This is a genomic window from Rodentibacter haemolyticus, assembly GCF_015356115.1.
Classification (GTDB): domain Bacteria; phylum Pseudomonadota; class Gammaproteobacteria; order Enterobacterales; family Pasteurellaceae; genus Rodentibacter; species Rodentibacter haemolyticus.
The window spans coordinates 1152979-1614351 of record NZ_CP063056.1 but is presented as its reverse complement, the minus strand read 5'-3'; the positions used below and the strand labels follow the sequence as shown (position 1 = coordinate 1614351).

General features: G+C 41.1%; 393 protein-coding genes, 12 tRNA genes, 10 rRNA genes and 1 pseudogene (2 of these 416 cut by a window edge). 195 read left to right on the top strand and 221 right to left on the bottom strand.

Annotated features, from left to right (window positions below; genetic code table 11):
• The 4 genes from clpX to lysM all read right to left on the bottom strand — a co-directional run.
• Positions 1 to 529: the beginning of an ATP-dependent protease ATP-binding subunit ClpX gene (clpX, locus tag IHV77_RS07630; RefSeq protein WP_194811393.1), read on the bottom strand. Its footprint begins 719 nt before the window's first position; only the first 529 of its 1248 coding nucleotides appear in the window; its start codon is at positions 527 to 529; its stop codon lies off the left edge, out of view.
• Positions 530 to 538: 9 nt separating this feature from the next.
• A complete protein-coding gene (gene clpP / locus IHV77_RS07625; protein WP_194811392.1) occupies positions 539 to 1120 on the bottom strand; it encodes an ATP-dependent Clp endopeptidase proteolytic subunit ClpP in 582 nt (193 codons plus the stop codon).
• Positions 1121 to 1249: 129 nt separating this feature from the next.
• Positions 1250 to 2551, bottom strand: coding sequence for a trigger factor (gene tig / locus IHV77_RS07620; RefSeq protein WP_194811391.1), 1302 nt, complete (start codon positions 2549 to 2551; stop codon positions 1250 to 1252).
• Positions 2552 to 2770: 219 nt separating this feature from the next.
• The gene (gene lysM, locus IHV77_RS07615; RefSeq protein WP_194811390.1) at positions 2771 to 3211 is read right to left on the bottom strand and encodes a peptidoglycan-binding protein LysM; all 441 of its coding nucleotides are present in this window, start codon (positions 3209 to 3211) and stop codon (positions 2771 to 2773) included.
• Between the two features lie 171 nt (positions 3212 to 3382).
• Here lysM and ypfJ point away from each other — a divergent pair, with 171 nt between their 5' ends.
• The 5 genes from ypfJ (at position 3383) to IHV77_RS07590 (ending at position 9004) form a co-directional block, all read left to right on the top strand.
• Positions 3383 to 4213 (top strand): KPN_02809 family neutral zinc metallopeptidase, encoded by an 831-nt coding sequence (gene ypfJ, locus IHV77_RS07610; RefSeq protein WP_194811389.1) that lies wholly within the window; start codon positions 3383 to 3385, stop codon positions 4211 to 4213.
• A 267-nt stretch (positions 4214 to 4480) separates the two neighbouring features.
• On the top strand, positions 4481 to 6079 hold the full coding sequence (locus IHV77_RS07605; RefSeq protein WP_194811388.1) for a lactate permease LctP family transporter: 1599 nt from the start codon (positions 4481 to 4483) through the stop codon (positions 6077 to 6079).
• A 78-nt stretch (positions 6080 to 6157) separates the two neighbouring features.
• Positions 6158 to 6889 (top strand): (Fe-S)-binding protein, encoded by a 732-nt coding sequence (locus IHV77_RS07600; RefSeq protein WP_194811387.1) that lies wholly within the window; start codon positions 6158 to 6160, stop codon positions 6887 to 6889.
• Between the two features lie 4 nt (positions 6890 to 6893).
• Positions 6894 to 8306 carry a LutB/LldF family L-lactate oxidation iron-sulfur protein gene (locus tag IHV77_RS07595; RefSeq protein ID WP_194811386.1) on the top strand — a complete coding sequence of 471 codons (1413 nt, stop codon included), beginning with the start codon at positions 6894 to 6896 and terminating at the stop codon, positions 8304 to 8306.
• Entirely contained in the window at positions 8306 to 9004 is a 699-nt protein-coding gene (locus IHV77_RS07590; RefSeq protein WP_194811385.1) for a LutC/YkgG family protein, read from the top strand. The genes IHV77_RS07595 and IHV77_RS07590 overlap by 1 nt, the downstream gene beginning before the upstream one ends.
• A 58-nt stretch (positions 9005 to 9062) precedes the next feature.
• On the opposite strand, the gene hslU is transcribed toward IHV77_RS07590, so the two are convergent.
• Together hslU and hslV are read right to left on the bottom strand one after the other, a co-directional pair.
• A complete protein-coding gene (gene hslU, locus IHV77_RS07585; protein WP_194811384.1) occupies positions 9063 to 10397 on the bottom strand; it encodes an HslU--HslV peptidase ATPase subunit in 1335 nt (444 codons plus the stop codon).
• Positions 10398 to 10447: 50 nt separating this feature from the next.
• Positions 10448 to 10975, bottom strand: coding sequence for an ATP-dependent protease subunit HslV (gene hslV, locus IHV77_RS07580; protein WP_194811383.1), 528 nt, complete (start codon positions 10973 to 10975; stop codon positions 10448 to 10450).
• A gap of 154 nt (positions 10976 to 11129) precedes the next feature.
• Between hslV and IHV77_RS12055 the strand changes: the two genes are divergently transcribed.
• Complete coding sequence (locus IHV77_RS12055; protein WP_194811382.1) at positions 11130 to 11219, top strand: IS3 family transposase; 90 nt, start codon at positions 11130 to 11132, stop codon at positions 11217 to 11219.
• Positions 11220 to 11280: 61 nt separating this feature from the next.
• On the opposite strand, the gene IHV77_RS07570 is transcribed toward IHV77_RS12055, so the two are convergent.
• From IHV77_RS07570 to IHV77_RS07560, 3 genes are all read right to left on the bottom strand, one after another.
• On the bottom strand, positions 11281 to 12633 hold the full coding sequence (locus IHV77_RS07570; RefSeq protein WP_194811381.1) for an MFS transporter: 1353 nt from the start codon (positions 12631 to 12633) through the stop codon (positions 11281 to 11283).
• 136 nt (positions 12634 to 12769) lie between these two features.
• A complete protein-coding gene (gene xerC, locus IHV77_RS07565) occupies positions 12770 to 13657 on the bottom strand; it encodes a tyrosine recombinase XerC (RefSeq protein ID WP_194811380.1) in 888 nt (295 codons plus the stop codon).
• Positions 13657 to 14091 carry a GNAT family N-acetyltransferase gene (locus tag IHV77_RS07560; protein WP_194813252.1) on the bottom strand — a complete coding sequence of 145 codons (435 nt, stop codon included), beginning with the start codon at positions 14089 to 14091 and terminating at the stop codon, positions 13657 to 13659. Before IHV77_RS07560 ends, xerC begins: the two co-directional genes overlap by 1 nt.
• A 171-nt stretch (positions 14092 to 14262) precedes the next feature.
• On the opposite strand from IHV77_RS07560, the gene tpiA reads away from it, so the two are divergent.
• The gene (gene tpiA, locus IHV77_RS07555) at positions 14263 to 15030 is read left to right on the top strand and encodes a triose-phosphate isomerase (protein WP_194811379.1); all 768 of its coding nucleotides are present in this window, start codon (positions 14263 to 14265) and stop codon (positions 15028 to 15030) included.
• Positions 15031 to 15084: 54 nt separating this feature from the next.
• On the opposite strand, the gene folA is transcribed toward tpiA, so the two are convergent.
• The gene (gene folA, locus IHV77_RS07550; RefSeq protein WP_194811378.1) at positions 15085 to 15573 is read right to left on the bottom strand and encodes a type 3 dihydrofolate reductase; all 489 of its coding nucleotides are present in this window, start codon (positions 15571 to 15573) and stop codon (positions 15085 to 15087) included.
• Positions 15574 to 15690: 117 nt separating this feature from the next.
• Here folA and proB point away from each other — a divergent pair, with 117 nt between their 5' ends.
• Entirely contained in the window at positions 15691 to 16794 is a 1104-nt protein-coding gene (gene proB / locus IHV77_RS07545) for a glutamate 5-kinase (RefSeq protein WP_194811377.1), read from the top strand.
• Positions 16795 to 16986: 192 nt separating this feature from the next.
• Here the strand turns inward: proB and IHV77_RS07540 are convergent, their stop codons facing one another.
• Entirely contained in the window at positions 16987 to 17688 is a 702-nt protein-coding gene (locus IHV77_RS07540; protein ID WP_194811376.1) for a 7-cyano-7-deazaguanine/7-aminomethyl-7-deazaguanine transporter, read from the bottom strand.
• Between the two features lie 204 nt (positions 17689 to 17892).
• On the opposite strand from IHV77_RS07540, the gene IHV77_RS07535 reads away from it, so the two are divergent.
• On the top strand, positions 17893 to 19989 hold the full coding sequence (locus tag IHV77_RS07535) for a TonB-dependent receptor domain-containing protein (RefSeq protein ID WP_194811375.1): 2097 nt from the start codon (positions 17893 to 17895) through the stop codon (positions 19987 to 19989).
• A gap of 147 nt (positions 19990 to 20136) precedes the next feature.
• A complete protein-coding gene (gene gorA, locus IHV77_RS07530; protein WP_194811374.1) occupies positions 20137 to 21510 on the top strand; it encodes a glutathione-disulfide reductase in 1374 nt (457 codons plus the stop codon).
• 106 nt (positions 21511 to 21616) lie between these two features.
• Here gorA and IHV77_RS07525 read toward each other — a convergent pair whose 3' ends face one another.
• From IHV77_RS07525 to malQ, 4 genes are read right to left on the bottom strand one after another with little or no spacing between them, the layout of a single operon-like run.
• Positions 21617 to 23281 carry a PTS transporter subunit IIBC gene (locus IHV77_RS07525; protein ID WP_194811373.1) on the bottom strand — a complete coding sequence of 555 codons (1665 nt, stop codon included), beginning with the start codon at positions 23279 to 23281 and terminating at the stop codon, positions 21617 to 21619.
• Positions 23282 to 23291: 10 nt separating this feature from the next.
• Positions 23292 to 24083, bottom strand: coding sequence for an endonuclease/exonuclease/phosphatase family protein (locus IHV77_RS07520; RefSeq protein ID WP_194811372.1), 792 nt, complete (start codon positions 24081 to 24083; stop codon positions 23292 to 23294).
• Between the two features lie 9 nt (positions 24084 to 24092).
• Positions 24093 to 26360 (bottom strand): glycogen/starch/alpha-glucan family phosphorylase, encoded by a 2268-nt coding sequence (glgP, locus tag IHV77_RS07515; RefSeq protein WP_194811371.1) that lies wholly within the window; start codon positions 26358 to 26360, stop codon positions 24093 to 24095.
• Between the two features lie 10 nt (positions 26361 to 26370).
• Positions 26371 to 27867 carry a 4-alpha-glucanotransferase gene (malQ, locus tag IHV77_RS07510; RefSeq protein WP_194811370.1) on the bottom strand — a complete coding sequence of 499 codons (1497 nt, stop codon included), beginning with the start codon at positions 27865 to 27867 and terminating at the stop codon, positions 26371 to 26373.
• Between the two features lie 195 nt (positions 27868 to 28062).
• Between malQ and IHV77_RS07505 the strand changes: the two genes are divergently transcribed.
• The gene (locus IHV77_RS07505; RefSeq protein ID WP_194811369.1) at positions 28063 to 28776 is read left to right on the top strand and encodes a UTRA domain-containing protein; all 714 of its coding nucleotides are present in this window, start codon (positions 28063 to 28065) and stop codon (positions 28774 to 28776) included.
• Positions 28777 to 29093: 317 nt separating this feature from the next.
• On the opposite strand, the gene rrf (IHV77_RS07500) is transcribed toward IHV77_RS07505, so the two are convergent.
• The 6 genes from rrf (IHV77_RS07500) to gmhB form a co-directional block, all read right to left on the bottom strand.
• Positions 29094 to 29209 (bottom strand): 5S ribosomal RNA (gene rrf / locus IHV77_RS07500).
• 185 nt (positions 29210 to 29394) lie between these two features.
• Positions 29395 to 32403: ribosomal RNA gene (locus IHV77_RS07495) — 23S ribosomal RNA — on the bottom strand.
• A gap of 359 nt (positions 32404 to 32762) precedes the next feature.
• Positions 32763 to 32838, bottom strand: a tRNA-Ala gene (locus tag IHV77_RS07490).
• 89 nt (positions 32839 to 32927) lie between these two features.
• Positions 32928 to 33004, bottom strand: a tRNA-Ile gene (locus IHV77_RS07485).
• Between the two features lie 83 nt (positions 33005 to 33087).
• Positions 33088 to 34621: ribosomal RNA gene (locus IHV77_RS07480) — 16S ribosomal RNA — on the bottom strand.
• A 380-nt stretch (positions 34622 to 35001) separates the two neighbouring features.
• Entirely contained in the window at positions 35002 to 35553 is a 552-nt protein-coding gene (gmhB, locus tag IHV77_RS07475) for a D-glycero-beta-D-manno-heptose 1,7-bisphosphate 7-phosphatase (RefSeq protein WP_194813251.1), read from the bottom strand.
• A 296-nt stretch (positions 35554 to 35849) separates the two neighbouring features.
• Between gmhB and metN the strand changes: the two genes are divergently transcribed.
• From metN to phoA, 4 genes are all read left to right on the top strand, one after another.
• Complete coding sequence (gene metN, locus IHV77_RS07470; RefSeq protein WP_194811368.1) at positions 35850 to 36887, top strand: methionine ABC transporter ATP-binding protein MetN; 1038 nt, start codon at positions 35850 to 35852, stop codon at positions 36885 to 36887.
• On the top strand, positions 36877 to 37569 hold the full coding sequence (locus IHV77_RS07465) for a methionine ABC transporter permease (RefSeq protein WP_194811367.1): 693 nt from the start codon (positions 36877 to 36879) through the stop codon (positions 37567 to 37569). Before metN ends, IHV77_RS07465 begins: the two co-directional genes overlap by 11 nt.
• A gap of 37 nt (positions 37570 to 37606) precedes the next feature.
• Positions 37607 to 38419, top strand: coding sequence for a MetQ/NlpA family lipoprotein (locus tag IHV77_RS07460; RefSeq protein ID WP_194811366.1), 813 nt, complete (start codon positions 37607 to 37609; stop codon positions 38417 to 38419).
• Between the two features lie 279 nt (positions 38420 to 38698).
• A complete protein-coding gene (gene phoA / locus IHV77_RS07455) occupies positions 38699 to 40105 on the top strand; it encodes an alkaline phosphatase (protein WP_228549999.1) in 1407 nt (468 codons plus the stop codon).
• A gap of 498 nt (positions 40106 to 40603) precedes the next feature.
• Here phoA and rplQ read toward each other — a convergent pair whose 3' ends face one another.
• The 22 genes from rplQ to IHV77_RS07345 form a co-directional block, all read right to left on the bottom strand.
• Positions 40604 to 40984 carry a 50S ribosomal protein L17 gene (gene rplQ / locus IHV77_RS07450; protein ID WP_194811365.1) on the bottom strand — a complete coding sequence of 127 codons (381 nt, stop codon included), beginning with the start codon at positions 40982 to 40984 and terminating at the stop codon, positions 40604 to 40606.
• Positions 40985 to 41024: 40 nt separating this feature from the next.
• Positions 41025 to 42008 carry a DNA-directed RNA polymerase subunit alpha gene (locus tag IHV77_RS07445; protein ID WP_194811364.1) on the bottom strand — a complete coding sequence of 328 codons (984 nt, stop codon included), beginning with the start codon at positions 42006 to 42008 and terminating at the stop codon, positions 41025 to 41027.
• Between the two features lie 31 nt (positions 42009 to 42039).
• On the bottom strand, positions 42040 to 42660 hold the full coding sequence (gene rpsD, locus IHV77_RS07440) for a 30S ribosomal protein S4 (protein ID WP_194811363.1): 621 nt from the start codon (positions 42658 to 42660) through the stop codon (positions 42040 to 42042).
• Between the two features lie 29 nt (positions 42661 to 42689).
• Positions 42690 to 43079, bottom strand: a complete 390-nt coding sequence (gene rpsK / locus IHV77_RS07435) for a 30S ribosomal protein S11 (RefSeq protein ID WP_005543603.1) — start codon at positions 43077 to 43079, stop codon at positions 42690 to 42692.
• A 12-nt stretch (positions 43080 to 43091) separates the two neighbouring features.
• A complete protein-coding gene (rpsM, locus tag IHV77_RS07430) occupies positions 43092 to 43448 on the bottom strand; it encodes a 30S ribosomal protein S13 (protein WP_059366018.1) in 357 nt (118 codons plus the stop codon).
• Positions 43449 to 43587: 139 nt separating this feature from the next.
• Positions 43588 to 43701, bottom strand: a complete 114-nt coding sequence (gene rpmJ / locus IHV77_RS07425) for a 50S ribosomal protein L36 (protein ID WP_194811362.1) — start codon at positions 43699 to 43701, stop codon at positions 43588 to 43590.
• Positions 43702 to 43729: 28 nt separating this feature from the next.
• Entirely contained in the window at positions 43730 to 45055 is a 1326-nt protein-coding gene (gene secY, locus IHV77_RS07420; protein ID WP_194811361.1) for a preprotein translocase subunit SecY, read from the bottom strand.
• Between the two features lie 7 nt (positions 45056 to 45062).
• Positions 45063 to 45497: a 50S ribosomal protein L15 gene (gene rplO / locus IHV77_RS07415; RefSeq protein ID WP_194811360.1), complete on the bottom strand. Its 435-nt coding sequence runs from the start codon at positions 45495 to 45497 to the stop codon at positions 45063 to 45065.
• A gap of 3 nt (positions 45498 to 45500) precedes the next feature.
• On the bottom strand, positions 45501 to 45680 hold the full coding sequence (rpmD, locus tag IHV77_RS07410; RefSeq protein ID WP_005543631.1) for a 50S ribosomal protein L30: 180 nt from the start codon (positions 45678 to 45680) through the stop codon (positions 45501 to 45503).
• Positions 45681 to 45686: 6 nt separating this feature from the next.
• Positions 45687 to 46187, bottom strand: coding sequence for a 30S ribosomal protein S5 (gene rpsE / locus IHV77_RS07405; RefSeq protein WP_005625871.1), 501 nt, complete (start codon positions 46185 to 46187; stop codon positions 45687 to 45689).
• Positions 46188 to 46201: 14 nt separating this feature from the next.
• Entirely contained in the window at positions 46202 to 46555 is a 354-nt protein-coding gene (gene rplR / locus IHV77_RS07400; protein ID WP_194811359.1) for a 50S ribosomal protein L18, read from the bottom strand.
• A 13-nt stretch (positions 46556 to 46568) separates the two neighbouring features.
• The gene (gene rplF / locus IHV77_RS07395) at positions 46569 to 47102 is read right to left on the bottom strand and encodes a 50S ribosomal protein L6 (RefSeq protein ID WP_194811358.1); all 534 of its coding nucleotides are present in this window, start codon (positions 47100 to 47102) and stop codon (positions 46569 to 46571) included.
• Positions 47103 to 47117: 15 nt separating this feature from the next.
• Entirely contained in the window at positions 47118 to 47510 is a 393-nt protein-coding gene (gene rpsH / locus IHV77_RS07390; RefSeq protein ID WP_194811357.1) for a 30S ribosomal protein S8, read from the bottom strand.
• A gap of 35 nt (positions 47511 to 47545) precedes the next feature.
• Entirely contained in the window at positions 47546 to 47851 is a 306-nt protein-coding gene (gene rpsN, locus IHV77_RS07385; protein ID WP_194811356.1) for a 30S ribosomal protein S14, read from the bottom strand.
• An 11-nt stretch (positions 47852 to 47862) separates the two neighbouring features.
• Positions 47863 to 48402 (bottom strand): 50S ribosomal protein L5, encoded by a 540-nt coding sequence (gene rplE / locus IHV77_RS07380; protein WP_194811355.1) that lies wholly within the window; start codon positions 48400 to 48402, stop codon positions 47863 to 47865.
• Between the two features lie 17 nt (positions 48403 to 48419).
• Complete coding sequence (gene rplX, locus IHV77_RS07375; protein ID WP_194811354.1) at positions 48420 to 48731, bottom strand: 50S ribosomal protein L24; 312 nt, start codon at positions 48729 to 48731, stop codon at positions 48420 to 48422.
• 13 nt (positions 48732 to 48744) lie between these two features.
• A complete protein-coding gene (gene rplN, locus IHV77_RS07370; RefSeq protein WP_005548786.1) occupies positions 48745 to 49116 on the bottom strand; it encodes a 50S ribosomal protein L14 in 372 nt (123 codons plus the stop codon).
• A 165-nt stretch (positions 49117 to 49281) separates the two neighbouring features.
• Positions 49282 to 49569, bottom strand: a complete 288-nt coding sequence (locus IHV77_RS07365) for a DsrH/TusB family sulfur relay protein (protein WP_194811353.1) — start codon at positions 49567 to 49569, stop codon at positions 49282 to 49284.
• Between the two features lie 9 nt (positions 49570 to 49578).
• Positions 49579 to 49938: a sulfurtransferase complex subunit TusC gene (gene tusC / locus IHV77_RS07360; RefSeq protein WP_194811352.1), complete on the bottom strand. Its 360-nt coding sequence runs from the start codon at positions 49936 to 49938 to the stop codon at positions 49579 to 49581.
• On the bottom strand, positions 49935 to 50315 hold the full coding sequence (tusD, locus tag IHV77_RS07355; RefSeq protein WP_194811351.1) for a sulfurtransferase complex subunit TusD: 381 nt from the start codon (positions 50313 to 50315) through the stop codon (positions 49935 to 49937). Before tusD ends, tusC begins: the two co-directional genes overlap by 4 nt.
• The gene (locus IHV77_RS07350) at positions 50315 to 50974 is read right to left on the bottom strand and encodes a helix-turn-helix transcriptional regulator (RefSeq protein WP_194811350.1); all 660 of its coding nucleotides are present in this window, start codon (positions 50972 to 50974) and stop codon (positions 50315 to 50317) included. Before IHV77_RS07350 ends, tusD begins: the two co-directional genes overlap by 1 nt.
• Positions 50975 to 51227: 253 nt before the next feature.
• Complete coding sequence (locus IHV77_RS07345) at positions 51228 to 51953, bottom strand: FKBP-type peptidyl-prolyl cis-trans isomerase (protein WP_194811349.1); 726 nt, start codon at positions 51951 to 51953, stop codon at positions 51228 to 51230.
• A 95-nt stretch (positions 51954 to 52048) separates the two neighbouring features.
• On the opposite strand from IHV77_RS07345, the gene IHV77_RS07340 reads away from it, so the two are divergent.
• Complete coding sequence (locus tag IHV77_RS07340) at positions 52049 to 52270, top strand: SlyX family protein (RefSeq protein WP_194811348.1); 222 nt, start codon at positions 52049 to 52051, stop codon at positions 52268 to 52270.
• Between the two features lie 180 nt (positions 52271 to 52450).
• Here IHV77_RS07340 and IHV77_RS07335 read toward each other — a convergent pair whose 3' ends face one another.
• Positions 52451 to 53863 carry a multicopper oxidase domain-containing protein gene (locus IHV77_RS07335; protein WP_194811347.1) on the bottom strand — a complete coding sequence of 471 codons (1413 nt, stop codon included), beginning with the start codon at positions 53861 to 53863 and terminating at the stop codon, positions 52451 to 52453.
• Positions 53856 to 54611: a 1-acylglycerol-3-phosphate O-acyltransferase gene (locus tag IHV77_RS07330; protein ID WP_194811346.1), complete on the bottom strand. Its 756-nt coding sequence runs from the start codon at positions 54609 to 54611 to the stop codon at positions 53856 to 53858. The genes IHV77_RS07335 and IHV77_RS07330 overlap by 8 nt, the downstream gene beginning before the upstream one ends.
• An 86-nt stretch (positions 54612 to 54697) precedes the next feature.
• Here IHV77_RS07330 and lpxH point away from each other — a divergent pair, with 86 nt between their 5' ends.
• Both lpxH and IHV77_RS07320 read left to right on the top strand, forming a co-directional pair.
• Positions 54698 to 55408 carry a UDP-2,3-diacylglucosamine diphosphatase gene (gene lpxH, locus IHV77_RS07325; RefSeq protein ID WP_194811345.1) on the top strand — a complete coding sequence of 237 codons (711 nt, stop codon included), beginning with the start codon at positions 54698 to 54700 and terminating at the stop codon, positions 55406 to 55408.
• 256 nt (positions 55409 to 55664) lie between these two features.
• On the top strand, positions 55665 to 56210 hold the full coding sequence (locus IHV77_RS07320; protein ID WP_194811344.1) for a carboxymuconolactone decarboxylase family protein: 546 nt from the start codon (positions 55665 to 55667) through the stop codon (positions 56208 to 56210).
• A 37-nt stretch (positions 56211 to 56247) separates the two neighbouring features.
• On the opposite strand, the gene IHV77_RS11955 is transcribed toward IHV77_RS07320, so the two are convergent.
• Positions 56248 to 56376, bottom strand: a complete 129-nt coding sequence (locus IHV77_RS11955; RefSeq protein WP_269902537.1) for a hypothetical protein — start codon at positions 56374 to 56376, stop codon at positions 56248 to 56250.
• 401 nt (positions 56377 to 56777) lie between these two features.
• Between IHV77_RS11955 and purL the strand changes: the two genes are divergently transcribed.
• The gene (gene purL, locus IHV77_RS07310; protein ID WP_194811343.1) at positions 56778 to 60674 is read left to right on the top strand and encodes a phosphoribosylformylglycinamidine synthase; all 3897 of its coding nucleotides are present in this window, start codon (positions 56778 to 56780) and stop codon (positions 60672 to 60674) included.
• Between the two features lie 42 nt (positions 60675 to 60716).
• Here the strand turns inward: purL and IHV77_RS12100 are convergent, their stop codons facing one another.
• Both IHV77_RS12100 and IHV77_RS07305 read right to left on the bottom strand, forming a co-directional pair.
• Complete coding sequence (locus IHV77_RS12100) at positions 60717 to 60899, bottom strand: zf-HC2 domain-containing protein (RefSeq protein ID WP_456300212.1); 183 nt, start codon at positions 60897 to 60899, stop codon at positions 60717 to 60719.
• Positions 60889 to 61413, bottom strand: coding sequence for a sigma-70 family RNA polymerase sigma factor (locus tag IHV77_RS07305; protein WP_232842166.1), 525 nt, complete (start codon positions 61411 to 61413; stop codon positions 60889 to 60891). The genes IHV77_RS12100 and IHV77_RS07305 overlap by 11 nt, the downstream gene beginning before the upstream one ends.
• A 124-nt stretch (positions 61414 to 61537) precedes the next feature.
• Between IHV77_RS07305 and msrP the strand changes: the two genes are divergently transcribed.
• Positions 61538 to 62464 (top strand): protein-methionine-sulfoxide reductase catalytic subunit MsrP, encoded by a 927-nt coding sequence (gene msrP / locus IHV77_RS07300; protein ID WP_194811341.1) that lies wholly within the window; start codon positions 61538 to 61540, stop codon positions 62462 to 62464.
• Positions 62464 to 63048, top strand: a complete 585-nt coding sequence (locus tag IHV77_RS07295; RefSeq protein ID WP_194811340.1) for a protein-methionine-sulfoxide reductase heme-binding subunit MsrQ — start codon at positions 62464 to 62466, stop codon at positions 63046 to 63048. Before msrP ends, IHV77_RS07295 begins: the two co-directional genes overlap by 1 nt.
• A 234-nt stretch (positions 63049 to 63282) precedes the next feature.
• Here IHV77_RS07295 and mutS read toward each other — a convergent pair whose 3' ends face one another.
• The 4 genes from mutS to asd form a co-directional block, all read right to left on the bottom strand.
• Positions 63283 to 65868, bottom strand: a complete 2586-nt coding sequence (mutS, locus tag IHV77_RS07290) for a DNA mismatch repair protein MutS (RefSeq protein WP_194811339.1) — start codon at positions 65866 to 65868, stop codon at positions 63283 to 63285.
• 200 nt (positions 65869 to 66068) lie between these two features.
• Positions 66069 to 67115, bottom strand: a complete 1047-nt coding sequence (locus tag IHV77_RS07285; RefSeq protein WP_194811338.1) for an extracellular solute-binding protein — start codon at positions 67113 to 67115, stop codon at positions 66069 to 66071.
• A gap of 202 nt (positions 67116 to 67317) precedes the next feature.
• Entirely contained in the window at positions 67318 to 68265 is a 948-nt protein-coding gene (locus IHV77_RS07280) for an alpha/beta fold hydrolase (RefSeq protein WP_194811337.1), read from the bottom strand.
• Between the two features lie 84 nt (positions 68266 to 68349).
• Positions 68350 to 69465 carry an aspartate-semialdehyde dehydrogenase gene (asd, locus tag IHV77_RS07275; RefSeq protein ID WP_194811336.1) on the bottom strand — a complete coding sequence of 372 codons (1116 nt, stop codon included), beginning with the start codon at positions 69463 to 69465 and terminating at the stop codon, positions 68350 to 68352.
• Between the two features lie 262 nt (positions 69466 to 69727).
• On the opposite strand from asd, the gene IHV77_RS07270 reads away from it, so the two are divergent.
• Both IHV77_RS07270 and IHV77_RS07265 read left to right on the top strand, forming a co-directional pair.
• Entirely contained in the window at positions 69728 to 71410 is a 1683-nt protein-coding gene (locus tag IHV77_RS07270) for a ShlB/FhaC/HecB family hemolysin secretion/activation protein (protein WP_194811335.1), read from the top strand.
• A gap of 461 nt (positions 71411 to 71871) precedes the next feature.
• Positions 71872 to 76161, top strand: a complete 4290-nt coding sequence (locus IHV77_RS07265; protein ID WP_194811334.1) for a two-partner secretion domain-containing protein — start codon at positions 71872 to 71874, stop codon at positions 76159 to 76161.
• 160 nt (positions 76162 to 76321) lie between these two features.
• On the opposite strand, the gene IHV77_RS07260 is transcribed toward IHV77_RS07265, so the two are convergent.
• From IHV77_RS07260 to IHV77_RS07230, 7 genes are all read right to left on the bottom strand, one after another.
• Entirely contained in the window at positions 76322 to 77215 is an 894-nt protein-coding gene (locus IHV77_RS07260; protein ID WP_194811333.1) for an NAD(P)-dependent oxidoreductase, read from the bottom strand.
• 77 nt (positions 77216 to 77292) lie between these two features.
• Complete coding sequence (locus IHV77_RS07255; protein ID WP_228549998.1) at positions 77293 to 77781, bottom strand: Crp/Fnr family transcriptional regulator; 489 nt, start codon at positions 77779 to 77781, stop codon at positions 77293 to 77295.
• 290 nt (positions 77782 to 78071) lie between these two features.
• A complete protein-coding gene (locus IHV77_RS07250; RefSeq protein WP_228549997.1) occupies positions 78072 to 78212 on the bottom strand; it encodes a hypothetical protein in 141 nt (46 codons plus the stop codon).
• Between the two features lie 166 nt (positions 78213 to 78378).
• Positions 78379 to 78600, bottom strand: coding sequence for a hypothetical protein (locus tag IHV77_RS07245; RefSeq protein WP_194811331.1), 222 nt, complete (start codon positions 78598 to 78600; stop codon positions 78379 to 78381).
• An 18-nt stretch (positions 78601 to 78618) separates the two neighbouring features.
• A complete protein-coding gene (locus IHV77_RS07240) occupies positions 78619 to 78825 on the bottom strand; it encodes a phosphomethylpyrimidine synthase ThiC (protein ID WP_194811330.1) in 207 nt (68 codons plus the stop codon).
• A gap of 190 nt (positions 78826 to 79015) precedes the next feature.
• Positions 79016 to 79114 carry a methionine/alanine import family NSS transporter small subunit gene (locus IHV77_RS07235; protein ID WP_194811329.1) on the bottom strand — a complete coding sequence of 33 codons (99 nt, stop codon included), beginning with the start codon at positions 79112 to 79114 and terminating at the stop codon, positions 79016 to 79018.
• Between the two features lies 1 nt (position 79115).
• Positions 79116 to 80630 carry a sodium-dependent transporter gene (locus IHV77_RS07230; protein ID WP_194811328.1) on the bottom strand — a complete coding sequence of 505 codons (1515 nt, stop codon included), beginning with the start codon at positions 80628 to 80630 and terminating at the stop codon, positions 79116 to 79118.
• Positions 80631 to 80783: 153 nt separating this feature from the next.
• Here IHV77_RS07230 and IHV77_RS07225 point away from each other — a divergent pair, with 153 nt between their 5' ends.
• The 5 genes from IHV77_RS07225 to ilvA all read left to right on the top strand — a co-directional run bounded on the left by IHV77_RS07225 (position 80784) and on the right by ilvA (position 87115).
• Positions 80784 to 81419 (top strand): tellurite resistance TerB family protein, encoded by a 636-nt coding sequence (locus IHV77_RS07225; protein ID WP_194811327.1) that lies wholly within the window; start codon positions 80784 to 80786, stop codon positions 81417 to 81419.
• 149 nt (positions 81420 to 81568) lie between these two features.
• The gene (gene ilvG, locus IHV77_RS07220; RefSeq protein ID WP_194811326.1) at positions 81569 to 83224 is read left to right on the top strand and encodes an acetolactate synthase 2 catalytic subunit; all 1656 of its coding nucleotides are present in this window, start codon (positions 81569 to 81571) and stop codon (positions 83222 to 83224) included.
• A 1-nt stretch (position 83225) separates the two neighbouring features.
• The gene (ilvM, locus tag IHV77_RS07215) at positions 83226 to 83444 is read left to right on the top strand and encodes an acetolactate synthase 2 small subunit (protein WP_194811325.1); all 219 of its coding nucleotides are present in this window, start codon (positions 83226 to 83228) and stop codon (positions 83442 to 83444) included.
• 75 nt (positions 83445 to 83519) lie between these two features.
• Entirely contained in the window at positions 83520 to 85358 is a 1839-nt protein-coding gene (gene ilvD, locus IHV77_RS07210) for a dihydroxy-acid dehydratase (protein WP_194811324.1), read from the top strand.
• 215 nt (positions 85359 to 85573) lie between these two features.
• On the top strand, positions 85574 to 87115 hold the full coding sequence (ilvA, locus tag IHV77_RS07205) for a threonine ammonia-lyase, biosynthetic (RefSeq protein ID WP_194811323.1): 1542 nt from the start codon (positions 85574 to 85576) through the stop codon (positions 87113 to 87115).
• Between the two features lie 65 nt (positions 87116 to 87180).
• Here ilvA and IHV77_RS07200 read toward each other — a convergent pair whose 3' ends face one another.
• The 3 genes from IHV77_RS07200 to ansB all read right to left on the bottom strand — a co-directional run bounded on the left by IHV77_RS07200 (position 87181) and on the right by ansB (position 90451).
• Positions 87181 to 87816: a hypothetical protein gene (locus tag IHV77_RS07200; RefSeq protein ID WP_194811322.1), complete on the bottom strand. Its 636-nt coding sequence runs from the start codon at positions 87814 to 87816 to the stop codon at positions 87181 to 87183.
• Between the two features lie 110 nt (positions 87817 to 87926).
• Complete coding sequence (locus IHV77_RS07195; protein ID WP_194811321.1) at positions 87927 to 89249, bottom strand: anaerobic C4-dicarboxylate transporter; 1323 nt, start codon at positions 89247 to 89249, stop codon at positions 87927 to 87929.
• Positions 89250 to 89407: 158 nt separating this feature from the next.
• Entirely contained in the window at positions 89408 to 90451 is a 1044-nt protein-coding gene (gene ansB / locus IHV77_RS07190; RefSeq protein WP_194811320.1) for an L-asparaginase 2, read from the bottom strand.
• Positions 90452 to 90893: 442 nt separating this feature from the next.
• Here ansB and IHV77_RS07185 point away from each other — a divergent pair, with 442 nt between their 5' ends.
• From IHV77_RS07185 to IHV77_RS07165, 5 genes are read left to right on the top strand one after another with little or no spacing between them, the layout of a single operon-like run.
• The gene (locus IHV77_RS07185) at positions 90894 to 91340 is read left to right on the top strand and encodes a rhodanese-like domain-containing protein (RefSeq protein WP_194811319.1); all 447 of its coding nucleotides are present in this window, start codon (positions 90894 to 90896) and stop codon (positions 91338 to 91340) included.
• 15 nt (positions 91341 to 91355) lie between these two features.
• Positions 91356 to 91871 carry a protein-export chaperone SecB gene (secB, locus tag IHV77_RS07180; RefSeq protein WP_194811318.1) on the top strand — a complete coding sequence of 172 codons (516 nt, stop codon included), beginning with the start codon at positions 91356 to 91358 and terminating at the stop codon, positions 91869 to 91871.
• Between the two features lie 56 nt (positions 91872 to 91927).
• Positions 91928 to 92932, top strand: a complete 1005-nt coding sequence (gpsA, locus tag IHV77_RS07175) for an NAD(P)H-dependent glycerol-3-phosphate dehydrogenase (protein WP_194811317.1) — start codon at positions 91928 to 91930, stop codon at positions 92930 to 92932.
• A 9-nt stretch (positions 92933 to 92941) separates the two neighbouring features.
• The gene (cysE, locus tag IHV77_RS07170) at positions 92942 to 93739 is read left to right on the top strand and encodes a serine O-acetyltransferase (protein WP_194811316.1); all 798 of its coding nucleotides are present in this window, start codon (positions 92942 to 92944) and stop codon (positions 93737 to 93739) included.
• A 7-nt stretch (positions 93740 to 93746) separates the two neighbouring features.
• On the top strand, positions 93747 to 94562 hold the full coding sequence (locus IHV77_RS07165; RefSeq protein WP_194811315.1) for a shikimate 5-dehydrogenase: 816 nt from the start codon (positions 93747 to 93749) through the stop codon (positions 94560 to 94562).
• A gap of 169 nt (positions 94563 to 94731) precedes the next feature.
• Here the strand turns inward: IHV77_RS07165 and IHV77_RS12050 are convergent, their stop codons facing one another.
• The 4 genes and pseudogenes from IHV77_RS12050 to IHV77_RS07145 all read right to left on the bottom strand — a co-directional run bounded on the left by IHV77_RS12050 (position 94732) and on the right by IHV77_RS07145 (position 99096).
• Entirely contained in the window at positions 94732 to 94956 is a 225-nt protein-coding gene (locus tag IHV77_RS12050; protein ID WP_194811314.1) for a hypothetical protein, read from the bottom strand.
• Positions 94957 to 95080: 124 nt separating this feature from the next.
• On the bottom strand, positions 95081 to 96556 hold the full coding sequence (locus IHV77_RS07155) for an FGGY-family carbohydrate kinase (RefSeq protein ID WP_194811313.1): 1476 nt from the start codon (positions 96554 to 96556) through the stop codon (positions 95081 to 95083).
• 3 nt (positions 96557 to 96559) lie between these two features.
• The gene (locus tag IHV77_RS07150) at positions 96560 to 97588 is read right to left on the bottom strand and encodes an ABC transporter permease (protein ID WP_194811312.1); all 1029 of its coding nucleotides are present in this window, start codon (positions 97586 to 97588) and stop codon (positions 96560 to 96562) included.
• A gap of 13 nt (positions 97589 to 97601) precedes the next feature.
• Positions 97602 to 99096, bottom strand: a pseudogene (locus IHV77_RS07145) (sugar ABC transporter ATP-binding protein).
• A 231-nt stretch (positions 99097 to 99327) separates the two neighbouring features.
• Here IHV77_RS07145 and IHV77_RS07140 point away from each other — a divergent pair.
• The gene (locus tag IHV77_RS07140) at positions 99328 to 100269 is read left to right on the top strand and encodes a sugar ABC transporter substrate-binding protein (RefSeq protein WP_194811311.1); all 942 of its coding nucleotides are present in this window, start codon (positions 99328 to 99330) and stop codon (positions 100267 to 100269) included.
• 86 nt (positions 100270 to 100355) lie between these two features.
• Here IHV77_RS07140 and ilvC read toward each other — a convergent pair whose 3' ends face one another.
• The gene (gene ilvC / locus IHV77_RS07135) at positions 100356 to 101834 is read right to left on the bottom strand and encodes a ketol-acid reductoisomerase (protein ID WP_194811310.1); all 1479 of its coding nucleotides are present in this window, start codon (positions 101832 to 101834) and stop codon (positions 100356 to 100358) included.
• Between the two features lie 194 nt (positions 101835 to 102028).
• Between ilvC and ilvY the strand changes: the two genes are divergently transcribed.
• The 15 genes from ilvY to deoD all read left to right on the top strand — a co-directional run bounded on the left by ilvY (position 102029) and on the right by deoD (position 117848).
• Positions 102029 to 102907, top strand: a complete 879-nt coding sequence (ilvY, locus tag IHV77_RS07130) for an HTH-type transcriptional activator IlvY (protein ID WP_194811309.1) — start codon at positions 102029 to 102031, stop codon at positions 102905 to 102907.
• A gap of 30 nt (positions 102908 to 102937) precedes the next feature.
• Complete coding sequence (gene rarD / locus IHV77_RS07125; RefSeq protein ID WP_194811308.1) at positions 102938 to 103843, top strand: EamA family transporter RarD; 906 nt, start codon at positions 102938 to 102940, stop codon at positions 103841 to 103843.
• 78 nt (positions 103844 to 103921) lie between these two features.
• A complete protein-coding gene (gene glpE / locus IHV77_RS07120; protein WP_194811307.1) occupies positions 103922 to 104239 on the top strand; it encodes a thiosulfate sulfurtransferase GlpE in 318 nt (105 codons plus the stop codon).
• Positions 104240 to 104262: 23 nt separating this feature from the next.
• The gene (locus IHV77_RS07115; protein ID WP_194811306.1) at positions 104263 to 106197 is read left to right on the top strand and encodes an ABC transporter ATP-binding protein; all 1935 of its coding nucleotides are present in this window, start codon (positions 104263 to 104265) and stop codon (positions 106195 to 106197) included.
• 23 nt (positions 106198 to 106220) lie between these two features.
• Positions 106221 to 106763, top strand: a complete 543-nt coding sequence (locus tag IHV77_RS07110) for a DNA topoisomerase family protein (RefSeq protein WP_194811305.1) — start codon at positions 106221 to 106223, stop codon at positions 106761 to 106763.
• Complete coding sequence (locus tag IHV77_RS07105; protein ID WP_194811304.1) at positions 106760 to 107311, top strand: Sua5/YciO/YrdC/YwlC family protein; 552 nt, start codon at positions 106760 to 106762, stop codon at positions 107309 to 107311. The genes IHV77_RS07110 and IHV77_RS07105 overlap by 4 nt, the downstream gene beginning before the upstream one ends.
• A gap of 3 nt (positions 107312 to 107314) precedes the next feature.
• Positions 107315 to 108133, top strand: coding sequence for a shikimate dehydrogenase (aroE, locus tag IHV77_RS07100; protein ID WP_194811303.1), 819 nt, complete (start codon positions 107315 to 107317; stop codon positions 108131 to 108133).
• Positions 108130 to 108678 (top strand): DNA-3-methyladenine glycosylase I, encoded by a 549-nt coding sequence (locus tag IHV77_RS07095; protein ID WP_194811302.1) that lies wholly within the window; start codon positions 108130 to 108132, stop codon positions 108676 to 108678. Before aroE ends, IHV77_RS07095 begins: the two co-directional genes overlap by 4 nt.
• Positions 108679 to 108724: 46 nt before the next feature.
• On the top strand, positions 108725 to 111067 hold the full coding sequence (gene lptD / locus IHV77_RS07090; protein WP_194811301.1) for an LPS assembly protein LptD: 2343 nt from the start codon (positions 108725 to 108727) through the stop codon (positions 111065 to 111067).
• A gap of 270 nt (positions 111068 to 111337) precedes the next feature.
• Positions 111338 to 111859: a molybdopterin-guanine dinucleotide biosynthesis protein B gene (gene mobB / locus IHV77_RS07085; RefSeq protein WP_194811300.1), complete on the top strand. Its 522-nt coding sequence runs from the start codon at positions 111338 to 111340 to the stop codon at positions 111857 to 111859.
• Between the two features lie 164 nt (positions 111860 to 112023).
• Entirely contained in the window at positions 112024 to 113664 is a 1641-nt protein-coding gene (locus IHV77_RS07080) for an ABC transporter substrate-binding protein (protein ID WP_194811299.1), read from the top strand.
• 331 nt (positions 113665 to 113995) lie between these two features.
• A complete protein-coding gene (gene pdxH, locus IHV77_RS07075) occupies positions 113996 to 114628 on the top strand; it encodes a pyridoxamine 5'-phosphate oxidase (RefSeq protein WP_194811298.1) in 633 nt (210 codons plus the stop codon).
• A 110-nt stretch (positions 114629 to 114738) separates the two neighbouring features.
• A complete protein-coding gene (locus IHV77_RS07070) occupies positions 114739 to 115536 on the top strand; it encodes a 4Fe-4S cluster-binding domain-containing protein (RefSeq protein ID WP_194811297.1) in 798 nt (265 codons plus the stop codon).
• A gap of 96 nt (positions 115537 to 115632) precedes the next feature.
• A complete protein-coding gene (locus IHV77_RS07065; RefSeq protein WP_194811296.1) occupies positions 115633 to 116880 on the top strand; it encodes a NupC/NupG family nucleoside CNT transporter in 1248 nt (415 codons plus the stop codon).
• A 248-nt stretch (positions 116881 to 117128) separates the two neighbouring features.
• Positions 117129 to 117848, top strand: a complete 720-nt coding sequence (gene deoD, locus IHV77_RS07060; RefSeq protein ID WP_194811295.1) for a purine-nucleoside phosphorylase — start codon at positions 117129 to 117131, stop codon at positions 117846 to 117848.
• Between the two features lie 61 nt (positions 117849 to 117909).
• On the opposite strand, the gene nlpD is transcribed toward deoD, so the two are convergent.
• The 5 genes from nlpD to truD are packed head-to-tail and all read right to left on the bottom strand — an operon-like array spanning position 117910 to position 121708.
• Complete coding sequence (gene nlpD / locus IHV77_RS07055; protein ID WP_194811294.1) at positions 117910 to 119118, bottom strand: murein hydrolase activator NlpD; 1209 nt, start codon at positions 119116 to 119118, stop codon at positions 117910 to 117912.
• A gap of 13 nt (positions 119119 to 119131) precedes the next feature.
• Positions 119132 to 119317 (bottom strand): lipoprotein, encoded by a 186-nt coding sequence (locus IHV77_RS07050; RefSeq protein WP_194811293.1) that lies wholly within the window; start codon positions 119315 to 119317, stop codon positions 119132 to 119134.
• A gap of 11 nt (positions 119318 to 119328) precedes the next feature.
• Positions 119329 to 119904 (bottom strand): YqaA family protein, encoded by a 576-nt coding sequence (locus IHV77_RS07045; protein ID WP_194811292.1) that lies wholly within the window; start codon positions 119902 to 119904, stop codon positions 119329 to 119331.
• A 41-nt stretch (positions 119905 to 119945) separates the two neighbouring features.
• Positions 119946 to 120686, bottom strand: coding sequence for a 5'/3'-nucleotidase SurE (gene surE / locus IHV77_RS07040; protein ID WP_194811291.1), 741 nt, complete (start codon positions 120684 to 120686; stop codon positions 119946 to 119948).
• On the bottom strand, positions 120686 to 121708 hold the full coding sequence (gene truD / locus IHV77_RS07035; RefSeq protein WP_194811290.1) for a tRNA pseudouridine(13) synthase TruD: 1023 nt from the start codon (positions 121706 to 121708) through the stop codon (positions 120686 to 120688). Before truD ends, surE begins: the two co-directional genes overlap by 1 nt.
• Before the next feature lie 106 nt (positions 121709 to 121814).
• On the opposite strand from truD, the gene rraB reads away from it, so the two are divergent.
• The 3 genes from rraB to slyD all read left to right on the top strand — a co-directional run bounded on the left by rraB (position 121815) and on the right by slyD (position 123680).
• Positions 121815 to 122237, top strand: coding sequence for a ribonuclease E inhibitor RraB (rraB, locus tag IHV77_RS07030; RefSeq protein WP_194811289.1), 423 nt, complete (start codon positions 121815 to 121817; stop codon positions 122235 to 122237).
• A gap of 46 nt (positions 122238 to 122283) precedes the next feature.
• Positions 122284 to 123006 (top strand): SIMPL domain-containing protein, encoded by a 723-nt coding sequence (locus IHV77_RS07025; RefSeq protein ID WP_194811288.1) that lies wholly within the window; start codon positions 122284 to 122286, stop codon positions 123004 to 123006.
• Between the two features lie 65 nt (positions 123007 to 123071).
• Positions 123072 to 123680 carry a peptidylprolyl isomerase gene (slyD, locus tag IHV77_RS07020; protein WP_194811287.1) on the top strand — a complete coding sequence of 203 codons (609 nt, stop codon included), beginning with the start codon at positions 123072 to 123074 and terminating at the stop codon, positions 123678 to 123680.
• Positions 123681 to 123997: 317 nt separating this feature from the next.
• On the opposite strand, the gene IHV77_RS07015 is transcribed toward slyD, so the two are convergent.
• The 4 genes from IHV77_RS07015 to tal all read right to left on the bottom strand — a co-directional run bounded on the left by IHV77_RS07015 (position 123998) and on the right by tal (position 127765).
• Positions 123998 to 124963 carry an MFS transporter gene (locus IHV77_RS07015; RefSeq protein WP_228549996.1) on the bottom strand — a complete coding sequence of 322 codons (966 nt, stop codon included), beginning with the start codon at positions 124961 to 124963 and terminating at the stop codon, positions 123998 to 124000.
• Between the two features lie 170 nt (positions 124964 to 125133).
• Positions 125134 to 125523 carry a hypothetical protein gene (locus IHV77_RS07010; protein ID WP_194811286.1) on the bottom strand — a complete coding sequence of 130 codons (390 nt, stop codon included), beginning with the start codon at positions 125521 to 125523 and terminating at the stop codon, positions 125134 to 125136.
• Between the two features lie 371 nt (positions 125524 to 125894).
• Positions 125895 to 126518 carry a YagU family protein gene (locus tag IHV77_RS07005; RefSeq protein ID WP_194811285.1) on the bottom strand — a complete coding sequence of 208 codons (624 nt, stop codon included), beginning with the start codon at positions 126516 to 126518 and terminating at the stop codon, positions 125895 to 125897.
• A gap of 293 nt (positions 126519 to 126811) precedes the next feature.
• A complete protein-coding gene (tal, locus tag IHV77_RS07000; RefSeq protein ID WP_194811284.1) occupies positions 126812 to 127765 on the bottom strand; it encodes a transaldolase in 954 nt (317 codons plus the stop codon).
• Positions 127766 to 128059: 294 nt separating this feature from the next.
• Here tal and IHV77_RS06995 point away from each other — a divergent pair, with 294 nt between their 5' ends.
• On the top strand, positions 128060 to 129598 hold the full coding sequence (locus IHV77_RS06995; protein ID WP_194811283.1) for a glycosyltransferase family protein: 1539 nt from the start codon (positions 128060 to 128062) through the stop codon (positions 129596 to 129598).
• A 109-nt stretch (positions 129599 to 129707) separates the two neighbouring features.
• Here IHV77_RS06995 and mscL read toward each other — a convergent pair whose 3' ends face one another.
• From mscL to gpt, 8 genes are all read right to left on the bottom strand, one after another.
• Entirely contained in the window at positions 129708 to 130097 is a 390-nt protein-coding gene (gene mscL / locus IHV77_RS06990) for a large-conductance mechanosensitive channel protein MscL (RefSeq protein WP_194811282.1), read from the bottom strand.
• A gap of 75 nt (positions 130098 to 130172) precedes the next feature.
• Positions 130173 to 131549 carry a Trk system potassium transporter TrkA gene (trkA, locus tag IHV77_RS06985; protein ID WP_194811281.1) on the bottom strand — a complete coding sequence of 459 codons (1377 nt, stop codon included), beginning with the start codon at positions 131547 to 131549 and terminating at the stop codon, positions 130173 to 130175.
• Complete coding sequence (locus IHV77_RS06980; protein WP_194813249.1) at positions 131546 to 132352, bottom strand: glycosyltransferase family 2 protein; 807 nt, start codon at positions 132350 to 132352, stop codon at positions 131546 to 131548. Before IHV77_RS06980 ends, trkA begins: the two co-directional genes overlap by 4 nt.
• 11 nt (positions 132353 to 132363) lie before the next feature.
• Positions 132364 to 133719, bottom strand: coding sequence for a 16S rRNA (cytosine(967)-C(5))-methyltransferase RsmB (gene rsmB, locus IHV77_RS06975; RefSeq protein WP_194811280.1), 1356 nt, complete (start codon positions 133717 to 133719; stop codon positions 132364 to 132366).
• On the bottom strand, positions 133719 to 134675 hold the full coding sequence (gene fmt / locus IHV77_RS06970) for a methionyl-tRNA formyltransferase (protein WP_194811279.1): 957 nt from the start codon (positions 134673 to 134675) through the stop codon (positions 133719 to 133721). Before fmt ends, rsmB begins: the two co-directional genes overlap by 1 nt.
• A gap of 183 nt (positions 134676 to 134858) precedes the next feature.
• Positions 134859 to 135368, bottom strand: a complete 510-nt coding sequence (def, locus tag IHV77_RS06965; RefSeq protein WP_194811278.1) for a peptide deformylase — start codon at positions 135366 to 135368, stop codon at positions 134859 to 134861.
• A 76-nt stretch (positions 135369 to 135444) separates the two neighbouring features.
• Positions 135445 to 138921, bottom strand: a complete 3477-nt coding sequence (gene dnaE / locus IHV77_RS06960) for a DNA polymerase III subunit alpha (protein WP_194811277.1) — start codon at positions 138919 to 138921, stop codon at positions 135445 to 135447.
• 264 nt (positions 138922 to 139185) lie between these two features.
• Positions 139186 to 139653 carry a xanthine phosphoribosyltransferase gene (gpt, locus tag IHV77_RS06955; RefSeq protein ID WP_194811276.1) on the bottom strand — a complete coding sequence of 156 codons (468 nt, stop codon included), beginning with the start codon at positions 139651 to 139653 and terminating at the stop codon, positions 139186 to 139188.
• Positions 139654 to 139758: 105 nt separating this feature from the next.
• On the opposite strand from gpt, the gene pepD reads away from it, so the two are divergent.
• A complete protein-coding gene (gene pepD / locus IHV77_RS06950) occupies positions 139759 to 141213 on the top strand; it encodes a beta-Ala-His dipeptidase (protein ID WP_194811275.1) in 1455 nt (484 codons plus the stop codon).
• A 40-nt stretch (positions 141214 to 141253) separates the two neighbouring features.
• Here the strand turns inward: pepD and IHV77_RS06945 are convergent, their stop codons facing one another.
• The 11 genes from IHV77_RS06945 to rimO all read right to left on the bottom strand — a co-directional run bounded on the left by IHV77_RS06945 (position 141254) and on the right by rimO (position 158063).
• Positions 141254 to 141610, bottom strand: coding sequence for a hypothetical protein (locus tag IHV77_RS06945; RefSeq protein ID WP_228549995.1), 357 nt, complete (start codon positions 141608 to 141610; stop codon positions 141254 to 141256).
• An 8-nt stretch (positions 141611 to 141618) separates the two neighbouring features.
• Complete coding sequence (locus tag IHV77_RS06940; RefSeq protein WP_194811273.1) at positions 141619 to 142152, bottom strand: GNAT family N-acetyltransferase; 534 nt, start codon at positions 142150 to 142152, stop codon at positions 141619 to 141621.
• A gap of 21 nt (positions 142153 to 142173) precedes the next feature.
• Positions 142174 to 143178: a hypothetical protein gene (locus IHV77_RS06935; RefSeq protein WP_194811272.1), complete on the bottom strand. Its 1005-nt coding sequence runs from the start codon at positions 143176 to 143178 to the stop codon at positions 142174 to 142176.
• A gap of 140 nt (positions 143179 to 143318) precedes the next feature.
• Positions 143319 to 147587: a DNA-directed RNA polymerase subunit beta' gene (rpoC, locus tag IHV77_RS06930; protein WP_194811271.1), complete on the bottom strand. Its 4269-nt coding sequence runs from the start codon at positions 147585 to 147587 to the stop codon at positions 143319 to 143321.
• A gap of 112 nt (positions 147588 to 147699) precedes the next feature.
• Positions 147700 to 151728, bottom strand: a complete 4029-nt coding sequence (gene rpoB, locus IHV77_RS06925; protein WP_194811270.1) for a DNA-directed RNA polymerase subunit beta — start codon at positions 151726 to 151728, stop codon at positions 147700 to 147702.
• A gap of 305 nt (positions 151729 to 152033) precedes the next feature.
• The gene (gene rplL, locus IHV77_RS06920; RefSeq protein ID WP_049357197.1) at positions 152034 to 152405 is read right to left on the bottom strand and encodes a 50S ribosomal protein L7/L12; all 372 of its coding nucleotides are present in this window, start codon (positions 152403 to 152405) and stop codon (positions 152034 to 152036) included.
• 54 nt (positions 152406 to 152459) lie between these two features.
• Complete coding sequence (gene rplJ, locus IHV77_RS06915; protein WP_077427021.1) at positions 152460 to 152951, bottom strand: 50S ribosomal protein L10; 492 nt, start codon at positions 152949 to 152951, stop codon at positions 152460 to 152462.
• Positions 152952 to 153243: 292 nt separating this feature from the next.
• Entirely contained in the window at positions 153244 to 153633 is a 390-nt protein-coding gene (locus IHV77_RS06910) for a RidA family protein (protein ID WP_194811269.1), read from the bottom strand.
• A 48-nt stretch (positions 153634 to 153681) separates the two neighbouring features.
• Positions 153682 to 154425: an MlaA family lipoprotein gene (locus tag IHV77_RS06905; protein ID WP_194811268.1), complete on the bottom strand. Its 744-nt coding sequence runs from the start codon at positions 154423 to 154425 to the stop codon at positions 153682 to 153684.
• Positions 154426 to 154714: 289 nt separating this feature from the next.
• Positions 154715 to 156703, bottom strand: coding sequence for a UDP-glucose:protein N-beta-glucosyltransferase (locus IHV77_RS06900; protein ID WP_194811267.1), 1989 nt, complete (start codon positions 156701 to 156703; stop codon positions 154715 to 154717).
• A gap of 22 nt (positions 156704 to 156725) precedes the next feature.
• Entirely contained in the window at positions 156726 to 158063 is a 1338-nt protein-coding gene (gene rimO, locus IHV77_RS06895) for a 30S ribosomal protein S12 methylthiotransferase RimO (RefSeq protein WP_194811266.1), read from the bottom strand.
• A gap of 154 nt (positions 158064 to 158217) precedes the next feature.
• Here rimO and IHV77_RS06890 point away from each other — a divergent pair, with 154 nt between their 5' ends.
• Positions 158218 to 158937, top strand: coding sequence for an MgtC/SapB family protein (locus IHV77_RS06890; protein WP_194811265.1), 720 nt, complete (start codon positions 158218 to 158220; stop codon positions 158935 to 158937).
• A 94-nt stretch (positions 158938 to 159031) separates the two neighbouring features.
• On the opposite strand, the gene IHV77_RS06885 is transcribed toward IHV77_RS06890, so the two are convergent.
• From IHV77_RS06885 to IHV77_RS06875, 3 genes are all read right to left on the bottom strand, one after another.
• The gene (locus tag IHV77_RS06885) at positions 159032 to 159712 is read right to left on the bottom strand and encodes a 3-keto-L-gulonate-6-phosphate decarboxylase UlaD (RefSeq protein WP_194811264.1); all 681 of its coding nucleotides are present in this window, start codon (positions 159710 to 159712) and stop codon (positions 159032 to 159034) included.
• Between the two features lie 68 nt (positions 159713 to 159780).
• Positions 159781 to 160242, bottom strand: a complete 462-nt coding sequence (locus IHV77_RS06880) for a PTS sugar transporter subunit IIA (protein WP_194811263.1) — start codon at positions 160240 to 160242, stop codon at positions 159781 to 159783.
• A gap of 249 nt (positions 160243 to 160491) precedes the next feature.
• Entirely contained in the window at positions 160492 to 162309 is a 1818-nt protein-coding gene (locus IHV77_RS06875) for a PTS ascorbate-specific subunit IIBC (RefSeq protein WP_194811262.1), read from the bottom strand.
• 378 nt (positions 162310 to 162687) lie between these two features.
• On the opposite strand from IHV77_RS06875, the gene ulaG reads away from it, so the two are divergent.
• The 5 genes from ulaG to IHV77_RS06850 all read left to right on the top strand — a co-directional run bounded on the left by ulaG (position 162688) and on the right by IHV77_RS06850 (position 167185).
• Positions 162688 to 163779 (top strand): L-ascorbate 6-phosphate lactonase, encoded by a 1092-nt coding sequence (gene ulaG / locus IHV77_RS06870; RefSeq protein WP_194811261.1) that lies wholly within the window; start codon positions 162688 to 162690, stop codon positions 163777 to 163779.
• An 84-nt stretch (positions 163780 to 163863) separates the two neighbouring features.
• On the top strand, positions 163864 to 164610 hold the full coding sequence (ulaR, locus tag IHV77_RS06865; RefSeq protein WP_194811260.1) for an HTH-type transcriptional regulator UlaR: 747 nt from the start codon (positions 163864 to 163866) through the stop codon (positions 164608 to 164610).
• Positions 164611 to 164725: 115 nt separating this feature from the next.
• Complete coding sequence (locus IHV77_RS06860) at positions 164726 to 165586, top strand: L-ribulose-5-phosphate 3-epimerase (RefSeq protein WP_194811259.1); 861 nt, start codon at positions 164726 to 164728, stop codon at positions 165584 to 165586.
• A complete protein-coding gene (gene araD, locus IHV77_RS06855) occupies positions 165583 to 166302 on the top strand; it encodes an L-ribulose-5-phosphate 4-epimerase (RefSeq protein ID WP_194811258.1) in 720 nt (239 codons plus the stop codon). The genes IHV77_RS06860 and araD overlap by 4 nt, the downstream gene beginning before the upstream one ends.
• A gap of 64 nt (positions 166303 to 166366) precedes the next feature.
• Positions 166367 to 167185: a pyridoxal phosphatase gene (locus IHV77_RS06850; protein WP_194811257.1), complete on the top strand. Its 819-nt coding sequence runs from the start codon at positions 166367 to 166369 to the stop codon at positions 167183 to 167185.
• A gap of 134 nt (positions 167186 to 167319) precedes the next feature.
• Here IHV77_RS06850 and proS read toward each other — a convergent pair whose 3' ends face one another.
• Complete coding sequence (gene proS / locus IHV77_RS06845) at positions 167320 to 169032, bottom strand: proline--tRNA ligase (RefSeq protein ID WP_194811256.1); 1713 nt, start codon at positions 169030 to 169032, stop codon at positions 167320 to 167322.
• Positions 169033 to 169128: 96 nt separating this feature from the next.
• Complete coding sequence (locus tag IHV77_RS06840) at positions 169129 to 170181, bottom strand: extracellular solute-binding protein (protein WP_194811255.1); 1053 nt, start codon at positions 170179 to 170181, stop codon at positions 169129 to 169131.
• A gap of 139 nt (positions 170182 to 170320) precedes the next feature.
• On the opposite strand from IHV77_RS06840, the gene IHV77_RS06835 reads away from it, so the two are divergent.
• A complete protein-coding gene (locus IHV77_RS06835) occupies positions 170321 to 171616 on the top strand; it encodes an NAD(P)/FAD-dependent oxidoreductase (RefSeq protein WP_194811254.1) in 1296 nt (431 codons plus the stop codon).
• Positions 171617 to 171795: 179 nt separating this feature from the next.
• On the opposite strand, the gene asnC is transcribed toward IHV77_RS06835, so the two are convergent.
• Complete coding sequence (gene asnC, locus IHV77_RS06830) at positions 171796 to 172248, bottom strand: transcriptional regulator AsnC (protein ID WP_018356952.1); 453 nt, start codon at positions 172246 to 172248, stop codon at positions 171796 to 171798.
• A gap of 333 nt (positions 172249 to 172581) precedes the next feature.
• Between asnC and asnA the strand changes: the two genes are divergently transcribed.
• Positions 172582 to 173574, top strand: coding sequence for an aspartate--ammonia ligase (asnA, locus tag IHV77_RS06825; RefSeq protein WP_194811253.1), 993 nt, complete (start codon positions 172582 to 172584; stop codon positions 173572 to 173574).
• Positions 173575 to 173633: 59 nt separating this feature from the next.
• On the opposite strand, the gene serA is transcribed toward asnA, so the two are convergent.
• The 16 genes from serA to IHV77_RS06745 all read right to left on the bottom strand — a co-directional run bounded on the left by serA (position 173634) and on the right by IHV77_RS06745 (position 189515).
• Positions 173634 to 174866: a phosphoglycerate dehydrogenase gene (gene serA, locus IHV77_RS06820; RefSeq protein WP_194811252.1), complete on the bottom strand. Its 1233-nt coding sequence runs from the start codon at positions 174864 to 174866 to the stop codon at positions 173634 to 173636.
• Positions 174867 to 174896: 30 nt separating this feature from the next.
• Positions 174897 to 175556 carry a ribose-5-phosphate isomerase RpiA gene (gene rpiA / locus IHV77_RS06815; protein ID WP_194811251.1) on the bottom strand — a complete coding sequence of 220 codons (660 nt, stop codon included), beginning with the start codon at positions 175554 to 175556 and terminating at the stop codon, positions 174897 to 174899.
• Positions 175557 to 175630: 74 nt separating this feature from the next.
• The gene (gene hemW, locus IHV77_RS06810) at positions 175631 to 176782 is read right to left on the bottom strand and encodes a radical SAM family heme chaperone HemW (protein ID WP_194811250.1); all 1152 of its coding nucleotides are present in this window, start codon (positions 176780 to 176782) and stop codon (positions 175631 to 175633) included.
• A gap of 203 nt (positions 176783 to 176985) precedes the next feature.
• Entirely contained in the window at positions 176986 to 178548 is a 1563-nt protein-coding gene (locus tag IHV77_RS06805) for an AbgT family transporter (RefSeq protein ID WP_194811249.1), read from the bottom strand.
• 189 nt (positions 178549 to 178737) lie between these two features.
• Positions 178738 to 181152: an endopeptidase La gene (gene lon / locus IHV77_RS06800; protein ID WP_194811248.1), complete on the bottom strand. Its 2415-nt coding sequence runs from the start codon at positions 181150 to 181152 to the stop codon at positions 178738 to 178740.
• Between the two features lie 115 nt (positions 181153 to 181267).
• Complete coding sequence (locus IHV77_RS06795) at positions 181268 to 181942, bottom strand: phosphoglycolate phosphatase (protein WP_194811247.1); 675 nt, start codon at positions 181940 to 181942, stop codon at positions 181268 to 181270.
• Between the two features lie 44 nt (positions 181943 to 181986).
• Positions 181987 to 182664, bottom strand: coding sequence for a ribulose-phosphate 3-epimerase (gene rpe, locus IHV77_RS06790; protein ID WP_194811246.1), 678 nt, complete (start codon positions 182662 to 182664; stop codon positions 181987 to 181989).
• A gap of 146 nt (positions 182665 to 182810) precedes the next feature.
• On the bottom strand, positions 182811 to 183014 hold the full coding sequence (locus IHV77_RS06785) for a hypothetical protein (protein WP_194811245.1): 204 nt from the start codon (positions 183012 to 183014) through the stop codon (positions 182811 to 182813).
• Positions 183015 to 183130: 116 nt separating this feature from the next.
• Positions 183131 to 183442: a DUF4298 domain-containing protein gene (locus IHV77_RS06780; protein WP_194811244.1), complete on the bottom strand. Its 312-nt coding sequence runs from the start codon at positions 183440 to 183442 to the stop codon at positions 183131 to 183133.
• Between the two features lie 72 nt (positions 183443 to 183514).
• Entirely contained in the window at positions 183515 to 184969 is a 1455-nt protein-coding gene (gnd, locus tag IHV77_RS06775) for a decarboxylating NADP(+)-dependent phosphogluconate dehydrogenase (protein ID WP_194811243.1), read from the bottom strand.
• Positions 184970 to 185051: 82 nt separating this feature from the next.
• Complete coding sequence (locus IHV77_RS06770) at positions 185052 to 185471, bottom strand: hypothetical protein (RefSeq protein WP_194811242.1); 420 nt, start codon at positions 185469 to 185471, stop codon at positions 185052 to 185054.
• Between the two features lie 44 nt (positions 185472 to 185515).
• Positions 185516 to 185896 carry a DUF1304 domain-containing protein gene (locus IHV77_RS06765; protein ID WP_194811241.1) on the bottom strand — a complete coding sequence of 127 codons (381 nt, stop codon included), beginning with the start codon at positions 185894 to 185896 and terminating at the stop codon, positions 185516 to 185518.
• Positions 185896 to 186594 (bottom strand): 6-phosphogluconolactonase, encoded by a 699-nt coding sequence (pgl, locus tag IHV77_RS06760; protein WP_194811240.1) that lies wholly within the window; start codon positions 186592 to 186594, stop codon positions 185896 to 185898. The genes IHV77_RS06765 and pgl overlap by 1 nt, the downstream gene beginning before the upstream one ends.
• Positions 186595 to 186716: 122 nt before the next feature.
• The gene (zwf, locus tag IHV77_RS06755) at positions 186717 to 188201 is read right to left on the bottom strand and encodes a glucose-6-phosphate dehydrogenase (protein ID WP_194811239.1); all 1485 of its coding nucleotides are present in this window, start codon (positions 188199 to 188201) and stop codon (positions 186717 to 186719) included.
• Positions 188202 to 188275: 74 nt separating this feature from the next.
• A complete protein-coding gene (gene cysQ, locus IHV77_RS06750; protein WP_194811238.1) occupies positions 188276 to 189085 on the bottom strand; it encodes a 3'(2'),5'-bisphosphate nucleotidase CysQ in 810 nt (269 codons plus the stop codon).
• A 10-nt stretch (positions 189086 to 189095) separates the two neighbouring features.
• Complete coding sequence (locus tag IHV77_RS06745) at positions 189096 to 189515, bottom strand: hypothetical protein (protein WP_194811237.1); 420 nt, start codon at positions 189513 to 189515, stop codon at positions 189096 to 189098.
• Between the two features lie 156 nt (positions 189516 to 189671).
• Here IHV77_RS06745 and IHV77_RS06740 point away from each other — a divergent pair, with 156 nt between their 5' ends.
• Entirely contained in the window at positions 189672 to 191912 is a 2241-nt protein-coding gene (locus IHV77_RS06740; protein ID WP_228549994.1) for an autotransporter outer membrane beta-barrel domain-containing protein, read from the top strand.
• Here the strand turns inward: IHV77_RS06740 and IHV77_RS06735 are convergent.
• The 12 genes from IHV77_RS06735 to nudE form a co-directional block, all read right to left on the bottom strand.
• The gene (locus tag IHV77_RS06735; RefSeq protein ID WP_194811236.1) at positions 191876 to 192328 is read right to left on the bottom strand and encodes a hypothetical protein; all 453 of its coding nucleotides are present in this window, start codon (positions 192326 to 192328) and stop codon (positions 191876 to 191878) included. The genes IHV77_RS06740 and IHV77_RS06735 overlap by 37 nt on opposite strands.
• A gap of 108 nt (positions 192329 to 192436) precedes the next feature.
• Entirely contained in the window at positions 192437 to 192961 is a 525-nt protein-coding gene (locus tag IHV77_RS06730; protein WP_228549993.1) for a deaminase domain-containing protein, read from the bottom strand.
• Positions 192962 to 193059: 98 nt separating this feature from the next.
• Positions 193060 to 193647 carry a hypothetical protein gene (locus IHV77_RS06725; protein WP_194811235.1) on the bottom strand — a complete coding sequence of 196 codons (588 nt, stop codon included), beginning with the start codon at positions 193645 to 193647 and terminating at the stop codon, positions 193060 to 193062.
• Positions 193648 to 193687: 40 nt separating this feature from the next.
• Complete coding sequence (locus tag IHV77_RS11870) at positions 193688 to 194950, bottom strand: VENN motif pre-toxin domain-containing protein (protein WP_228549992.1); 1263 nt, start codon at positions 194948 to 194950, stop codon at positions 193688 to 193690.
• A gap of 233 nt (positions 194951 to 195183) precedes the next feature.
• Positions 195184 to 195522, bottom strand: coding sequence for a hypothetical protein (locus tag IHV77_RS06710; RefSeq protein WP_194811234.1), 339 nt, complete (start codon positions 195520 to 195522; stop codon positions 195184 to 195186).
• Complete coding sequence (locus IHV77_RS06705) at positions 195519 to 198479, bottom strand: hemagglutinin repeat-containing protein (RefSeq protein ID WP_194811233.1); 2961 nt, start codon at positions 198477 to 198479, stop codon at positions 195519 to 195521. The genes IHV77_RS06710 and IHV77_RS06705 overlap by 4 nt, the downstream gene beginning before the upstream one ends.
• Before the next feature lie 252 nt (positions 198480 to 198731).
• Positions 198732 to 210515, bottom strand: coding sequence for a two-partner secretion domain-containing protein (locus IHV77_RS06700; RefSeq protein ID WP_194811232.1), 11784 nt, complete (start codon positions 210513 to 210515; stop codon positions 198732 to 198734).
• Between the two features lie 56 nt (positions 210516 to 210571).
• Positions 210572 to 212326: a ShlB/FhaC/HecB family hemolysin secretion/activation protein gene (locus IHV77_RS06695; RefSeq protein WP_194811231.1), complete on the bottom strand. Its 1755-nt coding sequence runs from the start codon at positions 212324 to 212326 to the stop codon at positions 210572 to 210574.
• A gap of 320 nt (positions 212327 to 212646) precedes the next feature.
• On the bottom strand, positions 212647 to 214119 hold the full coding sequence (locus tag IHV77_RS06690) for a porin family protein (protein ID WP_194811230.1): 1473 nt from the start codon (positions 214117 to 214119) through the stop codon (positions 212647 to 212649).
• 71 nt (positions 214120 to 214190) lie between these two features.
• A complete protein-coding gene (locus tag IHV77_RS06685; protein ID WP_194811229.1) occupies positions 214191 to 215855 on the bottom strand; it encodes a transferrin-binding protein-like solute binding protein in 1665 nt (554 codons plus the stop codon).
• Positions 215856 to 216531: 676 nt separating this feature from the next.
• Complete coding sequence (locus IHV77_RS06680; protein ID WP_194811228.1) at positions 216532 to 218520, bottom strand: OPT family oligopeptide transporter; 1989 nt, start codon at positions 218518 to 218520, stop codon at positions 216532 to 216534.
• A 136-nt stretch (positions 218521 to 218656) separates the two neighbouring features.
• Positions 218657 to 219226, bottom strand: coding sequence for an ADP compounds hydrolase NudE (nudE, locus tag IHV77_RS06675; protein WP_194811227.1), 570 nt, complete (start codon positions 219224 to 219226; stop codon positions 218657 to 218659).
• A 147-nt stretch (positions 219227 to 219373) separates the two neighbouring features.
• On the opposite strand from nudE, the gene hslR reads away from it, so the two are divergent.
• Positions 219374 to 219760, top strand: a complete 387-nt coding sequence (gene hslR, locus IHV77_RS06670) for a ribosome-associated heat shock protein Hsp15 (RefSeq protein WP_194811226.1) — start codon at positions 219374 to 219376, stop codon at positions 219758 to 219760.
• Between the two features lie 238 nt (positions 219761 to 219998).
• Here hslR and lysA read toward each other — a convergent pair whose 3' ends face one another.
• The gene (gene lysA, locus IHV77_RS06665; RefSeq protein ID WP_194811225.1) at positions 219999 to 221246 is read right to left on the bottom strand and encodes a diaminopimelate decarboxylase; all 1248 of its coding nucleotides are present in this window, start codon (positions 221244 to 221246) and stop codon (positions 219999 to 220001) included.
• A 27-nt stretch (positions 221247 to 221273) separates the two neighbouring features.
• Positions 221274 to 221390: an LPS translocon maturation chaperone LptM gene (lptM, locus tag IHV77_RS06660; RefSeq protein WP_194811224.1), complete on the bottom strand. Its 117-nt coding sequence runs from the start codon at positions 221388 to 221390 to the stop codon at positions 221274 to 221276.
• A 145-nt stretch (positions 221391 to 221535) separates the two neighbouring features.
• Between lptM and cyaY the strand changes: the two genes are divergently transcribed.
• From cyaY to IHV77_RS06630, 6 genes are all read left to right on the top strand, one after another.
• Positions 221536 to 221841: an iron donor protein CyaY gene (gene cyaY / locus IHV77_RS06655; protein ID WP_194811223.1), complete on the top strand. Its 306-nt coding sequence runs from the start codon at positions 221536 to 221538 to the stop codon at positions 221839 to 221841.
• 1 nt (position 221842) lies between these two features.
• A complete protein-coding gene (gene recQ / locus IHV77_RS06650) occupies positions 221843 to 223696 on the top strand; it encodes a DNA helicase RecQ (RefSeq protein WP_194811222.1) in 1854 nt (617 codons plus the stop codon).
• Positions 223697 to 224299: 603 nt separating this feature from the next.
• Positions 224300 to 224509, top strand: coding sequence for a hypothetical protein (locus IHV77_RS06645; RefSeq protein WP_194811221.1), 210 nt, complete (start codon positions 224300 to 224302; stop codon positions 224507 to 224509).
• A 183-nt stretch (positions 224510 to 224692) separates the two neighbouring features.
• Entirely contained in the window at positions 224693 to 224866 is a 174-nt protein-coding gene (locus IHV77_RS06640; RefSeq protein ID WP_194811220.1) for a hypothetical protein, read from the top strand.
• Between the two features lie 723 nt (positions 224867 to 225589).
• Entirely contained in the window at positions 225590 to 226000 is a 411-nt protein-coding gene (locus tag IHV77_RS06635) for a hypothetical protein (protein ID WP_194811219.1), read from the top strand.
• A 418-nt stretch (positions 226001 to 226418) separates the two neighbouring features.
• The gene (locus IHV77_RS06630) at positions 226419 to 226718 is read left to right on the top strand and encodes an HlyD family secretion protein (protein ID WP_194811218.1); all 300 of its coding nucleotides are present in this window, start codon (positions 226419 to 226421) and stop codon (positions 226716 to 226718) included.
• Between the two features lie 342 nt (positions 226719 to 227060).
• Here the strand turns inward: IHV77_RS06630 and IHV77_RS06625 are convergent, their stop codons facing one another.
• From IHV77_RS06625 to IHV77_RS06615, 3 genes are all read right to left on the bottom strand, one after another.
• On the bottom strand, positions 227061 to 236477 hold the full coding sequence (locus IHV77_RS06625) for an ESPR-type extended signal peptide-containing protein (RefSeq protein WP_194811217.1): 9417 nt from the start codon (positions 236475 to 236477) through the stop codon (positions 227061 to 227063).
• A gap of 624 nt (positions 236478 to 237101) precedes the next feature.
• The gene (locus tag IHV77_RS06620; protein ID WP_194811216.1) at positions 237102 to 240122 is read right to left on the bottom strand and encodes a glycoside hydrolase family 2 TIM barrel-domain containing protein; all 3021 of its coding nucleotides are present in this window, start codon (positions 240120 to 240122) and stop codon (positions 237102 to 237104) included.
• Positions 240123 to 240145: 23 nt separating this feature from the next.
• Positions 240146 to 241432, bottom strand: coding sequence for an MFS transporter (locus IHV77_RS06615; protein WP_194811215.1), 1287 nt, complete (start codon positions 241430 to 241432; stop codon positions 240146 to 240148).
• Between the two features lie 251 nt (positions 241433 to 241683).
• Between IHV77_RS06615 and IHV77_RS06610 the strand changes: the two genes are divergently transcribed.
• Positions 241684 to 242685: a LacI family DNA-binding transcriptional regulator gene (locus IHV77_RS06610; protein WP_194811214.1), complete on the top strand. Its 1002-nt coding sequence runs from the start codon at positions 241684 to 241686 to the stop codon at positions 242683 to 242685.
• Between the two features lie 579 nt (positions 242686 to 243264).
• Here the strand turns inward: IHV77_RS06610 and glpC are convergent.
• The 3 genes from glpC to glpA are packed head-to-tail and all read right to left on the bottom strand — an operon-like array spanning position 243265 to position 247516.
• Complete coding sequence (gene glpC, locus IHV77_RS06605; RefSeq protein WP_194811213.1) at positions 243265 to 244545, bottom strand: anaerobic glycerol-3-phosphate dehydrogenase subunit GlpC; 1281 nt, start codon at positions 244543 to 244545, stop codon at positions 243265 to 243267.
• 9 nt (positions 244546 to 244554) lie between these two features.
• Positions 244555 to 245835, bottom strand: a complete 1281-nt coding sequence (glpB, locus tag IHV77_RS06600) for a glycerol-3-phosphate dehydrogenase subunit GlpB (protein WP_194811212.1) — start codon at positions 245833 to 245835, stop codon at positions 244555 to 244557.
• Complete coding sequence (gene glpA, locus IHV77_RS06595; protein ID WP_194811211.1) at positions 245825 to 247516, bottom strand: anaerobic glycerol-3-phosphate dehydrogenase subunit A; 1692 nt, start codon at positions 247514 to 247516, stop codon at positions 245825 to 245827. Before glpA ends, glpB begins: the two co-directional genes overlap by 11 nt.
• A gap of 288 nt (positions 247517 to 247804) precedes the next feature.
• Between glpA and glpT the strand changes: the two genes are divergently transcribed.
• Both glpT and glpQ read left to right on the top strand, forming a co-directional pair.
• Entirely contained in the window at positions 247805 to 249247 is a 1443-nt protein-coding gene (gene glpT / locus IHV77_RS06590; protein ID WP_194811210.1) for a glycerol-3-phosphate transporter, read from the top strand.
• 386 nt (positions 249248 to 249633) lie between these two features.
• Positions 249634 to 250725 carry a glycerophosphodiester phosphodiesterase gene (gene glpQ, locus IHV77_RS06585; RefSeq protein WP_194811209.1) on the top strand — a complete coding sequence of 364 codons (1092 nt, stop codon included), beginning with the start codon at positions 249634 to 249636 and terminating at the stop codon, positions 250723 to 250725.
• A gap of 280 nt (positions 250726 to 251005) precedes the next feature.
• Here glpQ and IHV77_RS06580 read toward each other — a convergent pair whose 3' ends face one another.
• Positions 251006 to 251824 carry a Cof-type HAD-IIB family hydrolase gene (locus IHV77_RS06580; RefSeq protein WP_408635261.1) on the bottom strand — a complete coding sequence of 273 codons (819 nt, stop codon included), beginning with the start codon at positions 251822 to 251824 and terminating at the stop codon, positions 251006 to 251008.
• A 219-nt stretch (positions 251825 to 252043) separates the two neighbouring features.
• Positions 252044 to 252787: an MIP/aquaporin family protein gene (locus tag IHV77_RS06575; RefSeq protein ID WP_194811208.1), complete on the bottom strand. Its 744-nt coding sequence runs from the start codon at positions 252785 to 252787 to the stop codon at positions 252044 to 252046.
• Between the two features lie 337 nt (positions 252788 to 253124).
• Here IHV77_RS06575 and glpK point away from each other — a divergent pair, with 337 nt between their 5' ends.
• Positions 253125 to 254636: a glycerol kinase GlpK gene (glpK, locus tag IHV77_RS06570; RefSeq protein WP_194811207.1), complete on the top strand. Its 1512-nt coding sequence runs from the start codon at positions 253125 to 253127 to the stop codon at positions 254634 to 254636.
• A 178-nt stretch (positions 254637 to 254814) separates the two neighbouring features.
• Here the strand turns inward: glpK and IHV77_RS06565 are convergent, their stop codons facing one another.
• From IHV77_RS06565 to mobA, 3 genes are read right to left on the bottom strand one after another with little or no spacing between them, the layout of a single operon-like run.
• Positions 254815 to 255570 carry a DeoR/GlpR family transcriptional regulator gene (locus tag IHV77_RS06565; protein WP_194811206.1) on the bottom strand — a complete coding sequence of 252 codons (756 nt, stop codon included), beginning with the start codon at positions 255568 to 255570 and terminating at the stop codon, positions 254815 to 254817.
• Between the two features lie 28 nt (positions 255571 to 255598).
• The gene (locus IHV77_RS06560; RefSeq protein ID WP_194811205.1) at positions 255599 to 256180 is read right to left on the bottom strand and encodes a rhomboid family intramembrane serine protease; all 582 of its coding nucleotides are present in this window, start codon (positions 256178 to 256180) and stop codon (positions 255599 to 255601) included.
• A 57-nt stretch (positions 256181 to 256237) separates the two neighbouring features.
• A complete protein-coding gene (gene mobA / locus IHV77_RS06555; RefSeq protein WP_194811204.1) occupies positions 256238 to 256804 on the bottom strand; it encodes a molybdenum cofactor guanylyltransferase MobA in 567 nt (188 codons plus the stop codon).
• Positions 256805 to 257034: 230 nt separating this feature from the next.
• On the opposite strand from mobA, the gene IHV77_RS06550 reads away from it, so the two are divergent.
• The 7 genes from IHV77_RS06550 to htpX all read left to right on the top strand — a co-directional run bounded on the left by IHV77_RS06550 (position 257035) and on the right by htpX (position 261808).
• The gene (locus IHV77_RS06550; protein ID WP_194811203.1) at positions 257035 to 257301 is read left to right on the top strand and encodes a YihD family protein; all 267 of its coding nucleotides are present in this window, start codon (positions 257035 to 257037) and stop codon (positions 257299 to 257301) included.
• Positions 257302 to 257315: 14 nt separating this feature from the next.
• Positions 257316 to 257921: a thiol:disulfide interchange protein DsbA gene (gene dsbA / locus IHV77_RS06545; RefSeq protein WP_194811202.1), complete on the top strand. Its 606-nt coding sequence runs from the start codon at positions 257316 to 257318 to the stop codon at positions 257919 to 257921.
• Positions 257922 to 257975: 54 nt separating this feature from the next.
• Complete coding sequence (locus IHV77_RS06540; protein WP_194811201.1) at positions 257976 to 258311, top strand: DUF413 domain-containing protein; 336 nt, start codon at positions 257976 to 257978, stop codon at positions 258309 to 258311.
• 162 nt (positions 258312 to 258473) lie between these two features.
• Positions 258474 to 259565 (top strand): tRNA (uridine(54)-C5)-methyltransferase TrmA, encoded by a 1092-nt coding sequence (gene trmA, locus IHV77_RS06535; protein ID WP_194813245.1) that lies wholly within the window; start codon positions 258474 to 258476, stop codon positions 259563 to 259565.
• The gene (locus tag IHV77_RS06530) at positions 259547 to 260314 is read left to right on the top strand and encodes a class I SAM-dependent methyltransferase (RefSeq protein ID WP_194811200.1); all 768 of its coding nucleotides are present in this window, start codon (positions 259547 to 259549) and stop codon (positions 260312 to 260314) included. Before trmA ends, IHV77_RS06530 begins: the two co-directional genes overlap by 19 nt.
• The gene (locus tag IHV77_RS06525) at positions 260314 to 260748 is read left to right on the top strand and encodes a SoxR reducing system RseC family protein (RefSeq protein ID WP_194811199.1); all 435 of its coding nucleotides are present in this window, start codon (positions 260314 to 260316) and stop codon (positions 260746 to 260748) included. Before IHV77_RS06530 ends, IHV77_RS06525 begins: the two co-directional genes overlap by 1 nt.
• A gap of 190 nt (positions 260749 to 260938) precedes the next feature.
• Positions 260939 to 261808, top strand: coding sequence for a protease HtpX (gene htpX, locus IHV77_RS06520; RefSeq protein WP_194811198.1), 870 nt, complete (start codon positions 260939 to 260941; stop codon positions 261806 to 261808).
• Between the two features lie 174 nt (positions 261809 to 261982).
• Here htpX and IHV77_RS06515 read toward each other — a convergent pair whose 3' ends face one another.
• Positions 261983 to 262333, bottom strand: a complete 351-nt coding sequence (locus IHV77_RS06515) for a MerR family transcriptional regulator (RefSeq protein WP_194811197.1) — start codon at positions 262331 to 262333, stop codon at positions 261983 to 261985.
• Between the two features lie 79 nt (positions 262334 to 262412).
• Between IHV77_RS06515 and IHV77_RS06510 the strand changes: the two genes are divergently transcribed.
• Entirely contained in the window at positions 262413 to 262796 is a 384-nt protein-coding gene (locus tag IHV77_RS06510; protein ID WP_194811196.1) for a carboxymuconolactone decarboxylase family protein, read from the top strand.
• A 67-nt stretch (positions 262797 to 262863) separates the two neighbouring features.
• On the opposite strand, the gene cpdB is transcribed toward IHV77_RS06510, so the two are convergent.
• The 4 genes from cpdB to pepE all read right to left on the bottom strand — a co-directional run bounded on the left by cpdB (position 262864) and on the right by pepE (position 268347).
• Complete coding sequence (gene cpdB / locus IHV77_RS06505; protein ID WP_194813244.1) at positions 262864 to 264837, bottom strand: 2',3'-cyclic-nucleotide 2'-phosphodiesterase; 1974 nt, start codon at positions 264835 to 264837, stop codon at positions 262864 to 262866.
• A gap of 148 nt (positions 264838 to 264985) precedes the next feature.
• A complete protein-coding gene (locus IHV77_RS06500; RefSeq protein ID WP_194811195.1) occupies positions 264986 to 266257 on the bottom strand; it encodes a M20 family metallo-hydrolase in 1272 nt (423 codons plus the stop codon).
• A 73-nt stretch (positions 266258 to 266330) separates the two neighbouring features.
• Positions 266331 to 267626 (bottom strand): C4-dicarboxylate transporter DcuC, encoded by a 1296-nt coding sequence (gene dcuC / locus IHV77_RS06495; protein ID WP_194811194.1) that lies wholly within the window; start codon positions 267624 to 267626, stop codon positions 266331 to 266333.
• Positions 267627 to 267642: 16 nt separating this feature from the next.
• Entirely contained in the window at positions 267643 to 268347 is a 705-nt protein-coding gene (gene pepE, locus IHV77_RS06490; protein WP_194811193.1) for a dipeptidase PepE, read from the bottom strand.
• 397 nt (positions 268348 to 268744) lie between these two features.
• On the opposite strand from pepE, the gene speFL reads away from it, so the two are divergent.
• The 3 genes from speFL to potE all read left to right on the top strand — a co-directional run bounded on the left by speFL (position 268745) and on the right by potE (position 272627).
• Positions 268745 to 268861, top strand: coding sequence for a leader peptide SpeFL (speFL, locus tag IHV77_RS11985; protein ID WP_194811192.1), 117 nt, complete (start codon positions 268745 to 268747; stop codon positions 268859 to 268861).
• A gap of 222 nt (positions 268862 to 269083) precedes the next feature.
• A complete protein-coding gene (gene speF / locus IHV77_RS06480; protein ID WP_194811191.1) occupies positions 269084 to 271246 on the top strand; it encodes an ornithine decarboxylase SpeF in 2163 nt (720 codons plus the stop codon).
• Between the two features lie 61 nt (positions 271247 to 271307).
• The gene (gene potE / locus IHV77_RS06475) at positions 271308 to 272627 is read left to right on the top strand and encodes a putrescine-ornithine antiporter (RefSeq protein WP_228549991.1); all 1320 of its coding nucleotides are present in this window, start codon (positions 271308 to 271310) and stop codon (positions 272625 to 272627) included.
• Between the two features lie 140 nt (positions 272628 to 272767).
• On the opposite strand, the gene IHV77_RS06470 is transcribed toward potE, so the two are convergent.
• From IHV77_RS06470 to IHV77_RS06455, 4 genes are all read right to left on the bottom strand, one after another.
• A complete protein-coding gene (locus IHV77_RS06470; RefSeq protein WP_194811190.1) occupies positions 272768 to 275254 on the bottom strand; it encodes a GIY-YIG nuclease family protein in 2487 nt (828 codons plus the stop codon).
• A gap of 251 nt (positions 275255 to 275505) precedes the next feature.
• The gene (locus IHV77_RS06465; RefSeq protein WP_194811189.1) at positions 275506 to 276516 is read right to left on the bottom strand and encodes an FRG domain-containing protein; all 1011 of its coding nucleotides are present in this window, start codon (positions 276514 to 276516) and stop codon (positions 275506 to 275508) included.
• Complete coding sequence (locus tag IHV77_RS06460) at positions 276509 to 278029, bottom strand: Eco57I restriction-modification methylase domain-containing protein (RefSeq protein WP_194811188.1); 1521 nt, start codon at positions 278027 to 278029, stop codon at positions 276509 to 276511. Before IHV77_RS06460 ends, IHV77_RS06465 begins: the two co-directional genes overlap by 8 nt.
• Complete coding sequence (locus IHV77_RS06455) at positions 278026 to 278664, bottom strand: DNA methyltransferase (RefSeq protein ID WP_194811187.1); 639 nt, start codon at positions 278662 to 278664, stop codon at positions 278026 to 278028. Before IHV77_RS06455 ends, IHV77_RS06460 begins: the two co-directional genes overlap by 4 nt.
• Before the next feature lie 657 nt (positions 278665 to 279321).
• Between IHV77_RS06455 and IHV77_RS06450 the strand changes: the two genes are divergently transcribed.
• Entirely contained in the window at positions 279322 to 280617 is a 1296-nt protein-coding gene (locus IHV77_RS06450; protein WP_194813242.1) for a type II toxin-antitoxin system HipA family toxin, read from the top strand.
• A complete protein-coding gene (locus tag IHV77_RS06445) occupies positions 280614 to 280940 on the top strand; it encodes a helix-turn-helix domain-containing protein (protein ID WP_194811186.1) in 327 nt (108 codons plus the stop codon). Before IHV77_RS06450 ends, IHV77_RS06445 begins: the two co-directional genes overlap by 4 nt.
• A gap of 359 nt (positions 280941 to 281299) precedes the next feature.
• On the opposite strand, the gene IHV77_RS06440 is transcribed toward IHV77_RS06445, so the two are convergent.
• Positions 281300 to 282019: a lysine/arginine/ornithine ABC transporter substrate-binding protein gene (locus IHV77_RS06440; RefSeq protein ID WP_194813241.1), complete on the bottom strand. Its 720-nt coding sequence runs from the start codon at positions 282017 to 282019 to the stop codon at positions 281300 to 281302.
• A gap of 451 nt (positions 282020 to 282470) precedes the next feature.
• Between IHV77_RS06440 and rbsD the strand changes: the two genes are divergently transcribed.
• From rbsD to IHV77_RS06405, 7 genes are all read left to right on the top strand, one after another.
• Positions 282471 to 282890, top strand: coding sequence for a D-ribose pyranase (gene rbsD, locus IHV77_RS06435; RefSeq protein WP_194811185.1), 420 nt, complete (start codon positions 282471 to 282473; stop codon positions 282888 to 282890).
• A 14-nt stretch (positions 282891 to 282904) separates the two neighbouring features.
• Positions 282905 to 284398: a ribose ABC transporter ATP-binding protein RbsA gene (rbsA, locus tag IHV77_RS06430; protein ID WP_194811184.1), complete on the top strand. Its 1494-nt coding sequence runs from the start codon at positions 282905 to 282907 to the stop codon at positions 284396 to 284398.
• 63 nt (positions 284399 to 284461) lie between these two features.
• Positions 284462 to 285430, top strand: coding sequence for a ribose ABC transporter permease (rbsC, locus tag IHV77_RS06425; protein ID WP_194813240.1), 969 nt, complete (start codon positions 284462 to 284464; stop codon positions 285428 to 285430).
• A 19-nt stretch (positions 285431 to 285449) separates the two neighbouring features.
• Complete coding sequence (gene rbsB, locus IHV77_RS06420; RefSeq protein WP_194811183.1) at positions 285450 to 286328, top strand: ribose ABC transporter substrate-binding protein RbsB; 879 nt, start codon at positions 285450 to 285452, stop codon at positions 286326 to 286328.
• A gap of 90 nt (positions 286329 to 286418) precedes the next feature.
• Complete coding sequence (gene rbsK / locus IHV77_RS06415; protein ID WP_194811182.1) at positions 286419 to 287339, top strand: ribokinase; 921 nt, start codon at positions 286419 to 286421, stop codon at positions 287337 to 287339.
• A 27-nt stretch (positions 287340 to 287366) separates the two neighbouring features.
• A complete protein-coding gene (locus IHV77_RS06410) occupies positions 287367 to 288374 on the top strand; it encodes a substrate-binding domain-containing protein (protein ID WP_194811181.1) in 1008 nt (335 codons plus the stop codon).
• Positions 288375 to 288459: 85 nt separating this feature from the next.
• Positions 288460 to 289092 carry a class I SAM-dependent methyltransferase gene (locus IHV77_RS06405; protein WP_194811180.1) on the top strand — a complete coding sequence of 211 codons (633 nt, stop codon included), beginning with the start codon at positions 288460 to 288462 and terminating at the stop codon, positions 289090 to 289092.
• A 109-nt stretch (positions 289093 to 289201) separates the two neighbouring features.
• On the opposite strand, the gene purT is transcribed toward IHV77_RS06405, so the two are convergent.
• The 5 genes from purT to IHV77_RS06380 all read right to left on the bottom strand — a co-directional run bounded on the left by purT (position 289202) and on the right by IHV77_RS06380 (position 292757).
• Entirely contained in the window at positions 289202 to 290386 is a 1185-nt protein-coding gene (gene purT / locus IHV77_RS06400) for a formate-dependent phosphoribosylglycinamide formyltransferase (protein WP_194811179.1), read from the bottom strand.
• Positions 290387 to 290395: 9 nt separating this feature from the next.
• Positions 290396 to 290899, bottom strand: coding sequence for an S-ribosylhomocysteine lyase (luxS, locus tag IHV77_RS06395; protein WP_194811178.1), 504 nt, complete (start codon positions 290897 to 290899; stop codon positions 290396 to 290398).
• Positions 290900 to 291077: 178 nt separating this feature from the next.
• Positions 291078 to 291554, bottom strand: coding sequence for a YqaA family protein (locus IHV77_RS06390; RefSeq protein WP_194811177.1), 477 nt, complete (start codon positions 291552 to 291554; stop codon positions 291078 to 291080).
• Positions 291555 to 292154 (bottom strand): sugar O-acetyltransferase, encoded by a 600-nt coding sequence (locus IHV77_RS06385; RefSeq protein WP_194811176.1) that lies wholly within the window; start codon positions 292152 to 292154, stop codon positions 291555 to 291557.
• A gap of 3 nt (positions 292155 to 292157) precedes the next feature.
• Positions 292158 to 292757 (bottom strand): beta-phosphoglucomutase family hydrolase, encoded by a 600-nt coding sequence (locus tag IHV77_RS06380; RefSeq protein ID WP_194811175.1) that lies wholly within the window; start codon positions 292755 to 292757, stop codon positions 292158 to 292160.
• A gap of 216 nt (positions 292758 to 292973) precedes the next feature.
• Here IHV77_RS06380 and IHV77_RS06375 point away from each other — a divergent pair, with 216 nt between their 5' ends.
• Positions 292974 to 293378, top strand: coding sequence for a hypothetical protein (locus IHV77_RS06375; RefSeq protein ID WP_194811174.1), 405 nt, complete (start codon positions 292974 to 292976; stop codon positions 293376 to 293378).
• Between the two features lie 3 nt (positions 293379 to 293381).
• On the opposite strand, the gene ppx is transcribed toward IHV77_RS06375, so the two are convergent.
• From ppx to glpX, 21 genes are all read right to left on the bottom strand, one after another.
• Positions 293382 to 294914: an exopolyphosphatase gene (ppx, locus tag IHV77_RS06370; protein ID WP_194811173.1), complete on the bottom strand. Its 1533-nt coding sequence runs from the start codon at positions 294912 to 294914 to the stop codon at positions 293382 to 293384.
• 12 nt (positions 294915 to 294926) lie between these two features.
• Entirely contained in the window at positions 294927 to 298844 is a 3918-nt protein-coding gene (gene tamB, locus IHV77_RS06365; RefSeq protein WP_194811172.1) for an autotransporter assembly complex protein TamB, read from the bottom strand.
• Between the two features lie 5 nt (positions 298845 to 298849).
• Complete coding sequence (gene tamA / locus IHV77_RS06360; protein ID WP_194811171.1) at positions 298850 to 300583, bottom strand: autotransporter assembly complex protein TamA; 1734 nt, start codon at positions 300581 to 300583, stop codon at positions 298850 to 298852.
• A 278-nt stretch (positions 300584 to 300861) separates the two neighbouring features.
• Positions 300862 to 301815 carry a sigma-E factor regulatory protein RseB gene (gene rseB, locus IHV77_RS06355; RefSeq protein ID WP_194811170.1) on the bottom strand — a complete coding sequence of 318 codons (954 nt, stop codon included), beginning with the start codon at positions 301813 to 301815 and terminating at the stop codon, positions 300862 to 300864.
• 80 nt (positions 301816 to 301895) lie between these two features.
• Entirely contained in the window at positions 301896 to 302480 is a 585-nt protein-coding gene (locus tag IHV77_RS06350; protein ID WP_194811169.1) for a sigma-E factor negative regulatory protein, read from the bottom strand.
• Between the two features lie 19 nt (positions 302481 to 302499).
• Positions 302500 to 303075 (bottom strand): RNA polymerase sigma factor RpoE, encoded by a 576-nt coding sequence (rpoE, locus tag IHV77_RS06345; protein ID WP_194811168.1) that lies wholly within the window; start codon positions 303073 to 303075, stop codon positions 302500 to 302502.
• 114 nt (positions 303076 to 303189) lie between these two features.
• Positions 303190 to 303447, bottom strand: coding sequence for an FAD assembly factor SdhE (locus IHV77_RS06340; RefSeq protein ID WP_194811167.1), 258 nt, complete (start codon positions 303445 to 303447; stop codon positions 303190 to 303192).
• A gap of 77 nt (positions 303448 to 303524) precedes the next feature.
• Positions 303525 to 305192: a fructose-specific PTS transporter subunit EIIC gene (locus tag IHV77_RS06335; protein ID WP_194811166.1), complete on the bottom strand. Its 1668-nt coding sequence runs from the start codon at positions 305190 to 305192 to the stop codon at positions 303525 to 303527.
• Positions 305193 to 305196: 4 nt separating this feature from the next.
• Positions 305197 to 306138 (bottom strand): 1-phosphofructokinase, encoded by a 942-nt coding sequence (fruK, locus tag IHV77_RS06330; protein ID WP_194811165.1) that lies wholly within the window; start codon positions 306136 to 306138, stop codon positions 305197 to 305199.
• 2 nt (positions 306139 to 306140) lie between these two features.
• Positions 306141 to 307658, bottom strand: coding sequence for a fused PTS fructose transporter subunit IIA/HPr protein (gene fruB, locus IHV77_RS06325; protein ID WP_194811164.1), 1518 nt, complete (start codon positions 307656 to 307658; stop codon positions 306141 to 306143).
• 70 nt (positions 307659 to 307728) lie between these two features.
• A complete protein-coding gene (locus IHV77_RS06320; protein ID WP_194811163.1) occupies positions 307729 to 308250 on the bottom strand; it encodes a hypothetical protein in 522 nt (173 codons plus the stop codon).
• Positions 308251 to 308320: 70 nt separating this feature from the next.
• Positions 308321 to 309610, bottom strand: a complete 1290-nt coding sequence (locus tag IHV77_RS06315; protein ID WP_194811162.1) for a hemolysin family protein — start codon at positions 309608 to 309610, stop codon at positions 308321 to 308323.
• An 80-nt stretch (positions 309611 to 309690) separates the two neighbouring features.
• The gene (locus IHV77_RS06310) at positions 309691 to 310215 is read right to left on the bottom strand and encodes a DUF1523 family protein (RefSeq protein WP_194811161.1); all 525 of its coding nucleotides are present in this window, start codon (positions 310213 to 310215) and stop codon (positions 309691 to 309693) included.
• A gap of 25 nt (positions 310216 to 310240) precedes the next feature.
• Positions 310241 to 311023, bottom strand: a complete 783-nt coding sequence (locus IHV77_RS06305; RefSeq protein ID WP_194811160.1) for a YchF/TatD family DNA exonuclease — start codon at positions 311021 to 311023, stop codon at positions 310241 to 310243.
• A 69-nt stretch (positions 311024 to 311092) separates the two neighbouring features.
• Positions 311093 to 312094, bottom strand: coding sequence for a DNA polymerase III subunit delta' (locus tag IHV77_RS06300; RefSeq protein ID WP_194811159.1), 1002 nt, complete (start codon positions 312092 to 312094; stop codon positions 311093 to 311095).
• The gene (gene tmk, locus IHV77_RS06295; RefSeq protein WP_194811158.1) at positions 312091 to 312723 is read right to left on the bottom strand and encodes a dTMP kinase; all 633 of its coding nucleotides are present in this window, start codon (positions 312721 to 312723) and stop codon (positions 312091 to 312093) included. The genes IHV77_RS06300 and tmk overlap by 4 nt, the downstream gene beginning before the upstream one ends.
• Before the next feature lies 1 nt (position 312724).
• Complete coding sequence (gene mltG, locus IHV77_RS06290) at positions 312725 to 313771, bottom strand: endolytic transglycosylase MltG (RefSeq protein WP_194811157.1); 1047 nt, start codon at positions 313769 to 313771, stop codon at positions 312725 to 312727.
• Positions 313772 to 313836: 65 nt separating this feature from the next.
• Entirely contained in the window at positions 313837 to 314769 is a 933-nt protein-coding gene (locus IHV77_RS06285) for a peptidylprolyl isomerase (protein WP_194811156.1), read from the bottom strand.
• 87 nt (positions 314770 to 314856) lie between these two features.
• Complete coding sequence (gene pyrR / locus IHV77_RS06280) at positions 314857 to 315396, bottom strand: bifunctional pyr operon transcriptional regulator/uracil phosphoribosyltransferase PyrR (protein ID WP_194811155.1); 540 nt, start codon at positions 315394 to 315396, stop codon at positions 314857 to 314859.
• Positions 315397 to 315646: 250 nt separating this feature from the next.
• The gene (gene gyrB / locus IHV77_RS06275) at positions 315647 to 318070 is read right to left on the bottom strand and encodes a DNA topoisomerase (ATP-hydrolyzing) subunit B (protein ID WP_194811154.1); all 2424 of its coding nucleotides are present in this window, start codon (positions 318068 to 318070) and stop codon (positions 315647 to 315649) included.
• Positions 318071 to 318402: 332 nt separating this feature from the next.
• Positions 318403 to 319416: a class II fructose-bisphosphatase gene (gene glpX / locus IHV77_RS06270; protein ID WP_194811153.1), complete on the bottom strand. Its 1014-nt coding sequence runs from the start codon at positions 319414 to 319416 to the stop codon at positions 318403 to 318405.
• Positions 319417 to 319566: 150 nt separating this feature from the next.
• Here glpX and zapB point away from each other — a divergent pair, with 150 nt between their 5' ends.
• From zapB to mnmG, 3 genes are all read left to right on the top strand, one after another.
• Entirely contained in the window at positions 319567 to 319785 is a 219-nt protein-coding gene (gene zapB, locus IHV77_RS06265; RefSeq protein ID WP_194811152.1) for a cell division protein ZapB, read from the top strand.
• A 50-nt stretch (positions 319786 to 319835) separates the two neighbouring features.
• Positions 319836 to 320276 (top strand): FMN-binding protein MioC, encoded by a 441-nt coding sequence (mioC, locus tag IHV77_RS06260; RefSeq protein WP_194811151.1) that lies wholly within the window; start codon positions 319836 to 319838, stop codon positions 320274 to 320276.
• Between the two features lie 389 nt (positions 320277 to 320665).
• Positions 320666 to 322555, top strand: a complete 1890-nt coding sequence (mnmG, locus tag IHV77_RS06255) for a tRNA uridine-5-carboxymethylaminomethyl(34) synthesis enzyme MnmG (protein WP_194811150.1) — start codon at positions 320666 to 320668, stop codon at positions 322553 to 322555.
• A 294-nt stretch (positions 322556 to 322849) separates the two neighbouring features.
• Here the strand turns inward: mnmG and IHV77_RS06250 are convergent, their stop codons facing one another.
• The gene (locus tag IHV77_RS06250; protein ID WP_194811149.1) at positions 322850 to 323695 is read right to left on the bottom strand and encodes an SDR family oxidoreductase; all 846 of its coding nucleotides are present in this window, start codon (positions 323693 to 323695) and stop codon (positions 322850 to 322852) included.
• Between the two features lie 149 nt (positions 323696 to 323844).
• Between IHV77_RS06250 and IHV77_RS06245 the strand changes: the two genes are divergently transcribed.
• From IHV77_RS06245 to mazG, 21 genes are all read left to right on the top strand, one after another.
• Positions 323845 to 324222: a winged helix-turn-helix transcriptional regulator gene (locus tag IHV77_RS06245; RefSeq protein WP_194811148.1), complete on the top strand. Its 378-nt coding sequence runs from the start codon at positions 323845 to 323847 to the stop codon at positions 324220 to 324222.
• A 49-nt stretch (positions 324223 to 324271) separates the two neighbouring features.
• Positions 324272 to 324883 carry a 16S rRNA (guanine(527)-N(7))-methyltransferase RsmG gene (gene rsmG / locus IHV77_RS06240; protein ID WP_194811147.1) on the top strand — a complete coding sequence of 204 codons (612 nt, stop codon included), beginning with the start codon at positions 324272 to 324274 and terminating at the stop codon, positions 324881 to 324883.
• Positions 324884 to 325006: 123 nt separating this feature from the next.
• Positions 325007 to 325375 (top strand): ATP synthase subunit I, encoded by a 369-nt coding sequence (locus IHV77_RS06235; RefSeq protein ID WP_194811146.1) that lies wholly within the window; start codon positions 325007 to 325009, stop codon positions 325373 to 325375.
• 22 nt (positions 325376 to 325397) lie between these two features.
• The gene (gene atpB, locus IHV77_RS06230) at positions 325398 to 326186 is read left to right on the top strand and encodes a F0F1 ATP synthase subunit A (protein ID WP_194811145.1); all 789 of its coding nucleotides are present in this window, start codon (positions 325398 to 325400) and stop codon (positions 326184 to 326186) included.
• A gap of 55 nt (positions 326187 to 326241) precedes the next feature.
• On the top strand, positions 326242 to 326496 hold the full coding sequence (gene atpE / locus IHV77_RS06225; RefSeq protein ID WP_005539567.1) for a F0F1 ATP synthase subunit C: 255 nt from the start codon (positions 326242 to 326244) through the stop codon (positions 326494 to 326496).
• A 48-nt stretch (positions 326497 to 326544) separates the two neighbouring features.
• A complete protein-coding gene (gene atpF / locus IHV77_RS06220; protein WP_194811144.1) occupies positions 326545 to 327015 on the top strand; it encodes a F0F1 ATP synthase subunit B in 471 nt (156 codons plus the stop codon).
• A gap of 13 nt (positions 327016 to 327028) precedes the next feature.
• Positions 327029 to 327574 carry a F0F1 ATP synthase subunit delta gene (gene atpH / locus IHV77_RS06215; RefSeq protein ID WP_194811143.1) on the top strand — a complete coding sequence of 182 codons (546 nt, stop codon included), beginning with the start codon at positions 327029 to 327031 and terminating at the stop codon, positions 327572 to 327574.
• 14 nt (positions 327575 to 327588) lie between these two features.
• A complete protein-coding gene (gene atpA / locus IHV77_RS06210; protein ID WP_194811142.1) occupies positions 327589 to 329130 on the top strand; it encodes a F0F1 ATP synthase subunit alpha in 1542 nt (513 codons plus the stop codon).
• Positions 329131 to 329147: 17 nt separating this feature from the next.
• A complete protein-coding gene (atpG, locus tag IHV77_RS06205; protein ID WP_194811141.1) occupies positions 329148 to 330017 on the top strand; it encodes a F0F1 ATP synthase subunit gamma in 870 nt (289 codons plus the stop codon).
• A gap of 17 nt (positions 330018 to 330034) precedes the next feature.
• Positions 330035 to 331408: a F0F1 ATP synthase subunit beta gene (gene atpD / locus IHV77_RS06200; RefSeq protein WP_194811140.1), complete on the top strand. Its 1374-nt coding sequence runs from the start codon at positions 330035 to 330037 to the stop codon at positions 331406 to 331408.
• A gap of 30 nt (positions 331409 to 331438) precedes the next feature.
• A complete protein-coding gene (locus IHV77_RS06195) occupies positions 331439 to 331867 on the top strand; it encodes a F0F1 ATP synthase subunit epsilon (RefSeq protein ID WP_194811139.1) in 429 nt (142 codons plus the stop codon).
• 536 nt (positions 331868 to 332403) lie between these two features.
• Positions 332404 to 333066 carry a TfoX/Sxy family DNA transformation protein gene (locus IHV77_RS06190; RefSeq protein ID WP_194811138.1) on the top strand — a complete coding sequence of 221 codons (663 nt, stop codon included), beginning with the start codon at positions 332404 to 332406 and terminating at the stop codon, positions 333064 to 333066.
• Positions 333067 to 333397: 331 nt separating this feature from the next.
• Positions 333398 to 334931: ribosomal RNA gene (locus IHV77_RS06185) — 16S ribosomal RNA — on the top strand.
• 83 nt (positions 334932 to 335014) lie between these two features.
• A tRNA-Ile gene (locus tag IHV77_RS06180) sits at positions 335015 to 335091 on the top strand.
• An 89-nt stretch (positions 335092 to 335180) separates the two neighbouring features.
• Positions 335181 to 335256: transfer RNA gene (locus IHV77_RS06175), tRNA-Ala, on the top strand.
• Between the two features lie 359 nt (positions 335257 to 335615).
• Positions 335616 to 338624 (top strand): 23S ribosomal RNA (locus tag IHV77_RS06170).
• A gap of 185 nt (positions 338625 to 338809) precedes the next feature.
• Positions 338810 to 338925: ribosomal RNA gene (gene rrf, locus IHV77_RS06165) — 5S ribosomal RNA — on the top strand.
• Between the two features lie 53 nt (positions 338926 to 338978).
• Positions 338979 to 339094, top strand: a 5S ribosomal RNA gene (gene rrf, locus IHV77_RS06160).
• A 9-nt stretch (positions 339095 to 339103) separates the two neighbouring features.
• Positions 339104 to 339180, top strand: a tRNA-Asp gene (locus IHV77_RS06155).
• Between the two features lie 16 nt (positions 339181 to 339196).
• Positions 339197 to 339272: transfer RNA gene (locus IHV77_RS06150), tRNA-Trp, on the top strand.
• Between the two features lie 74 nt (positions 339273 to 339346).
• Positions 339347 to 340135, top strand: coding sequence for a nucleoside triphosphate pyrophosphohydrolase (gene mazG, locus IHV77_RS06145; RefSeq protein ID WP_194811137.1), 789 nt, complete (start codon positions 339347 to 339349; stop codon positions 340133 to 340135).
• Between the two features lie 34 nt (positions 340136 to 340169).
• Here mazG and deoC read toward each other — a convergent pair whose 3' ends face one another.
• Positions 340170 to 340841: a deoxyribose-phosphate aldolase gene (deoC, locus tag IHV77_RS06140; RefSeq protein ID WP_194811136.1), complete on the bottom strand. Its 672-nt coding sequence runs from the start codon at positions 340839 to 340841 to the stop codon at positions 340170 to 340172.
• A 115-nt stretch (positions 340842 to 340956) separates the two neighbouring features.
• Between deoC and IHV77_RS06135 the strand changes: the two genes are divergently transcribed.
• The 6 genes from IHV77_RS06135 to hslO all read left to right on the top strand — a co-directional run bounded on the left by IHV77_RS06135 (position 340957) and on the right by hslO (position 346959).
• Positions 340957 to 341460, top strand: a complete 504-nt coding sequence (locus IHV77_RS06135; protein WP_194811135.1) for a protein disulfide oxidoreductase — start codon at positions 340957 to 340959, stop codon at positions 341458 to 341460.
• A 67-nt stretch (positions 341461 to 341527) separates the two neighbouring features.
• Positions 341528 to 342454: an ADP-glyceromanno-heptose 6-epimerase gene (gene rfaD, locus IHV77_RS06130; RefSeq protein WP_194811134.1), complete on the top strand. Its 927-nt coding sequence runs from the start codon at positions 341528 to 341530 to the stop codon at positions 342452 to 342454.
• A gap of 154 nt (positions 342455 to 342608) precedes the next feature.
• Entirely contained in the window at positions 342609 to 343655 is a 1047-nt protein-coding gene (gene waaF / locus IHV77_RS06125; RefSeq protein ID WP_194811133.1) for a lipopolysaccharide heptosyltransferase II, read from the top strand.
• 70 nt (positions 343656 to 343725) lie between these two features.
• Positions 343726 to 344679, top strand: a complete 954-nt coding sequence (gene rfaC, locus IHV77_RS06120) for a lipopolysaccharide heptosyltransferase RfaC (protein ID WP_194811132.1) — start codon at positions 343726 to 343728, stop codon at positions 344677 to 344679.
• Between the two features lie 113 nt (positions 344680 to 344792).
• Positions 344793 to 345932 (top strand): porin, encoded by a 1140-nt coding sequence (locus IHV77_RS06115; protein WP_194811131.1) that lies wholly within the window; start codon positions 344793 to 344795, stop codon positions 345930 to 345932.
• 151 nt (positions 345933 to 346083) lie between these two features.
• Complete coding sequence (gene hslO, locus IHV77_RS06110; RefSeq protein ID WP_194811130.1) at positions 346084 to 346959, top strand: Hsp33 family molecular chaperone HslO; 876 nt, start codon at positions 346084 to 346086, stop codon at positions 346957 to 346959.
• Positions 346960 to 347023: 64 nt separating this feature from the next.
• Here hslO and IHV77_RS06105 read toward each other — a convergent pair whose 3' ends face one another.
• Positions 347024 to 347869 (bottom strand): 23S rRNA (adenine(2030)-N(6))-methyltransferase RlmJ, encoded by an 846-nt coding sequence (locus IHV77_RS06105; protein ID WP_194811129.1) that lies wholly within the window; start codon positions 347867 to 347869, stop codon positions 347024 to 347026.
• A 55-nt stretch (positions 347870 to 347924) separates the two neighbouring features.
• The gene (locus IHV77_RS06100) at positions 347925 to 350537 is read right to left on the bottom strand and encodes a penicillin-binding protein 1A (protein WP_194811128.1); all 2613 of its coding nucleotides are present in this window, start codon (positions 350535 to 350537) and stop codon (positions 347925 to 347927) included.
• A 98-nt stretch (positions 350538 to 350635) separates the two neighbouring features.
• Here IHV77_RS06100 and IHV77_RS06095 point away from each other — a divergent pair, with 98 nt between their 5' ends.
• The 7 genes from IHV77_RS06095 to nfuA all read left to right on the top strand — a co-directional run bounded on the left by IHV77_RS06095 (position 350636) and on the right by nfuA (position 355735).
• Entirely contained in the window at positions 350636 to 351442 is an 807-nt protein-coding gene (locus IHV77_RS06095) for a type IV pilus biogenesis protein PilM (RefSeq protein WP_194811127.1), read from the top strand.
• A 12-nt stretch (positions 351443 to 351454) separates the two neighbouring features.
• Positions 351455 to 351970, top strand: coding sequence for a PilN domain-containing protein (locus tag IHV77_RS06090; protein ID WP_194811126.1), 516 nt, complete (start codon positions 351455 to 351457; stop codon positions 351968 to 351970).
• Positions 351967 to 352485, top strand: coding sequence for a hypothetical protein (locus IHV77_RS06085; RefSeq protein ID WP_194811125.1), 519 nt, complete (start codon positions 351967 to 351969; stop codon positions 352483 to 352485). The genes IHV77_RS06090 and IHV77_RS06085 overlap by 4 nt, the downstream gene beginning before the upstream one ends.
• 2 nt (positions 352486 to 352487) lie before the next feature.
• Positions 352488 to 352874 carry a hypothetical protein gene (locus IHV77_RS06080; RefSeq protein ID WP_194811124.1) on the top strand — a complete coding sequence of 129 codons (387 nt, stop codon included), beginning with the start codon at positions 352488 to 352490 and terminating at the stop codon, positions 352872 to 352874.
• 8 nt (positions 352875 to 352882) lie between these two features.
• Positions 352883 to 354271: a type IV pilus secretin PilQ gene (locus IHV77_RS06075; RefSeq protein WP_194811123.1), complete on the top strand. Its 1389-nt coding sequence runs from the start codon at positions 352883 to 352885 to the stop codon at positions 354269 to 354271.
• A gap of 50 nt (positions 354272 to 354321) precedes the next feature.
• Complete coding sequence (locus IHV77_RS06070) at positions 354322 to 355050, top strand: ComF family protein (RefSeq protein WP_194811122.1); 729 nt, start codon at positions 354322 to 354324, stop codon at positions 355048 to 355050.
• 100 nt (positions 355051 to 355150) lie between these two features.
• Entirely contained in the window at positions 355151 to 355735 is a 585-nt protein-coding gene (gene nfuA / locus IHV77_RS06065) for a Fe-S biogenesis protein NfuA (protein ID WP_194811121.1), read from the top strand.
• A gap of 57 nt (positions 355736 to 355792) precedes the next feature.
• Here the strand turns inward: nfuA and IHV77_RS06060 are convergent, their stop codons facing one another.
• The 4 genes from IHV77_RS06060 to IHV77_RS06045 all read right to left on the bottom strand — a co-directional run bounded on the left by IHV77_RS06060 (position 355793) and on the right by IHV77_RS06045 (position 360660).
• Positions 355793 to 357322, bottom strand: a complete 1530-nt coding sequence (locus IHV77_RS06060; protein WP_194811120.1) for a YifB family Mg chelatase-like AAA ATPase — start codon at positions 357320 to 357322, stop codon at positions 355793 to 355795.
• 192 nt (positions 357323 to 357514) lie between these two features.
• Entirely contained in the window at positions 357515 to 358132 is a 618-nt protein-coding gene (gene yihA / locus IHV77_RS06055) for a ribosome biogenesis GTP-binding protein YihA/YsxC (RefSeq protein ID WP_194811119.1), read from the bottom strand.
• A 150-nt stretch (positions 358133 to 358282) separates the two neighbouring features.
• Complete coding sequence (dusA, locus tag IHV77_RS06050; RefSeq protein ID WP_194811118.1) at positions 358283 to 359269, bottom strand: tRNA dihydrouridine(20/20a) synthase DusA; 987 nt, start codon at positions 359267 to 359269, stop codon at positions 358283 to 358285.
• A 2-nt stretch (positions 359270 to 359271) separates the two neighbouring features.
• Positions 359272 to 360660, bottom strand: coding sequence for a chloride channel protein (locus IHV77_RS06045; protein ID WP_408635293.1), 1389 nt, complete (start codon positions 360658 to 360660; stop codon positions 359272 to 359274).
• Positions 360661 to 360918: 258 nt separating this feature from the next.
• On the opposite strand from IHV77_RS06045, the gene rpsL reads away from it, so the two are divergent.
• From rpsL to crcB, 6 genes are all read left to right on the top strand, one after another.
• A complete protein-coding gene (gene rpsL, locus IHV77_RS06040) occupies positions 360919 to 361293 on the top strand; it encodes a 30S ribosomal protein S12 (RefSeq protein ID WP_005543325.1) in 375 nt (124 codons plus the stop codon).
• Positions 361294 to 361449: 156 nt separating this feature from the next.
• Positions 361450 to 361920: a 30S ribosomal protein S7 gene (gene rpsG, locus IHV77_RS06035; RefSeq protein WP_194811116.1), complete on the top strand. Its 471-nt coding sequence runs from the start codon at positions 361450 to 361452 to the stop codon at positions 361918 to 361920.
• Between the two features lie 84 nt (positions 361921 to 362004).
• Complete coding sequence (fusA, locus tag IHV77_RS06030; protein WP_194811115.1) at positions 362005 to 364107, top strand: elongation factor G; 2103 nt, start codon at positions 362005 to 362007, stop codon at positions 364105 to 364107.
• A gap of 63 nt (positions 364108 to 364170) precedes the next feature.
• Complete coding sequence (gene tuf, locus IHV77_RS06025; protein WP_018356115.1) at positions 364171 to 365355, top strand: elongation factor Tu; 1185 nt, start codon at positions 364171 to 364173, stop codon at positions 365353 to 365355.
• Positions 365356 to 365494: 139 nt separating this feature from the next.
• Positions 365495 to 366313, top strand: a complete 819-nt coding sequence (locus IHV77_RS06020; RefSeq protein ID WP_194813174.1) for a Cof-type HAD-IIB family hydrolase — start codon at positions 365495 to 365497, stop codon at positions 366311 to 366313.
• Positions 366313 to 366696, top strand: coding sequence for a fluoride efflux transporter CrcB (crcB, locus tag IHV77_RS06015; RefSeq protein ID WP_194813173.1), 384 nt, complete (start codon positions 366313 to 366315; stop codon positions 366694 to 366696). The genes IHV77_RS06020 and crcB overlap by 1 nt, the downstream gene beginning before the upstream one ends.
• 1 nt (position 366697) lies before the next feature.
• On the opposite strand, the gene recX is transcribed toward crcB, so the two are convergent.
• The 4 genes from recX to IHV77_RS05995 form a co-directional block, all read right to left on the bottom strand.
• On the bottom strand, positions 366698 to 367159 hold the full coding sequence (gene recX / locus IHV77_RS06010) for a recombination regulator RecX (protein ID WP_194813172.1): 462 nt from the start codon (positions 367157 to 367159) through the stop codon (positions 366698 to 366700).
• Between the two features lie 57 nt (positions 367160 to 367216).
• Complete coding sequence (gene recA / locus IHV77_RS06005) at positions 367217 to 368275, bottom strand: recombinase RecA (protein WP_194813171.1); 1059 nt, start codon at positions 368273 to 368275, stop codon at positions 367217 to 367219.
• A 188-nt stretch (positions 368276 to 368463) separates the two neighbouring features.
• Complete coding sequence (udp, locus tag IHV77_RS06000; protein WP_194813170.1) at positions 368464 to 369222, bottom strand: uridine phosphorylase; 759 nt, start codon at positions 369220 to 369222, stop codon at positions 368464 to 368466.
• A gap of 45 nt (positions 369223 to 369267) precedes the next feature.
• Entirely contained in the window at positions 369268 to 370767 is a 1500-nt protein-coding gene (locus IHV77_RS05995) for a helicase HerA-like C-terminal domain-containing protein (RefSeq protein WP_194813169.1), read from the bottom strand.
• Positions 370768 to 370886: 119 nt separating this feature from the next.
• On the opposite strand from IHV77_RS05995, the gene IHV77_RS05990 reads away from it, so the two are divergent.
• The 8 genes from IHV77_RS05990 to IHV77_RS05955 all read left to right on the top strand — a co-directional run bounded on the left by IHV77_RS05990 (position 370887) and on the right by IHV77_RS05955 (position 376397).
• Entirely contained in the window at positions 370887 to 371555 is a 669-nt protein-coding gene (locus IHV77_RS05990) for an MOSC domain-containing protein (RefSeq protein ID WP_194813168.1), read from the top strand.
• Positions 371548 to 372021, top strand: coding sequence for a YchJ family protein (locus IHV77_RS05985; protein ID WP_194813167.1), 474 nt, complete (start codon positions 371548 to 371550; stop codon positions 372019 to 372021). The genes IHV77_RS05990 and IHV77_RS05985 overlap by 8 nt, the downstream gene beginning before the upstream one ends.
• Positions 372018 to 372842, top strand: coding sequence for a virulence factor BrkB family protein (locus IHV77_RS05980; RefSeq protein ID WP_194813166.1), 825 nt, complete (start codon positions 372018 to 372020; stop codon positions 372840 to 372842). Before IHV77_RS05985 ends, IHV77_RS05980 begins: the two co-directional genes overlap by 4 nt.
• A complete protein-coding gene (dtd, locus tag IHV77_RS05975) occupies positions 372839 to 373273 on the top strand; it encodes a D-aminoacyl-tRNA deacylase (RefSeq protein WP_194813165.1) in 435 nt (144 codons plus the stop codon). Before IHV77_RS05980 ends, dtd begins: the two co-directional genes overlap by 4 nt.
• Positions 373274 to 373277: 4 nt before the next feature.
• On the top strand, positions 373278 to 374336 hold the full coding sequence (gene citC / locus IHV77_RS05970) for a [citrate (pro-3S)-lyase] ligase (protein WP_194813164.1): 1059 nt from the start codon (positions 373278 to 373280) through the stop codon (positions 374334 to 374336).
• A gap of 364 nt (positions 374337 to 374700) precedes the next feature.
• Positions 374701 to 375072 (top strand): hypothetical protein, encoded by a 372-nt coding sequence (locus IHV77_RS05965; protein WP_194813163.1) that lies wholly within the window; start codon positions 374701 to 374703, stop codon positions 375070 to 375072.
• Between the two features lie 81 nt (positions 375073 to 375153).
• Complete coding sequence (locus IHV77_RS05960) at positions 375154 to 375594, top strand: DUF5358 family protein (RefSeq protein ID WP_194813162.1); 441 nt, start codon at positions 375154 to 375156, stop codon at positions 375592 to 375594.
• A gap of 11 nt (positions 375595 to 375605) precedes the next feature.
• Positions 375606 to 376397 carry a DUF5358 family protein gene (locus IHV77_RS05955; protein ID WP_194813161.1) on the top strand — a complete coding sequence of 264 codons (792 nt, stop codon included), beginning with the start codon at positions 375606 to 375608 and terminating at the stop codon, positions 376395 to 376397.
• 210 nt (positions 376398 to 376607) lie between these two features.
• On the opposite strand, the gene coaA is transcribed toward IHV77_RS05955, so the two are convergent.
• Positions 376608 to 377543, bottom strand: a complete 936-nt coding sequence (gene coaA / locus IHV77_RS05950; protein WP_194813160.1) for a type I pantothenate kinase — start codon at positions 377541 to 377543, stop codon at positions 376608 to 376610.
• A gap of 214 nt (positions 377544 to 377757) precedes the next feature.
• On the opposite strand from coaA, the gene IHV77_RS05945 reads away from it, so the two are divergent.
• The 9 genes from IHV77_RS05945 (at position 377758) to IHV77_RS05905 (ending at position 383838) form a co-directional block, all read left to right on the top strand.
• Positions 377758 to 377833 (top strand) — tRNA-Thr (locus IHV77_RS05945).
• Positions 377834 to 377863: 30 nt separating this feature from the next.
• Positions 377864 to 377948 (top strand) — tRNA-Tyr (locus IHV77_RS05940).
• A 41-nt stretch (positions 377949 to 377989) separates the two neighbouring features.
• Positions 377990 to 378064: transfer RNA gene (locus IHV77_RS05935), tRNA-Gly, on the top strand.
• A 3-nt stretch (positions 378065 to 378067) separates the two neighbouring features.
• A tRNA-Thr gene (locus IHV77_RS05930) sits at positions 378068 to 378143 on the top strand.
• 105 nt (positions 378144 to 378248) lie between these two features.
• A complete protein-coding gene (gene tuf / locus IHV77_RS05925) occupies positions 378249 to 379433 on the top strand; it encodes an elongation factor Tu (protein ID WP_018356115.1) in 1185 nt (394 codons plus the stop codon).
• Positions 379434 to 379606: 173 nt separating this feature from the next.
• Complete coding sequence (gene hemC / locus IHV77_RS05920; RefSeq protein WP_194813159.1) at positions 379607 to 380545, top strand: hydroxymethylbilane synthase; 939 nt, start codon at positions 379607 to 379609, stop codon at positions 380543 to 380545.
• Entirely contained in the window at positions 380545 to 381285 is a 741-nt protein-coding gene (locus tag IHV77_RS05915) for a uroporphyrinogen-III synthase (protein ID WP_194813158.1), read from the top strand. Before hemC ends, IHV77_RS05915 begins: the two co-directional genes overlap by 1 nt.
• Positions 381286 to 381306: 21 nt before the next feature.
• Positions 381307 to 382557 carry a uroporphyrinogen-III C-methyltransferase gene (locus IHV77_RS05910; protein WP_194813157.1) on the top strand — a complete coding sequence of 417 codons (1251 nt, stop codon included), beginning with the start codon at positions 381307 to 381309 and terminating at the stop codon, positions 382555 to 382557.
• 9 nt (positions 382558 to 382566) lie between these two features.
• Positions 382567 to 383838, top strand: coding sequence for a heme biosynthesis protein HemY (locus IHV77_RS05905; RefSeq protein WP_194813156.1), 1272 nt, complete (start codon positions 382567 to 382569; stop codon positions 383836 to 383838).
• A 359-nt stretch (positions 383839 to 384197) separates the two neighbouring features.
• Here IHV77_RS05905 and IHV77_RS05900 read toward each other — a convergent pair whose 3' ends face one another.
• The 4 genes from IHV77_RS05900 to ftsB form a co-directional block, all read right to left on the bottom strand.
• Positions 384198 to 385751: a class I SAM-dependent methyltransferase gene (locus IHV77_RS05900; protein WP_194813155.1), complete on the bottom strand. Its 1554-nt coding sequence runs from the start codon at positions 385749 to 385751 to the stop codon at positions 384198 to 384200.
• A 137-nt stretch (positions 385752 to 385888) separates the two neighbouring features.
• Positions 385889 to 386368 (bottom strand): 2-C-methyl-D-erythritol 2,4-cyclodiphosphate synthase, encoded by a 480-nt coding sequence (ispF, locus tag IHV77_RS05895; RefSeq protein ID WP_194813154.1) that lies wholly within the window; start codon positions 386366 to 386368, stop codon positions 385889 to 385891.
• Entirely contained in the window at positions 386365 to 387048 is a 684-nt protein-coding gene (ispD, locus tag IHV77_RS05890; protein ID WP_194813153.1) for a 2-C-methyl-D-erythritol 4-phosphate cytidylyltransferase, read from the bottom strand. The genes ispF and ispD overlap by 4 nt, the downstream gene beginning before the upstream one ends.
• Entirely contained in the window at positions 387048 to 387326 is a 279-nt protein-coding gene (ftsB, locus tag IHV77_RS05885; protein ID WP_194813152.1) for a cell division protein FtsB, read from the bottom strand. The genes ispD and ftsB overlap by 1 nt, the downstream gene beginning before the upstream one ends.
• Positions 387327 to 387549: 223 nt before the next feature.
• Here ftsB and IHV77_RS05880 point away from each other — a divergent pair, with 223 nt between their 5' ends.
• Positions 387550 to 388371 carry a 5'-nucleotidase, lipoprotein e(P4) family gene (locus IHV77_RS05880; protein ID WP_194813151.1) on the top strand — a complete coding sequence of 274 codons (822 nt, stop codon included), beginning with the start codon at positions 387550 to 387552 and terminating at the stop codon, positions 388369 to 388371.
• 290 nt (positions 388372 to 388661) lie between these two features.
• On the opposite strand, the gene nagE is transcribed toward IHV77_RS05880, so the two are convergent.
• The 4 genes from nagE to oxyR form a co-directional block, all read right to left on the bottom strand.
• Positions 388662 to 390113, bottom strand: a complete 1452-nt coding sequence (gene nagE / locus IHV77_RS05875; RefSeq protein WP_194813150.1) for an N-acetylglucosamine-specific PTS transporter subunit IIBC — start codon at positions 390111 to 390113, stop codon at positions 388662 to 388664.
• Positions 390114 to 390239: 126 nt separating this feature from the next.
• A complete protein-coding gene (locus IHV77_RS05870; protein WP_194813239.1) occupies positions 390240 to 391031 on the bottom strand; it encodes a sulfite exporter TauE/SafE family protein in 792 nt (263 codons plus the stop codon).
• Positions 391032 to 391213: 182 nt separating this feature from the next.
• Positions 391214 to 391840 carry an HTH-type transcriptional repressor FabR gene (fabR, locus tag IHV77_RS05865; protein WP_194813149.1) on the bottom strand — a complete coding sequence of 209 codons (627 nt, stop codon included), beginning with the start codon at positions 391838 to 391840 and terminating at the stop codon, positions 391214 to 391216.
• A complete protein-coding gene (oxyR, locus tag IHV77_RS05860) occupies positions 391840 to 392745 on the bottom strand; it encodes a DNA-binding transcriptional regulator OxyR (protein WP_194813148.1) in 906 nt (301 codons plus the stop codon). Before oxyR ends, fabR begins: the two co-directional genes overlap by 1 nt.
• 120 nt (positions 392746 to 392865) lie before the next feature.
• Between oxyR and IHV77_RS05855 the strand changes: the two genes are divergently transcribed.
• Complete coding sequence (locus IHV77_RS05855) at positions 392866 to 393597, top strand: glutathione peroxidase (protein ID WP_194813147.1); 732 nt, start codon at positions 392866 to 392868, stop codon at positions 393595 to 393597.
• 120 nt (positions 393598 to 393717) lie between these two features.
• On the opposite strand, the gene IHV77_RS05850 is transcribed toward IHV77_RS05855, so the two are convergent.
• Entirely contained in the window at positions 393718 to 394191 is a 474-nt protein-coding gene (locus IHV77_RS05850; protein ID WP_194813146.1) for a DMT family transporter, read from the bottom strand.
• Positions 394192 to 394345: 154 nt separating this feature from the next.
• Between IHV77_RS05850 and brnQ the strand changes: the two genes are divergently transcribed.
• A complete protein-coding gene (brnQ, locus tag IHV77_RS05845; protein WP_228550047.1) occupies positions 394346 to 395659 on the top strand; it encodes a branched-chain amino acid transport system II carrier protein in 1314 nt (437 codons plus the stop codon).
• Between the two features lie 153 nt (positions 395660 to 395812).
• On the opposite strand, the gene adhE is transcribed toward brnQ, so the two are convergent.
• Positions 395813 to 398437, bottom strand: coding sequence for a bifunctional acetaldehyde-CoA/alcohol dehydrogenase (adhE, locus tag IHV77_RS05840; RefSeq protein ID WP_194813145.1), 2625 nt, complete (start codon positions 398435 to 398437; stop codon positions 395813 to 395815).
• A 214-nt stretch (positions 398438 to 398651) separates the two neighbouring features.
• Between adhE and IHV77_RS05835 the strand changes: the two genes are divergently transcribed.
• Positions 398652 to 399215 carry an acetate uptake transporter gene (locus IHV77_RS05835; protein ID WP_194813144.1) on the top strand — a complete coding sequence of 188 codons (564 nt, stop codon included), beginning with the start codon at positions 398652 to 398654 and terminating at the stop codon, positions 399213 to 399215.
• 347 nt (positions 399216 to 399562) lie between these two features.
• On the opposite strand, the gene IHV77_RS05830 is transcribed toward IHV77_RS05835, so the two are convergent.
• The 4 genes from IHV77_RS05830 to IHV77_RS05815 all read right to left on the bottom strand — a co-directional run bounded on the left by IHV77_RS05830 (position 399563) and on the right by IHV77_RS05815 (position 404285).
• A complete protein-coding gene (locus tag IHV77_RS05830) occupies positions 399563 to 401056 on the bottom strand; it encodes a PTS transporter subunit EIIC (RefSeq protein ID WP_194813143.1) in 1494 nt (497 codons plus the stop codon).
• A 121-nt stretch (positions 401057 to 401177) separates the two neighbouring features.
• Complete coding sequence (uxuA, locus tag IHV77_RS05825; protein ID WP_194813142.1) at positions 401178 to 402359, bottom strand: mannonate dehydratase; 1182 nt, start codon at positions 402357 to 402359, stop codon at positions 401178 to 401180.
• Positions 402360 to 402489: 130 nt separating this feature from the next.
• Positions 402490 to 403236, bottom strand: a complete 747-nt coding sequence (locus IHV77_RS05820; protein ID WP_194813141.1) for an FCD domain-containing protein — start codon at positions 403234 to 403236, stop codon at positions 402490 to 402492.
• A gap of 65 nt (positions 403237 to 403301) precedes the next feature.
• A complete protein-coding gene (locus IHV77_RS05815) occupies positions 403302 to 404285 on the bottom strand; it encodes a TRAP transporter substrate-binding protein (protein ID WP_194813140.1) in 984 nt (327 codons plus the stop codon).
• A 205-nt stretch (positions 404286 to 404490) separates the two neighbouring features.
• On the opposite strand from IHV77_RS05815, the gene IHV77_RS05810 reads away from it, so the two are divergent.
• From IHV77_RS05810 to IHV77_RS05765, 10 genes are all read left to right on the top strand, one after another.
• A complete protein-coding gene (locus IHV77_RS05810; RefSeq protein WP_194813139.1) occupies positions 404491 to 404976 on the top strand; it encodes a TRAP transporter small permease in 486 nt (161 codons plus the stop codon).
• An 11-nt stretch (positions 404977 to 404987) separates the two neighbouring features.
• The gene (locus IHV77_RS05805; protein WP_194813138.1) at positions 404988 to 406298 is read left to right on the top strand and encodes a TRAP transporter large permease; all 1311 of its coding nucleotides are present in this window, start codon (positions 404988 to 404990) and stop codon (positions 406296 to 406298) included.
• A 48-nt stretch (positions 406299 to 406346) separates the two neighbouring features.
• The gene (locus tag IHV77_RS05800) at positions 406347 to 407144 is read left to right on the top strand and encodes an HAD family hydrolase (RefSeq protein ID WP_228550046.1); all 798 of its coding nucleotides are present in this window, start codon (positions 406347 to 406349) and stop codon (positions 407142 to 407144) included.
• A gap of 13 nt (positions 407145 to 407157) precedes the next feature.
• The gene (locus IHV77_RS05795) at positions 407158 to 408918 is read left to right on the top strand and encodes a glycoside hydrolase family 3 protein (RefSeq protein WP_194813137.1); all 1761 of its coding nucleotides are present in this window, start codon (positions 407158 to 407160) and stop codon (positions 408916 to 408918) included.
• Between the two features lie 71 nt (positions 408919 to 408989).
• The gene (locus tag IHV77_RS05790; protein WP_194813136.1) at positions 408990 to 410393 is read left to right on the top strand and encodes an MFS transporter; all 1404 of its coding nucleotides are present in this window, start codon (positions 408990 to 408992) and stop codon (positions 410391 to 410393) included.
• 36 nt (positions 410394 to 410429) lie between these two features.
• Positions 410430 to 412214: a beta-glucuronidase gene (uidA, locus tag IHV77_RS05785; protein WP_194813135.1), complete on the top strand. Its 1785-nt coding sequence runs from the start codon at positions 410430 to 410432 to the stop codon at positions 412212 to 412214.
• A 3-nt stretch (positions 412215 to 412217) separates the two neighbouring features.
• Complete coding sequence (gene uxaC / locus IHV77_RS05780; RefSeq protein ID WP_194813134.1) at positions 412218 to 413621, top strand: glucuronate isomerase; 1404 nt, start codon at positions 412218 to 412220, stop codon at positions 413619 to 413621.
• 9 nt (positions 413622 to 413630) lie between these two features.
• Positions 413631 to 414569: a sugar kinase gene (locus IHV77_RS05775; RefSeq protein ID WP_194813133.1), complete on the top strand. Its 939-nt coding sequence runs from the start codon at positions 413631 to 413633 to the stop codon at positions 414567 to 414569.
• 10 nt (positions 414570 to 414579) lie between these two features.
• A complete protein-coding gene (locus IHV77_RS05770) occupies positions 414580 to 415425 on the top strand; it encodes an SDR family oxidoreductase (RefSeq protein ID WP_194813236.1) in 846 nt (281 codons plus the stop codon).
• Positions 415426 to 415455: 30 nt separating this feature from the next.
• Positions 415456 to 416091 (top strand): bifunctional 4-hydroxy-2-oxoglutarate aldolase/2-dehydro-3-deoxy-phosphogluconate aldolase, encoded by a 636-nt coding sequence (locus IHV77_RS05765; protein WP_194813132.1) that lies wholly within the window; start codon positions 415456 to 415458, stop codon positions 416089 to 416091.
• A gap of 169 nt (positions 416092 to 416260) precedes the next feature.
• Here IHV77_RS05765 and IHV77_RS05760 read toward each other — a convergent pair whose 3' ends face one another.
• From IHV77_RS05760 to IHV77_RS05735, 6 genes are all read right to left on the bottom strand, one after another.
• Positions 416261 to 417562: a sodium ion-translocating decarboxylase subunit beta gene (locus tag IHV77_RS05760; protein WP_194813131.1), complete on the bottom strand. Its 1302-nt coding sequence runs from the start codon at positions 417560 to 417562 to the stop codon at positions 416261 to 416263.
• A gap of 16 nt (positions 417563 to 417578) precedes the next feature.
• The gene (oadA, locus tag IHV77_RS05755) at positions 417579 to 419399 is read right to left on the bottom strand and encodes a sodium-extruding oxaloacetate decarboxylase subunit alpha (protein ID WP_194813130.1); all 1821 of its coding nucleotides are present in this window, start codon (positions 419397 to 419399) and stop codon (positions 417579 to 417581) included.
• Positions 419400 to 419417: 18 nt separating this feature from the next.
• Complete coding sequence (locus IHV77_RS05750; protein ID WP_194813129.1) at positions 419418 to 419672, bottom strand: oxaloacetate decarboxylase subunit gamma; 255 nt, start codon at positions 419670 to 419672, stop codon at positions 419418 to 419420.
• Positions 419673 to 419943: 271 nt separating this feature from the next.
• On the bottom strand, positions 419944 to 421299 hold the full coding sequence (locus tag IHV77_RS05745; RefSeq protein WP_194813128.1) for a sensor histidine kinase: 1356 nt from the start codon (positions 421297 to 421299) through the stop codon (positions 419944 to 419946).
• Positions 421300 to 421407: 108 nt separating this feature from the next.
• Entirely contained in the window at positions 421408 to 422073 is a 666-nt protein-coding gene (locus tag IHV77_RS05740; protein WP_194813127.1) for a response regulator, read from the bottom strand.
• Between the two features lie 85 nt (positions 422074 to 422158).
• Positions 422159 to 422812, bottom strand: coding sequence for a PepSY domain-containing protein (locus IHV77_RS05735; RefSeq protein WP_194813126.1), 654 nt, complete (start codon positions 422810 to 422812; stop codon positions 422159 to 422161).
• A 348-nt stretch (positions 422813 to 423160) separates the two neighbouring features.
• Between IHV77_RS05735 and IHV77_RS05730 the strand changes: the two genes are divergently transcribed.
• Positions 423161 to 423790 (top strand): DUF417 family protein, encoded by a 630-nt coding sequence (locus tag IHV77_RS05730; RefSeq protein ID WP_194813125.1) that lies wholly within the window; start codon positions 423161 to 423163, stop codon positions 423788 to 423790.
• A gap of 83 nt (positions 423791 to 423873) precedes the next feature.
• On the opposite strand, the gene IHV77_RS05725 is transcribed toward IHV77_RS05730, so the two are convergent.
• Positions 423874 to 423968: transfer RNA gene (locus IHV77_RS05725), tRNA-Sec, on the bottom strand.
• Positions 423969 to 424140: 172 nt separating this feature from the next.
• Between IHV77_RS05725 and selA the strand changes: the two genes are divergently transcribed.
• The 3 genes from selA to IHV77_RS05710 are packed head-to-tail and all read left to right on the top strand — an operon-like array spanning position 424141 to position 428306.
• Positions 424141 to 425526 carry an L-seryl-tRNA(Sec) selenium transferase gene (gene selA / locus IHV77_RS05720; protein ID WP_194813124.1) on the top strand — a complete coding sequence of 462 codons (1386 nt, stop codon included), beginning with the start codon at positions 424141 to 424143 and terminating at the stop codon, positions 425524 to 425526.
• The gene (gene selB, locus IHV77_RS05715; protein WP_194813123.1) at positions 425523 to 427394 is read left to right on the top strand and encodes a selenocysteine-specific translation elongation factor; all 1872 of its coding nucleotides are present in this window, start codon (positions 425523 to 425525) and stop codon (positions 427392 to 427394) included. The genes selA and selB overlap by 4 nt, the downstream gene beginning before the upstream one ends.
• Positions 427395 to 427403: 9 nt before the next feature.
• A complete protein-coding gene (locus IHV77_RS05710) occupies positions 427404 to 428306 on the top strand; it encodes an RsiV family protein (protein ID WP_194813122.1) in 903 nt (300 codons plus the stop codon).
• A 227-nt stretch (positions 428307 to 428533) separates the two neighbouring features.
• On the opposite strand, the gene tusA is transcribed toward IHV77_RS05710, so the two are convergent.
• Complete coding sequence (gene tusA / locus IHV77_RS05705) at positions 428534 to 428773, bottom strand: sulfurtransferase TusA (protein ID WP_194813121.1); 240 nt, start codon at positions 428771 to 428773, stop codon at positions 428534 to 428536.
• A 114-nt stretch (positions 428774 to 428887) separates the two neighbouring features.
• On the opposite strand from tusA, the gene IHV77_RS05700 reads away from it, so the two are divergent.
• The 11 genes from IHV77_RS05700 (at position 428888) to IHV77_RS05650 (ending at position 441581) form a co-directional block, all read left to right on the top strand.
• On the top strand, positions 428888 to 429508 hold the full coding sequence (locus IHV77_RS05700) for a YigZ family protein (RefSeq protein WP_194813120.1): 621 nt from the start codon (positions 428888 to 428890) through the stop codon (positions 429506 to 429508).
• Positions 429509 to 429510: 2 nt separating this feature from the next.
• Positions 429511 to 430974: a TrkH family potassium uptake protein gene (locus IHV77_RS05695; protein WP_194813119.1), complete on the top strand. Its 1464-nt coding sequence runs from the start codon at positions 429511 to 429513 to the stop codon at positions 430972 to 430974.
• Positions 430974 to 431489 (top strand): menaquinone-dependent protoporphyrinogen IX dehydrogenase, encoded by a 516-nt coding sequence (hemG, locus tag IHV77_RS05690; RefSeq protein ID WP_194813118.1) that lies wholly within the window; start codon positions 430974 to 430976, stop codon positions 431487 to 431489. Before IHV77_RS05695 ends, hemG begins: the two co-directional genes overlap by 1 nt.
• Positions 431490 to 431865: 376 nt before the next feature.
• Positions 431866 to 433399 (top strand): 16S ribosomal RNA (locus IHV77_RS05685).
• 96 nt (positions 433400 to 433495) lie between these two features.
• Positions 433496 to 433571, top strand: a tRNA-Glu gene (locus IHV77_RS05680).
• A gap of 212 nt (positions 433572 to 433783) precedes the next feature.
• Positions 433784 to 436792 (top strand): 23S ribosomal RNA (locus tag IHV77_RS05675).
• Positions 436793 to 436976: 184 nt separating this feature from the next.
• Positions 436977 to 437092: ribosomal RNA gene (rrf, locus tag IHV77_RS05670) — 5S ribosomal RNA — on the top strand.
• Between the two features lie 461 nt (positions 437093 to 437553).
• A complete protein-coding gene (gene yihI / locus IHV77_RS05665) occupies positions 437554 to 438111 on the top strand; it encodes a Der GTPase-activating protein YihI (protein ID WP_194813117.1) in 558 nt (185 codons plus the stop codon).
• Positions 438112 to 438114: 3 nt separating this feature from the next.
• On the top strand, positions 438115 to 438558 hold the full coding sequence (locus tag IHV77_RS05660; protein WP_194813116.1) for a DUF2489 domain-containing protein: 444 nt from the start codon (positions 438115 to 438117) through the stop codon (positions 438556 to 438558).
• Positions 438558 to 439925: an oxygen-independent coproporphyrinogen III oxidase gene (gene hemN / locus IHV77_RS05655; RefSeq protein ID WP_194813115.1), complete on the top strand. Its 1368-nt coding sequence runs from the start codon at positions 438558 to 438560 to the stop codon at positions 439923 to 439925. The genes IHV77_RS05660 and hemN overlap by 1 nt, the downstream gene beginning before the upstream one ends.
• A 51-nt stretch (positions 439926 to 439976) precedes the next feature.
• The gene (locus IHV77_RS05650; RefSeq protein ID WP_194813114.1) at positions 439977 to 441581 is read left to right on the top strand and encodes a tannase/feruloyl esterase family alpha/beta hydrolase; all 1605 of its coding nucleotides are present in this window, start codon (positions 439977 to 439979) and stop codon (positions 441579 to 441581) included.
• 191 nt (positions 441582 to 441772) lie between these two features.
• Here the strand turns inward: IHV77_RS05650 and cysK are convergent, their stop codons facing one another.
• The gene (cysK, locus tag IHV77_RS05645) at positions 441773 to 442720 is read right to left on the bottom strand and encodes a cysteine synthase A (protein ID WP_194813113.1); all 948 of its coding nucleotides are present in this window, start codon (positions 442718 to 442720) and stop codon (positions 441773 to 441775) included.
• Positions 442721 to 442822: 102 nt separating this feature from the next.
• On the bottom strand, positions 442823 to 443668 hold the full coding sequence (gene cysZ, locus IHV77_RS05640; protein WP_194813112.1) for a sulfate transporter CysZ: 846 nt from the start codon (positions 443666 to 443668) through the stop codon (positions 442823 to 442825).
• A gap of 252 nt (positions 443669 to 443920) precedes the next feature.
• On the opposite strand from cysZ, the gene zipA reads away from it, so the two are divergent.
• On the top strand, positions 443921 to 444874 hold the full coding sequence (zipA, locus tag IHV77_RS05635; RefSeq protein ID WP_194813111.1) for a cell division protein ZipA: 954 nt from the start codon (positions 443921 to 443923) through the stop codon (positions 444872 to 444874).
• 173 nt (positions 444875 to 445047) lie between these two features.
• On the top strand, positions 445048 to 447054 hold the full coding sequence (gene ligA / locus IHV77_RS05630) for an NAD-dependent DNA ligase LigA (RefSeq protein WP_194813110.1): 2007 nt from the start codon (positions 445048 to 445050) through the stop codon (positions 447052 to 447054).
• A 28-nt stretch (positions 447055 to 447082) separates the two neighbouring features.
• On the opposite strand, the gene IHV77_RS05625 is transcribed toward ligA, so the two are convergent.
• A complete protein-coding gene (locus IHV77_RS05625) occupies positions 447083 to 447949 on the bottom strand; it encodes an AraC family transcriptional regulator (RefSeq protein ID WP_194813109.1) in 867 nt (288 codons plus the stop codon).
• A 169-nt stretch (positions 447950 to 448118) separates the two neighbouring features.
• On the opposite strand from IHV77_RS05625, the gene IHV77_RS05620 reads away from it, so the two are divergent.
• Complete coding sequence (locus IHV77_RS05620; RefSeq protein ID WP_194813235.1) at positions 448119 to 448550, top strand: organic hydroperoxide resistance protein; 432 nt, start codon at positions 448119 to 448121, stop codon at positions 448548 to 448550.
• A gap of 273 nt (positions 448551 to 448823) precedes the next feature.
• Positions 448824 to 448961 carry a hypothetical protein gene (locus IHV77_RS05615; protein WP_194813108.1) on the top strand — a complete coding sequence of 46 codons (138 nt, stop codon included), beginning with the start codon at positions 448824 to 448826 and terminating at the stop codon, positions 448959 to 448961.
• Between the two features lie 136 nt (positions 448962 to 449097).
• Here IHV77_RS05615 and IHV77_RS05610 read toward each other — a convergent pair whose 3' ends face one another.
• Positions 449098 to 453588, bottom strand: coding sequence for an autotransporter domain-containing protein (locus tag IHV77_RS05610; RefSeq protein ID WP_194813107.1), 4491 nt, complete (start codon positions 453586 to 453588; stop codon positions 449098 to 449100).
• Between the two features lie 178 nt (positions 453589 to 453766).
• On the opposite strand from IHV77_RS05610, the gene nfsA reads away from it, so the two are divergent.
• The 3 genes from nfsA (at position 453767) to IHV77_RS05595 (ending at position 455848) form a co-directional block, all read left to right on the top strand.
• A complete protein-coding gene (nfsA, locus tag IHV77_RS05605) occupies positions 453767 to 454483 on the top strand; it encodes an oxygen-insensitive NADPH nitroreductase (protein WP_194813106.1) in 717 nt (238 codons plus the stop codon).
• A gap of 290 nt (positions 454484 to 454773) precedes the next feature.
• Positions 454774 to 455436 (top strand): cation diffusion facilitator family transporter, encoded by a 663-nt coding sequence (locus tag IHV77_RS05600; RefSeq protein ID WP_194813105.1) that lies wholly within the window; start codon positions 454774 to 454776, stop codon positions 455434 to 455436.
• A gap of 19 nt (positions 455437 to 455455) precedes the next feature.
• A complete protein-coding gene (locus IHV77_RS05595; protein WP_194813104.1) occupies positions 455456 to 455848 on the top strand; it encodes a MerR family transcriptional regulator in 393 nt (130 codons plus the stop codon).
• Between the two features lie 32 nt (positions 455849 to 455880).
• Here the strand turns inward: IHV77_RS05595 and IHV77_RS05590 are convergent, their stop codons facing one another.
• Positions 455881 to 456783 carry a LysR family transcriptional regulator gene (locus IHV77_RS05590; RefSeq protein ID WP_194813103.1) on the bottom strand — a complete coding sequence of 301 codons (903 nt, stop codon included), beginning with the start codon at positions 456781 to 456783 and terminating at the stop codon, positions 455881 to 455883.
• A 151-nt stretch (positions 456784 to 456934) separates the two neighbouring features.
• Between IHV77_RS05590 and IHV77_RS05585 the strand changes: the two genes are divergently transcribed.
• The 3 genes from IHV77_RS05585 (at position 456935) to IHV77_RS05575 (ending at position 459467) form a co-directional block, all read left to right on the top strand.
• The gene (locus IHV77_RS05585; protein WP_194813102.1) at positions 456935 to 458080 is read left to right on the top strand and encodes an alpha/beta hydrolase; all 1146 of its coding nucleotides are present in this window, start codon (positions 456935 to 456937) and stop codon (positions 458078 to 458080) included.
• 93 nt (positions 458081 to 458173) lie between these two features.
• On the top strand, positions 458174 to 458518 hold the full coding sequence (locus IHV77_RS05580; RefSeq protein ID WP_194813101.1) for a cyclophilin-like fold protein: 345 nt from the start codon (positions 458174 to 458176) through the stop codon (positions 458516 to 458518).
• A gap of 199 nt (positions 458519 to 458717) precedes the next feature.
• Positions 458718 to 459467: an SDR family oxidoreductase gene (locus tag IHV77_RS05575; protein WP_194813100.1), complete on the top strand. Its 750-nt coding sequence runs from the start codon at positions 458718 to 458720 to the stop codon at positions 459465 to 459467.
• A 241-nt stretch (positions 459468 to 459708) separates the two neighbouring features.
• Here the strand turns inward: IHV77_RS05575 and IHV77_RS05570 are convergent, their stop codons facing one another.
• Together IHV77_RS05570 and IHV77_RS05565 are read right to left on the bottom strand one after the other, a co-directional pair.
• Positions 459709 to 460068 (bottom strand): MmcQ/YjbR family DNA-binding protein, encoded by a 360-nt coding sequence (locus IHV77_RS05570; RefSeq protein WP_194813099.1) that lies wholly within the window; start codon positions 460066 to 460068, stop codon positions 459709 to 459711.
• 277 nt (positions 460069 to 460345) lie between these two features.
• Positions 460346 to 460606, bottom strand: coding sequence for an NAD-dependent epimerase/dehydratase family protein (locus IHV77_RS05565; RefSeq protein ID WP_228550045.1), 261 nt, complete (start codon positions 460604 to 460606; stop codon positions 460346 to 460348).
• Positions 460607 to 460764: 158 nt separating this feature from the next.
• Here IHV77_RS05565 and metJ point away from each other — a divergent pair, with 158 nt between their 5' ends.
• Positions 460765 to 461082 carry a met regulon transcriptional regulator MetJ gene (metJ, locus tag IHV77_RS05560; RefSeq protein ID WP_194813098.1) on the top strand — a complete coding sequence of 106 codons (318 nt, stop codon included), beginning with the start codon at positions 460765 to 460767 and terminating at the stop codon, positions 461080 to 461082.
• A 4-nt stretch (positions 461083 to 461086) separates the two neighbouring features.
• Here metJ and cueR read toward each other — a convergent pair whose 3' ends face one another.
• On the bottom strand, positions 461087 to 461373 hold the 3' portion of the coding sequence (cueR, locus tag IHV77_RS05555) for a Cu(I)-responsive transcriptional regulator (protein ID WP_194813097.1). It continues 109 nt past the right edge of the window; the window shows 287 of its 396 coding nt (coding positions 110–396); its start codon lies off the right edge, out of view; the stop codon is at positions 461087 to 461089.

The following is a 461373-nucleotide window of genomic DNA, read 5'->3' as shown; positions in this document are numbered from 1 at the left end:
CTTTTTCCGTATCATATTCACAATTTTGTAGCAATTTTTGTAACACGTTTTCCACGTCTTCACCGACATAACCGGCTTCCGTTAAGGTTGTCGCATCCGCCATAGCGAAAGGAACATTTAAGCGTCGTGCCAACGTTTGCGCAAGTAATGTTTTACCGCTGCCCGTCGGGCCAATCAGCAAAATGTTACTTTTACCTAATTCCACATTATCGCTTTCATAGTTACTACGTAGGCGTTTATAGTGATTATATACGGCTACGGAAAGCACTTTTTTGGCATAATCTTGACCGATCACATAATCATCTAAATGTGCGCGAATCTCATGAGGGGTAGGTAATTTGGTGTCATTTTTAACCGCACTTTCATCACCGTTCTCATCATTCATTTCATTACTTTCTTCCAGCATAGAATGGCAAAGTTCAATACATTCGTTACAAATATAACCATCCGTACCTGCAATCAATTTATCTACTTCACCTTTTTCTTTGCCACAGAAAGAACAATGTAAATCTTTATTTTCGGTTGTCATTTTAAATCCTTAACGTTGAACCAACACGTCATCCACTAAGCCATAAATTTTAGCTTCTTCCGCAGACATAAAGTTATCACGATCGGTATCCTGTTCAATGCGCTCAATGCTCTGTCCGGTATGGAAAGCCAAACGTTCGTTTAAGGTATGTCTAATTTTTAAAATTTCTTGTGCGTGAATTTGAATATCCGATGCCTGTCCACGATATCCGCCTAATGGTTGATGAATCATTACGCGAGAATTTGGTAATGCGGCACGTTTTCCGGCAGTACCTCCGGCCAATAAAAATGCGCCCATAGAACACGCCTGACCGATACAAAGGGTACGTACATCCGGCTTAATAAATTGCATCGTATCGTAAATTGCCATACCGGCCGTTACCGAACCACCCGGTGAATTGATATAAATATTAATATCTTTGGTCGGATCTTCCGATTCTAAAAATAGCAACTGTGCGACAATCAAATTTGCCATATGATCTTCAACCTGTCCGGTTAAAAAAATCACGCGTTCTTTTAATAAACGGGAATAAATATCGTAGGCACGTTCGCCACGCGAAGTCTGATCTACGACCATTGGAACTAAACTCATTTTCTCACCTATTACTCATAAAGTTGTTGGCTATTTTACCTAAAAAAGACCTGCAAATAAAAACGCGGTCGCTTTTATTTAAAATAGCGACCGCACTTTTAATCAATCACAGTGATAAATCGATCACAATTACGCAGTTTGCGGATTCATAATTTCATCAAATGAAGAAGCTTTTTCTGTCACTTGTGCTTTTGCAAGAACAGCATCGACTGCTTGCTCTTCTAACACGACGTTACGAATATTATTCATTAACTCTTCATTTTTACTGTAATACTCAACCACTTCGCTCGGTTGCTCATATGCAGAAGCGATATCTGCGATCATTGCTTTTGCACGCTCTTCATCTACTTTCAATTCATTTGACTTGATCACTTCAGAGAATAACAAACCGACTTGAACGCGACGTTTTGCATCCGCCTCAAACAATTCACGTGGTAATTGCGCCGCTTGCTGGGTATTGCCGCCAAAACGTTGTGCCGCTTGGTTACGTAATACATTGATTTCTTCTTCAACCGCAGAAGTCGGTACATCAATCGGATTTTGTTCAATTAAACCGCTGATAACCTGTTGTTTCACGCGAGATACTAGTGCGTTTTTCAATTCGCGTTCCATATTTTTACGAATTTCCGCACGTAAATCCGCAACGGATTTTGTATTCGGACCAAATTTTGCAACAAATTCGTCCGTTAATTCAGGCAATACCATGTTTTCTACTTTTTTCAAAGTAATCGCAAATTTTGCCGGTTTACCTTTTAAGTTTTCTGCGTGATATTCTTCAGGGAAGGTAACATCAATGCCAAATTGCTCACCCGCCTTATGCCCAACAATACCTGCTTCAAATCCCGGAATCATACGACCTTGTCCCATAAACAGAACAAAGTCGGATGCCTTACCGCCTTCAAATTCTTCACCATCAACAGAGCCTACAAAATCAATGGTTACGCGATCATCCGCTTTTGCTGCCTCTTGACTTTCCGCCCAAGTCGCTTGTTGTTTGCGTAATACATCGATCATTTTATCGATATCGGCTTCATTAATCTCAACTGCCGGTTTTTCGACTTTGATATTTTCTAAACCTTGTAATTGCACTTCCGGATAAACTTCAAAAGTTGCGGTAAAAACCAAATCTTTACCTTGTTCAAAAGTTTCAATGGCGAAAGTCGGACGACCTGCAATATTGATTTTCTCTGCGATCACCGCATCGAAAAAATGGCGTGGTAATAAGTCATTCAATACATCTTGACGAATTGATGCGCCAAAACGTTGTTCAATAATGTGAGCTGGCACGTGTCCTTTACGGAAACCATCTACGCGAACATTTTTTGCCGCACGTTTAAATTCTTCACGCGTTGCTTTCTCAACAGTTTCAGCCGGAACAGTGATCGCCACACGGCGCTCTAAACCTTGGGTTGTTTCAATATTTAATGACATTTGTAACCTCAATTAATTTTGCACTCGGTAAAACTCACACCGAACACGTTGTTAATAAAAATAATAGTGATAAAAAACCGCCGAATTATAACGAAATAAAAGCAGTCAGTCGATAGAAAGTCGATAAATCAACCAAAAAGCCATTTATTTTGATGAATTTATCAGCAGAATTTCGAGTATAAAAAAGTGCGGTTAAAAATGACCGCACTTTGATGATTCTTATAAACCTTTTGGCAAACGAATTTTTTGTCCCGGGAAAATTTTATCAGCGTCTTTAATTACCTCTTTATTCGCTTCAACAATCGCCGTATATTTTGCGCCGTTGCCGTAAGTTTTTTCTGCAATCTTCCACAGAGTATCGCCTTTTTGAATGGTGTAGAAAGTATCTTCTGAAGCCAAACTTTCGCCGTTGCTAACGGTTACGCTACTGGTAACGGAACTAATGCCTTGAATATTCCCTGCCATCAACACCGCTTTTTCTAATGCGGCTGCCGTAGAAGCGACACCTTGAATATTCGCCACACCATCTTCAACCGTGACCGAAAGATTTTCTACGCCCGGATTATCTTCCGCAATGTGTTGCGTTACTGCTTGTGAAGCATCTTCTTGTTTAGAAAAAATTTTCTTGCCGATATCACCGACAAAATCAAATAAGCCCATTTTTTATTCCTTTTCGGTTGTAAATTTCAGACGTTACAATACTTAAAAGTAATGAAAATGTCTATAAACGACCGCGTAAATTCTTGTAAATCTTTTCTAAAACCACTTTAAAGACAACTGCACTTTGATAAAATACGCGCACTTTATCATTCACTAAACTCAGGAGAAAATATGCGTTGGCAAGGCAGAAGAGAAAGTTCAAATGTTGAAGATAGACGAAGATCCGGCGGTAATTTTGGCGGCGGCAAAAGCACCGGTATTTTGGGCTTTATTATTTTATTAGTCGGTGCTTATTATGGTGTTGATCTCTCGGGTTTAGTCGGCACCCCCGATTTTTCAGGACAATCTTCTCAACATTTAGAAACACAGGAAGAACAACAACTCGCCGCGTTATCGAAAGTCGTTTTAGCGGATACAGAAACGGTTTGGGGCAATTATTTCAAGCAAATGGGTTATCAATATCAAGAACCGACTATGGTACTTTATAGTGGTGCGACTTCTACCGCTTGTGGAACGGGGCAATCGGCAATGGGGCCATTTTATTGTCCGAATGATCGTAAAGTTTATTTAGATTTGTCTTTCTACAACGATATGAAAAATAAATTAGGTGCCGCCGGTGATTCAGCCTTTGCCTATGTAATTGCCCATGAGGTAGGACATCACGTGCAAAACTTGTTAGGCGTTTTAGGGCAAGTTCATCGGACCCAACAAACGATGGAGCGCAAAATGGCGAATCAGCTTTCCGTGAAACTTGAATTACAAGCCGACTGTTTTGCCGGTGTATGGGCAAATCAAGCGGTCAAAAGCGGCTTATTTGAACGCGGTGATGAAGAAAAAGCCTTTAATGCGGCTGAAGCCGTAGGCGATGATCGTTTACAAAAGCACGGGCAAGGCTATGTGGTGCCGGATAGTTTTACTCATGGCACATCAGCACAGCGTTTGACCTGGTTTAGAAAAGGCTTGCAAAGCGGTAATCCAAGTATGTGTGATACCTTTAATTAACAAAAAGGCTGACTTGGAAAACAAAGTCAGCTTTTTTATTTCTAATTAAACCCTCCCCAAATCACATAAAATAAAGTGACAAAAACACCAATAATTTATTAATTCTTATAATTTTTTTTTAAAACTTAAATAATTTTTCAATAAAACCTGAGTAGGAGTAGGATTTTTTGTGATATTACTCACAATTTCTCAAAATAGGTATACCCTATTAACATAAAAAAAACTAATATATGTACGTTTTTTTAACATAATTTTAAGGAAATTTTAATGCTGTCTTTTGTTCTTAGTATTTTCCCTATCATTTTATTGATTTATCTTATGGTTAAACGCAATGCGTTGCCATCTTATGTAGCCTTACCGTGGATCGCCACCTTGGTAATGGGTGTCCATCTTCTTCATTTTGATACGGATATTGTTACCATTAGTGCGAATGTTGTCTCTGCAATCGTTGCAGTACAAACACCAATTACCGTTATCTTCGGCGCAATTTTATTTAACCGTTTTAGCGAAGTTTCCGGCGCAACAAATATTATGCGCAAATGGCTGGGAAACATTAATCCTAATCCGGTAGCACAATTAATGATCATTGGCTGGGCATTTGCCTTTATGATTGAAGGTGCAAGCGGTTTTGGTACGCCGGCTGCGATTGCTGCGCCTATTTTAGTCGGCTTAGGTTTTCATCCGTTAAAAGTTGCAATGCTTGCATTGGTGATGAACTCGGTCCCTGTGTCTTTCGGTGCGGTCGGTACACCGACTTGGTTTGGTTTCGGTCCGTTAAAATTACCAAGTGAAATGGTTTTACAAATCGGTGCGGTCACTGCGTTTATCCACTCCGTTGCCGCTTTTATCATTCCGATCTTAGCCTTACGCATCGTCGTTAGTTGGCAAGAAATTCGTAAAAACTTGTTGTTCATCTACATTAGTGTATTCGCTTGTGTTATTCCTTATTTCCTCTTAGCACAAGTAAACGATGAGTTCCCATCATTAATTGGTGGTGCTGTCGGATTATTTATTTCCGTGTGGGCTGCTAACCGTAACATCGGTTTGGCAAAAACGGATAATACGCTTGATAATCAAGCCGTTAGTACTTCACAAGTGTTAAAAGCCTTATTCCCGACCGGTTTACTTATTGCTTTTTTAATTGTAACCCGCGTACAGCAATTACCGTTTAAAGCAATGATGAACGACACTACCGTTTGGTTCTCTACCGTATTAGGATCACTTGGTACCTTTGAAATAAGTAAAGGACTTATCTTTACCTTGAAAAATATTTTTGGTTCTCAGGTTTCATCCAGTTATAAATTGTTATATGTACCTGCGCTCATTCCATTTATTATTACGGTGCTTATTGCAATTCCGTTCTTTAAAGTGTCCGGTGAAAACGTAAAACAAATTTTTAGCTCAAGCTTAAAACAATCAAAAAATCCATTTATTGCCTTAATGGGTGCTCTTGTAATGGTTAACTTAATGTTGGTTGGCGGTGAGCATTCTATGGTAAAAATTATCGGTCGCACATTTGCAGAGGTAACCGGCAGTGACTGGACGATTTTCTCCTCATTCCTTGGTGCTATCGGTTCGTTCTTCTCAGGTTCAAATACCGTATCAAACTTAACATTCGGTAGTGTGCAACTTTCAACCGCCGAAACCACCGGTCTCTCTGTTGTGCTCATACTCGCCTTACAATCGGTGGGCGGTGCAATGGGGAATATGGTGTGCATTAATAACATCGTAGCAGTAAGCTCAGTGCTGAATATTTCCAACCAAGAAGGTCCAATTATTAAAAAAACTATTGTGCCAATGGTAATCTACGGTATTATTGCAGCCCTTTGCGCACTATTCTTAGTGCCGCTGTTCTACACTCTTTAAAAATTTATTTGAAAAAACGACCGCACTTTTTATAAAGTGCGGTCGTCGTTGACTTCTCTTTTTGTTGGAGCATTAAATATGAACGTGAATTTTTACGTTACCTGTATTGCGGACATAGTAAAAAGCGGTGTAGCAAAAAACACTGTCTTATTGCTGGAAAAGCTCGGGTGTCAAATTACTTTTCTTGAAAAACAAGGCTGTTGTGGGCAGCCCGCATTAAATAGCGGTTACACAAAACAAGCAATTCCGGGAATGAAAAGTCTAGTACAAACCTTTGAAGCAAATGATTATCCCATCGTTGCTCCCGCCGGTTCCTGTGTCTATGCAATTAAAAATTATCCTGAATATTTTACACGTGCAGGCGAGCCTGAATGGGCTATACGTGCACAAAAAGTCGCCGATCGTTTCTACGACTTAACGGATTTTATTGTCAATAAGTTAGGTGTAACCGACATCGGTGCATATTTACCCGGAAAAGCGGTTTATCACCCGTCTTGCAGCCTTTCGCGTAAATTGGGTATCGTGAACGAGCCAGTCGCACTCTTAAAAGGTGTGAAGGGTTTAGAATTATTACCAATTCACAACCAACAAGCCTGCTGTGGTTTTGGCGGAACATTTTCCGTAAAAATGGCAGAAATTTCCGGTGAAATGGTAAAAGAAAAAGTTGAGCATATTGAAGAAGTAGAGCCCGATTATTTAATCGGTGCAGATGTAAGCTGCTTACTCAATATTGGCGGACGCCTACAACGTGAAGGCAGCAAAATCAAAGTAATGCACATTGCCGAAGTATTGATGCAAGGGGAGAAATAATAAGATGTCATTAAAAACAAGCCAACTTGCGTTTAAAGATCGTGTTAATCACGAAGTTAATAATCAAATTATGCGTAAAGCCGTGGTGAAAGCGCAAGAAACTATCGGTGCAAATCGTCAAAAAATGGTGGATGAATTAGGTCATTGGGAAGAATGGCGTGATCTTTCCAAACAAATCCGTAACCATGTTTTAGCTAATTTAGATGCTTACTTGTATCAATTAAGTGAAAATGTGCAAAAAAACGGAGGTAAAGTCTATTTTGCGGAAACCGCAGAAGAAGCGCGTGAATATATCCGCCAAGTCGCATTAGAAAAAAATGCCAAGAAAATCGTGAAATCCAAATCAATGGTTACCGAGGAAATCGGTTTAAATGAAACCTTAGAAAAAGAAGGTATGCAAGTGATTGAAACGGATTTAGGCGAATATTTACTCCAAATTTCCGGTGATAAACCGTCCCATATCGTTGTACCTGCAATTCACAAAGATCGTCATCAAATTCGCAAAGACCTTGCTGAAAAACTGGGTTATGAAGGTGAAGAAACACCGGAAGATATGACTCGTTTTGTGCGTGAAAAAATTCGTCAAGATTTCCTAGAAGCCGATATCGGTATCAGTGGCTGTAACTTTGCCGTTGCCGAAACGGGTTCCGTTTGCTTAGTAACGAACGAAGGAAATCTACGCTTAGCCACCGCACTTCCTAAAACCCATATCGCCGTAATGGGTATGGAGCGTCTTGCACCAACCTTTCAAGAGGTGGACGTTTTAATCACAATGCTTGCCCGAAGTGCCGTAGGGGCAAAGTTAACCGGCTATAATACTTGGCTTACAGGCCCGCGTCTTAAAGGTGAAACCGATGGCCCCGAAGAATTTCATTTAGTCATTGTGGATAATGGTCGTTCCGATATTTTAGCTTCTGAATTTCAAGAAGTGTTGCGCTGTATCCGCTGTGGTGCCTGCTTAAATACCTGCCCGGCTTACCGTCAAATCGGCGGTCACGGTTATGGTTCCATTTATCCGGGTCCAATCGGTGCCGTGATTTCACCATTGCTTGGCGGGTATGATGAATTTAAAGAATTACCTTATGCCTGCTCTTTATGTAATGCATGCAATTCCGTTTGTCCGGTTCGTATTCCGTTGGCTCAACTTATCTCAAAACACCGTGAAAAAATGGTGGAACAGGGTAAAACACCTACAATGGAACAACTTTCCATTTTCGGTTTCACCTTTGCCAATGCCCACCCAACATTATGGAAAGTAGGGGTGAACGTAGGAGCAAAACTTGCCGGTAAAATTATTAAAAACGGTAAACCAATGCTTTCTGTCGGCGCACTTTCCGAATGGACAAAAGCAAGAGATCTACCACAGCCGGAGGGCGAAAGCTTCCGTCAATGGTTTAATAATAGAGGTAAAAACTAATGGACGCACAAAATCGCGAAAACTTTTTGAATAAGTTGGTAGCCAAAATGGGGAAAGCACGCAGCACCCAACCGGCTCCAATGCCAACACCGGTGAACACTTACCCGACTGAGCGTTTAACCCAATTAACGCAAACCGAACTTGTCAACGAATTTATTAATTCTGCGAAAACAATGATGGTGGATGTAAATATTGCAACGGAAACGGAAGCAGCAAGCGCATTATTAGCATTATGTGAAAAATATGGCGGAGGTGATGTGGTGCTCAATTCCGATGAACGATTAACCGCATTAAGTATTCCACAAGTCTTAGCGGAAAAATACACCTGCCACACTTGGTCACCTGAAAGTGCAAAGGAAAATATCGCCTTTTCAGAGAAAGCGAATATTGGTGTTGTCTATGCAGATTATGGTTTAGCTGAAACCGGTGGGATTGTGTTATTTTCAAATCAAGATCGTGGTCGTTCGGTAAGTTTACTGCCTGAAAAATCTATCGTTGTATTACGTAAAAGCCAAGTCGTTCCTCGTGTGGCTCAAGTTGCAAAAGTACTACATGATAAAGCGCAACAAGGCGAGCGTATGCCATCTTGTATCAATATTATCTCAGGCCCTAGTTCCACGGCTGATATTGAGTTGATTAAAGTTATCGGTGTACATGGCCCTGTTGCTAAAATCTATTTAGTCATTGACGATCTATAACGCCAAAACAAAAGTGCGCAGAATATGCGCACTTTTTTCATTGACCAAACAAAGGAAATTAAAGGATAAAACGGCTTAAATCTTCGTTTTCTACCACCTCACCCAAGGCATCCGCCACATAAGCCGCATCAATATTGACCGTTTGCCCGTTCATATCGCTGGCATTGAAAGAAATTTTATCCATCAAACGCTCCATGACGGTGTGTAGGCGGCGAGCGCCGATATTCTCGGTTTTCTCATTCACACGGAATGCCGCCTCAGCGATTTTTTTCACCGCCTCTGATGTAAATTCAATGTTTACACCTTCTGTCGCCATTAGCGCCTTGTATTGCTCGGTTAATGAGGCATTAGGCTCTGTTAAAATACGCTCAAAATCAGCCGCACTTAGTGCTGAAAGTTCAACACGAATAGGTAAACGCCCCTGTAATTCAGGAATTAAATCGGAAGGTCGCGCCACTTGGAATGCGCCAGAGGCAATAAACAAAATATGATCGGTTTTGACCATACCATGTTTGGTGCTGACCGTTGAACCTTCCACTAACGGTAATAAATCACGTTGTACACCTTCACGTGATACATCTGCACCGCTGTATTCACCTTTTTTACAAATTTTGTCAATCTCATCAATGAACACAATCCCGTTTTGCTCCACCGCATCAATCGCTTTTTGTTTCAGCTCTTCAGGATTGATTAATTTTGCCGCTTCATCATCGATCAAGGTTTTTAGCGCATCTTTGATCTTCATTTTGCGTTTTTTCGTTTTTTCGCTACCGAGATTTTGGAACATAGACTGCAACTGATTAGTCATTTCTTCCATACCCGGAGGCGCCATAATTTCCACCCCCATAGAAATACCGGCTGAAACGTCAATTTCGATTTCTTTATCATCTAATTGGCCTTCACGCAATTTTTTACGAAATGCTTGGCGGGTACCACTGTTGCTATCGTGATTTTCCACTTCCCCCCATTGATTTTTAGCCGGAGGCAATAAAGCATCAAGAATGCGCTCTTCTGCCGCATCTTCCGCTTTTGCACGATTTTTAGCGATTTCTTGTTGACGAACCAGCTTCATCGCACCATCCGTTAAATCACGAATGATAGAATCCACTTCTTTCCCCACATACCCTACTTCCGTAAATTTTGTCGCTTCCACTTTAATAAACGGCGCATTAGCCAATTTTGCCAAACGGCGCGCAATTTCCGTTTTCCCCACTCCGGTCGGTCCAATCATTAAAATATTTTTAGGTGTCACTTCATGGCGTAGCGGCTCTTGCAATTGCATACGACGCCAACGATTTCTTAAAGCAATAGCAACCGCTCTTTTGGCATCAGCCTGTCCGATAATATGTTGATCTAATTCAGAGACAATTTCGCGAGGAGTCATTTCAGACATAATTTATTCCTTGATTTGTTATTCTGTGTATTAATAAATAAATTAGAAAATTAATTTGGTAATACTTCAATGGTGAAATTCGTGTTAGTAAACACACAAATATCGCCTGCAATTTTTAATGATTTTTCTACGATTTCTTGAGCAGATAACTCTGTATTTTCCACCAGCGCACGTGCCGCAGACAGCGCATAATTGCCGCCGGAGCCAATCGCCAAAATTTGATCTTCTTCAGGCTGCACCACATCGCCAATACCGGTGATAATTAAACTTTCTTTTTCATCAGCCACAATTAACATCGCTTCTAATTTGCGAAGCGCACGATCAGTTCGCCAATCTTTTGCTAATTCGACCGCACTTTTCAGTAAATGCCCTTGGTGCATTTCAAGTTTACGTTCAAAAAGCTCAAAAAGTGTAAATGCATCTGCCGTACCGCCGGCAAACCCTGCCAACACCTTGCCATTATATAAACGGCGTACTTTACGCGCGTTCCCTTTCATTACGGTATTACCCAAAGAAACCTGTCCGTCACCGCCTACGACGACTTGCCCATTACGGCGAACACTTACAATCGTTGTCATTATTCTGTCCTTTTAAAGAAAAACTTGTTCGCTATATGGCGGTTGAATTGGGAAATTCAAGTTACTTTTTCATTTTGAATTTGAGGATTTGTTGATTTTTTGTTTTTAGAAAGCATATGAGCCGGTATTACGTTTATCCAACGCTGATTTCCCCATGAAGGAGCATATTCTGTATATAAATAAGGAACGGATACAATTAAAGGATTTGAGTCCGACACAATATCGAGCTCAAATCCTTTGCTAAACTGTCTAACTTTTTTGGGTCAGATCATAATGAATGAGGTTCTAACATATCTGGTTTATGCTTATTTGTTCACTGCTTGCTCTTTTTTACGCTCTAAACGTAGCACGCCTAAATGCGTCATATAACAGCAGAAAATGCAACCGACCACTGCGAATAGCAATAAGTAGAATCCGGCATCCCAGCCGAAACGTTCTGCCAAGATTCCGAATAATGCCGTGCCCGAGAAACTACCTAAAATGTAACTGAGTAAACCACGTAAACCCGTTGCCGAACCTGCTGCAAAAGAGGGAACAAGTTCAATGGTTTGAAGAGAAGATAAAAACATCGGAACATAAATTAAACAACCGATAATACCTGCACCGATAGTGACTGTGAGTAAATCGGTTCCCCCCCAATAGGCGAACATTGCCGCCCCCACTCCGAATAGAGTAATGATTGCAAGGGGCATTCGGCGACCTTTAAAATAGGTATCGGTTAGCCAGCCCGCTAATAAAGTAGACGGAATTGCCGCCCATTCAAAAATGGCGAATGCGGTTGCCATTTGTCCCTTTGAAAAGCCTTTGGTCTCTAACAGATAAAGTGGTAACCAAGTTAATACGCCGAACCGAATCATATAGGTAAACACATCAATAAAAGAAACAAACCATACATTAATATCTTTCATTATATAATCACGGAAAATTTCCCAAGTGCTTAAGTTGATGTTTTCATCTTTGGTGACTACAAGCTCATCTTGTTCATTTTTCAAGATTTGAGCCATAGGTGGCAACCCTTCATTGTAGGTTCGCCCTGCACCAAAAATATAAAAAATGATGGCAACGATTGTCGCAATGGCAACCGGGACAATAAAGTGAGCGGTTTGCCAATGTTCTTGACCTAACCATGCAATACTGGCTCCGGCGATTGGGGCGACTAAACCGCCGCCTACGTTGTGAGAAATATTGAAAATGGCCGTTGTAACACCGCGAGATTTGCGTGGAAACCAGCTTGCCAGCACAATATATGCCGGACCGGCGCCCATTCCTTGGAAAATACCGTTCAGAACGCAAAGGAATAAGAAAATCCAAAATGAAGCGCTAAAGCCCATCATTAAATTTACGATAGCGGACATCATTAAACCGAAAATCATAAAATGTTTTGGATTTGACTTATCTGCAATGGCCGACATAAAGCCTTTACTTAGTCCATAAACGATGAGCATTGTACCGGAAATAAAACCGATATCTTTTTTGGTGAATCCGAAATCGCTAATCAATTCCGGTGAAGAGAGGAGAAAGTTATTGCGGAGAATATAGAACGCAGCATAACCAATAAAAATACCAAATAGCGCGTGCCATCTTAGACGATTGTAATGCGCTCTGATTTCTGCATCGGGAATCGGTTTCCCTTGGTTGGATTTTAAGAAAAAAAACATAAAACATCCTTAGTTATTGTGTGATTAAATATTTCCGTTTGAAACAAATGAGCGTTCCTGATATAAAACGGAACGCCTCTCTCTTCCAAATTAATTTATAACCGAATGGAAAAATACGGTTATTTTTGACCGCACTTTATTTCTTGCGTCTGGCTCTGGGGTGTGCTTGATCATACACATCGGCAAGGTGTTGGAAATTAAGATGGGTATAAATTTGCGTAGTTGCGAGATTGCTATGCCCAAGCAGTTCTTGAACGGCACGAAGATCGGAGCTTGCCTCCAACATATGTGTTGCAAAAGAATGACGTAATTTATGAGGGTTTAAATGGCTGTTTAAACCTTGACGAATCCCCCATGTTTCCAAGCGTTTTTGAATCGCGCGATGCGAAATTCGATTACCCAATCGGCTAACAAATAACGCCTCATCTTTAGGATTAAATAACAACCGTACTTTTAGCCATTGTTGCAACGCGTGAGAGGCATAGCGACCAAAAGGAACGATACGTTCCTTATTACCTTTCCCTAATACACGGACTTCCCGAGTTCGAGTATTAATGCTGTTTAAATTAAGCCCTTGCAATTCGGATAAACGCAAGCCGGAACTATACATTAACTCTAAAATCGCACGATCACGAATATCAATCGGCTCTTTACTGTCATTGGCAAATAGTTGTTGAACCTGCTCTCCATCAATATTTTTGGGTAAATGTTTACTTTGCTTCGGTGCGGAAATACCCGTGGCAGGGTTTACTTTTAATTTATCTTGTTGAACTAAATAGCTTAAAAATTGGCGGAGAGCGGATAAACGCAAAGCGAGACTTTTTTCTTTTAGTCCCGCTTTTTTACTTTGTGCCAATATGAAACGCACAACACTTGGTGTGATCTGCTGCCATTGTTGAATGCCTTGTTCGATAAGCAATTTTTGCACGCTATTAAGTTGGCGTTGATAATTGTTGAGCGTATGAGGACTAACTTGACGTTCTATACGTAAATAATCCCAATAAGATTGTAGATCGGTTTGCATTATAAACTCAGTTCAAACAGGCTTTTTTTCGGGTTTAATTTGAACCCCTCATTTTCTAATAATTCATGTTGTGCTTGCCCTAATTCGGCAACTAAACGGGTTGATTGAGTATAACGTACAAAATCCTTTGCTTTGGAAATCAGTGCGGTATAAATATCCGTTTTTTGTGAATGTTCTTTTACATAAATATCGGTAAGTTGCCAATAACGTTGCAATTGTAGAGAAGATAAACGTGGATAAAGCTGAATAAATCCGACTGCCTCATTTTCAGTGTTTACTGCAATAAAAAAGAGACTTTCATTAAAACGAATGCGATTGGTTAAGAAGGTTAAAGTGCGGTCAGGATTTTCCGTCATTCCATTGTTAAGACGGTAATGTTCAAAGAGAGGCAGTAGCATCTCAATGTTCCATTGTTCGGCTTTGAAAATCTTCATTTTAATAAAATTGGTCATTTTTTATTGATTCTATACAGTAGATTGTAGCTTTTTCATTTCAAAGAATCACGTGATCGGAAAAAATTTTTTTAAATTTGTGATTTTGAACAAAGAATCAAAGTGAAAATTTGGTATAGTAACCGGGTTTTTTATTAATATGGAGAAATAAAAATGGCACGTCGTCCTTTAGTTATGGGGAACTGGAAATTAAACGGTAGCAAAGCCTTTACCAAAGAGTTAATCGAAGGTTTAAAAACCGAGCTTGCCGGTGTTGAAGGTTGTGATGTTGCAATTGCACCGCCGGTGATGTACTTGGCGGAAGCTGAAGCAGCACTTGCAGGAAGTCAGATTGCACTTGGTTCACAAAATGTAGATGTCAATGTAAAAGGCGCATTCACCGGTGATATCTCGACTGAAATGTTAAAAGATTTTGGTGCGAAATATATTATTATCGGTCATTCTGAGCGTCGTACTTACCACAAAGAAAGTGATGAATTTATCGCTAAAAAATTTGCAGCATTAAAAGAAGCGGGCTTAGTACCTGTATTATGTATCGGTGAATCCGAAGCAGAAAATGAAGCGGGTAAAACAGAAGAAGTTTGCGCACGTCAAATTGATGCGGTAATTAATGCGTTAGGTGTTGAAGCCTTTAATGATGCTGTTATTGCCTATGAACCGATTTGGGCAATCGGTACCGGAAAATCCGCAACGCCTGCTCAAGCTCAAGCGGTTCACGCGTTTATCCGTGGTCATATTGCAGCGAAATCTCAAGCCGTAGCAAATCAAGTTATCATTCAATACGGCGGTTCTGTAAATGATGCCAATGCAGCGGAATTATTCACCCAGCCGGATATCGACGGTGCATTAGTAGGTGGCGCATCATTAAAAGCAGCGGCATTTGCGGTGATCGTGAAAGCAGCCGCAGCAGCGAAAAACTAATTTATCGTCTAATCAATATGCAAAAGCGCGGTCAATTTCGACCGCACTTTTTCTTCACGAATACTTTCTGGATAAAATCAAAAAACGGCAATCGTAAGGATTCGCCTCATCTTTTTCTCGGTATGTTTCAAATTCAATATGCCACTCATCCCAATTTAAAGTCGGGAAAAAAGTATCGCCTTCAATTTCCGCTTGAATTTGGGTTAAGTAAAGTTTATCGGCTTGCGGCAAATATTGTTTGAAAAGTTCCCCTCCGCCGATCAACATAATCTCTTCAGAATCCTTGACAAAATCGACCGCACTTTCCAAGCTACTTTTCCAAATCACGCCCTCTTGTCCGTAAGGTTGGCGGGAAAGAATAATATTCACCCGCTTTGGTAATGGACGACCGATACTCTCAAAGGTTTTCCGCCCCATTATCACCGGTTTATTTGTGGTGTTTTGGCGAAACCATGCCAGATCTGCCGGTAGATGCCAAGGCATTTTGTTATCTTTGCCGATGACATTATTGAGTGTTGTGGCAACAATTAAACTGAATGTCATAAAAACTCCTTGCTGAATAGAAGGGAACTATATCACAGCGTTGCATAATTTTAATGCTTTTTAAAAAGTTTAGTGTTAATGTGAGTGGCGTTTTCATAATAAAAAAGAGAAAGAAAAATGAATAAGAAAACCATTGTTGTAAAATTTGGCACCAGCACCTTAACCCAAGGTACTACAAAATTGCATTCCCCGCATATGATGGAAATTGTGCGTCAAATTGCACGGCTTCACCACGAGGGATACCGTATTGTGATTGTTACCTCAGGAGCGATTGCCGCCGGGCGACATTATTTGAATCACCCGCAATTACCGCCCACAATCGCCTCTAAGCAATTACTTGCGGCGGTGGGACAAAGTCAACTTATTCAGGCTTGGGAAAAATTATTTGCCATTTATGACATTCATATCGGTCAAATTTTACTGACCCGTGCCGATATTGAAGATCGTGAGCGTTTTCTGAATGCACGCGATACTTTGCACGCTTTACTTGATAATCAAATTATCCCTGTTATCAACGAAAACGATGCCGTTGCAACCGCAGAAATTAAAGTCGGGGACAACGATAATTTATCCGCATTGGTTGCCATTTTAGTTCAAGCGGAACAGCTTTATTTGCTAACGGATCAACAAGGCTTGTTTGATAGTGATCCGCGTAAAAACCCGGAAGCGAAACTTATTCCGGTTGTGGAAAAAATTACCGATCATATTCGTTCTATTGCCGGTGGCAGTGGAACTCACCTCGGTACGGGGGGAATGGGTACCAAAATTATTGCAGCGGATGTGGCAACCCGTTCCGGTATTGAAACCATTATTGCACCGGGGAATCGTCCGAATGTGATTACCGATTTAGCCTGTGATCAAAATATCGGCACGAAATTTATCGCTCACCAAGCCGATCGTTTGGAAAGCCGCAAACAATGGTTATTTGCCGCCCCCTCAGTGGGCATACTCATGATTGATGAAGGCGCAGAGCAGGCTATGCTTGTACAAAATAAATCATTACTGCCGGCAGGTATTGTTGCGGTAGAAGGACGTTTTTCTCGCGGTGAAGTCGTGAAGATTCGCAATCAAGCAGGTAAAGACATTGCGCTCGGTATGCCGCGTTATAATAATGAGGCTTTGCTGTTAATTAAAGGCAAGCAATCTCACGAAATCGAACATATTCTTGGCTATGAATACGGCGCGGTTGCCCTTCATCGTGATGATATGGTTATTTTGTAATTTGCTTAGTACCGTTTTTCTATGTTGAAAATTTCGGTAAGAAGATAGCGATATTGGTTCCTAGAGAGGTTAGGATTTTAAAGTGCGGTCAAAAAATTCATTATTATGTACACTTGCACAAAACATTGTAAGGTGCTACATAATACCGAAAAAATTTCTCTTTTTCGACCGCACTTTTTATTAAATTGAAACTTATTTGGTGTGGCTACTTAATCTTTGTAGTTTACGCAAGATAATGCCTAATACCGCGCCATAAGCCGGTACGAATAACAGAATACCAATAAACAATTTGAATAAATAATCAACGAAGCCGAGTTGACCCCAGTGTTCCGCCATAAAAGGATCGGCACTTCGGTAAAAGGCGATGCTGAAGAAAGCAAAGGTATCTGCCAGAGAGCCGAATATCATCGAGCTACTTGGTGCAACCCACCAAGTTTTGAGTTGGCGTAGGCGGTTGAAGACCGTCACATCCAATAATTGTCCCACCACATAAGCAAAGAAACTCGCAACGGCAATGCGGAAAACAAATATATCGAACGTACTCAGAGCCGCTATACCTTGAAATTGCGTATCTGAAAATAATACGGAAATCACATAGCTTACGATCAATGCCGGGAGCATGACGATAAAAATAATTCGGCGTGCTTCTTTTGCGCCAAATACACGCACGGTTAAATCTGTCGCAAGGAAAATAAAAGGAAAAGTGATTGTTCCCCAAGTGCTATGAAAGGAAAAATCTTCTGCGACACCAAGTGCGGTTGGTTTTAAGGTGATTTCAAAGGGAATTTGAACCAAATAATTGCTGGCAGCAATGATGAGAATGTGAAACAGACTCAACCAAATGAGCGCGTTACGTTTCTGCTGATCGTTAAAGATCGGATAATTAATGTGCATATTTTACCTTTTTGATTGAATAATAATTCGGGGTGAGGGAACCCGAGTTGAAAACAAAGTGTGGAATGATACGCAGATTTGTCGAGATTGCAAGCCGGGATTTTTTTCTTCAATATTTTCATTTTTTAGAAATAAGATTGCTTGAAATAAATGTGAAAATAAATGATAATTGTTATCATATTTTACATGCTTAAGAGAATATCTATGAAAAAGACAAACTTTGCTTTACTCCCTTTAGCGGTTTTAGTTTCAACTTCGGTGGGAGCAGTCGAGACCCTTGGTGTTATTGATGTGGTAACAGAAAATACCGGTGCAAAAAGTAAAACGAACGTGGTGACGTTAGATGATTTGAAAAAATCGACAAATGAGGATCTTCGCGGCGTGTTAAGTGCCGAGCCGGCAGTAAACTTCGGCGGCGGAAATGGCGGCACTTCACAGTGGGTAACTATTCGAGGAATGGGGCAAGATCAGATTGATTTTAAAGTGGATAATACCTCAAGCGATGCGCAGTTATTCCACCACCAAAGTCGATTTATATTTGATCCGAGCTTAATTAAACGCATTGACATTCGTAAGGGGGCAGGTTCTGCCAGTGCGGGGATTGGTGCAACCAGTGGTTCGATTGAGGCGACAACGGTAGATGCCAAAGATTTATTAAAAGAAGGACAAGATTTCGGTTTTAAACTTAATGCCGGTGTTAGCAGTAATAAAGGGCATTCTCAGGGAGCGACCGTCTATGGTAGAGCGGGTAGCGTTGATGCCTTATTAAGCGGTAGCTGGAAAACGATTGAAAACTACAAAGGTGGTAAAGGTTATAGCAATAAAGAAGGTTCTCAAACCGTAAAAAATAGTGCTATTGGTGAACGCGGATTGCTTGCCAAAGTCGGTGTGGATATTAATGAGGATCATCGCTTGGTTTTAAGCCATCGTCAAGAACGTTATCATGGAGCACGCGGATTACGTGAAGAATTTGATTTCTCACAAGATTGGGCTACGGTATCAAAAAATAGAGCGGGAATTTATGCATTTAACGTAAATCACCCGCGCTCGGGAGAATTACATAAAAAATGGCGTGACGCAGGATATACCGTTGATCCGAACACAGGATACGTTCTTGATCAAAATGGCAATCCGGTTCCTTATACCGATAACAATTCGCCTCGCTATCGTATCACCACTCAAGACACAACTAATCTCGAGTGGACGGGTAAAAAAATGGGCTTTATTACCGAAGCGAAAGTTAATGCTTATTTAAAGAATATTTCACGTAAAGAAACAGACACAAATTCAGAAGCTAAAGTGATAACAAAAGGTGTGAACATTAATTTAGATTCTGAAATCGGTGCAAATCACTGGGTGAAATACGGGGTGAATTATCGTCATCAAGAAGGTAAGCCAAATAACTTAAGCGGTGCTGTAACGAATAATCAGAAGAAAGAAGATGTCGGTTTATATGCCGAAGGTATTTGGGGATTCGGACCGATTACGTTAACAACGGGTTTACGCTACGATCACTTTAAATTTAAAGCCAATAATGGCAAAGAAGTCAGCAATGATGATTTTAATCCAAGTGTCGGGTTAATTTGGCAAGTAACGGACCATTTAAGTTTTAATACTAATTTGAATTATGCAAGTCGCAACCCGCGTTTTTATGAAGTTGCGCTTGCCGGTGGAACGGTACGAAGTGTTGCAGACAATCTACGCGCAGAGAAAGCTCGTAACACGGAAATCGGTTTTAACTACGATTTAAATGAAAATATCTCGCTTAACGGTAGCTATTTCTGGCAAAAAGTAAAAGATGCCCATGCGCTTAAAGATAATACTATCGTTAATTCCGCGTTGCTTCGTAACCAAGGCTATGAATTGGGTGCGGCATATAAACAAGGCGGTTTCAAATTCCGCTTAGGAGTGGCAGAAAGTAAGCCGGAAACGACCGCACTTAATGGCGCAACATTGGATAATACGGTGCTTGCCGTGGCGATGGGACGTACTTGGACAACCGCTATGTCCTATAAATTTGAAGCGCCCGCCCTTGAAATCGGTTGGCGAGGTCGCTTTGTCGAAGGCGAAACCGGAACACCGAGCCGTGGTTCCAGCTCAGGCAGCAAAGCGATTAAACAAGCCGGTTATGGTGTAAATGATTTCTATGCAAGTTGGGATGCAAATGAAAACTTAACGCTTAATTTTGCCATCAACAACGCATTTAATAAGAGTTATAAAAGTCATAGCCAGCGGGCAGGAGCTAACAGCTTACCGGGAGCTGGTCGTGATTTCCGCTTTAATGTGAATTACACCTTCTAATCATTTCTCCTTATGCGTTTAAAGTGCGGTCGAATTTGACCGCACTTTTTCTTCAATATAGACATTTCCAATCACATTAATCTATGGCTTTATTGATTGATTTTCGGCAGAATATAGAAAATTCTTGTATTTAAAAAGGATCAAATTATGACTAAACATTATGATTACATTGCTATTGGCGGCGGTAGTGGCGGTATTGCTTCTATCAATCGTGCGGCAAACTATGGTAAAAAATGTGCGATTATTGAAGCGAAATATTTAGGCGGAACTTGTGTGAACGTAGGTTGTGTGCCGAAAAAAGTGATGTTCTATAGTGCGCAAATCGCCGAAGCGATTAATCACTATGCACCGGATTATGGTTTTGATGTCGATGTAAAAAAATTTGATTTTGAAAGACTTGTTAAAAGTCGTCAGGATTATATCAGTCGTATTCACACCTCTTATAATAACGTGCTTGGTAAAAATAACATTGATGTGATTAATGGTTTTGGTAAGTTTGTTGATGCTCACACTATTGAAGTAACCTTTACTGACGGTTCAACGGAGCGGGTTACTGCGGATCATATTTTAATTGCAACCGGTGGTCGTCCGTTCCGTCCTCATTCAATTAAGGGACAAGAATATGGCATTGATTCCGACGGATTCTTTGCATTAACGGAAGTGCCGAAACGCGTAGCAATCGTTGGTGCCGGCTATATCGCCGTAGAACTTGCCGGAGTGTTAAATAGCCTAGGTTCCGATACACATTTGGTTGTGCGCCGTCATGCGCCAATGCGTAATCAAGATCCGATGATTGTCGATACCTTGCTTGAGGTGCTGGAACAAGACGGAATCACTTTGCATAAGCATACTACCGTAGAAGAAATCATTAAAAATGAAGATGGTTCTTTAACCGTTAAGTTTGATCACGAGCGCGGCATTACCGTAGATTGTGTTATTTGGGCAGCAGGTCGTGAGCCGGCAACCGATAAGATTGGTTTAGAAAATGTGGGTGTAGAAACGAACGAACGCGGGTATATCAAGGTTGATAAATATCAAAATACGAACGTAAAAGGCATTTATGCCGTGGGCGATATTACTGAAGGCGGTATTGAGTTAACGCCGGTGGCGGTGGCGGCAGGTCGTCGTTTATCTGAACGTTTATTTAACAACAAGCCGAATGAACATTTAGACTATAACCTTGTGCCGACAGTTGTATTTAGCCATCCACCGATTGGTACGGTGGGTCTAACCGAGCCACAAGCGATTGAACAATATGGTGAAGAAAATGTGAAAGTGTATAAATCTTCCTTCACCGCAATGTACACGGCGGTAACTCAGCATCGTCAACCTTGTCGTATGAAATTAGTCTGTGCGGGTAAAGATGAAAAAATTGTCGGTCTGCACGGTATTGGTTTTGGTGTGGATGAAATGATTCAAGGTTTTGCCGTTGCTATTAAAATGGGGGCAACTAAAGCAGACTTTGATAATACCGTAGCCATTCACCCGACAGGCTCTGAGGAATTTGTCACAATGCGTTAATCTTTTTCAATATTGTGTAGCGACTACACAATATTGATATTTTTCTGAAAACGAAAAAAGTGCGGTTAAAATTGACCGCACTTTTGTTAGCCACCAAATGGGGAGATTAAATTTTAGGAATTTCAACTCCTGATCTTAGCAGATCTTGAATATCCGATTTCAGTACATCGGCCTTCGGACCATAAATTGCCTGAATACCGGTGCCTTTGACAATAAAGCCCATTGCACCCGCTTGTTTCCAGCTTGCTTCATCGCCCACTAAATCCGCATTGTGTACGGTAATACGTAAACGTGTCATACAAGCATCAACATCAACGATGTTATTACGTCCGCCGAGTAGGTTGACGATCTGCACAACCTGTGCGCTGGCATTCGCAACTTTTGTTTCGTTGTCAACCGTTTCTTCAGAATTTTTTGCATCGTAGTTGCCGTTGCGTCCCGCGGTTGCTAAATTGAATTTTTTAATCATAAAATTCGCAATAAAGAACATCGCTACGGCAAAAAGAACGGACACCCAGATAAAGTTGATAACATCCATACCGATTCCCGCTTTAATCGCCATTGGTGTACGGGTTAAAAATTCGATATTACCGAACGAATGCATACGTAGATTTACGATATCCGCCATTGCAAAGGCACTTCCTTGTACTAAAGCATAGACAATATAAAGTGGCATCGCAACGAACATAAACATATACTCGATAGGTTCGGTTACTCCGGTTAAAAAGACGGCAAGCGCTGAGGAAAGGAAAATACCTTTGTAGATTTTTTTCTTATCAGGATCGACATTCACATACATTGCCAAGGTAATCCCCATTAAAATACCGCTAGAACCGATCATTTGTCCTACTTTGAAGCGTGCAGGAGTAATCGTTGAGAGTAAATCATTATATTGTGCGAATTGACCGGCATCTTTTAGATTGATTAAATCGGAGATCCAAGCCAACCATAACGGATCTTGTCCGAATACTTGTACCCCTTTTTGTGCACCGGTTAAAAATTCATATGTACCGCCTAACGAAGTGTAATTCATTGGTATGGTGAGCATATGATGTAATCCGAAAGGGAGTAATAGACGTTCTAAGGTTCCATAAATAAAAGGCGCTAAAATTGGTGCGGAGTTTTGCGAGTTAGCGATCCATTGACCAAAATGATTGATTCCAGTCTGTACTAATGGCCAGAATAATGCCAAAAGTATTGCCACCAATACGGAGCGGTAAATCACCACAAAAGGTACAAAGCGTTTACCGTTAAAAAAGGTGAGAATTTCAGGTAATTTACGGAAATTATAGTAACGATTAAAGGTTGTTGCGCCAACGAAACCGGCAATAATTCCAACGAATACGCCCATATTTAATGCGGGTTGTCCCAATATATTGACAAAATAGTTCGCTACCGGAATATCGCCTGCAAACACTGTGCTGACATGAGCATTCGGATCATTGAGCATTTCAATTTTTACACCGAAAAAATGTCCGGTGATTAAGTTAATTAAAATAAAAGCAAGACCTGCGGCAAATGCACCACCTGCACGTTCATTTGCCCAACTCCCACCAATGGCGAGGGCAAACAATAAATGAAGGTTGCCGATAATTCCCCAACCGATTTGTGCGATAATATTACCAACACGGGCTAGCCATTCTGCATCGCTAAGTAAAGGCAATGAGTTACCGATACTTACCATCAAACCTGCCGCCGGCATTACCGCTATCACCACCATAAGGCACTTGCCGAATTTTTGCCAGAATTCGAAACTAAGCAATTTTTTCATTTTTATTCTCCTACAATATGAGCTCCACTTCCAAACCAAAATGATCGGAAACAACAGGTTTATTTTTGCCATTAAAAATGACCTGACTAGATAAAACCCTTTTGGCTTGATTTAAAAAAATATAATCCAACCGTTTTTCTTCGCTGTGATTGCGCCAACCATCAATGGCTTTTTCTACCGTAATCCCCGTATCTTTTTGTACCGCCATTTCATAGCTATCAAACAAGCCTAAAGCTTTGATATTTTGATAGGATTGAGGATCGGTTATCGCATCGGTATTAAAATCACCCATTAGAATTTTTAGATTGCTACTTTGACTACGCTCAACAATAGTTCGAATATTGTCGAGCTGATTTTCGCCTTGAGCGTTAGGCAAATTGATATGGCAGGAATAACAATCCACAAGTTGCCCCTGATATTCTAAGGTTAATCCCAAAATTTTACGGGAAAGAATAGAATCCGGTTGCTGATGTTGGCTACAATAAAAAGGATCGACTTCATAAACCGGTAAATGGGTTAAAAATGCAATACCTTCATCATATTTATCGTAGCCGATATGCGAATTACTCCAAAATAACGAATATTTTCGTTCAACTAGCTGATTAACCTGACGCAATAACATCACGCCATAATTATCCTCCTTTAAAGCTTGTGAAATTGTAGGAGCAGAGATCAGTTGATTGACTTCTTGCAAGGCGATAACGTCATAGCCTTTTTCCACAATCGTTTGAGCAACTATCGCTATTTTTTCTGCTTGGTTATCTTCTAACCAAGCATGTACATTTAGGGTAAGTAGTTTCATCTTCTTCTCTTAACGCTCGCAATGCCAAATATCGGCGTTATACTGTGCGATGGTGCGATCTGAGGAAAAGAATCCTGCTTTCGCAATATTCTGAATAACTTTTTTATTCCAGCTGTCTTGATCTTCATAATCCGCAAAAATTTTTTCTTTTGCTGCAACATAAGCATCAAAGTCAATTAAGGTCATAAACCAGTCTTTACTCAATAATTCATTATAAAGACGCTCTAAACGCGTTAAATTGCCTAGTTTGACCAGTTTTGGATTAAGAATGAAATCTACCGCACGTTTGATATTTTTATCGCTTTCATAATAATCCTTTGAAACATAGCCGGCAGTTTCATAAAGTTTAATGATACTTTGTGAATCTTTACCAAAAGTGTAAATATTTTCTGAGCCGGCTAACTCGGCAATTTCAACATTCGCGCCATCCATCGTGCCTAAGGTGAGCGCACCGTTGAGCATAAATTTCATATTACCTGTGCCAGAGGCTTCTTTTGAAGCAAGGGAAATTTGCTCTGAAATATCTGTTGCAGGAATTAATTTCTCTGCAACGCTCACATTGTAGTTTTCCACTAAATGAACATTCAAATACTTGTTTATTTCAGGATCATTATTAATCAACTCAGATAAACAAAGAATTAAATGAATAATATCTTGTGCGATGATATAAGCTGGTGCCGCTTTTCCACCAAAAACGATAGTAATCTTACGTTTCGGTAACTTACCTGCTTTAATTTCAAGGTATTTATGAATCACATAAAGTGCATTCATTTGCTGGCGTTTATATTCGTGAAAACGTTTTATTTGCGTATCAATAATAGAATTCTCATCTAATTCAATACCTTTATTTTCTTTAAGGTACGTTTTTAATGCCAGTTTATTTTTTAACTTAATTTCCGATAAGTTTTTATGTACATTCTTATCATCTTTAAATTCAAGTAGTTTTTCTAATTGTGTTGCGTCTTGTAAATAGCTATCACCAATAAGCTGTTTAATATAAGCAGCCAATTCTTGATTAGAAAACTCTAACCAGCGGCGAAAAGTAATGCCATTTGTTTTATTGTTAAACTTATTAGGGTAAATCTTATAAAAGTCTTTAAGTTCCGAGTTTTTTAAGATTTCCGTATGTAGTGCAGCAACACCATTTACAGAATTTGAAAAATGAATATCCATATGAGCCATATGAACACGATTTTCGCTATCAATAATTTGTAATTTAGGATCCGTATATTCAGTACATACTAATTCGTCTAGTTTTTTGATAATAACTACTAAATGAGGGATAACTTCATCTAAATAAGCTAAAGGCCATTTTTCTAGGGCTTCAGCAAGAATAGTATGGTTGGTATAACCGACCATATTACGTACGATATTAACGGCTTCAGTAAATTCAATTTGATGTTTTTCCGTTAATAAGCGGATCAACTCAGGAATCACCATAGAAGGATGGGTATCATTAATCTGCACATAAGCATAATCTGCTAGATCGTGTAGATTACTACCTCGTTCAATCGCTTCATCAATTAATAACTGTGCGGCATTCGATACCATAAAATACTGCTGATAGATACGTAATAGTTCTCCGCTTTTATCAGAATCATCAGGATAAAGGAATAGTGTTAAATTTTCTTGAATCTTGGTTTTATCAAATTCAATACCTTCTTTAATCAAATTATGATTAATTGATTGAATATCAAATAGATTAAGATAATTTTTAGTTTCTTTTTGATAACCCAATATATCAATACGATCTAATTTAGACTTTAGTGTGAAGTTTTTAAATGGAACTTCATAGCTAATTTCTGTTGGAATTAACCAAGAATTTTTTTCTATCCAATAATTCGGTTCGGTTTGTTGTTCGTTATGTCTGAATACTTGTTTAAATAAACCGCAATGGTAGTTTAATCCTACCCCTTCCGCATTTAAACCAAGGGTTGACATGGAATCAATAAAACAAGAAGCTAAACGACCTAACCCACCATTACCTAGAGAGGGTTCCGGCTCAATATCTTCAATATGGCTTAATGATTTTCCTGCATTAGCCAGCTCAATTTTAATATCCTGATATACACCAAGATTAATTAAATTATTAGATAATAATTTACCAATGAGAAATTCAGCAGAAATATAATAAACTTTACGTTTTCCGCTATTTTTCGGTTTACTTTCAGAAATTGTTTTTACGTAGTTTAATAGTTGTACGTAAATATCCTGATCGCTTAATTCTCCAAGTGTTTTATTTGTTGCAGTTTGCACAAACGTACTAAATTTGATCATTGTTTTTTCCTTAATTAGCTCTTTGATATAAAGTGGTCATATGAGTTAAGAATGCTTTTTTGTTTTGAGTTAAATCCTCTCTTTGCATTCGCCATTGCCAGTTCCCTCCTATCGTAGAGGGCACATTCATTCTTGAACTTGTCGGCAAGTCTAAAATGTCTTGCATCGTTACAATCACCGTATTGCTGACGGTTGCCAATAATTGACGAATCATTGCCTGACAAACGGATTCATTTTCTCCTCGGTGGGTGTAATCATTGATATATTCTTGCTGTTCAGGCGTTAAAGCGTTATACCAGCCGTTGATGACATCATTATCATGGGTTCCTATATAGGTAATGGAATGAGGAATATTATAATGCGGACTATCTAAACTTTCGCCGCTCACATCCTCAAAGCCGAATTGCAAAATTTTCATTCCCGGATAACCGCAATCAGCGAGCAATTTTCTTGCTTTATCGTCAATATTCCCGAGATCTTCTGCAATGATTGGTAAATCACCTAATTTTTGTTTTACCGCTTCAAATAAATCATAGCCGGGACCCGGTTGCCAACTACCATATTTGGCAATATCCGCTTTCCCGTCAATTCGCCAGTAGTCTGAAAAGCCTTTGAAATGATCGATACGAAGAACATCATAAATTTTAAAACTTTCTTCAATGCGGTGAATCCACCAAGCATAGCCTTGTTTTTTGTGTTCATTCCAATCATAAAGGGGATTTCCCCAAAGCTGTCCGGTTGCACTGAATTGATCGGCGGGAACGCCCGCAACAAACAATGGATTACGCCCTGCATCCAATTGAAACAATTCCGGTTTTGTCCAAACTTCAACACTATCCGAAGCGACATAAATAGGCATATCGCCAATGATTTTAATGCCTTTTCGATTAGCGTAATTTTTTAATGCTAACCATTGTTGAAAGAAAAAGTATTGTGTTACTTTAAAATACCGAATAGATTCGGCTAACATTGAGCGATACCTTTCCAACGCTTTCGGATCTCGAGTTACAGCCCGTTTATCTTCCCAGTCTTGAAGTGCCTTGTTGCCAAAATATTCTTTAATTGCCATAAATTCGGCATAATCTTCCAACCAAGTGCGGTTGTTTTTTTCAAAGTTTTTAAACTCTGCTTTCAAGCCGTCATTAACTAAGAAATTTTTTACGGCGATTTCTAAAATCGGGCGGCGGGCATAAAAAATTCGCTCATAATCAATTTGTGTCGGATCATCACCAAAGTTTGTTGAGGCATAATCCGTTTCTTCTAGTAGCCCCGCTTGGCTTAATAATTCAAAATCAATTAAGTGTGTATTGCCGGCAACAGCAGAAAAAGATTGGTAGGGGGAATCACCGTAGCTTGTGGTCGTTAATGGAAGAATTTGCCAATAAGTTTGTCGGGTTTCTACTAAAAAATCGACAAAATCATAGGCCGACTGTCCAAAACTACCGATTCCAAAGGAATTTGGTAATGAGGTGATGTGCATTAAAACACCACTTGAACGAGTAAGCATAATATTTCCTCTAAAAGTAAGAATTGTCGGCGATTTTAACCCAAACTTTATTTTATGCAATGACTTTTACGTAAAAGATATTACATTTTCGTAAAAGTGTGATTTTGATCACGAAAACTATAAGTGTAATCTGATGAGTTTATGATATGCTTTTGAACTAAGAATTAGAGAGATAAAAAATCGGTACTTGAAATAATGAGTAAATACAAAAAAGTTTATAACGATATAAAAAACAAAATTACAGGCGGAGCCTTATCCGCAAAGCAGGAGCTGCCAAGTGAAAGTGAGTTAATGAAAGATTACGGTTTTTCAAAGGATACCATTCGTAAGGCATTGTCCATGCTTGAAATAGACGGCTATATTCAGAAACAGCAAGGGCGAAATTCCATTGTTCTGGAACGTAACTTACTAAAACCACAGGTACTTTCTGAAATTAAAACCGTCGGTGAATTAAACCGCACTTTAACGCATAATGTTAAAACAACCTTAACAAGTTTATATATCGTGCAGGGCGAAAAAGATTTAATGCGTATTTTTAACGTAAATGATCAAATCGACTTTTACCGTATAGGCCGCATACGTGAAATTGACGGACAATCCGTAGAATATGAAATTTCCTATTTTGATCGCCGAATTGTGCCTTTTATTAACCGTGATATAGCCGAACAATCTATTTATCAATATTTAGAGGGAGAATTGGGGCTAAATATTAGTTATTCGCAACGAGAGATAGTGTTTCGATATGCAAATGAAGAAGAAAAGAATGCGATGGATCTTGGTGAATACAATATGGTTGTGAGTGTAACTAGCACAACTTACTTAGCCGATGGGCGTCCGTTTCAATACGGTAGTATAAGCTATCGCCCCGATAAAATTATTTTTGCCTCAATAGCTAAACGTCATGGATAATGAACTAGATAAACTCTGTGGACTGTAGGCGTAAAAAATATAAAAAGGGCGGTCAAAATTAATCTGCCCCTAAAGTTGGACTAACTAAACCAACATAGTAAGAGGGGGGAATTTTTTGGTCACTCTTTTTATGTAGGCAAGCAAGAGATTGATTAAAAATAAATAGGACAGAGACATCAGGGGGAGTTTTCAACGCGCATTTTCACTCTCGGTAAGTAAAAGAAGGGGTAAAAAGTAAGTGAGTCTAAGTAAGTGATGAGCCCAAAAGCAAAACCCCTCGAACTTTATCAGTCCAAGGGGCTTGCTGTTTTATTTGAACCCGGCGGTGCCCTACTCTCACATGGGGAGACCCCACACTACCATCGGCATTACGGCATTTCACTTCTGAGTTCGGTATGGGGTCAGGTGGGACCACCGCACTATCGCCGCCGGGATAATTCTTCGATAACCTTAATTCTCTCTCTTCTCTACCTATCCGTTCTTCATTTCCTTTTCTTCGTCTTCCGTCTTATTTGACTTCATCCGCTTATTAAATTGTCCACAAGCTGAAAAATCTTTCCTGAACGCTCTTAAGCTTTCTTATTTAGTTATTCCGCTCCAAAAACACTTGAGCGTTGTATAGTTAAGCCTCTCGGGCAATTAGTACACCTTAGCTCAATGTCTCGCAACACTTACACATGGTGCCTATCTACGTCTTAGTCTCAAACAACCCTTACAGTCTTAAAGACTGGGAGAACTCATCTCGAGGCAAGTTTCGTGCTTAGATGCTTTCAGCACTTATCTCTTCCGCACTTAGCTACCGGGCAATGCGTCTGGCGACACAACCCGTACACCAGTGGTGCGTCCACTCCGGTCCTCTCGTACTAGGAGCAGCCCCTCTCAATTCTCCAACGCCCACGGCAGATAGGGACCGAACTGTCTCACGACGTTCTAAACCCAGCTCGCGTACCACTTTAAATGGCGAACAGCCATACCCTTGGGACCTACTTCAGCCCCAGGATGTGATGAGCCGACATCGAGGTGCCAAACACCGCCGTCGATATGAACTCTTGGGCGGTATCAGCCTGTTATCCCCGGAGTACCTTTTATCCGTTGAGCGATGGCCCTTCCATGCAGAACCACCGGATCACTATGACCTACTTTCGTACCTGCTCGACTTGTCCGTCTCGCAGTTAAGCTTGCTTATACCATTGCACTAACCTGACGATGTCCGACCGTCATTAGCAAACCTTCGTGCTCCTCCGTTACGCTTTGGGAGGAGACCGCCCCAGTCAAACTACCCACCAGACACTGTCCGAGAACCCGTTTCGGATTCTTCGTTAGAACATCAAACGTTAAAGGGTGGTATTTCAAGGCCGACTCCACGATAACTGGCGTTACCGCTTCAACGTCTCCCACCTATCCTACACATCAAAATTCAAGGTTCAGTGTCAAGCTATAGTAAAGGTTCACGGGGTCTTTCCGTCTAGCCGCGGGTACACCGCATCTTCACGGCGATTTCAATTTCACTGAGTCTCGGGTGGAGACAGCCTGGCCATCATTATGCCATTCGTGCAGGTCGGAACTTACCCGACAAGGAATTTCGCTACCTTAGGACCGTTATAGTTACGGCCGCCGTTTACTGGGGCTTCGATCAGGTGCTTCTCTTGCGATTACACCATCAATTAACCTTCCAGCACCGGGCAGGCATCACACCCTATACGTCCACTTTCGTGTTTGCAGAGTGCTGTGTTTTTAATAAACAGTTGCAGCCAGCGGGTCACTTCGACCGGTTCAACCTTCGTGAGTAAATCACTACAATCTACGCCGGCGCACCTTCTCCCGAAGTTACGGTGCTATTTTGCCTAGTTCCTTCACCCGAGTTCTCTCAAGCGCCTGAGTATTCTCTACCTGACCACCTGTGTCGGTTTTCAGTACGGTTTAGTAAAGCCTGAAGCTTAGTGGCTTTTCCTGGAAGTGTGGTATCGGCAACTTCTTGTCCGTAGACAATCGTCATCAGCTCTCGGTGTTAAGGATGTCCGGATTTGCCTAAACTTCCCACCTACGACCTTAAACAAGGATTTCCAACACCTTGCTTGCCTAACCTGCTCCGTCCCCACATCGCAGCTTTACCAAGTACGGGAATATTAACCCGTTTCCCATCGACTACGCTTTTCAGCCTCGCCTTAGGGGCCGACTCACCCTGCCCCGATTAACGTTGGACAGGAAACCTTGGTCTTCCGGCGAACGGGTTTTTCACCCGTTTTATCGTTACTTATGTCAGCATTCGCACTTGTGATACGTCCAGCAAACCTCTCGATTCACCTTCTTCCGCTTACACAACGCTCCCCTACCCAACAGGATAAATCCTGATGCCGCAGCTTCGGTGCTATATTTGAGCCCCGTTACATCTTCCGCGCAGGCCGACTCGACTAGTGAGCTATTACGCTTTCTTTAAATGGTGGCTGCTTCTAAGCCAACATCCTAGCTGTCTAAGCCTTCCCACTTCGTTTCCCACTTAATATAAACTTTGGGACCTTAGCTGGCGGTCTGGGTTGTTTCCCTCTCCACGACGGACGTTAGCACCCGCCGTGTGTCTCCTGAGTATCACTCTTCGGTATTCGCAGTTTGCATCGGGTTGGTAAGCCGGGATGGCCCCCTAGCCGAAACAGTGCTCTACCCCCGAAGGTGTCCGCTCAAGGCTCTACCTAAATAGATTTCGGGGAGAACCAGCTATCTCCCGGTTTGATTGGCCTTTCACCCCCAGCCACAAGTCATCCGCTAATTTTTCAACATTAGTCGGTTCGGTCCTCCAGTTAGTGTTACCCAACCTTCAACCTGCCCATGGCTAGATCACCGGGTTTCGGGTCTATACCTTGCAACTATATCGCCCAGTTAAGACTCGGTTTCCCTTCGGCTCCCCTATGCGGTTAACCTCGCTACAAAATATAAGTCGCTGACCCATTATACAAAAGGTACGCAGTCACCCCATCACTCAATCCCACTGCTTATTGGGGATGGTTGAATTTTTGCTTCGCAAAAATTAACCATTAAAGTGCGGTTATTTCCTTTGGAATTGCTACCACTCAATACGATTGAGTGATGGGGCTCCCACTGCTTGTACGTACAAGGTTTCAGGTTCTATTTCACTCCCCTCGCCGGGGTTCTTTTCGCCTTTCCTTCACAGTACTGGTTCACTATCGGTCAATCAGGAGTATTTAGCCTTGGAGGATGGTCCCCCCATATTCAGACAGGATATCACGTGTCCCGCCCTACTTGTTGTCAGCCTAGTACCACAATGCACTATTCGAATACGGGACTATCACCCTGTTTCGTTCAACTTCCCAGTTGATTCTTCTTAATACACTGCTATCACTGACGGCTCCTCCGCTTTCGCTCGCCGCTACTTACGGAATCTCGGTTGATTTCTTTTCCTCGGGGTACTTAGATGTTTCAGTTCTCCCGGTTTGCCTCTTATTACTATGGATTCATAATAAGATAGTAGATTCTTCATCTACTGGGTTTCCCCATTCGGATATCTCGGATTATACGCCTCTTATCGACTCATCCGAGCTTTTCGCAGATTAGCACGTCCTTCTTCGCCTCTGATTGCCAAGGCATCCACCTTGTACGCTTAGTCACTTAACTATACAACCTCAAGTGTTTTTACAATTTCCGTTTAACACTTAAGCCGTTACTTAATCTAACTAAACACTTGATTGCTTTTGTTCAATCAAGATTTTTACTACTCAGACTTGCTTGTCTCAGGGCTTTCGCCCCGACAGAAGTCTCTTCAGTTTTTCAGCTTGTTTCCAATTTGTTAAAGAACAGTGAGATAATCTTTTTTCAGTTATCATCGTTAAATAAACTCAAGGAGAAGATAAAAAATATAGGGCAGGACAAGATAAGTTTAGCTAAAAATCAGTATTGCCTACTTATTTTTTCTTTGTCCTTAACTCTCTTTCCCTTCGTATTTCTATCAAAACAATTTACTTAACGATGATAAGTGGTGGAGATAAGCGGGATCGAACCGCTGACCTCCTGCGTGCAAGGCAGGCGCTCTCCCAGCTGAGCTATATCCCCTTTTCATCATTTTGTTCATAAAAACAGTCTAGATAACACTACACCTTGTTACGAACCTTTCCATTACGCCTTTTCACTCACTCTCAGAGTGGTGGGTCTGAGTGGACTTGAACCACCGACCTCACCCTTATCAGGGGTGCGCTCTAACCACCTGAGCTACAGACCCAAGGGTAATGCGATTTTTCTGCTCTCTCTTGTCTACAATCCATCAGCCAATCTGTGTGAACACTTGCTATCGCTCGCTATAGGTAAGGAGGTGATCCAACCGCAGGTTCCCCTACGGTTACCTTGTTACGACTTCACCCCAGTCATGAATCATACCGTGGTAAACGCCCCCCTTACGGTTAAGCTATCTACTTCTGGTACAACCCACTCCCATGGTGTGACGGGCGGTGTGTACAAGGCCCGGGAACGTATTCACCGCGACATTCTGATTCGCGATTACTAGCGATTCCGACTTCATGGAGTCGAGTTGCAGACTCCAATCCGGACTTAGACGTACTTTGTGAGATTCGCTCCGCATCGCTGCCTCGCTTCCCTCTGTATACGCCATTGTAGCACGTGTGTAGCCCTACTCGTAAGGGCCATGATGACTTGACGTCATCCCCACCTTCCTCCGGTTTATCACCGGCAGTCTCCTTTGAGTTCCCGACCAAGTCGCTGGCAACAAAGGATAAGGGTTGCGCTCGTTGCGGGACTTAACCCAACATTTCACAACACGAGCTGACGACAGCCATGCAGCACCTGTCTCTCAGTTCCCAAAGGCACTCCAATATCTCTATCGGATTCTGAGGATGTCAAGAGTAGGTAAGGTTCTTCGCGTTGCATCGAATTAAACCACATGCTCCACCGCTTGTGCGGGCCCCCGTCAATTCATTTGAGTTTTAACCTTGCGGCCGTACTCCCCAGGCGGTCGATTTATCACGTTAGCTACGGGCACCAAGCTTAAAGCCCAATCCCCAAATCGACAGCGTTTACAGCGTGGACTACCAGGGTATCTAATCCTGTTTGCTCCCCACGCTTTCGCACATGAGCGTCAGTACATTCCCAAGGGGCTGCCTTCGCCTTCGGTATTCCTCCACATCTCTACGCATTTCACCGCTACACGTGGAATTCTACCCCTCCCTAAAGTACTCTAGCTACCCAGTATGAAATGCAATTCCCAGGTTAAGCCCGGGGATTTCACACCTCACTTAAATAGCCGCCTGCGTGCCCTTTACGCCCAGTTATTCCGATTAACGCTCGCACCCTCCGTATTACCGCGGCTGCTGGCACGGAGTTAGCCGGTGCTTCTTCTGTAATTAACGTCAATGACTGTGGGTATTAACCACAATCCCTTCCTCATCACCGAAAGAACTTTACAACCCGAAGGCCTTCTTCATTCACGCGGCATGGCTGCGTCAGGGTTCCCCCCATTGCGCAATATTCCCCACTGCTGCCTCCCGTAGGAGTCCGGGCCGTGTCTCAGTCCCGGTGTGGCTGGCCATCCTCTCAGACCAGCTAGAGATCGCAGGCTTGGTAGGCCATTACCCCACCAACTACCTAATCCCACTTGGGCTCATCTTATGGCAAGAGCAAACGCCCCCTTTAGTCCATAGACATTACGCGGTATTAGCTACCGTTTCCAGTAGTTATCCCCCTCCATAAGCCAGATTCCCAAGCATTACTCACCCGTCCGCCACTCTCACGAAAAGAAGCAAGCTCCTTCCCGCTACCGTTCGACTTGCATGTGTTAAGCCTGCCGCCAGCGTTCAATCTGAGCCATGATCAAACTCTTCAATTCAAGTTCAATCGCTCAATAAATACTGACTAAAAAATTATTCACCTTGAAAAATAAGGTAAAAATGAATCTCAAGTTAAGCACCTATTAAGACTTCAAAATTAAAAATTATTTTAAACAAGTCAATCAACAAGTGCCCACACAGATTGTCTGATACATTGTTAAAGAGCCATTCGCCAATTCAAAACAACACGCTCAAAATAAGGCGAAAATAAAACGACGCACTGCAATTTTAAATCGTTCACAACAGCGCGTCGTTGTGTGGTGCGCATTATAGGCAAAAATTTTTGTCTTGCAAGGGATTTTTGTAAAAAATTTTAATTTTTTGATCTTTTGATTAACTCTTGTGCAATCCGTATGAACTTTAAGTGAATTTTACTATTTTAGTGTGTATTTTTTAATATGCGAGGCAGATCTATAAGTGAATCCAGAACATAATCTGCCAAACGCTCTCCCTCTTCCGTTATCGCCTTCCCTGTACGTACCAGCACATTCGTTTTTACCATCGCTCCGATCCCTGCCTTAAGATCATCAATTTTATCCCCTACCATAATAGATCGCTGCGGATCGATTTCTAATTCTTGAATCGCCTGTAACAGCATACCGGATTTTGGTTTGCGACAGTCGCAATTTTCCTTATATTCACCTTTACCATTAGGATGATGCGGGCAATAATAAATACCGTCGAAATCCACACCTTGCTCTGCCAATGACCAATCCATCCACTCCGTTAATTGCAAAAATTGATCTTCGGAAAAATACCCTCGTGCGATGCCTGATTGATTCGTGACCAATACTAACAAATACCCCATTGCCTTTAATTCGCGCAATGTATCAATCACCCCATCAATAAATTTAAAATTATCAATTTCGTGCACATAGCCATAGTCAACATTTAAGGTTCCATCGCGATCAAGAAATACCGCTTTATGCATTTTCATCTCCTTTAAATATTCGCTTCATTATTGTAATTGTACCGATAATAATATCACGAATTGAAAAACTTCCTTTGGCATTATTGAACGATAATAAAAAGAATCTTTCCCCAGCAAAGTAAAACCTCTAAATTATATGACATATTTCAATAATTTCATTTTCCTCATTAATTATATCTTTTCCGACTGCGCTATAACCAATCCATCTAAAAATATCTCTGTCCGTATATTGACACAGCAATCTAGACGTCTAGAATACCCAGATAAATTTAAAACGGCAAATAGCAAGGGCTTACATGATTAAGCTAAATAGTATTACGAAGATTTTTAAACTATCAAATAAAAATTTGACCGCACTTGACAATGTTTCATTACATGTCGAAAAAGGGCAAATTTGTGGTGTTATCGGAGCATCCGGCGCAGGGAAAAGTACATTAATTCGCTGTGTGAATTTATTGGAAAGACCAACCGCAGGTTCGGTTATCATCGATAGCATCGAGCTAACACAACTATCCGAGCGTGAACTTATCCGCGCCCGTCGCCAAATCGGAATGATTTTCCAACACTTTAATTTGTTAACCTCACGTACCGTCTTCGAAAATGTCGCATTGCCATTAGAATTAGAAGGTGTATCAAAAACAAAAATTCAAGAAAAAATTACCGCACTTTTAGAGCTTGTCGGCTTAAACGATAAACGAGACGCTTATCCAAGTAATCTTTCCGGCGGTCAGAAACAACGTGTAGCGATTGCTCGTGCCCTCGCTAGTGATCCAAAAGTGTTATTGTGTGATGAAGCAACCAGTGCCCTTGATCCCGCAACAACACAATCTATCTTAAAATTATTAAAAGAAATCAACCGCACTTTGGGAATTACTATTTTGCTCATCACTCACGAAATGGAAGTGGTGAAACAAATTTGCGATCAAGTGGCGGTGATTGATAAAGGCCAATTAGTGGAACAAGGCACCGTGGGTGAAATCTTTTCAAATCCTAAAACGCAGTTGGCGCAAGAATTTATTAGCTCAACATTCCACATTAATTTGCCGGATGAATATTTATCAAATTTGACCGATACGCCAAAACATAGCAAGGCTTATCCAATTATTAAATTTGAGTTTACCGGTCGTTCGGTGGATGCGCCGTTACTTTCTCAAGCTTCAAAAAAATTCGGTGTGGAACTCAGCATTCTTACCTCGCAAATTGATTACGCCGGAGGAGTAAAATTTGGCTACACGATTGCAGAAGTAGAAGGCAATGAAGATTCTATTACACAAACTAAGATTTATTTAATGGAAAACAATGTTCGAGTGGAGGTTCTCGGTTATGTTCAATGATATGTTAGCAACATTCAGCCAGCAATTTCCCAACCAATTTGCAAGCCTTCTGGCTGTTTCTACCCTTGAAACAGTGTATATGTCGGTTTTCTCGACATTAATCGCAGTATTACTGGGATTACCCATCGGATTTTTAACGTTCTTAACAAATAAGGGCGCAATACTAGAAAGTAAAAAACTCAACGGCTTTCTAAATGTCATTATTAATATTGGACGTTCTATCCCCTACATCATTTTATTGCTGGCATTAATTCCACTGACAAGTTGGTTGCTACCGGGAGGAAGTATTGGCGCTAATGCAGCAATTGTTTCATTAAGTGCAGCTGCCACCCCGTTTTTTGCCAGATTGACCAGCAATGCGCTTTTTGAAATTCCTGCCGGACTCACAGAAACTGCCAAAGCAATGGGCGCAACACATTGGCAAATTATTCGCAAATTCTATTTGCCGGAATCACTCCCTACTCTCATCAATGCCATTACGCTCACCTTTGTGACCTTAATCGGTTATACGGCAATGGCCGGCACACAAGGTGGGGGCGGATTAGGGAGTTTAGCAATAAACTATGGTGTATATCGCAATATGCCTTATGTAACTTGGGCTGCAACGATCGTCATTGTCGCGATTGTAATGGTTAGCCAAAAACTCGGGGATACGCTTGCAAAACACGTGGATCACCGTTAACGATTTCTCATTAATTCAACAAAAACAAGGAAACATCATGAAATTCAAAAATTTATTTGCAATCACAGCTATCGCCTCGGCACTTGTTTTAACAGGTTGTAAAGATGATAAAAAAGCTGAAACAACAAGCTCAATTAAAGTAGGAGTTATGGCGGGTCCTGAACACCAAGTGGAAGAAACCGCCGCTAAAGTAGCAAAAGAAAAATACAATTTGAATGTTGAATTTGTACTTTTCAATGACTATGCATTGCCAAATACTGCAGTATCTAAAGGTGATTTAGATGCGAACGCAATGCAGCATAAACCTTATTTAGACGAGGATGCAAAAGCGAAAAATTTAACGAACTTAGTGATTGTCGGTAATACTTTCGTATATCCATTAGCCGGTTATTCTAAAAAAATCAAAAATGTGAACGAATTACAAGATGGCGCAAAAGTTGTTGTACCAAATGATCCGAGTAACCGCGGTCGAGCATTAATTCTTCTTGAAAAACAAGGTCTGATCAAGTTAAAAGACGCCAACAATCTTCTTTCAACCGTATTGGATATTGCGGAAAATCCAAAAAATTTAAAAATTTCGGAAGTTGATACTTCAGTGGCTGCGCGAGCATTAGATGACGTAGATTTGGCCGTAGTGAACAATACCTATGCCGGTCAAGTTGGACTAAATGCACAGGATAACGGTGTATTTGTAGAAGATAAAGATTCTCCATATGTAAACATCATTGTTGCCCGTACAGATAACAAAGACAGTAAAGCCGTTCAAGATTTTGTGAAAGCATACCAAACCGAAGAAGTGTATGAGGAAGCTAAAAAACACTTTAAAGATGGTGTTGTAAAAGGTTGGTAATTTTGACCGCACTTTTTAACTAATAACGAATAAATCTGTACTTCTAATTGGATAACGAATCATTTAGAGTGCAGATTTTTTTATTTCTCTGAGATATAAGCTTACCTCACTTTACTCTTTCAATTTCCTCCTATTCATCTTACTTTTTGCATTAGTCGTTTGTTACCCGCTCCACTTTCAATAAAATATTTCGTTAATTAAATGAGTTGTCATCAAACTGTCATCTTTTCGAATTAGTATGCAAATTACAAAGCAAATCAATCTAGACCAAGGAGAAATATGATGACACTAAAACTGCAAAAAAAATTTGCATTATTGGGAATTTCAATGAGTTTATTGGCATTTTCCGTCAATGCCCAAACTTCAAGAATAGCAAGCGGCGATATTTTAATTCAAGGAGGAGCCAAACGTTTAACTTTAGATACCAAAAAAGAATTGAACGAATTGCTTCAACAAAAACAAGTTAAAAACGTAATTTTGCTTATCGGTGATGGAATGGGTGATTCTGAAATTACAATAGCCCGTAATTATGCCGAAGGCGCCTCCGGAGCTTTTAAAGGGTTAGACGCACTGCCATTTTCCGGACAAATTACGACTTATGCACTAGATAAGAAAACCAAATTGATCGAACAAGTTACCGATTCCGCGGCATCAGCAACGGCTTGGACATCAGGCATTAAAACCTATAATGGTGCTATTGGGGTTGATATTAATGGAAAGCCGGTTCAAAACTTAGCTGAAATCGCAAAAAAATTGGGGAAAAGCGTTGGTAACGTTAGTACTGCGGAAATTCAAGATGCAACCCCGGCTGCATTACTTGCGCATGTCAGTCAACGAAAATGTTACGGCCCACAAGAAACTTCTCAACGTTGTCCTGAAAATGCTTTAGAAAATGGCGGGTTAGGCTCAATCAGCGAACAATTTCTAGCCGCACCTCCGGATGTAGTTTTTGGAGGAGGGCGAAAAACTTTTGATGAAGTATCAAAGACCGGTAAATTTAAAGGACAAACCCTTTGGCAACAAGTTAAACAAAAAGGTTTTACAGTAGTAGAAAATCTCAGCGATTTAAATGCGCTAAACGATAATGTTAAGTCCCCGGTGCTGGGTTTATTCTCAGCAGGAAATCTACCTGTACGTTGGAAAAGTGAAAAAGCGACATTTGAAGGTAACCGAGATACCCCAATTAACTGTCAAGCAAATCTTGAGCGTTCTGCAGATATACCAAATCTAGCTCAAATGACGAAAAAGGCAATTCATTTATTGAAAAAAAACGAAAATGGTTTCTTTCTACAAATTGAGGGGGCATCAATTGATAAACAAAATCATAAAGCTAATCCATGTGGACAAATTGGTGAAACCGTGGATTTAGATGAAGCGGTACAAGTCGCTTTGGATTTTGCTCGTGAAAATAATCAAACATTAGTGATCGTTACAGCCGACCACTCTCACACCAGTCAACTTGTTCCGAATAAAGCCAATCCGACCGGTTTGAAACAAACATTAAAAGCTAAAGATGGTTCAATAATGACAATTTCCTATGGCACCGCACAAGATAGTGAAAGCCAAGAACATACCGGCAGCCAGCTCCGTATTGCGGCTTATGGACCAAAATCTTATCTGTTTTCCGGCTTACTAGATCAAACTGATATATTTTTTATTATCAAGGATGCATTAGAAGGTAAATAGTCCAATAGATACAAACCTTACTTATTTAGAATAAAAAACTTTTAGCTAACACGAGAAAGACTAATCTGCTTATAGCATAAAGATTAGTCTTTTATCATTTTGAAAGGAAATTATTAATTTTTATCTCTGAGTTAAGAATAATAAAATTTAGCTACCAAAATAATATAAACAGACAAACACGAAAAAACACCCCATATTTTAACCGCACTTTCTTTCATCAAATTGCATAGTTACAATAACAGAGTTGATAGTTAAAGACAGATTTTTTACCTTGATAAATAATTAGATGTATTCCCTAAATAGAATAGGCAGACACCTATATGGGCAAAACCAAACATACTGTTTCATACTATGTTCACGATATCTACCCTTAATAGCGATATACTATCAGGATACTAAGTGATCTCGTTAATGCAGTAATTTTCCTATCCACATAGTATATTTCAAAAAAAAAAAAGCCAACGGCATTCACCATTGGCTTTTTTGAATTTTCAATTATTACTCTGTTGCTTCTGCAACTTCCGGGCGATCAACTAACTCAATGTAAGCCATTGGAGCATTATCACCTGCACGGAAACCACATTTTAAGATGCGTGTGTAACCACCCGCACGTTGAGCAAAACGTGGACCTAATTCATTGAATAATTTAGTAACAGTTTCAATGTTACGAGTACGAGCGAATGCTAAACGACGGTTTGCAACGCTATCTTCTTTTGCTAATGTAATTAACGGTTCAACTACACGACGTAATTCTTTAGCTTTAGGTAAAGTAGTCTTGATAATTTCGTGACTAACTAAAGCACTTGCTAAATTACGAAACATCGCTTGGCGATGGCTGCTATTACGATTTAGTTGACGACCACTCTTACGATGGCGCATGATCTTATCCTTCTCAGAAAAATCTTAACCTATGACCAAACTAGTCTTCAGCAATACTTGCTGGTGGCCAATTCTCAAGGCGCATACCAAGTGATAAGCCACGAGAAGCGAGCACATCCTTAATTTCAGTAAGGGATTTCTTACCAAGATTAGGTGTTTTTAATAACTCAACTTCCGTACGTTGGACTAAATCACCGATATAGTGAATTGTTTCTGCTTTCAAACAGTTAGCAGAACGAACTGTCAACTCTAAGTCATCAACAGGACGCAATAAAATCGGATCAAATTCCGGTTTTTCTTCCTTAACTTCAGGTTGACGAACATCACGTAAATCAACGAATGCATCGAGTTGCTCTGCTAAGATTGTTGCTGCACGACGAATTGCTTCTTCCGGATCTAACGTGCCATTGGTTTCTAACTCAATGATTAACTTATCTAAGTCCGTACGCTGTTCAACACGAGCGGCTTGAACATTATAAGAAATACGATCAACCGGACTATAACAAGCATCTACAAGTAAGCGACCTATCGGGCGTTCATCCGGCTGAGTTCGAGCCGAAGCCGGAACATACCCTCTACCACGCTGAACACGAATACGCATATTGATAGATACATTTTCATCTGTCAAATGACAAATTACGTGATCTGGATTAACAATTTCAACATCACCATCATGGGTAATATCCGCTGCAACAACAGGGCCAATTCCAGATTTATTTAATGTCAGAATAACATCATCTTTATTCTGTACTTTAACCGCTAGACCTTTAAGGTTTAAAAGCACTTCAAGAATATCTTCCTGAACACCTTCCTTACTACTATATTCATGCAATACCCCTTCGATTTCTACCTCAGTTACAGCATAACCCGGCATTGAAGACAGAAGGATACGACGTAATGCATTACCTAGAGTATGACCAAAACCACGCTCTAATGGTTCAAGGATCACCTTAGTATGAGTTGGGCTAATTTGCTCAATATCAACTAAGCGTGGTTTTAAAAATTCTGTAACAGAACCCTGCATTTTATCCTCTCTTTGCTCTTAAGCTTAACTATTATTTAGAGTAAAGCTCAACGATCAGATGTTCGTTAATATCTGCTGATAAATCAGAACGTTCAGGAACACGTTTGAACACACCTTCCATTTTAGCAGCATCAACTTCTAACCAAGTCGGTTTTTCTCTTTGTTCTGCTAATTCTAATGATGCTTTAATACGCGCTTGTTTTTTAGACTTTTCACGAACAGCAATAACATCATTGACTGAAACTTGAAAAGATGGAATGTTTACAACACGACCATTTACAACAATCGCTTTATGGCTCACTAATTGACGAGCTTCTGCACGAGTTGCAGCAAATCCCATGCGATAAACAACGTTATCCAATCTACCTTCTAACAACACTAATAAGTTTTCACCAGTGTTACCTTTTAAACGGTTTGCTTCTTTATAGTAATTACGGAACTGACGTTCTAAGATACCATAGATACGACGAACTTTTTGTTTTTCACGTAATTGACTACCATAGTCAGACAAACGCGGTTTACGAGCCCCATGTTGACCTGGTGCTGTATCAATTTTACATTTTGAATCAATCGCACGCACGCCTGATTTAAGAAATAAATCAGTGCCTTCACGACGGCTGAGCTTGAGTTTAGGACCCAAATATCTTGCCATTTTCTTTCTCCAACTATCCTATTACGCCATTAAACACGACGTTTTTTCGGTGGACGACAACCGTTATGAGGAATCGGAGTCACATCAGTAATATTCGTGATACGGAAACCCGCTGCATTTAATGCTCGGATTGTTGATTCACGACCCGGCCCCGGACCTTTAACCATAACTTCCAAGTTCTTTAAACCGAATTCTTTAACGATTTCGGCACAACGTTCTGCAGCAACTTGTGCAGCGAACGGAGTTGATTTACGAGAACCACGGAAACCTGAACCACCTGCAGTTGCCCATGCTAAGGCGTTACCTTGACGGTCAGTAATAGTAACGATTGTATTATTGAAAGAGGCGTGAATATGCGCAACGCCATCTACAACTTGTTTTTTTACACGTTTACGTGCACGAACTGGTGTTTTAGCCATTATTTACCCCGACTATTTTTTGATCGGCTTACGAGGACCCTTACGGGTACGCGCATTAGTTTTAGTACGTTGACCACGTACCGGTAAACTACGACGGTGACGTAAACCACGATAACAACCTAAGTCTAATAGACGTTTGATGTTTAGTGTCACTTCACGACGCAAATCACCTTCAACAGTAAATTTACCAACTTCGTCACGCAGTTTATCAATCTGCTCTTCAGACAATTCTCTGATCTTAACATCTTCAGCAATTCCCGCTGCAGCACAGATAGCTTTTGAACGAGTTTTACCGATACCATAAATTGCAGTTAAAGCAATTACGGTATGTTTATGATCAGGAATGTTAATGCCTGCAATACGGGCCACTATGCACTCCTATTTTTAAATTAATTGGCATTCCGATCTTGAAAAGCCCGTTTTCAGGATACTCAAACCGAATGCCAAGGACATAAATGAGCTGGGCAGTATAACTGCTCAACCGGTTCTTTGCAAGAAAAAATATCAACTAACCTTGACGTTGTTTATGTTTAGGGTCACTACATAATACACGTACGATCCCTTCACGTTTAACAATCTTACAGTTACGACACATTTTCTTTACGGAAGCACGAACTTTCATTGCTTATCCTTTTATATTAATCAGACAATTATTGTCCTAAACCTTTAAGGTTTGCTTTTTTCAACGCAGATTCATACTGAGAAGACATTAAGTGACTCTGAATCTGCACGATGAAATCCATAATTACAACGACAACGATCAAAAGAGATGTTCCACCAAAGTAGAATTTAACATCCCAAGCCGATGTCATAATATAAGGAACCAAACACACAAACGTTACATAAAGACCACCGATTAAAGTTAAACGTGTCATTACTTTATCAATGTAACGTGATGTTTGTTCACCTGGTCTAATCCCTGGAATAAATGCACCAGATTTTTTTAAGTTATCTGCCGTATCACGCGGATTATATTGCATCCCAGTATAGAAGAAACTGAAGAAAATAATCGCTATTGCATAAACGAGTAAATATAAAGGCTGCCCAGGATTCAACAGCATTGATAAATTATTCAACCACTCAAATTTATCATTCTGACCAAACCATTGTGTCAAAGTGGCAGGAAATAAGATAATGCTTGATGCAAAGATTGCCGGCATTACATTTGCCATATTAACTTTTAAAGGTAGGTGTGTTGAATGTCCTCCTAAAATCTGACGACCTTGCTGACGTTTAGCATATTCAATTCTAATTCGACGTTGTCCTCTTTCTACAAAAACAACAAAATAAGTCACCGCGAAAACAATTGCAACAATTAGTAAAAGAACTAACGGATGCATTTGTCCTTGACGAGCCTGCTCAATAGTTTGCAAAATAGCTGAAGGCAAACCTGCTACGATACCACCGAAAACAAGAATTGAGATACCATTACCAATTCCTCTTTCCGTAATTTGCTCACCTAACCACATTAAGAATATGGTTCCGGTTACTAAGCTTACTACTGAAGTAAAATAAAAACCGAACCCGACATTCGGAACCAGCCCCGGCAACATATTCGGTAAACCGGTAGAGATAGCCACAGCTTGAATAGTTGCAAAAACTACCGTTGCATAACGGGTATACTTAGTAATTTTTCGTTGACCTGCTGCACCTTCTTTTTTTAATTCAGCTAAAGCAGGAGAAACCGTTGCTAACAACTGTATCACAATGGATGCCGAGATATATGGCATGATACCTAGCGCAAGAATTGACGCTCGGCTTAATGCACCACCAGAAAACATGTTAAACATATCAATGATGGTGCCTTTTTGCTGTTCAACTAATTGAGCAAGTACGGCTGCATCAATACCAGGAACTGGAATAAACGAACCAATACGATAAATAACCAGTGCACCTAAAACAAAAAGTAATCTACTTCTTAGTTCACTTTTACCGCTATTAGTACTTCTAGTTTGATAACCTGGTTGTTTAGCCATATGCTAATTATTCCTCAATTGAACCACCGGCAGCTTCAATCGCTGCTTTTGCCCCTTTAGTTACTTTCAAACCACGAACGGTAACCGCTGATTTCAACTCACCTGCTAAAATAACTTTAGCAAATTGGATATCTTTAGTTAAAACGTTCGCTGCCTTTAAAGCCTCTAGAGTTACCACATTACCTTCCACTTTGGTTAATTCATTTAAACGAACTTCTGCAGTTACTGCAGCTTTCATTGATGTAAAACCAAATTTTGGTAAACGGCGATATAATGGCATTTGACCACCCTCGAAACCGCGACGAACACCGCCCCCAGTACGAGATTTTTGACCTTTGTGACCACGGCCACCAGTTTTGCCTAATCCTGAACCAATACCACGACCAAGGCGTTTAGCACTATGCTTCGCACCTTCAGCCGGAGATAGAGTATTTAAACGCATCTCTTACTCCTCCACCTTAACCATGTATGAAACTTGGTTAATCATACCACGTACTGCAGGCGTATCAATTAACTCAACAGTGTGGTGCATATGGCGAAGACCAAGACCACGCAAGGTAGCCTTATGCTTCGGTAAACGAGCAATCGAGCTACGAACTTGTGTTACTTTAATAGTTTTAGCCATTATTAATTACCCCAAAATTTCATCAACAGTTTTACCGCGTTTTGCGGCAACCATTTCTGGTGATTTCATATTTGCTAATGCATCAATAGTTGCACGAACAACGTTAATTGGGTTGGTAGAACCATATGCTTTAGAAAGAACATTACGTACACCAGCAACTTCTAACACGGCACGCATTGCACCGCCTGCGATGATACCCGTACCTTCGCTAGCCGGCTGCATAAATACGCGAGAACCTGTGTGAACACCTTTAACCGGATGTTGCAATGTACCTTCATTTAAAGCAACGTTAATCATATTACGACGTGCTTTTTCCATCGCTTTTTGGATTGCTGCCGGAACTTCGCGCGCTTTACCATAACCAAAACCTACACGACCGTTACCATCACCTACTACAGTTAATGCAGTAAAGCTCATAATACGACCACCTTTTACGGTTTTTGATACACGGTTTACTGCGATTAGCTTCTCTTGCAGTTCACCAACTTGTTTTTCGATGTTTGACATCTCAATTTACCTCATTAGAACTGTAGACCAGCTTCACGAGCAGCGTCCGCTAAAATTTGGACACGACCATGATATTTAAAACCGGAACGATCAAAAGCAACGGCTTGAACGCCTTTTGCTAATGCACGCTCTGCAACAGTCTTACCAACTACTGCCGCAGCATCTTTGTTACCAGTGTACTTTACTTGCTCACGAATTGCTTTCTCAACAGTTGAAGCAGCGGCAAGCACTTCTGAACCGTTTGGTGCAACAACTTGTGCGTAGATATGACGCGGAGTGCGGTGAATAACCAGACGGGTTACTCCCTGCTCTCTCATCATATGACGTGCACGAGCTGCACGACGGATACGAGCTGATTTCTTATCCATAGTGTTACCTTAATTATTTCTTCTTAGCCTCTTTCATACGCACAACTTCATCAGCATAGCGTACACCTTTACCTTTATAAGGTTCAGGACGGCGATAAGCACGAATATCTGCTGCAACTTGACCGATCAACTGCTTATCAGCACCCTTCAACACGATTTCTGTTTGAGAAGGGCACTCAGCAGTTATCCCCGCCGGTAAAGTGTGTTCTACTGGGTGAGAATAACCTAGACTTAATGCAACAACATTGCCTTTAAGCTGTACTCTATAACCTACACCAACCAATAGTAATTTCTTAGTGAAGCCTTCTGTAACACCGATAACCATTGAATTAACCAATGCGCGAGCAGTACCTGATTGAGCATTAGCCTCAACAAAACCCTCACGAGGAGAGAAAGTTAGTTGACCATTATCATGTTTAACTTCAACTGAATTATGAATTGTGCGAGATAACTCGCCATTTTTACCTTTTACTGTTAATAACTGTCCGTCGAGTTTAATATCAACTCCGGCAGGAATACTAACAGGTGCTTTTGCAACACGAGACATCTTCCTACCTCTCTACTAAGCTACATAACAGATGATCTCACCGCCTAACCCCTCTTGACGGGCTTTACGGTCAGTCATTACACCTTTAGATGTAGAAACAACAGCAACGCCTAATCCACCCATTACTTTCGGTAACTCGTCTTTACGTTTATAAATACGAAGACCAGGACGGCTTACACGTTGGATACTTTCTACAACCGGTTTACCTTGGAAATATTTTAAAATAATTTCCAATTCAGGTTTTACACCTTCTAAAACTTTAACGCTTTCAACATAACCTTCTTCAGCTAATACATTGGCAATTGCCACTTTTAGCTTGGATGAAGGCATACTGATCGCAACTTTGTTCGCAACTTGACCATTACGAATACGGGTCAGCATATCTGCGATTGGATCTTGCATACTCATTGTACTTTCTCTCCGATTCCAAAATAAAGTGGTTATTACCAGCTAGCTTTTTTAAGGCCTGGGATTTCACCGCGCATTGCAGCTTCACGAACCTTAATACGGCTTAAACCGAACTTACGAAGAACACCATGAGGGCGTCCTGTTTGGCGGCAACGGTTACGTTGACGAGACGGACTAGAATCACGTGGTAAAGTTTGCAACTTTAACACTGCATTCCAACGATCTTCATCAGAGGCATTTACATCAGAAATGATGTTTTTCAATGCGACGCGTTTCGCATAGAATTTTTCAGCCAATTTAACGCGTTTTACATCGCGTGCTTTCATTGATTGTTTAGCCATTATAACCTGCCTTATTTACGGAATGGGAAATTAAAGGCAGCAAGTAGTGCTTGACCTTCTTCATCATTCTTAGCAGTAGTTGTGATAGTGATATCTAAACCACGTACACGATCTACTTTATCGTAATCGATTTCAGGGAAGATGATTTGCTCACGCACACCCATACTGTAGTTACCACGTCCATCAAACGATTTCGCACTTAAACCGCGGAAGTCACGAATACGTGGAACAGCAATTGTAATTAAACGTTCAAAGAACTCCCACATACGCTCGCCGCGTAGTGTTACTTTACAACCGATTGGATACCCCTGACGGATTTTAAAGCCGGCAACAGATTTACGAGCTTTAGTTACTAAAGGTTTTTGACCGCTAATTGCCGTTAAATCCGCTACTGCGTTGTCTAGCAATTTCTTGTCGGTCAATGCTTCACCCACCCCCATATTCAGGGTAATCTTTTCGATTCGTGGGACTTGCATGACAGATTTGTAGCCGAATTTATCTTTTAATTCGTTTACTACTTGATCTCTGTAGTAATCATGCAGTTTCGCCATCGCATTACTCCAGTTTGTTAGATAATTTCATTGTTAGATTTGAAGAAACGTACTTTTTTACCATCTTCGAATCTAAAACCTACACGGTCAGCTTTGTTTGTTTTCGGATTGAAAATCGCAACATTTGAAGCATCAATCGCCGCTTCTTTTTTCACTAAACCGCCGGCTTTACCTAGTGCAGGAACCGGTTTTTCGTGTTTAGTAACAATGTTGATACCTTCAACAAACACTTTACCATTTGGTAACACTTTAGTTACCTTACCACGCTTGCCTTTGTCTTTACCGGCAAGCACGATTACTTCATCGTTTTGACGAATTTTTGCAGCCATTTGTCACTTCTCCTTACAGTACTTCTGGTGCCAAAGAAATGATCTTCATAAACTTCTCAGAACGAAGTTCACGAGTCACAGGTCCAAAAATACGAGTACCGATAGGTTGCTCGGTGTTATTGTTTAAAATTACACAAGCATTACCATCGAAGCGAATGACTGATCCATCTGGGCGACGAACACCCTTCTTGGTGCGCACAACCACTGCTTTTAACACATCACCTTTTTTCACTTTACCGCGTGGAATTGCTTCTTTTACAGTAATTTTGATGATGTCGCCAATTGCAGCATAACGACGGTGCGATCCACCTAGAACCTTGATACACATTACGCTGCGAGCGCCTGAATTATCAGCAACATCCAGCATAGTCTGTTCTTGGATCATATTAGTGCTCCGTTAAGTCTAAAAAAACACCCTTTCGGGACGAACCTGCTTACATCATACATACAGATGCAAGAGGTTGCGGAATATAGCATAATGCACTAAGCAAATCAATAAGATTTATATCTACAAAAGGAGGAAAAGAAAAATAGCAAGAAAAAGCGCTATTTATAACGCTATTTGTGGGGAATATTGCTCGGTAACATCTACAAAATGAGATAAAGAAATCAACCTAATTTGGTTTTCTTTGGGTAAAAGCGCGGTTAAATTTCTTGCTAAAACATCTTGTTCCAAAGCAAAGCAACGCCCTTTACAATTTTTAAAATATTGAGGTGATTTTATCGCCAATAGTACCCCATCCAGCCAAAGCACAACGGCATCCTTTTCAGTGATACGGGAAAAATAATCGGCCAGCTCATCATTATCGTAAACGGCTTTAGAAAAGCAGTAAAGCATATCTATTCCTTAAAATGTCAGCAATTTTTCCGCTTGATTCAGCTTGGTTATCAACGAAGTGCGGTCAATTTTTTTTGCGGATATAATCAAATTGTCTTCCGTTATACCTAATTTCTCAAGAGAATCTTGGCAAATAAAGCGTTGCTCAATTTCATACAAATCCAGTAACTTGAATGTACGAATGAAATCTTTCTGCAACAAAAACGCCGGTTGCTGCCCCTTTACTAAATTAAAAACGCCATCATTAATAAAAAAGACACCGATATCTTGTTCATCACAAAAAGCCGTTGCCGCAAGCAAAGCATCAAGCCCTTCTCGTGAAACGGATGAGCCATGCGGTGCAGAATGAAATAAGAAAGCGATCTTCATAATGTTATCAGCCTATCTGCTTTTAATGTTGCCGCAATAAACTCACCCAATCCTGAAATAATAAAACCTTCGGCCAAATTAAAATGCGCCGCTTGTTTTGCCGTTGTTGCGTCCACCACGCCACGACGTTGCGAAGCAGCCACACACAGGTGCAAAGAGACGCCATACTTCTGAGAAAACGCCTGCCAAGATTGCGTTAAATTTACTTCATCATTGGCGGGATAAACAAAGGCATTGCCGTTGCTCACACCGTCCTGAAAGAAAAAAATCTGTGTGACGATATGTCCTTTTTTAATTAGGGATTCCGCAAGTTGATAAGCAAGATAAGCCCCTTGCTTACCATAAACCGGACTTTTTACTGCAAGAACATAGTTCATTATTCTTGATCTTGTTTAATTTGACGAATATAGAGATAAACGGTATGACGAGAAATATTCAAACGTTCTGCCACCAAATTGATCGCATCTTTAATATCAAAAATGCCCTTTTCATATAATGAAGTCACAATTTGGCGATTTTTATTATTATTTGCCAGCGTGCGATCCACATTGACCTCTTCAATTGTTTTCTCAATCGTTTGAGATACCAATTCTTCAACGGAACTTGCAAAATTAACCGAAGATTCATCACTCTCAACAACGGGCATAAAAGCTTGAATAAATTGAGAAACCGGCGCATCTAGATTGATATTGATACAAAGCAACCCTATCATTCGTTGATTTTTATTACGAATTGCGATAGTAACCGATTTCATCAGCACATTGCCCTTTGCCCTAGTAAAATAAGGCTTAGAGACGCTTTCACTTTGCATATTACGTAATGAACGTAAGGCTAAATCAGTGATAGGTGAACCTACTTGGCGGTTGGTATTATGACCGTTTGCAATACAAATCGCCGAATGTTCGATGTCTTCTAAGGAATGTAAAACAATTTCACAATGCTCACCTATGAGCGCACTAACCCCGTCAACCACTGCTTTGTAAGAATTTAGAATCGTGCGATCTTCATCTGTGAAAATGTGTTTGTCATATAACATGAATAGGTTCCAAATCTATGCTAAAAATAACCGCACTTTGTGTGCCAGAGAAAAAATAACATTATAATGTAGCAGTTGCACAAAGAGAATTTATGTCCAATATTTAATTTGTCATGAGCTTTACGTAAGCACCATTTCATCTACTGGTGCGTTACGGCTTCGCCTGCACCCTACAGTGATTTGTGCAACTGATAGATAATAATACCGAAAAATAATAAAGCACAAACCAAAGCCTGTGCTTTTATCAAACGGATTAATTTTTTGCTTTCGGATTCACATCTAACACTTCAACTTCAAAATAAAGCGTGGAACTTGGCGGAATAGAAGCACCGGCGCCTTGTTTACCATAGGCCAACTCGGGCGGAAGTACTAATTCGATTTTGCCGCCTTTTTTCACTAATTGAAGTCCTTCCGTCCATCCTTTTACCACTTGATCCAAACGAAATTCCGCAGGTTGCCCACGCTCAACGGAACTATCAAACACTTTGCCGTTTGGTAGCTTACCGGTGTAATGTACTTTGACCGTATCCGTAGGTTTAATGACGTCGCCTTTCCCCGCTTCAATAACGCGGTATAACAAGCCTGATTGTGTTGTTTTTACACCTTCTTTTTTCACAAAATCCGCACGATATTTATCGCCTTCATCTTGCGCTTTTTGAGCAATTTCTTTAACTCTTGCTTGCTCACGCACAATCATTTTTTGCTCAAATTGTTCTAACGTTTTCGCTAGCTCGCCGATTTTTTCTTCATTTAATTTACCGCTTAACACATCTGAAACCGCTTTATTGACTTGGGTTTCATTTAATTTAACCTCGCCTTGATCCGCCATTAATTTTGCTTGCGTGATCGAATAAGCAGCCAACGCATAAGAAACATCGTCATTAAATTTTTTATCCGCTTTATCATCAGCCAAAACACTTCCGGAAACGACCGCACTTACCACAAACGCAACCAATGATAATTTTTGAATTTTTAACATTTTTATTAATCCTTTATATATAATAGAAATACGTTGGATAGATTAAATCGGATTTAACCTATTCTCAACTTTTTTTTAAAATTTAGAGAAAAATTATGCAAATTCAACAAGTGTTAGAAAATCGCATTGCCGAACTTGAAACAAAGGTAACATTTCAAGAACAACTTTTAGAGGAATTAAACCAAGCATTAGTTCAACAACAATTTGATATGGATAAGATGCAAATGCAATTGCGTTACATTGTAAGTAAATTAAAAGACGTTCAACCTTCAAACATTGCAAGCCAAGCGGAAGAAACACCACCGCCGCATTACTAATAAATGAGAAACCGGCATCTTTTATTTTCGGCTCATCAACTCACGCCCTAAATCGTTATATAGTGAATCAAATTAAGTGAATAGAAAGCCGCAAGCCGAAGACAGTACAAGTAGCACAGCGAGGTGCAGCAATTATCGCCAACGTTTTGAAATTTAATTCACTATAAAATCGACCGCACTTTACTGCACGACCATTACACCAATACAGCCCATATCCGCCAACATTAAATTGGATGAGCCGAAAATGAAAGGGTAGGTGTTTGAAGAAAGCCGGTCAAAGCGCACTAGAATTTGCGTTTTGCCTCGTACCCACACTGTATCTTTCCACGCCACTTCACTTTCTTTTGATGCGCCGTTTTCATCGCTTTCAACAATAAATTTCGCACCTTGAAGACTAAAACCGACGGGTAAAGAAGCGCTCAAAGTCCAGCGTTCTACCGTTCCTTGTTTTGCCACCACATCTACTCGGCGAGGATCAAAACGCTTTTGGTTAATCAACCCATTGGATACATCTAAGACAAATTCCCGCTCTTGCACCACATTTGCTGCTTTGAGCATTGAAACGGCATCCGTGTCAAACTGAACATTCATTTTTTGTGCAAATGCGGAAAGTGCGCCTTGAGGACGCAATTCAAGCACGGTGTTATCTGCCAGCTCCGCAGAAGAGGAAAAGATATTTTTGATTTTGTCGAAAACACCACGTTTATGTCCGGCAATGAGCGAAACCCCATCTCCTTCATTTAGATCAATCAAAATTTCCGTACGCTCTCCCGGTGCCAATACAAAGGATTTCACAATCTTACCCTGTGGAAGAAAGCCTAAATCTTTGGCAATAACGGTTATGTCTTGATCGTTATCCAAACGTAAATCATAGGCTCGTGCCAAAGAGGCATTTACCAAACGCAAACGCACCCAGCCGCGCGGCACATCCAAATAAGGGGCTTCCACCCCATTTACCAGCAATCGGTTACCTACAAAGTGCGGTTGATTTTGTTTGAATAATTGCAAGCCGTCACCATTCAAATCCATATCTTGCAGAATTAACGGAATATCATCTACGCCATATTTTCGAGGGAGAGGCGATTTCAGGCTTAGCTCATCGTCAATTAACCACATTCCCACTAGTCCGCGATAAGTTTGATAAGCGGAATTTGCCAATGTTGCCGAACGATACCAACAAGTTGCAGCGGGTTGATCAATCGGCACAATCGGCGCCCAAGACTCGTCTTTTTTCAGCACTCGGGCGGCACCGCCGAATAATTCACCGGAAGCCTGTAAACCTTGAATGGAAAGCGAAACGTGCTGCGGTAGGTTATTGTGATAGTTCAGTTTTGCAAAGCTGCCTGATTTAATCTTGATCGTCGGGCCTAAATAATTGCCGTTAAAGCCCCACACGCTCACTTGGTGCTTTCCGTCCAACTTATAGCCCATCTCTTCCATCGTCAAAATAATCGGGCGACCACGGCGCACTTCAATTAAAGGCGGTATAACCAATTGAGGACGCGAAGCCGCCATTAAAGGTATCGGTATGGCGGCAAGTGCGGTCGAAATTACCGTTGTTTTTAATAATTGACGGCGGGAAAGTTTAGGCATTTCGGCTTTCCCCGGAAGCTTTTTCGATAGAAGCTTGCGCGACCTCCGCATCTAATTCCGCAATGCGTTTTTCCATCAAATCATGACAATACGCTGCTAAATCACGCACCGTTTCTTTAGTGTAACCGCTTGTATCAATAGGCTGCATCATTTCACAAATGACTTTACCATTGTTCCAACGATTCAAATTAATTTTATTATGTGTTGTTGAACATACCACCGGAATAATCGGTACGCCAGCTGCCACTGCCGCATAAAACGCACCGGTTTTAAAAGGCAATAAACCGCGCCCGCGACTGCGTGTTCCCTCCGGAAACATCCAAATAGAAAGGTTATCTTTATTAATACGTTCTGCTAACTGTGTCATCGTGCCGTGTGCTTTAGAGCGATTTTCACGATCAAGAAAAATATTCCCCGTTACCCAATATAAAATCCCGAAGAACGGTACCCAAATCAGGCTTTTTTTCCCCACGCTCACCGTCCGTGGCAACACCATATAAGAAATCGTTACCATATCGTAGTTATTTTGGTGGTTGCCGATATAAATCGCACGTCCAAGATTTTCTTTATTTTCAGGAAAGCGGTGTTCCACCTGCAATCCGAAAAGCGGATATAAACGCCCGAACCAACGTGCCATCACTCCCACATTGCTCGGATTTTTAAAGCGAATAAAAGAATAAATCGTGCCAAGCACACAAATGAGAATACAGCAAATCGTTACAATAATAATTCGAGCCAGTTTTAACATATCAATACCTATAATAAAATTTCGCCGAAGTATAGCAAATAAGAGGGAATTTTGTGCTAACCTAGACAAAAATTTACGGAAATTTTATGAAAAAAACCTATTTTATTTCAGATCTTCACCTCAGTGAAACACAGCCGGAATTGACCGCACTTTTCTTGGATTTTATGCAAAATCTCGCGCCAAACGCCGAGCGTGTTTATATTCTTGGCGATTTATTCGATTTTTGGATTGGCGATGATGAGCAATCAACATTAATCGAACAGGTGAAGCTTGCGATAAAAAATATCACTAAAAAAGGCGTACTTTGCTATTTTATTCACGGCAATCGGGATTTTTTGATTGGCAAGCGTTTCGCCCAAGAAACCGGCATCACATTGCTGCCCGATTACCAATTGATCGATCTTTATGGCACGCCAACCCTACTTTGCCACGGCGATACCCTCTGCACGGACGATGTAAAATACCAACAATTTCGTCAAAAAGTGCATCAAAAATGGCGTCAGTGGTTCTTCTTGCATTTACCATTAAAAGTGCGGTTAAAAATCGCCGAGAAAATTCGCGCAAAAAGCAAACGGGATAAAATGAGTAAATCAAGTGAGATAATGGATGTCAATCTCCCCTTTACATTAGAAACGATGCATCAATTTAATGCTCCGTTATTGATTCATGGGCACACTCATCGTGAAGCGATTCATCAATATGAAAACCAAAAACGCATTGTACTTGGTGATTGGAAAATCGATTATGCTTCTATATTGATTGCTGAAGAAAATGGGGAATATTATTTTCTGAAATGACTCCGGTTGTAGCACTTGCCCAAATGATTGTAGGGTGCGTTACGCAAAGCTCAACGCCCCTACCGAATAAATATCTCTTTGTGCAACTGATACATCCTAATAATTCACACAAAGTGCGATTGAAAATTCAATCAATTTTTCAACCGCTCTTTATAACTTTATCATCTATCAAATAGCCTTTATTTCTTTTTCAAACTAAAAAGCCTCACGTAGTATTCCTAGCAAATAGCGTTATGAACTTACACGGGAGAATTTTATGTCGCAATTTACTATTCACACTATTGAAAGTGCGCCTGAAGGTGCAAAAGAAGCATTAAGTGCGGTTAAAAACGCCAATGGATTTATTCCGAACTTAATCGGCGTACTTGCTAACGCACCAACCGCATTAGAAACCTATCGCACGGTTGGCGGGATTAACGGTAGAAACAGCCTTACGGCAACCGAACGTGAAGTGGTGCAAATTACGGCTGCCGTAGTAAACGGTTGCGGTTTCTGTGTTGCAGGACACACAAAAATTGCGTTAAAAGTATTAAATTTGGAAGAAGAATTGGTAAACCAAATTCGTGCAACGGCACGTATTGAAAGCGCTCATAAGCTTGATACGTTGGCACGTTTTACGCTTGCCGTCATACTCCAAAAAGCCAAACTGACAGCAGTGCAATTACAAACTTTCTTTGAGGCGGGATACACGCAAGAAAATGCGATTGATGTGATTCTCGGGGTAAGCCTTGCCACCTTATGCAACTATGTAAACAACATTGCAGAAACACCGATTAATCCTGAATTACAGCCTTTCGCTTAATCCAATAGCTATACGGCAAAGTAGAAACTTTGCCGTTTCAGGAGAAAGTTTCTTCTCTTTCATTTTTAAAAAACTCAATGAAATTAGCGATATAAAATTCTATATCCTCACTATCATAACCTAATAATTCGCCTATTTTTCTCTCTATCGAAGGGTTAAATTTCATACTTCCTTCCTCTAACAAAGAAACCAGACAATCCACGTCACCAGAATAGCCGCTTTTATAGATTATATAGCATTCTAATCTAGGCTAACCGTTTTAAGGTTAAATGTCCCCTTTTCTATATATGGCGAAAAAACTTCCGGAATTCCATAATCAGAGAAAAAAGCGATATATTTTTTTGCCCCTTTAACATTAATTCCAACTATTTTCCTTCATGCGGACCAAGAACACCCATTGTTGTATTCACCTTCTTTCATTACTTAGCGTTATTATGATAAAACGAGTCATCAATTTGACAAGTAAATTTATTCTACCAAACCATAGCGCAAACGTTTTCGTTTTTAGCGTTTTCCTTTATAATGACGCGTAATTTTCATTTCTATCCAGACTCAAAGGAAATCCTTATGTTTCAAATTTTCCGTGGCTCTCCTGCCCTTTCTGAATTCCGTATCAATGGTTTAATGCAAAAGTTTCGACAAAATGCTGTGCCGGTGCAATCCGTCTACGCCGAATACGTACATTTTGTGGAACTCAATACGCCACTTTCCACTGAGCAAGAAAGTAAACTGAAAGCCCTACTTCACTACGGACCGACACTCACAGAGCACGAAGCAAAAGGTGAAACTTTCATTGTGATTCCTCGTATCGGTACGATTTCTTCTTGGTCGTCAAAAGCGACTGATATCGCACATAACTGTGGCTTAAAGGCAGTAGCTCGTATTGAACGGGGTTTGGCGTATTATTTCGAATTTAACCAAAAATTAGATGAAAAAACACAAGAAAAATTAACCGCACTTTTACACGACAGAATGATGGAAACCGTCATTCGTGATGCTAAAGAGGCGGAAATTTTATTCCGTCATCAATCCCCGAAACCTTTCACCACTGTCGATATTTTAGGCGGCGGTCGCAAAGCGTTAGAAACGGCAAATATTGAATTGGGCCTTGCGTTGGCAGAGGACGAAATTGATTATTTGGTGGAAAATTTTACCGCACTTGGGCGTAATCCGAACGATATTGAACTTTATATGTTCGCCCAAGCCAACTCCGAACATTGTCGTCACAAAATCTTTAATGCAGACTGGGTTATTGATGGTGAAAAACAAGATAAATCTTTGTTCAAAATGATCAAAAATACGTTTGAGAAAACCCCTGATTTCGTGCTTTCCGCCTATAAAGATAATGCGGCGGTGATGGAAGGCTCAAAAGTCGGTCGTTTCTTTGCTGATCAAGACGGGCAATATCGTTACCACAACGAAGATACTCACATTTTAATGAAGGTCGAAACCCACAACCACCCCACTGCGATTTCTCCATTCCCGGGGGCGGCGACAGGTTCCGGCGGAGAAATTCGTGATGAGGGTGCAACCGGTCGTGGGGCAAAACCCAAAGCAGGCTTAACCGGCTTTTCCGTATCAAATTTAGTGATTCCAAATTTTGAACAACCCTGGGAAAATCCGCTTTCTAAACCCAATCGAATTGCCTCCGCATTAGATATTATGCTTGAAGGTCCACTCGGCGGTGCCGCTTTCAACAATGAATTCGGTCGCCCTGCATTACTGGGTTATTTCCGTACTTATGAAGAGAAAGTAAACAGCTTCAACGGTGAAGAAGTACGTGGCTACCACAAACCGATTATGCTGGCGGGCGGTATTGGTAATATTCGTGCCGGACACGTACAAAAAGGTGAAATTCCGGTCGGTGCGAAACTGATCGTATTAGGCGGTCCGGCAATGAATATCGGTTTAGGTGGCGGTGCCGCTTCTTCAATGGACAGCGGCAAATCCAAAGAAGATTTGGATTTCGCCTCGGTTCAACGTGAAAACCCTGAAATGGAACGCCGTTGCCAAGAAGTGATCGACCGTTGTTGGCAACTTGGTGATGACAACCCGATTTTATTCATTCACGATGTGGGCGCAGGCGGTTTATCCAACGCTATGCCGGAATTGGTACATGATGGCGAACGTGGCGGTAAATTCGATTTACGTTCTATTCTTTGTGATGAAAAAGGAATGTCACCGCTCGAAATTTGGTGTAACGAATCGCAAGAACGCTATGTCCTTGCTGTTGCACCGGAAAAACTCGAATTATTCACCACGCTTTGTGAACGTGAACGCGCACCGTTTGCGGTGATCGGTGAAGCAACCGAAGAAAAACATTTAACCTTACATGATGACCATTTTGACAATAACCCGATTGATTTACCGATGAACGTATTACTCGGTAAAACGCCGAAAATGACCCGTAACGTGCAATCAAGTGCGGTCAAAAATTCCCCTGTTTTACAAGACGGCATCGAATTAAAAGAAGCCCTTCACCGCGTGTTACGTTTACCTGTCGTAGCGGAAAAAACCTTCTTAATTACTATCGGCGACCGCTCGGTAACCGGTATGGTAGCGCGCGATCAAATGGTAGGACCATGGCAGATTCCGGTGTCTGATGTGGCGGTAACCACGGCAAGCCTTGATAGCTATCACGGCGAAGCAATGGCAATGGGAGAACGTGCACCTGTCGCATTACTCGATTTCGGTGCATCGGCACGTTTGGCTGTCGCAGAATCCATCACGAACATTGCCGCGGCAAATATCGGCGATATTAAACGTATCAAACTTTCCGCAAACTGGATGTCCGCCGCAGGACACGGCGGTGAAGATGCAGGTCTTTACGAAGCGGTGAAAGCCGTGGGCGAAGAACTTTGCCCGGCACTCGGACTTACCATTCCGGTGGGTAAAGATTCGATGTCGATGAAAACCACGTGGATTGACAATGGCGAGAAAAAAACCGTAACGGCTCCGCTTTCCTTGGTTATCAGTGCATTTGCCCGTGTCGAAGATGTGCGTAAAACCGTCACCCCGCAACTTCGCACCGATAAAGGCTTATCCCGTTTATTATTAATTGATTTAGGCGAAGGAAAAAATCGCCTTGGTGCGACCGCACTTGCACAAGTTTACAAACAACTCGGCGATAAACCTGCCGATGTCGTGAATGTAAACGCCTTGAAAAACTTCTTCAATGCGATGCAAGCCCTCGTAGCGGAAGGTAAATTATTGGCTTACCACGACCGTTCGGACGGCGGTTTAATTGCCACTTTAACCGAAATGGCATTTGCCGGTAACTGTGGCTTGGAGGTAGATATTTCGGCTCTGGGCGATAACGATCTTGCCGTGTTATTCAGTGAAGAGCTCGGTGCGGTAATTCAAGTGGCGGAAAGCGAATTAAGCTCGGTACGCGAAATCTTAAAAATGCACGATTTACTGTCTCTCACACACGAAATCGGTACTGCCACCGGCGATGATCGTATTGAAATCGCACGTGGAAACAAAAAATTACTTAGTGAAAAACGTTCTGAATTACGTGGTATTTGGGCAGAACTCACTCACCAAATGCAACGATTACGTGATAACCCTGAATGTGCCGATCAAGAATTTGAAGCGAAAAAAGATCCGGCAAACAAAGGCTTATCCGCATTCTTAACTTACAATCCGAATGAAGATATCGCCGCCCCTTACATCGCCAAAGGTGTGAAGCCTAAAGTCGCCGTATTACGTGAACAAGGGGTAAACAGCCACGTAGAAATGGCTGCAGCATTTGATCGTGCAGGCTTTGCCGCAATTGATGTTCATATGAGCGACTTAATGGCTGGGCGTTACAATTTAAACGACTTTAACGCGATGGTCGCTTGTGGCGGTTTCTCTTACGGAGACGTACTCGGCGCGGGTGGCGGTTGGGCAAAATCAATTTTGTTCAACCCACAATTACGCGATCAATTCAGCCAATTCTTCGCCAATGAAAACACCCTTTCATTGGGCGTGTGTAACGGCTGTCAATTTATCTCAACCCTTGCCGAAATTATCCCCGGTGCAGAAAACTGGCCACGTTTCGTTCGCAACAAATCCGAACGTTTTGAAGCAAGGGCTGCAATGGTGAAAATCAATGATACCAACTCCTTATGGTTCCAAGGTATGGCAGGTTCACATATGCCGATTGCCGTATCTCACGGAGAAGGTCGCGTAGAATTTAAAACACCGGAAAATTTGACCGCACTTCAAGCCCAAAACCTGATTGTCGCACAATACATCGATAGCCATTTGAACGTAACCGAAACCTATCCGGCAAACCCAAATGGTTCCGTTTTAGGCATCACTGCAATCACTAACGCAGACGGGCGCATCGCCGCCATGATGCCACATCCGGAACGCGTATTCCGAGCCGTAAGCAACTCTTGGTATCCGGAAGATTGGAGCGAAGACGGTGCCTGGATGCGGTTGTTTAGAAATGCGAGAGTAGCGCTGGAGTCGTGATAAGCATAGCTAAAAAGCAACAGCCAAAAGGTTGTTGCTTTTTTATTTTTCCCCTTCGCCTTGACAATAATTTTTTAGGAAATGATGTACTCGTTCGGTATTCTTACCAAAAGCCCGACAATGCGGGCAGATGAGTAAATGGGTTTTAAGACGAATTTTCTGATAAACCGACAAAGGCCGCTCATAAGATAATGAAATAAATTGAGTCGCTTGTTTACATTGCATCATTTTCACCATTAAACCAATTTTTTGACAAACAAACTTGTAGCTGTAATCTGGCACGATAAAGTAACACATTGAGATTCGTAATCGAGATATTGCATTCTTGACAAATCTCTCGAGCGGATAGACCGATATAATTACGCATCATAAAAACACGGGCTTGCTGAGAAGTCAGTTTATTTAAACAAAGATGGAAAATCGCCCAAAATTCACTTTTATAAACGGCTGATTGCGCGCCACCCCAATCTGAAACCGCCTCATTTTTATGCCAATGCCCCTGTTGATCAAAAAAATGCTCAACGTCTTGCTCCTCAACCAATTCCGATACTGTAATCAACTGATTTTTTCGCTTCAAAGCATCAATAATCTTATTTTTAAGAATCGCAAATATCCACGTTTTCAGTGCCGCTTTCCCTCGGAAGGTATCAGCATATTTATAAGCGGATTCAAAGGCTTCTTGAACTATATCTTCTGCCAAACTCCGGTCAGAGAGTTGTAATACAGTAAATTTAAGCATTTGTAGCCGTATTTCATCAATTTCTTTATTTGAGAGACTGTACATTTCACTTTTTAATTTTTTTGTAAGAATTTTAAATGATTTCAGTCAAAAGAGAACCATTTTTATAAAAAGGAAAAAAACAATGCTAAAGCAATCTGACGTAACCCCTGAGACGATTTTTAAACAAAGACGCAAAATTATCACCGCACTTGGGCTTGGAATGGCGGGCGCATTATTGCCGAAAACCCACTTTGCCAATGTTCCTATAAATTCAACATCCCTCAATACTTTGGAACTAACTCCCGAAGAGAAAGTGATCGGTTACAATAATTTTTATGAATTCGGTGTAGATAAAGGCTCTCCTGCCCGCTATGCCAAAGCATTTAAGACCAACCCCTGGCAACTTGAAATTAGCGGTGAAGTCGAGCAACCTTTTACCCTCGACTACGCAGCCCTAACCAACACCTTTCCCCTAGAAGAACGTATTTATCGCTTTCGTTGCGTTGAGGCTTGGTCAATGGTCATTCCTTGGCAGGGATTTGAACTGGCCCGCTTAATTGAAAAAGCAAAGCCGACTTCCAAAGCCAAATATGTTGTTTTCCATACCCTGTTTGATCCCGAACAAATGCCGGGGCAAAAAAACCACTTTTTCGGCGGTGGGATTGATTACCCTTATGTGGAAGCCTTGCGTTTAGACGAGGCGCTAAACTCATTAACATTACTGGCAACAGGTTTATACGGCAAGCCCCTACTACCGCAAAATGGCGCGCCAATCCGGCTGGTTGTGCCGTGGAAATATGGCTTTAAAAGTATCAAGTCCATCGTTAAAATTACTTTCTCGGAAAACCGCCCATTAACCACTTGGGAAAAACTCGCTCCTAACGAATACGGTTTTTACGCTAATGTAAATCCGAATGTAGATCATCCCCGTTGGTCTCAATCATCTGAAAGGGTTATCGGCAGTGGTGGACTGTTATCGGTCAAACGACAACCCACGTTAATGTTCAACGGCTACGAAAAAGAAGTCGCTCATTTATACACAGGTTTAGATCTAGGGAAAAATTTCTAATGCTACGTTTTTGGCGAATATTCATTCATTTATCCTGTATCAGTCCCGCAATATGGCTGGGTTACGTCCTTAGCGATGACGCTCCTAACCTACTCGGCAGCGATCCGATTAAAGAAATTGAACATTTTCTCGGTTACACCGCAATCATTATTTTTTGCGTGATGTTTTTTGTCGGCATTATCTTGCAATTACTGCAAAAAAATCAGTATCAAATTTTACGCCGACCACTCGGACTATGGGCTTTTGTTTGGGCAGCCTTACATATCACCGGCTATTTTACGTTGGAATTAGGGCTAGATATAAATCTGTTTTTCAGTGAGCTATTTACTCGCCCCTATTTGCTCCTGGGTTTTATCGCCTTTGCCATTTTAACCTTAATGGCAATCACATCATTACCTTCACTAAAACGGAAATTAGGGCAAAAATGGTTTAAAATTCACCAATTGGCTTATCTTGCCATTGGACTTGCGGCAGTACATTATTATTGGTCGGTAAAAAGCGTTACACTTGCACCGATTATTATCGGTGTTTGCGTGCTGATTATTTTGATATGGAAGTGCCTTTCGTCCAAATTTATTCGTTAACATTGTAAGGTGCGTTAGGCCAAGCCGTAACGCACCAAGTATCAAGATTTAATGATGAAGCAGTGCGTTACTACTTTACTCCCCCCACCCTAAGAAGTCTCAGAGATAAAATTCTCTTTATGTAACCGATACATAATACTGAGAATCTTTAGATTTTGAATGTTGATTTTCCAATGCTGGCCTTGTGATATAGCCATCACTCAAAGCGATTATGTACATTTTTCTGAATGTTTTTTAATTCACCATTTTCTTTAACTGATACAAATAAGCCAAGGCCTGTTTGGGACTGAGTTCATCAGGATCGAGTTTTTCAATGGCTTCACGTAAAACATCATTTTCTTGTTCAAACATTAACTCTCCTTGATTTTGATTGGCTTCACGCAAGGCTTGAATTTGCTGATCCGCCGAATGTCCTGAAATTTTTTCTAGGTGGGTTAATTTTTGTTTTGCCAATTTAATCACGGATTGCGGCACGCCGGCTAATGCAGCCACCGCCAAACCGTAGCTTTTACTGGCTGCCCCTTCTTGTACGGCGTGCATAAAAGCAATGGAGTTGTTATGTTCTAAGGCATCCAAATGCACATTTTTAATGCCCTCAAACTGTTCCGGTAAAGCGGTGAGTTCAAAGTAATGGGTGGCAAATAAAGTGAGGGAATGAATCTTTTTCGCCAACCATTCCGCACAAGCCCAAGCAAGGGAAAGCCCGTCATAGGTAGAAGTACCACGTCCTATTTCATCAATAAGAACTAGACTTTGTGCTGTGGCTTGATGGAGAATATTCGCCATTTCCGTCATTTCCACCATAAAAGTGGAGCGACCGGAGGCGAGATCATCCGATGCACCGATACGGGTAAAAATGCGATCAATCGGACCGATCTGCACACTATCCGCAGGCACAAAACTGCCGATATACGCCATCAGCGTGATCAATGCGGTTTGGCGCATATAAGTGCTTTTCCCTCCCATATTGGGGCCGGTGATAATCAGCAAATGGCGCTCGGAATTCAGTTCAACAGGGTTGGCAATAAACGGCTCCTTTAGCACTCGCTCGACAACAGGATGGCGACCGTTTTCAATACTCATACGAATATCATCACAAAAAGTCGGCATTACGTAATTTAAAGTGTCGGCGCGTTCTGCCAAGTTCACCAGTACATCAAGCTCCGATAAAACAAGACTAGCCAGCTGCAATGCACCTAAGTGCGGTAATAATAAATCGAACAATTCCTCATAAAGTTGTTTTTCCAACGCCAATGCCGCACCTTTAGATTTCAGCACTTTGTCTTCATATTCTTTGAGTTCGGGGATAATATAACGCTCGGCATTCTTCAACGTTTGACGGCGTACGTAATGAATCGGTGCTCTATGCGCTTGACCTTGGCTGATTTGAATGTAATAACCGTGCACCGCATTAAAGCCGATTTTAAGCGTATCGATTCCCGTGCTTTCACGCTCACGTTTTTCAAGATTTTCAAGATATTGTGTTGCACCGTCAGAAAGCGCCCGCCATTCATCCAATTCGCTATTGTAGCCTTCTGCAATCACGCCGCCATCACGAATTAATAAAGGCGGTGTCTCGATAATCGCTCTTTGGAGGAGATCATATTGCTCGCTAAAATCACTAATTTGATTGAAAAGTGCGGTTAAAAACGGTGGTGTTTTTTGTTGAATAATAGAACTTAACTCAGGAATTTGAGCCAATGCGGTGCGTAAACGTGTTAAATCACGCGGACGTGCGGAACGTAATGCAACACGGGCTAAAATACGTTCCATATCCCCTACTTGTTGTAAATAAGGTTGTAGCTCATCGACAAGATCAAAATTAAGAATTTCCGCAATGGTCTGTTGTCGTTGTTGTAATTTCTCTCTGTCGCGAATCGGTTGATGAATCCAACGTTTCAGCAAGCGGCTCCCCATTGGGGTAACACATTTATCCAGCACGGAAGCCAAGGTATTTTCCGTTCCACCGGCAAGGTTTTGTGTGAGTTCCAGATTACGGCGTGTTGCCGCATCAAGTTGGATGCTGTCTTGATTTTGAATCACACTGATACTTTGAATATGCGGTAATGCCGTGCGTTGGGTTTCTTTTGCGTATTGCAACAAGCAGCCCGCCGCACTCAAACCAAGCGGTGATTTTTCCACCCCAAAGGCGCGTAAATCTTTTGTACCGAATTGGTGGTTTAGCAACGTAATCGCCGTACTGAGTTCAAATTCCCAAATAGGGCGACGACGCAAGCCTCTACACTGTTCAATCGCAGCCATTTCACTAAAATCTTCACAGTAAAGCATCTCAACCGGCGAAATGCGTTGCAATTCCGCTCGCAAGGTCTCTTTATCCGAAGGTTCACAAAGTTGAAAACGCCCGGAAGTCATATCTAATGTGGCTAAACCGAATCTATCCTTTTCTTGATATACGGCAGCAATCAAATTATCCTGCCGTTCCGGTAATAAGGCTTCGTCACTCACTGTACCGGGTGTAACAATGCGTACGATTTGACGTTCAACAGGTCCTTTACTCATTGCCGGATCGCCTACTTGTTCACAAATGGCGACAGGTTCGCCCAACTGCACCAATTTAGCCAAATAGCCCTCTATAGCGTGGTAAGGCACACCCGCCATAGGAATCGGCTGCCCTGCCGATTGTCCTCGCTTCGTTAAAGAAATATCCAATAGTGCAGCGGCTTTCTTCGCATCATCATAAAACAGCTCATAGAAATCCCCCATTCGATAAAACAACAAAATATCCGGATTTTCCGCTTTAAGCTTGAGATATTGCTGCATCATTGGGGTGTGTTGAGAGACATTTTCTTCTGAAATCATTGAGTTACCTGTTTTATGCTAAAAAATAGACGGCAATATTGGTCGAAAAATATAGGTTTTAATGTAGGTTATTTTAGAGGTAGAAAGAGAAAAAAGCCAATTACAATTTCATCAAGTGCTAGTTTCTATGTAAGCGTTTCATTATCTTTAGTTAAAAAATAAACCGCACTTTTGTGCGGTTTATGGTTTCTCCGTCAATATTATTGAGCGGTTTTTAATTTTTGATAATAGCCTTCGTACAAGTCAATGGCATCATTCACATCGAGTTGCCATTGGCTTCTATCGATCACATCCTGAGAAATAAATGTTGAATGATCGTCAGTCAATTCTTTCGGCAAACGTTTTAATGCATTGAGATTAGAAGTCGGATAGCCGATTTGTAGGGTAAGTTTTTCTGCAACATCAGCACTTAACAAATAATTAATTAGCTTATGCGCACCTTCCACATTTTTAGCGGTTTTAGGAATCGCTAAATTATCAATCCAAAGCATTGTGCCTTCTTTCGGATAAACCATTTCAATTTTAGCGCCTTCATTTTTGGCAATGCGAACGGAACCGTTCCACAATAAGCCTACTTCCGTTTCGCCCGAAATAAAGCCGCTGGACGGATTATCCGAATTAAATGCTAAAATATTGCCACGCAATTTAAGCAATTCTTGATAAGCTTCTTCCAATACCTTTGGATCTTGCGTATTCGGGTCTTTGTTCATTTTTAATAGTGCAATATTGAACAATTCCCTTGGATCATCCAACATCTGTAAGCTTCCCTTAAATTCAGGTTTCCACAGATCGCCCCATGATTGAAATTGGGCGGGATTTTGTGTTTCTGTGTTGTAAGCAATACCGGTCGCCCCGAATAATTGCGGTAATGAATATTTGTTGCCTTTATCAAAAGGTTTATCCAACATATTCGGATCTAATTCTTTGATGACAGGCAGTTTTTCGTGATTTAATTCTTTCAGCATATCTTCTCGTATCATTTTAGAGACAAAATAGCTGGTTGGTGCAATCACATCATAACCGCTGTTTTTACCTTGCGTTTTCAGCTTGGCATACATGGTTTCATTTGATTCCAAACTGGACACAATTACTTTAATACCGGTTTCCTTAGTAAAGTTATCCAGTAACCCCTCCGGCACGTATTCGCTCCAAGTATAGAGATAAACCGTATTGTCATTCGCAGTTGCAATACTGTGGGTGCTTAATAAAAATACACTTGAAGTAAAAAGTGCAGTCAATTTTTTCATAATTTTTTTATTCTCCTTGTAACAGAAAATAAAACCCGATCTCTTTAAACTGAGATCACCACACTCAAAGAGGGAAAAACCTTAGTATTTGAGGCTCAGCGATTTTAAGCTAACAGGTTCTATTTACAACATTTTTTACATCTATGAGTTGGAAATAGGGAGAGGTATGATGAGTTTTTAAACGCAGAAAAAGCCAACTTACTCAATTATGGCTTTCAAAAAATTGCGTGATACTTTTTATGACATTTTCCCTTAAACCGTCCCGCTCAAACAAAATCTCGTGTTTAGCGTTTTGTACTAATTCACAATGTGCGTTAGGGAAAAGAGCGGTCAATTTTTCTAAGGTTTTGTTATCTACGATTTTTTCTTTTTCCGATTGCAGTATTAACACCGGAATTTCAATACGTGGGAGAACGCTGGGTAATCGCTTAATTGCGTTGAGACATAAATGTACCCAACGAAAAGTTGGGCCGCCGAGGTGAAGTTCGGCATATTTTCGATTTATCCGATTCATCCACTTCATTCGGGTTTTGCAAAAACTGAGTTCATTACTGTCTAACTGCGCAGGTTTGTAAGCCCCTTTGCCAAAAACATAACGGGTACCCTGCCCAAGCAAATTCATCACCGCCACAATGAGTTCATCACGAATAGGATGTTTTAGCGGTACGCCGAAAAATGGGGAAGATAATACGGCTTTTTCGATGTGATGATCACAATTTGCCAAGTAATAGGCAGCGATTAACGAACCAAGAGAATGGGCAAGCAAATGTTGAGTGTGATACTCAAAAAGTGCGGTCGTTTTTTCTATCACTTTTGCCATATCATCGACATAGAAACGAAATTCGTCTAAGTGTCCTTTTTCCGTATCCTTTAGAAGTCTTGCCGAATAGCCTTGTCCACGGTGATCAAAGAGCAGAACATCATAGCCTTGATGATAAAAATCATAGGCAAGTTCCGACCATTTCAACATATTCTCCGCCCTACCGTTCACTAAAACCATTAATTTTCTGACCGCACTTTCATTATGTGTAAAATGACGATAGGCAATATTGATGTTATTTTCTCCCACGAGGAATCGCGTAGGAAATCGCTCGAAGAAAGGCAAAAGTTCGGCTAAGGCAAATTGGGTAAACTTTGGTTCTCGAATCATAGATACTTCGGACAAGGAATATTGATAAAAATCATATTTTGAGAGAAAAAAGTGTGTGAAATGCCCTTTCACACACCTGATAACTTATACCACTAATTGTTTTAAGATACGGCGAACCGGCTCTGCCGCCCCCCATAATAATTGGTCTCCCACAGTGAAAGCCGCCAAGTATTCCGGCCCCATTGCTAATTTGCGTAAACGGCCGACAGGTACGCTTAATGTGCCGGTTACTTTCGCCGGGGTTAATTCACGTAATGTGGTTTCTTTATCATTTGGAATCACTTTAACCCATTCGTTGTGTGAAGCGATAATTTGTTCGATTTCTTCCAATGGTAAATCTTTTTTCAATTTGATGGTGAAGGCTTGGCTGTGGCAGCGTAATGCCCCAATACGCACGCACAAGCCGTCAACCGGAATCGGGTTGTCGCTTAATCCCAAAATTTTGTTGGTTTCGGCATAACCTTTCCATTCTTCTTTGGTTTGTCCTGTTTCAGGAAGCAGTTTGTCGATCCAAGGAATGAGGCTACCGCCTAACGCCGCGCCAAAGTTTTCTGTCGGGAAACTATCGGAACGCATTTCTGCCGTTACTTTACGTTCAATTTCTAAAATTGAAGAAGCCGGATTCGCTAGTTCCTCTTTTACCGCATCACGTAATAATCCCATTTGTGCGAGTAATTCACGCATATTTTTCGCACCGGCACCGGAAGCGGCTTGGTAAGTCGCGACAGAGATCCATTCCACTAAATCTTTCTCGAATAAACCGCCGATTGCCATTAGCATTAAACTCACCGTACAGTTACCACCCACGAAAGTTTTTATGCCGTTTTTCAAGCCTTCGGAAATAACGTGTTGGTTTACCGGATCTAATACGATGATCGCTTCATCTTTCATACGTAATGCGGATGCGGCATCCACCCAATAACCATCCCAGCCAGCGGCTTTTAATTTCGGATAAACTTCATTTGTATAATCACCGCCTTGACAAGTAACGATGATGTCTAATTTTTTCAGTTCTTCAATATCAAAAGCGTTTTTCAAATCACCGGCATCTTTGCCACCGAATACCGGTGCTTTTTGCCCTGCCTGTGATGTGGTGAAAAAAATCGGGTTTAACCCCGTAAAATCATTTTCCTGCACCATACGATCCATTAATACGGAACCCACCATTCCGCGCCATCCGATAAAACCGACGTTTTTCATAAATTTTTCCTTTGCTATGTTGTGTTTGAATGATTTTATTAATTACAAGATAGCACAATCAAAATCAAGTGTTTTTATCGACAACACCAATAAATTTATGAATTCATTAATTCTAGTCAATATCCCCCCTTTCGGGGATGTTGAAATAAGAAGCGTTTCTTCGGGAATTTTAATCGGTTATATCGGGTAAATTTTATTTGCTTTATGTCGCCCTTTTAGTAGAATTCTTCCCACTTGCTTATATATTCTTACATGACTCAAAATGCCTATACCCCGTCGCACTTTTCTAGGTTTACGCTCCCTAGCCCTTTGTTCTTCAATCGGACTTATTTTTACTCCACAGGCTTTGGCGGAAAATTCCGCTCCTCCCTTAAATGATCGCTCACTTTATCAATCCGCCCAACAAGAACTTAATGAACTTGAAACACAGATCCGCCAGCAGCGGTTAAGTAAACAAAAATATCAAGCCACCGCCGCCGAGGTTGACACTCACGCTTATAGCCAAACCTGTTTGCCTTTTGATGAAATTGAACTACGCGGTATTACCTTGATTCCTACCGAGCCATTGCTTCCACCGTTGGGCGAGTGTATCAATGAAGGCTATCTGAACCAGCTTAGCAAAAATGTAACGGCGGCTTATCTGAAAGCAGGTTATCTCCACAATCCGTTCCAATTTCAAAGTGATGGATCACGCAGGCTGATTATGCAAGTAGTTGAAGGTAAATTGGCGAAAATTTCGGGTGAAGACCAGATCATCAATGCAGAAATGCTTTTCCCTCATTTAATCGGTAAACCCTTAAATGTGCGTGATCTCGATCAAGGGTTGGATCAAACAAATACGCTACTTGGCAGCACGGTAACGGTGGACGTCTATCCCGATTCGCAAGGCAATATTGAGCTGGCATTACAGAATACCTACCGCCAACGACTATCAGGGCGGCTTTCGGTGGATAATTATGGCAATAAAAGCACGGGGGAATGGATTGGACGTGGCTATGTCAATATCGATAGCCCTTTCGGACTATCGGATAGCCTTAGTCTCAGTGGCAGCCACTCGTTACGTTCGGGGTTTTATCCTTATAACCGCAGTGTTGCCCTCTATTATTCCGTACCTTACGGCTACTGGCGATTTAGCACCTTTGGGTCAATCTCTCAATATAAAGCGGATTTAGCCTTAAATCGAACAACCCTGCCCCAACACGGACGAACTTGGCAATGGGGGGGGCGAGTGGAAAATGTCTTTCATCGAGGCACAAACAGCATCAGCACCGCCTATGTTCAATTTGATCATATCAACGCCCAAAATGGGCTGGCAGATGTGATTTATGAAATTCAAAGCCCAACCATTACGAGCGGTACAATCGGGCTAAATCATCTTCAACTGCGGGAAAACGGGCTAATTTTAACCGATATGAGCTACGAATACGGCAAGCCGTCCTATCGCAATAATCTTGAGCGGTTTTATAAACCCTACCATAAATTCAATGTGAGCCTTGATTACATTCAATATCGGCATTTCTTCGGGCAAGACTTTCGTCAACACCACCGTTTGCAAGGGCAATACAGCCGCCAGTTTCTCCCAAGTTTAAAACAACAAGACTTGCTTGATCGCTATAATGTGCGGGGCTTCCGACACTTTTCCTCCTCTACGGAAAAAGCCCTAAGCTTGCAAAACACGCTTTTTTGGGTGAAACAGTGGGAAAATTGGCAAATTGAACCCTATGTAGGCATAGATATGGGGATACAACGGAATGTCTCGACAAACCACGCTCAAGAATACACACCAAGTCACTCAACAAAAGCGATTTCAGGAGTGATCGGGCTTCAGCTCCAACTGAAAAATCGCTACAAACTTAACTTCGAATGGGCAAAAGGCAAACACTTCGCCTCCAACGAACAAAGAAAATCACAGCAATTCAGTACCAATGTGAGCGTTCAGTTTTAGCAACAGAAAGGTGCTAAAAGACAAGCCGTCAATTTTCTCATTATTACGGTATTATGTAGCACTTGCACAAAACATTGTAAGGCGCGTTAGGCGAAGCCGACACCAAGTAACAAGATTTAATGATGAAGCGATGTGTTACGGCTTCGCCTAACGACACTCTACCCTAAGAAATCTCGGAGATAAAATTCTCTTTGTGCAACTGATACATAATACCGTAAATTTATTCGTTTTATTCTGTGAGTTACTTCACATTTTTACAATTTTTACAAAAAAATTCATTATTTTTTTCACATTTAAGGCATAGAATACGAAACCGATATTTAAAAATCGCTTTAGTTGTAAACGGGCGATTATATCCCCCTGGTTAGATTGTCAATGTTGGCAAATTCTGACCGCTTATAGCGGATAAGCTATGTAAATACAGCTTACCGGTTAATATTTTTCTTTTCTTTGGATATTCTATGCAAAAAATGACACTTTCAAAAATTGCGATAGCCTTGTCCGTGTGCTACGCCTCCTCCTATAGCTATGCAGAAATTCAAGCGGCTAACGGTAATACCCAAATTTCCACACAAAAAGGGGTGGAAATTGTCAATATCGCGACACCAAGCCAAGCAGGGCTGTCGCATAACCAATATCATAAATTTAACGTGGATAAATCAGGGGCAGTGTTAAACAATGCCCGCCAAGCGAGCCAATCACAACTGGCAGGCAATGTTGCGGCAAACCCTAATTTACGTCAGCAATCCGCAACGGTGATTTTAAACGAAGTGGTGAGCCATAACCCTTCCCGTCTTGTCGGCAAACAGGAAATTGTAGGGCAGAAAGCAGATTATGTGCTGGTTAATCCAAACGGTATCGATGTTGAAGGCGGTGGTTTCATCAATACCCCTAGAGCTTCATTGGTGGTAGGGAAAGCGAATGTTGAAAACGGTAAATTAACGGGCTATCAAGTAGATGGTGATAACAAATTATCGGCAAAAGGTACGATTTCAGGTGCTCATATTGATTTAATTGCACCGACTGTGAATGTAGCCGCTAATGTAGAAGCCGATGGCGATGTAAATGTATTGATGGGGCGTAACCAAGTGGCTCGTAATGATGCGGGTCAACTCACGGTGAGCGTGTTACCACAGCAAGGACAAGTCCTAGACGGTAAAGTCGCCGGTAGTATTCAAGCAGGGCGTATTCGCATTCACTCTACGGACAGCCGTGCGACACTTAGCGTTAACGGCAGCGATCTCTCCGCAAAAAAAGACGTTATCGTCACGGCAGGTAATGCGAAGTTAGATGGTACGATCACTAAAAAATCTGAAGAAAGACACCAAGAAATTAAAGGTAAAATTACAGGTTCAAATTCTAAACGGACGGATAAAGAAAATTTGAAGAAAACGACGATTAAAGGTGAGAATGTCGCCATTGTGGTTGAGAATAATTTAGAGGTAAAAGCTACGGATATTCAAGCAAAAGAAGCAATGATTATTGGTGGTAAGACTCATTTAGGTTCAAGTAAAACTACTAATCGCCAAACCTTTTCAGAAAATCGTTTTAGAGGCAGTTACAAACACCACGAGGAAGATAATAGCCGAATAGAAACTGCCCATAAAACCACCATTCGTGCCGACAAAGTGAAATTAGTTGCGACCAAAGATCAGCTGACAGGGCGGGCTTTGCAAGTCGATACCAATCAGTTAGTCTTGCAATCAGAAAAAGGGATCGCTTTAAAAGGTGAGCAAGAGAACAATTATTATGATGCGTTAGCCCATTTCCGTAATGAACCGAAAAAACATAGAACGGGTTTAAGCACACAAACTGCTATTGCTAATAACTATGTTGCCAGTGAATTAAATGTGAAGGGAGATATGGTTGTTTCCGGTAATCACGTTGATTTTGCCGGCACTATCGGGCGTATTGACGGCGACTTAGTGATTGAGAATAAAGGGAAACTCTCTTTTGTTTCAGAAGAAGTGAAAAATTCTCACGTCGTTGATGATAAAGAAAAATATTGGGGCGGTTTAGCCGGCTCAAAAGCTTTAGCTTCAAAACGTAACGATATTGAGCAACAGGGGGCGGATTTCACGGTTAAAGGCGCAATTCTAATCGATTCACAACAGGGCGTAAAAATTTCAGGTAGCCGTGTGGTTTCCGGTAAAGATGCGTTGGTAAAAGGCAATAACGGTAGCCTAACTTTAGATGTCGTTCAGGACTATCATTCCTATTCGGAAAAAGGTCGTAAAGGAATGATCTTTGATATTACCAAAGAGCGTAGCAGAGGATTTAAAACCGTTTATACCTCAAAAGGTTCTGACTTAAAATCCTTATCAAACTTGCAGCTTACTACTAATAAAAATGTCAATATTATTGGTAGCCGTGTACAAGCTGCGGGAATACTAGATATTTCAGCGAAAAAGGATATCAATATCAGAGGAAGCCGAAATGAACTCAGACAAGTTCTTCATCAGTCCGGCATTGGATTTAGCACAAAAGTTGAACAACCAACGCTATCATTAGACTACGAAGGTGTTGTCAAATCTTCCGTTGAAACGATCAAAGGGCTAGTTGACGGGAGTGTGAAAGCAGAGCAAGCGGGTGAAGCACTTGCGAATAATGTAAAAGATAATCTGAAATATAAAGGGCAAGCTAGTGCGACTTTGGGTTTTTATGATAAATCTCAATCTATCGGGGAAACCACGCATACACCTTCGGTAATTAGTGGCGGTACGACAAATCTTTCAGCTCAAAATGTAAATGTTAATGGCAGTAAAATTGAGTCGACTAAAGGCGATCTAAACATCAACGCCAATAATATGGTAACTAAAGCCCAACACAATAGTTACTATGACTCTAATGTGAACACCGCTTTTGGCATTACCAATACTATAACTGTGACAGAAAGTGCGGTCACAAATAAGATTGATTTAGGGCTTGCTCATAAAGACACCTTTAAACAAGGCGCAAGCCCACAAAGTAGCCAATTATCTGCTAAAAATGATCTCAACATCAATGCGAATAACCTTATTCAGCATAAAGGCACAACGTTAAATGCCGGAGGTAACCTTTCTCAAAATGCAAAAAATATCAGCCATACGCCGGAATACAGCACCGAAGAAGGCAGACAGAAAAACTTTGATTTAGGTTTATCCTTAACCACAGCGGTTGATAAAAATAAAACCGTGAGTGGCAGCCTCGTACTGGGGATTTCAGGAGGGCGTGAAAGTAATGAACAAGCCAATGCACAAAGCACCGCTCTAAAAGCCGGACAAAATATTAATGTCAATACTGGCAAATTAACGGATGTTGGTACGCAATATACAGCGGGTAAAAACGTGAACCTTAATTCACAAAGCCACAGTATTCAATCGGCTCAAAATACCAAACAAAATGAAAAAGTCAGTGGTGGCTTAACCATCGGCGTGAGTGCAAGTTCTAAAGATTTAGCTACAGCCAATGCTGCCGTTAATCTTGGGGTGCATTTCCAAAAAGATCAAAGTAATTCCACGACGGCTCATATTGCCAATGTGCAAGGAAATAACGTCAATATCAACACAGGTAAACTGAACAGCCAAGCAGATATTTCAGCGAAAAATGATGTGAATATCAACGCTCAAACCGCTCAGTTTAGCCAATCACAAAATACCAGCTCTCACAAAGGCGGCGGCTTTACCCTCAATGTGGGTGTCGGCTCGTTAGTGATTCCGGCAGCAGGGGCGGCATTGCCTTCTGTGGATGTGAATTTCACAGCGAACGGACATAAAGGTAACCGTACAGATGCGGTGTTACATAATGTTCAAGGTGGCAATAATGTGGGCATTCACGGCAAAGGTGAGGTTTCCTTACAAGGGACAAACGTACAAGCAGGCAACACGGTTTCCATTAGTGGCAACACTGTGAATGTTCAACCGGGTAAAAGCCAAGTGCAAGACTTAAACGTGAGCGTGGGCGGTGGCGTGAGTGTCGGAGCGAATGGTGCAAGCTTAGGCATTAACGGCAATCTCAACGTACAGCACGAAAACAGCACCACACATCAAGGCGTTTCGATTAACGGTAAAAACGTGAATATCAAAGCGGAAAATGGCGTTACCCTGACAGGTGTCAGCTCGAATAGCACCAACCTAAACCTTGATGCCGGAAAAGGGGATCTCCACTTAAATTCAGCCAAAAACAACGTGAACAAAACCGGCGTTGATCTTGGTCTCTCGTTGAGCGGCAGCTTAAATAGCGGCACTTGGACACCAGACAGTGGCTCAGGCAAATTAAATGTGGATGTGGTGCGTAATGAAACGCACACGACAACCGATTTAACCGCCCAAAATGCCACCCTTGCAGGCAACAACGCTCACTTTAACGGCAGTAGCATCAATGCTCCGAAAGTGAATAATCAGCTCAAAGGCGGTGTAAGTAGCACCTCGGTTACAGATAAAATCAACGAAACCAGCGTACATCTTTCCGCAAACGGCAGCGGTAAATTTACGCCTTACCCAGTCAATAACTGGCAAGAAAGTGCCAAAAAAGATTGGGACAACGGCACAATTGCAGGCGTGAAAGCGGATGTGAGCGTGAAAGTGGACTCCACCAAGAAAGAGACTATCAAACAAGGCGGCATCAATCCACCGAAACCGCAAGTGGTCAAAGATCAAAAGGTGAAAGCCGATGTGAAATTAACCACAAACGTGAAAGGGCGTTTAGAACAAGAGGCGAAAAAACGCATCCAGCAGCAACGCCTGTTACAGCAACGTCAAAGACGTAGATAATCGTTGAACTTATCAACGAAATAAGGAGGGAAGTTAGCTTCCCTCCTTGTCTTTTAAGCTGTTAATCTGTCAATAAATTTCATTATGTTGGCAAGGGCTTATGAATCCCCCCCCATAATCCATTTTGTGTAACCACTACGTAACAGCGAGAAATAATCGTTTAGTTCGCTTTTAATCCGGCTAGTAATCTAGTGATTTCCGTTAAGGCACTCCAGTCTTTATTCCCTAAACCATTTGCATTTGCAGCAATTAAATGTACTTTTGCGCCTGCGATTGCGGTGGCTTGAATGCCTTGCGATATAAAGGCTTGATCAAAAATTAACGCATCTTTTAATCCCGCAGACAAATCAAAACCAACGGTATCGAAATCCCGTTTAGCAATTTTTTCAGCATACATACGCATTGTTTCGTTTCCTGCAAAAAATTGCTCGGTTATTGCAAGAATATAGGGCTTTGCTAACCCCGTTTTTTCTGCGAAAGTGAAGACTTCGCCTAGCATTGCAAGCTGCGACATCGCCATATAATTGACACAGATTTTCATCACATTTGCCATACTTGCCTGCTCGCCAAGATTGACCTGTTGCACGGTGTATTTTTCAATTAAAGGCAATGCTTTTTCAATCGCGGCAGGGCAACCGGCTAGAAAAGTAATCAATTTGCCCACTTGTGCCGCATCAGGTCGTCCCACAACAGGGGCGGCGATATAATCCGCCCCATATTTTTGATGTGCTAATTTAAGTTGATTTGCCGTTTCCGGTTGAACAGTGGTTAAACCAACGTGAATTTTGCCTTGAGAAAGTGCTGGGAAAATTTCACGTTCGCATATTTCAAGCAATGAAGCATCATCAAATAAACTGGTAAAGATCACATCGCATTCTTTTGTTAGTTCGGCAATACTGTTTGCAACTTTTGCCCCTTTGTTTTTAAAGGGTTCTGTTTTTGATACAGTGCGGTTGTAAACTGTCAAATCAAACCCTGCTTGTTGCAAATTATGGCACATACCCGAACCCATTTTACCCAAGCCAATAAAACCAATTTTTACGTTGTTGTTCATTTTTGTTTCCTTATTAATTTTGTTTAATCAACAAAACATATTGTAGGTTTTGAGCAATATGGCGGCATTAACAAATGTTAAGATTTTGCCGTTTTTTGTCGAATACGGCTGAGTGATACCGGCGTAATCCCTAGATACGAGGCGATATAATGGTGCGGAATTTTGTCAAAAATATGGGGTTGACCCGTCAGTAATTCCTCATAACGTTGTTGAGGAGAGTGTTTAATGCGGGAAATGAAAAGTGCCTGATAATGATAAAGGCGGGTTAAAATATAATCGTCAATAAAGGCTTTTACTTGATTATTTTGTTCAATCCATTGTTGTAGCTCATTAAATGAAATAACCCGTAAGCGAACCTCTGTTGCGGTTTCAATATTATATAAAGCAGGGAGGTTTTTACGAAAACTCTCATAAGAGGTAGCGATTTGCCCTTCAAAGAAAAATTGAAAGCTAATATCATTTCCTGCTTGATTAAACCATAAGCGTAGTACCCCTTTTTCGACCAAAAAAAGATGTTGGCAGATTTCGCCCTCCGTTAATAAGGTGGTTTTTTTCTTATAATGCATGATTTTTCCAAGTTGAATAAGGGAGGGAAAACAGGAAGTTATCGGTATATTCATCTTATTCTCTATCAATTTATTGTGATCTAATGTTCGGTAAAATACGAAAAGTGCGGTCATTATTTTGCGGGCTTTCCGTCACTATGCAGCAGTTGCACATATGAAAACTAGAGTGGGCAACTTGTTGCCCACCTTCCCCTTTCCGTAACGCCCCCCCTTGTATCTTACCTTCTCCAAAAGCAGTAAAATAAAAACGTATTAGTTTAATGCAAGGCTAAGCGTAAATTATACGCCCCCTAAGTGTTTAACACTGTAATGTAGAAAAAACGCTTATCCACAAGCGGTTGCAAAATATCATTGCCTTGCGATTCAAGATTGACCCGTTTCATCGCCATTGTCGCCAACTGCGAGCCGGATTTCGCAATGCTTTGCTGCAATTTGCCTGTACCGGTAAAAAGCCGTGAGTGAAACTCAAAATCACCAGTTTAAGTGTGTCTGTCATTGTCTATTCCTTTTGTTTGTCAATTTGAATAGAAATCTAACCGCTCTTTTATGCTTTCAATAAAATAGTATAAGATATTCTTGTAAATATATCTTGGTTCATTATTTTCCTCCTTGTATAAGCGGATTTTTAAATAACATCATCTTATAACTATCATTGTAATTTGGGTACGTTATGGCAAGCCTAACGCCCTCTACGATGATTATACCTTCTGACTGATAAATTTCCCCTCCAGCCTGATTAAATTTCTCTGCCATTTGGGCTAATCCTGCTTGTCGTTCGAGTGATTTGGCGTAATCTCCCACATCTTGGGTGATTTTCATTGAGCATAATTTGGGATCTCACATTGAGCAGAAATGAGCCACTTTGCCTGATTCTTGAGGGAATAGTTGGTCGTGATAGGCTCTTGCTGTTGCGGGGTCAAGAGAAAGATTAAATTGCACTTCCCAGCGGAACTCAAAGCGTGCTTTTGACATTGTATTATCCCGAATTTGGGCGGCGATTTTGTAAGTGATTAAACCCTGTTTAACATCTTCTTTACCGGGCATATTTGTGAGATGCTTTACACCTTGTTCCCTACGCAGGTTTTAACCCACAGGTTCAACGTATCTCGCAATGCGATCTCAGCCAACGGCACTCTGACAAGGAAAGCCATAATGCTATGTGAAGCAAGGTAAAATCGGTTTTGTTACAAAATACGGAAAAAAATAACCGCACTTTGAAAGTGCGGTCGAAAAATTAATGATTTTCTTTCGGTAGGCGAAGGAGAGCAAAAAGGAAGCCGCCCCAAATTACGCCAAGTGCGATGATCATCATAATAATTGCACTAGAACTCATCTTATTCTCCTTTTGATTCTATTGTAAGTTTGGTTTCGCTTTTCCATTTTAAGCGGGAAAGAATGAACGCGACAATAAGTAAACTAATCGCCATTCCCCAGCCGAAAATATTGACGAACCAGCTTGGATAACCTTCGTAACCTTCTGAGAAAACTTTTGCGCCTTCACTAAACAGCATAAATGCAAGAATACCTGTCGTGAGGACGATACATAAACGCCAAAAAAAGCCGACTTTGAACGATGAGGTTTCGTTCAAATGATCGCCTAATAATCCTAATTTTTCATTTGAAACAATGGCGATAAGCGATACGAATGCCACGGCAACGATACCGAAATAGTTCACGAATTTATCAAATACATCAAGCATTGGTAAGCCGGTTGTGGTGCCGAATAAAATGACGGAAATAAACATCATCGGCACGCCCACGATAAAGGCCACTTTCGCACGGCGAATGCGAAGTTTGTCCTGAATCGCCGAAATGATAACTTCAATCACAGAAATAAAAGAAGTTAAGGCGGCAAAGGTTAATGAGCCGAAGAATAAGACACCAAGCACTTCACCGAACGGTGCTTTGTTGATGATGGTTGGGAAGGCGAAGAATGCCAAGCCGATTCCGCCTTTTGCCACTTCACTGACTTCTTGACCTTGTGCGGTGGCGATAAAACCTAGTGCGGCGAATACGCCGATACCGGCTAATAATTCAAAGCTACTGTTTGCAAAGCCTACCACTAAACCGCTGCCGGTTAAGTCCGATTCTTTTTTTAGGTATGAGGCGTAAGTCACCATAATCCCGAAACAGATTGAAAGCGAGAAGAAGATTTGTCCGTAGGCGGCAATCCACACACTTGGATTGGAAAGTTTAGACCAATCCGGTGTAAATAACGCATCTAAGCCTTTTTCCGCACCGGGTAAAAAGAGGGAATAGATCACCAATGCGATAAACATTACCACAAGTACAGGCATTAAGATTGCCGAAGATTTTGCAATCCCTTTTTGAATCCCCATAGAAAGTACCAGCAATGCGATCACCCATACGGCGATTAACGGGCCGGCTACCATTCCGACAAATTCAAAACTCACACCGTTGGCAATATCACCCATTTTTAAAAACTCACCGATAAAAAAATCAATCGGTTTATCGCCCCAAGCACCGCTGAAAGAAAAGTAGGTATAGCTTGCCGCCCAACCTAAAACAACCGCATAGTATAAGCCGATGATCACATTCACCATCACCTGCCACCAGCCGAATACCTCAAAATGCGGACTAAAACGGCGATAGGATAACGGCGCACCGCCACGGTGACGATGACCAATCGCATAATCTAAGAATAATAAAGGAATCCCTGCGGTTAATAAGGCGATAAGGTAAGGGATAATAAACGCGCCACCGCCGTTTTCATATGTTGTATAAGGGAAACGCCAAATATTGCCTAGGCCCACGGCGGAGCCGATAGCGGCTAAAATAAACGCTTTGCGACCGGAGAAGGTTTCTCGCTTTTGAGTAGATTTCGCCATAAAATTGTTCCTATGTAAAAAAGAAAAAAGAGCTCAAATATAATGAAATCTGCTATCTAGTCAATAAAATTGATGAAAGTGCGGTAGAATTTAGGGAATTTTAAGAAAAAAGCGCAGTCTATAAAGAGATTTTTTAATAAGAAGGAACATTTTATGGATTTTAATCAAATTCTAAATCAAGTCGTCAATATTGCGAAAAACGCCGCAAGCAATTTACAAACCGGTAATCCGACCTTGGATAACGTAACTAAGGTGGGTGGCGGCGCGGCGGTTGCCGGCATTCTTTCGATGATTTTAGGTCGTTCGGGAGGCGCAAGTTTGGCAAAACTCGGTTCATTAGCCGTGCTTGGCAATTTGGCATATCAGGCATACCAAAATTATCAAAAAAACCAACAGGCACAACCGGTTATGTCAGAAAGCGAATTTGATGTGCTGAGCTCGTCCTCAAGACAAGATAACAGCGCGTTGATTTTGCGCACAATGATCGCAGCTGCTGCGGCAGACGGGGAAATTACAGAAGAGGAAAAACAAACGATTGCCAATGAAATCGGCGATAATGCGGAACTTGCGCAATGGATTGAAACGGAAATGGCAAACCCGATTAGCATTAATGAAATCGCACGCCAAGTGGGAAATGATACGGCACTTGCGGCAAACGTTTATCTTGCCGCACGGTTAGTAAGCAAAGACTTATCACGTAAAGAGATCATTTTCCTTGCCAACCTTGCTGAAGCCTTAGGCTTAGATGAAGCACTTGTCGAACAATTAGAAAAACAAGCGGGTTTTTAACCGCACTTTTCAATCATAAAAGCACGCCAAGATAATTTGGCGTTCTTTTTTCGTTTTTTCCCTTTTTCCCCCTACCAATACAAGAAAATTTCGTTACAATGCAAAGTCCTACTTAATAAAAATTAAACAAAAAATTAGGATTAGCAAACATGACCGGTGCACAACTTATTATGGAATGCCTAAAGGCACACCATGTTACAACACTTTTCGGCTATCCCGGTGGCGCGATTATGCCCACCTATGATGCGCTCTATGATGCAAATTTAGATCACTTACTTTGCCGCAACGAACAAGGGGCGGCGATGGCGGCGATCGGCTATGCTCGTTCTACGGGCAAAGTCGGCGTATGTATTGCCACCTCCGGTCCGGGGGCGACCAACTTAATCACAGGTCTTGGCGATGCGATGATGGATTCTGTTCCTGTCATTGCCATTACCGGTCAGGTTGCTGCGCCTTTAATCGGTACCGATGCTTTCCAAGAGGCGGATGTACTGGGCTTATCTTTAGCCTGTACCAAACACAGTTTTATCGTGCAAAGTGCGGATGAATTAGCCGATGTTTTTGCAGAGGCGTTTGAAATCGCCCAAAGCGGCCGTCCGGGCCCGGTATTAATAGATGTGCCGCGAAATATCCAGGCTGGTGAAGTGCCGCCTCACATTCAAGCCTACGTAAAAACACCGACAAAACCGACCGCACTTTCCGAAAGTGCGCTTGAACAAGCCGACAAATTACTAAAAAACGCTAAAAAACCGGTGCTTTATGTAGGCGGCGGCGTAGGAATGGCAAAAGCCGTGCCGGCGTTACGTGAGTTTTTAAAGCAAACTCAAATGCCGTCTGTTTCCACATTAAAAGGGCTGGGGGCGATTAATCCTACCGATGATGTGTATATGGGAATGATCGGTATGCACGGCACGAAAGCGGCAAATTTTGCGGTGCAAGAATGTGATTTGCTGCTTGTATGCGGCGCACGTTTTGATGATCGTGTAACCGGCAAACTCGATACTTTCGCTCCCAATGCGAAAGTGATTCATTGCGACATTGATGTGGCGGAAATCAATAAACTTCGCCGTGCCGATGTCGCCTTGCAAGGCGATTTGATTCAAGCGTTAAATGCTCTCAAACAGCCGCTTGAGATTGAGCTTTGGCGGGCGCACGTTCGCGATCTTAAAACAAAATTAGATTTCACTTATGTCGATAACGCAGGTGATCGCCCGATAGATCCTTGGTCATTGCTGAATACCCTTTCCAACCGCAAACCGAAAAATGCCGTGATTTGTACCGATGTCGGGCAACACCAAATGTGGTCGGCACAACATATGCGACATTTTGCGCCGGAAAACTACATCACCTCGGCAGGATTCGGCACAATGGGTTTCGGTTTGCCGGCAGCGGTAGGGGCGAAAAAAGCCCGACCGCAAGATGACGTGATTTTAGTCAGCGGGGACGGCTCGTTTATGATGAACGTGCAAGAATTGGGCTCCATTAAACGCGGCAATTTACCGGTGAAAATTTTGTTATTGGATAATCAGCGTTTGGGTATGGTGCGCCAATGGCAGGATTTATTCTGGAACAAACGCCGCTCTGAAACCATTTTAGAAGATAATCCTGATTTTGTAATGCTCGCCAATGCATTTGGCATTCCTGCCGAACGAATCGAACGGGCGGAGGAAGTGGACGGCGCACTTACAAGACTATTAGAAAGCGACACGGCATATTTATTACAAGTGTGTATTCCGCCGGATGATTGTGTATGGCCGCTCGTGCCACCGGGTGCGTGCAATGCCGATATGGTGGAGGAAATATAAAATGAATGAATATCAAATTGAACTCACCGCCAACCACCGCCCTGAAGTGTTGGAACGAATCTTGCGTGTGGTACGCCATCGCGGCTTTACCGTAACAGCAATGGATATGGCACTCATCGAACAAAAAGTGCGATTAAAAATCACCGTGAAATCCGACCGCACTTTAGATTTATTGGTTAATCAGTTGGTGAAGTTGCCGGATGTTTTAGCAATCAATTAAAAAAGAATATGATGATGTTTAACTTTTTGAAACGACATCAAAAAAACTTAACGAAATTTACTTGGAGAGATTATTATGCCAAAACTACGTTCAGCGACCAGTACACAAGGTCGTAATATGGCAGGGGCGCGTGCATTATGGCGTGCCACGGGAATGAAAGAACAGGACTTCGGTAAACCGATTATTGCGGTGGTGAATTCATTCACCCAATTTGTGCCGGGGCATGTGCATTTAAAAGATATGGGGCAGCTTGTTGCGAAGGAAATCGAAAAAGCAGGCGGTGTGGCGAAAGAATTTAATACCATTGCGGTGGATGACGGGATTGCGATGGGGCATGGCGGAATGCTTTACTCCTTACCAAGCCGAGATTTAATCGCCGACAGCGTGGAATATATGGTCAATGCCCACTGTGCCGATGCGATGGTGTGCATTTCTAACTGTGACAAAATTACGCCGGGAATGTTGATGGCGGCGATGCGTTTAAATATTCCGACTATCTTTGTTTCCGGTGGGCCGATGGAAGCGGGAAAAACCAAACTTTCCGATCAGCTTATTCGCTTGGACTTAGTTGATGCAATGATTGAGAGTGCGAATCCGAATGTCTCTGATGAACGTGTTGATGCGATTGAACGTAGTGCTTGCCCGACTTGTGGTTCTTGCTCAGGAATGTTCACTGCAAACTCAATGAACTGCTTAACGGAAGCGCTTGGTTTGAGCTTGCCGGGCAACGGTTCAATGCTGGCGACTCATGCGGATCGTAAAGAATTATTTCTAAAAGCCGGTCGTCAAATTGTAGAACTTTGCAAACGCTATTATGAACAAGATGATGACAGCGTGTTGCCGCGTGCGATAGGTACGTTTGAAGCCTTTGAAAATGCGATGAGTTTGGATATTGCCATGGGCGGTTCAAGTAACACTGTCTTGCATTTACTTGCAGCGGCACAAGAAGCCGGGGTCGATTTCAAAATGGAAGATATTGATCGCTTATCCCGCAAAGTGCCTTGTTTAAGTAAAATTGCACCGAATACTAACAAATATCATATGGAAGATGTTCACCGTGCCGGTGGTATTATGGGGCTATTGGGAGAACTTGATCGCGCAGGTTTAATTCACCGTCATACCAACACGGTATTGGGCATGACGTTAGAACAACAATTAAACCAATACGATATTATTCGTAACCGAGACGAAAACCTACATAAATTTTTCCGCGCAGGCCCAGCCGGTATTCGTACAACGGAGGCATTTTCACAAGATTGCCGTTGGGATAGCGTAGATGATGACCGTGTGAACGGTTGCATTCGCAATAAAGAAAACGCCATTTCACAAGAAGGCGGTTTGGCAGTGTTATTCGGTAATATTGCGAAAGACGGTTGCATTGTAAAAACCGCCGGTGTCGATGAATCTATCTGGAAATTTACCGGCACGGCAATCGTATTTGAAAGCCAAGAAGATGCCGTTGCCGGCATTTTAGGCGGCAAAGTGAAAGAGGGTAATGTGGTCATCATTCGTTACGAAGGGCCGAAAGGCGGACCGGGCATGCAAGAAATGTTGTATCCGACCAGCTACTTAAAATCTATGGGATTAGGAAAAAAATGTGCCCTATTGACGGACGGGCGTTTTTCCGGCGGTACTTCAGGCTTGTCTATCGGGCACGTTTCTCCGGAGGCGGCTTCAGGCGGTGCGATAGGTTTAGTTCGTGACGGCGATATCATTGATATTGATATTCCGAACCGTGCAATTAACCTTCAAATCAGCGATGAAGAACTTGCTATCCGCCGAGCGGAACAAGATCAAAAAGGCTGGCAACCGGCAAACCGCCAACGTGAAGTGTCATTTGCACTGAAAGTATTCGGTCATTTTGCAACTTCTGCGGATAAAGGTGCGGTACGTGATAAAACACTTTTAAAATAAAATTATAGGGAGTGGATTAATAACAATCCACGCACGATATATAAAAATCCCCTCTTCGTGCGTGAAACCAACGTTCACTCCCGACAAAGTGCGGTTATTTTTCTCCTGTTTTTTATGAAATTTTGACCGCACTTTCCGTAACCCGGGCTATGCCCGACCAACAAACATCTTATAGTTATATTAATGATGGGCTATCCTAGCCTACGAGCAATATTATGAAAAACTTACTCACCAATCCTCAACCCTCTCAAAACGATTATATTAATGCGGTGGTAAAACTTGGCTCACGTGTTTATGAAGCCGCAACAGTTACGCCATTGCAAAAGATGGGTAAATTATCAGAACGCATACATAATAATATTTGGATCAAACGCGAAGATCGCCAGTCGGTAAATAGTTTTAAATTGCGAGGCGCATACGCAATGATTTCCAGTCTTTCTCAGGAACAAAAAGCAGCGGGCGTAATTGCCGCTTCAGCCGGTAATCATGCGCAAGGTGTGGCATTATCCGCAAAACAACTTGGTTTAAAAGCCTTGATTGTCATGCCACAAAATACACCGAGTATTAAAGTGGACGCTGTACGTTCTTTCGGCGGCGAAGTATTGCTGCACGGCGCAAATTTTGATGAAGCCAAAGCAAAAGCCCTTGAGCTTTCCAAAGAAAAACAAATGACATTTATCCCGCCATTTGATCATCCTCTTGTGATTGCAGGTCAGGGAACGCTTGCAATGGAAATGTTACAGCAAGTGGCGGATTTGGATTATGTCTTCGTGCAAGTCGGTGGTGGCGGTTTAACTGCCGGAGTGGCACTGGTTTTAAAACAATTTATGCCTGAAATTAAAGTAATCGGTGTAGAATCCAAAGACTCGGCGTGTTTAAATGCAGCGTTGGATAAAGGCGAACCGGTCGATCTTGCACACGTGGGATTATTTGCCGATGGTGTAGCGGTAAAACGCATTGGTGATGAAACTTTCCGTTTATGTCAGCAATATCTTGATGACATGGTGTTGGTGGAAAGTGATGAAGTTTGCGCAGCAATGAAAGATTTATTTGAAAACGTACGTGCTGTCTCCGAACCCTCCGGCGCACTCGGGTTAGCCGGTTTAAAAAAATACGTGAAACAACATAATATTCAAGGCAAAAATATGGCAGCGATCTTATCCGGTGCAAACTTGAATTTCCACACTCTGCGTTATGTCTCCGAGCGTTGCGAAATCGGAGAAAATCGCGAAGCCTTGCTTGCGGTAACAATGCCGGAGCAGCCGGGCAGTTTCTTAAAATTCGTTCAAGTATTAGGCAGCCGTGCGGTAACGGAATTTAGCTATCGCTATGCCGATGATAAACGCGCTTGCGTTTTTGTGGGGGTGCGTACCGCAGACGAGCAAGAAAAAGCGGATATTATCGCCGATCTCACACGAAACGGTTTTGATGTGGAAGATATGTCTGATGATGATATTGCGAAAACTCACGTCCGCTATTTAATGGGCGGTCGTGTCGCAAACCATAGTGAACGCCTTTACACCTTTGAATTTCCGGAACAAAAAGGCGCATTATTGAAATTCTTAGAAACCTTGCAAAACCGTTGGAATATCTCATTATTCCATTATCGCGCCCATGGCGCGGACTATGGCAACATTCTTGCCGGATTCCATCTTGATGAATCCGAACGACTCGAATTTGAACGGGTTTTAGCGCAGTTAAATTATGTGTATGAAGACGTTACGGAAAGCAAATCTTATCGTTATTTCCTACGTTAAAAACAATTAAAAAACGACCGCACTTTGATCTTCTCCCTAAAGTGCGGTTATTTTTCTCTCTTTTTTTATTTCACAAACTCACTAAATTCTAATTCGTAATCATCGCCGTCTCTAGAATATTTGATATAGCGGGGAAATTGTTCACCGGCGAATTTTTTCACCATAATATCTTTATTACCCGTTTTGAAAATGTAGGTGATTTCAGTAACTTTTTGTTTATTGTAGTCAATTTGTTTTTCACTTTTCTTCACATTTATGTTTTCCATTGGGTACAATTTTTTACCATTGGTGATTTGGAAGCTGTTTGGTAGTTTATCGTAATAGCTCAGTTGAAATGCCATTGTGAACAAATCAAAAGTAGGGAGAGTCAGAGGCGTTGTTTCCAATCTGTTTTTCACTTTGCCGTATTCGATGGTGTTAGGGGATATTTTTGAGACCGCATAAGGTTTGCCGTTTCGGATATCTTGATAATTTACCATTTTAAATTGGGTCGGGGTTTGTGTTCCGCGGGAGAGGAATACAATGTTGTAAAGCGGGATATTGATTTTCGCATTAACGGAATATTGCGAGCCGTCCGCTTTGAAGTGAACATAGGCCGGCATTAAATAGTTTGAGCTGTATTTGACATTGTAATCAGCGGCCGACCAGACGGTCGGAATGTAGATCATAAGTGTTGCAAAAAGGATTTTGAATAACTTCATTGATGTTCCTTATCTTGAAAGAAATGATGTTTTTAGAAATGGATTTTAATAATAAGTTCACGATTAATAAAAAACGGTGCATAAAGCACCGCTTTTTATCCATTGTTTTATTAGAGCAGCACATTGGCCAAGAGTAAACCAATGATTACGCTAAATACCATACTTAATAAACCCGGCAACATAAAACTGTGGTTGAATATGTATTTACCGATTTTTGTTGTGCCGGTAGTATCAAAGTCAATAGAAGCAATGATCGGACCATAGTTAGGGACGAAGAAATAACCGTTCACTGCAACGAACACCCCGATTAAGACCGGTGCAGGAATGCCTAATGCGATCCCTAGCGGGAACAAGGTCGCAACGGTTGCACCTTGGCTGTTTACCAAGACAGAAAGTACGAATAAGGCTAAGGCGAACGTCCATGGTGCGGTTTCTACTAAGTTTTTCACCATTTCTTTCACTTCGGTCATGTGTGCTTGCATTAAGGTATCCCCTAACCAAGCGATACCTAAAATAGCGACAACGGCACGCATACCGGCATGGAATACAGAGCCTTTGGTAATCTCCGTACCATCCGGTTTGCAGGTTAGAATAATTAACGCACCAATAGAGAGCATAATGATTTCAATCGTATGTGCCATACCCATAGGTTTTCCGTCAAACATAGGGCGTAGGCTCGGTATTGCACCCATCAATACAACGAGTAATGCGCCGAATAAGAATAAAGCTACGGAAATTTTTGCTGTGTTACTAACTTCCATTTCTTTTACATCTGTAGAAGAAGCAAGCGCATCCGCATAATTCGGATCTTTTAAACGGCGTTGATATTCCGGATCATCTTTAAGCTCTTTTCCCATTTTGTTTACAAAGATGCAAGCGAGGAAAATACCTAAAAGAGTTGCCGGAATAGTGACGATTAATACATCGCCAAGTAAAAAACCTTGCGGTTCAAGATAGGCAACCACCGCAACAACAGCCGCTGCAATCGGGCTTGCAACGATTGCGAATTGAGAAGCGATAACCGCCATGGAAAGCGGGCGTTCCGGACGAATACCGTTTTGACGACTTACTTCGGCAATAACCGGTAATACCGAATAGGCTACGTGACCGGTACCGGCTAAAAACGTGAATAACCAAGTTACTGCCGGCGCGATAAATGTAATGTGTTTCGGATTACGGCGTAAAATCTTGGTAGCGATTTTGATCATATAATCTAAACCACCTGCCGCTTGCATTGCCGCCGCTGCAGCAACAACCGCCATAATCATAAACATTACATCAATTGGTAAACCGGCGGGTTTTAAGCCGAAACCGAATGAGAGAATGGCAAGACCTAAGCCGCCAAATACACCTAAACCGATACCACCTACTCGCGCACCGACAAGGATACACAATAGCACGATGGCAAATTGTAATAAAAACATTGCAGACATACTGCCCCCCCTAAGTTGATAAAAAAATTATTATTCTGCTATAAAACGCACGCTAATATAGCAACAAACAGGTAGTGATTCTATAATTTAGATCAATAAAATTCCGTACCCGACCATAAAGTGAAAGTGCGGTCGATTTTGACCTCGTTTTTCGTGATTTAGAAATCCTCAAAATATTGTTGAATCACTTTCGGATCTTTGGTTTGCGTTAAAGCAAGCTGTAATAACACGCGCGCTTTTTGCGGATTCAACGTGCCGGAAGCGACAAAACCATATTGTGAATCATCTACTTCAGCATCACGGGTTGTGTAACCGGTTGGTACGCGGGAAGAACGCACGACTGCAATGCCCTCTTTCGCCGCTTTTTCCAAGCGTTCCAAATGAGCTGCATTCACATTACCGTTCCCGACCCCAGCTGTCACAATGCCTTGATAGCCGGAATCCAAAAGCGCATTTAACGGTTCAATCGGCGCATTGGAATAGGCATAAACAATGCCTACTTTCGGAAGACTATCCAATTTTTCAACATTAAATGGCGTATTAACGGTATGTTTACTTTCCGGCGAACGTTCATAATCTACTTTGCTGTTATGAATATAGCCTAATGAACCAAAGTTTGGCGAATGGAAAGTTTGAACCGCCGTTGTGCTGGTTTTGGTTACGTCTCGAGCGCCAAGCACTTCGTTATTCATTGCAACCAATACGCCGCGTCCGGCGGATTTTTTATCCGTTGCAACAACCACGGCGTTATATAAATTTAATGGACCATCCGCACTTTTCTCCGTTGCAGGTCGCATTGCGCCCACCAACACCACCGGTTTTTCGCATTTTACGGTCAGATCTAAAAAATAGGCTGTTTCTTCCATCGTATCCGTACCATGCGTAATGACAAAACCGTCCGTGTCTTTACATTGAGCATTAATGGTTTTCGCAAGTTTCAGCCATACTTCATCCGTCATATCTTGTGAACCGATTTTTACAATCTGTTCGCCTTTAATTTTCGCAATGTTTTGCATTTCAGGCACGGCTTCAATTAAAGTATCAACATTAAGCTGACCCGCTTTATAAGCCGAATTAACCGCACTTTGGCCGCTACCGGCGATAGTCCCGCCGGTAGCAAGAATCGTAATATTGGGTAATTCGGCAGCATTTGCCATTGAAATACCTAAGAACAAAGAAAATGCTAATTTATTTAATTTCATAGAAGACTCCTTGAGGTAAAACCTGGGGTATCATCTACCTAAATAGGGTTGTATGGAATCATTAAAAATCAAATTTATGATCCCGATCACAAAATTTTTTTCTAAGCGTTCTTGTTGATATAACCGGATTATTTCTTGTGGCAAGCAAAGTTGCATTAAGGTGAAACACTAATTACTGAAATGGATCTTTTGCCTAGCGATGAGGATAGATCGCTAAAAAGTGCGGTCGTTTAGATTGAAGTTTTCTTAGTATTAGTGTGGATACGATGGTAGAACTTACATTTACGGATATTCGGTATTATGTGGCAATTACATGGAGCTGAAATAATCTGACTTGTCGTTTAGATATAAAAATAAGAATTTTTTTGAAAGATAACGCAAGTACGGTTATACTTAGCCCCTATTTCAGCTGAATATTAATTGACATATTATTGGAACAACAATGCAAGAATTTCTACCTGATGCAATTCAATTTGCTCAAAAGCACACTTTGTTAACGGTTTCTTGGTTTGCCATTTTTGCCGTAGTGATTTACACCTTTTTTAAATCTGCGACTGAGAAATTTAAAATTATTCAACATCCTGAAGCCATTCGTTTAATAAATAATGAAGATGCGGTAGTTATCGATCTTCGCACTTTAGATGAATATCAACGAGGCCATATCATTAACAGTATTAACCTTCTTCCAAGCGATATTAAAAATGCAAATTTAGGTAAAATCGAGCAACATAAAGAAAAACCATTAATTTTAGTTGATGTGAATGGTATTTCTGCACCGACTTCTGCGGCATTGCTGACTAAACAGGGCTTTGCACGCGTTTATGTATTAAAAGAAGGTATTGCTGCTTGGATGGGAGCGAATTTACCGATTGTTAAAAAACACAAATAAATAAGGAACTAACTTATGTCAGAACAAAATCAACAACCGGAAGTGACGGCAGAAGAATCACAAGCAGTACTTCAAATTCAACGTATTTACGTGAAAGATGTATCCTTCGAAGCACCGAATCTTCCTCATATTTTTCATCAAGAATGGAAACCTAAACTCGGTTTCGATTTAAGCACCGAAACCGTGCAATTAGGTGATGATCTATACGAAGTTACCCTAAACATTACCGTTGAAACCACGATGGAAGATTCGGGCGATTTGGCTTTCATTTGTGAAGTGAAACAATCCGGTGTATTTACAATTAGCGGATTGGAAGATATTCAAATGACGCATTGCTTAACTTCACAATGCCCAAATATGTTATTCCCTTATGCGCGTGAATTAATTTCAAGCTTAGTAAACCGTGGTACATTCCCGGCATTAAATCTTTCTCCGGTGAATTTTGATGCGTTATTCATTGAGTATATGAACCGTCAGCAAGAAGCGGCGGAAGATACATCGGCTGAAGAAACAAAAGAAACTCAACATTAATTTTTTGATAAGAAAGGGCAAGTCTTGGGCTTGCCCTTTGTTTTTGAGGAGACGCTATGATACCTCAATCCCCCATCACTGTGCTTGGCGCAGGCTCTTACGGCACTGCGTTAGCAATTTCTTTTTCGCGTAACGGTTCACCGGCCTATCTTTGGGGTCATAATCCGGTGCATATTCAACAAATGCAAACGGAACGTCAAAACCACCGTTTTTTACCGGATATTCCCTTCCCTGATGAACTGTATTTAGAATCTGATCTTGTCCAAGCCCTAAATCGCTCGCGAGATATTCTCATTGTTGTGCCAAGTCACGCTTTCAATGAAATTCTCAGTAAAATTAGACCGCACTTACAGCCTCATCATCGACTTATTTGGGCAACGAAAGGATTAGAACGCGATACGGGAAGACTTTTACAGACAGTAGTGGAAGAACAGTTTGGTACAAATTATCCGCTTGCCGTACTTTCAGGCCCGACTTTCGCTAAAGAACTCGCGCAAGGTTTGCCGACTGCAATCACCTTGGGTTCTAATAATGAACAATTTGCCCTTGAGTTTCAGGAGCGAATCCATTGCAGTAAACATTTTCGTGTGTATATGAATACGGATATGATTGGTGTTCAGCTTGGCGGCGCAATTAAAAATGTGATTGCAATTGGGGCGGGAATTTCCGATGGAATGGGGTTTGGTGCGAATGCTCGTACTGCATTGATTACTCGGGGAATTGCCGAAATTAGCCGTTTAGGTGTTTCGCTTGGTGCAAATCCTCATACTTTTATGGGAATGTCGGGGCTAGGCGATTTAGTGCTTACCTGTACCGACAATCAGTCGCGTAATCGCCGCTTTGGATTAATGCTTGGTGAAGGATTGGATACGCAAACTGCAATGGAGAAAATCGGACAGGTAGTGGAAGGATTTTATAACACCAAAGAGGCTTATTTACTCGCCAAGCGGCAAGGCGTTGAAATGCCGATTACAGAACAAATTTATCAAATGCTCTTCTGTGGCAAATCCGCACAGGATGTGGCACATAGTTTACTAGGGCGTGAACGCAAAGGTGAATAAGGAGGAACGATGACGTTAGAGGTATGGCAACACATTCGCCAAGAAGCGAAAGAATTAGTTGAGAATGAACCCATGCTCGCAAGTTTTTTTCACTCCACGATTTTAAAGCACCAAAATCTCGGTGGTGCATTAAGCTACTTACTTGCGAATAAACTGGCAAACCCGATTATGCCGGCGATTTCCCTGCGTGAAATTATTGAAGAAGCCTATTTAGCGGAGCCCGCGATTATTGATAGTGCCGCCTGCGATATTAAAGCCGTGCGCCAGCGTGATCCTGCGGTGGAGCTGTGGTCTACTCCTTTGCTCTATTTAAAAGGATTTCATGCCATTCAAAGCTATCGTATTACTCATTATCTTTGGCAGAAAAACCGTAAAGCGCTTGCTCTTTATTTACAAAATCAAATTTCCGTTGCCTTTGATGTGGATATTCATCCTGCAGCGAAAATCGGCCACGGCATTATGTTTGACCATGCCACAGGTATTGTCGTGGGGGAAACTTCCGTTATTGAAAATGATGTGTCGATTTTGCAAGGCGTAACTTTGGGCGGAACAGGCAAAGAATCCGGTGATCGTCATCCGAAAGTACGTGAGGGGGTTATGATTGGTGCTGGTGCTAAAATTCTGGGCAATATTGAAGTGGGTAAATATGCAAAAATCGGGGCGAATTCCGTAGTACTTCAACCTATTCCCGAATATGCCACCGCAGCCGGCGTGCCTGCGCGCATTATCGGAAAAGATAAAGAAGCGAAACCGGCATTTGAAATGAATCAATATTTTATTGATGATGGTATAAATTTGAATATTTAAGGTGAAAATGATCAACAAAGATACGCAACTCTGTATGTCCCTTTCAGGTCGACCGGGTAATTTCGGCACGATGTTCCACAATTATTTATACCAAAAATTGGGGTTAAACTTTATTTATAAAGCTTTCACGACACAAGATATCGAATATGCCGTAAAAGGCATACGTGCATTGGGCGTTCGCGGTTGCGCGGTCTCTATGCCTTTTAAAGAAAGCTGTATGCCGTTTTTAGATGAAATTCACCCTTCGGCGCAAGCGATAGAATCTGTGAATACGATTGTAAATGATGATGGTGTTTTGCGTGCCTATAACACCGACTATATTGCGATTGTCAAATTAATTGAGAAATATCAATTAGATAGAAATTCAAGTGTGATTGTTCATGGTAGTGGCGGTATGGCAAAAGCCGTGGTTGCCGCATTTAAGAATAGCGGCTTTAAATATTTGAAAGTGTATGCCCGCAATGCAAAAACAGGGCAATATTTGGCCGCACTTTATGGCTATGAATATATTGATTCCATTGAAAATCAACAGGCTGAAATCCTAGTGAATGTGACGCCGATTGGTATGCAAGGCGGCAAGGAGGAAAACAATTTGTCCTTCCCTGAATCGATGATTGAGATTGCCAATGTTGCTTTTGATGTGGTGGCGCTCCCTACTGAAACGCCCTTTATTCGTTATGCCGAAAGTTTAGGTAAACAAATTATTTTTGGTGCCGAAGTTATTGTTTTGCAAGCAGTAGAACAATTTGAGCGCTATACACACCAACGTCCAAGTGATGAATTAGTAGCTGAAGCAGCGGCATTTGCGAGGGAAAATAGTTAGAAATGTGCGGGGAGCTATTTCACAGCCTCTCTATTAATTGTCGTTTTAAGGGATAATTAAATTCATTAGGTAATATTTTATTGCAAATAACTTGAGCAAACTGATGTAATTCACTGATATAGGCAGAGTGAGAACGCTTTGTTTTAATATGAGCAAATACAAGATTTTTTTATTGTGCTTTTGTCATTGCTATTATTTTAGTGTGGGACTCACTAAACCGGAAATAAGTTACTCCGTATCGGGTATGTATTCCGGAGGCGGCAATAAATGCTTTTGCTGTGCAAATATGTGTAAGAATATTTTGAGGATGAATCGTATTTATTAATGCATTATCCCGAGAGTATTTTCCGCCGCATAGAATAATTTCACAGTTTGTTTTTTCTTGTAATACCATAAAGGTATTAATTGAACAGCGTACGGCAGTAAATTTTATATTATCCGGAATTTAAGCTACTTCTCGTAAATGAATTTTATCTATTTTGTTTAAGGTTAATTGAGCCATTCTTGAGTGGATTTTCTTATCTTCCATGAGCAATTTCCTTTGAATCCATATCATTTAACACAGAAATCAAATTTAAATAGCGGGTGTATTTATTTCGGTATAAAGAAATATTTTTACTATTTGGGGATATATATCTTTTATGCCGATGATATTTTTCTAAAATATGAGACGTATTAATATTACAACCTTGCATAGCGAGTAGTGCAGCGCCTAAACAACCGGCTTCATCAATATCTAATATTTCTAATTCCATACCGGAAATATCGGCCAGCATCTGTAACCAGATGGTTGATTTTGTAATTCCTCCCATTACACAAAGCCTATCTGCATTATGAAATAATTCCTTAACTCTATTTATATGATGCATGAGAGCGAAAATAACACCTTCATAAATTGCTTGTAAAAGATGAGCTTGAGTATGATGAGTTTGCAATCCGTATATTCCGCCGGGTAAATTACCGAAATTTGAGCCATATAAAAAAGGCACAAAGAGAATATTTGTTGAAACAGGGGGGAGTTTACTCACTGTTAAGTTAATTTGGTCATAACTTTTATGTTGCCATTGAGATAAGAACCATTCTAGGTTAGCAATGGATGTTGGACTATCATCATGAACTAAATATTTTCCATTATACGCACCATGAATAAGTTGTTTTTCATTATATTTGAATGTTGATGAGATGCCACTCACAATATTCCAAGTTCCAAGAATCGTATTAATTGTTTTTTCGTTTTTTATATCGGCACATAATATCGCAGCAGTGACATCAAAAGCGCCCCCGACAACCGGTGTTCCTTCGGAAAGCCCCGAAATTTTAGCCGCACTTTTTGTAATATAGCCTGCGATTTGGTTAGATTTGATAATTGGGGGAAGAACCGAATAAGTTTCTTCAATATCAAATAATCGTAATAATTCGATATCATATTGGCGGGTATGAATATTATAAAAATTAGATTCTGAAATATTACTTTCTTCGCAATAAAGTTCTCCGGTTAAACAAAAACGTAAATAATCATGTGACATTAAAACCGAGCCAATATTGCTATATCGTTTTGGTTCGTTTTCTTTTATCCATTTTAATATTGAAACGGGATGTCCGCTCCAAAGATGTTGTGCTGTTAAAGCATAACATTTTTGATCTATTTTTTTCTCTTTCCATATCTTTGTGATGGTGTAGGCTCTTTGATCGGAAGATAAAATTGCATTACCTAAAGGGCGGTGATTTTTATCTAATAAAAATGCACCTTTTCCTTGAGCAGAAATCCCTACGCACTTAATTTGTTGAGAAAAAATTCCAGCCTGTGTAATTAACTTATTAATTACATTCGCGCAAGATTGCCATAGTGCTGACATATCACGTTCGGCGTAACCGGCTTGTGGGCTGAGAACCCCGATATTTTCTTTTACACAATCTACAAATTCTCCCTGTTGATTGATCAATAATGCCTTGATAAAGGTACCGCCACAATCTATGCCTAAATAATAATTCATAAATTACTCCCGAAAAATGATTCTTTTTAATGCACCGGTTGAAACCTCTCCTCGTCTTACTTGATCTAAAAATACCGCGAGAATAATGACTAATCCTATTATCAAACGTTGTAAGTAAGGAGTAACATTTAGCAATGTTAAGCCGTTTTGCAAAACGCCCATAATTAATGCGCCAATCGATGTGCTAATAACAGAACCGACACCGCCTATCAAACTGGTTCCTCCAATAACTGTTGCTGCAATGGCATCTAATTCATAACCTGTTCCGGCAATTGGTTGAGCTGCATTTAGGCGTCCAACTAGAATCACCGCACCTAATGCAGCCAATGCCCCGTTAATGACATAGGCTTTAATTTCTAACTTATTTGTATTTATACCGGATAAACGAACCGCTTCACGATTTCCTCCCAAAGCATAAATTTGTCTGCCAAAAATCGTTTGGGTTAGTACATAATAACTCACTAAAACAACCATAATTGCAATTAACATAGGAACCGGAATATACACATTTTCAGCCAATGAAAGTTGTCCATTACCAAAAAAGCGCAGCTGTTCCGGAAAATTGTAAATAGTTTTCCCTTCTGATAATGTCAAAGCCAGCCCTCTTGCTATTCCCATCATGCCTAATGTGGTGATAAATGGGGTAACTTTACCGTAAACAATAATAAGACCATTGATATACCCGCATAATGCGCCCACTAAAATTGCCCCGCAAATAGATAATCCGACTACCGACATAACACCGATTGATGAAATATCATTACCTAACCATTTTAGACCGCTGTGAATAAAAATACCGAGACATACGGCTGAAAGTGCGACAATGGAGCCGACAGATAAATCAATCCCTCCGGTTAAAATCACATAAGTCATTCCTATGGAAATAATACAAATAACGGATACCTGTAAGAAAATATTAAGAATGTTATTTGTTGATAAAAATACATCGGATTTTAAGGACATACCCACGATCATAAATAACAATACGATACCGATACCTAATTTAGAAATTATTTTTTTGATATTCAACATAATTGATCCTCTTTTAAATTCCAATCATAAAGCGCATAAGGTTTTCTTCATTGATGTCATTTTTTTCCGTAACTTCTTTTACTATTTCGCCGTTACGCATTACAATAACCCTATCAGACATTGTGATTAATTCCGGTAAGTCGGAAGAAACCATAATAATGCTACCTCCGCTATTGACAAATAGTCGCATCAAATCATAGATTTCTGATTTGGCGCCAATATCAATTCCTCTCGTCGGTTCGTCAAAAAAGAGAATATTAACCCCGCTTTCTAACCAGCGTGCAATAATGACTTTTTGTTGGTTGCCTCCGGATAAAGTTTTAGTTGGCTGATTTTGATCTTTAGATACGATTTTTAATTTTTCTCGATTTTTTTCAGCGAGTAACCGTTCTGCTTTTTTATCAAGATAAAATTTCCGCCAAAATTTAGATAAAATCGGTAATGTAATATTCTCCCTAATACTTAATCCCAGTACTAACCCCTGTGATTTTCTGTCTTCCGTAATAAATCCTATCTTTAATTTGACCGCACTTTCCGGAGAGGAAATACGAACCGATTGACCGTCAATATAAATTTTACCGCTAACTTCATCCGCACCGTAAATAGCACGTAGAAGCTCTGTTCGACCGGCTCCGACAAGTCCTGCAAATCCGAGAATTTCACCTTTATTTAAGTGGAAGGAAATATCTTTTAACTTTTTATTACAAAGATGTTCTACCCGTAATTTTTCTTCGGTAAAAGTACATTGTCGTTGGTAATGACTAAAATCAATATCCCTTCCTATCATTAATTTAACGATTTGTTCTGATGTCGTATCTTGATAATTTAATACACCGGTAATTTCGCCATCTCGTAAAACAATAATTTTATCTGCAATATGTTTAAATTCTTCTAATCGATGAGAAATATAAATCATTGCAACATTTTTTGATTTTAATTTGTGAATAATTTTAAATAATATTTCCGTATTTTTTCTTGAAATAGAGGCTGTCGGCTCATCAAAAATAATAACTTTATATTCTCCTAATATCGCTTTTGCAATTTCTACCATTTGTTGTTGAGCAATAGATAGATCGGAAATTAAATCATCAGGTTTTATATCAAGTTCTAATTCTTCAATAACTTGCTCGGTTTTTTTTTCGCATTACCTTCCAATTCATTTTCCCGCAAAAAGTTGAATGTTCTGCTCCAAGAAAGATATTTTCCATAACGCTTAACTGAGGTACCAACATTAGCTCTTGGTGGATAAAACCAATACCTAAGGTTTGTGCTTCTTTAACGGTTTTAGGTAAGAAATAGGTATTTTGATAAAATATTTTTCCACTATCTCTTGAATATATGCCGGCTATAATTTTACATAACGTTGATTTTCCTGCCCCATTTTCTCCAACAAGGCAATGTACTTCTCCTGTCGTAATTTTTAAATTAATATTCTTTAAAATAGGGACGCCAAAGAAACTTTTATTAATATTCTGTAGCTCCAATATGATCTGCTCTGCATTTTGCATTTATTTTCCTCCAAATAAATGAATTGCATAAATATATGCTGTAGCATAATCTATCTATTTCACAAAAAATGAGACTTTAATCACAAAAATGTTATCTTTATTACATTTTTTATATGTATTTTTTATTTTTGTGATAGTTATCACATTTTTATTAGGTAAAAGTGACTAAACTAAATTAATTTTAAAATTACAGATCAGATTTTATCAATCCATTTCTATGAGGATATTTTTATGAAAAAAACATTTTTAACAAATTTATTCAAAACGACAGCAATGGGGCTTTCTTTATCGGCAACAGTCAATGCGGCGGATAAACCGCAAATCGCTTTATTGATGAAAACCTTGAGTAACGAATATTTTATTTCTATGCAACAAGGTGCGGAAGAGACCGCTAAAAAACTAAATGTTGATTTAACTATCCAGGTGGCGGAAAAAGAGGACTCTACCGAACAATTGGTCGGTTTGGTCGAAAATATGATTGCCAAAAAAGTCGATGCAATTATTGTTACACCTAACGACTCAATCGCCTTTATTCCCGCCTTTCAAAAGGCTAAAAAGGCCGGTATTCCAATTATTGATTTAGACGTTCGTCTTGATGCGGAAGCCGCTAAAAAAGCAGGACTGGTTTTTAACTATGTAGGGGTCGATAATTTTTTAGGCGGTTATTTAGCGGCAAAAAATCTTATAGATGCAATGGGAGGAAAAGGCAAGGTTGCTATTTTAGAGGGAATTCCCGGTGTAGATAATGGGGAGCAACGTAAGGCGGGAGCATTAAAAGCTTTCAGTGAAGCACCGGAAATCAACATTGTTGCTTCACAATCTGCAAATTGGGAAACCGAACAGGCATTGAATGTTGCCGGTAATATTCTAACCGCAAATCCGGATATTAATGGTATTTTTGCAGCGAATGACAATATGGCGATAGGCGCAGTAACCGCTGTGGAAAATGCTAATTTAGCCGGCAAGATATTAGTAACCGGGTATGACGGTATTCCGCTAGCAATCGAATATGTGAAACAAGGTAAGTTACAAAATACAATTGATCAACTTCCTAAAAAGCAAGTTGCCATTGCGATTGAAAGTGCATTGAAACAGATTAATAAAGAGGAAATTCCACAAGTTTTTTATGTTGATCCCGTGGTGGTAGATAAAGCGCAATCTAAAAATTATTAAGGGTGCGGTTACTGATTAATTATTAGTTAATAAAAAAACCGATTTGATATAAAGCAAATCGGTTTTTTACTTGGTTTAATTTAATATTAACCCGCAACGGCGATACGTTTCATATCTGTCATATAGCCACGTAATTCTTGACCGATTAATTCAACCGGGTGATTACGGATGGCATCATTTACATCACGTAAAGTGATATTGTCGATTTCAACGGCCGGAGTCGGTTCGCCTAGATCGCCTTTTTGAAGGTTCGGAATGATTTCTTTTGCCAAAATCGGGGTGGCTACGTTAGAGAACAAATAGTTACCGTATTCGGCAGTGTCAGAAATAACCACGTTCATTTCGTATAAGCGTTTACGTGCGATGGTGTTTGCGATTAACGGTAATTCGTGGAGTGATTCATAGTAAGCGGATTCTTCATAGATGCCACTGGCAACCATTGCGTCAAAAGCAAGTTCAACGCCGGCTTTTACCATAGCGATCATCAATACACCGTTGTCAAAATATTCTTGCTCGCTGATTTTACCGTCGTATTTCGGTGCGTTTTCAAAAGCGGTTTTACCTGTCGCTTCACGCCATGACAACAAATCTTTATCTCCGTTCGCCCAGTCTGCCATCATTGTTTCGGAAAAATGGCCGCTGATGATGTCATCCATATGTTTGAAGTAGAGGAAGCCTAATTTTTCTTTAATTTGTTCGGAAAGCTCGAACGCACGTAATTTTGCGCTATTTGATAGGCGATCCATCATTAATGTAATACCGCCTTGTTTGAGGGCTTCGGTGATGGTTTCCCAACCGTATTGGATTAATTTGCCCGCATACGCCGGATCTTTACCGTCTGCCACTAATTTGTCGTAGCACACAATAGAACCAGCTTGGAGCATACCGCAAAGAATAGTTTGTTCACCCATTAAATCGGATTTAACTTCTGCTACGAATGAAGATTCTAATACGCCGGCACGATGACCTCCGGTTGCCGCAGCCCACGCTTTCGCTATTTCCATTCCTTCACCTTTCGGATCATTTTCAGGGTGAACGGCGATTAGTGTAGGCACACCGAAACCACGTTTGTATTCTTCACGTACTTCTGTACCCGGACATTTTGGGGCAACCATCACAACGGTGATGTCTTTACGAATTTGCTCGCCTACTTCAACAATGTTAAAACCGTGTGAATAGCCGAATGCAGAATCTTTTTTCATCAATGGCATAACGTCTGCTACAACTTTTGAGTGTTGTTTATCCGGCGTTAAATTAATCACTAAATCTGCGGTCGGGATTAATTCTTCATAAGTGCCTACTTTGAAACCATTTTCAGTCGCACGTTGGAAGGAGGGGCGTTTTTCGGCAATCGCTTCCGGACGTAACGCATAGCTAATATCTAATCCTGAATCACGCATATTTAAACCTTGGTTTAAACCTTGCGCACCACAGCCTACGATCACGATTTTTTTACCTTTTAAGAAGTTTGCTTCATCGGCAAATTCTTCGCGATCCATAAAGCGACAGCGACCTAATTGGTCTAATTTTTGACGTAAATTCAATGTATTGAAATAGTTAGCCATATGTTTTCCTTTGTGTAAGGGTGAATGATTGTATGATGTTGTGTTTGCATATTTTTAATGAAATTATAAGATTTTTTGTTATTGCGTAAAGTGATATTATTGGTATTTAGCGTTGCAATTTTTGCAATCAGTTGCTTTGAGTGTTTTGCTCGTTAAGCAAAACCCTGATAACAATTATTTAAGAGGACGATTGTATGGATTTTCAAGATCTCTACCTTTTCACTAAATTAGCGGATACCCAAAACTTCGCCAAAACTGCCAATCAAAACCATATGTCTCCCTCCACGCTTTCACGTCAAATTCAGCGAATAGAAGAAGAGATTGGGCACAGGCTTTTTATTCGTGATAACCGTCAAGTATGCTTAACGGAAAAGGGGGAAAAATTTTATCAATTTGCCAAAAACGAATGGCAGAATTGGCAGCAATTTAAACAACAGCTTAAAGATGAATCCGATGAACTGAGCGGTGAACTTAAACTTTTTTGTTCCGTTACTGCGTCTTACAGTCACTTGCCACAGATATTAAAGCAGTTTCGTCAGCGTTATCCGAAGGTGGAAATTCAACTCACCACCGGCGATCCGGCACTCGCGGTCGAGTTAATTCAAACCCAACAAACGGATCTCGCGCTTGCAGGAAAGCCTAACCATCTACCGGCAAGCATCGCATTTCATAAAATCGATGATATTAAACTTTCGTTGATTGCACCGCGTATTGCTTGTTTAGCCACCCAGTTGTTGCAAGAAAAGCCGATCAACTGGCAACAAATGCCTTTTATTTTTCCTGTGGAAGGTCACGCACGGCAGCGGATCGAACAATGGCTACGTGAGAAAAAAATTAACCATCCTAAGATTTATGCCACTGTTGCCGGACACGAGGGGATTGTACCTATGGTTGGGTTGGGATTCGGCTTAGCGATGTTGCCTGATGAAGTGATTAATAACAGCCCGATGAATAATCAAATTTCCCGTTTAAATTTAGATGTACCGATTGAGCCTTTTGAGTTGGGGATTTGTACACAGAAAAGGCATTTAGCGCATCCCTTAATCCGTGCATTTTGGGCTATGTTGGAATAGAATGAACACAGTAAAATTTAAGGAGTATTTATGTTTAAAGGTGTTTTTACTTCATTATTAGCCTCTTTTTTATTCGGCTATATGTATTATTTTTCCACACTACTTAAGCCTTTGAGCGGAACGGATATTTTTGGTTATCGAATGATTTTTACCTTTCCTTTTGTGGTATTTGCCGTATTGATATTCAAACAGAAAGAATCGCTGATTACCCGCCTAAAACATCTCCGAAAACAACCGCACTTTGCCCTCTCTTATTTGATTTGCGGCGCATTAATGGGCTTTCAAATGTGGCTTTTTCTTTGGGCGCCGAATAACGGTAGCTCAATGAGTGTTTCTTTCGGCTATTTATTATTGCCGATAGTGATGGTGGCAGCAGGAAGATTAATTTTCAAAGAACGTATTTCTACCCTTAAATTTATCGCGGTTGTTATTGCAACGATTGGTGTGATTTCTAATATCATAATGAAAGGCGGATTATCTTGGGAGGCGATTGTCGTTTCCGTGGGTTACACGGCTTATTTTTCTATCCGAAAAGCATTGAAAAATACCGATCTTGCTTCCTTTTGTCTTGAAATATTCTGTTTAATGCCGATAAGTGTTTATTTTGCCTTGAAAACAAATTTTGTGACGGTTGAACAAAGCAATCCGAATATTTGGGGATTGCTTGTGATGCTAGGTTTTATCAGTGGTACGGCATTAATTGCCTATGTGATAGCCAGTAATATGTTGCCGATGAATTTGCTTGGGCTTTTGGGTTATGTCGAAACCATTATGATGGTGTTTGTTTCATTTTTTATCGGTGAACAAATTGATGGAGAAAGTTATCCGCTTTTTATCTGTTTAGCCTTGGCGATGAGCCTCGTGATTATTGATGGCGTGTGTAGTGAATTAAATAAAAACGGATACAAAGCCGCAATCCGAAGACAGTACAAATAGTACCGTGAGGCGCAGCAATGCCGTAGACATTTTTAAATTTAATTTACTATACAAACAGCACGCAAAAGGATCTTTATAATGTCATTTAAAGAAATCACCCCGCAACAAGCTTGGGAAATGGCGCAGCAAGGCGCAATGCTTGCCGATGTACGTGATGAACAACGTTATACTTATTCTCACCCTAAAGGTGCGTTCCATTTGACCAATCAAAGTTTTTTACAATTTGAAGAACGGGTGGACTTCGATTCACCAATCATTATTAGTTGCTACCACGGCGTAAGTAGCCGTAACGTAGCGACTTTCTTGGCAGAACAAGGCTATGAGAACGTATATAGTGTGATTGGCGGATTTGAGGCTTGGATAAAGGCAGAATTGCCGGTGGATACGGCATATTAGTTTTTGGCTTTAATTGAAATAAAATGATTGTATTTAATAATATTTCCTTAAAACGTGGGCAAACCGAATTGCTTGAAAATGCAACGGCAACGATTAACCCAAAACAAAAAGTAGGCCTGGTGGGAAAAAACGGTTGCGGTAAGTCCTCTTTGTTCGCTTTGCTAAAAAAAGAACTTCAACCGGAAGGGGGAGAAATCACTTATCCGTCAAACTGGACGGTGTCGTGGGTGAATCAAGAAACACCGGCGTTGGAGATTTCCGCCTTAGATTATGTGATCCAGGGCGATCGTGAATATTGCCGTTTACAGGCAGAACTTGAGAAAGCGAACGAACGCGATGATGGAAATGCGATTGCATATATTCACGACAGGCTCGATGCCATTAATGCGTGGACTATTCAATCCCGTGCGGAAACCTTGTTGCACGGTTTAGGTTTCACTCAGGCGGAAACAACGCAGAGGGTAAAATCATTTTCAGGCGGTTGGAGAATGCGGTTGAATTTGGCGCAAGCCTTGCTTTGCCCTTCGGATTTGTTATTGCTTGATGAACCCACCAACCATTTGGATTTGGATGCGGTAATTTGGTTGGAACGCTGGTTAGTGAACTATCAAGGCACATTGGTGTTGATTTCTCACGATCGCGATTTTCTTGATCCGATCGTCAATAAAATCCTACATATTGAACATCAAAAATTGAATGAATACACGGGGGATTATTCCTCTTTTGAAGTTCAACGTGCCACCAAGCTAGCGCAACAGGCGGCAATGTATCGCCAGCAACAACAAAAAATCGCCCATTTGCAAAGTTACATTGATCGCTTTAAAGCCAAAGCGACAAAAGCCAAACAGGCTCAAAGCCGCGTGAAAGCCTTGGAGCGTATGGAATTGATTGCCCCGGCTTATGCGGATAATCCGTTTACTTTTTCCTTTCGTGCGCCGCAATCCTTGCCGAATCCTTTAGTGATGATAGAGCAAGCCAGTGCAGGTTATGGCAGCAGCGAAAGTGCGGTTGAAATTCTGAGTAAAATTAAACTCAATCTCGTACCGGGTTCGCGCATTGGCTTGCTGGGAAAAAACGGTGCGGGAAAATCCACCCTGATTAAACTTTTGGCAGGCGAATTGACCGCACTTTCCGGTACGATTCAGCTTGCCAAAGGCGTACAACTCGGCTATTTTGCACAACATCAGTTGGATACGTTGCGTGCCGAAGAATCCGCTTTATGGCATATGCAAAAACTTGCACCGGAACAAACGGAGCAACAAGTTCGTGATTATCTCGGTAGCTTTGCGTTTCACGGTGATAAAGTCAATCAACCCGTTTCATCTTTTTCCGGCGGTGAAAAAGCCCGTTTGGTTTTAGCCTTAATAGTGTGGCAACGCCCCAATTTACTGTTGCTTGATGAACCGACCAACCACTTAGATCTTGATATGCGCCAAGCGTTAACGGAAGCCTTGGTTGATTACGAAGGCTCATTGGTAGTGGTGTCGCACGATCGCCATTTATTACGTAATACTGTGGAAGAATTTTATTTGGTGCATGACAAACAAGTAGAGGAATTTAAAGGTGATTTGGAGGATTATCAAAAGTGGTTGATAGAGCAAAATAACCTCTCTTCTGCAAAGTCAAAGGAAGAAAATACGCCGACAGAAAACACGAATTCAGAGCCTAACGCTTATCTCAACCGTAAAGAACAAAAACGCCGTGAAGCCGAATTACGTCAACAAACCGCACCATTGCGTAAAAAAATTGCCCAACTGGAAGAGAAAATGACCCGTTTTTCCGAGCAGCTGGCGGAAATAGAAAATCAACTGGCGGATTCGGCACTTTATCAGTCGGAAAATAAAGAAAAATTGACCGCACTTTTGAGTCAACAAGTGGATGCCAAAAAAGCATTAGAAGGTGTAGAAACAGAATGGATGGCATCGCAAGAAAGCTTAGAAGAAATGTTGAATGCCTAATATATGGATATTAAATTAATAAGATGAGTCAATCCCTTTTTCAGCACACAAAACAAGAACAATATTGCCCTCAATGCGATGCGATTTTGCAGATAAAACAAGGCAAAAAAGGGCTGTTTTTAGGTTGCAGTGCCTATCCGCAATGTGATTATCTACGCCCCTTGCAACGGGTGGAAAATAAGGTATTGAAGGAACTGGACGAAACTTGCCCTCAATGCGGCTCGGTTTTGCAATTAAAACAAGGCGCATTCGGTATGTTTATCGGTTGCAGTGCTTATCCGGAATGCGATTTTGTCGCACATGAAGATCAGAAAACGGAAACTCAAACGGCTTGTCCGGAATGTCAAACGGGGAATTTAGTCGCACGCCGTGGGCGACAAGGAAAAACCTTTTATGGTTGTGATAATTTTCCCCATTGTAAATTTTCTCTTCCGGCAAAACCCTGTGAATCCCCTTGCCCGAAATGCCATTTTCCCCTTGCTTTAGTGAAAAGTGAAAATGAGGAAAAAAAGGTGATGCAATGTGCAAAAAAAACTTGTCGCCATATTTTTGAGATTTCTAAATGAATTTACAACAAATCGCTGCATATCTGGTGCAAAATCAAGTTGTCGCTTATCCTACCGAGGCGGTGTTCGGTTTAGGCTGCAATCCGTTAAGCGAAAGTGCGGTCAAAAAATTACTTAATTTGAAACAACGCCCAATGGAAAAAGGCTTGATTTTGGTCGCCCCTAGTTTGGTTTATTTTTCGCCATTCATTGATTTTACCCGTTTGAACGAGGCGCACATTGCTTTATTAAAAGGTGAGTACGCCACCCCTACAACTTGGGTTGTACCGGCGAAAGAAGATGTGCCAAACTTTCTGACCGGAAAATTTGATAGCATTGCGGTGCGTTTATGCCGTCATCCTGCGGTGAAAGCGCTTTGCCAAGCAACGGGTTTTGCACTGACCTCCACCAGTGCCAATTTGACGGGGGCTTCGCCTTGCCGTACGGCAGAGGAAGTGCGGTTGCAATTCGGCGAGAATTTCCCTGTATTGGAGGAGGTTGTCGGTAATGCAGAAAATCCCTCCGAAATTCGCGATTTGCTCACCAATCAACTTTTTAGACAAGGATAATTTATGGATCGTTATGCTGTATGGGGTAATCCTATTGCACAAAGTAAATCACCGTTGATTCAAAGCAAATTTGCGCAACAAACTCAACAAAACATAGAATATGTTGCGAAATTAGGCGATCTTGAAACCTTTGAGCAACAACTTACCGTTTTTTTTGCTGAAGGCGCAAAAGGTTGTAATATCACTTCTCCTTTCAAAGAACCCGCCTATCAACTAGCTGATGAACGGAGCGAGCGGGCGAAGCTGGCGGAAGCCTGTAATACTCTGAAAAAATTAGAGGACGGAAGATGGTATGCGGATAATACGGACGGCATTGGTTTGGTAACGGATTTGGAACGATTAAATTGGATAAAACCCAACCAACGAATTCTGATTTTAGGCGCAGGGGGGGCAACAAAGGGCGTGTTATTGCCTTTGTTGCAAGCTCAGCAAAATATCGTGCTGACCAACCGCACTTTAGCCAAAGCGCAAACTCTTGCCGATAAATTTCAACCTTATGGCAATATTCAAGCCGTGGCAATGGATAGCATTCCTCCGCAATCTTATGATCTCATTATTAACGCAACCTCTGCCGGATTAAGCGGCAATACCGTCTCGGTTTCAGCGGAAATTCTGCAACTCGGCAACGCCTTTTATGATATGCAATACGCTCAAAGGGCGGATACCCCATTTATTGCCTTCTGCAAAAGTTTAGGATTGACAAAGGTAAGCGATGGTTTTGGTATGTTAGTGGCGCAAGCGGCGCATTCGTTTTATTTATGGCGTGGCATTATGCCTGATTTTGCTGCGGTTTATTCACAACTCAAAAAGGAAATGCGATGACAAGATGTTCATGGGTTGGAAAATTACCGATTTACATTGATTATCATGATAATGAATGGGGCAAGCCTGAATTTGATAGCCGGAAATTATTTGAAAAAATTTGTCTGGAAGGGCAACAAGCCGGGCTTTCGTGGATCACCGTTTTGAAAAAACGTGATGCTTATCGCAAAGCATTTTATCAATTCGAACCAAAAAAAGTGGCGAAAATGACCACACTTGATATTGATGAACTTATGAAAAATGAGGGGCTAATTCGTCACCGTGCAAAATTGGAAGCCATTGTGAAAAATGCGAAAGCATTTCTTGAGATGGAAAAGTGCGGTGAAAATTTTAGCGATTTTATTTGGTCTTTTGTCGATCATAAGCCGATAGTCAATGATATACCGGATTTATCCGTCGTGCCTGCAAAGACAGAAATCTCTAAAGCGATGTCAAAAGCGTTAAAAAAACGAGGGTTTGTATTTGTGGGGGAAACCACCTGCTATGCCTTTATGCAATCGATGGGATTAGTCAATGACCACATTAATGGTTGTTGTTGCAAATGATCTTCCAGTATAATCGCTCCAATTTCGTCAATGAAAAAATTGAATTATGAATAAAAAATATACTTTAATTTCGCTCTCTATTTTGACCGCACTTTACAGCCAAATGAGCTTTGCGGATTTACGCTCGCAATGTTTAACGGGTGTACCGAAGTTTTCCGGTGAAAAGGTATCCGGTGAGCCGAATGACTTACCGGTTTATATTGAAGCGGATGAGGCGGAAATCAATCAGCCGACAAACGCAATTTACAAAGGAAAGGCGGAACTGAAACAAGGTCATCGTCACCTGCTTGCGGATTCCGTAGAAGTAAAACAAATTGGTGAAGGCACGGCACTTCAGCGTTTTGCTTATGTAAATGGTGGATTTGATTATAAAGACGATCAAATCAATATGTTAGGGCAAAGTGCCGATTTTAATCTTGATTCCAAAGACGGTAACGTCACTGAAGCGGATTATCAATTGGTTGGCCGCCAGGGACGTGGTAAAGCACAGCATATTGCGTTGCATAATGATACGCGTGTAATGAAAAATGCGACCTTTACTTCCTGTTTACCGGGGGATAATGCTTGGGCGGTAGATGCTTCGGAAATTCGCCAATACGTAAAAGAAGAATATGCGGAAATGTGGCATGCCCGTTTCAAAGTGCTTGGCGTACCGATTTTTTATACCCCTTATTTGCAATTACCAATCGGTGATCGCCGTCGTTCCGGTTTATTAATGCCGAGTGCGGGAAGTTCTAGCCGTGACGGTTATTGGTTTGCGCAACCGATTTATTGGAATATTGCACCGAATTATGATGCGACAATCACGCCGAAATATATGTCTCATCGTGGTTGGCAATTAAACGGCGAGCTTCGTTATTTGATACCTATCGGTGAAGGTAAAATCGCCGGTGAATATTTAGGACGGGATCGTTATGATGAATACTATGGCGATAACCGCAAACGTCATCTCTTCTATTGGAATCATAGTTCCTCCTTTCTTCAAAATTGGCGTTTTAATGTAGATTACACCCGTGTAAGTGATAAGCGTTATTTTACCGATTTCACTTCTGATTACGGAAGTAGCACGGATGGCTATGCCAATCAATATGCACGCGTTGCGTACTATCAACCTCATTACAATTTCGTGATTTCGGCACGTCAATTCCAAATTTTTGATGAAGTTTCGGTGGGGCCTTATCGTGCTTTACCGCAAATAGATTTTAACTATTACAAAAATGATTTAGCGAATGGCTGGTTAGATTTTAAATTGTTCTCACAGGCTGTTCGGTTTGATAACGATAGCAGTCTTATGCCAACGGCATGGCGTTTTCACCTTGAACCGAGTTTGGTGAGCTCAATGTCAAACAAATACGGAAGCCTGAATATTGAAACCAAACTTTACGCAACCCGTTATCAGCAGAAAAAAGGCCCAGGTACGGGGGCGGAGGATGTTCAGCATAAGGTAAATCGTGTCATTCCACAGGTTAAAGTTGATTTACAAACCGTGTTGGCGCGTGGTACGACTTTCTTAAAAGATTACACGCAAACTTTTGAACCGCACGTGCAATATTTGTATCGTCCATATCGTGATCAAAGCAATATCGGGTCAAAATTAACCAATGATTATTTAGGCTTTGGTTATGATTCCGCCTTGGTTCAACAAGATTATTATTCTTTGTTTCGTGATCGTCGTTATAGCGGTTTAGACCGCATTTCTTCCGCCAATCAGGTAACGGTGGGGGGAACTACACGCTTTTATGACAGACATTCAACAGAGCGTTTTAACCTATCGGCCGGGCAAATCTATTATTTAACGGATTCCCGAATTGATAATAATCCGTCAAATAGCACCCAACGTTCATCTTCCTCTTGGGCATTGGAATCTAACTGGAAACTCAATGATCATTGGAACTGGCGTGGCAGCTATCAATATGACACTCAGCTGAAGAAAACCTCATTGGCAAATACCAGTATTGAATATAATCCGGCGAGAAATAATTTGATTCAGTTGAACTACCGTTATGCAAGCCAAGCTTATATCGACCAAAATTTAGGTCGCTCGTCAAATGCTTATAATCAAGACATTCGACAATTAGGTATGGTTGCTGCGTGGGAAGTGACGGATAATTGGGCAGTTGTTGGAAAATACTACCAAGATCTAGCATTGAAAAAGCCGGTGGAACAATATATCGGTGTGCAATATAACAGTTGTTGTTGGGCGATAGGTGTCGGTGCAAGACGTTACGTCACCAGCCGTCAGAATCAGAGACAAGATGAAGTCGTGTATGATAATAGTATCGGCGTGACTTTTGAGTTGCGCGGTTTAGGCAATAATGATCACCAAAGCGATATTCAGGAAATGCTTGAAAAAGGGAAGCTACCTTATATTAAGGCCTATAGTTTATAGCAGAAAGAATTTAGTACGGTTAAAAAACAAGGATATTTTTAACCGCACTTTTTACATTCTTTATTTTTTATTGCGCTTAATTAACCGGTATTATGTATCAGTCGCACAAAGAGAATTTTATCACCAATATTTATCGGGGACTGGTTGCGTAACGCACCATTTCATCATTAACCCCTCTATTGGTGTATTACGGTTTCGCCTAACGCACCCTACGATGATTTGTGCTACATAATACCCTAAAGTTCTGCAATTATTTTTAAGGTTATTGCAATGAAAAACTCTATTCCTCTGTTTGGTATTACCGGTTACAGCGGTAGCGGTAAAACGACATTATTAGAAAAACTAATTCCCGAACTTATTTCACGCGGGATTCGTGTTTCGGTGATAAAACACAGTCATCACAATACGCAGGTGGATAAGGAAGGAAAAGACAGCTGGCGAATGAAAGAGGCAGGTTCGGCACAAGTGATTTTAGCCGGTGATCATCGCTGGGCAATGATGACGGAAACCACAACCCCCGTATCGCTTGAATACTTGATGCAGCAATTTGATCACCACTTAACCGATTTGGTGTTAGTAGAAGGTTTTAAGCAAGAGCCTGTACCCAAAATACTTTTACACCGCCAAGAGATGAGTAAACCCTTAGCGGACATTGATGAAAACGTATTGGCGATTGCCACCGATTATCCCCTTGAAACCGACCGCACTTTATTGAATATTAACCACATTCCTCAAATTGCCGATTTTATTGAACGTTGGTACAGACAAAAAACCAGCGGTAATGATTTATAGTGAATTAAATCTTAGATCAATTTGTTATAATCGAGACGATTTTTTTATTTAAGAAAAAGCGGATTTGCTTATATCTTAATGGCATTTTAGTTTAGTAAACTTAATCCAACATTCATTATCACCTGATGGGATTAATCCTGTCTTATGCAATCCAAGGAGCGAGAATGAAATTAAAAGCAACCATAACCCTTGCCGCGGCATCATTATTTTTAGCCGCTTGCGACCAATCCGGTTCTGCCGATAAAAGCACGCAAACCACCAATACAAAGCAATCAAACAAAACCTTCGTTTACTGCACGGCAAAAGCACCGTTAGGTTTCAGCCCTGCACTGGTGATGGAAGGAACTTCTTACAATGCCAGTTCACAACAGGTATATAACCGTTTAGTGGAGTTTAAAAAAGGCTCTACCGATATTGAACCTGCGTTAGCGGAAAGTTGGGAAATTAGTGATGACGGTTTAACTTATACTTTCCATTTACGCAAAGGGGTGAAATTCCACACCACCAAAGAATTTACGCCAAGTCGTGATTTTAATGCCGATGATGTGTTGTTCTCATTCCAACGTCAGTTAGATCCGAACCACCCGTATCACAACGTTTCAAAAGGGACTTATCCGTACTTCAAGGCGATGAAATTCCCTAGTTTATTGAAATCCGTAGAAAAAGTGGATGATAACACCATTCGTATTACCTTAACCAAAAAAGACGCCACTTTCTTGGCAAGTCTCGGTATGGACTTTATTTCCATTTATTCCGCAGAATATGCCGATGCAATGTTAAAAGCCGGTAAACCGGAAACCATTGATAACCGTCCGGTGGGAACCGGACCGTTTATTTTTGTTGATTACAAAACCGACCAAGCGGCACAATATGTGGCGAACGAAAATTACTGGAAAGGTCGTACTCCGCTCGATCGCTTAGTAATTAGTATCGTACCGGATGCCACCACACGTTATGCAAAACTACAAGCGGGTTCTTGTGATTTAATTCTCTTCCCGAATGTAGCGGATCTCGCCAAAATGAAAACCGATCCGAAAGTACAATTATTGGAGCAAAAAGGTTTGAATGTGGCATACATCGCATTTAATACGGAAAAAGCCCCTTTTGATAATATGAAAGTACGCCAAGCATTGAATTATGCGGTGGATAAGAAAGCTATCATTGAGGCAGTTTACCAAGGTGCGGGAACAGCGGCGAAAAATCCATTACCACCGACAATCTGGAGCTATAATGACGAAGTTCAAGATTACCCGTATGATCCGGAAAAAGCGAAACAACTTTTAGCGGAAGCGGGTTATCCGAACGGCTTTGAAACGGATTTTTGGATTCAGCCGGTAGTGCGCGCCTCTAATCCGAATCCAAAACGGATGGCGGAACTCGTGATGGCAGACTGGGCGAAAGTGGGTGTAAAAGCCAATCCTGTTACCTACGAATGGGCGGATTACCAAAAACGCGCAAAAGCCGGTGAATTAACCGCAGGGATTTTCGGTTGGTCCGGCGATAACGGTGATCCTGATAATTTCCTCTCACCATTATTAGCAAGTGTTAATGCCGGCAACTCAAATTTTGCACGTTTCAAAAACCCGGAATTTGATGCTTTGTTAGAAAAAGCATTAAGCTTAACCGATAAAGAAGAACGCACAGCGCTTTATAAACAAGCTCAAGTCATTGCCCACGAACAAGCCCCATGGATTCCAGTGGCTCACTCCGTTGGCTTTGCACCGCTTAGCCCGAGAGTGAAAGGCTATGTTCAAAGCCCATTCGGTTATGACGCCTTTTATGGTGTGAGCGTTGATGAAAAATAATGAATTTCTGCAAAGTGGTATGTACACATTATTGATATGAAAATCGGTAATATAAAGAAAATGATGTATCACAAGTCTCATTGACGAATCACTTTGTAGGTTTGTGCAGGGTAGGCAAATTTTTACCCACCATTTACAATCTCTATATTTTCGGTGGGCAACAAGTTGCCCACCCTACATATCTTAACGTACAATTCTATTGCTAAACTCTGTTAATCGGTGCGTTACGGTTTCGCCTAACGCTACCCTACCGATGAGCGCAACACTCTCTACCGATGATTTTTGCAACTGCTACATCATTATGATTTTTCCCTATTTTTAAGGAGGAAAAATGGACTTACATCATATCCGTGAAGAATATCGCAAACGGGTACTCTCACAACATGATTGCAATGAAAACCCCATTTCGCAATTTGAATTATGGATGAATGAAGCCATTACCGGTCAAGTCAATGAACCCACTGCAATGAATTTGGCGACAGTAGATCAAGATGGCAAACCGAATAGCCGAATGGTGTTATTAAAAGAAGTGAATAAACAAGGTTTTGTATTTTTCACGAATTATCACAGCCATAAGGGCCGAGCTATTGAACATAACCCTTATGTCGCTCTCACCTTCTTTTGGCCGGAATTGGAACGCCAGATACGTATTGAAGGAAAAGCCGTAAAAATTCCCGCCGAGCAATCCGATGAATATTTTGCAACCCGCCCTTACACCAGTCGTATCGGTGCTTGGGCAAGCGAGCAGAGTGCGGTCATTCCCGGCTATAAATCTTTACTGGCGAAAGCCACGCTTATTGCCGCCAAACACCCGTTCAGCGTGCCACGTCCGACGCATTGGGGCGGCTATTTAGTCGAGCCGGATTGTATTGAGTTTTGGCAAGGTCGTCCAAGCCGTTTACACGATCGTATTCGTTACCGTTTGGAAAATAATGCGTGGATTCGTGAACGCCTTTCACCTTAATGTAGAGAATTAAATTTAAAAATTACTGTATTGCTGCGCCCTGCCTATTTGCACGATCTTCGGCTTGCGGCTTTGTATCCATTTAAAATTCATTATAAAAATAGGAAAAAATGACCGCACTTTCTGCGCTTGATCATCTTTATGTACCGCTGCACCGCCTTATTCCTTTCTCTAATGTGGAAGGGCAAGGCAATCGCACGACTATTTTTCTGCAAGGTTGTAAACTAAATTGCCTGTATTGCCACAACCCGGAAACGATTCCACGCTATGCCGAGGGCGTAAAACAAGTGAGCCTCCGCTACCTTTACGAACAAGTAATGGAAGCCACGCCTTTTATTCGTGGAGTAACGATCTCAGGGGGAGAGCCGACAATTCACTATAAAAAACTCATCCCGCTCTTTGAGACATTACGTTCACAAGGCTTAACCTGCTACCTTGATAGCAGCGGCTTTTTTGACTTCGAAAAGATTCTCCCATTGATTAATGTTACCGATAAATTTCTGTTCGATCTAAAAGGCGAAGGCTTAGGTTTGCAATCCCTTTGCTTTGACAGAAAAAATAGCAGCGGTATGGTTTCTCATCAAATAATTCCAACGGAACAGCGAATTAAAACGGATAATCTTACACGCAACTTAAGCAATCTTTCAAAACTACTCCCTCTCAATAAAGTGGAGGAAGTGCGGTTGGTTTTTGTAAAGGATTTTTTTGATGCCTTTAAACTCATTGAGCAAACCGCTCTGTTACTTAAGCCCTACCCACAAATTCTGATAAAAATTATCCGTATGCATACTAAAGGGGCACGCGATAAAGAAGGTTTGAAACCTTTCGTACCGACTCAGGCAGAAACGGATCAGCTGGCTGATTACGCCAAAAAATGTGGACTCAGTCACATATTGACAATTTATTAGAGGATTACATTACATTTTTTGGAAAAAGTTCACACAATTTAGCAAAAAAACAGTAAAATTACGCCGATTTTTATCTTTAGCGATTTTGAGGTGTATATGAGTATTTTAATAAGTATTCTTGGTATGGTGGTATTAATTGCCATCGCATTTTTGTTATCAAATAATCGTCGATCGATTAATTGGCGAACAGTATTAGGGGCGTTTGCAATCCAACTTGGATTTGCCGCCCTTATTTTATATGTGCCGGCAGGTCAAAAGGCATTAGGGGCAACGGCAGATGCCGTAGCAAATGTTATTGCTTACGGCAACGAAGGGATCAACTTCGTCTTCGGCGGTCTTGCTGATCCGAGCAATCTTGGCTTTATCTTTGCCGTAAAAGTGCTTCCGATCATCGTCTTCTTCTCCGGTTTAATTTCCATACTTTATTACCTCGGCATTATGCAAGTGGTGATTAAAATCATCGGTGGTGCCTTACAAAAAATGTTAGGTACATCAAAAGCGGAATCCATGTCTGCCGCTGCAAATATTTTCGTAGGTCAAACAGAAGCACCGCTTGTGGTGAAACCCTACATTAGCCGTATGACGGAATCTGAGCTTTTCGCAATTATGGTGGGCGGAACCGCTTCTATCGCAGGCTCCGTGATGGCAGGTTATGCGGGAATGGGCATTCCTTTGACTTACTTAATCGCAGCATCATTTATGGCGGCACCGGCAGGTCTATTATTCGCCAAAATTCTTTACCCTCAAACACAGCAATTCAGCGATACCCAACCCGAAGCGGGTAATGAAGAAAAACCATCTAACGTATTAGAAGCCATGGCAGGCGGTGCAAGCTCAGGTATGCAATTAGCCCTAAACGTAGGTGCTATGCTTATCGCCTTTGTGGCGTTAATCGCATTGATTAACGGTATCTTGGGCGGTATTGGCGGTTGGTTCGGTTATGGCGACCTCACCTTACAATCTATTTTCGGTTGGATCTTCAAACCACTCGCTTACTTAATCGGCGTATCTTGGGAAGAATCCGGTATCGCAGGTCAAATGATCGGAATGAAATTAGCGGTAAACGAATTTGTCGGCTACCTTGAATTTACCAAATATTTACAACCGGATAGCACAGTCGTATTAACAGAAAAAACCAAAGCGATTATTACTTTCGCACTTTGCGGTTTCGCAAACTTTAGTTCTATCGCAATCTTAATCGGCGGCTTAGGCGGTATGGCACCAAATCGTCGTAGCGACATTGCACGTTTAGGTTTAAAAGCCGTCATTGCCGGTACGCTTGCCAACTTAATGAGTGCAACCATTGCTGGTCTTTTCATCGAATTAAGTGGTGCCGTACTCTAAAAGTGCGGTTAGTATCCGGACTGTTTTTGCAGTATTATGTTGCACTTGCACAAATCCGTAGGGTAGCGTTAGGCGAAGCCGTAACGCGCCAATAGAGGGATTAATCGTTACGCAAAGCTTAACGCTCCCTCCCCCGATAAATATTGGATATAAAACTCTCTTTGTGCGACTGATGCATAATACCTTGTTTTTGCACCACGGTTACACGTGGTGCCTTTATTTTAATTCAATCAAAAGAGGGAAATACAATGACTCCACATATTAACGCACCTGAAGGTGCATTCGCTGATACCGTGTTAATGCCGGGTGATCCGCTTCGCGCAAAATATATCGCCGAAACATTCCTAGAAGATGTGAAAGAAGTAACGAATGTGCGCAATATGCTTGGTTTCACCGGAACTTACAAAGGCCGCAAAATTTCGGTAATGGGACACGGTATGGGTATTCCGTCTTGCTCTATTTACGCAAAAGAATTAATCACAGAATACGGCGTGAAAAAAATCATCCGCGTAGGTTCTTGCGGTGCAGTAAAAATGGACGTGAAAGTTCGTGATGTTATCATTGGCTTAGGTGCCTGTACCGATTCTAAAGTGAATCGCATTCGTTTCAAAGATAACGACTTCGCAGCGATTGCCGACTTCGGTTTAACCAGTGCAGCAGTTGAAGCGGCGAAACAAAAAGGCATTGCAGTAAAAGTGGGCAATCTTTTCTCTGCCGATTTATTCTACACACCGGATGTAGAAATGTTTGACGTGATGGAGAAATACGGTATTCTCGGCGTTGAAATGGAAGCCGCCGGTATTTATGGCGTCGCTGCTGAATTTGGTGCACGAGCATTAACCATTTGTACGGTTTCCGACCATATTCGCACCCACGAACAAACCAGTCCGGAAGAACGTCAATTAACCTTCAACGAAATGATCGAAATCGCATTAGAAAGCGTGTTAATTGATGATAAAAACGTCTAATTAAGTATCTAAGAAAGACATAAAAAGAGCGGTCAAATTTGACCGCTCTTTTCGTATCATTTTATCGTCTTGGTAAATAACGTACCGGGTCCACCGATTTACCTTTGTAACGAATTTCAAAATGAAGCTTCACGCTATTAGTACCGGAGCTTCCCATTTTGGCAATTTCTTGCCCTGCTTTGACTTCTTGCTGGTCGCTAACGAGGATTCTATCGTTATGTGCATAAGCACTCAAAAAATCATCATTGTGTTTAATAATGATCAAATTGCCGTAACCACGTAATGCGTTACCGGCATACACAACACGCCCCGCCGCCGCCGCTTTCACCGCTTGTCCGCGCGAGCCTGCAATATCGATCCCTTTATTACCGCCGTCCGAGCTAGAGAACCCTTGAATAATATTGCCGCTTGCAGGCCATAACCATGAAATGTTGGAAACAACCGGAGCCGCTACATTTGCGTTCACAGGGGTAGTGTTTCCTGTTGCAGGCACTGCCGGAGCACTGGTTGATGTGTTAGAGGACGGAACGCCCGCACCGGATTTGATCGGCCCGATAATCGTGCCGTCTGAACCGATTTGCGTACCATTTGCACCGGCGGTATAGGTTACCGCAGGTTCGACAGGTTTTACCGTAGGAGCCGTGGTAGTCGTATTAACCGGCACTGTAGTCGTTACCGTTCTCGTGGTACATTTACCGATCTTTAACGTTTGCCCCACACTTAAACTATAAGGTTCCGACATATTATTCAGCGCAGCAAGCTCTTTCACGTCCATTCCGGCTAAATATGCGATAAGGAACATTGTGTCGCCTTTATTCACTTTGTAAGTGTCGCCTTTGTAAGACCCCTTTTGAATTTGGCTGTAATCCGGTGCATTCGTGTTCGGGTTTCGCGGCACATTGATTGCAGAGGAATTTGTACAATCTGAAATCGTCTTTGTGACGGTTTTGGTTTGCGCTTGTGTCGGTACAACCGGCTCCGTTACTGTCGGAGTTGTGGGTTGAGCCGGCTGATAAGTCGGCTGAAAATTCGGTTGCGGTGTTTGAGTTCCACTTGGTACATTATTCCCTACCGTGGTTGACCCCATCGTATTCGGCATCGTGCTTTGTTGAATTTCAGGCTGCCAACTTCCGTTACGATTTCCATCAACCGATTGCATAATTCCCGGAGATAACGAACCATCGGCATTTTCAATAGGTGCTTGCGTGTTTGATGAACAGGCAGTTAAAACCGCAGCACTTAGGGGTAATAATAAAAACGATTTTTTCATTTATTCTTCCTTTTTATTTCATTGTATTTGGCATAGCTTGATGTTCGATTTCCGGCATAAAACTACCACCTGCAACAGCGCCCGTACCTTCCACCGGCTGCATAATACCGTTCGGTAATGTATTCGGATCTTTCACCTCCGGTGAAGAACAAGCCGCTAAAACCAACGTCATAGACAACGCAAATAAATATTTATTCATAAACATATCCATTATTTCAAAATAAGGTAAGCCGCTACCGCAAGCACAACCACCGACCAACCGATAATCTCAATCGATTTGCGTAATTTTACTGCAAACTTTTCACCGCCCCAAGCCGCCAATTTCGCGACAAGTAAGAAACGCGCCGCTCGAGAGATAAATGCTGTAAGCGTAAAGGGTAAAAATGCCATTTGCATCACACCGGCGCAAATCGTGAAAACTTTATAAGGAATCGGGCTAAAACCGGCAACAAAGACAACCAACACGCCCCATTGCTCAAACCAACTCATCGCTTTTGCCCAATGCTCGCCATAGCCCCATTGTTGAACGATTCCTTGCACCCAATCCGTTGCAAAATAACCGATGGCATAGCCGACTATGCCGCCCAAAGCAGAGGCAATCGCCGTATAAAGCGCAAATCTGACCGCACTTTTCGGCTTTGACATAGACATTGGAATCAACATCACATCAGGTGGAATCGGAAAAAAGATAGCTTCGATAAAACTGACAAAAGACAACCAAAATGCCGCAAAACGATGTTTTGACCATTCCATCGTCTTATCATACATTGCCCCAAAAATATTCATTCAATACACCTTAATGTTCTAAATTTAGCCAAAACGCCACATTATTCACGTTCTAGCCAATCTTGTAAAGATTGAATTGAGTGATGTGCCGTCATATCCGCCTGAATAGGCGTGATTGAAACATAACCGTTCTTCACAGCGTGGAAATCCGTCCCTTCTTGTTCATTTTCAGGCAAGCCGGCAGGCCCAATCCAATAAATTCGCTCGCCGCGGGGATCTTCTTGCTTAATCACTTCCGCCGCAGAAGAACGATAGCCCAAATGGCAAACTTTGTAACCTTTAAGTTCTTCGTAAGGTATATCGGGAACATTGATATTAATGATCTCACGCGGATTTAATAATTGATGGTGTAATTTAGGAATTAAATCCACAACAACACGTGCCGCCGTTTCATAATGTAAACGTCCGTCTAAGGAAACCGCAATTGAAGGTAATCCCAAATGACGACCTTCTAATGCCGCAGCAACCGTGCCGGAATAAATCGTATCATCACCCATATTACAGCCGGCATTAATTCCCGAAACCACCAAATCCACTTGTCCGGATAAAAAACCGTTCAATGCCAAATGCACACAGTCAGCCGGAGTGCCGTTAACACAATAATCCCCGTTATCCAAATGACGAGGGCGTAGAGGCTCAACTAAAGTGAGCGCACTTGAAGCCGCACTGCGATTACGATCCGGGGCCACAATCACCACATCGGCGATTTTACGCAATTCCGCCGCTAAAATTTGAATCCCCTCTGCGTGAAAACCATCATCATTACTTAATAAAATTCGCATTATATTTCTTCCTTATAATTCACTAATTCTCTAACCAATGCCGTGGCATAAGACCCTGCCGGCAAATAAAAACACAGTTTCACCCCCACATCAGTGAATTGCCAATGAAAATCCTGCGCCTGCATTAATAACGGACGACGTACCGCTTTCATTTTCTCTTGTTTCATTAAAGGTGAAAAAACATTGTGTTGTTCCACAATGGCGTTTTCAAGCGCAGAAGCCATTAAATTTTCTTCACCGATCAAAGGCGCGGTGAGTAAAATATCCCGTTGTGCCAATCGCGTTTGCAACGCAGCCAAATCCTCCGATTCATCGGCTTTAAACCAACTGTGAGAACCATTTAACTGCACAATGTCATTAGGCAGAACTTCCTCTGTTACACCTTGTTCAATACGTGCCGCCACAACTAAATTAAAAATTTCACTGCGTGCGGCGGAAAGATAAAAACTGCGTTTTTTACGATCTTTCACTTTTATTTTGCCTTGCGCCCAACGCAATGCCTGCGTGAGATTATGACCGTCACGCCCAAAGCGTTGTTCCGTAAAATAATTAGGAAAACCGGTATTTTTCACAAACTCTAGGCGCGCTATTAATTCGTCAGTTTCCTGCACATCACGCAGTAAAATTTCAAAATGATTACCTTGCAGGCTACCGATTCGGATTTTTCGGTTATGGCGAGTAACCGCTAAGATTTCAACACCTTCCAATTGAAATTGACTAAAATCCGGCGTTGCTTTCCCCGGCATTTGTAAGCAGAACCATTGTTCCGTCACGGCTTGACGGTCTTTCAAACCGGCATAGCTCATATTTCGTTCCGACACGCCGGCAAATTTTGCCAGCTTTCCCCCCACAAATAAGGTGTTACAGCCTGTTTTTCTTACTTTTAACGCCACAAATTCACCCTCACCCGACATTTCATAGCCAAGCACCTCTTTCACAATGAAATCGGCACATTCCAGCTTTAAAAGTGCGGTTGATTTTGGCGGTGTTTTTAAGGTGAGATAAGGAAGTTGTTCAAGCATAATTTTGAGGTGTTTTGATAGAAAATAGTCGTGTGAAATTTTATGCGACTTTTGGGGATTTATCCACTAAAATAACCGCACTTTTACCTCAATTAAGGAATTAATCATGACAGATTTTGCCGAACTTCAAGCAGAAACCCGCGACATTATCACCGATTTATTAAACGATGGCAGTGATCCGGCAGCACTTTATATTATCGAACATCATATTGCCCACCATGATTTCGATTTGTTGGAAAAAATTGCGGTGGATGCCTTCAAAGCAGGTTATGAAGTTTCGGAAGCCGAAGAATTTGAAGATGATAACGGCAAAGCTATTTTCTGTTTCGATATTATTAGCGAAGTGGAATTAAAAGCGGAAATTATTGATGCCCAACAAAAAGAACTTTTACCGCTAATTGAAAAACACAAGGGCATTTATGACGGTTGGGGGACCTATTTTGAAGATCCTAATGCCGATGAAGACGAATATGGAAATGACGGTGAATTTTTCGATGAAGATGAAGTCGAAGATTCACGCTTACACTAATTTACCGAACCGCAATCAAAGTGCGGTCATTTTTTTGAGAGAAATTATGAAATTAAAAACACTCGCTCTTGCCGTTTTAGCCCTACCTTTCAGCACCGCGACATTGGCTGAAAATACGATAACCAAACCCGCTCAAATCGTTTCCTTTAACACGGAAGTTGAAAGGGAAATTGAACGGGATCTGTTACAAGTTCGACTATTCTATCAAGTTGATGGTAAAAACTTATCCGACTTAAATAAAACCATTTCCGAACGTTTAAATAAAGCCGTGGCGATCGCAAAGGAACAAAGTGCGGTCGAAATTAAAGGTAATTCCCGCAATACTTCCGTTCGTAATGATGCACAAGGCAAGAAAAACGGTTGGATTGCCCGTGCCGAATTGGTATTGGAAAGTAAAGATTTCCAAGCTATTTCTAACCTTATATCAACACTGGATGATGTGATGGCAGTGGAAGATATAAATGCCTCTATCTCCTCCGAAAAGCTAATGAGCGTGGAAAACGAATTAACGCAAGCGGCGATTGAAAAATTCAAAAAGAAAGCCGATTTGATTCAAAATTCGTTGAAAATGAAAGATTACCGAATCCTAGATTTAGACATTTCCTCCGTAAACGAGCAAATGCCGATTCGTGCTTATGGTACAGCACGTGCTGCAAAGGTTGCTACCTTATCTGCAGACTACGCAGGGGCAGATCAGGCTTTCCTAGAAAATGGTAAAGAAACCGTTCGCATACGGGCAAATGCACGGATTGAGTTACTCAAAGATTAATTTTCTATACAATTCTTTTTTATTCTATACAATAACAACGTTTTTCATACTGTAAGGAAACCTCAATGAATGTAGCAAAAAATGTGGTGGTGAGCATTGCTTACCAAGTCCGCACCCAAGATGGTGTATTAGTCGATGAAGCACCGGCAAATCAACCGTTAGAATATTTGCAAGGACACAACAACTTAGTCGTTGGGCTTGAAAAAGCCCTTGAAGGCAAAGCGGTTGGAGATAAATTTGAAGTTCGCGTACAACCAGAAGAAGGTTATGGTGAGTACAACGAAAATATGGTTCAACGAGTACCAAAAGAGGTATTCCAAGGGGTTGATGAACTCGTTGTGGGTATGCGTTTCTTAGCCGATACCGACATCGGCCCTGTTCCTGTGGTGATTACCGAAGTTGATGGCGATGAAGTTGTTGTTGACGGCAACCATATGTTAGCCGGTCAGGAATTGCATTTTACCGTTGAAGTGGTGGCGACACGTGAAGCTACTTTAGAAGAAATTGCACACGGCCACGTTCACGGTGCACACGACCACCACCACGATGAAGAGGGTCATGGCTGCGGCTGTGGTGGTCATCACCACCATCATGATCACGAACATGAACACGGCGGTTGCTGTGGCGGTGGTCATAAACATGGTCATGGTGGTTGTGGCTGCGGTGGTCATTAATTATCAAAACTATAAATATAATCTGCACCTTAATTCGTTGATTATTTATTCAACTTTTGAGTGTGCAGATTATGTTTATTTGAACAATTCTTCATCTTAAAAATATAATCTTTAAGTTTCAGATCTATTATAAATTTTCACCAGATAGAAAAGAAAAAATATAAATGAAAATATAAAAGTAATAATATTTATCCATTGCCATCCACTTGGAAAGGCTAGGGTAAACCCTGCTAAAAATGAAAAAATTAAATTTCCTAAATATGTGAATATAGAGCTAATGCTTTGTAGTTTATGTTTAACATCCTTAGGAATATTATTTAGATAAAATGTCCCCCATTAAACATCAACGCCCACCCTAAACCAGACAGAAATAGAGCAATAAAATACCCATAACTTTGAGGTAAGAAAAAAACACTTATTGAGCTAATAATAAAACATAAACTACCCAATAAAATTAAACTATCGGTTTTAAATTTTTCAATTAAAAATGAAATAGATAAGGCGGGTACATACATAGCAATGAAATGTAATTGTAAAGCTAATACACTTTTTGATGTAGGATAGTGATTATGATGCATTGATAATGGTGCAGAATTCATGATTAAAGTCATTAATGAGAATCCTATTGTGCAAGCTAATGTCCCCAGAATGAAATTTTTAGAATAATATACTGTTATTTTTTCTGATGAATTCAAAGTATTGGACAATATTTCTTCTTTTTCAAGAAAGACCAAAAATTGACTTATTATCAACATAAAAAAAATTATAATAACAAAAATAAAATTACCAACTAAATAGTTATTTGAAATAAAATCAATTCCTTCTCCAGCGAGAAAAGGACCGAGAATTCCACCTAAAATACCAGAACCAATCACTAATGACGTTGCTCTTTTCCTCCATATTTCATCATTAAAAACTTCTGCAGCAGCAAATCTATAAAATTGATTAAACACTGTCGCATTACCAAGAACAAATGTAGCAAATAAAAAAAATGTGAAATATCGATAATATAATGCAAGTATTGCTAAAATTGCCCCTAAAATACCAATAAAACCACTTATAATAAATGATCTCCTTCTACCATATTTTTTCATTAATGAACTTGCACAATAAATCATACTAAACGAACCTAAAACTGTCATTGTCATAGGAAGAGTTACTAATATTTCCGTTGGGGCTAAATGCTTACCTACAAAAGCATAGGTTAAAGTGAGTAGAGAAATCACTGTTCCACTTAAACCTTGACCTAAACAAAGTGCAATTAAAGTTATATATTTTTTCATAAATATATCCTATGACTTATTTTGAAAAAAATTTATCTTTTACTATTTACATATATGCGTTTAAAAGATTTATTAGAACATAGAATCTCTAATTTTGTCATAAATCTCAGTTTATTATCAAAATAAACTACTACAAACATGCTGAGATAATTTATTTTTACTATCAATATTTAATAGGTAAATTGCTGGAATATCTGCTCTATCCTGTTTCTCATGTAAGTTAATCTAATGGCATTTGATAATTTTTTGTCTACCCTCCATCCATCATTAACCAATTTATATATAGATGTAGGAATTTCTTGATTGTGAGGTGATAATGGTTTTCTTGATAGGATAGGCATTATAATTTTTATAAATCCATCATTTCTAATAGAACCATCTAAATTAATTAAAAGTTTATTTTTATCAATATATTCTTTATAAAAAAATTCTTGATCTATGTAAATAGAACTAGGAGGGCTATTGCTCTCTATATTAAGCCTATGCCTTAGTAAAGGGGTCATTTTAATTAATCGATATGAACTAGATATTTGAGAATACTCTTGTTTATTTACCCACATAGCGCCTCCCACACAAATAATTAACAATTAAATAACAAAATCAAAGCATTTTTTCAAGATGTAAAAAATTTCTTTCAAATTTGTGATCTTAATCACAGTTTTTAAGATTGTTTATTCAATAGAGTGAGATAATTGCTTTAAATAACAACTTGAACAGGGTAGGGTAAAACGGTTCTTTGATGGATAGAAATTTACAACAAAATTTAACCGAAAAATTTTGCTATGATATTATGAAAAGAAGTCTTATTTTTAAACTTATTGTCCCCTTACGACATTACTAACAGAAAATAAACTATTGGCGGGACTTTTGATTTTGATAAGCAGCGAAGTGAAATGCCACCTTAATTTAAGGTGGCATTTTTATTTACTCATTATTCGGTGGCAGCTTTTAATGCAACTTCAGGATCCGGTTGACCCGTGATACGGTTACGTAAATCACGGCGGATTACTTCAATCGTCCAGAACCAGAAAATGTGACCGACTAATTCGGAGATATGTTCATACGCTGGCCACTCACTCACTGGAGGGGTTAATCCCAACAATGGGAAGGTGATGTAGTGTACGGCGATATTAGCAAGAATCCCTGCGCCAATCCCTTGCCAGAATTTGATTTTCGGGAAACGCTCAGCCACGATACAGTAACCGATTGCAAACACCAATGAGAAAATCATATGAGTCACACCGATCCAGTTAAATCCGTGGTCGGCAAAGGTGAACACGGCTTCGGTCGGGTCAATACCGATATAATCACGTAAGAAAACGTGTGGTGGATTCAAAAATGCACGCGAACAAACTTCAAAAATTTGATCTTGGGTTAAACCGCTAACATCAACTTTACAAGCCGCTGCGAAGAAATCGATTGGACTACGTGGAGGGAAAGGATGCTCTGCACCCCATTTTACAAAGGCGGAAATAATACCTGCGATAATACCGACAAAAACAGCAACGCCATAACGACGACGATTTGCCGGAGTTTGAGTGAAAATACCTGACATATTTTGCTCCGAAAATGTTGAAAAAATTAACCGCACTTTTACATTATGAATGTGGTGCGGGGCTTTATTACCTTTTACGAAGTTGATAATTCACTCTCATCATAACTAAAGAAGAATTATCCGTAATCCAAGGTAAATATAGGTGCAAATTTTTCACTAATTTAATGAACTCGTCAAGATTCAACGCTCATTTTCTACTAAAAAAGATGTAGAACGCTCCTTCTACATATAGAAAAAAACGGTTGCTATTTGAGATAAATAACAACCGTTATATTGATACGGTATTCAAAGAATTATAATTTAGCGGCAAGCATTGTTTCTAATTTTTCTTGATCCACGGCAAATTTACGAATCCCTTCTGCCAGTTTTTCTACCGCCATCGGATCACTATTATGTTGCCAATAGAATTCCGCCTCACTTAACGGTTGAGGTTTCGCTTTCACCTCACCTTTAAATTCAAGTTTACGCACAAGTGCGGTCGAATTTTCTTGTAATTCTTTTAATAACGGCGGAGCGATAGTTAAACGATCGCAACCTGCAAGCTCGGTGATTTCTCCGACATTACGGAAACTCGCTCCCATCACGACGGTGTTGTAGCCATATTCTTTGTAGTAATTGTAAATTTTAGTGACGGAAATCACACCCGGATCTTCTGCAGGCGCATATTCTTTTTTATCGGAATTTGCTTTGTACCAATCTAAAATTCGACCCACAAACGGCGAAATTAAATAAACACCGGCTTCTGCACAGGCACGTGCTTGCGCTTCGGAGAATAATAAGGTTAAGTTACAGTTAATACCTTCTTTTTCAAGAATTTCCGCCGCCCGAATCCCTTGCCAGGTTGAGGCGATTTTAATCAAAATACGATCATTAGAAACACCTGCCGCATTGTAAAGTGCAATCAGTTTACGCGCTTTTTCAACGGTGGCTTGCGTATCATAAGAAAGGCGCGCATCCACTTCTGTCGAAATACGCCCCGGCACGATTTTTAAAATTTCCAAACCGATATTTACCGCCAACTTATCTTCTGCATCAATAAGTTGTTGCGCTTTATCACTACTTTGCTTTTTTGCATAAGTCACCGCTTCATCAATTAACGGGGCATATTGGGGAAGGGCGGAAGCACTTAAAATTAAGGACGGGTTAGTTGTCGCATCTTGCGGTTGGTATTTTTTAATCGCATCAATATCACCGGTATCCGCTACCACTACTGTCATATTACGAAGTGAATCCAATTGAGTTGTCATAATGTTCTCCTTGTTTTTATTGATGGACGCTACGATACCATAAATCGAATTTTAAGTAATAGTGAGAAATGGAAATATATCTAATAGTTTTTACCAAAAGTGCAATAGTTACTTATTTTTTATCAAATTTGTGATCGAGATCACATTTCTCGATAACATAATGAAACCGATTTGAATACTTTTCCCGATTCGATAAAATAGCGTGCATTTAGACGTGATATGGCACAATGTGGAAGCCTCAAACTTTCAAGCAATAGTTACGTAATATTTAGTAAATCATTTCATTTAATCATTATGACAGAAACCAATCTTGCGCTTAGACTTTGCTCTGATGAGTTTGTACAAGAACATATCAAACAAGAATTTTTAAATACCTTAACCATTATTCCGTGGAATAAAAGCCACGGTGCAAAAAATAGGCTTAATTTTATTCAAACAAATACCCTTGATGTGCTTTTCGTTAGTAGTGATATTTTTTACTCTGATGAAGCGATTTTATGTTGGTCAAGGGCTTTGAAAAATAGCGGTATATTGGTTTTAGAATCAACAATAGAACGTAAAATCGAGCAGATAGCCTTGCAATTTTCATTCATTTTTACCTTAGTACCGAGTGGCAATAAAAATGTATGGATTTTGCAAAAAGATGTAAAAGAAAATGCTGAGCAACTTTACAATCGACTTCGCCAAACGATTCAAGAGAAGCTGCCATTAGAATCCGTTTTAACGGCAATCAAAAATTTTGAAATGGTTGAACCGAATCATTCTATCTCTTTCTTTACTCGACACAAACTGAAAGCTCAAGGGGCGAAGCTGCCTGCTTACGATATTTGGAAAACTTATGCCGGCAGAATTCCGACAAGTTTAGGTATGCTGTATCAGGCTTTGGGGTTATTGGCCGACGGAGATTATCAACGAGGGTTTAAGGAGAGAGAAATGTTACTTGGCAACGCTCACGCCCGTAGAACGAAGGTTCCTCCTAAGGAAGAATGGCTACCAAAACGTTGGAAGGGTGAACGACTTGCCGGTAAAACATTAGTTGTGTGGAGTGAATTTGGTTTAGGCGATGAAATTATGTTTTCCCAACTTGCATATTACTTAAAAATGCAGGGAGCGACAACGATATGGATGGTGCAAAAACCTATAGTTTCATTAATTAAAACCCACCCTGATATTGATCAAGTTATCGGTATTGACGAACTTGAAAAATTAGAGGAATTTGACTATTGGGTTTATCCGCACGAAATACTGGTGTATGTTGATACGCCATTTCAGGATTTACCTAAACGCTTACCTTATCTTTTTGTGCCTTCACAAAAAATGGCTGATAGTGCGAATTTATTCCATCAAACTAAAAACCTAAAAGTCGGCATTGTTTGGCGTGGTGATTCGACACACGAAAATGATAAATACCGTTCTATTCATAATCCGGCATATATTGAAAGACTATTTAAGCTAAAAGGGATTGACTGGTATTGTGTACAAAAAGTCTGCAATGATAATGAAACGGCATTGTTGGAAAAATACAATATTCCAAATATGGTCAAAAACAGTGGTGATTTTCTGGATACGGCTACCATATTAAAACATCTTGATCTTCTTGTCGCAGTCGATACTTCCGTTGCACACGTTGCCGGCGCACTCGGTTTGCCCACATTCTTAATGTTACCCTATATTGTCGATTGGCGTTGGGGTATGACGGAAAAAACCAATATGTGGTATAAGGATATGATCTCTTTTAGAAATAACTGGCCATCAACGGAATGGGACAATGTAATTGAAGAAATCAGCCAAGCCTTAACAGAAAAAGTGATGCTTAAAAAAGCGAAAGATTAGGTAACCCCTCATAATGAACAGGCCGCCAAAAGGAAATCGGCGGCCTGTTTTCTTTATTGTGTATAAGATAAAAAAGTCGGCATAAACCGACTTTTTTATTCAAGGAAAATTATTTTTTCAATAAATCACGAATTTCAGTAAGTAATTTTTCTTCGTTTGACGGTTCTTCCGGTGCTTTTTCCGCCGGTTTTTTAAGTTTATTGATAGCTTTTACCATTAAGAAAATAGCAAACGCAATGATAACGAAATCAAAGACGTTTTGAATGAACATACCATAGTTCAACGTTACCGCCGGAATATCACCGTTTGCAGGTTCTAAAACATATTTTAAATCTTTAAAATCCACGCCACCGGTTAAAATACCCAATACAGGCATTACCACATCAGCAACAAGTGAACTGACAATTTTGCCGAACGCACCACCGATAATCACACCGACAGCCATATCAACAACATTGCCACGCATTGCAAATTCACGAAATTCCTTTATAAAACTCATAAAATTCTCCTTTTGTTTAAATATTACGCATTAAGCGCGCATATTATATGTGAGCTACCTTTAAAAAGTAAACCTTTAAATAAAGAATGAACTCGGTTGGAATAATTTTTCTATTTCAGAAACCGTCTTTTTATCACTCAAATAGATGACCACGTGATCGCCATCTTGAATTTCTATATTTTTACGCGCAATGATTACCTCATTCTCCCGCAAGATCGCACCGATGATACAGCCTGTCGGCAAGCGAATATCGCGAATGGTTCGTCCTACAATATTTGAGGTATTTAAATCCCCATGTGCCACAATTTCAATCGCTTCGGCAATACCATGACGCAAACTTGCTACATTTTTAACATCGCCTTTACGCACATGCCCCAATAATGCAGAAATCGTAGCCTGCTGTGGGGAAACCGCAATATCAATCGTCCCGCCTTGGATAAGATTGATATACGCCATACGCTGAATCAACACCATCGCTTTTTTCGCCCCCAAGCGTTTTGCCAGCAATGCTGACATAATATTGGCTTCATCATCACTGCTTAACGACAAAAACACATCAATATTTTCAATGTGTTCCTCAAATAATAAATTTTGATCCGAAGCATCACCATGAAAAACAAGGGTTTTAGCAAGTTTTTCGGCTAAAACTTGCGCCCGCTCCGCATTACGCTCAATGAGTTTAACGGAATAAGAATGTTCTAACCGTTTTGCAACCCCAGCCGCAACATTGCCGCCACCGACAATCATTATACGTTTATAAGGTTTTTCAAGGCGCTGTAATTCGCTAATGACGGCTTTGATATGCTCCGTTGCGCAAATAAAGGTGATTTCATCACCGGCTTCAACGATGGTCGAACCCTGCGGACGAATAGTTTTATCGTTACGTAAAATAGAAACGATACGGCAATCAATGTGCGGCATATGTTCTTTAAACGCCGATAACGCATACCCCACCAACGCCCCCCCGTAATAAGCTTTCACTACCACGACACTAATACGATTTTTCGCAAAATGAGCGACTTGCAACGCACCGGGATAAGCAATTAAACGGGTAATTTCTTCCGTAACGAGATTTTCCGGCGAAATTAAATGATCAATAGGCACATTTTCATCATTAAATAATTTATCCTTTTCACGTAGATATTCCGAATTACGAATACGGGCAATGCGCGTCGGCGTATTAAACAAGGTGTACCCCATTTGGCACGCTACCATATTAATTTCATCGGAAGCCGTTACCGCCACCATTAAATCCGCATCCGCCGCACCGGCATCACGTAACACTTTAGGCGAAGAAGGCGAACCTTGCACAACCCGTAAATCGTGCTTTTCCTGCAATGCGTGTAATTGCAGTGATTGTTCATCGACTAAGGTAATATCATTATCTTCACTCACAAGATTTTCTGCCAGAGTCGTCCCCACTTGACCGGCACCGAGAATCATAATTTTCATTCCTCACTCCTTGTTAATGTCAAAGGGCGAATACCAATTTTCGGCGAATTTAGACCGCACTTTAAGGCTTCGATTCGGCGACAAATTTCATCGGTTATCGCATTCGCCTGTGCGATTTTTTCTTCCGTAACACATTGCGGTACTTTTTGGAACAACACGGCATCTAATAATCGTTCGGCGTGCATTCCATCACGGCAATAATGCAATACGCCTACCTCATCAAATAAGGTTGCAACTTTCGCAATTCTGGTTGTCGCAATACCTAATGCGCCGTCTTCACCACCTAATTCACGAAATAACGCATCTTGTGGAAAACCGCCGCAAGCCAGAAAAAACGAACGACGAAAAACAACATTACCGCCACAAGTCATTCGCATATGTTGCCACGCAAAATCAAAATTAGGATGTTCCGCATAACGTGCAGGCAAACCGATAGGCTTTAATGCCAAGCGCACCACTGACGTATCGGGTTGAAAATGAAAAGTTGCCGCTGCCACTTCTAATGCACCCGGTTCATAAGCGTCATCCGCATCCAAGAAAGCGATAAATTCGTTATCGGCTTGTAATGTCCCCCAATTTCGCGCCTTTGCCACCCCACTATTTTTCGGCATACTCTCCACATAAATCCGATCCGGATATTTTTCTGCAAAAGCTTCCAAAAGAGCAAGAGTATTGTCTGTCGAGCCGTCATCGATTAACCAGACCTTACCTAAGCAGACCTGCCTCAATACGGATTCCACTGCACGCGCCAGTGTTTTTTCTGCATTGTAACAAGGAATAATGACATCAATATTCGGAAACATCATTGCCACCTTTAGACACGTTTACGCAGTTTTGCATAATAAAAACCGTCTCCGCCGTTTTCTTGCGGAATAAACTGAAAACCAACCGCACTTTTATCATCAGTAAAGGGCAACGGCAATAACTCCGCATCTTTTTGTTCAGCCAAAAAGGCGTTGATTTGGTCAAGATTTTCATCAGGTAATACGGAGCAAGTGGCGTAAAGCAAAATACCGTTCGGTTTCAATTTTGCCCATAGCGCTTTTAGAATTTTCTTTTGTAACTCGGCAAGTTGGGCAATATCCGTTTCTTGGCGGAGCCATTTAATATCGGGATGGCGGCGAATCACACCGGTGGCGGAACAAGGCGCATCTAATAAAATTCGGTCAAATTTTACCGCACTTTGCTCTATCTCAGCCAACCATTTATCCGGCTGACTTGCATCTCCACACACAACGATAGCTTGTTGATTTAAACGATCAAGATTTTCTTCCACTCTTTTTAGGCGATGTGCTTCCACATCCAAAGCGATCACCTTAGCTTGCGGTGCAAGTTCTAAAATATGGGTCGTTTTACCACCCGGGGCGGCACAAGCATCTAAAATCCATTCGTCATTTTGCGGTTCAAGCAAGGTTGCCGCCCATTGGGCATTCAAATCTTGCACCGTTACCGCCCCTTCCATAAATTGCGGTAATTTTTGCACGGCAATCGGCGAAGTTAAACGAAGCGCATTAGGTGAGGTACTGCTTTCTGCGGAAATCGCCATATTCATCAACAAAGTGCGGTAATTTTCCGCGCTGTTTTTCTGTGTATTTACACGCAGCCACATAGGTGGTTTTTGATTGTTGGCATTAATAATATCGCGCCAATTCGGGTAGGCTTTTTTCAATTTATTGACAAGCCATTCCGGATGAAGTGTTTGCCAATGTTTATCCACCTCAGCCAAAATTTTTTCTTGTTCACGTAAAAAACGGCGCAGCACGCCATTTACCAGTCCACGGAAACTATCTGCTTTTAAAGATTTGGTCGCATTCACCGCTTCATCTACCGCAGCATGTGGCGGCACGCGCATATAAAGTAGCTGATACAACCCCACCAGCAACAAGCAATGCACGATACGTGTTTTACCTTTAAGCGGTTTATCCACAAGGCGTTTGATAATCTGTTCCAAACGCGGCAATACACGGCAAACGCCAAAACAAATTTCCTGCAAGAATGGCAAGTCCTGTGCTTCCACGGAAGATTGGATTTCCGGAATCAGTGATGAAAGCGATTTTCCTTCATCTAACACTTGCAAAATCACTTGCGCAGCCATTGCTCTGGTTGAAAGTGCGGTCGATTTTGACGGTGTTTTTACTACCGTTTTTTTAGGCGAACGTTGATTTTTCATTAAGCCAGCACCTTACCGATTTGGAACCATTCGGCACGACCATTAAGTAAATCCTGCGCCGACATCGGCTTCTTGCCTGCCGGTTGCAGTTGTTGCAAGTTCAACACGCCTTCTGCCGTTGCAATTTGGATACCGCTTTTATCGGCACCTAAAATCGTACCGGCCGGTTTATCTTGATGAGGCAATACTTCCGCTTGATACACTTTCAGAGTTTGGCTGTTGCCGTCTCTGTCTTCCGTATTGAAATAAGCGATTGGCCAAGGATTGAAAGCTCGAATATTGCGTTCAAGTTGTGCCGCAGAGAGTGACCAGTTCAATTTTGCTTCTTCTTTAGAAAGTTTTTCTGCGTAATTGCTTTGGCTGTCATCTTGTTTTTCAGCAAAAAATCGGTCGTTTTCTAAATCGTTCAGCACCTCAATAAGTGCTGGAGGCGCAATTTCTGCCAATTTATTATAAAGATCGGCGGAGGTTTCTTGCGGCAAAATATCGCAATACACTTTATGCAGCATATCCCCCGTATCTAAGCCTTCATCCATTTGCATAATAGTGACGCCGGTTTGCTTGTCGCCCGCCCAGATCGCACGTTGAATCGGCGCTGCGCCACGCCAACGAGGTAAAATAGAACCATGCACGTTTAAACAGCCTAAACGGGGAGCGCTCAATACGACTTTTGGTAAAATCAACCCGTAAGCCACCACCACCATCACATCCGCATTGAGTGCTTTCAATTCGGCTTGAGCGTCTTCCTTGCGTAAGGATTTCGGCTGATAAATCGGAATATTGTGCGCCTCGGCGAGTTGTTTTACCGGACCAGCCTGCAATTTTTTACCACGTCCCGCCGGCTTATCCGGTTGCGTGTAAACCGCAATCACGTTGTGTTCTGAATCAAGTAAGGCTTGTAAATGTTTTGCTGCAAAATCCGGCGTACCGGCAAAGATAATATTGAGTGGTTTCATCATGTTCTGCGTTATGGTTAGAGAGGAAAAATGCGGTCAAAATAAACCGCACTTTGCACCGTGGTCCGAGGATAACCCCATTCACGGCTAAATATTATTGTATCCCTTTGGGAAACATTGCTCGGACTTAAGAAAGCGGAGTGAATAACCTAGACGAACTTATTACCCCGGGCATAAACCCACTTATTGTTTCGCCGCCTGTTTTTTATACTTCATGAGTTTTTCTTTAATACGTTGGCGTTTTAGCGGGGAAAGATAATCCACAAACAAAATGCCGTTTAAGTGATCGATTTCGTGTTGAATACAGATGGCAAGTAAACCGTCAGCATTTAAGGTAAATTCTTTACCTTCACGATCCAAAGCTTTCACGGTAACCTTTTCTTTACGTGGTACCAAAGCGCGAAAACCCGGGATAGACAAGCAACCTTCTTCAATACCGGTTTCACCTTCAGAAGCCAAAATTTCCGGATTAATAAGCACCAATTGATTTTGTTTATCACCTTCAATATCAATGGTGATGATGCGTTGTAAAATATCCACTTGCGGCGCTGCCAAACCGATACCCTCTTGTTGATACATCGTATCAAACATATCATCTACAATTTTACGAATATCATCATTTACTTCGGCAACAGGCTCGCAAACCACTTTTAAATGATCGTCAGGATAAATTAATACATTAAGTGCGGTCATAATTTCTCTTCTTTTTTAATCATAAATTGTGGCGGGATTATAGCACAGGAAGCCGTACCTGTCCCTATTGAATAAATTATCCGAACTCCAATTCAACCGCACTTTCCCCCAACATATTCACCAATTCAGAGAGAATATCGTCCGTCGGTGTAATCGACCATTGAACGCCAAGACGCAATAAGGCCCTGCCTTTCGGACTTTGATAATACACATTGATGGGTAATGTGCCACCACTAACTGGTGCAAGCATATCCTTTAATTGTTTTATAAACATTGGTGTGATTTGTTCATCGGAAAGACTGAGCGCAAGAGATTTGGCATAACGTGAACGCGCTTCGTCTAAAGTCATCATATCACGCACCGTCATTTTCAAACCGCCGGAAAAATCATCCTCACTGACTTGCCCTGAAACCACGACTATCGTGTCTTTCTGCAATTTTTCCCCAAATTGCTCTAAGCTTTCGCCAAACAAAGTAATATCCAAACGTCCGGAGCGATCATCCAAAGTGGCAATACCAAGCCGATTCCCTTTTTTGGTGATGGCAATACGCGAAGCTACAATAAGCCCTGCGGCCGTACTGATTTGTCCGCGACGATTTGGTGTGAGTTCTTTTAAGCGGGTTGAGCTGTAGTGGGAAAGCTCTTTCAAATAACGACTTACCGGATGGCTACTCAAATAAAGCCCTAAGGTTTCACGCTCACCATCTAAAATTTGTTTTTCAGAGTAAGGCGGCGTATTCGCATAGGCGTTTTCCACCTCTTCGTGAGATTCGGTCAGTACGCCGAACATATCTGATTGCCCCATAGCTTCATCTTTGGCGTGTTGATCCGATGCCTTAAGCGCATCTTCCAAATTTTTAGCAAGAGCGGCACGGTGCGGCCCGAGTTTATCAAATGCCCCCGACATAATCAGGCTTTCAAAGGTACGGCGATTGATTTTTTTCAGATCCACCCGCGCACATAAATCAAATAAATCTTTGAAAAATCCACCCTCGTTACGCGCGCTCACCAGTGCCTCAATCGGGCCTTCCCCCACGCCTTTAATCGCACCGATTCCGTAAACGATTTCGCCGTTTTCGTTTACACTGAAATGATGTTTCCCCACATTAATATCCGGTGGTGTAACTTTCAATCCCATACGCAAACATTCGTCATACAAGCCAACGATTTTATCGGTATTATCCATTTCCGATGTCATTACTGCCGCCATAAATTCCGCCGGGAAGTGCGTTTTCAACCATAGGGTTTGATAAGATACCAAGGCATAAGCGGCAGAGTGGGATTTATTGAAACCATAACCGGCAAATTTTTCCACCAAATCGAAAATCTTCATGGAAAGCTCACCGTCAATACCGTTTTTAATCGCCCCTTTTTCAAATACAGAACGCTGTTTTGCCATTTCTTCCGGCTTTTTCTTACCCATTGCACGGCGTAATAAATCAGCCCCCCCTAAAGTATAACCGGCAAGCACTTGTGCAATTTGCATTACTTGCTCTTGATACAAAATGATGCCGTAAGTCGGTTCTAAAATCGGTTTTAGGCTTTCGTGCTGATAATTGGCATCAGGGTAAGAAACCTCTTCGCGCCCATGTTTACGATCGATAAAGTTATCCACCATACCGGATTGCAAAGGCCCCGGGCGGAACAATGCCACCAATGCGATAATATCTTCAAAACAGTCCGGTTGGAGGCGTTTAATCAAATCTTTCATACCGCGGGATTCCAATTGGAAAACGGCAGTCGTTTCGGCTCGTTTTAATAAATCGAAAGACGGCTGATCGTCCAATGGAATAGAGGCAATATCCACCATCGGTTTGCCCTCACGCACCATACGCGCATTGATCATATCCAACGCCCATTTAATGATAGTGAGCGTTCGCAACCCTAGGAAGTCGAATTTTACCAAGCCGGCATATTCCACATCGTTTTTATCGAAATGGGTGACAGGGTGCAAACCTTCGCTATCGCAATAAAGCGGAGCAAAATCCGTAATTAATGTCGGCGAAATCACCACACCACCGGCGTGTTTACCGGCATTTCGCGTTACCCCTTCCAGTTTACGCGCCATATCAATAAGTGCTTGTACTTCTTCATCACTGTCATAAGCCTTTTGCAACTGTGGTTCTGCTTCAAAAGCCTTGGCAAGAGTCATTCCCGGATCAGGCGGAACGAGTTTTGAAATGCGATCAACAAAGCCGTAAGGATGCCCTAGCACACGCCCCACATCTCGAATTACCGCTTTCGCCGCCATCGTACCGAACGTAATAATTTGCGAAACCGCCCCACGCCCATAGGTGTCCGCTACGTGTTCGATCACTCGATCTCGCCCGTCCATACAAAAATCCACGTCAAAATCGGGCATCGAAACCCGTTCCGGATTTAAGAAACGTTCAAAAAGCAGGTCAAATTCCAACGGATCAAGATCGGTAATCTTCAATGCGTAAGCCACAAGCGATCCCGCCCCGGAACCACGCCCTGGTCCCACGGGAATATCGTTATCTTTCGACCACTGAATAAATTCCATTACGATTAAAAAATACCCGGGGAAGCCCATTTGGTTAATCACATCCAATTCAACCTGTAAACGTTGATCATATTCCCCACGCCTTTCCGACCGCACTTTTTCATCAGGGAACAAAAACGCCAGGCGTTCTTCCAATCCCTCTTTGGATTTCTTCACCAAATAGTCTTCGGTACTCAATTCCCCCGTTGGAAATTGCGGTAAGAAATATTCTCCAAGGCGTAATGTGACACTACAACGCTGGGCGATTAATAAGGTATTTTCAAGGGCGGAAGGAATATCTGCAAACAGTGCGCACATTTCTTCTTCACTGCGGAAATATTGTTGTGCGGTGTAAAGTTTCGGACGTTTCGGATCATCCAAGGTATAGCCGTCATGAATCGCCACGCGGATTTCGTGCGCTTCCGCATCGTCCGCTTTTAGGAACACCACATCATTGGTTGCCACCAAGGGCAAACCTTTTTCCTCTGCAAGATTACAGGCGGCTTTGATATAACGTTCTTCATCCGGTTTACCGGTGCGGGTTAAGGCAAGATAAAAGTGATCAGGAAAAAATTCTTGATAAAATTTGACCGCACTTTCCGTCTCTGCGGCATTTTCTTTCAACAATTTTTTACCCACATCACCTTTTGTTCCACCGGACAAAATAATGACCCCTTCTCGATGCTCAATCAGCCAATCCTGGTCAATATAAGGCAAATCCTCATAGCCGCGCTGATAGGCTTTCGACAGCAACAAAGTGATGTTTTTATAGCCGACATTATTTTTTGCCAACAAGGTCAATTCAAATAATTCATCACCGCATAACGTACTGCGCACACGCACATCCGCACCGATAATCGGCTTAATGCCGGCGGAAAGGGTTTCACCATAAAAGCGCACCACGCCGCAAAAGTTGGTGAAATCCGTTAATGCCATCGCCACCATATTATTTGCCGCACAAGCCTTTACCAATGGCTTCACTTTGGCGATCCCGTCAATCATAGAGAAATCACTGTGTGTACGAAGATGGACAAAACGAGGTTGGGTCATTTGAAATCCTTACTGTTTAAAGGCTAAAGTGCGGTCTATTTTAATGGTATTTTTTTCATGGCTCAATCAAACAAAAATGCGGTGAAAAATCACCGCACTTCTATGGAATTACTCAGTATTATGTAGCAATTACACAAAGGAAATTTTATATCCAATATTTATTGAGGTAGGGCGGGCAACTTGTTGCCCACCGAAAATCTCAGGATTGAAATGGTGGGCAAAAAATTTGCCCACCCTACGGATCCCATAATTAAACTCTCTATATTATTTTCTTGCGAGAGGTGGAACGAACACTAAACCCAAATCCCAAGGTTGTTCAATCCAAGTATTTTGTGGAATGTCGATCACATAATCATCCACTAATTTTGCACCTGCGGGTTTGGCGAAAACGGTGACGAATTTTGCATTCGGATACATTTCACGAATCGCACGCGCCGTATTGCCGGTATCCACCAAATCATCAACAACAATAAAACCTTCACCGCCATTTGGTACATCCGCTGCGTGTAAAACCTGAAGTTCACCTTGGCTGGTGTGCTCATGATAGCTGGCGATACAAACGGTTTCTACGTGACGAATGCTTAATTCACGCGCCAATACGGCAGCAGGGAACAAACCGCCGCGGCTCACCGCAATAATGCCTTTCCATTGAGAAGCAGGAAGTAAACGTTCTGATAATTTACGGGCGTGCATTTGGAACATATCCCAAGTCACCACATATTTTTCGCTCATAGTTAAACCTTACAATTTGTCGATAAATAAAAAATGCGTAAGGATAACCTGAAACGGGGTTTTATGCTATTATTTCGTGAAATTTTTCACAAAAAAGGAGAGAAAATGTCTGAAATTACCACATTACAACCGCAACTATTATGGAAATGGTTTGATCAAATTTGTACAATCCCCCACCCCTCTCATTATGAAGATGAGTTGGCGAATTTCATTGTCAATTGGGCGAAAGAAAAACAATTTTTTGTAGAACGTGATGAAGCCGGTAATGTGCTGATTCGTAAACCTGCCACACCGGGTATGGAAAATCGCACACCGGTTGCACTCCAAGCGCATTTGGATATGGTGCCGCAAGCAAACGAGGGCAATCCGCACGATTTCACCAAAGATCCGATTCGCCCCTACATTGACGGCGACTGGGTAAAAGCACAAGGCACAACATTAGGAGCAGATAATGGGATTGGTTTGGCTTCAGCCCTTGCCGTGTTAGAGAGTCACGATATCGCACATCCACCCCTTGAAGTCTTGCTGACGATGACGGAAGAAACCGGTATGGACGGTGCGTTAAATCTTCGCCGTAACTGGTTGCAATCCAAAATTCTGATTAATACGGATACGGAAGAAATCGGCGAAATTTATATCGGTTGCGCCGGCGGCATTAACGCTAATTTGGAAATGCCGATTCAACGTGAAGCCAATACCTTTGAGCATTGCCTTCAACTCACGTTAAAAGGTTTACGCGGCGGTCATTCCGGTTGTGATATTCATACCGGCAGAGCCAATGCGATTAAAGTGCTTGCCCGTGTATTGGCAAAACTTTCGCAAAATCAACCGCACTTTCAGCTTGCTGAAATCCGTGGCGGCTCAATTCGTAATGCCATTCCTCGTGAAGCGGCAGCCGTATTCGCCCTTAATGGTGATGTAAAATCCCTTGAAAGTGCGGTCAAAAATCTGGAAGTTTTACTCAAAGAAGAACTGGCAATCGTCGAACCGAATTTAACCCTTTCTGTTGAAACCTCAGAAAAAACGGAAAAAGTCTTTACTGCCGAAAGTACAGAAAGCGTAATTCACCTTCTCAACGCCTTACCAAACGGCGTTATCCGTAATAGTGATGTAATTAAAAACGTGGTGGAAAGCTCATTGAGTATCGGTGTGTTAGCGACCGAAAATGAGAAAGTCGCCGGCACGATTTTAGTGCGTTCCCTCATTGAAAGCGGCAAAGATTACGTGACGGAATTACTCCGTTCTATTGCAACCTTAGCCGGTGCAAAAGTCGAATTCTCCGCTCCCTATCCCGGCTGGAAACCGGTAAATGATTCCGCCATCGTAAACCTCACCGCCAAACATTATGCGGAACTTCTAGGCAAACAACCCGAAATCAAAGTGATCCACGCAGGCCTTGAATGCGGTTTATTAAAAGAACATTACCCTCATATTGAAATGGTATCTATTGGTCCAACTATCCGCAACGCCCACTCACCGGACGAGAAAGTGCAGATTTCGGCGGTGGAGATGTATTGGGGGATTTTGGTGAGGGTGTTGGGGGATGTTTTAGTTAAGTAATACTACTATAAACATACGGCTAGGTGTTTCTAGCCGTATATTATTCAATGTAAATATAGGACTGAGGTGCACGATTTATTCCAAAATCACTTAAATCTTTTGTTTCTGAATATTTGATTACCTTACCTACTTTTATTGCGTAAGCAATATCTGCGCCTAAGAAATAGCTAAAATAATCCTCTTTCAGAATACAAATATATGAATTAAATTTTCGAAAAATCTCTTCTGGAGTACTTACAATAATATCATCTATCTCAAATTCACCAACAACTTTCATTATCGGAGCTGATGAATAAACAATTATAGTGTTTACTCTCTTCTTAAAAATTTTCCTCCGAAGCTCATAGAGTTTCTCACCTAAAAATATTTTATCTGCATATTTTGGTTTAATAGACATTAAAACTTTCATCTAAACTGTCCATTATAAATATATTCTTTCTTACCCTCTCTATATAATCCAGAAATTTCCTCTGTTTTTTCAAAGCCATATTTTGAAAAAATTTTTGAAAAAAGCTTGTCAGATTCTTCTGGCACAGTTATTAAAGGAGTATTTGTTCCCAAAAATTCAATAGCTTTATCTAAAAATTCAGATCCCATTCCTTGACCTTGGTATTTATCTCCCACTCGTAATGTACAAATTTTCTTTTCATCTCTAGTATTTTTCAGAATCATTAATCCCGATATACAGAATGCATTACTTTCATTTGATAAAGAGATAAACATTTCTCTATTTTCTGGATTCTTTCTAATTTCTTGATCAACTTTTTTATACCAGCTTAAGATATCTGGATACACAAGCTCAGCAAGGAACTCCTCAGATTTACTCTGAATGTTACTCTTAATAATTGAAGAATCCTCCAAATATTCTAATGATAATTGACTAAATGCGCTCTTTAGACTATCTGGATTAATATCTGAGTACTTTATTATTTGATACATAACTAACCTCCAAAAGAAGAACTAAAAAATTTTAGTCAGAAGTGAACTTAGCCAATTTGCTCCTACTGACATTGCTATAATAACAACTACATACCATATAATCCTTTCTTTAGTATTTAATGGATATTTAAATCTCGATAAATTTGTAAAAGAAGATATAAATTTATCTCCATCACATACTTTCTTAAAATGATATGCAATAATATCGCCACTATTTAATGAAATATATTCTTCCCAAACCTTCTTCTCTAAAACCCTACTTTTATATTCATTATGTCCTGATATAAACTCATCGGTTGCATCTCGCATAATTAAATAATGAATACTTGATATATTAAATGTATTTAGTCTAAAAGCTTCCTCTCTTAAATCATCGATAATAGAACGAAAGTCATTAATCCGGAAATCAATAATTTCAGTAGTTCTTAAGGATGAATCTTGCAGAAGGTTAATTTTTTCATTTTCTCTTTTTAATATTTCAATATCATCTTTAGATGGAGTTATCCTTATCCTAAAATAATACTTCTTATCACTTAAAGATGATACCTTGGATTCGTTTCCAGATAAGATATTTCCTAGAGTGATTTCAATACGTCCATATCCATCATTATTTGAAATTTTAATTAATGATTCCCTTAATTTATAAACTATAAACCCATCAGATGATTGAGAAGATTTAAAATCATCACCTTTTTTTATTACTTTAATTCTATTTGGATGAATATTTCCTGTAACTTCACAAGTTTCATTAAAAATTGCTTCTATTAAATTATTATTTTTAAAAAGACATTTACCAAGATCCTCAACTCTTTTAACGGAAAAAGGGCAGTACAAAATAATATGATTAATGTTACTAATATCATTAATCATAAAACCGAAGTCAAGAAAGAATCTTGGAGTATCCTCAGATTTTTGAGAATTCATACACCATAAATTAACATGAATGTCAACGTTTTCTGTTTTATCTGTTTTAGAAGTAACATCCTCCTCCTCTCGCTTTGTATACTCCAATAAAAAACTTCTCATAATTTTACCTTACAATTTTTTAAATGATTTTATGTTATTTCTTGTACTTTCGTCTATTATTTTTAGCAATTTAACCAAAGATAACTTTTCATTCAACAAAAAGCCCCATTCGGGGCTTTCGTTTTATCTATTTTGCAATATTAATCTTCCATTTCGGAATTTAATAATGCGGCAAGGCTTTGGGTTGCATCGTCAGCGACAAATTCAAATTCCGCTTCGATATCCGCATCGGTAACGAAAGATGAAGCCGGAGTTTCGATCGCTTTCACTGATGATTCCAATGCTTTTTGGCGGTTTTTAATGCGATTTTGGTGATACGCAAAACCGGTACCTGCCGGAATTAAACGACCTACGATAACGTTTTCTTTCAAGCCGCGTAATTCATCACGTTTACCTGCAACCGCCGCTTCCGTTAACACACGGGTTGTTTCTTGGAACGATGCTGCAGAAATGAAGGATTCCGTCGCAAGAGAGGCTTTGGTGATACCCAATAATTCGCGCTCGAATTCAACCGGTGGTTTGCCCTCTGCTTCACGTTTACGGTTTACGATTTTCACGCGCGCCACTTCCACTTGTTCCCCTTCTAGGAACTCGGAATCATAAGCGTTGGTGATAATCGCTTTACGCAACATTTGGCGAACGATAACCTCAATGTGTTTATCGTTGATTTTTACCCCTTGTAAGCGGTAAACATCTTGCACTTCGTTCACGATATATTCGGTTACAGCGCGTACGCCACGTAAACGTAAAATATCGTGCGGAGTTTCGGCACCATCGGAGATCACATCACCACGCTGTACCATTTCACCTTCAAATACGTTGAGCTGACGCCATTTCGGAATCATTTCTTCGTACACTTCACCTTCAATTGGCGTAATCAATAGACGGCGTTTGCCTTTGGTTTCTTTACCGAATGAGACGACACCTGAGATTTCTGCCAAAATTGCAGGCTCTTTCGGTTTACGCGCTTCAAAGAGATCCGCTACGCGTGGAAGACCACCGGTAATATCTTTCGTCCCCACGGATTCTTGCGGAATACGTGCCAATGGTTCACCTACTCTCACCGCTGCACCGTCATCCAAACTTACGATAGCCTTACCCGGTAAGAAGTATTGTGCGATAACATCGGTTTCAGGTAAGAAAATGTCATTACCCTTTGCATCAACCAATTTAATGGTTGGACGTAAATCTTTGCCCGCCGTTGCACGTTCACCGACATCTTGTACCACAATAGAGGAAAGACCGGTTAATTCATCGGTTTGACGTGTTACGGTTAAACCGTCCACGATATCAATGAATTTCACAAAACCTGAAACTTCGGAGACAACCGGCATGGTATGCGGATCCCAGTTCGCAACGGTTTCGCCTGCATTTACTTCTTGGCCGTCAGCCTTATTCAATACCGCACCGTAAGGCACTTTATAATGTTCTTTGGTACGACCGAATGCATCTGTAACCGTTAATTCTGTGTTACGTGAAGTTAAGACTAATTTGCCTTCATCATTCGTTACGAATTTTGCATTAGCTAAATGTAAAGTACCGGTATTTTTCACCTGTACGCTAGATTCTTTCGCCGCCGCAGATGCCGCACCACCGATATGGAACGTACGCATGGTTAACTGTGTACCCGGTTCACCGATTGATTGTGCCGCAATAACACCGATAGCTTCACCTTGGTTGATCAAGTGACCACGTGCTAAGTCGCGACCATAACATTTCGCACACACACCGAAGTCGGTATCACAGGTTACCACCGAGCGCACTTTTACGCTGTCCACGGAGTTTTCATCTAACACATCACAGAGTTTTTCATCTAATAAGGTGTTGCGCGCAATTAAGACTTCTTCCGTACCCGGTTTGTAAATATCTTCCGCAGCAACACGACCTAATACTAACTCGCGAAGCGGAACTTTTTCATCACCACCTTCGATTAACGGGGTCATTACCAAGCCCTCGTGCGTACCACAGTCGTCTTCAATGATCACCAGGTCTTGCGCAACATCAACCAAACGACGGGTCAAATAACCGGAGTTTGCCGTTTTCAATGCGGTATCCGCCAAACCTTTACGTGCACCGTGGGTTGAAATAAAGTACTGCAATACGTTCAAACCTTCACGGAAGTTCGCAGTAATTGGCGTTTCGATAATCGAACCGTCCGGACGAGCCATCAAACCACGCATACCGGCTAACTGACGAATCTGTGCCGCAGAACCACGCGCACCGGAATCCGCCATCATAAAGATACTATTGAATGACGCTTGTTTTTCAGGATTACCTTCACGGTTGATAACTTCTTCCGTTGAAAGGTTTTCCATCATTGCTTTTGCGACGCGTTCATTCGCTGCGGCCCAAATATCGATTACTTTATTATAACGTTCACCTGCGGTAACAAGACCTGATTGGAATTGTTCTTGAATTTCCGCCACTTCTTCTTCCGCTGCAGAAATAATTTCGTATTTCTTCTCAGGAATCACCATATCGTCAATACCGACAGATGAACCAGAACGTGCTGCGTAAGCAAAACCGGTGTACATAATTTGGTCTGCAAACATTACCGCTTCTTTCAAGCCTAAACGGCGGTAAGCCTCGTTAATCAATTTTGAAATGGCTTTTTTACCTAATGTTTGGTTGAATAATGAATACGGCATACCTTGCGGAGCAATCATCCACAAAATTGCACGGCCGATAGTGGTATCAGTCAATGTGGTTTTCGCATCAAATTCGCCCGCTTCATTTTTCACATATTCGGTAACACGCACTTTTACGCGAGAATGTAATTCCGCTTGACCGGTGCGATATGCTTTTTCCGCTTCGCGTGGGTCTTGTAATAACATTCCTTCGCCTTTACCGTTTACTTTTTCACGGGTCATATAGTAAAGACCCAACACCACGTCTTGCGATGGAACGATAATCGGATCACCGTTTGCCGGAGAAAGTACGTTGTTGGTTGACATCATCAACGCACGCGCTTCCAGCTGTGCTTCTAACGTTAATGGAACGTGAACCGCCATTTGGTCGCCATCGAAGTCCGCATTAAACGCCGCACAAACAAGCGGGTGTAATTGAATCGCTTTACCTTCGATCAAAATCGGTTCAAAGGCTTGGATACCTAAACGGTGAAGTGTCGGCGCACGGTTTAATAGAATCGGGTGTTCGCGAATCACTTCCGCAAGAATATCCCACACGATAGCATCTTCACGCTCAACCATTTTCTTCGCCGCTTTAATGGTGGTTGCATAACCACGGCTTTCTAATTTCGCATAGATAAACGGACGGAATAATTCCAATGCCATTTTTTTCGGCAAACCGCATTGGTGTAAATGTAAGTATGGTCCTACGGTGATTACGGAACGACCGGAGTAATCCACACGTTTACCAAGTAAGTTTTGACGGAAACGACCTTGTTTACCCTTAATCATATCCGCTAATGATTTCAACGGACGGCGATTAGAACCGGTGATCGCACGACCACGGCGACCGTTATCCAATAGCGCATCTACAGATTCTTGCAACATACGTTTTTCGTTACGTACGATAATATCCGGCGCGATTAAATCTAATAAACGTTTTAAACGATTGTTACGGTTAATAACGCGGCGATATAAGTCGTTCAAATCCGAAGTAGCAAAACGCCCACCATCAAGCGGTACTAACGGACGTAAATCAGGCGGAAGCACAGGTAATACGGTCATCACCATCCATTCCGGTTTATTGCCGGACTGAACGAAGGCTTCTAATAATTTTAAGCGTTTAGTGATTTTCTTACGTTTGGTTTCAGAATTGGTTTCTTGCAATTCTTCACGTAATTTTTCACACTCCACCTCAAGATCCATACCTTTTAAGAGATCTTGGATAGCTTCCGCCCCCATTTTCGCTTCAAATTCATCTTGCCAGCGATCTTCTGCCTCAAGGTATTGTTCTTCGGTTAACAATTGACCGCGCTCTAAATCCGTCATACCCGGCTCGGTCACGATGTACATTTCAAAATAAAGTACACGCTCAATATCGCGTAACGGCATATCAAGTAATAAACCGATACGGGACGGAAGTGATTTTAAAAACCAAATGTGTGCTACGGGTGATGCTAATTCAATGTGTCCCATACGTTCACGACGAACTTTAGTTTGGGTAACTTCCACACCACATTTTTCACAAATTACACCGCGATGTTTTAAACGTTTATATTTACCACATAAACATTCGTAGTCTTTTACCGGCCCGAAGATACGTGCGCAGAAAAGACCGTCACGTTCAGGTTTGAATGTACGGTAGTTAATGGTTTCAGGTTTTTTTACTTCACCGAACGACCATGAGCGGATCATATCCGGTGAGGCTAACCCAATTTTAATCACATCAAAATCTTCACTGGTTTTTGACTGTGCTTTTAAAAACTTAACTAAGTCTTTCACAAATGTTCTCCTGTCGGAGTTAAAGGTTTAAAGTGCGGTTGAAAATCTCGGAGAATTTTGACCGCACTTCTGCGATTTTCTTTCGTAAGGTATATTCACACCCTACTTATCATTACTCTTCGTCTAACTCGATATTTAAACCAAGTGAGCGGATCTCTTTCATAATTACATTGAAAGATTCCGGCGTACCCGGATCCATATGCTGGTTACCGCCTACGATATTTTTATACATCTTCGTACGGCCGTTCACATCATCGGATTTCACGGTTAACATTTCTTGTAAGGTGTAAGCCGCACCGTATGCTTCAAGCGCCCATACCTCCATCTCACCGAAACGTTGACCACCGAATTGTGCTTTACCGCCCAACGGTTGTTGCGTTACAAGGCTATAAGAACCGGTTGAACGTGCGTGCATTTTGTCATCAACCAAGTGATTCAATTTGAGCATATACATATAACCTACGGTTACCGGGCGCTCAAATTTCTCACCGGTACGGCCATCATACAATGTGATCTGACCTGACGTCGGCAAACCACCGAGTTTTAATAACTCCTTGATTTCCGCTTCAGCCGCACCGTCAAACACAGGTGTTGCTACCGGCAAACCTTTACGTAAGTTTTCTGCTAAACGTAATACTTCTTCATCACTGAAGGTACTTAAATCCACTTTTTGTGAACCGTTACCCAAGTCATACGCTTTTTGAATATAACTACGTAATTTTTCCACTTCTTGTTTTTGTTTGAGCATTGCATTGATTTGATCACCAATACCTTTTGCCGCTAAACCTAAGTGGGTTTCAAGAATCTGACCGATATTCATACGAGACGGTACGCCCAGTGGGTTCAACACGATTTCAACCGGTTGACCGTTTTCATCGTACGGCATATCTTCAACCGGATTGATTTTTGAGATAACCCCTTTGTTACCATGACGACCCGCCATTTTATCGCCCGGTTGGATTTGGCGTTTCACCGCAAGGTAAACTTTCACCACTTTCAATACACCCGGTGCAAGATCATCGCCTTTGATGATTTTCTTACGTTTCACTTCAAGTTTATGTTCAAACTCTTTACGAAGCTCCTCGTATTGCTCTGCCAGCTGCTCTAATTGGTTTTGTTTTTCTTCATCCGCAATGGTTTGTTCCAACCATTTAGTGCGATTCAATTTATCTAATTGCGCGGCATCTGCCCCACCTGCGATAAGAAGATTGCGAACACGTGCGAATAAGCCCGCTTCTAAGATTTCCAATTCATCAGAAAGGTCTTTCTTCGCTTCTTTGAGTTGCATTTCTTCAATTTCTAACGCACGTTTGTCTTTTTCCACGCCATCGCGGGTAAATACTTGTACGTCAATAACCGTACCGGTTACGCTATTCGGTACGCGTAATGAAGAATCTTTCACATCAGATGCTTTTTCACCGAAAATCGCACGTAACAATTTTTCTTCCGGTGTTAATTGGGTTTCACCTTTAGGAGTCACTTTACCGACTAAGATGTCGCCGCCTTTCACTTCTGCGCCCACATAAACAATACCGGATTCATCCAATTTGCTTAATGCGGATTCACCAACGTTTGGAATATCTGCAGTAATTTCTTCCGCACCCAATTTCGTATCACGCGCCACACAAGAAAGCTCTTGAATGTGAATCGTTGTGAAACGATCTTGTTGAACCACACGCTCGGACACTAACATCGAATCTTCAAAGTTATAGCCGTTCCAAGGCATAAACGCGACACGAATATTTTGACCTAAGGCTAATTCACCTAAATCCGTTGACGGCCCGTCAGCCAACACCTCACCACGGTTAATCGGATCACCTAAATTCACGCAAGGGATTTGGTTGATACAGGTGTTTTGGTTGGAACGGGTGTATTTGATTAAATTATAAATATCAATACCCGCTTCACCGGCGATCGTTTCATCTTCATTGACTTTGATAACGATACGCGAAGCATCAACATATTGCACCGTACCGCCACGTTTTGCGACAACCGCTACACCGGAATCAAGGGCGATTGGTTTTTCCATCCCCGTGCCTACTAACGGTTTGTCCGCTCGTAATGTCGGTACTGCTTGACGTTGCATGTTCGCCCCCATCAAAGCACGGTTCGCATCATCGTGCTCAAGGAACGGAATCAATGCAGCCGCCACAGACACCACTTGCTGGGTTGAAACGTCCATATAGTGAATGTCTTCAGGTTTGTATAAGCCTGACTCACCACGTTCACCACGCGCCGTTACAAAGGCATCGGTAAAACGGTTATTTTCATCTAAGTTTGAGTTTGCCTGCGCAATAATATAGTTTGCTTCATCAATCGCGGACAAATATTCGATTTCTTCCGTTACTTGACCATCAACCACTTTACGATACGGTGTTTCTAAGAAACCATAATCGTTAGTACGCGCAAATGCAGAAAGTGAGTTGATCAAACCGATATTCGGACCTTCAGGGGTTTCGATCGGACACAAACGACCATAGTGGGTATTGTGTACGTCACGTACCTCAAAGCCTGCTCGTTCACGCGTTAAACCGCCGGGACCCAATGCAGAAATACGACGTTTGTGCGTTACTTCAGATAATGGGTTGTTTTGATCCATAAATTGCGAAAGTTGCGAAGAACCGAAGAATTCTTTTACTGCCGCGGAAATCGGTTTCGGGTTAATTAAGTCTTGTGGGGTAATCGCATCTAAATCGCCTAAAGATAAACGTTCTTTAACCGCTCTTTCCACACGAACCAAACCGATACGGAATTGGTTTTCTGCCATTTCACCCACCGAACGGATACGACGGTTACCCAAATGGTCGATATCATCTACTTCACCACGACCGTTACGAATATCAATGAGTTTACGCATCACACCGATGATATCTTCATTGCTTAAAATACCGCTCCCCACACCTTCAGGAATACCTAAAGAGCGGTTGAATTTCATACGACCTACCGCCGATAAATCATAGCGCTCCGCAGAGAAGAATAAATTATTAAATAATGCTTCTGAAGATTCCGGTGTCGGTGGTTCACCCGGACGCATCATACGGTAGATTTCATATAAGGCACTGATTTTGTCGTAAGTCGGATCAACACGTAAAGTCTCGGAAATATACGGGCCGTAGTCTAAATCGTTAGTAAATAATGTTTCTATAGCGTTGTAGCCGGCTTGTGCTAATTTCGCCAAAATTTCTAAAGAAATTTCACCGTTTGCAGAACAAATAATTTCACCGGATTCTAAATCTACATAATCTTTTGCAGCGACTTTACCGACAATATATTCGGTCGGTACAACAACCTGAGTCACCTTATCTTTCTCTAACGCTTTGATATGACGTGCGGTAATACGGCGACCTCGTTCAACATATACCTTTCCGTTCGCTTCAATATCGAAAGAAGCGGTTTCACCACGTAAACGTTCCGGCACAAGTGCCATTAATAATTGATTATCGGCAATTTCAAAAATGACTTTATCAAAGAATAAATTTAAGATTTCTTCTGTTGTATAGCCTAATGCACGAAGAATGATGGTTGCCGGCAATTTACGACGACGGTCGATACGCGCATATAAATTATCTTTCGGATCAAACTCGAAATCTAACCAAGAACCACGGTAAGGAATGATACGTGCGTTATAAAGCACTTTACCTGAGGAATGTGTTTTTCCTTTGTCAGAGTCAAAAAATACGCCCGGACTACGGTGTAATTGTGAAACGATAACACGCTCGGTACCATTGATGACAAAGGTACCATTGTCTGTCATTAACGGGATTTCCCCCATATATACTTCATTTTCTTTAATATCTTTAACAGCGCGTGAAGACGATTCTTTATCGTAGCTCACTAAACGTAATTTTACTCGTAAGCCTGCCGCATAAGTTGAACCGCGAATTTGGCACTCGCGCACATCAAATTCCGGATCTTCTAAACGGTAATCAACATATTGTAATTCGGTATAGCCATTATTGCTAACAATTGGAAAAACAGAACGGAAAGCCGCTTCTAAGCCTTGCTGACCTTCCGGATCTTTTTGAATAAATTTATCAAACGAATCTAATTGAATGGTTAATAAATAAGGTACATTTAAAACTTGCGGACGTTTGCCGAAGTCTTTACGAATTCGTTTTTTCTCAGAATAGGAGAGACCCATTGGTTGGTTTTCCTCTATCAATTTTAGTGAGACTGAGTTGACACAAGAAAAAGAGCGGTCATTTTTACTAACATTTTCTTACATCAAAGTATGGACACCGTTTTCAGAAACCGCACTCTGAACCTTACTTCTGTAGTGGGTTACTCAAACTAAAACCTTCATTTTTTCTTTAATTTGAGTGGAAACAGGTACTATTAAACGGAAAATAATCGCCTGTTTTTTTATGCTATTTTGATAGCACAAAATGGCTGATGGTAAACCACCAGCCATTAAGCCTGAAGAACAGGACATAAGCGAATCAAAAATTATTTGATTTCTACTTTCGCGCCTGCTTCTTCTAATTCTTTCTTAAGTGCTTCAGCTTCTTCTTTAGAGATGCCTTCTTTTAAGTTAGCCGGAGCAGATTCAACTAAGTCTTTAGCTTCTTTTAAGCCTAAACCGGTTGCACCACGTACTGCTTTGATTACCGCTACTTTGTTAGCACCTGCTTCAGCAAGAACTACGTCAAACTCAGTTTTCTCTTCTGCTGCCGCTGCTGCACCGCCTGCTGCCGGAGCTGCTGCTACTGCCGCTGCTGAAACACCAAATTTTTCTTCCATTGCTGCGATTAATTCAACAATTTCAGTCACAGATTTAGAAGCAATCGCTTCAATGATTTGTTCGTTAGTTAATGACATAACAATCAATTCCTAAAGTAAATAAAGTTAAATGAAGTAAGAAACGCTTAATGATTAAGCCGCTTCTTGTAATTTGTCGCGTAATGCCGCAAAAGTGCGAACAAGTTTGCCTGCCGCAGCTTCTTTCATTGTGCCCATTAAACGTGCAATCGCTTCTTCGTAAGTCGGTAATGTTGCCAAGAATTCAACATCTTGGATTTTACCTTCAAAGGCTGCACCTTTAATTTCAAACTTATCGTTTGCCTTAGCAAACTCTTTGAACAAGCGTGCTGCCGCACCCGGGTGTTCGTTAGAGAATGCGATAAGTGTTGGACCTACAAACGTATCTTTTAAGCATTCGTAATCTGTGCCTTCAACTGCACGGCGTAATAAAGTATTACGAACCACACGCATTGTTACACCCGCTTCACGAGCTGCTTTACGTAATTCAGTCATTTTATCAACAGTTACACCGCGGGAATCTGCGATTACTGCCGAAAGTGCACCTTTGGCTGCTTCATTTACTTCAGCAACAATTGCTTGTTTGTCTTGAAGATTTAATGCCATTGGCTTTTAGCTCCTGAATACACTCCGATTTCTCGGAATTAATTTACCCTATCCGAAGATTAGGACGACTTCGGTGCCCAGAAGCAAGAAAAATTCTTATTCTGTACACCATCTACGTAGGATTATTAAGATAGCTATCCCCTACGGTCTTGGACGGGGCTTGAATAGGTCAAGCACCAACCAGAAATTTAGTTATAGCCTATAAGCTATAACAAAGACGCAGGATTATAGAGTGAATCCATTTTCTTGTAAAGCCATTTGTCGAAAAAAGATCCGAAAACGATACCTTATATTATTTTCTTACTGCAATCGCCTCAATTTCTAAACCAACGTCTTTCGGTAAACGCGCCACTTCTACACAAGAACGGGCAGGGAAATTCGGGTGATTATTTTCTTTGAAGAAACGCTCATATTCTGCATTCACCGCCACAAAATCACCTAAATCTTTCACAAAAACCGTCGTTTTTACAATATCGGCGACTTTTAAACCGGATTGCTCAACGATCGCTTTTACGTTCTCCAAAGATTGACGGGCTTGTGCGACAATATCAGAAGGCACTTCACCGGTTGTCGGATTAACAGGAATTTGACCGGAAGTCAGCACCAAATTTCCTAAATCCACCGCTTGAACATAAGGACCGATTGCCGCCGGGGCTTTTTCAGTATGAATAATTTTTGTCATAATTTTCTCCCTTTTGGAAAAGTGCGGTCAAAATAACCGCACTTTTTATTAGTCGATTTCTTTTAATACATCATCAGAAAGCTCTTTTTGCGAACCTTCCTTAACCTTGCCGTCATTTACTTTAAATTCTAAGTTTTGGAAATAAGCCTCACGGAATGTTACATAAGGATCTTGGGCTTGACGTAGTAACTCCGCATTATCCAAGTTCTTCGCACGGGAATCCACCGCTTGAACACCATATTTTACCAGTGACCACGGGCCTCCAACCCAATCCCAGAACGGATACATATAAGCCGCATCAACTACGGCACCGGTTAATTGCCGAGGTGTCGTTGCGTTATAAAGCGGCAATACCATATAAGCACCGGCATCAATACCATAACTGCCCAAGGTCTCACCAAATCCGCGTTGCTCATAAACCTGTAGATCTTTGCTCGCACTGGCGAAATCAAATAACCCGCCGATACCGAATACGGTATTTATCCAAAAGCGATTAAAGTGCACGAATGCTTTTTTCGGTTCACCTTCAATCATACGGTTTACAAAACTTACCGGCTCGTCTAAATTATTCACCACATTAGAAAGCCCTTTTGTTACCGGAGTCGGCATATAATCACGCCAACCCTTTGCCGCAGGTTCCAGCACATAACGATCCACTACATTGTAGTTGAAATTCCACATAGTGCGGTTAAAACCTCCCATCGGATCATTACGCTCACCATTTGGTTTTGTCGCACAACCGGCTAACATTATCGCTCCTAAAAGAGCGGTCAAAACTACCTGTGTTTTCATTTGTATTCGTCTTTGAAAAAATTGACGTTATTCTAACCCAGACAGCACATAACTCAAGCTATAAAAGTAAAAAAGCGGCTATAAAGCCGCTTTCATCATTATTTAACTTGTGGATCTCTACCATAATTCGGGTGGTGAGGCCCGTACGATAAACCCTTATGAAGGGTTTATTGAAGATTTACGGATACTTCCTACACCGGCATTTCTTTTTGATACGTCTATGATAAAACCTCTAGGTATTTATCTAGAGGTTTTAGCAATGGTATGAAATTCTTTTAGGGATTTTTACCTATTTTTTCGTTTTCTTTACGGTTTTTCCGGAAGTTTTCTTTTCCGCAGATTTACCTTCGGATTTGACCGCACTTTTTTTACTTGATGTGGCTTTTTTAGCCGGCACTTTTTTCTTCGGTTTCTCACCTAAATTTGCAGCTTTCCACTCCTCGAATTTTTCCAATAACACTTTACCCATTGGGCTTGGATCTCCGGTAAAGAGGGTTTTCAAACCGTTGGTTTCAATAATATGACGGCGTAAAGCTAAACGTTCTTCGTGATTTTCAGCCAAACGTATCGCACGTTCTACATATTCATCTACGGTGTCTGCAATTAACCATTCCGGTAAACCTAAACGCTTAAATAAACCTTCATCAATATGTTCATGCACTTCCGGACCGGTTTTACAAACGCCCACCAAACCAAGGGTGACCATATCAATAATGCCGTTGGTATTACCGAATGGGAACGGGTTCACCATCATATCGCAGTTATGTAAAATTCTGAGATATTCGTGGTAAGGGGAATGGGCATGTGCGGTTGCATCATCACCTAAATAAGTTTTAATAAAACGCTCAACATACGGGTGTGTGATACCGCTTGATTGACCTAATGCAAAGTGAAAATGCACTTTTACTTTTGCGCGATCACGAATTGCTTTTAAGGCTTCTAAGAAATACGGGTTTAATTTCATCGTTGTCGAAGCGATACCGATATTCACCACTTCAGGATTCTCACGCAAGCGATACTCTACATTTTGTGGTGCAAGGGCAGAAGGTACATAAGGGAGCGCATCTTTCGACAAGCGTAGCAACGTCTCGCTAAAACAATCTTCAGAACCTACGTAATCATCTTCTACGATAACATATTCAATGAAATCGGAATGTGTCGTTGCCGGGTGACCTAAGGCAATCACTTGAATCGGCGCAACTCTTGTGTTACTTACAAAAATGGTGGTGAGATCCATACCGATACTCGGCATATAAAACACCGCCGCACCATTTTTATCACAAATATCTTTTATGAAATTCAGCTTATCAAAGATATTATTCTTATCTAGCAGATGGAATTCATCAAAAACGGCTCTACCGGCTTCATCCACCGCTTGACTACCGATACCGATTAAATGGAAACGTTCACGCGCGGCGATCATTGAAGTTGAATGCGTGCGATAAATAGAATGCGCGGAATGGAAATGCTCAAGCAATACCACCATAACGGGTTTGCCGTTCCGATCGCCCAATTTCGTTACATCGCGATCTTGCCAACCTAATTCAACCAAATGGCGGCGAATAACCTGATTTAATGCCTTTTTCACGAGATGTTTGTTTGAAGCAATATCATAGCTACAATGCATATACACATCGTGAGAAATACCACTCGGAAGATTATTTAAATTATGAATTTGAGCTAATTTTTCAGGAAACCATTGTAATAAAGCACCGCGTTTACCGAATGATTGCTGTGTCCCGATAAAACGAGGGGATTGCAAGGCAAAGCAAAGGGAGGCGCAAAGTTCCGGATCAATATCCCATAACGCATCCAAATTCAGATTAACGTTGGATTCCGGTAAATATAAAATACAGAATTTAATTACTGCGGCTTTTGAAGAATCCAAATGAATATCCAATGGATTTTCAGGAGCAGGATTACGGTTATACGTTTGTAAAATGTGATCTGCATTCACAAAAGGCGATGCGGCAAAAATCAGGTTTAACCAGCGTTGTAATGTTAAGAAACGTTGTGCGCCGGAAAGCGAAATCTCTAATTTAGGATCACTAAATAACTGAGTAATCGCTACCGCCATACGTGTACAAAAATAAACAGTTTTATCTTGCGCAAGTGTATTTAGTTGTTCGGGATAATCAAACTCAATATCTTGAATATCACCGAAATTCGAATCGATTTTCCCAAGAATCTCAAGTAATTCAACACAAGCTTCTTCATAATTTTTGGCTGCCACTTCTTTTTCGAAACGAACAACACTCGGTTTTTTAACTTCAGACATTTTATTTACCTTTTACTTTTAATTAACAAGTTCCCCAAAGATCATATTCATCCGAATGGGTAATATTTACTTTAATTATTTCACCGATTTTTATATTAATACCGCTTAAATTATCAACATAAACTAAGCCGTCAACTTCCGGAGCATCGGCTTTGGAACGTCCGATAATTCCGTCATCAGCAATTTCGTCCACTAAAACATCAACAACCTTTCCAACTTTTTGTTTCAAACGATTAGCTGAAATTTCTTGCTGTAATTGCATAAAACGATGGTAACGTTCTTCTTTTACTTCCTCCGGCACTTGCTCCGACATATCGGTGGCAGGTGCACCTTCAACAGGGCTGAATTTAAAACAGCCAACTCTGTCAAGCTGTGCTTCTTTCAGGAAATCAAGCAATAATTGAAAATCTTCTTCCGTTTCTCCCGGAAAACCAACGATAAAGGTCGAACGCAAGGTTAAATCCGGACAAATTTCCCGCCATTTTTTTATACGCTCTAAAGTGCGGTCAATAGAACCCGGTCTTTTCATTGCTTTAAGAATTTTCGGACTGGCGTGTTGGAGCGGAATATCCAAATAGGGCAATAAAATGCCCTCCGCCATTAATGGAATTAAATCATCTACGTGCGGATACGGATAAACGTAATGCAAACGCACCCAAATACCAAGTTTTCCCAATTGTTTACAAAGGGTCATTAAATCATTTCTAATCGGTATTCCATTCCAAAAGGCGGTTTTTGTTCCCCCTTCCTGACGTTTAACATCCATAGCATAGGCAGAAGTATCTTGCGAAACGACAAGCAACTCTTTCACGCCAGCTTCGGCTAAACGTTTGGCTTCATCCAACACCTGTGTAATAGAACGGCTTTCCAAATCACCACGCATAGAAGGAATAATGCAAAACGTACAACGGTGATCACAACCTTCAGAAATTTTTAAGTAGGCATAATGTTTCGGGGTAAGCTTTACACCTTGTTTCGGCACAAGGCTAATATATGGATTATGGGTAGGTTTCGGCACGTATTTGTGCACTTGTTCCATCACGGCTTCATAACTATGCGGCCCGGTAACTTCTAACACTTTCGGATGCACTTCGCGGATGCGATCTTCTTTTGCACCTAAACAACCGGTTACAATCACACGACCGTTTTCCTCCAGTGCTTCTCCAATCGCTTCTAAAGATTCTTGAACTGCGCTATCAATAAAGCCACAGGTATTGACGATCACTAAATCGACGTTTTCATAGCTCGGTACGATGTTATAACCATCGCTACGTAATTCCGTCAAAATACGTTCGGAATCCACTAAATTTTTCGGACAACCAAGACTCACAAAACCAATGTTTGGAGTAGAAGTTTGCATAAAGTTATCTCTCCGCTTATTTTTAAGGCGCGATTCTACTCAACTTCCCAATGAAAGTCGAACGAATAAACGTAAAAATATCGTAAATTTGAGTATATTTTCATTTTTCAAACCGTTAGAATTTCCACAATTATTATCAAAACAACCTTGCATTATGGAAAATCCACCTCTTATTTTGACCGCACTTTTCGCCTCTCTTCACTTAACCATTCTCGGAAAAATGTTTTTGGCGTTAATCTTGGGTAGCATTATCGGGTTAGAACGCGAACTGAAACATAAACCTGTCGGCATTAAAACTTGCGCCATTATCGCTATCACAACTTGTACGCTAACCATCGTTTCTATTCAAGCGGCCGAACATTATGCCCAAGTATCCGAAAATATTCGTACCGACCCAATGCGTCTTGCCGCCCAAGTTATCAGCGGTATCGGTTTCTTAGGTGCCGGCGTGATTTTGCATAAAAAGAATGATGCTATTTCAGGTTTAACTACCGCCGCAATAATTTGGGCGGCGGCAGGTATCGGGATTGCGACCGGAGCAGGGTTTATTTTTGATGCCTTTATCGCCACGGCAATGATCTTAATTGCCATTCGCTTTAGCCCAATGGTACAGCGTTTAATTCGCCGCAAAGGTCGCAAAAAGAAAACCAAAATTAGCATCCATCTCCGTTCATCCGGCGCGATAGCCATCATCACAAATTTATTGATTCAAAATGATTACCGGATTGAAAATCTTGCGGTAAAAGATTTGGCAAATGGCGAAGTTCGCGTGCAAATTCGATGTTTTGCCATTGATAACACGATCATCAAAGATGTTTACACTTTACTCAAAACGGAAGAAGACGTGTTAAGTGTGGAATTATTTGAAAACTAACTGCCGCCTTCCCTTTCTCATACTTGTAATAAAATAGGATAAAACGTCCATCGCTTTCCCCTATTTTGCTTAAAGGATTATAGTGAACCCCAAATTATGCCCAGTATTTGTCTATTTCCGCACGAATCGCTTCAGCAGTAGCTTTACCTTTTTCACCCACTAATGCGCGACCGGCAATAAAAGCTTTGGCATTTTTGATTTCTTTAAATAAATGAATATCTTCCGGTACGATACCGCCTGTAATGGAAAGCTCTAAACCTAATGCAGATAATTTTTTCATTAATTCCACATCTTCCTCTGTCCAGCCTTTACCGGCAAGTTCGGCATCACGGGAGCGGTGATAAATCGCTTGTTTCACTCCTAAATCCACCCATTCTTTGGCATCTTTTTCTACCGTCCAGTTGCCATAGATCTCAATTTGAATTTCTTTTTTCACTTTAAGTTCCGGGTGGGCGGCATTAAATTCGTCTGCAACTTTCTTACAAGCGGCTTTAGTTGCCGGGTGAGCCGCTGCGGAAACGGTGAGCCAATCTGCCCCTGCTTCAAATGCCATTTTAGCCAGAATCGCACCGCCGTCCGTTGTTTTTAAATCGCATACGATAATATGATTTGGGTGTAAAGCACGCAATGTACTCACCGCTTTCATCCCTTCGGCACAAGCTAAAATTGTGCCGACTTCAATGATTTCCACTAAGGATTCCGCCTGTTTAGCATCACCAACGGCCTTTTCAAGGGTTAATGAATCAAGTGCGATTTGAAGTAATGGTTTAGACATAGTATGTTCTCTCTTAAAAGTTTGGAATAAATCGGTAGGATAAAAACAACCCTACATCTCATCGTTAATTAAGCATTTAGTGCCGCATCAATCACCGCCAACACGTCTTCTTTGGTTTTACAATCCAAGAATTTTTGAATGTTAATACCGTCATCATTATCGGGATCATCAAATACTTGGGTGATTTCCATAATGCCTTGCATATGGGTGTCGGAATCGCTACCGGCAAGGGTAACAAGTACGGAAATTATTTCACCATCAAAATCTACCGGTTCTGCAAGGGTGGTTAACGCAAATGCGGTGCGGATAACGCCTTCTTCGGGACGGGCGTGCGGCATTGCAAGTCCCGGGGCAAGCACAATGTAAGGTCCAAGCTCTTTAACCTTGCTCACAATATTGTCATAGTATCTCGGCTCAATCGCCCCTGAAGCTACAAGCAAATCCGTACCGATTTTAATTGCCTCTTCCCAGTTTTCTGCCCGTTGGTTAAGTTTAATTGAGTTATTTTCGAGAAGGGATTCTTTTAACATTTTGCACTCCTTAATTTGAGTCGTTGTATGTTGAGCGGTCAATTTACTTTAAAAAACCACTATTATGTATCAGTCGCACAAAGAGAATTTTATATCCGATATTTAATTTGGGTGGGTGCGTTAAGCTCTGCGTAACGCACCATTTCATCATTAAACTCTCTGTCGGTGCGTTACGGCTTCGCCTCACGCACTCTATGATGATTTGTGCAAGTGCTACATAATACCGTAGAAAACCGACCGCACTTCGAGTTATTTATTTTGGAATTTATTAATCAATTCGATTAATTCATCGCCAAATGAATTTGGGTTAAGCATATTTTGTACGCCAAGCACATATTTTCCTTCACCAACCTGAATTTCACCGGATAAATGTTTGGAAGATACGATAATGTCCGTACTGTCTAGTTTGCCTTTGTAATCTGTTACGGCACAAGAATCCATCACATTCGGAATGCCTCGTTTATCCAAATAGCCTTTGATCTTCATTTTCATCATCATTGATGAACCTTGACCGGAGCCACAGACCGCAAGGATACGTACGGGTTTAACGCCTTCAAAAACATCGTTATTTTCGACCGCACTTTGTTCGGTCGTATTTGTGTTAGCCGCTGTTGCCACTGCTTCATCAGCAATTTCATCAACACCGTAGCCGTCCATTTGCTCAAGGGTTTTACCCGCAGCAGCGGCGGCCGCTTCGGCAGCACGTAATTTTTTCGATGCAAACGCCATGTAAACGAATGCGGCGGCTAAGATGACAAAGAAGAAGAACGGAATACTTACGATACCCTGTAATACCGGTGGGAAGAATAACGCCCAGTCAGCCATTCCCATCCAGCCGTTGAACGTTGCGCCTTGCGTAGCAAGTAAGTGAATAACCCAAGCAGAACCTAAAACTTCAATAATCCCCATCACAAAGCAGATTTTCATTACGGCTCTCCAACCACCGAAATGGTTAGCAAATACACCGATAGTGGCATTGGAGAAGAACATTGGGATAAAGCCCGGAATGATTAAGACGGAAGCATCAAAGCCAAGTAAAATACCGACCGCGACAAATTGACCGATCGCCCCCCACATAAAACCGAATACCATTGCATTCGGAGAGAATGCGTAAATTGCAGCACAGTCAATGGCTAATACCGCATTCGGAATAACACGCTCAGAAATACCTTTGAAAGCTTCGGAAAGCTCGGCAACAAACATCCGTACACCAATCACGATCACTTGGATAGCAACGGCAAATTTTAAGCCGGTTTCAAAGATATAGATTGTCCAATGGGTTTTGCCCGCCATTGTTTGGAGGTTATCTAATCCGAAGGATAATAAGATAATGCCGAAAAAGACAGTCATTACTAATACGGTGGCAGAAATACTATCATGGAAAATATGTAGCCATTTTGGCAATTTCATATTATCAACGCTATCTTCTTTGTTACCGAGTTTCGGAGCAAGTTGAACCGCGATCCAAGAGGCGATTTGTTGTTGGTGTCCGATAGAAAAGCCAGCCCCACCGGTTACCGCTTGGGTCGGTTTATACATAATATTAGATGAGATCCCCCAATATAACGCCATAATAATTGCGGTATAAATGATGGTTTCCATCATAGAAGCACCGATCAACATATAGAACACGGCAACAAGTCCTGCTTGCTGGAACATAATGTGTCCGGTTAGCATAATCGTACGGATACCGGTAAAACGTCTGAACATCACCAATAAAATATTCAGTGCTAATGCCAGTAGTACCGCATAACCGACCCAAGCGTAATTATCCGCCATAGTTTCAATGGTTGCCTGCATACTGGTGTAAGGATCAATCACCGCACCGGTTAAACCGTGGTATTCGGAAAGTTTTTCAATAATAGGTTTAAAGCCTTTAACTAATTCCCCGGCACCAACTTGTACCAACATAAAACCGACAATGGTTTTAATTGTTCCTTTGATGATGGTTGTGGTGTCTTTACGTAAAAGAATGTAGCCGATACAGGCAACAATCCCCAATAAAAGCGGTGCCTTGTTGAGTACCTGATCTCTAAAGATGATAAATAGATCTAATAAAGTTTCCATAACAGAACCTCTGTTGCATTGTGTAAAAATGACTTATCGGAGTTTGCTTCTCAATAACTGAGAAATCGAAACGGGCAAATAATAACAATAATTATTGAATAGAAAAGATTGAATTTGATAATTTGTGAACTGTGTCACAATTTATTTTTACTTTTTGTGAGTGAGCCGATTTTGCCCTATGTAATAAGATAATTTTTTACTAATCAGAATGGTTTTTATAACAAATTGAAATTAAATGACTAAATTCTTGTATTAAAAATAAAATGAGATCTAGATCACAAAATATAAAAAAAACATTTTACAATTTCAAATGATTATATATGATTACTTTTGATTTTAAATGCGTTTGAACTTAATTTTATCCGATAGGAGTTTACAATGAGCAAAATTCAAGAAATTACCCGTGAAAGCTGGATTCTTTCTACTTTTCCAGAGTGGGGAACCTGGTTAAACGAAGAAATTGAGCAAGAAGTTGTACCGGAAGGCAATTTTGCAATGTGGTGGTTAGGTTGTGTGGGTGTTTGGATTAAAACCCCGGGTGGTGCCAACCTTTGTATGGATTTATGGTGTGGTCGTGGTAAATCGACGAAAAAAGTAAAAGATATGGTTCGTGGTCACCAAATGGCAAATATGGCGGGTGTACGCAAATTACAACCAAACTTGCGTGCAGCGCCAATGGTACTTGATCCATTTGCAATCAATGAAGTGGATTTCATTTTGGCTTCTCATTATCACAGTGACCACATTGATGTAAACGTGGCGGCAGCGATTGTAAATAATCCGAAATTAGATCACGTAAAATTTGTCGGGCCTTGGCATTGTGCGGAATTATGGAAAAAATGGGGCGTACCGGAAGAGCGTATCATTATAGTAAAACCGGGCGATGTCGTGAAATTAAAAGATGTGGAAATTCACGCATTAGATTCTTTCGACCGCACTTGCTTGGTAACATTACCGGTTGAAGGTGCTGAAGAACAAGGCGGAGAATTAGCCGGTCTTTGTCCGTCAGATGAAGAAATGGGACGTAAAGCGGTGAACTATGTGTTCAAAACTCCTGGCGGTAATATTTACCACGGCGCAGATTCCCACTTCTCTATTCAATTTGCCAAACACGGTAAACAGTTCGATATTGATGTGGCATTAAACAACTACGGGGAAAACCCTGTAGGTATTGCCGATAAAATGACTTCGGTTGATTTATTACGTATGGCTGAAAGCCTACGCTGTAAAGTTATTATTCCTGTTCATCACGATATTTGGACAAACTTTATGGCAAGTACGGATGAGATCATTGCATTGTGGAAAATGCGTAAAGAACGCTTACAATACAAATTCCATCCGTTTATTTGGGAAGTGGGCGGAAAATATGTGTACCCTCGTGATAAAGATCTCATTGAGTATCATCATCCGCGCGGCTTTGATGATTGCTTTGAGCACGAGCCGAATATTCAATTTAAATCAATGCTATAACAACAAAAAAGCCGTCTTCTACTTGAAGATGGCTCATTTTTTGTTCATTATTAGCAAATCAAAATGAATCGCAAGGAAAATATAATGAACGAAAATTACCGCCATCGGCGGCTTTTGCAATTATTATTTGAGAAAAAAGCACTTTCTACGGCTGAAATTATTGAATTACTGGACGTTTCTCCGGCCACAGCGAGACGAGATATTAATAAATTAGCAGAACAGGGACGTTTAAAAAAAGTACGTAACGGTGCGGAGGCGTTAAGCCCCTCAACCACGGTTGATCCCTATAATCGAACAATTAACAATCTTGATGAAAAGCAACGTATTGCAATGGCTGCGAGTCGTTTATGTCAAGATGGAGATTCGATTATTTTGACCTGCGGTTCGACAATGCAGATGTTAGGGGAACGGTTATGTGGCAGAAAATTACAAATCATCACGAATTTTCTGCCATTGGCAAACCAACTGATTGTAAATAACCACGAGGATCTTGTCATTATGGGGGGACAATATAATCGTAATAAAGCCATTACCCTTTCCCTTAACCAAAATGAAAGCCCTTATGCGGCAAATATTATGTTCACCAGCGGTAAAGGCTTTACCATAGACGGACTGTATAAAACGGATATGATTATTGCAAATTCAGAACATCGTTTATCCAGCAAAGCGAGCAAGTATGTGGTGTTATTGGATAGTACCAAACTAGGTCAGCAAGTAGGAATGTTATTTACCGAGCTTAAAAATATTGATTTATTAATTACAGGCAAAGAATCCGATCCAAATATTATTGATGCGTTAAGAGAACAAGGCTTGGAGATTATATTAGCGTAAAAGTGCGGTCGGTTTTTACCAAGAATTTGAAACAAAGCAAGAAGAATTTAATGAAATAAACGATTGGGTAAGTGGGTACCCAATATTGATGTAAAGAGGCGCTAAGGAGTTTCCCGTGAGAAAACATAAACTAGGCATTTATGAAAAAGCCTTACCTAAAAATATCAGTTGGCAAGACAGGTTATCAATTGCCAAGACCTGTGGCTTTGATTTTGTTGAAATGTCTATTGACGAAACCGATGAGCGTTTGGCTCGTCTTGATTGGAGTAAAAAAGAACGCTTAAAATTAGTGAAAGCGATTGTCAACACGGGCGTAACCATTCCCTCAATGTGTTTATCCGGTCATCGCCGTTTTCCCTTTGGCAGCCGTGATGAGGCGATTCGCCAAAAAGCCTATGAAATTATGGAAAAAGCCATTCAATTCGCGGTGGATACGGGTATTCGTACCATTCAACTTGCAGGCTATGATGTTTATTATGAAGAGCAAGATGAAGGCACGATTGAACGTTTTCAGAAAGGTTTGGAATGGGCGGTTGAACTTGCCGCCGGCAACCAAGTTACCCTTGCGGTAGAAATTATGGATACCAAGTTTATGAGTTCTATTTCCCGTTGGAAAAAATGGGACGAAATCATCAAATCCCCATGGTTTACCGTTTATCCTGACTTAGGCAATCTTTCGGCTTGGAATGATAATGTCGCCGAAGAACTCAAATTAGGCATCGATAAAATCTCCGCTATTCATTTAAAAGATACTTACAAAGTAACCGAAACCTGTAAAGGTCAGTTCCGTGATGTACCTTTCGGCGAAGGTTGTGTGGATTTCCCGGCCTGTTTCAAAACCTTAGCGGAACTCAATTATCGCGGTGCATTCTTAATTGAAATGTGGACAGAAAAAGCGGACGAACCTATTGCGGAAATTATCAATGCACGCCGTTGGATCGAACAAAAAATGCAAGAAGGAGGGTTTACCCTATGAGCCAATTAACCGAATTAAGCCCAGAATTACTGGCAATGCGTGAAAGAGTATTTAAAGCAAATTTAGAACTGCCTAAATATAAATTGATCACTTTTACTTGGGGAAATGTAAGTGAAATTGATCGGGCAAGCGGCATTGTTGCCATAAAACCTTCCGGTGTGGAATACGATCAAATGACGGTGGAAGATATTGTTTTAGTCGATCTGCAAGGCAATCGGGTATATGGTGATAAAAAACCTTCTTCCGATACACCTACGCATTTGGAACTTTATCGTCAATTTACCGAGATTGGCGGTGTCGTGCATACCCATTCCCGCCACGCCACCGCTTGGGCGCAGGCCGGCGAAGATATTTTGGCACTGGGCACAACTCAGGGGGATTATTTCTATGGTTCTATTCCTTGCACCCGCAAAATGACTCCTGAAGAAATTGCAGGCGAATATGAATTAGAAACCGGGAAAGTGATTGTCGAGACGTTCCGTAAACGCCAAATTGACCCCAAATCCGTGCCTGCGGTACTGGTTCATTCACATGGTCCGTTTACTTGGGGCAAAGATGCTTTTGATGCGGTGCATAATTCCGTCGTATTGGAAGAAGTGGCTTATATGAACTTTGTAAGCCACCAAATTCGCCCGAATATCGGCTCAATGCAACAGGAATTGTTAGACAAGCATTATCTGCGTAAGCACGGCAAAAACGCGTATTATGGGCAATAATTAACAATCAAATAAGCAAAGGAGGCAGTATTTACTGCCTCTTTCAACAAGAAGGAATGAGAATATGAATTATAAAGCGGTCGCCTTTGATCTTGATGGCACATTACTCAACGGACAAGGGCAAATTTTGACTGAGAATAAAAAAGCAATTCAAACATTGCTGGAAAAAGGTATTCAAGTCATTTTGGTAACGGGCAGACATCATACCGCCGTCAAACCTTATTATCGGGAATTAGGGCTAACGACACCGATTATTTGTTGCAATGGCACTTACGTTTACGATGTTGAAACCGATAGCACACCTTTTGCCAATCCCCTTTCCAAACAACAGGCACAACTGATTTTTGATGTGGCGGAAAAACATCATTGTCATCTCTTAATGTATTCAAAAGATTCGATGAATTATGCAAAACTTAATCCCCACATGGAAAAATTTTTACAATGGGTGGAAAGCTGCCCGCCGGAAGTCCGCCCTGATGTGCGCAAAGTAGCGAGTATTCAAGATGTGATAGATAATCATCAACCGATTTGGAAATGTGTTATTTCCGCACCGGATAAAAATATAATGAATGCCGTTGTTGCAGACTTGCCACAGGGCGAGTTTAGTTGTGAATGGTCTTGGGTTGATCGCATTGATATTGCTAACGCAGGCAATACCAAAGGGGGAAGACTGGTTGCATTATTAGCCCAATGGGGAATTGATCCGCAGCAGGTTATTGCCTTTGGCGATAACCATAATGATATCAGTATGCTCAAAGCCGTAGGACTAGGCGTTGCAATGGACAATGCCGAAGATGAAGTGAAACAACAGGCAAAATTAATTACTCGTAGCAATAATGAAGCGGGTATTGCCGATGTATTGAAAACTTATTTTTCAATTTAATAAAATTAAAAAAACCGACTTAATGCTAAAAGTCGGTTTTTCAATATCACTTTCGGCGAAAATCTTTCGCCGTAGTTCTTCTAGACTAAAACGACCGAATATAAAATCCGGTCGTTTAAATTTAATTTACTCTATTACGCTAATTTCCCGTTTAAGAAATCTAACAATTGGTCTTTTCCAATCATTTCTTTCTCACCGTTACGGCGATTTTTATATTCAATTTCACCGTTCGCAAGGTTTTTCTCACCAATGACGATCATATGCGGTACACCGATAAGTTCCATATCCGCAAACATCACACCGGGACGTTCTTTACGATCATCAAAAATCACATCTACGCCTTGCGCCAGTAAAGTGCGGTACAATTCTTCGGCATATTGTTGCACGCTTTCGGATTTATGCATATTCATCGGCACAATCGCCACGGTAAATGGTGCGATTTCATCTGTCGGCCAAATAATACCGCGATCATCATAATGTTGCTCAATCGCTGCCGCCACAACTCGGGTTACACCAATACCGTAACAACCCATGGTTACAACCATTGGACGACCGTCTTCACCTTGAACCGTTGCATTCATCGCTTCTGAATATTTTTTTCCGAGTTGGAAAATATGTCCTACTTCAATACCGCGCTTAATAAGCAACGTGCCTTTTCCATCCGGACTTGGATCACCTTCTACGACATTGCGAAGATCAGCGATTTTCGGCAAGGCAACATCACGTTCCCAGTTGATATTGAAATAATGTTTGTCATCAATATTCGCACCGGCACTGAAATCGGACATCAATGCCACCGTACGATCAATAATTACCGGAACTGTCAGATTTACCGGCCCTAATGAACCTACGCCCGCACCGATTTTCGCCTTAATTTCCGCTTCATCGGCAAACTCCAACGGCGAGGCGACTTCCGCTAATTTTTCCGCTTTGATTTCGTTTAACTCATGATCGCCACGAATCACTAGCGCAACAAGAGGCTGTTCTTCACTTGCCCCCTTTACAATCAAGGTCTTCACGGTTTTTTCAATCGGTTGATTAAATTGTTCCACCAATTCCGCAATCGTTTTTGCATTCGGCGTATCAATGAGTTCCATGGCTTTGGTCGGTGCGCCTCGTTCTCCGACTGCAATCGCTTCGGCCAGTTCAATATTTGCCGCATAGTCCGATTCTGTAGAGAAAATCACATCATCTTCACCGCTATTTGCTAACACTTGAAACTCGTGAGATGCACTACCGCCGATAGACCCCGTGTCTGCTTGCACTGCGCGGAAATCCAAACCTAAGCGACTGAAAATATTACTATAAGTTTGATACATTACATCATAAGTTTGTTGCAAACTTTCTTTATCCGTATGGAAAGAATAGGCATCTTTCATTATAAACTCACGACTGCGCATCACGCCGAAACGTGGGCGAACCTCATCACGAAATTTGGTCTGAATATGATAAAGGTTAATCGGTAGCTGACGATAAGAGGTGATTTCACGTCGCATTAGATCCGTAATGGCTTCTTCATTCGTCGGCCCGATAACAAAACCACGCTCACCACGATCGGTAAAACGCAATAATTCCGGACCATATTGATCCCAACGACCGGACTCCTGCCACAGTTCCGCCGGTTGCACAACCGGCATTTTAATTTCAAGCGCACCGCTTTTATCCATTTCTTCGCGAATCACTTTTTCTACTTTCCGAAGAACCCGCCATCCGGTCGGCATCCAATGGTATAAACCTGAAGCCAGAGGGCGAATCATCCCCGCACGCAACATCAGTTGATGACTCACAATCGCCGCTTCCGCCGGCGTTTCCTTTAATGTAGAGAATAAATATTGACTTGTACGCATCGGATTAACCTTAAATACTTTAAATTGAGAAAAAATTAGCGTGAGTATAACAAAAAGTGCGGTCATTTTTAACCGCACTTTTTTTGCAAGAAAAAATTAATTGGTTTTCAATTTATTCCAATATTTTTCATAAATATCAATCGCTTCACCCACATCCCCTTGCATAATGCCTTTTTCGACTTGTTCAGCCGATGGGAATAAAATCGGATCGTTAGCGAGTTCAGGATTTAATAAGGCTTTCACACCGTTATTCGGCATAGAGAAGCCCATACGTTCTACCACTACTTTTGCATTTTCCGGACGAAGCAAGAAATCAATAAATTTATGCGCGCCTTCTACATTTTTTGCGGTTCTCGGTATCGCATAATTGTCCATCCAGAAAATAGCCCCTTCCTTCGGATAGATAAATTGTAAGCTTGGGTTTTCTTTACGTGCTAAATAAGCGGAACCGTTCCAAATCATACCGATCGCCGCTTCGCCTTGTACGTAAGGGACTTCCGGTGAATCCGAATTAAAGGTTACCACGTTAGGTAATAAATTAACCAAACGTTCATAAGCGGCTTTGATTTCGTCTTCATTCGTGGTATTCGGTGATTTACCGTCTAATAATAATGCGATATGAAAAACTTCACGTGCATCGCTGGTCATTAATACTTTGTGTTTAAACTCCGGTTTCCACAAATCCCCCCAACTTGTAATACTGTTCGGATCAATCTCATCCGCGTTCACTTCGATCCCCGTTAAACCATATACATAAGGCAAAGAATATTTATTTTCAGGATCAAATTCCTTGTTTAAAAGATGTGTCGGCACTTGTTTCAAGTTACTCAGTTTGCTGTGATCTAAAGGTTGCAACATATTCTCTTTGATCATTTTATTAACGTAATAGCTTGATGGAAAAACCAAGTCGTAGCCTTGTCCGGCATTTTCCGTCAGTTTTAACTTTGCATACATTTCTTCATTGCTTTCAAAGGTGGAATAAATGACCTCCACACCGCTTTCTTTAGTAAATTGAGCAACAAGATCGGAAGGCACATAGTCCGTCCAGTTATAAACATAAAGCTTATTGTTGGCGAAAGCGGATGCCGTAAAAAGTACGGTTGCCGAAAGGAAAAGAGATTTGATTGAGCGAACAAAAGATTTTTTCAATTTATTGACCTCCGGAGGAATAATTAATAATCAATGCGCCAAATTTACGCGGACGGGAGTATAACATTTTTTCGCAAAGGGTTTGACATATTTACCCATAGGGGTAAGATTTCGCCACATTTTATTCACGAGATTTTTTATGCTGAATTTTGCCAATCAGGAACACGTACCATCTTACTATTTCGATTCACGCAATCAAGATTTTCAACTTCCCGCGTTAACACAGGTTGAACAAGCGGATGCGTGCGTTATCGGTGCCGGTTTCTTCGGTTTATCCGCCGCTCTTGAACTCGCTGAGAAGGGAAAAAAAGTCATCGTATTAGAAGGCGCACGTGTGGGATTCGGTGCTTCAGGGCGAAGCGGTGGACAAGCGATTAACGGCTTTGAAGAAGGCATTGACGAATACATCAAAGAAGTGGGTTTTGATAAAGCTCGTAAATTATGGGAAATGTCCTTAGAAGCCATTGATATTATTGATGAACGCATTACCAGATACGGCATTCAATGCGACTGGAAAAAAGGTTACGCCACCCTTGCGCTGAATGAACGCCGTATGGATGACCTCATCGAAATGGAAAAAGCCAGCCACGAAAATTTTGGCTATAAAAATATGCAACTTTGGGATAAAGCGAAACTCAAACGGCACTTGGGCAGCGATATTTACGTGGGCGGTTTATACGACAGCAATTCAGGACATTTGCACCCGCTTAATTATTGCTTAGGGTTAGCAAAAGCCTGTTTAGATCTCGGCGTGCGGATTTTCGAGCAATCGCCGGTCGTGGATCTGATTGAAAAAAACGGCAGTATCGAAGTAAAAACCACGCAAAGTGCGGTCATTTCTCAAGATGTTATTTTAGCAACCAACGCCTATATTGATGTGCTACCCAAATCGATTCACCATGGCATTAATCGCAAAATTATGCCGGTCGAAAGTTTTATCATAGCAACCGAACCTTTAAGTCAAACCCTTGCCGATTCCGTGATTAATAATGGTATGTCGGTATGTGATAATAATTTATTACTCGATTATTATCGTCTAAGTGCGGATAATCGCCTTCTTTTCGGCAGTGATTCCAGTTCGGAAAAAGATATGGTTGCCGTAATGCGGCAAAATATGCTGCACGTTTTCCCACAACTTGAAGGGGTTAAAATCGATTACGGCTGGGCGGGGCCAATCGATATGACAATGAACGCCACGCCGCATTTTGGTCGAATTTCCCCGCATATTTATTTTGCTCACGGCTATTCCGGGCACGGCGTTGCATTAACAGGGCTTGCCGGTCGCATTATCGCGGAAGCCATTTTAGGCGATGATGAACGCTTACGAATTTTCGAGGAACTAAAAGTACCATCCGTTTATGGCGGAAAGATCGTAAAAAATTTAGCCACCAAAATCGGCGTGCAGTATTATAAGTTTTTGGATCGTTTTCGCTAGAAATTCACTTAAAATTATACACAATCGCTTAAAGCGGTTGTTATGCCTTGCTCCGCCCTTGGCAAGCCTAGGTTCAAAATCTAAAGATTTTTTAACCGTACTTTAAAGAACCGTGTTGGATTTCATCAATAACCGGAACTAAAACCTCAGCATTGATGAAATCCGATACGGGACAACACCTAAGGTTTAATATCTCTCAAAATAGGATTTTGCATTGAAATCAAGGTTTCGGTGGACTGAATCTCATCAATCAATTGAATCTTTGTCGCCAGTACCGAATGTAATTCGGCAATAGTGTGTGTCATCACCTTGATGAAAATCGAATAATTTCCTGTCGTATAATAAGCCTCGACAACTTCATCAAAAGTTTCCAGTTTCTTGATGACTTTCTCGTAATCTTTCGCACTCTTCAAAATAATCCCGATGAAACAGCACACATCATAACCGAGTTTACGTTCATCAATAATCACTTTTGTCCCTTCAATAATACCCGATTGACGCATTTTTTCGACACGAACGTGAATGGTACCGGGGCTAACGCCAAAATTTTTCGCCATTTCTGCATAGGGCGTACGGGCATCTTTGGTGAGAACACGAAGAATTTGTTGATCCAGATTATCGATATTGTGCATAAAACGCCCTCCTTTATAAATCATCTAAAAATTTATCGTTTAATTAGATAATATTCAAACTTAAAGTAAAAGTAAATAAAATAGTTGAAATATAACCTCACTTTATTGAATAATACCTAAAAATATATGACATTATGTATCAGTCGCACAAAGAGAGTTTTATCTCCAATATTTATCGGGGTAGAGTGCGTTAAGCTTTGCGTAACGCACCATTTCATCATTAACCCCTTTATTGGTGCGTTACGGTTTCGCCTAACCGCACCCTACGATGATTTGTGCAAGTGCTACATAATGCCTAAAAAATTTCACTTAGTATTAAAATAGGCGGAAAATATGAAAAAAACATTTATTTTACAGCAACAAGAAATTAGCTTTGTAAAAAACACCTTTACACAAAACTTAATTGAACAACTTGGTATCATTGAGGTACAAGGTCCTATTCTTAGCCAAGTGGGCAATGGTATGCAAGATAACTTATCGGGGATTGAAAAAGCGGTTCAAGTAAACGTAAAACAAATCCCGAATGCCGTATTTGAAGTGGTTCACTCTTTGGCAAAATGGAAACGCCATACCCTTGCCCGTTTCCATTTTAAAGAGGGCGAAGGGCTATTCGTCCATATGAAAGCATTACGTCCGGACGAAGATTCATTAGATTCGACCCATTCCGTTTATGTAGATCAATGGGACTGGGAAAAAGTGATCCCAGCTGGTCGCCGTAACTTTGCTTACTTAAAAGAAACCGTAAACTCCATTTATCGCGCAATTCGTTTAACCGAACTTGCCGTAGAAGCCCGTTTTGATATCCCTTCCATTTTGCCAAAACAAATTGCTTTTGTTCACAGTGAAGATTTAGTCAAACGTTATCCTGACTTAAGCAGTAAGGAGCGTGAAAATGCAATCTGTAAAGAATACGGTGCCGTATTCTTAATTGGTATCGGCGGAAAACTTTCCGATGGAAAACCACATGATGGTCGAGCCCCGGATTATGATGACTGGACAACCGAATCTGAAAACGGCTATAAAGGTTTAAACGGCGATATTTTGGTGTGGAACCCGGATCTTGAAAAAGCTTTCGAACTGTCTTCAATGGGGATTCGTGTTGATGAATCGGCACTTCGCTTGCAAGTAGGTTTAACCGGCGATGAAGCCCGTTTAGAAATGGATTGGCATCAAGAATTGCTCAACGGCAAATTACCGCTCACGATTGGCGGCGGCATCGGTCAATCCCGTTTGGCGATGTTCCTACTACGTAAAAAACACATTGGCGAAGTTCAATCAAGTGTATGGCCAAAAGAAATGTTAGAGCAATATCAACACATTCTTTAATCTTTTTAAACAAAAAGTGCGGTGAAATTCACCGCACTTTTTTCGTTTCAATTATAATTTTAGTACAACACACGCGCACGAATCGTGCCGTCAATCTCACGTAATTTTGCTAATAATGGTGCAGTGTCTTCTGTTTCAACATCCACCACAACATAGCCGATTTTCGGATCAGTTTGTAAGTATTGCGCAGCAATATTTACATTTGCTTCTACGAAAACTTGGTTAAGTTTATTAAGAATACCCGGGCGATTTTCATGAATATGCAATAAACGTTTCGTGCCGGCGTGTTCCGGTAAAGAAACCTCAGGGAAGTTTACGGAAGATAAGGTTGACCCGTTATCGGAATATTTCACAAATTTTCCTGCCACTTCAAAACCGATATTTTCTTGCGCTTCTGCCGTTGAACCGCCGATATGCGGCGTTAAAATCACATTATCAAACTCACGCAACGGCGAAATAAATTCTTCATTAATTGATGCCGGTTCAACAGGAAAGACATCAATTGCCGCGCCGTGAATCTTTCCTTCTTTTAACGCTTGCGCCAGTGCATCAATATCCACCACCGTCCCACGTGCCGCATTAATTAAAATAGAACCCTGTTTAAGTTGTGCTATACGTTCTGCACTCATTAAATTTCGGGTAGATGGTAAATCCGGCACATGTAAAGAAATAATATCACAAGAACCAAGTAATTCTTCTAAATGACGTATCTGTTTTGCATTACCCAATGGCAATTTATTTTCAACATCATAGAAGTGAACATCCATACCGAGTGATTCCGCAATAATACTCAATTGGGAACCGATATGACCATAACCGACAATGCCCAATTTTTTACCGCGTACTTCGTGAGAACCCACCGCAGACTTATTCCATACACCACGATGTACTTCTGCATTTGCTTGCGGCACATTACGCATAAGCAACAAAATTTCACCTAACACTAATTCAGCCACAGATCGCGTATTTGAAAACGGCGCGTTAAATACCGGAATACCACGTGCTTTTGCCGCATTCAAATCCACTTGATTAGTGCCGATACAAAAACAGCCTATCGCAATGAGTTTCGGCGCAGCCTCAATCATTTCCGCCGTTAAATGAGTACGCGAGCGTAAACCGATAAAATGCGCATCTTTAATCGCCGCTTTCAGTTCATCACCATCAAGCGCTTTTTTGTAATAATCAATATTTGTATAACCTGCCGCATTCAAAGTATCAAGTGCGCTTTGATGCACGCCTTCCAACAGCACAAATTTGATTTTTGATTTATCAAGTGAAACTTTGTTTGTCATATCTGCATCCTTATAATTTTATATTATGAATTAATCGATAACCTTCGCCCCTTCAGGCGTTCCGACAATCACGACATCCGCACTACGCAAAGCGAATATGCCGTTAGTGACCACTCCGGCAACGTTATTTAATTCTTTTTCCATTTCCACCGGATTTAAAATTTTAAAGTTATACACATCTAAAATCACGTTGCCATTATCAGTAACCACTCCCTCACGATATTCCGGCGAGCCGCCAAGTGCGGCCAGTTTTCTACCGACTTGTGAACGTGCCATCGGAATCACTTCCACCGGTAATGGGAATGTAGAGCCCAGTATATCTACCTGTTTACTGGAATCAACGATACAAATAAATTTTTTCGCAAGCGCCGCCACAATTTTCTCGCGGGTTAGAGCCGCACCGCCGCCTTTAATCATCATTTTTTGCGGATTGATTTCATCAGCACCGTCAACATAAACATCTAACTCGGAAACCTCATTGGCGCTGAAGACTTCGATACCTTGTCGGCGTAATAATTCTTCCGAAGCTTTTGAAGCGGCTACCGCACCTTTGATTTGGTTTTTCATTGCGCCTAATGCTTCAATAAAACAGTTCACCGTTGAACCGCTCCCGACCCCCACAATCGTATCCGCTTTCACATATTGTAGTGCGGCTTGTGCCGCAAGTTTTTTCATTTCTAACTGATCCATTTCTTTTCCTTACTTAAATAAGTAAACGATTGCGTTACTTTAATACGAGTTATTTTGATAAACAAGTGCAAATATCATTCTTCCGTTAAAAATAATTCCAACAATTCATTTAAGAATAATTTTCCTTGTTCCGTGATTTGCCAAGTTTCAGAAGTTTCTATAAGGTAGCCTTGTGCGAGCGCAAAATCAATTTGATTTCTGACCGCACTTTGCGGCAACCCTGTGTAGGCTTCAAACTCGGCTTTGGGTACGGGTTCCAACAAACGGAATCGGTTCATAAAAAATTCAAAAGGGCGGTCGATTTCGGGAACGTTTTTTTCCTCATATAAATATTCGCCACGCAAATAACCTTTCGGATGCTTGGTTTTAGAAAAACGCAAAATCTCTCCCTTTGGAAAAGTAAGTTTTCCATGTGCACCACATCCAATCGCCAAATAATCCCCAAAACGCCAATAATTTAAATTATGTCGGCATTGAAAGCCCTGCTTGGCGTAGGCTGACGTTTCATATTGTTGATAACCGGCTTCCGTCAACAATTTATGCCCTTGTTCAAAAATATCCCATAGTTGGTCATCATCAGGTAACTTCGGGGGACGATAAGCAAACATTGTGTTGGGTTCAATAGTAAGTTGATACCAAGAAAGATGAGGTGGAGAAAGCGCTATTGCTTGGCGTAAATCATCTAAGGCGTCATTTAACGTTTGGTTTGGCAGTCCGTGCATTAAATCCAAATTGAAACTTTTTAAGCCGGAAACTTTCGCTAAATTGACCGCACTTTTGGCTTCGAGTGAATTATGAATACGCCCTAAACGCTGAAGTTTGTCATCGCTAAAACTTTGAATCCCCATAGAAATACGTGTTACACCGGCCGAAACATAACCTTTGAAACGTTCCGATTCCACCGTACCGGGATTGGCTTCAAGCGTTATTTCAATATCATCTTCAAAAGGAATGTGCTTTTTGATTTCACTTAACAAAGTGGCGATGCCTTCCGCAGAAAATAAACTCGGCGTGCCGCCGCCAATAAAAATCGAGTGTAATTTACGATCGTGAATGGAGTCCTTAAAGCGCACCAAATCCAGTTGTAAATCTTGTAGTAAATGATAAATATAGTCGCTTTCCGGAATATTTCCCTTCTGCGCATGTGAGTTGAAATCACAATATGGGCACTTTTGCACACACCAAGGAATATGAATATAAAGTGAGAGATGGGGAAGTTTGAGCATGATAATTGACAGATTGAAAGATATATTGCCCTATTCTATGCCATTATAAAATACAACGAAAAAAATTTTAAAGGAAAGCCCCTTTAACTGCTATCTTAAATTTTAAGATAAGTTATAAGAACAGAGAAACGATTTATCAGGAAAATAATAGGCTCCCACATTGGAAGCCTATTATCTCTACACAATTTCAACACATTGTTTAGTTATGGAATTGAAAAATAAGTTAATGAGCCCGGTCCAACAGGTAAACCAAACACAAAAACCCAGAGGTAAAAAAGTGTTACCCAACCAATAATAAAAATAAATGAATAAGGGATCATCATCGCCATTAGCGTCCCCACCCCCGTATTTTTCTTATAACGAACCGCCACAGCCATAATCAAGCCAAAATAGCTCATCATCGGTGTAATAATATTCGTTGTTGAATCACCGATACGATATGCAGCCTGAATGACTTCCGGTGCATAACCGACTAACATCAGCATAGGTACAAAAATAGGCGCAGTTAATGCCCATTGTGCAGAGGCGGAGGAAATCATCAAATTGATAAATGCACAAACCAAGATGAAACCGATAAAAAGTACAGGGCCCGTTAAACCAAAATCAATAAGCAGATTAGCTCCCTTTACAGCAATAATTGAGCCTAAGTTCGTCCACTTAAAAAATGCTACAAACTGTGCCGCAAAAAATACTAATACAATGTACATCCCCATTGAGGCCATACCTTGCGACATAGATTTTACGACATCTTGAGAAGATCTCATTGAACCGGTGACTCGCCCATAGACATAACCGGGAATAGCAAAAAAGATAAAAATGAAGACAACAATACCATGTAAGAAAGGTGAACCCGTCACGAGTCCTGTTTCGGGATTACGCAAAATGCCATCCTCAGGAACAATCGTCCAAGCAAGTAGCGAGGAAAAAATTAACATTGTAATTCCGGCCCACATCACCCCTTTTTTCTCATTAGGTGTTAATTTTTCCACTTTATTTTTAAGGATAGAAGGATCATCTGCATCTTTGGGATCATATTTTCCTAACTGTGGTTCAACGATTTTTTCAGTAACCAAATAACCTAAAATACTCACTAAAAACGTACTAACAAACATAAAATACCAGTTTGCTTCAGGTCCAACCACATAATTCGGATAGATTAAACGGACCGCTTCTTGAGTAATTCCCGATAAGAGCGGATCCACCGTACCTAATAGCAAATTAGCGCTATATCCGCCGGAAACTCCAGCGAATGCAGCGGCAATCCCGGCAAGCGGATGACGACTAAGTGCGTGAAAAATCATCGCCGCAAGAGGAATTAACACCACATAACCAAGTTCTGCGGCTGTATTTGAAATAACCGCAGCAAATACAATAGTGAAGGTCACTAATTTTTTCGGCGCACCAACAATTAAGCCCCTCAACGCGGCAGAAATCATACCCGAAGATTCAGCAATAGATACCCCAAGCATTGCAACTAAAACTGTACCAAGTGGAGCAAAACCAGTGAAATTTTTTACCAAACTACTAACCATATAAGAAAGCCCTTCTTGGCTAAGTAGGCTTTTCACGATAATATCAGCAGAATGATTAGGGCGGGGATCCAAAACTCTTACATCAAAATAATGCAAAATTGCTGAAAGTATGATCAAAATACCACACATCAACATAAACAAAATGACAGGGTGCGGCAATAAATTTCCAAGCCACTCTACCCCTTTTAAAAAAGGCTGAATTCGACTGTTTTTTTGAGAAACGGTTGATGACATGTGCATATCCTTTTGTTTTGATTAAAAAATAGGCTTCATGTTCGCATATTTTTTACCAAACTCAAAAATAAAACTTCATTTCTATAACAAAAATATTACATTTTATTTACAATCTTACTTAAATCATCAAAAAATCAGAATTTAAAGATACAAAAAAGGCTTGTTTCACAAGCCTTAAAAAATATTTAATTAATTAACCGCTCTTGTCGTTTTTGTTGTGGATTTGCGACGTGGCGTTTTCGGTTTGGTTTCCACTTTCACAAATTCAATGCCTTCTGGTGGATTCTCTAACGCAAAGCCGAGTACTTCATCAATGGTTTCAACGGCGTGAATGGTAAGGTTTTCTTTTACGTTATCCGGAATTTCTTCCAAATCTTTCACATTTTCTTTTGGAATCAAAACGGTTTTAATGCCACCGCGATGTGCTGCCAGTAGTTTTTCTTTTAAGCCTCCGATTGGCAATACTTTACCACGTAAGCTGATTTCCCCCGTCATCGCCACATCGGCACGCACCGGATTACCGGTTAAACAAGAAACAAGCGCCGTACACATTGCGATCCCCGCGCTTGGACCGTCTTTCGGGGTTGCGCCGTCCGGTACGTGAATATGAATATCACGTTTTTCGTGGAACTCAGGATTAATACCGAGTTTATCTGCACGAGCGCGTACCACCGTCATTGCCGCTTGGATCGATTCTTTCATCACATCGCCAAGAGAACCGGTGAATGTAAGTTTACCTTTACCAATGACAGAGGCGGTTTCAATCGTCAATAAATCACCACCCACTTCCGTCCAAGCCAAGCCGGTGACTTCCCCTACTCGGTTTTGAGTGTCCGCTTTGCCAAACTCATAACGTTTTACACCGAGATAATCATGGAGATTATCGGCGTTCACCGTGATAGATTTCAGTTTTGGATCAACCAATAAATTTTTCACTGCCTTACGACAAATCTTAGAAATTTCACGTTCTAGATTACGTACACCGGCTTCACGGGTGTAGTAACGGATAATGTTTAAAATCGCACTTTCTTCCACTACTAATTCGCCTTTTTTCAAGCCGTTACGTTCTATTTGTTTTTGTAACAAATGGCGCATCGCTATATTAAGTTTTTCATCTTCCGTATAACCGGAAAGGCGAATCACTTCCATACGGTCAAGCAATGGGCCCGGAATATTCATCGAATTCGAGGTTGCCACAAACATCACATCCGATAGATCGTAATCCACCTCTAAATAGTGATCGTTGAAAGCGGTGTTTTGTTCAGGATCAAGCACTTCTAATAAAGCGGAGGCTGGATCACCGCGCATATCCGATGCCATTTTGTCAATTTCATCGAGCAGGAATAATGGGTTCTTCACGCCCACTTTCGCCATTTTTTGGATCAATTTACCGGGTAAAGCACCAATATAAGTCTTACGATGACCGCGAATTTCCGCCTCATCACGTACACCACCAAGCGCCATACGCACATATTTACGACCGGTTGCATTGGCAATGGATTGCCCTAATGAGGTTTTTCCCACTCCCGGAGGGCCTACCAAACAAAGAATCGGCCCTTTTACTTTATTCAAACGGGCCTGTACCGCAAGATATTCCAAAATGCGTTCTTTCACACGCTCTAAACCATAATGATCCGCATCTAATATCTGTTGCGCTTTTGTAATATCTTTTTTTACTTTGGTGCGTTGATGCCAAGGCACTTGAAGCATCCACTCCACATAACTGCGCAACACTGTGGCTTCTGCCGACATCGCCGACATCATTTTGAGTTTTTGTAATTCGCTTTCTACTTTCTCACGTACTTCCGTCGGCATTCCTGCAGCCTCAACCTTTTGACGAAGTTGTTCAACTTCATCAAGGGTATCTTCACTTTCGCCTTCTCCCATTTCTTTGCGAATCGCTTTAATTTGCTCGCTCAAGTAATAGTTACGTTGGCTTTTTTCCATTTGCTTTTTCACACGGCTACGGATGCGTTTTTCCACTTGTAGAATATCCGCTTCCGATTCCATCATACCAAGCAAATATTCTAAACGTGCTTGCACATCAGCAAGTTCTAACACGTTTTGCTTATGGCGAACCGTTACCGGCAAATGCGCTGCCATCGTATCCGCTAGGCGATCCGCCTCTTCAATCCGTTGAAGCGCACTTAATACATCTGCAGGCACTTTTTTATTTAAGGTAAGATAGTTTTCAAACTCTGCCAATACCGCCGTTTTTACCACACTGATTTCTTGCTCATTGCCATGGATGGAATCAATCGGAGTAATTTGGGCAGAAAAGAAGTTTTCCCCTTCTTCCAAACTATTAATTTTTGCGCGCTGTTGCCCTTCCACCAATACTTTCACCGTCCCATCCGGCAATTTCAATAATTGAATAATATTGGCAATCGTGCCCACATCAAATACGTCATCAACCGTCGGTTCTTCTAAATCGGCTTGTTTTTGTGAAACTAAAAGGAGCTGTTTATCTTCATTCATCGCTTCTTCAAGCGCATTAATGGATTTTGCACGCCCTACAAAAAGCGGCATGACCATATAAGGGAAAACCACGACATCGCGTAACGGCAATACGGGTATCGTACGTTGTGTTTTTTTGGCTTTCATATTTTCTCTCTAATCTGTCTTCGTAATTTGGGGATATATGGGGGGTGGGTGAATAAATTCAAGGGAAGCGACCGATAAAAGTGCGGTCAAAAATAACCGCACTTTTGTTGAAAAGCTAAAGAATTTCTAATAAGTTACCAAAATCGTCAAACACCCAATCCGGGGCGGATTCGCTGATAGGAATATTATAGTTGTAACCATAGGTTAATCCAACCACCGCACAACCCGCAGTATGAGCTGCAATAATGTCATTTTTGGAATCACCGACAAATAACACTTGGCGGGGCTCAAGTCCGAATTTTCCACATAAATAATAAAGCGGCCCCGGATGCGGCTTGATTGCAGGTAAAGATTGACCGCCTAAGGTTTCACTAAATAAGTGATCAATACCAAACGCCGCTAACACCGGTTGAACGTGCTTGGTCGGTTTATTAGTAACAACGGCAAGAATATAACCTTTGGCTTTCAAAGCCTCTAAAGTTTCTTTTACATTTGGATATAACCGACTGATGTTGCAAAGATTTTCACTATAATAATGGCTAAAACGCGTCTTCACTTTTTCGATTTCCGCTTCGCTTAACGCTCTACCGGTTTGTGCATAAGCCCAATCTAAAGCACGCGCAATAAGTACCGGAGCACCATTGCCGATCCAAGTCAATACCAACTCTTCTTGAGCTTGCGGTAAACCCAGCTCCGCTAAAGCGGAATTTACGGATAAGGCTAAGTCCGGCAGGCTATTGACTAAAGTTCCGTCCAAATCAAAGCCGATAAGTTTAAATTGTGTGTTCATTATTTTCTCTATTTCCTTGTAAATCAGTCAAAAAAGTTCGATATTTATTCTCCATGAACCGTTTCAAGCTGTTGTCTCATTTGATCGATGACTTGTTTATAATCCGGTTGATCAAAAATGGCTGAACCGGCAACGAACATATCGGCACCGGCTGCCGCAATTTCCGCAATATTGTTGATTTTTACGCCGCCATCCACTTCAAGACGAATATCAAACCCGCTATCATCAATCATTTTGCGTACTTGTTGTAATTTTTTCAGTGTGGACGGAATGAAAGATTGTCCGCCAAATCCCGGATTTACCGACATTAATAAAATCAAATCCACTTTATCCAATACATAATCCAAATAGCTCAACGGCGTTGCCGGATTAAACACTAAACCTGATTTACAGCCGTGATCTCGAATAAGTTGCAATGTACGATCAATATGTTCCGAAGCTTCCGGATGAAAACTAATATAATTAGCTCCGGCTTTCGCAAAATCAGGAATAATTCTATCCACCGGTTTTACCATTAAATGAACGTCTATCGGTGCTGTAATGCCGTAATCACGCAAAGCTTTACATACAACAGGACCGAAAGTGAGGTTCGGCACATAATGGTTATCCATAACATCAAAATGAATTACATCCGCACCGGCATTCAGTACATTTTGAACATCATCACCAAGTCGGGCAAGATCGGCAGAAAGAATTGAGGGCGCAATAAGATAAGGTTTCATAGTCATCTCCAAAAAGATAGTAACCGCCCTAGTTTACTACGTTAAGGTATAAATTGCCTTGATTATTTCTCGGAAAACACAGAAAAAATAACCGCACTTTATTTCCTTTCCGAATAAAACAAAGTGCGGTCGGTTTTTAAGGAATTTTATTTATTCACTTGGCTGCCAATCAAACCACCTAATGCCGCCCCACCTAATGTTGTTGCCGCATTGCCTTTAATCATATAGCCGGCGGCACCGCCAATTGCAGCCCCCACCGCGGTATTTTTTTGGCTACGACTCATATTTCCGCAAGCTGCTAATGAAACGGCCGTCATACCAATAATCAATGATTTAGTGATTAACTTCATAGGATTTCTCCGTGTAAAACTATCAACAGCGATAGCGTTCCGTAAGACAAACCCAACTGAATGAAAGTTCATAAAAATAATTTCATCACAACGAGATCAGAAATAGAATAGCGATTTCAATGATCTAAGATTGCCGTGATCACTTTTAAATATTCAATAGCAAGACGTTGCTGATCGGCGCTCGCATTAAAAATCAGATCTTCCGAAAGTACGCCGTAGGGTTGATCTTTGGGGATTTTACCTTGCTCATAGGCTTCGTAATCATCACGCCAATCTCCGGTAAAATAATATTGTTCTAAGGATTTCATTTTCGGTAAGAATGCTTGCCATTTTTCAAGAAGCCTTTGTGCTTCGGCAAGAAAATCCGTTGATTCATTCAAAACAGCTTCCATTTCGGCAATTTTCGCCAAACGTTCTTTGGGTAACATAATTTTCTCCAAAACTCCCTAAAAATAAACCGCACTTTTCGGCTGAAAGTGCGGTCGGTTTACAGGATATTTTTACACATCGTAAGTGGTTGATGCCGTATTGCCACCACGCCCTGTCCAGTTGGTGTGGAAAAACTCACCGCGCGGTTTATCGGTACGTTCATAGGTGTGCGCACCAAAATAGTCACGTTGTGCTTGCAATAAGTTTGCAGGTAAACGAGCGGAAGTATAACCGTCTAGGAAGGTGACGGCTGATGCCATACAAGGCATTGGAAGACCGATTTCGATAGATTTCGCCACCACTTTGCGCCAATCACTCATAGAATTTTCCAAAATGCCCTTAAAGTAGCCGTCTGAACCTAAGAAAATCAAATCCGGATTCGCTTCATAGGCGTCACGAATATTACCTAAGAAACGACTGCGAATGATACAGCCTTCACGCCATAATAGTGCAGTGTTGCCATAGTTGATATTCCAGTTGAAATTTTCAGAAGCTTCACGAATCAACATAAAGCCTTGTGCATAAGAAATGATTTTGGAAGCCAATAATGCTTTGCGCACTGCCTCAATCCATACCTTTTTATCGCCTTCGACTTTGCCAATCGTTTTGTTGAATAATTTGTTTGCCGCAACACGTTGATCTTTAAATGCGGACACACAGCGGGCAAATACGGATTCGGTGATTAAGGTCAATGGAATGCCAAAATCTAACGCATTGATTCCCGTCCATTTACCCGTACCTTTTTGACCTGCCGTATCTAAGATTTTATCAACTAAACGCGTACCATCCGTATCTTTATAACCCAAAATATCAGCGGTAATATCGATCAAATAGCTATCTAATTCGGTATTGCGCCACTCGTTGAAAGTCGCTTGTAATTCATCGTCAGACAAGCCAACGCCTTCTTTTAAGAATTGATAGGCTTCGCAAATTAATTGCATATCGCCGTATTCAATACCATTGTGAACCATTTTCACAAAATGACCCGCACCGTCTTTACCTACCCAGTCGCAACAAGGCTCACCTTGTTGGGTTTTGGCGGAAATCGCTTGTAACACAGGTTTGACGAATTGCCACGCTTCTTCATTACCACCCGGCATAATAGAAGGTCCGTGGCGAGCACCTTCTTCACCACCGGAAACGCCGGTACCGATGAAACGAATACCTTTTTCACGCAACGCTTCCACACGGCGATTAGTATCAGGATAGTTGGAATTACCGCCGTCAATGATAATATCGCCCTGTTCCAAATGGGGTAATAACGCATCAATAAATTGATCCACTACTTCACCTGCACGTACCATTAACATGACTTTGCGCGGTTTTTCTAATTTCGCGGCTAAATCTTCTAACGAATATGCACCGATAATGTTCGTTCCTTTCGCCTCACCCTGTAAAAACTCATCCACTTTTGAAGTAGTCCGGTTATACGCCACCACTTTAAAACCGTGATCGTTCATATTTAAAATGAGGTTTTGCCCCATCACCGCCAAGCCGATGACACCAATATCGCCTTTTACTGACATTTTTTTCTCCTGTTGGTAAAGTGAGTTCATCTCACCATAATATATTGAAATTGCTTGTTGAAAGAGTAAATAACCCTACAACCTATTGCATATTTGCAAAATAATGTAATTTAATATTTTTGCTGCTTGCTACTTTTTCTAAATCCGTCTTATCACTTTCACTATCACCCATCATATAAATGCTGACATTCTTACCGACTTTCGTTACATGCTCTAGTGCATAAAGTGCAGTTGCTTTATTAAGAATTTGGCTCTCCCCTGTTACGCCAATGTTAATATTATCGACTGCTAACATTTTCACTATGTTTGAAGCCGATGGTGAACCTGACATTTTGACCATACCAATAACCATTGCATTAGAAACGGGGTTACTCGCTGTTGGAATTTGCACTATAACATTTTGCTCATTCTTCGGCATTTTCACCTTAAGTTCATCAATGTCAATGCCTGAAGAACAAGCCACTAATGTTATAGATAGTAAAATCATTAGAAATTTTTTCATGATATTCCTCCTACAATAATACATACTTTTTAACATACGACTACCTATAAACAAAAGTTACGCGAAGCAATAATCATTAACTGAGATATCAGTGCCAACACAGCCGGTAATCCCTGCTTAAACAAAATCCCTTTGTTCGCCGTAATTGTGCCATATATTGCCGCAATGATAACGCAAATAAGGAAAAAATAGGTTAGCGAAATTTGTTGAATTAATAAGGAAAATACCAAACCTGCGGCAAGAAAACCATTGTATAACCCTTGGTTGGCAAACAAAACTCTGATCTTAGGGTTAGCAAGATCTTGTTCGCTTAATTTAAAAATTCGCTTTGCCGCCGGGCTACTCAAAGCAAACATTTCCAAATAAAGAATATAAAAATGTTCCAATGCTACAAGTGCGGTCAAAATAAAGGCTAAAATTTCCATTATAAGAACTTCGCCGCCGCTTTATCCAAATACCATTCCGTTATGCCGTTTTTGGCGTGAATTTTAGCTGCAGGATAAGGTAATTTTTCCGCAGATATTGTTTGAATTTCCTTCAGAATTTCCGCTTTGCTATCCCCCGTCACCAAGTAAGTAATACGTTTTGCTTGCTCAATGAGTTTAGCGGTTTTAGAAATACGAATTTGTCCTGTTTCAGGGTGTTTTGCAATCACGGCAAGGTGATTATCATCAAAATTTGTCTGATGTGGGAAAAGAGAGGCAGTATGACCGTCCGCTCCCATACCAAGAATAATCCAGTCAAAAACACCGTCAGAAATGACCGCACTTAATTCTTCTTCAAAACGTTTTACCTCTAGGTGCGGTTCGTTTTCACCACGGATGCGGTGAATGTTTTCTGTTGGAATCTGAATATGATCAAACAGCAATTTTTGTACTTCACCATAATTGCTCTCAGGATCAGTGGGCTCAACCATTCGATCATCGCCCCACCAAAAATGTAAATTTTTCCACTGAACTTGTGAGGCATAAGGTTCCGTTGCTAAGGTCTTAAATAACAATTTTGGGGTGGAACCGCCGGATAGGGAAATATGTACAGGACGATTTAACTGACTGTAAATCACAAACTCTTGAGCGATTTTTTCCACAGCATTTTGTGCCGTGGGGAAAGTGATATAGTTCATGTTGTTCTCTTCTTTATTCTTCTCGTACGCTTGCGGAAGATGCTGATGGAAATGGTATCGATAACTTTATCAACGCTGAGAATTTCCCCCTCACCCTAAGCAGGAAAGGGGAAAGATGCCGATTACACTTTTTTCTTCATCAACCCACTTGGTTTACGCCATACGCGACCACTTTTAGCAATAAGTTTCTCTGCGGCTGTCGGCCCCCAAGTACCGGCTTCATATTCGTGGACTTTACCCCCGTTCGCTTTGTAATTCAAAATCGGTTGTACAAAACGCCATGCGGCGTGAACTGCGTCAGTGCGAGCGAATAAGGTGGCATCGCCTTTCATTGCATCAAGTAATAAACGTTCATACGCCGTTAGTACTTGCGCACCGGCAAGATCGGCATAACGGAAATCCATAGAAACTTCTTTCGCCTCAAAGCCTGCTCCCGGTTTTTTCAAGCCGAAACGCATAGAAATGGCTTCATCCGGCTGAATGCGAATGATGAGTTTGTTTTCCGGCGCATCTTGGCTAAATACCGGATGCGGCGTGGTTTTAAAGTGAATCACAATTTCTGTGACTCGCGCCGGTAAGCGTTTACCGGTGCGGACATAAAAAGGTACGCCCGCCCAACGCCAGTTTTCGATCTCACAACGCAGCGCCATATAGGTTTCAGTGTGAGAATCTGCCGGTACACCTTTTTCTTCCAAATAGCCTTTTACTGTTTTACCGTTAATTTCTGCGGAGGTATATTGACCTAAGACAAGATTATGTTCTACATCTTCTTGTGTTAGTGGACGTAAACTGTGCATAACTTTTGCCACTTCATCACGCATAGAATTGGCATTAATGATTGCCGGTGGTTCCATTGCCACCATTGCCAATACTTGTAGTAAGTGATTCTGGAACATATCGCGCATTGCACCGGAACCATCATAATAACCACCGCGTTCTTCTACACCGATAGACTCGGCACCGGTAATTTCCACGTAATCAATAAAATTGCGATTCCAAAGGGGCTCAAACCAACCGTTGGAAAAACGTAATACAAGCAAATTTTGTACCGTTTCTTTACCAAGATAATGATCGATACGGTAGATTTGATGTTCTTCAAAGAAACGGTGAATTTGCACATCTAGCGCTTGTGCGGTTTTTTCATCATAACCGAACGGTTTTTCTACGATAATACGCTTCCAACCGTATTCTTCGGTATTCAACCCGTGCGCCGCCAAACATTCCGGAATGATGCCATAAAGGCTTGGCGGCGTGGACATATAATAAAGTGTATTGCCGCAGGTTTGATATTTATCGTGCAGTTCATCCAAGCGGGGAACAAGCTTGCCGTAATCGGCAGCATCCGAAGTGTTTATCGTTTGATAGTAAAGATGATGACAAAATGCTTCCAATGTTTCCGGTGTGGTTTCTTCGTTATTGAGTAAGGTTTCGCGCATTTTTCCACGGAAAGTTTCATCATTTAAATCAGAACGCGCTACACCAAGTACTGAAAAATTTTCGCTTAATCGTCCTATTTTATATAAGTTATAAAGAGCGGGGATGAGTTTGCGGTGTGTTAAATCACCGGATGCGCCGAAAATGACGATACAGTTATTATCAGTTTGCATAATTATTCCTTAATAAAATACCAAATTGTGTCGGAATGATGCGCTATTCTAACGAAAATTACCAATCGAACCAATCAATTAAATTGAAAGATGGTCTGCCAATCCGCCGATTTATCAGCCACCATCACAAAATGCGGGTTGATTAAGGTTTCGCGTTGGTTATAGGTGAGGCGTTCAAAGTGCGGGGCAAAAATTTTCCCTCCCGTCTCACCTAATAAAACTTCAGCACCTGCTGTATCCCATTCGCCCGTTTGCCCTAGTCGCACATAGCAATCTACCGCCCCTTCAGCTACCAAACCGCTTTTCAGACTACTTGAGCCCACCACTATAAATTCGCAACTGAAATTCTTCGATAAAATTGACCGCACTTTTTCCTGTGAAGTGCTCGCTCCCACGGCAATACGTAAAGGGCGGTCAAAATTGAGCGTGTTTTTTGTCAGTTTTTGCACTTGCCCGCCTTGTTTTTTGTATGCTCCAAAATCTTCCATTGCATAATAAGTCAGCGATAAAACCGGCGCATGAATAATGCTTAATACCGGTTTATTTTGGCGTACGAGCGTAATTAAAACTGAAAATTGATCCGTTCGATTTATAAATTGTTGCGTACCATCAAGGGGATCTATTAACCAATATTCTTCCCAAGTTCGGCGTTCTTTAAAAGGAATATGGCAATTTTCTTCCGAAAGTACAGGCGTGTTCGGGAAAAGTGCGGTCAATTTTTCCGTTAAAAATTGACTGACAAAAAGATCGGCTTCTGTAACGGGCGTATCGTCTTCTTTTATTTTTACATCAATATGCCGCCGATAAAAACGCAAAAGATGATCGCCGGCTTGATAAGCAATCAACAGGATTTGATTGAGTAAGTGTTCGTTCAGTATCAGCATAAAACCCTCCTTATGATTGTGATGATTTTTCTTTCGGCAACAACCACGGCATCACAAACAACGAATAAAATATCATACCGCACGTACTTAATAATCCCAATGATAAACCACCTTCGCTCATCCATTGCCAAAATGTGGGCTCTTCTTCACTCATCACCAATAAATAAAAATAGGAAGCGATATTGCAATAACAGAAAGTAATCAATGACGAACATAGCACGATTGCAGCGATATTATGCCTAACATAATGAAATTTCATCGCCACTAAAGCAATCAAAAACGCCGGAACCGTAGCGAGAAAAAAAGCGGTAGTCAAATAACGGCTAAACGGAACCGCATCAAAATCCGCATCTAATAACCAAAGCAATACGGTTGCCAATAGCTGTAAAATCAAGGGAAATAGGATAAGTGTTTTGAGATAAGGTTTCATAAAAAACAGGTGATTGAGGGGAGATGCCCTATTTTATAGGAAAGTCATTCTCTTTTACAGAATTCTTGTGTACATATCTTAGAGAATTATTGAGGCATAGAGTTACTTAAGATAGAATAGGAGCTCACGTATTTATGTTGGCTTTTTTGTGTTTAGATGGATAAAGAAATGAAAAAATTGAGGTTATCAACGTTATCTGTAATGTTATTTAGTGCAGGTGTTTTAAATACTCCTGAGGTTTATGCTACAAAATGTGAATTTCCACTTGAATTAGAAGGAAAAAACACGTTAGAACAGTGTAAAAAAGTTCTAATTAAAGAGCCTCAAATGGGTTATTTTTTACCAATAGACCTAAAAAATGGAGATTTATTATTAAAAGAGTCTGAGATTACAATTAATTCATCTAATGGTAATATAGATAATATATTTTCACCTGCAGATGGAATTGGACGTTTCCTGAAAGCTAATGATTCTAGCCTATCTATTGAAAACTCAATATTAACGCAGGCACACACAACAAATAATACAGATTTTGGCATATTGACGTTAGGAAATTCTGTAGCAACCATAAAAAATTCAACGCTATTGTCTAATGTTAGATCTGATAATGGAGCAATTATAACATTAGAACCTAATAGTACGCTTAATTTAGATAATGTAATTATCAAAGGGGAAAAGGGTACAGCAGTAATTTCTTACAATGGAAAGAACACAGTAAATATTGATAACTCTAGAATCATTTCGAGAGTATTTTTAGATCATGACGAATGGGCTAGTGCTCCTTCTGATCATATTGATATAAAAATAAATAATTCTAATATTATTTCCGATAGACTAATTTACATTTATATTGATCCAGATGTTAGAGATAAGGATAGAATAGTTAATGTATCAGTGGAAAATTCAACATTATCTGGTTCTCATTATTACCCTAAAGTAGATTTTAATTTGATTTTAAATAACAACTCTACTTGGGAACTAAATGGCGTTGATAAAAGATACATCACAAATCTCACATTGCAAAATAGTACAGTTGATTTATATCATTACCTAGCTAGTAATACTCTTATAATTAAAGAGAATTTATTAGGAAGTGGAACATTTATTCTAAGTACTAATTTAGCGGATGAAGAATCCGACAAAATTATTGTTCAAGGCAAAGACAGCGGTCAATTTTGGCTAGATATTCATAATAGTGGTGATGAACCCAACGCCCCAAACGGTAAAGTGACCTTAGTCGAAACGCAAACAGGCGAAGCACAATTTAGCTTGCTGAATCGTGAATATGTCGATGCAGGGGCGTATCGTTATCGCTTGAATAAAGAGGGAACAAACTGGGTGCTTTCTAACCGTGCAGGTGAAAAGACTATAACAACGTCGGAAGTTCCTAGCGAACCGGCTACACTACCAAAAGATAATAACACGCCGGTTCAACCAACAACCCCAAGCGAAAACTCAACATCGCAACCGCCGATTATTCCGTCTGTAATTGTGCCGCCAGCAATGAACGAACCTGCCAATCCACAACGTGCTTTAAGCGAAAAATCTAACGCGCTGGTTTCACTCCGTCAAGCTCAATTACACCTTGTTGAGCAAGGTTTAACGGATTTACACCACCGCTTAGGCGAACTCAAACGAGGTGAACAAGGCAATGTATGGGTGAAAAATGTAAATTCTCGTTCAAAACTGACCGCACTTTCGGCATCCTCAAATAGTCAAACCTCGGGGTTTGAGCAAGATATTCACAGCCTACAACTTGGAGCGGATGTTGTGCTGAGTAACAATTTCCGTTTGGGGGGATTTATCGGCAATGCCCGTTCCGATGTGGATTTTAATAACGATTATGGTTCAGGCAAAGTTAAAGGACAATCATTCGGACTCTACGGAACCTATCTCGCCGATAACGGTTTCTATTGGGATAACATCGCCAAATATGATCGTTTGAAAGCAGAAAACCGTGAAACAGGTAAACGCAAATATCACGGCTACACCCTTTCTACCGAAGTAGGGCGGATTCATACACTTGGCGCAGGTTGGACAATCACACCACAACTTCAATTTGCCTGGACAACCCTTTCAGGACAAAGTGATGAAGATCGCCTGAATGCCTACACAGGACGAGCAGGTGTACGTGTTGCCAAAACGATTGGGTTCAACGGCTGGAATATGCAACCTTATGCCGAAATTAATGGCGTGAAAACGAAAACCCGCCACAATCAAGTACGTGTCAATCAATACGCATTTGATGTCGCTGAAACAGGTAGCCGTTTTGAAAGCACCTTAGGCCTAAATGCCCAGTTCGGACAACACCGATTCGGTCTTGAAGGCGGTTTCACAAGCGGTAAAAAACTCGACCAACCTTACAAAGTACAGTTGACATATCGGTATAGCTGGTAACCCACAAATATCCGAAAATCCTTTGTTACAAAAATCCCCCTGAAATTATGCAGGGGGGATTTTTTTGTAGAAAGTTTATAGCTTCGCATTGGTAAATGCCGCCTTGCGCATAAACGTAAACGCCCGTTTGAGCACCTATAGCAACACCGGCTCCCACTTCTACACCACTGCTTTGTTGTCTCTTTTTTATTCAAAACTAAGTTTAAATCATAAAGAAATTCTTGTTTTTCTTCTTCTAAGCAGGCAATTAGCTCATTTAAACTATGTTCTGATAATATTTTATCAATATCATTTAACGCTATTTTATGTCCATAAGGATTTCTTCCGGCTCTTAAGATTATATATATCATTAAGTTTTCTATTGTTTTTTCAAATGTTCCCTCATAAGTATCTAAAGCCCCCCCATTCACTTTCATTATATTCCCATTTTCTTATGCTTCCGTTGCGAAACTTACGTTGACACCATAAATAAGCATCCTCAAAAAACCATTGTTTTAATTCTCCATATTTAACTCTTTCAGTCATTATCTTTCTCCTGATGGTTTAATTTGTTTTCCATTATTATCAAATATATTTACTTTTATATTTGGATAACGTTTATTAAATTGTTCTGCAACACCTAAACAGCTTGGACAAGCAGGACGTTCCGTAAATATTGTAACCTGCCCTCTAGCTTGAGTATTGGAACCCAACTGATCAGCTAAGTTAGAAAAAATCTTATATTCGGAATCCGTCTTTCTGTCCACCGGCTCCCCTTTTCTGTTTGGCAGAATTAAAGAATTAAACTCCGTTTTACCTTCCCCAACAAATTTACCTATTGGGATATCAACTTGGTTATGCCCAGCCAAAGTTTTTGTATTCAATCCTTCAATATTAATATGAGCAATGGCTGAATTACCCTGTCCTTTTAGTTTTTTAGGAAGCGTTGCTCGAGCCTCTGCTAACTGCTTGCGGTAATCAGGTAACATTAATACACTACCTTTTGGCTTAACACTTAAGTCTTTGATTACTTTATAGCCATAAGTAGCATCAACTGAACCTCCCTGCACTCTAAAATTCCTGTTTTAGAAATTCGAAGTAAATTAATTATTATCTTGCCCTTATCCATTCAACTTATATTAATGCATATCATTTCATATAATTAATACTAACTTAGTGTTAGCTTTATCTTTTCTCCATCTTCAGATTCTTTTGTTTTATTGTAAATATACTGTTTTAACTGAATTGACTCATATATATTACTCATGTATAAATTATTAATACTATACTCCCCCCCTAGTATGAAGGGTATTTTTGGCATTAAAACATCATTAAAAGAAACTACTGATTGAGTTTCCATCCACTGTTTTGCAATAGAATAACCCGTATAATAATTGTAATTTATTATAAGTTCTTTAGAGAAATCCTCTAGTGTATTTCCCATGAACTCTAAATCACCAGATTCAAAATCATACTTATAAAATAAATTTTTGTATGTACAAAAACCATCTCCTAGAACATTATCACCAAAAAAAATATACTCTTTAGTTTCAAAATTTAGAAACTTATTCCAAGAATAAATAGTTCTTTCATTTTCTATATCTACTAGCGGTAGAATTCGCAAACATCCTTCAAAAGCAACAAAGCCATTTTTATAACTAAACAAATCTTTTAGCTTTATATATTGCTCATTGATACTATACATAGGATAAAGACTTTTACTTGATATTTTAATTAATTTATTTAAATAGCTCATATTTAATCCTCAACAATAATCTTAACCTTATCTCCATCATTTAAATCTTTACATTGATTACCAATACATTTACCTGAACCTCTATTATCACTTGGGTTAATATGTTTAAAGATGCTCCTTCACCACCTTCTTTAAATAAGGCAGGTGGATATTCATCTCTATCTAATCCAGATTTAATTGGGATATCTTTTAATGCTTCTTTTCTTCTTGCCTTTGCTCCTTTACGATCAATTGTAAGAATATCTGGCTTACCATTTTTCAAAGCTTCTTCTATATGTAAGGCTGATTCCGGATATTTTGATTTAGATACAACTATCTGAGGATAATCCACATCCCCCACGTTTTGTCGTTGGTGGTTATCCATCCCAGAGCTTGGATACGATTTCGTTTTCCCCGATAAGGAAATCTTTGGCAATTTATCTTTTAAAGCAAGCCCGCCTAGTCCGATCGCTTCTGCAGCTACCAATGCTAATGACGCATAATGCAAACTCTGTGGTAACTGACTTCGGGTTTTCGCATTCTCTTGTTCGACAAAATCCGATAGTTTAACCTGCATCTCCGAACTCAACCCATTGACATAAGAAGTTAATCTTAGCTTACTGGAATGTTCATATGCCGCTTCATTGCCACTATTCATCATTTGAATATGCGGCAGATAGCACACTGGGTTATCTCCACACTCCGATAAAATCGCCTGCCGATTTTTCTCACTGAGTTTGGCGTACTTCTCAAAAATCGACTTGGTATCTTTCCCCTCTCTTTCAGCTTGTGCCAATTCTCTCGCTAAATTATCGACCTCGCCGTTATAGAGATAGTTATTCTCCACCGCATTCTTCGCTATCGTTGAACCCGTGCTGACTGCACTCAAGGTTTCCGCTGTGTTGCCTTTCGTGGTTGCCCCTGCCACAACACCAGATAATGCCTTGGTGATTTCCAATAGCTGTTCTTTTTCCTCAAGGCTAAGTTCGCTCGGCTCTTTTTGGTAAATGCCTTGCGTTAAGGCTCTTGCACCCAGCTCTGCGACACCGGCTGCGACTGCTCCTGTGCTCACTTTGCCGCCTGAAAGCTCTGCTTCTATCGCACCCCATAATACATGCGCTGCAATATTCGCTACTTCGTTTTGTTCCGTAAGCGTTTTTATCGCTTGGTTTACATACGGTGATGCCGCTCCCACAGCGATGGCTTCACTTGGTTTACCCGCCAAGGCGAGACTAAGTGCGGTCGTTACCACCTCCACTTTGCGTTTATGTTCGCCCGAAGTCTGCCATTTCTCCGCTTCTTGTTGTTTCTGTTTTGTTGGCAATCAACTCCTGTTGAGTAACCAAAGCTAACACAAAAACAAGCGGTCTAATTTCACTAAAAATCTGCAAATTGCAAAAGATTTTAGAAATTTGACCGCTTGGAAATGAAGTTAAAAAATAAGCATATCCATTCTTTATGGATATTTAGACACTCAACCAGAGTCGAACTCTATCAAGGACTATATCAGATATTCATGTTCCGACAGTAGATTTTTTTGAAATACTTCCTTCATATCTAAAGTTCTTTAAATTGATCCATACAAGATTGAACATCATAAATAAATTTTGTTTTTACCTTTCCATTTTCTATAGTAAAAATTAATTTTCTCCAATCTCCTCCAGTATGTATTTGCATCAGCATATGTAGTTCATTACATAGTCCTTGAATTTTTTCCTCTAACTCCTCATCCAAGGTAATCATTTTTGGCACACCATTTTCAGAAGTAAATAATTCTGTCCCCACCCAATTCTCATCAGGATTAAATTTATAAGTATACTCCAAATAATCAAATCTCTCTCGTGATGAATGAAATTCATCATATATTTTCTGCAATAAATCTAATTGTTCATTCATTTTTTCACTCCTGCTTCATTTTTAAATTCATTAGTAAACTTTCTCCCATCTATTTCAAATGATACCTTCAATTTATCTGGTCTACTTGAACTAGGATCATTACGAGTAAATTTTGTATTCACATGTACAATTTTTCCTTCTTTTAATGCTCTACCTACCACATTCTCAAAATATACTTTATATGCTGAGTTATTAAAATTAGCATCTTGAGGAAATAGATTATATCTATCACAAGTACCACCTTGACTACAAGCTTGTATGTGACCTCCAACATCTGTTGGTAATCCCTCTTTGCCAACTTGGGTTTGTCGCTTATCTCTTGGCATTTTTACATCTATTGGAGAATATGATATTTCTTCAACATAGCCATAATTATTAGTCTTAAATGCTGTTCCATTACTTAACTTATAATTAGTATTAGCCTCTAAATTATTAACAATGTAGCTTTCATCACTCCCCTTTATTATGGATTTATTAAAGTCCACTTTAACTGTTTTATAGCCTGTCGCCTTACCAACAATTGGCAATTTCTCATTTGAATTTACTCCTTTAGGGAGAGGTTGGTAGGCTTTATCTGCCTGTGTCCCTGAAAGTTTTACACCCGCAACACTGGCAACGACATTATTCGCAACGTCAGCTCTGCCAAACCAATTCGGATCAATACCTGTGTAGCGATAAAAATCAGTATCGGCTTTTGCTTTCGCATTTTTCAGTACGTCATATCTCTCTGAAAAATTTGCTACCTTGTCATAATCTTGTGAATAAATATCCGTGTATTTGGTATAGCTCGGGTAACCATAGACTGGGGTATATTCCGCTCCAGAATAGCTGAATTTATCTCTCTCCAATTTTTTACGTTCAATGTTACATTCGCTAGAGAGTGGTGAACCTTCACAAGCTAAAATTAATGCCTTATCGCTTTCAACATCTTTACGATGGATTGCTGATAGTTCTTCTTGTTCAGATTGGCTTATCGTACCATTTCTAGCTTTAAGCTCTAAATCACGTTTTCGTGCTGCTTCTTGAGCAGAAAGATAGTTATTTTCCACCGCACTTTTCGCCGTAGCCATACCTTGTAGCGTGGAAGCGGTGTTACTGCCTATGGTATTGCCGGCTAAGGCTCCCGAAAGTTGCCCTGCCAACGAGAGAAGATTTCGCTCTTCTTCCGTGAGTTGGCTTGCGGTTTTGTTAAATACTGCTTCAGCAAGCAACATCGCACTGGCTTCACCTGCCACACCGGATGCCGCACCTGCCAGTGCATTACCGCCACTCGCTTTGGCTTCAAGAGCGGAAAGGGTGGCATGTGCCAGTAAGTTCACCATTTTGCTGTCTTGGGTGTATTCGTGAATCTTGGCGTTCAATTCAGGGGAAAGAGCCGAAATGGTAGCTTCACCTGCACTGCCTCCCGATAATATCGTCCCCAAGGTCATTACCGCTGCGTCAAGTTTGCGTTTTGATGAACCGCCCGTCTGCCAACTTTCGGCTTCGGCTTTTGCCTGGTTGTACTCGTGTGTTAAGTTTGATAACTCCTCTTTTGACACTTTTTCGGTTTTTGCTTTAGTCAATGCCTTTTCTGCCTTTTTGACTTCCTCTTGAGCTTCTTTTTGTTTCTGCTCCGAATAGGTCGTAACCGCTTCCGACATATTACCTACCGCACCTGCAATCACTTGCTGTTCTTTGAGTTTCTGTTTGATGTCAAAGGTTGTTTTTGTCTGTGCATTAGCTTGGCTAAGTTCCGTGTTTATCCCCAATGCCTTCGCGGTGGTTTCGGTCGGTTGGCTGTCTTTATTTAAGATAATCTTGCCTTCCGTTAAGGTCGCTTTGGTCACACTGCTGTCGCTTTCGCTTGCATATAAGGGGATAGTCGGGTTAATGCCGTTGCTCTGTGGCGTACCGGTCAGTTTAGCGATTTTTGCCTGTTGTTTGGCTTCCTCATCGGTTTTGGCTTCCACGCCACCTAATTTATTGAGGTTGGCTGAAGCACTGATGCTGCCGCTTACCGCTCGGCTTTGGCTTTCGTTTTTGATATCACTAAACGTCAGGCTGTTGGTTCTCAGTTCACTATTGTTCGGATTAGTACTTGCAATCGCACCACCCTTAAGCGCTACGTGGTTCGCATTAATATGATAACCGCCCTCCTCTGCAAATAAGCCCGATTGCTCGACCACCTGTTTGCTGCTCGAGTTTCCGCTTGAGGCATTGCCGTAACCGCTACCGCCCCAAGCCGTTCCCAGTGCCACCTGTATCCGTCCGCCTGCGCCTGCACTGCTGCTTTTCGAGTGATGTTCATCTTGGCGGCTTTCTATCTTCAAGGTGCCGCCCACCTCGGTGTGAATCGCTTTCCCTTTGGCAACCGCTCCCGATAAAGTGGTGTTGCCACCGCTTTTGAGGCGGATACTTTCACTGTCTAAATGGCTGTTGTTTTGAATAAGATGTCGTTCATCTTGCTTCGCATTGGTAAAGCCGCCTTGCACATAAACGTAAACACCCGTTTGAGCACCTATCGCAGCACCGGCGCCCACTTCTACACCACTGCTTTGTTGTCTGCCTTTTTGTGTTGCCGTGCTTTGACCGGATTCAAGCACGAGGTTTTTCGCTGCGTTTAGGTGTATGCTGCTGTCCGCTAACCGCTTGCCTTCCGCATCTCGGCTGGTGAAGTCCGTTTGCTTCGCTTGAATATCGCCACGGCGGGATTGAATGTGGATATGTTGTGCATTAAGCTGATTGCCTTGTGCTTCTGCCTGTTTCGATTCAACTCTCTCTCGGCTATGGCTGTAGCCCGTGCCCGCTTCAACCCGCAATAACGCACCACCATTTGCTGCATTGGCGTAAGTCGAGTAGGCTTTGGCGGCAACGCCTAAGGCTTGTGCCGCTTTCACCCTCTCATTCGCTTCTTTATTACTGAAAGCATTTTTTATTATATTATGTGCCACTTCAAAGCCTATTTTAATACCCATTATTTTTTCTTTTTCTTCATCACCCTCTCTGCATATTTATTTACTTTTTTCTCTCCTCCATATTTATAGATGCAAAATTGTAGTAAACATATTGGAATACAAAAAATTAAAGTAGCTTTAAAAGCATTTTTAAATTCAAAATCAATATATATATGATTATATTTTATATATATATATATAGTTATTAATAAATCTCTTAACAAAAGAGTGATAAATACACCAATAAAAAAAACTACGCACCATAGAAAAAATTTATTTATCTTTAATGAAGTCATATTTCACCTCATTAAATTTATTAATTTTTCCTTTTAAATTCTCTTTATCTCCAAAATATTCATTAGAATAACCAGAAAGTAAAGGGCTAATAATAATATTGTATTTACCAAGATTCATTTTGGACAAAGCTTTTGACATTATGGCTGATGCTGATGTCCCAGATACAGCTCCTGCCACATTCCAGCCATAGTCATTAGGATCTGTTGTTCCTAATGTGCTTATACCCGTATTAATACTCACTTGTTGGGCTAATGGTCTGCCCCTCGTAAGTACTGTAGAAAGCTCAGCTTGTAGCAGGTTGTAAGGATCATACTTGTCATTTTTAGAAAGTTGATAACCCGTATTAGCAACTGCGGTGACTGCAATATCGGAAGTAAGGGGATATTTCTCCGCTGCATTCGCTAAGGTTTTACCGATGATTGGGGCTTTACTTAATACTGAGGCACTTGCGACACCAACGCCTCCTGCTAATGTTAAGCCATCCATTACAGATTGACTTAGCTTTCCGTGGAATGAGTTATTATGCACATCTACGACATTGAGATCTTTACTCACCGAGTAATAGAGATCTTCTAATCTCGATTTATTTTCATTACGCCAACCTAAAACATTCCTATACTCAGCAGACAAATTAGAGACATATTGCTCTTTCATCAAATTCGTCCCCGCATAAGGATAAGAATAATCTTTTTGATAATTACCTTTCAGATAATGCTTCTCAAATTGTTCTGTGGCGTTATCTTTAGTCATTGTTCGAGCGAGTTTTACCCCCCTTGCGGTATTACCTGTCATCGTTTCTGTCACATAACGATTGATATAATTTTTTAATGCTTGCCGGTCAAATTCAGATAATTTCCCTCCTTTTTTAACCACATCCAATAACCCATCACTCATTTGATCAGATTGGGTGAGATGAATGAACTCACGCTTTTCTTTTTCTGAAAGACTATCAATGCCTTGTGTTAAGGCTTTATCCCTTAATTGATCAAGACGTTTTCTCGAAGCATCGCTAAGGAAGTTATTCTCCACCGCATTCTTCGCTATCGTTGAACCTATGCTGACTGCATTTAAGGTTTCCGCTGTGTTACCTTTTGTGGTTGCCGCTGCTGCAACACCCGCTAACGCTTTGCTGAGTTCAAGCACCTGCTCTTTTTCCTCAAGGTTGAGTTCGCTCGGCTCTTTTTGGTAAATGCCTTGGGTTAATATTCTCGCGCCAAGTTCAGCAACTCCTGCCGAGATAGCGCCTGTGCTCGCTTTGCCGCCCGAAAGCTCTGCTTCTATCGCTCCCCATAATACATGCGCCGCAATATTCGCTGTTTCGCTTTGTTCCGTAAGTGTTTTTATCGCTTGGTTTACATAAGGAGATGCCGCACCTACCGCAATGGCTTCGGTCGGTTTCCCTGCCAGTGCAAGACTAAGTGCGGTCGTTACCGCCTCCACTTTGCGTTTATGTTCCCCCGAAGTCTGCCATTTCTCCGCTTCTTGTTTTTTCTGTGTTGCCTCTGCGAGTTTTCCTGCTTTCGTAAGTTCCTCAGCTTCTTCGTTCAGTGCCTTCGCTTTATTTTCCGTATAAGCTTGAGCCGCTGCGCCGATTTCCCCTATCGTATTGCCAATCACCTGTTGCTCTTTGAGCTTCTGTTTGACGTCAAAGGTGTTTTTGGTCTGTTCGTTGGCTTGACTGAGCTCGGTGTTTATCCCCAATGCCTTCGCGGTGGTTTCGGTCGGTTGGCTGTCTTTATTTAAGATAATCTTGCCTTCCGTTAAGGTCGCTTTGGTCACACTGCTGTCGCTTTCGCTTGCATATAAGGGGATAGTCGGGTTAATGCCGTTGCTCTGTGGCGTACCGGTCAGTTTAGCGATTTTTGCCTGTTGTTTGGCTTCCTCATCGGTTTTGGCTTCCACGCCACCTAATTTATTGAGGTTGGCTGAAGCACTGATGCTGCCGCTTACCGCTCGGCTTTGGCTTTCGTTTTTGATATCACTAAACGTCAGGCTGTTGGTTCTCAGTTCACTATTGTTCGGATTAGTACTTGCAATCGCACCACCCTTAAGCGCTACGTGGTTCGCATTAATATGATAACCGCCCTCCTCTGCAAATAAGCCCGATTGCTCGACCACCTGTTTGCTGCTCGAGTTTCCGCTTGAGGCATTGCCGTAACCGCTACCGCCCCAAGCCGTTCCCAGTGCCACCTGTATCCGTCCGCCTGCGCCTGCACTGCTGCTTTTCGAGTGATGTTCATCTTGGCGGCTTTCTATCTTCAAGGTGCCGCCCACCTCGGTGTGAATCGCTTTCCCTTTGGCAACCGCTCCCGATAAAGTGGTGTTGCCACCGCTTTTGAGGCGGATACTTTCACTGTCTAAATGGCTGTTGTTTTGAATAAGATGTCGTTCATCTTGCTTCGCATTGGTAAAGCCGCCTTGCACATAAACGTAAACACCCGTTTGAGCACCTATCGCAGCACCGGCGCCCACTTCTACACCACTGCTTTGTTGTCTGCCTTTTTGTGTTGCCGTGCTTTGACCGGATTCAAGCACGAGGTTTTTCGCTGCGTTTAGGTGTATGCTGCTGTCCGCTAACCGCTTGCCTTCCGCATCTCGGCTGGTGAAGTCCGTTTGCTTCGCTTGAATATCGCCACGGCGGGATTGAATGTGGATATGTTGTGCATTAAGCTGATTGCCTTGTGCTTCTGCCTGTTTCGATTCAACTCTCTCTCGGCTATGGCTGTAGCCCGTGCCCGCTTCAACCCGTAATAACGCACCGCCTGCGGCTGCATTGGCGTAAGTCGAGTACGCTTTTGCCGCCACGCCTAAGGCTTGCGCCGCTTTCACTCGGTCGTTCGCTTCTTTATTCCCGACAGCGCTTTCCACTGCTTGAATTAAGTCGATAATAGGCGAAGCCACTCGGGCAAAAGTACCCATTTTTAAGTCACTCTGATGGCTGGCACTTTCGCCCGTGTTGTGGGCCACGTCAAAGGTGACGTTTTCCGCTTCAATGTCGATGCGTTTTTTCGCTAAAATTTGACCGCTCTTTTGGTTAAAATCCTTGCCGGCATTTATCTCAACGTTCCCTTTCAAACTCGCCACCATTGCGCCGCTGTGGCTCACGCTCTCTGCATTCTCGCTACCTAGCTGGCGATGGTAACCCGAGAAACGTTCCGTTTCCGACACCACCGCTTCTCCGATACGGTGTTTTTCACTAGAAGTAGAATGCCCCGTCCGTTTTTCTGCCGTGCTTAATAACACGTTGCCGCCTGCGGAAATACGGTTGTCGCCCTCGCTCACCAATTGCGTGCCTTTCAAACGCACATCACCTTGTTGTACAGTAAGTTTGCTATTGCCACCAAAGGATAAAACACTCGCCTGTTCCGTAACCGTATCACCCGCACCAAGCTCTTTTTCACTGAATACGCCTGCCGCTGAAGTCGCCCCTTTAGAACTGTCGAATGATACGCCTTTACGGCTTGAACGGTTATTTTGTGTGGTGGTCGAACGAGCAACATCCAACACAATGTCTTTCTTCGCCCATAAGCTGCCGTCACCTTTTGCCGAAAGCTGAGTGCCTTGCGTGCGAATTGAACCTTCTCTTGCTTCAATGGTTAAATTACCGCCGGCATTGACTTGTCCGACAACCGCCGTGTGCGCTTCACTGTTTTTATTCAGTGTGCTTTTCTGGGCTTTCAGGTAAGGGCTACCCGGGCTTGCCATTTGGTTGGTGGTTTTGCCCATCGCTTCCGCAGCCGTTAAAATCTTGCCGATAATCCCGACCGCAGAGCCTTGATTTGCCTGTTCGCCAAAATTATCTTTTGCCACTTGGAGCGGGTTATAAACCGCACTTACCCCAAATCCGGCAGATTTTACCTGATGACTGAATTGGTTATTCTGATGCTCTGTCATGGCATTAAACTGAACGTTATTGCCATCAACAATGATATCTTTTCCGGCATTGAGTCGGGCTGCCTGACTAATGACATCACCATTACCGGCAGAGACGATAAGATTACCGGATGCGGCATTTAAAGCGGTTGTCGCAACACTCGTTGCCGCATTTTTGTCTCTCATATCCGATTTATTTTTGGCATAACCGACAGACGCAATCCCCCGACTTGCCGAAGCGGACAATCCGCTCTTCTTACGAATTTCTTGTGAACTGTTGGTCTCGGTATTCACCGCCGCATCTAAAAGGATATCTTTCGCCGCAAATGCACTAATATCGTTTAACGCAACCACTTCTGCCGCCGTTAAATGAATATTGCCTTTGCGTGAGGCTAAATAAACATCGTTCCCTGCAAGCACGCTACCTTTGTGAGTTGCTGTTTCCTGAGTTTGCATTTGCTCTAAACTTGAGGAGCCTAAAATATTGCGTTTTTTATATTTATGATATTCCTCAAACTCTCGAGAACGTAATGCCGTACCTAAAACCAAATCATTTTCAGCCAGCGCAGTTAAACGGGTTTTTGACCCTAACTCAGCGCCTTCACTAAAAATCGTATTCGCCTGTAATGTCACATCCCCCTTACCCGACACGCGGCTTACCACCACATCATCCACCTTTTCATTACGGTAATGATTACCGCCGCCCATCTTTTCATCAAATCCCACGGAAAGTGCGGTCAGATTCAGCTGATTTTTTGCAGATAAATAGGTCTGTCCTTTGCCGTCATTCATCACATCGGCGCCGCTAATATCAATGTTATTCGCCCCGATTTGTAATACGCCGTTTTCACCTTTGACGTGTAACAAACCTTTCCGCCCGATTCTTGTATCCCTGCGTCGGTAGCCTTTTTCATTCACATTCGTGGTATGTAAAGTGCTTCGGTGGGTGAAATTACCGGCAACGTCAAGCAATATCGCTCGGTCGGCTTCAATCGTGCCGCCGATATTTTCCACATCACCCGAAACATTCCCCACAATCGCCCCACCGCTTAACGTACCTGTGTTGCGAATCGCTTCACTGTCAAATTTTACCAACTCGCGTCCTGACACCGTTCCGCTATTGATAAATTCACCACCGGTGTGAGTAATTTTATTGGCGGAAAGGAGCGTACCGTTGCCTGTGATATCGCCTTTTTTCGCTAACGCATAAATTTTAGGCGCAAGTACTTGAGCAACCGTGCCATTAGGCAAACGTACCGATTGCGGTTCAAACCACACAATATCCGTGGTAAGCTGTGCCACCTGGCTTGGCGATAACGCAATGCCCGGGCGTAAATTAAATTTTTGCGCAAACGTCACCCCCGCATCCATTAAACCTCGGTACTGGCTGTCAAAATCCCGATAATTCCCGACAAAGTTTCTACCGGTTAAACGGTTGATTTGCTCTCGCACCAATCGCTGTTCATAAAACCCATCACCCAAACGTTTTTGCATTTGATTCGGCTCATAACGTAAGGCATTGAACATATAATCACTGCTTAACCAACGTTTTCGGTTGGTGAAATCCGGATCGGTTTCGATTAATACTTTGCTGCTCGGATCAGGGTTTACTCGATAAAGTACATTTTGCGGCACGGCTAGGTTCGGCTGAATACTTCGTACTTCTATATTATTCGCTAAGCTAATGCGTTCTAACTTACGGGTTGAAGCTTCATGGGGATTAACCTGTCTGTTATCACCGTTTAATGCTGTAAATAAAGCATTATCTTTCTTTTCCAACTGCCCCAATGGTTGTGCATTGATTCCGAATAAGGTGTTGCTATGATGTTGCTCCACACCGGTTAAGCTCAGTTGATGTGCGGTACGAGCTTTAATGTTATCATCAGTACGTTTGTTGTCTTGGTAGCTGACGTTTTCTTCAAGGCGTACAACATCCATATCAAATGGGGTTTCGATGATGCGGGTATAGTCATTTACTCCATCCCATTTACGTTGATGATAACGTTTGAAGCCGCCACGCCAACGGCTATAGGTATATTGACTTGTACCGGTATCCGTAACCCGATGCAAACCCTCTTCGCTTTTATTACTCACGTTACTCGCTAAACGCATTTCTTGCCCGGAAATGACCGTACTGCGTTCATTCTTAAAGTCATGGCTGTTCGAATATAACGTGCCACCGGCTAAAATTTGTCCAGGTACGGTTTTCAGCACTTTACTTTCATCTTCACGATGATGAGTAAATTTAATATCCCAAAAGTTACGATAATACGGGAGACCTAATTTATTCATCCGTGCTTGGTTATGCTCTAAAATACCTTTATCAACTTTTTCAATATCTTTCTTGTATTTTTCTTCCCAAAGAGTATAAGGTGCAATATTTTGTTGATAAAACTCCCATTTTTCTTTTGCTAATGGATAAGCGGCAAGTTGGGCTTCATATTCAGCCAATCTTTTTTGATATTTAGCTTCACTTTCAAAAAACCTTTTCACCGGTTTGACCGGAGGACCGCCCGGATCTTTAGGAGGGATAAAGGTATCATTTTCTTCCGTGGAGCTATCAAATGAAAACCAGTCCTCCTCCCGATACCAAGGTTGAGCTTCTAATTTATCAAACGGGAATGCAGGTGCTGCTTCTGCCGGTGCGGTAGCATTGAAATGCGCCCAAATAGGGCTATCAGGTCCATATTGACCGGCAGGCGCATAACTACAGCTTGTTTTACCCTCTGTATATTCTCTACAGTCCATTTGATTACGGGTAGCCAATACCATATCCGGTGTGATTTTATCGCCTGCTTTCAATTCGGTTGGTTTGGTACCATCACTTTCATAGACGAGTTGCCCAGCACGGCTAAATCCCGCCCAGCGAAGAAATTTCATTGGAATATACGGACTATTTGAAAGTTCTCCTTTCTCTTTATCGGATGTATTAATGAATTTACTAGGCAACTTTCCATCCCCTTTAGGGATAATATAGTGTGCATTTATTGATTTGGTTTTATCTTTTATTAAGGTGATATCGTTGTTCGGATTACCGGTTTTCACATGCTCCACCACAAAGTGCGTATTATTGTTATGGATTCGGTTGATGTTGAGGTGAATATGTCCTTCGGATTCCAATACACTGCTGTTATTGCGTAATACCTCGGCATTGCCCTCGGCACGATTTTCTGCATTTAAGATACGCCCAAAGGTCATCTCACCTATACTAAATAGCGTTGCACCGACTTGATGGTCGGATAAATAATGTGCCGTATTGTTATCAATCTCACGGGCGGCAATATCCAAACGACCACGGGAAGCAACAACGGCAGATTTTATTTCGCCATTGCCGTAATCTTTGTCCCTGTTTTCAATCCTATCCGCCTGTAAGGCAATGTTATCACCATAAATACGCCCCTTACCCGTGTTGAGTAGAAGTCCGCCCGCTTTCACCACGGTTTGGGCATTGTCTGTCGGACTCACACTATTAATCAGCCCCTCATTGATGAGATTGCCTTGAGCGGTAATTTGAGTGTTTGCACTGCTTATTCTGCTATCAACATTGTTAGTAATATGATTCGCTTTCAAGACAACACTTTCATCGGCATACAAATGATGTTGATTAATAAGATTGCCTTTCGTTGTAATCGCAAGATGACTGTTCGCATTAATGGCGTTGCCGGTAATAAAATCTTGTTGTTGCTGAATGCGGACGGTGTTCGCCTCAATATGTCCATTGGTCGTCACTTCATCGGCAACAATTGACAGGCTGTCTTTGGCTTGTAAACGTCCCTTTTGGTTATCAATCTGTAGTTTTTCACCTTCAATTGAAACCGCTCCGCTTCCCGTCACTTTACCTTGGCGATTATCTAAGTTTTTCTGTACGGCGAAGTGGCTCTGCTCGTGGCTATGAAGTTGTCCTTGTCGATTATCAATAGATTGAGCGGAAATGTTCAATTTTGCCGCTAAAATACCTTGGCTCATTTTTTCCGATGTTGCTTTGGTATTACTATTATCAAGCGTATTGGTATTTATGTTTAAAACATTGCCACTTTCAATAAATGAACCCGTTGTACCCACTTTTTGATTGTTGATACCGGTTGTGACATTTAACGTCAGCTGATCTGTTGTGCGAACCTCTCCACCACGGTTATCTACATGATTCGCCTGAATAGATATTTCACCTAAACCATGAATTTTGCCGTTTTGTTGATTATCTATCGCACCGATAACTTGAAGGCTTCCCTGTTTCTCTGCATAAATCGCCCCGTTGTGATTCGTGATTACTCCACTTTCAATAAGTAGATTTTCTTTGCCAATCACCTTACCTTGTTGGTTTTCCAGTGCTTGGTGTTTTAAGTTGAGGTGAAGTAAACTTTGTTCGTTATATACAGTACCCTGATAATTATTTATTCCATTTGCAAGAATATTTATGCTTTGTTTAGCAGTGAGATAACCAAAGGTGTTATTGAGTTTTTCCACCGTTGAAAGCAATAAATGACCTGTAATGGCGTTCACATTTCCTTTTTGGTTGTTTAAGCGGTTTGCTTGAATTTCAACCTTATCATTTGCCTTAATCCGCCCTTCTTGGTTATTTAAATCACCTAAAAGTTGGATATTAAGGGACGAATTGCCTTGTAATAAGCCTGATGTGCTATCAATAGATTGTGCTGTAATGGTTGCAGATTCGGCACTTATTCTGCCTTGTTTATTGCTGATGTCTTGAGCGACTGCCACTTTTTGAGAACTAAGCGAAGACAGCACGGCCGAATCATTTTGTATAGCTTGTGCCAAAATGGTTTGATGATCTTGGCTTAACACATAGCCTTGTTGATTCAACAATTGTTGTGTGTTTACAACCAATTTACCTAATGAAATGAGGCCTTTATTTTGTGCCTGATCCGTAAATTGTGATTGACCCTTCGTTTCTTGGTTATTTAAGTTGCCCTGATGGGTGTTAATCAGCATATCCTGACGGCTTTGGATCAAGCCGGCTTGGTTGTCTAATTGACCGCTTTGAAGAGTCAGATTCGCCCCGGCACTGACCTTACCTTGTCGGTTGGCAAATGTCTGTTTATGCGTATCAATATCAAGATTACCTTGCTCTGCAATAATCGCCGCATGGGTATTATCTAACTGTTTACTACGAATGACGGCATTATTTCCGGCAATAATTTCAGCTTGTTGATTATCTAATTGCCCGGCTGTCATAATGTTAATGTTCTGTCCGGCCAATTGACTGTGTTGAGTGGAAACAATCTCACTACTTGCTGAAACATTTAATGACTGCTCCGCTTTAACCGTGCCTTTTTGTTGGTAAAGATGGCTAATCGTGGCATTCAAGTTATTTTTTGCAACAATCGAACCATTATTGTTATTGAGAATACCTGAATTTAAATTGAGATCCGTGCCGGCATAAATTACCCCATCCTGATTAGCGAGGTTTTGCTGACGGGTATCAATCGCCACCTTATTTTGTAAACTACCGATTTCACCTTTTGTATTATCCACTGCCTGACTTGAAATCTTTAAAGAATCCGTATCCGCTTGAATAAGGCTGTTCAAGTTTTCTAATTGATGAGCAACCGTTAATGTTATGCTATTTGCAACAATTTGGCTTTTGTTCGTACTCTTAATATTTTGGGCTGAGAGCGTAACTTTATCCGCATTAATGACCGCACTTTGCTGATTTAAATTGCCGGATAATGTCAATTTCGCCTGTTTAATGGCATATATTTGACCTTGATTATTCGTCAGGTTAGTCGTTTTTAAATCGAGATCTTCTTGCGTATAAATTAAACCTTGTTGGTTGTTAATCTCTGCGGTGGTATTTAAATGCTGTTTGCCGGCACTAACGATACGGCCTTGTTGATTGGATAAATCAGCCGACTGAATATTAATTTCGCCCAGAGCCACAATCCCTTTATCTTGTTCTTTCGTTAAAGTGTGTTGATTCGAGAGAGCTTGCCCCTGAGTATTAATCGTTATATTTTGATTTGATTGAATCAGACCTTCATCGTTGAGTAATTCCCCTGCGGCAATCTGAATCCCTTGATTGGCAAACATCACCCCTGAGGTGGAATCCACTTTCTCTTTTGCGGTATCAATATGGAGTTTACCCTTGGCAATGAAACGCCCTTGTCGGCTATCCATCCCTTTCGCTTTAACCGTGATATCCCCTTGGTTTTTAAAGGTACCGCCTTGATTTTGGAGTTTATCCCTGACTTCAAGCTTCAACTCACTTGAGCCGGTTTGTTCCCAAGTAGCTTTTCTTGTATTAAGGGAAGGTTGAGTGGTCGTAATACGTTCTGCTTTTAGATAACTTTCCTGTGTTTCAAGCAATGTCGGCGTATTTAATTTTAAATCTTTTTCTGCGATAAGTTCGGCTTGATTGGCTTGGATTTTACCTTGAGAAGCATCAACAGAGATTGAGCGGGCTAAGGTGCGACTATGATCTAAATCGGCTTCTGAAGCAGCTACATCGATTTTACCTGATGCGATATTTTTACCTTGTAAAGTCGCTTTCTGTGAGGCTTTAATCCTGATATTTTTACCCTGAGCGGACATTTTTGCGAGTGTTCGTGCTTCGCCCTTTGCCGTGTCTTGAACATCAACATCCGCCGCAATTAATGAGCCGGTTGAAGCATTCACATTTTTCGCTTGGTAGATAACTTCGCCACGTGCAAGGGTTTCACCCTGCTGCGTAATATCTTGTGCCGCATTTTTCAGAATATTACCGCCACGAGCGACAATAGTACCGTCATTTTGAATATTGGCCGGGGTCGTCAGTTGAATATCGCCTTGTTTATTCTCTATTTTCCCTTTGTTCTCAATATCTTGGCTTGCCGTAAGGGTAACGGATTTATTCGCATTAAGCGTACCGGTGTTTACAATACGTCCCTGACTATCAATTTTTAAGGTTTCAGCGCTCGCACCGATATGCCCTGCATTACGCACTCCAACACCCTTTTCCGTACCGATAAGATGGATTTTTCCCGAGTACATTCCACCTAATTCACCGACATCCACGGCAAATTTAGGTTGATTTTCCTCAGCAAGCGTTTGGGAAGTATGAATAATTTGTAAATCTTCAGTGCTGCTTGAGCGCTTAATCGTATTCTTACCTGTGATAACTTTTGTTTCTTTCTTCGACCAGATTCCAGCATTGGCTTCCGTCTCTCTTGCCAGAATTTCCGTATAATCTACACGACTGTTATCCAATCCTTTACCTGAAACTTTAACTTTGCCTTTTTCCACCACAAAACTTTCAAGGTTACCATTTTGAATTTGTGGTTTCCCCGTAGTAAAGGTAGTGCGGTCAGAATTAATTACGCCGCAACCTTCACAATAAATACCGTTAGGATTGGCGATAATCACATCCGCTTTTTTACCCGCTACTTCCAGATAGCCTTTCAACTGACTCGGATTATTGGAAGTGACTTCATTTAAGATCACCTTGGCTTCACCACGAGCAAGATAAGGGTTGCCTTGTATCCAGCCACCTTGTTGTGTTTGGGTATTGGTGCGGCTATTGTTTAGAATTGCGCCTTTGGTATCCACATTAAAATGGTTGTATTTATTATGAGACAGCCCTTTATCATTCGGGGTTTGAATATTAACTTGCGGTAAACCGTTGGCAGTTTGCAACACAATGGGTTGTTGGTTTTTCGGTGCGCTTTTATCCGCTTGAATAATCAAGGTTTCCGCAAGCACATTCTCAGAAAATGCCACAAAGCCTAAGGCACAAAACAGGCTAAAAGTAAGAGGTCGAATTTTGGCAAAGATTTGCGGAAAACCAAGTGAGGTTTGTTCGGTAGATTTACCTTCCGATTTAGCAAGTTCTGATACCACTACTAAACGTTGTAAAGTTTTACTGAAAATGACACGGAAGCATTGTTTATTCATATTTAATCCTATTTTATTTATTACTATTGTTAACAAGTAAGGACGTTTGTCCGATACTAAAAAGCGTAATTTAAACTAAAGCCGGCAACGGTATGGGATGTTTTAAATCCATTCGGTTTACTGATAGGTGTGCCGATAAAAACATCATAAGATAAGTTGTGAATATTACCACGCAAACCTAACGCCGCTCCCATTAAATGATGTCCTAACCGTTCTTGAGCAGATCGCCCCATCACTCGACCACCATCTAAGGCGGTATAGAGTTGATGACTAAGCGAATTCACATTCCAAGCCAATTCATTTCGCCATAGCCAACCACGTTCGCCCGAAAGAGTTAATTCTCCATCAAATCCACGTACGGTATAACGCCCACCGATACTAAATCTATCTTGTGGAATAAGCGGCGTTTTATTCCATTGAGCGTTCCAGCTTGTATTAAATTGCCACGGCTGTTTCCCCAGCATAAAAGGCCGGGTGAAATTAATTGATGCAGTGATAATACGTGGGCGTGATGTTCCTTCGTTCCAAAGTTCTTCCGGTGCGGATAATGCCCTCCTTGCACCTGTTCCTCGCTTATAGTTTGCGGATAATTCAAGGGTTGCCTCCCCTATATATTCTTTATGAGAGAAGCCGGCTTCCCAACCGGCCATACGGCGTTTTTGTACATCAACTTCGCCACCATCGACATAGTTTCTTGATTGGCGGGACCAAAAACCCCCTGATACTGACGTTTTACGTTTACTATCCCGATAAAGTAAATAGGAAAGCGTTGCTTTAGTCGTATTGCTTTTACCTGAATACATATAAATATTATCAAAGGCACCAAAAACAGCTTGATGATAGCGGTTATATATTTGTGAAGCGGATAACGTCCAATAACCGAACGGAACGGAATAATAGAAAGTGAGATTTTTACTGGCTCGACTGCCTTTATCATCATTATTTGTTTTTAAACTATGAGTGAAAGAAGTATAGAAAAGATCATTCGCTGAAAAAATATTATCAATGGATAACGTACCGCCGGCTTGAAACTTTCCTGTTGAGGTAGAGCCCGCATCATCCAGCCCTAAATTCAATCGAAAAGGAAATTGTTGTGTATAACTGATTTTTAGATCACTTTCACCGACTGAAGCAAAATCATCTTCACTTGGTAAAATTTCAATATTAGCATCTACCGTAGGCACACGTTTTAGATTTTCAAGAGTCTGTTCAATATCACGCACATTTAAAAGATCACCTTTTCCAAAGGTAAAACCTGTCAAAGCACGAAGTTTGGTAAATGGTGAGATAACAATGCTACTATCAGCAACAATCGTATTACGCACTTTACCTAAAATTACGGTTAAATTTAGCTTACCGTCACGCAAATCCTGTTCCTCTGTAACGACTCGCGTTGTCACATAACCTTTCTCAATAATATTGTTTTGAACTTGCTTCATTAAAATACCTAATCCCTCACCACCAAAACAGTGAGGTAAGGTCAATTTTAAGTCATTCGAAGCTTTATCTAATGCCCATTGAAATCGGCTTGTTGATGATGTTGAGCCGTAATCGCTCAAAGAGATTTGGGAAATAGGGTAACAAGGTGATTCTTGTTTTAAAAATGAGAAGGGTTCTTTAACATCATTATCTAATCGAATATCGGTCTGCCGCTGTAATTGTTGATCTTTCGATTGTTGATACTGCTGTTGCCTCTGTTGCTGGCTCGCATCAAGTCGGTTTAATTCTGATAAACTCGGAGGCTGATTCGCCCAAACGGTAATTGAGACAACGGAAAACAGTATGCTAAGGAATTTTTGTTGAAAGCCCATAATTTTATATTCGGTTCACTTAATCAATGAGTTCGGATTCTATATGATTATTTGTGGCATATCAAATGAGAAATAGATAAATAACAGGTTGTTTTTGTTATATTTATACCGCTATCTTTTCAAGATATGTGATGTTCTACCAGCTTCCCATAATGATATCAATTACCGATTTGTAATTTATTTACATCCTTAAATAGTTCAAAGAGAATGATTGATTCATTCTATAAATATGTTTGATTATGATAAAAATAATAGATACAAAAAAACAAGCGTTTCCTATTTAAATTTACTTAGGAAACGCTTGTTTTATATATTAAAACTTAAAATGTTCTGCTTGCTTCAATAAATACCTGAGATTTATCATAGCTATAAAATGGAATATTACTATCGGTTTTCGTGTAATTCCAAGTAACTCTAGGTGTAAAACCCGCATAATGAATTTCTTTATGCCACAAAGAAATGCCGGATGAATATTCTTTATTTTCTTGTTTACCTAGGAAACTCGCTTCTTTATAGTTACGTTTTGCTATACCTAAAGAAATCGAGCTGGATATTCCTAGCGGCCATTCTTGCCCCCAAACCAAACGCGTTCCATAACGGGAATAAGCGTTACTACGATCTTTAGCCTTTTTATGAGAAAGATCTAATGCAAGCATCCAATATTGTTTTGCACTTGGTAAATAAGATAAGGCATTCGTAAGATAATGAGCCGGACCATCATATTGATTAGCATTCACTTCCCTATCATATTTATCATAACCAAAACTATAGCTAAAAGTATATTTTAATTTTTGTGTTAACCAATAATTGGTGGTTAAACTTGCCCCATAATTGGTTGAATAACGCTTAAGTGCATTGCCATAATTATATCCACCTGCATACCATCTTTTATAAATACGCGGCATAAATTCAATATTAAACTTAGCATTTGAATATCCTAAACCTAGACCTATATTGGCATCTAAATCATTATAACGTTTATTATCCCAATAATATTTCCCACTCATTCCCGAGCTAAGCTTTAAATATTTTCCATTAGATAATGCCCATTGTTTATCCGCTCCGAACCAAGCCGAAATACCCTGTCCCTTTTGCTTTGGTGTATTATAGGTAAGCACCGCGCCATTTTGTAAAATCATTTGCGTGCCTTCATCAGCAGCATTGGCAAGATTAGGGTCATTTAAAAAAGTTGTTCCGAATGAAAAATTCCATTGTTCTTTAGAATTAATCACATCAATATAGCGATTGATAACTTCTACATCTTGAGGATTAGAAACTGTTGTTCTAATTTTTTCAAATTGAGCTTTTGAAGCTTCATATTCTTGGTTAAAGAATAAAGTTTCGGCAAGTTGATAACGAATAAAAGAATTATCAGGAAAAGCCGAAATAAGTTTACGGTAAATTTTTATAGATTCGTCAAGATCATTATTAATTGCTAGAATAGCATCTGCCCATTCAATTAATGAATCATCTCGATCACTAACCTGACGATATACTGAAATTAATTCAGGTAATGCTTTCGTATTACGATAAATAAGCGCTTGAACAATCGCTTGTTCTAATTGTTCTGAATTTTTCACTAAATCTGCTTTGGCATTTTCAGATAATTTAAATTCTTGATCGCTACTTAACGTTTCTTGTCGTAGTAGATCTTCTTTAACCGTTTTAGTATTAATTTTATCCGTTTCAATTTTTGTTTTTTCAACATCTCGTATATTAACGGTTTGAGCATAACTAAAATGAGGCAATGTTAATAACATACCAAATACAATGGAGAGGGAATATTTTTTCATAACGACCTTCTTATGTTATAGAAAAAAACAGCCCACCTTAAAGTGGACTGTTTACGAATAAAAACCCCAAATTAGTTAGAAGTTTTATTTTTATCTGTTGATGCAGCAAATGGATTGTCTAATGTAGCAGGACCGCCGGTTTTAACCGCACCGAATACTGCACCCCATTTATTCGCATCTTTCGCATCAGAAACAATAGAACCACCTAACTCTTGAGCTTGCGGACCAAATAAGTTAGCTTGGAAAGAACCTGTTGATTTATCGCCGTATGCTTTAGCAGAAGTACCTGCGATATTACCTTGTGCAGCAACATCACCTTTGAAGGTTGCTAAAGTTTGAACACGGTCAACATTATTTGCTTTTTGATAAACATCATAAACGCTACCGCTTACCGCTTTAGTTGCTAAATCAACTGTTGCTTGTACGTGGTGACCTGATTTTAATGCCCAATTCTCAGGTGCAGGAGTCGTTGTAGTCACAGAAGGTTTTGCTGAGATTGCGTTAGCCGGGTTATCTGCACCATCAGTTGTTGTAGTAACAGGACCGGTTACACCGTCTGTTGCCGGATTATGTAAACCAAATGCAACAGCGTGACCTTGGTAAGTTAAAGTACCGGATAATTTTGCTAACTCTTCTTTAGTTGTTGGTTGTACACCACGATAGAAGTAGTTATTTTCTGTACCTCTATCACCGTATTCACCATAATTTACAACGAAGCTATTTGGTGCAACACCGTCTTTATAAAGTCTTTGATTTTCTAAATAAGCAGAATCATTTAATGAAGAAGTAACACGACCGTATTGAACGCGTTGTAATGTCGCTCCGGTATAGCTATCCGCTGTACCTGTATTTTCGTGTCCTAATGCGTTTCTTACTGTTGTCACACCATCTTTAGTGCTCACTTGATGAGCTTCAAAATAAGTATTACCTAAACGGTCGGTTTTAGCCGTAACTAAAGGTAAGTTGCTTTGATTTGCTTTGTTACCATATTTAGTACCATTTTCGGTATTTGTCGTATAATCTTGAGCGAAAGTACGGTGTCCATAAACTTCGGCTACAGAGTCTTTTAATACAACATCACTGCGTCCACCGGTTGTTCCGTGGTTGGTATAATCTACACGGTCTTGGTTATCATAAACAAACGCTTTACCGGCTTCTGTTCCCGCAGTTGCTGTTTTGGTTTCAGTTTTAGCACGAGCAGTTCCACCGACTGTAGTTTTAGATGCATCGGTCGTATCGTTTTCATTTACAAGATAGATTGTTGATAAAGTGGTTTCACCGTTGTTTGCCGTATTGCCTACAAAATCAAAATCCTCAACATAACCTAATTTTGAAGATTTTTGATTCGGATTAGGTGTACCAACCACAACCGTATCTAAACGGGCTGAAGCAGAAGCACTACCATCACTATAAGTTTCGAATGGAACGGTCATTTCAGCTGTGTTAGACAAACGATCCAAATGTTCACCTTTAGCATCGTTATCTAAAATAAGGTCTGAACCATTTTTATTTACAAATTTACCACCGCGGTTAACAACTGCATTATCTTTTTTTGCTTGAGCTTCTGCAGCAGCTTTTTCTGCCGCAGCTTTTTCCGCTTCTGCTTTTTTTGCAGCTTCCGCTTGCTGTTGTGCAGCTTTCTCTGCTTCTGCATTGCTTGAACCGCCTGATGAACTACAAGCAGCTAAAATACCTGCAGCAACAAGAGTTAAGCTAAATTTAATTAAATTGTTCATATAAGGTACCTATATTAAATCATAGTTAATTAAAAACTGTGCTCACTGTGATGTAAATAATTGAAAGTAAAGCACGTATTCTTATTTTAGAAAAAGAAAAATCCATATTTCTCTTAATCTTTCTTGATATTAAAGATTCGTTAACTCAAACGACGTTAAACCTTATTACTCTAGATCACAGTCACCCCACCCGATCGAAATACGATCAAATAGATCCCGTTACCCAAAGCTAGGAATAGCCATTAACTCATTGAAATTACGAAGTTTTAATACCATTTCCTCACCCTCAGATATTCCTTAAAAAAAGTTTAGCAAAGGGTGTTGTTATCTCTGTAAAGAGATAACAACAAAGAGTATACTCTTTGGGATTTTTTAACTTTTTATATAAAAACCTTATATAAAAGAAAAACTACCTGTTTAAAATTGTCTTTTTTTAAACTAAAGGAATATGATATGGATAAACCTTATAAATAAATTTAAGTATGATGAAAAAAACGTGATATAGACACCTTGAGTAAGGCTTACTTATAACGACTCTATTGGGAGCGATAGCAAAAAATCCACCTTCACTGAAGGTGGATTTTTTGCTGAGATTTAACCTAAACCCAGGCTAAATATAAGTAGTAAGAAATGTAATACTGAAAGTTTAAAGTTTAGGATTGCATAACATCACTGATTAATCAGATTTTTTCGCGCGTAATACACGAAATGCAAAAATTACGATACCGATGATAAACACGCTCAGACCTAATACTTCGCCGATGGTATCCCAGTTCTCAAGATTAAGTGCAAGCGGAGCTTCAGAACCGCCGGAAGTTACCGAAGCGGCAATAATGAAAGCCAAAATTACTCCCATTAAACTTTCACCCACAATTAATCCTGCGGAAAATAACGTGCCGAAACGCTCCGCTTTAGCGGAAACGGCTTTATCGCCTTGTTTAGCAATATGTCGATTGATAAACCACGCTAAGAATGCACCTATAACCAACGGCATATTAATAGCGGGTGGTAAATAAATACCGATCCCCACAGCCAATATCGGTAATGCAAAAACATTACGGCTTACTTTTTTCAAGAAGGCATCAATCACGATCAATCCGGCCCCTAGCCCTACGCCGGTTAAAATATAGGTCCATTCCAATTGATTGGTGAAGATACCTTGTGAAATAGTTGTCATAATAGTGGCTTGAGGAGCTGAAAGCACTTGGCTCGGATCCATATCCGGACGAGGTAACGCACCACTAAAACCGTAAGCGTGATATAAAATTTCCAATACCGGTGCAATCACAAGCGCACCTACAAAGCAGCCGATAATCAAGGCGACTTGTTGACGCCATGGGGTTGCTTCAACCAGCAAGCCGGTTTTCAAATCTTGTAAGTTATCGTTAGAAATGGTCGCCGTTGTGAGTACGATGGATGCGGTAAAGAGCGTAAGTGCGGTCAAAAATTTCTGTCCATCCACGCTTTCAAACAAACCGGAGGCATTACCAATAGAGAGCAATACAAGGGAAATGACGATCACAGAGATAATTCCGATCCCCGAAATCGGACTGGATGAAGAACCGACTAAACCTGCCATATAACCGGATGCCGCAGCAACAAAGAAACCGATAAATACGGCTAAGAATGTACAAACTACCACTAATAAAATAGAAAGTTCAGGTGAAATCGGTGCGCCGGCAATAAAGTGATGTAAAGAAATCACAATTAATACGACCGTTGCGATTAAAATATAAATCATCGTTTTCGGAGAAAGATCGATATCAATACGATGTTCGGATTCCGCACGTTCTCCTTTTAACATACGGAATGAATGCAACATTCCTTCCACCATTGGTTTCATTAACACCAACAGTGTCCAAATCGCAGCAATCCCAATCGTTCCGACACCGATAAAGCGCACTTTCGTTTTCCAGATATTCATGGCGAAATCAATCAAGCTCATATCTGCCGGTACATCGCTTGATACCATAAAAAACGGCACGGCAACACCCCAAGTCAACATTATACCGACTAATATTGCGATACCGCCTACAATACCGACAAGGTACCCTGCGCCAAGCAATGCCAATGAGAACCCCATCGGCAATTGGAACGCCACTTTAGTTGTTTGAATCCATGCGCTTGCGCCGTCTGCGATAACCCGTAAACCATTTGTTAAAAATGCCACTAAACCGGCTAACACGCCGCCATAAGCAATATCTTTAACGCCGCTATCGCCTTCTTCATGATTGCCGGCTTTTAGAATTTCAGCCGCCGCAACACCTTCAGGATAAGGCAAATCGCTATTTACCACCATCGCACGGCGCAGTGGAATGGTAAACAGCACCCCCAACGTACCGCCGGAGGCACAAATCAGCATTGTTTGCCAGAATGGGAAATCATTCCAATAACCCATCATTAATAAACCGGGCAAAACGAAAATAACGGAAGAAAGCGTCCCTGCTGCAGAAGCTTGGGTTTGTACCATATTATTTTCCAAAATGCCGGAATCTTTAAAAAATTTCAGCACAGCCATAGAAATGACGGCGGCAGGAATGGAGGAAGCAAAAGTCATACCGACTTTTAAACCTAAATAGACGTTAGAGGCGGTAAAAATCACCGTAATTAACGCCCCGAGAATAATCCCACGAAACGTGAGTTCTTTTAAATTTGAATGAGGCATAATTTTTTCCTAGGTTAAATAAAGGTACTCACCTTGGCAAAAAATAATGAAAAATTCAAGAATTGTTTAAGGTTTTTTTGATTTAGTTAAAGTATTTTAGAAAATATTCAATAAATCACTGGTTTACTGAAAATCATTAACTAACAGATACTCGATTGTTTAAATAATCCCTTAACGCATAAAGTGCGGTCAAATTTCGAGCTTCATTAAAATGAGGATCGGCAAGCAACTCATCTAATCTTGTTAATGGGAAACGTACTATTTCCAAGGGCTCAGGCTCATCACCTTCAAGTTTACAAGGGTAAAAATCTTCAGCAATAACAATATGCATAATACTACGCATATAACTTGGGTTAGTGATTACTGTGCGTAAAAAATGGATCTTTTTTGAACCCAAACCGATTTCTTCTTTCAATTCACGATTTGCCGCTTCTTCCGGTGTTTCCCCTTCATCTATTCCACCTTTTGGAAAACCGAGTTCATACCGCTCCGTACCCACCGCATATTCTCTCACCATCAACAAATCTTCACCGTCGATCGGGATCATTATTACGCCTTGACGAATGCTCGGTTTAAAGCGTTCATAAATACGCTGTTCACCATTGGAAAATGTTAACTCCACCGATTGAATTTCAAATAAGCGTGATTTTGCCACCGTATGCTGAGATAAAATTCTGGGTAAGGCTTTTTGAACATTGGATGACATAGGCTTTCCTTATTTTGTGATATTATGGGCGTAAACTTTACCACAAATTATAGTGAATTAAGTTGAAAAACGTCCAGCGCATTGCCTTCAGTTTGCGATTTTGCATCCGTTTTAATTTAATTCACTTTACGTAAAGGGCTATCTTGAATGGAAGAAAAAGAAGTTAGACTTGATAAATGGCTTTGGGCAGCCCGTTTTTATAAAACGCGCAGTATCGCCAAAGCGATGATTGAAGGCGGAAAAGTACATTACAACGGACAACGTGCCAAAGTGAGTAAACTTGTTGAAGTGGGTGCAACCCTAAAATTACGCCAAGGCAACGAAGAAAAAGAAGTAGAAATATTGGCACTAAGCGATCAACGTCGCGGTGCACCCGAAGCCCAAAAACTTTATCGTGAAACGGAACAAAGCGTAAAAAAACGTGAGGAAACCGCGTGGGCAAGAAAAAATAATGCGCTTTCAATGCCTCACCCTGATCGCCGCCCAAATAAAAAAGAACGGCGGGATTTATTGAAGTTTAAACATCAAGAATAACGGAAAGTGCGGTTGAAATTTTAGTTATTTTTTCATTATTGTGTAGTTGTTACACAAATATTGTTAAATAACGATTTTGTAGGGTGGGCAAATTTTTTGCCCACCGTTTCAATCTGACATTTTCTGGTGGGCAACAAGTTGTGTCCCCTGCTTTTCACGTTGTGTAACCGCTTCATAATAACAAAAAATCTCTCTGTTTTTTGACCGCACTTTTCTGTGATTAATTTTACGAATTGGTTTAAATAACGGACTCCAACGCCCAAAGCTCTTGTAAACTTTCACGGCGGCGAATTAAATGTGCTTTATCCCCGTCCACCAAAACTTCCGCCGTACGGGGGCGGGAATTATAATTAGAAGACATACTTGCACCATAAGCACCGGCAGAACATTGTGCAATATAGTCCCCTTCGGCAATCGCTAATTCACGTTGTTTACCTAAGAAATCCGAGGTTTCACATACGGGACCGACTACATCGTAAACGGCTTTTTCGCGCGCTAAAGTGCGGTCAATTTCCACGATATTCATATAGGCTTCGTATAATGCCGGACGAATCATATCGTTCATTCCCGTGTCGGTGATGGCAAAATTACGGCTTTCGTTGCTTTTTAGATATTGCACTTTTGCCACTAAAATCCCTGCGTTAGCGGAAATCGCCCGTCCCGGCTCAAGAATAATTTCAAGATCCTTATAATCTTTCAATTTTTCTAACAACGCCTTTGCATATTCGCTTGGGTGTGGCGGATTTTCACCCGTATAAGTTACCCCTAAGCCACCGCCTAAGTCTAAATGCATTAATACAATGCCGTCTTGTTTGAGCTGTTCCATCAATAGGATTAAGCGATCCGTAGCATCTAAGAAAGGTTGTAATTCGGTGAGTTGTGAACCGATATGACAATCCATACCGGTGATTTTCACATTCGGTAAATCGGCTGCCAGTTTATACACATCACGGGCTTCATCTACACTTACGCCGAATTTATTTTCTTTCAACCCTGTGGAAATATAAGGGTGAGTGTGTGCATCAACATCAGGATTGACACGTAGCGAGATCGGGGCGATTTTCCCCATTTCGGCGGCAATTCGGTTAATATGTTTGAGCTCGGAAACCGATTCCACATTAAAACAACGAATCCCCACTTCCAAAGCGCGCATAATTTCTTCACGGGATTTCGCCACACCGGAAAACACCACTTTTGAGGCATCTCCGCCTGCAGCAAGCACTCGTTCTAATTCCCCTTGCGACACAATATCAAAACCCGATCCCAATTTCGCCATCACGCTCAATACTCCGATATTGGAACAAGATTTCACCGCAAAACAAATCAAGTGCGGATGATTTCCTAATGCCGAATCAAAGGCGTGCCAGTGACGTTCTAATGTCGCACGGGAATAAATATAAAGCGGCGTGCCGAATTGTTCCGCAAGTTGCTGCACCGGCAGTTGCTCGGCATAGAGTTTGTCATCTTGATATTGGAAAAAATTCATTGCTCGTCCTTATGAGGGAATATCTGATTATTGATTTTTCTGTGCCTGTTCTTTTTCAGGGAAATATAACGGCCCTTTTACACCGCAACCTGTCGCTAAGACACAAATTGCACTTAACAATAAAACGGATAGTAATTTTTTCATTTTGAGTTCTCCATTTAAGTAGAGTGTATTCTCTATAAAAATTTGCGTAAATTTATAATTCAATCACCCTACGGGATTGTTGGAAAAAGCCACCGAAAGGCTTTATAATCCGCCGCATTCTATCAGATTTACAAGGAAAAACTTTATGAATGTTGCAGAATTTCACCAAAATATTGAACAAGTTTGGCAAAAAATCGAAGAAGAATTAGAAGAACAAGACGCTGATGCGGATTGTGAAATCCAAGGCTCGGTATTCACCATCACTTTCGGCAACCGCACACAAATCGTGATTAATAAGCAAGAACCCTTACTTGAGCTTTGGCTTGCCGGCAAGTTAGGAGGGTTTCATTTTTCTTTTCAAAATGGCGAATGGATTTCTAATGACGGAAAACGTTTTTGGGATCGCTTAACCGAAACCTGTGCAGCTCACGGCGAAAACATTCGATTCTAAAATGTTTGCATCTTCCCCCTCACCAAAAACACCTGAAAAATCGACCGCACTTTCCGTGTTAAATTCGGTGTTCGGCTATCAATCTTTCCGCAAAGGGCAGGAAGAAGTGATAAATGCCGCACTGAACGGGAAAGATACGCTGGTGGTAATGGCGACAGGGAATGGAAAATCGCTTTGCTATCAAATTCCCGCGCTCTGTTTTGACGGGTTAACGCTGGTAATTTCTCCCTTAATCTCTTTAATGAAAGACCAAGTGGATCAACTTCAAGCCAATGGTATTGAGGCAGATTTTCTCAACTCCAGTCAGACGGCGGAACAGCAGCAACAGGTACAAAATAAACTTATTTCAGGACAGCTCAAGCTACTTTATGTCTCACCGGAAAAAGTGATGACAAACAGCTTTTTTCAACTGATTTCTTATCGCCAAGTGAGTTTTATCGCCATTGATGAGGCCCACTGTATCTCTCAATGGGGGCACGATTTTCGCCCGGAATATACCCAACTGGGCGGTTTAAAAGCCAGCTTTCCGAATGCCCCGATTATGGCACTAACCGCCACGGCGGATTATGCCACGCGGCAAGATATTCTCACGCATCTCAAACTCAAAAATCCGCATAAATATATCGGCAGTTTTGATCGCCCGAATATTCGTTACACCTTAGAAGAAAAATTCAAACCAATGGAGCAACTCACCCGTTTTGTATCGGCTCAAAAGGGCAAAAGCGGCATTGTGTATTGCAACAGCCGTAGCAAGGTGGAACGAATCGCTGAAAGTTTACGCAATAAAGGCATTTCTGCTGCCGCTTATCACGCCGGAATGGAAACCGCCCAACGTGAACGGGTACAACAAGATTTTCAGCGTGATAACGTGCAAATTGTGGTGGCAACCATTGCCTTTGGAATGGGCATCAATAAATCGAATGTACGCTTTGTGGTGCATTTCGACTTGCCACGCAGCATTGAATCTTACTATCAAGAAACCGGTAGAGCAGGACGTGATGATCTCCCGGCAGAAGCCGTATTATTTTATGAACCGGCGGATTATGCCTGGCTACAAAAAATCCTGTTAGAAAAACCGGAAAGCGCACAACGCCAAATTGAGCAACATAAATTAGAGGCAATCGGTGAGTTTGCCGAAAGCCAAACCTGCCGCCGTTTGGTACTACTTAATTATTTCGGTGAATACCGTCAAACACCTTGTAATAACTGCGATATTTGCCTCGATCCGCCAAAAACCTATGATGGCTTAGTGGATGCGCAAAAAGTGATGTCCACGATTTATCGTGTCGGGCAATGTTTCGGTACGCAATATGTCATCAGCGTACTACGGGGAATGCACAATCAAAAAATTATTGAACGCCAACATGACAAACTCAGCGTGTATGGTATTGGCAAAGATAAAAGCAAAGAGCATTGGCAATCTGTGATTCGTCAACTCATTCACCTTGGTTTTGTACAACAAGTGATTGGTGATTTCAACACCACACTCCAACTCACTGCAAGTGCAAAACCCATATTAAAAGGCGAAACCACCTTGGAACTTGCACAGCCACGCATTTCTGCAATCCGCCAAATCGCCCGCAACCCACAACGCGTAACATTGGCAAATTACGACAAAGATTTATTCGCGCGCCTACGTTTCTTACGCAAACAAATCGCCGACAAAGAAAACATTCCGCCTTATATCGTATTTAATGACGCCACACTGCAAGAAATGGCACAATATATGCCCACCTCCAACATTGAAATGCTACAAATTAACGGCGTGGGTTCGATCAAACTTGAACGCTTCGCCCAACCTTTTATGGCGTTAATTAAAGAGCATAAAGCGATTTTGGCAAAAGCACAAAGCTAAAATATTCACCTTTCCAATATCAACATAAAACTAATTCTTTATTTAAAAATACAAAGTGCGGTTAAATTCAATCGGATTTTCAGAAATACAAATAGCGGTAACTGACTTAGAACAATAATACTTTGTACCTTCATTTAGCTGAATAGACAGTCAATTTTGTAACGCACCTCAAACTTTTAACAAAAAATATACAAATCCAATTGACAACCGCACTCACATAAAACGATAATGATTCTCATCATAAGGGTTATATTTATTGCTAACCTAAAACCTTAAGGAGGTTTATATAAAAGAATTAGCACTAAAAGACTTAGTCTATGTTTCCGGCGGTAGTTGGTGTGAAGAATGCGATGATCCTGATCCTAGCAAACAAAATAAATCTGATTATAAATATGAGAACCCTGTCAATTTTGGTCCTTTTGGTGGTCCAGGAACAACAGTGGGAGGAATAGTTGGAAATAAATTCGGATGGGCAGCTTCTGTTGCTGGAAGTGTTGCCGGATACGTTTTCTACGATTCGATTGACTACAATAAAGTAGGAAATAATTATGTAGGATATGTTACGTCCGAGTTAAAAAACGGTAACATCCCGGCGGACTAATTATGAAAATATCAATTTGGCTTTTAAATACATTTAGCTGTCTTATTGCCCTGAAGCTTTTATCTTTTATAAGGGATACAGTAACTTTCACTGTTCATCCATTAATAGATGTTATTTTTTCTTTAGTTATTATTGGTTTATCAGTGAAGTTTATACCTATATTTATTTTATTTTGTTTTTCAATGCTAAAAGCTATGCGTGAAAAAAGATAAATATAACAGGGGATGATTTAATTGTTAGAGAGGGTATTAAATCTACACCTAAGGTTCTAATTTATGAAGTGTAGATTTTTTATGACAAATATCACAAAAGTGAAAATAAATTGTTTCATATTTATTTTTTACCAGTATAGTAAAATCGTTATAAATTGATATTTATAGTAAGAAGGATAGTTGATGAAAATTAAATATATAATGCGAGCAATTGAAATAGTAGCATTATTTTTAGCTATTATCTTGTTAAACAAATATGGTCCATTAATTGCTTTTTTGGGGTGCTTACCATTAGGTATTTTATGGAGTCTAATAAGAAAATACGGAGAAAAAATGAAAGAGTTAAGTCATCATTAAATTCAAAATATAAGCGGTGGTTTTTTTCGGTGGTATCATCAAAACTATTGATTAGGTTGGAAGAGGCATGGTGGTAAGCGACATTTACAATCATATAAAGAATATTGATCCTAAAATGGGAAGACATATTTTTCCATAGTTATTTTTAATATTAATGTTCAGAAAAGAAGCCCTAGATCATCAAAGGTGGAAAAGCACAGCTTTACTGCTGTCATCAATATCGGCTCGGGTTATGTTTTTCTTCTCTTTTTTGATAACAGCTTCTTTTATTCTTTATATAACCTTTGGGAGCTACACTCGATGGGAAACAATTTTGGATGAAGAACCTGCTACCAGCTTAAATTATACGAATACTATATTTCAACTGAGACTCACGAAAAATCACTGGTTGTGTCATCAATAGGCTCAAAATCATTATCTAGAATTGTCTTTAAAATACTTTTTGAAACCGAAAACTAGAATGTAACAGTAAAGAAATACTGTATTTTATTTGTAAAAATTATATTTTTGTGACGTAGATCACTTTTTTAATTTAATAACTATGTTAGAACCTTCGTGTCCATGCAATTAGTCAATAGTAAATTTAGTTATTTAATAATAAAGGATTTAACTCTGGGAAAGCTTTATCTATTATAATCAATAAATTTCCTAAATCTATTCTTAACGAAATAAATTTATCTTATGTAAAATAAAAAGGAGGATAAAATTAGTAATAGTAAAAGAATGTTAAAAATTACCATTGGCGTTGTAGCATTTATCATTGCCTTTATGTTGAAGGATTTTGCAAGACCTTTCAGTATGTTTGCTATATTCAGCATTATGGTATTTTTATGGCATTGTATAAATATAGAGGATAAAATTACGAAAGAATTAACATCTCAAGAAATTAATGTCGTTTCAGGTTCCTTTGGTCCTGCTGGTGCTGGAATAGGAGCTTTTATTGGTGGAGCCGATTATCTTGGAAATTCTGTAATATCAGGGAACTTCACTTGGTCTGGATTTGCTACCAGTGTTGCTGTTGGAGCTACATCCGAGGTTGTTGGCGGACCAATAGGCTCCGCTGCTGCAAAATATTTAGTGCCACGAATTGGTTTTTTAGGTGGTGCAACAGTTGGAATCGCTGATAAGAAATAGTTTTATTATAGTGAAAAATTGGAAACTTTTTATTGCTCTATTTATTTTTATAAACACCTTGTTTATGCTACAAGGTGTTTCTCCCATTTTATTTAGTTTATCCATCTTTTCTCTCTTTATTACCAAGATCCTTTTTAATAGATATGGTAAAAATAGAACAGTTTTTAAGATTTTTTTAATATTTTATTAGTTATTACCTTTATATTAGGAATATACTATTCCTCGCTTTTATAGAAATAAAAAAATGTTTAGAAAAGAGGTCCTAGATCATCAAAAGTGGAAAAGCACTGCTGTACTATTGTCATCAATACCGGCATGGGTTGTATTTTTCTTCTCTTTTTTGATAACGGCTTCTTTTATTATTTATATTACCTTTGGGAGCTACACCCGCCGAGAAACTATTTTAGGTGAGGTGGTGATGCAACCCCATCCAATTATCCTATCAGCATCAAAATCCGGTTATATTTCCGAACGTTATGTGACAATTAATCAACCGATAAAAAAAGGCGACCCGCTTTTTAAAATTACCCTTGACCGTATTACCGATAGCGGTAATGTTGGGATTAATTCCATCAATGCGATTAAAGATCAAATTGAAAAGTTAGATAATATTATTCAACCGGTAAAAGACAACCAACAGGAAACATTGGGAAATTTAACCAAACAAATTGACAAGAACCGTAAAATTTATACGGATACTAAATCTCTTTATGGATGAAGCGACTAGCCATTTAGATGAAGACAATGAGAAAAAGATCAATCAAGCTATCGCTCAATTAGCGATAACCAGGGTGACTGTCGCTCACAGAAAATCAACTATCGAGAGTGCCGATAGATCTGTGAATTTATAAACCAAGCATTCAACAATTAACCTCCTTACAAAAAGTGCGGTCAAAATTCGCCGTATTTTTTGGGATTCTATCAAGTCGATATTGCCACGTAGCCCAAGTGGATTAGACCTAAGGAAGAAGATAAAAAAATCCGATTGGTTTAAACCAACCGGATTTTCATTAAGGAGATGTGCGGAAAACATCAAAACATCAACCGCACTTCACAAGGGTTAGAACTTCCAACCAATGGCTGCTCCGCCGGCATAATCACCGGAATTATTAGCACTGCCTCCGACATTAATGATCATTCTACCACTATCACTTACACGGGAATAACCAACGGCAATTGCCGAAGCTCCGCGATAAGTACCTCCCCCTACACTCATTATGCTTTCGCCGGCGCGGTTGGATTGTGGTAACAGACTCATTGCTACAGCAGAAGCGATACCACTACGTAAGCGACGGTCTACTTTATTGATGCGCTTATGTACTTCTCCCATATTCAACGAGAATTGTTTATTTAAGTAGCCTAAGTTTACCGCATCGTTAGCCGCAATTGGATCAGCAACATTCGTTAGACGAGCCGGTTTGTTCGAACCGCTATTTAATCTCAGAACTTCAGTCCGTTTTTGAACATCTTTGTTGGTTTTAGGATCAACATAAATTAACGGACCTGACATCTGTAATTGATCCAAGGCATTGCTGAGCGTTTTCTTATTTGTTTCTCCATAGATATTGAAGTTACCCTCAATATCGGAATTACCTAAATCAATTTTCGCTCCATCAGCTAAGCTAAGCGATTTATTAATTGTCACGTCTTCTAATACTGTGGAACCGCGTACTGTCAGATTTTGTCCAACCGTAACACTACCGCTGACCACACTATTACCTTCCACAGTAGAATCACCTTTAACCGTACTATTTCCGCCAACGGTGAGATCTTTCTTGATGTCGGCATTATTTGTCACGCTTAAGTCTTTGGTCGTAGTCGTTCCCTCAACGGTTGCATTACCTTTAGTTAACGTATCTCTCTCAAAAGTTGCGTTGCCTTTAGTTGTTAACTCACCATTGATTGCTGCATTATTGGTCACATTCAACTCTTTCGTAGTCGTTGTGCCATTTACAGTGACATCTTTCTCGAAAGTTGCATTGCCTTTGGTTAAGCTATCACCCTCAATCGTTGAATTACCCTTAACCGTGCTATTTCCGCCAACGGTGAGATCTTTCACAATATTGGCATTATTCGTCACGTTTAAGTCTTTGGTTGTGGTCGTTCCCTCAATGGTTGCATTACCTTTGGTTAACGTATCTTTCTCAAAGGTTGCATTGCCTTTAGTCGTTAACTCACCATTGATTGTTGCATTGTTGGTCACATTCAACTCTTTCGTAGTTGTTGTGCCATTTACAGTGACATCTTTCTCGAAAGTTGCATTGCCTTTGGTTAGCATGTCTTTCTCAAAAGTTGCGTTGCCTTTAGTCGTTAACTCACCATTGATTGTTGCATTGTTGGTCACATTCAACTCTTTCGTAGTTGTTGTGCCATTTACAGTGACATCTTTCTCGAAAGTTGCATTGCCTTTGGTTAACGTATCTCTCTCAAAGGTTGCATTGCCTTTAGTTGTTAATTCACCATTGATTGTGGCATTGTTGGTCACATTCAACTCTTTCGTAGTCGTTGTGCCATTTACAGTGGCATCTTTCTCGAAAGTTGCATTGCCTTTGGTTAGCATGTCTTTCTCAAAAGTTGCGTTGCCTTTAGTCGTTAACTCACCATTGATTGTTGCATTGTTGGTCACATTCAACTCTTTCGTAGTTGTTGTGCCATTTACAGTGACATCTTTCTCGAAAGTTGCATTGCCTTTGGTTAGCATGTCTTTCTCAAAGGTTGCGTTGCCTTTAGTCGTTAACTCACCATTGATTGTGGCATTGTTGGTCACATTCAACTCTTTCGTAGTTGTTGTGCCATTTACAGTGACATCTTTCTCGAAAGTTGCATTGCCTTTGGTTAACGTATCTCTCTCAAAGGTTGCATTGCCTTTAGTTGTTAATTCACCATTGATTGTGGCATTGTTGGTCACATTCAACTCTTTCGTAGTCGTTGTGCCATTTACAGTGACATCTTTCTCGAAAGTCGCATTGCCTTTAGTCGTTAACTCACCATTGATTGTTGCATTGTTGGTCACATTCAACTCTTTCGTAGTTGTTGTGCCATTTACACCTAAATCGCCACCAATACTTACATTACCTGTTGCGGTTAAATTATTAAATACTGGGTTTTTCGACATCAAAATCTCAATAGCACCGGTTGTTATATTGGAAATCGTACGAATATTGCTACTATCTGCTTCCTTCGAATCAGCAAGGCTACCTTTAATCGTTAGGGTCTCACCTAATTTACGATTAACGATGACACCATCATTACCCGTAAAATTCATCCCTTTATCTGTCATATTGTTAAAGTTTTGAATTGTGGTATAAAGTTGACCGCCCGTTACAGCATCAGAGCTGCCACTCGTGATATTTCCTTCACCAATGTTGCTAATAACATTACCGCCCATATTGACTTTTGTACCGTTGGCTATGGTAAAGCTGGTATTAGTACCTCCAAGAGTTGTGTTACCTTGAACCGTGAGATCCTTACCAATCGTTGTACTACCTGTTACATTGAGATTTTGAGTTGTCGTTGTACCGTTAACCGTAACATTTTTCTCAAAAGTCGCATTACCTTTGGTTAGCGTGTCTTTCTCAAAGGTTGCGTTGCCTTTAGTCGTTAACTCACCATTGATTGTTGCATTGTTGGTCACATTCAACTCTTTCGTAGTCGTTGTGCCATTTACAGTGACATCTTTCTCGAAAGTTGCATTGCCTTTGGTTAGCGTGTCTTTCTCAAAGGTTGCGTTGCCTTTAGTCGTTAACTCACCATTGATTGTTGCATTGTTGGTCACATTCAACTCTTTCGTAGTTGTTGTGCCATTTACAGTGACATCTTTCTCGAAAGTTGCATTGCCTTTGGTTAGCGTGTCTTTCTCAAAGGTTGCGTTGCCTTTAGTCGTTAACTCACCATTGATTGTTGCATTGTTGGTCACATTCAACTCTTTCGTAGTCGTTGTGCCATTTACAGTGACATCTTTCTCGAAAGTTGCATTGCCTTTGGTTAGCATGTCTTTCTCAAAGGTTGCGTTGCCTTTAGTCGTTAACTCACCATTGATTGTGGCATTGTTGGTCACATTCAACTCTTTCGTAGTTGTTGTGCCATTTACAGTGACATCTTTCTCGAAAGTTGCATTGCCTTTGGTTAGCGTGTCTTTCTCAAAGGTTGCGTTGCCTTTAGTCGTTAACTCACCATTGATTGTTGCATTGTTGGTCACATTCAACTCTTTCGTAGTTGTTGTGCCATTTACAGTGACATCTTTCTCGAAAGTTGCATTGCCTTTGGTTAGCGTGTCTTTCTCAAAGGTTGCGTTGCCTTTAGTCGTTAACTCACCATTGATTGTTGCATTGTTGGTCACATTCAACTCTTTCGTAGTTGTTGTGCCATTTACAGTGACATCTTTCTCGAAAGTTGCATTACCTTTGGTTAGCATGTCTTTCTCAAAGGTTGCGTTGCCTTTCGTTAAACTATCTCCTGCAACAGTTAGGTTTCCACCGATATTTATATTTCCTGTTGTGTTCAAAGTCTCAAACTCTGGGTTTTCAGCAACTTGAATTTCCACCTTACCGTCAGTCACAACGGTTTTCACATTTTTCGAGCTATAAGTTCCCGCTGTTGTTGCGTTGCCGGTAATATTTAAGGTTTCACCTAATTTACGGCTAGTATTACCTTCGTTACCAACAAAACTTAACGGGTTATTTGTTAAATTGCTTAAATTCTTTGATACCGCATCTAACTGACCTTTATTAACTGCATCAGTTGCATTTGTTCCGTTTGCCACACCGCCAACAACATTATTCCCCATATTGATAGTTGTACCATTCACAACAGAGAAATTTTTACCCGCTCCACCGATAGTTGCATTACCGGATAATGTTGTTTCACCTCTGGAAACGAGAGTTGTATTAAATGTGCCATTATTTGCCACAATATCTTCGGCATTGAGCTTAGTAATATTGGCGTTAGTTGAATTCAGGTTGCTGATGGTACCGTTGGTTGAATTCAAGTTGGTAATTGTACCGTTGGTCGAATTCAAGTTGGTAATTGTACCGTTAGTTGAATTCAGGTTGGTAATCGTACCATTGGTTGAATTCAAGTTGGTAATCGTGCCGTTGGTCGAATTCAAGTTAGTAATCGTACCGTTGGTTGAATTCAGGTTGGTGATGGTACCGTTAGTTGAATTCAAGTTGGTAATCGTACCGTTTGTTGAACTGATATTCGTTGCATTGGTTGTTGCATTCGTAATCAAGCCTTTAACATCAGCCAAAGTTGTTGCATCTGTATCATTTTGAGCCTTGCCAATATTGCTTAAAACAACACCATTGCCGTCAAATTTACTCCCCGTTTCTAATTTGACTGTTTTACCTGTACCACCTAAGGTTACATCACCTTTCGCAATAAAATCGTTAGTCGTTAATGTTCCCGTAACCTGTGCGTTTTTCGCCGTTAGGTTATTAGTTACATTAGCGTCTTTTGCAGTCAAGGTTTCTGTAACGTTCGCGTTTTTCGCCGTTAAGTTATTGGTTACATTCGCATCTTTTGCAGTCAAGGTTTCTGTAACGTTCGCGTTTTTCGCCGTTAGGTTATTGGTTACATTCGCATCTTTTGCAGTCAAGGTTTCTGTAACGTTCGCGTTTTTCGCCGTTAGGTTATTGGTTACATTGGCATCTTTTGCAGTCAAGGTTTCTGTAACGTTTGCATTTTTCGTTGTTAGGTTATTAGTTACATTGGCATCTTTTGCAGTTAACTGCTCACCAACTGAAACATTACCTGTCGCAGTAATGTTTGCAAACTCTGGGTTTTCAGCAACTTGAATTTCCACCTTACCGTCAGTCACAACGGTTTTCACATTTTTCGAACTATAATCACCTTTTGTACTTGCTGTACCTGTAATATTTAAGGTTTCACCTAATTTACGACTTGTATTACCGTCATTTCCGGTAAAGTTTAGTGGGTTATTAGAAAGTGCGGTCAGATTTTCCGCTACTTTATCTAACTGACCTTTATTAACTGCGTCAGTTGAGTTCGTACCATTCGCTACGCCTGAAATAACGTTGTTACCCATATTGACAGTAGTACCGCTCGTAACATTAAAGTGTTTACCCGCACCGCCAATAGTTGTATTACCAGATAGCGTGGTCTCACCTTTGGAAACAAGGGTTGTATTAAATGTACCATTATTTGCCACGATATCTTCGGCATTGAGCTTAGTAATATTGGCATTAGTTGAATTCAAGTTGGTGATGGTACCGTTGGTCGAATTCAAGTTGGTAATCGTACCGTTGGTTGAATTCAGGTTAGTGATCGTACCGTTGGTCGAATTCAGGTTTGTAATCGTACCGTTGGTCGAATTCAAGTTGGTAATCGTACCGTTGGTCGAATTCAAGTTAGTAATCGTACCGTTGGTTGAATTCAGGTTGGTGATGGTACCGTTGGTTGAATTCAAGTTGGTAATCGTACCGTTTGTTGAACTGATATTCGTTGCATTGGTTGTTGCATTCGTAATCAAGCCTTTAACATCAGCTAAGGTTGTTGCATCGGTATCCGCAGTTGCATTACCAATGTTAGTTAAACGGTTGCCATTGGCATCAAAGGTTGTATTATCCGCTAATTTAATTTGTTTACCCGCTCCACCTAAAGTCACATTCCCTTTTGCGGTTAGATCATTCGTATTTAATGCTCCTGTAACTTCAGCATCTTTTGCGGTTAACTTTTCTGTAATGTTAGCATTTTTCGCCGTTAGATTATTGGTTACATTCGCATCTTTTGCAGTCAAGGTTTCTGCAACATTCGCGTTTTTCGCCGTTAGATTATTGGTTACATTGGCATCTTTTGCAGTCAAGGTTTCTGTAACGTTCGCGTTTTTCGCCGTTAGGTTATTGGTTACATTCGCATCTTTTGCGGTTAATGTTTCTGTAACGTTCGCATTTTTCGCCGTTAGATTATTGGTTATATTCGCATCTTTTGCGGTTAATGTTTCTGCAACGTTCGCGTTTTTCGCCGTTAGGTTATTGGTTACATTCGCATCTTTTGCAGTCAAGGTTTCTGTAACGTTCGCGTTTTTCGCCGTAATATTTTCAAACTCAGGATTTTCTGCAATTTGAATTTCTACTTTGCCATTGGTAACGACAGTCTTAATATTCTTCGAATTGTAATTACCGGCTGTTGTTCCTGCACCACTAATATTTAAGGTTTCACCTAATTTACTACTTGTGTTGCCGCTGTTTCCGCTAAAATTCAACGGTTTGTTAGCTAATTCATCTAGTTGTCCTTTATTTACCGCATCAGTCGCTTTGGTACCATTTGCCACACCGGAAATCACATTATCGCCCATATTCACAGCGGTACCATTCGTGATATTAAAGGTTTTTCCTGCCCCACCGATAGTCGTATTGCCCGATAAGGTGGTTTCTCCTTTAGATACGAGGGTTGTGTTGAAAGTGCCATTATTTGCTGTGATATCGCCTGCATTCAATTTACCAATTGTGGCATTGGTTGAATTCAGATTAGTGATTGTACCGTTCGTAGAATTCAAGTTAGTAATCGTGCCGTTGGTTGAATTCAAGTTGGTAATCATACCGTTGGTTGAATTTAAGTTGGTAATCGTACCGTTGGTTGAATTCAAGTTTGTAATCGTGCCGTTGGTTGAATTCAGGTTTGTAATCGTGCCGTTGGTTGAATTCAGGTTTGTAATCGTACCGTTGGTTGAATTCAGGTTGGTGATAGTACCGTTAGTTGAATTCAGGTTGGTGATCGTGCCGTTGGTTGAATTCAAGTTGGTAATCGTGCCGTTGGTTGAATTCAAGTTGGTAATCGTGCCGTTGGTTGAATTCAAGTTGGTAATCGTGCCGTTAGTTGAATTCAAGTTGGTGATCGTGCCGTTAGTTGAATTCAAGTTGGTGATCGTGCCGTTAGTTGAATTTAGGTTGGCTATCGTACCATTTGTAATGGTTGCATTTCCGGTTGTTAAATTAGAACTGTTTAAATTTGTAGCGTTGGTTGTTGCATTAGTAATTAAGCCTTTAACCTGGCTCAGCGTGGTCGCATCATTATCTGATGTCGCCGTTCCTACATTTGTTAAACGATTGCCTCCGGCATTAAATGTTGATCCGCTTGCTAAGGTTACATTTTTCAGGGTTGTATTACCGCTCGCATTCAGGTCTTTTAAAGTTGTACTACCATTAACGTTTAAATTACCACCGATATTGGCATTGCCGGTCGTATTAATTGTAGTAAATTCAGGATTGTCTGAAATTTTAATTTCAATCTTACCGCCAGTCGCTTCGGTTTTCACATTTTTATTTGAATAACTGCCGGTGCCATTACCGCCTGCAATTTGCAATGTTTCGCCCATTTTACGGGTAATTTTCCCACTGTCACCACTAAAGCTCAGCGATTGATTCGCACTAAGTGCGGTCAAATTTGATGCCAAACTTGTCATGCTGGAATTTAAACTGGTTCCCAATGCGTCTAATTGCCCTTTATTTACCGCATCCGTTGTGGATTCTCCGGCTTTTATACCACTGATTTTATTATTGTTAGCATTAATTGTTGAACCGCTTGCTAAGCTAATTGTTTTTCCGTTACCGCCTAAATTTACATTCCCTGCGGCGGTAAAATTCTCTGCATTTACATTTTTCAGGTTAGATTGACCGTTCACGGTTAAAGCACCACTAACAGTCGCGCTGCCGGCTTGCACGTTACCTGTTGCGGTGACAGAGGTAAAATTTGGGCTGTCAACGGTTTTGATCGTAATCGTTTTATCATTACGAGTGACATCAATATTTTTACCTTTTTGTATGTCAATATAGCCGTTCCGCTTAATCTGTACGCCGCTATCCCCATTCGCTTTAAGGATAAAACCGGAATTATTGAGTGCATTGTTAATAGCATCCGAAACCGTTTTAGCCGTAGCCAAACCGCTTGTGCCCGATACGCTGGTTACACCGCTATTATTTGTCGTAATATTTTGAGTAACGACATCAAATTTCACATCGGCTTTATTATCTCCATCCGTAACAACCGCCGTTGTATAAGTACCATTTTGGAAATTCACTTTGCCGTTATTGTTAATTCGGGAAGTCTCCGTACCGTTTTTTTGAATATTGAAGCCACCGTTTTTCGCAACATAGTAAAGCTGACTGCCATTAATCGCATCGGTCGAATCGGCACTCACTCGTCCCGGAGCGACATTAATAATTTGACGACCGGCAGTGGAATTACCAACTGAAACCACACCTAAATCATGATTACCTGTAAAATTAAAATATTCGGCAGTACCATTATCTTTAGAATTAAAAGAAATTTGTTTTGCATCATTTTGAGTGCGGGCAGACTCTGTTTTGGAGTGACTGCCTAATGCCACTGAGTCAGCATTGCTTGCAATTGCGCCATATCCTAAGGCTAAAGAACGAGGACCTGTTGATGTTGACGCACTACCAAATGCAGAGCTACCATCACCACTAACCGAAGTATTCATCCCCACCGCAGTAGCATTATTTGCAGAGGCACGGCTAAATGCGCCTATCGCAGTTGAATCCTCTCCAGTTGCTTGGGTGTTTAAACCAAGCGCAACAGCATCACGTCCAGAAGCTGAGGCCAGTGAACCTCCAGCAAAGGAAGATTCTCCGCTAGCGGAGGCAGACGAACCAATCGCCGTTGCTGTATCAGCTGTAGCTTGTGCATTACGACCAAGAGCGGCGGAACTTGCTTTGGTTACTATACTTAATGAGCCAATTGCAATACCACCTTCTCCAGATACATTGGCTTCCCGACCAATTGCAACACCAGTTTGTCCGCTCACTCTAACTTTTGTACCAATGCCGATACCGTCTACAGCACTTACTTGAGCATTTTTATTAGCGTTATAAACGTCATTTTTTCCTGCTCCGTCAGTATTTGCCCCAATAACGATTGCACGTTCTCCACCGCCATAAGCATGCTTACCAATAGCAATCGCCCCCGCTTTATGAGTAGAGGCTGCAGTACCTAGAGTAATGGAATAGTCCCCTCCAGCATAGGATTGTCGCATGATTGCCAAAGAATTCCGTCCAGTAGATCTTGCTGTAGTACCGACAGCAACGGAACCCACACCACCGGAATTCGCGGCAGCACCAATAGCAACTGACGTACCTGCACCACTGGTTTTACCTCCATATAACGTAGTACCGTTCCCAGTTGGTTGATTGCCATCACCTTGAACTTCTCCGGAAATCTTTGTTGTGTGATGGGCTCCTCCCGATCCCATATTGCCGGGAGTATAATAATTTTCAGCATCTAAAGTTGCTCTCTTATATACTGCAGCGAATGAATCTATTGTTAAAAAAGAAGCAACTAGACCAACAGTAACCGGCTTTGATAGCCATAATAAACTTTTCGATAACTCATTCAGCGTTTTTGATTTTGAAGAAGATTTAACATGCCCTTTAGCAAGCTCAGATACAACAACCCAAGTTTGAGTGGCATGATTGAAAATGACTTTAAAAACTTTATTCATACAAAAGCTCCTTAGTTTTAGTTAAGTATCAAAAATTAAGCTATTGGTACTTCAAAAAACAACTAGACGATTTTTTATCCAATAAAAGGCAATCTTGAATGATAATTCATCAATAGAAATAACTCAAATATAAAAATTCGATTTCTATTTTCAAAAAATAGAAATAAACGCTTTGAACGAAATCAATCAATCAATCAATTTATTTATTTATTTATTTATTTATTTATTTATTTATTTATTTATTTATTTATTTGATTTTACTAAAGATTTTATATATTTTCTATAGTTTGATTTAAATTTTAGATAAATATATTTTAATTTAACACTTATTCAGAATCAAAAAATAATTAATATACTTCTTCAAAAATAAAATAGCCTTATCAAAACTGGTCTGACAAGTTAATAAGATCTTAATATATATTAAAATTAACGGCATTTTTCGTATTTATGTCCTAACCATTGCAACTAGAGAACCCTCGCTAAAGCCCATTCCTTACTTAAAATTAATATAAAAACATCATTTCTTAGATCGAAATAAGATAAAGAATCGTTGCCAAGACGAGAATTCCCCCATATAAAAGTGCGGTCAAATTCCACCGCACTTTTACTGGCAGGTCAGTTTAGTTAAAACTGCACATAAAAACGAAAATTAAATTCCGACGCCTTCAAACGATATTGCTCTTTCAATATCGGTCCGCAAGAATTAGAACCTATACCGCTCATTTTATAATCCACGCAAAGAATCGTTGAAGCGCATTCCTGTAAATCATAACAATGAGTTTTCTGCGTCATTTCCTCTTGAGTATAAGGTGAAAGATTAAAACTAAAGGGCGCATCAGCGGAGATCGTTAAATCTTCTAATGAAACAAAGTGCGTACCGTAATGACTTCCGTTTTCTTGGGGTTTTACATACGGCATTTTATAATTCGATACATCTACAAAGTAATTGCCAAGCCGGGCGAGATGATGTTTATCAATATAACTTTCTTGTTCACCATAGCCGAAATATTGTGCGTGATTGCAATCTTTACGCAAGAAAAACCGTAAACCGAAGCGTGGTAGATAAGGCAAATCGGCGGAACGTTTGGCATTGACTTGAATGGTCAATTTTCCTTCTTTTGAAAGCAAATAGCGTACGGAAAGCAGCAAAATCCGCGTTTTTGCCACTGCGACAATGCCGATTTCAGCATCAATTTGCACTTGCTCTTCCAAACGCTTCCAACTTACCTGATATGCCCGGCTGAATGCGTTATCATAACCTGCGTTTTGCCAAAATTCCCGAATCAGGCGATCGTTATCCGTTGGTGCACGCCATATATTGAAATCCAGCGGTTGTTGAATTATCGCTTGTCCGTTTTTCCTAACTTCACTGAAAATACCTTTGTTTTTATCAAAAACAAATTGAAATTGGTTATTAGTTAAGCATAAATGTGTTTCCGTTTCGTCTATTTCAAAGTCTGAAAGTGCGGTCAAATTTGATTGAGTTTTTTGTGGGTGAACTAAATCTTGTCCATAAATAATGAGTTGATCAAAGCCAAAGGAATGATCTTTGGGTAGCAGATCACTTGGTTTTTGATTGATATAATGCAAATCCAGCGTTAAAAATTTTCCTTGATAAGGGGGAATGGTAAGGGATAAAAATACGCTATTTTTAGGCGGACAAGAAATCTCAAATTCCCCTTCTTCAAAGGTTTTACCCTCTGCGATGAATGCGTATCGAATAGAGAGATTGTCTTTAAGATCCGTGAAATCCCAATAATTTTTTATTTTTACCTGATCAGCCGTAAATTCCGCCCGCACCGGGCGATTCACATTTTTTAATTCCAGTAAATTACTGTGTGGTATGCGATCTTGCGACACCAAACCATCCATACAGAAGTTTCCATCATTTGGTGTATCACCGAAATCCCCGCCATAACCCACTCGACCAGATCCATCAGGTAAATAAGGGGCATGATCGCACCATTCCCATACGAATCCACCGCAGGATTTTTCATTGCGTTCAAAGGCTTGCCAATAATCTTCCGCATCACCATTGGAATTACCCATTGCGTGAGAATATTCACACAATACGTAAGGTTTCATTGCAGTGCTTTGGTTGTAGTTATCCAAGGACTGTGTCGGCGCATACATTTCGCTATAAAAATCAAGATTGCTCAGATTATTTTGATGATCTTGGTGTTGATAAATCGCACTTTCATAGTGCACTAAACGGCTTGTATCACGTTGTTTAATCCAAGCGGCGGCGGCTTCAAAATTTTCTCCATAACCGCTTTCATTACCCAGTGACCAAATTACGATGGAAGTTCGATTTTTATCGCGTTCTACATTAGCAAAAGTGCGGTCTAAAATCGCCGATTTATAATCGGGTGAGCGCGCAAAATAACAAAAGTTATCAATCGTTTGTCGGCGAATTTCTTCATCTTGATTGATACGTTTTTCATTTAAGAAAATGCTTTGTTCCGGCAAGGCGACATATTGCATTGCCGCACCGTGACTTTCAATATCACTTTCCGAGATAAGATAAAAGCCGTATAGATCGCACAACTCGCTAAACCAAGGCGCATTAGGATAATGTGCGGTGCGAATGGCATTGATATTGTGTTGTTTCATCAATTTAAGATCAATCAATGCTTGTTCGAGCGAAATCGCATAGCCGGTTTTAGGATCACTATCGTGCCGGTTTACCCCTTTAAACTTAATAGTCTGACCGTTAATTTTTAAGACGGCATTTTCCACATAAATTTTTCGGAAACCGATTTTTTGTTCGATAATTTCACTACCGATTTGCATTGTTAAGCGATAAAGCTGCGGATTTTCCGCATTCCATAAAATCGGATTCGGTAAATCAAGTGAAAAATCAACCGCACTTTGTCGGGCGATTTCCTCACCTTGAGGATGATAAAGGACAAATTCAACCGCCTGTTTTTCACCGATAAATTGGGTTTCAATATTTAATGTTCCTTGGCTGAAATCATCATTTAATTCTGCTTTGATGAAGAAATCCTGCAAATAATGACTATCACGTTCCAACAAATACACATCACGGAAAATTCCCGACATACGGAATTTATCTTGATCTTCCAAATAACTGCCGTCACACCATTTTAATACCACCACATCAAGCTGGTTTTTACCGGATAGGAGATTTTCGGTAATATCAAATTCATTCGTACTATGGCTGATTTGACCATAACCGACAAACTGTTGATTCACATAGACAAATAAGCAGCTATCCACCCCTTCGAAATTCAGTAAATAACGTTTACCTGATTTTGGCATGAAATCAAATTGATGCCGGTAATGTCCGCAGGGATTTTCTTTGGGTACAAAAGGGGGATCAAAAGGGAAAGGGTAATTGATATTGGTATAATGATGGCGATCAAAGCCATGATTTTGCCAATTAGACGGAACAGGAATTTGTGTTTGGAGCGGTATAGTTAAAAAGGTTTCAGGTAAACATTGCGCACTCGGGTAATAACTAAAATCCCAGTTTGAACCCGAAAGTGCGGTGAAAAATCGGGATGTTTCCCGTGCAAGTTGTATCGGTTCTTGATCAATTGCAAATGGTACGAAATAAGCGTGATGAGGTTGGCGATTGACCTGCAAAATCTCAGGGTTTTCAAAATATGGCGGTAAAATCATAGCTGTTACTCCTTCGCAATTTCTTAATTTGAACGCAAATTACTTTTATGTAATTGGTAACGTTCATTAACGGGCATTTTTCCGGTTAATGTGAACATAGAAATGATAGTAAATGTTACGGCGATACAGCCTAAAATAAAATAGGTATGCTGAAAACCGTATAAATCATAGCCTGCGCCAACAATGGGTGAAACAATCATATTACCAATTTGTTTGGTAAAGTGGCAAGCAACAAGATAAATCGTTGCTGAAAAGTGTAATTCAAAAGTATTCGCAATATATTTGAATGTACCTACAAGATAAAATGGTACTTCAAACATATGTAACGTTTTGAGCACCACAACATGCCACGCTTCTGTGGCGAAAGAAGATCCAATAATGCGGATACTCATAATAGAACCGGCAATTAGCAAAGCATTTTTTGCCCCAATTCTGTTGATGATAAGAGGCACGAAGAACATTATCAACGCATTAAGCATTTCACCGGCTGTCGTAACATAACCAAACATTTTGATGCCTTCGGCATTAGATTCGAAAAAACGATTAAAAAAGTTGCCGAATTGCTGGTCAAAAATATCATAAATACAAGCAACACCTATCACATAAGCGAGTAAAGCCCAGAATTTTGGCCGTTTGAAGATGATAAATGCTTGCTGTAAGGTAACGGAATTTTTGCTATTAACCAATTGTTCAACTACTTTTGCCGTTGAACTCTCCGTTGGTTTTGCAAGAAAAACCAACAAAAGTAGCAGAAGTGATGCCGCAGAACCGAGCCAAAATACATAATCGGGATTGGAGCCATAAAGATTACCCGCGATAGCGGCACAAATTGCCCAGCCGAACATTCCGAACATTCTTGCCCGACCATATTCAAATCGACTACATCGACTTATTCGCTCAATATAGGCTTCAGATGCCGGTGAACCTGCTTGAAATATAAATCCTATGTAAGCACCTCCGACAATCGAACCAAGCCAAATATTGATTTTAAGTAGCGGAGCAAACACATAAATAAAGAACGGTGCATAAAAAACAAGGGTAATGGATAAAATCCAAAGTAAATGTTTTCGCACGCCAAGTTTATCCGATACATAACCAAATACAGGCTGAAAACAAAGTGCAAAAAATGACATCATCGCAAATACCATACCCGCTTCTTCACCTGATAATCCATTTATATCCCCAAGCCAAATTCCAAGAAAAGGGTAGCAGGTAGCCATAATAAAGAAAAAAACAAAGAAATAACTACCAAAGATCCAGTAATTACGATTCGTTAAGTAATAAGTCTGAGTTGTATCGTTCGTTGCCATTCTTAACCTTTAAAAGTATTGTTCTCATTAATCCATATGTTAACGTTATCATTTGTTTTTAACAAATAATATTTTTCAAATTTGTGATATTAATCACAAATTTTAACGTTAACATTTAATAACTAATAAAGTGAAGGGATATATTTCATAGTTAACGCTAACAATTCTCTAAAAACAAGATATGATCTAGAATTAAACAACCAGATAATTAACAATAAATCCTTTCTCTGATTTAACGGTAGGAGCATTTTATGGTATCGCTGAAAGATGTCGCGCAGTTAGCCGAAGTATCGATTATGACAGTATCACGTGCACTTAATAATCCTGACAAACTATCGGAAAAAACCTATTTAAAGGTAAAACAAGCTATCGAGCAACTAGGTTATGTACCGAATTTCGCCGCACAAAATATTCGAGGTTCGGCAGGAAAAACGATCGGCGTATTTTCACTTGGCACGGCAACGACACCTTTTTCTGTTGACATCTTACTGGCCATAGAAAAAACGGTTCGTAAATTTGGCTGGCATTCCTATGTCATTAATACTTTTGAAAATGATGAAACAGAAATGGAGCAAGCGGTTGAACAGCTCATATCTCACCGCCCGAACGCAGTTATTATTGCACGTAACGGCTTAAAGACCGTGAAAATACCTGAAAAATTGCGTCAATTCCCTATTGCTTTGGCAAATTGTGTGACAGACGATTTCCCTCTTGCCAGCTACATTCCCGATGATTTCCAAGGACAATATGACATTGGAAAATTATTAGCCGAAAAAGGATATAAAAAGCCATTATTTCTACATATTCCGCACAATTATATTGCTACAAAAGAACGTAAAGCAGGTTTTGAGCAAGCATTTCTTACTCAAAGCTTAGAGAATAAAATAAAAACGGACTATTATTTTATGCAGGAAGATGGTGAAAATTATTTTGAAGGTGCAAAACCATTAATGGAAATGCTGCTACATCAAAAAAAGTTGGACTATGATGTCGTTGTTTGTGGAAATGACCGAATAGCTTTTGTGGTATATCAATTACTCTTACGTTATGGATATCGTATTCCTGAAGATATTGCAGTAACGGGATATGATAATACGATAGGGATAGCACATTTATTTATCCCTTCACTCACCACCATAGAATTACCACATTACACAATGGGAGAACAGGCAGCCTTACATTTAATTGAAGAACGTCAAGATGTAGATTGCCATAAATTACCCTGTCCATTGGTCATAGGAGATTCTTGCTAAATAAAAACAGATTGTATGAAATTTAACTACAACATATAAAACCGAAACACCAAGCATGGTGTTTCTTTTATACAATAAAACAAGACCAATATAGAATAAGATAGTGTAAATCAACTATGAAAAATAAACGGTATTATGTATCAGTTGCACAAAGCGCTTTGATATTTCTTGGGGTAGGGTGGGCAAAAATTTGCCCACCTTATAGGAACGATGGTATTTACGATGTTTTGTGCAATTGCTACATAATACCGAAAATAAAACAGCTAAAAAAACTGATCTGCCCCCGAAAAGTTGGACTCAATAAACCAACTCAGTCAGGGGCAGGTTTTTATGACCAAATACAATCAAACATTCAAACAAGTCATCAATTTTTATCTTGAAAATCACTTAGATGTTTCGCTTACCCAAAACAATTTCAACTTTCCGATAGCACCTTAAGACGTTGGATTGCCCAATATCAACATTCAGGCGATGCAGGGCTTGCCGTATTGCACCGTAAACGAATTTACTCCGCCGAATTTAAATATCAGGTTATCCTTGCCGTTAAAAAAGGGAATTCAACCGCACTTTTTAAATACATCAAGCCTCCATTGACATACAAAGCAAAGTTAGCGGATGGATACAGGTTACATTGGACGACATATCAATTTGCCATTTACAGGTTTGACATTCGGAAATAACGAAATCAAATCCGCCCTCGTTAATATACTCAAACAGGTGTTTACCAATGGATTGGGAAACATCATAATTTTCCGTTTTGAAGCCGTAAGTGCCGGCAATACCGCAACATTGAGACGGCAACATAATGATTTCCAAATTCGGAATTTGTTTTAACACTTCAAGGGTATAAGGTGCCCAACCGGCTTTCTCTACGTGGCAAGCGGTATGATAGGCTACGCGTAATTTCAAAGGTTTGAGCGGTAAGGTTTTGCCTTCTTTAAATAATTGATACAAGAACGGCGTTACCATATGAATATGCGGACGCACTTTTGCATTATCGATACCTAAAATATGATGATATTCATCACGCAAATTCAAAGCACAGCTCGAGGCTTCGCTAATTACCTCCAAACCGTTTTCGTCCACCATTTTACCGATATAATCCGTGTTGAATTGCGCAATGTTACGCGCCCGTTCGGGAAAGCCGTTCACGCTTAAGGGTAAACCGCAGCATTTTTCTTTTACCAACAACATTACGCCGATGTTCATCGCATTAAAGACTTTCAAAAACGCTTTACCCAGTTGCGGATTGTTGTAGTTCACGTAACAACCGTGGAAATACGCCACTTTGCGTTCAAACTTTTTCTGTTCCTCCAACGCATTTTTCATATACCAGCTACGAAACGTGCCGAATGAATATTTCGGTAACGTTCTTTTTTTACTGATATTAAGCGTTTTCTCTAATACAAACTTTGTGGCACTCAACCCTGTAATTGTATTTACAATCGGCGCAAGCGGTGTGTTGAGTTTGCCCATCATATCCGTATTGCTCAAAATAGCATCACGCAATTTGTGCATTAGCGGCTTTTTCTGTTGCGCCAAATGATTGTTGCGTGCACGTACGATCAGATCGCCGATTTTTACATCGGACGGGCAAGCCACTTCACAACGTTTACAGTTGGTGCAATATTTCAGGGCTTCGTCATAAAGCTCGGCAGATTTTAAACGCAAGCGTTCACCGTCAGGGCCGGATTGTTTTGGACCGGGATAAAGCGGATTATTACGTGAAACAGGACAGACGGCGGTACAGGCCGTACATTTAATGCAGCTTTCAAAACTTTCATCAATATATTGATGGCTTGCCGGTGAATTGAGAGATTGTTTTGCACTGTCGATTAATCGCTGAATATTCATAGCCATATCTCCCCCTTATTTCGCCAAAATTTCATCCGCAACGGAAAGTGCCGTTACCACCGCCACTCCGGAGCCACAACCGAGTTCCAAGGCATTAAAACCGCCGATTACATTACCGACAGCATATAAATTCGTTAAAAATCGACCGCTCTTTTGCACTTGGCAATGAGGGTTAATCGCCACACCGGCGGATTGATAAGGCTGAGGATTGGAAAAACGGGAATCCGTCCAGCTGAGACGATCTTTATCGTTGAAGCCTTCCACGCCGATAATGTCGGCTTCAAACACCGGTTCATAAATTTTATCAAACTCAGCCACTAAGCCTTTACTGAAGAAACTCCCCGATGCCAACACGAAATTGTCGGCAGTGATTTCTTCATTTTCGTGTAAACGGGTCATAATGCACTGTACGTGATCCCCCTCAAAACGGGCTTTCAGTGCGCTATCGCCGTTCATCATTAAGCCACCGAGCGATTCAAATTGACGGCGCAATTGAATACGTTGGCGCATACCAAGTAATGAGGGCGGCAAAGTCGGTAATTCAAAAAGAGCAAGTTTGGTCGCGCTACGAAGTGCGGTCATAAATTCCTGATTTTCCAATCCGAAACAGGCAGGTAAGAATACTGCTTCCGCACCTTGAGCAGATTCCACAATTTCTTTCACTAAATCGTCAAAGGCTAATTTATGTTCTAAAAGTTGTGCAATATTCACACTACGAAACTCACGGGCATTTTGGCGGAGTTCGTCTAATTGCGGAATATTCAGGAAACCACTATTCACCTCGCAATGACTGAATTGTGGGTTAAGTACCAAGTTCGCCGCTAATAATTGCGGTTGGAAATCGTGATAGCCTTCAATACCAAGAACCGTAATACGTTTATGCGGAAAAGCATCACCTTGCACTATAGGTACACTATTAGGTGAAAGCCATGATCCGCGCAAGCCGCCTAAACCGGTTACACGCAGATGATTTCTCTCGGAAGAGCCGATTAAATCCAAATTGAATGATTCTGCCAACATTTGGAATGCTTCTGCTTTTGCAAGCACTTTTTCTGCACCCAATAAGCTATAAGGGTGTGTCGGCAATATGTTGCAAAGTGCGGCGATATTTTCTTTTAAATTTTCGACCACACTTCCTGAAGGCATACGGCTTAATAAATCAAGCGAACCTGATGCAAAATCAATTGCAGCCTGACCATTGTTGATAATCACGCAGTGTTTACCACGTTGTTGAAGGGCGATGCCACAGGTTAATCCCGCCAGCCCGCCACCGATAATGACTACATCAAAATTCATTGCTGTCCGTTCCCTGTTGTGCCTGTTCTTCAAGTGGTTTTACATCATTTAAGCCTAATACGCTGGCATACATCCAAGAGGTAAATTCGGCTTCGCGAATCGCTTCGCCCCAAGCAATCGGTTCAATACCACGCCAGCGTTCTTCCATAAAAGAGGAAAGTTGAAGGGTAGATTGCCGAGGTGTCGCCACTTCAAAACGATTCATTAAACCGGCAGCCCGACAGGCACAAAGTTCCGCTTGGCAGGTTCCCATTCCTACACGGGTGCGGCGGCGTAAATCCACCAAATTATTTACGTCTAACTCCTCTACGGCATAGCGAACTTCTCCCGCGGTTACCGCTTCGCATTCACACACCATAGAGCGATCTAAACGTGTTTTATCAAGCAAGCGCGTTGCCCGTGAACCATGACGATACACGGCGGAATAACGAATAGTACTTGGCAATGAAATCACTTTTCGGTTGGTTTCTTGACGACTTTCATTTGAACCCGGTAATGATTGTTCAGCCGTCACGCAAGGGGCGTTTTTATTGAGTTTTTTACAAATGAGATCAGTCGCCCATTCCGCCATTAAACGATAAGTCATCAACTTACCGCCGGTGATGGTAATAAAACCGTCCAAGCCGTCACGTTCCGTGTGATCGAGCAATACAATACCACGGCTCACATTACGTCCGGACGGGTCATCATCGGTCGCCACCAACGGGCGAACGCCCGCATAGGCACGTAACACACGGGTATGGCGCAGACTTGGTGCGAGCTTCTCGCCCTCACGGAAAAGAATGTCCACTTCTTCCGGTGTAACGCTCATATTGTCGATTTGATCATAAGGAATACGGCTGGAGGTTGTGCCGATAACAGAAATGGTATCACCCGGCACAAGGATATCCGCATCAGCCGGTTTACGGCAACGGTTAATCACCATTTTATTAATTCGATGCCCCATTACAAGCAATGCACCTTTTGCCGGGAACATTTTGATTTTTAGATCGGCATATTCGGCAATGCCTTGCCCCCAAATTCCCCCGGCATTGACCACAAGCGGTGCAAAAAACTGACGTTCTGTTTTATTTTTATGATCATAAACTTTCACGCCAATGACTTTACCACCTTCACGAATCAAATTTTTGACTTCGCAATAAGTAAACATTTTTGCGCCGTTTTCCGTGGCATCAAGCATATTAGAAGCGGTTAAGCGGAATGGATCAATAGAGCCGTCCGGCACAACCACTGCACCGACAAGGTTAGGATTGACGGAGGGCTCCATTATTTTGGCTAAATCAGGCTCAATAGCCACCGCTTCAATGCCGGATTTGGCACAGCTTTCAAGAAAGGTTTTTTGGTAATCCATGGAATCTTCGGGAAGCGTAATAAATAAACCTTCCGTTTCATCCACACAGTGGCGCGCAATATTCCGCAAAATGCGGTTTTCTTTAATACATTCTTGCGCAGATTCTTGATCATTCACGGCATAGCGTGCGCCGCTATGCAGCAAACCATGGTTTCGCCCCGTTGCTCCGGTTGCGATGTCGCGGCGTTCTAATAAAATGCAATCAATGCCACGCAAGGCACAATCGCGTGCAATACCGGCACCGGTTGCTCCACCACCAATAATAATCACATCCGTTGATAAGGGAGAAAGATCTCCGACATTTCGATATAAATTAGGTGATAATCCCATGTTTACCCCCAACTCCCACAATACATAAAAGAAAATACAAAATCAGATTGATTGTAGAGAATAACGCTTAAATTAACAACATTTTGAGCGAAAAAGAAAATGATTTTGTGAAATGGATCACAAAATTTTCAAATTCACTCAAATAAATATCAAAATTTTGTGAATTAGTTCACATTTTTGAATAATCCTTCTTTCTTATTTTTTATTTTCTTTTATTATCCCCCGCTAAGCTCCTTTCTTTCTGACCGATTAAGGAGATATTATGAGTAAAAATGTTGGAGAAAAATTATGTTCGGACCATTTAAACCCGCCCCGCATATTGCGGAACTTCCGGCGGAAAAAATAGATTCCACGTATAAACGCTTACGTTGGCAAGTATTTGCGGGGATCTTCTTCGGCTATGCCGCTTATTATTTTGTGCGGGCAAACTTTGACTTAGCACAAAAAGGTTTAATTGAAGCAGGTATGTACAACAAGGCAGAATTAGGCCTTGTGGGTACGGCTGCAGGTCTTGCTTACGGCTTGTCAAAATTCTTTATGGCAATGCTTTCAGACCGTTCTAACCCGAAAGTATTCTTACCATTCGGGTTATTACTCTCCGGTTTATGTATGACGATGATGGGTTTATTCCCTTGGGCGACATCCGGTATCGTCATCATGTGGATTATGATCTTCTTAAACGGTTGGTTTCAAGGCATGGGTTGGCCTCCGTGCGGTCGAACTATGGTTCACTGGTGGTCTAAATCCGAACGCGGAACAATTGTTTCCATTTGGAATACCGCTCACAACCTTGGTGGTATGGTGCCGGGCGCAATGGTACTTTTGGCCGGTGCAATTTACTTCAGCACGCACGGTGTGGAAGCCACAGCAAAAGATGTATGGCAGCAAGCGCTATACTATCCGGGTATTGCTGCGATGATCATCGCAATTCCTATTTATCTTGTCATGAAAGACACGCCGCAATCTTGCGGTTTACCTCCGGTTGAAAAATGGCGCAATGATTATCCGGACGACTATAACGAAAAAACCTATGAACATGAACTTTCTACTAAAGAAATCTTCATGACTTACGTATTAAAAAACAAATTATTATGGTACATCGCCATTGCTAACGTATTCGTTTATCTAATCCGTTATGGTGTGTTGAAATGGTCGCCGGTTTATTTGGGCGAAGTAAAACACTTCAACATTAAAGGAACTGCGTGGGCATATACCATTTATGAATTAGCGGCAATTCCGGGAACATTATTATGCGGTTGGGTGTCCGACCACGTGTTTAAAGGTAAACGGGGTTTAACCGGTTTCATCTTTATGATTTTAACAACCCTTGCGGTAATAGCGTTATGGAAGAATCCGGCAACGCCTGAGGCGGAAATTGCCAACTATGCGGCTTGGTATCAAAATCCATATCAATTAACAGATTTCATTTTAATGACGACAATCGGTTTCTTAATCTATGGTCCGGTGATGTTAATTGGTCTGCACGCGCTTGAACTTGCACCGAAAAAAGCAGCAGGCACCGCTGCAGGTTTCACCGGTTTATTCGGTTACTTAGGCGGAACGGTGTCCGCTTCTGCGGTTGTCGGCTGGGCGGCTGAATACTACGGCTGGGACGGTGGTTTCTACGTGATGATTGCAGGCGGTATCTTAGCTGTGTTACTACTTCTCAATGTAATGATTGAAGAAGGCAAACACAAAGCAAAATTAGGTGATACCTACGGCTCTAAATAATTGATTTAACAAAGGCGACAAGAACATCACTTGCCGCCTTTTTTGTCATCTAAATTTAATAAAGGCATGGTAGGATTTATCCCGCCTTGCAAATTACCAGTATTATGTGGCTGTTTCACAAATCATTATAGCAATAATGTAGGGCACCGTTAGACGACGCCAATTAACAAAGTTTAATGATGAAATGGTACGTTACGCAAAACTTAACGCAACCCTCGATAAATATTGGAGATAAAATTCTCTTTGTGCGACTGATACATAATAATGTAATTACTCAAAAAATCATACACAATCGCTTAAAGCGATTGTTATACCTTATGGTACCGTTGGTAAACCAACGTTCAAAATCTAAAGATTTTTTAACCGCACTTTCAAGGAGAATAGTGATGAAACTAAAAACATTAGCCTTTTCTTTATTGGCAGCAGGCATATTAGCCGGTTGCAGTAGCCAATCTTCAATGGTAACAAGTAATATGAAATCAGAAAAAATTATCATCGCACACAGAGGCGCAAGCGGCTATTTGCCGGAACACACCCTTGAATCCAAAGCCCTTGCCTTCGCACAACAAGCCGATTATTTAGAACAAGATTTAGCTATGACGAAAGACGGGCGTTTAGTGGTTATTCACGACCATTTCTTAGACGGCTTAACCGATGTGGCAAAAAAATTCCCAAATCGTCATCGTAAAGACGGTCGCTATTATGTGATTGATTTCACCTTAAAAGAAATTCAAAGTTTAAATATGACCGAAAATTTTGAAACCAAAGACGGCAAACAAACCGCCGTATATCCGAACCGCTTTCCGCTTTGGAAATCACACTTCAAAATTCACACATTTGAAGATGAAATCGAATTTATTCAAGGCTTAGAAAAATCTACCGGCAAAAAAGTGGGGATCTACCCGGAAATTAAAGCCCCTTGGTTCCATCATCAAAACGGCAAAGATATTGCGCTCGAAACCCTTAAAGTGCTGAAAAAATACGGTTACGATAAGAAAACCGATAGCGTTTACTTACAAACTTTCGACTTTAATGAACTCAAACGTATTAAAACCGAGCTTCTCCCTCAAATGGGTATGGATTTAAAACTTGTTCAACTTGTCGCTTACACCGATTGGCATGAAACCGAGGAAAAAGATGCGAAAGGCAGATGGGTGAATTACGATTATGATTGGATGTTTAAACCGGGCGCAATGGCGGAAGTGGTGAAATACGCAGACGGCGTAGGCCCCGGCTGGTATATGTTAATCGATAAGGAAAAGTCCAAAGCGGGTAATATTGAATACACTCCTTTAGTAAAAGAATTGGCACAATATAATGTGGAATTACACCCGTACACCGTGCGTAAAGATGCGCTACCGGAATTCTTCACCGATGTAAACCAAATGTACGATGCTTTATTGAATAAATCCGGCGCAACCGGTGTATTCACAGACTTTCCAGACACCGGAGTGGAATTTCTAAAAGGCAAGAAATAATTCTCTAACATCAAAACACAGAGCCCGATCCGATAAAGATTGGGTTCTTTTTCTACGGTATTATGTAGCACTTGCACAAATCATCGTTAGGCAAAGCCGTAACGCACCAAGTAACAAGATTTAATGATGAAACGGTGCGCTACGGCTTCGCCTAACGGCACCCTACCCTAAGAAATCTCAGAGATAAAATTCCCTTTGTGCAACTGATACATAATACCGTTTTTCTATCAAAAGTGCGGTTAAAATTTTAGGTATTTTCTCGGTGATCGAGAAAGCGTTTTTAATCGATTAATCCCGATTTACGTAAGAAATTAGCGATGCCATGTTCTTCAATATGATCCGTAATAAAATCAGCTTTCGCCTTTAAATCATTATGTGCATTTCCCATTGCAACGCCTACTCCCACCGCCTCCATCATTTCTAGATCATTTAAACCGTCACCAAATGCCATTACATTGTTCATCGTTAAACCTAAATAATTCACCGCGGCTTGAATGCCACGTGCTTTTGAACCTTGTGCATCAAATAAATCAACTGAATCTGCATCCCAACGAACAACTTTTAGATTATCTAAAATGCCGGATTGCACCACTTGCTCATCTTTATCTTCACGGTAAAACGGAAGAATTTGAAATACCTCGTGACGTAAATAGTAATTTTTATCTACATAATAATTGGTGGTAATAGGATCAAGTGCCGAACACACTTCGGATGTTTTTGCCGAAACGTAAATATCATCTTGTGAAACAAAAGCATAAGCAATATTATGCCGATCAAAATAATTAACAATCTTTGTAATTTTTTCCGTTGAAATAGGATGTTTTTCAATCACCTTTTGGTTATAGCTGACAAATTGTCCATTCATCGTAACCAGTAATTCAATTCCCACTTCGTTGATCAATTGCTGTACTTTTAATGCAATGCTACAAGGGGAGCGCCCTGTGGCAATAGCCGGAATGATACCTTTGGTTTTGAGAGCCTTCAGTGCCGGTAAAACCGTTTCAGGCAAGAAGTCTTTATGTTTAACGATTAAAGTTTCATCAATATCAAAAAAGACAACTTTAATTTGATTGCGTAAATTTGGAATGATGTTCATCATGGATCTCTTTTTTTATTTTTAATCGGGAAAAGAATATATAGAAACGGACTAAAAAGTAAAAGTTGAAAAATAAAAAACGTTCCTTAGCATAAAAGAGAAGAACTCAACCGATGATATCAGCAGAGTTCTTTTTCATTACGAATAAGTGCGGTTAATTTTTGTGTTGTTTTTTTATAATATAGGCGAGACAGGCATAAACCCTGCCCGTACAATAAAATCTTACATCACTACGGCGTAAACTACTGCCGCCAGTAATGAACCGACCACTGGTCCTACAACAGGAACCCAGCCGTATTTCCAATCTGCGTCAGTATTTAATTTACGGCTTAAGAAAAGCCCTAAGAATAAGCGTGGACCTAGATCTCGAGCCGGGTTAATAGCATAACCTGTTGTACCGCCTAAACTTAAACCGATTGCCCAAACAAGAATCGCTACGGGTAACGCACCGATAGAACCTAACCCAATCGGTGTGGCTTCGCTTGCCCCTGGGAAAGTGATATTTGCGCCGGCAAGATAGAAAATAACGAAAACAAGTACAAAAGTACCGATAATTTCACTGATAAGGTTGCTTGAATAATTACGAATAGCCGGTTCAGTACAAAAGCAAGCACGTTTTGCGCCTTCATTTTTTGTTGCGAGGAAATGATCGCGATACATCGTGTAAACTAACAATGCCCCCGTCATACCGCCCACAATTTGTGCGATAACATAGCCCGGTACAGCCACCCAATCAAATGCCCCTTTTGCCGCAAGCCCTAAGGTGACGGCAGGATTCAAATGCGCACCGCTATAAGGCCCCGTCACTACAACCGCCACATATACTGCAAACGCCCATGCGGTAGTAATCACTATCCAACCGGAACTCTGTCCCTTCGTTTTATCAAGACAAACGTTAGCAACCACACCGTTCCCCAAAAGAATCAACAGTGCGGTGCCGAAAAACTCTGCGAAATAAGCATTCATAAGAGAACCTCCATACAATGAGTATTTGAAAACGGTTTTATAAGACTGGCAATTATGTTCGTTATTCAAAAATATGAAATACTCAATACGAGCGCAGTCATTATCTTCTAAAAACCCTACACTTCAAGCAGGTATTACAACTAAATTTCAGAAATGAGAAGCGGATCACATAATTTAGCGAAAAAGAAAAAAATTCTGTGATATCTATCACAAAATCGCAAAATAGGTATTTTCATTTGGAGTAATTTTTATTAGGTTGTGCGCGCAATTTGTTCGTTTTAAGTTCAAAATATTCGTTTACAACTAAAAAACGTACCGCTAAGAAAGGAGTGTTTCTATGACCGACAAAAAATACATCATTGCTTTAGACCAAGGCACGACCAGTTCAAGAGCCGTATTGCTCGATCATAATGCAAATGTAGTCGAAATCGCTCAACGCGAATTTACCCAAATTTACCCTCAAGCAGGCTGGGTTGAGCATAATCCGATGGAAATTTGGGCGACCCAAAGTTCTACGTTAAATGAAGTGGTGGCAAAAGCCGGCATTACATCAGATGAAATTGCGGCAATCGGGATCACCAACCAACGTGAAACGACGATCGTTTGGGAAAAAGCTACCGGTACACCGGTTTACAATGCGATTGTTTGGCAATGCCGCCGTACCGCCGATATCACCGATAAACTCAAGGCCGATGGTTATGAAGACTACATTCGCCACACCACAGGGCTTGTGGTGGATCCGTATTTCTCCGGCACAAAAGTGAAATGGATTTTGGATAACGTGGAAGGCGCGCGTGAAAAAGCGGAACGCGGTGAACTTTTATTCGGTACGGTAGATACTTGGCTTGTGTGGAAATTAACTCAAGGTCGTGTGCATGTTACCGACTACACCAATGCTTCACGCACGATGCTATTCAATATTCACACCAAACAATGGGATGACAAGATGCTTGAAATCTTGAATATCCCGCGTTCAATGTTGCCGGAAGTGCGTAATTCTTCTGAAATTTACGGGCAAACCAACATCGGAGGTAAAGGCGGTGTACGTATTCCCGTTGCAGGTATTGCCGGTGACCAACAAGCGGCACTTTACGGTCATTTATGTGTACATGCAGGTCAGGCAAAAAATACTTACGGTACGGGCTGCTTTATGTTACTTCATACCGGCGACAAAGCCATTACCTCTAAAAACGGCCTGCTCACTACCATTGCCTGTAATGCCAAAGGAGAACCGGAATACGCCTTAGAAGGCTCAGTATTTATTGCCGGAGCCTCTATTCAATGGCTACGTGATGAACTTAAAATCGTTCACGACAGTTTCGACTCCGAGTACTTTGCCCAAAAAGTTTCTGACAGCAATGGGGTATATGTCGTACCTGCTTTCACCGGATTAGGTGCACCCTATTGGGATCCTTATGCGCGCGGTGCGATCTTCGGTTTATCACGTGGTGCTAACCGTAACCATATCGTGCGTGCCACTCTAGAATCCATCGCCTATCAAACCCGTGACGTATTGGAAGCAATGCAATCGGATTCCGGCGAACGCTTACAATATCTTCGTGTAGATGGCGGGGCGACAAACAACAACTTCTTAATGCAATTCCAAGCAGACATTTTAGATGTGAACGTGGAGCGTCCTGTCGTAAAAGAAGTAACCGCACTGGGGGCCGCATACCTTGCAGGGCTTGCAACAGGTTTCTGGAAAGATTTAGACGAACTCCGTGATAAAGCACGCGTAGAACGCACCTTTACTCCGGATAATGACAACGAAAAACGCGAATGCCGTTACAAAGGCTGGAAAAAAGCGGTAAAACGCTCCTTAGAGTGGGCGAAGGAAGATGCGGAATAAATAAGATATTGCGGTATTTAAGGTGGGCAAATTTTTGCCCACCTTTCTAATTACGATATTTCAATGGTGGGCAACTAGTTGCCACCCCTCCCCCAAGAAATGTCAAAGCGCTTTGTGCAACTGATACATAATACCGGACATTGTTAAAAGTGCGGTGAATTTTCACCGCATTTTTTCACTATTTACACACCACTAATTTCGTCTTTGCGCTTTGTAAATATTGGCTAATGGAAGGGGGAACGTCATCTGTAAACAGATATTCTACATCATTCAGCTCCCCCAAACGCACAATAGCTTGTCGGGTAAACTTTGAATGGTCGGTAACCAATAAAGTTTGGCGTGAACTTTCAATAATTGCCCGTTTTACTTGCACTTCATGGTAATCATAGTCAAGCAAAGAGCCGTCTGGATCAATAGCACTAATCCCTAAAATCCCAAAATCCAAGCGGAACTGAGAAATAAAATTGACCGTGGCTTCACCGATAATTCCTCCGTCCATACGTAATGATCCGCCTGCCATAGTGATATCAAAACTTTTATTTTGACGTAATAAATGGGCGGCATTGAGATTGTTTGTCACAATACGCAAATACTCATGCTCAAGTAACGCATTTGCCACCGCTTCCGGTGTCGTGCCGATGTCGATAAACAAAGACGCACCATTTGGAATAAGTTTCACCACTTCTTGTGCAATACGATTTTTTTGCGAAGAAAAGAATTGCTTACGATCGATATAATCGGAATTTTCTACAGAGGAAGGGGAGGCGGCACCGCCATGATGACGGCGGATTAAATCAAGCTCGGCAAGAATATTTAAATCACGGCGAATCGTTTGAGGGCTTACTTCAAGATGGTTCACTAAATCATCTGTACCTAAATAACCATACTGGCTTACTAACTCAATAATTTTTTGATGACGAATGGATTGCTTCATTATCCTCTTCCTTTAATAAAAAATGTGTTTACCCTACCCGATTCAAATGAATTTTACTATCGGCAAATCCCCAAACTAATCCCACCAACAACCCTGAGATGTGAGCTGCGTTACCGATATAAATATCGAATAAAGGGCTGATAAATCCAAATGCCAAGCCGACTAATAACATGGTGAAAAAACCTTTCGGTAAATCAAAAAGGTTGGCGTTAAGCTTATCCACCACGAAGACATAACCCAACACGGCATACACCACACCAGATAAACCGAAAAAATCAGGACCGGAAAAATAATTTTGCGCGATGCCGCTTATCAGCGCAGAAAGCAAAAATAGTAAGAAAAGTTTGAAACCGCCGAAATAGCGTTCAATCACACCGCCAAACAACCAAAACCACGATAAGTTTGCAATAATGTGAATGTTTGATAAATGTACTAACGAATGTGTTACATAACGCCACAACTCCCTTTCTTGGTCGGGATAAATCGGATAATGAAAGGCTTCCATAATGTCTTCTTCAAACCCCGACTGTTGCAGGATATATACCACAATGCAAATCGCGGTAATGAGATGCAAAGGCGTGAAATAACGGGATAACTTCAAATTCTGCATAAAATAAAACTTCTCTAAATAAATTTTTGACGATAAATATCGCGTAACGAAAATAGGTTAGCACAAATCTTTCAGCGTATTAAAATTCACAAACGTTCCCTCATTGGAGGTAAATTTCACTGCAACACCGCCGTTTTCTTGCATAAAGCGTAATAAACGGCGTTCTCCTGAAACAAGATAATCACGGAGTTTATCTTTTAATGCAACGGACATTAAACAAAAAGTCGGATGATCACGATCCTCGTCGCACGCATAAGCAATCAAAGTGCGGTCATTTTCGACCGCACTTTTCAATTTTATAAGTAGATTTCTCGGAAAAAAAGGGCTATCACAGGGCGTAAACAATACGAAATCGGTGTTCGATTTTTCCAGCGCTGTCAGCATTCCGCTTAACGGTCCTTGGAAATCCGGTAATTCATCGGCAAAAACAGGAAAACCAAATTGACGATATTCTTCTTGATGGCGATTGGCATTAATCGAAATTTCTTGAATCTGTAATTGCAAACGCTCAATCATCTGCAAAATTAACGGTTTTCCGTCTAAAAGCTGTAAACCTTTATCACGCCCCGCCATTCGACGTGCTTTTCCTCCGGCTAAAATAACCGCACTTATTGTGATTGTCATATTTTATTCCGTTTTTATTTCCAGTATTATGTATCAATCGCACAAAGAGATTTTATATCCAGTATTTATTATGGTAGGGTGCGTTAGCTTTGCGTAACTCATCACTTCACCTAACGGTGCGTTGCGGCTTCGCCTAACACACCCTACGGTGGTTTGTACAACGGCTACATAATACCGTTCACTTCAAGTATGATTTAGCCTTATTTTTCTACATAGGAAAGGAAATAGCAATGAAATGCAAGCGTTTAAATGAAGTTCTGGAACTTTTACAACCTTATTGGTCTAAGTCGCCGGACTTAAGTCTGATGCAAATTTTGCAAAAAATCGCTGATGAATCGGGCTTTAACAAGCCTTTAAATGAATTAACCGATGAAGTCATTATTTATCAGTTGAAAATGGACGGTACGGACAAACACGAACCGATTCCAGGCATCAAAAAAGATTACGAAGATGATTTTAAAACTGCGATCTTAAAAGCGCGCGGTATCATTAAATAAATTAAGAGGATCAAATGAAAAAATTTTTACTCGCATTAGGTGCATTTATTTCCGTCAACACATTCGCTGCCGATTTACAAGAGGGCAAACAATACATTCAAGTCAGTCAGCAAGCCTCTCCACAACAGGAAGTGATTGAATTTTTCTCTTTCTACTGCCCGCATTGTTATAGCTTTGAAATGGAATATAAAATTCCACAACAGGTAAAAGACGGCTTACCTAAAGAGGTGGCATTTAAACAATACCACGTGAATTTCTTAGGTCGTCAATCGGAAAATTTAACCCGTGCTTGGGCATTAGCCATGGCATTGGGTGCAGAAGATAAAGTAAAAGCCCCATTATTTGAAGCGGCACAAAAAGATCGTTTAACATCAATGGAGGATATTCGTGCGATTTTCTTAGATAACGGCATTAGCGCAGAACAATTTGATGGTGGCATTAACAGCTTTGCCGTCAATGGCTTAGTAAATAAACAAGTGAACGCAGCGGATAAGTTCGGTGTACGTGGCGTGCCTGATTTTTACGTAAACGGTAAATTCCGTGTTAATCCGGAAGGATTGAATTATGATGATTTCGTCAAAGATTATGTGGATACTGTAAAAGGTTTATTGCAAAAATAACGAAAAATTGGTTTAATGCCCGCCGTTTTTAGTAAATGAAAAAGAGAGATGATCATGGCTGCAAGTTTCAGTGTTACCCGTCGTTTTTTTGACGACAAAAACTATCCGCGCGGATTTTCACGTCACGGTGATTACACCATTAAAGAATCACAAGTGCTTGAACAATACGGTCAAGCATTCAAAGCGTTAGACTTAGGCGAACGTGAACCCGTGACAAAAGAAGAAAAAGAATTTGCTGCTTTCTGTCGCGGTGAGCGGACACCGGAAACTTTCTTTGAAAAAACTTGGAATAAATACCGCACCCGAATCAACACCACCAAGCGCGTTTACACTTTATCAAGTGATGTGAGTGATGCAGCCTCCGGCGGTGAAGATTACTCCGGCGAATAAGAAAATGAGCAAGGCAGGCAAAAGTCTGCCTTTTGTTTTAATACGAAATGTAATTTTCACATGAGAATTTTCGTTATGTTTATAAGGGCGTATTACATACGCCCAATTTCGTAAGAGGATTTATCGGGGCGTATGCAATACGCCCTACATAATACAATCAAGATGCAACTACCCGTTTCCCAATACACAGAACTTCTTCAAAAAAAACAGGAAAAACTGACCGCACTTTTACAGCCGTTTAATGCGCCGAAAATTCAAGTTTTTGATTCTCCGGTCTCCCATTATCGTATGCGTGCGGAATTTCGTATTTGGCACGATCAAGATGATTTTTATCATATTATGTTCGATCAAACTACACGCCAACGCTATCGTGTAGATAGCTTTCCGATTGCAAGCCAACTCATTAATCGAATGATGAAAGCTCTACTCCCTCAGCTCAAAAAACAGGAGATTCTGTATAAAAAATTGTTCCAAATCGATTATCTCAGCACCTTAAGCAACAAAATCATTGTCAGCTTGCTCTATCACAAATCCCTTTCGGAAGAATGGCAAAAAGCGGCGCAAAACTTGAGAACGCAACTGCTCGAACAAGGCTTTGATGTACAACTTATCGGGCGGGCAGCCAAGCAAAAAATTTGCTTGGATAGAGATTATGTTGATGAAATTTTGCCGGTTGCAGGGCGTGATTATGTGTATCGACAAGTGGAAAACAGTTTTACGCAACCTAATGCCGTGGTGAATTGTAAAATGCTGGAATGGGCGATTGATTGTACCGGAAATAGCGAGGGCGATTTATTGGAGCTCTATTGCGGAAACGGCAATTTTTCTATCGCATTGGCGCAAAATTTCCGTAAAGTCTTAGCCACTGAAATTGCCAAACCTTCTGTGGCGGCGGCACAATTTAATATTTCTGAAAACGCGGTGGATAATTTACAAATTATCCGAATGTCAGCGGAAGAGTTTACCCAAGCTATCAATGGTGTGCGTAAATTTAATCGGCTGAAAGGCATTGATTTAACCGCTTACCGATGCAATACGATTTTTGTCGATCCACCACGTGCAGGGTTGGATCCAGAGACCGTAAATTTAGTGCAGAATTATGATCGTATTTTGTATATTTCCTGCAATCCCCATACATTGTGCGATAATTTAACGGAACTCACGAAAACCCACCGCATTGAAAAAGCGGCGTTGTTCGATCAATTCCCTTACACTGATCATATGGAAAGCGGCGTATGGCTGGTTCGCAAGTAAAAATTCGACTGATTTCAGAATCTACGGAAAAAACCTTGGCAGAATTGACCGCACTTTGCCTAGAGTTCGACATTGAATATGATGCTCAAAGCCCGCTTGCCTTAGTGCAAACGAACGAACGTTTAGAACTACGCAAACTTGATGAACCCAAACTTGGTGCGGTATATGTGGATTTTGTCGGCGGGGCGATGGCTCATCGTAGAAAATTCGGCGGCGGTCGGGGGGAAGCGGTGGCAAAAGCCGTGGGTATTAAAGGCAACGAATTACCCACAGTGATTGATGCCACTGCAGGGCTTGGGCGTGATGCATTCGTACTGGCAAGCCTCGGTTGCCAAGTTCGTTTGGTGGAGCGGCACCCCGTTGTGCATTTATTATTACAAGACGGCTTGAAACGAGCCTATCAAGATGAAGAAATCGGCACAATGTTGCAGCGGAATTTGCGTTTGTTGAAGATTCGTCATATTAATGAACTCAATCCACAAACGGATTATGCGGATGTGGTATATCTTGATCCGATGTATCCGCATAAGCAAAAATCCGCTTTGGTGAAAAAAGAAATGCGCGTATTTCAGCATTTGGTCGGTGCGGATTTAGACGCAAATGAATTGCTTGCCCCCGCACAACAATTAGCCGGAAAACGGGTTGTGGTGAAACGTCCCGACTATGCGGAATTTCTCTGTGGAAAACAACCGCACTTTAGTCGCGAAACGAAAAATCATCGCTTTGATATTTATATGGGAGAGGCTTGATGTTAAAAGAAAGTGCGGTCGTTATCGGTTATGAAAACGGTATGGCGAAAGTAAAATGTCAATCACAAAGTGCTTGCGGGCAATGTGCGGCAAAAAACAGCTGCGGTACATCCAGCCTTTCTGAACTCAATGGCAAACGCGGGGAGCATATTTTCAACATAGAAACGCTGATGCCGTTACGAGAAGGTCAAATAGTTGAGATCGGTTTGGAAGAAAAGTCTATGCTACTTTCCGCTTTGTTAATGTATATCGTTCCACTATTCACTTTACTTCTTTCAACATTGCTTTCCGATTATATCAGTGAAAATGAAATAATTCGTGCCGTATTAATTTTCCTTACCACAGCACTCGCTTTCCTTTTCGTAAAAAGCCATACGCGAAAATTAGGAAAACAAACGGAATTTCAGCTTGTTTTGTTACGGGTGTTATCTTAAAGCTCCGGTATTATAAGGCAAAAAGTACGCTGTTCAGTGAGTCGAATGTAATTTCCTGAAAAAATGTGAAAAAATCGTTAAATTTGTGGGAATGATAATAAAATCAAGCGGTCAAAACCTTGAAATTTTTCACCACGTCCTCACTTTTGGGGAAGTTTTTTGCAATCAATCTATTGGAGATTTCATATCAATGGCAAAACGTCTTGTCCTTTTTCTACTCACTAACTTAGCAATCACCTTCGTTTTAGGGATTGTATTGAACATTGTTTTCAACCTTACCGGTATTCAAGGCACAAGTACCGCAGGGATTTTAATGATGTCGATGGTGTTTGGCTTCGCCGGCTCATTGATTTCCCTATTTATGTCAAAATCAATGGCATTGCGCTCAGTCGGGGCTGAAGTGATTAACCTGCCTCGCAACCAAGCCGAGCAATGGCTGTTTGATACGGTGAAACACCAATCACAGCAAGCCGATATCCCAATGCCCGATATTGCGATTTACCACTCGGCAGATGTGAATGCTTTCGCCACGGGAGCAACGAAAAACAATTCGTTGGTCGCCGTCAGCACAGGCTTATTAAATAATATGACCGAAGAGGAAGCCGAAGCCGTCGTTGCTCACGAGATTGCTCATATTGCCAACGGGGATATGGTAACGATGACCTTATTACAAGGGGTACTCAATACTTTTGTGATTTTCCTTTCTCGAATGATCTCAACAGCCGTTGCCAGTTCTAAAGATCAAAACGGCAACTCCGGCACTAACACGCTTGTTTTCTGGGTGGTGGATATTGTGTTACAACTCGTCTTTGGCGTATTAGCCACAATGATTGCAATGTGGTTCTCCCGTCAGCGTGAATTTCGAGCGGATGCAGGTTCAGCCCAATTAGTCGGCAAAGAGAAAATGATTGCCGCGCTTCAACGTTTACAACGAGTACACGAACCACAACAAATGGAAGGTTCACTCGCCGCCTTTATGATCAATGGGGCAAGAACAAAAGAACTCTTTATGAGCCACCCACCACTTGAAAAACGCATCGAAGCATTAAGAAATTTATAATTTCCCTCTAAAAAGCGGTCAGATTTATCTAAAAGTCTGACCGCTTGCTTATTGGCTTACAGGAGAAACTTCTCCGTTTAACTATTGTTGGAAAATCTTGATTTATACTACTTTTATTTAATGAGCTGTCTATAATTTATACCACAAACGAAATTCCTCTACTTCTATCACAATTCATCCCATCATCTCTCGGTAAAATTTCAATTTCTTTTCCAAATAAATTTGGTGTTCTGCTAGTTTTTGCTGTTGTAATTGCAGTTTTTTCTGATGTTGAAGCAGTAATTCATAACGTTGAGGGATTGTACAGCTCCCTAAATGGCGCAACTGTGCATAGGCTTTAATTTGAGAAATTGATGCCCCCATTTCTTTCAATCGTAAAATAAAACCGACCCATTCAATATCCCTTTCACCATACATTCGATAGCCATTGACATCCCTCGACGGATTTAAAAGGTTTTCTTTCTCATAATAACGTAAAGTATCAATAGATAAACCGCACTTTTGGGAAAATTCTTTAATTTTCATAAAAAATCCTTGCATTGGAGTTTACTCCAGAATTTATTCTGCTTTTGCAATTTCACAAAACGAAAGTAAGGAGTAAATAATGTTAAATGAAGAATTGCAACAACGAGGTTTAAAAATGCTTAACCGTATTGACGGCAAACAGGGGGAGGCGGTAATGCGTGCATTGGAAAATATTGCACCCGACTTAGGGCAGTACATCATTGGTTTCGCCTTCGGTGAAATCTATCATCGCCCGCACTTAGACTTACAACAGCGCGAATTGATCACCTTAGCAGCCTTAGCCGCACAAGGGGGATGTGAAAAACAATTACGTGTTCATATTCACGCCGCATTAAATGTAGGATTAAGCCGTGAGCAAATAGTGGAAACCTTTATTCATTGCATTTGTTATCTTGGCTTTCCTAAAGTCCTCAATGCAATTTTTGTTGCGAAAGAGGTTTTTAATAATCAATGCAAAAATTGACCGCACTTATTGATTAAATTCCACAACTCGAAATTAAAAAGGTGGGAGACAGCCCACCTTATTTCTCTTACTTGGATAAGTCAATACGATACACCGCAAAACCTACTTCATCAATACCCACTTGTTTCATTGGATATTGCGCTTTTTCGGCGATAAATTTTGCCGCTTGCTCACTTGGGGAAGTTTCAAAACGGACATCTAATTTATCGTTGCCGATGATTGGCATAAAACGCCAGTTTTTATCCGCACTTGGGTTTACACTGCCTTCTTTTTCACTCGTTGCTTTGATGTAATCCGCTAAAATTTGGCGATTTTCATCCGGTGAAGCATACACGATATGCTGATCGCCCGTACCCGGGAATTTATTGCTATACGCACGGTAGTTATTGGTTGCGATTAAAAATTCCGCTTTTGGCTTAACCGGTTTACCTTGATAAGTGAGGTTCACAACTCGGTGTGCATTCGGGTTGATCAACTGACATTCACCATTATAACGAGCCGGTTGAGTCAGATCATATCCATAATTCACACCGTCAATCACATCAAAGTTATAGGTGCGGAAACCTTCCCAATCAAGTAAAGATTGCGGTTTATCGCTGGTTGGATCAATTTGCTTGAACATTCCCGCACTGCATTCCAGCCACTCTTTAAGCTGCTCACCCGTTACTTTTACCACCACGAGAGTATTCGGGTAAAGATATAAATCTGCCGCATTACGGAATGTCAATTCACCCTTATTCACTTCGGTGTAGCCTGCCGGATCATTTTTACGTCCTCCGGCTTTGAATGGTGCGCCCGCACTTAAAATCGGCAACCCAGCCATAGACGGCACGCTGGCTGCCACCTTCTCCACATACGACTTTTGTGCTTGGTTTACGATTTGAATGGTCGGATCATCTTGCACCAGTGCCAGATAGCTATACATATTATCGCTTGCCTCGCCGATCGGCTGCGCCACAAATTTACGTGTTGCTTCGTGAACAGGTTGTAAAAGTGCGGTCAATTCCGGATCATTTTTTACAAGAGATTTTTTGTTTTCCGCATCAAAAATCGGACGAAGTACCGCTTTGCCGGAAGTCACAATCCATTTGCCGTTGTGTTCGGTTAAACCTAAATCAATTACGCTGATATTATTCGCCCAGTAACCCGCCATACTTTCCGGTACACCTTTCACTGTGCCGTTTACAATATCCGCATTAGGAGATTTCGCAAATTCTTTGTGCGGGAATAAACGATGTGAATGACCGAAAATCACCGCATCAATATGCGGCACATCCGCCAAGTAGAAAGCCGAATTTTCCGCGCCCTCTTTATAAGGTTCATCGGAAGGACCAGTATGCGCTAAAGCAATCACAATATCCGCCCCTTTTTTCTTCATATCAGGAACATACTTTTGCGCTGTTTTCACGATATCCCGGCACTCCACTTTACCTTGCAAGTTCGCTTTATCCCATACCATAATTTGTGGCGGAACAAAGCCGATATAACCGATTTTCAATTTGTGCGTTTCGCCTTTGTTATCCACCACCTCTTTTTCTTGAATGATATAAGGCGTAAAGTAAGGCTCATCAGTACCCGGTTTCACTACATTCGCATTAATGATCGGAAATTTAGCCTGTTTCATTGCATCGTCTAAATAATCTAAACCGTAATTGAACTCGTGATTTCCAAGCGTGCCTACGTCATAATTCATAGCATTCAAACAATCCACCGCGGGGTTGGATTTACCTTCTTTATAACCCAACGCAGCTTGATAATCGGCAATCGGATTACCTTGAATTAAATCTCCGTTATCCACTAACACGCTATTTTTTACCTCGGAGCGAGCCTGACGAATTAAGGTCGCAGCACGAGTAAAGCCGAATTTATCGGTCTGTGTATCTTTATAGTAATCGAAATCCGTTAAAAAACTGTGAATATCGGTGGTGGCGATAATCCGTAAATCCACATCACTTTTTCCCTTTGCTACCGTCAAACGGCTTGCACTTAGCATAAAGATACCTGCAGCACCGATTTGAATAAAATGACGTCGTTTCATAATAAAATCCTCAGTTGGGTGAATTGGACCCTATTGTAAGAAAATGAAAAAAACTTTAAAAGAAGTGCGGTTAAATATTGTCGTAAATTTATTGCAACCGCTGATGATTGACAATATTCACATTTAAAACCGCTTTAAAATCCGGCATTATCTAAGCTAATAATCGTTGGAGTAATCCGGCATAAATGCTCACTCCTGTCAGTAATTGATTTTCATCAAAATCAAATTCGGCTTCATGATGTCCGGCGGTACGATCTGCACCAAGAATAAAATAGATGGCTTTACCACCGTGATCTTGCACTCGTCTGCCTAAAACCGTTGCATCTTCGCTCGCATTAAATGCATAATCAGTATTTACGCTATGAACCTGCGGCTGCTGTAAAGCGATTTCTTCAATAAGTTGCACAAGCTCTTCATCATTGTTCATATCCACTGCTTCACCAACAATTTCCGTTTCATAAGCAACATCAAAACTAATAGAAATCCCCTTAGCAATTTGCATCACTTGTTCAACCATATATTCGTTAATCGCTTTATTTTCACCACGCACTTCAAGCTGCAATTCCGCTTTTGCCGGAATTACGTTACGTCCCTCACCGGCTTTTAACACGCCTACATTAATACGTGTCATTCCTTCACCGTGACGCCCTATACCGTGCATTTGTGTGACGGCGTGTGCTGCAGCTAATAGCGCATTACGCCCTAAATGCGGCGCAGCACCGGCATGTGCCGGTTTACCGTGATAACGAATATCAATTTTAGTGGTAGAAAGAAAATTTCTCGGATTAGCAATTACCGTACCGGAATTAGCACAAAAGCTAATATGCGAGCCGGCAAAATAATCGGCATCATCAATGATACCGCTTGCCGCAATGGCTGCCGCCCCACGCACACCTTCTTCTGCAGGTTGAAAGACGATTTTTATTTTACCTGTAAGTTTGTCCTGATTCTGTGCAATCCAAAATGCCGTACCTAAACCAATAGCAATATGCGCATCATGGCCGCAAGCGTGCATAAAACCATCATTTAGAGAAGAAAATCCTTCTTTGTTAGGAATGTGATCCAATGCGCTCGTTTCACTAACATTTACGCAATCAATATCAAAACGCAAAGCAACGGTTTTGCCCGGTTTGCCGGAATCGAATACCGCAACACAGCCGGTGTAGCCGTCCATTTTATCAAGCCGTTTTTCGTTTATGCCATAAGCCTTTGCATTAGCCAAACCGGCATCGACCACGGTTTGTTTCCGCCCGCGAACAAAATCCGGGTTAATGATTTGTTTACCAAGTAAAATATCAAAACAACCTAAAGTTTCTAAATAATCCGCAATACGAGAGGTTGTCCAAAATTCACTCCAGCCGATTTCAGGAAAACGGTGAAATTCACGGCGCCATTGAATAAGTTGCTGTAGATCTAAGTTCATTTTTTCTTCCTTAAAAAGTTTGGTAAAAACAACCGCACTTTATTTAAAAAGTGCGGTGCGATTTTGAGTAGTTTTACAGCATAAATAATGCGAGGAATAAAACCGCAAGTACCATGCCCGGCGCGGTGCGTTTTACTATTTCAACCGGGCTAACCATGGCAAGACCGGCACACACTATCGTTACACCGGCAATAGGTGAGGTCGTGCGCCCTAATGCACCGGCAATCGCAGCTGCCATACCGAGGTTAACGTGAGTATAACCAAGCTCAATTGCGTGCGGTGTAACAGCACTATTAAATGCAATGGCAGCCGCATCACCCGATCCGGTGATCAATCCCATTAAAAAAGGCCCTATAGTCGCGCCCCAACGCACAAATTCGTTGGATTCCTTTAAAAATGAAATCGCAGCGTCCACTGCCCCCGTCGATTTTAAACCGGCGACAAATACACTGGCGGCAATAATAATGCCGAGTACGTTAGCGTAAGAATTGCCCATTCCGTTAAAAAATTCTTCAGTGATTTTTACCGGCGAAATTCGAGTGACGATAATGCCGTAAATAGCACCAATGAGCATTGCTTGCGGTACTCCCATTTTTGTCCATTCAAGCCCGGGGATTTCCTGTAAGGAAGTTCCGCCAATCACTAAAATCACTAGCGGTAATAAAGGGGCGAGAGCATAAAGAATATTTACACCTTGAACGGTTTGAGTTTCGCTTTCTTTTTGTTCTGCAAGATAAGCCTCTCGGTGTGCTTTGCCATAATCTTTGAAGGCAAGGGCTAAAATCGTCAATACCATCGCACCGATAGCACCGGCAATCATATTGTAAGGTGCGTGAGAAAGATTGACTTGCGTAATGGTTAACCCTGACATTTCACTGATCATTGCAGAATGGGAAGAGCCGGGGCTCATCATTGATCCGAAAGTGCCGGCTAAGATTGCCGCTCCGGCAGTGGCTGGGCGAACACCGGCACTTTTTAACACCGGAATCAAGGTTGCCCCTACCGCAGCTGCACAACCTGCCGCAGAGGGGATTGCAATATTAATGAAAAAGGTAATTATGGTGGCAATAGGAATTAAGAAAAATTTTAATCCGCTTAACGGTTTAGTCAACAAATGCACTAAATGGGTATCACACCGGGTGTATTTCATTACATAAGCAAACCCCATACTGGAACAAATCGCCATAATCAAGCCGCTTGATGTCATACTTTTGGCGAAAGCATCAAGTGCTCCCATTGGGTTTAGCGTTAAAATTGACATCAATAAACCAATGCCGATTAATACGGTTCGCGTTTCCGCTTTTTTTATCAAAAAATAAATTGTGGCAAGAATACCGATGACCGCCACAGCAGATTTAAATAATTCCATAAAATATTCCTTTAGGTTAATAAGAAAAAGTCGTATTCACAGCAAAGGTCTCACACTGCATACCTTTACTAAAACGCAGAATAGGAGCTTCCCCCAACACCGTAGCTGACGAGCCTTGAATGTGCAATGCCGTACCTTCCGGAAGCGCATATACAAGTGCGGTCGGATTAACCAGTAAAAATTCAGCCAAACGTTCTTCACGGCTTTCGCCATTATGTCCTTGCATTTTGCCGGAAATGAAATGCGGATTGATTTGATGAGGGAATAATTGCAATGCGGAAAAGGAAGGCGGATAGGTGATTGGCATATCGTTAGTCGTCATAATGGATGACCCTGCTACATTTGCTCCGGCACTCCAACCAAAATATGGCGTACCGTTATTGACTTTTTCTTGAATCACTTCAATCAAATGATGTTCATAAAGTTGCTTCAACAAGCAAAACGTATTGCCACCGCCAATCGCAATCACATCGGCTTGCTCAATAATATCGCGATGTTGCTTGCCGCGATGAACGGAAATAATTTCCATACCGAGCTCCGCCAATGCATTTTTAACCGTTTTTTCATACTCATCGTAAGTACGACTCACTCCGGCATAAGGCACAAAGGCAATTTTCTTACCATGATAATCTGCCAAAAATTGTTTTAATAAAGGGAGTGTATGTGCTAAATAGCTACTTTCCTTATATTTTGAACTACTAAGTAATAATATATTTTTCATATTTTTATCTCCTTTTAAGTTATGGTTTATGACCATTATACTTAGAGAAAATGAAAATAGATATAAAAAATCATTTAAATAAAAACAAAAATAAGAAAATTTAATGTTAAATAAATGTTAAAAATAAAATAAGTTTAATTTTATTTTGACAGAGATCACATTTTTAAATATTTATTATTGATTCCATTTTTAGGAAGGCGCAGAATATCGGCAGTAGTAAATTTGTTGGATTGTATAGATATAAGGAGGGTTCTATGCAAGTACATACATACATACATACATACATACATACATACATACATACATACATACATACATACATACATACATACATACATACATACATACAAGAATTGTACGCCTTTTGACGTTTAATCCAATAAAAGGGCGTTCCTTAATGGCGCACATTCGCCGAACAAGACATATCATGATGCCATCGCATCGTTCATGTTTTTCCTATTCTGTTTTTGCATCTCAAAATAAGCCATCCTTTTTTACTCTCTGGATAGTCTAACACTGTTCAGAGAGCGCTTAGCTTTAAATAAAAAATATAACCTTAAAAAAGTTATTGCTTTAACCTTAGGGCTGATAAATTCATTTTAAATCAATAAGAATAAATCATTAATATTTTTATATTAGTGACATATCCCCTTGTTATTTAAAAAACAAAGTCATGCATTATTTTTTAATAATGTTACGGTTCTTTTTTTCTCAAAAAACAAATAAGGAGTTAATTATGCCTAATTTAAAAATTGCATATAGTCCGGCTGTAACTAAATATTTCTTTACTGAAAGAAATATGGTGGAAATAACACAAACAGATTTCACTGATGTTGGCGCTATTGTGTTAAGTTCAACTGATGTTGCTCAGTTTATTGAATCAATTAAAGCAACGGAATTTAATATTCCTGTTTTTGTGGTTCAAACGAACCAACAGCCGCTTTCAACTGAATTTTATAATTCGGTTTATCATATCCAAGATTTTAATGGCTATGACATTCAACTTTATAGTCGCCAAATTGAAACCGCAGCCAGACTTTACGAAGAAAAAATGCTTCCTCCTTTCTTCAAAATGCTTAGCGAATACGTGGAAATGGGGAATATTGCTTTCGATTGTCCGGGACATCAAGGCGGTCAATATTTCCGTAAACACCCGGCAGGTCGTTTCCTTTATGACTTCTACGGAGAAAATATTTTCCGTTCGGACATTTGTAATGCCGATGTGAAATTGGGCGATTTACTCATTCACGAAGGCGCGGCTTGCGATGCGCAAAAACACGCGGCACAAGTATTTAATGCGGACAAAACTTATTTTGTATTAAACGGTACGTCATCAGCAAATAAAGTGGCATTAAATGCTATTTTAGCACCGGGTGATCTTGTTTTATTCGATCGTAATAATCACAAATCGAATCACCACGGTGCGTTAGTTCAAGCCGGTGCGACACCTATTTATCTTGAAACCGCACGTAATCCGTTCGGGTTTATCGGTGGTATTGATAACCATTGTTTTGAAGAAAGCTATTTAAGAGCGTTAATCAAAGAAACCGCACCTGAAAGCGCAGATAAAAAACGCCCGTTCCGTTTGGCGGTCATTCAATTGGGAACTTACGACGGTACGATCTATAACGCACGTCAAGTCGTGGATAAGATCGGTCATCTTTGTGATTACATTCTATTTGACTCCGCTTGGGTAGGTTACGAACAATTCATTCCAATGATGAAAGATTGTTCTCCTCTTTTGTTGGAACTAAATGAAAACGACCCTGGTATTATCGTGACACAATCCGTTCACAAACAACAAGCCGGTTTCTCACAAGCTTCTCAAATTCACAAAAAAGATAAACATATCAAAGGTCAAAGCCGCTATGTTAACCATAAACGCTTTAACAATGCCTTTATGCTGCACGCATCAACCAGTCCGTTCTACCCATTATTTGCAACACTTGATGTGAACGCAAAAATTCAAGGTAGCGCTGCCGGTCGCCGTTTATGGCATGACTGTGTAAAAGTGGGGATCGAAGCCCGTAAACTTGTTTTGAATAATTGCGAACTTATTCGTCCGTTTATTCCAACAACAATAAAAGGTAAAAAATGGCAAGATTACGATACTGAAGAAATCGCTACGAATCTTGAATTTTTCAAATTCCACCCAACCGACACATGGCATAAATTTGAAGGTTATGAAGACGAGCAATACTTCGTTGATCCTTGCAAATTCTTGCTAACCACACCGGGTATTAGCTTAGAAACAGGCGAATATGAGTCTTTCGGTATTCCTGCCACCATCTTAGCCAACTATTTGCGTGAAAACGGTATTATTCCGGAAAAATGCGATTTGAACTCTATCCTATTTTTGTTAACGCCTGCTGAAACCTTAACAAAAATGCAAACCTTAGTCGCCCAAATCGCATTGTTTGAGAAACATATCAAACAAAACTCCCTATTACAAGACGTATTACCAACGGTTTACCAAAATAACGAAGAACGTTACAGAGGTTATACCATTCGCCAATTATGTCAGGAAATGCACGATCTTTATGTAAGCCGTAATGTAAAACAATTACAAAAAGATTTATTCCGTAAAGCAACCTTACCTGAATACGCAATGAACCCTCGCGATGCCAATATCGAATTAATTCGTAACAATGTGGAATTAGTTTCATTAACGGACATTGTGGGCAGAATTGCGGCTGAAGGCGCACTTCCTTATCCTCCCGGCGTTTTATGTGTAGTACCGGGGGAAAGATGGAGTACTACCGCTCAACAATATTTCTTAGCGCTAGAAGAAGGGATTAATACTCTGCCGGGCTTCGCACCGGAAATCCAAGGGGTCTATTTACAAAAAGATCCTGACGGACGCATCCGTGCATACGGTTATGTATTAAATGAACATTAATAGCTAAAAAAGTGCGGTCGTTTTTCTACGAGAATTTTGACCGCACGCTGAGGAATAAATTATGACTACAAAAAGTAATAAAATCGGTGTGGTACAACTTACCATTCTCACTATGGTTAATATGATGGGCTCAGGCATAATCATGTTACCGACAAAATTAGCGGAAATCGGCACTATTTCCGTTATATCTTGGTTAGTTACCGCAGTCGGTTCTACCGCACTTGCTTACGCTTTTGCGCAATGCGGTATGTTTAGCAAAAAATCCGGTGGAATGGGCGGGTATGCCGAATATTCTTTCGGTAAAGCCGGTAATTTTATGGCCAACTACACATACGGTGTTTCTTTGGTTATTGCCAATACGGCGATTGCAATTTCTGCCGTAGGTTACGGTTCGGAACTATTCGGCGCAACGCTTTCACCTTTATCCATCGCATTATGGACTATCTTTACATTATGGCTTGCTACCGTCCTTAACTTTGGTGGAGCAAGAATCACGGGGAATATAAGCTCATTCACGATTTGGGGCGTGATTATTCCTGTTGTAGGGATTTGTATCGTAGGTTGGTATTGGTTCGACGGATCACTCTATATTAACTCTTGGAACCCTCACAATGTACCAACCTTTGAAGCGATCGGCGTCTCCATTTCTATGACCTTATGGGCGTTCTTAGGGTTAGAATCGGCCTGTGCAAACTCAGATGCCGTTGAAAACCCGGAGAAAAACGTACCAATCGCGGTCTTGGGCGGAACACTAGGCGCTGCAGTTATTTATATTGTATCAACCAACGTCATTGCAGGTATCGTACCAAATATGGATCTTGCGCAATCTACCGCACCGTTCGGTTTGGCTTTTGCTCATATGTTTAATGAAACCGTCGGTAAAGTCATTATGGGATTAATGGTAATGTCTTGCTTCGGTTCTTTATTAGGCTGGCAATTTACCATTGCACAAGTATTCAAATCTTCTGCGGAAGAGGGCTACTTCCCTGCATTCTTCAAAAAAGTGACAAGCAAAGACGCACCGATTGTTGGTATGATAACCATCACAGCGATTCAAACCTTATTGTCTTTAACGACAATCAGCCCATCGTTAAACAAACAATTTAACATATTGGTCGATTTAGCGGTTGTGACTAATGTTATCCCATATCTACTTTCAATGGCCGCTTTAGCTGTTCTACTAAAAGCAGAACAGGTTCCTACCAAAAAATACAAAACAACCGTATTCGTTGCATTTATCGGCTCAATATACAGCATATATGCTCTTTACGCCGCCGGTGAACAGGCTATGTTATATGGTTCCATCGCCACCTTTATCGGTTGGACATTGTATGGGGTTGTTTCCTATAAATTTGATCTTCATAAATCCATTAAAGAATAATTTTCTCTTATTCCATTCGCCCACATTATTGTGGGCTTTTTTGTTTAATAGTTACTATGTCGTTAATTGAATGTCCTTTTAACGCAGAATTTAATCGTTTTTAATCTATAATTCCCTAACTTTATTTTGCTTATAATTCTTTACCATTCTATTACTGTACTATATAGCCCCATTTTTTTAGGACGTATTGAATATTGCAAACTACTGTCTTCATAGCGTTTGAATTTATACACCGCATCATTCATCAAACTTTCATTAAATACATTCAAATTAACCAGTAACTCGAAATCTTTTTGGGTTAAACCCGTAACCTTATAGAACAATCGGGGTTCTAGTTGAGTAATCACATCACGCAAACAATGCTCCCGATAATCAGTCAGATACATAAACACCGGAATACGTGTCGCAAATTTAATCAGCTTTTCCTGCACCTGTTTACGCAGCGATTTATACTCTTTTTCTTCCGCACTTAGCTCTTTTTTCTCTTTGTCGGTTAGATCTTCACCTTTCTCTTTTTTCGCTTTTTTCACCGCTTCCGATTTATTAATAATGGTTTCAATATCCTGATTTAATGAACGAAATCCCTCAATGTTCATTAACGCTTTCATCGCCTTTTCATCGCCCATTAAGCGTTTTAGCGTATCGTTATCCACATTTACCAGTAAGGCACTTTCCCAACGGCGTGCCAGTAACGTGGCGGTTGTCCCACTCATTGCAATATCCAACACACCTGCCGCATCAATTTGTTTCATTGAACTGCCGTCATAGGCTAACACAGGCAAGAAATGGATAAACTCCGCCACTTTCTGTTCCGGATTGGAATGCTCCGTATCCAGCCGACAACTGTAATCGGCAATTTGTCGCAAGGCTCGGTCGGGGGCAAAATCAAACACATAGCATTGTTGTTTCAAAATCTCTTCATTATTGGGATCTGAATCATCATAGCCTCGCAATACCCAAGGGGTTTGCACACGGAAGGCAGCCTGAAAATAGGTTTCAGGGCTGTTGGCATTGCGTAACATTAAAATCCCCGTCCAAGGCGGCACGGAAACACCGGTGGTCAATTTGCCGCAAGAAAGGGTAATGCTTTTGGTCGCAAGCGGGTTATTTGTCATTGCATTTTGCACGGGTGGCAACGCTGCCAAACCAATCCCCACCTCACTGCCCGCTGCCACGATAATTTGATATTGATGAAAAAACTGATTTTGTTTTTCCGCCAACAAATTTCGCATTGCATAACAGCTTGCCACATTCGGCAAAAACCAAAAAGTGTGCAATAAACAGCCCAATAAATTCACATCAGAAAAAGGCATCGGCGGTTTTTTCGCCCCCATTTTCAACGTATCAACCGTTAATTCAGGCAATTTATTTTGAATAAAATCCAACCATTTTTGCACTTCGTTTTTATAGGTAAACACAGCCTGTTCGCCCTGCCCTTTTGCCTCAAAAAACAGGTTTAGATCAAATTCATTAAACTCGCCTTTGCGTGCTACGTCTTTAATCGAATCAGGGAGCTGATAGGTCATCATCACCATTTTCGGCAAAGATAAATAAGGATTTTTACCCTGCTCTACCCGCCACTCAGCTTTGGCTTTTTGTTCATCCGAATACGTCCAGTTAAAAATCTGTTCCTCAATAAATTCCCCAGAGGTGATGGCACGAAACGGTGTGCCTGAAAGGTAGAGATAATGGTGAGTCGTAATCGGCAACAACTCTTCGTCAAACTCTTTTAATTCGGCACTTTCAGAAAAATTCCGCTCTTTTTTGTCTTCTTCACCATCAAATAAATCTTTGGCATTTTCCCGCCACGCCCCATAATGATATTCATCAAAAATCACACAATCCCAATTTGTGGTATGCACCCACTCATTTTTGGGCTTAATTGCACCTGATTTGGTTTTACCCAAATAATCTTGGAACGAACCGAAACACACAAGCGGTCGATTTCCTTCAATTTTTTGCAAATCGCTCTCTTTTGCCACAAATTGCCAGCCTTCAAAATCTCGATGATTAAGCAAATCTGTCTGCCACGCATCTTGCACTGCCGGTTTAAAGGTTAAAATCAGGATTTTCTTCCACCCCATTGCTTTTGCTAATTGATATGCTGCAAAGGTTTTTCCAAACCGCATTTTGGCATTCCATAAAAAGCGGGGGGCTTTGCCCTGATTGAGCCGTTCACCTTTAAAACTTTCAAAATAGGCTTGTGTTTTCGCCACCGCCCGAGCTTGTTCGGGACGCATTGCAAAATTCAGCGTACGTTTTTCCCTGTTTTTCACGCCTGTTTTCACCTCAATTAACGCCGCTTTTAAGGTTGCCAAATCGCATTCAAACCACTCACCGTTAATCTGCCGAACGCCTTGCTTTTTCAGCACTTTATGCACATCAAAATCTTTAAACAGCGAGCCATTCTCCCGAATTGCCACCTCTTCCAGTTCAATTTTCCACGTTTGCTCCGGACGCTTGGTAGAATATTGCTCCCGCACCCGCTCCGCCGCCGTTCGGGTGGTGTAACCGATTTTCAAGCAATTCGGAAAAGTGCGGTCGGAATAGGCGTAGATTTTCGGTTTATTGAGGGTATCAAATGCCCATTTGTCAGATTGGGGCGAAGTTTGGGTTGGTTCGGTCATCGTGTTTCTCTCTGTGAATGTTGTGGATTGGGTTGTAAAAATATGGGAAAAATTACCGCTTGTTATGTATTTCCCTGATCTTTCGTAGGGACGCCACGCTGGCGTCCGTCTTGAAAATATCAATAATATCAATGGGATAACCATTGCGGACGCCAGCGTGGCGTACCTACCCATTACATTATTTTAAATCCGTAGGTTATGCGGATTGTTTTATAAAAAATATGGGGAAATTTACCACTTATTATTGGTAATTATTTATATTTATCCATAATATCATTCGCCTGTGAATCTAATTCGGGGAATAATTCTTGGTGGCTAATGCCAAAGGATTTTAGTTCTTTTAAAATTTTATCCTTAAAATCTTTATCAACTAATAGTTTATCTTTATCATTTATTTTTCTTATCCAATCAGGATTAACTTCAACATGTTTTGCTTTTTCTTCATTTATACCAAATAAAAGAAAAGCACCTTGCTGTCTCATTATTCTAGGATTGTTTTCTTTTGCTTTTACTGCGACTATTTTATGTAGCTTTTCTGGTTCTATATTTGGACTAAAACTAGGCTTTTCACGTCTAGTATAATTTAACAACTCTATAACTTCAGGCTGTTGGTTAAATTTTTCTATAAATGATTTATCCTCTATTGATTTTTTACCTATTTCTAAAAACTTAGTATAAGTTTCTGGTATTGATTTACCTGCTTTAATTAAGGATTGACGTTTATCTTCCATTTCTGATTCGTACATTACTTTTTCGCAAATCGCATACAACCTTGCTTCATCTTCACATTTTTTGATATTAAAATCTTTTTTCATTAAACTTAAATTACTTAAAATAGATACTAGATCACTATCACTATATTTAATTTCAGAATTAGGAATATCTAAAATTATAATTTCACCATCTTTATCAGCATTTGCCACACTTTGTTTTTTATGCTCTGCAATAGAAAAATAAAGAGCAACCAGTACATTACTACTTATATCTAATAAACGAGTTTTATAGTCATAATGCTGCAACTTAGTTAATTTCTCAAATAGGGTTTCGTACGGTAAAAAACTACTTGAACATCTTGTAAAAGCTTCTTTAATAATTTTATCTTCACTCCCAATAAGATTAGAGCGATAAATGCTCGGTACTAAAATATAACTTTCATCAGAATGCCCACGAAAAAATCTTGTATAGCCTTCTTTTGGCTCTCCTAACTCTTTTAATTTATTTGATAGATCTGCAATAGAACAAATTTTTTCAGTATTACACATTTTCGATCTCCATAGGTCGCACCATTTTTTCAATAAATTCAATTTCATTTTGTGTTAATCCATATTTTTGATAAAGTTCTTCATCACTCCAGGATTTAGAAAAATCCTGTATTGGTACAAATTCATAAACACCTCTCATAGCATCTTGCGTATTCTTTTTTAAACCTAATATAAAATGAAAAAACTTAGTATTTACATAACTTATAACATTTTCGCATATTGATTTATCTTCAAACGGTCCTATAACCAAATAAGTTTGAGTGCATACAGAATTAGGCTCTGAATAAATAGCATTTATCCTATCTGTTTTTGTATTTCCTGAACCAATAGCTTTTGGAAAAAATATTTTATGTTTATCTATCCATTGTTGATTTTTTACAACCCTATCCTTAGTTATATAACCAACATATTGATTTCCATATATTTTTATAGCTCCATTAAATTTCATCTTAGAATACTCTTTAAACGAACTTAATAAACCAAAAGGTGTTTGAACACTTATAAGATCAGAAAATGATTTTTCTTTAACAGCCCTAATTTTTCTAAAAATATCTATACCCTCATTATCCCTTATAAATACATTAACCCCTTCCTCTCTTAAAGGTCTGATCATTTTTGATGTTAATACACCTTTATCATAAGTACTAATAAGACAATCTCCTTGATAATCCTTTTCCCAAAGAAAATAATTCACACCACCTTTAACTTCTACACCCGGAAAACAATCCGCTGCATTAGGAAAATCGTGAATTTCTTTAATGCGTTTGTCATTCAGCATTTCATCACGAAATTCGTCCAATCCCCTTCCACCAGCAAACCAACGCGATGGAACAATCATTATTAAATAATTTGGTTTGAGTTTTTTCGCTTGTTGAATAAATTTATGGTATATAGGAATAGCAAAACTTTTATTTTCTATTCCAACGTTTAATTGATACGGCGGATTACCGATAATGACATCAAATTGCATATTTTCTAATCCTAGTTGTTGTCTGGCTTGCGAATGAATAAAGCCATAGGCGTGGTTTTCCATTGTTAAGCGGTCGTAAACGTCTTGGCTTGCACCACATTCCGTACATTTTCCGCCCTCCCAACTATGCTCACTTTGAGGTTTGAAAATATTGCCCTCTTCATCATTAAATTCATGGCAAATGGAATTTTCACCATTGGCTTTTTTGGAGCAATAGAGGCTACGGCGGGAAATTAAGGCGGTCAGTTCGGTAATCGCAATACCGTAAAGTTGTTGGGTGTAAATATGGTCTAACCGTGCTTGTAAATCAGGGATTTGCGTTTTTAAGCCATCAATTAACCGCTTGGCGATTTCCCGCAAAAACACGCCCGATTTACACACAGGGTCAAGAAATTTGGCGTTGGGGTTCGTCCACAAATCCTCAGGCAATCGATCCAACATTTGATTGACCATTTCCGGTGGCGTAAAGACCTCATCATTGGATAAATTCGCCAAACAATTTAAAACATCAGGGTTGTAGTTGAGTTGGGATAAATCGGTCATTTGCCTAGCTCCTTACCGAGTGCCAAAAAATGAATAGGGGGATAGTCGCAGATAGGTTCGGGAATAAAGGCTTGTTCGCCCTCATCGGAAAAGAGGGGGAGATCGCTTAGGTTCTCCACCAAATCACGGTACACAAAATCCCGCCGTTTGATTTCATTACCAAAGGGCATTTTCCATTCGCTAAAAATAATCGGCTGCCCATTACCGGTTTTAAGGGAAAGGGCATCGCCACAGAGAATGTTTCGGCTTAAAATAAATTCAACCGTGCGGATACAGTCGGTTTTGTAAGTATTAGGGAAAAGTGTTTGATAATGCTGAACGAAACAATCCAGCAACCGCTGACGGCAGGTAGCGACGTTGTCGGCTAATAGCTCAATGCCGTATAAACTACCAACGGCAATGACAGCATAGCGTTCATAATCAAATTGAAGTTTTTTGTATTTGTGCGAAAGAGCGGTCAATTTTCGGTTTAAAATCGCCACCAGAAAATTGCCCGTGCCACAAGCAGGCTCTAAGAAAGTTTTATCGGGATTGGTCGTTTGGTGTTTCACCAAATCGAGCATTGCATTAACTTCTCGCTCGTTGGTGTAAACTTCGCCGAAATCGGCAACCCGTCGTTTGGATTTAATTTGCATTGGGCTGCCCTCCTGTTTGGAGACACCCTTTGCAATCAGAGAAAGGAAAGATTAGGCTAGGCGTGCGTGCGTGCGTGCGTGCGTGCGTGCGTGCGTGCGTGCGTGCGTGCGTGCGTGCGTGCGTGCGTGCGTGCGTGCGTGCGTGCGTGCGTGCGTGCGTGCGTGCGTGCGTGCGTGCGTGTTCATCATTATTAATTGTACCGTTTTGTTGTCAATAAATTACGGGCAAGATTATAAATTTTAATGAAAAATCAATCAATAATTCAAAAGCGGATTAAGAAAGCAAATATTTCGATATATTACTTCATCAAAATTCTACCAAAAAACAAACCGCACTTTGATCTTTAACCTCAAAGTGCGGTCACAAAATCTTTAGATTTTGAACGTTGGCTTGCCAACGGTGCCGTAAGGCATAACAATCGCTCAAAGCGATTGTGTATAATTTTCACTGCGTTTTTTAACTTACTTTTTCATCTATTTGTCATGGATTTTTTGGTATTCACCATCCGTCTTGCTCGCCAATATTTTTTGCGGTAGCTAAAATAGGCTTACCCAAATGTCGGTGGTCAAATTTTATGATAATTTTTGAAAAAATTGTTTGATATATCTTTCAAATGGTGCTAAAAAAGGACAATTTTGTTTGATATATCTAACAATATGAATAATCTCACACTTCAAATTTTTTCAGAATCGCAATGGGTTGATGTAGCTATTTTAAGGTTTGACACCGATTATAAATTAATAGATATCCAGTACGAAAATGATTACGTACTCCGTTTTTTTGACGAAGCAGGCTCTAGTGCTATTTCGATAAACTATCCTGTTGATTTTTTTATCGAACGTCATTTAGATTGGCATACATTCTTAGATGATATTGTTCCGGCAGGAGCAAGTCGCCGCTATTGGCTAGAAGCACTAGCTATTCAGGATTTATCAAGTCATCAGCAAAATTATCTTTTGTTAAAGCATGGAGCTATTTCACCGATTGGAAATTTGCGAATTAAAGAGGCACTGCCACCTGAAATAGAGAAGCGTGATTTTCCCTTAGAAGCGGTGTTAAATCGGCAGAGTGATTTCCTTGAATATGCTCATCAAAGCGGGGCAATAGTCGGAGGTGCTACGGGAGCGGGTGGCGAAGCCCCTAAATTATTGCTACGGCGAAAAGCTCAACAGGTATGGATTGATAATTTACAAACAGGGCAGGAAAACGATGATTACTATCTCGTAAAATTCCCTCGAGGGAAACGGACGCCACTTGATTGTGATATTTTACGGGCAGAATTTTACTATTATCAAGAAATCGCCTCAATGGGGTTTTCAACAATAGATACTCACAAAATGCAATTAGAAGAAGGCGATCGCTACCCTTCTTTATGGCTTCCCCGCTTTGATAGCGTGCAAAAAAATGAAAAAACAGACCGCTTGGCGGTAGAATCGGTTTATTCAATGCTTCAAAAGCGTGGGGGGGAATTAGATCAAGAAAAAACGGTTCGTCAGTTGATTCAAAAAATGGTGTTATCCGGTTTAGTGATGCCGGATATTGAGGCTTTTATTACAGAATGGCTTAAGCGAGATTTATTGAATATTGCTTTTGGAAATAGTGATAATCACGGACGAAATACGTCCTTTTTAAGAAACGAAACCCATATTTGGCTTGCTCCAATTTATGATTTTGCGCCAATGCGAGCTGACCCGGATGGAATTATCCGCACAATGACGTGGGGGAGAAAATGGGAGCAAGCAGGGGAATATGACTTTGAAGGGATTTGCGAACTTTTTGCGGATCTTGCCTCCCCTGAAATCTTATTCCGATCGCTACAACAATTAGCTTTGGATTTAGTGGATTTAAAAGCTCGTCTCACCAAACGTGGAGTTCCGCAAGCTATTTTAACTTTCCCTGCCATAGGTTTTGATTATTTACCCGAAAAATTACAACGGTGGAAACTGTTATGACGGCACGGAAAAAAGGGCAAAAAGCACAGCCTATTGAACGCACAAAAATGCGAAATGCTATTTTAAAACAGCTCTTGCAAGGGAAAATTACCCAAGGGCAAGCGTTGCGGAAATTACGGGTAGAGGTGCTGGGCATTAGCCAAGAACGCTATTGCCAACTGGTGAAAGTTTCACGTCTTACCCTCTCAGAGATTGAAAATGATAAAGGCAATTACAGTGTAGAGACACTAAACCAAATCTTTCGTCCGATGGGACTTGAGATGGGAGTTATCCCGATTCATAAGCCACTGTTGTCAGAATTGCTAACAAGCGGTGAAATTTGAACGCCTATTTTACAAAAATTCTGTATTATGTATCAGGTGCACAAAGGGAATTTTATCTTCGAGGTTTCTTAGGGTTGGGTGTCGTTAGACGAAGCCGTAACGCACCCTACGATGATTTGTGCAACTGCAACATAATAGCGCAAAAATAAAATCAAAAATTAGGTCGCTTACCTGTCCCCTTTGCGATTTAAGAAATCAACTTTACCAAATTTCTACTAAAAACAAACCGCACTTTGATCTTTAGCCTCAAAATGCGGTCACAAAATCTTTAGATTTTAAACGTTGGCTTGCCAACGGTGCCGTAAGGCATAACAATCGCTCAAAGCGATTGTGTATAATTTTCAAAGCGTTTTTTTAACTTACTTTTTCATCCATTTATCATAGATTTTTTGGTATTCACCGTTTTCTTTAATAATTTTCAGCCCTTGGTTTAACCGTTCTTGCAGTGCTTTGTTCGATTTATGTAGGGCGATGCCGACACCGCTTCCGAAATATTTTGCATTCATTACTTTCTCACCCACAAATTCAAGATTGGGTTCTTTTGCAATAATATCCGCCAACAATGCTGTATCACTTAACACAATATCAATCCGACCGTTTTGTAAATCTAAAACGGCATCTTGTAAATTTACATAAGATTTCGGTGTGTATTGGGGCGTTTCCGTCACCGTATATTGTTGGAAAGTAGAGCCGTTTTGCACGCCGATATTTTTTGCGGTAGTTAGATTTCCCTTTCCTTTTAATGCTATGTAGCTTGCGGAGCTGTCATAGTAAGGATCGCTAAATAAAACCTGTTTTTCACGTGCCGGCGTAATATCAATTGCCGACATTGCCGCATCAAAACGTTTTGCTTTTAGACTTGGAATTAAAGCATCAAAAGGTTGGGTTTTGAAATGGCAAGTCGCTTGAATTTCCTTACAGATCGCCTGTGCAATATCAATATCAAATCCCACAAGCTCACCTTTTTCGGTTGTCGCTTCAAACGGCGGATAACTTGGTTCAGTACCAAAAGTTAATTCTTCGGCATTTGCAGCCATTCCCATACCGATTAAAATTCCGAGTAAAAGTTGTTTTTTCATCATCTGTTCTCCTGTGTTTGCATATCTGACCTCTGTTTTGCGGTATTATGTTGCAGTTGCACAAATCGTCGTAGAGAGACATTAGGCGAAGCCGTAACACACCGTAATGAAATTATTGATGAATTGATCGAAAGGTGCGTTACGCTTATGGCTAACGCACCCTCTCCAGATAAACATTGGATATAAATTTCTCTTCGTGCAACTGCTACACAACACCATAAATCTGAATATATATTATTAATTTTTGAATTAATATGCAATATTTATTCACAAATTCCTGTTCCGTTATACCATCGTAAAGGTAAATAATACACTCTGATTACGCACTTCATTCAAAAATTTTGTGATCATTATCTCAAATTTGAAAATTAGTGGTTGTATTTCCGTTTATGTCTCTATTATCCTTTTAGTAAATATCGAAACGTTTCGATGATATGAAAAGAGGTTTAGAATGAAAAAAACAGCTTTATTAAATGCCCGACTTTCTCATTGCATTGCCACCTTGGGACATACGGAAAGTTTAACTGTTTGTGATGCGGGGTTGCCGATTCCTGTCAATATGGAACGGATAGATCTTGCTCTCACTGCCGGTATTCCAAGTTTTCTCCAAACCTTAGAAGGCGTTATCAGTGAAATGTTTGTTGAACGTGCCGTTATTGCAGAAGAAATCAAAGAAAAAAATCCTGAAATTTTGACCGCACTTTTGACAAAACTTCGCAATCTCGAAGTGAATCAGGGCAATCATATTCAAGTGGAATTTGTACCACACGAAACCTTCAAACGATATTCTCAACATAGTAAAGCCATTGTGCGTAGCGGTGAATGTTCGCCTTACGCCAACGTGATTTTATATTCCGGCGTGCCGTTTTAATTAAAGGTAAAAATATGGAAACTCTACTTAAGATTAGCGGTGTGGATAAATCTTTTCCCGGTGTAAAGGCATTAAACAATGCTTGTTTATCAGTCTATGCCGGGCGTGTGATGGCATTGATGGGTGAAAACGGCGCGGGTAAATCTACCTTAATGAAAGTGCTCACCGGTATTTATAGCAAAGATGCCGGTACGATTGAGTATCTCGGTAGAAAAGTGGCATTTAAAGGCCCGAAAAATTCACAAGAGGCGGGGATTAGTATCATTCACCAAGAATTAAATTTGGTGAATAATTTGACGATCGCCGAAAACATTTTTTTAGGTCGTGAATTTAAAACGCCATGGGGCGCAATCAACTGGCAAAAAATGCACCAAGAGGCGGATAAACTCTTGAGCCGCTTAGGTATGAGCCATAGCAGCGAAAAATTGTGCGGCGAACTTTCTATCGGTGAACAACAAATGGTAGAGATCGCCAAGGCGTTAAGCTTTGAATCCGGCGTCATCATTATGGATGAGCCGACCGATGCCCTTACGGATACAGAAACCGAAGCCTTGTTCAAAGTCATTGAAGAACTTAAGGCTGAAAATCGAGGCATTGTGTACATTTCACACCGTTTAAAAGAAATCTTTCAAATTTGTGATGATGTGACCGTTTTACGTGACGGTCAATTTATCGGCGAACGTGCTGTCGCAGACATCACCGAAGACGATTTAATCGAAATGATGGTAGGCCGCCGTTTAGACGAACAATATCCGCAGTTAATCCAACCGAAGGGGGCGTGCGTGTTGGATGTGGAACAGCTAGGCGGTAGCGGCATTAATGATGTTTCCTTCAAATTATATGAAGGTGAAATTGTCGGCGTATCCGGTTTAATGGGCGCAGGAAGAACAGAACTCGGAAAATTACTTTATGGGGCATTGCCGAAAACAGCGGGGAAAGTGCGGTTAAAAAATCAAGAGATTGAAAATCGCAACCCACAAGACGGATTGGACAACGGCATTGTCTATATTTCCGAAGATCGCAAAGGTGACGGGCTGATTTTAGGTATGTCGGTTAAAGAAAATATGTCGCTTACTTCCCTTGAACATTTTTCTCAAAAGGGACACATTCGTCATCAAGCGGAAACGATGGCGGTGGACGATTTTATTTCAATGTTCAATATTAAAACGCCGAGTCGCAATCAGCCGGTAGGCTTGCTCTCCGGAGGAAATCAACAAAAAGTAGCGATTGCCCGTGGCTTGATGACTCGCCCAAATGTGTTGATTTTAGATGAACCCACACGCGGTGTAGATGTAGGTGCCCGTAAAGAAATTTATCAGCTTATTAATGAATTTAAAAAAGAAGGTTTAAGTATTTTGATGATTTCTTCTGATATGCCGGAAGTTTTGGGTATGAGCGACCGTATTTTAGTCATGCGAGAAGGCAAAATCAGTGCGGAATTTTCCCGTGAAGAAGCAACACAAGAGAAATTATTGGCTGCCGCCGTCGGTAAACATAGCGTGAATTAAATCTTCGGTTTGCGATTTTGTATCCGTTTTAACTTAGTTCACGATAAATAGGTAAAAAATATGATGAAAACTAAGACTTCCCGTTTCCAAATAGGTAACTTTTTAATTGAACAACGTTCATTTATTGCACTGATTATCCTTATTGCTATCGTTTCAATGATAAATCCGGATTTCTTCAGTGTGGATAATATTTTGAACATTTTGCGCCAAACTTCCGTAAACGCCATTATTGCGGTGGGAATGACTTTCGTGATTCTCATTGCAGGAATCGACCTTTCCGTGGGGTCAATTTTGGCGCTTACCGGTGCGATCGCCGCCTCCATGGTAAGTCGTGAATTGCCGATTTTATTGGTGATTCCCGTTACCTTATTGATTGGTACGTTGCTGGGAGGAGCAAGTGGTGTGATTGTGGCGAAAGGCAAAGTTCAGGCCTTTATTGCAACCCTTGTTACGATGACATTATTGCGCGGTGTAACGATGGTTTATACTGATGGTCGTCCAATCACAACCGGTTTTTCTGACAATGCGGATGTGTTTGCCGCCATCGGTACAGGCTACTTTCTAGGTATTCCCGTGCCAATTTGGATTATGACCGCCGTATTTGCTATTGCGTGGTACATTTTAAAACACACCCCAATCGGTCGTTATATTTATGCCTTAGGCGGCAATGAATCCGCAACGCAGCTTTCAGGGATCAATGTTAATAAAATTAAAGTTTTTGTCTTTGCCGTAAGTGGATTCTTATCCGCCCTTGCAGGGTTAATTGTAACTTCCCGCCTTTCTTCCGCCCAACCGACAGCCGGTGTATCTTATGAATTGGATGCTATCGCTGCCGTTGTAGTGGGTGGAACCAGTTTGATGGGCGGTAAAGGTCGGGTAATGGGAACACTGATCGGAGCATTAATTATCGGTTTCTTAAATAATGCGTTGAATTTATTAGATATCTCATCCTATTATCAAATGATAGCAAAAGCGTTAGTTATTCTGGTTGCCGTTTTAGCCGATAACTATCTTGGTACGAAAAAACCATAACTCACTTCAAGGAGAAATTATGAAAAAACTAACCGCACTTACTTCCGCCGTGCTATTCGGTTTAGCCGTTTCCGGTTCGGCTTCCGCCCAAGATACCATTGCCTTGGCAGTCTCTACCTTAGATAATCCGTTCTTTGTTACATTAAAAGACGGCGCTCAGAAAAAGGCCGATGAGCTAGGCTATAAACTCGTGGTGTTGGATTCTCAAAACGATCCGGCAAAAGAACTCGCTAATGTGGAAGATTTAACCGTTCGAGGTGCAAAAGTACTCTTGATTAACCCAACCGATTCCGAAGCGGTCAGCAATGCCGTTGCTATTGCAAACCGTAATAATATTCCGGTTATAACCTTAGATCGCGGTGCGACAAAAGGTAAAGTGGTAAGTCATATCGCCTCTGACAATGTTTCCGGCGGTAAAATGGCGGGAGACTTTATCGCACAAAAATTAGGTGACGGCGCAAAAGTCATTCAACTGGAAGGCATTGCCGGTACTTCGGCTGCACGTGAACGCGGTGAAGGTTTTAAACAAGCCATTGATGAACACAAATTCAATGTGCTTGCCAGTCAACCGGCAGATTTTGATCGCACTAAGGGGTTGAATGTTACTGAAAACTTACTCGCAGGCAAAACCGATGTACAAGCTATTTTTGCTCAAAATGATGAAATGGCATTAGGTGCATTACGAGCCATTAAAGCGGCAAACAAAAAAGTGATTGTGGTTGGTTTTGATGGTACGGAAGACGGGGTGAAAGCGGTGAAAAGTGGAAAAATGACAGCGACCATAGCGCAGCAACCGGATTTAATCGGTTCACTTGGTGTTGTTACAGCCGACAAAGTTTTAAAAGGCGAAAAAGTTGAAGCGAAAATTCCCGTAGATTTGAAAGTAATTAGCGAATAGTTTATTTTTATATCATACCTAATGGGCGTATTATATGCGCCCTTTATAATATAAGAAGCGTGCAACATAGGTTTAAAGTAGGATTTCAATATGAAAAAAAATCTCACCATTCTCGGCAGCATTAACGTTGATCATATTATTTCTGTGCCTTATTTCGCCAAACCGGGAGAAACCTTAACCGGTGAAAATTATCGCATTGCTTATGGTGGAAAAGGCGCAAATCAAGCTGTAGCCGCCTCGCGTTTAGGGGCGAATGTCTCATTTATCGGTTGTATCGGTGGCGATGCTATCGGGAAAGCCATGAAAAACGCTTTTACACAGGACGGTATTGATACCGCACACATCTCCACCATCGAACAAGAAATGACAGGCATAGCCTTTATTCAAGTCGCACAATCCGGTGAAAATAGTATTGTGATAGCCCGCGGCGCAAATGCTTATTTAAATGAACAAATGGTAAAACAAAGCGAAGAACAAATTGCGCAATCCGATTGCTTGCTTATGCAATTGGAAACACCGATTCCGGCTATAGAACTTGCTGCGAAAATCGCCAAGAAAAACGGCGTAAAAGTCGTCTTAAATCCTGCTCCTGCACAACATTTATCTGATGATTTATTAAGCCAGATAGACATTATTACGCCAAATGAAACAGAAGCGGAAATCCTTACCGGCATTTGTGTAACAGATGAGCAAAGTGCGAGAAAAGCGGCACAAGTTCTTCATCAAAAAGGCATTGATTGCGTGATGATTACACTTGGCGCAAAAGGCGTATTTTTCAGCCGAAAAAATGAAAGTAAAATCATCTCAGGCTTTTGCGTGCAAGCGGTGGATACCACTGCCGCAGGTGATACCTTTAACGGGGGCTTTATTACCGCATTGTTAGAAGGGCAACCTTTTGAAGAGGCGATTCGATTCGGCCAAGCCGCAGCGGCTATTAGCGTGACCCGACAAGGCGCACAGCCTTCTATTCCAACCAAACAAGAAACCCTGAATTTTCTTGCAAATGCCTAAAGTGCGGTCAAAAAACGGAATATTTTTATGGCAACAATGAAAGATATCGCACGATTAGCGCAGGTTTCCACTTCCACCGTCTCTCACGTAGTAAACGGCTCACGTTTTGTGAGTGATGAAATTCGTGAAAAAGTGATGCGGGTAGTCGCAGAGCTAAACTATACGCCTTCAGCCGTAGCGCGTAGTTTAAAGGTGAGAGAAACAAAAACAATCGGTTTGCTTGTTACCGCGACAAATAATCCGTTTTTTGCAGAAGTGATGGCAGGTGTGGAAAAATATTGCCAGCAGCACCAATACAATCTCATTATTGCCACAACAGGCGGTGATAACAAACGACTCCAACAAAATCTGCAAACACTCATCCATAAACAGGTGGACGGATTATTGCTAATGTGCGGTGATAGCCGCTTTAATGCGGAAACAAGTATCACCACATCGATTCCTTTAGTTGTGATGGATTGGTGGTTTACGGAGTTAAATGCCGATAAAATTCTAGAAAATTCAGAACTGGGGGGTTATTTAGCGACAAAAGCATTGATTGATGCCAATCATAAAAAGATTGGAATTATTACCGGTAATTTAAAAAAATCCTTGGCGGTTAATCGTTTGGAAGGTTATAAAAAAGCCTTACTTGAAGCGAATATTCAACCCAATCCGGCTTGGATTATAGAAAGCCATTTCGATTTTGAAGGGGGCTTTGTCGGTATGAAAAAATTGCTTGCAACACCTAATCGCCCGACAGCCGTATTCTGTTGCAGCGATACCATTGCTGTGGGTGCTTATCAGGTGATTCATCAGCAAGGGCTGAAAATTCCGCAAGATATTTCCGTGATTGGTTATGATGATATTGAATTGGCGCGCTATCTTTCCCCGCCTCTTTCAACCGTAAGTCAGCCAAAAGCAGAATTAGGCAAACTCGCCGTAGAAATTTTATTGCAACGTATAAAAGAACCTGATAGCCATTATCAAACTATCACGCTTAATCCCAATTTAGTTTTACGGCAATCCATTAATATAAACAAAAAGTGCAGTTAATTTTAACCGCACTTTGTACCGGCTGATAAAAGTGTGCTAGAGTACGACGCGCAAATAATCTGATAATTACGATAAGGAAAAACCTATGTCTAACCAACCAATAGAATATCAATTCCAAGAGGATTGGTTCAACCACAATGCTCCAAGTCTAACAGCAATTATTAATTTTATTAAACCGACCAAACTTCTAGAAGTCGGTTCTTTTGAGGGGCGTTCGACCGTCTTTTTTATTGAAAACAGTTTAAAACATCATCCACAAATAGAGCTACATTGTATCGATACCTGGGAAGGCGCACTTGAACATATCGGTAAATATAATATGAAAACCGTAGAGCAACATTTTGATCACAATATCGCTATTGCATTAAATTGTTTTGACGGTGTGAGTATGGTTAAACACAAAGGGACATCGCATCAAAAAATGATCGAATTACTGGCGAAGGGATATGAAAACTACTTCGATTTTATTTATATTGATGGCTCTCACGAAGCGCCTGATGTTTTGTTTGATGCATTGCTTGCACATCGTTTAGTGCGTGTGGGAGGCGTTATTGCCTTTGATGATTACCTTTGGTCTCCAAAAGCAGCTACGGAAGATGATCATTACTTATTAGTAAAACCCGCAGTGGATCATTATGTAAATACTTATCAACAAAAAATTAGCGTTTTACAAAACTTGCCGGTTTATCAATTATATATTCAAAAATTAAAAAACTAATTATCTGAAAGATTTCATTCCATTTAATTAATTTAATAGAATTAACTTAATTAATATTTGGGTACTGTATAAATAAAGAAAATATTAACATTACAGTACCCAAATTAATTTAGGATAAATTAATCTCTAACTTTTCATAAGCCTCTTTTACTTTATTTAAGGCTTTTTCTACGGAAATATCACGCGCCAACAACACACCTAAACGGCGATGACCATTCACTTCACCTTTGCCGAATAAACGGAGGTTTGTGTGAGGCTCAGCAAGCACTTTTTCAATACCACCGAATTGAACATTTTTCGATTTCCCTTCCACCACAATGGCTTTAGAAGCAGACGGGCTGATGAGAGTAATTTCCGGAATAGGCAAACCTAAAATTGCACGTGCGTGTAAGGCAAATTCAGACAATTCTTGGGAAATCAGGGTAACCATACCGGTATCATGCGGACGCGGTGAAACTTCGTTGAAAATCACGTCATCGCCACAAACGAACATTTCAACCCCGAAAATACCTCTACCGCCTAAAGCATCGGTAATTTTTTCTGCAATTGACTGTGCTTTTTGTAACGCGATATCCGACATTGCTTGTGGCTGCCAAGATTCGCGGTAATCGCCATCTTCTTGACGGTGTCCGATTGGTGCGAGGAAACTCGTTCCGTTAATATGACGAACGGTGAGTAGCGTGATTTCATAATCGAATTTAACAAACCCTTCCACTATCACTCGACCCGCACCGGCACGTCCGCCCTCTTGTGCGTAATCCCAAGCTTTTTGCAAATCCTCTTTTGATTTCAAAATACTCTGACCATGACCGGAAGAAGACATTATCGGTTTTACCACGCAAGGAATCCCGATTTTTTCTACCGCACTTTGGAAATCGGCAAAATTATCGACAAATCGGTAAGGTGAGGTAGGCAAACTCAATTCTTCAGAAGCTAAACGCCGAATCCCTTCACGGTTCATTGTAAGTCGGGTCGCTTTTGCAGTCGGTACAACATGAAAACCCGCTTGTTCCAGTTCTACCAAGGTGTCGGTAGCAATCGCTTCCACTTCCGGCACGATATAATCCGGTTTCTCTTTTTCAACTAAAGCTTTAAGCGCCTCACCATCTAACATAGAAATGGTATAGGCTCTATGCGCCACCTGCTGTGCCGGTGCGTTTTCATAGCGATCCACGGCGATAACTTCCACGCCCAGACGTTGTAATTCGATCACAACTTCTTTACCTAATTCGCCTGAACCGAGCAGCATCACTTTTGTCGCATTCGGGGTTAATGCCGTGCCGAGGGTTGTCATATTGTCTCCTTATTTTAACAATGATTCATCAAGCGTAAGATCGGTATTTTTATTCACACCGATACCGCGAGTAATGACATTTTTGGCAATATCGTGCGCTTCCTCTAAAGAATGTTCGGTATATGTGCCGCATTGGTAAATATTCAATTCCGGAATTTCAGCTTGATCTTTTACCTTCAAAATATCCTGCATAGAAGCTAACCATGCTTTCGCCACTTGTTGCTCATCAGGTGTGCCGATCAATGACATATAAAAACCGGTGCGACAACCCATTGGCGAGATATCAATAATTTCCACACTATCGTTGTTTAAATGATCACGCATAAATCCGGCAAATAAATGCTCAAGAGTGTGAATTCCTTTAGGCGGCAAAATTTCTTTGTTCGGAATACAAAAACGCAAATCAAAAACGGTGATGTTATCCCCTTTTGGTGTATTCATCGTTTTGGCAACACGCACAGCGGGCGCATTCATTTTTGTGTGATCGACTTTAAAGCTGTCAAGTAACGGCATAAATTTTTCCTCTTAAATCATTGTGTTATAAATTTCTTTAAGAAATTACCAATTTCTTATGAACTTTCCCCAAAGCACTCTGTCTTATAGAACAGGCAACTTGCAGTTGTTTTAATAAAATTGGTTCCTTAGGTTATTTGCCCTTCACTCGTTGAAGGGCTTTTTTTACTCGTGCATTCTATAATAAGAAAGGCGAGCTGAAAAACAATAACATCACATAACGAACCAGTTTACCAAGAAAAATAAACAAACAACTTGCGACAATATTCAATCGTAACCAACCCGCAACTGCACAAAATAAATCACCGATAACAGGCAACCAGCTCAATAATAACGCCACCGCACCATAGCGCTGAAGTTTTTCCATCGCCCCCAAAGTGCGGTCATTTTTTCCTTCAAATTTTGGTAACCAACGCCCGATAGCATAGGTAGTTAAACCACCCAAGCCATTTCCCAATGTAGCGATAAAAACAAGCCAAAAAATATCCGTACTAAATACGGAACCAAGCGCCAATTTCGGTATTGCAAGGGAAATGAATACCACTTCCGAATTGCCGGGTAAGACCGTTGCGCTAAGAAAAGCACTGGCGAACATCAACCACAATGCGTGGTTTTGTAAAAACTCCGCCCAAAAATCAAAAGAAAGCCAATCCATTTATAAATCAGGCTGATAAGTGTGAATATAATGTGTTCGATCTTGTTCGGTAATTTCACGCACAACCCGACAAGGGTTGCCTAATGCCAGTACATTTGAAGGCAAATCTTTCGCGACCACCGATCCCGCACCCACTACCGCATTATCCCCAATGGTTACGCCCGGTAAAATCACTACATTGCCGCCAATCCATACATTATCGCCAATCGTGATCGGTTTCGTTTGCTCCCAGCCCTCATTACGCAAATCCGCATCAAGGGGATGACCCACCGTATAAAGACTTACATTCGGTGCAAACATTACATTATCACCAATCGTAATGCCCCCATTATCCAATATCACACAGTGGTAATTCGCAAAGAAATTTTTCCCGACTTTAATATTTACACCATAATCACAATGAAAAGGTGCATTAATTGATGTCGTTTCATCTGCCTGACCGAATAATTTTCTAAGCAACGCATTCTGTTTTTCATCGTCGTTCGGCGAAGTGCGGTTAAATTCAAACAAAATTTCACGCGCACGCCTGCGAAGGTCTTTTAGCTCTTTTTTAGCCGGTAAATGGGCTAAACCCGCCATCATTTTTTCATATTCAGTCATTACTTATGCCTTAATAATTTCGCGTGTACGTACATCAAAAACATCCATTCCGGCACTTAATCCGGCTTGCACGCCGAGATCCGCATCTTCAAACACGATGCAGTTGGTCGGATTAACACCGGTTAATTCCGCACAGCGTAAAAAGGTTTCCGGATCAGGCTTGTGGGCTTTCACATCATCTGCGCTGACAATCGCATTAAAATAAGGGGCGATATCAAGTTTTGCCATCAACATATCAATCAAATGACGATGCGACCCCGAACCGAGAGCAATCGGCTTTTTTTGATGATAATGACGAACAATTTCAAAAGTCGGAAGCAATTTCGATTCAGTAGGGATAAGCTGATAGGAAAGGGCGCGTTTTGCCTCAATCACATCATTAAGATAATCTTGCGGCATACCGGCTTTTTTCATAATCTCAGCGGCAATTGTTCGTACCGTTGCACCGCCGAGTTGATACATAATCCGGCTGTCAAAATCATAGCCGAATTGCTCGCCCACAATCCCCCACGCTTTCGCATGAACAGGCATCGTATCAATCAAAGTACCGTCCATATCGAAAATTAATCCGTCATAATCGCTAAAAAGCCTGTTATCTATCATTTTTTTATTCCTTAAAGGGCGCTTGTTACAAATTTGTGATCTCTGCACTATTCTCTTCGGATAAAGTGCGTTAGATTATAGAGTGAATTAAATTAAAAATGGATACAAAGCCACAATCCGAAGACGGTACGAGTGAGTGTGACGAAGTACGCAATGCAGTCGCCGTTTTTAATTTAATTCACTATAAAGGGCTATTCTAGAGGAACGGGAACTAAAATGCGACTGCTTGATCAACTTGAACGCTGGAAATTACGTGAACAGATTAATCAGCCTATTATTGACATCGTATTTCAATTACGTGATCGTCTTGAAAATGACTGGAAAGCGGACGTAAATTCCGCCTTGGTCGATATGCTATTATTTCACATTGCATGTAGTCTAGGGCGCATTGAACGCGGCGGTTGTGCCTCCCCGCTTTATCAGGATATGTTTGAAGAAATCCAAAGTGCGGTCGTTTTTCCGCAAGTTTTAATCATTCACGAAGATTTACTTTCCCTTATACCTTTTGAGATTCCTCAGGCAGAACAAACTTATTTTTTGGCGAATGTATATTCGTTGTTGTTAGAACAACCATCAATACAAAAACAAATTCCCTCTCTTATACAGAGAGGGGAAAAATAAATCCTAATTAAACACCAGCCCCAATTCCAACTCTTTCAACCCATTACTTTCTTGGCGAAGTTCATTCCAAACCAGCGGATTACGATCAAGATAACCCGGCTCAAATTCTAACGTCCAATTTGAACAAGAGCGGTGAATTTTAAGCGTAATTTGTCCGGTTTTCTCCGTAGCTTGGCGTGATTTATTGAGAATCACCGCAAGGCGCAATAAACGAATTAATGTCATTACATCCTGTTCATCATAGCGGGCAAACTTAATCAAATCACCGCTTTTCAGCACACCGATATGTGAACGAACCAGCAATGTAAGCAGACGTTGCTGTTCACGATCAAAGCCCGGTAATTCCATATTTTGCAAAATGTAAGCGGAATGTTTTTGCATACTTTTATGATTAATTACAATACCCACCTCATGCAAACGCGCCGCCCAATGCAATAGATCTTGCATTTCTTCCGCCATTTCCGGTTTTACCCATTGCGTATATTGATGCACCAATAAATTTGCACTGCCGGCGATGCGGTGCGCTTGCTCGGTATCAATGTCAAATTGTTCCGTCAGCCCCCACGCCGTACGCGCACGAATGTCCGCCACTTGAAAATTTTTCTCAATACTGTAAATAACGCCCTCGCGCAACGCGCCGTCCGAATAACGCATATGGTCAATACGAAAAACATCAAATACGGCACTTAAAATCGCCAACCCCGGTACAAAAACATCCACACGTTCCGGATTCAAGCCCACAATATTCAATTTATCAAAATGTGAGGCGTGCAAGGTTTGTTCAATCAAATCCTCTAAACGTGATTTTGTGATGGTACCGTTCGGATCTAATGTTGCGGTAATGACTTGATGCACGGTTTTAATTGTGCCGGAAGAACCCAATGCGGATTGCCACCCCAAATTACGGTATTCCCAGCTTAAATCTTCAATTTTATTGACCGCACTTTGATACGCCTTTTCAAAGTTTTCTCTGGAAATTTCGCCATTTTGAAAATATTTTGCCGCAAAACTCACACATCCCATATGACGGCTTTCCGCCACTATCGGCGTGAAATCATCGCCGATAATCATTTCCGTAGAACCGCCCCCGATATCCACCACCAATTTTCGCCCTTTTTCCGGCTGCGTATGGCACACGCCGGCATAAATAGTTTTGGCTTCAGTTTGACCGCTGATGATATTAATCGGATAAGGAAAAACTTTTGCGGCTTGGCGTAAAAATTCATCATTATTGACCGCTCTTCGCAAAGTATAAGTGCCGACAACATTCACATTTTCCGGTGCAAAACCTTGTAAACGCTCGGCAAATAACGCTAAACAATTTACGCCGCGCTCAATCGCATCTTGACTTAATACGGCATTTTCATCCAAGCCTTCCGCTAATTTCACTTTTTGTTTTAAACGCGACAGTACTTGAATCGAACCGTTCATAATACGTGCGACAATCATATGAAAGCTGTTTGAACCAAGATCAATCGCAGCAATTTCACGCACGTTCGTTCTGGTGTGCGGTAGCATATCCTCTTCATTATTCATAAATAAGCATTCCTAAAATTCAAACTGATAAAGTAAATCAAACACTTGATTCGTGCCGGAAACCGATTGGAAATAAAGCTGCGGTAACAAACGATAACGCAAAGTGACTTCTGCTAACCCATCGAATAACCCTACACCATATTTTACCTGTAATCGTTTACCGATATTACCGCTCACCTGTACTTTGGAACTATCACCTACCCCCGCAGTACCGAGATTCAAATCCTGAATCCCAAAGACCTCGCCGATACCGCCGACAAGTTTACCACTTTTGGCTAATCCCATACCAAGCAGTGCCGCACCGACAGAACCACCCGAGCCTGCCTGGCCGCTGTCTTCTAAAGAACGTCCGGTAAGTAAATAAGAAAGCGCCTGATCTTGCGGTTTACTCGGATTAGAAAAAACCGTTACTTCAGGGTTTGTTGCAACACCGACCACTTTCACACCGGCGGTAACTTTGCTATCTTCCATCGCTTCCGGATTACGAATCGCTTCAATATTTAGCATCGGTTGTGAAGGCAAGCCCGAAAAATTAATTTGCCCTTTACGAACCAATAAATCCTGCCCGAAAGATGCATACCGACCGTTTTTTAGATCAATTTGACCGTACAAACCTAAACGCCCTTTTTCTTGTTTTACGGAAAGCAAACCCGCTAAGTTTGATTTAAAACCGTAAGCGTCAAAATGTACATCATCACCGATTTTTATTTTTAAATCGGAACGAATTTCCATACCTGATTTTGTGGTCGCCGCAAATTCACGGTTAATTAATTCTTCCTTGCTTTTGCGCGGCCCGTTTAAAATCACTTCATCTTCACTCACAGGCTCGGCATTATCCGGCAATGAATCCACTTTAATTCTCGCCCACGGAATATCCACATTACCCGATAAATCCAACAGTTTTGGCGTAGCCTTTGCCACCACATTGGTTGAAAGCTGTATTTTCCCCATTGAAGGCAAACTGAGCTTAAAGCCCTCGGTTTCCGCCCGCACTTCGGTGCTCCAATTGTCTAAATTCGCCCAATTTGCGCTACCTGTCATTTTCAAATTTCCGTCAGGTGTTTGAACCTTACCCTGCAAGGTCGAACCTGTTCCTTCAAAACGAAGGGCAACATCACCATTTGTTACTTCAAAAGGTAAGGTTTTCAATTTGGTTTTCACATTGCGAATATCAAAATAACCGGCCAATAAAGGTTTTTCCAAATTTCCGCCTAAAGTGAGTTTAGAAATAATTTCACCATTAATCGCTTCACCATTTGTCAACAGCTGATTTGCCAACGCCAGATTTAAACGTTCAATACCGAAACTACCGCCAAGATTGCGCGTACCATTTAAATCATTCAGTTTTAAATCGGCATTAATACGCCCTTGATTTTGCACATTGATGTCGGATTTCAAACTGAGATTATTATTCTGAATATCCGCATTTAGCCTGAGTTTCGGAATATCAAGTTTAAAGGTGCGATAATCCAATTTTTGTGCAATGCCTAAATTATCACCATTCAAAGTAAGATTCAGGGTAAAGGGTTTATCACTAAACCATGCCACTTTTCCCTCACTACGAAGATGACCTTTCAAGCTCTCTTGCCCGATAAATTGATTCACCAAATCAAGATTAATACGCTTTATATTAAAAGGAATTTCGCCGTTTTCCCCTGCCGTAAAAGGTTTCGGGAAACATAAATCCGCGTTGATATTTTGCCAACAATGTGCGCTGATCGCAGCTTGTATTTTTTTATTGTCGTAGGATACGGAAATCGCTTGATCCGGCTTCAGATCCCCTATCGGCGAGTCTATTTTCACTTGGCTCAATAACCCTTTCCACTGCTGAGAAGTGCGGTCGAAATTGCCTGAGATTTTGAAATCTGCCGCCACAGGTTTTCCCTGAGAAGCTAAAACGAGTTGATGGTCTTTTTCATCGCCCGATATGCTCAAATTGACGCTTTGCATTGCGACCGAATCGCCATAACGAATGTTACCGCCTTTTACATTCAGGTTGCCTTTCAAAATCGGCGAGCCGGAAATATGGCCTTTAACGGTGGCATTAGCAATATCTAAAACCTGCCAATGGAGATGTCGGCTATTAAGATCAAGTGTGACATTCGGTTCAGCCGATTTCCCCTGAATTGTCGCTTTCCCCACCAAAGCCCCCGACAGATCAGCATATAAACCGCGTAAGTTCGGCGCGTTAATATCAAGCGTTAAATCCGATTCATCACTCAATATGCCTTTGGCGTGAATTTTGTTATCACCATAATTGAGCGATAAATTTGAAATATTGAGTAATGTTTTATCGCTTAACGCCACATCCCCTTTCAAACTCAATGGGCGCTGAGAAAGCGTACCGGCTAAATCGACAGTCGGTATATCCACCTGCCAGCCTTGGCTACCCGCCTCACCGGAAGTGATAAGTTTACCGGACAATACGGCAGGCATTGCCGGTACATAAGGGCGAATATTCATTTTGTTTAAATTCACTTCAATATTCCACTGCGCCCCTTTTTTCCAATTTGCCGAACCGGTTAGCTTTGCTGTCCCCTCTAATGCCGCCAAGCTTAATTGATGAATATTGACCGCATATAATTTTCCGTCTGCATTCAGCGCTAAATGTGTTGATGGAATATGATCCATTCCTTCCACACCACCCACAAGCTCTGCATGGTAATCCAGTAAATTCCCTGTTAATTTCAAAGCAACGTCATTAATTTTCAACGGTGATAATGCCTGCGCGAAAGCATATTGCCCTTTGGCGACTTTAAGTGTGAGGTTTAACGGCATTTTATCTTCGGCAAGTTTTACTTCAGCGTCCAGTTCCGCATCCAGCATTCCTTTGGTTTTTAAGGAAAGTGCGGTCGTTTTTTTCAACGATCCTGAAAGGGATAAATTCACATCACTTGCGGGAAAAATTTCTCTGCCTTGAGACAGAAAAGCATTCAGTGAAGAAGTTAAAGTTAAAGTTAAATCTAACGGAAAATCAGCGTTAAGCTGTAATGCCCCCTGAGAATTTAATGTGCCGAGTGAGCTTTCAATATCCAATTTCTGTAACCGGACAGAATGTCCTGTGGCATCCGCCTGTAAGAGTAGAGAAGGCAAAGCGATACGTTGTAATTCTTCGCTTTGTTCATTTTGTGCGACATATTGCCAATTTTTTGCAGCAAAGTTGGTAACGTGAATATCAAAAGGTAAATTGATCTCACCGATGTTTCCTAAAAATGCGGGAGTAAGGCTTTGTTCAATTGCCGTCCAATCTACGGGTTGATTATTTTCCTCTTTGCTCGGCTTTGTCTTTAATTCTGAAGATTGGATATGCAGAACATCAAGACCTTTCAGTTCCGTCGGTGCAAGGGTTAAACCAAATTCATTGTCCAAACTGACCGCACTTTGAAAACGTTCGAGAGTAATATCGGTTTGATCAAGTTTCAGATTCAATTTATCCAGCGCAATATTTTTCACCTGCACAGAAATGGGCAAATTGATTTTTTCCATTGGAGAAGATTCGGTTTGCTTTTCTTCCGAGGGTGGTAATTGAGCGGTATCAATCAAGATGACGGGTTCTTTTACGGAAAGATCTTCCACACAAATTTTGCGTGAGAACAAACAACCCAAATCCATCTGCAAACGAGCCTGAGCAATATGGGTGTCAATCCCTGCCGTTTGATAACGCACATTGTGTAACACTAAACCGCGCTGCAAACCACCTTTAACTTGTTCAATAGAAAGGCTATCAAGAAATTTATCCGCCAGTTCAATCAAGCCTCGCTGACCTTGTTCAAAAAACAAGGCTCCCACGAGAGCAAAAACAGGCAAAAAAACGACCGCACTTCCCACACAAAAAGCTTTACGGACAAAGCCTTTTTTCTTTTTAGCGTTGTCTGATTTCGATGGCTGCTCAGATTGAGGTTCTTCTTGTTTAATTTCTTGCTTTATCATTCCGTCTAAATCTCTGTACCTAAGCCAATGTAAAATTGAATGTTTTTGCTGTTGTCTTTATCACGAACCGGTGTGGCAATATCAAATTTGATTGCGCCCACCGGCGATGCCCAACGTATGCCGACACCTGCACCATAGCGCAATTCTTCTTGGCTGAAACGATTTGCGGCAAGACCGGTATCGACAAAGGTTGCAGCCCACCATGAAGGATAAACTTGATATTGGTATTCAAATGATCCCGTGACTAAACGAGAACCGCCCACCAACTTACCATTGCGATCTTTTGGTGAGATTTTTTTGTAGCCGTACCCGCGTACACTACGATCACCGCCGGCGAAAAAACGAAGCGTCGGCGGAATTTTATTAATATCTTTGGTATTCAAATAACCGATTTCGGCACGGGTGATAATGCGGTGATTTTCCGCATAAGTACGGATCCATCCGGTGGAGGCTTGAACTTTAAAAAAACCGGCATCGGAAAATAAGCCTTTATAAGCGACATCCACAGTGATTTTCTGCGTATCCCCCCAAGTCGGGAACATTCCGCCACGCAAACGGGTTCGGTTAAAACCACCGGTCGGATATACCAACAACGTTTTATCTTCTACATCCGCTTGAGTAAATTTATCGTAACGAGCCCGCACACCGGCAAAATATTGCCAACCTTCGGCATTATTCCAATAACGCAACCCTGCGAGGGTCATAGCCGTCGTTTTAGTATCATTCTTATCTTCATTTTCTAAACCGCCGGAAAATTCATAGTAATAATTCAACGGATTTTTTAGCAACGGCACTTTGTAAGTAGCTTCGAGCGTTTGTTTTGGGGAGGAAACATAAAGATTTGTGCGAAAGCTATGTCCTCGATCATTGATCCAAGGTTTGGTCCAACCGATTTGTAAATGCGGACCCGTATCCGTTGCAAAACCAACCCCCAATTCCATCGCATTTTTTTTACGCGGATAAAGTAGCACATCTAAATTGACGACTTTTTTTTGCTCATCAACTTGAGGTTGCAATAACACGGAACTAAACCAGTTGGTAGAAGAAAAATCGTTACTAAACTCAGAAAGCCGGTTTACTAAATAAGGTTCACCCGAATGAATCTTCAGCATATTTTGTAAATAATCTTCACGGATTTGCGAATGATTAAATTTAATCTCGCCATAGTGGTAACGCACGCCGCTCTCAAATAATATGCGCCACCAAGCTTGGTGAGTTTCAGGGCTGATTTCTAAACGGGAGATGGTAAACTCGCCATCTAAATAGCCGCGCGCAAGGGCAAGGGTAGAAATACTATTTTTATAATTATCATATTTTTGATGTTCGACTAATTCGCCCTCCTTCGGTAAATTTTTACGCAATGCTTCAAATTCCTTATCTTGCGCGGCTTCGCCTTCAATTTTCACGTCCGTACCGGCAATACGTGTCGGTTCACCGGGGGTAACATTGGCGATTAATAAATCTTTGCCTTTGCGTTTTTTCAATTCAAAAGTAACGGAAGAATCATAATAACCAAATACCCTCAGCCCTTTATCCACAGCTTCGGTAACCAAGCGTTTATAACGATCGGAACCATCCATTTCTTCTTTTTCGATAAGTTCAACATTAAGCTCCGTATTACGAATTGCTCGTTCACCTTTAATTCCACGAATTTCAATATCCACGGTTTGTTCGGCAAAAGCGGAGAACGCAGAAAGGAAAAGCAAAAGTGCGGTTAATTTGAAGGGGATTTTTTTCATTTTTTTAGCTAAACAGAGTAAAAAGATCAATTCCTAACAATGTGCTAGTTTACCTATAAAGTCAGGTTCTTTGAATGTTTTTTACAAATTTTTCATTATTAAGAAACCCTGTATAAAAAAATGCGGTACTCTGTATCAGTTACACAAAACAGAGTAGGGTATGTTAGCCAAAGGTAACGCACCGTTAAACCCAAGTTTGGTGCGTTACGGCAAGCCTAACGCACTCTACATTCGAATTAAAAACAACCTTTTGTGCAACTGATACATAATACCGATTTTTAATGGTTGGTAAATTTCACTTCTTGCACGATTCGTTTCGCTGTGGTAATAGGAAGTTGTCCGATAAACGTGATTTCTTTATCGCCAATCACCTCACTATACAAAGTAAATTCGCCTTGTTTCCACGTTTTATCCTGATTCGGTTGCTGGCTTTCCGCTTTTGTAACATATAGGGTGAAAGTAAATAATCCGTCACTAAACAAAGAACTATCAATAATTTCGCCGTCAAATAAATCTTGGCTACGTCGAACACTCTCAAACCCTTGCGGTAGCCAGCCGGGTTCCCAATCCAGAGAGAGAACTGCATTTTGCGTTTCGTTTAATAATGGCGGCATAGAAACTTTATTTAAATAATTCGTTAAGCCTTTTAAGCTATCGTCAATATAAAGCGTAACGACACGGAATTGATCTAACAATTTCCCATCACGATCAAGCATATCGCCACGAAGTAATAAACCGTTTTCTTCATCCACAAAAACCAAATATTGATAACGGAAATCATCTTTCGGCACAATCCGAATCGTATCGACAAAACGTCCGGCGACACGATTTTTCCCTAAAGGAATAAAATCATAGTTTTCTTCCAGTTTATCAAAATGGCTACGAATAATTGCAGGGAGCGCATCGACAATACTTCCGCTGTTCAATGTGAATGCTTGAGAATTCGGTTGAAAATAACTGACTAAATTATCCCGCTGAATAATTTCTTGCTGCTCACCATCAAGGGTAACTAATTGTGCATAGGTTTTGTTATCGCGCTTGATATGGCGATAACGAAAAGAATCCATATTATTCGGTGAAGTCTGAACAAAAGCAATTTCATAATTAAGATTATTGACTGCATACGTCATTTTCTCTAACGCTTTCTTCACAGAACTATCCTCTGCAAAAGCAGAAACGCTAAAAAGGGAAATGAGTAAAAGTGCGGTTGATTTTAGAGATATTTTTTTCATAAACGTTTTGACTATTTATAAAAAATCACCACCTCATCGAGGCTGATCAGGTGGTGAATTTATTCGTTCTTATTGGACTATTATTTTGCTTGGTTAGTACCAACATTTAGTGCATCTGCATGCATACGGCGTTGTAATTCATAATTTTGCAACATCGCACCGATACGACGATTTTTTTGTTCCATTTGTTCGGTGTTTGCTACATCTTTTGTCGGAGCATTATAGCTAACTTCCTGAACAGAATTATTAAACGGTAAAGTTTGTAAAATCGGTGTCTCCGGAGCATTATTTACATCGTTTTTAGCATTAAATGATTGAACGCCGATTACCGCCACTAAGCATACACTCGCAGCTACTGCAATTTGAGCCATCGGTGCGAAAAAAGATTTGAATTTACGCATAAACGGCAATTGTTGAACTTCTTCAATAGTCGGTTGAAACTCGGTAATCGCTAATTTCTCGATTTCTTCATTTTCAATTAAATCGGCCATTTTTTCCGTAAAATCTGTGCCTAATAAAACATCACTTTCTTTACGAATAACGGCACGCACCATATGATAGCTTGCCCAAGACTGTTGCAAAGCTTCATCGTTACATAATTCTTCTGTGAATGAAACATCCACTTGTTCGCCATCCATATAGGCTGAAAGTAACTCTTTTTGCATTTTAAACTCCGACTGTATTTTAACGTTGCATAAGCGGTTGTATCTTGTTTTCGATAATTTCACGCGCACGGAAAATTCGAGAACGTACAGTGCCTACAGGACAATCCATAATTCCGGCGATGTCTTCATAACTTAACCCTTCAAGTTCACGAAGCGTTATAGCTGTTTTTAAATCTTCCGGCATATTTTTGATCGTATCAAAAACGATCTTTTCCAATTCTCCGGACAACATTTCATTTTCCGGTGAATCCACATCACGAAGATGGGTTCCCACATCATAGCTTTCGGCATCTTCCGCCAAAATATCCTCGCTCGGCGGACGACGCCCTTGCGCCGTTAAATAATTTTTCGCCGTATTTACGGCAATTCGATATAGCCAAGTGTAGAAAGCACTATCGCCTCGGAAGGATTCAATGGAACGATAGGCTTTAATAAAGGATTCCTGCACAACATCAGGAATATCATTACGCGAGATGTAACGGGTAAGTAACCCTGCTACTTTATTTTGATAACGCGAAACTAATAAGTTAAAGGCTTTTTTATCGCCTTGCTGTACCCTTTCTACCAAAGCTTGATCCGTTAGCTGTTCAGCCATATTTCTCCTAATGCTATGTCTAACACGCCTTAATATTTAAGACAGCAAGCTCTTGTCGCTTTATCTGACATAAGTGATTTAAAAAAGTTCAAAGGTTAAAAATAAATTTGTTTTTTAAATTGTGGAAATCTTTTGTTTTGTTTGAATATATTCCACCATACTCTGTAATTCGGCATCTTCTGCTTTGCCACGATTAAAAAACCAAGAAAATAACTGCAAATCCGTGCTGGCAAGTAAACGAATAAAAATATCTTTTTGTGTGTTAGGTAATTCATCAAAATGCTGTTTATAGAATGGCATAATAATTTTATCTAACTCTAACATTCCACGTCGGCAATCCCATTCAATACGAAGTTTGTTGTATTTTTCCATATTTCCTCCAAGCAAAAGTGCGGTTAAATTTTCCGATGTTTTAAAAACTTTAAAAAAAATAACCGCACTTTTGTTGATTATTCTGTAGCCGGTTTCGGTTTAATCACTGCATAAATAACGCCGGTAATTAAAGCACCTGCCGCAATCGCCGCTAAATAGCGCACAGGTTCGGAAACAAACGGGATCACGAATAATCCGCCGTGTGGCGCTTGTAAGGTAATATCCGAAGCCATTGAAATCGCACCGGCTGCCGCACCACCAATAACAGAGCTGATAATGACACGAATCGGATCCGCTGCAACAAAGGGTAATGCACCTTCTGAAATAAAGCATAAACCTAATACGAAAGAGGCTTTACCCGCATCACGTTGATTTGTCGTGAATTTACTGCGTGCAATCCAAGTGGCAATCGCCATACCGATTGGCGGCACCATACCCGCTGCCATTGCCGCAGCCATCGGAGTATAAACATGTGATGCAATCATTCCTACAGAGAAAGTATATGCCGCTTTGTTTACCGGCCCGCCCATATCGATACACATCATTGCACCGATTAACGTCCCCAACACCATTGCATTTACTTCACCCATGGATTTTAACCATTCGCTCAACGCATTCATTATTTGAGCAACCGGTGGATTGATTACATAAATCATCGCCAAACCAATGATTAACGTACCTAAGAGCGGTAGAATTAAAATCGGTTTTAATGAGGTTAGACTCGCCGGTAACTTAATAATGACATTTAATCCTTTCACCACATAACCGGCAAGGAAACCTGCAACAATACCGCCTAGAATACCGGCACCTGCCGTTGTTGCAAGCATACCGCCGATAAGCCCCGCAGCAAGTCCCGGGCGATCTGCGATGGAGAATGCCACATAACCGGCAAATACGGCGATCATTAAGTGGAACGCTGCACCGCCCCCAATATCCATTAGGGCTTTAGGAATACCGTGGAAAATGGTTTCATCTTTAAAAGCTTCAATCCCAAACATAAAGGAAATTGCGATTAATAAACCACCAGCTACCACCAACGGCAACATATGCGATACACCGGTCATCAAGTGTTTATATACGCCTTTTTTCTCTCTGTTTTCTTCAGTATTCGCTTTCGCATTACCGCCTTCAAACACTTTTGCTTCTTTAAAGGCTTTATCAAATTCTTGTTCGGTTTTCTTTAACGCTAATCCGGTAGAAGTGCGATACATCGGTTTACCTTTGAATTTGTCTAACGGCACATCAATATCCGCCGCAACAAACACAAGATCTGCCGCCGCCACTTCTTCCGGTGTAATTTCATTGCCGGCACCCACTTGACCGCGTGTTTCCACTTTTACGTTCCAACCTTGTTTTTTCGCATAGGCTTCAATGGCTTCGGCCGACATAAAAGTATGCGCTACTCCCGTAGGACAAGCGGTAACCGCTACAATATTTTTCACACCGGAAACAGCGGCAAAATTAACCGCACTTTCTGGTGAATAGTCAACGCCATTTGCCATCGCATTTGCTAAGGTAACTTCCGGTGAGGTCATGGCAATATCAACCCCCACCATAAAGATTTTTTTGCCTGTTAAGGCGGCATTGTTCGGCAGCTGTGAACCGAATACAAGCGCAAGATCGGCTTCTTCGGCATTTTCTACCAATGCAACATTTGCTTTCTGAGCCGCTTCACGAAACACTTCGCGTAATAAATAGGCCTTTGCACTGCCTACATTGTTTGATTGGGTTAAAAATAACTTCATTTTATTATCCTTCAATCACAGTGATTTTTACTTGGTCTAAAATAGGGTTAAGGCGGGCAGGATCACTTACGCCGACATTACTTTGCGATACGGCAAAAGCAGAAACCGCACTGGCAAAAGCCAAGGTTTCCGCTTTTGAGAACCCTTGTTCAACGCCATAAATTAAACCTGCTACCATAGAATCCCCTGCACCTACGGTGCTGACCACATTTTCACATTTTGGCGGTTGTGCTTTCAAAATGCCTTCATTGTTAAGCCACAAAGCCCCTTCTGCACCCATAGAAATAATCACGTTTTCAATACCTTGTGCTTTTAATTGTTGTGCGGCATCGGCGATTTCTTCTACCGTATTTAGTGAATGCCCAATCCAAGCCTCTAATTCACGATGATTCGGTTTCACCAACCAAGGATGCGCTTTTAAACCGGCAGTCAATGCCGCATTGCTACTATCCAGCACAACTTTCACGCCGGCTTGATGTAATTGATTTAACCAGTCGGCGAATAATTCCGGTGTAACACCGCGCGGCAAACTTCCGCACACTGCGACAATGTCGTAATCCAAACAATACGCCAAAGAATCGGCGGCAAATTGTTGCCATGCCGTCGGACTGATTTCGTAACCAAGGAAATTCAAGTCGGTAACATCCGCTTCCGTTTCAGTAATCTTTACATTAATACGGGTTTTACCGGCAACACGATGAAATTTATCTTCCAAGCCTTGTTTTTTGAACATTTGTTCAAAATCGCCTACATTGTCTTCACCCAAAAAACCGCCTACGGCAACATCCGTGCCTAAATCCTTCAGCACTTTTGCCACATTAATGCCTTTGCCGGCAGGGAAAAGCCCTAGGGTTTCAACAGTATTCACTTCACCTAATTCAATACGTGCCAAACGCCCCACTAAATCATAAGCCGCGTTTAGCGTAATAGTTGCAACTCTCGCCATAACTATTCACCTTTCCCTTCGCCAAGGCCTGATTCAATAGCGATGCGAATTCCTTCAACGGCTTCTTTCGCTTGTTCACCGGTCGCCACAAAACGTAAACGGGAGCCTTTTACAGCACCTAATGCGACGATTTTCATTAAGCTTTTTGCACTGACTAATTGAGAATTACGATCAAGATTTTGCACCGCAACCGAAGCATTATATTTTTTAACTTCGTTCACCAGTACTGCACTCGGGCGGGCGTGTAAACCATGTTCATTGTTGATCACAAATACCGCTTCAATGGCATCGGAAGGTAGGCTATTATCTTCTGCTATTGCCGGCGCATAACCCTGTTCAGCCATCACTTCAATGGTATCCGGTTGAGCAGGCGGTACGGACGAAACGCTTTCACCCAAACCTTCCGCAATCACTTTACCAAGTGCTTCGATCGCTTGTTTGGCATCTTCACCTTCTGCAACAAAACGTAAACGATGACCTTGGGTTACGCCTAACGCCACAATTTTCATCAAACTTTTTGCGCTTACCGGCTCGCCACCGCGTGTAAGATTTTGTACGGTAATTTTTGAAGCGAATTTTTTCACTTCATTCACTAAATTAGCGCTTGGACGGGCGTGTAAACCATGCTCGTTACGAACGGTGAAGGTTCCGACAACCGCCCCGCTAACACTTTTCGTTGCCGCAGCTTGTGCAGATTCCCCCCCTAAAAGAGCGGTCAAAATATCGGTAGAATTTCCGTTTAATAAAGCGCTTTGCGCGTCATCTTCCAATAAACGGACTAATGTCGGATTAATCGCCTCATTTACAGCAGCTACCGTAATAACGCCCTTAACCGGCTTGCCGTTATGACTGAAAATGGTCTTCGCACGACTAAACGCCAACGCGTTTTTTAAATTTCCGGAAACCGCATCGGTAACCCATAATCCTTTGCCTAACGGAAGTGCGGCATTACCGATGACTTCGGAAACAAAGCTGTTTTCAACCGCACTTTGCGATTTTAATTGACCCGCATTCATTGCTACTAAAGTAAATAAACTTTGTGTGTTTACATCCAGATGAATATTTTCTTCAGGGATCGTAAAGGCTTCTGTGGATTCGCCCATTAAAGTCGTGCGGAATTGCTCAACATCTGTCATTACGGCTAATTTCGCTGCGGTGTCTTCATCACCAAGTACGTGGGTTAATTGACGCAATAATGCCAAATGTTCATCAGAGCGGGCTGCAATACCAATCACTACATAAACGATGTTGCCTTCGCCCCATTCAATTCCTTGGGGAAATTGAAACACTTGCACCCCGGTTTTTTTCACCATTGAACGGGTTTCTAACGTGCCGTGCGGAATTGCAATACCGTTACCTAAAAAAGTAGAGGTCTGCTGTTCACGATCGAGCATACCTTGTAAATACCCGCTTTCCACATAACCCGCATTTTCCAAAGCTCCAGCAGCCATTTCAATGGCTTGTTGCTTGTTTTCTGCGCTAACATTTAAGTGAATGTTACTTTCCGAAAGTTCTAACATCCTTACTCCTCTGTCTAAGATTTAGAAAAAGAAAAACTGTTGATAGAGTGATCCTCAACAGTTTTATATATTATTTAGCTGTGCAAACCTTTAGCAGCTCATCACTGCCTTTTGCGATATATTCATCATTTTCGCCACGTTCTTTGCCTTTTTTCAGATCACGCATCGCATCGTAGATCCCTTGAGTGATACTCGGTGAATCGAGTTTACTCCAACAGCTTGGGCTTAAACGGTTAAAATTACTTTGTAATGCTTCTCCGTGCAATACACCGCTGTAATAAGCGTACACATCGGAATCATGTCCACCGGTATAAAGTTTGTCTTGAATTTGTTTAATCGGAACTAAAATACGACCTAAGTACCAATCATTTACGCCACTGGCGAAATTATCTACATAGAAATTTTCGTTTACACGACCTTTATAAGTTGCCACTGTTGCCTCATAAGCCGCCGCATAAGATTTTTGATCAATTTTATCTTTATCCAAATCAATCACTTTTTTATCATTCCCCATAAAAGGAATATGTGATGTGATAGAAGAACAAGCTGCAAGCATAATAGAAAATAAAAATACAGATACTTTTTTTAACATAGTTATCCTGTTAAATATAAAATAAACCGGCGCCATTATACTGGCTGCGGCAGATTACGCAAGAAAGCACCTATTCGCTTTCTTTCACCAATGACACTAAAACTTGGTCAATTTTAAAATTTTCAGTATCAATCACTTCAAATTTGTATTTTCCATAAACCAATGAATCGGTCTTTTTCGGAATTTTACGTAGCATATACATCATAAATCCACTGATTGTTTCATAGTTTTCTTCATCCGGAAATTCGATATCTAATACCCGCATTACATCTTCAAGTGGCGTTGCGCCATCAATGAGCCAAGAATTTTCATCACGGCTGATGATTTGCTCTTCTTCATTAGATACCAGTTCACCCATTACAATGCTCATTACGTCATTAAGGGTTACAATCCCGACCACTAAAGCATATTCATTCACAATAATGGCAAAATCTTCACCGGTTGATTTAAACAATTCCAAAACTTCATAAAGAGAAAGGGTATCCGGTACGAACAATGCCTTACGTAAAAGTTTCGGATCGGTTAATGAAACATCCACATTTTTCAAGTACATCGTCAATAATGTATGAGATTCTACATAACCGAGAATTTTATCAAGCCCATTATCGCAAATGACAATTTTGGAATGGGAATCACGGGAAAGGGTATCCATCACGTCTTGTCGACTAAAAGTGCGGTCTAAATACACGATGTTTTCACGCGTTGTCATTGTTGAAGTGACGGTACGTTCCTGCATATCAAAAATATTTTCAATGAGATAATGCTGCTCGGTTTTTAAAACCCCTGCCTCCGCCCCGGCTTCCACCACGGCAACAATATCCTCGGAGGAGATATTGTCATTCCGCAACATAGAAACACCAAGCAGTTTGAAAAGCATATTAGATAAACCATCAAACACCCAAACAATCGGTTTTAGCAAGAATATTAACACTTGCATTATATCAACGGTACGCAATGCCACGGCTTCCGGATTAATCAAAGCAAGACGTTTCGGCATAAGATCCGCAAAAAGAATAAAAGAGCAGGTTACCAAAAAGAAAGCAATCCAAGAAGACGCGGGCTCTACCCAATGAGCTTGCGTGTATTCATACAAAAAATGTTGTAAATGAAGGCTAATGTTAGCCTCACCTATCATCCCACCTAATACGGCAACCATATTCAAACCGATTTGAACAACCGTAATAAAACTTCCCGGTTGTTCTTGTAACTTCAATACTTGTGCGGCTTTTAAGTTGCCTTCATTTGCCATATTTTGCAACTTGATACGGCGTGCCCCCGCTAAAGATATTTCGGCTGCTGATACGACTGCACTAATAATGATTAACAGAATTAACACTAAAATTGCTGCGGATAAACTCATAATATTCTCGTTAAATAGATAGATTTGTTTATTTGATAAAGTGCGGTCAAATTAACCGCACTTTTCTAGAAAGAAGCGATTTAGTTTTCGCTATCAAACCAGCCACGGATAAATTGAATAGAAAGGAATAATGTGATCAATAAGAATGCGTAAAACACCCAAGATAAAATAGGATGACTTGGGGTAACATCTCCGCTGATTTCTTTCACAGAAACCGCATTACGAAATTCGTCAAACATCGTTAAACGCCAACCATAGTATTTTATTTGAACTAACTTGTTTTCATTGCCCATCGCTTGGGCTTCAGCCTGTAAATTCGCCGAACCGAATTTGAAATAGAACGGAAAACCCCAACGGGTATCTTCGTTACGGTACACCATAATTTTTCCGTCATCATTTTGCGTATTAATGTAGTACACATCACGTGTGGGACCGTCCGCCGGATTTGATTTGGTAATCGGGCCGTCTTTATCTACACGTTTTACTTCCACACCGGTCACACGAGTCACATCGTAGTGAGGAAAAACATAGTTCACTACGGAAAACATAAAGCCATGGAAAATAAAGACCACTAGAAATAAAAAGTATTTAAAAAATTTACGCATCATATCTCCTTTAAAAATTGTTTATTTATTCTACACGAATTTTAAATAAACGCTCAAAATTTTGCGTGGTAATCTGTGCAAATTCTTCTGTGGAAAACCCTTTTAATGCTGCCACATATTCACAGACCTCACGTGTATAAGCCGGTTGATTTTCTTTACCGCGATACGGCACCGGTGCAAGATAAGGTGAATCCGTCTCTACTAGCAAACGATCCGCCGGCACATAACGAATCGCTTCACGAAGCGCTTCGGCATTTTTAAACGTAATAATGCCGGAACAAGAAATATAAAATCCTAGATCCAAAGCTTTTTTAGCAAAATCTAAGGTTTCCGTAAAACAGTGAATGACGCCTCCGCACTTTTCCGCCTTATTTTCACGCAACATTGAAATCGTGTCTTCACCTGCCGAGCGTGTATGAATAATCACGGGCTTATTCAGTTGATTTGCAATCTCTATTTGATTGGCAAATACGCTTTGCTGTTCCGCTTTATTATCTGCACTATAATAGTAATCTAAACCGATTTCACCGATGGCAATCACTTTTTTATCCTGTGCTAAACGTAACAAGCGTGTAGCGTCATAAGGTTCCTCTTCAAAATCTAACGGATGAACGCCACAAGCCAATGAAATATTGTCAAATTGACCCAGTGTTTCGTAGGCTTTTTCAAAACGACTTAAAGTAACACCGATAGCAAGCAGGTGTTTTACATCTCGCGCGTAAGCTTTTTCAACGACATCTGCAATATTTTTATGCAGGTTTTCATAATCTAACGCATCTAAATGGCAATGGGAATCAACGATAAACATCTATTATTTATTCCTTATATTTCAGTATGCCGTGGAAAATTGCCACGACTAAATCATTTTTATTTTGAGCTAATTATTTGCTTCAAACACATCCGTTACCAATTTGGTCAATCCGTCTAACAGCATTAATTCTACATTTACGCCATTAATCAAACGCAAATCCGACCGCACTTTTTGCATAATTTTGACGGCTTGCAATAAACCCGGTACGGTTTGTTCATTACTGAATTGTGCCACACCACGGGTCAAATCAGCAATTTGGCGATGACTATTAATTTCAAGTTTGTGTTTCAAGCTGTCGGCAAGAAACGCTAAAATCCAATCCACTTGCTGTATATAACGTTCCTTATCGAATAGCGCAAGAAGTTCTAAAGGCGAACGGCGACGATAAAAGATCCAAAATTGTCGAAGAAAGTTTTTACGTTGTTCAATTAAACCTTGTTGTAACGTTTCCAACGCAAGCAGGGGACGATCTAAATTCATAGCAAGTGCGGTAGAAACATCATCAAAATTGACCGCACTTTCTCCCATATCTTGACTTTGTAACCAATCCCGTGCCGTTTTTTCGTCCGGTATAGGTAATGTCCATACTTGGCAACGGCTGTAAATAGTGGCTAACAAACTCGCCGAGCTATCCGTTTTCAGCAAAAAATGCGTATTCGGACGAGGTTCTTCCAAGGTTTTTAATAATGCGTTAGCGGCGGCTTCCGTTAAATGTTCCGCGCCCTCTACATAGATGACTTTATTGCCGTTTTGCTGCGAATGTTGAGCAACGATTTCGTTAATCTCACGCACTTGATCCACGCCGATATCCTTACCTTCGATAGAACGTAATTCGTGGTAATCCGGGTGGCTATGCGCCTGCATTAAGTGACAGGAATGACATTCTCCGCAAGCTTTACTCCCTTGTGGGTTAATACACATAATTCGGCGGGAAAGCGCATCAAATAACATTTCTGCGCCCAATCCCTGATCAGATTTAATCAATATGGCGTGATGCCCTAATTTTTCCGAGAAAGTCTGAGCTATTTTTACGTAAGTAGGATGAAGCCAAGGATAAAGTGCGGTCATTTTTCGTTATATTTCCACCAATTTTTTACCGCACTTTCAATATCTGCACGCACTTTTTCAATATTTTGTTCAGCATTAATCGTAACGGTTTTCGGGTTATTTTTTACTAATTCCAAATAACGTGAGCGGGTGCGGTGAAAAAAATCCAAATTCATTTGTTCAATACGATCCAGCTCACCACGTCCGCGCGCACGCGCTAATCCTAACGCAGGATCAATATCCAAATAAATGGTCAAATCCGGTTCAAAATGACCTAAAACCGTTTCTTTTAACGTCTGCATAAAATGCGGATCAAGCTGACGTCCTCCGCCTTGATAAGCCTGAGATGACATATCGTGACGATCACCCACCACCCATTTTCCTTGAGCAAGCGCCGGTTTTATGACATTTTCTACCAATTGGATTCGAGCGGCATAAAGCATTAATAATTCCGCTTTATCGGTTACCGGTTCTTCGGTTTCGTGCTTAATAAGCTGACGCAACTTTTCTGCCAAAGGCGTACCGCCCGGTTCTCGGGTAACGATGACATCATGAATACCCAGTTTTTTTAAAATATCCACAACCGCTTGATGTGCCGTGCTTTTTCCCGCACCTTCCAAACCTTCAATGACAATAAATTTTCCGGTCATATTATTTTCCATTTTTCTGACTACGATACCAACGCAAATATTCTTGTACCGCTTTATTATGTTCGTTTAAATTGCGGGTAAATTTATGCCCGCCCGTGCCATCTGCGACAAAATAGTAAAAATCTGTTTTTTCAGGGTGTGAAACCGCTTGTAATGCACTTTCACTCACCATTGCAATAGGGGTTGGCGGTAAGCCGTCAATCACATAGGTATTATAAGGCGTGGGCGTTTCTAAATCTTTTTTACGAATATTGCCGTTGTAACTGTCTCCCATACCGTAAATCACCGTCGGATCCGTTTGTAATTTCATTTTCGCGTTAAGGCGGTTAACAAATACGGAGGCAACTTTGGCTCGTTCCGCCGCAATGCCCGTTTCTTTTTCTACAATAGAAGCAAGTATTAGCATTTCATAAGCATTTGCTAACGGAAGATTTTCATCACGTTCATGCCAAGCTTTATCCAATGCTCTCTTCAAACGATCTGCCGAGCGTTGGAGCAATTCTAAATCCGTAGAATTCGGTGTGTAATTATAAGTATCCGGATATAGCCATCCTTCTATATTTCGCCACTCATAAACGGCTTTTACATCATCGGGAATATTTAGTAATCCAAAGATTTCTTTATCGCTTTTACCTGTTAGGGTTTGTTTTAAGTGCGGTGCTTTTTCAAGATTTTTTCGCCATTCTTTGAAGGTTTTCCCTTCAATAAATCGTACGTTAAATTGAGCCTCTTTACCGGAATTAAGCAGATCTAATACATCTTGTACATTTTTTACACCATTTAAAGAATAAGTGCCCGCTTTAATTTTATTTAATTCAGGTTTTAACTTTAGCAAATACGGAAGTAACTGTGCATTGTCCAATAGTTTTTCTTGCTCAAAAAGTGCGGCTAATTTTTGCCCTGTTGTACCGCGTTCTACAACCAAAAGTTGATCAGGTTGGACATTGACAGTTTCTTGCTGAAAAGCATTCAGTTTTTGATAACCCCAGAAACCGCTACCTGCAACAATTAAAAGAAGAATAATTAAGCTAATAAAAAATTTTTTCATACAAAACAGATAATGAAATAAAAACAACAAAAGGGGCTATCGCCCCTCTCATACAAAATATCAATTTATTTATTAAAATATTGAATATCTGCCACTTTACGTAAAGCTTTTACCCAGTCTTTCGTTACATCTTGTAATTGACTATTCACGATTTTTTCATAAGCCTTTTGACGATACGCATCTTCTGTGCGATCACCATCACGAATACCGGTGACTTCTAAAATATGCCAACCAAACTCTGATTTAAACGGCGCAGAAATTACGCCTTGTTTTGTTGTTTGTACCGCTTTTGCGAAAGGCCCTACATAAGCATCCGGAAATGCATAACCCAAACTACCGCCATTTGCACCGGATAAATAATCTTTAGAATATTTTAATGCGGCATCAGCAAAAGTCATTTTACCGGAAATAATATCCGCTCGAATTTGTGTAAGTTCTGATTTTGCCTGCGCATCATTTAATAACGGATTAAGTTTTAAAAGGATATGACGAACTTCATATTCTTTACCCGTCACTTTTTTCTCTGTGCCGTTAGCTTTTGCTTCTTTCAGCATTTTTTTGCCAAGTTCATCCACTTCTTCACGTGTAATTTGCACACTATTGCTAATCGCACGATCACGAACACCGGACATTATCATTTGGTTCGCAATTTGTTGGGTGAATGCTTTAAGAGAAATCCCTTGATAATCTAGAGCATCTAAAAATTGTCCGTAAGTTAAACCGTTTCTCGCCGCAATGTCTTCCACAATAAGATCCAACTCTTTCGGATTTATCTTTATACCGGATTCTTGAATGGCTTTCTGTACCAAAATATCATCAATGACTTTATTCAATGCGGCTTGATAATCACCTTTTTTACCCATTGCAGCACGTACTTGGCTTTCTAATACAGGAAAGCCATCTACGGTTGCAACCACTCGTTCTTCCGCCTGAACAGAAGAAAACACGAACACACCCAATACGGAAAACAAAAGAAATTTTAGTACAGATTTTTTCATAATTATTTATCTTCAAATAAGCTGATAACCCTTGTTAGAGTATCAATTTTAGATAAGGTTCACAATAGCTTAGAATTATTTTGATAACTATTTCGATAGCAATGCGACTTCATAACAACCGTCATATTTTTGAGTGCGAACCTGCACTTTTTCTTCACGGCTGGTCGGTACGTTTTTTCCTACGTAATCCGCCCGAATAGGTAATTCACGGTGGCCACGATCGACAAAAATCACTAACTCGATCTTTGCCGCACGACCAAAATCAGTAAGTGCGTCCATCGCGGCACGAATCGTTCTTCCCGTAAACAACACGTCATCAATTAAAATAACTTCTTTATCTTTCACATTAAGATACTGCGATGTACCGCTATAAACCGGCATTGGATTTTCAGATTCAGTATGCTGCAAATCATCGCGATAAAATGTAATGTCTAACGCCATTGAAGGAATCTCAATTTGAGCCAAATCGACAATTCTACGCTTAATTAACTCGGCAATTTCCGCACCACGACGCTTAATTCCGACAATAACGACATTATCCAAACGCGGATGTTTTTCAATAATTTCATGAGAAATACGGGAAATAGTCCGTTGAAACTGATTTTCATCAATAATAATCTTTTCCATAATAGATCCAATTTAACAATGAAATATCGGTAAAATATCACAAAAGTGCGGTCGATTTTATCAGTATTATGTATCAGTTCACAAATCATTGTAAGGTGCGTTACGCAAAACTTAACGCACTCTACCCTCGATAAATATTAGATATAAAATTCTCTTGTACGACTGCAACATAATGCCAAATTTAGCCGCACTTTGTTACAAAAAACCGCACATCATTTCAAAGTGCGGTTTTTTATTCTGTTTTTTTAGATTAAATATCTAAATTCGCTCTTAATGCGTTAAGCTCAATAAACTCTCGGCGCGGTTCAACTTCATCTCCCATCAAGGTGGTGAAAAGCTGATCTGCCGCCACCGCATCTTTAATTGAGACTTTCAACATTCGGCGCACATTCGGATCCATTGTGGTTTCCCAAAGCTGATCCGCATTCATTTCACCCAATCCTTTGTAGCGTTGAACTTCTAACCCCTTGCGAGATTCTTTCACCAACCATTCCACCACCTGTTCAAAGGTACGAACCGGCTGCACCTTTTCCCCACGGGAAACATATGCTCCCTCTTCCAACAAGCCGTTTAATTGATTGTTGAGAGAAATAATTTTTGTATATTCATTACCATTGACGAAATCAAAGTTGATGAAATAATCGCTATCAATACCATGTTTGCGTACGGTAATGACCGCTTCATACACTTGACGTTCAGCATTAAATTGGGTACGTACGGAATATTGATGTGCTTCCGTTTCTTTTTCTTCAAGTTGTTGAACGAAAGATTTACCCCAATTTTCAACCGCACTTTCTGATTTCATCATCTCAATTGAAAGCGGTGATTGATAAATCAAACCTTGTAACAATGGCGTTGGATAATAACGGCTTAAACGATCAATCAGTTTTTGTACCGCATTGTATTCCGCCATTAATTTTTCAAACACAAGAGCATTCATTGCCGGCGCATTTTCACTCACATATAACGCAGCACCATCTAAAGCGAGGGTTAATTCGTATTGCTCCATTTCATCCGCATCTTTGATATAACGCTCTTGTTTGCCTTTTTTCACTTTATAAAGCGGCGGCTGGGCGATATACACATAACCGCGCTCAATAAGTTCAGGCATTTGACGATAGAAGAAAGTGAGTAAAAGCGTGCGAATATGTGATCCATCAACATCCGCATCCGTCATAATGATGATATGGTGATAACGCAATTTATCCGGATTATATTCATCACGTCCGATACCACAACCCAGTGCGGTAATAAGCGTTCCGACTTCTTGCGAAGATAACATTTTATCGAAACGGGCTTTTTCAACATTTAGAATTTTTCCTTTTAGCGGAAGAATCGCTTGGGTTTTACGATCACGACCTACTTTGGCAGAGCCACCTGCAGAATCCCCCTCCACCAAGTAAAGCTCCGAGAGAGCAGGATCTTTTTCTTGACAGTCGGCAAGTTTACCCGGCAATCCGGCAATATCCAATGCCCCTTTACGGCGAGTCATCTCACGCGCTTTACGAGCCGCTTCACGGGCGCGGGCCGCCATAATTATTTGGTTTACAATGATTTTTGCATCGGCAGGGTTTTCCAATAAATATTCCTGCATTTTCTCATTCATTGCAGATTCCACCGCACTTTTTACTTCGGAAGAAACTAACTTGTCTTTCGTTTGCGATGAAAATTTAGGATCCGGCACTTTCACGGAAATAATCGCGACCAAGCCTTCCCGGGCATCATCACCTGAAGTGGCGACTTTTTCTTTCTTTAGCAGCCCTTCATTTTCCATATAGCTATTTAAGCTACGGGTCAATGCACCACGAAAACCGGCTAAGTGCGTACCGCCGTCACGTTGCGGAATATTATTGGTGAAGCAATACACGTTTTCATTTACCCCATCATTCCATTGCAATGCAACTTCTACTCCTATCCCATCTTTCTCAGCGGCGAAATAAAAAGGTTTAGAATGAATCGGATTTTTATTTTTATTCAAATATTCAACGAAAGCCTGTATCCCGCCTTCGTAATGAAAGTGATCCTCCGTGCCATCACGCTTGTCCACCAAACGGATAGATACGCCGGAATTTAAAAATGAAAGTTCACGCAAACGTTTTGCTAAAATTTTATAATCAAATGTAGTGATTGCAAAAATTTCCGTACTTGGCCAAAAACGCACTGTCGTACCGGTCATTTCCGTATCACCAATAATCGTTAATGGAGATTGAGGCTCACCCAAATGATAAAACTGCTCGTGCACATGACCTTGACGGCGAATAGTAAGTTGTAATTTATCGGAAAGGGCATTGACGACAGATACCCCCACACCGTGCAGACCACCGGATACTTTATAAGAATTGTCGTCAAATTTACCGCCTGCGTGAAGAACGGTCATAATCACTTCTGCGGCGGAAACACCTTCTTCCGGATGAATATCTACAGGAATACCGCGACCGTCATCTTGTACCGATACGGAATTATCATCGTGAATCGTTACGATAATATCGGAGCAATGACCTGCTAAAGCTTCATCAATGGCATTATCCACCACCTCAAACACCATATGGTGTAAGCCGGTGCCGTCATCAGTATCACCAATATACATACCCGGGCGTTTACGTACGGCATCAAGTCCTTTCAATACTTTAATACTGGATGCGCCATAGTTATCGGTCACGGTTGTTTCTGACATAATTTATCTCTGTTTGTAAGTGAAAATTGTGCGAGATTATAGCAAAAAATAGGAGCATTGGCGAAAGGTTTGAAGAAAGTAAGTGCGGTTAAAATTCCCAGTATTATGTAGCACTTGCACAAATCATCGTAGGGTGCGTTAGGCAAAGCCGTAACGCACCAAGTAACAAGATTTAATGGTGCGTTACGCAAAGCTTAACGCACCCTGTCCCCGATAAAGATTGAATTTGTGCGATTAATACATAATACCGAAAATTCCTGCTGAATTTCGACCGCACTTTAGGAAAATCCTCAAAGGTAAAACACCAAAATGAGATTTTTAGGAAGGGGAAATTAGTTATTCAATATTTTATAAATCTCAGTATCTTTTCGATCCAAATAGTGAATCGATTGAATTTTACGAATAGTTCGCGATTTCCCTCGAATCAGAATGGTTTCTGTAGTCGCAAGCATTCCTTTACGTGAAATGCCTTTTAACAATTCACCGTGCGTAATACCTGTGGCGGCAAAAACCAAATTATCATCTCGAACCAAATCTTCCAGCTTCAATACTTCATTAACTTTTACACCTAATTCTTCACAACGCCGGATTTCCTCTGCGGCAATTTTTTGATTTTCTTCCGTATTGCCTTTTACTTCATTATGCGGAATCAAGCGCGCTTGCATATCACCGCCTAACGCCCGTACTGCCGCAGCCGCAGCCACGCCTTCCGGTGCGCCGCCAATGCCATATACCATATCCACTTCGGCATCAGGCAAGCAACATAATACGGAAGCGGCAACATCACCATCGGGGATCGCCATAACACGGATCCCTAAATTATGCATTTGCTGAATAACGACCTCGTGACGAGGTTTTGCCAACACCATAACGGTTAAATCAGATAAAGATTTACCCAAACGGGAAGCGGTTCGGCGAAGGTTCTGTTCGATAGGTAAATTCAGATCTATCATGCCTTTCACCTCAGGCCCTACGACAATTTTTTCCATGTACATATCCGGTGCTTTTAAGAAGGTGCGTTTACCTCCTGCGGCTAAAACGGAAATCGCATTGGATTGTCCCATTGCGGTCATACGCGTGCCATCAATAGGATCAACGGCAATCGAAACAAGCTCACCATTACCCGAACCGACTTTTTCGCCGATATAAAGCATCGGTGCTTTATCAATTTCACCTTCGCCAATGACGATTTCACCATCCATATGGATCAAATTCAGCATATATCGCATTGCTTTTACCGCCGCTTCATCCGCTGCATTTTTATTACCCCGCCCAAGCCAAGTATGTGCCGCCAATGCCGCAGCTTCCGTTACACGGGAAAATTCAATAGCCAATGCACGATTCATTCTTCATCTCCATTTCGTTCCAAGCAAAAATTGCGCTATTCTAACACTATGCAAACGTTTGCATAATAAATTTTTAAGGAAGGCTTTAAAAAGAAAAATGAAGTGGGTACAATAAGATCATTTCGGACGTTATTTTAAAAGGAAATCACTATGTCATTAGAAATTTTAAACCAGCTTGAAGATAAAATTAAACAAGCGGTAGAAACCATTCAATTACTTCAACTTGAAGTGGAAGAATTAAAAGAACAAAATAGCCAAGCTCAGCAAACCGTTGAATCATTACAAAATGAAAACGAGCAATTAAAAAATGAGCACCGTAACTGGCAAGAACACATTCGTTCATTACTTGGTAAATTCGACAACGTTTAATCACACTAAAAGGCTTAGAAAATCTAAGCCTTTTTCTTTAGGGATTATTTATGAAAATTTGTATTCTTTCCGGCAGTACATTAGGGACTGCCGAATATGTTGCGGAACATTTAGAAAATATTTTAGAAACACAAGGATTTTCGACCGCACTTTTTCATAGCGCAAATTATGATGAAGTGATCAATGAGCCGTTATGGCTTATCGTCACTTCTACCCATGGTGCGGGTGAAATACCTGATAACTTACGGTCTCTTTTTGAAAAAATCGAAAAATCGGAAATCAATCTTGCTCGGTTGCGCTTTGCTATCGTGGCTTTAGGTAATTCTGATTACGACACGTTCTGTTATGCCGCAAAACAGATAGAAGAAATCTTAATACAAAAAAGTGCGGTCAAAATTTGTGATACTTTAAAAATTGACGTGCTAAATGTAGAAGATCCGGAAAATTACAGTGAACAATGGCTTCCTCAATTTACTCAAAGTCTTGCTTGATTTTTGTTTAGAAACGATGATTTTCACGATCATCGTTTTTTGTCATCTGTGGATAACTTTACATAAACCTGTCAAAAAGCTGTATTTTCTCACTGAGTAAAATAGAAAATTTTATGTTCTGTGGATAAAAATGCAAATTATCCACAACAAATAAACCTCATTGATCTAACAGATCAACATTCTTTGATAAGATCTAACTTCTTCATTTGTAACAAGAAAAGGATCTTACTCACAGGATCTGGTGATCCTAATAGTAACAATAATAAGATCTTTATATATAAAAAAAGATCTTAGATCTATTAGCTGTCGATCCCAATTCTTACTTTCAAGCAAAACCGAATTTTTGTAGAATAACGCTAATTTTTAGATCCGAATAAATAGAGAAAATAATGTTTTATACAGAAACTTACGATGTGATTGTTATCGGTGGCGGACATGCCGGCACAGAAGCCGCACTTGCACCGGCACGTATGGGATTAAAAACCCTTTTATTAACACATAATGTTGATACTTTAGGACAAATGTCTTGTAATCCGGCGATTGGTGGAATCGGTAAAGGCCATTTAGTAAAAGAAGTAGATGCCATGGGTGGTTTAATGGCCCATGCTGCGGATAAAGCCGGGATCCAATTTCGCACATTAAATAGCAGTAAAGGGCCTGCTGTACGAGCAACAAGGGCACAGGCGGATCGTGTGTTATACCGCCAGGCTGTACACACAGCCCTTGAGAATCAACCTAACCTTGATATTTTCCAACAAGAAGCCACGGATATTTTGATCGAGCAAGATCGTGTAACCGGTATTTCCACTAAAATGGGGCTGACATTTCGTGCAAAATCCGTCATTTTAACGGCAGGCACGTTTTTAGCCGGTAAGATCCACATAGGCTTAGAAAATTACGAGGGTGGTCGTGCGGGAGATCCTGCTTCAGTAAGCCTTTCTCATCGATTAAGGGAGCTCGGATTACGTGTAGATCGTCTAAAAACCGGTACACCGCCACGTATTGATGCACGTACGATTAATTTCGATATATTGGTAAAACAGCATGGTGACGCCGTATTACCGGTATTTTCTTTTATGGGATCGGTTTCCGAGCATCCGCAACAAATTTCTTGTTATATCACGCATACTAATGAGCAAACTCACGAAGTGATCCGCAATAATTTAGATCGCAGCCCTATGTATACCGGTGTGATTGAAGGAATTGGACCACGTTATTGTCCGTCTATTGAAGATAAAGTGATGCGTTTTGCCGATCGTAATTCCCACCAAATTTATCTTGAACCGGAAGGCTTAACCAGTAATGAAGTTTATCCGAACGGCATTTCTACCAGTCTGCCGTTTGATGTGCAAATGAAGATCGTCAATTCAATGAAAGGATTGGAAAATGCAAGGATCGTCAAACCGGGTTATGCGATTGAATACGATTATTTCGATCCGCGTGATCTAAAACCTACTTTAGAAACCAAATCCATATCGGGTTTATTCTTTGCCGGTCAAATCAACGGAACAACAGGCTATGAAGAAGCGGCGGCACAAGGTTTACTTGCCGGAATTAATGCCGGACTTTATGTACAGGAAAAAGAAGCTTGGTTTCCACGTCGTGATCAGGCCTATATCGGCGTACTTGTTGATGATCTCTGTACATTAGGTACAAAAGAGCCTTACCGTGTATTTACCTCTCGTGCAGAATACCGTTTATTGCTACGTGAAGATAATGCCGATATTCGCTTAACGCCGATCGCGCATGATTTAGGATTAATTGATGAGACGCGTTGGGCACGTTTTAATCAAAAAATGGAAAATATTGAACTTGAACGCCAACGTTTACGCAGCATCTGGTTACATCCGCATTCAGAATATTTGGAAGAGGCTAATAATGTTTTGAGTAGTCCGTTGGTTCGTGAAGCGAACGGAGAAGATTTATTGCGTCGTCCGGAAATGAATTACGAGATTTTAACTTCACTTACGCCTTATCAGCCGGCAATGGAAGATAAAGAAGCCGTAGAACAAGTAGAAATTGCGATTAAGTATCAAGGCTATATTGAACATCAACAAGAAGAAATCGAAAAACAAAAACGCCATGAAAATACGGTGATTCCACCGCACTTTGATTATTCAAAAGTTTCCGGATTATCAAATGAAGTGCGTGCGAAGTTGGAACAACATCGCCCTGTATCTATCGGGCAAGCAAGCCGTATTTCCGGTATTACACCGGCAGCAATTTCCATTATTTTAGTAAATTTAAAAAAACAAGGAATGTTAAAACGTGGGGAATAAATTTTTGTTAGCTTAGGAAAAAAGTGCGGTCAATTTTTACGGTATTGTGTATCAGTTGCACAAAACAGAGTAGGGTGTGTTAGCCAAAGGCTCAACGCACCGTTAAACTCAAGTTTGGTGCTTTATGGAACCCCTAACTCCCCCCTACATTTGAATTAAAAAACAGCTTTTTTGCAACGATACACAATATCGAATTTTTACATGATCGCTTTAAGCGATTGTTATTCCTTACGGCACTGTTGGTAAGCTAAGGTTCAAAATCTAGAGATTTTATGACCGCACTTTTTGTTCTCATTATAAAGCCTGTTTTATCGCCACACCTAATCCCGCAGTTGGGCGACCCAGTAATTTTTCTAAAGTTTTATCTTCCGAGAATAATGCACCATTTGCGGCATTAGCATCACATTCGGCTAAAAATTTAGCTAATTCTTCCGGTAAACCGGCTTGTACTAATGCTTTAGCGTAATCCGTAGTTGGAAGATCAATATAAGGAATTTCTTTTCCTGTTTGTTTACTTATTTCAGCAGCGAGTTCGGCAAGGGTATAACTACTTGAACCTGCAAGCTCATAGGTTTGGTTTTCATGACCCTCACCCAATGCTACATTCACCGCTGCTTCAGCTAATTCCGCACGTAATGCCGAGGAAATTTTTCCCTCTTTTGCCGAACCATAGAATGCGTTGTTTGCAATTGCAGCGGGAATTGAGGCGGTATAGTTTTCAGTGTACCATCCGTTACGTAAAATCGTATAGGTTATACCTGAATCCTTGAGTACGGATTCCGTTTCTAGGTGTTCATCGGCTAATGATTTTATTGTGTTGACCTGATCCGCACCTAATAAACTTGTATAAATGATATGTTTTACACCGGCTTTTTTGGCAGATTCAATCACATTGGTATGCTGTTGAGTACGTTGCCCCACCTCACTACTTGAAACTAAAATCAAGGTATCTACCCCCTGTAATGCTTCCACTTGACCTTCTTTTTTTGAATAGTCAAATGCACGCGCTTCTGTATCTAAAATTTTTGCAGGATTACGCACAAGCGCAATAACATTGGCATTTTTTGATTTTAAGAAATCTAATGCGATTGCACCGAACTGACCGGTTGCACCTGTAATAGCAATAGTTTGTTTCATCATAGTATTGTCCTCTTAAAGTTAGTTAAATTGAGTCTTTGATTATCGGTTCAATGTGGCGTATTATATCCATTAACTTACTTTTAGGAAGTACTTACATAAATGTAAGTTTGTGAAAGGTTTATAACAAATTGATTTTTAAAGGTTAAAAAATGGAAAAAATGTATGAACGGGGAAATGTACTGAAATCTGATTGCGCCTCTCGTCAAATTTTGCAACATCTGATCGGCCGTTGGGGAGTATTGGTGCTTGTTGCACTCCATTCGGGTACAAAACGATTTAGTGAATTACGTCGTGAAATTGATGGAATAAGTGAACGTATGTTAACCAAAACATTACAAGAGTTGGAAGAGGATGGTATGTTAATTCGCAAATCTTATAATACCGTGCCTCCGCACGTGGATTATACTTTAACGGAATTTGGAGTGCAGGCATCACAAAAAATACTTGAGCTGGTAGATTGGTTGGAAACAAACTTACCAAGCATTTTACTGAATAAAAATAAGGTTAAAAAACAAAAAGGATTTTGACCGCACTTTCAAGTAAAATAGCGGCTTTCTTAAAAAAGGACATTGATCAATGAAAGTAAAATTAGACAGTCTTCTTGCGCAAGTAAATATTCAATTAAAGGATCAACAAAAACAACAGCTGATAGATCTTGTTAATTTACTGAATAAATGGAATAAAGCCTATAATTTAACCTCCGTACGGGATCCGCTGGAAATGTTGGTAAAGCATATTTTAGATAGCCTTGTCGTAAGCCCTTATTTGCAAGGTGAACGTTTTATTGATGTAGGTACAGGCCCCGGTTTACCGGGATTGCCCTTGGCTATAGCAAACCCTGATAAGCAATTTATCTTATTGGATAGCCTTGGTAAACGTATCAGTTTTATTCGTAATGCAGTACGTGAGTTACAACTAACCAATGTTATTCCCGTGTTGAGTCGTGTAGAAGAATATCAGCCTGAAGAAAAATTTGACGGCGTATTAAGCCGTGCTTTCGCTTCACTTAAAGATATGACGGATTGGTGTCATCATTTACCGAAAGAAAATGGGCATTTTTATGCGCTAAAAGGACTTTATCAAGAAGATGAAGTTCAAGAATTAGATAAAAAATATACGATTCAACAAGTGATAAAATTAGATGTGCCGGAACTTGTGGGTGAACGACATTTGATCATTCTGCGTTAAATGATTACATTTTTGTAAATTATTTTTTAAAAGTGTGATTTAGTTAACGTTTTTTAATAGCTTTTAAGTTGAATCTGATTTTTTCAAGAGTATAATTAACGGGATTTAAGGTTATTGAAAGTGATGTCAAAAGTTATCCAACAAGCGAAAATTCAGTACCAAAAAGCGATTCAAATTGAAATAGTCATTATGTTGGTGTTTGCTTGTTTTTTGGCTTTTGGACAAATAAGAAGCGCACTTGATTTTCTGTATGGATTTCTTTCTGCATTACTTCCTTTCGGTCTTTTTGTTTATATCGTGTTTTATCGAAATTTATCTGCAAAATTAACCGCACTTTATAAAGGCGAGGCAATAAAGTTTGCATTCACGATTATATTGATTATCACATCGTTTAAATGGCTTTCGGTCACAAATTTTGTGGTTTTCTTTAGTGGTTTTTTTATAGCCTTAATGTTGAATAATTTAGTTCCATTTTTGCTTCGTCGAATTTGATTTTTTATACTAAGGGTTCGTTATGTCTGGACAAACAACATCGGAATATATTAGTCATCATCTATCCTTTCTTAAAACGGGGGACGGGTTTTGGCATGTTCATGTGGATACCTTATTTTTTTCTATTTTATCTGCCGTTATTTTTCTCTTTATCTTCTCTCGTGTAGCTAAAAAAGCTACAGCCGGCGTTCCCGGAAAAATGCAATGCTTGGTTGAGATTATAGTCGAATGGGTTGATGGTATTGTTAGAGAAAATTTTCACGGGCCGCGTAATGTGATCGCACCGCTGGCGTTAACAATTTTCTGCTGGGTCTTTATAATGAATGCGATTGACTTAGTTCCCGTTGATTTTCTACCTCAATTCGCCGCACTGTTTAATATTCATTATTTAAGAGCCGTACCGACAGCCGATATTAGTGCAACACTTGGTATGTCTATCTGTGTTTTCTTCTTAATTCTTTTCTATACCGTTAAATCCAAAGGTTTTAAAGGGCTGGTAAAAGAATATACGCTTCATCCGTTTAATCACTGGGCGTTTATTCCCGTTAACTTTATTTTGGAAACGGTAACTTTACTGGCTAAACCTATTTCTCTCGCATTTCGTCTCTTTGGTAATATGTATGCGGGGGAATTGATCTTTATTCTTATTGCTGTGATGTATTCCGCTAATATGGCTATTGCGGCATTAGGGATTCCTTTACATCTTGCTTGGGCTATTTTCCATATATTGGTTATAACGTTACAAGCGTTTATTTTTATGATGTTAACCGTTGTTTATTTAAGTATTGCTTACAATAAAGCGGATCATTAACCATTTTTTATTAACCGGCCCTAGGGCTAAAACTTAACTTCTATTGGAGAACATTATGGAAACTGTAATTACAGCTACAATCATCGGGGCATCGATTCTTCTTGCATTTGCTGCATTAGGGACCGCAATTGGTTTTGCTATCTTAGGCGGCAAATTTTTAGAATCTTCAGCGCGTCAACCTGAGCTTGCATCAAGTTTGCAAACTAAAATGTTTATTGTGGCAGGTCTTTTAGATGCGATTGCGATGATTGCGGTTGGTATTTCCTTACTATTCATCTTTGCTAATCCATTTATCGGTTTATTACAATAATCCTTTATTTGCTTATCAACGTAAAAAAAGCATTTTAAGGAGGACGTTGTGAATTTAAATGCAACATTAATTGGTCAACTTATTTCATTCGCACTGTTCGTTTGGTTCTGTATGAAGTTTGTATGGCCGCCAATTATTAAAGCAATTGAAACACGTCAAAGCCAGATTGCTAATGCCTTAGCATCAGCGGAAGCTGCGAAAAAAGAACAAGCAGATACCAAGATGCTTGCAGAAGAAGAAATTTCAAAAGCAAAAGTTCAAGCTCAAGAAATTTTAGATGCTGCAAACAAGCGACGTAATGAAGTACTTGACGAAGTAAAAGCCGAAGCAGAGGAACTTAAAGCGAAAATCATTGAACAAGGTTATGCGGAAGTTGAAGCGGAACGTAAACGTGTTCAAGAAGAGTTACGCCTTAAAGTCGCTTCTTTGGCGATTGCCGGTGCTGAGAAAATTGTAGGTCGCACTATTGATGAAGCGGCAAACAATGACATTATAGATAAATTAGTTGCAGAACTATAAGAGGCTTTGGCTTATGTCAGAATTAACTACAATAGCTCGCCCTTATGCTAAAGCTGCATTTGATTTTGCGATAGAACAATCTGCGAATGACAAAAGCGCGATAGAAAAATGGGCGGAAATGCTGGGTTTTTTGACCGCACTTGTTGAAAATGCGGAAATGAAGGAATTTTTAACAAGTTCGTTTTCTGCGCAAAAAATTGCAGATACTGTGATTTCAATTTGTGGTGAACAGCTAAATCAATATGGGCAAAATCTTATTCGGTTAATGGCTGAAAATAAGCGTTTGAGTGCAATTCCTATGGTATTCACCGAATTTACCCGATATGTGGAAGAGCATCAAGCTATTGCGGAAGTAAGTGTTATTTCAGCGCAACCATTAAATGCAACTCAAATTGAAAAGATTGCAGCGGCAATGGAAAAAAGATTAGATCGCAAAGTGAAAGTTAATTGCAACGTGGATGATTCGTTAATTGCCGGCGTGATTATTCGTACCGAAGATTTTGTGATTGATGGTAGCAGCCGTGGGCAGCTTTCCCGTCTCGCAAATGAGTTGCAATAAAAGAGGAATAGAAAATGCAACTAAATTCAACTGAAATTAGTGAATTGATTAAAAAACGCATTGCTCAATTTGATGTAGTGAGTGAGGCCCGCAATACGGGAACAATTGTTTCCGTAAGTGATGGCATTATTCGCGTTCATGGCTTGAGTGATGTAATGCAAGGTGAAATGATTGCATTACCGGGAAATCGCTATGCAATGGCACTTAACCTTGAACGCGATTCTGTCGGGGCAGTTGTAATGGGCCCTTACGCAGATTTAGCTGAGGGAATGGAAGTACAATGTACCGGACGTATTCTTGAAGTGCCCGTAGGTCGTGGTTTATTAGGTCGCGTAGTGAATACGCTTGGTCAACCGATTGATGGTAAAGGTGAAATTGAAAATGATGGTTTCTCTCCGGTAGAAGTTATTGCACCGGGCGTTATTGATCGTAAATCTGTTGATCAACCCGTACAAACCGGATATAAGGCTGTGGACTCAATGGTACCGATTGGTCGTGGTCAACGTGAATTAATTATCGGTGACCGTCAAACCGGTAAAACCGCATTAGCGATTGATGCTATCATCAACCAACGTGATTCAGGCATTAAATGTATTTACGTAGCGATTGGTCAAAAAGCATCGACCATTGCAAACGTTGTACGTAAATTAGAAGAACACGGTGCGTTAGCAAATACTATTGTTGTTGCTGCATCCGCATCTGAATCCGCTGCGTTACAATACCTTGCTCCTTATGCAGGTTGTGCTATGGGAGAATATTTCCGTGATCGTGGTGAAGATGCTTTAATCGTTTATGATGATTTATCAAAACAAGCCGTTGCTTATCGTCAAATTTCATTATTATTACGCCGCCCACCGGGTCGTGAAGCTTATCCGGGTGATGTTTTCTACTTGCACTCACGTTTGCTTGAACGGGCTGCCCGCGTAAATGAAGAATATGTAGAAAAATTTACTAAAGGTGAAGTTAAGGGGAAAACCGGTTCTTTAACCGCACTTCCGATCATCGAAACACAAGCCGGTGACGTATCTGCATTTGTACCTACTAATGTAATTTCTATTACCGATGGTCAGATTTTCTTAGAGTCTAATCTTTTTAACTCAGGTATTCGTCCTGCGGTGAACCCAGGGATTTCTGTTTCGCGTGTAGGTGGTGCCGCTCAAACTAAAGTAGTGAAAAAATTAGCCGGTGGTATTCGTACCGCATTGGCACAATATCGTGAATTAGCCGCTTTTGCACAATTTGCATCTGATCTTGATGATGCAACCCGCAAACAGCTAACACACGGTGAAAAAGTAACTGAATTATTGAAACAAAAACAATATGCACCACTTAGCGTGGCAGAACAATCCGTATTGCTTTTTGCGGTTGAATTCGGCTATTTAGAAGATGTGGAATTACAAAAAATTGCAAGTTTTGAAAGCGCTCTTTTAGATTATGCTCACCGCACCCACGGCGATTTTATGGCGGAATTAACCAAAACCGGTAACTACAATGATGATATTAAAGACACATTGAAAACGATTTTGGATAACTTTAAAGCCAATAGTGCGTGGTAATGTAACGGAGAAAAAAGATGGCAGGTGCAAAAGAGATAAAAACCAAAATTGCCAGTGTGCAGAGTACGCAGAAAATTACTAAGGCAATGGAAATGGTGGCTACATCGAAAATGCGTAAAACACAGGATCGTATGGCAGCTTCTCGTCCGTATTCTGAAACAATACGAAATGTTATCAGCCACGTCTCTAAAGCCAGTGTCGGTTATAAACATCCGTTTTTAGTTCAACGAGAGGTGAAAAAAGTTGGGATCTTAGTGGTTTCGACTGATCGTGGAATGTGTGGTGGTTTGAATATCAACTTATTCAAAACCGTAATGACGGAAATCAAACAATGGAAGGATAAAGGAATTACCGTAGAATTGGGCTTAATTGGCTCAAAAGGTATTAATTTTTTCCGTTCATTAGGATTACCGATTCGCGCACAACTTTCAGGTTTGGGTGATAATCCGGCAATGGAAGATTTAATTGGGGTGGCAAACGGAATGTTTGATGCCTATAAAAATGGTGAAGTGGATGCGATTTATATTGCTTACAACAAATTTGTGAATACTATGTCGCAATCACCGATTTATCAACAATTAGTTCCATTACCGGCATTAGAAACCGATAATTTAGAGCAAAGACAAAGTACTTGGGATTACCTTTACGAGCCGGGTCCGAAAGTTTTATTAGACAGCTTACTCACTCGTTACTTGGAATCTCAAGTATATCAATCTGTGGTGGATAACCTTGCTTCCGAGCAGGCTGCCCGTATGGTAGCAATGAAAGCGGCAACTGATAATGCAGGTAATTTAATTAATGACTTGCAATTAGTTTATAACAAAGCCCGTCAAGCAAGTATTACAAATGAATTAAATGAAATCGTAGCCGGTGCGGCAGCGATTTAAGGAATAGAGGAACGGTAATGGCAGCAGGAAAAATTGTACAAATCATCGGTGCGGTGATTGACGTTGAATTCCCACAAGATGCAGTACCAAAGGTTTATGATGCATTAAAAGTTGAATCCGGTTTAACCCTTGAGGTTCAGCAACAATTAGGCGGCGGTATTGTTCGTTGTATCGCATTAGGTACGTCTGATGGTTTAAAACGTGGGTTAAAAGTTGAAAATACAGGTAATCCGATTCAAGTACCGGTAGGGACTAAAACCCTCGGTCGCATTATGAATGTATTGGGTGAGCCGATTGATGAGCGTGGTGAAATTGGTGCGGAAGATAATTGGTCTATCCATCGTGCTGCGCCGAGCTATGAAGAACAATCGAATAGTACGGAATTATTGGAAACCGGTATCAAAGTTATTGACTTAATTTGTCCGTTCGCAAAAGGTGGTAAAGTCGGTCTGTTTGGTGGTGCGGGTGTAGGTAAAACCGTAAATATGATGGAGTTAATCCGTAATATTGCGATTGAACACTCAGGTTATTCCGTATTTGCCGGTGTTGGTGAACGTACCCGTGAAGGTAACGACTTCTATCACGAAATGACAGAATCTAACGTTTTAGATAAAGTATCGCTGGTTTACGGTCAAATGAATGAGCCGCCGGGTAACCGTTTACGTGTGGCATTAACAGGTTTAACGATGGCGGAAAAATTCCGTGATGAAGGTCGTGATGTATTATTCTTTGTGGATAATATTTATCGTTATACCCTTGCCGGTACGGAAGTATCAGCGTTATTGGGACGTATGCCGTCTGCGGTAGGTTATCAACCTACTCTTGCCGAAGAAATGGGTGTGTTGCAAGAACGTATCACTTCAACCAAAACCGGTTCTATTACCTCTGTGCAAGCGGTTTATGTACCGGCGGATGACTTAACCGACCCATCTCCGGCAACGACCTTTGCTCACTTGGATTCAACAGTCGTATTAAGTCGTCAAATTGCATCTTTAGGTATTTACCCGGCCGTTGATCCATTAGACTCTACATCACGTCAATTAGACCCGCTAGTCGTTGGTCAAGAACATTATGATGTAGCGCGTGGCGTACAAGGTATTTTGCAACGTTATAAAGAATTAAAAGATATTATCGCAATTCTTGGTATGGATGAATTATCCGAAGAAGATAAATTAGTGGTGGCTCGTGCGCGTAAAATCGAACGTTTCCTATCACAGCCGTTCTTCGTTGCTGAAGTCTTTACTGGTTCACCGGGTAAATATGTGTCATTAAAAGACACTATTCGTGGTTTCAAAGGTATCTTAGACGGTGAGTACGATCATATTCCTGAACAAGCGTTCTATATGGTTGGTTCAATCGAAGAAGTGCTGGAAAAAGCCAAAAATATGTAATCACTTCAAGTCATTTGAAGGAGAACAGAAATGGCGACATTTAACCTAATAATAGTCAGTGCAGAGCGAAAAATCTTTGAAGGTGAAGTAAAACAACTTCAAGCAACTGGTGTAGAAGGGGAATTGGGGATTTTACCTAACCATATTCCCTTGATGACAGCAATCAAGCCGGGAATTGTAAAATTTATCCTTGAAGATGGCAATGAAGATGTGATCTATGTTTCAGGCGGTTTTTTAGAAGTTCAACCAAAGGTTGTTACCGTACTTGCCGATGTAGCAATTCGTGGTAGTGAACTGGATGCAGATCGTATTCGTGAAGCAAAACGTAAAGCCGAAGAAAATATAGTGTCTCACGCAGTAGATGCAGATCACCGTTTGCTTGTGGCAAAACTCTCCAAAGAGTTAGCAAAACTTCGAGCTTACGAGATGACGGAAAAACTTGTAAAATCAAAAAGATAGTGAAAAGTGCGGTTAATTTTAACCGCACTTTTTGTTTTGAAATTTAAATAAAACCATTGATAGTAGTAAATCCCTTGTACTTGATAAGGTTTATCGTAACATTTCCCATTTGAATGGCTTATTTCTAAGCCGATACTATGAGCTACGATGCTCGCATTAAAGCTGATCTTGTTTTTAAAAAGCTCACGGCTCTTTTCTACTCTACGTTAAGAATTTTGTTTGTATTAATAAGTTTGATTGAATTTTATCCAGATTATGCTTTGTCTACAATGGAGTTTTGATAAGCAATTTTCTTTGATGATGTATAAATTTCTAATAGTATTTGCATAGTTAAATAGGGGGTTGTGTAGCAAAAGGTTATCAAATATAACTTAATTTCATATTATCTGATTGTTTTATGAGATGAAAATTTCATTTTTGCGATCTATTTCACAAAATTAAAAAGAAATAGTTTTACTAGGAAATAATTGATGATATAAGAGAACGTGGCACTTTAGTTTGCCTTGTTCATTAAATTTTATTAGAAGGAGGTATTTATGTCATACTTAAATATTAAAAATGAACACCTTACTGAAACTTGTAATTTAGTTAATGGGTTGATTGGAAATGTTTCATCAAAAAACCTTTTCACCGGTTATGGGCTATTCTATAAACAGGAACTTATGTTCGGTTTATGGCTGAATGGAAAAATTTATCTTCAAGCTAAAGATAAACTGGCTGAGCAATTGATAAGTATGGGATGCATACCATTTACAAAAAATGAGGTGGATGCCAAATTTGTTCTGTCTGATTATTACTGGCTTTCTAATAATATACTCGGTGATAAAATCTTGCTACGTAAGTTGTTAATGATCTCGATTAAACAGATTCAAGATAGGAAAAATGAGCTTGAATTACTAAAGGCGAACCGTTTAAAGGATCTTCCTAACCTTTCTATAAAGCACGAAAGAATGTTAAAGAAGGTAGGCATTCACGATGTTAAAACTTTTCGAGCTGTTGGCGCTGAAAATGCGATTGTTAGGCTAAAAAAGTTAGGTATTCCGGCAACATTACAAACTTATTGGAAATTATCTTGCGCGTTATTAAACATAAATAGTGAGCAGTTAACTAAGGCGCAAAAGGAAATTTTATTAAAAAAATTAAATAAGGCGTTGCATGAAGCCGGGCTTAGAATGTATCGAAAGATTGATGATGAGTAAAATTTAGTCTTTTAAATAAATATTTACAAAAAAGTGTTGCAAAGGATTCTAAAATCTCTATAATGCGCAGCACACAACGACGCACTGTTGTGAAGGATTTAAAATTGCAGTGCGTCGTTTTATTTTCGCCTTATTTTGAGCGTGTTGTTTTGAATTGGCGAATGGCTCTTTAACAATGTATCAGACAATCTGTGTGGGCACTTGTTGATTGACTTGTTTAAAATAATTTTTAATTTTGAAGTCTTAATAGGTGCTTAACTTGAGATTCATTTTTACCTTATTTTTCAAGGTGAATAATTTTTTAGTCAGTATTTATTGAGCGATTGAACTTGAATTGAAGAGTTTGATCATGGCTCAGATTGAACGCTGGCGGCAGGCTTAACACATGCAAGTCGAACGGTAGCGGGAAGGAGCTTGCTTCTTTTCGTGAGAGTGGCGGACGGGTGAGTAATGCTTGGGAATCTGGCTTATGGAGGGGGATAACTACTGGAAACGGTAGCTAATACCGCGTAATGTCTATGGACTAAAGGGGGCGTTTGCTCTTGCCATAAGATGAGCCCAAGTGGGATTAGGTAGTTGGTGGGGTAATGGCCTACCAAGCCTGCGATCTCTAGCTGGTCTGAGAGGATGGCCAGCCACACCGGGACTGAGACACGGCCCGGACTCCTACGGGAGGCAGCAGTGGGGAATATTGCGCAATGGGGGGAACCCTGACGCAGCCATGCCGCGTGAATGAAGAAGGCCTTCGGGTTGTAAAGTTCTTTCGGTGATGAGGAAGGGATTGTGGTTAATACCCACAGTCATTGACGTTAATTACAGAAGAAGCACCGGCTAACTCCGTGCCAGCAGCCGCGGTAATACGGAGGGTGCGAGCGTTAATCGGAATAACTGGGCGTAAAGGGCACGCAGGCGGCTATTTAAGTGAGGTGTGAAATCCCCGGGCTTAACCTGGGAATTGCATTTCATACTGGGTAGCTAGAGTACTTTAGGGAGGGGTAGAATTCCACGTGTAGCGGTGAAATGCGTAGAGATGTGGAGGAATACCGAAGGCGAAGGCAGCCCCTTGGGAATGTACTGACGCTCATGTGCGAAAGCGTGGGGAGCAAACAGGATTAGATACCCTGGTAGTCCACGCTGTAAACGCTGTCGATTTGGGGATTGGGCTTTAAGCTTGGTGCCCGTAGCTAACGTGATAAATCGACCGCCTGGGGAGTACGGCCGCAAGGTTAAAACTCAAATGAATTGACGGGGGCCCGCACAAGCGGTGGAGCATGTGGTTTAATTCGATGCAACGCGAAGAACCTTACCTACTCTTGACATCCTCAGAATCCGATAGAGATATTGGAGTGCCTTTGGGAACTGAGAGACAGGTGCTGCATGGCTGTCGTCAGCTCGTGTTGTGAAATGTTGGGTTAAGTCCCGCAACGAGCGCAACCCTTATCCTTTGTTGCCAGCGACTTGGTCGGGAACTCAAAGGAGACTGCCGGTGATAAACCGGAGGAAGGTGGGGATGACGTCAAGTCATCATGGCCCTTACGAGTAGGGCTACACACGTGCTACAATGGCGTATACAGAGGGAAGCGAGGCAGCGATGCGGAGCGAATCTCACAAAGTACGTCTAAGTCCGGATTGGAGTCTGCAACTCGACTCCATGAAGTCGGAATCGCTAGTAATCGCGAATCAGAATGTCGCGGTGAATACGTTCCCGGGCCTTGTACACACCGCCCGTCACACCATGGGAGTGGGTTGTACCAGAAGTAGATAGCTTAACCGTAAGGGGGGCGTTTACCACGGTATGATTCATGACTGGGGTGAAGTCGTAACAAGGTAACCGTAGGGGAACCTGCGGTTGGATCACCTCCTTACCTATAGCGAGCGATAGCAAGTGTTCACACAGATTGGCTGATGGATTGTAGACAAGAGAGAGCAGAAAAATCGCATTACCCTTGGGTCTGTAGCTCAGGTGGTTAGAGCGCACCCCTGATAAGGGTGAGGTCGGTGGTTCAAGTCCACTCAGACCCACCACTCTGAGAGTGAGTGAAAAGGCGTAATGGAAAGGTTCGTAACAAGGTGTAGTGTTATCTAGACTGTTTTTATGAACAAAATGATGAAAAGGGGATATAGCTCAGCTGGGAGAGCGCCTGCCTTGCACGCAGGAGGTCAGCGGTTCGATCCCGCTTATCTCCACCACTTATCATCGTTAAGTAAATTGTTTTGATAGAAATACGAAGGGAAAGAGAGTTAAGGACAAAGAAAAAATAAGTAGGCAATACTGATTTTTAGCTAAACTTATCTTGTCCTGCCCTATATTTTTTATCTTCTCCTTGAGTTTATTTAACGATGATAACTGAAAAAAGATTATCTCACTGTTCTTTAACAAATTGGAAACAAGCTGAAAAACTGAAGAGACTTCTGTCGGGGCGAAAGCCCTGAGACAAGCAAGTCTGAGTAGTAAAAATCTTGATTGAACAAAAGCAATCAAGTGTTTAGTTAGATTAAGTAACGGCTTAAGTGTTAAACGGAAATTGTAAAAACACTTGAGGTTGTATAGTTAAGTGACTAAGCGTACAAGGTGGATGCCTTGGCAATCAGAGGCGAAGAAGGACGTGCTAATCTGCGAAAAGCTCGGATGAGTCGATAAGAGGCGTATAATCCGAGATATCCGAATGGGGAAACCCAGTAGATGAAGAATCTACTATCTTATTATGAATCCATAGTAATAAGAGGCAAACCGGGAGAACTGAAACATCTAAGTACCCCGAGGAAAAGAAATCAACCGAGATTCCGTAAGTAGCGGCGAGCGAAAGCGGAGGAGCCGTCAGTGATAGCAGTGTATTAAGAAGAATCAACTGGGAAGTTGAACGAAACAGGGTGATAGTCCCGTATTCGAATAGTGCATTGTGGTACTAGGCTGACAACAAGTAGGGCGGGACACGTGATATCCTGTCTGAATATGGGGGGACCATCCTCCAAGGCTAAATACTCCTGATTGACCGATAGTGAACCAGTACTGTGAAGGAAAGGCGAAAAGAACCCCGGCGAGGGGAGTGAAATAGAACCTGAAACCTTGTACGTACAAGCAGTGGGAGCCCCATCACTCAATCGTATTGAGTGGTAGCAATTCCAAAGGAAATAACCGCACTTTAATGGTTAATTTTTGCGAAGCAAAAATTCAACCATCCCCAATAAGCAGTGGGATTGAGTGATGGGGTGACTGCGTACCTTTTGTATAATGGGTCAGCGACTTATATTTTGTAGCGAGGTTAACCGCATAGGGGAGCCGAAGGGAAACCGAGTCTTAACTGGGCGATATAGTTGCAAGGTATAGACCCGAAACCCGGTGATCTAGCCATGGGCAGGTTGAAGGTTGGGTAACACTAACTGGAGGACCGAACCGACTAATGTTGAAAAATTAGCGGATGACTTGTGGCTGGGGGTGAAAGGCCAATCAAACCGGGAGATAGCTGGTTCTCCCCGAAATCTATTTAGGTAGAGCCTTGAGCGGACACCTTCGGGGGTAGAGCACTGTTTCGGCTAGGGGGCCATCCCGGCTTACCAACCCGATGCAAACTGCGAATACCGAAGAGTGATACTCAGGAGACACACGGCGGGTGCTAACGTCCGTCGTGGAGAGGGAAACAACCCAGACCGCCAGCTAAGGTCCCAAAGTTTATATTAAGTGGGAAACGAAGTGGGAAGGCTTAGACAGCTAGGATGTTGGCTTAGAAGCAGCCACCATTTAAAGAAAGCGTAATAGCTCACTAGTCGAGTCGGCCTGCGCGGAAGATGTAACGGGGCTCAAATATAGCACCGAAGCTGCGGCATCAGGATTTATCCTGTTGGGTAGGGGAGCGTTGTGTAAGCGGAAGAAGGTGAATCGAGAGGTTTGCTGGACGTATCACAAGTGCGAATGCTGACATAAGTAACGATAAAACGGGTGAAAAACCCGTTCGCCGGAAGACCAAGGTTTCCTGTCCAACGTTAATCGGGGCAGGGTGAGTCGGCCCCTAAGGCGAGGCTGAAAAGCGTAGTCGATGGGAAACGGGTTAATATTCCCGTACTTGGTAAAGCTGCGATGTGGGGACGGAGCAGGTTAGGCAAGCAAGGTGTTGGAAATCCTTGTTTAAGGTCGTAGGTGGGAAGTTTAGGCAAATCCGGACATCCTTAACACCGAGAGCTGATGACGATTGTCTACGGACAAGAAGTTGCCGATACCACACTTCCAGGAAAAGCCACTAAGCTTCAGGCTTTACTAAACCGTACTGAAAACCGACACAGGTGGTCAGGTAGAGAATACTCAGGCGCTTGAGAGAACTCGGGTGAAGGAACTAGGCAAAATAGCACCGTAACTTCGGGAGAAGGTGCGCCGGCGTAGATTGTAGTGATTTACTCACGAAGGTTGAACCGGTCGAAGTGACCCGCTGGCTGCAACTGTTTATTAAAAACACAGCACTCTGCAAACACGAAAGTGGACGTATAGGGTGTGATGCCTGCCCGGTGCTGGAAGGTTAATTGATGGTGTAATCGCAAGAGAAGCACCTGATCGAAGCCCCAGTAAACGGCGGCCGTAACTATAACGGTCCTAAGGTAGCGAAATTCCTTGTCGGGTAAGTTCCGACCTGCACGAATGGCATAATGATGGCCAGGCTGTCTCCACCCGAGACTCAGTGAAATTGAAATCGCCGTGAAGATGCGGTGTACCCGCGGCTAGACGGAAAGACCCCGTGAACCTTTACTATAGCTTGACACTGAACCTTGAATTTTGATGTGTAGGATAGGTGGGAGACGTTGAAGCGGTAACGCCAGTTATCGTGGAGTCGGCCTTGAAATACCACCCTTTAACGTTTGATGTTCTAACGAAGAATCCGAAACGGGTTCTCGGACAGTGTCTGGTGGGTAGTTTGACTGGGGCGGTCTCCTCCCAAAGCGTAACGGAGGAGCACGAAGGTTTGCTAATGACGGTCGGACATCGTCAGGTTAGTGCAATGGTATAAGCAAGCTTAACTGCGAGACGGACAAGTCGAGCAGGTACGAAAGTAGGTCATAGTGATCCGGTGGTTCTGCATGGAAGGGCCATCGCTCAACGGATAAAAGGTACTCCGGGGATAACAGGCTGATACCGCCCAAGAGTTCATATCGACGGCGGTGTTTGGCACCTCGATGTCGGCTCATCACATCCTGGGGCTGAAGTAGGTCCCAAGGGTATGGCTGTTCGCCATTTAAAGTGGTACGCGAGCTGGGTTTAGAACGTCGTGAGACAGTTCGGTCCCTATCTGCCGTGGGCGTTGGAGAATTGAGAGGGGCTGCTCCTAGTACGAGAGGACCGGAGTGGACGCACCACTGGTGTACGGGTTGTGTCGCCAGACGCATTGCCCGGTAGCTAAGTGCGGAAGAGATAAGTGCTGAAAGCATCTAAGCACGAAACTTGCCTTGAGATGAGTTCTCCCAGTCTTTAAGACTGTAAGGGTTGTTTGAGACTAAGACGTAGATAGGCACCATGTGTAAGTGTTGCGAGACATTGAGCTAAGGTGTACTAATTGCCCGAGAGGCTTAACTATACAACGCTCAAGTGTTTTTGGAGCGGAATAACTAAATAAGAAAGCTTAAGAGCGTTCAGGAAAGATTTTTCAGCTTGTGGACAATTTAATAAGCGGATGAAGTCAAATAAGACGGAAGACGAAGAAAAGGAAATGAAGAACGGATAGGTAGAGAAGAGAGAGAATTAAGGTTATCGAAGAATTATCCCGGCGGCGATAGTGCGGTGGTCCCACCTGACCCCATACCGAACTCAGAAGTGAAATGCCGTAATGCCGATGGTAGTGTGGGGTCTCCCCATGTGAGAGTAGGGCACCGCCGGGTTTTATTTCTTTAGTTCGTTTTTAACTTTAAGTGAATTAAAGAAATAAGAATTTTTTGGCAGATATAGTGCAGCAGACCCACCTGATTCCATACCGAACTCAGAAGTGAAATGTTGTAACGCTGATGGTAGTGTGGGGTTTCCCCATGTGAGAGTAAGACACTGCCAAACATATTTAGCGGAGTGGTAGTTCAGCTGGTTAGAATACCTGCCTGTCACGCAGGGGGTCGCGGGTTCGAGTCCCGTCCATTCCGCCAACCTTTCCATACCAATAGGGGCGTAGTTCAATTGGTAGAGCACCGGTCTCCAAAACCGGGTGTTGGGAGTTCGAGCCTCTCCGCCCCTGCCATCCAGATATAAATCTAAATGTCATTATTCGTAAATAAGTCGTATACTAACCTAAATTTTTTTAGGGGATTTATTATGTCATATTCAATTCATGATTTTATTCAATTAATTGCTCAGCTTCGTAACCCGAGTGGCGGATGTCCTTGGGATCTTAAACAAAATTATGAATCAATGATCCCTTGCCTTACAGAAGAAACCTATGAAGTGATTGAGGCGATCCAAAAAAAGGATATTGCTAATTTACGGGAAGAACTGGGTGATCTTTTGCTTCAAGTCGTCTTTTTTAGTCAGTTGGCTTCAGAAGATAATTATTTTACTTTTGACGATGTGTTGAATGATGTCGCTAAGAAAATTGTTCGCCGTCACCCCCATGTTTTTGGTAATGCAAATGCCGGAAATGAAGAAGAGGCGTTTGCCCGTTGGAATGAAATTAAGTCGCTAGAAAAACGAAATAGTGCTGCGAATACTTCAATTTTAGATGATATTCCGAATGCCTTTCCTTCTTTATTGAAAGCGCAAAAATTACAAAAACGCTGTTCAAAAATTGGTTTTGATTGGAATGAAGTCGAACCGGTTTTTGCTAAGGTTGAAGAAGAACTACAAGAGGTGAAAGAAGAATTTGACAAGGTTCAACGAGATTATTGTAGAATTCAAGAAGAAATTGGTGATTTACTTTTTGCGGTTGTGAACTTATCACGCCATCTGAAATGTAATGCGGAAGATAGTTTACGCAAAGCGAACTTCAAATTTGAGCAGCGTTTCCGAAAGGTCGAGCAAAAAGCAAAAGAAAAGGGTTGCAAACTCAGTGAACTTTCACTTATTGAAATGGATATATTATGGGATGAAGTGAAAAAAGAAGAATAAATGGCAGAGTTTATTCTCTACCATTTATTGTTGATTAATAATCACTTTTCATTTCGGGAGAATGCCCAATAATCGCAATACCTGCACTTGCCCCGATTCGGGTTGCGCCTGCTTTAATCATTGCCAATGCCGTTTCTGTATCACGAACACCGCCGGAGGCTTTCACGCCGATATTGCCCACCGTTTGTTTCATTAATACAACATCTTCAACTGTTGCCCCACCTTTGTTAAAGCCTGTTGAGGTTTTAACAAAAGCGACACCGATCGCTTTACAGATTTCACAAGCTTTTACGATCTCCTCTTTTGTCAGCAGACAGGTTTCTAAAATCACTTTTAAGGGAATCCCTGCGCAGCTTTCAAAGACAGAAAGAATGTCTTGTTTCACGGCATCCCATTTCCCCGATTTAATCCAACCGATGTTAATCACCATATCAATTTCCGTTGCACCGGCTTTGATCGCTTCTTTCGTTTCAAATACTTTTACAGAAGTGAGATTTGCCCCAAGTGGAAACCCGACTACCGTACAAATTTTAACATTTGTACCGCTTAGTCTTTCTTTTGCGAGGGGGATATAGCCGGAGTTGATACAAACGGAATAGAATCCATATTGAATGGCTTCGTTACAGAGTGTAATTATATCTTGTTCTGTTTTTTCGGCGGTGAGCGCAGTATGATCAATATATTGCGCGAGCGCTTTACTCTCCATGTTTTCTCCTTATATTTTTGTGAAAGTCGGCGATATGATACCAAAATCTGTCGATTTTTGACCGCACTTTTCCAATCAATTACAATTCGTCTGAATTTTATTTGGGTGAGATGTGATGAAACTAAAAAAATGGATAAAAAACGGATTTTCACTTGTGCTTACATTGATTGTAATGAGTGTGGCGATTGACTTTATTCGTCGCCCCACAATACCTGAAAATGTGAATACAAGCTTGTTGCGCGATCTTCAAGGACGCACTTTTTCTCTTTCTGAGCTTGCCCAACGTCAACCTACCGTGATTTATTTTTGGGGAACTTGGTGTGGTTACTGTCGCTACACTTCGCCTGCGATTAATGCTTTGGCGAAGGAAGGGTACCCGGTCGTATCAATTGCATTAAGGTCGGGTAATGAAACACAGGTTGCGGATTATCTAAGAGAATATCAATATGATTTTACAATGGTGAATGATCCGCAAGGTGTGATGGCGCGTCAATGGGAAGTAAATGTTACCCCAACAATCATTATTCTTAATAAAGGAAAAATGGATTTGGCGACAACCGGCTGGACAAGCTATTGGGGTTTAAAAGTGCGGTTGTTTTTGACTCGGTTTTTTGATTAAAGAGAGTTTTTACCTTATTTGGAAAATCTATTACAATAGGCAGTGTTTATTAAAAGGAGACGACATTATGATTATCGTAACAGGTGGCGCAGGTTTCATTGGCAGTAATATCGTAAAAGCGTTAAATGATTTAGGACGCACAGATATTTTAGTGGTAGATAACTTAAAAGACGGAACAAAATTTGTCAATTTAGTGGATTTAGATATTGCGGATTATTGTGATAAAGATGATTTTATCGCTTCTATCATCGCCGGTGATGACTTTGGAGAAATTGATGCGGTATTCCACGAGGGGGCGTGTTCTGCGACCACGGAATGGGACGGCAAATACATTATGCACAACAATTATGAATATTCTAAAGAGTTGTTACATTATTGTCTCGATCGTGAAATTCCGTTCTTTTATGCCTCAAGCGCGGCGACTTACGGTGATACTAAGGTTTTCCGTGAAGAACGTGAATTTGAAGGTCCTTTGAATGTGTACGGCTATTCTAAATTCTTGTTTGACCAATATGTCCGTAGAATCTTACCGGAAGCAAAATCGCCGGTTTGTGGTTTCCGCTATTTCAACGTATATGGACCGCGTGAAAATCACAAAGGATCAATGGCAAGCGTGGCATTCCATTTGAATAATCAAATCTTAAAGGGTGAGAATCCGAAATTGTTTGCCGGTAGTGAAAATTTCCGCCGTGATTTCGTTTATGTCGGTGATGTTGCCGCAGTCAATATTTGGTGTTGGCAAAATGGCATTTCAGGCATTTATAATTTAGGCACGGGCAATGCGGAAAGCTTCCGTGCCGTTGCGGATGCAGTAGTGAAATTCCACGGTAAAGGCGCAATTGAAACTATCCCGTTCCCAGAACATTTAAAATCCCGTTATCAAGAATACACCCAAGCGGATTTAACCAAATTACGCGCAACGGGTTATGATAAGCCGTTTAAAACGGTGGCAGAAGGCGTAGCGGAATATATGTCGTGGTTAAACGCAAAATAATTTCAGGCTGACTTCTATTCTTTATCCTATCAAGTGCGGTTAAAATTCAAAGCGTTTTTTAACCGCACTTTTAATAGTGAATTAAATTAAAATGGATAAAAGGCTACAAGCCGCAAACATTTTTAAATTTAATTCACTATACATAAGGCAATGTATGAATATCTTAATTATTGGCCCGTCTTGGGTTGGCGATATGATGATGTCGCATAGCTTATATCAACAATTAAAAGTTCAATATCCCGATTGTCAGATTGATGTAATGGCACCCAATTGGTGTAAGCCTTTGCTCGCTCGTATGCCTGAAGTACGCAAAGCCATTGAAATGCCGCTTGGGCATGGTGCATTAGAACTCGGTACGCGCTATCGTTTAGGGAAATCATTGCGCGATCAATATGATATGGCGATTGTTTTGCCAAATTCATTGAAATCGGCATTTATTCCTTTCTTCGCAAAAATTGCCGTCCGTCGAGGATGGAAAGGGGAAAGCCGTTATATCCTGTTAAATGATTTACGAACCGATAAAAAAGATTATCCGATGATGGTTCAACGTTATGTTGCCTTAGCCTTTGAGAAAAATGCTGTGCCAACCGCAAAGAATATTCCGGTATTAACGCCTTATTTAACGGTAGGGTCAACCCAACAAGCCGAAACATTGAAAACTTTTGAAAAACAGACCGCACTTTTGGCTAATCGCCCGATTATCGGTTTTTGTCCCGGTGCAGAATTTGGGCCGGCAAAACGTTGGCCGCATTATCATTATGCTAAACTCGCCGAAATGTTAATTACACAAGGGTATGCGGTGCAATTATTCGGATCAACGAAAGATATGGCTGTCGGTGAGCAAATTTGCCGAGCGTTACCGCAGGAACAGCAAGTCTTTTGCTTAAATTTGGCAGGGCAAACGAATTTAAGCCAAGCCGTAGATTTAATTGCAAATTGCACGGCAGTTGTAACTAACGATAGCGGCTTAATGCACATTGCCGCCGCAACGGATCGCCCGCTGGTTGCCGTTTACGGCCCTACTAGCCCGACTTATACACCGCCATTGTCTGGTAAAGCGGTAATTATGCGTTTGATTGAAGGTGATCTCATTAAAGTGCGGAAAAGTAAAGACAGTGCGGAAGGTTATCACCAAAGCTTAATTGATATTACGCCTGAAATGGTAATGGAAAAATTAAAACGGTTATTGGCTGCGAAATGAGTGCTCACGTGCCGATTTACAATTTATTTAGCGTTTGTGGCACGCATTTGGGGCAACGGTATTCGATGAAATGAAAATATGTCTAGTTAAAACCTCATCAATGGGCGATGTGATTCACACTTTGCCTGCACTGACGGATGCGCAACGAGTGATTTCCGATTTACAGATTGATTGGGTGGTAGAAGAAAATTTTGCTGAAATCCCACAATGGCATTCGGCGGTTCGCCGTGTTATCCCGATTGCATTACGCCGTTGGCGTAAATCCCCCTTTGCTTTACAAACCCAAAATGAATGGAAAAACTACCGCACTTTGCTTAAGCAAGAGCAATATGATGCGGTAATTGATGCTCAAGGATTATTCAAAAGCGCTTTTTTCGCAACCCGTTTAGCGAATGGCGTGAAGTATGGTTATGATCGCCATAGTATTCGTGAACCCGTGGCTTCCTTTTTCTACGATAAAAAATATTCGATTTCTTATCAGCAGCACGCCGTTGAGCGTATCCGTCAGCTTTTTTCCCGAAGTTTAGGCTATTCATTGCCACAAACACAGGGGGATTATGGCATTATGACGCATTTTGCTTATGAAGTGTCGTCCCGCCCTTATGTGATTTTTATTCATTCTACAACCCGTGAAGATAAGCATTGGTTGGAAGCGGAATGGCAAAAATTGATCGAAAAATTAACCGCACTTTCTTTTGATATTCGTTTACCTTGGGGGAATGAAAAGGAGAAAGCCCGTGCGGAACGTTTAGCGGAGGGAAAAGAAAACGTGCAGGTATTGCCTCGCTTGTCTTTAACGGAGCTTGCGCAACAAATTATGGGGGCTAAGGCAGTGGTTTCCGTTGACACCGGATTAGCGCATTTAACCGCGGCATTGGGTAAACCGAATATTACCCTTTATGGCTCAACAGATCCCAAATTAATAGGTTGTTACGGAAATAATCAGTATCATTTATCGTCAAAATCAATGAGAGAGATTTCAGCCGAGCAGGTTTTTGAGCAATTTAATTCAATCCTCGTCTAAGAAGACTAATGCCTTTGAGTTATATGCTATGCGAAAAATCGCTTGATTCATCAAGCGTGAATAGATAGACTCCTAAAAGTTCAATTTTATTTTCACTCAATAAGGGAAGCATTATGAAAAAAGCACTTCTTGCGTTAACTGTAGCTGCTTTCGCAGCAGGTTCTGCACAAGCTTATAAATTTAATATTGAAAAAACCGGCACTGAAATTGATTTCAGTGGTTCTGCCCGTTTGAAATGGGAAAATATTAATTCTAAAGTGACAAATCCTGATGACACGACAGGTTCAAAAAATATCTCACACGGGGATATTGATAATAACGGTTCACGTTTCGGCTTTAAAATTAAACAAAATTTAGGAAACGATTTTTATGCGATCGGTCGTGTAGAATGGCGTTTCCGCACCACTGATGCAAGAGGTAACGGTGCGGAGCCGAATCTGGCAAGTAACCGTCATAATAACTTCGGTCGTATTTATACCCGTCAACTTTATGCGGGTTTCGGGCATAAAACCTATGGTGAATTGGTTTACGGTAATATGACGACTTTTACGGATGAGATCAAACAAACCGATTTACCAAATACTTATAGTTTAAGTGATGGTTTATTAAATAGTAGCGCACGCCGCGTTATTCAATATACTAACCGCAACGGCATCGTTCCTAATTTAAAATTTGGCGCTTATTATGGTGCAACCAGCCCGCGTAACACACAGGGCTTAAGTATTAATCCGAATCGTAATCATGTGTGGGGGGCTGGTGCAGTTTATAAATACAATATTGATGATTTACAAGATTGGACAACGGCAGCCGGCTTTTCTCGTGAAACGTTTGAAAATAGCCGTCAAGTAACTGCTTATTCATTTGGTAATGCATACCGTTTTGATCACACCACATTAGGTTTAGACCTAGAACATAGAAATACCTCGAATCTTTCAAATTCTTTCGGCAATGGCATAAAACGTGCGGAATATGAGGCGCGTGCCTTGGTGTTCCAAGCATTAAATGAAGATTGGAACGCTTACGCAATGTATGCTTATCGTCATAAAAAATTAAAAGATACGACAACCCCGGCCGCAACTGAAAAACGTAGTGAAGTTATGCTCGGTACCGAATATTATGTTTACAAGAACGGAAGTATTAAGTTGAAACCTTTTGTAGAAGGTAAAGTGGTTCGCGTAAGAAATCTTGCGCATGCAGAAAATGTGAAACAACGTGATTATGCAGCAGTGGTAGGTTTACGTGCATATTGGTAATTAACTTATTATTTATCCCAAAGCGAGTCGGAAACGGCTCGCTTTTTCTTTAGGGTTGTAATTGGTTAAAACGTCCCCATAATACAGCACACATTAAAAGTGCGGTCGTTATAACCACACTTTTTACTTCATTTTTAACTGGGAATAACAAATGAATTACACTCAAGACAATGACAAACTTTATCGTTACCTTTTTCAAAATCGTGCCGTGCGCGGTGAATGGGTTCGTTTGAATCAAAGTTTTACGGATACCTTAAATACTCATCATTATCCGCAGCCGGTACAAAATTTACTCGGAGAAATGATGGTGGCAACCGCTTTATTAACCGCCACTTTAAAATTTGAGGGCAATATCACCGTACAAATTCAGGGGGATGGTCCGCTTCGTTTGGCTTTAGTGAATGGTAATGATCAGCAACAAATTCGTGCGCTCGCTCGTGTAGAAGGTGAAATTTCTAATGAAATGGGCTTACATGAAATGATTGGTAAGGGTGTGTTAGTGATTACTATTGTACCGAAAGAAGGGGAGCGTTATCAGGGCGTTATTGGATTGGATAAACCAACGATCACCGAATGTTTAGAAGATTATTTTGCCCGTTCCGAACAACTGCAAACCCAACTTATTATTCGCACCGGTGAATATGAGGGTAAACCGGTTGCAGCGGGTATGTTGTTACAAATTATGCCTGATGGTGAAGGCTCTCCCGATGATTTTGAACATCTTGCGACTTTAGCGGCAACGGCAAAAAATGAGGAATTATTCGGCTTGCCGGCAGAAGAAATGCTTTACCGTTTGTATCATGAGGAAACCGTAGAAGTTTATGAACCTCAAGATATTCAATTTTTCTGTGGTTGTTCGGCGGAACGTTCAGGGGCGGCATTATTGTTAATTCCGGATGCAGAGATTGATGAAATCTTAGAGGAACATAAAGGAAGTATCGATATGCAATGTGAGTGTTGCGGCACCCATTACTTATTTAATAAAGAAAGCATTGAAAAACTAAAAACCACGGCTCAATCCGAATAACAAAAAAATCCCGATGAAGATCGGGATTTTTTGTATTCAAAGTGCGGTTAAATTTCGCATTATTTTATTCCGGTGTAATCCATTCCACCGTCCAGTTGCCCGTTCCTTCCGGAACCAAGGTTTTCACCAAATAAGGTAAGATGCTTTTCATCTCTTGTTCTAAGGTCCAAGGCGGGTTAATGACAACCATACCGCTTGCCGTCATACCGCGTTGAGTGCTATCGGGGCGAACCGCTAATTCGATTTTCAAAATCTTGCGAATACCGGTTGCTTCCAAACCTTTAAAAATACGTTTGGTTTGTTGACGTAATACAACGGGATACCAAATCGCGTAAGTGCCGGTTGCAAAACGTTTATAGCCTTCTTCAACGGCTTTCACCACTAAATCGTAATCCTCTTTGAGTTCATAGGGCGGATCGATAAGTATTAATCCTCGGCGTTCCTTCGGCGGTAAGGTTGCTTTTACCTGTTGGAAGCCGTTATCACATTTCACCGCAACATTTTTAAATTCTTTGAAATTATTACGTAATAGGGGAAAGTCGCTCGGGTGTAATTCCGTTAATAAGGCGCGATCTTGCGTGCGTAATAATTGTGCCGCAATCATTGGTGAGCCGGCATAATAACGTAGCGCTTTGCCGCCATGGTTAAGCTGTTTGATTAAATTGACATAACGACTGATTTCTTCGGGTAAATCCGTTTGTTCCCATAATCGCCCGATGCCTTCTTTATATTCTCCGGTTTTTTCCGCTTCGTTGGAGGATAAACGATAATGCCCCACGCCGGAATGGGTATCTAAATAATAAAAACCTTTCTCTTTCGATTTCAGATTTTCCAAAATCAGTATTAAAACAATATGTTTTAGTACATCGGCATGGTTGCCGGCATGAAAAGAATGACGATAACTGAGCATAGTTTGCCTCTTGAGTTAAAAAGTGCGGTCAAAATTAACCGCACTTTTGTGATGATTAGAATAATTCTTCCGGTTGTGTCGCCGGCATCGCATCTTGAATTTTATCCGTACCGCCGTTTAAACGTTGTTGTAGTTCCGGCGGAACATAATATCCGCGTTCGAGCATTTCTGCCGCATAGGTCCGTTTCGGTTCAGTACCAACGATAAAGTATTCTTTACGTCCGCCGAATTCTGAAAGTAAGCCGGAATTGCTATCAATGCTTTTTTCCATAATATTGGGCGGTAAATCAAGTTTCCGTTCCGGAATATCGGAGAGCGCAACTTTCATATAAGTAATCCATACCGGCATTGCGGTTTTACCGCCCGATTCGCCGCGTCCTAATACGCGTTTGTTATCATCAAAACCGACATAAGTGGTGGTAACAAGGTTTGCCCCGAAGCCTGCATACCACGCAACTTTTGCGCTGTTGGTCGTACCGGTTTTACCGCCAATATCGCTACGCTGTTTGATTTCTTTTGCCATTCTCCAGCTTGTGCCTTTCCAGCTTAAACCTTGTTCGCCGTAAATGGCGGTATTTAAGGCACTACGAATCAGGAAAGCAAGTTCGCCGCTGATAACGCGTGGCGCATATTCTATTTTTGACGTACCGTCTTTGGCATTTGCCATTAAATCAACGGCATCTTCATTTAATGCGCCGCCTTGTGCTTGTAATTCAGGTAAATCAGGCACGTTCTCGGGTTGAACATCTTCTTCCGTATCGGTGTTGGTATTGCCTTTTGCCGTTTTTAAATCATCAGGTTTGGCAATGTTTTGGAAACCATCGATTTTGTCTTTTGTTTCACCGTAAATCACCGGGATATCATGACAGGTAATACAAGCGATTTTCGGGTTTGCCACAAATAAATCCTTACCGGTATTGTCTTGGATTTTTTCGATAATATAAGGATCGATCAAGAAACCACCGTTATCAAATACCGCATAAGCGCGTGCCATTTCAAGCGGTGTGAATGAAGCCGCACCCAGTGCTAATGCTTCACTGGCAAAATATTGCTCCCGTTGAAATCCAAAGCGTTGCAAGAAGTCTGCGGTAAATCCAATGCCTGCCGTTTGTAATGCACGAATGGCGATCATATTTTTCGATTGTCCTAAACCCACACGTAAACGCATAGGGCCATCGTAACGATCCGGTGAATTTTTCGGATTCCAAACAGGTTGCCCCGGTTTCGCAATTGAAATCGGACTATCCTGTAAGACACTTGAAAGGGTTAACCCTTTTTCCAATGCCGCGGCATAAATAAAAGGTTTAATGGAAGAACCGACTTGAACCAAGGATTGTGTCGCTCGGTTAAATTTGCTTTGTTCATAACTAAAACCACCCACAAGTGCTTCAATCGCACCGTTATCGGAGTTCAATGAAACCAACGCCGAGTTTGCCGCAGGAATTTGACCTAACACCCATTCTCCGTTATTACGCTGACGAATCCAAATTTGCTCACCGATTTTCACCGGATTTGAACGCCCGGTCCAGCGCATCGCATTGTTGGAAAGCGACATTTTTTCACCTGAAACCAATAATAATTCCGCCCCATTTTTGCTTGTATTCAATACGGCTGCAGGAATAAAAGGCTCGGAATTAGGAAGTTTTTTCAAGAAAGCAATAATGCGTTCATTATCCCAAACCGCTTCATTCTTTTTCCATAAAGGCGCACCGCCACGCCAACCATGACGCATATCATAATCAATTAAATTGTTACGAACCGCTTTTTGTGCTTCCGCTTGATCTTTAGAAAGCACGGTAGTGAATACTTTATAGCCGCGGGTATAAGCATCTTCTTCACCGAAACGTTTCACCATTTCTTGGCGCACCATTTCCGTTACATAATCTGCGCGAAAATCAAATTTGGCACCGTGATAACTGGCGACAATCGGTTCTTTGAGTGCGGTGTCATATTCTTCTTTGGTAATATATTTTTCGTTCAACATACGTGATAGCACCACGTTTCGGCGTTCTTCAGCTCGTTTTGGTGAATACAAAGGGTTCATCGTGGATGGGGCTTTGGGTAAACCGGCAATAATTGCCATTTCGGATAAAGTGAGTTCATCAAGGGATTTACCAAAATAGGTTTGCGCTGCCGCCGCAACGCCGTAAGACCGATAACCTAAGAAAATTTTATTTAAATAAAGCTCCAAAATTTCTTGTTTGTTTAAGGCATTTTCAATTTCAATGGCGAGCACCGCCTCACGTGCTTTACGCACGATCGTTTTTTCCGGTGTTAAAAAGAAATTACGGGCTAATTGTTGAGTAATCGTGCTTGCGCCCTGTGAAGCACTACCGTTGCTTATAGCAACAAATAATGCCCGCCCGATTCCTATCGGATCCAAACCGTGATGATCATAAAAACGGCTATCTTCTGTGGCTAAAAAGGCTTCAACCAAACGTTTCGGCACATTTTCTAATTTCACAGGAATACGGCGTTGTTCTCCCACTTCACCGATTAATTTACCGTCAGCCGTATAAATTTGCATTGGCTGTTGCAATTCAACGGTTTTTAAGCTTTCCACTGAGGGTAATTCGGATTTTAGGTGAAAATAAAGGAGACCACCTGCCGTCAAACCTAAAATACATAAGGTTAATAGGCTGCTTAATACTAATTTTGCGATCCGCATCGTAAAATTCTCTCTTGATTGATGATAATAAATAAAATCACACTATGATTTGGTTGCTAAGTATAAAAGATTCATCACCCAAATAATAGGAAAAGCGTATGCCAATGCTTTATAAAAGACGGAAAACCCTACAAATTGGAGTGCATCGACAGAAGGATCAATTTCAGTTTGTTTGGCTAAATGACGCACAACAAGTTCAATTTCTTTTCCTATCTGCAGAAGAACATCATATCGAAACCGCACTTATGGCACGTTTGGCAAAAGATTTTCCACAAAATAATGTTCGGTTGCGTTTGGTCGGAAGTATTTCTCCTCATTTTACTTGGTCGAAAACCCTACTTTTACCTCACCTATTGAATGCGCAAGAATGTGAACAACAATGCCATTTTGTGTTACAGAAAGAATTGCCGATACCACTTGAGGAACTTTGGTTTGATTACATTTCAACACCTTTAAAGCAAGGTTTTCGATTAGATATTCATACCGTGCGTCGCCAAGTGGTGAGTGAAACGCAAAAAGATTACGGAAAGTTATCGTTGAACGTATTGGATATTACTCATTTGGCTATTTTACGGGCATTTCGCTTTATTTTAGGCAAAGATTGCGACAAATCACTTTATCTGTACCAAGATGAAAATGATTGTTTTGCGATGATGGAATGGGCTCATCAGCGACAATTATTGCAAACATCAGAAAATTTAACCGCACTTTATGAGCAATTTTGCCGACGCTTTGAACCTGAAATTGAGCATATTTATGTGTATCAAACGGAGAGCATTGAACGAACCGACTTGGCTGAAAACTGGCAAAGGGTGAAAACACAAATTCCTTTTATTGCGCTTGGAAACGCGCTTTGGCAAATGGATTTACATCAAAACTCAACGGATTTTCAACCGCACTTCTAAGTGAGAATTTCAATGAACGGGGTTAATTTACTGCCTTGGCGATTAGAACAATATCGGCGATTATTGTTTTTGTTTTTTATCCGGTTGATTGTTGTCTTGGCTTTGGCGCTATTTTTATGGATTGGGCTTTCTTGGTTTCAGCTACAGCAACGAGAGGAACTAAACCGACAACGACAAACTTTTGAGCAACAGAAAAATCAATTGATACAACTTGTTCGGCAAACCGCTCAAATCAAGCAACTTATGCAGAATGTTACCGAATTGAAAGCATTAACACCTGAACCTGTTGAGCAGATTTTGACATTGTTACCGCAATTCCCTTTACAACAAGGGGAGCTGGAATCTTTACATTTTAATAGGGAAGGGATTAGGCTCAATGGGTTTTGCATCGAACAAGCCGAATTTGAAGCCTTTCATGAATTTTTGAGTACACATTTTGGTTCGGTCAAACTCACGCAATTTAAACCTGAACAAGGGCGTTTGCTTTTTCAATTTGAGATCTCGGAAATCAAAACAGGTGAAAAATGAAATCCCTTATTAAACATCGCATCGCTTTTATTGAAAAATGGTTGGTATTACCGAAAATTTATCATTGGGCATTTTTTGTCGTCTGCCTAAGTGCGGTCAATTTTTCTGTCGTTTCGGATTATTGGCAAGATTATCAACAATTGCAAAGAGTGAAGTTGGAAGTGAAACAACAATCGGCAGAATTGGCACATCAGGAAAAATTGCTTATTACGCTGAAACGGCATTCTGATCGGCACGAATTATCTCCAATGCTCACGAAACAAATTATCGCTTTAGATCAGCAAATTAACGATTTGTTGAATGGTGAGGCTGAGATATTGAACTATCAATGGGATTTTTCAAGCCGTCCGATTTTACATATTCAGTTGGAAGGACATTTTCAAAATTTACATAAATTTTTAACCGCACTTTCGGAGCAACAAGTGGTGCTTTCTTTTGTGCAATTAGAAATGCAAAAAACGGAGCGTGGGCAAGTGCAAAGCAATGTCATTTTACAACTTAAAAGAGAGGAATAAGTGTGCGAAGATTTTATTATTCAGGGTTTTGTTTTCTTGTCTGTTTAGAAAGTATCGCCGCAGATCCTTTTGATCGCTTGCAGCGGCAATCGGCGGACAGCAACATCTCTCAATCTAAAATACCTTCTACAAAATGTGTGTTCGATGAACCTTCTCTTGCCATGGAAAGTACATTTGAGCAGTTGAAATTGGTGGGCGTGGTGCTTTATAAGAATATACCTGAAGCGTTATTTTTGGATCCGAATCAAAAATTGATTGTTGCCAAGCAGGGTTATCGCTTGGCACAAGAGGGGAATCTGTTGCAACAAATTCGCAAAGATGGCGTGGCGTTACTGCGTGCAAAAGCAGGGCAGTGTGAGCAAACGGAAAAGTTGGAAGTCAGGTTTTAGGAGCAAAGATGAAAAGCGGGTTTAAAAAGTGCGGTTTATTTTTTCTGTGTTTTTGTTGTGCTTTTTCGTCAACGGCGGAATTTAAGGAAAACCAAGTCTTTTCCATTCGATTAAAACAAGCCCCGATGGTCTCGAGTTTGCAAGAGTTAGCCTTAGTGCAAGGAACAAATTTGGTTATTGATGACGAAATCGAGGGGTCGCTTTCCTTGCAATTAGACAATGTGGATCTTGATCGCGTACTGCGTTCGGTGGCAAAAATGAAAGGGCTGTCGTTACGTGTGGAAGATGATATTTATTATTTGAGAAAACGAAGTACGGGGGAAACTTTGGCGACTGCCTATGTAGAAACATCACAAGCGGTCGTTAATGAGGCTTTTAAAGGAATGAAACCGAGCGAACCTACGTTAATCAGCCGTACCGTCAAATTACATTTCGCCAAAGCTTCGGAGGTGATGAAGTCCCTTACAACGGGAAGCGGGTCGCTTTTATCTGCGCAAGGGAGCATTGCTTTTGATGATCGCAGCAATGTGTTGATTATTCAAGATGAAGCAAAATCCGTTAAAAATATGCTGAAACTTATTGCAGAGTTAGATAAACCGATTGAGCAAATCGCTATTGAAGCACGTATTGTTACGATTAGCGATGAAAGTTTAAAAGAATTAGGCGTACGTTGGGGGATTTTCACTCCCACGGAAAACGCACATTCGGTGAGCGGGAGTTTAGCGGCAAATGGTTTTGCCAATTTAACGGATAATCTCAATGTGAATTTTGCTACCAATTCCACTCCGGCAGGTTCTCTTGCTTTGCAAGTGGCAAAGATTAACGGACGATTATTAGATTTGGAATTGACCGCACTTGAGCGTGAAAATAATGTAGAAATTATCGCCAGTCCAAGGTTACTGACGACCAACAAGAAAAGTGCAAGTATTAAACAGGGAACGGAAATTCCTTATGTGGTGACAAGCGGTAAAAATGATACGCAATCGGTGGAATTTCGTGAGGCCGTACTGGGGCTTGAGGTAACGCCGCATATTTCCAAAGATAACAATATCTTATTAGATTTATTGGTTAGCCAAAATTCACCGGGTAGGCGCGTATCTTACGGGCAACAAAACAATGAAGTGGTGTCTATCGACAAACAGGAAATCAACACGCAAGTTTTTGCGAAAGACGGAGAAACCATTGTGTTAGGCGGTGTATTTCACGATACCATCACCAAAGCGGTGGATAAAGTGCCGGTGCTGGGGGATATTCCGTTGGTAAAACGATTGTTTAGCAAAGAAAGTGAACGACATCAAAAACGTGAGCTAGTCATTTTCGTCACACCATATATTCTAAAGCAAGGCGAAACCCTAGAAAGCTTGAAGCAAAAAACAAAAAGCGGGAAGAGAAAGTAAAGTGCGGTCAGATTTTACGAAATTTTTTTCGCTTGTGGGTGATAAGTCGTATGAGTTTATGCAAAACATCGTTACTAAAAGTGTCATCTTTCGTCGATACATTTTTTGGGTTTAGTTGTGTGTTGTGTCAGTCGTCGCTAAAACAAGGTGTAAGTGGATTATGTTCAACCTGTCAAAGGCAGGTTCGGCGTTATATTTATTGTGGAAGTTGTGGTGCGCCGTTGCAATATTTTTCCCGCCATTGCGGGAATTGTCGGCGGAATGAACCTGCATGGGATCGAATGGTTGTTGTCGGCTATTATCACGAACCGATTTCTTATCTCATTCATCGCTTTAAATTTCAAAAACAGTTCTGGCTTGACCGTACTTTAGCCCGTTTGCTGTTATTGGCGGCCTATGAGGCGAGACGTACGCATGGTTTGACATTTCCGCAAGCCATTATTCCCGTCCCTTTATCTCATCTTCGTCAATGGCAGCGTGGCTATAATCAGTCGGATCTATTGGCAAAGATATTAAGCCGATGGCTTGAAATTCCTTGTTTGTCCCATATTGTTAAACGCGTAAAACATACGCCTACCCAGCGCGGATTAACCGCTGCCGCACGTCGTCAGAATTTGAAAAATGCTTTTGAGGTGAATTTTTCTAAACCTTTTCCTTATCAACGTATCGCATTGGTCGATGATGTGATCACTACCGGTTCTACGCTTAATGAAATTTCCAAACAGTTGCGTAAATCGGGTGTACAGGAAATTCAAGTTTGGGGATTGGCACGTGCTTAATCAGAATTACCGATAAGTATAATGCAGATAAAAAAAGTGGAAAAAATGCGACGGTAGGCGTATCATCTCCGACAGATTTTATCAAGTATTAAGGAATATTATGGAAAATATTGTTATTTCGGAAGCGGCGCAAGCGCATTTTCGTAAATTATTGGATACTCAAGAAGAAGGGACAAATATTCGTATTTTTGTTGTGAATCCCGGCACACCGAATGCAGAATGCGGCGTATCTTACTGCCCGCCAAATGCGGTGGAAGAAAATGATACCGAAATAAAGTATGAAGGTTTTTCCGCTTTTATTGATGAAGTGAGTTTACCGTTTTTGGAAGAAGCGGAAATTGATTATGTAACGGAAGAGCTCGGGGCTCAGCTCACCCTCAAAGCACCAAATGCTAAAATGCGTAAAGTGGCGGATGACGCACCTTTAATCGAACGTGTCGAATATGTTATTCAAACCCAAATCAATCCGCAATTGGCGAGCCATGGCGGGCGGATTACGTTGATTGAAATTACGAATGACGGTTATGCTATCCTACAATTCGGTGGTGGATGTAACGGTTGCTCAATGGTGGATGTAACCTTAAAAGATGGGATTGAAAAACAACTAATCGGTTTATTCCCAAATGAATTGAAAGGGGCGAAAGATGTTACCGAACATCAGCGTGGGGAACATTCCTACTATTGATGTAAAACATGGGGGCGTATTGCCCCCCTCATAGTTAAAACGCATTGTAAAGTGCGGTCACATATTCCCCAGTTTTTGTAATAATCTATCCATCGCCCGATATCCTAATGCTTCCGCCAAATGTGCTTGAGTAATTTGTTTTTCGCCGTTGAGATCGGCGATCGTTCGTGAGACTTTTAAAATTCGGTGGTAGGCTCGAACGGAAAGCCCTAGTTTATTCAGTGCGTTTTCTAAAAAAAGGGCTTCTTTTTCGTTCAGTTTACAATCACGTTCAATTTCTTTGCCGGTTAAGTAAGCGTTGATTTTTCCGGCTCTTGCCAACTGAATTTCTCGTACTTTTAATACCTTTTCTCGCACTTGAGCACTGGTTTCCCCACGTTCGCCGCTATGTTGTAGACTGCCTTTCGGCAATAGAGGAACTTCAATGGATAAATCGAAACGATCTAGAAACGGCCCTGAAAGACGATTTAAATACCGCATAACTTGCTGTGGTGAGGTTCGATTATGCGTGCCGGTGTAATGTCCTGTAGGGCTTGGGTTCATTGCCGCAACTAATTGAAAACGCGCCGGAAATTGAATCTTGGCATTTGCTCGCGAAATAATAATTTCGCCACTTTCCAGTGGTTGCCTTAGGGCATCAAGCACTTTGCGTTCAAATTCCGGCAATTCGTCTAAAAAAAGTACGCCGTTGTGTGCTAAGGAAATTTCTCCCGGCTTAGGAATCGTGCCTCCACCCACTAATGCCGGCAAAGAGGCACTATGGTGTGGTGCGCGAAATGGACGTTGTTTCCAGTTGTGAAAATTCAGTTCATTTTGTACAAGGCTTGTAACGGAAGCCGTTTCAATCGCTTCTTGATCGGTCATTTCGGGCAAAAGTGCGGTTAATCGACAGGCAAGCATTGTTTTACCGGTTCCCGGTGGGCCGAGAAACAATAAATTGTGTTGTCCTGCCGCCGCAATTGTGAGAGCGCGTTTCGCATGTTGTTGCCCGATAATATCCGTTAAATCCAACGGATTTTTATGGGGAAAATTGACCGCACTTTCGTCCGTCAGTTCTGAAGCAAGGGGTAATTTTTCCTGATTATTAAGAAATTGCACCACATCTAAAAGTGTTTGCGCAAAATAGGTGTTTTGTTCGGAAACCAAAGAGGCTTCATTGGCATTTTGTTTTGCGATGATGAGCTCTCGTTTGGATTTTTGTGCTGCGAGAATGGCAGGAATAACACCGTGTACGCCACGTAAATAGCCGGTTAATGCGAGTTCACCGACAAACTCAAACTGCTTTAAACGGGAGCCGTCAAGTTGATCCGATGCCGCAAGAATGCCGATGGCAATGGGAAGATCAAAACGCCCGCCTTCTTTTGGTAAATCTGCCGGTGCAAGATTGACGGTAATGCGTTTTGCAGGGTATTTGAATTGTGCATTCATCAATGCGCTACGGACACGATCTTGAGCTTCTTTTACAGTTTTTTCCGGCAATCCGACAAGGGTAAAGCCCGGTTTGCCATTACTTAAATGAACTTCAATGGTCACAAGAGGGGCTTGAACCCCCATAGAGGCGCGGCTGTAAACAATGGCAAGAGACATAAGATTCCTTAAATGCGTAAATCTGTAGGAAACGGCACGAATCGTCTTGAAATGCGAATAAGCGTATGAGACATACCCGAAATCATTTAAAGTGCGGTTGTATTTAATGGATTTTTTGCACTATAAAAAAAGCCTGCGATGAAATCATTCATCACAGGCTGTTTTTGCGATCCGGATCGCAAAATTTTTATTTTATTCGGTAAAAATCGGTGAAAACCAGCCGTCTAATTTAGCGGCGAGTTTATCAATGCCGATTTTATTTTGTGCGGAAAAGGCTTCTACTTGAATATCGCCTTGGAATGGAAGAATGGCTTCACGCACTATTTTCACTTGTTTGCTACGTGCGCTTTGACTTAATTTATCCGCTTTGGTAAGCAATAAAAGTATAGGTAAATCCGCTGAAACCGCCCACTCAATCATTTGCTGATCGAGATCTTTTAAGGGATGGCGAATATCCATCAGCACCACTAATCCCGCCAAACATTCACGTTTTTGTAGATATTCCCCTAAGGATTTTTGCCATTGGATTTTCATTTGCTCCGGCACCGCCGCATAGCCATAGCCCGGTAAATCCACTAATTTGCAGTTAGGTTCGACTTCAAATAAATTGATAAGCTGGGTACGACCCGGTGTTTTTGAGGTTCGCGCAAGGTTTTTTTGATTCGTCAATGCATTGAGTGCGGTGGATTTTCCCGCATTTGAGCGACCTGCAAAGGCTATTTCAATCCCTGTGTCCTGCGGAATTGCACGGATATTGGGGGCGCTGGTTAAGAAGTGCGTTTTGTGATAATTCAGTTTTACTTCATACATAAAAATTCCTGTGTAATTGTGCATTAAGGCTCAATAAATCGGCGGGTAGCATACCATAGATTAGGTGTTGTCCGAAATGAAGATAAAAAGTGCGCTTGTTTTTAATCGCACTTGAAATTTATGAGGTTCGTTTTATTTTTTGTTTGATTTTTAATCCTCGACAAAGCTTAGTGCGGTTTCAATTACTTCAATTCCCGCCCCTTGTTTGAAGGCGTTTTCACTTAAATAACGACGCCACTGGCGTGCGCCTTTACAGTTTTGGAAAGCACCGAGCATATGGCGGGCGATATGGTTCAAATATACTCCTTGGCTAAGTTGCTGTTCAATGTAAGGTAACATAGCAAGCACGGCTTCCCGTGGCGTAACAATGGGGGCGTTTTCATCAAAGAGTGCATTATCAATTGTGCCGAGTAAACTCGGGTTTTGATATGCTTCACGACCGACCATTACACCATCGACAAATTGTAAATGCCGTTTCATTTCTTCTACGGTTTTGATGCCACCGTTTATCGCTATCGTTAAATGGGGGAAATCACGTTTCAGTTGATACACGCGTTCATAGTCAAGAGGGGGAATTTCGCGATTTTCTTTTGGACTTAAGCCGGAAAGCCAAGCCTTACGGGCGTGGATAATAAACTCGTTGCAGCCTTGATTTTGTACTTTTTCGATAAAGTCGCATAAAAATTCGTAACTATCCAGATCATCAATTCCGATGCGTGTTTTCACCGTAACGGGAATGTTCACCACACTTTGCATTTGTGCGATACATTCCGCCACCAGACCCGCCTTTGCCATTAAGCAAGCGCCGAACATTCCGTTTTGTACGCGATCAGAAGGGCAGCCGACATTCAAATTGATTTCGTGGTAGCCACGTTCTTCCGCTAACTTTGCGCAATGCTTTAGTTGATCAGGATCGCTTCCGCCTAATTGTAATGCGACAGGGTTTTCACGAGGGTCAAAATCTAAATGATCGTATTTGGCGTGAATAATCGCAGGAGCCGTCACCATTTCCGTATAGAGTAAGGCGTACTTAGAAAATTGGCGGTGAAAATAACGACAATGACGGGTTGTCCAATCGAGCATCGGAGCAACGGAAAAACGTCCGCGATAAAAAAAGTGCGGTTGATTTTGAGGCATTTTTATTTCTCTTGTTTATCGCGGTTGAGAGCTTGTGTTTGAAGTTCTTGCATACGCTGACGAAAACGTCCTGCCGCGAAGTGATAAAAGGGTTTAGGGTTAAATTGGCGCGAGATTATGGCGGCAATAATACTGGAAATCAAGAGCCAAATGAGCATAGGCTGCGCCCCTGTCATTTCCATCACAACGACACTGGCGGTTACCGGTGATTGGGTGCCGCCCGCTAAAAATGCCGCCATACATAAAATGACAAGGAAACGTTGATCAACAGCACCGTTGCTGAGCTCCCATAACATTGTGCCGATGCCGGCGCCTGTGGTGAGGGAAGGTGTGAAAATACCGCCGGCAATACCGTTCCAATAAGTTGCTACGGTAGTGAAAAGTTTTAGAATCCCGATTTCGGGATCGATAAGTTGCCCTTCTAATGCCCGTGCGACTACATCATAGCCCGTACCGTAAGTCTGTCCTTTGCTGTAAGTTCCTACGGCTGCAAGGAATAATCCGAGCAATAAGGCGACGTAAATCGGGTGGCGACGAAGCCATCCGCGCCATTTTTCAGGAGAAATACCGGCAATGCCTTTGGCCAATAGGCGTCCGAAAATACCGCCAAGAATCCCGCAAGTAATACCGCAAACGATAAGCCACAAATAAAGGCGGGGAACATCCGTTGCACCTTTATAAGTGGGAAAGTAAGGGCTATTACCTTCAATTGCAACTAAAATAAAGCCTGCAGCCAATACACCCATTAACACTCGGCGTTCCCAACGCAGCACAACACCGCGACCGAGTTCTTCAATGGCAAAGATAACACCTGCCAAGGGGGCGTTAAAAGCCGCTGCCAGCCCTCCGGCAGCACCTGTCGCCATAAGTTCGTTCGTGCTTAATCCTTTAAAGGCAAAATTATATTTTCGGCAGAAATTTCCCCATGCAAGCATCACTGCCGCCCCCACTTGCACGGAAGGGCCTTCACGCCCAACGGAAGCACCGATAAGCATGGCTAAAAAAGTTAGAGGAATTTTCCATAGGGTTTGTCCGAAAGCCAACAGTTTGGTTTTGTAATTACTGTGCGGGAGATTAATGGAAGCTATCACTTGCGGGATACCGCTGCCGCTTACATAAGGCGTAAATTTTGCGGTGAACCAAGTGAGTAAGGCAAGTCCGATGGGGAGCACAAACCAAACGGCAAGCGGATATCGGGTTGACCAATGGGCGTTGAGTTCTAATCCTATATCTGCCAGTTTCGCAAAACCGAGCGAAAAGAACGCAACAAGTGCGGCACCGATAATAAGACAGGCAAATTCCAAGGTTTTACGTGATATTCGGTGGGTTTGGCGGAGTTTTTTGTGGTAGAAATATCGTGTGCGTATGAGGATTGTTCGTAGCATTGACATCATGGTTATCGGTTTTTGTGAAATTATAAATCGGGTTAAGTTATCGGGCAATCGGTGTAGGCTATTCTTTAAAAAAATTGTTTATTTTTGACCGCTCTTTTTCTGATCCGACAAGGATCTTTATTGCGATCCTGCCCGCTGTTTACTTATTGACAAGTGGGCGTATAGCGATTAAAATTCGCCGTCTATTTCTGTATGGAAGTAGAATTTTTGAACAACATTCTATTATTGAATAACATTTAAACTGGAGCTTTTTTAATGGCAACTATCAACCAGCTAGTACGCAAACCGCGTGTGAAAAAGGTTGTAAAAAGCAACGTTCCTGCATTAGAGGCTTGCCCGCAGAAACGTGGTGTATGTACTCGTGTATATACTACAACTCCTAAAAAACCTAACTCAGCGCTACGTAAAGTATGTCGTATCCGCTTAACTAACGGTTTTGAAGTAACTTCTTATATCGGTGGTGAAGGTCACAACCTTCAGGAGCACAGTGTTGTATTAATCCGTGGTGGTCGTGTTAAAGACTTACCGGGTGTGCGTTACCACACCGTACGCGGCGCATTAGACTGTGCAGGCGTTAAAGATCGTAAACAAGGTCGTTCTAAATACGGCGTTAAACGTCCTAAAGCTTAATGGTTCTCCGTTAAGTAAGGCCAAACGTCTAAATTAGCAAAACAATTTAAACCATAAACTCCAGTCAAAAAGCGCTTTGCGCTGCAAAGTTTCTCAATGAGAAATATTGCTGATGGGTTTTGGATATCCTGAAGATTAAAATACGGAGAAATCGCAATGCCACGTCGTCGTAGTATTGAACCACGCAAGATTCTTCCAGATCCGAAATTCGGTTCAGAATTACTTGCAAAATTTATTAATGTAATCATGGTAGACGGTAAGAAATCCGTTGCCGAATCAATCGTTTATGGTGCGTTAGAAACATTATCTCAACGTACGGGTAAAGAACCTTTAGAAGCATTTGAAGCCGCACTTGAAAATGTGCGCCCGACCGTTGAGGTTAAATCTCGTCGTGTTGGTGGTTCTACTTACCAAGTACCGGTTGAAGTGCGTCCGGTTCGTCGTAACGCATTAGGTATGCGTTGGATCGTTGAGGCTGCACGTAAACGCGGTGACAAATCAATGGCTTTACGCCTTGCAAATGAATTGTCGGATGCATCCGATAACAAAGGCGCAGCTGTGAAAAAACGTGAAGATGTTCATCGTATGGCTGAAGCCAATAAAGCATTTGCTCACTACCGTTGGTAATAAGCTTTTGAATTTAAAGGGCTTCATCATTGATGAAGCCTTACCCTTATATAAATATATATTAAACTAAACAAGGTTATAATAATGGCACGTACAACTCCTATTGAAAGATATCGCAATATCGGTATTAGTGCGCACATTGATGCGGGTAAAACAACTACTACTGAACGTATCTTATTCTATACAGGTGTGAGCCACAAAATCGGTGAAGTACACGATGGTGCGGCAACAATGGACTGGATGGAACAAGAGCAAGAGCGCGGTATCACTATTACCTCTGCGGCAACGACAGCCTTCTGGTCCGGTATGTCACAGCAATTCCCACAACATCGTATTAACGTTATTGATACTCCGGGACACGTGGACTTCACTGTTGAAGTAGAACGTTCTATGCGTGTTCTTGATGGTGCGGTAATGGTTTACTGTGCGGTGGGCGGTGTTCAGCCTCAATCAGAAACAGTATGGCGTCAAGCTAACAAATACGAAGTTCCGCGTATCGCGTTCGTTAACAAAATGGACCGTACCGGTGCGAATTTCTTACGTGTTGTTGAACAGTTAAAAACCCGTTTAGGTGCGAATGCCGTTCCTCTTCAACTTCCAATCGGTGCAGAAGATAATTTCACCGGTGTAGTTGACTTGATCAAAATGAAAGCAATTAACTGGAACGAAGCGGATCAAGGTATGACCTTCACTTATGAAGATATTCCTGCCGATATGGTTGCAGACTGTGAAGAATGGCGTCAAAACTTAGTTGATGCAGCAGCTGAAGCATCAGAAGAATTGATGGAAAAATACCTTGGCGGTGAAGATTTAACCGAAGAAGAAATCAAACTCGGTCTTCGCCAACGCGTATTAGCGAACGAAATTATCTTGGTAACCTGTGGTTCTGCGTTCAAAAACAAAGGTGTTCAAGCAATGCTTGATGCGGTTGTTGAATACTTACCGGCACCAACGGATATTCCTGCAATTAAAGGGATTAATCCGGATGAAACCGAAGGTGAGCGTCATGCAAGTGATGATGAGCCGTTCTCTTCACTTGCGTTCAAAATCGCAACAGACCCGTTTGTTGGTAACTTAACTTTCTTCCGTGTGTATTCAGGTGTGATTAACTCAGGTGATACAGTGTTGAACTCTGTACGTCAAAAACGTGAACGTTTCGGTCGTATTGTTCAAATGCATGCTAACAAACGTGAAGAGATTAAAGAAGTTCGCGCTGGTGATATCGCAGCGGCAATTGGCTTAAAAGATGTGACCACAGGTGATACATTGTGTGCGATTGAAGCACCGATTATCCTCGAGCGTATGGAGTTCCCTGAGCCTGTAATTTCTGTTGCGGTAGAACCTAAGACAAAAGCAGACCAAGAGAAAATGGGTATCGCATTAGGTCGCTTAGCACAAGAAGACCCTTCGTTCCGTGTTCATACTGATGAAGAATCCGGTGAAACCATCATCTCCGGTATGGGTGAATTGCACTTAGATATTATCGTTGACCGTATGAAACGTGAGTTTAAAGTGGAAGCGAATATCGGTAAACCGCAAGTATCTTACCGTGAAACAATCCGTACACGTGTTAACGATGTTGAAGGTAAGCACGCGAAACAATCCGGTGGTCGCGGTCAGTATGGTCACGTTGTTATCGACTTATATCCGTTAGAGCCTGAAGGTCCGGGTTATGAATTCGTGAACGAAATCAAAGGCGGTGTGATTCCTGGTGAATACATTCCGGCTGTTGATAAAGGTGTTCAAGAACAACTTAAATCAGGTCCGTTGGCAGGCTATCCGGTAGTTGATATCGGTGTTCGTTTACACTTCGGTTCATACCATGATGTGGACTCATCTGAATTAGCGTTTAAACTTGCGGCCTCTTTAGCGTTTAAAGCTGCATTCGCAAAAGCAAACCCTGTTCTACTTGAACCGATCATGAAAGTAGAAGTTGAAACTCCACCTGAGTATGTGGGTGATGTAATCGGTGACTTAAGCCGTCGTCGTGCTATGGTTAACGGTCAAGAAGCGAATGAATTCGTTGTTAAAATTGATGCGGAAGTTCCACTTTCTGAAATGTTCGGTTATGCAACGGATTTACGTTCACAAACTCAAGGTCGTGCATCATACTCAATGGAACCGTTAAAATATGCTGAAGCTCCGACAAGTGTTGCAGCAGCAGTAATTGAAGCGCGTAAAAAATAATTTTTGTAAACCAGCGGTGTAAAACGGCTTTGTTTTATACCGCACTTTTAGGAAATATTAGCAATGTCTAAAGAAAAATTTGAACGTACAAAACCGCACGTAAACGTGGGTACAATCGGCCACGTTGACCACGGTAAAACAACTTTAACAGCAGCCATCACAACTGTATTGGCAAAACACTACGGTGGAGCGGCGAGAGCATTCGACCAAATTGATAATGCGCCGGAAGAAAAAGCGCGTGGTATCACCATCAACACCTCACACGTTGAATACGATACGCCGACCCGTCACTATGCACACGTAGACTGTCCGGGACACGCCGACTATGTAAAAAACATGATTACCGGTGCGGCACAAATGGACGGCGCAATTCTTGTCGTAGCGGCGACAGATGGTCCGATGCCACAAACACGTGAACACATCTTATTAGGTCGCCAAGTAGGTGTGCCTTACATCATCGTCTTCTTAAACAAATGCGACATGGTAGATGATGAAGAATTATTAGAATTAGTAGAAATGGAAGTGCGTGAACTTCTTTCTCAATATGACTTCCCGGGTGACGATACGCCAATCGTGCGCGGTTCTGCATTAAAAGCATTAGAAGGTGATGCGGCGTGGGAAGAAAAAATTCTTGAGTTAGCAAACCACTTAGATACTTACATTCCGGAACCGGAACGTGCGATTGACCAACCGTTCCTTCTTCCGATTGAAGACGTATTCTCAATCTCAGGTCGTGGAACGGTAGTAACAGGTCGTGTAGAGCGTGGTATCATCCGTACGGGTGATGAAGTAGAAATCGTTGGTATCAAAGATACGGCGAAAACAACCGTAACGGGTGTTGAAATGTTCCGTAAATTGCTTGACGAAGGTCGTGCGGGTGAAAACATCGGTGCATTATTACGTGGAACGAAACGTGAAGAAATCGAACGTGGTCAAGTGTTAGCGAAACCGGGTTCAATCACCCCACACACTGATTTCGAATCAGAAGTGTACGTATTATCGAAAGATGAAGGTGGTCGTCATACACCATTCTTCAAAGGTTACCGTCCACAATTCTATTTCCGTACGACAGACGTAACGGGTACAATCGAATTACCGGAAGGTGTTGAAATGGTAATGCCGGGGGATAATATCAAAATGACAGTAAGCCTAATTCACCCGATTGCGATGGACCAAGGTTTACGTTTTGCGATTCGTGAAGGTGGCCGTACAGTAGGTGCGGGCGTGGTTGCGAAAATTATCAAATAATGAATTTGATGATAAGTGATTAAATAAGAAGGCAGATCGGAGGATCTGCCTTTTGTCTATTTGATAATGACTAGTGCTTGAATTTAATCAAAAGGTGCTGTCGTTTTCTATGGTACAGAAATGTTTCAGAGGATTTTCTATGTTAAAACAACCCTTTCGAGCAGTTGTCTCGGATCTTGACGGTACATTATTAAACACCAACCATATGATTGGAAACTTTACTATTGATACTTTAAATAAGTTAGAGCAGTTGGGAATTGACATTATTCTTGCAACAGGAAGAAATCACACGGACGTTTCTTCTATTCTAGGAAAAATAGGTGCGGAACGTGCTGTAATGATCACATCAAACGGGGCAAGAGCCAGAGATCTGGAGGGAAACCTTATTTATAGCAACAGTTTGCCGGAAGATGTTGTATTTGAATTGTATAAAACCCCCTTTGATGAGAATAGGGTTTGTTTAAATACTTATCATGATGAAGGTTGGTTTATTAATAGGGATGTGCCGATTCTAAAAGAATTTCACCAAGACTCTAATTTTATGTACGAAGTGGTTGATTTTTCTCAGCATCATGCGCGTGCAGTAGAAAAACTCTTCTTTATTGGTAAAACACCGGAAGATTTAGTGGGTGTTGAGCGATATTTACGTGAACATTTTGGCGATAGAACAACGATAGTTTATTCCGCATTAACGTGCTTAGAGGTTATGAATAAAGATGTTTCTAAAGGTAGTGCTTTAAAATATGTGTTAGCCCAACGAGATTATGATTTAGAAAATTGCATTGCTTTTGGTGATGGAATGAACGATGTGGAAATGTTAACGAATGTGGGGAAAGGTTGTGTAATGGAGAATGCTGATATTCGTTTAAAACAAGCCTGCCCATCACTTGAACAAATCGGTTCAAATAAAGATGAAGCTGTCGCACAATATCTTAGAGATATTTTTGGAATAAAATAATGTTGCAGTCATTATTATGTGTAGGGAGTGGGGCAGTTCTTGGCGCATTAGGGAGATGGGGATTAAGTCAATGGCTTAATTCTCTCTTTTCCACCATCGCCTTCGGTACATTGTTAGCCAATTTGACAGGATGTTTTTTGATGGGGGTATTTATCACGATATTTTGGCAATACCCACAGATTAATCCTTTGTGGAAATTATTTATTGTTACCGGATTTCTTGGGTCATTTACGACTTTTTCCTCTTTTTCAGGTGAGGTGATCGAGCAACTTATATCTGATAAATGGTTTAATGGTATTGCCGTTATTTCTACCCATTTGCTAGGAGGATTGATTTGTACAGCTTTGGGTATTTTATTGTGCAAATTACTCATTAAATTTTAGGTTAAAAATCATCTTCCGGAGCTGTGCCGATAAAATCAGAAAATTCTTCACCGGAAAAACCATGAGAAAGCATATATTGCCAAATCTTTTGCTTATTTTTTAGTGTTTGCTTTTCAGTGTAATTCGGAAATTTTTTGCTTAATGTCGTAAGAACAACAGATTCCCAATCTATATCCGTTTCAGAAAGGGTTTCCTCAATAACATCCGTGGCTATGCCTTTTAATTGGCGAAGTTCTTGTTTAATTCGATTAATGCCATATCCTCGTTGGGAACGGGCGTTAATATAGTTTTCTGTAAAACGTTTATCATTTTGCCAGTTTTTTTGCTGACAATAAGCTAAGACGTTTTCGATCTCCTGTTCGGAAAAGTTTTTTTCCTGCATTTTGTTGCGGAGTTCAAATTCACTGTATTCACGGCGTGCCAGCAAATTCATGACATAATTTAAAGCCATTGTTTTTTCCATAAAAAGTGCGGTCAAAATTTAACGAGAAATTTGACCGCACTTGATCAAGGTTAAAGACTATTCTAACTCGTCTGAAGAATTCTCTTCGGCTTGTTCAATATCCGCCATAAGCGATTGTTCAGGATTCGCAACTAATTCGGCGCGGAGTTTAGATTCCAACTCTCCCGCTTTTTCCGGATTTTCGTGTAACCATTTCATTGCATTGGCTTTACCTTGACCGATTTTCTCACCATTGTAAGCGTACCAAGCACCTGATTTATCGACAAGTTTATGTTTTACACCGAGTTCAATCAATTCACCGGCTTTTGAAATTCCTTCTCCATAAAGAATTTGGAAATCTACTTGGCGGAATGGTGCGGCAAGTTTGTTTTTTACCACTTTTACTTTTGTTTCATTACCGATAATTTCATCACCGTCTTTTACTGAGCCTGTGCGACGAATGTCTAAGCGAACAGATGAGTAGAATTTAAGTGCATTACCGCCGGTTGTTGTTTCCGGATTGCCGAACATTACCCCGATTTTCATACGAATTTGGTTGATAAAGATTACCAAACAGTTGGCATTTTTAATTTGACCGGTTAATTTACGTAACGCTTGAGACATTAAGCGGGCTTGCAAACCCATATGGGAATCACCCATATCGCCTTCAATTTCCGCTTTTGGTGTAAGTGCGGCAACGGAGTCCACAATAACGACATCAACCGCACCGGAGCGAACAAGAGCATCACAGATTTCAAGCGCTTGTTCACCATTGTCCGGCTGAGAAACCAGTAATTCTTTTACATCAACCCCAAGTTTAGCCGCATAAATAGGATCTAGTGCGTGTTCGGCGTCAATAAAGGCACAGGTTTTTCCTGCTTTTTGTGCTTGAGCGATAACGGAGAGGGTTAGTGTGGTTTTCCCGGAAGATTCCGGTCCGAAAATCTCAACGATGCGCCCCATTGGTAAACCGCCGATACCTAATGCGACATCCAAACCGATTGATCCTGTTGAGATTGATTCAACATCAAGCGTTTTGGTGTCTCCCAATTTCATAATGGAGCCTTTACCAAATTGTTTTTCAATTTGCCCTAATGCCGCAGCAAGTGCTTTTTGTTTTTCTTCTTGAGTTGCCATTTTTTAACCTTTTTGCGTTATCAAATTTGCGTAGATTGTATCTGTATTGATATACAGTATCAAGTGAATTTTTTATCTTTGTGATAAAAATGTGAGCCTGATCGTAAATATAGAGGGGAAAAAGTGGAATGCAGAAATTATGCTTTAGCTAAAAGGCGTTTTTGATTTTTCAAAAACGCCTTTACTCATTAAGCTAATAATTTTCTTGCCGCTTCAACCACGACTGAAATTGCTTTTTCTTCAGTGCCTTTGATTGTGGCTTCGTTTGGGATTTCTTGTTGGGTGCGGTTTACGATTACGCCGGCAACCATACCACCGCGCAGACCCAAAGCATTGCACATGGTGAATAATGTCGCCGCTTCCATTTCGTAATTCATTACATTAAGATCTTGCCATTGTTTGAGTGAACCTTGATAAGTGCGATAAACCTTACCGCTGTAAGTATCGTAACGTTCTTGACCCGGATAGAAGGTGTCCGATGAGGCGGTAATTCCCACTAAAGGTTTAATGCCTTTTTCTTTTGAGGCACTGAATAACGCGGTGACACATTCAAAATCTGCCACGGCAGGATATTCAAGCGGGGCGAAATGTAAGCTTGCTCCGTCTAAACGTACAGCCCCTGTGGTGATAAGAATATCACCGACGTTAATATGAGGCTGAATTGCCCCTGTTGTGCCGATACGTAAGAATGTACGCACGCCAAGTTGTGCTAATTCTTCCACGCAAATGGAAGTTGAAGGACCACCAATACCGGTGGAACAAACCACAAGAGGTTGACCGTTCAGATAACCAAGCCAAGAGGTGAATTCTCGGGTACTGGCAAGAAACTCCGGGTTATCCAGATGTTTGGCAATGCGTTCGGTACGTGCCGGATCTCCTGGGATAATGGCAAGCGTTGCACCTTTTAATTGTGCTTTGGTTAAGTTTAAGTGAAAGACATCTGACATAGTTTTCTCCTTATAAATAGCGGTAAAAATGACCGCACTTTTTTGTTATTTCTTTAATACGCCTAAAACACTACGCATAATTTGTTTTGTGACCTCATTACGGATATTGCGTCCAACGGATTTTGCCACGCTATTAACGATTTGTTCGGTCGGGCTGAGTTTCTCGCCTCGTTTTTTTGCTCCGAAGAGCATACGGCTGAGGCTACCTAAGATACCGTTTTCTTGTTCTTCTTGAGCCTGTTCCGCTTGTTTTTGTTGAACCGCAGTAAGATCCGCTTGGCTATTTAATATTTCAAAGGCGGATTCGTTATCTATATAGTCTTTATAGAACGAATAAAGCTCATCATCTTTCACCCAAGCGGTGCGTTCTTCCGTGTTAAGTGGAGCAAGTTGGCTTTTCGGCGGATAAATATAAGCGATTTCCACCGGAGTCGGCATCCCTTTTTCATCTAAGAATGAAACCAATGCTTGCCCTACACCGAGTGTGGAAATGCTTTCGACAACATTCACATTTGGATTGGCGCGGAAAGTTTCCGCTGCCGATTTTACCGCTTTTTGGTCGCGTGGTGTGAAAGCGCGTAGGGCGTGTTGTACACGATTACCTAATTGCCCTAAAACCGTATCCGGTAAATCCAATGGATTTTGGGTAACGAAATAAATGCCTACCCCTTTAGAACGAATTAAGCGTACGACTTGTTCCACTTTTTCAACCAATACTGCCGGTGCGCCATCAAATAATAAATGGGCTTCGTCAAAGAACATCACGAATTTGGGTTTATCCGGATCACCTACTTCCGGTAATTGTTCAAAAAGTTCAGACATTAACCACAGTAAAAATGCGCTATATATTCTTGGTGAATTAATTAATCTTTCTGAATTTAGTACATTGATAACACCTTTTCCATCACGGGTTTGCAACCAATCTTCAAGATTAAGTGCCGGTTCACCGAATAAATTTGTTGCGCCTTCATTTTCAAGGGTGAGTAGCGCACGCTGAATAGCTCCCACACTCGCCGCCGATACATTGCCATATTCCAGTTGGAAGGTTTTAGCGTTCTCCGCTACATATTTCAGCATTGCGCGCAGATCTTTTAAATCAATAAGCAATAAACCTTTGTCGTCTGCAACACGGAAAACCAAATTTAACAAGCCCTCTTGGGTCGCATTTAAATTTAATAAACGAGAGAGTAACAGCGGCCCCATTTCGGAAATGGTTGTGCGCAACGGAATGCCTGTTTCACCGAACACATCCCAAAATGAAACAGGGTAATTATTCAAGTAGCTTTCATTGCCTAATTCAAATTGTTCAATACGTTCTGCAATTTTGCCGCTAAATTGACCCTGTTTAACCAAACCGGAAAGATCACCTTTTACATCCGCTAAAAAAACAGGTACGCCGTCATCGCTAAAAGCTTCTGCTATTTTTCGTAAGGTAACGGTTTTCCCCGTGCCGGTTGCGCCTGCGATCAATCCGTGGCGATTTGCCATTTTAGCGGTAATACCAAGGATTTCTCCTCGTTCTGTGCGGGCTAGCTCATATTGCATAAAAGTTCCTTTGCATTGTGATGTTTATGGGTAAGATGATAAGGAAAAAATAAAGTGCGGTCAAAATTTAAGTGATTTTACGGTATAATTTCGTATGTTTTATTAAGAGGGGAAAAGCTATGTCAAAGGCAGAGATTTTAGTGATTAAAATCGGGCAGGTTGAGCAAATCACATTTGATGATGGTACAACCTATGAAAGTGCGATTCGCAAACAACCGGTGGCATCGGCAAAAATCCATATGCTCGGGGCACAAGGCAATGATGTCGGTTTAAAAAAACATCATGGCGGTGTGGATAAGGCATTATTTTTTATGTCCGATGTCTCATTTTCTGCATTGAATCATTTATTGGGCGAAAATTTTTCTTACACCGGTACCGCCGTATATGGTGAAAATTTTGTGGTTTCCGGGTTTGATGAAGATTCTATTTGTGTGGGGGATCGCTTCAAAATCGGTTCTGCGGTGTTGGAAGTTTCACAACCGCGTAAACCTTGCGAGCGTTTATCTAAAAATACTAACAATAAAGAAGCGCAGAAAGTCGTTTATTCTTCCGGTTGGACGGGCTGGTATGTGCGTGTGATTGAAGAAGGTGAAATAACACAAGGTGATGAATTAATTTTGCAAAGTCGCACTTATCCGCAATTTACCATTCGAGTGTTAAATCGTTTATTGTCCGCGTCTCCGACAGCGGAAGAACTTGAGCAAGCCCTTGCTATTAACGAATTAGCGGAGGCTTTTAAACGTTCGCTTCGTTCTCAATTAAGTAAAGTTAAATTCCAAAATGACTGATAAAACAACCGCACTTTGCCCCTGTCAATCCGATCGAAATTATGAAGATTGCTGTGGCGTATTTCATTCACACCAAGCTTTTCCTGAAACTGCCGAACAGCTTATGCGTTCGCGTTATTCGGCTTATGTATTGAAAAATATTGCTTATATTGTTGAAACCTCGGTGCCGGCTCAGCAATCGTTACTGGATGTCCCGCTTTTGAGAGAATGGGCAGAAACAACCGACTGGTTGGGTTTGCAAATTCTTAAAACGGAAACCTTAACCAAAATTCAAAGTGCGGTGGAATTTAACGCACTTTTTCGAGGGGAAGAAGGCGCGCAATCACATCAAGAGCGGTCAATTTTTGTGAAGATTAACGGGCGTTGGTATTTTATCGATCCGACCGTACCGTTGCCGACAATGAAACAGCCTTGCCTGTGTGGTTCCGATAAGAAATTTAAACATTGTTGTGGAGCGTGGCTATGACAATTTTGGACTTTTTACAACGCTTTTGGCTGCGCTTTAATGAAAATAAACTGACACAGGCGGCGGGTTCACTGACTTATAGCACAATGCTTGCTATCGTTCCTCTCATTATGGTGGTGTTTTCCATTTTCTCTGCTTTTCCGGTCTTTAATGAAGTAACGGGGGAGTTAAAAGCCTTTATTTTCACCAATTTTGCACCTTCCGCCGGTGATGTCGTGGGGCAATATATTGATGAATTTGTAAATAATTCCAAGCAAATGAGCGCGGTGGGAGTAATCAGCCTGATTGCAGTGGCATTAATGTTGATTAATTCGATTGATCGCACGCTTAACGGTATTTGGCAGGACACCGGAGTTCGCCCGATTTTTACTTCTTTTGCGATTTACTGGCTGATTTTAACGCTTGGGCCTGTTCTTATCGGTACAAGTATTGCGGCAAGCGCTTATGTAAAAACAATGTTTGAGCAGTCGGAGACGCTTTCTTTCGGATTAAAACTGCTGAGTTTTGTCCCTTTCCTTTCAACTTGGTTTATTTTCACTTTGGTTTATACGGTCGTGCCGAATAAAAAAGTGAGCATTAAACATTCAGCCGCCGGTGCATTGATTGCTGCGGTATTTTTTACTTTAGGAAAACAGGCTTTTACGTGGTATATCACGACTTTTCCGTCTTACCAACTTATTTATGGTGCAATGGCAACCTTGCCGATTATGTTGTTATGGATTCAACTCAGTTGGACGGTGGTGTTATTCGGCGCTCAATTAGCGGCGGTATTGGCTGAAATGAAACGGGAAAAAATACAGATAAATAAGGAAACGGAATGATTGCATTAATTCAGCGTGTTACACAAGCCAAAGTGGATGTGAAAGGGGAAACGGTCGGACAAATTGGTAAAGGTTTATTAGTGCTACTTGGCGTAGAAAAAGAAGATGATCGCTCAAAAGCCGATAAACTCGCAGAAAAAGTGCTCAATTATCGCATTTTTAGCGATGAAAACGACAAAATGAACTTAAATGTACAACAAGCTGGTGGTGCATTATTAATCGTATCACAGTTTACCTTGGCGGCTGATACGCAAAAAGGATTGCGCCCAAGCTTTTCTAAAGGGGCAACACCGGAGCGGGCAAATGAACTTTATGAATATTTTTCACAAAAATGTGCAGAGAAAATTCAGGTTGAAAACGGACGATTTGCCGCCGATATGCAAGTGAGTCTTACAAACGATGGGCCGGTTACTTTTTGGTTGAATGTATAGCGATATGAATTATTCTATTGGTAAAGTTTCTTTTTCTGATGCTTCAAACCTTGCAAAAATTGATACCTTGCTTGAACGGGAAGGGATTCGGCGTGATCCTCATTTAGATTATATTGCCGCAATGTTTGATGAAGATTTCAATATTATCGCAACAGGAAGTTGTTTCGGTAATACATTACGCTGTTTGGCGGTATCCGACGATCATCAAGGCGAAGGCTTGATGAATCAAATGGTTACGCATTTGATTAACATTCAAATGGAACGTGGCAACGGGCATTTATTTCTTTATACGAAATGTGAATCCGCAAAGTTTTTCCATGATCTCGGCTTTCAAGAAATTGTTCGTATTCCCCATCAAATCGTCTTTATGGAAAACAAACGTAAGGGATTTGAAAATTACTTAAATCGGCTCAAAAGTGCGGTTGAAATTTCCGGTGTTTTTGAAAAACAAAAAATTGCCGCATTAGTGATGAATTGCAATCCGTTTACCCTTGGGCATCAATATTTAGTGGAAAAGGTGGCTGCGGAAAATGATCTCGTGCATCTTTTTATGCTGAGTGAAGACAGTAGTCTCTTTCCTTATGAGGTGCGTAAAAAACTTATTCAAGCGGGTATCGCACATTTATCAAATGTTGTGTTGCATGATAGCGGTTCTTATATTATCAGCCAAGCCACATTCCCAAGTTATTTTCAAGAAAATGATGATGCGGTTATCAAAAGTAATGTCGAAATTGATTTACAGATTTTCGTGCGTATTGCTCAAGCCCTAGGGATTCAACGCCGTTATGTCGGGAATGAACCTTTTAGCCGCGTAACGAATATTTATAATCAAATGATGTTACAAAAGTTGCCGGAATACGGCATAGCGTGCGAAGTGGTAGAACGCAAAGAAATTGAGAGGAAAGCAGTCAGCGCCTCTGCGGTTCGACAAGCCATCAAAGCGGATGATTGGGCGTTAATCAAAAAGCTAGTCCCACAAACAACCTTTGATTTTTTAATGAGCGATGAAGCAAAACCTATTTTAGAAAGGATTCGGCAAACTGAAAATGTGGTGCATTATTAGAAAAAGTGCGGTTAAAAATAAAGAAGTTTTTAATTTGTGGGATTTTCCCGAATTTAATTTAAATACCTGTTTTTGAAAAGTATCAAAACAGGTATTTTTTATTATGGCTGAACACTATGCGATGATTTTCGCACTGAACCTACTATTTCCCCCTTCACAGTTAGCATTAATCCATTTCTATTCCAACGAAAGATAAGCTTAATCTTTAGTTTCTTTCTCATTACATCTCTCAAAATTTCTATTTAACAGTATTTTATAGCATAAAAGATTGTGCAAAAAAAAAACAATATATAATCACTTTTTGTTCAATCTGCTGATTGTATAACGATATTAACAAGATTTTTGAATAATGTGCGAGGTAACAATGGTAACAGTTCATAATTTATACCAAGAAAGCATTGAAAAGGCATTAATACTTGGATATGAACCAACAGAAGACCCGAGAGCTTTTGCTGATGGTTATGTATATAAAAAAGATGGGGTGATTTGGATTATTACTACTCCGGAACAGCTAGCTATAAAGCTCAAGGTGTCCATTGAAGAACTTGAAAAATTAGGGTACAGCTTAGATGACTACTATGAGTATCAATACCTTAGCCCGTTGGAAACGATAAGGGCTGCGGGAAGAAAAGAAATGTTGGATATTTTTAGTGGTTTACCCACTGATGCTGAAGGTTTGGTTTATCTTTCTGATGGTATGTATATGACAGAAGAGGGAGACATTATTGAAAGATAGTAAGAAAGTTAAGAAATTTACAGATTAAATTTAATCTGTAAATTTATAACTAATCAATATTTATAATATTAGGGAGATAAAATGTTTAAAAGAACTTTTTTAATTATAGCCATCACAAGTTTATCGGCTTGTCATCAAATATTATCTAATGGATATAAAGTAACTGATGAGGAAATGAAAAAATATGTAGCAGAAGTAAATAAATTCCAACAATGCGTTTACCCCGAAATTGCTAAGGCGAATAACGATCCTAAAAGGTTAGAAAAAATTTTTAATAGGACTGAAGAGGAGAAGTATTTATGGCTAGATTTTGGACGTTCTCTCATAGCGAGTATAGTTGGTCAAGAAAATGATCAAAGAATTGCTCAAGATCCTAATTCACAAAAATATTTTGAGAAAAAATATCAAGAATTTAGTCATCACCATCCTGTTATTTTTACTGAAAAAGATAAGAAAGAATGTGAGTTATTTAAACGGAACTTTAATCAAAAACTGAATGAATTAAAACAACTTACTCAATAGAGGGAAGTTCTATGTTAAAAAAATCAATTTCATTATCTTTTGTTGCTATTCTTACAGCTTGTGGTATCTTGCAATTTCCTAAATATGTGGTTTCTGATGAAGATTTAAAGAAACTGGCTATTGCTGAGAATCAGGTTGATCAATGTGTTAATACTGATTTTGTCAAGAAAATACAAAATAAGCAAAAATTATCTGATGATGAATTTATTGAGGCAAAGGTTAGACTGGAAGTATTACAAAATAATTCTAGAGGTGTTCTATTAGGTGATATTATCGGGAGAGAAAAAGTAGAAATCATAAAGAATGATTTTTTATCTGCTCAAAACTTTCTTAATCGCTATAATCCTAAGTTGGCATCATTGAATATTCCGCCACTCGGTAAGGTTCAATGTGCCGTAGTGAAAAAAAATTATATGCAGGTAGTGCAAGCGAAAAAAGCTGAACTTAAACAACAAATTGCAAACCAAAAAATCCAAGCAAAAGAAGCTGAGAAAGCACGAAAAGCCCGAGAAGCCTATTACCAAACACCTGAAGGGCAAGCAGAACTTGCTCGTCAGCAACAAGAGCGACATCATCAGGAAATGATGGCATTACAACGTCAGCAAATGGGACAACTGCAAGCGGCTCAAAATGCTATGCAATTTCAGCAACAAATGAACCAAATGAATCAAATGAATCAGCAAATGCAGCAGCGATCTATGCAGATGTTACAGATGGCAACACCGCAGAAAGTGATTATTGGTAGTCCGGTTATGAATGCTCCGATAATGGGGACGGGACCTCGTTGGAATAATGTTTATTAGGCTTTATTTATTCTTTGAAAGGCACGAGGAGCAGTGATAAATTCGTCATGGCTACTTCAAAATAGAATTTAGTTAATATTAGGGCATTTTGTTCAAGTGCGTTACTCAGGCAAGTATGGCACATCTATTGAGCAAAATGCCTTTTATTTTAAAAGGGTTATAATTTGGAGGAGTCGTTCAAAATACAGTGATTTTCAACCGCACTTTTATTTATTTCCTAAGTTTAACGAGCTCAACCTCGTGGTTTGCCCCTTTTGTTAGTATAAGGTTTGCGCGTTCACGCGTAGGGAGAATATTTTCCCGTAAGTTTAAACCATTGATGTTCTCCCAAATTTGGCTTGCCGTGGCAATCGCTTCTTGTTCCGAAAGTGCCGCATAGTGTTTAAAGTAAGAGTTGGGATTGGTAAATGCGCTTTGGCGGAATTTCAAAAAGCGTTTTATATACCATTCTTTTAGAAGTTTTTCTTCCGCATCAACATAAATAGAAAAATCCACGAAATCCGAAACAAAGGGTTGGTTTGTTTTATTTCCCCCGGTTTGTAAGACATTCAAACCTTCTAAAATCAGAATATCGGGTTGATCCACTTCATTAAATTCATCAGGAATAATATCGTATGTCAGATGTGAATAAATCGGTGCTTTAACGTGTTTCTTGCCGGATTTAATGTCTGCCAAAAAATAGATGAGCTTTGTCGTATCATAAGAAATAGGAAAGCCTTTCTTTTGTAATAGGTTATCCTTTTTCAATTTTTCAAGGGGATAGAGAAAACCGTCCGTCGTAATGAGATCAACATTGCGTTCTATCGGCCAATGTGAAAGAAGGGATTGAATAATACGCGCGGAAGTGCTTTTTCCTACCGCAACACTACCGGCGATACTAATGATATAAGGAACTTTGGGATTTTGTCCGCCAAGAAAACGATTGAGTACAGTTTGGCGTCGAAGGTTTTCATCAATGTAATAATTTATTAAACGCGCAAGGGGCAAATAAATCGTGCTGACTTCATCAAGTGAGAGTTCTTCATTAAAGCCTAATAATGGTTTTAGATCTTGTTCGGTCAGTTTCAAGGGAACTGATTTTCGTAAATTAGCCCATTGTTCACGACTAAAACTCAAAAAAGGAGTGAGTTGATTTGAAATTTCCACGATGAATAGAATAATTTGTTGAAAAATTGTTAGGGGAATATACCTTATAAAACACGCCTATGCATTGTTTTTCTCAAGGTTTGATGAAAATAACAACAAAGAATGGATGGTTTTGATTGTAATTTAGTCGAATAACTAAAAAAATGGATTTTTTTAGAAAAAAGACTTGTCAGGCAAACATTTTTCCATATAATACGCCTCACTTGCTTACGACGCCGACTTAGCTCAGTAGGTAGAGCAACTGACTTGTAATCAGTAGGTCATCAGTTCGATTCCGATAGTCGGCACCATTCTTTCGTAAACAAGTGTTCATTGCGTGTGGAGGGGTTCCCGAGCGGCCAAAGGGGGCAGACTGTAAATCTGTTGGCTCAGCCTTCGAAGGTTCGAATCCTTCTCCCTCCACCATCATTTGGATGAATCTGATGGGACAGACGAATTTAGGACTTGCGGGCATCGTATAATGGCTATTACCTTAGCCTTCCAAGCTAATGATGCGGGTTCGATTCCCGCTGCCCGCTCCAAACGCTGATATAGCTCAGTTGGTAGAGCGCACCCTTGGTAAGGGTGAGGTCGGCGGTTCAAATCCGCCTATCAGCACCAGCCTTAAGAATTCTCTTCCTTTATGTCAATGTAGTAAATAATTTTATTGGTTAATGTGGTTTATTTACCCACCGATAACCGTGTCTATTTAGAGGGACTCTTTAAATGTCTAAAGAAAAATTTGAACGTACAAAACCGCACGTAAACGTGGGTACAATCGGCCACGTTGACCACGGTAAAACAACTTTAACAGCAGCCATCACAACCGTATTAGCAAAACACTACGGTGGAGCGGCGAGAGCATTCGACCAAATTGATAATGCGCCGGAAGAAAAAGCACGTGGTATCACCATCAACACCTCACACGTTGAATACGATACGCCGACCCGTCACTATGCACACGTAGACTGTCCGGGACACGCCGACTATGTAAAAAACATGATTACCGGTGCGGCACAAATGGACGGCGCAATTCTTGTCGTAGCGGCGACAGACGGTCCGATGCCACAAACACGTGAACACATCTTATTAGGTCGCCAAGTAGGTGTGCCTTACATCATCGTCTTCTTAAACAAATGCGACATGGTAGATGATGAAGAATTATTAGAATTAGTAGAAATGGAAGTGCGTGAACTTCTTTCTCAATATGACTTCCCGGGTGACGATACGCCTATCGTGCGCGGTTCTGCATTAAAAGCATTAGAAGGTGATGCGGCGTGGGAAGAAAAAATTCTTGAGTTAGCAAACCACTTAGATACTTACATTCCGGAACCGGAACGTGCGATTGACCAACCGTTCCTTCTTCCGATTGAAGACGTATTCTCAATCTCAGGTCGTGGAACGGTAGTAACGGGTCGTGTAGAGCGTGGTATCATCCGTACGGGTGATGAAGTAGAAATCGTTGGTATCAAAGATACGGCGAAAACAACCGTAACGGGTGTTGAAATGTTCCGTAAATTGCTTGACGAAGGTCGTGCGGGAGAAAACATCGGTGCATTATTACGTGGAACGAAACGTGAAGAAATCGAACGTGGTCAAGTATTAGCGAAACCGGGTTCAATCACCCCACACACTGATTTCGAATCAGAAGTGTACGTATTATCGAAAGATGAAGGTGGTCGTCATACACCATTCTTCAAAGGTTACCGTCCACAATTCTATTTCCGTACGACAGACGTAACGGGTACAATCGAATTACCGGAAGGTGTTGAAATGGTAATGCCGGGGGATAATATCAAAATGACAGTAAGCCTAATTCACCCGATTGCGATGGACCAAGGTTTACGTTTTGCGATTCGTGAAGGTGGCCGTACAGTAGGTGCGGGCGTGGTTGCGAAAATTATCAAATAATGAATTTGATGATAAGTGATTAAATAAGAAGGCAGATCGGAGGATCTGCCTTTTTTATATCATCTTTATTCAGCTTGATAGAAATGGTTTATCATGGAAAAGTTAAATGAGAACTGACATTTTAAGCCAAGAATGATAGGATAGACGCAAATTGCTGACATATTGATATATTTATGACAATGCCAACTGTTTTAAAAATTGCTACTCGGCAAAGCCCGCTCGCATTATGGCAAGCTAATTTTGTGAAAAAGCGTTTGGAAGATCTTCACCCGGATTTATCCGTGAAGCTTGTTCCAATGGTTACCAAAGGGGATGTCATTCTTGATACGCCCCTAGCCAAAATAGGCGGAAAAGGTTTATTTGTAAAAGAGTTAGAAAATGCCCTACTTGAGAAACGTGCCGATATAGCGGTACATTCAATGAAAGATGTACCTATGCAATTTCCTGAAGGATTAGGATTGAGCGTGATCTGTAAGCGTGAAGATCCTCGCGATGCTTTTGTTTCTAACCGCTATGTTTCGTTTGATGATTTGCCTCAAGGAGCGATTATAGGCACATCAAGTTTGCGTCGTCAGTGTCAGTTAAAACAATTGCGACCGGATTTAGATATTCGTTCGTTGCGTGGGAATGTCGGTACACGCCTGAGTAAATTAGACAACGGAGAATATGATGCCATTATTCTTGCCGCAGCGGGATTAATTCGTCTAGGCATGGAGCGGCGTATCACCGCTTTTATTGAAACAACCGTTTCTTTACCTGCGGCAGGTCAAGGTGCGGTTGGAATTGAATGCCGTACGGATGATGCCTTTGTTCAAAGATTGCTTGCGCCGCTTGCAGATCAGGAAACTACCGCTTGTGTGCTTGCAGAACGGGCAATGAATACCCGTTTACAGGGCGGTTGCCAAGTGCCAATAGGTGGCTATGCGGTATTAGAGAATAATCAAATTTATTTGCGGGCGTTAGTCGGCGAACTTGACGGCTCAAAAATTATTCGTGCGGAAGGAAAAAGTGCGGTCGAAAATGCGGAAGAATTAGGTGTACAAATTGCAGAACAATTACTTATACAAGGTGCAGATCGTATCCTAGAAAAAGTTTATGTCGGAGAGAAATAATGGCGGTTTTGGTCACTCGTCCCGATGAACGTGGAAAGCAGCTGGTTGATTTATTGAATCAATCCGGCGTAGTGGCATTGCATTTACCTTTATTTACTTTCGAAAGTGGCAGCGATTTAAAAAATCTTCCAAGTAAATTAAATCAGCTCAATACGGGAGATTACGTTTTCCTCGTGTCTAAAAGTGCGGTTGATTTTTCGGTTAACACATTAAAAGAAATCGGATTTCAATGGCGTAGGGATTTACAGTACTTTACAGTCGGACAAAGAACCGCGGAATATTTTTCCTGTCAAAGCGAGTGCGTTATCTATTATCCGATTTCTCAAGAGAATAGTGAAGGATTACTTGCGCTCTCATCAATGCAACAACTTGATAAAAAACAGATTTTAATTTTACGTGGCAATGGTGGGCGGGAATTTTTCCCTTCACAAGCAAAGCAGCGAGGAGCGGTGGTTGATATTTTGGAATGTTATCGCCGTGAGCCCATAATCTATAATAATGAAGAACAAACCAGTATTTGCAAACGTTCCGGCGTGGATACTTTGGTTGTCACCAGTTTGGATATTTTGAACTCATTGATTGAATTTGTCCCTGATAATGAGCAAGATTGGCTTAAAAATTGTCGTCTTGTCACCGTGAGTTCACGTATTGCCGAATCCGCAAAGCAATATGGTTGGCAAAATATTATTTTATCCCCAAAGGCGGATAATCAAAGTTTGTTGAATACATTACTCAGCTAAATGACCTAATAAGGAAGAATTATGGCGAAAAATAAATCAAATGAAATGGTAGAAAACCTTGATGAAACGGTGCAAAACACAGTTGAAAATCAGGCTGAAACACCGTCTCAACCGGTTCAAACGATTGTAAAGAAAAGTGGAACGGGCTTGAGTTTGTTGGCTATTTTAATCGCCTTGGGCGTCGGTGGGGGCGGTTATTATTTGGGACAACAGCAAGTGGCTGAAATTCAGCAAAAATTGATCGCACTTGAAGGGCAGGTTACTCAAGTTTCAGCTTCCGATGCAACCCAAATCACACCACAAGTTGAAGTACTTGAAAAAACGAATGAGGCGATGCAAGAAAAATTAAACCGTCTTGAGCAAATCGTTTCTGCAAAAGAGCAAGAATTTGCGGGAATGCGTCAACAACTTGACGTGGTAAGCAAACAAGCAGTGGCTCAACAACCGAATGATTGGTTATTTTCTGAAGCGGATTTCTTGCTTAATAATGCGTTACGTAAATTAGTGCTTGATAATGATGTGGATACGGGCGTATCTCTATTGAAACTGGCTGATGAAACTTTAAGTAAAGTTAATAATGCCGATTCGATGACAATTCGTGCTGCGATTAATCAAGATTTAAAACAATTACTTTCCGTGGATAGTATTGATCAAAATGCCGTTATGCAGCGTCTTTCTCAATTGGCAAATTCAGTTGATGAATTGCCTGTGTTGAATATTAATTTCGGTGATGATCCCGAATCAACAAAATTATCCGACTCTTTAGCCGATTGGCAGACCAATGCAGAGAAAAGTGCGATTTCTTTCTTAAATCATTTTATTCGTATCACACCAAAGCAAGGGACGGATAGAAAAGAATTACTTGCACCGAATCAGGATATTTATTTGCGTGAAAATATTCGTCTTCGCTTACAATTGGCAATTATGGCTGTGCCACGCCAGCAAAATGATTTATACAAACAGTCATTGGATGCTGTGGCAACTTGGGTGCGGAGCTATTTTGATACCAATATGGAAGTCACGCAAAGCTTCTTAAAATCGGTGGATGAATTGGCAGAATTATCCGTTTATGTCGATGTGCCGACGCAATTACAAAGCCTCAACTTATTGGATAAATACCTCAATCGAGTTCCGGCGGAGGTAAAAAAAGTTGAAATTGAGGCGGAAAAAGCCTTTGATGAACCGGTAAAAGAGTCGAATGTAAACCAAGAGCAAACCAAGCCGGAAGCACCTGTTGCAGAAGAAAAACCGACAACCGAGCCACAACAGTAAGGATAGATTATGTTTAGAACACTATTTTTAATGCTGGCTTTACTCGCCGGATTAATTGCGGGACCACACCTTGCCGGTCAGCAAGGATATGTGCGTATTGAAACAGCAAACAATATTTATGAAATGTCCCTCACTACATTAGTGATTTTATTTGTCGCCGTCTTGGGGGGGATTTATGTAGCGGAATGGATTGTTAGCCGTTTCTTTCGTTTAAGTAATAATACTTATAGCTGGTTTTCACGCCGTAAGCGTGTGAGAGCGCAAAAGCAAACCCTTGAAGGGTTGATGAAAATGAACGAAGGGGATTATGCCAAGGCGGAAAAACTTATTGGGAAAAACGCGAAACATTCTGCAGAGCCTGTTTTGAATCTAATCAAGGCGGCGGAAGCTGCGCAACAACGTGGTGATGAGTTTAGTGCTAACCGCTATTTAATCGAAGCAACGGAGCTTGCCGGTTCTGATAATCTTATTGTCGAAATTGCGCGCACCCGAATTTTATTGCAACAAAACAAATTACCGGCGGCGCGTAGTTCGGTAGATAGTTTATTAGAAATGACGGATCGTAATAAAGAAGTCTTAAAATTAGCGGTCGAGATTTACACCCGCTCAAAAGCTTATCTGGCACTTGATCGTATTCTTGAGCTTATTCAGCGTTCCGGTTTATATTCTGCCGATGAATTTAAAGCATTACAATTTGAGACCGAGAATGGTCTACTTGATGAAAAAATGAATGAAGAAGGGGTTGACGGGCTGCTTGCTTGGTGGGAAGAACAACCTCGCCGCCGCCGTAATGATTTAGATTTAAAAGTAGCACTTATTCAACGCTTAATTGATTGTAATGATCATGAATCGGCTTATGAATTTACGTTGGAAGCATTGAAAAAATGGGGAGATAACACCCCGTTGAGTGAGTTGCTTTGTACTCAAATTACGCGTTTACAGCCTGTGGATAATGGCAAGTTGATTAAAATGATGGAAAAACGTGCCAAATATTCCGGTGAAAATGAGCAATGTTGTATTAATCGTGCATTGGGTTATTTATATGTGCGTAATAATGAATTTACTAAGGCGGCGGAAGCTTTTAAAAAGGTGATGGTTTGTCCGAAACAGCTTGAATCTAACGATACGATGATGGCGGCTTATGTTTTTGAACAGGCGGGCGATAAAGTTGCAGCAGAACAAATTCGCAAGGAAAGCTTACTCCATGCAATGTCGATTCAACCGAATATTTCGGAAAAAACGGAGGAAAATCCGACCGCACTTTTAGAACAAAAAGTATAGTAGAGAGATAGGAAAAGGCACGAGCAGATATAATCTGTCTCAAGATTATACGATAGCAAAGGACTGAGTTTGGTACATCATTGAGCTCAGTCCTTTTTTTAACGGTCGCTTTGAGATTATCCTGCAGCTTAGAAGTGGCGAAAAATTAAAAGATAGGGGTTTATTGATGTTTTGGACTAAAACCCGATATTACGGGCTGTACAAAAAATTATTTCTGCTTTATGCACTATACTCGCAATGTAAAAATCATCCATTGATATTTTAAGGTTTGGCTATAAAAATCTGCCCCTATATGTGGGCTATTCTTCCGACTTTTAGGAGCAGAGATATATTTACGCTATTTTTATATAAAGAGTAAGTTAAATAATACCTAATAATTTTAGCTTAGGTAATTCATCATCAATAAATTGTCGGCAAATACGTTGCATTTCTTCACGTTCTTCCGCTTCATTTGGGAATAGATTTCCGTCTTTCAGTAAAGATCGACCATTTGATTTAAGTATATCCCAAACAAAGTCAGACCACTTGTTCTGTTTTATGCCTTCAAAACGGGCGAGTAAGAACCAACGTGATAAAAAGCCAATATGGTACGCACCACCTGTAATCGGACTGGCTAGGAAATAGATAGCAGAATCTTCACCAGCGCGAGATTGTTGTAATACGTAACGGTTAAACGTTAGACAATGTGAGCGGGTTTGTTCAATAACTTCTTCTGATTGCACTACGACAAGATAGTCTTTTCCGGCAAGAATTGCCAATACTGCAAAAATATTTCCTTCCGGTAATTTCTCTTTTAAACTTTCTACAATGTCGGCCACTTTATGAATACGCTGATCTTGTAAAATATCTAAAACCGGGTTGAAAATATCGGCATTAAGTGGAATTTTTAAATTTCTCTCAATACTTAATTCGATATTTTCACGTTTAGTATGTAATAAAACCCGTAGTTTTTTCCATTCTTGGCTTTGTTCATAAGGAGTGAGTTTTCTTGCGCCCTTAACCCAAAGATCTTTACGGAATTGTTTATTGAGTAGAAAATCTTTAACGGTTTGGGCGAAATTAGCATCCGTAAAGCTTTCCATTAACTGACGCTGCTCTTGAGTATAAAGGCAGTCGCTGAAATCGTCTAAATAATTAGTTGAACAAGCAAAAGTTAATTTTGCAGGTTCTAACCATTTTTTCATATCAGCGAAATACATCGGTTGCCAATCTTTATTTAAATATTCGTGGGCAATGTAATGCAGGTCTTTCTCTTTGAGCTCCTGTACCCGCGGTAATAAATCCGGTGATTTTTGTGTCAATTGATGGCTTTGTGAGAGAATATCACCAACAAAATTTAGACTATCTTGTACATTTTGCTGACGGCTATTCGACATTGAAGTCATACTATTATGGTGTTCTAATAATAAGTGACGTAATGGTGAGGGGGCAGACCAGCCCGGTAAGGTGTTGTAGCTAATATACAAAATACCACCGACTTTCAATTTACGGCGGATAAAATCCACTACGATGGCTCGGTTTTCATCAGAAATCCACGACCAAATCCCGTGTAAACCAATAAAATCAAATTCAGGCAAATCATCACGTCGGCAAAATTCATTGAAACCTTGATCGACAATGAACGCATTATTATCGGCAACAGAGGATAAATGTTGAGCAAAATTGGTCTGTGAAGGGTTAAAGTCCGTCCCATACCATTTTAATCCGCTTGATGTGGCGTGGATATTTAACGAAAGTCCTTGCCCGAAACCTAATTCACAGGCAAAGCTGTTTTTTTGATTTTCCGTTATACCCTTTGGCACGGCTAAACCTGCCATTAAAAAGGGAATAATGGCGTTATTGGGATTTAGCTCGGAATAGTAACCGAATGTGTAGTTAATATCACTCACATAACCTTCTGACCAGCTAGACATAGCGCTCCTTATCGTTTTTTTATACATTTAACGGAGCGCTCATTGTATTTAAATTCAGTTTAAATGCAATAAGAGCAAGTATTGCTTAATCAGTCGGCATTTAAGGAAAATGTTACTCTTTTTATTTTTTACAGATGCTATGATTTCTTTATCAATAATGTCACCGCCTCACAAGCGATGCCTTCATTTCTGCCGGTAAAACCCAGTTTTTCCGTTGTAGTGGCTTTAACATTGATTTGATCGATATGGCATTGCAAATCTGCTGCGATTACAGCACGCATATCATCAATATGCGGACGCATTTTAGGTGTTTGTGCAATGATGGTGACGTCCACATTTCCGATTTTATAACCTTTTTCTTGCACTTGGCGAAACGCTTCACGCAGCAAACCGCGGCTGTCTGCATTTTTGTATTGCATATCCGTATCAGGAAAAAGTTTGCCAATATCGCCCAATGCCGCCGCACCTAGTAGGGCATCGGTTAATGCGTGAAGGGCGACATCGCCGTCTGAATGAGCGATAAAGCCGGTATGGTAAGGAATTTCAATACCGCCGATAATTAATGGTCTGTTTTCGCCAAAGGCGTGTACATCAAAACCGTGTCCGATTCTTATCATAATGTTTTCCTTGTTAAATAAAATTCTGCAAGTGCCAAGTCTTCAGGGCGTGTGATCTTAATATTATCGTTTCGTCCTGCCACCAAGTGCGGTCGGAATCCGGCAAGTTCCATTGCAGATGCTTCATCTGTAATGGTGTAGCGTTGTTTCAGCCCGTTTTCGAGCGCTTTTTGAAGTAAATCGGCGGGGAAAAATTGCGGTGTTTGCGCTTGCCAAAGTTGAGAACGATTTTCTGTGGCAATAATTTCATTGGTCTGATTACTGCGTTTGATCGTATCCGTTACCGGAATTGCAAGTATCGCGCCTTGCTCATTGTTAACTTCTAATAATTTGTTTAAATCCGTTTCGGTTAAACAAGGTCTTGCCGCATCATGCACAAGCACCCAAACATTTGGTTCATTAATTGCACTAAAGGCATTTAATACGGATTCTGCACGCGTCTTGCCACCTTCGACAAGTTGAATTTTGGGATGAGAGAGAATTGACAGCGCTGCGGCATAAGGGTCATTTTTACCAATGGCGACAATGACGCGTTCAACGGCGGAATGTCTCAACATAATATTTAACGTATGTTCTAGAATGGTTTTTCCTTGAATCGTTAAATATTGTTTGGGTTTATTTGCCTGCATTCGAGAACCTACACCGGCAGCAGGAATAATAGCAATAATTTTTCGTGGCATTATTTATGTTCTTTCACTATATGGTAGAAGGTTTCGTTTTCTTTCACCATATCGTGTTGCATTCTGGCGCGCTCCTCAATGGATTCAAAACCTTTTGTTAACCCCTGAATTTCAGCTGAAATCATTTGATTTCTTTGTATTAGTTTTTCATTTTCAGCTTTATTTTCAATGATCTGAGCTGAAACTTTTTTGTAATCGGAATAGCCGTTCTTGCCAAACCAAAGATCATATTGGAACAGTGCAAGAACACCGACAAGAATTGCAATAAATATTCGCATAAAGTCTCGCTTCACTAATGGTAAAAATGCCCTTAGTTTATCTTGAAATTTGGAGAAAGGCGATAGGGAAAGTGCGGTCGATTTTTGTGGTGTTTTTTATCGTGCTGATTTTTAATGTGATCCGAATCACAAATTTATCATTGATAATGGAATATTTAATAAACTTTATGGAAAAGTTGCTATACTTTTCAGGCTTTATTTTATTTTTTAAGAGGAAAAGACAATGCAAAAAACATTAAAATTAACCGCACTTTCTGCGCTTTCCGCTTTTATGTTAGCCGGTTGTGCGCAGAAGATGGATTCGCAAGAACAGGCGAACGCACAATTACAGCAACAAGCCGTGCTAGGGTTAAATTGGATGCAGGATTCCGGTGAGTATCAAGCACTTGCTTATCAAGCCTATAACGCTGCAAAAATTGCTTTTGATCACGCCAAAGTGGCAAAAGGTAAGAAAAAAGCCGTTGTGGTGGATTTAGATGAAACGATGTTAGATAACAGCCCTTATGCCGGTTGGCAGGTACAAAATAATAAACCCTTTGATGGCAAGGATTGGACTCGTTGGGTTGATGCCCGTCAATCTCGTGCAGTACCGGGAGCGGTAGAGTTTAACAATTACGTCAATTCTCACAAAGGCAAAATGTTTTATGTCACTAATCGTAAAGATAGCACGGAAAAAGCCGGCACTATTGATGATATGAAACGTTTAGGTTTTAATGGTGTGGACGAATCAGCCCTTTACCTGAGAAAAGACAAATCGGCAAAAGCGGCGCGTTTTGCAGAGATTGAAAAACAAGGTTATGAAATCGTACTTTATATGGGCGATAACTTAGACGATTTCGGTGATGCCGTACATGGCAAATTAAACGCGGATCGCCGTGATTTTGTGGCAAAAAACAAAGCGAAATTCGGTAAAACATATATCGTGCTACCAAACCCAAATTATGGCGGTTGGGAAGGCGGTTTGAAGAAAGATTACTTCAAAGGCGATACTCAAAGCAAAATTAAAGCCCGTTTAGATGCCGTTCAAGCTTGGGACGGTAAATAGTCGCCCGACTAAAAATAAAGCGTTGCTAGAAATGGCAACGCTTTTTTATCGAATTAAAAGTGCGGTCGGAAAATACAATAGATTTTCGGGATCATACAGCGGTTTCACAAGATGTCATTTTTTAATGAATATAGGACACCAAGGGGGAGGGTGCGTTAAGCTTTGCGTAACGCACCACTTTATCATTAAGCTCTCTATTGCTGCGTTGCGGCTTCGCCTAACGGCACTCTACGATGATTTGTGCAAGTGCTATTGCGAATATAGATACCAAACATAACGTACCCACCGTACTATTTAAGCTGTTTTATCGCATCGGCAATTAGCTCGGCTTCCGGTCCGAGAACGACTTGTAAGCCGTTTTCACCAAGACGAACGTTACCTTTTGAACCAAGGGTTTTTAATTGGTTTTCATCAATCTTTTGACTATCGGCTAAGGTTAAACGTAAGCGGGTGATACAAGCATCTACCGTTAATAAATTTTCTTTACCGCCAAGGGCTTGAATAAATTGTCGGGCTTTTTCTGCTCGTGTAAAGCCTTGTTCATTTTCCACCGATTGCTCTTCTTCACGTCCTGTAGTTTTTAGATTTAAGGCTTTAATCAGCACTCGGAAAATCACATAGTAAATTACGGCAAATACTAAACCTTGCACAATTAGCATATACCAATTTGTCGCTAACGGGTTTTGAGAAGACAACACTAAGTCGACCAAACCCGCACTAAAGCCAAAACCGGCAATCCACTGCATTGAGGCGGCGATAAAGACCGAAAGTGCGGTCAATAATGCGTGAATTACATAAAGTAATGGGGCAACAAACATAAAGGCAAATTCTAACGGTTCGGTGACACCGGTAAAGAATGAAGCCAGCGCCGCTGCAAACATAATAGAAGCGGTTTGTGCTTTTTTTGCCGTTTTCGCACTGTGATATATGGCTAAGGCTGCGGCGGGTAAACCGAACATCATTACCGGGAAGAAGCCTGCTTGATACATTCCCGTTACCCCAAGCACCGCTTTTCCTTCCGCTAAAGAAGTTGCTCCGCCAAGGAAGTTTGGAATATCGTTAATGCCTGCGACATCAAACCAAAATACAGAATTGAGGGCGTGATGTAAGCCGACAGGAATTAGTAATCGGTTAAAGAATGCGTAGATACCGGCTCCGGTCGGGCCTAAATCTTTGATAGATTTTCCGAACGAGACTAACGCATCAAAGATCACAGGCCAAACATAAAGCAAGATAAATGACACTAAAATCGTCACAAAGGAAACTAAAATCGGCACTAAACGTCTGCCGCTGAAGAACGCTAAGGCTTTTGGTAACTCAACTTGGTGGAAACGATTGTAGAGTTCACCCGCGATGACCCCCACCAAAATCCCCGTAAACTGATTGTTGATTTTGGCAAAACCCGCGGGAACTTGATCAATAGGAATACTTTCCAGCTGGGCAACGGTGGCAGGTGAAAGCAACGTAGTAACCACAAGATAGCCGACCAAGCCCGATAATGCCGCCGCGCCGTGCTTATCTTTAGAAAGCCCGAAAGCAACCCCAATGGCAAACAGCAATGCCATATTGTCAATAATTGCGGCTCCTGATTTAATCAGTAAAGCGGCGAGTTGGCTACTTCCACCCCACCCTTCAGGATCAATCCAATAACCAATCCCCATCAACAATGCAGCAGCAGGTAAAGCAGCAACCGGTACCATTAAGGCTTGACCTATTCGTTGTAAATAATTTAGGATGTTCATATTTTCTCCATAGCGAACCAATAAATTAGTTGCTAATCTAGATCAATTTGTTGCTCTTGAGAATTACCTTTTGCACTATTTGTGATAATGCTCACATAAATTTAATTTTTAACCTTTTTCAGGGTGTTATTTGAACAGCATACTCAAGCCCACAAAAATCAAAAACACTGCAAATACTCTTTTCAGAATAGGTACAGGTAATTTGTCGGCAACATTCGCCCCGATTTTGGAAGTAAAATAAGAACTAAAAGTAATGCCTAACAAGGCAGGGAGATAAACATAACCCAGTGAATAATTCGGCAATAGCGGATTTCCCCAGCCACTAATAACAAAGCTCATCGCCCCGGCAAGTCCCAATAGCGAGCCGCATACTGAGGACGTTCCGATTGCCCGTTTTAAGGCGATTCCCCTGCCATTTAAAAAAGGGACGATAAAAGCACCGCCGCCAACGCCCGCCATACTGGATATGGTACCGATTACACCGCCCGCAATAAGAGTAGATTGTGTGGTTAATGCTTTATTTGCAGGTTGTTTTTTTAATGAAATCAACATTTTTAACGCCAAATACATCATAATAACCGCGAAAATTTTGGTTAAATAATCTTTTGGCAATGAACTTACGAATAAACTGGAAATGAATACGGATAGCATTAATGCGGGAACAAGCGTTTTCGCTACCGCCCAATCCACATTTCCGTTTTTATGGTGCTGTTGTGCGGCGGACATTGTGCTAATCACAATGGTTGCAAAGGACGTTCCTAAGGCAACGGACATTAGCACTTCATCACGAACTCCGACATAGGGTAAGACATAATAGAGTGTCGGCACGACAACGGTTCCTCCGCCTAACCCTAATAGCCCGGCGACAAATCCGGCAAAAACACCGATTGCCAAACAAATTAAGACAATTTCCCACATTGGCATATTTTTTTCCTTCTTATGTTCACTACAAAAATTCAACAAATTTTCGGTATTATGTATCGGTTGCACAAAGAGAATTTTATCTCCGAGATTTCTTAGGGGGGCGTTAGGGGAAGCCGTAACGCACCTTACAATGTTTTGTGCAAGTGCTACATAATACCGCGAATTTGACCGCACTTTTATTTTTGATGTAAATGTCTTTCCTTATGCGCTGCAAAATCCGCGCCCTTTGCAATCATACGCAGTTGTAAGATTACCCGTTCTTTAAGTTGTTCCCGTTCCTGTTTATTCATATCCAATGCATTTGCTCCTGCGGTAAAGACGATGGTTACGATGCCCTCCGCCTGAACATAAGCGATATATTGCGAGTAATCATTTTTTTGCGCAATATATTCGGCAAGTTCATCCACAAAATGTTTAATTTCACGGGCTGCAGCGGTGCGAAATGCCTGTGATGTGCCGGAGCTTTCCCGTAATAAGAGACGGAATACGTTGGTACTATTCGTGATAAATTCAAAGAAAGTATCAACCGAGACGGAAATGACACTGCCTCCTGCATCAATGCGTTTACGTGCTTGGCGCATAAGTTGTCTTAAGATTAAGCCGGCTTCGTCCACCATTTCTAAACCAAGCTCGTCCATATCACTGAAGTGGCGATAAAATGAGGTGGGAGCAATGCCGGCTTCACGTGCGACTTCGCGCAAACTTAAATTAGAAAAACTTTTTTCTGCACTAAGTTGATTAAACGCTGCATCTATCAACGCTCGGCGTGTTTTTTCCTTTTGAATTGCGCGAATACCCGCCATTATTTTACTCCGCTAAGAATGGATTTTACTTTGTCTCGAACTGCACCGGCTACACGCTCATAACGATTGCGTAGTGGTGAACCTGGGCGGTAAACCAAGGCGATACTGCGAGCCGGTTCCGGTGAATGGCATTGAATGTATTTTACGCCTTGGCGTGAACCTTCATTTAGTACGGCAAGCTCCGGCATAAAAGTCATACCGACATTGGCGGCGACCATATTACGCAACGTTTCAAGGCTGGTTGCTTGGTAGTGTGAGTTCTCTTTTGCGCCGGCGGTGAAACAATAATCTAAGGTTTGATTGCGCAAGCAATGTCCATCATCCAGCATTAACATTTCTTGTCCGTTGAGCTGATTGATCGGAATTTTCCGTTCTTTTGCCCAAGGGTGGCTTTCAGAAACGGCAAGTAACATTTTTTCTTCAAAAACAGGGACTTCAATAAAGGCTTCCGTTTCTTGTACACGTGCTAAAATGGCGCAATCCAAACGACCCGTTTCAAGCTGTTCTAACAACTGGTGCGTTTGTGCTTCGTAGAGGAAAACTTCTAAGTCGGGAAAGGCTTCTTTCAAAGTCGGCATAATATAAGGCAAGAGATAAGGCCCCAAGGTCGGGATTAATCCGATATGTAGCGGACCTGTCATTTCTTTACCTTGATTGCTTGCCATTTCTTTTAGTAATTTTACTTCGCGCAAAACGGTGCGGGCTTGTTCTACTAAAAGCATTCCCGATTGGGTGAAAAGTACTTTTCGACTTGTACGTTCTAATAAAATGATGCCGAGTTCGTCTTCTAATTTTCGGATTTGTCCGCTTAATGTCGGTTGGCTTACGTTGCAAGAATCGGCAGCTCGGCGGAAATGTTTATGTTCTGATAAAGCGACTAAATATTCTAGATCTCGAATGTTCATCGAATGCCCTTATAGAGAAAGTCAATTGAAAGAATAGGATTAATTGATTGTAACTATATCATAAATTTTACTATAATCCATCGGGCAAATGGTATTTCATTTTAAATTAAGGAGAAAAAGATGGCTTTAATCGATATGTCCGGTAAAAAAGTACCGAATGTTACATTTCATACCCGTCAAGGTGATGCTTGGGTTGATGTAACCACAAGCGAATTATTTGATAATAAAACCGTTGTCGTATTCTCATTACCGGGGGCATTTACACCGACTTGTTCATCTACTCATTTACCACGCTATAACGAATTGGCTTGTGAATTTAAAGCGGCAGGTGTTGATGACATCATCTGTGTTTCTGTGAACGATACTTTCGTAATGAATGCTTGGAAAGCCGATCAAGAATCTGAAAATATCACCGTCATTCCGGATGGCAACGGCGAATTTACCGAAGGTATGGGAATGCTTGTAGGTAAAGAAGAGTTAGGTTTTGGTAAACGTTCATGGCGTTATTCTATGCTTGTGAAAAACGGCGTAGTAGAAAAAATGTTTATTGAGTCGGAAGAACCGGGTGATCCGTTCAAAGTCTCTGATGCCGACACTATGCTCAAATACTTGAAACCGGGTTGGACTGCGAAACCGTCCGTTTCTGTATTTACAAAGCCGGGTTGCCCGTTCTGTGCTAAGGCGAAGGCCTTGTTAAAAGCGAAAGGTTATACTTTTGAAGAGATCGTATTAGGTCGTGATGCCAGCACGATTTCTGTTCGCGCAATCACCGGAAAAACCAGTGTTCCACAAGTATTTATCGGCGGTCAATACATCGGCGGTAGTGATGATCTAGAAAAATACTTTGCTTAATGAAAAAGATTATTTTAGCTTAATTGATTTTATTTAGGACTTTAATGAAAAGCCAAATTCCTTGTGGTATTTGGCTTTTTATATGGCAAATGAAAAAACATATCGAATTTTGACCGCACTTTATCCTTTGATTAATGCAATAAGTTTATCGCCGAAGAAATAGAAGATTAGGCCGAATGCAACAATTGTTAAACCGATGAATTTAGTGAGGCTTACTTCCCTAATCGGCATTCCGATTAAACCGAAATGGTCAATAGTGGAAGCGGTGATTAATTGCCCTACGATGATAAAAAATAACATTGCCGTAATACCAAGTTTCGGTGCTAATAATACCGTAGTGAAAACCACTAATGCGCCAAGCGCACCGCCGATTAATTTCCACCAAGGTTGTTGTGGAAGTGCGGTCAAGCTTGACCATAAATCGGTTTTAAACAATGCGATGATAAAAAGCAGAACAGTTCCTACTGTAAAAGAAATCAATGTCGCAATAATAGGTTCATTACCCAGCGCTTTTGCCAATTGAGTATTAATCGCAGATTGCGAGGCAAGTGCCACACCTGCAACCAGCGAGATGAGGATATAAATCACAAACATAGAACCTCCTGAAAATAGAAATTATAGGTGGTTTCGTTTCATCTTTAAATGTAAAAATTTCGCTGAAATTTTTCGGATTTTTAACCGCACTTTATTTAGATGTAGCGTTTATCGTGTTATACTCCGCCGCCCAATTATTATAGGTAAGATAACAATGATGATAAAAAAAGCCGGATTAACCGGGCTTTTATTATTCGGTATGTTTTTTGGTGCCGGTAATTTAATTTTTCCACCAAGTTTAGGCGCATTATCCGGCGAGCGATTTTGGCCGGCAATTTTAGGATTTGTATTATCCGGTGTAGGTATTGCGGTTCTCACCCTGATTATCGGAATGCTAAATCCAAAAGGCTATGTAGATGAAATCTCACGGAAAGTTTCACCTTGGTTCGCAACGCTTTACCTCGTGATTTTATATCTTTCAATAGGGCCGTTCTTTGCAATTCCGCGTACTGCAACTGTTGCTTATGAAGTCGGTATTTCTCCTATGTTATCGGAAAGTGTAAGCACGAAAGGACTGGGTATTTTCACCTTATTCTATTTCCTCGCCGCTTATTTTATCGCCCTTAACCCCTCTAAAATTTTAGATAGCATCGGGCGAATCCTCACCCCTATTTTTGCGTTATTGATTGTTATTTTAGTGGTGTTGGGTATCGTAAAATACGGGGCGAGCGTTCCCCAATCGGCAATGGGGGATTATGCGAAAGAAGCATTCGGAACGGGCTTTATTGAAGGCTATAACACGTTAGATGCGCTGGCTTCCGTCGCATTTAGTGTAGTGGCGGTTCAAACTTTGAAACAGCTAGGATTTAGTTCTCGAAAAGAATATGTTTCAACGATCTGGCTGGTCGGCGTTATTGTCGCCTTAGGTTTTAGCGTGCTTTATATCGGATTGGCCTATTTAGGAAATCATTTTCCGGTACCGCAAGAGGTGATGAATAGCGAAATGAATAAAGGCGTGTATATTTTATCACAAGCCACTCAAGCAATTTTTGGTCAATCCGCTCAATGGTTTTTAGCCGTAATGGTGGCGATAACTTGTTTTACCACGACAGCAGGATTGATTGTTTCTACCGCTGAATTTTTTGCATCACGTTTTCCACGTTTATCTTATCCTGTGTACGCTACAATATTTGCATTGCTCGGATTGGGTGTCGCCAATTTAGGATTGAATACTATTATCCGCTTTTCTTTACCGGTACTTTTGATCCTTTACCCGATTACTATCACCATTGTGATTTTAGTGATGTTGAACAAATGCCTCGCCCTTTCAAAAACAGGTATGCAATTAACCGTGGTATTCGTGGCGATGGTTTCATTGGTGGGTGTATTAGGGGAAGAATTTGGCATTATGACGCTAGTAAATTGGGTTCAACATTTACCTTTCTCCGACATTTCTCTACCTTGGTTGCTACCAGCCCTAGCGGGATTGGGATTAGCAATAATATTGCCGAATCGTCAAAAAGGATAGTATCAACAATACAAAACGGAAGTGATTGCTTCCGTTTTGTGTCGTTTTTTATTTGCCAATTTATTCACATATTTGCATCATTATCTGAAATTAAAAGAAAAGCCGCACTTCGGCTTCCCAAAGTGCGGTCAATTTTCCTTATGTTTTTATAGATTAATAATCTTCCGGATTATAGCCCTGATAAGCACGGGTTAAAATATCCTCCATATCCGCCACTAGCGGTAAACGTGGGTTGGCAGGTGAGCATTGATCTTCAAAGGCGAGCAAGGCGATTTCACGGCGGGCATCCAGCCAAGCCTGCTCATCAAGTCCTTGTTCTTTGAAAGACATTTTTACACCTAAACGCACAGCTAAATCATAACAAGCCTGTGCGTAAGATCTCACACCCTCTTCAGGTGTTGCACAAGGTAAACCGAGCATACGGGCAATCTCTTGATATTTCACATCCGCTTTATAATAGTTATATTTCGGCCAAGTTGCGGTTTTTTCCGGGCGGGTGCCGTTATAGCGAATTACGTGCGGCATTAAGATTGCATTGGTTCGACCGTGTGGTGTGTGGAAACGACCGCCGATTTTATGTGCGAGAGAGTGGTTCATTCCTAAGAATGCATTGGCGAATGCCATACCTGCCATGGTGGAGGCATTGTGCATTTTTTCGCGGGCTTCAGGATCTTTCTCTTTTACCGAGCGTTCTAAGTGTTCAAATACTAACTTGATTGACTGTAATGCCAAGCCGTCAGTAAAGTCATTAGCAAGTACGGAAACATAGGCTTCGGTTGCGTGAGTGAGTACGTCTAATCCGGTATCGGCGGCAACATGTGCCGGTACGGTCATCACTAATGCCGGATCCACAATTGCCACTGTTGGTGTTAATGAATAATCGGCAATTGGATATTTTTTATCGCCCTCGGTAATCACCGCAAATGGGGTTACTTCAGAACCCGTCCCTGATGTAGTCGGAATACCGATAAAACGGGCTTTACGTCCTAATTGTGGGAATTTGAACGCACGTTTGCGAATATCCATAAATTTTTGTACCAAATCACGGAAATCCACCTCAGGTTGTTCATAGAATAACCACATTACTTTTGCAGCATCCATTGCTGAGCCGCCGCCTAATGCAATAATCGTGTCAGGTTGATAGCTCCGTAATAATTCCGTACCACGGCGTACGGTTTCGATTGACGGATCCGGTTCAACATCGGCAAATAATTGATAGGTTACGTGATTGCCGCGTGCGGTAATTTGGTTGGCAATTTTTTCAACGAAACCGAGATCAACCATAGTGCGGTCGGTTACGATAACGACACGTTCCATTCCTTTCATTGATTGTAAATATTGAATTGAATCACGTTCAAAGTAGATTTTTGAAGGCACTTTAAACCATTGCATATTATTTCTCCGTCTTCCCACTCGTTTAATATTGATTAAATTGACCGCACTTACGTTGTTACCTACGGAGTTTTTACCGTAAGAACCACAGCCTAAAGTGAGGGACGGAAGGAAGGAGTTATACACATCGCCGATACCGCCGAAGGTGGAGGGCGAGTTCCAAATAACACGAATGGCTTTAACCCGTTCGCCAAATTCTTTGGCAAGTTCTGCGTTGGTTGTGTGAATGGCAGCGGAATGCCCTAAACCGTGAAATTCCACCATTTGTTCCGCTTTATTTAAGCCGTCTTCGGTTGAAGTGGCTTTTACCAATGCTAAAACAGGCGATAATTTTTCACGTGTTAATGGCTCTTTTTCGCCCACTTCTTTACATTCGGCAAGAAGAATATTGGTGCGGGACGGAACTTTAAAACCTGCTTGTTCGGCAATCCAAGTCGCCGGTTTACCCACAACATTAGCATTTAATTTTGCACCGCTACAGTTTTTGCTGTCCGCTTTTACGCCGAACATTAACGCTTCCAACATGGCTTTTTCTTTTTTATTCACCAAATATACGCCGTAAGATTGCATTTCTTTGACAAATTCGTCATAGATTTCTTCGTCCACAATCGCAGCCTGCTCGGAAGCGCACACCATACCGTTATCGAAAGATTTTGACATAACAATATCGTGTACCGCTTGTTTTAAGTTGGCGGACTTTTCCACATACGCCGGCACATTGCCAGCCCCTACGCCCAGAGCCGGTTTTCCGCAAGAATAAGCCGCTTCCACCATTGCATTGCCACCGGTGGCTAAAATAGTGGCGATACCGGGGTGTTTCATTAGGGCGGATGTTCCTTCCATTGAAGGATGTTCAATCCATTGAATACAATTTTTAGGCGCACCTGCTGCTACTGCGGCTTCATACACAATGCGGGCGGCATGGGCGGAAGATTGTTGTGCGGAAGGGTGGAAAGCAAAGACAATCGGGTTACGGGTTTTTAATGCAATTAAGGATTTGAAAATAGCGGTAGAAGTTGGGTTGGTCGTTGGGGTAACACCGCAAATTACCCCGACGGGATCGGCGATTTCGGTAATACCGGTTACGTCATCTTCACTGATCACTCCTACGGTTTTGAGGTTACGCATATTGTTTACAACATATTCGCAGGCAAATAGGTTTTTGGTCGCTTTATCTTCAAATACACCACGTCCCGTTTCCTCATAAGCGTGCATTGCAAGCACTCCGTGCTGATCTAATGCTGCCACAGAAGCTTTGGCAACAATATAGTTGACTTGCTCTTGGTTCAGTTGGCGAAATTCTTCAAGGGCAAGCAACCCTTTTTCCACCAAAGCATTAACCTCAGCTTGTGCCGGGCTGATTGCATTTTCCACTAGATTACTCATAGTTTTCTCCTAAAGTTTTAATTATTTGACTGACTGTCATTATACGCCGGTCATTTTGTGATCTCGATCACATTTAAAGGCTATTTAAGTGAAAGCTGATCCTGATCAAATAACCTAAAAGAGGTAAGAAATTTTACTTTCCAACGCTTTATTTCTAATAAGGTTTTCGCCATAATAGCGAGCTTTGATATACACGTTTTATAAGGAAAATTTTATGTCGGCAAAAGACGGTTTAGCTAATCCGGGTCCTTTGGGTTTATGCGGTTTTGCTTTAACCACTTGGTTATTGTGTTTAATTAATGCAGGCGTATTTGATACATCAAATCTTGGATTGGTATTAGGTATGGCATTTGCATTCGGCGGTACTGCGCAGATGATCGCCGGTATGTTTGAGTTTAAAAAAGGTAACACCTTCGGTTTTACCGCATTCATTAGCTATGGTGCGTTTTGGTGGTCTTGGGCGTTATTTGTTGCCTTCTTTAAAGGCGATACCTCACCGGTGTTTGTCGCTTGGTATTTAGCTTGCTGGGGAACCTTTACCCTAATGATGTTTTTAGCAACATTCTCTAAACCTAAAGCATTACAGGCTATTTTCTTTTTCTTAACCCTCACGTTTTATGCCTTAGCAATAGGCGATGCTACAGGCAATCATAGCATTGTGAATATTGGCGGCTATCTGGGGTTAATTACCGCATTGTGTGCTTTTTATCTTGCCGCAGCTGAGATTTTAAACGAATCTTACGGGCACACGGTGTTGCCGATTGGCGAGAAGAAGTAATGTGTTCTTAATGAAAATAAGGTCTGTTTTACAGGCCTTATTTTTTGCCGAAAATTAATTCGATATAGTAAAAGTGCGGTCATTTTTGAAGGTATTTTTAGCGACAAATTAAAAACATCTCAACTTTTTGAAATTATCCGGTATTATGTAGCGGTTGCACAAAGAGATATTTATTTCGGTAGAGTGCGTTGAGCTTTGCATAACGCACCGTTTCATCATCATTAAACCTTGGTTGGTGCGTTACGGCTTCGCCTAACGCACCCTACAATGATTTGTGCAACTGCTACATAATACCGAAATTACCTTTAAAGTAGATGTTTTTTATTTAGGAATTTTGAAGTGTTAATTTAATCTTCTTTCCCTAAAATTTGGTTGATTTCGCTTTTATACAGCACGGCTTTTGCTCCGAAGATAGCTTGTACACCGCCGCCGACTTCTAACACTTCAATAGCGCCTAGGGCTTTGAGTTGTGCTTTGTTTACTGTGCTGACATTTTTCACCGCAACACGTAAACGCGTGATACAGGCATCGACATTTTCAATGTTATCGGCACCGCCTAAGTATTCAATGATTTTATGCGAATTTTCCGTTAAAGAAGAGGTTTGTTGTTCGCCGGTTTCTTCCGCTTCTTCTGCCCGTCCCGGCGTCATAACATTAAATTGAGTAATGAAAAAACGGAACGAGAAATAATAAAGCAATGCCCAACCGAACCCTACAATAACAGCTCTAACCCAATGGGTGTTTTCATTGCCTTGTAAAATGCCGAATAAGAGAAAATCAATAAATCCACCGGAGAATGTATTACCGATAGAAATATTGAGTAAGTCGGCAATATAGAAAGACACGCCGTCTAAAAATGCGTGGAAGACATAAAGCCAAGGAGCTACAAATAAGAACATAAATTCGATCGGCTCGGTAATGCCGGTAATAAAGGAGGTTAAGGCCGCTCCTAAAAATAAGCCGCCTAGCTTGGCTCGACGTTTTTTCGGTACGCAATGATACATCGCTAAACACGCCGCCGGAAGACCAAACATCATGGTGTCAAAACGTCCGGCAAAAAAGCGTGTTCCCTCGGTAAAGAGTCCTTGATGAGTCGGATCGGCAAGTTGAGCAAAAAAGATTTTTTGTGCGCCGACAATCAGTTCTCCGTTCACGATTTCTGTACCGCCAAGTTCCGTGTACCAAAATAGCGGGTAAATCATATGGTGTAATCCGACCGCACCGCTTAATCTCATTAAAAAACCATAGAAAAACGTACCTATCTCTCCCATTTTGGCAATACTTTCACCGGCACTGACAAGCCAGTTTTGAAAAGTCGGCCAAATTAAGAAGAAGATAAATCCGACAAAGATCGCTGCAAATGCCGTTACGATAGGCACAAAACGCGAACCGCCAAAAAAGCCGAGAATTTGGGGTAGTTGAATATTATGATAACGATTATGTAGTTTTACGGTGATAAGCCCCATAACGAGAGAACCAATCACACCGGTATCAATGCTTTTCGTTTCCGGTGAAAAAAGCGGAATTAATGCAGCGATTGTGCCGGTCATAATGAGATAGCCGACAACTGCTGCTAAAGCGGCTACACCTTTATCACGTTTAGCAAGCCCGATTCCTAATCCAATGCAGAGAAATAAGGACAGATTGCTGAACACAATCGCACCTGCCGCCGACATAATTTGAAAAACGCCTTGCAAAATCGGGTGATTTAGCAGGGGGTAGGCAGAAATTGTTGCCTGATTGGAAAGTGCCCCACCAATACCAAGCAATAAGCCTGCCGCAGGTAAAATGGCAATAGGCAGCATAAAGGCTTTACCAATTTGTTGAAGTTGTTTAAACATAAATTATCTTTAAGATCTTATTTTTAGTTAACGGCAGTCTACGGGATAAATTTAAAATAAAAAATGAGATCTTTTCATTTTTGTGAAGAAGATCTCATAAAAATTTTAGTAATTGAAGTGTTTATTCAAAATAAACACGTTTAATCGCCAACTCTAATCCGCGAAATTCAGCTAAGCCTTTCAAACGACCAATAGCCGAATAACCCGGGTTGGTTTTTTTGTGGAGGTCATCCAGCATTTGATGACCGTGGTCAGGACGCATCGGGATTTCTTTCACATCGCCGTTGGCTTTGCGTTGATATTCTTCGGTGAGAATGGCTTTCACCACACCGAACATATCCACATCACCTGCTAAATGATCGGCTTCGTGAAAACTCAATGGGTTATCCTCTCGTTGTGTAGAGCGAAGATGAGCAAAATAAATCCGATCTGCAAACTCCGTAGCCATTGCAATCAAATCGTTATCCGACCGAACGCCATAAGACCCGGTACAAAACGTAAAACCGTTCGCCGGTAATGGTTGAGTTTGCACATACCAACGCATATCTTCAATCGTGGAAACAATACGGGGTAAACCTAAAATCGGGCGAGGCGGATCATCAGGGTGAACCGCCATTTGAACGCCGACTTCTTGAGCAACAGGAATAATTTCATTTAAAAAATAAGCCAAGTGTTCACGGAATTTATCCGGCGTAATGTCATTATAGCGATCTAATTGAGCCTGAAATTCCGCTAACGTATAGCCTTCCTCTGCCCCCGGTAAACCTGCGATGATATTACGGGTAAGTTGCTCAATTTCCGTTTCTGTCATTTTGTCAAAATAGGCTTGAGCTTGAGAGCGTTCATCTTCCGTATAGCTTTTTTCTGCATTCGGGCGTTTTAGAATATGTAACTCAAATGCGGCGAAAGCGATATGATCAAAACGCAAGGCTTTAGAACCATCCGGCATTTCGTAGGCAAGATCAGTTCTTGTCCAATCCAATACAGGCATAAAATTATAACAAACCGTTTTTATACCGCACTTTGCTAAATTTCGTAACGTTTGCTTGTAATTATCGATCCAAAGTTGGAAATTGCCCGTCTGCGTTTTGATTTCTTCGTGCACCGGCACACTTTCTACCACAGACCAGTGCAAGCCTGCTTGCTCAATCAGCGCTTTACGTTTTTCTATCTCTTCCACAGACCACACTTGCCCATTCGGGATATGATGAAGTGCTGTAACGATACCTGTTGCCCCGGCTTGACGTACATCAGACAAAGATACCGGATCTTTCGGTCCATACCAACGCCACGTTTGTTCCATTGTTTTTCTCCTGGTCATTTATAGTGAATTAAGTTAAAACGGCTACAAAGGCGCAAACTGAAGGTAGTACAAAGTAGTACAGTGAAGCGCAGCAATGCAATAGACGTTTTTAAATTTAACTTACGTTAGGCTAAATTCCTACAACAACAGGGCTAATATTAAATAAATATCCATCAAAATCGGGCTCATCAACATTCGATAATTCAAAAAGTTTTTTCTTTACATTTTCAATATGTTGCCACATTGCTTTTTTGGCAAGAGCCGGATCTTTTCGTTGAATACTATTTAAAATCTGTTCGTGATCTTTTAGCCAAAGTTGTCGATAATGATGTTCTTTGATGTGAGTATGTAATCCTTTCCACATTGGATTAGCTCGATATTTCCATAAATCTTCTTGCATTTTAATTAATACTTCATTTTGAGTAATTTCAGCAATTGCACTATGGAACTCTTCATCCGCAGAATAATCAGTATCTTCGTGATTTTCTAAAGTTTGATATTCTCTGGCTAAAATTTCTTTTAGACGTAAAATATCGTTTCGAGTAGCCTGAATGGCTGCAAACTCTGCAATACTACTTTCAAGTAATTGGCGCGCTTGCAACAATTCAAAAGGTCCAACATCTATGGAATCAAAATTATCATTACTGGATGGTAAACCAATAATATAAACTCCCGATCCTTTTTTAACCGAAATAAGCCCTTCTAATTCCAACATTATTAAGGCTTCGCGAACAACCGTACGGCTTACTTCAAAACGTTCGGCGATATCCCGTTCCGGAGGTAAGCGCTCACCGATTTTATATACGCCTTGGCGTAATTCTTCTTTGAGTAATTCGCCGATTTTTTTATACGAACGGAGTTCATAATTTTGATCCATAGTTTTTAAACCTTTATTGACAATAATTAAATTGGTATAACAGATTATCGTTAATCATAGCATAATTATTGTACTTTTCTGATCGCTTCTACAACTTTATAGGTTTCCGGATCGGTTTTTTTTAGTTCCTCATACATAGGTTTTACCGCATCTTTAAAAGGCATTTTATTGACTTTTACAAAAGTCACACCTTGCTTGAGGGCGAGTTCTTTCTCTTTATTTTCAGAAATTACCCACAGTTCTTGCATTTTTTCTGTAGCTTCATTCGCCGCTTGTTTCAGTGCTTTTTGCTCTTTATCGCTTAAACCGTCCCATACTTTAGTCGAAATAACCAACACGTCCGGCACCATGGTATGTTCATCGACACTGAAATATTTAGCCACTTCGTTATGGCGGCTTAATGTGTAAGAGGGAATATTATTTTCTGCAGCATCAACTACGCCTTGTTGCAATGCTGTATAAAGCTCTCCATAGGCTAAGGGCGTTGGGTTTCCCCCTAAATATTTCACCATATTGACAGCAGTAGGGCTTGGCTGAACACGAACTTTTAATCCTTTAAGATCAGCGGGGGTGTTAATTGGTTTACTTGTGTAGAAACTTCTTGCTCCGGCATCTAAATAAGCAATACCAATAAATCCATTATTTTTTGAAGATTGCAAAATATTTTGCCCCACTTCACTTGCCATTACTTTTTTATAATGATCTTTGTTTTCAAATAAATAAGGTAGGTTGTAAACTCCGTAAGGTTTACTAAAAGCTTCTAATTCCGCCGCATTAGATTTTGCCAAAGCCAATGCGCCTTTCTGTACCAGTTCTAAAGATTCTCGCTGTGAACCTAGCTGAGCATCCGGATAAATACGAATTTTCAATTCTCCGTCCGATAATTCTCCAGCCCGTTTCGCCATAAACTGTAATGTTTCGTGCACAGGGTGAGAACGATTTTGATTATGGCTTAGTTTCAATGTAGTTGCTGCATCAGTTGCCATTGAAAAACCGGATATAAAGGAAAGCAATAATGTGCTTTTAAGAAATTTACTTTTTAGTTTCATTGGATTTCCCTCTTTATTACAATTTGGTGAACCAATGATTCTATATTTAAGTAAATCAGTCAAAATAATTTTCTTAAAAATGTGACATTAATCACATTAATTATAAAAATTGGTAAACCAATTTTAAGTTTTGTGATCTGGATCTCAGTTTTAAGTAAAAAAATTATGTAGTATCCAAATGCCCCAATTCTTATGGAGTAATAAAATGGATAAATTGATTCAATTCGTAAATCGCCTACTTGCTATTTTCTCTGTCACACTTTCGTCCATATTGGTTATTTGCGTTGTCTGGCAGGTTTTCTCACGTTACATTTTAGGTGAAGCAAGCATTGTAACGGATGAACTCGCCCGCTTTTTATTTATGTGGGTGGGGTTAATCGGAGCAGCTTATGCCACAGGATTAAAGCGACATCTTGCGATAGACCTCCTGCTTTTAAAAACAAAAGGGACAAAGAAAGTGATGTTAGAAATCGTGATTTTGCTTTTTATGCTCTTTTTTGCCGGTTTTATCTTAGTTTACGGAGGAAGCAATCTCGCTTGGGATACTCATCTTTCAGGACAAATTTCTCCCTCATTGGGAATTGATATGGGGGTTGTTTACCTTTGCTTACCTGTCGCGGGAATTATTATGTTGTTCTATCTTATTATTGAATTTATCCACAAAATTCAGCAATTTTCATCTCGTAGTTAAGGAATTTTCTTATGGAATGGTCAATTATTCTAGTTCTTTTCGGTACATTTGCGGTAATGCTGGCCCTTTCTGTACCGATTTCATTTGCGATTGCAATTTCAACACTGATTACTATTGGTATGACATTACCATTAGAGAGTGCACTAACCGTGGTTACACAAAAAATGGCATCAGGGTTGGATAACTTTGCACTATTGGCAATCCCATTTTTTATACTGGCAGGAAATATAATGAATCGGGGTGGCATTGCAATGCGATTAATTGCATTAGCAAAAACATTGGGAGCAAAATTACCCGGTTCACTTTTTCATACCAACGTTCTTGCCAATATGATGTTCGGTTCGATTTCAGGTTCAGCGGTTGCATCTGCGGCGGCAATGGGTGGGATTATGTCTCCATTGCAAAAGAAAGAAGGTTATGATCCGGAAATTTCCGCTGCAGTAAATATTACATCTTGTCCAACAGGCTTATTAATTCCACCAAGCAACACCTTGATTGTTTACTCTCTTGTCTCAGGCGGAACCTCTATTTCAGCATTATTTTTAGCCGGTTATTTACCAGGCATTTTAATGGGGTTAGGCATTATGGTAGTGGCAGGTACTATGGCAAAACGACGTCGCTATCCTGTAGAGAACACACCAAGTTGTAAAGAAGTGCTAAGTAAAATGATTGATGCCCTTCCGTCTCTCTCTTTAATTGTGATTGTGATCGGTGGCATTATTGCGGGTGTTTTCACTGCGACGGAAGCCTCTGCAATTGCGGTAGTTTATACCTTAGTTTTAGCAATGGGGATTTATAAAGAGGTCAAACTTAATGAATTACCCGCAATTATTTTAGAGTCTAGCGTTACCACCGCAATTGTTTTGCTATTAATAGGTGCTTCATCAGGTATGTCTTGGGCAATGGCAAATGCAGATGTACCTTATTTAATTCAAGATGCTTTATTAGCGGTATCGGCTAATCCAATTGTGATTTTATTATTTATCACCCTTTTGTTGCTTATTGTCGGCACATTTATGGATATGACACCTGCCGTATTAATTTTTACCCCTATTTTCTTACCTATCGTAACAGAATTAGGCGTAGATCCCGTTCATTTCGGCATTATGATGACATTTAATTTGTGTATCGGAATTTGCACCCCGCCAGTAGGTAGTGCGTTATTTATCGGTTGTTCTGTGGGAGGGGTTAGTATTGATAAAGTATTAAAACCTATGGTGCCGTTTTTCCTTGCACTGCTTGTTACATTATTGATGGTAACTTTTATCCCTGATATTAGCCTCATCTTACCGAAAACATTTTTAGGCTATGTTCCACAGTAAAATGGAAGGATATATTATGAATATTACTCAAAATAGAGGGGCGTAATAATGAAAAAATTTTTAGTTTGTATTGATTCGGACGGCTGTGCAATGGACACAATGAACGTTAAACATTTTAAATGTTTTGCTCCTTTAGTCGCTGATTTTTTTGATATTAAAGATCAGACTCGTTTTTTAGAGGTATGGAATAACGTTAATCTTTATTCAAAAACTCGTGGCACAAATCGTTTTAAAGGTTTGTTATTTTCCTTTGAAAAATATGGTTATCAAGGAAATTTTTCTCGTTTTAAACAATGGGTGGAAACTGCTGAGGAACTCTCGAATCGATCACTTCAACAAGAAATTACCCGTCAATCTTCATCTGACTTAGTACAAGCCCTAGCCTGGTCTGAAGCGGTGAATCAAGCAATTAAAGGGTTACGGGGTGAAGATAAGCCATATCTCAATGTACCGCGTTCACTTTCCTTTATTCAACAGTTTGCAGATATTGCAATTGTCAGTTCAGCTAACAATCAAGCGATTTTAGACGAATGGCAACGCCATCGTTTGATTGATTACACCAACTATATTTATGGACAAAATGAAGGTTCAAAGGCCCGCTGTTTAGGTTTATTAAAAGAGAAGGGCTATCTGTCGAATCATATCCTAATGGTGGGCGATTCTCCTGGTGATTTGGAGGCGGCACAAACTCAAGGCGTACATTTTTTTCCGATTTTATGTAATTACGAAAATGAATCTTGGGATGAATTGGTGTTGAGAGCCTTAGGAAAATTACTATCAAATGAATACGATTTGGCATACCAAAATCAGTTAGTTGAAAAATTTAATCAAAATTTAACCGCTTAAAAGGAGAAAGATAATGAGCGTTGATTTAACTAAAAAACCTTATTTTCTTAATAAAGAGGATATTCATTGGGTGAAAAAAACAATTGAGCAAATGACCCTTGAAGAAAAAATCGGGCAACTTTTTGTAAATATGGGAGCAAGTAGAGAAGAGAGCTATTTAACGGAGGTAGTGAATAAATACCATATCGGGGCCGTGCGTTATAACCCCGGTAAAGCTGAAGATGTATACGACCAGAACTATATTTTACAAACGAAAAGCAAAATTCCGCTTTTGATTGCTGCAAATACCGAAGCGGGTGGAAACGGTGCTTGTACAGACGGAACAGAAGTTGGATTACATGTCAAAATTGGCGCTACCGGCAACGCTAAATACGCTTATGAAATGGGACGTGTGGCAGGCGTAGAGGCGGCAGCAATTGGTTGTAATTGGAGTTTCGCCCCGATTGTCGATATTAACTACAACTGGAGAAATCCAATCATTTCCAACCGCACTTTTGCCAATGATCCTGATACGGTATTAGAAATGGCTCTCGCTTATATGAAAGGGATTCAGGAAAGCGGTATTGCACCGGCCGCTAAACATTTCCCCGGTGATGGCGTAGATGAGCGAGATCAGCATCTTTCTTTTAGCATTAACAGTTTTGATTGTGAACAGTGGGATCGCACCTTTGGTAAAGTTTATCAAGGGTTAATTAATGCGGGTTTGCCATCTATTATGGCGGGGCATATTCATTTACCCAGTTATGAAAAACGGTTTAATCCAACGCTAAGTGATGAGGAATGCTTACCAGCAACGCTTTCTAAACCTCTTGTTACGGATTTATTACGTGGCAAGCTCGGTTTTAACGGTGTAGTGGTAACGGATGCCAGCCATATGGTTGCGATGACATCTGCAATGAAACGTAGCGAATTATTACCAGCTTCAATTGCTGCCGGCTGTGATTTATTTCTTTTTTTCAATGACCCTGATGAAGACTTCGGATATATGTTGGACGGCTACAAAAACGGTGTCATTACAGAAGAACGCTTAATCGACGCTTTAACGCGTATTTTAGGGTTAAAAGCAAAACTCGGCTTACATAAAAAAGCGAAGACCGACATTTTACCACCAAAAGAAAAAGCCCTTGCTCAAATCGGTTTACAGGAAAATAGAACAATTTTTGCTGAAGTTGCAGATCAGGCAATTACTTTAGTGAAATACAAACAGAATATTTTTCCGATCTCTCCTGAAACTCATCGTCGCATTTTGTTAGTAAATGTAAAAGGTGTAGAAGGTGGTTTCGGCAAAATGATCGCAGGTGGCGGTAAAAATCCGACTGATATTCTTAAAGACATTTTGGAAAAAAAAGGGTTTGTAGTCGAAATTTATAAATCGCCAATGGACGATTTAGTGAAATTATCCGATGAAGAACAGGTTAAAGTAATTCGTAATGAATATGCTCAAAAACGCCCAATTCGGGATTTAACTTCCAAATACGATCTTATTATTAATGTGGCTAATGTTAATTCGAGTACGGGGCAACGTATTATTTGGCATGCTACCAAAGGTACGCCGGATATCCCGTTTTATGTTCATGAAGTGCCGACCATATTTGTGTCCGTACAATGTCCGTTCCATTTAGCGGATGTGCCACAAGTGAAGACTTACATTAATGCCTATGACGGACGTGAGGCGACCTTGTCGTTGTTGGTTGAGAAGATGATGGGGAAATCCGAATTTAAAGGCAAAAGTCCGGTTGATGCGTTCTGCGGATTAAAAGATACCCATATCTAAATCGTCTATCGCGTTTTCTCCCGTGGTGGCGATTAAATTTCCTAGAAACTTACAAACTCAAGGAGCTTTGTATGGATAACAAAAATACAACTAGACCCTTTGGTCTGAAAGATAAAGTCGCTTATTTAAGTGGCGATTTAGCCAATGATCTTAGTTTTATGATGACTGCCTTCTTTTTAATGCTGTTTTATACCAATGTATTGGAAATTGAGGGCTACGTTGTTGGTTTACTTTTTTTAGTTTCCCGTTTTATTGATGCTTTTACTGATATTGGAATGGGACGTTTAGTCGATACGATTAAGCCGTTTAAAGAAGGACGTTTTAGAGGGTTGATTCGTAGAGCCTCCCCTTTCGTATGTATTTCCGGCTTCTTACTCTTTTTGCATATTGTAAAAGATTGGTCATATTCCGCTAAGTTAGTATATATCAGTGTAACTTATATTGTGTGGGGAAGTTTTGCTTATACGGCGGTTAATATCCCTTACGGCTCAATGGCAACCGTCATTACTACTCAACCTGAAGAACGGGCTAGTTTATCGGTGTTCCGTTCAATGGGCGCAAATATCGCACTGCTTTTTATCTCCTTTGTGATTCCATTACTAGTTTATAAAACAGGCGAGGATGGCAAACAAATTATTATTCCTGAAATGTTTACTATCATTATGGGGATATTTATGGTTGTTGCATTTCTTCTTTACCAATTCTGTTGGAAAAATTCGGTCGAACGGGTGCAACTACCTGAAAAACAAGGTCGTCATCAAAATCAAGCTCATTGCTTGAATGATGTAAAAAATATCTTTATTAGTCTATTCACTAACAAATCACTGATGATTTTTATCTTGATTGCGATTGTATTACTACTCGCTAGTCTGCTGATCGGTACAATGAATCCATATCTCTATGTCGATTATTTCAATAGCAAACTGGGATTATCTATTGGCGGAATGTTGGGGGTAATTGCTACCTTTACAGTTGCGCCCTTTGCTAATCCGATTGTAAAACACTTTGGTAAAAAGGAAAGTGCTGCAATAGCTTTATTGTTTACCGGTATTGTTTATTTGGCTCTCTTTGTATTAAAAATTACTAATGTTTGGGTTTATATTTCCGTTGCTTTCATCGCATTGCTTGGTCTTAACTACTTTATGGTAATTATTTGGGCATTTATTACCGACATTATTGATAACCAATTTCTACAAACCAATCGTCGTGAAGACGGTACGATTTATGCGGTTTACTCATTCGCTCGTAAAATAGGACAAGCTCTTGCCGGTGGCTTAGGAGGCTTTGCATTGAGTCTTATTGGTTACAAAGTAGGGGGAACCCAATCAACGGAGACTTTAGAGTCAATTTACAATGTCGCAACCCTTGTGCCGGCGGTTTCTTGTTTCCTGATTTTTTTGATGTTGCAATTTTGGTATCCGCTTTCAAAAGCAAAAGTTGCAGCCAACATTGCCGAATTAGAAAAACGTACTTAACTATTCATTTACCATATGAGCAATAAGGAATAGAAAATGTTATATCCGATTTCGACTGAAAGTCGTCAATTAATTGATTTAAGCGGTATTTGGCAATTCCGCTTTGAAATGGGAACTGAATGGCAACCGATAGCGGTGCCTGCATCATTTAACGATCAACAGGTTTTAAGTGAATATAAAAATTATGTCGGCGATTTCTTCTATCAAACAGACATCTTCGTCACTAAAGCAATGCTGAATGAACGCCTTTTCCTACGTTTTGATTCGGTAACCCATTTTGCCGAAGTGTATTTGAATGACCGATTTATTGGTTCGCATAAAGGTGGTTTTACCCCTTTTGAATTTGAAATTACCGAGTTCGTTCAACAAGGTAAGAATCTTTTAACGGTTAAAGCCAATAATATTTTGGATAATTCCACTTTACCTGTTGGCAATTATTCCGAAAAACAGGATGAGAATGGAAATTTAGTGAAAAAAGTCGATGAAAATTTTGATTTTTTCAACTATGCAGGAATACATCGTCCGGTTAAATTATGGACGAAACCCTATAATTATATTGATGATCTCACCATAACTTACGATTTTGTTGGCGAAGATGTTTCTGTGAATATCGCTATACAATCCGTAGGATCCGCCGAGAACTTTACTATTTCGGTTTATGATGAACAGCAACAGTTAGTTGCTCAATCTGAAGGGGCGGAAAAAACACAACGTTTTACTATTTCAAATGTAAAACGTTGGCAGCCATTGAATGCCTATTTATATGACATAAAAATTGAACTGATTAATCTGGGAGAAGTGCAAGACTGTTATTGTTTACCAGTGGGATTTCGTTCGATAGAAATTAAAGATAATCAATTCTTAATTAATGGTAACGCCTTCTATTTCAAAGGCTACGGCAAACATGAGGATTCTCATTTTGCCGGGAGAGGGTTAAATTCAGCAGTGAATGTATTGGATTTCAACATAATGAAATGGCAAGGCGCGAACTCATTTCGAACATCTCATTACCCTTATTCGGAAGAAATTATGCGGCTGGCGGATAGGGAAGGTTTTGTTGTGATTGATGAAACAACCGCTGTCGGATTAATGCATAATTTTGGCGTTAATTTATTCCAAGATGCTAGCCAACAAATTAACACTTGGGAAAAATACCAAACGACAGAGGCTCACCAACAGGTTATTCGCGAATTGATTGAACGAGATAAAAATTACGCTTGTGTCGTTATGTGGTCAATTGCTAATGAGCCTTCCACTGCGGAACAAGGGGCATATGAATATTTTAAACCTTTATTTGAATTAGCCCGTTCACTTGATCCACAAAAGCGACCTTGTACTTTCGTTAACATTATGCTTGCGCCGGCAGGTAAAGATTTAGCAATGTCATTGTGTGATGTTATTTGTCTAAATCGCTATTATGGCTGGTATGTGAACACGGCTGATTTAACTACTGCAAAAAATCAACTCCGTTCGGAAATTGAACGCTGGCACCAACTATTTCCTACCAAGCCGATAATGTTTACCGAATATGGAGTGGACACAATAGCCGGTTTGCACGATATGGATTTTAATACCCCCTTTACCGAAGAATTTCAAATTGAATATTACCAAGCTAATCATGAAGTAATGGATAGTTTTGACTATTTTATTGGTGAACAAGTATGGAATTTTGCCGATTTTCAAACCAAATATGGCATTTTCCGTGTGCAGGGCAATAAAAAAGGCTTATTTACACGTACTCGAGAACCCAAAATGGCTGCTCATTATTTTAAACAGCGCTGGCAAGCCATACCTGATTTCGGTTATAAAACAAAGGATTAAAAAATGAAAACATTTATGGATCAAGATTTTTTACTTGCAACAGATACGGCAAAAAAACTTTATCACCAATACGCTAAAGATATGCCGATTTTCGATTATCACTGTCATTTAAGCCCAAAAGATATTGCAGAAAATCGCCAATTTAAGGATTTGACTGAAATTTGGTTGGAGGGCGATCACTATAAATGGCGGGCATTACGTTCGGCGGGTGTAGAAGAGAAGTTGATTACAGGTAATGCATCGGCGGAAGAAAAATATCAAGTCTGGGCAGAAACGGTGCCGAAATGTATTGGTAATCCGCTTTATCACTGGACACATTTAGAACTTCGCCGCCCGTTTGGTATTGAAAATAAGCTACTTAATCCGCAAAGTGCGGACGAAATTTGGCATAAATGTAATGCTTTACTTGCAACACCTGAGTTTTCCGCTCGTGGCATTTTAAAACAAATGAATGTTCGCTTAGTCGGCACAACAGATGATCCAATTGATGATTTGCGTTATCACCAACAAATAAAAGCTGATTCAAATTTTGATGTGGAAGTTGTTCCGACATTTCGTCCCGATAAAATTTTCAAAATTGAATTAGATGGTTTTACAGACTATCTCTCTCAGCTTGAGCATATTACGGGTCAAAAAATTGAAAACTTTTCAGATCTAAAATCTGCATTGGTCAATCGTTTGGATTATTTTGATCAAAACGGAGCCAAGGCCTCTGATCATGGTATTGAAATAGTACGATTTTCACCAATTCCCGATGAACAAACATTAACCCATATTTTACAAAAAAGATTACAAAAAAAACCTCTTTCAGAAACAGAAACAGCCCAATTTTCGACCGCACTTTTAGTTTGGCTTGGCAAGGAATATCACAAACGAAATTGGGTAATGCAATATCATATCGGGGCAATTCGCAACAATAACAGCAGAATGTTTGCTCAACTCGGTGCAGATGCGGGTTTTGATTCCATTGGTGATCGCCCATACGCCGAAAAGTTAGCGAATTTATTGGATGAGATGGATAAAACCGACCAGCTTCCAAAAACGATTTTATATTGCTTAAACCCTCGTGATAACGAAATGTTGGCATCAATGATTGGTAATTTCCAAGGTGGCGGTATCGCCGGAAAAATCCAATTTGGTTCAGGTTGGTGGTTTAATGATCAAAAAGATGGTATGGAGCGCCAATTACAACAACTTTCACAACTCGGATTGCTTAGTCAATTTGTCGGAATGCTGACTGATTCTCGTAGTTTTCTCTCCTTCACGCGGCACGAATATTTCCGCCGTATTTTATGTAATCTTATCGGGAATTGGGTAGAAAACGGTGAAGTGCCGAATGACTTAGATTTGTTGGGAAAAATGGTGCAAGATATTTGTTTCAACAACGCTAAGGCTTATTTCAAATAAGGAAACCCGATGAAAAAAATAGCGATTATTGGGGAATGTATGATTGAGCTGAACGGGGAGCCGTTTGGTTCAATGAGGCAGGCTTATGGTGGAGATACCTTGAATACGGCAACCTATTTGGCTCGTGTTTCCGGTGAGCAAGTTCAAGTGCATTATGTTTCCGCTCTCGGTACGGATCAACTAAGTGAAGGGATGCTGAATGCTTGGCGGGAAGATAATATTCACACAGATCTCGTGCTGCAGGATTCTCATCGCCAGCCCGGACTCTATTTAATCCAGTTAGATCAACAAGGTGAGCGTACATTTTTATACTGGCGTCATCAATCGGCGGCACGTTATTTACTGCAACATATTGATTATTCAAGGGTTCTATCTGCATTAGCGCAAATGGATATGATTTATTTGAGTGGCATTTCATTGGCTATTTTGCCCGAAAATGACCGTTTAAAATTGGTAAATCAATTAATCGGTCTTGCTCAAAAAGGGGTAAAAGTCGCCTTTGATACGAATTATCGCCCCGCCCTATGGCAAAGTGCGGTAGAAACCCGCCAAATTTATACCGCGCTTTTGCCTTATGTGGATTTGGCATTAGTTACCTTTGATGATGAACAAGCACTTTGGAAAGATGCCACGCCGCAAGCCACGATTGAGCGATTAACGCAATTAGGCGTAAAAAATATCGTGGTGAAAGTGGGAAAAGAGGGGGCGGTTTTCCGTGATGTCACAAAAAATAGCGGAAAAGTGATCGCCTGTGAGGTGAAAAACGTGGTGGATACCACTTCGGCCGGTGATGCCTTTAATGCAGGTTTCCTCAACGGTTATTTGCAAGGCAAGGATTTTACCGGCTGCTGCCAACAAGGTAATCAGCTCGCTGCGATTGTTATTCAACATAAAGGGGCGATTATTTCACGCTCTGCAACACAGCATTTTTTAACTAAATTCAATTAAGGAGGCAATGATGAATATTGCTCAAAATCATTCATTTAAAGATAAAACGATTGTTATCACCGGTGCAGGCGGTGTGTTATGCGGGTTTCTCGCAAAACAACTTGCTAAAACGGGGGCAAAAATTGCCTTGCTTGATATTAATCTTGAAAGTGCGGTCAAATTTGCCGATGAAATTATCGCTGAAGGCGGAATTGCTAAAGCTTATCAGACCAATGTGTTGGAACTTACCAGTATTCAAGCCAGTCGAGATGCTATTTTTGCTGATTTCGGCAGCTGTGATATTTTGATTAATGGTGCGGGAGGCAACAGTCCGAAAGCTACTACCGATAACGAATTTCACGAATTTGATTTACCTGAAAAATCCAAATCTTTCTTTGAATTAGAGAAAGCGGGCGTTGAATTTGTATTTAATCTCAATTATTTAGGCACGCTGTTGCCAACACAAGTGTTTGCTAAGGATATGGTTGGCAAAACGGGGGCAAATATTATCAATATTTCCAGTATGAACGCCTTTACTCCGTTGACTAAAATCCCGGCTTATTCAGGGGCGAAAGCGGCGATTAGTAATTTTACTCAATGGCTTGCGGTGCATTTTTCCCATGTGGGTATTCGTTGCAATGCTATTGCACCGGGTTTTTTGGTGAGCAATCAAAATCGAGGATTGTTATTTGATCAAGAGGGCAAGCCAACGGCTCGTGCCAATAAAATCTTAACCAATACGCCAATGGGGCGTTTCGGGGAAGCGGAAGAATTGGTCGGCGGCATTTTATTTTTAATGGATGAGCGTTACGCCAGCTTTGTAAACGGTGTCGTATTGCCGATTGACGGTGGATTTTCTGCTTATAGCGGTGTGTAAATACCATAAAACGAATACGAGGAACAAAATATGACAACCGAACAACTTATCGAAAAACTTCGTTTACTTAAAATCATTCCTGTCATTGCATTAAATAAAGCAAAAGATATTTTGCCTTTGATGGAAACTCTTTCTCAAAACAGTTTACCCGTGGCAGAAATTACCTTTCGCTCTGAAGCGGCAGAGGAAGCAATCCGCTTATTACGCCAAAATCAACCGGATATTTTAATTTTAGCGGGAACGGTATTAACCGCAGAACAAGTGGTTTCTGCCAAAAATGCGGGGGCAGATGCGATTGTAACGCCAGGATTCAATCCGAAAATTGTACAACTTTGTTTGGATTTAGGTTTACCTGTTATTCCGGGGGTGAACAATCCGATGTCTATTGAAAGCGCCTTGGAAATGGGCATTTCGGCAGTAAAATTCTTCCCGGCGGAAGCCAGTGGCGGGGTAAAAATGATCAAGGCGTTATTAGGCCCTTATCACAATCTTCAAATTATGCCTACAGGGGGAATTTCTACCCAAAATCTCAAAGACTACCTTTCTATTCCTAATGTCGTTGCCTGTGGTGGATCTTGGTTTGTGGATAAAAAACTGATTGAGACACAAGATTGGCAGGAGATCGGGCGATTGGTAGCGGAGGCGGTGCAATTAGCTCATTCTTAGTTTTAACAGAAAGTTAATGTGAAAAAGAGCGCAGATAAAACGGTGCGTTACGCAAAGCTTAACGCCCCCTACCCCCGATAAATACTGAAGATAAAATTCTCTTTGTGTGACTGAGACATAATGCCGAAAGAACGGTCGAATTTGACCGCTCTTTTTTTATTTTAAAACATCACATTCCGGCGATATATTTCAGCATTACCCCCGCTGCAATGGCAGAGCCGATAACTCCCGCCACGTTCGGTCCCATGGCGTGCATCAGTAAAAAGTTTTGGTGATCCGCTTCTAAACCGACTTTATTTGATACCCGCGCTGCCATTGGTACGGCGGATACACCGGCAGATCCGATAAGCGGGTTAATTTTGTTTTTGCTGAATTTATTCATCAATTTTGCCATTAATATGCCGCTTGCCGTACCGATTCCGAAAGCAATCACGCCAAGTAATAAAATGCCTAAAGTTTGCGGTTGAAGGAATTTATCTGCCACTAATTTTGCGCCGACCGACAAACCAAGCACGATAGTGGTGATATTGATTAAGGCATTTTGCGTGGTATCGCTTAAACGTTCCACTACACCGCTTACCCGCATTAAGTTACCAAAGCAGAACATTCCCAGTAGCGGTGCTGCATCAGGTAGCAATAAAGCGACTAATAACAGCAAGATGATCGGGAACAGCACTTTCTCACGATTGCTGACGTGACGAAGTTGAACCATACGAATTTTGCGTTCTTCTTCTGTCGTTAAGGCTTTCATAATCGGTGGTTGAATCAAGGGAACTAAAGCCATATAAGAATACGCGGCGACTGCAATAGCGCCTAATAATTCAGGGGCGAGTTTACTGGTGAGATAAATCGCTGTTGGGCCGTCTGCACCGCCAATAATACCGATAGCGGCAGCTTGTGGAAGCGTAAACGGAATAATACCAAGCCAGTTTAATGCTAATGCCCCTAACACAGTGGTAAAGATACCGAATTGTGCAGCCGCACCGAGTAACAGCGTTCTTGGATTTGCAAGAAGCGGACCGAAGTCCGTCATTGCACCTACCCCCATAAAAATAACAAGCGGCGCAACGCCATAGCCGATAGCCACTTTATAGAAAAGTGCGAGAATACCGGCACTGTATCCTAAGTCACCGGCTAAGGTTTCAAGTGCTGCGATTTGAGAGGGTAACGCACTATTGAGTGCTGCTTTTATCGCTGCGGGATCCGCTGTGGTATTCAATTTCGCCGCAACCAATGAAAGCTGCTGTACCGTGCCTGAGTGGAGAAGGTTATCTAATGCGCTCATTGCAATTCCGGCTTCAGGAATATTGGATAGCAATCCACCAAAACCGATAGGCAATAAGAGCAGCGGCTCAAATTTTCGGGCAATGGCAAGCCAAAGCAGGAGCAAGCTCACACCGATCATTACGGCTTGCCCCCATTCCAAGTGCATAATGCCCATTCCTTTAAATAATGCAATAATACTGTCCATATTTACCGCCTACGATTTATGCGATGGTCATTAAGGTATCGCCCACAGTAACGCTATCCCCGGTTTTGACGGAAATACCACGCACAGTACCGCCTTGGGCGGCACGAATTTCGGTTTCCATTTTCATTGCTTCAAGAATGAGCAATACATCCCCTTCTGCGACAGTTTGCCCTTCGGTGGCGACAACCTTCCAAATATTTCCTGACATCGGTGCGGTTATCGGTGTACCTGTGTTTGATGTAGGCGCTGAAACAGGTGTTGCTGGCGCCGGTGCAGGCGTTGGAACTGTCGTTGGGGCGATATTGGTTACCTCTCCGCCCTCGCTGACTTTAACAACAAATGCTTTGCCTTCTAACTCAACGGTATAAACCGCCGGTTCGGAGGATTTAGCCGTAGAAAGTGCGGTCGGTTTTTCCACCGTTTTGTTTGACGGGGTTTCGGCTGTCGGGGCAGGCTCAAAGGCTGACGGATTACCGCGATTTTCTAAGAATTTCAAGCCCACTTGTGGGAACAAGGCAACAATTAACACATCATCAATTTCATTTTCGGCAAGTTTAATGCCTTTTTCTTGTGCTAATTGTTTCACTTCTGTAATGAGTTTATCCATTTCCGGTGCGAGATGATCCGCCGGGCGATCCGTGATCGGTTGTGCGCCATCCAGTACCCGAGCCTGCAATGCACTGTTAACGGCCGCAGGAGTGCGTCCATATTCGCCTTTTAAAATTCCTGCGGTTTCTTTTGCAATGGTTTTATAGCGTTCCCCCATTAATACATTAATAACCGCTTGCGTTCCCACAATTTGAGAGGTTGGAGTGACTAATGGAATATAGCCCAAATCTTCGCGCACTTTCGGAATTTCTTGCAATACTAAATCTAACTTATCGGACGCATTTTGCTGTTTTAATTGGCTTTCCAAATTCGTTAGCATTCCGCCCGGCACCTGTGCTACTAAAATACGGCTGTCAGAACCTTTCAATTGACCTTCAAATTTCGCATATTTTTTACGAACTTCACGGAAATAAGCCGCGATTTTCTCAATTTTCAGCACATCTAAACCGGTGTCGTAACCCGTGCCTTGTAAAGTGGCAACGAGAGCTTCGGTGGCAGGGTGGCCGTAAGTACCGCTCATTGATGAAATGGAGGTATCAATGCCGTCAAGTCCTGCTTCCACACCTTTTAACAATGCCATCTCCGCCATACCGGTGGTGGCATGGCAGTGCAAATGCAAGCGAACATCGTAACGTTTTTTTATTTCACTCACTAATTCGTAAGCCGCCATCGGTGTTAAAATGCCCGACATATCTTTAATCACAAGAGAATCAATACCGATTTCTAATAATTGCTCGGTGGTGTTCAACCAAGTTTCTAAGGTGTGAACCGGGCTGGTGGTATAACTCAATGTGCCTTGTGCGTGGCCGCCTTGCTTGCGAACGGCTTTCAAGGCTTGTTGCATATTACGGGGATCGTTCATCGCATCAAACACGCGGAAAACGCTCATTCCGTTTGCGACAGCACGTTCAACGAAACGATCCACCACATCATCGGCATAATGACGATAGCCCAATAAATTTTGCCCGCGTAGTAACATTTGTAATGGGGTTTTTGGTAAGGCTTTTTTCAGTTCACGTAAACGAACCCAAGGATCTTCACCTAAAAAACGGATACAACTATCAAAAGTTGCGCCCCCCCAAGCTTCTAATGACCAATAGCCGATATCATCTAATTCAGCGGCTATTGGCAGCATATCTTCAAGACGCATTCGGGTTGCAAAAAGAGATTGATGGGCATCGCGTAATACGACATCAGTAATAGCAATTTTTTTATGTTGAGTAGTCATAAATACCTCTTTCTATGGCTATTTTAAGCTCTGTTGACGGCGGTGATGGGCAATTGCGGCAACAATAATCGGTCGCAACTGTTCAAGATTATCTTTATCAGTAGAAGAATTTGGTGCGGAGGGCGGCGTTGTTATCGGCTCGGGAAAATAACGATTAATCAGTTTTGAAGAAAAACCGACAGCGTAAATGAGTAGGAACAGAAACAATATCACAAAACCCATTCCTGCAAACATCAAATTAATTCCTTCAAGCATAAGTTCGGAACCTGTCATTATGACCTCCATATTACGAATATTGTGAATACGTTATATTAGGCAATTTTTCAATAAAAATCTTTGAGCAGGGTCACAAAATGAGGAAAAGTGCGGTTGAAAATCACGGTATTATGTTGCTTGCACAAATCATCGTAGGGTTGCGTTAGGCGAAGCCGTAACGTACCAATCAACAAGATTTAATGATGAAATAGTGCGTTACGCAAAGTTTCCCCCCGTTCTAAAATTCTTTTTACGCAACTGCTACATAATAATGGAAAATCAACTCATTTTAGTAAGGCAATTCCACCCTCACCAGTAACCCATTTTCAAAGTGAACGCTATTTAACAAAGTGAGTGTTCCTGCGTAGTTTTTCACAATTTCCGCTGCAATAGCCAAACCTAATCCCGAACCTTGTTGTTCCGTGCCGAGAATACGGTAGAAAGGGTCAAGCACGCGTTTGCGTTCTTCCTGCGGAATGCCGTTGCCATTATCTTCCACTTCAATGATGATACGGTTTTTTCCTTGTTGTACGCTCAAATCAATTCGGCTGCCATTTGGTGTATAACGAATGGCGTTATCCACTAAGGTTTTTACCAGTAAATAGAAATCCGTTTCCAAACCTTGAAAATTAACCGTTTGTTCATTGGTAACGCCTAAATCTTGATTTTTATCTATTGCCAAGGGGAGCAGATCTTCAATCACTCGGCGGAAAATAGTTTGTACGTTGAAATCGGTGTAATTTTCCATTTTATTATTTTGAATGCGGGCGAAGGAAAGCAGTTGATCCAATAAGTTTCGGTTACGTTGAATGCTTTGTCGGATTTGATCAAGTTGCTGTCCGTCTTCATTTGATAAGTTTTGGTAAGTAAGTTGTTCCACTTGCAAAGAAAGGGCGGTCATCGGGCTGCGCAATTCGTGTGAGGCATCGGCAATAAAACGTTTTTGTTGCTGAATAAAATCATTTGTTCGCTCTAATAAACGGTTGATTTCCACCACAAATCCGCGAATTTCACTCGGGATTTTTTCAACCGGTAGCGGTGTAAGATTTTGTTCGTGGCGTTGTTCCACTTTGCGAGAAAGGCGGTTTACGGGTTTCATTGCCATACGCACGGTAACAATGGTGAGCAAAATAACCAAAGGTAATAGCACTAATAACGGCAACACCGCGTGCCAAGCGCTACGAATCGCTAATTTCTCACGGTATTCATTTTCTTGCGTGATAATGATTTTGCCCTGCGGCGTATTGCGAACATAAGTGCGGTATAAATCATCTGCGTTTTTTACGGTGTACCAGAGACGGGTTTCTTTTTTCGGATTGACTTTTTTATATTTTTTACCGTCTTTGCGGAGGGTATGGAAACCGTCTTCCATTTGCTGTGGAAAGTCAGGTGGTAGTTTGTCGCCTTGTTTTCGATGACGTTCAAAATGCATATAAACCCGGGCGTTATTATTATGCGGAGGCTGAAGTGCGGTCGGATTTTCGGAAGAATTGATAAAATTTGAGAGCTGAATCAGCATATCATCTTGTAATTTATAGCTTTCACGATAAGTATCGTAAAAGGATACGCCACCGGCAACGCCGGCAGCCAAGGTAAATAGGGCGGTAAAAGTCAGGGTAAGTTTGAATTGGATAGAGTTTTTCATTTTAGTTTCTATGAACTGATTTATCGTGTTTTTCTCGTTTTGACGGAAAAGAGAAAAATACTTGGGAAATCAACCGCACTTTTTTCTCTGTTGTCAAATATAATCATCTTAATCTTTTGCAACTAACCATCCGACTCCTCGCACATTTTTAATACGTGTTTTGCCGATTTTCTTACGTAAGCTATGGATCAAAAAATCAATGGCGTTACTTTCCACTTCTTCCCCCCAAGCGTAGATTTTGTCTTCCAAATCCGCACGGGAATGAATAATACCGGGGCGTGTCATCAAGGCTTGAAGAATGGCAAATTCTTTATTACTCAGTTCAATCGGTACGGTTTGATCGCTAAGGGTAACCTGATAATTGGTCGGATTTAGGGTTATCACGCCGTTACTTAATAGTGGTGAGCTTTGTCCGCCTTGGCGACGCAATACGGCACGAATGCGTGCTAATAATTCCGATAAATCAAAAGGCTTGATGAGGTAATCATCCGCACCGCCGTCTAACCCTGCAAGGCGACTATCTAAATCATCGCGCGCCGTAACAATTAATACGGGGGTATGATTTTTGCTTTGGCGTAAATGACGAAGCAGTTGCAAGCCGTCTTGTCCCGGTAAGCCTAAATCCAGTAGCACCAAATCATATTGTTGGGTCTGTAAGGCTCGTTCGGCAGTATTGCCGTTATTTACCCAATCCACTGCATAGCATGCTGTTTTCAAGCCGTTTGCAACCGCTTCGGCGATCATTTTGTCATCTTCGACTAATAAAATTCGCATGGTTTTCTCATCAATAAGTTACAACAAAAAATAACCGCACTTTATGAAAAGAACACAAAAGTGCGGTTGATTTTATCACTAAATATTATTGCTGACGAAATCCGCCTGATTGAGTTTGCCCGCCTTGTTCGTGATGATATTCACCCCGTTCATGATGACCTTTATTTGACTTGTGGTGATGCCCTTTTGCGTGATGTTTATGATGTTTGCCTTTTTCTTTTTTCGGCATATCAATAAGTTGCCCTTTTTCCGCATCTACGGCAACAACAAATTCTTGTCCGTTCACCACGGTTTCAATGCGATAAAAGGCTTTTTCCCTGTGTGAGTGATACTCGGCTTCCGCCACTTTGCCTCCGGTTTTGGCTACTGCGATTTCCATTGCTTGTGCAAAGGTGACTTTGGGTTCAGCTGTTTCCGCCGGTATTTTTACTTTTTTCGGCGTTTTGCTTTTCGTGCCTAAAATTTCACCGTTATTAGCATCGACATCAACTTTGTGTTTCTGACCATTGGCTAATACTTCTACTTGGAAATAATCTTTGCCGTATTTCGTGTGATGAAATTCAATTTCTTTCACTTTAGCATCTGAGCCGATTTTATTTTGCGCCGCAGAGAGAGCGTGCATTGCAGAAATTTGCGTTTTACCGAGTGATTCCTGAGCCTGTGGCGACAAAGCCTGAGCTACGCTCACCGCACCTAATGTCATTGCGCCGATAAGTAATGTATTGATCCATTTTTTCATTTTTTTCTCCTTAATCAAGAATGGTTTGTTAACTTATTTCAAGGTTGTTTCTTTCGATGGCGGGCATTCTAAGCAAGAAAAATTAGGGAAAAATTAGGGAATAAAGAAATTAAGTAATTTTCGAGATAAATTTTGATTTTGGAGAGACGAAGTTTGCGAATAAAAAGTAATGGATTTGTTAAGATTTAGCGTGCTTTCATCGTATTAATCTCAAATTATTGTCAAAAAATCTCATATCCCTTTTCGCCTTAGTGACAAAATAAAATGAATAAGAAATAATCGCCATACCTATTTTACGCTTTGTCGGTAGGTTATTTTTATCCGTTTTTTAATTAAGAGATTTTAATTATGTTTACAACTTTTGTTGATTTTGTTGCGAAGATTGTTGCTCCAATGCAACGTCAATTTATCAATTTTATTCGCATTGCGATTTTTATCGTTATGGCTTGGATCGGCGGTTTAAAAGTCGTGCAATATGAAGCGGACGGCATTGCACATTTTGTTTCCAACAGCCCGTTTATGAGTTTCTTATACGAAAAAGGCCCTAATTTAGTGGAAAACGACAAGGGTGAATTGGTGATGGAATATACCTTACACAAAAACCCGGAAGGTAAAATGGTCGCCAAAAATATTGAATGGCACAAAGCCAACGGCACTTATACCGCCTCTTATATTATCGGTGCGATTATCGTTACTATCGGTGTATTGGTATTACTTGGTATTTGGAATCCAACCTTAGGCTTAGCCGGTGGTTTACTTACTTTCGGAATGTCTATTGTTACCCTTTCGTTTTTGATTACCACGCCTGAAGCTTGGGTGCCGAATCTTGGCGGTGATATGCCAAGTCCGAACGTGGGTTTCCCTTATTTATCAGGTGTCGGGCGTTTAGTGATTAAGGATATTATTATGATGGCGGGCGGCTTAACCGCTGCAGCGGAATGTGCGAGTCGTTATTTAGCAGCGAGAAAAGCAGTGTAATAATGAACTTACTTTAGAGAGGGGGCTTATTGCTCCCTTTTCCTTTATGGGATGTTTATGTTGATTTGCGGTATTTTTTAGATTGGCGGAAAGTCATGGGAGTTGAACCCACCCGGGAACGCTGGCGTCCCCAACAGGATTTGAAGTCCTGCCACCTCACCGGAGATGACGACCTTCCGAGGTTGAAACGGAGGCTACTTTAGCGTAAATTAATCGCCAATTCAACGTCATCGTGAATTAAATTTAAAATGTTTACGGCATTGTCTCGTCCCTGTCATGTGTATTGGCTTCGGCTTGCGCCTTTGTGTCCGTTTTAATTTAATTCACGCTATTTAAAAACGGATTCTAAAATGACCGCACTTTTTCAACAATTGCCTTCTGTAGATAAACTACTCAAAACGCCACAAGGCGAGCAGCTTATTGCCGAATTTGGTCATTCCGCTGTGGTAGAAATGAGTCGAACTTTACTAACACTGGCGCGTCAATTTATTCATAAAAACCATCAACTCCCCGAATATTTCTGTTCTCTAGAGCGCACTTTTGCTGAGCTCCGGTATTGTTTACAGCAACAAAATCTCGTGCAAATTAAAGCGGTACATAATCTTACCGGAACAGTATTACACACAAATTTAGGACGCGCTTTATGGGCGAAAGAAGCGCAAAATGCGGCATTGTCCGCAATGGTTGAAAATGTTGCTTTGGAATATGATTCGGACGAAGGAGTGCGTAGCCATCGTGATAATTATATCAGCGAGCTGCTGTGCCGTTTAACCGGTGCGGAAGCTGCTTGCGTGGTGAACAATAATGCAGCGGCGGTGTTGTTAATGTTGGCAGCGTTTGCTCAAGGCAAAGAAGTGGTGATTTCACGCGGTGAATTGATTGAAATCGGCGGGGCGTTTCGTATTCCGGACATTATGGTGCAGGCGGGTTGCCATTTAGTAGAAGTTGGCACAACCAATCGCACTCATTTGACGGATTATCGTAATGCGATTAGTGAAAATACCGCCTTCTTAATGAAAGTTCACAGCAGTAACTATCAAATTTGCGGCTTTACTTCGTCAGTTTCGGAGCAGGAACTGGTTGAACTGGGACGTGAAATAAATCTTCCTGTGGTGACGGATCTTGGCAGTGGGGCATTGGTTGATTTAAGCCGATATGGTTTGCCGAAAGAACCGACGGTGCAAGAAAAAGTCTCACAAGGTGTAGATTTAGTGTCTTTTTCCGGCGATAAATTGCTGGGGGGCGTACAGGCAGGGATCATTGTGGGTAAAAAAGAATGGATTGCACGGCTACAAGCCCATCCCCTGAAACGTGCCTTGCGCTGTGATAAAACAATTCTTGCCGGTTTAGAGGCTACGCTGCGTTTGTATTTTAACCCGGAAAAATTGGCGGAGCGTTTGCCAACACTAGGTTTGCTCACTCAATCGTCCGAACAACTCAAGGAAAAAGCTGAGCGACTCAAAGTGCGGTTGGAAATGCGGTTAAATTCACAATTTGATGTTCAAATCGAAAAGAGTTTTGCACAAATCGGCAGTGGTTCACAACCGATGGCGCGCATTCCTTCCATCGCCGTTACGGTTTCCGAAAAAACAAACGAAAAACTGACCGCACTTTCCGCCCGTTTAAAATTGCTTTCCCGCCCGATAATCGGGCGAATGGAAGGGGGCAAATTATGGCTGGATTTACGCAGCCTTGCGGATATTGAAACCTTATTACACACAGTGGACGAACTATGATTATTGTTACTTCAGGACACGTTGATCACGGCAAAACGGCATTATTAAAAGCGTTAACGGGTACGAATACCGCCCATTTGCCGGAAGAAAAAAAACGAGGAATGACCATTGATCTTGGTTATGCCTATCTTCCTTTTACAGCTAACAATAGTATCGAAACCCTTGGTTTTATTGATGTACCGGGGCATGAAAAATTTTTATCAAATATGCTGGCAGGTTTAGGTGGTGTGCATTATGCCATGTTGATTGTGGCGGCGAATGAAGGTATCGCCGAACAAACGAGGGAACACCTAGCGATTTTGCGCCAGCTACAGTTTAATCAAATTATCGTGGTGCTGACGAAATCGGATCGGGCAAGTTCGGCGCAGATCGAAGCATTAATTCAAAAAATAAAACAGGATTACGCTTTTTTATGTGATGCCGAATATTTTGTTACTTCTGCAGAAACCGGCGAAGGGATTGAGGCATTGCGTGATTACTTACGGCAACTTCCGGAACTTTCCGACAGACAAAAACCGTTTCGTTATGCCATTGATCGTGTATTTCGTGTGAAAGGCGCAGGTACGGTGGTAACAGGCACGGCATTTGCCGGCGTGGTGAAAGTGGATGACGAACTCTATCTTTCCAAAGGTCAAAAAGTGCGTGTGAAAGCCATTCATGCGCAAAATACACCAAGCGGACAAGGTGTGTCAGGCCAGCGTTTGGCATTGAATTTGAATGTGGATTTGGATCGCATTCCGATGGAACGCGGCGATTGGTTATTGCAGGATTCACCACTTTTACCTACGGATCGAATCAGCGTACAAATTCAAGCGGAAACCGCGCTGAATGAAAATCAGTCGGTGCATATTTACCATGCGGCAAGCCGTACCACAGGTAAACTTACTTTATTGCAAAGCAAAAATGCGCTGCCGAATGACCGCACTTTGGCGGAAATTACGTTGGATTCTCCGTTGTTTTTAAGTTTCGGCGATCGATTAATTTTGCGTAGTGGGGATGCGAAAAACTTAGTGGCAGGAGGGCGAGTGTTGGAAATTGATTCGCCGAAACGCCATAAGCGCACCGAAGTGCGGTTAAATTTCTTGACAAATTTGGCTGTTGCGGAAACCGTAGTGCAGCGTATTGCATTTACCCTTCAAACTAATGCGGTAACCGCAAAAAAATTAATGTGGACGGAACAACTGACGGCACAACAGTTGGATGACGCTTTGATAAGCTGCGGTGCGGTACGTTATCAAGATTGGTGTTTTAATGATGATTATGCACAAGAAAAAAAATGGCAAATTTTAACCGCACTTAGCGCTTATCACGAGCAGCATAATGATCAACTTGGCGTGAGCAAAGCCCGTTTGCACCGAATGGCGGTGCTTAATCAACCGGAAAATCTGATTTATCATTTTATTGATGAAATGCTGGATGAGGGATTATTACAACAAACACGAGGCTGGCTGCATCTACCGGAGCATAAAATTCAATTTACAGCGGAGGAACAAGCCCGTTGGGCGGAGATGTTGGCGGAATTTGAACGTGCTCAAGGTCAAGCTATTTGGGTGCGTGATATGGCGAATGCTTTGGCAATGGACGAAAGTGCAATGCGTAATTTTATGTATAAAGCAGGAAAACTTGGCTATCTCACGCCTATCGTGAAAGATCGTTTCTTCTTAACGGAAACGATTTATGCTTATGCACGCTTGATCAAACAAATCGCAGAGGAAGAAGGTAAAATTTCGGTAAATGAAGTTCGAGACCGTTTGAATTTTGGTCGTAAACTTACGGTGCAACTTATGGAGTACTTTGATCGCATCGGTTTTTTACGCCGTAAAGGAAATGATCATATCTTGCGTGATAAGAATGTATTTGATTTATAAGGAGATAATATGAAAAAAGCATTGATTTCAGCGGTAATTTTGACCGCACTTTTAACCACCGGCTGCCAAGATAAAGAAACGCAGGAGAAAATTGATCGGCTTAATCAAAGAATAACGCAGCTCACGGAAGAAAATAAACAGCTGCAACTGGATGTACTTGCCAATAAAACTTGGGCTGAGAATATTATTCCGGCAATTTTCGCAGAAGAAGATGTGGTGTTCAAAAAATCGGAAACGATTAAATATCCAAAATCAAAAGAAGATTATGCACCGAAAGAAGGTAATATTGTCTATTCCATTTCGACATTGAAAACCAATATTGATTGGTTAAATCAATTGTTGTGGGAAAAGTTGACTCGTAAAGACGGCAATGTTCCTACGCGTGAACAGTTTGTGAGCAATCATCAGAAAGATTTTGACGAAAGCAAGAAAGTGATGATGGAGGAACGAGAAATTGGTTTAGTAGTAAACCGTAATATTGACTTTATTGGTCAAAAAGAAAAATTGGCAACCTTTGTTATCGGTAACTATGAATATACCGGCGGCGCGCATGGTATGAATATAAATCGTTATTTCACTGTTGATTTAACTACTCATAGGATTCTTACATTAAATGACGTATTTGATGATGAAACCTTACCGAAAATTAAAGACCTATTGTGGCAACGTTATATCGGGCAACGAGGCGAAAATGGTGAAACTTTCGTTTCCCAAAAGGATTTTAAGGTGTCTCACAATATTTACTTGGACAGTTCAGGCGTACATTTTATTTATGATGTGTATGAAATAGCGCCTTATGTCTTGGGCGAGCAAGATTTGACCCTTGGTTGGTGGGCATTGGAAACCCTACTTAGCTCTAAATTCAAGCAGCAGAACTATGTGAAATTTACGAATGTATGTGAAATATGTTAAAGAAGAAACATTAATGAAACGTAAAAAGTGCGGTGGATTTTACCGGTATTATGTAGCAATTGCACAAAACATCGTAAATACCATCGTTCCTGTAAGGTGGGCAAATTTTTGCCCACCTTTCTAATTACGATATTTCAATGGTGGGCAACTAGTTGCCCACCCTACCCCAAGAAATATCAAAGCGCTTTGTGCAACTGATACATAATACCGGATTTTACCGCACTTTTTTACTTTCCTTTTTTTACCCAATATTTAAAAGGCGGAGTTTCAACCTCGCTTTGTATTAGCGTGTGATCCATAAATTGACAAAAACTTGGAATATCACGGGTAGTGGCAGGATCATCGGCGATAATTAACAGCACATCACCATCGTTTAAATGACGAATATTCTTGCGTACCAGCATTACCGGTTCAGGGCAACGCAAGCCTAAGGTGTCAAGAGTTTGAGTTACTGCAGGTTCAGACATCTTCTTTTTTCCTGAAAAAATAATGCGGTATCATACCGCACTTACGGCAAAATTTCGACAAATCCCCATCATCAGTGATAGACTAGCGCGATTAAAATTACCTGAAAAAAGACAATGGCGGAATATCTTGTTCCTAAAAGTGCGGTTATTTTTGAAGAAGAAATAAAGAAAAGTCGCTTTATCACTTATTTACAACGTACGGAAGGTTTAGCGGAGGCAAAAGCCTTTTGGTCGCAAATTAGATTGATGCACCCTAATGCACGTCATCATTGTTGGGCGACTGTTGCGGGTAAGCCGACGGATTCACAACAATTTGGATTTTCAGATGACGGCGAGCCGGCGGGAACGGCAGGAAAACCGATGTTGAGTGCGCTTCAAGGTTGTAATATCGGCGAAATTAGCGCTGTTGTGGTGCGTTATTACGGTGGTGTTCTTTTGGGAACAGGGGGATTGGTGCGCGCTTATGGCAATGGCGTTCAACAAGCATTAAAACTGTTGGAAACCGAAACGAAAGTAGAACGCACGCTTTTTCGTTTAGATATTGATTATGGGCAGCTCGGCTTTGTACAGTTACTTTGTGAGAAGTACCGAATCGAAATTTTAGATCAGGATTTTCAGGTGCAAATTTATTTAATCCTTGGCATTAGTGAAGAAATGATTCCGCCTTTTACCGCAGAATTACGGGAAAAATCGGCGGGAAGATTGGTGATCAACCCTCTAGAGACAGGCGAATAATTGTGCATATTTTATCCATTATCCGAATTATCGGCATTCTTGTAATGTGCTTTTCCGGTACGATGCTTATCCCGGCATTCGTTGCATTCATTTATGGCGATGGGGGGGGGAAAGCCTTTATGCAGGCATTTGCGTTAAGCTTAATGACCGGTGCATTGCTGTGGTGGCCTTGTCATCATCATAAACAGGAATTGCGTTCACGCGAGGGTTTTTTAATTGTTGTGGCATTTTGGTTTGTATTGGGGGGATTAGCCACTTTACCCTTGCTGCTATTCGATGTGCTAAATTTATCGCTGGCTTCCGCGGTGTTTGAGGCCTTTTCCGGCTTAACCACTACCGGGGCGACAGTTATGACAGGGTTGGATAATTTGCCGAAAGCAATTTTGTTTTATCGTCAATTTCTACAATGGCTTGGCGGTATGGGAATCATTGTGTTGGCGATTGCGATTATTCCGTTGCTAGGCGTTGGTGGAATGCAATTGTATCGTGCAGAGATGTCCGGTCCGATGAAAGAGCAGAAAATTCGACCTAGGATCGCGGAAACAGCAAAAGTGTTATGGATAATTTATCTTTTTCTGACCCTTTCTTGTGCGCTGGCTTATTGGCTGGCGGGAATGACGCCTTTTGATGCGATTACCCATAGCTTTTCCACCGTCTCTATCGGCGGATTTTCAACGCACGATGCGAGTATGGGGTACTTCAATAGCCCGCTTATTAATAGTATCACTATGTTATTTCTATTAATTTCAGCTTGTAATTTCGGATTACATTTTCGTGCTTTTTCAACGATTGGAAGGGACAATTTTTTCAAAATTTATTTGCGTGATCCGGAATTTCGGTTTTTTATCAGTATTCAGTTTATTCTTATTATTGTTTGCACTTTGGTGATGTGGAGCCATAGTTATTTCTCATCATCTTGGCAAGATTTTGAACAGGTGTTGTTCCAAGCGATATCCATTTCAACCACAACAGGCTATACGACCTCTAATTTTACTTCATGGCCTTCTTTTGTTCCCGTCATATTGATTCTTGCCTCATTTATGGGTGGGTGTGCCGGCTCTGTGGGCGGCGGCTTGCGTGTGGCGCGTGTATTGCTGCTATACTTACAGGGGAAACGCGAATTGAAACGGGTTGTGCATCCTAACTTGGTTTACCCCATTAAGTGGGGAAACAATGTGTTGGATGAACGTGTTATCGGTAGTATTTGGGCGTTTTTTTCCGCTTATCTTTTAGTTTTTTTTATTTGTTTACTTGGCGTGATAGCATGTGGTGTCGAACCTTTTGACGCATTTAACGCGGTATTAGCCACGCTGAATAATTTAGGCGTAGGATTAGGTTCGGTTAGCAACAGTATGATAGCCGTTCCGGATAGTGCAAAATGGGTTTTGTCTATCGCAATGGTGTGCGGTCGTTTAGAAATTTTCACGCTTTTAGCATTATTTACCCCTGCATTTTGGAAATCATAATGAAAACATTAATTCTTTATTTAAGTCATGATGGGCAAACGAAAAAAATCGCAGAATTTTTGACCGCACATTTAAAAGGCGAAGTGGTTTTGGCGCCGTTGCGGGAAGATTATGACATTCAAGGTTTTGAACTGGTGGTCATCGGCGCTTCGATTCGTTATGGTCATTTTAATAAATCCCTTGATCGTTTTATCGTACGCAACCGCCTTCATTTAGAACGGAAAAGCGCGGTGTTTTTTGGTGTGAATTTAACGGCACGCAAAGAAGGTAAAGATAATCCGGAAACGAATACTTATGTACGTAAATTTTTGCACCGCACGAAATGGCAACCGAAATTAGCGGCAGTGTTTGCGGGTGCGTTGCTTTATCCGCGTTATAGATGGTTCGATCGTATGATGATCCGATTTATAATGAAGATCACCGGTGGTGAAACGGATACAAGTAAAGAAATTGAATATACGAATTGGGATAAAGTTAAAGAATTTGCGAATCGAATCAATGAGTTGAATAAATAATCGGATTTTAGCCGTATTTTAAGCGATTTGGATAAGGTTCATACAAAAGATCAAAAAATTAAAATTTTTTACAAAAATTCCTTGCAAGACAAAAATTTTTGCCTATAATGCGCACCACACAACGACGCACTGTTGTGAAGGATTTAAAATTGCAGTGCGTCGTTTTATTTTCGCCTTATTTTGAGCGTGTTGTTTTGAATTGGCGAATGGCTCTTTAACAATGTATCAGACAATCTGTGTGGGCACTTGTTGATTGACTTGTTTAAAATAATTTTTAATTTTGAAGTCTTAATAGGTGCTTAACTTGAGATTCATTTTTACCTTATTTTTCAAGGTGAATAATTTTTTAGTCAGTATTTATTGAGCGATTGAACTTGAATTGAAGAGTTTGATCATGGCTCAGATTGAACGCTGGCGGCAGGCTTAACACATGCAAGTCGAACGGTAGCGGGAAGGAGCTTGCTTCTTTTCGTGAGAGTGGCGGACGGGTGAGTAATGCTTGGGAATCTGGCTTATGGAGGGGGATAACTACTGGAAACGGTAGCTAATACCGCGTAATGTCTATGGACTAAAGGGGGCGTTTGCTCTTGCCATAAGATGAGCCCAAGTGGGATTAGGTAGTTGGTGGGGTAATGGCCTACCAAGCCTGCGATCTCTAGCTGGTCTGAGAGGATGGCCAGCCACACCGGGACTGAGACACGGCCCGGACTCCTACGGGAGGCAGCAGTGGGGAATATTGCGCAATGGGGGGAACCCTGACGCAGCCATGCCGCGTGAATGAAGAAGGCCTTCGGGTTGTAAAGTTCTTTCGGTGATGAGGAAGGGATTGTGGTTAATACCCACAGTCATTGACGTTAATTACAGAAGAAGCACCGGCTAACTCCGTGCCAGCAGCCGCGGTAATACGGAGGGTGCGAGCGTTAATCGGAATAACTGGGCGTAAAGGGCACGCAGGCGGCTATTTAAGTGAGGTGTGAAATCCCCGGGCTTAACCTGGGAATTGCATTTCATACTGGGTAGCTAGAGTACTTTAGGGAGGGGTAGAATTCCACGTGTAGCGGTGAAATGCGTAGAGATGTGGAGGAATACCGAAGGCGAAGGCAGCCCCTTGGGAATGTACTGACGCTCATGTGCGAAAGCGTGGGGAGCAAACAGGATTAGATACCCTGGTAGTCCACGCTGTAAACGCTGTCGATTTGGGGATTGGGCTTTAAGCTTGGTGCCCGTAGCTAACGTGATAAATCGACCGCCTGGGGAGTACGGCCGCAAGGTTAAAACTCAAATGAATTGACGGGGGCCCGCACAAGCGGTGGAGCATGTGGTTTAATTCGATGCAACGCGAAGAACCTTACCTACTCTTGACATCCTCAGAATCCGATAGAGATATTGGAGTGCCTTTGGGAACTGAGAGACAGGTGCTGCATGGCTGTCGTCAGCTCGTGTTGTGAAATGTTGGGTTAAGTCCCGCAACGAGCGCAACCCTTATCCTTTGTTGCCAGCGACTTGGTCGGGAACTCAAAGGAGACTGCCGGTGATAAACCGGAGGAAGGTGGGGATGACGTCAAGTCATCATGGCCCTTACGAGTAGGGCTACACACGTGCTACAATGGCGTATACAGAGGGAAGCGAGGCAGCGATGCGGAGCGAATCTCACAAAGTACGTCTAAGTCCGGATTGGAGTCTGCAACTCGACTCCATGAAGTCGGAATCGCTAGTAATCGCGAATCAGAATGTCGCGGTGAATACGTTCCCGGGCCTTGTACACACCGCCCGTCACACCATGGGAGTGGGTTGTACCAGAAGTAGATAGCTTAACCGTAAGGGGGGCGTTTACCACGGTATGATTCATGACTGGGGTGAAGTCGTAACAAGGTAACCGTAGGGGAACCTGCGGTTGGATCACCTCCTTACCTATAGCGAGCGATAGCAAGTGTTCACACAGATTGGCTGATGGATTGTAGACAAAAGAGAGCAGAAAAGATTAAGTAAGAGTATCTTTAATTGATGTCCCCATCGTCTAGAGGCCTAGGACATCGCCCTTTCACGGCGGTAACCGGGGTTCGAATCCCCGTGGGGACGCCAATTAAAGATAACTTTAACGGGAAATCTTATTGTTCTTTAACAAATTGGAAACAAGCTGAAAAACTGAAGAGACTTCTGTCGGGGCGAAAGCCCTGAGACAAGCAAGTCTGAGTAGTAAAAATCTTGATTGAACAAAAGCAATCAAGTGTTTAGTTAGATTAAGTAACGGCTTAAGTGTTAAACGGAAATTGTAAAAACACTTGAGGTTGTATAGTTAAGTGACTAAGCGTACAAGGTGGATGCCTTGGCAATCAGAGGCGAAGAAGGACGTGCTAATCTGCGAAAAGCTCGGATGAGTCGATAAGAGGCGTATAATCCGAGATATCCGAATGGGGAAACCCAGTAGATGAAGAATCTACTATCTTATTATGAATCCATAGTAATAAGAGGCAAACCGGGAGAACTGAAACATCTAAGTACCCCGAGGAAAAGAAATCAACCGAGATTCCGTAAGTAGCGGCGAGCGAAAGCGGAGGAGCCGTCAGTGATAGCAGTGTATTAAGAAGAATCAACTGGGAAGTTGAACGAAACAGGGTGATAGTCCCGTATTCGAATAGTGCATTGTGGTACTAGGCTGACAACAAGTAGGGCGGGACACGTGATATCCTGTCTGAATATGGGGGGACCATCCTCCAAGGCTAAATACTCCTGATTGACCGATAGTGAACCAGTACTGTGAAGGAAAGGCGAAAAGAACCCCGGCGAGGGGAGTGAAATAGAACCTGAAACCTTGTACGTACAAGCAGTGGGAGCCCCATCACTCAATCGTATTGAGTGGTAGCAATTCCAAAGGAAATAACCGCACTTTAATGGTTAATTTTTGCGAAGCAAAAATTCAACCATCCCCAATAAGCAGTGGGATTGAGTGATGGGGTGACTGCGTACCTTTTGTATAATGGGTCAGCGACTTATATTTTGTAGCGAGGTTAACCGCATAGGGGAGCCGAAGGGAAACCGAGTCTTAACTGGGCGATATAGTTGCAAGGTATAGACCCGAAACCCGGTGATCTAGCCATGGGCAGGTTGAAGGTTGGGTAACACTAACTGGAGGACCGAACCGACTAATGTTGAAAAATTAGCGGATGACTTGTGGCTGGGGGTGAAAGGCCAATCAAACCGGGAGATAGCTGGTTCTCCCCGAAATCTATTTAGGTAGAGCCTTGAGCGGACACCTTCGGGGGTAGAGCACTGTTTCGGCTAGGGGGCCATCCCGGCTTACCAACCCGATGCAAACTGCGAATACCGAAGAGTGATACTCAGGAGACACACGGCGGGTGCTAACGTCCGTCGTGGAGAGGGAAACAACCCAGACCGCCAGCTAAGGTCCCAAAGTTTATATTAAGTGGGAAACGAAGTGGGAAGGCTTAGACAGCTAGGATGTTGGCTTAGAAGCAGCCACCATTTAAAGAAAGCGTAATAGCTCACTAGTCGAGTCGGCCTGCGCGGAAGATGTAACGGGGCTCAAATATAGCACCGAAGCTGCGGCATCAGGATTTATCCTGTTGGGTAGGGGAGCGTTGTGTAAGCGGAAGAAGGTGAATCGAGAGGTTTGCTGGACGTATCACAAGTGCGAATGCTGACATAAGTAACGATAAAACGGGTGAAAAACCCGTTCGCCGGAAGACCAAGGTTTCCTGTCCAACGTTAATCGGGGCAGGGTGAGTCGGCCCCTAAGGCGAGGCTGAAAAGCGTAGTCGATGGGAAACGGGTTAATATTCCCGTACTTGGTAAAGCTGCGATGTGGGGACGGAGCAGGTTAGGCAAGCAAGGTGTTGGAAATCCTTGTTTAAGGTCGTAGGTGGGAAGTTTAGGCAAATCCGGACATCCTTAACACCGAGAGCTGATGACGATTGTCTACGGACAAGAAGTTGCCGATACCACACTTCCAGGAAAAGCCACTAAGCTTCAGGCTTTACTAAACCGTACTGAAAACCGACACAGGTGGTCAGGTAGAGAATACTCAGGCGCTTGAGAGAACTCGGGTGAAGGAACTAGGCAAAATAGCACCGTAACTTCGGGAGAAGGTGCGCCGGCGTAGATTGTAGTGATTTACTCACGAAGGTTGAACCGGTCGAAGTGACCCGCTGGCTGCAACTGTTTATTAAAAACACAGCACTCTGCAAACACGAAAGTGGACGTATAGGGTGTGATGCCTGCCCGGTGCTGGAAGGTTAATTGATGGTGTAATCGCAAGAGAAGCACCTGATCGAAGCCCCAGTAAACGGCGGCCGTAACTATAACGGTCCTAAGGTAGCGAAATTCCTTGTCGGGTAAGTTCCGACCTGCACGAATGGCATAATGATGGCCAGGCTGTCTCCACCCGAGACTCAGTGAAATTGAAATCGCCGTGAAGATGCGGTGTACCCGCGGCTAGACGGAAAGACCCCGTGAACCTTTACTATAGCTTGACACTGAACCTTGAATTTTGATGTGTAGGATAGGTGGGAGACGTTGAAGCGGTAACGCCAGTTATCGTGGAGTCGGCCTTGAAATACCACCCTTTAACGTTTGATGTTCTAACGAAGAATCCGAAACGGGTTCTCGGACAGTGTCTGGTGGGTAGTTTGACTGGGGCGGTCTCCTCCCAAAGCGTAACGGAGGAGCACGAAGGTTTGCTAATGACGGTCGGACATCGTCAGGTTAGTGCAATGGTATAAGCAAGCTTAACTGCGAGACGGACAAGTCGAGCAGGTACGAAAGTAGGTCATAGTGATCCGGTGGTTCTGCATGGAAGGGCCATCGCTCAACGGATAAAAGGTACTCCGGGGATAACAGGCTGATACCGCCCAAGAGTTCATATCGACGGCGGTGTTTGGCACCTCGATGTCGGCTCATCACATCCTGGGGCTGAAGTAGGTCCCAAGGGTATGGCTGTTCGCCATTTAAAGTGGTACGCGAGCTGGGTTTAGAACGTCGTGAGACAGTTCGGTCCCTATCTGCCGTGGGCGTTGGAGAATTGAGAGGGGCTGCTCCTAGTACGAGAGGACCGGAGTGGACGCACCACTGGTGTACGGGTTGTGTCGCCAGACGCATTGCCCGGTAGCTAAGTGCGGAAGAGATAAGTGCTGAAAGCATCTAAGCACGAAACTTGCCTCGAGATGAGTTCTCCCAGTCTTTAAGACTGTAAGGGTTGTTTAAGACTAAGACGTAGATAGGCACCATGTGTAAGTGTTGCGAGACATTGAGCTAAGGTGTACTAATTGCCCGAGAGGCTTAACTATACAACGCTCAAGTGTTTTTGGAGCGGATTAACTAAATAAGAAAGCTTAAGAGCGTTCAGGAAAGATTTTTCAGCTTGTGGACAATTTAATAAAACGGATGAAGTCAAATAAGACGGAAGACGAAGAAAAGGAAATGAAGAACGGATAGGTAGAGAAGAGAGAATTAAGGTTATCGAAGAATTATCCCGGCGGCGATAGTGCGGTGGTCCCACCTGACCCCATACCGAACTCAGAAGTGAAATGCCGTAATGCCGATGGTAGTGTGGGGTCTCCCCATGTGAGAGTAGGGCACCGCCGGGTTCAAATAAAACAGCAACCCCTTGGACTGATAAAGTTCGAGGGGTTTTTGTTTCTGGGCTCATCACTTACTTAGACTTACTTACTTTTTACCCCTTCTTTTACTTACCGAGAGTGAAAATGCGCGTTGAAAACTCCCCCTGATGTCTCTGCCCTATTTAGTTTTAATCAATCTCTTTCTAACTTTTCACAGCACATACACATACAAAAGTGCGGTCACAAAATCTTTAGATTTTAAACGTTAGCTCCGCCAACGATGCCGTAAGGCATAACAATCGCTTTGAGCAATTGTGTATAATTTTTCGTTAAATCTAAAAATCATATAGTGCACAATTTTTAAAGTAGATAAGATTTTCTTATTTGTGAAATAATTGAAGTACAGTCAAAATTAGTCATATTTATTAGTGAGAAAAAATTACTTGAGTGATACAATCCACCAAATTTTTTATAAAGGATAATCCCCAATGGCTCGTAAGAAAAAAACACGTCGAATCACGGATATTATGCCGACTCGTAAGGCAGATAAGAAACCTGAAATGCCGAAACGTGCCGGCAAAAAATTAACGCGTTATGAATTAGATGCAAAAGCGCGTGAAGAGAAGAAAAAACGTAAACATAAAGGTTTGACATCCGGTTCACGCCATAGTGTGGCGGAAGAAGGGGGTAATAAACCTCAACAAGTAATGAAAGATCCTAAACTCGGCAGTAAAAAGAAAATTCCTCTTATTGTGGAGTTTGTGAATAAACCGGAAAAAGGTCAGGTTATTCCTGTGGTACAACCGGTAAAAAAACAAGATCCGATGCAAGAATTGGAAAATCTTGAAAACAATGAGATTTTGAATGAATTGTTAGATGCTTTAGATGAGGGGAAAAGTATCAGTAAATCCGACCAACAATTTGTGGATGAATGCTTAGATCGCATTGCCGAACTAATGGAAGAACTCGGTATTGAAGACGAGGAAGAAAATCAAGATGATTTATACCGCACTTTTGAACAGATCGATATTAACCAATTTAGATAAAAAATGATTTTGACTATTACACTAATTTTTTCGGCAATTGTTATTATTGGTTTATCATGGTACGCACTGCGTTTGTTGAAACAATTAAAACAACAGCAGCAAATCATTTCTCAAGCTAAAACGGCACGAACAATCCGTTTAAAGGAGAGCATTGAAATCATTGCAAGAGCAATGCAAAGTAAGGAATGTAATCATTCTGAAGGTGTGATTCGTCTTGCGATGTTATTGATGCCATTTGGTAAAAATTTACAGCCTTATCCGGCAATGGCTGAGCTACACGAAATCGTGCGGGATATGCCGACACACGAAGCACGCAAAGAGCTGGAGAAAAAAGTGCGTTTTCGTCTTGATCTTGAACGGGAAAGTGCGGAAGCCAGACTTGAACAAGGCATAATAAAAGAATTACATCAATTATTAGATGATGTAAAACAACTTGGAGAGATTTAATGTCAGAGATTATTTGGGATAATGCACTTATACAAAAATACAATCAATCAGGTCCACGTTATACCTCTTACCCGACGGCATTAGAGTTTCATGAAAATTATACTCATCAGGATTTTATTGCCGCAGCCGGGCGTTATCCGACTCGTCCGCTTTCTCTTTACGTGCATATTCCGTTTTGCCATCAGCTTTGCTATTTTTGTGCCTGTAATAAAGTTATTACACGTCATCAACACAAAGCGGATATTTATCTTGATTATCTTGAAAAAGAAATTATCTCGCGAGCAGAATTGTTTAAAAATCGAACGGTAACCCAGATTCACTGGGGCGGTGGCACACCGACCTATTTAAGTGAGGCACAATCTGCCCGTTTAATGGCAATGCTAAAAGCAAATTTTAGTATTGCGGAAAGTGCGGAAATTTCTATTGAAATTGATCCGCGCCAAATTGAATTATCTATGCTTGATCACCTTCGCTCGCTTGGCTTTAACCGAATGAGTATGGGGGTGCAGGATTTTAACAAAGATGTGCAAGAAGCTGTTAATCGAGAGCAGGACGAAAGCTTTATTTCTGCCTTATTGGAGCGTGCTAGGGAATTAGGATTTCAATCGACAAACCTTGATCTGATTTATGGTTTACCATTGCAAAACGTTGATAGTTTTATGTTTACCTTGAAGAAAGTGATTGCGTTGAATCCGGATCGTTTGAGTATTTTCAATTACGCTCATTTGCCGAGCCGTGTTCCGGGACAAGCGAAAATCAAAGAAACTCAGTTACCAGCGCCGGAAACAAAGCTCACGATTTTGCAAAAAACGATCGAAACCTTAGGTGAAGTAGGGTATAGATTTATCGGAATGGATCACTTTGCCAAACCGTATGATGAGCTGGCCATTGCTCAGCAAAACGGTGTGTTGCACCGTAATTTCCAAGGTTACACAACACAAGAAGAATGTGATCTCCTTGGTTTAGGCGTGTCATCAATAAGTTTGTTAGGTGATACTTATGCTCAAAATGAGAAAGATCTCAAAACCTACTATACATTGGTTGAAAGAGACGGTTATGCGTTGCACAAAGGGCTTGTATTAACCGAAGAAGATTGTTTGCGCCGTGATGTGATTAAACAGCTCATTTGTAACTTTAAATTAGATTTTGCGGAAATTGAAAAGCAATACGATATTTGTTTTACAGAGCATTTTGCTGAAGATTTAATCTTATTGAAACCTCTCATTGAAGACGGATTAATTCATTTAACCGCACAAGGTTTACTCGTCCCACCTAAAGGGCGTTTGCTTATTCGCAATATCTGTTTATGCTTTGATGCCTATTCTCGCGTGGCTGCAAAACGCCAGCAATTTTCTAGAATTATTTGATTTGCGATACCACCAAAATTTGGTGGTATTTTCTATATTTCGGGAGTCATTATGAAAAAATTTACTTTTTCTTTGTTTACACTTGCTGTTTTGGGCATTTCTCATCCTGTTTTTGCAAATTCTTCCCAAAATTCGACCGCACTTCGTGAAAATCAGTGCTTAGCATTGAAAGATACTAAAGTTTTTAACACGGAAATTCAAAATGTGGAGTGGAATGCGAAAGGGGAAGTACCTGCAGATAGAATGTCCGCGCTGACAGGGGGGGCAAAAAATACCTTACAAGCTAAACCCCATTGTATTGTTGAGGGAGAAATTGCCGCACGTACCGGTGCAGACGGCAAGCATTACGGTATAAAATTCCAACTCCGTTTACCGGAAAATTGGAATAATAAGTTTCTCTTCCAAGGTGGCGGAGGTTTAGACGGCTTTGTTGCTCCGGCAATGGGCGCGATTCCTATTCATAGTTCAAGTGCAACGCCGGCATTAATGCGTGGTTATGCGGTGATGACAATGGATTCAGGGCATCCTACCCCAACACCTGATTTCGGCGCTGATCAACAAGCACGCTTAGACTATGCCTATCAAGCCATTGGAAAGGCAAAGACGGTTGCAAAACAATTCATTCAAACGGCTTATCAGAAAGCGGCAAACCACAACTATTTTATGGGATGTTCAAATGGCGGACGTTCCGCAATGATAGCCGCACAGCGTTACCCGCTCGAATTTGATGGCGTAATTGCGGCAAATCCGGGTTTTCGTCTTTCTCGTGCAGCGGTTGCGGAGCAATGGGATAACCATCAGTTAATGAAGATTGCTCCAATGAATGAGAAAGGTGAGAAAGTTTTTGCTAACGCCTTAACACAAACGGATCTCGATAAAGTTGTAAATGGCGTATTAGCGAAATGTGATGCGAAAGACGGTTTGAAAGACGGTATTATCAGTGCGTGGGAAAAATGTGATTTCACACCGGATTCGCTTGATTTACCAAAGGAAAAAATTGCCGCATTAAAAGCGATCTTCGATGGTGCGAAAAATAGTCGGGGTGAAGCGATTTATAGCGGTTGGTATTATGATTCAGGCATCAACCAAGAAGGTTGGCGTTCTTGGAAATTGGGCGATTCTCAAACGGCAGAACCCAATGCACGAAACATTGTGCTCTCTAGAGGTTCAATGACCTATTATTTTATGACGCCAATGCAACCGGACTTTGATTTAATGGCATTTGATTTTGATAAAGACACGCCTCGTGTTTATCAAACCGGTGCGATTAATGATGCGATTTCTACCGATTTAAGCAGCTTTAAAGCGAACGGCGGAAAATTGATTATCGTGACGGGAACTTCCGATCCCGTGTTTTCGGCAAAAGACCAAGTCGCTTGGTTCAATGAACTACAAAAAGATATGCAAAGTGCGGATGAATTTTCCCGACTTTTTGTTGCTCCGGGGTTAACTCATTGCGGTGGCGGTAATGGCTTAGATGACTTCGATCCGCTCACCGCCTTGGAACAATGGCACGATAATAATCAGGCTCCGAATAGTTTGATTGCGAAAAGTAAAACCTACCCGAATAAACAAATGCCGATTTGTGCTTATCCGAAGGTTGCGACTTATATCGGAGGTGATGAGAACAAAGCCGAAAGTTTTGAGTGTCGATAAGTAGCATGAATTAAATGTAAAGTTTACTGTATTGCTGCATCTCTCTAGACTCATTTGTTTTTTGTATCCATTTTAATTTTATTCACTATAAAAAGATGAACGACCGCAAGTGCGGTCGTTTTTTTATGTGTTTTTAATAATAAAAAATGCGGTGATTTTTCATCTCACTTTGAAGATGTGCGAGGCTTTGATCAAGCCTCAATGCCTTCAAATAAGGCCGTACTTAAATAACGCTCCGAAGCGGAAGGAAGGATCACAACAATCAATTTATTTGCAAATTCAGGTAATTTTGCAATGCGATCTGCTACTGCGACCGCAGCACCGGAAGAAATTCCGGCTAAAATACCTTCTTCCGACATTAATCGGCGGGCTGTGGCGATAGCTGTGTCACTATCCACCGTTTCTACACGATCAATTAATGAGAGATCTAAGTTCTTCGGTACGAAACCGGCACCGATACCTTGAATTTTATGAGAACCCGGTTTTACTTCTTCCCCCGCAAGAGTTTGACTGATCACTGGTGATTCCGAAGGCTCCACCACCACAGAGGTGATCGCTTTACCGAAATCCAATTTGATTGCGCGTGAAATGCCGGTAATCGTACCGCCGGTACCGGCCCCCGCCACCACGGCATCAACTTTGCCTTCCGTATCATTCCAAATTTCCACGCCGGTCGTTTCACGGTGAATCTGCGGGTTCGCCGGATTTTCAAATTGTTTTAGCATTACATAACGGTCAGGATTGGAGGCGACAATTTCTTCTGCTTTCGCAATCGCACCTTTCATACCTTTTGCACCTTCGGTAAGAACAAGATTTACGCCTAATCCGCGTAATAAACGTTTTCGTTCCAAACTCATCGTTTCCGGCATAGTGAGCGTGATTTTATAGCCACGAGCTGCTGCAACATAGGCCAGTGCAATACCGGTATTGCCGCTGGTGGCATCCACGATTTCTTTCCCTTTGGTTAGAATACCTTCTTTTTCTGCCTGCCATACCATATTGGCACCAATGCGGCATTTCACGCTGAAGCTAGGGTTTCTACCTTCAATTTTTGCGACAATATTGCCCTGACCGAAATTTTTTAAACGAACAAGCGGTGTGTTACCGATAGTGTAAGAATTATCTGCATAAATTGGCATATTTGCTCCCTATGAATATGGTTTTGTGTTGGAATCGGTATAGTTATAGCAGTGCTGCTTCCATTTAAAAAATAGTTAATAGATCTATTTTATAACTAAAGGCTATTTCACAATCTGATTATTGCTTGAACGGATATTTGTACCGTTGTTTGGTGTCGCCGGATGATTGGGTGAACCGCGGCGATAGTCAAAATTCATATCAAAACGTAAACGCTCGCGGTAATTTTCCACCCACATTAGGGTTGCACCACAGACGGCAACGGGAATAATCACCAAATTAATAAGGGGGATAAATGTACAGCAAGTGATTAATGCACCGAAAGTGAGATTTTGCGTGCGTTGTTCACCCAAGGCGTTTTTCATCACATCAAAGGGTACTTTATGGTTATCAAAAGGATAGTCGCAATATTGAATTGCCATCATCCAAGCGGTGAATAAAAACGTCAACACAGGCACAATGGTTTGCCCTACCATCGGAATAAAGCCAAGTAAAAATAATCCCACGATTTTTGGCAAGCTATACCACAGTTTTTGCCATTCACGGCGCAACATTCTCGGCACGTCTTTCATTACGTCCAACCAATTGTCATTGTTGATCGGCTCACCGGTGAGCATTTTTTCCAATTTTTCTGCCAATAATCCATTAAATGGCGCGGCGATAAATCCGGATAAGGTGGTAAAGGTGAAATAAAACAGCAGTAAAATCATGCCGATAGAAAGCATAAGTAAAATCACGCTTAAAAAGCCCAACCAATCCGGCATAAAATGCATTATCCAATCGATCATTGTGCTGACTTGCGAGATAAACAGCCAAAATAAGCCGCTGAGTAATAGAATGTTCAGTAAAATCGGCATAATTACAAAGCGGCGTAGCCCTTTTTGCCGAATAAAATGCCAACCCATAACAAAATAGTGAAAGCCGGATTTGATTTCTTGTTGATTCATCATTCTTTTTCCTTTTGATATCAATAAACCTATGGTGAATTAAATTTAAAAATGTTGACGATCATTGCTGCATCTCGCCGTGCTACTTGCACTGTCTTCGGCTTGAGGCATTGTATTCATTTTAATTTAATTCAGCATCAAAAGTGCGGTCAATTTTGACGGCGTTTTTGCCGTGAAATTCCCCGTCCCCCCTGTTTTTTCACCCCTCAAAATGTGGTAGCATTGACACGGTTTTATTGACTGTAAGGAGCAAAAATGGATCTTAATACAATTCTGATTATTTTAGGGGTCGTGGCACTTATCGCTCTTGTTGCGCACGGATTATGGTCAAATCGTCGTGAGAAATCAAAGTATTTTAAAAACGCAACCGCATTTAACCGCACTTTTACACAAGATCAGCCTGAACAAGATCAGCAAATTGCTTCTTCGACTGCTCAATCCGCCTCTCAGCCACAGCCTGCTTTGGAGCAAAATACACAACCGCCATCCTTTAATAAGCCGCTTTCTTCACAAGCGGATTCTCAAGAAATAGAAAGAACGGTAGATGATATTAAAATTTCCATTCCAAATTCCACTCCGGTGCGTGAACCGATTCGTGTTGAATACAATATGAAGCCGGCACAACCTATATCAAATCCTGCGACAATGACGCTTGAACAACTGGAAGCGCAAAGTAACGAGTTTGAGGGGATCAATTCATCTTCGCCCGAATTGCGTGAACAACTTTCACAAATGGCGTTAGGTGAATCGGATGAGGTGAAATCAACCGTCCATTTTAATCAGGCACGCACACCGGAAGCCTCGGTAGAAAAACAAACTTCAGGTTATATTCAGCTTTATGTGATTTCACCGCAACATCGTGAATTTCACGGTTCAAGATTGATTTCATCTCTTGAGAATTTAGGTTTTATTTTTGGCAGCCATAATATGTACCACCGTCATTTTGATTTAAGCGTAGCAAGTCCGACCTTATTTAGTGTAGCGAATTTGCAAGATGAAGGCGGTTTTAACCCATATAATGTCGATTTCACCACAATCGGCGTGGCGTTATTTATGAAATTGCCTTCACCGGGAAATGCGTTGGCGAATCTTAAACTAATGATTCGTGCTGCTAAAACCCTTGCTGAAGAGTTAGGCGGTTCCGTATTAACCGAAGATGAGCAAATCTTTGATGATTACCAAGAACAACGTTACCTTTCCCGTGTGTAAAACACATTAATTTTTTACCGCACTTTTGGCTTTCGGCGAACTTTGCGTTCGCCGTTATTACGTATAGTGAATTAAATTTAGAAATGTTTATCGCATTGCTGCGACTCACCGTACTGTTTACGGTTTTAATTTAATTCGCGATAAAAGTGCGGTCAGATTTTACCGAGAATTTTATGACAAGCATTCAAACTCAACTTGAAACCCTGCGCAAAACCTTGCGCCGATATGAATATGAATACCACGTGTTGGATAATCCAAGCGTACCGGATAGTGAATATGATCGCCTTTTTCATCAGCTTAAAGCCTTAGAAGCGGATTATCCCGAGCTTGTTAGCGCTGATTCGCCTACTCAGCGAGTGGGGGCTAAACCGCTTTCAGGGTTCAGTCAAGTTCGTCACGAAATTCCAATGCTTTCTTTAGATAATGCTTTTTCCGATGAAGAATTTTATGCTTTTGTAAAACGCATAGAAGATCGCCTCACTGTTTTGCCGACTCCGCTTACATTTTGTTGCGAACCAAAACTTGATGGACTTGCCGTGAGTCTTTTATACGTCAACGGCATACTCACCCAAGCGGCAACACGTGGAGACGGCACAACCGGTGAAGATATTACGGCGAATATTCGCACGATTCGTAATATTCCGTTGCAATTATTAACGGATAATCCTCCTGCTCGATTAGAAGTTCGTGGTGAAGTGTTTATGCCGCATATCGGGTTTGAACGTTTAAATGAACAGGCTTTGGCGCGTGGCGAGAAAACCTTTGCCAATCCGCGTAATGCCGCGGCAGGCTCGCTGCGCCAGTTAGATCCCAAAATCACCAGTAAGCGCCCATTGGTATTAAATGCGTATGGTATCGGTGTCGTGGAAGGGGTGGATTTACCTTCCACGCATTATGAACGTTTGCAATGGTTAAAGGCTATTGGTATTCCGGTGAATCCGGAAATTCGCCTTTGTCATGGTGTGGACGAGGTTTTAGATTTCTACCGTAATATTCAAAATAAGCGGAGTGATTTGGGGTACGATATTGACGGTACGGTACTGAAGATTAACGACATTGCCCTGCAAAATGAGTTAGGCTTTATTTCCAAAGCACCACGTTGGGCGATTGCTTATAAATTCCCCGCACAAGAGGAGTTAACCCTATTGAATGACGTGGAATTCCAAGTGGGGCGTACGGGGGCGATTACACCGGTGGCAAAACTTGAACCTGTCTTTGTGGGCGGTGTTACGGTGAGTAATGCGACATTACATAACGGTGATGAAATAGCCCGTTTGGATATTGCGATTGGCGATACGGTGATCATTCGTCGTGCGGGAGATGTGATTCCACAAATTATCGGCGTATTACACGAACGCCGTCCTGCAGACGCAAGAACAATCATTTTCCCGACCGACTGTCCGGTATGCGGTTCACTGATTAGTCGCATTGAAGGTGAGGCGGTGGCACGCTGTACCGGCGGTTTGTTTTGTGCGGCACAACGTAAAGAAGCGTTAAAGCATTTTGTATCACGAAAAGCAATGGATATTGATGGCGTAGGCGGTAAGTTGATTGAACAACTGGTCGAGCGGGAATTAATTCACACTCCGGCGGATTTATTCAAACTTGATCTCCGCACGCTGACCCGTTTGGAACGTATGGGGGCAAAATCTGCCGAAAATGCTCTGAACAGCTTAAATAAAGCGAAACATACCACATTGGCGCGTTTTATTTTTGCACTGGGTATTCGTGAAGTGGGCGAGGCGACCGCATTGAATCTGGCGAATCATTTCAAGACCCTTGAAGCTTTACAAAACGCTGATTTTGAACAGCTTCAACAAGTACCGGATGTCGGCGAAGTGGTAGCAAACCGCATTTTGGCATTTTGGCGCGAACCGCACAATGTGGATGTGGTGAATGATTTGATTGCGCAAGGTGTGTATTGGGATAAGGTGGAAGTAAAAGAAGCCAGCGACAACCCCTTTAAAGGTAAAACCATCGTGCTTACCGGCACACTCAGCCAAATGGGACGAAATGAAGCCAAAACTCTGCTTCAAAATATGGGAGCAAAAGTCAGCGGCTCGGTTTCCGCCAAAACCGATTTTGTCATTGCCGGTGATAGCGCCGGCTCAAAACTTGCTAAAGCACAGGAACTAGGCATTGCCGTATTAACGGAAGAGGAATTTTTAGCGCGGATTTAGTAATCCATCCGTTTTTTTGACCGCACTTTTAATTTATTCCGGCTTTCGGCGTCTCTCCGAAGTAACGTTTATATTCCCGGCTAAATTGGCTGGGACTCTCGTATCCGACTTCATAAGCAACAGTCGCAATAGCGTCGTTACCTTGTTTAATCATACGGCGGGCAGTATTTAGCCGTAGCGATTTTTGGTATTGCAAAGGCGAAAGCCCGGTGATTTTTTTGAAATGGTTATGAAAACCCGATACTGACATTCCGCATTGCCGTGCTAAGGTTTCGATACGGATAGCTTCACTGAAATGGTGGCGGAGATAATCCGTAGCCTGACTGATCTTTTGCGTGTGTGAACCTATATTCACCATTTGCCTGAGCTTATTACCCTGTTTGCCGGTAAGTAAACGATAATAAATTTCTTGTTGAATAAGAGGAGCAAGGAAAGGAATGCTTTTTGGATTTTCGTGCAAGAGTAATAAGCGTTCAAATGCACTTAATAGTTCATCTTCTAATTGCCAAGGAAGAAAAGCCAGCATTTCAGATTCATCATTGTTATCAAAAAGTGCGGTGTGTTCTAATAGAATGTCTCCCACCATTTTCAGATCGATTTTCATAGATAGCATAAAAAACGGCTTACTTGCCGTATCCGGATAAATTTTTCCACACATCGGCATATTTACGGGGCAGAACATAAAATGTTTGTTATCAAAATGATAGCACTGTTCGCCTAGCTGAATTTCCCGCCAACCTTGTAAAATAATACAAATACTCGGTTCTTGAATAATGCCTTCATAAGTAAAAGGACGATCCGAATGACGAATATATAAACCGGCAATCGGCGAGTAATAATCTTGATTATGAGGAATCACTTTAAGTAAGCGATGAAGCGTTTGTCTTGATAACATTTTAGAGAATTAGGCAATTATTTTGGTTGAATTTTATACCTCATCTTTCATTAAGGCAATATACTGATTGCCATTAAAAACAAGATGATGCCTTCTTCTGTAAGAAGTAACTCATCTTTTGGGAGCTCAGGATTAACTGTAATTTACAACAAATATAAGGAAATAAATGATGAAAATTTTCTACAAAACTTCAGCAACAGCAACCGGTGGGCGTGATGGGCATACTCAAGTCGATGACGGTTCAATCGGTTTTGATTTGGTGTCATTCCAAAATGAAAGCGGTAAGCAAGGTACAAACCCGGAACAACTTTTTGCGATGGGATATGCGGCGTGTTTTGATAGTGCAATGAATTTGGTTGCAGGGCAAATGAACCTTAAACCGACTTCTTCCAATACAACCGTGGGGGTAGGGATCGGTCAGAAACCGGATGGTGCGTTTAGTCTTGATCTCGATATTACGATCACTGTTGGCGGTTTAACCGTGGAGGAGGCGAAGGCTTTGATTCAGCGTGCTCACGAGATTTGCCCGTACTCAAATGCAATCCGCAATAACGTTGATGTTCGTTTACATATAAATGTGATGAGTTCATTTGATTTATAATGTGGATTTAAAAGGTAGGTAAAAATATATTGAAAAATGATTTTAGTTGTTTTCAAATTACTTGGAGTCTCATTAAACCGAGAAAATAAGTATAAGACACCTCCTTAAAAAAGGTTGTAATCGTTTATTATTACGAGTTTGTGACTATATTTTGAAAGGCGAGAGTGAAATCAGCTTTACTCTCACCTTTTTATCTTTTCAGTACCTTATAGCAATGAGGATTGTGTTTAGTATATAGGGGTATGCTGTCAACATTGATTATCAACGAAATTATTGACAAGATGTAGTTACGAGTGGCGGACGCAACAACAAGACCGCCCTTTCGCTCAACTCAGTGCCTTACAAATCGCTACTGAAGATATCGCACTTGGTGCCGCCATTTTGCCGATTTATCATTTGCTGAAGAAATAGATTTTTCCGGAAATTTTGCTTATCTTGACAATGATATTCTGTATTTAAGTGCGGTTATTTTTCACAAAGATTTTATAAATAAAAACGGAGATTTATCATCTCCGTTTTTTGTATCTATTAGGTCGGTTATTAAATTTTAGAAAGTATAGCCTACAGCAAGCTGAGCGGATGTTTGATCGCCGGCTGAGCTGAATGCTTTTTGAGCGTTGATATTCATCATTAAACCGTTATGCCATTGGTAACCAAGCCCGGTTGTTAATCGGGTTATATTTTGGTTCGGTTCACTTTGGATGGTGAAATTCCGTCCTTGATGGAAATGTCCTTGTGATGCCTTTTCTGTGGAAAGAATGCTGTAATCCGCACCTAATTTAAATAACATTTTTCCGTTATTTAGCACAAATGTGCCGATGAGCTCCTGCCCTATGTTAGCTTCTAAACGATTTGTATGTAACGCATCAATATGTAATCCGCCCGCACCTTTTTCTTCGATCGCTTTTTGATGAATGCGTGTGTAAGCGATGCCGAGTTTTGGCTCGAATTTCCACTGTTCATTGAGTGGCAGGGCATATTTGATTTGTGCATAAGTAGCGATAGCATTTGCTTTGCTGTTGGCATCGAATTGATAATGATCATAGCCGTTGCTGATGCTTCTGTATCCTTTCAGATTAAACTGATCGTAGATTACCCCACCGATTAAGGAGATATTATCTAAGTCTGTTCTGATATATCCACCGAAGGATGTGCCTTTTCCTTTTAAATAACCGTTGTTCATTCCGGTTATTTTGGTTTTTTCATCTGCAATGTGAATACCTGCCGTTGTATTTGAATTTATGCCATAGTGAATCGCAAGCGTTGATGCTCTAAATGTGGATTTTTTGGCAGTCTGTTTGTAATGCTGGTTATCATAAAGCCCGTTTGCACTAATGTTCCATTCTTGTTCTTTTAAGCGCTTACTTTGAGCAAGAATATTGTTATATTGGCTTGTGATATTTTTAGCCAGTTGATTAGTTACAACACCATAAATATTATGTTCAACCGCTTGATTAAAATAATGATTGACCGCATCGGTGGCTTGTTGAACGGATTTATCCGTTGTTAAAGCCGATTTTTCTAATGGGTTTAATCCTGTCGCCCGCCAACTTTCGATATAACTATAGTATGCCTGTGCATAAGGCGTATCAAATACGTTATTGTTGTTTAACGCTTCATTAAGCTGCTGATTTTTTTGTGTTAAGGTATCGATTTGTTGTTGATTTTTCTCCACTTGTTTTGTTAAGTCTTCAACAGATTTTGCCAATGCTTGATTTTGGCTGTCTTTTGGCGGTGTCTGATTTTCTTGGGTGTCTTTTTTCTCTGTTGCGCGTTTTTGTCGCTGTGCCGCTTCGTTATGTGCAGCGATAGTTTCGGCAAGCGCCGTTTTTGCTTCTTCAAGTTGTGCCGCTGTTTGTTCAAGTTGCGCTTTAAGGGCATCTAACTCGCTTTGTTGTCGCTGTTTTTCTTGTTTATGGGCTTCCTCTTTTTGCTTCGCTTGCTCGGCGGTCATTACCACTTTCGGTTCAATCCATAATTGTCCGTTTTTAAAGACCGCACTTTGTAGCACATTGTTGCTATCGAATCGGATATTTTGTGCATCAAGTCGGAATCCACCGAATTTAATTTCGTATTCACTTTTGGCTTTGGTGGTATTTACGATAAATTTGCCGTTACCATTGAGTGAAATATTATTTTGTCGATTTGGATCGAATAGGGCGTGTTGTTCCGGACTAAGTACTTGATAATGCAAGTCTTGATTAAGAGTAATATTATCAGTTCCCTGAATTTTTGCATTAGCAAGTAAATGGGTCTCTTGATTTACTACAACTTTTTCCGCACCGGATAAATTGTAATTAACGCGAATCGGTGTGGTGGAATAGCTATTAGGCTTACCGAAAGAGAAAGTGTCTTGTCCCTCTCCCATTTCAATTGTTTTACCATTGAAAATAGCTTGTGAATCAGCGAGGGTGAGTTCATCATTCCCGCCTTTTAAGTCAATATCGCCGTTAATAACGGATTGGTTGCCAATAGTCAGTTTATTTACATTGTCATCCCCTAAAATGGCGAGTGGTTTTTCCGATTTGTTGACATTAAATCCATTGGTATTAATCGTTGTGCCGATTAAATTGACTTCAGCGTTTGTCCCAATTTTTAGCCCTGTTTTGTAACCGTTTACGATGGAATCCGTTAGCGTAAGATTATTGGTTGCAAACACCGCACCATTTGCCATACCGACACCATTGATGATTTTATTTGTGATGGTTTCCGCAGTGGTAATTATTTTTTCACTGTCTTTCTGGTTTGTCGTCAGCGGTGCATTAATAACTTGATAGGTTTTTCCGTTTTGGCTGAATGAGGCAAGATAATCCGTTCCTTGCGTGATTTTCTCGATTTCCTCATTTTCATTTAATTTGATATATAGCCCCGCATTCTTCACTTTGTAATTAGATTGCTCCGCCGTATCAAAATATTTATATCTTTGGTTGGAATTTGCATCCGATTGATAGCCGCCGATAATCATTCGTCCGGCAAAAATACCGTAGTTATTAATATTATTTTTAAAGCCCGAGCGGTAATCAGGGTTTGTTGTGCTGAAACTGGTATCGATTTTTCCTTTTGCTAATAATGCACTATGATTGCCTGAAATTAGCCCCGCATTGCTTATCACCGAATTGGTTTCGGCATTGATGCTGATTCCTGCCCCATTATTGCGATAATCGACGGGTTTGTACTCATTTTGAGAGAAACCTTGATAAACCTTTGCATAACCGCTAATTACGCCATTATTGGTGATATTGCCTAAAGTGGTGCTTGACGTATAAGCATCGGATTCTCCATGACTCCAAGCACTGATTCCATTTCCGCTGGAGTGAACACTAACCGTCGTTTGAATATTTGCCGTCGTATGATTAGAGGTTGTTGGCGTGGTTGGGTTTGATTCACAACCCGGTGTACCGCTTGCCAGCCATTTGCAGGTTTCCGGATCTAAAGATGTCGTATTTGTATTTGACGTTGATATAGGGCGTGGTGCTAACCAATTCGTTAAAGAAGCTGTATTCGATTTACTTTCAATTTTCGCAATAAAGGTTTTATCGGCAACCGATTTGTCGGATTTTCCGCCTTTGACTTCAACTTGACCGCTAATGATACCGCTATTGTTTACATCACCAATGGAAGATAATTTACCGTTATTGCCTCTCGCATAGGTAGAAACCCCGTTTCCCGAAGCTATGCTTTCCGTCATTAAACTTCCCATTCCGTTACCGGCTTGAACTTTTGCAAAACCGGTAATCCGTCCGTTATTTTGAACCTTGCCTAAGGTGGCTAGGGCAGAAATACTGCGGGTTTGTCCATTACTGGATTCGGCGGTGACAGATACACCGTTACCACTCCCTAAAGCATTGGCATCAGAGTAAAGATGAAATCCTTGATAGTGAGAGTTATCGCCTGAAATTTGGATTAGGCGACCTGCAATTTCACCTAAATTGTGAATATTTCCGACCGCACTTTCCGTTTTATTTTTAGCAAAACGTCCCGTGTTAGCCAATGCAGAAACACCATTCCCTGAATTTACGGAAGTAGTATGTGTATGAGTGGTATTTTGTCCCCCTTGTAAGTGGGCTTCACCGCTTAATTGTCCTGTATTTTGAATTTCACCTAATTTAGCAAAATTATTTTGGACTTCGGAAAAGGTAATTTTGTCAATGGTATTAACATAAGATGAAGCGGAAATGGCATTGCCGGAGGCTAAACTTGTGACAGAATAAAATTGGGGTTTATAGCTTGCCGTATGAGGAGAGATATTTTGAGCGGCTTGCGCATGAACTTTGCCTTGAATTTGACCTCGGTTATTAATATTTTGCAGTGCGATTTCAACGGTTTTACCTTCAAAATCCGCCTTCTCTAATTCAGGACTACTCGGTGTAGCTTCGGTTACGGCGGCACGAGTACGTGTTGTGGTGCGGGCTGTACTTCGTCTTGATACTCCCGTTGCACCACTATAACCGTCAGCAATGCCATCAGCACCCACTTCCGCATTATGTTTGCCGAAATCCGCCAATCCCACTAAAGAAACCCCGTTTCCACTACCATAGCTTTTTATATCGCCGTGCGTTTCGGCTTCTCCGCCTTGTAAATCCGTATCGGCCGAAATTGAACCGGTATTTTCAAGGGAATTAAGCGTAAAAACGACATTATTCGGATTACTCGGTGCAGACCAACCCAACGCATCAATCCCATTTGCAATGCCGTCAATAGCAATGGCACCTCGTCTATCTTCCGATTGCGTTGTCGTTTCACCTCGTGCAATCACTTTCGCGACAATTTGCCCTTCATTTTTTGCTCCGACTTGAGGGGCTTTGCCATCGTTATCATTGGCGTTACCGTACCAAATTATTCGCACAGGATTGCCTGAACGATTAAATCTGCCTGTAATACGTTCTTCTGCATTTTCGCTACGAATATGATCGATTTTTTCGATTTTTTCATCAGAGTTAATCGTAGCGATTGTCCCGACACCTTGTTGGTATGCATAGGCGGATACCGCAACGGCAACAGAACTTAAAATCAAGCCTTTTTGTAATAACGGCTTCATAAATTTCTCCTTTTATTAAAAAAAAATTAATGAGAATATATATCATTTGTATTTTGTTGTAAATAGAGTGAATTTTAATATTTCTTACCTTATTTTCGCTAATCTTTCTATTCATTGAGCAACCCTAATAATCGCTATATACTAATGCACGCTAATTTTTCCGTTTTGTAGGTTTTTTATGAACACAATGTTGCAACAGCTTAAAAATCACCGTTCTATTCGGCAATTTACCGAACAGCCAATCAGTAAGGAATTACGCACTGAGATTTTAAATGCAGCGAAAATGGCTTCCACTTCACAGCATATTCAAGCGACACACGTTATTCGTATCACTGATCCTACGGTGCGTAAAAAATTACGTGAAATTTGTTCTGATCAAGCTTATGTAGAAAATGCGGCGGAGTTTTGGGTATTTTGCGCAGATTTCGCTAAACACGCCGGAATTGTGCCGAACGCCGAATTTGATTGGACGGAATGGTTACTTGTCGGTGCCATTGATACCGGGATTTTTGCTCAAAACGTACTCACTGCAGCGGAAGCCTGCGGATTAGGCGGTGTGTTTATCGGATCTCTCCGCAATGATATTGAACAGGTGGATAAACTTCTCAAATTACCGAAATATGTTGTGCCATTAGTGGGAATGTGTTTAGGTTATCCTGCACAAGATCCGATATTACGCCCCCGCTTCCCTGCAGAAATGCTTTGTTCCGAAAATGAATATACTCCATTAGATCCGGCTAAGCTTACCGCATTTGATGCAGAAATTTCCGACTATTATCAGATGCGTTCGCAAAAAACGCTCACTTGGTCAGATTATATGAAAGGGGTTTTTAGCGAACAAAAACGTCCGCAAATTTTGTCTTATTTGCAATCAAAAGGTTTTGTGCAACGGTAAATAAAGAAAAAAGTCCAATCGCTTTATCGGCTAGTTTGGAGTTACTTGATAATTTCTCGGTTTGAACAACGCAACCTGTTTCTGTTACGTATTCTTCCATTCATTCGGCGGTTGCCTGTTTTTGCGCCAAGAATCATCGGAAGGAATTGATTTCCGCAAAGTCGGGATAAAACACAATTTTTATTTTGTGCGATTTTTATCAAAATTTGTTTTTTCTCTCTTGACCCCGTAGTAGCTACGGGCTTTAGACTTATGTTCGTTCAATTAAGTTACTTTACAAAGGAAGAAATATGAGCCTTTCTCATTCAACGAACCATTCATCGCACCATCATTCCCATCATCATAACCACTCAGAGAAAAATAAAACGATTTTAGGGATCAGTTTTGTCATTATCACGATTTATATGGTGGTGGAATTTCTGGGCGGCTATTTTTTCCAAAGCCTTACTTTAATGGCGGATGCAGGACATATGGCGAACGACAGTCTATCGCTTTTCTTGGCATTAATGGCATTATTTTTAAGCGTAAAATGGCAAAAATGGTTTGCTTTGTTAAACGGTATTTCACTGATTGGGGTTGCCATTTGGATTTTGATTGAAGCCTTGGAACGTTGGCAATCTCCACCCGAAATGCAAGTGCTCCCGATGTTAAGCGTGGCAATTACAGGGCTTGCTGTGAATATTTTTGTGGCTTGGATTATGCTTAAAAGTGATCACGATAATTTGAATATTCGAGCCGCTTACCTGCACGTCTTGGCTGATTTGTTCGGATCGGTGGTGGCGATTGTGGCGGGGTTAAGCGTATTATGGTTTAACTGGCAGTGGGTGGATATCGTCGCAAGTGCGATTTTGAGCCTGCTTGTTTTGCGTAGCGGCGGTGCCGTGACTATTCAGGCTGTTAGGGCATTGCGGAATAATGATGAACATTTCTCGTTAAAATCACATTCTCATTGAGGCGGCTTAAAGAAAAAAGATGAAAATTAATGAACTTAGTCTTCGCACGGGTGTAAACCTTGAAACGATCCGATATTATGAAAAACAAGGTATTTTACCCGAACCCAAACGGGCAGCGAACGGTTATCGTCATTATGATGAAGAAAGTGTCGCGCAGCTGAATTTTGTGAAAAATTGCCGTGCTTTAGGCTTTTCGCTAGAGGATATTCGTCAACTCAATCAGCTGAAATTCGGTATGGCAGATCATTATCAGGCAGATTTTCTTGTGTTGAATCAACTCGCCCAAGTCGAAGATAAAATCGTCCGGTTATTGGAAATAAAAACATTTCTACAATCTATTGCAACAAAAGAAGAACATAGCGAATCGGAATGCAAGGTGATCGCCGGTTTAGCGGAAGGAAAGTGCGGTTGATTTTTCCGAAATTTTGTTGCCATTTAAGCCTTTTAATTAAAGGTTTTTTTCAAAATCTCTTCCAATAATTCAAATACTTTTAATACACGTGTCGGTGTGATGCTTTCATAAGGGCGATATAAAAACAGTTGCCATTTTTGAATTTCAATATCGGTGAAAAGTGGGCGTAGTTCGCCTGTTTGTAAGTAAGGTTTGGCAATAAAATCGCTAATCAAACCGACCGCTCTTCCTTGCAGTATTGCCTGTAAACCGCTGTAAATATCAACACTTTGAAATACAACGTGGCGAGGTTTAAGTGTGTATTCGACATTTAGCGGAAAGTGCCATGTGCGTCCGGTATTAGGATTGATTTGAGCAACAAAAGGAAAATGTTGCTCCAGATCATATAAGGATTTCGGTTCACCCAAGTTTTCCAGCAGGCTTGGTGCGGCAACCAATACATCGCCAATTTCGGTGATTTTTCGTACGATGAAATTAGAATCAGGTTCTAATCCGATGCGTATGCCAATATCAATACGGTGGCTGACATTATCAAGTTTTTTCATATCATCACGCCAGTCGATGATCAGATTGGGATAAGGAGAAAGTGCGGTCAGTAGTTTTGCTAAAATTTCATCATTAATTCGCCAGCTCGGTACGGTAATTCGCACAATGCCGTTCATTTCTCGGTCGGCACGTTGTTTGCTTGGTATAAATAAACGATCACTATCTGCCAATAATTGTTGCGCTTGAGGTAAAAATTGTTCACCAAAATCGGTTAAAGAAACCCGCCGAGTGTTGCGTTGAAATAATGGCTCGCCTAAATATTCTTCCAATTCTGCAATCAATCTGGTTACGACAGGAGGTGATATTGCGAGGCGATTGGCGGTTTCTTTAAATTGGAGTGTTTCGGCAAGGGTGCAGAATACTTTTAATATTTCAAAACGATGATTCATTTATTATTTCATTTTTAGAAATTGTGAAATTCATTTTTACAAATTTACTTGAAATAGTCCAGCCGTTAGAATTATACATATAATTTTGATGCAATTGATATTGCGGACACCGATGTGGTGTCCTTACACAAACTTTTATAAGGAAAGCAAAATGACGAAAACTCTTTTCAAAAAGACCGCACTTGTTGCTGTATTAGGTTTAGCATTTTTCGGAGAAAACGCAATGGCCTCATTACCTCAAAATGCCACAGCTATTGATGTACCGTCACAGCATATTCAATTAACGCAGGAATGGGATAAAATTTTCCCTAAATCCGATAAGGTGGAGCATCGTAAGGTAGTTTTTAAAAATCGTTATGGCATCACCTTAGCCGCAGATCTTTATGTGCCGAAAAATACCAAAGGTAAATTACCGGCAATCGCAGTAAGCGGTCCGTTTGGCGCGGTGAAAGAGCAATCTTCAGGGTTATATGCGCAAACCTTAGCGGAACGTGGTTTTGTCACACTGGCTTTTGACGGCTCGTACACCGGTGAAAGTACCGGCATACCACGTAATGTACCTAGTCCGGAAATCAATACTGAAGATTTTAGTGCCGCAGTGGATTTTTTAGGTTCGCTTGATAATGTGGATCGCGAAAAAATCGGGATTTTAGGCGTGTGTGGTTGGGGGGGCTTTGCTTTGAATGCGGCAGTATCTGATCCGCGTATTAAGGCGGTGGCGGTCAGCACAATGTATGATATGACCCGTGTAGCCGCTAACGGTTACGAAATTGATATGAAACGGAATGCTGAAGGTGGATATGATAGAAAATCGGCGCAAACTGCGGAAGAACGCTACAATATGCGCTTGCAAATGAACAACGCACGTTGGGAAAGTGCAAAAAACGGTTATGAGACGTTGCTACCGGCAAATAATCTCGATCCGGCAAAAGGTATTACACCTGAAACGCCAAAATTTATCGCAGAATATGCAGATTTCTATCGTACGGAACGAGGCTTCCATCCACGTTCTATTAACTCAAACCCAAACGGCTCGTGGACAACCACCGGTATGATTTCATTGATGAATATGCCGATTTTACAATATGCGCAAGAATTGAAAGCTCCCGCATTGATTGTGCATGGTGAAAAAGCGCATTCACGTTATTTTGCAGAAGATGCCTATAACTCGCTAGGTAGTAAAAATAAAGAGTTATATATCGTACCGGGGGCAAGCCACACGGATTTGTACGATAACAAAGCAGGTAAAATTCCTTACGATAAATTTGAGGCATTTTTTAAAGCAAACCTGAAGTAATTAGCTTGACCGCTTTCAAAAGGGCGGTCAAATTTATATGAAAACTTTGTTTTCCTTCTTACTCGGTTTAGTCAGTTTTCAGTAGGTGCTGAAATGAAAGTTAAAATTACTCTTGATGACGGTGTTTATTTCGCCACACTTTCAGATAACCCAACTAGCCAAAGTTTTTGGCAGAAACTGCCAATAATATCAAAGCTTGAAAATTATGCGAATAATGAAAAAGTGGTGTATTTGAAAGAACAACTTAGCATCAAACAAGCTCCGGTCGGCTATATGAGTAAAACAGGTGATATCGCCTATTATGCTCCTTGGGCTAATATTGCAATGTTTTTTGACAAAGGCGATTACGCACAGGGTTTAGTTTATATGGGGAAATTTGACGGCGATTTGACCGCACTTTCAAAATCGAATCATATTAAATTTGAACGGGCGGAATAATGCGTTGGGCGGCACTCGCATCATGCCTTTCGGCAGGTGTCCGTGAGTTTAATGGATGATTAATTAAGTTGTTCGTTTTCAGTGGAATTTGCTTGTTTCATTATTCGTTTTTTCCTTATTCTCTTTTTATCATTTTAAGGCTAATCAAGCCTGATCAAGTCGGCTAAAATAGCCACGTTCGAACAACAGGAGTATAGATATGAATAATATTCAGAACAAAGTCGTGATTATTACTGGAGCATCATCAGGTATTGGTGAGGCAACCGCTTATAAATTAGCGGAACAGGGGGCGAAATTAGTATTAGGCGCACGCCGTGAAGAGAAATTGAAAGCGATTGTCGAGAACATTAAAGCCAAAGGCGGTGAGGCGGTGTATCGGGTTACTGATGTCGTGAAGGCGCAAGATAATGCGGCTTTGGTGGAATTGGCAAAATCGGCTTTTGGTAAAGTCGATGCGATTTTCTTAAATGCGGGCTTAATGCCAAATTCACCGCTTTCAGCCTTAGAAACCAATAACTGGAATGCGATGGTGGATGTGAATATCAAAGGCGTATTAAACGGAATTGCCGCTGTCTTACCAGTTTTTGAAGCGCAAAAATCAGGCCATATTTTAGCCGTATCTTCTGTGGCCGGCTTGAAAGTTTACCCTGGTGCAAGTGTGTACTGTGGTACGAAATGGGCGGTAAAAGCGATTATGGAAGGTTTACGTATGGAGTCGGCTCAAGCAGGTACGAATATTCGTACTGCAACGATTTACCCTGCCGCCGTGCAATCGGAATTGGTTGATCACATCACTAATGAAGCAACATCTAAAGGTTATCGGGAGCTTTATGATACTTTTGAAATTCCTGCAGAACGTGTGGCGAATGTCGTGGCTTTTGCGCTTTCCCAACCGGAGGACACCAACATCAGTGAATTTACTTTAGGTCCAACTACACAACCTTGGTAAAGTTCAGTTCAAGTAATGATCGTTTGGTGAGGCTTATGTCTTAAAGAGCGGTCAAAAAATTCGGTATTATGTAGCAGTTGTACAAAGGCTGTTTTTAATTCAAATGTTGGGTGCATTACGCCTTTGGCTAACACACCCTACTTTTAAAGTCGTAACGTTATTTTGCAGTGTAGCCTTATACGGTTTGTGTGGGTGAGTAAAAGTGTCTGTGTAAGTGCTACATTATAATACCTGATTTCACTCAAGATTTTTTTGCCGTTAAAGCAAAACTTTCATCAAGTAATTCAAACAATAAGTTGTCATCAATTTCTGAGAGATTAAGACTCAACCAATGTTCTTTATTCATATGATAAGCGGGATAAACACCTTTCATCATTCTGAGCGAGCCGATTTCTTCCGTTTTGATCTTAACATTGATTATTGAGATTTTTCTTTCTTCTTTCAAACCGATTTTAGTGCCTTCTATCAACATTACAATGGCAAACCATTTACGGTTATTTTGATGTCTGAATACGGCATAATCGGGATGTTTTGCCCACAGGTATTCCGCCGATGCACTATAACGTTGTTCGATTTTAGGGAGCAGTGTTGTTGTGTCCATTTCATTTTCCTTATTAAAAATCAGGTAGCATTATAAGTCGAACTATTTAGAATGGCGAGAGACCAAAAACGGCAGTATTTACCGTTTTTAATCAGTTAGTTACCGTAAGGATTTTCTTTTGCCGACCACATACTTAATACTGCCCATGCCATACATCAATTTTTAAGTGATAATTCATTGGAAACTCGTACTATTGCCTTTGATTATTTTTTATCTTTCCAGTCCGGTACGGCTTTTTCCGCCGCAGGTACATCATAAATGTCCAATACAACAGGTTTCACACCATTGGCTTCCAGGTTTTGGCTTTATCTGCGCTACGTGTCGTGCCATACACAATATAGCCTTTTTCGACTAACGCTTTGGTTAACGGCTCACCGATAACGCCGGTTGCACCTGCTACAAACACGGTTTTTGATTTTGCTGTCACTGTGGTTTCAGGGGATTTATCACAGGCGGTTAAACTAAACATACCGGCTGCAAGTGCGGTCAATTTTAGCAATGTTTTTTCATAAGAATCTTTATAACATATGAAAAACAAATAAAATTCGCTGTGTATTCTAGCAGTCAAAGATTTACAAGAGAAAAGTATATTTTAATAAATACGCTCATTTAGCCGCCCTGATTGTCATCTCATGGTTTTTTCTTTAGAATAACCCCAATTTATTTAGTATTTTATTTTGAACTAAAAGGTACGTTATGGCAGATTGGGATGGGAAATATATCAGTCCTTATGCGGAACATGGAAAGAAAAGCGAACAAGTGAAGAAGATCACGGTGTCGATTCCGATTAAAGTTCTGGAAATCTTGACGAATGAACGCACCCGTCGCCAATTAAAAAGCCTTCGCCACGCCACAAATAGCGAGTTGCTTTGCGAGGCTTTTCTCCATGCCTTTACCGGTCAGCCGTTACCAACGGATCTGGATTTAATGAAAGAACGCCATGATGAAATTCCGGAAGATGCAAAAGAAATTATGCGCCGATTGGGAATTGATCCGGAAAGTTGGGATTATTAGCCCCTTAACTTCTTTCTTTTTTTAATCCATTCAAAATTGAACATTCGGGCTGATCATTGCCCTGACAGGCATTATGCCATTGTTGTAGTTTTTCCACCATTTCTTCTAATTGTTTAATTTGTTGTTTTAGCATAGCGATGTGCTGCGTGGTGAGGGCTTTTACTTCACTGCTATTGCGGGCGGGGTTATCTTGCAAAGCAAGCAATTGTGCGATTTGTTGTAACGAAAAGCCGACATCTCGTGAGTGGCGAATAAAATATAAACGTTCGATGTCCTTCTCTTCGTAATAAC

Bases quoted from the DNA above. Each gene is read 5' to 3' on its own strand.
- clpP (WP_194811392.1), bottom strand. From the start codon at position 1,120: ATGAGTTTAGTTCCAATGGTCGTAGATCAGACTTCGCGTGGCGAACGT.
- tig (WP_194811391.1), bottom strand. From the start codon at position 2,551: ATGTCATTAAATATTGAAACAACCCAAGGTTTAGAGCGCCGTGTGGCG.
- lysM (WP_194811390.1), bottom strand. From the start codon at position 3,211: ATGGGCTTATTTGATTTTGTCGGTGATATCGGCAAGAAAATTTTTTCT.
- ypfJ (WP_194811389.1), top strand. From the start codon at position 3,383: ATGCGTTGGCAAGGCAGAAGAGAAAGTTCAAATGTTGAAGATAGACGA.
- IHV77_RS07605 (WP_194811388.1), top strand. From the start codon at position 4,481: ATGCTGTCTTTTGTTCTTAGTATTTTCCCTATCATTTTATTGATTTAT.
- IHV77_RS07600 (WP_194811387.1), top strand. From the start codon at position 6,158: ATGAACGTGAATTTTTACGTTACCTGTATTGCGGACATAGTAAAAAGC.
- IHV77_RS07595 (WP_194811386.1), top strand. From the start codon at position 6,894: ATGTCATTAAAAACAAGCCAACTTGCGTTTAAAGATCGTGTTAATCAC.
- IHV77_RS07590 (WP_194811385.1), top strand. From the start codon at position 8,306: ATGGACGCACAAAATCGCGAAAACTTTTTGAATAAGTTGGTAGCCAAA.
- hslU (WP_194811384.1), bottom strand. From the start codon at position 10,397: ATGTCTGAAATGACTCCTCGCGAAATTGTCTCTGAATTAGATCAACAT.
- hslV (WP_194811383.1), bottom strand. From the start codon at position 10,975: ATGACAACGATTGTAAGTGTTCGCCGTAATGGGCAAGTCGTCGTAGGC.
- IHV77_RS12055 (WP_194811382.1), top strand. From the start codon at position 11,130: ATGAAGGAGCATATTCTGTATATAAATAAGGAACGGATACAATTAAAG.
- IHV77_RS07570 (WP_194811381.1), bottom strand. From the start codon at position 12,633: ATGTTTTTTTTCTTAAAATCCAACCAAGGGAAACCGATTCCCGATGCA.
- xerC (WP_194811380.1), bottom strand. From the start codon at position 13,657: ATGCAAACCGATCTACAATCTTATTGGGATTATTTACGTATAGAACGT.
- IHV77_RS07560 (WP_194813252.1), bottom strand. From the start codon at position 14,091: ATGAAGATTTTCAAAGCCGAACAATGGAACATTGAGATGCTACTGCCT.
- tpiA (WP_194811379.1), top strand. From the start codon at position 14,263: ATGGCACGTCGTCCTTTAGTTATGGGGAACTGGAAATTAAACGGTAGC.
- folA (WP_194811378.1), bottom strand. From the start codon at position 15,573: ATGACATTCAGTTTAATTGTTGCCACAACACTCAATAATGTCATCGGC.
- proB (WP_194811377.1), top strand. From the start codon at position 15,691: ATGAATAAGAAAACCATTGTTGTAAAATTTGGCACCAGCACCTTAACC.
- IHV77_RS07540 (WP_194811376.1), bottom strand. From the start codon at position 17,688: ATGCACATTAATTATCCGATCTTTAACGATCAGCAGAAACGTAACGCG.
- IHV77_RS07535 (WP_194811375.1), top strand. From the start codon at position 17,893: ATGAAAAAGACAAACTTTGCTTTACTCCCTTTAGCGGTTTTAGTTTCA.
- gorA (WP_194811374.1), top strand. From the start codon at position 20,137: ATGACTAAACATTATGATTACATTGCTATTGGCGGCGGTAGTGGCGGT.
- IHV77_RS07525 (WP_194811373.1), bottom strand. From the start codon at position 23,281: ATGAAAAAATTGCTTAGTTTCGAATTCTGGCAAAAATTCGGCAAGTGC.
- IHV77_RS07520 (WP_194811372.1), bottom strand. From the start codon at position 24,083: ATGAAACTACTTACCCTAAATGTACATGCTTGGTTAGAAGATAACCAA.
- glgP (WP_194811371.1), bottom strand. From the start codon at position 26,360: ATGATCAAATTTAGTACGTTTGTGCAAACTGCAACAAATAAAACACTT.
- malQ (WP_194811370.1), bottom strand. From the start codon at position 27,867: ATGCTTACTCGTTCAAGTGGTGTTTTAATGCACATCACCTCATTACCA.
- IHV77_RS07505 (WP_194811369.1), top strand. From the start codon at position 28,063: ATGAGTAAATACAAAAAAGTTTATAACGATATAAAAAACAAAATTACA.
- gmhB (WP_194813251.1), bottom strand. From the start codon at position 35,553: ATGCATAAAGCGGTATTTCTTGATCGCGATGGAACCTTAAATGTTGAC.
- metN (WP_194811368.1), top strand. From the start codon at position 35,850: ATGATTAAGCTAAATAGTATTACGAAGATTTTTAAACTATCAAATAAA.
- IHV77_RS07465 (WP_194811367.1), top strand. From the start codon at position 36,877: ATGTTCAATGATATGTTAGCAACATTCAGCCAGCAATTTCCCAACCAA.
- IHV77_RS07460 (WP_194811366.1), top strand. From the start codon at position 37,607: ATGAAATTCAAAAATTTATTTGCAATCACAGCTATCGCCTCGGCACTT.
- phoA (WP_228549999.1), top strand. From the start codon at position 38,699: ATGATGACACTAAAACTGCAAAAAAAATTTGCATTATTGGGAATTTCA.
- rplQ (WP_194811365.1), bottom strand. From the start codon at position 40,984: ATGCGCCATCGTAAGAGTGGTCGTCAACTAAATCGTAATAGCAGCCAT.
- IHV77_RS07445 (WP_194811364.1), bottom strand. From the start codon at position 42,008: ATGCAGGGTTCTGTTACAGAATTTTTAAAACCACGCTTAGTTGATATT.
- rpsD (WP_194811363.1), bottom strand. From the start codon at position 42,660: ATGGCAAGATATTTGGGTCCTAAACTCAAGCTCAGCCGTCGTGAAGGC.
- rpsK (WP_005543603.1), bottom strand. From the start codon at position 43,079: ATGGCTAAAACACCAGTTCGTGCACGTAAACGTGTAAAAAAACAAGTT.
- rpmJ (WP_194811362.1), bottom strand. From the start codon at position 43,701: ATGAAAGTTCGTGCTTCCGTAAAGAAAATGTGTCGTAACTGTAAGATT.
- secY (WP_194811361.1), bottom strand. From the start codon at position 45,055: ATGGCTAAACAACCAGGTTATCAAACTAGAAGTACTAATAGCGGTAAA.
- rplO (WP_194811360.1), bottom strand. From the start codon at position 45,497: ATGCGTTTAAATACTCTATCTCCGGCTGAAGGTGCGAAGCATAGTGCT.
- rpmD (WP_005543631.1), bottom strand. From the start codon at position 45,680: ATGGCTAAAACTATTAAAGTAACACAAGTTCGTAGCTCGATTGCTCGT.
- rpsE (WP_005625871.1), bottom strand. From the start codon at position 46,187: ATGTCAAACATCGAAAAACAAGTTGGTGAACTGCAAGAGAAGCTAATC.
- rplR (WP_194811359.1), bottom strand. From the start codon at position 46,555: ATGGATAAGAAATCAGCTCGTATCCGTCGTGCAGCTCGTGCACGTCAT.
- rplF (WP_194811358.1), bottom strand. From the start codon at position 47,102: ATGTCTCGTGTTGCAAAAGCACCTGTTAGTATTCCTGCCGGAGTTGAT.
- rpsH (WP_194811357.1), bottom strand. From the start codon at position 47,510: ATGAGTATGCAAGATCCAATCGCAGATATGCTGACCCGTATTCGTAAT.
- rpsN (WP_194811356.1), bottom strand. From the start codon at position 47,851: ATGGCTAAACAATCAATGAAAGCACGCGATGTAAAACGCGTTAAATTG.
- rplE (WP_194811355.1), bottom strand. From the start codon at position 48,402: ATGGCGAAACTGCATGATTACTACAGAGATCAAGTAGTAAACGAATTA.
- rplX (WP_194811354.1), bottom strand. From the start codon at position 48,731: ATGGCTGCAAAAATTCGTCAAAACGATGAAGTAATCGTGCTTGCCGGT.
- rplN (WP_005548786.1), bottom strand. From the start codon at position 49,116: ATGATCCAAGAACAGACTATGCTGGATGTTGCTGATAATTCAGGCGCT.
- IHV77_RS07365 (WP_194811353.1), bottom strand. From the start codon at position 49,569: ATGCTTTACTGCTTTTCTAAAGCCGTTTACGATAATGATGAGCTGGCC.
- tusC (WP_194811352.1), bottom strand. From the start codon at position 49,938: ATGAAGATCGCTTTCTTATTTCATTCTGCACCGCATGGCTCATCCGTT.
- tusD (WP_194811351.1), bottom strand. From the start codon at position 50,315: ATGAACTATGTTCTTGCAGTAAAAAGTCCGGTTTATGGTAAGCAAGGG.
- IHV77_RS07350 (WP_194811350.1), bottom strand. From the start codon at position 50,974: ATGTTATATGACAAACACATTTTCACAGATGAAGATCGCACGATTCTA.
- IHV77_RS07345 (WP_194811349.1), bottom strand. From the start codon at position 51,953: ATGTTAAAAATTCAAAAATTATCATTGGTTGCGTTTGTGGTAAGTGCG.
- IHV77_RS07340 (WP_194811348.1), top strand. From the start codon at position 52,049: ATGCAAATTCAACAAGTGTTAGAAAATCGCATTGCCGAACTTGAAACA.
- IHV77_RS07335 (WP_194811347.1), bottom strand. From the start codon at position 53,863: ATGCCTAAACTTTCCCGCCGTCAATTATTAAAAACAACGGTAATTTCG.
- IHV77_RS07330 (WP_194811346.1), bottom strand. From the start codon at position 54,611: ATGTTAAAACTGGCTCGAATTATTATTGTAACGATTTGCTGTATTCTC.
- lpxH (WP_194811345.1), top strand. From the start codon at position 54,698: ATGAAAAAAACCTATTTTATTTCAGATCTTCACCTCAGTGAAACACAG.
- IHV77_RS07320 (WP_194811344.1), top strand. From the start codon at position 55,665: ATGTCGCAATTTACTATTCACACTATTGAAAGTGCGCCTGAAGGTGCA.
- IHV77_RS11955 (WP_269902537.1), bottom strand. From the start codon at position 56,376: ATGAAATTTAACCCTTCGATAGAGAGAAAAATAGGCGAATTATTAGGT.
- purL (WP_194811343.1), top strand. From the start codon at position 56,778: ATGTTTCAAATTTTCCGTGGCTCTCCTGCCCTTTCTGAATTCCGTATC.
- IHV77_RS12100 (WP_456300212.1), bottom strand. From the start codon at position 60,899: ATGCAATGTAAACAAGCGACTCAATTTATTTCATTATCTTATGAGCGG.
- IHV77_RS07305 (WP_232842166.1), bottom strand. From the start codon at position 61,413: ATGCTTAAATTTACTGTATTACAACTCTCTGACCGGAGTTTGGCAGAA.
- msrP (WP_194811341.1), top strand. From the start codon at position 61,538: ATGCTAAAGCAATCTGACGTAACCCCTGAGACGATTTTTAAACAAAGA.
- IHV77_RS07295 (WP_194811340.1), top strand. From the start codon at position 62,464: ATGCTACGTTTTTGGCGAATATTCATTCATTTATCCTGTATCAGTCCC.
- mutS (WP_194811339.1), bottom strand. From the start codon at position 65,868: ATGATTTCAGAAGAAAATGTCTCTCAACACACCCCAATGATGCAGCAA.
- IHV77_RS07285 (WP_194811338.1), bottom strand. From the start codon at position 67,115: ATGAAAAAATTGACTGCACTTTTTACTTCAAGTGTATTTTTATTAAGC.
- IHV77_RS07280 (WP_194811337.1), bottom strand. From the start codon at position 68,265: ATGATTCGAGAACCAAAGTTTACCCAATTTGCCTTAGCCGAACTTTTG.
- asd (WP_194811336.1), bottom strand. From the start codon at position 69,465: ATGAAAAACGTCGGTTTTATCGGATGGCGCGGAATGGTGGGTTCCGTA.
- IHV77_RS07270 (WP_194811335.1), top strand. From the start codon at position 69,728: ATGCCTATACCCCGTCGCACTTTTCTAGGTTTACGCTCCCTAGCCCTT.
- IHV77_RS07265 (WP_194811334.1), top strand. From the start codon at position 71,872: ATGCAAAAAATGACACTTTCAAAAATTGCGATAGCCTTGTCCGTGTGC.
- IHV77_RS07260 (WP_194811333.1), bottom strand. From the start codon at position 77,215: ATGAACAACAACGTAAAAATTGGTTTTATTGGCTTGGGTAAAATGGGT.
- IHV77_RS07255 (WP_228549998.1), bottom strand. From the start codon at position 77,781: ATGCATTATAAGAAAAAAACCACCTTATTAACGGAGGGCGAAATCTGC.
- IHV77_RS07245 (WP_194811331.1), bottom strand. From the start codon at position 78,600: ATGAAAATCACCCAAGATGTGGGAGATTACGCCAAATCACTCGAACGA.
- IHV77_RS07240 (WP_194811330.1), bottom strand. From the start codon at position 78,825: ATGCCCGGTAAAGAAGATGTTAAACAGGGTTTAATCACTTACAAAATC.
- IHV77_RS07235 (WP_194811329.1), bottom strand. From the start codon at position 79,114: ATGAGTTCTAGTGCAATTATTATGATGATCATCGCACTTGGCGTAATT.
- IHV77_RS07230 (WP_194811328.1), bottom strand. From the start codon at position 80,630: ATGGCGAAATCTACTCAAAAGCGAGAAACCTTCTCCGGTCGCAAAGCG.
- IHV77_RS07225 (WP_194811327.1), top strand. From the start codon at position 80,784: ATGGATTTTAATCAAATTCTAAATCAAGTCGTCAATATTGCGAAAAAC.
- ilvG (WP_194811326.1), top strand. From the start codon at position 81,569: ATGACCGGTGCACAACTTATTATGGAATGCCTAAAGGCACACCATGTT.
- ilvM (WP_194811325.1), top strand. From the start codon at position 83,226: ATGAATGAATATCAAATTGAACTCACCGCCAACCACCGCCCTGAAGTG.
- ilvD (WP_194811324.1), top strand. From the start codon at position 83,520: ATGCCAAAACTACGTTCAGCGACCAGTACACAAGGTCGTAATATGGCA.
- ilvA (WP_194811323.1), top strand. From the start codon at position 85,574: ATGAAAAACTTACTCACCAATCCTCAACCCTCTCAAAACGATTATATT.
- IHV77_RS07200 (WP_194811322.1), bottom strand. From the start codon at position 87,816: ATGAAGTTATTCAAAATCCTTTTTGCAACACTTATGATCTACATTCCG.
- IHV77_RS07195 (WP_194811321.1), bottom strand. From the start codon at position 89,249: ATGTCTGCAATGTTTTTATTACAATTTGCCATCGTGCTATTGTGTATC.
- ansB (WP_194811320.1), bottom strand. From the start codon at position 90,451: ATGAAATTAAATAAATTAGCATTTTCTTTGTTCTTAGGTATTTCAATG.
- IHV77_RS07185 (WP_194811319.1), top strand. From the start codon at position 90,894: ATGCAAGAATTTCTACCTGATGCAATTCAATTTGCTCAAAAGCACACT.
- secB (WP_194811318.1), top strand. From the start codon at position 91,356: ATGTCAGAACAAAATCAACAACCGGAAGTGACGGCAGAAGAATCACAA.
- gpsA (WP_194811317.1), top strand. From the start codon at position 91,928: ATGATACCTCAATCCCCCATCACTGTGCTTGGCGCAGGCTCTTACGGC.
- cysE (WP_194811316.1), top strand. From the start codon at position 92,942: ATGACGTTAGAGGTATGGCAACACATTCGCCAAGAAGCGAAAGAATTA.
- IHV77_RS07165 (WP_194811315.1), top strand. From the start codon at position 93,747: ATGATCAACAAAGATACGCAACTCTGTATGTCCCTTTCAGGTCGACCG.
- IHV77_RS12050 (WP_194811314.1), bottom strand. From the start codon at position 94,956: ATGGTATTACAAGAAAAAACAAACTGTGAAATTATTCTATGCGGCGGA.
- IHV77_RS07155 (WP_194811313.1), bottom strand. From the start codon at position 96,556: ATGAATTATTATTTAGGCATAGATTGTGGCGGTACCTTTATCAAGGCA.
- IHV77_RS07150 (WP_194811312.1), bottom strand. From the start codon at position 97,588: ATGTTGAATATCAAAAAAATAATTTCTAAATTAGGTATCGGTATCGTA.
- IHV77_RS07140 (WP_194811311.1), top strand. From the start codon at position 99,328: ATGAAAAAAACATTTTTAACAAATTTATTCAAAACGACAGCAATGGGG.
- ilvC (WP_194811310.1), bottom strand. From the start codon at position 101,834: ATGGCTAACTATTTCAATACATTGAATTTACGTCAAAAATTAGACCAA.
- ilvY (WP_194811309.1), top strand. From the start codon at position 102,029: ATGGATTTTCAAGATCTCTACCTTTTCACTAAATTAGCGGATACCCAA.
- rarD (WP_194811308.1), top strand. From the start codon at position 102,938: ATGTTTAAAGGTGTTTTTACTTCATTATTAGCCTCTTTTTTATTCGGC.
- glpE (WP_194811307.1), top strand. From the start codon at position 103,922: ATGTCATTTAAAGAAATCACCCCGCAACAAGCTTGGGAAATGGCGCAG.
- IHV77_RS07115 (WP_194811306.1), top strand. From the start codon at position 104,263: ATGATTGTATTTAATAATATTTCCTTAAAACGTGGGCAAACCGAATTG.
- IHV77_RS07110 (WP_194811305.1), top strand. From the start codon at position 106,221: ATGAGTCAATCCCTTTTTCAGCACACAAAACAAGAACAATATTGCCCT.
- IHV77_RS07105 (WP_194811304.1), top strand. From the start codon at position 106,760: ATGAATTTACAACAAATCGCTGCATATCTGGTGCAAAATCAAGTTGTC.
- aroE (WP_194811303.1), top strand. From the start codon at position 107,315: ATGGATCGTTATGCTGTATGGGGTAATCCTATTGCACAAAGTAAATCA.
- IHV77_RS07095 (WP_194811302.1), top strand. From the start codon at position 108,130: ATGACAAGATGTTCATGGGTTGGAAAATTACCGATTTACATTGATTAT.
- lptD (WP_194811301.1), top strand. From the start codon at position 108,725: ATGAATAAAAAATATACTTTAATTTCGCTCTCTATTTTGACCGCACTT.
- mobB (WP_194811300.1), top strand. From the start codon at position 111,338: ATGAAAAACTCTATTCCTCTGTTTGGTATTACCGGTTACAGCGGTAGC.
- IHV77_RS07080 (WP_194811299.1), top strand. From the start codon at position 112,024: ATGAAATTAAAAGCAACCATAACCCTTGCCGCGGCATCATTATTTTTA.
- pdxH (WP_194811298.1), top strand. From the start codon at position 113,996: ATGGACTTACATCATATCCGTGAAGAATATCGCAAACGGGTACTCTCA.
- IHV77_RS07070 (WP_194811297.1), top strand. From the start codon at position 114,739: ATGACCGCACTTTCTGCGCTTGATCATCTTTATGTACCGCTGCACCGC.
- IHV77_RS07065 (WP_194811296.1), top strand. From the start codon at position 115,633: ATGAGTATTTTAATAAGTATTCTTGGTATGGTGGTATTAATTGCCATC.
- deoD (WP_194811295.1), top strand. From the start codon at position 117,129: ATGACTCCACATATTAACGCACCTGAAGGTGCATTCGCTGATACCGTG.
- nlpD (WP_194811294.1), bottom strand. From the start codon at position 119,118: ATGAAAAAATCGTTTTTATTATTACCCCTAAGTGCTGCGGTTTTAACT.
- IHV77_RS07050 (WP_194811293.1), bottom strand. From the start codon at position 119,317: ATGAATAAATATTTATTTGCGTTGTCTATGACGTTGGTTTTAGCGGCT.
- IHV77_RS07045 (WP_194811292.1), bottom strand. From the start codon at position 119,904: ATGAATATTTTTGGGGCAATGTATGATAAGACGATGGAATGGTCAAAA.
- surE (WP_194811291.1), bottom strand. From the start codon at position 120,686: ATGCGAATTTTATTAAGTAATGATGATGGTTTTCACGCAGAGGGGATT.
- truD (WP_194811290.1), bottom strand. From the start codon at position 121,708: ATGCTTGAACAACTTCCTTATCTCACCTTAAAAACACCGCCAAAATCA.
- rraB (WP_194811289.1), top strand. From the start codon at position 121,815: ATGACAGATTTTGCCGAACTTCAAGCAGAAACCCGCGACATTATCACC.
- IHV77_RS07025 (WP_194811288.1), top strand. From the start codon at position 122,284: ATGAAATTAAAAACACTCGCTCTTGCCGTTTTAGCCCTACCTTTCAGC.
- slyD (WP_194811287.1), top strand. From the start codon at position 123,072: ATGAATGTAGCAAAAAATGTGGTGGTGAGCATTGCTTACCAAGTCCGC.
- IHV77_RS07015 (WP_228549996.1), bottom strand. From the start codon at position 124,963: ATGAAAAAATATATAACTTTAATTGCACTTTGTTTAGGTCAAGGTTTA.
- IHV77_RS07010 (WP_194811286.1), bottom strand. From the start codon at position 125,523: ATGTGGGTAAATAAACAAGAGTATTCTCAAATATCTAGTTCATATCGA.
- IHV77_RS07005 (WP_194811285.1), bottom strand. From the start codon at position 126,518: ATGTCAGGTATTTTCACTCAAACTCCGGCAAATCGTCGTCGTTATGGC.
- tal (WP_194811284.1), bottom strand. From the start codon at position 127,765: ATGACAACTCAATTGGATTCACTTCGTAATATGACAGTAGTGGTAGCG.
- IHV77_RS06995 (WP_194811283.1), top strand. From the start codon at position 128,060: ATGACAGAAACCAATCTTGCGCTTAGACTTTGCTCTGATGAGTTTGTA.
- mscL (WP_194811282.1), bottom strand. From the start codon at position 130,097: ATGAGTTTTATAAAGGAATTTCGTGAATTTGCAATGCGTGGCAATGTT.
- trkA (WP_194811281.1), bottom strand. From the start codon at position 131,549: ATGAAAATTATGATTCTCGGTGCCGGTCAAGTGGGGACGACTCTGGCA.
- IHV77_RS06980 (WP_194813249.1), bottom strand. From the start codon at position 132,352: ATGTTTCCGAATATTGATGTCATTATTCCTTGTTACAATGCAGAAAAA.
- rsmB (WP_194811280.1), bottom strand. From the start codon at position 133,719: ATGAAAAATCAACGTTCGCCTAAAAAAACGGTAGTAAAAACACCGTCA.
- fmt (WP_194811279.1), bottom strand. From the start codon at position 134,675: ATGAAACCACTCAATATTATCTTTGCCGGTACGCCGGATTTTGCAGCA.
- def (WP_194811278.1), bottom strand. From the start codon at position 135,368: ATGACCGCACTTAATGTATTAATTTATCCTGACGATCATTTAAAAGTG.
- dnaE (WP_194811277.1), bottom strand. From the start codon at position 138,921: ATGACCCAACCTCGTTTTGTCCATCTTCGTACACACAGTGATTTCTCT.
- gpt (WP_194811276.1), bottom strand. From the start codon at position 139,653: ATGAGCGAAAAATATGTGGTGACTTGGGATATGTTCCAAATGCACGCC.
- pepD (WP_194811275.1), top strand. From the start codon at position 139,759: ATGTCTGAAATTACCACATTACAACCGCAACTATTATGGAAATGGTTT.
- IHV77_RS06945 (WP_228549995.1), bottom strand. From the start codon at position 141,610: ATGTCTATTAAACCAAAATATGCAGATAAAATATTTTTAGGTGAGAAA.
- IHV77_RS06940 (WP_194811273.1), bottom strand. From the start codon at position 142,152: ATGTATCAAATAATAAAGTACTCAGATATTAATCCAGATAGTCTAAAG.
- IHV77_RS06935 (WP_194811272.1), bottom strand. From the start codon at position 143,178: ATGAGAAGTTTTTTATTGGAGTATACAAAGCGAGAGGAGGAGGATGTT.
- rpoB (WP_194811270.1), bottom strand. From the start codon at position 151,728: ATGGGTCTCTCCTATTCTGAGAAAAAACGAATTCGTAAAGACTTCGGC.
- rplL (WP_049357197.1), bottom strand. From the start codon at position 152,405: ATGTCATTAACTAACGAACAAATCATTGAAGCGATTGCTTCTAAATCT.
- rplJ (WP_077427021.1), bottom strand. From the start codon at position 152,951: ATGGCATTAAATCTTCAAGACAAACAAGCAATTGTTGCTGAAGTAAAT.
- IHV77_RS06910 (WP_194811269.1), bottom strand. From the start codon at position 153,633: ATGACAAAAATTATTCATACTGAAAAAGCCCCGGCGGCAATCGGTCCT.
- IHV77_RS06905 (WP_194811268.1), bottom strand. From the start codon at position 154,425: ATGAAAACACAGGTAGTTTTGACCGCTCTTTTAGGAGCGATAATGTTA.
- IHV77_RS06900 (WP_194811267.1), bottom strand. From the start codon at position 156,703: ATGTCTGAAGTTAAAAAACCGAGTGTTGTTCGTTTCGAAAAAGAAGTG.
- rimO (WP_194811266.1), bottom strand. From the start codon at position 158,063: ATGCAAACTTCTACTCCAAACATTGGTTTTGTGAGTCTTGGTTGTCCG.
- IHV77_RS06890 (WP_194811265.1), top strand. From the start codon at position 158,218: ATGGAAAATCCACCTCTTATTTTGACCGCACTTTTCGCCTCTCTTCAC.
- IHV77_RS06885 (WP_194811264.1), bottom strand. From the start codon at position 159,712: ATGTCTAAACCATTACTTCAAATCGCACTTGATTCATTAACCCTTGAA.
- IHV77_RS06880 (WP_194811263.1), bottom strand. From the start codon at position 160,242: ATGTTAAAAGAATCCCTTCTCGAAAATAACTCAATTAAACTTAACCAA.
- IHV77_RS06875 (WP_194811262.1), bottom strand. From the start codon at position 162,309: ATGGAAACTTTATTAGATCTATTTATCATCTTTAGAGATCAGGTACTC.
- ulaG (WP_194811261.1), top strand. From the start codon at position 162,688: ATGAGCAAAATTCAAGAAATTACCCGTGAAAGCTGGATTCTTTCTACT.
- ulaR (WP_194811260.1), top strand. From the start codon at position 163,864: ATGAACGAAAATTACCGCCATCGGCGGCTTTTGCAATTATTATTTGAG.
- araD (WP_194811258.1), top strand. From the start codon at position 165,583: ATGAGCCAATTAACCGAATTAAGCCCAGAATTACTGGCAATGCGTGAA.
- IHV77_RS06850 (WP_194811257.1), top strand. From the start codon at position 166,367: ATGAATTATAAAGCGGTCGCCTTTGATCTTGATGGCACATTACTCAAC.
- proS (WP_194811256.1), bottom strand. From the start codon at position 169,032: ATGCGTACAAGTCAATATTTATTCTCTACATTAAAGGAAACGCCGGCG.
- IHV77_RS06835 (WP_194811254.1), top strand. From the start codon at position 170,321: ATGCTGAATTTTGCCAATCAGGAACACGTACCATCTTACTATTTCGAT.
- asnC (WP_018356952.1), bottom strand. From the start codon at position 172,248: ATGCACAATATCGATAATCTGGATCAACAAATTCTTCGTGTTCTCACC.
- asnA (WP_194811253.1), top strand. From the start codon at position 172,582: ATGAAAAAAACATTTATTTTACAGCAACAAGAAATTAGCTTTGTAAAA.
- serA (WP_194811252.1), bottom strand. From the start codon at position 174,866: ATGACAAACAAAGTTTCACTTGATAAATCAAAAATCAAATTTGTGCTG.
- rpiA (WP_194811251.1), bottom strand. From the start codon at position 175,556: ATGGATCAGTTAGAAATGAAAAAACTTGCGGCACAAGCCGCACTACAA.
- hemW (WP_194811250.1), bottom strand. From the start codon at position 176,782: ATGCTCAAACTTCCCCATCTCTCACTTTATATTCATATTCCTTGGTGT.
- IHV77_RS06805 (WP_194811249.1), bottom strand. From the start codon at position 178,548: ATGTCATCAACCGTTTCTCAAAAAAACAGTCGAATTCAGCCTTTTTTA.
- lon (WP_194811248.1), bottom strand. From the start codon at position 181,152: ATGAAAGCCAAAAAAACACAACGTACGATACCCGTATTGCCGTTACGC.
- IHV77_RS06795 (WP_194811247.1), bottom strand. From the start codon at position 181,942: ATGAACACACAATTTAAACTTATCGGCTTTGATTTGGACGGAACTTTA.
- rpe (WP_194811246.1), bottom strand. From the start codon at position 182,664: ATGAAACCTTATCTTATTGCGCCCTCAATTCTTTCTGCCGATCTTGCC.
- IHV77_RS06785 (WP_194811245.1), bottom strand. From the start codon at position 183,014: ATGAAGTTAATCACTAAATCATTGATTATTGGTATGACGGCCGTTTCA.
- IHV77_RS06780 (WP_194811244.1), bottom strand. From the start codon at position 183,442: ATGTTACCCAAAGAACGTTTGGCGAAAATTGCCGAAATGGAAGCTGTT.
- gnd (WP_194811243.1), bottom strand. From the start codon at position 184,969: ATGTCAGTAAAAGGCGATATTGGTGTCATCGGCTTGGCGGTGATGGGG.
- IHV77_RS06770 (WP_194811242.1), bottom strand. From the start codon at position 185,471: ATGAAAAAATTTCTAATGATTTTACTATCTATAACATTAGTGGCTTGT.
- IHV77_RS06765 (WP_194811241.1), bottom strand. From the start codon at position 185,896: ATGGAAATTTTAGCCTTTATTTTGACCGCACTTGTAGCATTGGAACAT.
- pgl (WP_194811240.1), bottom strand. From the start codon at position 186,594: ATGAACTATATCACTTTCCCCACGGCACAAAATGCTGTGGAAAAAATC.
- zwf (WP_194811239.1), bottom strand. From the start codon at position 188,201: ATGCAAACTGATAATAACTGTATCGTCATTTTCGGCGCATCCGGTGAT.
- cysQ (WP_194811238.1), bottom strand. From the start codon at position 189,085: ATGCTGATACTGAACGAACACTTACTCAATCAAATCCTGTTGATTGCT.
- IHV77_RS06745 (WP_194811237.1), bottom strand. From the start codon at position 189,515: ATGAAACCTTATCTCAAAACACTTATCCTATTTCCCTTGATTTTACAG.
- IHV77_RS06740 (WP_228549994.1), top strand. From the start codon at position 189,672: ATGGATAAAGAAATGAAAAAATTGAGGTTATCAACGTTATCTGTAATG.
- IHV77_RS06735 (WP_194811236.1), bottom strand. From the start codon at position 192,328: ATGAAAGTGAATGGGGGGGCTTTAGATACTTATGAGGGAACATTTGAA.
- IHV77_RS06725 (WP_194811235.1), bottom strand. From the start codon at position 193,647: ATGAGCTATTTAAATAAATTAATTAAAATATCAAGTAAAAGTCTTTAT.
- IHV77_RS06710 (WP_194811234.1), bottom strand. From the start codon at position 195,522: ATGAATGAACAATTAGATTTATTGCAGAAAATATATGATGAATTTCAT.
- IHV77_RS06705 (WP_194811233.1), bottom strand. From the start codon at position 198,479: ATGGGTATTAAAATAGGCTTTGAAGTGGCACATAATATAATAAAAAAT.
- IHV77_RS06700 (WP_194811232.1), bottom strand. From the start codon at position 210,515: ATGAATAAACAATGCTTCCGTGTCATTTTCAGTAAAACTTTACAACGT.
- IHV77_RS06695 (WP_194811231.1), bottom strand. From the start codon at position 212,326: ATGGGCTTTCAACAAAAATTCCTTAGCATACTGTTTTCCGTTGTCTCA.
- IHV77_RS06690 (WP_194811230.1), bottom strand. From the start codon at position 214,119: ATGAAAAAATATTCCCTCTCCATTGTATTTGGTATGTTATTAACATTG.
- IHV77_RS06685 (WP_194811229.1), bottom strand. From the start codon at position 215,855: ATGAACAATTTAATTAAATTTAGCTTAACTCTTGTTGCTGCAGGTATT.
- IHV77_RS06680 (WP_194811228.1), bottom strand. From the start codon at position 218,520: ATGCCTCATTCAAATTTAAAAGAACTCACGTTTCGTGGGATTATTCTC.
- nudE (WP_194811227.1), bottom strand. From the start codon at position 219,226: ATGTCATCCAATGTTCAAAAAGCCTTACCCAGAATTTTATCTCAGCAT.
- hslR (WP_194811226.1), top strand. From the start codon at position 219,374: ATGGAAGAAAAAGAAGTTAGACTTGATAAATGGCTTTGGGCAGCCCGT.
- lysA (WP_194811225.1), bottom strand. From the start codon at position 221,246: ATGAATTTTTTCCAATATCAAGATGACAAACTCTATGCCGAGCAACTG.
- lptM (WP_194811224.1), bottom strand. From the start codon at position 221,390: ATGAAAAAATTACTATCCGTTTTATTGTTAAGTGCAATTTGTGTCTTA.
- cyaY (WP_194811223.1), top strand. From the start codon at position 221,536: ATGAATGTTGCAGAATTTCACCAAAATATTGAACAAGTTTGGCAAAAA.
- recQ (WP_194811222.1), top strand. From the start codon at position 221,843: ATGTTTGCATCTTCCCCCTCACCAAAAACACCTGAAAAATCGACCGCA.
- IHV77_RS06645 (WP_194811221.1), top strand. From the start codon at position 224,300: ATGAAAATATCAATTTGGCTTTTAAATACATTTAGCTGTCTTATTGCC.
- IHV77_RS06640 (WP_194811220.1), top strand. From the start codon at position 224,693: ATGAAAATTAAATATATAATGCGAGCAATTGAAATAGTAGCATTATTT.
- IHV77_RS06635 (WP_194811219.1), top strand. From the start codon at position 225,590: ATGTTAAAAATTACCATTGGCGTTGTAGCATTTATCATTGCCTTTATG.
- IHV77_RS06630 (WP_194811218.1), top strand. From the start codon at position 226,419: ATGCAACCCCATCCAATTATCCTATCAGCATCAAAATCCGGTTATATT.
- IHV77_RS06625 (WP_194811217.1), bottom strand. From the start codon at position 236,477: ATGAATAAAGTTTTTAAAGTCATTTTCAATCATGCCACTCAAACTTGG.
- IHV77_RS06620 (WP_194811216.1), bottom strand. From the start codon at position 240,122: ATGATTTTACCGCCATATTTTGAAAACCCTGAGATTTTGCAGGTCAAT.
- IHV77_RS06615 (WP_194811215.1), bottom strand. From the start codon at position 241,432: ATGGCAACGAACGATACAACTCAGACTTATTACTTAACGAATCGTAAT.
- IHV77_RS06610 (WP_194811214.1), top strand. From the start codon at position 241,684: ATGGTATCGCTGAAAGATGTCGCGCAGTTAGCCGAAGTATCGATTATG.
- glpC (WP_194811213.1), bottom strand. From the start codon at position 244,545: ATGGCTATGAATATTCAGCGATTAATCGACAGTGCAAAACAATCTCTC.
- glpB (WP_194811212.1), bottom strand. From the start codon at position 245,835: ATGAATTTTGATGTAGTCATTATCGGTGGCGGGCTGGCGGGATTAACC.
- glpA (WP_194811211.1), bottom strand. From the start codon at position 247,516: ATGGGATTATCACCTAATTTATATCGAAATGTCGGAGATCTTTCTCCC.
- glpT (WP_194811210.1), top strand. From the start codon at position 247,805: ATGTTCGGACCATTTAAACCCGCCCCGCATATTGCGGAACTTCCGGCG.
- glpQ (WP_194811209.1), top strand. From the start codon at position 249,634: ATGAAACTAAAAACATTAGCCTTTTCTTTATTGGCAGCAGGCATATTA.
- IHV77_RS06580 (WP_408635261.1), bottom strand. From the start codon at position 251,824: ATGATGAACATCATTCCAAATTTACGCAATCAAATTAAAGTTGTCTTT.
- IHV77_RS06575 (WP_194811208.1), bottom strand. From the start codon at position 252,787: ATGAATGCTTATTTCGCAGAGTTTTTCGGCACCGCACTGTTGATTCTT.
- glpK (WP_194811207.1), top strand. From the start codon at position 253,125: ATGACCGACAAAAAATACATCATTGCTTTAGACCAAGGCACGACCAGT.
- IHV77_RS06565 (WP_194811206.1), bottom strand. From the start codon at position 255,570: ATGAAGCAATCCATTCGTCATCAAAAAATTATTGAGTTAGTAAGCCAG.
- IHV77_RS06560 (WP_194811205.1), bottom strand. From the start codon at position 256,180: ATGCAGAATTTGAAGTTATCCCGTTATTTCACGCCTTTGCATCTCATT.
- mobA (WP_194811204.1), bottom strand. From the start codon at position 256,804: ATGACAATCACAATAAGTGCGGTTATTTTAGCCGGAGGAAAAGCACGT.
- IHV77_RS06550 (WP_194811203.1), top strand. From the start codon at position 257,035: ATGAAATGCAAGCGTTTAAATGAAGTTCTGGAACTTTTACAACCTTAT.
- dsbA (WP_194811202.1), top strand. From the start codon at position 257,316: ATGAAAAAATTTTTACTCGCATTAGGTGCATTTATTTCCGTCAACACA.
- IHV77_RS06540 (WP_194811201.1), top strand. From the start codon at position 257,976: ATGGCTGCAAGTTTCAGTGTTACCCGTCGTTTTTTTGACGACAAAAAC.
- trmA (WP_194813245.1), top strand. From the start codon at position 258,474: ATGCAACTACCCGTTTCCCAATACACAGAACTTCTTCAAAAAAAACAG.
- IHV77_RS06530 (WP_194811200.1), top strand. From the start codon at position 259,547: ATGGCTGGTTCGCAAGTAAAAATTCGACTGATTTCAGAATCTACGGAA.
- IHV77_RS06525 (WP_194811199.1), top strand. From the start codon at position 260,314: ATGTTAAAAGAAAGTGCGGTCGTTATCGGTTATGAAAACGGTATGGCG.
- htpX (WP_194811198.1), top strand. From the start codon at position 260,939: ATGGCAAAACGTCTTGTCCTTTTTCTACTCACTAACTTAGCAATCACC.
- IHV77_RS06515 (WP_194811197.1), bottom strand. From the start codon at position 262,333: ATGAAAATTAAAGAATTTTCCCAAAAGTGCGGTTTATCTATTGATACT.
- IHV77_RS06510 (WP_194811196.1), top strand. From the start codon at position 262,413: ATGTTAAATGAAGAATTGCAACAACGAGGTTTAAAAATGCTTAACCGT.
- IHV77_RS06500 (WP_194811195.1), bottom strand. From the start codon at position 266,257: ATGAACTTAGATCTACAGCAACTTATTCAATGGCGCCGTGAATTTCAC.
- dcuC (WP_194811194.1), bottom strand. From the start codon at position 267,626: ATGGAATTATTTAAATCTGCTGTGGCGGTCATCGGTATTCTTGCCACA.
- pepE (WP_194811193.1), bottom strand. From the start codon at position 268,347: ATGAAAAATATATTATTACTTAGTAGTTCAAAATATAAGGAAAGTAGC.
- speFL (WP_194811192.1), top strand. From the start codon at position 268,745: ATGGCGCACATTCGCCGAACAAGACATATCATGATGCCATCGCATCGT.
- speF (WP_194811191.1), top strand. From the start codon at position 269,084: ATGCCTAATTTAAAAATTGCATATAGTCCGGCTGTAACTAAATATTTC.
- potE (WP_228549991.1), top strand. From the start codon at position 271,308: ATGACTACAAAAAGTAATAAAATCGGTGTGGTACAACTTACCATTCTC.
- IHV77_RS06470 (WP_194811190.1), bottom strand. From the start codon at position 275,254: ATGACCGAACCAACCCAAACTTCGCCCCAATCTGACAAATGGGCATTT.
- IHV77_RS06465 (WP_194811189.1), bottom strand. From the start codon at position 276,516: ATGTGTAATACTGAAAAAATTTGTTCTATTGCAGATCTATCAAATAAA.
- IHV77_RS06460 (WP_194811188.1), bottom strand. From the start codon at position 278,029: ATGACCGATTTATCCCAACTCAACTACAACCCTGATGTTTTAAATTGT.
- IHV77_RS06455 (WP_194811187.1), bottom strand. From the start codon at position 278,664: ATGCAAATTAAATCCAAACGACGGGTTGCCGATTTCGGCGAAGTTTAC.
- IHV77_RS06450 (WP_194813242.1), top strand. From the start codon at position 279,322: ATGAATAATCTCACACTTCAAATTTTTTCAGAATCGCAATGGGTTGAT.
- IHV77_RS06445 (WP_194811186.1), top strand. From the start codon at position 280,614: ATGACGGCACGGAAAAAAGGGCAAAAAGCACAGCCTATTGAACGCACA.
- IHV77_RS06440 (WP_194813241.1), bottom strand. From the start codon at position 282,019: ATGAAAAAACAACTTTTACTCGGAATTTTAATCGGTATGGGAATGGCT.
- rbsD (WP_194811185.1), top strand. From the start codon at position 282,471: ATGAAAAAAACAGCTTTATTAAATGCCCGACTTTCTCATTGCATTGCC.
- rbsA (WP_194811184.1), top strand. From the start codon at position 282,905: ATGGAAACTCTACTTAAGATTAGCGGTGTGGATAAATCTTTTCCCGGT.
- rbsC (WP_194813240.1), top strand. From the start codon at position 284,462: ATGAAAACTAAGACTTCCCGTTTCCAAATAGGTAACTTTTTAATTGAA.
- rbsB (WP_194811183.1), top strand. From the start codon at position 285,450: ATGAAAAAACTAACCGCACTTACTTCCGCCGTGCTATTCGGTTTAGCC.
- rbsK (WP_194811182.1), top strand. From the start codon at position 286,419: ATGAAAAAAAATCTCACCATTCTCGGCAGCATTAACGTTGATCATATT.
- IHV77_RS06410 (WP_194811181.1), top strand. From the start codon at position 287,367: ATGGCAACAATGAAAGATATCGCACGATTAGCGCAGGTTTCCACTTCC.
- IHV77_RS06405 (WP_194811180.1), top strand. From the start codon at position 288,460: ATGTCTAACCAACCAATAGAATATCAATTCCAAGAGGATTGGTTCAAC.
- purT (WP_194811179.1), bottom strand. From the start codon at position 290,386: ATGACAACCCTCGGCACGGCATTAACCCCGAATGCGACAAAAGTGATG.
- luxS (WP_194811178.1), bottom strand. From the start codon at position 290,899: ATGCCGTTACTTGACAGCTTTAAAGTCGATCACACAAAAATGAATGCG.
- IHV77_RS06390 (WP_194811177.1), bottom strand. From the start codon at position 291,554: ATGGATTGGCTTTCTTTTGATTTTTGGGCGGAGTTTTTACAAAACCAC.
- IHV77_RS06385 (WP_194811176.1), bottom strand. From the start codon at position 292,154: ATGACTGAATATGAAAAAATGATGGCGGGTTTAGCCCATTTACCGGCT.
- IHV77_RS06380 (WP_194811175.1), bottom strand. From the start codon at position 292,757: ATGATAGATAACAGGCTTTTTAGCGATTATGACGGATTAATTTTCGAT.
- IHV77_RS06375 (WP_194811174.1), top strand. From the start codon at position 292,974: ATGCGACTGCTTGATCAACTTGAACGCTGGAAATTACGTGAACAGATT.
- ppx (WP_194811173.1), bottom strand. From the start codon at position 294,914: ATGAATAATGAAGAGGATATGCTACCGCACACCAGAACGAACGTGCGT.
- tamB (WP_194811172.1), bottom strand. From the start codon at position 298,844: ATGATAAAGCAAGAAATTAAACAAGAAGAACCTCAATCTGAGCAGCCA.
- tamA (WP_194811171.1), bottom strand. From the start codon at position 300,583: ATGAAAAAAATCCCCTTCAAATTAACCGCACTTTTGCTTTTCCTTTCT.
- rseB (WP_194811170.1), bottom strand. From the start codon at position 301,815: ATGAAAAAAATATCTCTAAAATCAACCGCACTTTTACTCATTTCCCTT.
- IHV77_RS06350 (WP_194811169.1), bottom strand. From the start codon at position 302,480: ATGCAAAAAGAGTTACTTTCAGCCTATATGGATGGCGAACAAGTGGAT.
- rpoE (WP_194811168.1), bottom strand. From the start codon at position 303,075: ATGGCTGAACAGCTAACGGATCAAGCTTTGGTAGAAAGGGTACAGCAA.
- IHV77_RS06340 (WP_194811167.1), bottom strand. From the start codon at position 303,447: ATGGAAAAATACAACAAACTTCGTATTGAATGGGATTGCCGACGTGGA.
- IHV77_RS06335 (WP_194811166.1), bottom strand. From the start codon at position 305,192: ATGAAGTTATTTTTAACCCAATCAAACAATGTAGGCAGTGCAAAGGCC.
- fruK (WP_194811165.1), bottom strand. From the start codon at position 306,138: ATGGCGAGAGTTGCAACTATTACGCTAAACGCGGCTTATGATTTAGTG.
- fruB (WP_194811164.1), bottom strand. From the start codon at position 307,658: ATGTTAGAACTTTCGGAAAGTAACATTCACTTAAATGTTAGCGCAGAA.
- IHV77_RS06320 (WP_194811163.1), bottom strand. From the start codon at position 308,250: ATGTTAAAAAAAGTATCTGTATTTTTATTTTCTATTATGCTTGCAGCT.
- IHV77_RS06315 (WP_194811162.1), bottom strand. From the start codon at position 309,610: ATGAGTTTATCCGCAGCAATTTTAGTGTTAATTCTGTTAATCATTATT.
- IHV77_RS06310 (WP_194811161.1), bottom strand. From the start codon at position 310,215: ATGCGTAAATTTTTTAAATACTTTTTATTTCTAGTGGTCTTTATTTTC.
- IHV77_RS06305 (WP_194811160.1), bottom strand. From the start codon at position 311,023: ATGTTTATCGTTGATTCCCATTGCCATTTAGATGCGTTAGATTATGAA.
- IHV77_RS06300 (WP_194811159.1), bottom strand. From the start codon at position 312,094: ATGACCGCACTTTATCCTTGGCTTCATCCTACTTACGTAAAAATAGCT.
- tmk (WP_194811158.1), bottom strand. From the start codon at position 312,723: ATGACCGGAAAATTTATTGTCATTGAAGGTTTGGAAGGTGCGGGAAAA.
- mltG (WP_194811157.1), bottom strand. From the start codon at position 313,771: ATGAAAAAATTTTTTATTAGCTTAATTATTCTTCTTTTAATTGTTGCA.
- IHV77_RS06285 (WP_194811156.1), bottom strand. From the start codon at position 314,769: ATGAAAAAATCTGTACTAAAATTTCTTTTGTTTTCCGTATTGGGTGTG.
- pyrR (WP_194811155.1), bottom strand. From the start codon at position 315,396: ATGGAAAAGATTATTATTGATGAAAATCAGTTTCAACGGACTATTTCC.
- gyrB (WP_194811154.1), bottom strand. From the start codon at position 318,070: ATGTCAGAAACAACCGTGACCGATAACTATGGCGCATCCAGTATTAAA.
- glpX (WP_194811153.1), bottom strand. From the start codon at position 319,416: ATGAATCGTGCATTGGCTATTGAATTTTCCCGTGTAACGGAAGCTGCG.
- zapB (WP_194811152.1), top strand. From the start codon at position 319,567: ATGTCATTAGAAATTTTAAACCAGCTTGAAGATAAAATTAAACAAGCG.
- mioC (WP_194811151.1), top strand. From the start codon at position 319,836: ATGAAAATTTGTATTCTTTCCGGCAGTACATTAGGGACTGCCGAATAT.
- mnmG (WP_194811150.1), top strand. From the start codon at position 320,666: ATGTTTTATACAGAAACTTACGATGTGATTGTTATCGGTGGCGGACAT.
- IHV77_RS06250 (WP_194811149.1), bottom strand. From the start codon at position 323,695: ATGATGAAACAAACTATTGCTATTACAGGTGCAACCGGTCAGTTCGGT.
- IHV77_RS06245 (WP_194811148.1), top strand. From the start codon at position 323,845: ATGGAAAAAATGTATGAACGGGGAAATGTACTGAAATCTGATTGCGCC.
- rsmG (WP_194811147.1), top strand. From the start codon at position 324,272: ATGAAAGTAAAATTAGACAGTCTTCTTGCGCAAGTAAATATTCAATTA.
- IHV77_RS06235 (WP_194811146.1), top strand. From the start codon at position 325,007: ATGTCAAAAGTTATCCAACAAGCGAAAATTCAGTACCAAAAAGCGATT.
- atpB (WP_194811145.1), top strand. From the start codon at position 325,398: ATGTCTGGACAAACAACATCGGAATATATTAGTCATCATCTATCCTTT.
- atpE (WP_005539567.1), top strand. From the start codon at position 326,242: ATGGAAACTGTAATTACAGCTACAATCATCGGGGCATCGATTCTTCTT.
- atpH (WP_194811143.1), top strand. From the start codon at position 327,029: ATGTCAGAATTAACTACAATAGCTCGCCCTTATGCTAAAGCTGCATTT.
- atpA (WP_194811142.1), top strand. From the start codon at position 327,589: ATGCAACTAAATTCAACTGAAATTAGTGAATTGATTAAAAAACGCATT.
- atpG (WP_194811141.1), top strand. From the start codon at position 329,148: ATGGCAGGTGCAAAAGAGATAAAAACCAAAATTGCCAGTGTGCAGAGT.
- atpD (WP_194811140.1), top strand. From the start codon at position 330,035: ATGGCAGCAGGAAAAATTGTACAAATCATCGGTGCGGTGATTGACGTT.
- IHV77_RS06195 (WP_194811139.1), top strand. From the start codon at position 331,439: ATGGCGACATTTAACCTAATAATAGTCAGTGCAGAGCGAAAAATCTTT.
- IHV77_RS06190 (WP_194811138.1), top strand. From the start codon at position 332,404: ATGTCATACTTAAATATTAAAAATGAACACCTTACTGAAACTTGTAAT.
- mazG (WP_194811137.1), top strand. From the start codon at position 339,347: ATGTCATATTCAATTCATGATTTTATTCAATTAATTGCTCAGCTTCGT.
- deoC (WP_194811136.1), bottom strand. From the start codon at position 340,841: ATGGAGAGTAAAGCGCTCGCGCAATATATTGATCATACTGCGCTCACC.
- IHV77_RS06135 (WP_194811135.1), top strand. From the start codon at position 340,957: ATGAAACTAAAAAAATGGATAAAAAACGGATTTTCACTTGTGCTTACA.
- rfaD (WP_194811134.1), top strand. From the start codon at position 341,528: ATGATTATCGTAACAGGTGGCGCAGGTTTCATTGGCAGTAATATCGTA.
- waaF (WP_194811133.1), top strand. From the start codon at position 342,609: ATGAATATCTTAATTATTGGCCCGTCTTGGGTTGGCGATATGATGATG.
- rfaC (WP_194811132.1), top strand. From the start codon at position 343,726: ATGAAAATATGTCTAGTTAAAACCTCATCAATGGGCGATGTGATTCAC.
- IHV77_RS06115 (WP_194811131.1), top strand. From the start codon at position 344,793: ATGAAAAAAGCACTTCTTGCGTTAACTGTAGCTGCTTTCGCAGCAGGT.
- hslO (WP_194811130.1), top strand. From the start codon at position 346,084: ATGAATTACACTCAAGACAATGACAAACTTTATCGTTACCTTTTTCAA.
- IHV77_RS06105 (WP_194811129.1), bottom strand. From the start codon at position 347,869: ATGCTCAGTTATCGTCATTCTTTTCATGCCGGCAACCATGCCGATGTA.
- IHV77_RS06100 (WP_194811128.1), bottom strand. From the start codon at position 350,537: ATGCGGATCGCAAAATTAGTATTAAGCAGCCTATTAACCTTATGTATT.
- IHV77_RS06095 (WP_194811127.1), top strand. From the start codon at position 350,636: ATGCCAATGCTTTATAAAAGACGGAAAACCCTACAAATTGGAGTGCAT.
- IHV77_RS06090 (WP_194811126.1), top strand. From the start codon at position 351,455: ATGAACGGGGTTAATTTACTGCCTTGGCGATTAGAACAATATCGGCGA.
- IHV77_RS06085 (WP_194811125.1), top strand. From the start codon at position 351,967: ATGAAATCCCTTATTAAACATCGCATCGCTTTTATTGAAAAATGGTTG.
- IHV77_RS06075 (WP_194811123.1), top strand. From the start codon at position 352,883: ATGAAAAGCGGGTTTAAAAAGTGCGGTTTATTTTTTCTGTGTTTTTGT.
- IHV77_RS06070 (WP_194811122.1), top strand. From the start codon at position 354,322: ATGAGTTTATGCAAAACATCGTTACTAAAAGTGTCATCTTTCGTCGAT.
- nfuA (WP_194811121.1), top strand. From the start codon at position 355,151: ATGGAAAATATTGTTATTTCGGAAGCGGCGCAAGCGCATTTTCGTAAA.
- IHV77_RS06060 (WP_194811120.1), bottom strand. From the start codon at position 357,322: ATGTCTCTTGCCATTGTTTACAGCCGCGCCTCTATGGGGGTTCAAGCC.
- yihA (WP_194811119.1), bottom strand. From the start codon at position 358,132: ATGTATGAAGTAAAACTGAATTATCACAAAACGCACTTCTTAACCAGC.
- dusA (WP_194811118.1), bottom strand. From the start codon at position 359,269: ATGCCTCAAAATCAACCGCACTTTTTTTATCGCGGACGTTTTTCCGTT.
- IHV77_RS06045 (WP_408635293.1), bottom strand. From the start codon at position 360,660: ATGTCAATGCTACGAACAATCCTCATACGCACACGATATTTCTACCAC.
- rpsL (WP_005543325.1), top strand. From the start codon at position 360,919: ATGGCAACTATCAACCAGCTAGTACGCAAACCGCGTGTGAAAAAGGTT.
- rpsG (WP_194811116.1), top strand. From the start codon at position 361,450: ATGCCACGTCGTCGTAGTATTGAACCACGCAAGATTCTTCCAGATCCG.
- fusA (WP_194811115.1), top strand. From the start codon at position 362,005: ATGGCACGTACAACTCCTATTGAAAGATATCGCAATATCGGTATTAGT.
- tuf (WP_018356115.1), top strand. From the start codon at position 364,171: ATGTCTAAAGAAAAATTTGAACGTACAAAACCGCACGTAAACGTGGGT.
- IHV77_RS06020 (WP_194813174.1), top strand. From the start codon at position 365,495: ATGTTAAAACAACCCTTTCGAGCAGTTGTCTCGGATCTTGACGGTACA.
- crcB (WP_194813173.1), top strand. From the start codon at position 366,313: ATGTTGCAGTCATTATTATGTGTAGGGAGTGGGGCAGTTCTTGGCGCA.
- recX (WP_194813172.1), bottom strand. From the start codon at position 367,159: ATGGAAAAAACAATGGCTTTAAATTATGTCATGAATTTGCTGGCACGC.
- recA (WP_194813171.1), bottom strand. From the start codon at position 368,275: ATGGCAACTCAAGAAGAAAAACAAAAAGCACTTGCTGCGGCATTAGGG.
- udp (WP_194813170.1), bottom strand. From the start codon at position 369,222: ATGTCAGATGTCTTTCACTTAAACTTAACCAAAGCACAATTAAAAGGT.
- IHV77_RS05995 (WP_194813169.1), bottom strand. From the start codon at position 370,767: ATGCAATATGAGCTAGCCCGCACAGAACGAGGAGAAATCCTTGGTATT.
- IHV77_RS05990 (WP_194813168.1), top strand. From the start codon at position 370,887: ATGTCAAAGGCAGAGATTTTAGTGATTAAAATCGGGCAGGTTGAGCAA.
- IHV77_RS05985 (WP_194813167.1), top strand. From the start codon at position 371,548: ATGACTGATAAAACAACCGCACTTTGCCCCTGTCAATCCGATCGAAAT.
- IHV77_RS05980 (WP_194813166.1), top strand. From the start codon at position 372,018: ATGACAATTTTGGACTTTTTACAACGCTTTTGGCTGCGCTTTAATGAA.
- dtd (WP_194813165.1), top strand. From the start codon at position 372,839: ATGATTGCATTAATTCAGCGTGTTACACAAGCCAAAGTGGATGTGAAA.
- citC (WP_194813164.1), top strand. From the start codon at position 373,278: ATGAATTATTCTATTGGTAAAGTTTCTTTTTCTGATGCTTCAAACCTT.
- IHV77_RS05965 (WP_194813163.1), top strand. From the start codon at position 374,701: ATGGTAACAGTTCATAATTTATACCAAGAAAGCATTGAAAAGGCATTA.
- IHV77_RS05960 (WP_194813162.1), top strand. From the start codon at position 375,154: ATGTTTAAAAGAACTTTTTTAATTATAGCCATCACAAGTTTATCGGCT.
- IHV77_RS05955 (WP_194813161.1), top strand. From the start codon at position 375,606: ATGTTAAAAAAATCAATTTCATTATCTTTTGTTGCTATTCTTACAGCT.
- tuf (WP_018356115.1), top strand. From the start codon at position 378,249: ATGTCTAAAGAAAAATTTGAACGTACAAAACCGCACGTAAACGTGGGT.
- hemC (WP_194813159.1), top strand. From the start codon at position 379,607: ATGACAATGCCAACTGTTTTAAAAATTGCTACTCGGCAAAGCCCGCTC.
- IHV77_RS05915 (WP_194813158.1), top strand. From the start codon at position 380,545: ATGGCGGTTTTGGTCACTCGTCCCGATGAACGTGGAAAGCAGCTGGTT.
- IHV77_RS05910 (WP_194813157.1), top strand. From the start codon at position 381,307: ATGGCGAAAAATAAATCAAATGAAATGGTAGAAAACCTTGATGAAACG.
- IHV77_RS05905 (WP_194813156.1), top strand. From the start codon at position 382,567: ATGTTTAGAACACTATTTTTAATGCTGGCTTTACTCGCCGGATTAATT.
- IHV77_RS05900 (WP_194813155.1), bottom strand. From the start codon at position 385,751: ATGTCTAGCTGGTCAGAAGGTTATGTGAGTGATATTAACTACACATTC.
- ispF (WP_194813154.1), bottom strand. From the start codon at position 386,368: ATGATAAGAATCGGACACGGTTTTGATGTACACGCCTTTGGCGAAAAC.
- ispD (WP_194813153.1), bottom strand. From the start codon at position 387,048: ATGCCACGAAAAATTATTGCTATTATTCCTGCTGCCGGTGTAGGTTCT.
- ftsB (WP_194813152.1), bottom strand. From the start codon at position 387,326: ATGCGAATATTTATTGCAATTCTTGTCGGTGTTCTTGCACTGTTCCAA.
- IHV77_RS05880 (WP_194813151.1), top strand. From the start codon at position 387,550: ATGCAAAAAACATTAAAATTAACCGCACTTTCTGCGCTTTCCGCTTTT.
- nagE (WP_194813150.1), bottom strand. From the start codon at position 390,113: ATGAACATCCTAAATTATTTACAACGAATAGGTCAAGCCTTAATGGTA.
- IHV77_RS05870 (WP_194813239.1), bottom strand. From the start codon at position 391,031: ATGTGGGAAATTGTCTTAATTTGTTTGGCAATCGGTGTTTTTGCCGGA.
- fabR (WP_194813149.1), bottom strand. From the start codon at position 391,840: ATGGCGGGTATTCGCGCAATTCAAAAGGAAAAAACACGCCGAGCGTTG.
- oxyR (WP_194813148.1), bottom strand. From the start codon at position 392,745: ATGAACATTCGAGATCTAGAATATTTAGTCGCTTTATCAGAACATAAA.
- IHV77_RS05855 (WP_194813147.1), top strand. From the start codon at position 392,866: ATGGCTTTAATCGATATGTCCGGTAAAAAAGTACCGAATGTTACATTT.
- IHV77_RS05850 (WP_194813146.1), bottom strand. From the start codon at position 394,191: ATGTTTGTGATTTATATCCTCATCTCGCTGGTTGCAGGTGTGGCACTT.
- brnQ (WP_228550047.1), top strand. From the start codon at position 394,346: ATGATGATAAAAAAAGCCGGATTAACCGGGCTTTTATTATTCGGTATG.
- adhE (WP_194813145.1), bottom strand. From the start codon at position 398,437: ATGAGTAATCTAGTGGAAAATGCAATCAGCCCGGCACAAGCTGAGGTT.
- IHV77_RS05835 (WP_194813144.1), top strand. From the start codon at position 398,652: ATGTCGGCAAAAGACGGTTTAGCTAATCCGGGTCCTTTGGGTTTATGC.
- IHV77_RS05830 (WP_194813143.1), bottom strand. From the start codon at position 401,056: ATGTTTAAACAACTTCAACAAATTGGTAAAGCCTTTATGCTGCCTATT.
- uxuA (WP_194813142.1), bottom strand. From the start codon at position 402,359: ATGGAACAAACGTGGCGTTGGTATGGACCGAAAGATCCGGTATCTTTG.
- IHV77_RS05820 (WP_194813141.1), bottom strand. From the start codon at position 403,236: ATGGATCAAAATTATGAACTCCGTTCGTATAAAAAAATCGGCGAATTA.
- IHV77_RS05815 (WP_194813140.1), bottom strand. From the start codon at position 404,285: ATGAAACTAAAAAGTAAATTTCTTAAAAGCACATTATTGCTTTCCTTT.
- IHV77_RS05810 (WP_194813139.1), top strand. From the start codon at position 404,491: ATGGATAAATTGATTCAATTCGTAAATCGCCTACTTGCTATTTTCTCT.
- IHV77_RS05805 (WP_194813138.1), top strand. From the start codon at position 404,988: ATGGAATGGTCAATTATTCTAGTTCTTTTCGGTACATTTGCGGTAATG.
- IHV77_RS05800 (WP_228550046.1), top strand. From the start codon at position 406,347: ATGAAAAAATTTTTAGTTTGTATTGATTCGGACGGCTGTGCAATGGAC.
- IHV77_RS05795 (WP_194813137.1), top strand. From the start codon at position 407,158: ATGAGCGTTGATTTAACTAAAAAACCTTATTTTCTTAATAAAGAGGAT.
- IHV77_RS05790 (WP_194813136.1), top strand. From the start codon at position 408,990: ATGGATAACAAAAATACAACTAGACCCTTTGGTCTGAAAGATAAAGTC.
- uidA (WP_194813135.1), top strand. From the start codon at position 410,430: ATGTTATATCCGATTTCGACTGAAAGTCGTCAATTAATTGATTTAAGC.
- uxaC (WP_194813134.1), top strand. From the start codon at position 412,218: ATGAAAACATTTATGGATCAAGATTTTTTACTTGCAACAGATACGGCA.
- IHV77_RS05775 (WP_194813133.1), top strand. From the start codon at position 413,631: ATGAAAAAAATAGCGATTATTGGGGAATGTATGATTGAGCTGAACGGG.
- IHV77_RS05770 (WP_194813236.1), top strand. From the start codon at position 414,580: ATGAATATTGCTCAAAATCATTCATTTAAAGATAAAACGATTGTTATC.
- IHV77_RS05765 (WP_194813132.1), top strand. From the start codon at position 415,456: ATGACAACCGAACAACTTATCGAAAAACTTCGTTTACTTAAAATCATT.
- IHV77_RS05760 (WP_194813131.1), bottom strand. From the start codon at position 417,562: ATGGACAGTATTATTGCATTATTTAAAGGAATGGGCATTATGCACTTG.
- oadA (WP_194813130.1), bottom strand. From the start codon at position 419,399: ATGACTACTCAACATAAAAAAATTGCTATTACTGATGTCGTATTACGC.
- IHV77_RS05750 (WP_194813129.1), bottom strand. From the start codon at position 419,672: ATGACAGGTTCCGAACTTATGCTTGAAGGAATTAATTTGATGTTTGCA.
- IHV77_RS05745 (WP_194813128.1), bottom strand. From the start codon at position 421,299: ATGAAAAACTCTATCCAATTCAAACTTACCCTGACTTTTACCGCCCTA.
- IHV77_RS05740 (WP_194813127.1), bottom strand. From the start codon at position 422,073: ATGCGAATTTTATTAGTCGAAGATGACAAAATGATCGCCGAAGCGGTT.
- IHV77_RS05735 (WP_194813126.1), bottom strand. From the start codon at position 422,812: ATGAAAAAATGGATCAATACATTACTTATCGGCGCAATGACATTAGGT.
- IHV77_RS05730 (WP_194813125.1), top strand. From the start codon at position 423,161: ATGTTTACAACTTTTGTTGATTTTGTTGCGAAGATTGTTGCTCCAATG.
- selA (WP_194813124.1), top strand. From the start codon at position 424,141: ATGACCGCACTTTTTCAACAATTGCCTTCTGTAGATAAACTACTCAAA.
- selB (WP_194813123.1), top strand. From the start codon at position 425,523: ATGATTATTGTTACTTCAGGACACGTTGATCACGGCAAAACGGCATTA.
- IHV77_RS05710 (WP_194813122.1), top strand. From the start codon at position 427,404: ATGAAAAAAGCATTGATTTCAGCGGTAATTTTGACCGCACTTTTAACC.
- tusA (WP_194813121.1), bottom strand. From the start codon at position 428,773: ATGTCTGAACCTGCAGTAACTCAAACTCTTGACACCTTAGGCTTGCGT.
- IHV77_RS05700 (WP_194813120.1), top strand. From the start codon at position 428,888: ATGGCGGAATATCTTGTTCCTAAAAGTGCGGTTATTTTTGAAGAAGAA.
- hemG (WP_194813118.1), top strand. From the start codon at position 430,974: ATGAAAACATTAATTCTTTATTTAAGTCATGATGGGCAAACGAAAAAA.
- yihI (WP_194813117.1), top strand. From the start codon at position 437,554: ATGGCTCGTAAGAAAAAAACACGTCGAATCACGGATATTATGCCGACT.
- IHV77_RS05660 (WP_194813116.1), top strand. From the start codon at position 438,115: ATGATTTTGACTATTACACTAATTTTTTCGGCAATTGTTATTATTGGT.
- hemN (WP_194813115.1), top strand. From the start codon at position 438,558: ATGTCAGAGATTATTTGGGATAATGCACTTATACAAAAATACAATCAA.
- IHV77_RS05650 (WP_194813114.1), top strand. From the start codon at position 439,977: ATGAAAAAATTTACTTTTTCTTTGTTTACACTTGCTGTTTTGGGCATT.
- cysK (WP_194813113.1), bottom strand. From the start codon at position 442,720: ATGCCAATTTATGCAGATAATTCTTACACTATCGGTAACACACCGCTT.
- cysZ (WP_194813112.1), bottom strand. From the start codon at position 443,668: ATGATGAATCAACAAGAAATCAAATCCGGCTTTCACTATTTTGTTATG.
- zipA (WP_194813111.1), top strand. From the start codon at position 443,921: ATGGATCTTAATACAATTCTGATTATTTTAGGGGTCGTGGCACTTATC.
- ligA (WP_194813110.1), top strand. From the start codon at position 445,048: ATGACAAGCATTCAAACTCAACTTGAAACCCTGCGCAAAACCTTGCGC.
- IHV77_RS05625 (WP_194813109.1), bottom strand. From the start codon at position 447,949: ATGTTATCAAGACAAACGCTTCATCGCTTACTTAAAGTGATTCCTCAT.
- IHV77_RS05620 (WP_194813235.1), top strand. From the start codon at position 448,119: ATGAAAATTTTCTACAAAACTTCAGCAACAGCAACCGGTGGGCGTGAT.
- IHV77_RS05610 (WP_194813107.1), bottom strand. From the start codon at position 453,588: ATGAAGCCGTTATTACAAAAAGGCTTGATTTTAAGTTCTGTTGCCGTT.
- nfsA (WP_194813106.1), top strand. From the start codon at position 453,767: ATGAACACAATGTTGCAACAGCTTAAAAATCACCGTTCTATTCGGCAA.
- IHV77_RS05600 (WP_194813105.1), top strand. From the start codon at position 454,774: ATGAGCCTTTCTCATTCAACGAACCATTCATCGCACCATCATTCCCAT.
- IHV77_RS05595 (WP_194813104.1), top strand. From the start codon at position 455,456: ATGAAAATTAATGAACTTAGTCTTCGCACGGGTGTAAACCTTGAAACG.
- IHV77_RS05590 (WP_194813103.1), bottom strand. From the start codon at position 456,783: ATGAATCATCGTTTTGAAATATTAAAAGTATTCTGCACCCTTGCCGAA.
- IHV77_RS05585 (WP_194813102.1), top strand. From the start codon at position 456,935: ATGACGAAAACTCTTTTCAAAAAGACCGCACTTGTTGCTGTATTAGGT.
- IHV77_RS05580 (WP_194813101.1), top strand. From the start codon at position 458,174: ATGAAAGTTAAAATTACTCTTGATGACGGTGTTTATTTCGCCACACTT.
- IHV77_RS05575 (WP_194813100.1), top strand. From the start codon at position 458,718: ATGAATAATATTCAGAACAAAGTCGTGATTATTACTGGAGCATCATCA.
- IHV77_RS05570 (WP_194813099.1), bottom strand. From the start codon at position 460,068: ATGGACACAACAACACTGCTCCCTAAAATCGAACAACGTTATAGTGCA.
- metJ (WP_194813098.1), top strand. From the start codon at position 460,765: ATGGCAGATTGGGATGGGAAATATATCAGTCCTTATGCGGAACATGGA.